This is a genomic window from Kordia algicida OT-1, assembly GCF_000154725.1.
Classification (GTDB): Bacteria; Bacteroidota; Bacteroidia; order Flavobacteriales; family Flavobacteriaceae; genus Kordia; species Kordia algicida.
The window spans coordinates 2786083-3247455 of sequence record NZ_DS544873.1 but is presented as its reverse complement, the minus strand read 5'-3'; the positions used below and the strand labels follow the sequence as shown (position 1 = coordinate 3247455).

The window sequence follows — 461373 nt, the reverse complement described above, 5'->3', positions numbered from 1 at the left end:
TTTTTATGTTAGGTTTGGCAATAGTATTGCACGGAAATTTTAAAAGTTTTCTCACTGCTGTAGAAGAAGCAATCAGAGGAACTTCGGGAATTCTAATTCAATTTCCATTATACTTTGGAATTATGGGCATCATGAAAAGTTCTGGAATGGTCGGAATGATCTCAGATAGTTTTGTGTCGGTTGCAACCGAAACCACATTGCCAATATTTACATTTTTCAGCGCAGGACTGGTCAATATATTTGTGCCAAGTGGCGGCGGACAATGGGCAGTACAAGGTCCAATTGTGATAAAATCTGCTTTAGAATTAGGCGTTCCGTTACAAAAAGCAATCATGGCGTTGGCTTACGGAGATCAAATCACAAACATGTTACAACCTTTTTGGGCTTTGCCATTATTGGGTATTACACGATTAAAAGCAAAAGAAATATTACCATACACCATTATTTTAATGTTAGTAGGATCGGCAGTGTATATTTTAGGATTATTATTGCTATAAAAAAAGTCCCGAAAACGGGACTTAGTATTGTGGTTTTAGGCTTTAGTCCTCATACTCTAATTCAAAAAGCAATGATGAAATATACGTTTAGCTGTATTTAGACTAATTACAAATTTGGCGAAAAAATACTAAAAATCAAAGAATTACTATTTCTTTTCTAAAACTAACGACAAGATCGGGAGAATTACATGTATATATTAACAGATAAAATAGCGTTTCCGCCAGTGTCGGAAGCAACATCAGAAGGGATTTTGGCAGTTGGAGGCGATTTGCAACCTGAACGTTTATTATTAGCATATCAAAGTGGAATTTTTCCTTGGTATAGTGAAGGTGAACCCATTATTTGGTGGTCACCAGATCCGCGAATGGTATTGTTTCCAGACGATTTAAAAGTTTCTAAAAGTATGAAACAGCTCTTGCGTCGAGAAACATTTACAGTCACTTACAATCAAGCGTTTCGACATGTCATCCGCGCATGCGCACTCATTGAACGTCCTGGACAAGATGATACTTGGATTACGGTTGAAATGGAAGAAGCGTACATAGAACTTCACGAAAAAGGGCATGCAACTTCTGTAGAAGTTTGGCGCGATGATAAACTTGTTGGCGGAATTTACGGAATTGATTTAGGACATATTTTCTGTGGAGAAAGCATGTTTAGCTTTGAAAGTAATGCGAGCAAATTCGGTTTTATTCATTTGGTACAACACTTGAAACAAAATGGTTGCCAACTTATAGACTGCCAGATGCATACCGATCATTTGGCAAGTTTAGGTGCGTATGAAGTACCACGCGAAGTGTTTTTGTCGTATTTGTGATTGTAATTGAAAAATTCAAGGATTTTGCAAGCTGTAGTTTAATATCAAATCTTTAAGATGACAGAAGTCAAGATAAATAAGATTTCTTGTGTGGTTTGATTGTAGTTTTCAAAACGATATTCCAAACCTGTTTGAAACTTTAAATTTTCTGTCCATTGCCAACCAATTTGCGTTGTAAACCGTTGATCGATTTGTGGAGCATCTGCTTTTACGACACTTAACAATGATTCGGCATTTGCCACAAAATACGCTTCGCCAATATCGAGTTTTTCTCCCGAAAGTGGAAAGTCAATCGTAAATCGGTAGCGAAAGCGATGTACTGTATTATTGGTGGTAATGCGTTGTTCACTTCGAAAGCGATGTCCAAAACGAACTATATTTGGTCTTTCGGCATAATTGTATTGTTGGGTGAGCCGTAACTCGTTGCTACGATCTTCAAAATTTTCACGAAAACGATACATAATTCCACCACTCAAACTATGATTAGAGTTGAAGCTATAAGTAGAAAAGTGTACAAATTGAAGTTGTCGGGTAGTAAACTCAAATTCGTCATCACGGTACACATAATTTCTAGCTACGGTAGAAAAATTCACTTTATAACTGTCATTCACTTTATGATTGACAGCGAAAGATGGTTCAAAAAAAATGGTAAAATCATTCTGTGAGCATACTGAGTACGAACAGAGAAAAATCGCAAAAGCTATATAAAATCTAGTATAAAATGTGGTCATATGAGCTTCGGATAATAGTTCTTACCAAATCGAATTTGCCTGTTTTGGTAAACGTAATTTCAATAAAATAGCGCTTTTTTCCAGTCTTTACTTCTGCAATAATTTCGTAATAAAACGAGCTGTCTTCAGCTTCAGAAAAAGCATTTTTTATGACTTTTTTGCCTATGGAGTTTTTTGAATTTCTGTATTGACGCTGAATCTTTTTGATGCGAAATGAATCATATTCGTCATACATGTGCTTTTTTATCATTTCGAGCGTTTTTGGCGGAATGTGTTTTTGTTTTATCGTAACTTCTACATCTTCCAAATGTCCTTTTTTATCAAACTCAATACTGTATTTTGTGCCTTTGTATTTTAACTTTGTTTCATAGCTAATTTTCACACTATCTTGCTCTTTATAATACTTTAGCTTTTTCACTTTTTTTGGTAAAGTTTCTTCCAAAAGTTTTAAAGCATTTTGAGGAAATAACTGCTTTTCAATACGATCTTCTTTTTCGTATTTATATGAATTTTGTGCGCTGCAATACAACGAAAATCCCAAACATAAAACTATAAAATAATACTTCATCACGCGTTTTTTAATTCTGAATAACGGAAACAACTTGTGGTATGATCGTTTACCATTCCTGTAGCTTGCATGTGTGCATACACTGTTGTCGAACCAATAAATTTAAAACCTCTTTTCTTTAAATCTTTGCTTAATTTATCTGAAATTTCAGTAGTTGCAGGAACATCATGTCGGTTGGTAAAAGCATTTTGAATTGGTTTTCCATCAGTAAATTGCCAAATATATTTTGAGAAACTACCAAATTCCTTTTGTATTCTCATAAACGCTTGCGCATTGGTAATTGTCGCTTTAATTTTTAGCTTATTGCGAATGATTCCCGAATCTTCTAACAAACTCAAGTATTTTTCTTCACCGTAATTTGCAATCTTTTTATAATCGAAATTGTCAAAAGCATTTCTAAAATTTTCACGCTTCCGCAGAATGGTAATCCAGCTCAGTCCAGCCTGAAACGTCTCTAAAATTAAAAACTCAAACAATGTAGCATCGTCATACACAGGAACGCCCCATTCTTCATCATGATATGTCATATACAACGGATCGTTTCCACACCAAGCACATCTTCTTTTTTCCGTAAACTCCATTTTTCTTTAATTTAATTAATTTATGACAAACATCAGGAAATACCGCTGATTCGTTTCGTAAATTTACAACGCTTAACATAAAGAACAAAAAGCAGAAACGTAAGTTTTATACAAAACTGCGACTGAGTTCGTGTAAAAACCATTTAGTTATGACCACAACAGAAACACATATAAAAAGTATTATTGAAGAAAGCTTGGCAAAAGCAACTTCGTATCAAGAATATAGAACACTTGTTCAAAATTTAGTTGCCGAAGGAAAATCTACAGGCGAACTACAAACGGAAGCTTTGACAAATTATACGATGTTAAATGATAGACGTATGAAACGCTTGGACAAAACTACAAAACTTACGGATGAAGCTGTTGCTGAAATAAAATTGTATGATGGCGATGTTACATGGCTCGTATTGACAGAAAGTTGGTGCGGCGATGCAGCACAAACTATGCCTGTAATCAATAAAGTTGCCGAATTGAATGATAATATTACATTAAAAGTAGTATTGAGAGATGAAAATGAAGCGTTAATGAACGAGTTTTTGACCAATGGCGGAAAATCGATTCCGAAGTTAATTGCTATTGATAACACTTCAGGAAACGTCATTGGAGATTGGGGACCAAGACCTACAAAAGCTACAAAAATGGTAAACGATTACAAAGCCGAACACGGAAAATTGACGCCAGAGTTTAAACAAGATTTACAAGTTTGGTACAATAAAGACAAAGGACAAAATACGGTTTCAGATTTGTTGAAATTAGTGTAAGCGTTATTAATGTGGCAATTTGAAATTTTGAAAATGTATCAATTAGTTTTAAACAACACTCAGATTCGTCTTAGAAACGCATTCAACATTCAAAACTTAACATTTAGCATTTTATAAAAAATCAAATAGTGATTTCAGAAACAACTTTGAATCATTGAATTTTTAAATCCTTGAATTGAGCAAAGCGAAAAAAATAGGCATTAACTTTTGGGAATTAGGTATTAGTCAAGTTGTAAGAGTAATTGGAAATTCAAACTAAAATACGAACATATTTTGAGCGACAGCGATACTTAAATTTTAATGTAGTAATTTGAAAATGTATCAATTAGTTTCAAACAGCACTCAGATTCGTTTTAGAAACGCATTCAACACTTAACATTTAGCATTTTATAAAAAATCAAATAATGATTTCAGAAACAACCTTGAATCATTGAATTTTTAAATCCTTGAATCGAGCGAAGCGAAGTTACCCACGCAAACTTTCGCCAAAAGCTTCAGGAGTGATCGCGTTTTTCACATCAAAATTACCAATTTTTGTACGACGCAATGCAGAAAGATGTCCGCCAGAATTCAAAGCTTTCCCAAAATCATGCGCCAGTGAACGAATATAAGTTCCTTTGCTACAAACCACTCGAAAATCGATTTCAGGTAAGACAATACGCGTAATTTCAAATTCGTGAATCGTAATTTTTCTTGATGGAACTTCAACTTCCTCGCCAGCACGTGCCAATTCATACAAGCGTTTTCCATCTTTTTTTAACGCAGAAAATACAGGCGGAACTTGATCTATTTCGCCCAAAAACTGTTTTGTTGTTTCGTGAATCAGTTCACCTGTAATATGATCTGTTGGAAATGTTTCATTAATTTCACTTTCCAAATCATATGAAGGAGTTGTGCCACCAACCGTAATAGTTCCTGTATATTCTTTGGCTTGACCTTGAAATTCAGAAATTTTCTTCGTGTGTTTTCCAACACAAATAATCAGCAAACCTGTAGCAAGCGGATCTAATGTTCCTGCGTGTCCTACTTTTAGTTTTTTGACTTTAAAGGTTGATTTTAACGCCCATTTTACTTTATTTACAGCCTGAAATGACGACCAAGTTAGTGGTTTATCAATCAATAAAGTTTGTCCAGCTTGGAATTCTTCGAGGGTTTTCATTTATAGAAATTTTTGAAATCCTACGTATCCAATTGCGATCAATCCGACTACCAAACAATAGATAGAGAAGTAGGTAAGTTTACTTTTTTTCACCAAGTTAATCATCCAAGTACAGGCAAATAAACCAGCAATAAAAGCAGCTAAAAATCCTGCAGAAAGTGGAATGATTTCATCATTATTAAACGTAATTTTTCCGCTAAAAATATCTTTTACAATTTTTCCAAAAATTAACGGAACGACCATTAAAAATGAAAAACGTGCTGCTTTCGTTTTATCGTTCCCAAGCAAAACCGACGTAGAAATGGTAGCGCCCGAACGTGAAATTCCTGGTAGCATGGCAATCGCTTGCGCAATTCCGATGACAATCGAGTTTTTATAACTTACATCTTTGTTAGTGTTTGTGGCTTTATCGGCAAAATAGAGTAGGACTGCGGTAATGATTAACATGCAACCAACCAATAGAATATTTCCTTCAAATAAAGATTCCAATTGATCTTCAAAGAAAACACCAACAAGTGCCGCAGGAATCATTGAAATGATAACTTTTATTGCAAATTGCGATTCTTCATTCCATTTAAATTGGAAGATACCTTTGAGTAACTCTAGAATGTCTTTTCGGAAGATAACGATGGTACTTAATGCTGTAGCAAAATGCAGTACGACCGTCATGAGCATATTATCTTCATCTTTAACTTCAACGTCTAAGATGGCTTTTCCCAATTCAATATGTCCGCTGGAAGATACAGGTAGAAACTCCGTTAATCCTTGAATAATTCCAAGGATAATTGCATTAATAATGTCCATGAATTAGGAATCTGGATTCAACAAGATAGCATATACTTCAATGGCAAATCCGAGAATGACAACCATTGGTGCAATGTGTATTCTTCTTGTGCTAAAGACAGCTTCATTGAATACGTTTGGATCGTTGCTTGCGCCACCAGACATCAAGATAAATCCTAATGCGATTACGGCGAGTCCAATCAGCATAAATACATAATTCTTCTTTCCGAAAACAAAGGTTTTTTGTTGCGGTTGTGGAGTATTTTTTTCAGCAGGTTTGCTGTTTTTTGATTTCTTGTTTTTCATGCACGCTCAAATTTACAAGTGTCCACCGAAACATACACCAAAATAAAAAAGCCTACTAAAATTCGCTGTAAACAACGGAAGTACCTTTTTCCATTTTTGAAATATGTGGAACAATTCCATCAGGATTTGTAATTGTCCATCGGTTCGGACAGTACAAAGTAACGGTTTTATTTAAAACTTTTGAACTTAATTGCTTTAAATTTACGCCTTTCTCTAAGCCGCGATTGATATAATAGTAATGGCTATCGTTTTCTAATCGAATTTGGATATCGTTAGATGCTCCTTCTTCAATAGAAACAATTTTTCCAGAAATAAGTACGCAATCATCCGATTTTACCTTAGTTACTGGTTTGAATGAATACGCTAAAAATACTACTAATGCTATGCCTAAAAATATAAATGTGAATCTTCTCATAATTATAATTTTTAAAAATTAAAATGTCATTTCTTAATCACGTAAATATTTTCATCATAAATTTTGGTTTGAATTGTTAATGTAAAGATAACTCAATAAGTTCCTAATTATTTTATAAGAAAAGGTTAAATGCTGTTAATGTTTGGAGTGCTATTTTGCTAATATCATATACAATACAAGGATTATCTGCTTATAAATTTTCATGAACATATGCTTACAATTTATGAATCGTAAGAATAGTTATTATACTGAAAATTCAATTAGAACTATATTCAATAAAATTTAAATACAAAATAGTTCATTATGAAAAAAAAGAATTTAAAAACGTTAACACTTAACAAAAAATCAATTTCAAATCTTGATGGGAGTGCTATACTTGGAGGAAGCGGTGTAGATTGTGCAACTCAAGTAGGGTCGTGTCAAACAACATCTTGTGTGTGTACGAATAACAAACACTGCAAAACGAATGACAATTGCCCGGCTTCTGACGTTAGTTGTATGACGTGTCCAATAGATAATGGTCTTTATTAAGATAGATTTAAAAAAATTAAGCGATCTTCGGATCGCTTTTTTTACTATATATTCTGGGCTAATAAGTATTTTTTTGAAAATTTAAAGATTAAAAAAATGTTATTTTCTAAAGTTAAATTTGCCCAAAATAATGAGCAATACCACTTAAAATACTTTGTACTGCGTATGAAGCTAAGATTAATCCCATGATCTTACTAATTACCGTAATTCCATAGCTTCCTATTTTTTCTTGTACTGAACTTGCCGCTAGTAAAATTAAACAAGTTAGTGCTACTACAATTAATACAAGAACAGTTGTGATGGCTTGTTGTTCAATACTGTATACATGATTGTCTGTCATTAATACAACTGCCATAATTGCTCCAGGCGAAGCAATAGACGGAATCGCTACGGGGAAAATAGTAACATGTTTGTAGTCAGTAATTTGATTTTTTTCATGTTCAGGTTTTCCATCACCAAAAATCATTGTTAAGGCGAATAAAAATAAAATAACGCCGCCAGAAATTTGAAATGCATCTAGTGAAACAGACATTCCTTCCAAAATAAGTTGTCCAATAAGAATAAAAAATAGCAAAATCATAAAAGCAATCACACTTGCTCTGATGGCAATTTTTCGTTTATGAATTTTGTCAAATTCCTTTGTCGCTTCTAAGTATACAGGAACTGAACCCAAAGGGTCAATTACAGCAATAAGGAAAAAAAATGTAGTAAGAATTGCGGTCATTTTAACTGTTATTGTATGCGTTTGCCTTGTGTGGTAAATGAAAGTCCTTGTTGTGCCATGGTAGAATTCATCACACCTTCAAATAACGGTTCGGGAGTATTTTTAGGTGTTTTCCATTCAAAAATAAAGTTAGATCCTGTACCGCCAGTAACATCTTTTTCATCAATAATAATCTCAGTGGTTTCTAAAGGCGCCAAGTAAATTGGTTTGTCAAAATAAGTTCGCACTAATTTTCCATGCGTATCATAATAGCTAGCTCTTAACAGATAGATAGAATCTTTGTCACTCGTGTTTCGCAAACTTACCATTGCGGTCAAACTATGTTTTTTGTGCTCAGATAAACTGTAAATTTGAGCATAAATAGAAAGATAAGTTTTTCCGTAGTTTAATGAATCTTTACTACTAATATCAATAGTTCGTTTTGCCCAATTTTCAGCATTAAAAGAACTTATTTCTTGCTGGTTTTCACAGCTCGTAAAAAAGAATAAGAGTATTAAAAGTGAAAAAAACGCCTTCATTATTATTATTTTGAATTTATATTTAAGGTTGTAAGATAGTTATAAAATCTATCAATTTACCAATTCGCCAAAGAGTTGAAACATTCCTGTGAGTTTCATGCCAATTTTGAGATCGGTAAAACGCATATTTTTTTTGTTGACAAACATATCAATTGTAAAAAAATCTTCAATTTCTTCATTGTTTATCAGTTTTATGCGTAAAATATAGCCACTGTGTTCGTCATTGTCAAGATAATTTGCTTCTTCCATGTGTTCTAACTTTCCGATGAAATCAAAACAGCCAAATTCGGCACTTTCCTGACTTGGCATGTACATACAAAATTCGGCACTCATGCTTAAATCATCTGTTACTTTATTATCTTTTTCTTTATGTTTGTCAAGTACATAAAGAATTGCGCTCAATTTTACATTTACTGTTGTGTTGGAAAGGTACTTTTCTCGGTTAAACGCATAATCCGTTGCGTAAAAACGAATGGCAAATGTATTTCTGCCGCCACCATATACAATCGCTTCCAAATCATTGCTGTGTTCCCATTGGTCAATTTGTTTCAAACTTACAGTAATTGCTTGCTTGGTTTTAACCGTTGGAAATGAAGTAATAACATCGTCAGAACTACTCACTGTGCGCAGGCTGAGTTTATTAAAGTTGAGTTCATGCACTTTTACATCGTCTACAACCGCTATTGGTGCATATTTTGTTTCTGCCAATGTCATGTGTTCAAATAGTTCTCCGCGCGACATTTCTCTGAAAAATTCAAAACCAAACATTCCTCCCCAAAAATCGCCAACGCTTCCATTATTAACAGTTTTAATGGTAACTCCAAATTCATTTTCAACCGTTGGCGGTTCGCGTTCTATACGTTCCTGAAAATAATCTTTGCCTTCCAACAACTCAACTTCTAAAATTTTCTGAAATTCCTGTGGCGTTACATGCGTCATCGGACCTACATTGAAACCATCGTTTTCAAATTGATGAGAAATAGCAAAAGTTTCCTCAAAACCAGTCGAATTTTTTACAATAATAGAGATGGCTTTTGGCAAATTGTGTTCGTCTGCAATTGCGTGATTGTTATCATTATTGAATACCGAATGATAATAAATTGCATATGATTTGATTGCATTTGCCTTCATTCGTTTTGAAAATTCTTCTTTCATCGCAGTAATCACTTCTGCTATAGAAATTGTATAACTCTCGTCTTTAGTGATGTATAAATACCCAATAATTTCGCCTTGACTTTTTCTTATGCGGCAATTGGTGCATAATTTCCACTAGCCATCATATTGACGAATAATTTGGTGTATTTGTTATATGTAGAAACTACTTTGTATGCAGGTGAAATTCCTGTATTAGACACTTCTTTTTGTGATGAAGCATCGTTTTTACGTTTAAAAAAGTCAAAAAATCCCATAGATTAATTCTAGAAAGCAATACGCTTGTGTTTATTGAGAACAAGATATTAAATAATATCAGCTTGCAAGCGATAGCTGATTTAAAAAAGTTGAACGATTAAAACCTTAGTAATACAACTGATCGGTACGTAAATTTAAGAAACGTTGTGTGGCAAAGAAACTACTAACCAACGTGATTAAAATACCAATGACTAAAATTCCTGCAAATACTGAGCCGATCAATATTTTGTCGTTGGCAAGTTGTAATTGTGGCAATGATTTGTTTACATAATACAATACACCTGCCATTCCTGCTAAAGCTAAAATTGCAGCAATAATGCCCATTTTAATACTATTCCAGATAAATGGTTTTCGGATAAATCCTTTCGTTGCACCTACCATTTGCATGGTTTTTATGGTAAATCGTTTTGCATATACCGAAAGACGAATGGAGCTGTTTATCAACAATGCCGCGACAAAAGCGAAGAAAACACAGGCAATTAAAATTCCGAATCCGATGCGTTTGATGTTTGCATTTAGTTTTGCCACCAAAGGTTTATCAAAAGAAACTTCTTTGACAAAATTCTTTTCAGAGATTTCTGCAGCAATGGCTTCTAATTGTTCACCAGTCACAAATTTTGAATTTATATACACATCTAAGGAATTCAATAGCGGATTTTCGCCTAAATATTCCACAAAATCTTCTCCAATATCGGCAGTTAAATTCGCTGCTGCGGTTTCTTTAGAAACATATTCGGCTGACTTTGTATATTCGGCTAATGCCAAAGTTTTTTGAAGTTGTTTAATTTCGACATCTTTTGCACTGTCTTTCAAATACACCGTTACAGCGATTTTTTCCTTATAATAATCCGCTACTTTCTTCGTATTCAAAACCAATAAACCCAATATTCCTAATAGAAAAAGCACCAATGTTGTGCTCAATACCACAGAGAAATAAGAAGAAATCAATCGTTTTTTTTGATACTTTTCAAAAGAAGAACTCATAAATAGTGCATTAGAAATGTAAAACTATAAATTAAAAATTATAAATGTTGAATTTTAGCTATAAAATCAGGTATTTGGTTTTGGGGATTGGGCATTAATACGTTTCAAATGTCAATTCGAGCGCAGTCGAGAATACTTTGATAACAAATCCACAAAAGACGAAAAACAAATAAAACAATACGAAGTTTATGAGTTGATAAGTTTATGAGTTTAGACTTAGAAAGGAAAATTAGGTATTAGGTTTTAGAAATTGGGTGTTAGTAGTTTCACGAGTTAATTTTGAAGTTTCAAAAAACAAATCCACAAAAGACGAAAAACAAATAACCGATTCCACAAAAAACCATTAAATTTGCGCTTCTTAAAAAACGATCAAGATGAAGTACAATTTCAACGAAATTGAAGCCAAATGGCAAAAATATTGGGCGGAAAACGGAACTTTCCATGCCGAAGACAACTCGGACAAACCAAAATATTACGTGCTCGACATGTTTCCTTATCCATCAGGTGCAGGCTTACACGTCGGTCATCCATTAGGGTACATTGCTTCAGATATCTATGCGCGCTACAAACGCCATCAAGGTTTCAATGTCTTGCATCCGCAAGGATATGACAGTTTCGGATTGCCAGCAGAACAATACGCTATCCAAACTGGACAACATCCTGCAATTACCACAAAAACAAACATTGCACGCTATCGTGAGCAACTAGACAAAATCGGTTTCTCATTCGATTGGAGCAGAGAAGTACGCACCTCAGATCCTGCGTATTACAAATGGACACAATGGATTTTTATCGAACTATTCAACTCTTGGTACAACGTCGAAACCGATAAAGCAGAACATATTGACACGCTTGTCGCGAAATTTGAAACGGATGGAAACGCCAATGTCAAAGCGATCTGTGATGATGATACTCCTGTGTTCGCTTCCGCAGAATGGACGCAGTACGATTCTAAAACAAAACAAGAAATACTACTAAAATACAGACTTACGTATTTGGCGGAAACCGAAGTCAACTGGTGTCCTGCGTTGGGAACAGTCTTAGCAAATGACGAAATCGTGAACGGAGTTTCAGAACGTGGCGGACATCCTGTTGTGCGTAAAAAAATGACACAATGGAGCATGCGAATTTCTGCGTATGCACAACGTTTACTAGATGGTTTGAATACCATCGATTGGCCTCAGGCATTAATGGACTCTCAAACACATTGGATTGGTCGTTCGCAAGGAGCTATGGTAACGTTTAAAGTGGATGGACATGACGCAAATATTGACGTATTTACCACACGACCAGATACCATTTATGGAGTAAGTTTTATGACGCTTGCGCCAGAACACGATTTAGTAGCCAAAATTACCACAGAAGACCAAAAAGAAGCCGTTCAAGCGTATGTTGAAGCAACTTCCAAGCGAAGCGAACGTGAACGTATGGCAGATGTAAAAACCATTTCTGGAGTTTTTACAGGTGCACATGCGTTGCATCCGTTTACGGGAGAAAAAGTACAAATCTGGATTGGCGATTACGTATTGGCAAGCTACGGAACGGGAGCAGTGATGGCAGTTCCATGCGGAGATCAACGTGATTACGACTTTGCAAAACACTTTGGTTTAGACATTCCGAATATCTTTGAAGGTGTTGATATTTCAGAAGAAGCACACGCAGACAAAGAAGGAACTAAAATCGCAAACTCTGATTTCCTAAACGGTCTCACGTACAAAAAAGCGATGAAAACCGTGATTTACGAAATGGAAAAACGTGGATTTGGTAAAGGAAAAATCAACTATCGTTTGCGCGATGCGGTATTCTCGCGTCAGCGTTATTGGGGAGAACCATTTCCAGTATACTACGTAAATGGAATGCCACAAATGATCGATGTAAAACATTTACCAATTACGTTGCCAGAAGTAGAAAAATATTTACCAACCGAAACAGGCGAACCACCATTAGGAAACGCTGAGTTTTGGGCTTGGGATACAAACACAAACACGGTTGTTGATAATGATAAAATTGACAACGAAACCATATTTCCACTAGAACTCAATACCATGCCAGGTTGGGCAGGAAGTTCTTGGTATTTCTTCCGTTATATGGAAAAAGCAGCTAGAGAAGACAACTTTGCAAGCGAGGAAGCATTAAAATATTGGGGAAATGTAGATTTATACATTGGTGGAAGCGAACATGCAACCGGACATTTATTATACGCACGTTTCTGGACAAAATTCTTAAAAGACAGAGGTTTTGTAAATGTAGACGAACCATTTAAAAAGTTGATAAACCAAGGAATGATTTTGGGAACGAGTGCTTTTGTTTATAAAGTTTATTCTATTCCACTAATGGGTAAAAAATCTACGGGTAATTTTGAAAACTCTACAAGTAGAGAGTTTTATTCTTCTATTTGTGTTAGTAGTAGTATTGTTGAAAAAATAGAGAGTGGTACTTTGAGTGGAAAATTAGACGATGAGATAATGCGCTTACTTAAAAAACAAATAAAAAATGCTAATTTAGACTTATCTGAAAAAGATAAATACACTTCACCAATTGGTTTTAGGATTTTACGTTATCATATTGATGTTTCCTTAGTAAATTCAGCTAACGAACTTGATACGGAAGGTTTCAAAAATTGGCGAGCTGATTATAAAGACGCTGAATTTATTTGTGAAGAAGATGGCACATTTAAAGTTTCTCGCGAAGTCGAAAAAATGTCCAAATCAAAATATAATGTCGTAAACCCAGATGACATTTGTGAAGCGTATGGAGCCGATAGTTTGCGTTTGTTTGAAATGTTCCTCGGTCCATTAGAACAAGCAAAACCTTGGAATACCGCAGGAATCACAGGTGTTTTTAGCTTTTTAAAGAAATTGTGGAAACTGTATATTACTGATGAAGGACCACGCGTTACCGAAACCGAACCGACAAAAGACAACTTAAAAACATTACACAAAACGATCAAAAAGGTTCAGGAAGACATCGAAAACTTCTCGTTCAATACTTCAGTAAGTACATTTATGATTTGTGTAAACGAATTAACCGATCAAAAATGTACAAGTAGAGCAATTTTAGAACCATTAACCATTTTAGTTTCGCCATACGCACCGCATATTGCAGAAGAATTATGGGAACGTTTAGGAAACGAAGGTTCTATCGTAACAGCGAAATTCCCAATATTTGAACCAAAACATTTGGTAGAAAGTTCTAAAGAATATCCAGTATCTTTTAATGGAAAAATGCGTTTCAAAAAAGAATTATCACTAGATTTATCAAAAGAAGAAATCGAAAAAATAATTCTAGAAGACGAACGCACGCAAGCACAGTTGGCCGGAAGAACTCCGAAGAAAGTGATTGTAGTTCCAGGAAAAATCATTAATATCGTAGGATAAAAATTCTTTTAAGCTGTTATTCAGAATAGTGTAAAATATAAATGAGTCTAGAATTTGGTATGAAAATAGCTAGTTAAGAATAAAATTTATCTTAAAACACGTCTTGAATTTTTATTTTTAAAGAAACATAAAAATTCAAAATGAGTTCTTAGTATCATCATAATAAACGTCACACATGAAAAAACTACTTTTTTTAATCGCAATTCTTAGTATGAGTGTCGGAATGGCACAAAAAAAACAAGCAAAAGAACGTGCAGGGAAAAATGCTGAAGACAAAGAATTCCCTACACAATATGCATTTCCTAAAGAATATGTTGGTACGTATGCAGGAAACTTAAACATTGCAGATGCTTCTGGTGTACTGCAAAATGTTCCGATGGAATTACGAATTACTCCAACGGAAGATCCAAAAAAGTTCGAATACGTAATGTCATATATTGTTGCTAAGAAAAAAGACGAACGCAAATACACGCTTATCGTAGTTGATCCTGCAAAAGGATTGTACGATTTAGACGAAAATAACGGCGTTGTGTTACGAGCAAACTATATGCGACAAACACTATTTAGCACGTTTGAAGTCAACAACAGAATTTTAAACAGTAGTGTAGAATTTAAAAATGATGGACGCATATTTTTTAATATCATTGTGACTGAAAAAGCTGATCCAAGAAAAACAGGAGGCGAAAAATTAGCTGTCACAAGTTATCACGCAGTTGTCATTCAAAAAGCGGCATTGCGCAAAGTAGAACGCGATTAAAGCTTTTTTGAATTCAAAAGAATTGAAATTTAACTCATACACATCAAAACCTCGCCTATTTGGCGAGGTTTTTGTATTTTTTATCGTAAAACCGAACAAATGGGTATTATCACTTCTAGTTTTTAAAGTAGAATAAATACCTTTTAAAATAGTAAAGCTATTTTGTTAAATAACTAAAATTAAAGAATATGTTTTCAAGTGGATATATGCTCTTAGTGGGCGCAATAATGTTGGTAAGTATGTTTGTGAGTTCTAAACTCAAAAGCAAATTTGCATATTACTCAAAATTACAATTACGCAACGGAATGAGTGGCGCAGAAATTGCAGAAAAAATGCTTGCAGATCACGGAATTAGAGATGTTGAAGTCATACATGTCAAAGGAATGTTGACCGATCATTACAATCCTGTTAAAAAAACAGTAAATTTAAGTGAAGGTGTATTTTTGCAACGAAACGCTGCGGCTGCGGCAGTGGCGGCACACGAAGTTGGACACGCTGTACAACACGTAAAAGGGTACAAGTGGTTACAAATGCGATCAAAATTGGTGCATGTGGTAAGTATTACTTCACAATTTTCGCAATGGGTTATTTTTGGAGGAATTGCACTCATGGCGAGTCAAGGAGCAGGTTTGGGACAAACAGTATTAATTATCGGACTCATTATGTTTGGAGCAGGAACTTTGTTTAGTTTTATCACACTTCCCGTAGAATATGATGCGAGTAACAGAGCTTTAAAATGGCTTCGAGATAAAAATATGGTAACGCGAGAAGAATTTGCTGGCGCACAAGATGCTTTAAAATGGGCAGCAAGAACATACGTTGTCGCGGCACTTGGCTCATTGGCAACCTTATTATATTTTATGCGATACTTAAATCGCGATAATCGGTAACCTTACTTTTTTAAACAGGCGTATTGAGAAAATAGCTCATTTAAAGAAACTAAGAACATAAAAACTAAAGCTTGTAATTTATATATTTTGCAGATTATAGCAAGAAAAAATACAATAACGATTTTAAAGTTATGATAGCTGAGTTTCTTCTTTAAGGAATAAGTAGCATTGCTCGTCATACTGAGTTTGATTCAGTGTTGCATATTTTTAGTTTTGTGTGATGCTGTACTTCGATAAACTCAACATTCAGTTCAGCATGCCCGAAAATAACCTACTTTCAATAGTATTTACTATTCATTTTAATTATTTAATCGTAAATAGAAATAAAAAAGCGAACCGAAGTTCGCTTGAATACATAAATTAGAAATTGATACAAAAAAAACCTTCTGTACAATCACCACAGTTTGATTGACATGTGTTTGATGGAACTTTTATTTTATTTTTTGGAATAGTTCCTCCTTGCACATTTTTTAAATCATTTGAGATAACATTTTTGTTCAGTTTTAGGGATTTAAGATTCTTTTTTTTTCATAAAAATTAAATTTTAAAAAAATTAATAATTATGTTAAAAGTACTCAAAATGAAGAAAGAATAAAAATGAACTATAACCGTAATTTATAAATATCGAGGAGTTTTTATGATTTATTTGATTATTATTCAAACAGAACTTAATTCAGTGTCTCATTATTTTCTTAGCCATTTTGTGCGCAGTCGAAATACAATTTTTAATGTGTCATTAGAAAATAAAATAATAAAAACGTCTTTGGAGGAGGAAACGACGAAGCAATCTTATACTACAAAGAACAAAACTGTTATTTGATAAAGAGATTACTACGCTATCGCTCGTAAAGACGAATTATATAATGTACTTGAAAGCAAAGATGCCTTTTCGAGTGGTTTTTTGAAGCGTAGCGGAAAAAATGTATCGAGAAATACTTGGTTACCAGACTGGTTTAGATTTTTAGAATGTTAGACTTTTCTTTGATACGCTACGTCACACTGAACTTGATTCAGTGTCACATTATTTTGTAGTTTTTTGTGATGCTGTACTTAGATAAACTCAGCATTTAGTTCAGCATGACCAAAAACAACCTAATTTTTATCAATCGTTATCACTAATTTATTTTTTGTCGTTTGATAGTAAACTATGTTTTATCCGTTAAAAACTGTAATCAATAATTCTTTTTTCATGAAAATTCAAAACTACAAACACTCATTTAATCAGCTTATTATCAATATGTTCGCTATTCCGAACACTGCTAAAAGTTAGATTTTCGATATTTATATATCGAAAAAACACAACTAACTCTAACATGTCAGTACACGAAAAAACTACAACACTCACAGATGCACAAAAAGAACTATTAGACTTACTAAACACAAACGAAATACACGATTATTTTGAAGCTTTAAAGAAAGTACATTATTTAGGAACGTATTGTGTGCAAAAAGACATGGTAGAACTAGAAGCTTCTGCGTATGTGCATAATTTGTTGGATGTTGTGCAGAAGATTGTTCTAGAGAAATAATTTAAAGATATTTCTATCTTTACATTACTTGCATCATGATAAAACTTTATTTTTATAGTTGAAAAATATTGTTAAATTTCATTCTAGACTTAATAAATTCACGAAATGATAAATAAAAAAAGACATTCATTACTCCTAATACAAACCGTAGAACGATTAATGAAAAAGGCTAGATCTTTTACAGAATCCAATAGTGATATTTTGGAGTTAACTAAAAACGGAGCTTTTGAATTAATAATTGAGGATAAGTCTAATTTATCTGATTTTAAATTCTCTATTTCTGAACCTTTACAAAACGGTAGTAATACTATAGTCTTTAAATTAGATTACAATCCTACAAATAGTATACTGACTAATCCACGAAGTGTTCGTACACAAGAAAACTCAGTCATGACTTGTTTGGAAGAATGGACAGAACTTATAAGATCATATAATGAAGTTAATCTAACTCCTGAGGAGCACATACTTAATGAATATGAAAAAGAATTCTATACCAATTTCGAGATAATAGATGAAGATGCTGATTCCAAACCATACGAATTAGATAAACAAATAATAATTCACAACTATTTTACTAATGTAATCAAGCTATTAAAAGTTGATGAAGAAGAAAACCAAGAATTAATACAAGAAGCTGAGATTATTCAAAGTGAAATTCCTAACATGACTAAAAAGGTCACTATCAAAAGAATTAGTAATTTTTTTGCAAAAGTTAGGAAGAAAAGTTTACCACTATTAAAAGAAATTTTAGAATTAGGAAAAAAAGAGGTTTTCAAAAAAGCTGTTAATTTTCTAATTGAAGGTATGATTGATTTGCTTCCTTTTGGATGATTAACTAACTCTCCGGAGCCAACTCAACTTCCAAACCATCCAATGCTGGTGTCATTTGAATTTGGCAACCTAAACGACTGTTGTCTTCTACGTAGAATGCTTCGGCTAACATCATGTCTTCATCAACGCTCATTTCTGGTAATTCATGATCGGAATGTACATAACATTGACACGAAGCACACATTGCCATTCCGCCACAAATTCCAATCGTTCCTTCGGGAGCGAGTTCATACGAACGTACGACTTCCATTAAGTTCATTGCCATATCGGTTGGCGCTTGTATTTCGTGTACAACGCCTTCTCGGTCTGTTATTTTGATGTTGATGTCTACTGACATTTTGATGTACGAGTTATGATTGTTGATTTTCTACTATGATTCGTCTTTACGAGGAACGATAGTGACGCGGTAATCTGTTTATCGCAAAACAAATGTTGTTATTTGAAGCAACAGATTGCCACGATTTTTCATTTCGATTCTCTCATTGACATTTAAAAACTCAAACTTAGGTAATTGAGTAAAATTCTAAAAGAATTTGTGCTGAAATTAATTTATCGCTTTTACAACTGCTTTTGGAGCTTCTTTACGTGTTCCATCAAAACCATCAATGCCGCTTACTGTTGTGTATTTCATCACATATTTCTTATCTGGAAAAATACGTTGATACGCACTTTGACACATTAGAGTTGCTTCATGGAATCCGCAAAGAATCAACTTTAATTTCCCTGGATAGGTATTTACATCGCCAATGGCATAAATTCCAGGAATGTTGGTTTGATAGTCTAACGTATTGTCAACTTTAATCGCGTTTTTCTCAATTTCTAATCCCCAATCTCCAATTGGACCAAGTTTTGGTGCCAATCCGAAAAGTGGAATGAAATGATCGGTTTCTAATGTAAATGGTGCTTCTCCTTTTTTAGTGACTTCAACACCTGAAACATGATTTTCTCCATGAATTCCTGTAATTTCCGCAGGTGTAATGAGATTGATTTTTCCTAAATTTTTGAGTTCTTGAACTTTTTCAACAGAATCTAACGCGCCACGAAATTCCGTACGTCTGTGTACTAAGGTTACTTCTGAAGCAACATCTGTTAAGAAAATACTCCAATCTAACGCAGAATCGCCACCACCAGCAATGACTACTTTTTTATCACGATAAACTTCTGGATCACGAATGATGTATTCGACTCCTTTGTCTTCGTAGTTTGCTAAGTTTTGAATTGGTGGTTTTCTCGGTTCAAAACTTCCCAATCCGCCAGCAATGGCAACTATTGGTGCATGATGTTTTGTTCCTTTATTTGTTGTTACGATGAAGGTGCCATCGTCGAGTTTTTCAATTGTTTCTGCGCGTTCTCCTAAGGTAAATGTAGGTTCAAACGGTTCAATTTGTTTCATTAAATTGTCTACCAAATCGCCCGCCAATACTTCTGGATATCCTGGAATATCGTAGATTGGTTTTTTCGGATAAATCTCAGAGCATTGTCCGCCAGGTTGCGGCAATGCGTCTATTAGGTGACATTTTAGTTTTAATAATCCTGCTTCAAAAACAGCAAATAGTCCTGTAGGACCAGCTCCAATAATGAGTATATCGGTTTTAATCATTTCTTTATAATATAATCTGATACAAAAATAAGTTGCACATGTGTGTCGTTTTATGACATTTGTCAGCTATTCTACGCTGATTACTTTTTCAATTTGTGGCACATGCTTTTTGATCGTCATTTCAACACCTGATTTTAGTGTCATTTGGTTTACACTACATCCGACGCAAGCTCCTTCTAACTGAACTTTTACCAACGTATCATTTTCGATGCCAACGAGCTTAATATCGCCACCATCACTTTGCAAAAACGGACGAATTTCGTCTAAGGCTTTTTGCACGTTGTATTTTATTTCTTCACTTGTCATCTTTCTTTTTTTTCGTGTTTATTTTTTTACTGCTGAACATCCAGCCATTGTTGTAATTTTAATTACTTCCGTAGCAGGCAAACTTTCATTTCTGTTTACCACTTCTTGTACTACATTTCGTGTCAATTCTTCAAAAGCAGCTTCAATTAATGTAGCGGTTTGCATTGCAGCAGGTCTTCCTACGTCACCAGCTTCACGAATACTTTGTACCAATGGAATTTCTCCTAAGAATGGTACTTCAATATCTTCTGCTAGGTTTTTAGCACCTTCTTTTCCAAAGATGTAATATTTGTTGTCTGGCAATTCTTCAGGAGTAAAATACGCCATATTTTCTATAATTCCCAATACAGGAACGTTTATACTTTCTTGTTGGAACATGGCAACTCCTTTTTTCGCATCCGCTAAAGCGACATTTTGCGGTGTACTTACGACAACTGCGCCTGTAATTGGCAATGATTGCATGATGCTTAAGTGAATGTCTCCTGTTCCTGGAGGTAAGTCTAGCAGTAAAAAGTCCAATTCGCCCCAAGCAGCATCAAAGATCATTTGGTTTAAAGCTTTGCTCGCCATTGGTCCACGCCAAACAACTGCTTGATTTGGTTTTGTGAAGAATCCGATGGAAAGAATTTTTACACCATAACTTTCTACAGGTTTCATTTTTGAAGCGCCATCCACACGTACAGCCAATGGTTTTTCGCCTTCTACGTCAAACATAATTGGCATGGATGGTCCGTAAATATCAGCATCTAAGACACCAACTTTAAAGCCCATTTTTGCTAAGGTAACCGCTAGATTTGCGGTAACGGTAGATTTTCCAACGCCACCTTTTCCAGAAGCAACTGCAATTATATTTTTGATATTTGGTAACGATTTTCCTTTGATTTCAGGCTTTTCAGGTCGCTCCACTTTTATGTTGACTTTTACTTTTGCATCAGCATATACTTTTTCACGAAGAACTGTAGTGATGTCTGCTTCTACTTTTTTCTTCGCTTGCATTGTAGGATTTGCGATGACAATATCAACCACAATTTCATCTGCAAATGTCATGATGTTTCTCACAGCACCACTCGCAATCATGTTAGCGCCTTCACCAGGAACGGTAATGGTACTTAATGCTGCTTGTATGTCTTTCTTTTCTATTTTCACAATGTTGTTTTTAGTTTGAAGTTTTCAATTACAGAAACATTTTATGCTGTTTTCAATGTAAATTGATTCTAAATTGCAAAGATACTGCGAAATGTTTAGAATTAGAAGCCGTTGTATTGAAATGATTGATTGTACGATACGATCTTATTATGAGCCATTTGAAAACAGCTTTCTGAAAAAATTATGTTTTGATTGCACTTCTTGTATTCATCAGAAACGACACTGGAGTTTGAGACGTGAAAGTCTCTTTGTTCTGGAAATTGAATTTTCTTTGCAGCAGAGACAATTCTGCGGAAGCGAAAAAATTAAAAGCGAGCGTAGAAGGAGAATGAAAAAAACATTATTTAACGTCAGTTCGATATAAATCATTCAATTTATATTTATAGTAATTTTAGAAATAATTCTGCTATGTAATTCATTTTCATGGTTTTATTTTCGTTTTCTTTGCTTACCCAAAGAATACTGAATCAAGTTCAGCACAGGCATCAACAAAAGAAAGGGAACTTTTAGTTCGTATGATTTCTATTTCCAATTATGGAACTCATGAATCTTCGATTTCCAGAGGTATTTTTAGTTTTTCTTTTAGGTAAAAACTAAAACCGCATGAATTTTTCTAAATTTTAGTTCACCATGCTCTATTTTCTGTTATGGAGTTCATGAATTAACATTTCTCCAAGGTTTCGAAAATTTTTAACGAAAAACTCCTGCTATACTGCGGAAAAGAAGAGTTTCAAACTAAAATTCTTACGTCGAACTCACGTTATTTAAGTTCCGTTGAAGGATCCCAAAAATAGTTGTCCAAGTTCTGAATTTGATTGTCTACAACTTCAATACCTTCACTTTCTAGCAATTGTTGCATTAAATTGGTTCCTTGAAAATGATGTTTTCCTGTGAGCAATCCTTTTCGGTTTACAACTCTGTGCGCGTGTACATCTTCATGTTTTCCTGAGCTATTCATTGCCCAGCCAACCATGCGTGCACTTCTTGCCGCGCCTAAATATTTGGCAATTGCGCCATAACTCGTAACTCTGCCATACGGAATTAGGCGAGCGACCTCGTATACGCGTTCAAAGAAGTTTTGATTTTCAGGTTTCATGTGGTAACAGGTTCTTGTCCGAAAAAGATACGAATGAGTGTGATAATGACCAAAACTAACATTAAAATACTTAGAATGTAATCGGAAGATTTGGAAAATTTTCCCGACCGCGATTGTGATTTGTTAAAGTAAAATACGTACATGTACAACATAGCAAATGTTCCGAAACCCGCGCCAAGTATAAATACGATAATGTCTGTATTGGTAAATTCCATTAAACCCGAAGTTCTCCACAAGGCATTTAATCCTGCGAAGTATGGAATTGGCAAAACGTTGAGCATTGCTAAGAAAACTCCTTTAAAAAAGCTTCCTTTTTTGCTAACTTTGACCATTCGGATTCGTTTCCCTTTTTTCTTTCGTGCAATGATAAAAAAGTAAATTCCTAAAAGTCCAAAAATAACCAACGCTATTTTGAGCAATACGTCAATAACTTCTTGATTGTGATATAGATATTTGGAAATCATTACCGCAATCATTGCTTGAATTAGTACCACTAACGAAGCGCCAATAGCGAAGATAATTCCATTCATTTTCCCTTTTTGGGTACTTATTTTTGCCGCCGTAATGTTGATTAACCCTGGCGGAACAACACCCAAAAGTGCTGCTGAAAAAGTAATAAAAAAGAGAATAATGAGATCGGTCATTACTTGATTTTGAAGTGAATATAAGTAATTGCCTTGTTTACTTCCAAATATTGTAACTCGTAAAATGTTTGAATTTCTGTGACTTCTTTTGGACTTCCTTCATTTCGGTATACATCATGGTTTGCATATAATACTTCGTGTCCTGCGCCATGCAAAAGTCCGAGCGTGTATCCGTGCATAAATTCACTGTCGGTTTTTAAGTGTACTGTTCCTTCAGCATTTAATATTTTTTTATACCGCGCCAAAAAGGTTTCGTTGGTCATTCGGTGTTTGGTACGCTTATATTTTATTTGCGGATCGGGAAAAGTAATCCAAATTTCAGCAACTTCATTTTCTGCAAATAAACCTTCTATTAATTCTATTTGTGTTCGGATAAAGGCAACATTTGGCATTTCATCTTCTACGGCAGTTTTGGCGCCTCTCCAAAAACGCGCGCCTTTGATGTCGATTCCGATAAAATTTTTGTGCGGAAACTTTTTTGCCAATGCGACTGTATATTCTCCTTTTCCACAACCTAGTTCTAATACAATTGGCGCATCATTTTTAAAAAAATCGCTGTTCCATTTTCCTTTGTATGGAAATTTTCCTGAAACAATTTCTTCACGAGTTGGCTGTATGACATTCGCAAACGTATCGTTTTCTCTAAAGCGTTTTAGTTTGTTTTTACTTCCCACAATGTTTTCTTAATATTTTGACAAAACTAAGGAAAACTTGCAGACCTTTTTATATTCTTATCTTTGATTTTATGAAGAATTCAAAAACTGTTTTGGTTGCTCCGCTAAATTGGGGCTTGGGACACGCCACAAGATGTATTCCGATTATTAACGCTTTGCTTGCAGAAAATTTTATTCCTGTGATTGCTTCTGACGGAATTGCACTGCAATTGTTACAAAAAGAATTTCCTGATTTGGAAACCGTTACACTTCCCAATTATCAGATTGAATATGCCAAAAAAGGAAAGAATTTTAAGCTAAAGATGTTGAAAGACTCGCCTAAGATGCTGAAAGCTATTGCAAGAGAGAAAAAGATTGTAAAGAAATTGGTGAAGGAGCGTGATTTTTGTGGAATCATTTCTGATAACAGACTTGGTGTGTATAGCAAAAAAGTGCCTTCGGTTTTTATTACGCATCAATTGAATGTACTTAGTGGAGCAACAACGTGGTTTAGCAGTAAAATTCATCAAAATATTATTAAAAAGTTTGATGAATGTTGGGTTCCTGACGTTGCTGGAAAACCAAACCTTTCTGGGAAACTCGGGCATTTAAAAAAACATTCGCTTTCGCTAAAATATATTGGTCCGCTGAGCAGATTGAAAGTGCAAGAATTGCCAATTGTGTATGATTTGATGGTAATTTTATCAGGTCCAGAACCGCAACGCACCATGTTGGAAGAAAAGTTGTTTGAAGAAGTAAAACATTTTGATGGAAAAGTATTGTTTGTCCGTGGAAAGATTGAAGCGAAACAAGAACATTTTCAGTTTTTAAATTGTGAGGTTGTCAATTTTATGCAGAGTGATGAATTGGAAAAGGCATTTAACGAAAGTGCTTTTGTATTATCGCGATCGGGATATACGACTGTCATGGATTTGGCAAAGTTGAATAAGAAAGCTTTTTTTATTCCAACACCAGGGCAATTTGAGCAAGAATATTTAGCGAAACGTTTGCAGAAACAACAGTTAGTTCCTACGGCAACACAGGATGATTTTTCAATCGATCAGTTAACGCGAGTTAAAGATTTTAAAGGATTGAGTCAATTTAATTATGAGGAAAATTACGCAGCATTATTCCACCTTTTCCAAGGTAAATGAAAATTCTGAACCAACATCGTATTCACTTTCTACGTATATTTTTTCATTGTGAGCTTCAATAATATGTTTTACGATAGAAAGCCCTAAACCAGAACCACCTTCTTTACGCGCACGACTTTTATCTACACGATAAAAACGCTCAAATAATCGTGCAATATTTTCTGTTTCAATTCCTTCTCCATTATCAGTAACACGCACAATTACTTTGTTTCGAATGAGATTTTCCACGCTAATTTCCGTAGTTCCATTATCGCGTCCGTATTTGATAGAGTTTACAATCAAATTGGTTAATACTTGCTGAATGCGTTCTTTGTCTGCCTTTACCATAATCGGATTGGCATAATTCATATCAAAAGCCAACGTAATGTTCTTTTTTGCGGCTTTCATTTCCAATAAATCAAATACACTTTGCACCAGTTCAATAATGTCAAATTCTTCTAGATCAAGATTTAAATCTCCGGCTTCAAGCTTGGTAATCATATCTAAATCTTTCACAATATAGATGAGGCGTTCAACACCTTTTCCTGCTCTATTTAGGTATTTTTTACGAATGGCTTTGTCGTTCATGGCACCATCTAACAAAGTTAAAATATAACCTTGCACTGTAAATAATGGCGTTTTTAATTCGTGTGAAACATTTCCAATAAATTCTTTTCGGTAATTTTCTCGAACCTTTAGTGTTTCGATTTCTAATTTTTTATTTGTCGCAAACTTTTCAATTTCTTTTGTCAGCGTTGCCATATCTGTTGTGATGGGATAATTGTGAAAATCACTCACATCAAGTAACGTAACATCGTCGTATATTTTTTTTACTCTACGGTAGATGAATCGTTCTACACGAAATTGTAAAATGAAGAAACAAAACGTAAAACAAAGTGCAAAGAATAGTATTGGAACGAAGAAATTTTTAATCCCAAAAAAATATAGTAAAAACGTTAGGACCGTAGTTGCAAATAAAGTAATGTACAACGACGATCGCAGTGCGAAACGATATGATTTTTTGAGTTTTCTAGTCATGTATTATTGTACGTACTTGTAGCCTACGCCTTTTACCGTTTTGAAATGATTTTCTCCAATCTTTTCTCTTAATTTACGAATGTGGACATCAATTGTTCGTCCGCCAACAATGACTTCATTTCCCCAAACTTTGTCTAGAATTTCTTCTCTTTTAAATACTTTTTCTGGGCGAGAAGCTAGCAATGACAGTAATTCAAATTCTTTTCTTGGCAAGATGATTTCGACACCTTCTTTTTCAATTTTATATTCTTCTCTATTTATCACAATATTTCCAACCGTAAGAATTTGTGCATTTTCATCTTCACTTTTCAATCTACGAAGCAAGGCTTTTACTTTACTGACCAATACTTTTGGTTTGATAGGTTTCGTTATATAATCATCTGCACCTGCATCAAATCCGGCAACTTGTGAATAATCTTCTCCTCGAGCCGTTAAAAAAGTAATAATCGTATTTGCCAAACTGCTATCTTTTCTAATATTTTCACAGGCTTCAATGCCATCCATTTCTGGCATCATCACATCCATAATAATTAAATGTGGTTTTATTTTTTTTGCTTTTGCAATTGCTTCAACACCATTGGATGCTGTGGTTAAATTATATCCTTCAGAAGATAAATTATACCCTACAATTTCCAAGATATCTGGCTCGTCGTCAACTAATAGTATTTTAATATCCTTTTTTTTCATCCTGTGTTGTTTTTAGTTTAAGTAGCTGATTGTGTTGTTTTTAAACAAAAGCTGTATGTTTTTCTAGACTTCAAAAGTAAAGATAAAATTAATTATTGAAAGCACTTAACACTCTTTTAATATGATAACATTAACCTAACATACATATTACAAACTGTTAACCTGCAAGTAACGTCATCTTTACACGTTGCTCATTTCTTTGCGCTGTGAAATAAAAACCTAGATGAGACAAAAAATTACACTTACGATTCTCCTATTCTTCACCTTTATTATAGGATTTGCACAAAACGGCTCTATCGTCGGAAAAGTGCAAGATAAAGAAACTAATAACGATCCGCTTCCTTTTGTAAATATTACTGTAAAAGGAACTTCTAAAGGAACTACTTCTGATTTAGATGGACTATACCAAATTCCAGATGTTGCACCAGGAACGTACACATTAATATTCAGTTTTGTTGGATACAAAACGCAAGAAGTTGAAAATGTCATTGTAAATGCTGGAAAAATTACAAATGTTGATGTAATTATGACTGTAAATGCTGCCGCTTTAGATCAGGTGGTTATTACTGCTACTACGCGTAAAGTATCAGAAGCAGCAACTTTATTAGAGCAAAAGAAATCAAAAGATATTGTACAAATCATTGGTGCTGAAGAATTGGCAAGAAAAGGAGCTGGAGATGCTGCTGCTGCGGTATCTAAAATTTCAGGTATTTCACGACAAGAAGGTTCAAGCAATGTTTATGTACGTGGTTTGGGTGATCGTTACTTAAATACAACGTTTAACGGATTGCCATTACCATCAAATGATATTAATAAAAAGAATATTGAATTAGGCTTGTTTGCAACAGATGTTATTGAAAATATCTCAGTAAGTAAGGCATATTCTTCCAAACAATACGGAGATTTTGCCGCAGGTAATGTAAACATCAATTCAAAAGATTATAAAGGAAAAGGATATGTAGAAGCATTTGTTGGAACAAGTGTAAACACAAATGCTATTGGAGAAGATTTTGTAGTCAGTGAAGGTTCTGGGTTTTTTGGAGACTATGCAAGACATAATCAAAATCCGTTTGCTGTAATTTTATCGCACGGAGTAGATCCAGAAGATGTAAGCGCACCAATTAATGTAAATTTTGGAATTTCAGGAGGAAAATCATGGGATTTTGAAAATGGATCTCGTTTAAGCGTTTTTGGAACGGCTTCTTTCGAAAACGGATACGAATATAGGAGAGGTGAAGCAACCGATTTTACTACCGTTGAAAAGAAAGCGTTTGAAGATGCAGAAGAATTTGAGTACAGTACTACAACCACTGCGATGGGAACGGTAAATTATAAAATTGATGATAAAAACAAGTTAAAATTTAATTCTTTATTTATCAATAGTTCTACAAACGAAGTCGGATATTTTGGTATTGACGGACAAGGTAGAAACCGAGACGCTATTTTAAATACCGATGAAGGTTTTTATCAAATGAACGCACAATTTGACCAAAATCAAGTATACGTAAATCAATTAATTGGTAACCATAAATCAGGAAAATTTGAATTGGACTGGGCTGCTGGATACAATTTTGTATTAGCAAAACAACCAGATCGTAGAAGAATTAGTATTGAAAACTATCAGTTTGCCTTTGATAATGATCCAACAACAAATCCAACATTCTTTAGTAACGTAGATTATGACAACCAACGTTATTTTCAAGATATTGATGATACAGAATTTAATGGTCGTATCAACTTACAATACGAAGCGAATGAGAACTTTAAGTTGAATTTTGGTTACAACGCTAGAAGCAAAGAGCGTAATTTTGAAAACATCCGTTATGGTTATGACATTATTGATTCTGACTTTGCTGTTACAGACGTAAACAACTTAGATGCGGTGTTCAATCCTTCAAACCTAAGTTTATCATCAGGTCAAGGAATATATGCAATCAAAGTTATTAACGCAATTCCTACACTAAGCAATACCAACAGACCTGGACTTCCTGAAAACACATATACAGGTAACTTAGATTTATTTGCAGGTTATGCAGATGCTGAAATTAAATCAGATAAATGGTTAATTGTTCCTGGCATTCGTTTTGAATCGTTCGATCAAAGTATTTCGTATGATGTAATCAACTTAGGAAATAACGGAAACTCAAGCGCAAGTGCATACGAAAACTTCATCTTACCAAGTTTGAACATTAAATATGCATTGACGGAAGAACAAAACTTACGTTTATCTGCAAGTAGAACGGTTTCATTACCAGAATTTAAAGAAACTGCCCCTTTCGTATACATTGATGTAACTAACCGAATTGGTGGTAACCCTGATTTATTAGGATCAAACAATCCTGACTTCATCAACGTAAGTGATGTGTCTTATTCTAATGTATTAAACTTCGATTTAAAATATGAATGGTTTTATGGAAAAGGAGAAATCTTCTCTGTGTCAGCATTTGCTAAGAGAATTTCAGATCCTGTAAACCGAGTGGTTGCCTTTGATGCTACAGGAACACAACGTTATTTTAGAACAGGTGAAGAAGCTAGAGTATACGGAATTGAAGTAGAGTTTAGAAAAAACTTATTGCAAAACGAAGATGAAGAAACATTGCTTGCCGCAGGTTTCAACACAACATTAATGCATACAGAGCAAGACTTATTTGATGTCATTCAAGGAACTTATAGTGTAAACTTCCGAAATGATAAAGATGAATTACAAGGAGCTTCACCAATCATCATCAATGCAGATGTAAGCTACTCTCCAACTTTTGGAAGCTACAAACCAACAGGAAACTTAGTATTCTCTTATTTCTCAGACAGAATTGACGCTTTAGGTTCTGGTCAATTAGGAAACATTATTGAAAAAGCAGTTCCAACATTAGATTTCATCTTAAAAAATAAAATCTCAGATAAGTTTGAGGTAAACTTCAGCATACGAAACATTCTAAACCCTGACATCAAATATGTTCGTGAAACAAGTGGTGGAGACGTTTTAGTAACATCAACAAACGGAAAAGGTGTTTCTGGATATGATAGAGGACGAAACATCGGATTACAACTAAAATATAAATTCTAACAAACACAATTTAAAGATTACTATTAAAAACACAAACACAATGAAAAATCGTATATTATTTGGATTCGCACTTTTAGGAGCATTGTTAATGACTTCTTGTGCATCAGACGACACTGCTGATATTAATATCACTGACAACAGTGATAATAGTGTCACTAACAACAATACAACAGGTGGTTCTGGAGGTACAGGAGGACAAACAATCTTCTTATCTGGAACATACACTACAGATTTAACACTTGATGCAAACAACACATACAAAATCAATGGATCATTAATCATGGCATCAGGAACTACATTAACAATTCCTCCATGTATGACTATTGAAGCATTAGCTGGTGGAGCTGATGTATATGTAGCTATTTCTCAAGGAGCTAGAATTGATGCACAAGGAACTGCTGATTGCCCAATTATTTTTACATCTGATGCTTCTGCACCTGCTGCTGGAGACTGGGGAGGATTAATCTTATTAGGTAGCGCACCAATCAACTCAGTATCAGGAACAGCAACTTCTACTTCAGAAATCGCTAGTTTACCTTACGGTGGAACTAATGCTAGTGACAACTCAGGAACATTACGTTATGTTCGTGTACAATACTCTGGTGGATCTGCTGACGGACAATCTGAAAACAACGGAGTTTCTTTCTACGGAGTTGGAAACCAAACGACTGTTGAGTATGTACAAGTATTTGAAGGAAAAGATGATGGATTTGAGTTCTTCGGTGGAACTGTAAATGCTAACTTTATTTCTGTAGTAAATGCACAAGATGATTCTATCGACTGGACAGAAGGTTACACAGGAACTATTACAAACGCTTACGTAAAGCACGGAGCAGATCATGACAAAGGAATTGAAGCTGATGGTTTTAACACTGACATCGGAAACAACTCAAACCCAATCTATTTCTCTGCACCAACAGTAAACAACCTTACAATTATTGGTTTAGGATCTGCAAACAGTAGTGAAGCAATTCGTTTAAGAGCTGGAACAAGAGCAACATTTAACAATGTTTCTTTAGAAGGATATGCTGAAGGATTTGATTTAGACGGAAACGATACTGACAGCCCAACAGGTGCTGGAGTAACAAGTGGAGAAACTTCTGTTACTGATATCTTATTCACAGACATTACACTAAAAGTAAAAAATGATACTGGAGTATCGTTTACAGATGCTGATTTAATTTCAGGAGATGGAAACGGAACAGGAACTGACTACGCAACTTGGGGAGCAGGTTGGACTGTAGGAAACTAATTCCAAAAAAAAATATATTAAAAAAACGCCTTCTATTACAGAAGGCGTTTTTTGTGTTACAAATGTCTCGTCCTGAAATAGCGTTACACTAAATTTTAAGCGTAATGAAAACAAATTATGTAAAACGTACTCAAAAAGATTATTCATTATCTTTTAAACTCCAAGTAGTTCAAGAGATTGAACAGGGCAAACTGACACGCTCACAAGTCTTATCAAAGTATGGTATACAATCTGGATCTACCATCAGAACTTGGTTAAAAAAATATGGTAACTTTGATTGGCATAATCAAACTCCACTTTCTATGACAAAGACTCCAGAACAAAAGATTTTAGAATTAGAAGAAAAAATCAAACTGTTAGAAAAGCAGAAGGCTCGTGCAGAACATCTGGCGGAGCGTGCTGACAAGAAAGCTATTTTGTTTGATATGATGATTGATTTAGCAGAAAAAGAGTTTAATATTCCTATCAGAAAAAACTCCAAACCCAAGTAATCGATATGTTTAGAATACATTACAGAGAAAGTATCTCATCTACTTGTGAGTTACTTGGGGTAAGCAGGCAAGTATATTACCGAGCGATACGTTCAAAAGAGAAACGACAGTGTATTGCTAGTGATGTGATAGAGCTGGTTCAATCTGTTAGAATAGAGCAACCACGCATTGGCACAAGGAAGTTATATCATATTCTACAAGAGTCTTTACGTAGTTTAGGTGTCGGCAGAGATCGTTTATTTGCTATTTTAAAGGCAAATCATATGTTGATTAAACCCAAGCGGAGCTATCATATCACTACTAACTCTCATCATCGGTTTAGAAAACATAACAATGTAATAGAGAATTTAGATGTAAACAGACCAGAACAAGTTTGGGTAGCAGATATTACCTATGTAGGTAATCGAGCTAATCCCATGTATTTATCGCTTATTACAGATGCATATTCTAAGATGATCGTTGGGTATTATCTATCAAATACCTTGGCAGTAGATAGTTCTATAAAAGCATTAAAGCAAGCTGTTAAAAACAGAAAATATCCCAAGGAAAGGCTAATACATCATTCTGATAGAGGTTTACAATATTGTAGTAATCAATATCAAAGAATATTAACTAAGAGTCATATTAAATGTAGTATGACAGAATCCTATGATCCATATCAAAATGCAGTAGCAGAGCGAATCAACGGAATCTTGAAACAAGAGTTTTTGATGGGCACCTCTAAAATAGACATCAAACTAATGAAGAAAATAGTACAACAGAGTATTAAAGTTTATAATACCAAAAGACCGCATTTATCATGTCAAATGCTAACTCCAGAACAGATGCACAAACAAAATAAAGTCAACATAAAAACCTATAAAAGAAAAAACACAGATAAGACAGCTGTCTTATCTGTGTTTTAACTATTTTTAATCCTAAATAACTGTAACGGTTTTTTAGGACGGGTCAAAACAATAATACTTTTGTTATCAAATGGTTAAAACAGCGTGTAAATACGTAAGTCTGGTATTTTTATTCGGCTTCTTTTGTATATTTGTGTCATTATTTATTAAATAATTAAAATATATCACATGATTAAAAATTACTTTTTATTAGTTGCATTATTGATTTCTTCTTTGTCTTTTGGACAAGTGTTAGAGGAAAATTTCGATTATGGAATGACAAATGGAGACTTGACTGCAGCTAGTGGTGGCGCATGGAGTCAACACTCAGGTTCTGCAAGTCCAGTACAGTATGTAGCAACGCCAAGTTTAACAATGGCAGGATATCCTTCATCTGGAGTTGGTGGACATGCATCAGTTTCTGGAACTTCTCAAGATGTAAACAGATCTTTTACAGCTATTTCATCTGGAACAATATATGGAAGTGCACTAGTAAACTTAAGCTCTGTAGGTAGCGGAAACTACTTTTTACACTTTAATATTTCTGGTGGTTTTACAACAAGAGTTGGAGCAAGAGATGATGGAAGTGGTGGTGTGCAATTTGGTGTTGGAACAAGTAGTTCAACTTTAACATACGGAACAACATCTTACGCTTTAAACACAACGTATCTTTTAGTTTTTTCTTATGAAGTTACTACTGGAGTTTCTAACTTACACGTTTTAACTGCGGTAACTCCTACTGAGCCTGCAATGCCAGAAGCAACAAATACAGGAACTACTGGAAGAACAATTAGTGCAATTGCTATTCGTCAATCAAGCAACATACCAGCTTTTCTTATAGATGGTATTCGTGTAGCTGAGAGCTGGAACGAAATTATGAATAACTCTACAGTACCTTCTGTAAGTATTGTAACTCCTGCTGATGGTGCTACTTTCGATCCAGGAACAAACAGTGTTGATGTTACTTTTACAACACAAAACATCGACTTAATGATGGCTGGAAACCAAGTAAACGTTACTGTAGATGCAAACCCAACAGATGCTGATGTAACAAGTCCTTACACAGTACCTACAATGGATGGAGCAACATACAACGTAACAGTTGAACTACTTGAAGGTGGTATGGTTGTAGATACTAAAATGGTATCATTCTCTATAGCTAACATTACACAAGTAAATAACCTTACGGAGTTACGTAACGGAACGTTAGGTGAGTTTTACGAATTAACAGGTGAAGCTGTAATTTCTTATATCGTAACTGAAGGAACAAGAAATCAAAAATACATTCAAGATGCTGATGCAGGAATCTTAATTGATGACGTTGCAGGAACATTAAGTGCTCCATTAAACATTGGAGATGGAATCATTGGTTTACAAGGACAATTATCTCAGTTCTCTGGTGTGCTTCAATTTGTACCAACTGCAAACGTACCTGGTGCGTCTTCAACTGGAAACACATTAACTCCAATATTTGTATCAGCTGGAACGTTGGCTGCAAACGGAGAAACATACGAAAGTAGATTAATCACGTTATTACCTGTTACTTTTGATGGTGCAGACGCAGGCGGAATGTTTGCAGATAACACAAACTATACTGTTACTGAAAATGGTGGATCTGAAACTACAGTTTGTAGAGTTTCTTTTGGTGATGAAGATATCATCGGTTCTACAATTCCTGCTATGCCAGCAAATATTACTGGTTTAGGTGGTGAATTTAACGGAACATACCAAATACTTCCAAGATACGCTAGTGATATTGATACTACATTAAGTACTGAAGAATTCGGAACTTCTTCTTTCAGTATGTATCCAAATCCTGCTAACGGAAATACAGTAACAATTACATCTGCTACAAACAACACAAAAGATGTACAAGTATACAGCATCATCGGAAAGCAAGTAATCAACACAACGATTACAAGAACGTTAGATGTTTCTGGATTACAATCTGGAGTATACGTAGTTAAAATTACAGAAAACGGTAAATCTGCTACTAAGAAATTAGTGATTAAGTAATTTTACCAATCAAATAACATACAAAAAAGCATCTTGAAACCTCAAGATGCTTTTTTATTTTAAGTACTTTTGTCATTTCAATCTAAGAAATGAATTCCAACACTATTTTCAATATTACTACCAAGGCAGATTTTGAAGCATTGACGTTTCAAACATTTCAGCATCAATTTGAAAATAACCAAACCTACCGTTCATTTTGCGATTTACTTTACGTGCACCCAAGCGATATTACAAAAATTGAAGATATTCCTTTTCTGCCAATTCAGTTTTTCAAATCACACGAAATCGTTTCCAATAATCACCCAATTCAAGAAACATTTACAAGTTCTGGCACCACAGGAAGTACGCCGAGCAGACATTTGGTAACCGATATATCAATCTACGAAAAAAGCTATCGCAAAGGATTTGAATATTTCTACGGAAACATTGAAAACTACGTTGTTTTAGCGCTTTTACCGAATTATCTTGAACGAAAAGGATCTTCATTAGTCTATATGGTAAACGATCTTATCAAACGCAGCAAACAGCCTGAAAGTGGTTTTTATTTAAATGATTTAAAAGGACTCACAAAAAAACTTACCCAACTCGATCAAGAAGGGAAAAAAGTGCTGCTTATTGGCGTTTCTTTTGCCTTATTAGATTTGATTGAAACAACACAATTTCAACTCAAAAATACCATTGTCATGGAAACTGGTGGTATGAAAGGGCGTAGAAAAGAAATGATTCGCGCAGAATTGCATCAACAGCTTTGTGATGGTTTTGGCGTTACTGAAATTCATTCCGAATACGGCATGACCGAATTACTCTCGCAAGGATATTCCAACGGAAACGGAATCTTTCAAACGCCACCTTGGATGCAACTTTTTACCCGCGATCCTGAAGATGCATTAACGCTTCAACCCAAAGGAAAATCTGGCGGCATCAATGTAATAGATTTGGCAAATGTAAACTCATGTGCTTTCATTGCTACGCAAGATTTAGGAAAAATTCATGCAAACAATACTTTTGAAATTCTCGGTCGTTTCGATCACTCAGACATTCGTGGTTGTAATTTAATGGTTTTTTAACACATTCATACTGAAAGGTTTGCTGGAAAATACCGACCAAACTATTGAGATTAACATCTTATATTAGTTTAGTTATTTAATATAATTCAAAAACCCTGAATATGGTTCCTACTACACATATTCAGGGTTGTTTTTTTGTTTAATTCCGTCCTTTAAAAACTCGTATCTTTATAGCAAATCAAAAATCTACACAAACTTCATGTTTGAGAAGCTATATCGTTATTTAAATGATGAAAAAAAAGAACGTGTTTGCACAGATATCTCTGAAAAAGCCTGTGAACATGTTCCAAGAAATTACTTTCTAATTCTCATCAGTAGTGTTTTTATAAAACTTGGTGACACGCTAAGCAATCCTAAAACAGTACTCACTTGGCTAATGAGTTATGTAAGCGCACCAGTATATTTAATCAGTCTAATTGTTCCTATTAGAGAATCTGGCTCTATGGTTCCGCAAATATTATTGTCTACCTATGTAAACAGACAAGCGATCAGAAAATGGATTTGGGTTGTGGGCGCATTGCTGCAATTTATTGCTATTGCTTCTATTGGTTTTATTACCTTATATTTTGAAGGAACAACAGCAGGTTGGCTCATTATAGCTGCGGTTGTAATATTTAGTATTTCGCGAAGTCTATCGTCACTATCCTCAAAAGACGTAACGGGGAAATCCATCCCAAAAACACGTCGCGGGCGACTCAAAGGATATACCGTTTCCGTTTCTGGCGTATTGGTCTTGGCTACCGGATTGTACATTTTATATACTTCTAAAAGTGATGCAGACATTTGGTTTTACAGTTGGCTTATTTTTTTAGCAGCAACAACTTGGCTTATTGCGGCGATTGTATATGCAAAAATCAAAGAATTTCCTGGCGAAGTAGAAACCGAAAAAGAAGCTACTAAAAGTATATTTTCAAAATTCAGTTTACTAAAAACAGATACGCAATTTAGGAATTTTGTCATCGCCCGATCGTTGCTTTTATGTTCTGCATTAACTGCGCCATACTATGTGTTATTAGCCCAAAAATACGTAGGAAAAGAAAGTTATTTACTCGGATTATTCATCATTGCAAAAGGAATAGCTTCTATAGTAAGCTCGCCAACTTGGGGAAAGCTAGCAGACAAATCGAGTAAAAACGTGATGGCATTTGCAGTATTTATTGCGTCCATTTTAGGAATCATCATCTTTTGTGTTGTTTCTTATGCTGAAACATTCCGTGACACAAATTGGCTTTACCCGATTGCCTTTTTCATTTTAGGAATCGCGCATGAAGGTGTCCGCATGGGACGAAAAACCTATGTAGTAGACATGGCAACAGGAAACGACCGAACCAATTATGTTTCTGTCAGTAATACACTCATCGGACTCATTTTATTAGTCACTGGCGGATTGAGCGCATTGGTCTCTTTAATTTCTATTGAAGGCGTAATTTTAGTACTATCAGTTTTCGGAATTCTTGGTGCGTACAAAAGTTACCAACTTCCAAATGTAGAGAAGTAGGTTTTTTAAATTTGATAATTTGAAAATGCGTTGATTTAAAAATTAACTTCGTAAAAATGCTTAATCTGAAACGTCATCCGCGAGGAAGAATGACAAAGCAATCTGTCTTATACAGTAATTATATTTCTAAATTACGCTATCCTTTAACTATCAACAAGAAATTCTTCTTTCTTCCACGCTGAATGGTTACAAACTTATCATTGATTAAATCGGATGTTGTAATTTTATAATCTTCTTTTACCTTCGTTTTATTTACAGCTACGGAGTTTTCTTTTAGTGCTCTGCGCGCTTCTCCATTGGAAGCTAAAAAGTTTGTTTTGGCAGCCAATGCCGCAATCATATCCAAACCTTCTTCAATATCTGCACGCTCAATTTCTGCTTGCGGAACACCATCAAAAACATCCATAAACGTTTGTTCGTCGAGTTGTTTTAAATCTTCCGAAGTAGATTTCCCAAAAAGAATTTGCGTTGCTTTCTGCGCATTTTCTAAATCTTCTTTGCTGTGTACCAATGTCGTTACTTCTTCCGCCAATCGCTTCTGCAACGCACGAGTGTGTGGCGCTTCTTTATGTTCTGCGATCAATGCATCAATAGTTTCTTTGTCTAAAAACGTAAAAATCTTGATGTATTTTTCCGCATCAGCATCAGACGTATTCAGCCAAAATTGGTAAAATTTGTATACCGAAGTTTTATCAGCATCCAGCCAAACATTTCCACCAGCCGTTTTGCCAAATTTAGAACCATCTGCTTTTGTAATTAACGGACATGTCATTGCATAAGCTTTTGCAGCTTCTTCCGTATTCATTCTACGAACAAGTTCAGTTCCGGTAGTAATATTTCCCCATTGATCTGATCCGCCCATTTGTAACAAACAGTTGTGTGCTTTGTGTAAATGGTAAAAATCGTAACCTTGAATTAATTGGTATGTAAACTCTGTAAACGACATTCCGTTTCCTTCATCGCTCAAGCGTTTCTTTACAGAATCTTTTGCCATCATGTAGTTTACCGTAATTCGTTTTCCAACATCACGAGCAAAATCGATAAAAGAAAAATCTTTCATCCAATCGTAATTATTTACTAAAATTGGTGCATTTGCTTCACTTCCGCCAAAATCTAAAAAGCGCGATAATACACGTTTTATTCCAGCTACATTATGATTCAAAATATCTTCTGTCAGTAAATTACGTTCATCTGATTTTCCCGATGGATCGCCAATCATTCCTGTAGCGCCACCAACCAATGCAATTGGCTTGTGACCAGCTTTATGCAAATGCATTAGCAAAATAATAGGAACCAAACTTCCTATGTGTAAAGAGTCGGATGTTGGATCAAATCCGATATACGCAGTCGTCATTTCTTTGTTTAATTGTTCTTCAGTTCCTGGCATGATATCGTGTATCATTCCTCTCCAACGTAATTCTTCTACTAAATTGCTGTTCATCTGTATAATCTTTTTAAAGCTTCGCAAAGATATAAAAGTGAAAAGAAAAAAGTTTATTTTAGTAGCATGATATTAGTTACAGGTGGAACTGGATTGGTTGGTGCGCATTTATTGGCGTATTTGGCAAAGACAGAAACAAAAATTAAAGCAATTTACAGAACCATTGACAAGTTGGAAGCTGTAAAAAAAGTGTTTTCATATTATTTTGATGAGGTAGCACCATTTTTTGAGAAAATTGATTGGCATAAAGCTGATGTGACTGATATTCCTTCGCTAGAAGCTGTATTTTCTGAAGTAACACATGTATATCATGTAGCTGCGCTGATTTCTTTTGATCCGAAAGATTTTGATGCATTGCGAAAGATTAATATTGAAGGAACTGCCAATATCGTGAATTTGTGCATTTCGTACGGCGTGAAAAAACTCTGTTTCGTGAGTTCAGTTGCCGCAGTTGGTGAAAACGAAGATCCTACGATTCCTATAACCGAAGAAACACATTGGAATCCTGAAGCAGATAATAATGTGTACGCAATTTCCAAATATGGCTCCGAAATGGAAGTTTGGCGCGGTTCGCAAGAAGGTTTGGATATTGTAATTGTAAATCCTGCTATTATTTTAGGCGCTGGTTTTTGGCGATCGGGAAGTGGTTCGCTAATTCGAACAGTTGCTAAAGGACTAAAATATTATACGAGCGGAATTTTGAGTTTTGTAGATGTAAAAGACGTTGTTTCTGTGATGATTCAATTGATGCATAGCGATATTAAAAATGAACGTTTTGTATTGGTTGCTGAAAATTGGTCACTGAAAAAATTTACTCAAACAACCGCAAAAGCATTAAACGTAAAAGTACCGCAAAAAGAAGCAAGTTCATTTTTAGTAGGAATTGCTTGGCGAGTGGATTGGTGGCGACAGTTCTTCACGGGAAAACGTCGGAAATTGACAAAACAAACAGCTAAATCAATTCAGTCGCAATCCTTTTATGACAGTAGCAAAATTCAAAAAGCGCTCAACTTTACTTTTATTCTCGTTGAAGAAAGTATTGCGCGTGTTGCAAAGCGATACAAAGAAGATTAATTCTTTGCCTCTTACTTTTTCTTTACCTGATTAAATTTTGGCTTGGGTAACGTATCGTTCTTTTTTCGTTCCAGTTTTTTTGCTTCTTGGATAGAATCTCTGCGTTTTTGTTCTGCTTTTAATTCTTCTCCTACCAATTCACGTTCTTCTGTCAATTTTGCTTGTACAATTCTGTAAATCTCGTTGTAAACTGTCGGATTTGCTGCATAATAGTTATTGCTTGATACAAACTGTAAACTATCTGTTTCATGCTTTAGATAGATGTACGAATCTAAATGCATTAAACTTTCTTCCAATTTCTTTTTATTGACACCTTTTACCGCATTAATTAGTGTAACATCGTATAAAATTGCCGCCATTTTATCTTTCGATAATAAATTATCTGGTTTTGGCACTGCTTCTTCTTTACAAGAAACAACGACAAAAAGTATGGATAATATGCAAATTATATAGTTTTTCATCTGTTAAATTCTAATTGTTTTACATGGCGTTTTTCAGAAAATGTTCCTTCAGCATATGCCAAATTTCCATTGATAAATGTGTGCGTCACGGTAGAATCGAATGTTGTTCCTTCAAATGGCGACCAACCGCATTTGTACAATACATTGTCTTTAGAAACTTCATATGACTTTTCTAAATCCACCAACACCAAATCGGCATAAAAACCTTCTTTGATAAATCCTCTATCTTTTACTTGAAACAGTCGCGCTGGATTGTGACACATTTTCTGTGCAATTTTTTCTAACGAGATTTTCCCTTGTTTATGCGCTTGAATCATCGCGTTTAATGCGTGTTGTACCAACGGTCCGCCAGAAGGTGCTTTGGTGTATACATTGCTTTTTTCTTCTAAAGTATGTGGTGCGTGATCGGTAGCAATAACGTCAATTCGATCATCCAATAACGCTTCCCACAATTGATCTCTGTCGCTCGCAGTTTTTACCGCAGGATTCCACTTAATATGTGTTCCTTTTTCTTTATAATCAGCATCCGAAAACCATAAATGATGCACACAAACTTCTGCTGTAATTTTCTTTTCTTCTAACGGAATTGAGTTGTCAAACAAATGCGTTTCTTTTCCTGTAGAAAGATGAAAAACATGCAAACGTGCACCTGTTTTTTTCGCCAACGCAATGGCACGCGAAGAAGATAGATAACATGCTTCTTCACTTCTAATAATGGGATGATATTCGATTGGAATGTCGTCTCCGAATTTTTCTTTGTATTCGGCTAAATTTTTTCTGATGGTTCCTTCATCTTCACAATGCACCGAAATTACCATGTCCGTACTTGAAAATATTTTTTCTAAAACGGCTTCGTCATCGACTAGCATATTTCCTGTAGACGAACCTAAAAATAGTTTTAATCCTGCTACTTGCGTTGGATCTACCTTTAAGATTTCGTCTAAATTATCATTTGTTCCACCAAACATAAACGAATAATTGGCAAAAGCAGTTTCTTTCGCAATGTCTAGTTTCTCTTGAAGCTTCTCAACAGTTGTTGTTTGCGGATTTGTATTGGGCATTTCTACAAAAGACGTAATTCCGCCCGCAATAGCAGCTCTCGATTCTGTAGCAATGTTTGCTTTGTGCGTCAATCCTGGTTCTCTAAAATGCACTTGATCGTCAATAATTCCAGGAAAAACATGTTTTCCTGTTGCATCAATAACCTTATCAGCAGTGTCAGATAAATTGTTTCCTATTTTAGCAATTCGTTCTCCTTCAATTAAAATATCTGCCGTTTTTATATCGGTTTCACTTACTATTTGTGCGTTTTTTAGTAGTATTTTATGCATTGTGTTGTGTTTTATTCAAGTATCTCGAAACATGTTCAAGAGACATTTTAGAAAAATTCATATTCATACAAAGAGGCAAACCTCTTGGCATTTAAAACTCGATTATCGAGTAAACATACTTCTGACTTTCATTTTGATAATTCCGAAAACAGCTTCTGAAAATATGGAACTATCCATTTTAGATTTCCCTTTGGTTCTATCAGTAAAAATAACGGAAACTTCTTTAATGTTGAAACCTAATTTCCATGCTTTGAACTTGAGTTCTATCTGAAATGCATAACCGACAAATCGGATGTTATCCAAGCCAATAGTTTCAAGCACTTTTCTGCGATAACAGATAAATCCTGCTGTAGTATCATGAATTGGAATTCCTGTGATAAAGCGCACATATTTTGATGCGAAATAAGACATTAACACACGATTCATTGGCCAGTTTACCACATTGACACCTTTTACATAGCGCGAACCAATGGCAACATCGGCATTTTCATTTTCACAAGCGGCAAGCAAGCGAACCAAATCTTTAGGATTGTGTGAAAAATCGGCATCCATTTCAAAGATATATTCGTAATCACGTGCCAGCGCCCAACGAAAACCGTGTATATAAGCAGTTCCCAGTCCTGTTTTGGCTTTTCGGACTTCTAGAAATAGTTTATCAGGATATTTGTCTTGAAGTGCTATTACTTTTTTGTGCGTTCCATCAGGAGAATTGTCATCTACAACCAAAATATGAAACGCTTTTTCTTGTGCAAAAACTGCATCAATAATTGCTTCTATATTTTCAATTTCGTTATACGTTGGTATGACAACAATTGCGTCTGACATTTTCTAAAATTATCCGAACAAAAGTAAACAAATTATGGGTTTTGTGAATGACTATGTTATTTTGTGCGATATTTTTATGTATTATTTAACATACTTGCTAATTTTACCGCATGTTTCAAACCGTTGAAAGAACCGTAATTTCTAAAGATTGGCTTACGCTATTGTTCTTGGTAACGTTGTGTTTACTTGTTGTCACGCGTTTTGTGTTTCGAAAAAAGTTTGGTTTATTCTTGGTGTTTTTGTTCTCAAATAAATATCAAAATCTAACAGAATCGAAACAGGAAGCTATTATCAACGGATTTACAACGCTACTTTTTGTTGTACAGTTAATTTCTTTTTCCATTTTTGCATACGTTGCACTCACTTTTTTTCATCCACAATTGGTTTCTACGCCACTTCTTTTTGTGAAAATCATCTCATTTATGGTGTTTTTTATCCTCATAAAGTACATTATTGAAAAAATAATTGCGGTTATTTTAGATATTGAATCGTATATAAATACGTACAATTTCCATAAAATTAACGCTAGAAATCTATTTGGTTTATTGCTGATTCCCATCAACTTAGTGCTTGTATACTACGATTATGAGAATAAGATTGTATTTTTCTCAATATTTTTTACATTTCTGTCTTATAATCTCATCGTATTATTTCTTCTACTAAAGAATTATCAAAAATTGATAATCAGCAAGTTGTTTTATTTTATTTTGTATCTTTGCGCACTTGAAATCGCCCCCTATTTAGTTATATACAAGTTTTTAATTAAATAACGTGACATTTAAAATATAATAGGTTTATGAAAGTAAAAACTATTTTAGTTTCTCAACCGGAACCAAAAATTGAGAATTCTCCTTATTCTAGGCTTATCGATAAGCAAAAGGTGAAAATCGATTTCAGGCCGTTCATACATGTTGAAGGTGTAAGTGCAAGAGACGTTAGACATCAGAAGGTAGACTTATCGAAGTTTACGGCAATTATTTTGACAAGTAGAAATGCTGTCGATCATTTTTTTAGAGTCGCAGAAGAAATGCGCTTTAAAGTTCCTGATACTATGAAGTATTTCTGCCAATCGGAAGCAGTTGCTTACTATTTACAGAAGTATGTAGTATATAGAAAACGTAAAATTTATGTTGGAAAACGTACGTTTCAAGAATTATCACCGCTTATTAAAAAGTATAAGGATGAAGTATTTTTATTACCTTCATCAGATGCTTTAAAACCAGCAGTTCCAGATACTTTAAATTCGTTGAATATTACGTGGGAACGCGGTGTGTTTTACAAAACTGTTGTAAGTGACTTGTCTGACCTACGTGATGTGTATTATGACATTTTAGTGTTCTTTAGTCCATCAGGAATAAAGTCTTTATTAGCTAATTTCCCTGACTTCGAGCAAAATGATACACGTATTGCCGTTTTTGGAAATACCACCGTAAAAGCAACAACAGAAGCAGGATTGAGAGTTGATATTAAAGCGCCAACACCAGAAACACCTTCCATGACAATGGCATTGGCAAAATACATTGATGAAGTGAATAAAAAATAATTACTTTTTCATAATAAATTAAAAAAGCGTGCATCTTAATTGATACACGCTTTTTTCGTTTTTGGGTTGGTTATGGTATTTTAAAACTGTTAGCTTATTGGGCCACCAGCCATAATTTCTTCGTTTGCGTAGTCTTCAAACTGTGCGAAGTTTTGTTTAAATGAGTTTGATAATTCAGTAGCTTTTGCGTTATACGCAGCTGTATCTTCCCAAGTATCAATAGGGTTTAATACTTCGTTTGGCACATTTGGACAATCTGTTGGCATTGCCAATCCGAAAATTGGATGTGTTTGATAGTCTACATCGTTTAATTTACCTTCTAGCGCTGCGCTAATCATTGCACGCGTGTATTTCAGTTTCATACGACTTCCTGTTCCATAAGGTCCGCCAGTCCATCCTGTGTTTACCAACCAAACATTTACGCCAGCTTCTTGCATTTTTTTGCTCAGCATTTCTGCATATTTTGTTGGGTGTAATGGCATGAAAGGCGCTCCAAAGCACGCTGAAAAACTTGGTACAGGTTCGTTAATTCCTGCTTCTGTTCCTGCAACTTTCGCAGTGTAACCAGAAATAAAGTGATATGCTGCTTGTCCTGGAGTCAATTTTGAAATTGGAGGTAACACACCAAATGCATCTGCTGTTAAGAAGAAAATATTTTTAGGATTTCTTCCAATAGATGGTACTTGAATGTTTTCAATATGATAAATAGGATAACTCACACGTGTATTTTGCGTGATAGAAGTATCTGTAAAATCTACATTTTTATTTTCGTCTAGCACAACATTTTCAAGAATTGCACCTTTTTTAATTGCATGATAAATTTCTGGTTCTTTTTCTTCGCTTAAATCAATCGCTTTAGCATAGCAACCGCCTTCAAAGTTAAAAACTGTATTTTCATTAGTCCAGCCATGTTCATCATCACCAATTAACTTGCGTTCAGGATCAGCAGATAAAGTTGTTTTTCCCGTTCCTGATAATCCGAAGAAAATCGCCGTATCACCAGCTTTTCCAACATTTGCACTACAGTGCATTGGTAAGGTGTTTTTAAATACAGGCAAAATAAAGTTCAATGCAGAGAAAATTCCTTTTTTGATTTCTCCAGTATAACCAGTTCCACCAATTAACGCAATTTTCTTTTCAAAGTTTAAAATAGCAAAGTTATGTTGGCGTGTTCCATCAACTGCTGGATCTGCCATAAATCCTGGCGCATTTACGATAAGCCATTCTTCTTCAAAATTTTCTAGTTCTGCTTCTGTTGGGCGCAAAAACATGTTATATGCAAACATATTGCTCCAAGGATATTCGTTTACGACACGAATATTCAGTTTGTAATTTTCATCAGCACAAGCATATGCATCGCGCACATACACTTCTTTTTCTGACAAGTAATCTACAACTTTATCATACAACTTATCGAAAGCAGCAGGTTCAAAAGGAATATTGATGTCTCCCCACCAAACTTTATCTTCTGTAATGCTGTCTTTTACTATAAAACGGTCTTTAGGTGATCTTCCTGTGAACTCTCCTGTATTTACAGAAATTGCTCCAAAAGAAGTCTCAATTCCTTGCCCTTTGTTTATAGTTTCTTCATGTAGTTGGTCTGAGGAAAGTTGATAATGTGCTTTCGCATCTTTGATTCCGTATTTATTTAACGAAATCGTTTTCGTTGAGAAGGTGTTATTCGTCATAACTTTTAACTCTTGTTGTGTTTTTTGTAAAGCGCAAAAGTATAAATATTTTTATAGATAATAGATTTTTAACTGATTTTATCCGTTTTAAGCTTAAAAAAATTTACAATAAGAATGATCCATCCAATGATTAATAATGTTCCTCCAATAGGTGTAATGAAGCCAATTACTTTAAAATTGAATGCTGTCATATCATTTGTTGCTAAAAGATATATAGAACCCGAAAACAACAGAATTCCCCAAAGCATAAAAACATAAACGAGCTTTTGCATTTTGGGCGAAATAAAAGCTGTTGTACCAATAAATAATAGCAATAACGCATGATACATGTGATAACGAACGCCTGTTTCGAAAGAAGAAAGTTGGTCAACGGTCAATATTTTTTTGAGTGCATGCGCGCCAAAAGCACCAAGAATTACTGCCAAACAACCTAAAATTGCTCCTGTGATTAAAATTTTTTTTCTCATAAAAATCGTGAAGTTATTTTTATAAATGTAACAATTTGCTACATTCGTGTTATATTTGTCTTTTTACAAAATTACGCAACAAAACCCACTATGCGAAACATTTTAATTATTGGTGCAGGAAAATCTGCTTCTTACCTTATAAAATACTTTTTAGATAAAAGCACTGCTGAAAATTTACATATCACTGTTGGCGATATCAACATTGAAAATGCTCAAAAACTCGTTGGAAATCATCCAAATGCTTCTGCAATTTTTTTGGATGTTTTTAATGAAGAAAATAGAAAAGGAGCTGTAGAAAAAGCTGCTATTGTCATTTCGATGTTGCCTGCACGTTTTCATATTGAAGTGGCGAAAGATTGCGTTCATTTTGGTAAAAATATGGTCACCGCATCTTACATTAGCAAAGAAATGCAAGCGTTAGACGAAGCCGTGAAGGAAAAAGGGTTGGTGTTTATGAACGAAATTGGTGTTGATCCAGGAATCGATCATATGAGTGCTATGGAAGTAATAGATCGTATTCGTGATAATGATGGAAAAATGATTTTGTTTGAATCGTTTACGGGCGGATTGGTCGCTCCAGAAAGTGATACCAATTTGTGGAACTATAAATTTACGTGGAACCCAAGAAATGTAGTGCTTGCCGGACAAGGTGGCGCAGCGAAGTTTATTCAGGAAGGAACGTATAAATATATTCCATACAACCGATTGTTCCGTAGAACTGAATTTTTGAATGTAGAAGGTTACGGAAAGTTTGAAGCATATGCCAACCGTGATTCTTTAAAGTACAGAAGCGTTTATGGACTAGATGATATTTTAACTTTATATCGCGGAACGATTCGTAGAGTCGGTTTCTCAAGAGCTTGGCAAATGTTTGTCATTTTGGGAATGACAGACGATAGTTACACCATTGAAAACTCTGCCGAAATGAGTTATCGTGATTTTGTGAATTCGTTTTTGCCGTATAGTCCAACAGATTCTGTAGAACTGAAAATGCGCCACAATTTAAAGATCGATCAAGATGATACGCTTTGGGAAAAGTTATTGGAACTTGATCTTTTCAATCCGAATAAAAAGGTAGAATTAGCGAATGCAACTCCTGCACAAATTCTTCAAAAGATATTGATGGATAGTTGGTCGCTTGCGCCAGAAGATAAAGATATGATTGTTATGTATCATAAATTTGGCTATGAAAAAGATGGCGAAAAACATCAAATAGAGTCTAAAATGGTAATTTTGGGTGAAGATCAAACGTATACTGCCATGGCAAAAACGGTTGGCTTGCCTGTTGCGATTGCTGCTTTAAAGATTTTGAATGGAGAAATTACAACGCCAGGAGTTCAGTTGCCAATTACCAAAGAAGTGTACACACCAATTTTAAAGGAACTAAAAGAATATGGCATTGCTTTCCATGAAGAAGAAGTCCCGTATTTTGGATATGATCCTGCGAATATGTGATTTGGATTGACGAATTGTTGATTAACGATTTTAGATTTATAATTTATCCAAGCGTCTGATTGAGTGGATGTACAAAGCAAATTTGTATCGAAATTTGCTATGAAATACTTTTTTTAATTAGAAAGCTTCTAGAGTCTTTCAATTCTTTAGTCTTTCTTCATAAAAAATATCAATTTCATTAGAATTTTTATTTTTCAATTAAAATTACCTTAAAAACTCCTATTTTTGACTTTCATCTGATAAATAGCAACTTATGAAAGTGATTAATGAACAAATTGAAATTGATGGTATCGACAAACAAATTCTGCGCGCATTGATGAATGATGCTCGAACGCCCATTTTAAGTATTGCACGTACAATTGGTATTTCTGGCGCAGCTGTACATCAAAGACTCCGAAAACTAGAAGATGCAAAGCTGATTGTAGGTTCTAAATTTGTGATTAATCCAAAAATATTAGGTTATAAAACAATGGCGTTTATCGGTGTTTACCTAGATAAAGCTATGCGAAATCCTTCCGCAGTAAAAGAATTACAAGAAATTCCTGAAGTGATGGAAAGCCATTATACCACAGGAAATTGGTCATTATTGATAAAGATTTTGTGTAAAGACAATGAACATTTGATGCACATTTTAAACCATAAAATACAAGCGATAAAAGGTGTTTCGCGAACAGAAACTTTTATTTCCCTGAACCAGCAAATTGATCGACAAATTAAAGTTTAATATCAATCGTTAAAAAGTAGATTGATAACATAAAAAATCGAATGTTTTTTGAAATATTCGGTAATATTTAGGCGCATTCAGCAAATAGTTACAGCCGTGTAAATACGGGTATTTCTTTGTAACTTAAAGAAGTGTAAAATTTTAAAATGAATAACATGTTTCAAATAGCAGTTTTGTTCTTTGTAGTATGGGATTGCTTCGTCGTTTCCTCCTCACAAAGTATTTCTATTGCTATATTTTCAAACACGCAAAAAGCGTAGCGATCTAAAAACGTCATATCGAGCGAAGTTGAGATGCAAAACTACAACCTACTTTTATAATCCGTCAACGTTCGTGGACCTTCCAACACTTCCCGTTCAATCTTTAAAACGCCTTCATCAGTAGTTGAGGTATACCATTTAATCAACGAAATTGCGTTATTTTCAATCTCAATTCCCGTGATGCTTCTCGGATGCACACAACTTCCATCATTAAAGAAAGAAATCTCATCTGGATTTGGAAATCGCGGACGATGCGTATGTCCTGTCACGGTGATGATATTGTCATTATCAATAATCCACTTTTTAATCTTACGTTCAACTTTTATCAAATTCTTGTAATTCCGCGCAGGACTTGTCGGATCGTGAATTCCCATAATTTGCAAAGGCGCCCACAATGCACGTACCATAAAACGACTCCATTTCCAAAACAGATAATTCCACCAATCAGCTTGATGTCCGTGTGTCAAAAAAAGTTCTTGCTGTGTTTTGGTATGTTTCAGCACAATTCCTTCATGATATTTCAAATCGGTAAACAAGGGTTTGTCAGTTCCTGTTTTTGGATCAAAATAGGTTGACAAGTGTTTTTGTACATATTTCTCATTGCGATACACCATATCATGATTTCCCCAAATTAAATGCAATCGGTTGTCTTCATGAAATGCTTTCATAATCATATACACATTCTTGTGTGCTGAAAAAATAGATTCAAAATTTAAATTTTCCCATAACTCATCGCCATCACCGAGTTCGCAATAGGTAAAACCTTCTTTATAGTACTGTTTTAAAGCATGAAAATAGATGTTTCTATTGTTGGCAAAATCGTCCGCAAAACTATTATCGCCACGATGGCAATCGCTAAACATCACAATTTTAGAAGAATGGTCAAATGGAATTCGAAGCGCATTTTTATACGCTCGTGTCAAGCGAGTTTGTGAAGACATGAATTAGTTTTAAACTAAGTTACTTATAAAATGCAAAACTCAAAACGTAAAGGGTAAAAGTATTTTTTATATAACGAAAAATAAAGGTTAATTTACTGTAATATAACGTTAAACAAAACGTCTAAACACATACACAATCAAGGATTTCGTATCTTTGTAAATTAAATGGTTTCAATTATGGGTCAGAATAGCGAACATCACAACTTGAATTTACCGTTGCAACTGGTTATCAGTTTCGATCAGGTAATCTCTTTTTATGATAAATATGTAGAAGATGAAAATCATCCGTACCACAAGTCTGCAATAGAGATAACGGAATATCTGGAAAATTATCCTGAGTTACGCGAAGGCTTTACTGACCTGACAAAATTAGAGAAATACAAAGAACAAATTGACTTGGTTTTAGAAGGTTTGTTCCCAGAAATTTTAACGGATAATGAAATTAAAGTGGCTACGATTCCATTTTCGTTTCAATCTTTTAAATATTCAAATCGACTCAAAAATATCCTTAAAAATGCTGGAGACGATTATGATTTTACCGCAAGAAATTTATCTGAAAGAGAATTGTATCTGCATGCCTGTGTGATGATTTTAAATGTATGTTATGGATATACGATTGATTTAAAACGTCCTTTTTATTTTGATATTCCTGATAAAAAACTGGGCGTTACCAAGCATTATAGAGTTGCGTTTAATGGCGATTTTTGCCAAGTAATACCAACAGAAGATGCACCAAAAATAACAGAAGAAGATGTCCGATTGTTATTAGACAATTACGACAATATTGAAGTTTGGAAACAGAAATTTCCATTAAATAGCTACATTTTTAAAGGATTTGGAATCATGAATCTTTTTGATGTTACTTTTGATGAAACCTTATCGTCAATTCGTGAAAACTTATTGCGAAGTGATGACAATTTGGTTGCTTCTTTGCGTAAAAATTTAAGCGAATTTTTCAACATAAAAGATTTAAAATTAGGATATTCCGTATTTGGAGCCTTAGATAAAAACACTTTTAAAAGTCACATAAAACGCTCGGAGAGCTTACTTTTTAAAGATGAACATGAAGTTGCCTGTACAGAATTTTTCTGCCATGGAATTGTAGAGCATATTTTTAAAAAGAATGAAGAGATAGCAATCTCTAATATTGAAAACTATGGAAAGCTTTCTGGTGAAAACGGATTTTACAATCGATTGAAAGCACAAGGAATTCAAAGTATTATTTTAATTCCTATTGTAGCTTCTAAAGGTAGAGATTTGGCGGTATTAGAAATTGCCTCACCAAGAGCATACGAACTTAATTCGGTAAATCAACAAAAACTACAAGATATTATTCCTGTCTTTGAAACGGCTGTTTCTCGTGCATCAGAAGATTTTCAAAACACACTAGAAGCAACGATTCAGGAGCAATATACGTCTATTCATCCTGCGGTAAAATGGCGTTTTTATAGTGCAGCAGAAAATTATCAATACCAATTGGCGGAAAATGTAGAAAATCCTCAAATCGAAGATATCGTATTTGAACAAGTATATCCGTTGTTTGGACAAAGTGATATTAAAGGTTCTTCTTTAGCTCGTAATGAAGCGATCAAAGAAGATTTGACAACACAATTAGAGTTAGCAATCAAAGTATTGGAAGCTGCATTAAAGCAACACAAACTTCCAATTTATGAAGAATTAATTTTCAGAGTAGCAACATATTTAAGCGAAACGCAAGAAGGACTAAAAGCTGGTGATGAGCTAGGAATATTACAATTCTTAAAAAAAGATATTTATCCTGTATTCAATCACCTAAAAGCAACCGATCCGAAACTTGCATTGCTCATTACGGAATACATTAACAGTTTAGATGCCAACTTAAAAGTAGTGTATGACAAACGTAAAGCGTACGAAGACAGTGTTGCGATTTTAAATACGCAATTGGCAGCTTACATTGACAAAAAGCAAGAAGAAGCACAAGCTATGTTTCCGCATTACTTTGAGCGTTACAAAACTGATGGAGTTGAGTATAATATGTATATCGGACAATCATTGGTAAAAGACCAAAATTTCCACAAATTGTATTTATACAACTTGCGTTTGTGGCAATTGCAGAACATGTACGAAATGGAGCAAGTTGCACACAACGCACGAAAGCTAATGGAGCACGATTTGCAAGTAGCTTCGTTAATTTTAGTGCACAGCAATCCGTTGGCGATTAAATTCCGTATGGACGAAAAGCAATTTGATGTAGATGGCGCTTACAACATTCGTTATGAAATTATCAAAAAACGTATTGACAAAGCACATATTAAAAATACTACAGAACGTCTCACAATTCCTGGAAAAATTGCAATTGTATATTCACAAGATAAGGATGCACGCGAATACATAAAGTACATCAAATACATGCAGGCAAAAAATTATTTTGGAAAACTTGAAAAACTAGAATTGGAAGATTTGCAAGGCGTTTCAGGCTTGCGAGCTTTGCGTGTGGAAGTAATTTATCAAGATGACTTCAGCGAAAAATCATCTTTAACAATTGATGAATTAATGGAAGAATTCAAATAAGATTTTAAAAATAGAAGTGATTTAAACTTTTCGGGTTTAAGCGAAAATTAGAAGTTTTAAGTATTCTTGAAGGCTTTTTTGAGTTTCATAGCAGCGCTACGGAACGAAAAAAAGACGAAAACAGGGCTGAAAAACAGTAATTTTTTAGCAAATCAAAAAAGTTTAAATCACTTCATATAAAACAAGTAAAAGCAGCTGACTGAAAAGTATAAATTTCTTCAAACCGAACTCTTTTGCTGAATTTGATTCAGTATAATGAGATGCTGAGTCACACACTCAAAATAACGTTTGTGTAAGCTTTTAAAACTGCCTCTTTTTAATTACGCTGCAATGATAGGAAGTGTATCGGGACGCAAAGCAAATGCAATAGCAAACGCAATCACTGATATGATAATTCCAATCATGAAAACCAAATAGGTCAATCGGAGAATTTTATACTTTCTATCGAGTACTTTTCCTAAAAAGTATAAATCTTTCGTGAGTGATCCGTACAAATAATCCCTATCTTTCATGACTTCACTAATTGCCCATTCAAAATCAGGCAAACTCATCTTATGGAAATTTCCAAAAAACAGTAAATTCACTTTCTTCGCTTCTACATCTTTCTTGTCAAATTTTCCTTCCGTTACATTTGGTCTAGTAGCTAAAATGGATAATACCATAGAAATAACGGTAAATAATGTAAAGATAATAGTTGGGACAATTAAATGTTCGTTATCGGCTTTGTCTAATTTTGACACTAAAGTGGATAATACTAAGGAAATAATAATGGCATTTACCGATAAAAGTATGTTTGCTTTAGTGTCAGCAATATTACTCAGTTCAATATGATTCTTTAACGTTACACGAAACATGGTTTCAATTCCACGTTCTGGCGTATTAATTTTTGTCTTTTTATACTTAAGTTCGGCTTTCTTTTGCTTTAACTTCTTTACTTCTTTAGAAACCTTATTCTTTGATTTCAACAATTTGGCAAGATTTTTTCCTTTCCGTTTTTGCCAGTTTTTTGAAGCAAATGAAGTATGAAACGTATGTTGTTCAGATAAAAATCGGATATTCTCTTTCAACCAATCTGACTCTGAAATAGATTCGCCTTGTGTCAATTCAATTTCTTTGCGGAGTAATTCGGTAACTTCTGCAAAATTCTTACTTCCAATGTGTCCACAATCTGCATCAGAAATAATCTGTTCTAACAAATTCTCAGGTTTACGACCCATTTTTGTTGCCAAAATCAATTGATTGATGACATTTAAATCTTCTTCAGAAATCTCATGATTCTTCAAAAATGCTGTGGCAATCTTTACGCTTTCTTCTTCATGACCATCAATTCCATTCACATAACCTGTATCGTGAAACCATGCCGCAATAATAAGTAGGTTGGCTTGTTTTTCTTCAATTCCGAGTCCTTCAATAAGTTCTTTAGTTTTGGCAACAACAGATTTGGTATGTGTAAGGTTGTGATATACATATGATTGATCTACTTTCTTATTCAAAAAATCAATCACATACTTTTCAACTTCGGCGATAAGGGTTTCCATAAAGGTTTCTTTAATTTAAGTAAAAATACTAAACTTTAATTAATGTTTGTCAAAGATGTTAAAAACGAAAGCATTTGTTTGAAAATTCTGTACAGTGTATTGCTGTAAGTTTACAATAAAAAAATGGACTATTTATATATGAAACACATTCCTAAAATAAAGCTCTACGGAACAAAAACATGTCATAAAACCAACTATTACAAAACGTTCTTAGACGAGAAAAAGCTTCCGTATCAATTTTTGGACGTTCTAGAAAACGAAAATCATGCAGACGAACTGCGCAATTTATACACAAACAAAAAACTCAACTTTCCAACAATCATCATTGGAAATAAAAAATTACGAAATCCGCGTGAAGCAGAATTGCACAAATGGTTTGAGAAATTAATACATTCATAAGCATAACAATTAGATTCAAATTACTTTAAATGACGTTGCTAAAAACAATACAAAATTTTCCACTTGGCTATTCGGAAGTACAGTATAAAAATGCAAAATATGGTGTGATTAAACGTGAATTCAATCAAGGAAAAAGCTATAAAATATACGCTTCAGAATTAGGCGGAAACAACTTTATAAGTCTCAACTATTATTGTACAAGTCAGCAAGAACTATTAAAACCTTGTGAAATGCCAACAGAGAAAGTAATCCACTTTTTAAAACACTGTAAAATGATTTGAGTTCATTTATTAAAAAACGAATGATTATCTTTAAGGCAACAAAATAACAATCAATGATAAAATCTTTACGATTCGTAGGAATAATAGTCTTTTTACTGTGTATAAATGCATGTGCAACCTTCAAAGCACAATATGCAGAAAAAATGAGCATGAATCCATATCCAGAAGATAAAGAAGTAAAACACTCTTTCTATCTAATTGGAGATGCGGGAAACTCTCCATTAGGCGGAAAAGCAGTTGCGCTTCAAATGATGGAAAAAGAATTACAAAAAGCCTCTAAAAACAGTACAGCTATCTTTTTGGGAGATAATATTTACCCAGCTGGTTTGCCAAAAAAATCTAACAAAAGACGCGAATTTGCAGCACATCAGTTAGACGCACAAACAAGTATTGTAAAAGATTTTAACGGGCAAACGATTTTCATTCCAGGAAATCACGATTGGTATAGCAACGGTTTAGAAGGACTCAAACGACAAGAAAAATACATTGAAGACATTCTTGGGAAAAATACGTTTCTACCTGAAAATGGTTGTCCCATCGAAAAAATCCACGTAAGTGACGATATTGAATTGATTCTTATTGATACACAATGGTACATTACCAATTGGGACAGACATCCTACTATGAATGACGATTGTCAAATAAAAACACGCACAAAATTCCTTGAAGAATACAGTAGCTTAATCAAAAAAGCACGTGGTAAAACGACAATTGTAGCATTGCACCATCCGATGTATACGTACGGGCCGCACAATGCGCAATACACATTTAAAACACATCTTTCTCCAGTTCCCATCTTAGGAACCATCAAAAACTTAGTGCGTTCTACAAGCGGAACAGCAAATGTAGATCAGTCACACAAGCGTTACAATGAACTCAGAAAGCGTATCATTACACTATCACAAGAAAATGATAAAGTCATCTTCGTTTCGGGTCACGAACACAGTTTGCAATACATTGAAGAAGATAATTTACGCCAAATTGTAAGTGGTTCGGGAGCAAAAATGTCTGGAACTCGTAATGTTGGCGGAGGAAAATTCACTTACGGAACTTACGGATATGCTCGTTTGGACGTTTTTGAAGATGGTTCTTCGCATGTACGTTTCTATTCTGCGATTGAAAACAAAGTAGTATTTGAAACTCAAGTAATTCGTCCACCAGCTCCAGAAGTAGAAATGGTATATCCAGAAACATTTCCTAATGAAGTTACGGCGTCCGTTTACACACCAGAAGAAACGAACAAATCGGGCTTCTATAAATTTTTATGGGGCGAACGTTACCGCAAACAATACAGTACGGAAGTAAAAGCGCCAACCGTAGACTTAGACACGCTTTTTGGAGGACTAAAACCTGTACGAAAAGGTGGTGGAAATCAATCAAAATCCTTACGATTAGAAGACAAAGACGGAGCGCAATATGTCATGCGTGCATTGCGCAAACAAGCACTTCGGTACTTGCAGGCCGTTTTATTTAAAGACCAATATATTAAAGGGCAATTTGACAATACTGTCACAGAAGATTTGCTCTTAGATGTATTCTCTGGAGCGCATCCGTATGCACCATTTGCCGTAGGAACATTGGCAGATGCTGTTGGTGTATATCACACAAATCCAGTATTATATTTTGTGCCAAAACAAAAAGCACTTGGAAAATACAATGACGATTTTGGTGGTGAATTGTATATGATTGAAGAACATACGTCTGAAGGTCATGATGATAAGAAAAGTTTTGGCTATCAAAATGATTTGGAAAGTACAGATGATATGTTGAAAAAACTCAACAAAGATGAAGATGTCATTTTAGATGAAGCATCTTACATTCGTGCGCGTTTGTTCGACATGCTTATTGGCGATTGGGATAGACATCAAGATCAATGGCGTTGGATAGAATTTAGAGAAAACGGACAACGTGTATTTCGTCCGTTGCCAAGAGATCGCGATCAGGCATTTTCTAAAATGTCAGACGGTTTTCTACTATCTACAGCAGTAAAAATTATTCCAACAGCAAGATTATTACGAGAATATAGTGGCGATTTAGAAGATGTAAAAGGAATGAATGTAGAGCCATATCCGCTAGATATGAGCCTAATAGTACAATCTGGAAAAGAAGTTTGGGACGCACAAGTAAAAGCCATTCAAGATGGACTCACGGATGAAGTTATTGACAAAGCATTTTTATCATTTCCAGAAGCGGTTCGGGACGAACAAATGGAACTCATTAAAAAGAATTTGCGCTCAAGGAGAGAAAATCTTCAAGCGATCTCAGATCGTTATTACAAACTCATGAATAAACTCGCTGTCGTGAAAGGAACCAACAAAGACGATTGGTTTGACATAGAGCGCATGCCAAATGGAAAAACAAAAGTTACGGCATACCGAATAAAAGGTGGTGAGAAAAAAGATATCTTCCACGAACGAACCTACAACAAAACGGAAACCAAAGAAATTTGGATATATGCGTTAGATGACGACGATGTATTTCATGTATATGGAAACGGGAATAATCTCATAAAAGTACGTTTGATCGGTGGACAAAATAATGATACTTACGATATAAAAAATGGTAAAAAACTAACGTATTACGATTACAAGTCAAAGAAAAGTACTTTCCTCACCAATAAAGGACACAGAATACTGACAGATAATTATGAAACAAATGTATACAACTACAAAAAATTAAAAAACGGAGCGACACAAATATTACCAACACTAGGTTTCAATCCTGATGATGGTTTTAAAGTAGGATTTTCTACCACAATGACCGATTATGGTTTTGAGCGCAATCCGTTTACATCACGACACACATTACGCGGCGCATATTATTTTGCAACTAGCGGATTTGATGTAGGATATACAGGAGAATTTAGTAACATCATTGGACGTTGGAATCTAATGTTGGACGTACATTTTAACAGTCCGAATTATGCGGTAAACTTCTTCGGATTTGGAAACAACACGCCAAATGCGGAAGCAGATGAAAATGATGGTTTGGATGTTGATTTAGATTACAATCGTGTAAAAATACGGACCATACGATTTACACCATCTTTAATATGGCGCGGACAACTTGGCGGAAGCTTCAGAGCAGGATTGTCATATGAAAGCAATGAAATAGAACGGACTAACGGACGTTTCTTAGAACAAAATTTCCCAGCAAACTCAAGTGTATTTGACAAGCAAGATTTCTTTGGTGTCAACGCAAAATACCACTTTCAAAATGTTGACAATGCAGCGTTTCCAACGATGGGAATGGAAGTAAGCTTGGAAACAGGTTACAAAAATAATGTAAGTACTTCCAAAGGTTTTGCTTACGTAATTCCAGAATTCTCCATAGATCATCGATTAATCGCCAGCGGACAATTAGTTTTGGCAACCAAACTACGCGGACATGTTAATTTTGGTGATGAATTTGAATTTTATCAAGGAGCAAACTTAGGAGCAAATACAGGTTTACGCGGATACAGAAACGAACGTTTTACAGGAAAACGTGCTTTTGTACAAACGACAGACATTCGTTTAAACCTACGCAAAATAAAAACACGATTAATCCCATTAGATATAGGTCTTTTTGGCGGATTTGATTATGGTAGAGTTTGGATAGATGGCGATCCTTCAAAAAAATGGAATACATCGCTCGGAGGCGGAATTTGGCTTAGTGGTGCAAACATGCTTACGGCTCATTTGTCACTATTTACTGCTGACGATGGCGCACGTTTTGCCTTTGGTGTAGGATTCGGATTCTAATCAAAAGGAATAATTCCGTTGTATGAAACTATTTAGAAACCAAAGAAGTAAGCTTTTGAAAAATAAAAAAATCGGAAACTATTTAGCATACGCTATTGGTGAAATCATCTTGGTGGTCATCGGAATTTTAATTGCGGTTTCTTTAAACAATTGGAATGAAAATCGAAAAGAAAACAAAAAGCTACTCAATATCTATTCAATCATAGAAAATGATTTAAACAACGATCTCAAAGAAATTGAGAAAATTCAAAATTTTTATAAATCGGTTGATCCACTATACACGAAAATCTTAAACGATTCTGTTAGAAAAGTAGAGTACGTTTTCAATCCGCAATACACATACTTAACCATAGGTTTTCCTGAAATCACATTTAACAAACGCGGATACAATCAACTAACAAATTTCAACACAGACAGTTATCAAGACAGTTTACCAACGCAAATTATCGAATTTTATACAGAACGTTTGCGTGAAATAAAAATTGACGATGAATTACGAGCAAAAGACTTTCATGAAAACTATTCGCATTATAAAAAAAATTACAAATGGTGGGCAGATTTAATTTCGATGAAAGGAAGTCAAGAATTCATCGAATATGCAACCACAGATCCTGACTATAAAAATAGAGTGGCAAGTGTTTATTTTGTAACATATAAAGTATTTCTACCAGAACTAGAAAAATTTAAAAAACAAGCAGAAGTAATTCTTACGGAAATAGAAAAACGGAAAGAATAGTGTTCTTTGCAACAGTGACAATTCTGCGGAAGCGATATAAATATAAAAGAAGTATTGGCGTGTGTTTTCAAATAAATTAATCACAAAAACCCAAAACCCAAAACCCAAAACCCAAAACCCAACACCCAACACCCAACACCCAACACCAAGAAATCCATGACCAAAACAGCTACAGAAATACAAAAAATATTCTCAGATCATCAAAAAGACCTCGCTTTTATCATAGGAAACGGAATCAATTTAAGTTTTCAAGATGACAACATATCATGGAATGATTTATTGCTAGACTTATGGAAAAAACATGCCGACGAACCGATGGAGGAAATTCCAAAAGGTATTTCATTTGTAGAATTCTACGATGCATTAGGATTGCAAAACGTAACGACTTCGGGTTTTTCTACGCAACTACAAAAAGATGTAAAAGCCAAAATGCGCAATTGGCAACCAGATGATGCGCAGAACTTAGTTTTAAACAAAATAAAAGCATACAATGCGCCAATCTTAACAACAAATTTTGATGATCTCATTCCGAAATCTATGAAACTGTCGCCGCATCGTATTCCAAACACAAGCTTCACCGATCATTATCCTTGGGCGACATATTATGCAGAAAAAGAACTCAATTCTCCACTAGATGGATTTGCCGTTTGGTACATGAACGGAATGGTAAAATATCACAGAAGCATCAAACTTGGACTATCTGAATACATGGGAAATGTAGAACGCGCTCGAAAAATGACAAACACCAACTACGGACACGAAAATCCTGAACTCGAAAATCCGTGGCTGACAAATAACACGTGGATTGATATCATTTTCAATAAATCATTATGCATCTTCGGATTAAGCTTAGATGAAACAGAAGTTTTCTTTAGATGGTTGCTCATTCAACGTGCAAAATTCTTCAAACGTTTCCCAAAATACAGTCACAAAGGCTGGTACATTATGAAAAAGGAAGACGACAATCCAAGTATTATAGGAAAGAAATTTTTCTTAAAATCAGTTGGGGTTGAAGTGATAGAAGTAGAAAACTATTCAATATTATATAATGACATTTGGAAGTAGTTCTTTAGAGTTTATAAGTTGAAAAGTTTATAGGTTTATGAGTTCTCACCCAACATCCAAAACCCAACACCTGTCACATTGAACGAAGTCGAAATCCAAAAACCGTTCGCCACAATCTATTTTCCGTTCGTCATAATTTTGCTTATTTAATCACAAAACTGCGATACTTTTACACTGTAATCAAAAAACAAACAGACATGCAACCATTATTCAAACTCATTTTCAAGCTTGCTTTTTTACTAGCGACAGTCATCGCATCGGCACAAGACATCTCAGGAACGTGGAAAGGTGCACTAAAAGTTCCAGGAATGGAATTGCCATTAGCATTCAATATTTCTGAAACAGACGGAACATACACCGCAACACTAGACAGTCCGAAACAAAACGCCTTTGGAATTCCAATTGATAAAACTACATTTGAAAACAACAAACTCACCATTACGCAAAGTCAAATGGGCATGGAATACACGGCAATGTATGAAGATGGAGTTTTTAAAGGCACCTTTAAACAAGCAGGACAAACATTTCCTCTACATTTAGAAAAAGGTGAAAAAGAAGTCAAAAAAATAAAACCACAAGAACCAAAAAAACCATATCCGTATGCTTCTGAAGAAGTAATTTTTGAAAACGCAAAAGCAGGAAATATCAAACTTGCAGGAACGCTCACATTGCCTAAAGATGTAAAAAATCCGCCAGTTGTCATACTTATCAGTGGATCTGGAGCGCAAAATCGTGATGAAGAATTGCTAGGACACAAACCCTTTTTAGTATTGGCAGACCACTTAACGCGACAGGGAATTGCTGTATTACGTTATGACGACAGAGGAACGGCAAAGTCAGAAGGTGACTTTTCAGTAGCAACTTCATTTGACTTTGCAACCGATGTAGAAGCGGCAATGGCATACTTACAAACACGAAAAGATGTAGATGTAAATAAAATTGGCTTAGTTGGACACAGTGAAGGTGGATTGATTGCGCCTATTGTAGCCGCTAGAAATAATAAAGTAGCATTCTGCGTATTGTTAGCCGGACCTGGAGTTGATGGAAAAGAAGTATTGCTAACGCAGTCAAAAAGAGCTTCCGAATTGGAAGGTTATCCAGCAATTGACATAAAAAATTCTCAAAAAGCATCTGCAAAAGTATTTGATATTGCTGCAAACTATGAAGGTGAAAAGTCTAAAAAAGAAATCATGGCAATATTTCAAGACTTAAAAACAAAAATGACTTCTGAAAAAGCAAAAGCAGAATTTACAGAGCAAGCAATGAATCAACAAGTAGAAATGATTACTTCTCCGTGGATGCGAACATTTTTAGGCTACAATCCGCAAACTTCACTACAAAAAGTAAACTGTCCAGTATTGGCAGTAAATGGCGAAAAAGATTTTCAAGTTTTACCTGAATTGAATTTAAACGCAATAAAAAAAGGATTAAAACACAACAACGACGTTACTATCAAACAATTTAAAAATCTAAATCACCTATTTCAAACCTCAGAAACAGGCGCTTTAAGCGAATATTCTGAAATCGAAGAAACCTTTGCTCCTGTTGCGCTCAACTTCATTTCAGCGTGGATTAACGAACGATTCTAATCATCAATCAATCATAATGCACTTTTTCAAACCTGAGAAAGTGCATTTTTCAATATTTTAGCACATAATTTAACACAAATGGCAGCTTCAAAAAAAGTAAATACAATCTTATTTTGGATATTTCAATTTATTGGTTGGGGATTTTTAACTACGGCTAATGTTTGGTCAAAAGCTTTTATAGTGCCAGAAGACAAAGTAAAACCTGTTTACTTTTTCTTTGAAGGTTTGATATTTATTATTTTAGGAATTGGACTAACAACATTTTTTAGAAATTACCTAAAACGTATAGAATTTATTGAAAATCAGACGCAAAAAAACTATATAAGAGCAATTATTGCCTTCCTAGTATTATCACTGATATTTTCGTTTACACTTGTCTTTCTTAGTTCACTTATATTTGCTTCCGTCAATGGAAAACCTTTAGAATTCTCAATACTTTTAATAGTTTCGAATACGATCAATGTAGCATTATTTCTATTTTTTTGGTCACTTATTTACATCACAATCAAATCGGTAGTACGTATGCAACGCGTTAAAATGGATCGTTTACGCTTGCAAACTTCGCTAAAAGAATCGCAACTCAATACATTAAAAGGACAACTCAATCCGCATTTCATGTTTAACAGTCTTAACAATATTCGCGGACTGATGTTAGAAGATGTCGAAAAATCGAGAGAAATGCTCACAAGACTGTCGGAAATGCTACGTTATTCACTCAACATGAACAATGTAGATGCCATACAAATTGCCCAAGAACTGGAAACGGTAGAAAATTATATTGCGCTTTCAAAAATACAATTGGAAGATCGATTGCAATATGAGCAAAAGGTAAACGAATCTTTATTACAAATAAAAATTCCGCCAATGATACTGCAAATGTTAGTTGAAAATGCGATCAAACATGGAATTGCAACACAAAAAAACGGTGGAAAAATTACGGTAATTGTGACAGATAATAATGAAGAAATCATACTTCAAGTCAACAATACGGGAAATTTAAAAACAGATTCAAACTCTACAAAAATTGGCGTACATAATATCAAAAAACGTTTGGAATTGCTTTACGGAGAAAAAGCTACATTTACACTTGATGAAACAGAAAATGAAGTGCAAGCCATCATTAAAATACCTGTAAATTAGTCATGGAAAATATCACTGCAATTATCGTGGAAGATTCTCGCTTAGCGCGGAATGAACTCAAAGAACTTCTAAAAAAGCATTCGCAAATTGAGCTGATTGCTGAAGCTGAAAATGTAGATAAAGCCTATGAACTCATCAACTCCAAACAACCACAAGTATTATTTTTAGACATCAACATGCCTGAAAAAAATGGTTTTGACTTATTGGAAATGTTAGACAATGTTCCGTTAACAATTTTCACTACAGCATACGACGAATACGCCATAAAATCCTTTGAATACAATGCGTTTGATTACTTGCTAAAACCCATCAATCAAACTCGATTTTCCAAAACAATAGAAAAAGTAATCGCAACCATTGAAAAAGAAGCAACAGATGAAAAACCATTTGAGTTGCATCGTCAAATATTTATCAAAGAAGGCGAAAACTGTTGGCTCATCCGAATTTCTGAAATTGCAGTATTTGAAATTGTTGGGAATTACACGCGTGTGTATTTTGAAAACAACAAACCTTTAATTTACAAATCGCTCAATCAAATAGAAACAAAACTACCTGAAGAAACTTTTTTTAGAGCAAACCGACAGCAAATCATCAACCTAAATCATGTAGACAAAGTGATTCCGTGGTTTAATGGAAAACTAAAAGTTACCATTAAAAATTCTTCACAAGAAATTGAAGTTTCTCGAAGACAATCCTATAAATTTAAAGATATTTTTGGATTTTAAATCTAACAAATTAGATGTAAAATCTTAAAAAAATAGTAATATTTTTCTTTTCCTTACAGCTTTTTTCTAAATTACGGTTTATAACCAAAAAATTAATATCATGAAAAAACAGAGTTTTAAAAGTCTAAAATTAAACAAAAAAACAGTGAGTAACTTAGAACAGAAGTCTTTAAAAGGAGGTGTGATACTTACTGCAGGATGGATTTGTCATGTAACACGTGGTGATTGTGATTTCCCAACAGTAGGACATGATGATGGTTCAATTTGTATAAGTAAAGATCCAGACGCATGGTGCGGAGGAAGATAATCAACAAAGCTGTCTATATAGGCAGCTTTTTTTTAAATCACAAAAAACATAAAGAGCCTGACAAACGCCAGACTCTATCTTTTTAACGCATAAAAATTATGCAACAGGTCCATCTGACGAACTCGATGGCTCTTGGCACCAAAAAGAGTCAGGACAATACCCTAAAGATTCACAATCCTTAGCCAATGTATTATCAGGACAATCCTTTACATCGGCAGTTAAATTTGCGCGACCACCAACAACGTCATGGAATTTCAAGTTAGAAATTGATCTTTTGTTAAGGCTTAACGATTTTAAACTTCTTTTTTTCATAATGATAAGTTTTTGTGATTATACTTATGAGTTATGAATATAAGTTTCTGTTACCCAGGTTTGTAACTTTTAAAATGGTATTGATGTATGTATTATCCGCGATGTGTTTTGGTAGATGCTTTCGTTAAATCATTAATTCCTTGCAATTCTTCTTCGGTCAAATGACGCCATTTTCCAACAGGAATATCTAAAGAAACGTTCATAATTCGCGTACGTTTTAGTTTGACAACTCTATAATCCAAATACTCACACATTCTACGAATTTGACGATTCAATCCTTGTGTCAAGATAATTTTAAACGTATATTTTGTAAGTTGTTCTACCTTACATTTTCGTGTTAACGTTCCTAAAATTGGAATTCCATTGCCCATTTTTTGAATAAAATCGCTAGTTATCGGACGATTAACAGTCACTTCATATTCCTTCTCATGATTGTTGCGTGCGCGTAGAATTTTATTCACAATATCGCCATCACTTGTCAAAAAAATCAAACCTTCACTTGGCTTATCCAAACGTCCAATAGGGAAAATTCGCGAAGGATAATTAATATAGTCAATAATATTATCTTTCTCCACTTTCGTGTCGGTTGTACACACAATTCCAATGGGTTTGTTAAAAGCCAAATACACAGGTTTTTCCTTCGGATCGGAAATCAACTCGCCATCAACGCGTACTTCATCACCTGGCGCAATTTTCGTTCCCATGGCAGGAACAACACCGTTAATTGTTACGCGTCGTTGCTCAATCAATTTATCAGCAGCTCTGCGCGAACAGTAGCCAGCTTCACTCAAAAATTTGTTGATTCTTGTTAATTGTGGTTCGCTCATTTCATTTCCTTTTCAAAGTACAAAGCTAAGGAAAATAACGAAGCTTAACTCGAAATTGAACTTTGTCTAATAAATTGCTTTAAATCTTTTAAATTTCCATTAAAATAATCTTCATCAACTGCAGTTCCATTAATATCTCCGCTTTCGCTGTATTGCCACAAAGACCAGTTGGACCATGTGCTTGGTAGTTTTGGTGAAGAAGCATAACTAGCAACCCAAAGTGGATATTTTGCAAATCGGGAATCATTCAAATAACTATCGCCCGTACTTTGATTGGTATAAATAATTGGCGTTCGCTGATATTTCTGCTCAAGCAATTCTAAAAAATCGAGCAAATCATCTATAATTTGTGCATGATCGGAAGTTTTAATACTTGCATTTTCAAAATCAACCACAGGCGGCAATGCATCTGAAGGAAAATCATTTCCAACCACATTAAAAAAGTTATCTGCTTGTGATTGTGGTGCATCATTTGTATAATAAAAATGGTACGTTCCTCTGATAAATCCTTGTTGTGGAATCTTTTCCCAGTTGTGTGGAAAATCTGGATCTTGAATCGTAATTCCACCAGTAGCTTTACAAATTACAAATGATAAATCGGTATTTTCTGTGTTAATAGAATCGATTAAATTCCCTTGATTGTACGAAATATCAATTCCTTTGGCGTAGTCTGACATGGTAGTAGTTTTTAGTAGTTGATTCATACTTTACTAAAAACAAGTTACCAAAAAATAATCCGAAGGCAAAAAAAGTATGATTAATCAAGTAGAAATACGTATAAATTTCTGCCTTTTCCATGCGCTTCTTCGTCTGTAATATAAACTGTATTATTATCTTTAAAGCAAATACCTTCTTTTTGTGATTCATGTTTGAGGTCGAATTTGGTCATTTTTCCACTCAAAAAATCATCGCCTTTAAAATCGGTAAATTGCCAAACAGTTTCATGTGAAAGCAATACAACCTTCTTCCCATTAGGACTAATTGCGGCAGAAGTTATCCAACAATTCATATCGTCACACGTATTAAAAGTGCTAATAAATTGTGCTTCATATTTTCCTTCGGTTGCTGGAATTTTATACAAATCAGTTCGTCCATAATCCTTTTTGGAGCGACTTTTAGTAAACAAATACAAATATCCGTTATGATGAAAAAAAGATTCTACGTCAAAATGACGATCTTTCTTTTTTGGTGGATATTTTTTTTGATTTGGGAATGAAAACTCAATTTTTATAGGATCAATATTTTTCTTTGAAGACAAGTTACTCGCGGACAACTTGTAAATATTTTGATGCTTCCTATTGTTTCGATTATTTCCAAAATCACCAATATACAAATTACCAGCTTTATCTTTCGTTAAATCTTCCCAATCCTTGTTTTTTGCTTGAACATTCAAGGTTTTAGTAATCTTTCCTTCTTTATTCACTATAAATACTTTCGGATCATTTCCACCATCATTTATCATCCAAAAATCATCAGAATTCGGAATGTTCTCCATACCAGAAACTTCTTCGAGATCGCCCGACAAGGTTCCAACGGCTTTAAGCTGTCCGTAATTCACGGTACAATTAGAGAATAGTAGAATAAAAAGGAAAAATTTAAGAAAGCGAGTTTGCATAAAATTTGGGTTTTTACCAAAAATAAAGCTTTCAAAAGGAAACATGAAATTTTCATAAGGAATTAATAAGAGTTTAAGACTTTTGAAAAATTATAAATGATGAATGATGAATTTTAAATTAAAAAGTATTTCTTTACAAACAAACCAATTTTTCAATCATTCAATATTGAATTTTTTAATTTAAAGAAACAAACATGCAAATCATAGATGTCCTTATCATTGGCGGTGGCGCAGCAGGATTTTTTACAGCAATCAATGTTGCAGAAAAACATTCTGAGAAATCGGTAGTCATTCTAGAAAGAGGAAAGGAATTTTTGACTAAAGTTCGAATTTCTGGTGGTGGACGTTGTAATGTTACACACGCATGTTTTGATCCGAAAGAACTCGTAAATTTTTATCCTAGAGGAGAAAAAGAACTGCTCGGACCTTTTCATCAGTTTTGTTGTGGCGATACGATGGGTTGGTTTGAAGAACGCGGCGTAGCACTCAAAATAGAAGATGACGGAAGAATATTTCCCATAACCGATTCGTCACAAACAATTATAGATTGCTTTTTAAGTGAAGCAAAAAAATATCAAGTAGATTTTAGAAAAAATCACACTGTCAAAAATATTTCTAAAGACAACAATATTTGGAAAGTAGAAACCAATCAAGGAGTGTTGCACGCTAATAAAGTTGTGTTTACAACAGGAAGCAATCCAAAAATGTGGAAACTATTGGAAACACTCGGACATACAATTGTTCCTGCGGTTCCATCATTATTTACATTCAACATCAAAGATGCGAGAATCAAAGATTTACTCGGAATCGCTACACAAGCTAGTGTAAAAGTTGTGGATACAAAACTTGAATCTAACGGACCATTACTCATTACACATTGGGGAATGAGCGGACCAGGAATTTTAAAACTTTCTGCTTGGGGCGCGAGAATTTTGGCAGATAAAAATTACCACTTTCAAATTCAAGTCAATTGGTTAGATGAGGTTTCCAAAGAAGATTGTTTGTCTGATATTAAAGATTATAAATTGCAATTAGCAAAAAAAACGGTTCAAAAAAACAATCCGTTTGCACTTCCAAAACGTTTGTGGCAACGTATTATACAAGCTTCTGGAATTAAAGAAGATACACGTTGGGCAGATTTAAATAAGCAACAAACCGAACAATTGGCAAGTCAGCTCACGGAAGCTATTTTTAATGTAAACGGAAAAAGTACGTTCAAAGAAGAATTTGTCACTGCTGGAGGAATTGATTTAAAAGAAGTCAATTTCAAAACCTTTGAAAGTCGCAAACACGAAAACCTGTACTTTGCTGGTGAAATACTAAATATTGATGCCATTACGGGCGGATTTAACTTTCAGAATGCTTGGACAGGAAGTTATATTATTTCGGAAAGAATATTTGATCTTTAGGTTCGCTTTGCTCAATTCAATAATTTAAAAATTCAATGATTTAAGGTTGTTTCTAAGATAAATTTGAGTGTTGTTTGAAACAAATTGCTACATTTTCAAATTTTCAAATTGCCTCATTAAGATTTAAGTATCGCTGTCGCTCAAAGTATGTTCGTATTTTAGTTTAAATTTCCAATTTCTCTTAGAACTTGACTAATACCTAATGCCAAAAAGCTAATGCCTATTTTTTTGCTCCGCTCAATTCAATAATTTAAGAACTCAATGATTTAAGGTTGTTTCGATTTTAGAAACTTTGGGTTTAGACTTGCTACGCTTTTAGACTTGTTTCTGCTTCGCAAAACCTCTTAGAACGCTTTGCTTTTAGAATTTTTCTTAACTTACTAAAACTTTTTGAATCGTCATTGCGAACGCAGTGAAGCAATCTGCTTTTTTTTAATCTGTTTCGTACTTTGAAACTAATTAACACATTTCCAAATTTTCAAATTGCTACATTAAAACTTAAGTATCGCTGTCGCTCAAAGTATGTTCGTATTTTAGTTTAAATTTCCAATTTCTCTTAGAACTTGACTAATACCTAATGCCAAAAAGCTAATGCCTGTTTTTTTTCGCTCCGCTCAATTCAAAGATTAAAAAATTCAAGGATTCAAGGTTGTTTCGATTTTAGAAACTTTGGGTTTAGACTTGCTACGCTTTTAGACTTGTTTCTGCGTCGCAAAAACCTCTTAGAACGCTTTGCTTTTAGAACTTTTCTTAACTTACTAAAACTTTTAGAATCGTCATTGCGAACGCAGTGAAGCAATCTGCTTTTTTTTAATCTGTTTCGTACTTTGAAACTAATTAACACATTTCCAAATTTTCAAATTGCTACATTAAAACTTAAGTATCGCTGTTGCTCTAAGCATGTTCGTATTTTAGTTTAAGTTTCCAATTTCTCTTAGAACTTGACCAATACCTAATTCCCAAAAGCTAATACCTATTTTTTCGCTTCGCTCAATTCAATAATTTAAAAATTCAATGATTCAAGGTTGTTTCTATTTTAGAAACTTTGGGTTTAGACTTGCTACGCTTTTAGACTTGTTTCTGCGTCGCAAAAACCTCTTAGAACGCTTTGCTTTTAGAATTTTTCTTAACTTACTAAAACTTTTTGAATCGTCATTGCGAACGCAGTGAAGCAATCTGCTTTTTATTAATCTGTTTCGTACTTTGAAATTAATTAACACATTTCCAAATTTTCAAATTGCCACATTAAAATTTAAGTATTGCTGTCGCTCTAAGTATGTTCGTATTTTAGTTTAAATTTCCAATTTCTCTTAGAACTTGACTAATACCTAATGCCAAAAAGCTAATGCCTATTTTTATGCTTCGCTCAATTCAAAGATTTAAAAATTCAATGATTCAAGGTTGTTTCCAAGATTATCATTTGATTTTTAAAAATGCTAAATGTCACACTATAATTGCAATAAATAATCCGTTTTCAAAGCAATTATCACATTGATACATTTTCAAATTGACACATTAAAAATCCGTATCTTTGCCTAAATTTTTAAAATCGTCTATGGAAATAGCAACATTTCTGCCAAAAGAATATACTGAAAAGATTGACAACGGAACTGTCACTTGGAAATCGCCAAGTAATATTGCACTTATTAAATATTGGGGGAAAAAGGAAGCTCAAATTCCACAAAATCCATCCATCAGTTTTACACTAGATGCTTGCGCAACGACAACAAAACTGTCGTATCATAAAAAAGCAACAAAAGCCGCTCAATTTTCTTTTGAGTTATTCTTTGAAGGAAAACAAAAAGACGATTTTAAACCGAAAATCAACACATTTTTACAACGAATTGAACCATATTTACCGTTTTTAAAAGACTATCATTTTACGATTGAAACCTCAAATTCCTTTCCACACAGTAGCGGAATAGCTTCTTCTGCATCAGGAATGAGCGCGTTGGCGTTATGCTTGATGAGTTTGGAAAAAGAACTCAATCCATCAATGACAGACGAACACTTTAACCAAAAAGCATCATTTTTAGCGCGTTTAGGTTCTGGAAGTGCAAGCAGAAGTATTGAAGGCGATTTGATTGTTTGGGGAACGCATGAAGATACTGTAGGAAGTTCGGATTTATTCGGAATCAAATATCCATACAAAGTTCACGAAGTTTTTAAAAATTACCACGATACAATTTTATTAGTAGACAAAGGCGAAAAGCAAGTCAGTAGTACGGTTGGACACAATTTAATGCACAATCATCCGTTTGCTGCACAACGTTTTGCACAAGCACATGAAAACTTGACAAAAATGCAATCTGTCTTGGCAGATGGTGATTTAAAAGAATTTATTGCGATTGTTGAAAGTGAAGCTTTAACTTTACATGCGATGATGATGACTTCTATGCCGTATTTCATTTTGATGAAGCCTAATACACTAGAAATCATCAATCGAATTTGGCAATTTCGTCAAGAATCAGGAACAAATGTGTGTTTCACATTAGATGCTGGTGCAAACGTTCATGTGTTATATCCTGAAAACGAAAAAGATAAAGTATATCCGTTTATTCAGTCAGAATTGATAAAATTTTGCCAAAATGGACATCACATTTGCGACAGAATAGGTTTTGGAGCAAAAAAAGCGTAATTTTACAATAAGAAACAGCCTCAAATTGAAGTATAGATGAAAGGACCACTTTTTTACTCAAAAATTTTACTCTTTGGAGAATATGGAATTATCAAAGATTCCAAAGGATTATCAATTCCTTATAATTTCTACAAAGGCGCTTTAAAAATTGATGAAAATCCTTCTCAAGAAGCTATTGAATCTAACAAAAGCTTATTAAAATTTGCAGATCATTTAGATGCTCTAGATAATGACTTAGTGACATTTGATATAGAAATCTTAAAAAATGATTTGGCAAAAGGAATGTACTTTGATTCTTCAATTCCGCAAGGATATGGAGTGGGAAGTTCTGGTGCGTTAGTCGCTTCTATTTATGACAAATATGCACATGATAAAATCACGGTTTTAGAAAATCTCACGAGAGAAAAATTACTTAAACTTAAAGAGATTTTTGGTGCAATGGAATCATTTTTCCATGGGAAAAGTTCTGGTTTAGATCCACTAAACAGTTATTTAAGTCTGCCAATCTTAATCAATTCAAAAGACAACATAGAACCTACCGGAATTCCTTCGCAAAACGAAGCAGGAACTGGTGCGGTATTTTTATTAGATAGTGGAATTATTGGCGAAACTGCACCGATGGTGAATATTTTTATGGAAAACATGAAGCAAGAAGGTTTCCGTAAAATGCTGAAAGATCAATTTATCAAACACACTGATTCTTGTGTGGAAGATTTCTTAAAAGGTGATGTAAAATCATTATTTGGAAATTTAAAATCATTATCTAAAGTCGTTTTCAATAACTTTAAACCAATGATTCCGCAACAATTTCATTCACTTTGGAAACAAGGAATTGAAACCAACGATTACTACTTAAAACTTTGTGGTTCTGGCGGTGGAGGTTACATTTTAGGATTCACACAAAACATTGAAAAGACAAAAGAAACGCTAAAAGATTACAAATTGGAAGTAGTCTATAACTTCTAAAGTTTAGACACAAATGTTATCTAGAAAACGCAAGTTATTTTTATACAAACTCTTTAGCTTGTTTTCCGTTGTAAGAGGCTACAATATTCTCATTATCGTAATTGCACAATATTTGGCTGCCAAGTATATTTTGGCACCCAAAAAAGGTTTTATGGAGATTGCTTTTGATGGGCATTTATTTGCGTTAATCTTCGCTTCTGCTGTAGCAATTGCCGCAGGTTACATTATCAATAATTTTTATGATGCCGAAAAAGATTTAATCAACAGACCAAAAAAGTCAATGTTAGATCGTTTGGTAAGTCAGCGTACAAAAATTGTTACGTATTTCATCTTGAATTTCATTTCGGTCATCATCGCAAGTTCTGTTTCTTTTAATGCTGTTATATTTTTCTCTGTCTATATCTTTGGAATTTGGTTTTATTCGCACAAAATGAAAAAGATTCCATTATTGGGAAATCTTACTTCGGCGATGTTGGCAATTACACCGTTCTTTGCCGTTTTCATTTACTACAGAAACTTAAGCAGTGTTATTTTTGTGCATGCAACCTTTCTATTCTTACTAATTCTTATTCGTGAATTCATCAAAGATTTGGAAAATATCAAAGGTGATTTGGCACAAAATTATAAAACGATTCCAATTATTTACGGCGAAAAAGTTTCCAAAGGATTCATCACATTAGCAGCTATCATCGCAATTTCAGTCACAGTTTTCCTGATTTCTCACTACGACACAGGTTACATGCGTTTCTATTTTTATGGAAGTACCACATTGCTTATTATTTCTGTTATAGTTCTCTACAAAGCAACTTCAAAATCACACTATTTATTGCTTCATAATATTTTGAAATTTATCATTGTTGCAGGTGTTTTCAGCATTCCATTACTCAATATTGAAGCGATTTTAAATAAAATCACGAACGTTTTGTGATAAAAAATTATTATTAGGAATTGAAATTTGTTAAAGCAGAATTGAAGTGTGTTTTTCTTCTCGAAAATTGGTAATTTGTAGCAAATACAATTGCTATGTCATCTTCACATAAATTAAAAGTCGCATTGGCGCAAATTGCTCCTGTTTGGTTAGATAAATCCAAAACATTGGTAAAAATAAAACAGCAAATTTTAGACGCAAGTCAACAAAATTGTGAACTCATCGTTTTTGGCGAAGCATTATTACCAGGATATCCGTTTTGGGTTGCCAATACCAATGGTGCTGTATTCAATTCAACTACTCAAAAAGAAATTCACCGACATTACATACAAAATGCTGTTCAGGTTGAAAAAGGTGATTTGGATGAAATTTGCAATTTAGCCAAAGAACACAACATTGCTATTTATTTAGGTTTAATGGAACGCGCTGCCGATCGTGGCGGACATAGTATTTACTGTTCTTTAGCGTATATCAATCAAGAAGGAAGTATAAAATCTATGCATAGAAAATTGATGCCAACTTATGAAGAACGATTGACGTGGGCAAGTGGCGATGGAAATGGCTTAAAAGTACATCCACTAAAAGATTTTACTGTTGGCGGATTGAATTGTTGGGAAAATTGGATGCCTTTGCCGAGAGCTGCTTTGTACGGAATGGGCGAAAATTTACATATTGCAGTTTGGCCAGGTAGTGAAGTAAATACAAAAGATATTACACGTTTTATAGCGCGTGAATCACGTTCATATGTCATTTCGGTATCTAGTTTGATGCGAAAAAGTGACATTCCTAAAAACATTCCGCATGTACAAGAAATATTAGATAATGTGCCAGATGAATTGGCAAACGGCGGATCGTGTATTGCAAGTCCAGATGGCGAATGGTTAATTCCGCCTGTATTACACAAAGAAGGATTGATTATTGCCACATTAAATTTTAATCGCGTACTAGAAGAACGACAAAACTTTGATGCTGTCGGACATTATTCGCGTCCAGATGTCACACAATTAACGGTAAATCGAGAACGGCAGTGTACAATCAAAATCAACAATTAGTTTAAGTTTTGATTCTGAATGAATTATCTATTTCATATTCTTAAAACGAATAATTCAATCTAGATTCGGTTATGAGTAATTAAAAAGTATCTTTGCAAAAAATTTATAGCATAATTAATAATGGCAAAAGAGCGACACGGTAAAAGTAAAGTCAAAGCAGGAAGCAAGAATCATGGAGGGAAAAAGCCTTTTGATAAAAAGAAATCTTCAGGAGAGAAAAAATCTTTTGACGGGAAAAAGCCGAATTACAGAAAAAAATCAGCGCCAAAGCAAAAAACTTCAAGCAATCCGAATGAGATTCGCTTAAATAAATATATTTCAAACTCAGGTATTTGCTCACGACGCGAAGCCGATATGCACATTTCTGTTGGAAGTGTTACGGTAAACGGAAAAGTGGTAACAGAAATGGGTTACAAAGTTCAATTGACAGATGAAGTTCGTTTTGACGGACGTATTATCAATCCTGAAAAAGCGACTTATATTTTATTGAACAAGCCCAAAGGGTTTTTGGTCACAACTAAAGATGAAAAAGGAAGAAAAACAGTAATGGATTTGGTAGCAACGGCAACCACAGCTAGAATTGTTCCTGTCGGTCGTTTAGAACGCCAAACTACAGGGTTATTGTTGTTTACGAATGATGGAGAATTGGCTAGAAAATTGACAGATCCACATCAAAATGTTCGTAAAATATTTCATGTAGAGTTGGATCGTAATTTGAGTCAGACAGATTTTAATAAAATAAAAGATGGTGTCAATATTCGTGGTGATATTTATGGAGTTGATGAAATTTCTTGGATTCAAGGAGCTTCAAAACGTGAAGTTGGGATTAAAGTAAGTACAGGTAGTAATGGTTTGGTAAAAGCTATTTTTGAACACTTATCGTATACAGTAGCTCGTTTAGATCGTGTTGTTTTCGCAGGATTGACGAAGAAAGATTTGCCAAGAAGTCACTGGCGACATCTTACGGCACAGGAAGTTGTTAATTTAAAAAATTCATAAAAAAATTATTTTTTTGAAATCACAAACCTCTCATTTTGGGAGGTTTTTTTATGCTTACTAATGAATGAATTATTTTTTAAAAAAGAGCATACTTGTCTCTGTAGAATTTTAATTTCAGTAATTAAACATCTATATATCAATATTGATTCTTAGCTTTTAAGCACTTTTAATTAAGCGTTCATAACTTTAAAAAAAGTACAAAAAAATATTAAAGAAAAAATCAATGTTACTTTATTCTTTTGAATAATGATTTTTAATTTCTCTCCCATTGTCGCTCCTTTATTTATTTTCCTTTCTACCTGCGCTTCGTGTGCAATGGTTACATCTTCTGATATTTCTGTTGTGATTTCCTCTGAAGTATTTTTACGGATAAACGCAGCATAACTATCATAACCGAGATATCTACACAGACAATTTGCTACACTACTTTTAAGCGCGACAGTATCTCCTTTTTTTGCCAAATTATACTTATTTCGCAAGCTTTTTTCATGATATTGAAACCGACATTCTTCCATCAAAAAATCTGAGATTTGTTTGGAAAGTCCAGTTACAGACATGTTTGCTCCTGTGGCTTCTTTCACTTCTTTTCTAGCTTTATCAAAAGTTCGTAATACTAACTCTTTATGCATAATATAATAGTTTTAGGTTTCCTTTTTCAATGAGTAAAAGTGATTTAAAACTTGAACAGAACCGGGAAATTAATTTCTATAAACTTTCCCTAACTCTTCCTGAAATTTTCCATTCATTCCCGTAATTCCTCAGTTAATTTGCTTCAGAAATATTTCAAAAACCGAGACTTAAAATCAATTTGATCTCTTGTATTTAACTCGGTTTATTCTTGAGATGAGAAGCAAACTGCTAGCTCCTGGAAGTAGCTAAACGTATTGTATTTGTCTCTACACTTCCCAAAACACAAGGAATCGGCGCCATTTCTATGTCAACCGTGTTGTTGCACACAACTATCTGAGCATTTCTCGGACGGCAACACCTATGTCCAACTTTTAAACTTTAACAAAATGAAAAAATTCAGCTTAATAATACTTACGGTTTTCCTCAATGGAGCAATATTTTCTTGTACACCAACCTCAATTGCCGAAGAAGAAATACAATATGAACAGCAAGCCACCGAAGGTGAAGATGACGAAATGGGAGAAGGTGAAGGAGAAGAACCTGAAGACCAAGAGTCTAAAGGAAATTAATAATTTTGTAAATATATTTTTACTATTTTAGAAGGATGAAACTACTACCAGCGACATCCTTCTTTTTTTTATTATTATCAATCATTTTCATTGCTTGTGAGTCAAGAAAAGAAATAAATAAAGAAATTTCTTCTGATTTGGTAGTTTTAAAAAAAAGGGCATATCAAAAATCAATAGCAAAAGAATATGATAGTGCTATTTTTTATGCAAAAAAATTACTTAAAATTTCAACAGAAAGGAATGATGAGAAATTTACTCAAGTAGCTTATGATCGATTGTCTCGTACTTACGTAAAACTTGAAATATATGATAGTGCTATTTATTATGGTCATAAAATTTTGCAATTATCTATAGATAAAGATCAAAATTCTACCATTAAAAAAGCATATGATAAATTATCTCGCTATCATGGTTTTGATAATAATTATGATTCAGCTATTTATTATGGGAGAAAATTATATGATTTGGCTAATAAAAGTGATGATACATTAGGTTTGGCAAAAGCTAGTTATAAACTAGGTCATTATCGTAAAGAAATTGACAGTTTCAAATTATCATATGACAGTTTTGTTGAATCCAAAAAATTATTTTTAAAAATAAATGATAGTGTTAAAGTAGCAGAAGTTTTATTACGCATTGCTGAAGTTGAAAAAGCATCGGGAAATTATGGTTCAAGTCAATCATCTTCAATTGAAGGTTTACAATATTTAGTACATGCAGATGAAGTAAAATTAAGAAGTAAATTTTATTATACCATTGCAGTTGCAGCAAAAGAACAAGGGAATTTGAAGATTGCTGAAAAGAGAGTCAATGAAGCTTTAGATTTAGCAAAAGATTCAATAGCTTTTAAAAAAATAGGTAAAAATAGAGTAATAAATTATAGGAATACAAAAGCAAATATTTTCAAAGAAAAAGGTGAGCTTGATAGAGCAATAAATATATATGAAAGCTTACTAAAAAATGATTTTGGTAAATTAATTGAAAGAGATGAAGCTCGTATAAATGCTAATTTAGCACATACTCTTTTTTTGAAAGATGGTTTTAATAAGCGTTCCGATTCACTTCTTAAATTTTCCCTATCATATTATAAAAAAGGAAACCCCACTAGAGAAATGATTTCTACAAACATGAAGCTAGCGGAGTTAAATAGCAAAAGAGATAAACAAAAAGCTACATACTATATTGAAGAAGTTGAAAAATATGCTAAAATACTTAATAATAAAAAATCTTTATACGAAGCGCAACAGCTAAAGATTAGATTATTCCCTAATTATAAAAATATAGAAAGATACCTTTCTTTAGAAAGAGAAGTTAATCGAGAAGATAAAGCTATAGAAACTGAAATAGCTAATGCTAAGTTTGATGTTGAGGAAGAAGAAAACAAAACAATTAAAGCAGATAATGAAAGAATAAAGGCTGAAAATAAAGCAAATAAATTTTATAACTTTATTTTATGGTTATCGCTTATTCTCATCATTATAATAGTGCTAGTTTTTATCATTTACAACAAAATAAAGCGACAACATAAAATTGAAAAAGTAAAAACAGTACATGTCACAGAAGCCAGAATTTCATCAAAAGTACATGATGAATTGGCAAATGATCTGTACAAATTGATTTCTCAACTCGAAACGACCGATCCTGAAAAGGAAGTTATTTTAGATAAATTGGACTTGATTTACAACCAAGCGAGAGACATTTCAAAGCAAATTCAACGTATAAATACTAGCAAAGAATTTCCTAGTGAACTCAATAATTTATTCAGAAGTTACCGATCTGAAGATGTAAATGTACTGTTAAAACGATACGATATTGATATTTGGAACGGAATTTCCTCTCATGTCAAAGCAACAATTTACAGAGTGCTTCAAGAGTTGCTAACCAATATGAAAAAACACAGCAATGCCACGCTAGTAGTGGTTTCAATAGAAAAACTAAACAAGCAATTATTTATTCAATATATAGATAACGGAAAAGGTTTTTCCGAAGAAATTTCAAAAAATGGACTGCAAAATGCGGAAAACCGTATTCATGCAATTCAAGGAAAACTTACTTTTGATACAGAACTTCACAAAGGTTGTAAGTTTAGTATTAATGTTCCAGTATGATAGATAGCCTATGTTTACTAAAGTTTTAATTGCCGAAGATATGGACGACATCAACACAGGTGTCCTTACTGCGCTTTCCCAATTGGAAATAGCAACAATAGATCAAACTCAATATTGCGATGATGCAGATTTGAAAGCTAAGAAAGCACGAAAAGATAAGAAACCTTACGAATTGCTCATTACCGATTTGTCTTTTGCGGAAGATCATCGAAAACAAAAATTAGCTTCTGGAGAAGATTTATTGAAAAAGTTAAAGAAAGATCAACCCAATTTAAAAGTAATTGTCTATTCCGTAGAAGATAAATTACAACGCATTCGTAGACTCTACAATATGCACGGAATCGACGCGTATGTGTGTAAAGGAAGAAAGAGTCTGCAAGAATTAAAAAAAGCTATAAAAATAGTCTACAAAGGAGAAAAATATCTTTCTGCCAAAGCCAAAAATGCGCTGAGTAATAAGAGCGATATGGAAATTGATGATTACGATATCGGTTTATTAAAATTATTATCTAAAGGAATGAGTCAAGATGAAATTTCTGCCAATTTAAAAGGGCGCAGTATTTCTCCAAACAGCTTGAGTTCTATAGAAAAGCGGCTGAGTAAATTGAAGATATATTTCAAAGCCAATAATGCCATTCATTTGATTGCCAACGCAAAAGATTTAGGACTTATTTAATGAAATTTTCATGTATTTATGGAAAGCCGTAAGGATTTGATTTTTCATTAAAATATATTCGATATATAAAATTTAAAATATGGAATATAAAGTCGTACCATTTGTGCCTTCTGTTAGTGCAGGAAAAGAATCAGCAAATCACGTTCCCAGTCAATTAGAAGATATTATTAAAAACTATTCAGATCAAGGATGGACTTATGTCAGCTTGGAAAGTGTAACTACTGTTGTGCATCCAGAAACAGGTTGTTTTGGATTGGGTGCAAAACCTGGATACACGACAACTAGACAAATGATTGTTTTTAGCAAATAATGAAATATCTCTTATTAATCTTCATTAAAGCTTATTGGTTTTTAATACCAAAGTCCAAAAGGAAAAAATGTATTTTCAGAGTTTCATGCTCAAATCATGTCTACAAAACAGCTATGAATAAAGGGTTCATAGCTGGTTGTAAAGCTTTTAAATATAGATTTTATAATTGTCGACACGGATATGAAATTTTTAAAAATCCTGTTAACAATGAAATGCAAATAAAACTTAGAAATAACGAAGTGTTAAATCAAAAAGATATTGCAGAACGATTTCTATAAAGTCGCAATATAATCAACAAGTTTTGCGAAATCTTTTTGTCTTTTAAGTTTCAATCTTTCAGATTTGATATACTTTTTAATTTCACTTCCTTTTTCAGGAAATAACTTTACTACTGCTTTTTTCTTCGGATCAACCTGAATTAATTTCCCCTCTTTCACAATATAAAAATAATCGTATTGTGTGAATTTTGCTGCTCTATCTGCCTGATTTGCTGTTAATGCTTTTTCATTTGGAGAAAAAACACATTTCTTTTTTAGTAATAATTTAGGCTCTTTTTCATTATTCAACACTAAAAAATAACCTTGTTGTTCATAGCCATCTTCATCTTTGTAGGTAAACAATTTTAGCGTTTTATCTTCAAAAGTCAGGCGCGAATTTTCAACCTTCATCAAGGCTTCCATTTCTTTTCCATCTTCTGTAAATAATTCTATTTCGTCAGAATACGTATTGTAACGCATCATCACATTTCCATAGGATTTATTGCCAATAAAAAACTTTGCAAGCTTATATTTTTCATTCAAATACGGACTTCCTTTTACATTATCCCAATCAATTTCATATGCATCTTTTTGTTTGGTATTTAAAAATTTTCGGAGTTCATCGTAAACTTGAGAAGTACTTTCAAATTCTCTCGGAGCACCACTCATTTGCGCAAGCATAGAAGAACTATACAGCAATAATAGTGCAATTGGTAACAGTTTTAATGATTTCATAATGGTTAAAGTATTGGTTCTAATTATAAAAATACAGAAAAAATGTGGGTTTTTTGAACGACTTATCGAAGAAAGTAATTATAAATAGCACTTAAGAAGCTTGAATTTGCAACTTTTTTCTCTGTAAAGAAATAATTTCATACAGTAAAAAACCATACACAGCAATATATTCTAAAGCAACCAATTCTAAAATTTCACCGTAACCTTCTTTCTGATATGCTGTGTAACTCAACACAAACATAAATGACCAAACTACGGTAAATCGGTAGTTGGTAAATACGCTTAAAACGAGTAAAGTGGTAAAATACCAAGGATGCATCGTTGTAGTGGTAAAAAAGTAAATAGAAAGCCCAAAAAGTAAGGCAGTCACTGTTTTTTTAAAGTCGGTATTATCTCTAAAAAAACTGATGATGAGTACTGAAACAAAAACTACAATCGGCGTAATTTTTCCAATCGTAGCAATCGTATTCCAACCTACAATTTGATAACCAATCCAGCGTGCGATGTAATACAAACTTGCATTAAATTCAAAATTTTGAAAGTACAAACCAATCGTTTCTTGGTAATTTGAAATGAATTTTTCAGAAATAAACGGTAGAAACAATCCAATGACAATCGCAAAAACAATGGCATAAAATACGATCAATTTTCCTAAATTTTTCCTCAATATGGAGAATGAAGTTTTATGAATTTCCGTGATTTTACGCTTGGTAAACCATTGAAAAAGTATCGGTAAAAAGATAAAAGGCAATAACTTTACCGAAACAGACAATGCCAAAATTACCGCAGCCCATTTCCACAAACCTTTCTGTAACAAATACAAACTCCACACTAAAAAGAAAATCATTAAACCTTCAAAATGTAAGTTTCCAACGAGTTCGATAATTACGAGCGGATTTAGGATGAATAACCAAATGTTATTTACAGGTAACCCGAGATTTTTAAGTAATTTTCGACCAAAATATAATGTGCCGATATCTGCTAAAATCAAAATCAATCGTAAAACAATTACTGCGCCTGTAATGCTTTTTGGAGAAACAATCGCCGCCAACACAAAGCAGAGTTGATTTATTGGTGTATAATTTGTGTAATGTGAAGCGTTTAAACTTCCCATGCCGTCAAAAAGTGCTTGCGATTCTTGAATAGGAACGCTTCCACTCGCCATTAAATCATTGGGTAAATACAAATACGGATTCCAGCCTTGCAACAGCAATCTTCCATCCCAAATAAAGCGGTAAAAATCTTGTGATAAGTTTGGAATGCTTCCGAGAAATATCAATCGGAAAACAATGGCAATTCCCGCAAGGAACAAAAAGTTATGCTTTTCAAGTTTAATCAATCCAAAAAAAGAAGCAAAAGCAATTCCGTATAACGAGATTAAAATCACCAAATCGGTACGTACCAACGGATAGCCAAAGTAGTAGTATACAAAGGCGCTAAGCAGCACAAGTACGATGGAGAATTTATGATATTTCCCTACGGAAGCAATCACACTTTTGAACGAATCGAGTTAAAAAATACAAAGGCAAAACCTAAAAATAACATTAAGTGAAACGGAAACAATCCGAAGTCATTTAATGGATACGCGCTGTACATTCCGAAAAGGAAATACACCATTAATAACGCTTCAATAACCGTATTTGCTGAAATTTTCTTTTTGATGTATTTGTTGTTTTTCCAAGAATCTTTTAATGTTTTGATGTTGAATTTTGGTGTGCGAACAAATTCACTGCGTTTTCCCATATGACCTTCCAAAACGGCTACTGAATTGTGCACTGAAAATCCCATCGCTACAGAAAAGAAGGTAAAAAACATCTTGATATAATCGATAAAATTTGCAAATCCGCCACCTTGTACACGCTTGAACGGAAACCAAAAACAGACAAAAAAGATGATGGTACTGATGATGAAGAAACTTGAAACCGTAAAGTAAATTTCCAAATGTCCATACGTGTTTTTGATGTACAACATCGGAATGCTCAATACGCCAACAATCAACACATTTAAAAACATGGTACTGTTGAGTAAGTGTAATATGCCGTGAATTTTTGTTTTAAAAGAGATATTTTTTGAAAAAATAACACGCTTTACCATTTTGCGGAAATTTTCTGCGCCACCTTTGTTCCAACGGAATTGTTGTGAACGTGCCGCGCTAATTACAACAGGCAATTCGGCAGGCGTTTCTACATCTTCCAAATATTTGAATTTCCAGTTTTTCAATTGTGCGCGGTAACTCAAATCTAAATCTTCGGTTAACGTATCGCCTTCCCAGTTTCCAGCATCAATAATGCAGGTTTTTCGCCAAATTCCAGCAGTTCCGTTAAAGTTGATAAAGTGACCTTTGGAATTTCGTCCAACTTGTTCCAAGGTAAAATGTGCGTCGAGCGCGAATGCTTGAATCTTGGTTAATAGCGAATAATCTCGGTTAATATGTCCCCAACGTGTTTGGACTACGCCAATTTTTTCATCTTTAAAATAAGGAATTGTTTGTTGTAACCAGTCTTTCTTCGGAAGGAAATCTGCATCAAAAATCGCGATAAATTCTCCTTTGGCATCAATCAATCCTTCTTTGAGCGCACCAGCTTTAAAACCTGTTCGGTCTTTTCGGCAAATATGCGAAATGTCTAAACCTAATTGTTGTAATTCCTTGATTTTTTCTGCGGTAGAAATCACAGATTCGTCTGTAGAATCGTCCAACACCTGAATTTCTAGTTTCTCTTTTGGATAATCAATTAAAGCAATATTATCTAACAAACGTTCCATTACATACAATTCGTTGTATACCGGAAGCTGAATGGTTACGTACGGAACTTCGTTTGAATTGTTTAAATCAAAACGTGGTGCGTTGTCTTCTTGCTTCTTAGCTTTTAGATAATTAATTAGCAAGTTTAGTTGTGCCAAGCTATACAGTAAAATCAGTATCAAAGCAATAGCATACAAGGTCATTACGATAAATGACAACGCTAGTTTAAAAAAATCTGCATCAAACTCCATTTATTTAAAACTATATTTAAAAATCCAACCTAAAATTTTTACGCCAGCAAATATAGTACCTTTTACGGTACCAGAAACTTTTGAGATACCAATTCTCTTTTTGTAGCGTACAGGAACTTCAACGTATGATAATTTCTGCTTCAATGCTTTGAGTTGCATTTCTACTGTCCAGCCATAAGTTTTGTCTTCCATATTCAACTGTAAAAGCTTATCGTATTTAATAGCTCTAAAAGGTCCTAAATCGGTAAATTTTGCGACAAAAAATAATTTCATTAAAAAGGTAGCAAGCCAGTTTCCAAAAACTTGTTGTGGTGTCATCGAACCATTTTCTCGTAATGATTTTACACGCGCTCCAATGACAAAGTCGATATCATCTTCTATAATTGGTGCTACAATTTTCGTCAATTCTTCAGGATAATCTGAGTAATCGCCATCTAAAAACACCAAAATATCAGGTTTTACTTCTTGCTTGGCAATGTAATCCATGCCTTTTAAACATGCGTAACCGTAGCCTTTTCGGGGTTCTTTTAAAACCGTAGTTCCAGCAGCTTTTGCATTGAGTTCTGTATTGTCTGTAGAATTATTGCTTACTACAATAATCTCAGTCACATTTTTGGGGATTTCCTGAATCACATTTGCAATAGAATCTTCTTCATTATATGCAGGAATGATGACTTTTATAATCATTACTATATGTTTTTGTCATTCCTGCGTAGGCAAGAATTTATTTTCTATTTGAATATTATTTATAACATTCAAAGTTTTTAATTTCTAAGCGGTTCTCGATAGTGCTGTTGAGCTTCGTCGAAACAGATTTTCATTAGAATCATATTCAAAATTTAGCATTTAAAATCATTTAGTGAACAACCAATCTATCTCAAATCCCAAACACTATTTTCTCTTTTAAAGCTTGCTAAATCGGTCCATTCGCCAATTTTCTTTCCGTGTTTATACTTTTCTGCGCTGACTAATTTTTCATTTATATAACGCAAACAATAGCCGTTTTTTTGATTATTTTTCAATTGACATTTATGATTTACTTTTCCTTGTTCATCATAAAAAAGCCACCATTTGCTTTTTACACCATTTACGTAATGTCCTTCGCTTTTTTTGGTTTTATTTTCGCGATAAAAATACCAATATTTCGTTGGTTTCCCATTTTTGAAACGTCCTTCTTTTTTCAAAGCTCCATTTGGATAGTAAAATTTCCAATATTTCGTTTTTACATCATTTTTTACCCAACCTTCTTCCTTCATTTGCCCATTATCATAATAGGTTTTCTCATACTCTTTTTGTCCGCTTACGCTGAATGTCACACTGAAACAGATAATAAGGAATAGATTTTTCATAACTTTAGGTTTTGGCTTTTTGTTGTTAGCCAGAGGCATTTGGGTATTTATGTTATATTTTAAAGTATATTCCCAGATTTCCGATAGAATCATATTTAAAATTTTCAATTTCATAGCTGTTCTCGATACAACTTTTCTTCATTTCATTTGAAAAATCACTCGAACTGACGTTTAAGTTTTTATATCACATTCAACATTCAACATTCAAAATTTCATTACTTATTTTCTTCCAACATTTCAAACAAGTCCATATCGTTTCCTAAAATTACTTCAGGAACTTTATGACGAGTTGCGCCATCATCGCTAGCATTTTCTAATTTTAAAACTCCTCTTGGGCACACAGCACTACAAATTCCGCATCCTACACAAGAAGAACGCACAATATTTTGTCCTTTTTGCGCATATGCACGAACGTCAATTCCTTGTTCACAATATGTTGAACAGTTTCCGCAAGAAATACACTGTCCGCCATTCGTCGTAATTCTAAATTTAGACTTAAAACGTTGAATGATTCCCATATACGCTGCTAACGGACAACCAAAGCGACACCAAGTTCTGTTTCCTAAAAGTGGATAAAAACCTGTTCCAATCACGCCGGCAAAGATTGATCCGATTAAAAATCCATACCATTCGTTAATTCTGTATGCGTTGATTCCAAAAAATTCATTTTGATTAGCCGCAGCAATATCAGGCGCATTGATTACATAATAGGTATTGTAGCCTACAATAATGGTCATAATAACTGCAAAAACCAATACAGGATAAATGGTCCAGCGTTCTATTTTCCAAGCAATCAAACGTTTGTCTGACAATTGACGATACGGATCTCCAAGCGTTTCTGCCAATCCGCCACAACCACAAACCCACGAACAATACCAACGTTTTCCATAAAAATAGACCAAAACTGGCACTAGAATAAGTGAAAGAATTATGCCCCAAAAGAACATAAACTTTCCTAAATGTCCTGCTTCTAAATAGTTTTTCACATTCCAATCGGTCAAGAAATTATAATCCAACGGCCATGCGTTTTTCAAGTCTACTCCTGGCAAATCGAATAATGGTAAAATCTCTACTAATAAGAAGGCAAATATGATTTGAAACGCCAATACTACCGCAGTTCTAACTATTTGATATTGATTGTGTCTGTATTTGATGAACATACGAATTGCCATAACTGTCATAGAAACTGTGTACAGTAAACCGTATACAAACCATTGTGAAGCCGATCCATTTTCAATAAAAAGTGCTTTTACAGGATCTACAATACTTGTCCAATTGACAATTACATACGGATGAAAGTATAGTAAAACGTAGAAGATGACTAAAAATCCAAAAACAACAATGCCAACCCAACCGCGATTGGTTGCATTATTTAAATAAATTCCGTTGTTTTTGATGCCAGGAATTGGTTTTAAAAACAATCCTGTAATGATAAACATCAGCGATCCAATAATTCCCAAACCGAAGGTTAAGAATAGAAATAAACCTTTATTTTCTACGATTATTCCACTAGAAGCTGCTTTTGTAATATCAAATCGCGAATATTTATTGTCATACAAAAAGAATTCTTTTGCCAAGTTTCTATTCGCATCATTTACTTTATTGGTCAAATCATTTTGAAACGTTTCTACCGAATCATACGTTTTTCCCGGACTATACATCCAATTGGTAGATTGATCTAATGTTTTGGCTTTTTCTCCACTTAACACCTGATCGACGACTTCCTTTGTGTACACAACGTTTCCATTTTTGGTAGCAGCTGCGATGAGTTTTTCTGTTTCTTCGGAAGAAATTCCTTTTTCTTTAGCAATATCCTTAGAAACTTGCTGATTGTGTTTTTCAAATAATCCTTTTACATCGCTCATAAAAGAAAATGGATTGCTATAAGTTTTGTCCAAAACACCATTTTCTTTGGCAACTTTGGCAAATGTTTCGGTTACTCTTGCTTTTTTATCGCTAAAAGTTTGTTCAATAGAAGTTTCTGTTAAAGAATAATTTCCCATAAAAAGCGTTGCACTAAACAACACTACGGAGGCAATAAATATATAGAGTCCTGCAATTCGAATGAATTTCATAATATAATTTTTAAGATGAGGTGATTAGTAACTGAAAATACGTTTCCAGCTTCTTTTTTTAGGTTTGATAGCTGTTTGGTGCTCACTATTGAACTGCGCAACAATCTCTTTTTCGTATTGTTTATAAAACTCAGGATCAAAATTGGCATCGGCTAAATGCTCTAAAACGTATTCTACAGAACGATTTTCGTTCAGCCACGTATCAAAACTGTGATGACGCATGCGAATTCCAAACGTATTAATTCCTAAAAATTTGCGAGTTTCTTTATGAAAAGCAATCGTAATACAAATATGTTTCTTAGGATGTTTCCAGTGAAAATGTTGTTCATAATCTGGTCGCCCACGTTCGCCAAAAACCCAACCATACGTTTGATATTCAATGTCTAAAAACTTTGCAGAATTAAACCAATGCCCCGGATTGTAATCTCTCGGATTTCCGCACAATGTCTGCGCTAAGGTTTCGCCCATCATTCTTCCCGTGTACCAAACCGCTTCAATTGGTCTGCGATTTCCAATGGCTTCATGTTGCTCAGCACAATCGCCAATGGCATAAATATCTTTTACATTGGTTTCCAAACGTCGATTCACTTTTACGCCGCGTCCGAGTTCAATATTGGAATCTTTTAAGAAATCAACATTTGGCGAAACTCCTGCGGTCAATCCGACAACCGTACACGGAATTTCTTCGCCTGTTTCTTTAATAATAATCGACTTTACATTTCCGTTTTCGTCTGCTTTTATTTCTTGTAAATTCACGCCCAAACGCAAATCAATATGATGTTCTTTTATATGTTGGTTAATCATTTCCGATTCGCCTGCAGGTAACACACCGTTCCAAAAACTACTTTCACGCACTAAAAATGTTACGGGAATATCTCTGCTTTGTAGCATTTCTGCGAGTTCAATTCCAATCAATCCGCCACCGACAATTACAGCGCGTTTACATACGTCGTTATTTGGCGCATATTGTTCTAGTTTTTCTAAATCTTGTTTGTGATACATGCCCATTACACCATTCAAATCTTGTCCTGGCCATCCAAATTTGTTAGGTTTTGAACCTGTAGCGATGATGAGTTTATCATATTTCATCGTTTCTCCACTAGCAAAAACGAGCTCTTTTGAAGCATCTTTTACGTGCTTTACAAAACCTTTTTTCAGTTCGATGCGATTCTTTTCCCAAAACCAATTTTCATAAGGTTGCGTGTGTTCAAACTTCATATGTCCCATATAAATATACATCAACGCTGTACGCGAGAAGAAATACTCAGTTTCAGCAGAAATGATGGTAATTTTTTTATCGGAAAGTTTTCGGATATGTCTGGCAGCCGTAACTCCAGAAATTCCATTACCTATAATTACAATATGTTCCATAAGGTTGATTGGGTTTTTTACTTTTCGCTTACGCGGAAAATGTTCGTGTCGGGAATTCTGTCGCTAGTAAAGTTAATAACTTATACATTGCTATAGAATTTAGAATAATTATAAATTAAAAAAAGAATGTAAGGTTTTACAAAAAATGACAACTTGTGGACGCTTGAAAATCAAATATATAAATGATATTTTTTTTTGCGAAAGACTGTAAGTTCTAAAATGTTTTGCGGACTTACACAGCATTACAAATTGAAATTAATTATCATGCGACACATAACAATCACATTTATAGCAGTTTTATTTACCACATTCAGTTTTGCACAAAACACCGATACTTTTTTTAATGCTTCTGATGTATTCTTTAAGGAATATGTAAAAAACGGACGTGTAAATTATAAAGCTGTAAAGAAAAACGCTGCGGAATTAGACGCAATTTTAGCTTCAACAAATAAAATTACAGTCAATAAAAGTGATGCAAATACCTATCAAGCGTATTGGATAAATATTTACAATCTCACTGTAATTAAAGGAATTATTGAAAATTATCCTGTAAAATCACCTTTAGATATTAAAGGTTTGTTTGACAAGACGAAATATGCTGTTGGAGGCAAAAAAATTACCTTAAATGATATAGAACATAAGTTATTGCGCGCGCAGTTCAATAACGATCCACGTTTTCACTTTGTATTGGTCTGCGCAGGTTTAGGTTGTCCGCCAATTATTGCCGAAGCCTACAAGCCTGAAACTCTTGACACACAATTAACGCGACAAACAAAAATAGCTTTAAATAGTGACGATTTCATTAAAGTAAATGCCAAAAAGAAACGTGTACAACTTTCTGAAATTATGAAATGGTACAAAGGCGATTTTACCCAAAATGGAAACGAAATTGACTTCATCAACAAATACAGAGACGAAAAAATCGCAGAAAAATCGAAAATCAGTTACTATCCGTATAACTGGAAATTGAATGAAACGAAATAAGGTATCGAGAAACAGATTGCCACAAGTTTTTCAAAACTTTCGCAAAGATGTAAAACAAAGAAATTCAAAACGTCACTTCGAGTGATTTTCAAGAGAAAATCGCACTTCGATAAACTCAGTAGAACTATCGAGAAGTACTTCGAAATCGAAAATTTTCAACTTAAAACTAACAAACAAAAAATACTAAATATAACTAAAATGAAAAAGAACAATCTAATTTTAACCATGCTTACGTTACTTTTTGTAAGCTTCTCATTTGCCCAAGATCAAGATGATGAAACAACAGACGACAGAAGTAACATTCAGGAATTTACACCTTCCAAATTATTGAAAAAAGGACAATGGGATTTAAAATTCTTCAACAGTATTTATACACAAACAGAACGTACAGATGCGGAATCAAACTCTCTAACTGTACCAAGAGAAACATTTTTTACAAGTACCACAGAAGTATATACTGGAGTTAGCGAAAGTCGTAGAGTAAACGTTGGTTTAATCGTACAGATACGCTCCAATACGTTTGGTGGTGCAGGCGCTTTAGATGTATTACAATTTAAAGACAACGATCAGGCGAGAAGCGGATTAACTGTTTTAGCACCATCAATTAGAGTGCAACCTTTTAAGAATATTTCAAATTTTTCTTTTACGAGTTCGGTGTATTTGCCAATTTTTAAAGACAAGCCAAATGCTCCGTATTTAGATAAGAGAAGTATTTTTTGGGAAACAAAATTTTTCTATGATACGACATTCGGACAAGACAAATGGCAATTATTTACGCAAGCTGACGTAGGATTTAACTTTGGAGAAAAAGCCACAGAAGCAGATCCAAATACGTCAAACATTGGAGAACGTTTTGCAAACAACAGTTTATTCTTACCATTTGCAGCATTTTTAAGCTATTTCCCTTCAACGGAATCAACAATTTATATCAACGGAAAACAAGGTTTTTTAATTGATTTAGGAAACGATTTTTCTCAAAACTTTACATCATTCGGAATTGGAGGAAAATACCAATTAAACGAAGTATTAAATGTGGAAGCTTCTTTTGATAAATTCGTCAGAGGAAACAATTTTCAAGGATTGGGACAAACTTTTAGCGTAGGTTTAAGAGCTATTTTTTAATAATAATAGTACATTAGGAGTCTAAATAGTTCATCAATGAAACTTAGACTCCTTTGTATATTTTTTGGCTTTTTACAATTTTCATGTACGAGTCAAGCACAAAAAATAAATGGTGTTAGTTATGTAGCGGCGCCAAATCCTATCAATCAAAATCATGTAGATCCTGTTGTAAAATTACATGCAAATTACGCTGCGGTAATGCCTTTTGGATTTCTTCGGAAATTAAACGGAACAGAAGTGGTTCACAATACAGACCGACAATGGTTTGGAGAAACACGAAAAGGAGCAAAGCAATATGCAGAACTTTTACAAAAAAACAACATTAACATCATGGTGAAACCGCAAATTTGGGTTTGGAATGGTGAATTTACAGGATTAATTTCGATGGAAAACGAAACCGATTGGAAAGCATTTGAAGCTTCTTACGAAAGTTTCATCCTCGAATATGCGAGTTTGGCAGAAGAAATTGACGCAGAAATGTTCTGTATTGGAACCGAATTGCACACGTTTGTTGCAGCACGACCTGAATTTTGGAATGCACTTATCACGAAAGTGAAAAAAATATATAAAGGAAAATTGACCTATGCAGAAAATTGGGATTCATTTGAAAAAGTTCCGTTTTGGAAGCAACTCGATTTTATAGGAATTGACGCGTATTTTCCGCTCAGCGAAGAAAAAATACCAACGCTGGAAAGTTTGCAAAAAGGCTGGCAATCGCATAAAGATAAAATAGTGAATTTATCTAAAAAAGTAGATCGAAAAATTCTCTTTACCGAATACGGATATCGCAGCATAGAATACACAGGAAAAGAACCGTGGGATTCCAATAGAAAAGGAAAAGTATTGAATTTAAAAGCGCAAGAAATTGCCTTGCAAGCGTTGTATAATGAGTTTTGGAAAGAAGATTGGTTTGCTGGCGGATTTATCTGGAAGTGGTTTCACAACTATGAAAAATCTGGTGGATTGGAAGATTTTTACTTTACACCACAAAACAAACCGGCGGAAAAAATTGTTAGAGAAACATACAAATTACATCAATAGAAAAATAACGAATGAACACATTAAAAATAATACAATTTAGCACTTGCATCCTATTATTTTTTGCAATCAGTTCATGTCAATCAGATGATTCTGAAGCTGTAATCAACTTAGAAAATACCGAAAAGCTATCAGATATTATTGCAAATCGCACGGTGGAAACTGGTGCTGTCATTGCTTGTGCGGCAAGTGATGCAAACAATTCTGATATAGTAAATGTGTATTATTATTTGGAAGAAGGTGCAAGTAATGTTCAGTTTTTTGAAACAAATACTGCTAACGTTGACAAAAATGATTATACAAATTACAGACGCTTGGCAATTACTTCGACACCACTTTTTGAAGGTTATATCGAGCAATTTACGCGTTCTTTTGGAGAAGATCAATGGGTTATTGTAACGTATGAATTAAATGATGAAATCAAACTTTCCAATCCGATTCGAACCAAAAATATATCAAAGCCGACAGTCTGGACGAATGAAATAACAATCAATCAGGAAACTTCTAAAATGCCATTATTTTCATGGGAACACAACACAAATGGCGACAACGCTATTTACTTTCAAATAGTTTCTACAGTTGACAACGGACTGCTATCAGGAACATACACTAACGAGAATAAATTTCAATATTACGACACTTCAAATGTGGTGCTTAATATTTCGGAAGAAAACCCTATTGATCTGACAATTAACAACTCCTATAAGTTTACGTTAATGGATGTTAGTGCTGATAATTGGGTAAATACAGTAATTCAAGATATCTTTGTGGCTCAATAGCTATGAAAAAAATACGACTACTTTTTATATTTTTATGTGTTGCCTTTCAGGGAATTGCGCAAGACAATATCGTCTATGATGTCAAATTTCAGGGACAAAAAAAGAACAAAGTTGGTTTTCTAAAAAAATATGTCAGTGTTCGAAATGGTGATGTGTTAGATTCGCTTCAACTAGAAAAAGATGTCATTCTGCTGAAACGTTTGGCAGGAGTTTCACATGCGTATTATCAAGTATTTAAATCGCATGACAATCTGTACAATGTATTTTACAATATAGAAGAAAACTTTACGCTTATTCCAAATGCAAATTTGTGGACGACAACTAATGAACAAGTTGCGTATAAAATTGGACTGTACGACTATAATTTTTTAGGGAGAAATATCGCTTTTGGCGGATTTTACCAAAATAACGGATTTGACTCATACGGAATCAATCTGCGTGCGCCAAACCTGTTTACACGAAGCTTGGGAATTGCCATCAATCATCAAAATTGGACAAGTGAAGAACCTTTATTCTTTGATGATGGTTCGGCAAACTACAAATACAGCAATACTGCGTTTGAAGTATTGGCGTTGTATCAAATAAATTTCAAACATCGCTTGCAATTCGGAATCAACGTTTTTACCGAAGAATACAATTATTTAAATGGCTTGACTTCAGAGTCCATTCCACAAAACCTAAAACTAGACAAACAAATGCTAAAATTTGTCTACGAATACGACGGATTGAACTACGATTACCAATACATAGAAGGCACCAAAAATACACTCTATTTGCAATACGTAACGACAGAAAATAATTTTCAAGACAACTTCCTCATTGGTTGGAGCGACTTTTTATACTTCGCGCGAGTTGGCAAAAAAGGAAACTGGGCAAATCGCTTTCGTTTTGGAGTAGCTTCCAACAACGCAAGTCCATTTGCGCCATTTTCGGTAGACAATAACTTAAACATTCGTGGTGTTGGAAACATTATTGATCGTGGAACAGCAAGTTTGGTGCTGAACTCAGAATATCGCTACACGTTATATGAAAAAGGCTGGTTTATCTTACAAGGAAACGGATTTATAGATGCAGGAACTTGGCGAAATCCAGGAGGCAATTTTAGTGATTTTGCAGACAGTGACAATTTTAGAATTTATCCAGGAGTTGGCTTGCGATTCATTCACAAGCGAATTTTTAATGCCATTTTCCGAATCGATTACGGATACGGAATTACCAAAAATGCAAGTCGCGGAATTGTCTTTGGAATTGGTCAGTATTTCTAATATAGATGTTAAACTGCTTCGCTGTTAGATATTAGATCGTTTTGCTTTTAGACCTTTTCTCGAGAAACTCTTTTTTAAATTAACGTGAGTTCGACGTAAAAATTTTAGTTTGAAACTTTTCTTTTCCGCAGTATAGCAGGAGTTTTTCGTTAAAAATTTTCGAAACCTTGGAGAAATGTTAATTCATGAACTCCATAACAGAAAATAGAGCATGGTGAACTAAAATTTAGAAAAATTCATGCGGTTTTAGTTTTTCCCTAAAAGAAAAACTAAAAATACCTCTGGAAATCGAAGATTCATGAGTTCCATAATTGAAAATAGAAATCATACGAACTAAAAGTTCCCTTTCTTTTGTTGATGCCTGTGCTGAACTTGATTCAGTATTCTTTGGGTAAGCAAAGAAAACGAAAATAAAGCGCTAAAAATGAATTATATAGAAGAATTATTTCTAAAATTACTATAAATGTAAATTGAATGATTTATATCGAACTGACGTTAAATTGAGCAATCTAATCAAATTCGGAAAATCAAATATAAGTCTTGCACTAAGCGGAGTCGAAGTGTAAATTCCTTAAATTTGTTACCAACCAAAAACTCAATCTTGTGAAAATCATCTTTTCCCTTTGTTCGGTATTGTTACTATGCTTGGTAAGTTGTCAAACTTCCAATAATAATGACAACAATAATACTAACGACAACAAAAGTAATGACATTACATTTCACGCTTCACACTTAGCAGAACGTCAAAATACGCCTTTTAGTGCCGCTGTAGAGACAGAAAATCTGTTATTCTTATCTGGTCAAATAGGAAAAGATCATAAAAAAGGAATGTTAGTTGCTGGCGGCATCAAAGCAGAGACGAAACAAGCCATTGAAAACATCAAAGCGGTTTTAGCACAACACAATTCTTCTTTGGATCGTGTGGTAAAATGCACAGTGATTTTAGCAGATATCAACGATTTTAAAGATTTTAATAGTGTGTACGTTCAGTATTTTCCAAACAAACCTGCACGTACAACATTTGCTGCTGGCGGATTGGCAATAGGAGCAAAAATTGAAATTGATGTGATTGCCGCAAAGTAATTTTAACCAAAAATATAGATACAAAAACGAAGCTGTCTAAAAAGTACAGATTTCGTCAAACCCAACCTTTCGACTGTCGCTCAAGACAAGCTTGATTATTCATGTATATCTATTTGATAATTTGGTATTCATGAATGCAAGCATTTCAGTTTCTCATAACAGTTGAAAATCAATATGATAAGATTCTGGAACCTGTGCTGAATTTATTTCAGTATCAAGTCCAGAATGACGTTTCAGTACACTTTTTAAACAGCTTCGTTTTTTCTATAAAAAAAGAATTATTTATTGTTTTGGCAAACAGGACCACCATCTTTTGTAAACTGACATAATGCTCCATCATCTTTGGTTACTCTACAAAAATTTGGACAGGTAACTTCCAATCCTGAATGCAAACCACCCTGAACTCCAGTAGAGTTAATTTTAGAAATTGCCCTTTTGTTTAAAGACAAGTTTTTTAATGTTTGTTTTTTCATAATTATGATGTTTTTAATGAATTAATTTTTGATGCAATTAACTCAAAATTAGGGTTTTAAAAAACCATAGGTGTTCGTAATTTATAAAAAGCGAATCGCCATTTATAAATTACGAGAAGCTTTCTGAATAAAAGAAAAAAAATAAATTTCATCTTTTTTTTGTAACATATTTTTAAAGTCGATACTTACGGAGCAAATAGAAATTAATTGATCTATTATCATCCTAAAAAACATATAGGATCTTAGGCTAGCTAGTAAGATGCTGAATCAAGTTCAGCATGATGATACATCGTAAAAACAAAAAACATGAAAAAACTAATCATACTTATTGGCTTTATCGTAAGCAGTTTTATAGGAAATGCACAAGACAAGAAACTTGAAAACTCCGTATTGTGGAAAATTGAACATAAAGACTTGGCAAAGCCATCGTATCTTCTTGGAACGGTTCATATTTTATGTGAAGATGATTTTTCAATTCCTAAAAAAGTCACAAAGGCTTTTAACAAAACTGAAAATTTAGTGTTGGAAGTAGATTTATCTGATACAAAAGCACTGATGGCAGCACAACAAAAAATGATGTCTTCAGGGAAATTAACGGAAGAATTATCAAAAGAACAACAAATATACTTAGACAACTTGCTAAAGAAAGAAATGAATATGTCGTTACAAATGGTTGACAATTATACCTTGATGACCGTTTATACATTATTGATTCAGCAGAGTTTGAACTGTCCTACAAAAAAAATGTACGAGTTTGAATTAATCAATCTAGCGAAAGCGCAACACAAAAAAATTGCAGGTTTGGAAACCTTAGACAATCAATTGGATTATTTTGCAAAAGCCTATCCAAAAGATTTTTTATGGCAACAAATTGAATTGCATCAAGAATACAAACTCATGTTTAAAGAAATGGTAACCAACTATAAAAACGAAAACATTACAGCATTGTTTGAAGTGATGAATGACAAACGTTTTTTTAACGAAAATGCCGAATATTGGATGCTAACTTATCGCAACACAAATTGGGTAAAGTTGATGCCTGATCTTATGAAGAAACAAAGTAATTTATTTGCTGTTGGATCAGCACATTTAGTAGGTAATAACGGCGTGATTCATTTATTACGCAAACAAGGTTATAAAGTAACTCCAGTACACTAAAAGCAACTCTTTGGAACTTACAGAACAAGAATTTCTAAACAAAATCACGATTCACAAAGGAATCATTCACAAGGTTTCCCGCATCTACTTTGAAGATGCGGCAGACCGTGAAGATTTGGTACAAGAAATTATCTTGCAACTCTGGAAATCTGTCAAATCATTCAATGGAAAAAGTCAGTTTTCGAGTTGGATGTATCGGGTAGCACTCAATACGGCAATTGTATTTTTTAAGAAAGAAAAGCGGAAGCCTGACAACTACAAAATGCCAGAACATGTACAATTGGCACAGGAAGATTATTCGGATGAAAAAGAACAACAATTGAAGGCTTTTTACAAAGCTGTACATGAGTTAAATAAAATAGAAAAGGCACTAATTTTTCAGTTTATAGAAGGTTTTTCGGGAGAAGAAATTGCCAAAAACTTAGGAATGTCACCAGTAAATGTTCGCGTAAAACTGAATCGAACGAAGAAAAAATTAAAAGAAATTATAAAAAAACAAAGCCATGGATTTTGATAAAATAAAAGAATTGATGGATGATGAGAATCAAGATGATTTTCAGTTGCCAAGCAGTTTAGAAGATTTAAAAGAAAGTCAAATGCCAATTGCCAAAATCCGTAAGACGATGAAAGGTGAAATTGCCACGCAATTGACAGGAATCGTTATATTTTTCGCATTTCCTGCGCTGGTAAAAATGTATGAATTGCCACGTGCTGTATATTTAATTCTCATGTTTGTCACGAGTTTAATGACCTTGGGATATTTGGCAAAAATGGTTTGGTTTTTACGCCGAACCTCAAGTGTGGCACAACAAACAAAGGAAACTATTTTACGATTTATCCATGACATAAAATTGACAATGGAAGTCTACAAAACGGGAATCATTGCAGGTTCGTTGTTGTTACCAATTTCGGTAGCGGCAATCTTTATGGGTGTTGAGCATCGTGGTGCAGATCGTTTCTCAGAATGGTTTTTGTTGCAAATGCCAACATCAACATTACTATTGGTCATTTTTGGATATTTGGTTTCTTGTGTATGTATTTACTACATCACGGTAAAATGGGCAGATCAATTGTATGGTGTGCATGTTCGGAAGTTGGAGGAAATTTTGAAGCAGATGGAAGAATAGATTCGCTTTGCTCATCAATTCAAAGATTTAAAAATTCAAAGATTCAAGGTTGTTTCTGAGATCATTATTTGAAACTAATTGCCACATTAAAATTTAAGTATCGCTGTCGCTCAAAGTATGTTCATATTTTAGTTTGAATTTCCAATTACTCTTATAACTTGACCAATACCTAATACCCAAAAGCTAATGCCTATTTTTTCGCTTCACTCAATTCAAGGATTTAAAAATTCAATGATTCAAGGTTGTTTCTGAGATCATTATTTGAAACTAATTACAACATTTCCAAACTTTCAAATTGCTACATTAATTCTAAGTCGTCTAAAAAGCGTGATTTTTCTTTTTATGAAAAGAAACCAAAGTTTTATTAATGTCTTTAAGTTGAGGTGTCAATGATGTTAATTCCCCTTTGTCATCATTGGTGGCTTCACAATTGCAAAGCATGCATTGGTATTCGTTTACATGTGAAGTGATTTTTTTCGTAACTCGATAACGATGACCGAAAATGCTGCAGTATAATTTCCCTAAGGAAAAAGTAGTTTTTATACTCGTATGATCCATGGCGGTAAGTAGGTTAAATAGTTATTTTTGGACACAACTAATATACATAAACCGAATAATAAATCCGACGAAAAGACTCTTTTTTTAGACGAACGACACGTTTTTAAAAGTTGAATGGTAGTTTTAAAAATAGATTCTTTCATAGATAAATTTAAAATCTTAAAAAGAAAAAAGTAATTTCTTACTTGCATATTCAGTTTACTTCTTAAAGGAGCTTTATTGTGATAGATTTTAGAGAAGTTAAATTAATTTCCTACAAATTTTTTTAAAGAAAATAACAAATCTTCTTCATTTTCTATATGACTCATATGTCCGTCAGGAAAAATATCGACATCAACTTCTGAGTTTTTAGTTTGATCTATTAAATCTTCAAAAGCTAAAATTGGATCGCGTTTTCCAATAATCATCATTTTTTTATATGGCGAAAAATGCAACAACACTTCACGATCTTCCCGAATTTTCATACCTTCTAAAGCCGCTATAATTCCTTGTAATGAAGTTGTCAAGGCTTCTTTTTTGACTTCTTTGATAGTTTCTGCGAAGATTTTACGATTTTTTGGTCGAAATAAGTTTGAAATTGAAATACGAATAAATTGTTTGTGATTGTGTTTTACGGCGTTAATAGCACGATCACGGTTCACTTTTCGTTCTTCACTATCAGCTCTCGAAGTAGAATTTATCAAACACAAAGCTTTTACATAATCAGGGTACATTTCGGCGAAAGCCAACGCTACATAACCGCCCATAGAATGTCCTGCTAGATGAATTTTACGCAATTTGAGTTCTTTCAACACCACAAAAACCGTTTCTGCCATTTCTTCCATCGTGTGAATGTAACCCAAACATGGCGTTTTTCCATGACCTAACAAATCTATCGTAATGACTTTGTGTGTTTTAGAAAAAGTGTCCACATAAATTTTCCACATGGAACTCGTTTCCAGAAAACCGTGTAATAACACAAGCGCTTTTCCTTTGCCAGAAACCGAATACGCAATTTCTATATTTTTATATGTTACAAACTGTTGCATGTCGCAAAAATATGTATCTTTCGTTAGCTGTAAAACCATTCGTTAAAAATGTTATCGTCTACTTTTCAAAAACTTTCCAAATCTTCCGAAAAGAAATTATTGTTCTTGGCAATTACTACTTTTATGTTGGCAGGAAGTTGCATGCTGTACTTCGATAGATTTTTAAAAACTGATTTTGCGCCTAATAAAATTATCTCTTTTGAATTATCGAGTACACTTAAATGTAGCCAGGATATTTTAATGTCATGGCAAAAAAAAGAAGGTGCGCTGCAAGCTGCAGAATGGAGTTTGTGGTTCGATTATATTTTTATCATTACATATGTGATGTTCCTCTCTTTACTTATTCATTTAGTTAGAAAACATGTCGCAGACAATTCGACAGCATTGGCATATCGCTTGGGAACAGTTTTAATTGGAATGACCATGTTTGCAGGATTTTTGGATATGGTGGAAAATTTTGCGTTGCTTCAGTTGTTTTATGGTGATTTACAGAAACATTGGACACTTTTAGCATTTGCTACAGCTTCTATAAAATTTATGCATATTGGACTTGGCTTACTTTATGTGGTTATCGGTTTTGGTGTCATACTTCTTAAAAAAATCAAATAAATGTCAAAAAATAAAGAACTTTTTGTTACTGCTTTTGCCTTATTTTCTATGTTTTTCGGAGCAGGAAATTTATTATTGCCACCATTGTTAGGATACCAAGCAACCGATCAGTGGTTTTGGGTAACGCTCGGATTTATGATTACGGCTGTTGTGATTCCAATTTTTGGAATTTTGGCGCATGCGCGATTGCAAGGTTCTATGTTTGACTTCGGAAAGAAAGTTTCGCCCGTATTTAGCAGTATATTTTGCATCATTATTTACATCATTTCTGTAACGATTCCTTCTCCACGAACAGCCGCGGCAACACATGAAATTTCTATATTTCCCAACTTTGGAACGAGTGCTTTATTGACGAGTAGTATATATTTTGCCTTGGTGTTAATTTTTGTGTTGAATCGTTCAAAAATTCTCAATTTTATTGGAAAATTCCTGACACCATTAATCGTTTTAATTATTTTGGCGATTATCGGAATTGGCTTAAGTATGCCACATGAAACCGTAGAAGTTTCTAAAATGGAAGGTTCGCCATTATTTGCAGGATTGTTGGAAGGTTATCAAACTTTTGATGCGATTGGTGCAATTGTAATTGGTGGCGTTATTATTATTTCGCTAAGGCTGAAAGGACACGATTCATTTGAAGAAAAGAAACAACTTATTGCCAAATCGGGTTGGATTGCTGGTTTTGGATTGTTCGCCATTTATGCAGGATTGATACTTTTGGGGTCGTATTTTAGTAGTGAAATTAATATAGATATGAACATGAGTGGCGATATGAAACGTGCTACTTTATTGCGAGGTATCAGTTTGGCAACGTTAGGAAATATCGGAACAGCATTTTTAAGTGTATTGGTCGCGCTGGCATGTTTTACGACTGCTGTCGGAATCATTACAGGAACGGCAGATTATTTCAAAGAATTATGTAAAGGTTCGCAAAATACATACATTATTACGGCAGTAATTGCTTGTATTATAGGAATTGGTGTTGGACAATTGGATTTTCATAATATTATTGTTATTGCCATTCCTGTGTTAAAATTTATCTATCCAATTGCGATAGTATTGATCTTTTTAAATATAGTTTCACAAAAATTTGCAACACCAATTGTATACAGAATTGTTGTCTTGGTAACCTTTGTTTTTGGTTTGATAGATGCGATTGCTTTCTTTTTCCCGAAAGATCAATTTATCGTTATGTTTCGCAAAATAATGCCATTAGGGGAATATGATTTTGCTTGGGTTTTGCCAGCATTTTTAGCGTTTGTATTGGTTGGCTTTTTTCAGCGGAAATAGATTTGCTTTTAGTTTATTTATAAATAATAATACTTTTTACAGATTTTATCTTGAAAATAGAATAATGATATTAGAAAAAACCTTGAATGTTTTTAATTGAGTGAAGCGATCTTGTATCTAAAAGCATTAGCGTTCTAAAAGTACAACGCGTCTAAATTTCTACGTAAACAATCCATACTTTTTACGACCAAAGTCTTAACAATCTAAGAAAAAACAATTGTTTATGGCAGTTCAGGATATTTCTACATATACGTATCAAAATACATTTTCACTCAGTGTCGTACAGTTTGAAAAAGCTTGTGTAGTTAACAAACCTGAGCAAGTAGATTCTTATACGATTTATTGGATAAAAGAAGGAAAAGGAACGTATCATATCGATTTTGAAGAATACACATTTGATGGAAATATTATCTTCTTTTTGTCGCCGGGACAGGTCTTTTCGGTAAGTTCTGAAAAAATTAAAGAAGCGTATAAACTATCGTTTCAACGTGATTTTTATTGCATTCAAACACATGACAAAGAAATTTCGTGTAATGGTGTATTGTTTAATAATGTGTACGATGCGCCTTTTGTGATTCCGAAATCAAAAGATGTACAACGTTTAAGTTTACTGTTAGAAGATTTGATTGAGGAGTTTAACAATGAAAACTCAGGACAGTACGATATGTTGCAAGCATATTTGAAACAATTTATCATTCATTCGGTACGTATAAAAACTGCTGATTTTGTAGTAAAAGAGGAAACAGAAACAAAACTTTACAAAGACTTCAGTGTTTTGGTAGAACAAAATTTCAAGAAAATGCATGCTGTTTCAGCGTATGCTGAACGTCTGGGAATTTCGCCAAAATCAATTTCCAAACACTTCCAAAAACTAGGGACAACGACACCAAGCGATTTTATAAAAAATAGAATCATCTTAGAAGCCAAACGACAATTGTTGTACTCCGAACAATCTGTTAAAGAAATCGCTTTTGACTTAGGATTTAACGATCCGGCATATTTTTCACGATTCTTTACCAAGGCCATTCAAAAATCACCTCTTTCTTTTAAAGCGGAATATAAAAAGTAGATTTTTTGTCATTCCTTTATAGACAGGAATATAGATACGCTTTGCTTTTAGATTATTAGAAATCTTAGAAACATCTTTACGATGAAAATGATGAAGCAATTTTTAAAGTAGTACTAATTTCTTTTTTCTAAAAAGTTTCAAAGAATACTCACAACCCACAACCCACAACCCACAACCCACAACCCACAACCCACAACCCAAAACCCAACACCCAAAACCTCTCTAGTTCAAAAAAACAGACTTCAGTTTCCATAGAAATAACCATTTCAAGCCCAAAAACACATTAAAAAAATCTAAAAATCTAGCAATCTAACTGTCTAAATCCCATTTGTCCAACGCTTAGGAACTTTTGTCCATTTCTTGGCATGTCTTTCTGCCGCATCTTTGCATTGTAATTAATACTTCGCAACCAATTATTAAAATCTATCACATTGAGCGGAGTCGAAATAAAAAATAGAATTATGAAAGACATACAAAATACCAATTGCCCTAATTGTTGGGGATATCAAGAGTACGACGAGCAATATCCAGAAAGACAAATCTGCGAATGCAAAAATTAAAACATCAGAATTAATAATAAAAACAGATTCCTGCCTTCGCAGGAATGACAAACAAGGAAAAACAAAATTATGAGCACACGAATTGAAACATTAAACCCAGAAACAACAACAGGAAAATCAAAAGAATTATTTGACGCCGTTCAAAAGAAATTAGGATTTATTCCAAACCTTATCAAAGTATTTGGAAATTCTCCAGCAACTTTACAAACGTATTTGAGTTTGGGAGAATTGACAGGAAGTGGAAACTTTAGCAACAAATTCAGAGAACAATTAGCCTTAGCAATCGCGGAAGAAAATTCATGTAACTATTGCTTATCTGCACATACTGCCATTGGAAAGATGAACGGATTAACAGAAGAACAAACGGAAGCAAGCAGACAAGGATTGGCAAATGACGCAAAAGTACAAGCAGGATTGCAATTTGCACAAAGCGTTACCAAAAATAGAGGACAAGTAACAGGAGAAGAAATTGCCGCTGTAAAAGCAGCAGGTTATGACGATGGAGCTATTTTAGAAATCGTTTTAAATGTAGTTTCAAACACCTTAACAAACTATGTAAATCATATTGCGGAAACTGAAATCGATTTCCCAAGTGTAGAAGCAGGAAAATTTTCGGTAACACAATAGCAATAACGTCATTCTGAACTCGATTCAGAATCTCACAAAAATAATTTGAATTTCCTGAGTTTTAGGAATAAGATTCAGGAATTCATTTCAACATACATAATCATAAACATACATTTTAAAAGAAATAAAAGATGAAAAAATTAATCGCAATTTTAGTAGTATTCGTAGGATTTTCAATCACTACACAAGCACAAAACAAAATGATGAAGAAAGACGTGAAAACGGTTTCTTTAGAACAAACAAAAGGTGAATTCACCCAAAAATCAATTACACTTTCTCCAGGAACGTACGTATTTGAAATCGCGAATACTGGCGTTGGACATGACGTAGGATTTGTATTAGCGCCAAAAGGAAAAACAGATGCTGCAAACCATATTAAAAACGCGTACGTAACGGAAGTTGTAAAAAATAATACAAGTGGACATTCTAAAGAAGTGACACTCAAAAAAGGGGAATATGTATATTTTTGCCCGCTAAATCCAACACCTCAATATACTTTAGTAGTAAAGTAACTACTATTTTTTTTCATGATTGATTGAATAAAGCACGCTGAAAATGCGTGCTTTTTTACTTTAATAAATTTCGGTAACAAGCTGAACGTCAAAACCATTCAGTTTTTTACGCACATTATCAATCTTTTCTTGCAGTGTCTTCGGATTAATTTTTAAGTCAGGAAAAATAGTCGCATCAGGTTTTACGGTAATTTTCGTATAATTCTTCTTTTCGTCGCTTCCGCAGATAGTTCTCGTTTCGGTTTCTCCTTCCTTAAAATGGAATTCCCCTTTTTGTCCGTTTGAATAGGTGAGTAATTTACACCATTCAGAAGCGGCGTTAATTCGTATCAATCCAACAGAGCCATTAAGACCAGATTGCAGATCATCTTTTTTTCGAAACGATACATAATTTGAAATCTCCAACAAAACAGCTTCTGCTTTCGTAATATCGCCTTCGTAACGATGATGCGTTTCTAGCGACATTCCTTTGTTAAATTCAACAGAAAAAATATCAGTATACAAGTTTACCGTAATAATTGTACTGTTTTGATCGATTGCATATTTAACAATTTCTAACGGAAGTGAATCAAGTTTTTTTTCCTCAAAGAGTTCGGTAAAATACCACTGCGGACGCATGCGAATGTGTTCGTATGGTTCAATAGGAATTAACGGTGCTGATAGCGAATATTCGACTTTTTTCTTCATAAAGAAAGATACAAAAAATAGGGTGATTTTTGAAACAATTTAGCTCCAAAAATCACCCGAAACTATGTCTAGTAAAGACTTAGTATCTAATTCATCAAATCTTCAATTTCATCAGCTTCAATAGGAATGTTGCGCATTAAGTTAAATGGTTCGCCAGTTTCTTGAATGACAACATCATCTTCCAAACGAATTCCAAAACCTTCTTCGGGAATGTAAATTCCTGGTTCTACGGTAAAAACCATATTCGCAGTCATTGGTTCGGTTAAAATTCCGTAATCGTGTGTGTCCAATCCGATATGATGTGACGTTCCGTGCATGAAGTATTTTTTATACGCTGGCCAATCTGGGTTTTCGTTTTGTACATCAGCTTTGTCAAGCAAACCTAAACCTAACAATTCGGAGGTCATGAGTTTTCCAACTTCTACGTGATAATCTGCCCAATCAGTTCCTGGAACCAACATTTTTGTAGCATCATCTTTCACGCGATTTACAGCGTTGTATACTGCTTTTTGACGTTCAGAAAAACGTCCAGACACAGGAATGGTACGCGTCATATCGCTTGAATAATTTGCATATTCTGCACCAACATCCATCAAAATTAAATCGCCCGCTTTACATTGTTGATTGTTTTCAATATAGTGTAATACATTCGCGTTGTTTCCAGCGGCTATAATTGGTGTGTAAGCAAACTTTTTTGAGCGATTTCGTAAAAATTCGTGCATCAATTCGGCTTCAATTTCATATTCCCAAACGCCAGGTTTTACAAAGTTGAGCAATCGGCGGAAGCCTTTTTCAGTAATATCACAGGCTTTTTGCATCAAATCTAACTCAATCGGATCTTTCACAGAACGCAAACGCTGTAAAATCGGATTGCTTTTTGCCACGCTGTGTGCAGGATATTTATCTTTTAACCATTTTGTAAAACGATCTTCACGCGTTTCGGTTTCTACATTCGCACGGTAATGTTCGTTGGTGTTGATGTACACGGTATCGCATTGCGTCATGATTTCAAACATGATTTTTTCCAAATCTTGCAACCAATACACGGTTTTTATTCCTGAAGTCTTCAATGCGGCTTCTTTGGTCAGTTTTTCACCTTCCCAAATAGCGATATGCTCGTTGGTTTCTTTTAAGAATAAAATTTCACGGTGTTTCTCTTTTGGAGCATCAGGAAATAATACTAAAATACTTTCCTCTTGATCTACACCACTTAAATAAAAGATGTCTCTGTGTTGCTCAAACGGCATGGTGCTGTCTGCGCTAATTGGGTAAATATCATTTGAATTAAACACTGCTAGACTACTTGGTTTCATCTGAGCCATGAAGTTTTTTCTATTCTTTATAAATAAATTGCGATCTATAGGATGGTATTTCATTTTTGATACTTTTTTATGTGTTTCTTCAAAAATAATCAAACAAAAAAGGAATGATGTAGCCAAATGGCGTTTTTTCAATTTGTAATTCTGAATTCATAATTCTGAATTGGTATCACATGTCACATCGAGTGAATTTGTGGAACAAATTTGTATCGAGATGTACTTTGATTTTACTAGCTATTCTCGATATAAATTTTCTTAATCCTATTGCGAAAAATCATTCGAATTGATAGTTTGTTATTTATTATTTAGTATAAAAATTTGTATTTCTACTGTATTCAATATAATTATCGATTAATACACAATCAATTTTCCTTTTTTAATCTTATTATTTGATCGGATATTGTACATGTAAATTCCAGCACTTAAATTCCATTGTTGTGTTGGAATCGCTTTGTTGGTTTGTGTAAAAATAGTTCCAATTAATTTTCCTTGAAGGTTATATAATGAAAATTTAATGTCTTCGTTTTTGGTGCTTTTTACAAAAACGGCATTGTTACTTTTTACAGGATTTGGGTAGAAAGTAATTGCTTCTGAGGCAACTTCTCCAACACTTAACGTTCTCCCCAAATTGATATTGTCAACATACAACGCTTGTCCGTATGCATTCACATTTCTGAACTTTATTTGTACATTTTCATTGCCAATAAAGCTTGTCAAATCAATAGATTCTTCTCGCCATTGTGTGGCCGTAGGTACAAACTGTGCTGTCGTATTTGGTGCGGTCGCTAACACACTTCCGTATTTGCTGTATACGTTTGTCCATGTCATTCCGCAATCGGTAGAAACTTCTACTTCCAAACCATCTTCATACGCACTTGAATATAACGCATACGCTACATCAAATGTAAGTGTAGCATCTGCAGCATCTGTGTTGAGCATATTGAGAGGAGCAATGATATCGCAATGTGTTCCCACTTGAGAAATCACATAATTATTAACAAACATCGAATTGGTACTTTGCCCAAAACCACCAACGGTATTTTCATAACTCCACGTATAGTTTCCTGTAGATTCTTGTCGCCAACCATCTGGAACAAACGCAACTTCAAAATCTTCTTCTAATGCAGTATTTGTTAATGCTTCCACAGAAATTGTCATCGAATCGCTAGACGAAACACCAGCTTCATTTGTTACAGTTAGTGTTACTAAATGATCTCCTGTACTATTGAAAGTCACTTGCGGATTTCGTAAAGAAGATGTCGCAATATTAGCATTTTCAAACGTCCATGCCCACGTTGCGTTGGTGTGATTCAGCATAGAAAAATCATCAAAATAAAAAATATCTCCTGCGCAAGTTGCCGTTAATTTATCTACCATAATTTTTGCGACAGGTCGCGAAGGTGCTTCAAACAAACTGCTTTCCCAAACTCCTTTTCCATAACTTGCCAAACGAATTTTTCCATCTCTATAAAACGGACGTAAGTCGTTTGCACTAATCGTTGCAGGTAAATTGTTATTATCTAAAGTCCATGAAGACATCGAATTATTTTTATAATAAACAGACATTCCTGTAGCAATATACACGCCACCATCTGTTCCGCCAATTGTTGTTAAAACTTGAATATTTTGTCCGTCTAAATTGCTAGAGGTTTCATTACTCCACGTTGTTCCACCATCAACACTTTTATATACTTTATTTCCATTATTTCCGCGTGGAAAAGCCATCCAAATTGTTTGATCGTTCTCAGGGTCAAGACTAATTAATGCTAATGTTGTATTTACATTTGGCAGTGTAATAATGCTCGTTGTTGCCCAATCATCAGTAGTTTTTACCAAATACGGTGTTGCAGAATTCGTTCGTACTACAATATACATGGTATCTGTATTGGTGCGTGAAATTTCAATACCTAATACCGTACTATTTGCAGGAGCTGTATAAACTGCATCATAACTTGCGCCAGCATCTACACTTTTAAATAACTGATTGTCGTTTCCTAAATACACATGATTGTAGCAATCTGGATGAAATTCCATTTCAGACGATTGTGCAAACCAAGGTTCTTCTGTTGGTGCTAATCCCATAGAAGCATTTACGATTGCTCCACTGAGTGTATTTGGAATAAATCGGCTTCCAATATTGGTTGAATATATTTGTTCGGTTCCCGGATTTACATAACCAGAAGCAGGTTCGCCACCGCCTAAATCGAGAAAGACTCCAAAAGGAAATCCTTCTGAGTAGACATCAACACCATTGTGAAATGTTCCCCCAACTAATAAATCACGATTCCAACCAGAGCCAAATCCCCAAAAATCCGTTCCGTGTACGCCATTCATTTTAAATTCTGGTTGTGAGGCAAATAAGTCATTCGATTTAAAAACACCGCCATCAGTTGTTGCCCAATATTCATTTCCAAACGATCTAAAATCTTGCATATCAACATGCATCGGATTATATGTTCCGCAACCATAATTATAAATACAAGTAAACGTTTGTCCGCCATCGTTAGATCGCCACATTCCAATTCCACCAACCAACACCTGATTGGCATCTGTATTGGATGCGGTTGCAGCACAGTTATAAAATCCTTGATTAAAACCTGTGGCAGAAGTATCTGAGTTTAATAAATTTGGATGTGTTGCTGTGTAAGGTGCGCCATCATAACCCATCGTGTTTGTCCAAGAAACGCCAGCATCATCACTTCGATATACACCAATAAAACCATTATCGCCAGCTTTGGAGTCTCCAATTAAAAAGGCATACACTTTGTTCGCATCAGCTTCACTTACTGCCAATCTTGCACCAACAACGCTTCTATTTGGATCGGTAGAATTGTACCAACCTGTTGTTTGTGCAATCCATACCACTCCACCATCGGTAGATTTTAAAAATTGATGAGTATTTGTTGCCGTGTTGCGCCGTACAACATATAATGTATTTGGATTTCCGGGTTGCGGTTTTAAGTCAAAACATTCGTTTACAATCACTCTTGTCCAAGTTGTTCCACCATTTATAGTTCTGTGAACACCTGCTTTTCCTGCCAAAAATACGATATCAGGATTTGTTGGATTGATAAATATTTCTGCGGGATTTTCGATATAACCAGATAAGGCAATATTACTATCAAAAACGACTGTCCAAGAAACACCGCCATCTGTAGTTTTAAAAACTTCACTTCCCGAACCTGCATATACAATATCAGGATTCGTAGGATGAACCGCCATTGCTCGCACACCACCATTTGCAATCACAGCTTGCGGAGCTAACGTTGTTACTAAAGTTTTGGAAGCGTTTGTCCAAGTATCGCCACCATTTACTGTTTTGTATATTTCTCCAGACTCGGTACCGCAATACAAAGTGTTTGGGACATTTAAACATTGCGCAATGCAATACACATTGGTTTGTGCGCCACTTAAAATGGTTCCGCCAGGACGGTAACTTTCATAAGGACCAATAGGCGACCAATTGCCCATTTCTGGATTGCTATTTTGAGAATTTTTTAGCGTTCGTGCCGCTTCAATAGCTGCTAATTTTTTTGAGTGATCGTAAAAACCTTCCGCATTTAAAAAAGGATTGATTGCTCTGCGCCACCTTTTGTAATATTGTGTGTGAAATGATTTTACATATGGATTTGTTTTATAATACGAAGCATACAAATCATCAACGGTATTCACATTTGGGTTTTCACTGTACATGAGTTTTGCCCAAGAAGGCGCTTCTTTGTAAAGTTGGTTTGAAATGTCTGGTTTTGGAGATTGTTGGGAATATCCAACAATTGTACATAGTAATACAAATAGTAGTAATGTTTTTTTCATAGCGAACATTTTGTCTGGTAATACAATAAAATCGAGGCAAAAAGTTGCGATCCGTTGTAGTAAATGCAAAGAATCGTTTGTAAAAATATGGAATTCAGATAGTTTTAATGGTAAGATTGTCAATTTATTATCAAAGATTGAGCAGTTTAAAACACTGAACACTGAACACTGAACACTGAACACTGAACACTGAACACTGAACACTGAACATTGAACACTGAACATTGAACACTGAACATTGAACATTGAACATTGAACATTGAACATTGAAATTTAAAATGTAAAAGTAATTTCAAACACCAAAACTCTACAAAACAATATTCTTTCGAATGCGACTCATGTGTCGTGATGAAATTCCTAAAAACGAAGCCAAATAATGCAAGGGAACTTCTTTGAGTAATTTTGGTTCGTTAACAAGAAGTTTTTTATAGCGTTCTTCAGGAGTTAAAGTCAACAAATCAATGCGGTAATCGTCAATTCTGTAGATTTGATTTTCTATTAAATTATAATAAAAACGGTGAAAAGCTTCGTTCCTTTCTAGTAATTTTTGAAAGTTTTTTTGATCGATTACAAACAAATCACAATCACTGATCGCTTTAATATTTTTGCGTGATGGAATTTGATGCCTGAAGCTTTTTAATGCCGCTGTGGCGGAATTTTTCAAGGCGAGATAGGTTGTTTTTTCTTCACCTTCAACCAAAATACTATGTTGTAAAATGCCACTTTCAATAAAGCAGAAATATGGACAAATTTTGCCTTCTTCCACAAACAGCGCATTCTTTTGTAAATGCAAATAGTTGAATGCTTCCAAAATCAAGGGAATCTCATCATACAAAGAAACATCCTTGATGAAGTTTTTCAAATACAATTCCAAATTTGTGGTGGTAATAGTCATAAATTCGATAGAAAGTAATAGGATAAAAATACAAACAATTTTAAGTTTGTAATGATATTTTTTTATGAAGAATTAAAAATTGATTGTTACAAACGCTGAAAAATCAATAACTATTGTTAAAAAAACGAGCAAAATTTTGCCAAGTTTGCAACATTAAGTACTTTGAAACTTTAAATAAACCCAACCATGAAACCTAAAATCTTACTCTCTACAGTATTCCTTTTTCTAATTCAAATTAGCATCGCGCAAAGCAATCCGACACCGGCTGCAAAAGTGCAAAATGCACTAAAAGAAAAAGCGAAACTTACCAAAAATTCTACCGTAAAAAACATTGAATTTACCAACATTGGACCCACAATTATGAGTGGTCGTGTGGTCGATTTGGACGTAAACCCAAACAATACTACCGAATTTTATGTTGCCTATGCTTCTGGTGGATTGTGGTACACAAAAAATAACGGAACCACGTTTGAACCTGTTTTAGACAGTTCGCCAACACAAAATATTGGTGATATTGCTGTCGATTGGAATTCGAAAACTATTTGGGTCGGAACAGGAGAAAATAATTCTTCGCGCTCGTCGTATGCAGGAATCGGAATCCTAAAAAGTACCGACAACGGGAAAAATTGGACAAATATGGGATTGCTAGATTCGCATCATATCAGTAGAATCTTAATCAATCCAAACAATGGAAATGAAGTTGTTGTGGCAGTTTTAGGGCATTTGTATTCGCCAAACGCTGAACGCGGAATTTTCAAAACGACTGATGGCGGAAAAACGTGGAACAAAACGTTGTTTGTTAACAATGATACGGGAATTGTAGATTTGGCTGTTTCGCCAAACAATTTCAATGTACAATATGCTTCTTCTTGGGAGCGCGATCGTAAAGCTTGGAATTTTGTTGGAAGCGGTGAAAATTCAGCAATCTATAAAAGTACAGATGCAGGAAATACTTGGAGCAAAATAAGTGATAAGTCAGGTTTTCCAGAAGGTGAAGGCGTTGGACGAATTGGATTGGCAGTGTACAACGATGAAACAGTATATGCATTTCACGACAGTCAATTTAGGCGAGAAGCCAAAGAAAAAGAAAAAAGTGATTCTAAAGCATTGACAAAAGATGATTTTAAAACGATGTCTTCAGCAACATTTTTAAACCTTACCGATAAAAAATTAAATACCTACTTGAAAATGAACGGTTTTCAAGAAAAGTACAGAGCAGAAAATGTAAAACAATTGGTGCGTGCAGGAACGATAAAACCTGAAGACTTAGCAAAGTATCTAGAAAATGCAAACTCATTATTATTTGACACGCCTGTAATTGGCGCACAAATTTTTAAAACAACTAATGGAGGAAAATCATGGAAAAAAACGCACGACGACTATTTGGATGATGTTGTGTATTCGTATGGTTATTACTTCGGAATGATTCGCGTAAGTCCAAAAAATCAAGATCAAATTTACATTGCAGGAGTTCCAATTTTGCGTTCGCAAGATGGTGGAAAAACATTCAAATCGATCAATGGACAAAATGTACACGTAGATCATCATGCGCTTTGGGTAAATCCAAAAAATCCGAATCATTTAATTAACGGAAATGATGGTGGTGTGAATATTTCGTATGATAATGGCGATAATTGGATTAAGTGTAATACGCCTGCAGTTGGACAGTTTTACGCAATTTATGCAGACGAACAAACGCCTTACAAAGTGTATGGCGGATTGCAAGACAATGGTGTTTGGGTTGGTCCAAATAACTACGAAGCTTCGGTAAAATGGCATGAAGAAGGTCAATATCCGTACAAGCGAATTATGGGCGGAGACGGAATGCAAGTACAAGTGGACAAACGTAATCCGAATATTGTATATACAGGTTATCAGTTTGGAAATTACTTCCGAATTGATCGTGTAAGTGGTACACAACAGTATATTCAGCCAAAACATGAATTAGGTGAATCGCCTTACAGATTCAATTGGCAAACACCAATTCAGCTATCGGTTCACAATCAAGATATTTTATATTTAGGAGGAAATAAACTGCACAGATCGCTTAACCAAGGAACAGATTGGGAAACCATTTCTGACGACTTAACGAAAGGCGGAAAAAAAGGAAATGTCGCATACGGAACCTTGACAAGTATTTCAGAATCACCTTTTCAATTCGGATTGATTTATGTGGGAAGCGACGATGGATTGATTCATGTAACAAAAAATGGTGGTGCCCAATGGCAAAATATCTCTAACGGATTACCAAAAGATTTATGGGTGACACGTGTGATTGCTTCTGCTCACAAAAAAGAACGTGTTTATATCACTTTAAACGGCTATCGTTGGGACGATTTTACCAGTTATGTATACATGTCTGACGATTATGGGCAAACATGGACAAATATTGGAAATGCTGTGCCAGATTCGCCAGTAAATGTCATCAAGGAAGATCCTGTAAATGAAAATGTATTGTATCTTGGTACAGACAATGGCGCCTATGCTTCTTTGGATATGGGAAAAACATGGCAACCTTTTCAAAACGGACTACCAAATGTTGCTGTACATGATATCGTAGTGCAAAAAAGGGCAAAAGACTTATTGATAGGAACGCACGGAAGATCTATTTACAAGGCAAACATTGAAGTTTTGCAAAAAGCGGATAAGACTGTTAAAGATAAAAACGTGTATGTTTTCCCGACGAAAAGTGTCCGGCACAGATCGTCTTGGGGAGCAACATGGAGCAAATGGTTAACGCCAAATGTTCCAGAAAAAAGTATCAACTTTTACGTGAAAAAAGGAGGAACTTACGAAGTAAGTATTTCTCTTGAGGATGATACGAAATTGATGACTTACGAAATTGATGCTGATGCAGGATTCAATACTTGGATTTACGATTTAAGTCTTACGGCAAAAGCACGAAAAAAATATTTAAAAAAATCGGAGGACGACGTGGAAATTCCGAAGAAGAAAAATGGTATGTATTATTTGCCAAAAGGAATGTATTCGGTTAAAATTTCTGGAAATGGCGGAAATGATTCTGTAAACCTAATTATTGAATAGTATTTTTTTAAAGTTTAGAAAATAAATGATTTTACACGTTACTTTTTAAACTTTTAAAACATGAAAAAACAAAAACTCTATTTCCTTTCGGGAACGATGTGTACACCACTTTTGTGGGAATCGGTTTGTGAAGATTTGATACAGTTTGAATGTATTTTTATAGACACAACTTTGGCAACTTCTTTTGATGAAATAGACGTTTTGTTAGAAACTACACTAGAGCAAAATGCCTTTGTCGTTGCCTTTTCGATGGGCGCGTATGCAGCAATGCATTTTGCAATTTCTTACCCAAAGCGAATTGAAAAAATGATTGTTATTGCGGCTTCAGCGAATGGATTGGATGCTAAAGAGTTGCAATTGCGAAAAAGTACGATCAACTTTCTAGAGCAACACAATTATAAAGGAATTGCTACAGCACGTGCTTTGCAGTTTTTACATCCAAAAAATCATCAAAATAACGAGTTAATTCAAGTCATTAAAGATATGGATGCCGAATTGGGAAAAGATGTTTTAGTTAGACAACTTAAAGCAACTTCGCAACGTGTCGATTTAACCCAAAAACTACCAAAAATACAAACTCGAATTCACGTGATTGCTTCCAAAGAAGATGCGTTAGTCAATATTAATGACGTAAAAAACACACAGCAACAACTTTCAAAAGCAACCATTACGATCTTAAAAAACTGCGGACATATGATTCCGTTGGAAATGCCAGATTTAGTGAGAGAAAGTATTGTTCGATTCTTTTAGGTTTGAATTATTTATGGAGTAATCTCACCGTTTTACAACATGTAAATACAGAATGTTCTGTAACAAATAAAAAAATTGGTTGTCTATTACATAGTATCAATCATCAAAACAGAACAGAATGAACTCAAAATTACTACTATTTTTAGCGTTAGCAATTTTTACAACTTCATGTATTTCTATCAGAGCAAAATCCAAACGAACTATTGTTGCCAAAGAACAATATGTTCCAGTAGATCAAGAATTATATAACACTATTGTTGCGTTGGACAAACGATTTTTTGACGCCTATAATACTTGTGATTTAGAAACGCAAGCGGAACTTATTTCAGAAGATATTGAGTTTTTTCATGACAAAGGCGGATTGGCAACTTCCAAAACTCAAATTATGGAAGCTATGAAAAATAATATTTGTGATAAAGTGACACGCACGTTAATTGAAGGAAGTGTGGAAGTATATCCGATTGCAGGTTATGGCGCAGTTCAAATGGGCGAACACAAATTCTTTAATAAGTTAGAACCGACAGCAAAATCGATTCCGAGTAAGTTTGTTACAATCTGGAAAAACGATAACGGAAATTGGAAAATGACACGTATTGTGAGTACGCATAAGAATTAGTAGCGTCATCTTAACTTGATTCAAGATCGTACAAAAAGTTGTTTAAGAAAAACTATATTCTTTACGGAAAACCTCATTGCTTGGTTGTCATCTTTATCTTAACTTTAGAGTTGTAGAAAATGACTTTAAAATATGAGCGAATTCGGAGAATCAGTACTTGACAACTTAATTTTACCTATCGTAAAAGATATAGCTTTACCAAAAATACAAGCATTATTCAGAAAGTATGAAATTAAAAATATAAAGGAAAATGGTGTTGAAGAACAGTTGCAAGACTACTTAGAAAGAAGATATACAAAGTTTTTAACAATAGATACTTTGGTGTTTGCAAATAAGCAAACACTATTAGAAGTTTTATATCAACCATTAACTATAAGTTGTCGTGAGGGAATTACAAACGAGGAGATTCATATAAAGATAGACAGTTATCCAGAAAATTTACTCCCAAACTTCGCTAGAGTAATTATCGAAGATGCCGCAGGAATGGGAAAATCAACCATTACCAAAAAACTATTTCAGTCTATCATTCAAGAAAAAGCAGGAATTCCAGTCTTGATCGAATTGAGTCAAATTAAGAAGAAAAACAGTATTTTAAAAGAAATACAAAATCAAATGTCTTCGATTGGAAAGAAAATCAATCAGGATGTTATTCTAAAATTGATTAACGAAGGCGATTTTATATTTCTATTTGATGGTTTTGATGAAATAGCGTTGAATGATAGAGATTTCACGATAAAAGAATTACACAGTTTCATAGAAAAAGCTGGAGATAATTACTTCTTAATTACATCACGACCTGAAACTTCATTGGCTTCTTTTGGAGGTTTTCAAAAGTTCCATGTGAATTCTTTAAAGAATGAAGAAGCGTATGAGTTATTAGAAAAATACGATACCTATGGTCATCATAAAATAGCAGAAAGCTTAATTGAAAAGTTAAAAGCAAGTGATGATTCATTACAGGAGTATTTAAGTAATCCTTTTTTAGTTTCCTTGTTGTATAAATCTTATTGAATACAAAAAAGACATTCCGGTAAAGAAAAGTCAATTTTATCAAAAAGTATATGATGCTTTGTTTGAAGCACACGACTTATCTAAAGAAGGCTATTTAAAACGGGAAAAGTATAGTAAACTCCATATTGATGACTTTGAACGTGTATTAAGATATTTGGGGTTTTTCACGTCTAAAGCAAATAAAATTGAATACGATAAAAACTCAATCATTCAGTTTATTGAGCAAGCTAAAAAACAAACTACTGATCTAGAATTTAAAGCTAGTGATTATTTAAAGGATTTATTAAACACGGTTCCTTTGTTTAAAAAAGAAGGGAATAATTATAAATGGGCACATAAATCATTACAAGATTATTTTGCAGCTAAGTTCATTTGGATAGATGCTAAAGAAAGTAGAATTGATATCCTAAAAAAGATTTTTCATGATGAAGGAAATCAACGTTTTTTTAACGTATTGTTGTTGTATTCTGAATTAGATCGGAAAGGTTTTGAGCATACTATTTTAAAATGGTTATTAATTGAATTTAAAAATTTCTCTAATAATAAGTATGAAGATTTTAAAAAGGAAAACGCTCTAATTAAAAATAGAATTACACTTCATTTTGCTGTTGAAGAATGTATTATATTAACATCTACAAAAAATGAGTATAAAAAATATGAATCAAATGAGACTAGTTTATCTAATATTTACAACAGACTTACTGAAAAATTTTCATTAGATGGAGATTCTGATAGTTTATCTTATTCTCTTTCGACTGAATCAAATATGATCTGTTTTGTATTAAAAAATTATTTTAAACCTTATAAAACTATAATTGATTTACTAAGTACTTTGTATTCTAATCTTATTGATAGTGAGTATATTGCGGAAAATGTCGGTCATTTAGAAAATTTGAAAGAAAATTTTAAGTATGAGTTGAATGATAATGTTGAAAATGAACTAAATACTACAGAAAATTTTACCGTTACAAATACTTTAATGGAGGTTTTGAGCCTCACATTAGATGTAAATAGATTAAATTATGGCAGGGCTTTAGCAAAACTAAAACAACTTGAAAAAAACAATTCCGAAAAAGAGAAAAATGAATTGCTAGATTGGTAAAGAAAAAAGATTTTAGTATTGCATTTCGACTACGCTCAATGTAAAAGTATTGAGAATTTTTCAAAGAAAACTTTTGCTAGTACAGAAACAGATTGCCACGTCGCAAACTCCTCGCACAGACGTATCTAACATGTATTACTTTAAAGTACTTCTCGATACATTTTTTCTTAATTTTATTACGAAAAATCACTCGAAGTGACGTTTGAAAATTTCAAGAATTAGAAGGTTTAAAAGCCATATCGAAACAAAGAGAAAAGTCTAAAAGCGCTAAAGCGCGTTCTAAAAGCAAAGCGTTCTAAAAGCGGCGATCTAACAATGAAGAGGTCTAAAAGCAAAGCGAACCTAACAACCAACATGAAACAACGCATCTCCGTAATTTACCACTGCTTGATTGTTGATACAAAATACAAAACCATCATACGGCGCTTTGATTGCTTCGCAGTAATTGGCAAATGTATCAGTTACAAAACCTAAAACTGCTCCTTTTTTTATAGAACTTCCATTCAATATTTGCGGAACAAACATTCCTGCGGTTGGTGCGCGTAACCATTTGCGTTTGGTTAGCAATTCACTTTCTTCACGCTCAATCAACATTGGATCAATTTTGTCAATCATTCCAGCGTATTTCATCACATTCAAAATTCCTTGAATACCTTCCTTGATTGCATATTCATCAAATCGCATACTTTCGCCACCTTCATATACAATAATCGGAACCTTTTGATCGTATGCCGTTTTTCGGAATGATTTTGAAATCAGTGAAGTCGCAAAATAAAAAGGCGCATTAAACACTTTTGCTAAGTTTTCACTTTCAGGCATGCTTTCCGTGTAACGAATCTGTGGATGATTATTACGTTTTGCGCCGCCTGTATGCAAATCGATTCCAAAATCAATCTGTGGCAACACTTCATGCGTTACTTGATAGGCAATTCTCGCGGCAAGCGAACCATTTTTAACACCTGGAAAACTACGGTTGACATCCTTTCCGTCTGGCACTTGACGTGAAAAATGAATAAATCCAAAAATATTTAGCAAAGGCAATACAATCACAGCGCCACTTTTAATTTTATAACAGCCTTCAAATAGCATTCTGCGGATAATTTCCACACCATTTATTTCATCGCCATGCAAACCACCTTGCACCAACATTGTCGGTCCTGGTTTCGCTGCATTATATACATAAATAGGAATATCAATCAGCGTTCCTGTGGGCAAACGATCAATAGGAATCTGAATCCATTTTGCTTCGCCAGGCTTGACTTTTTTGCCATAAATAATAATCGTTTTATTTTCTGAATCTCCGAACATTCTTTTCTAAATATTTAATAATCTCACCTGCAATATTCACTTTCGTATGATTTTCAATGCCTTCTAAACCTGCAGAAGAATTGGCTTCAATCACCAAAGGTCCACGTTTTGAACGAATAATATCTACGCCACACACAGGCAATCCGAGTACTTTAGACGTGTGAATGGCGATTTTCTTTTCATATTCTGTCAGCGTTACCGATTCCGTTTTTCCTCCACGATGTACATTGCTTCTAAAATCTTCTTCATCGCTACTACGCATCATCGACGCTACAATTTTATTTCCCACAATATACACGCGAATATCTTGTCCGTTTGCTTCCTCAATAAACTCTTGCAGAATGATATTTACATTCATATTGTACAGCGATTCAATAATAGACTTTGCTGATTTTTTACTCTCGGCAATCATGACGCCCAAACCTTGTGTTCCTTCTTGAAGCTTTATAATAATTGGTGCGCCACCAAGCAATTTGATATGTTCTTTAATATTGGAAGTATCTTTGGCAAACAAAGTTTTCGGAATTGGAATGCGTTTTCGAGCCAAAATTTGCATCGTACGCAGTTTATTTCTCGAACGAATAATTCCTAAAGATTTAGCAGTTGTAAAAGCGCCATTCATTTCAAACTGTTTTACAATAGCCGCACCGTGTCGTGTAACGGAAGTTCCAATACGCGGAATAATAGCATGTACGCCATCCGTAATATTTTCAGGTCCTAAATAAATTTGTGGTCTCTTTTCTTCGCCAAGAACGACAGCGCATCGAGTGTGATCGACGACACGAACATTATGTCCTTTTTTTACAGCTTCATGATACAATCTATTCGTAGAATAAATTCGAGAATTGATAGAAAGAATATAAATATTCATGAGTTGGTGAAATCGAATAAGATTTTCTAAAAATAAGTAAACTTTCTTATTAAAAAAGACTCGTTCAATAAAAAACGATAAATATTTAAAAACCAATGGTGTAAAAAATGTAATAAAGTTGACAAAGAAGCCGTTATTGTTGCGTATATTTTAGACTGAAAATTTTATTGACTGATGAAAAAAATCTCGTATTTCGCACTTGTATTTTGTACTTTATTTTTATCCTGTAATTCTAATGAAGACTGCTGTTTGCCCAATCCAAGTGAAGCAAATTTGATTATAAAGTTTAAGTTTGATGCTACACAAGAACGCCTAAATAATGTAGGTGAATCAGCTGTGATTCCTGCGGGAAATGCGGCACAATCACCCAATTTTGCTCGAATGAGTGCTAATTATATTGAATTTGCATCAAGCGCGAATACACTCTTGGGTAATGGCGAAATTGTATACAACGGAGCAGAAACTACGCAAGGTGGCGAAACGGCAATTGATTTTCAATCGGCTCAATTTGCAGGAAATGATGAGGTTTTTTTGACAATTCCCATAAGTGAAGTAGCTTCAGGAACGTACAATTGGGTTCGTGTTTCGTTGGCATATCAAGAAGGAAGCATCAATATTTTACAAAACGGAAATGACATTACAGGAACATTGGCAAGCTTTGTTGGTTATAACAATTACATTACCAATTTTGATATCAACGGAAGTACTTTCAACATTAATGAAAATAAATTGCAAGGATTTTGGGCGTTTGAGGCTTTAGGATTTACTACGCAAGGACAAGCACCAGCAGGAGCAACTACCGTACCAAATCCGTTATTTGACTCATCACCAGTACCACAAGGTTCATGTGTGGTTACAGGTCAATTTGCTAATGCATTTACTATTACAGGAGAAGAATTGCAAGACGTGGAAGTTACGCTTTCTTTTTCGGTAAACAATAGTTTTGAATGGACAGAAATTAACGCAGATGGCAAATACGAACCTGCCATTGGCGAACAGCCTGTTGATATGGGATTGCGCGGATTGATTCCTTTGGTTTCAAACTGAGCAAAACTATTACTAAAAAAAGACCATTACTTTCTGCAATCAAAAAGGTAAAGCTCGCAAACGTTGTAGAAAACTAAAAAAATAATATGTTTTTTGTAATTAAACTACTTAAATTCATTCTAAATAAACTTCAAAAGAACCGTTAAAACTTGTAGACATTCCGACTGAGCCGTATATTTGTGAAACAAATAATTAATCACAATTATAATGAGCGGAATTTTAAATTCTTCGATTGGAAGAAAGTTTGCGATGGCACTTTCAGCACTCTTCCTAATGGTTTTTATCCTACAACACTTTGCAATTAACATTCTTTCTGTATTCAGTCCAGAAGCTTTCAACGAAGCGTCACACTTTATGGGTACATTTTGGGCAGTACAATACTTATTGCAGCCAGTTTTAATTTTGGGAGTCATCTTTCACTTTGTGATGGGATTCGTTCTTGAAATAAAAAACAACAATGCACGAAAAGTGAGTTATGCCAAAAATAATGGAAGCGCAAATTCTACTTGGATGAGTAGAAACATGATTTGGAGTGGCGGTTTTATCCTTGTTTTCATAGTGATACACATGATTGACTTTTGGGTACATGAAATGAACGTAAAATATGTAGCAGGTGATATGACTGGATTAATTGATCCAACAGATCCAAATAGCGGATTTAGATACTATGAAGAATTGGTTGTAAAATTTGAACCAATTTGGAGAGTCGCTTTATACTGCGTAGGATTCGTCTTTTTATCATTACACTTATTACATGGTTTTGGTTCAGCCTTCCAATCTATTGGAGCAAACAACAAATACACGAAAGCATTAAAAGGTGTAAGTAAAGTATATTCTATTGGAATTCCAGCAGGATTTATTTTCATCGCTTTATTCCACCATTTTACAGGAACTCATTAAAATACTTATCAGAACTATGGCTTTAGATTCAAAAATACCTCAAGGACCACTAGCAGATAAGTGGACAAATCATAAAAATAATATCAATCTTGTAAATCCTGCAAACAAACGTCTTATTGATGTTATTGTAGTAGGTACAGGACTCGCAGGCGGATCTGCGGCAGCGACATTAGCTGAATTAGGATATAACGTAAAAGCATTTTGCTTTCAAGATTCTCCACGTCGTGCACACTCTATAGCAGCACAAGGAGGAATCAACGCAGCAAAAAACTACCAAGGAGACGGAGATTCAACATACAGACTTTTTTACGATACGGTAAAAGGTGGTGATTATCGTTCGCGTGAAGCTAATGTATATCGTTTGGCAGAAGTTTCTGCAAACATCATTGACCAATGTGTAGCACAAGGAGTTCCTTTTGCTCGTGATTATGGTGGATTACTTGATAACCGTTCGTTTGGTGGTGTGTTAGTATCACGTACATTCTACGCAAAAGGACAAACAGGACAGCAATTATTATTGGGAGCTTATTCTGCCATGAACCGTCAAATTGGTCGTGGAAAAATCAAAATGTACAATCGTCATGAAATGTTAGACATTGTTGTTGTTGATGGGAAAGCGAGAGGAATTATTGCACGTAACTTAGTTACAGGAGAAATAGAAAGACACTCAGCACATGCCGTTGTATTAGGAACTGGTGGATACGGAAACGTATTTTTCCTGTCAACAAACGCCATGGGAAGTAACGTGACAGCAGCTTGGAAAGCGCACAAACGTGGAGCGTATTTCGCAAATCCATGTTACACACAAATTCACCCAACATGTATTCCTGTTTCAGGAGATCATCAATCAAAATTGACATTAATGTCAGAATCATTACGTAATGATGGTCGTATTTGGGTGCCAAAACATAAAAAAGACGTCGAGGCAATTCGTAACAAAACGTTGAAGCCAACCGATCTTAAAGAAGAAGATAGAGATTACTACTTAGAACGTCGTTATCCGGCTTTTGGAAACTTAGTACCTCGTGATGTTGCTTCACGAGCAGCAAAAGAACGTTGTGATGCAGGTTTTGGCGTGAATGCTACGGGAGAAGCCGTATACTTAGATTTTGCTTCTGCAATTCAACGTTATGGAAAAGAGCAAGCACACGTAAAAGGTCTGAATGAAAACGATGCAGCTTTAGTCAAAAAACTTGGACAAGAAGTTGTTAAAAATAAATATGGAAATCTATTCCAAATGTATGAGAAGATCGTTGACGAAAATCCATACGAAACACCGATGATGATTTACCCAGCAGTACATTATACTATGGGAGGAATTTGGGTAGATTATAACTTGCAAACTACAGTTCCTGGATTATATGCTATCGGAGAAGCGAATTTCTCAGATCACGGAGCCAACCGTTTGGGAGCTTCTGCTTTAATGCAAGGATTAGCAGATGGTTATTTTGTATTGCCATACACAATTGGTGACTATTTAGCGGATGACATCCGTACCGGACCAATTTCTACAGAAACAAAAGAATTCGAAGAAGCAGAAAACAAAGTACGCGAAGATATCAATCATCTAATCAATAATAAAGGAACAAAACCTGTTGATTATTTCCACAAGAAATTAGGAAAAATTATGTGGAATAAATGTGGAATGGCGCGTAACGAAAAAGATTTAAAATCTGCCATTGAAGAAATCTCGCAACTACGAGCAGAATTCTGGAAAGATGTACGTGTGCCAGGCGATGCAAATGAATTTAATGAAGAACTAGCAAAAGCAGGTCGTGTAGCTGACTTTCTAGAATTAGGTGAGCTTTTTGCAAAAGATGCTTTAGTTCGAGAAGAATCTGCAGGTGGACACTTTAGAGAAGAATACCAAACAGCAGAAGGAGAAGCAAAACGTCGTAAAGAATTCCAATTTGTTTCTGCATGGGAATATAAAGGAGAACCAAAAGATGCGGTACTTCACAAGGAAGACTTAGTGTACGAGAATATAGAAGTAAAAGAAAGAAGTTATAAATAGATGTCAGTATTGAGACATGAGATGTTAGAAAGCTAACTGCTCAATACTCAATACTCAATACTAAAATCTAAATTTTATGAATTTAACATTAAAAATATGGCGTCAAAAAGGCGCAAATGATAAAGGCAAAATGGTTGATTATCAAATCAGCGATGTCTCCCCAGATATGTCTTTTCTTGAAATGCTAGACGTTTTAAATACACAATTAATTGAAAAAGGAGATGAGCCTGTAGCTTTCGATCACGATTGCCGTGAAGGAATCTGTGGATCATGTTCGCTATATATTAATGGAGAAGCGCACGGACCAGATCGTTTGGTAACTACTTGCCAATTGCATATGCGTAAATTTAAAGATGGCGATACAATCTATATAGAACCTTGGAGAGCAAAAGCGTTTCCAGTTATCAAAGATTTAATTGTAGACAGAAGCTCCTTTGATCGCATACAACATGCAGGAGGATTTATTTCTGTAAATACCTCAGGAAATACGCAAGATGCTAACTCCATTCCAATTGAAAAAGCAAATGCAGATGCTGCTTTCGACGCGGCAACTTGTATTGGTTGTGGCGCATGTGTAGCAAGTTGTAAAAACTCAAGTGCCATGCTATTTGTATCAGCAAAAGTATCACAGTTTGCATTATTACCACAAGGACAAGTAGAAGCTACAGATCGTGTAATGAACATGGTAAACCAAATGGATGCCGAAGGTTTTGGAAACTGTACCAATACAGGAGCATGTGAAGTAGAATGTCCGAAAGGAATCTCACTTGAAAATATTGCACGTATGAATCGTGAGTATTTAAAAGCATCTTTTAAAGGATAAACATTCAACCTATAAATTATATAAAAATCCCAAGTATGTTTATGCTTGGGATTTTTTAATTAAAGCAACAATAATATGTTACGATCAAAAATAATTTTTCTAGTATGCTTTTTGTTGACAGTTCTTAGTTGTAAATCGCAAAAAGAAGGTGAAAAAGAAGAAGAAGCTGTAAATGTAGAAACAAAAGCTACGTATGACTTTACAACGGATAACTTACTAAAACACATCAAAGAACTTTCTTCTGATGCGTATGAAGGTCGTGAAACGGGAACAAAAGGTGCAGTAAAAGCTAAAAACTACATCATAACAGAGTTTAAAAAATTAGGTGTAAAACCGCTAGGAAAAACCTTTGAGCAATCATTCCCAATGCCAAAAACTTCAAAAATTCGACAAGGTGAAAATATTCTCGGAGTCATTAAAGGTAGTGAGAAGCCTACAGAATACATTGTTATATCTGCACATTACGATCATGAAGGAATAAAAAACGGAAAAATATACAACGGCGCAGACGATGATGCTTCCGGAATTAGTGCGTTGATCGCTTTCGCGGAATACTTTCGGAAACATCCACCGAAACATTCCGTTATTCTAGCGGCTTTTGATGCTGAAGAAAAAGGGCTGATTGGTTCGTATTATTTTGTTGAAAATTCAATTGTTCCAAAAACACAACTTAAGCTAAACATCAATATGGACATGATTAGCCGAAGTGAGAAAAAAGAATTATTTGCAGTTGGTCCACAACATTATTCGCAATACACATCAATCATAGAAAATGTAAAAACAACAGGAAATATATCGTTAAAAATAGATCATAAAGAATGGACATTTGCAAGCGATCACGCAGGTTTTCACAAAGCTAAAATTCCTTTCATATACTTTGGTGTAGAAGATCACAAAGATTATCACAAACCCACGGACGATTACGAGAACATTCACCAAGAGTTTTTTGTTGATGTAGTACAAACAATTATTACCTTTTTTAAAAAAGTTGACACAACTCAATTATAGTTACTTCAAACTTCCATAGCTAAAATAGTAACAAGCGTTTCTTTATTGTTTTATACCATATAAAGCAGTTTAGAACATCATACGACATGTTTAGAACATTTGTAAAGTTGCCAACTGCTTTTCAAATTATATTTACGGTAATAACCTACTAAAAAACTCAAATCGTATGAAAAAACAACTACTATTTTTAGTATGTGTATTGAGCACATATGTATTAACTGCACAATCCGTATTTCCTGATACGTGGGAATTTAGAGGAATACATCAAAATTTTTCGGGCGGATCAACTCCAGTAGCGCCACCTGGTCCAAACCCAGCAGGATTAGATACAGCAGTTTTGCCAACTGCAAATGGACGATTGAGTTCGCCAGTATTGGTAGATTTAGATGGTGATGGCGATTTGGATATGGTTTCTGGAGCACAAGATGCAGCTGGAAAATTATATTATTATGAAAATACAGGATCTGCTACAGTACCAAATTGGGTACAAACTGCTTTGCCAACATTAGATGCTATTAGTTATTCTCCTGGAGGAAACAATGAAACAAAATGTCAATTTGTAGATATTGACGATGATGGTGACTACGATCTTTTTTTTGGTTCTAAAATCGATGAAAATAATTTTAATTTTAATGATATTCATTATTATGAAAATACAGGCACAGCAACCGTTCCTAACTTTGTAGATTCAACTATTACGGGGATTGGAAACCAAAATGTAGCTAATTTTCCAAGTTTTGGCTTTGTCGATTTAGATAATGATGATGATTTAGATATGGTAACAATGGGAAGCGATTCTCTGACATACTTTAGAAATGAAGGAACAAAAACAATGCCTAGTTTTGATCGTAAATTTCATTTAGACAATCCGTGGGATATGAATGCTGGAACAGGAGTTTTTGATCGTAATTGGCCACATGGTGATGTTTTAACCACAATTCCTAACTTTTATGATGTAGATCGTGATGGAGATTATGATATGATTTTTGCAACGGATGTAGGAGTTATTCGATGGATTGAAAACGTAGGAAGTGAATCAGCACCTGACTTTGGAACATATACTTATCAACAGCTAACGGGAGATTTAGCAACATTTGACTTTGGACAATTTGCAACTATTAGTTTTGGTGATGTAAATGGTGATGGTGTTTTAGATGCTATTTGCGGAGCATTCAATCCGGGATATTTTGCATGGTTTGAAGGTGTATTAACTTCTCCGTTGAGTATTGATGAAAGAAGTGTCGTAACAATGAACGTAAGTCCTAATCCTGTAAAAGACATACTTACCGTTCAATTTCAAAATAGTCAAATCAATATAGCAAACTTATCAATGTATACTATTGCAGGGCAAGTAGTGTACAATAAAAGGGCAATATTAAAAGATAATGCTGTAAAAATTGATGTTTCCAAGCTTAAAGCTGGATTGTATTTTCTCAAAGTAACACGTGAGAATAAAGAAACTATCATTAAAAAAATTACAGTACAGTAATACATATATAATGGTGTTTTAGAGAACGAAAAGAGATTTGCTTAGAAAAGTGAATCTCTTTTCATATTAAAAACAAATAGTACTTTTGTGAAAACCCAACCAACCCATGAATAGATTTTCAATATCTATAAAGTCTTTCAAATCGTATCTTTTTATAGTAGCTTTTAGTGCTATTTTTTGTGTTTCTGCGCAAGTGCCAAGTATTCAGAAAAAATATGATAGTATTGCTAAAATACTCGAACAAACGAAAAATAAAGACAGTATTTTTAATCTTTTAAATCTTCAAAAAGAACTTGCTGAAAAAGCGGAAAACAAAGCACAACTTATTGCACTTCATATAAAATTGGCAGCTTTGGCTGATCGTGGTAGTGTGGCACAAATGGAATATTTAGAAACAGCACTTTCACTTGCCAACGAACAAAATGATACAGCTTCTATTATTACAGCTTCGGTAAAATTGGCAAGAGTATTTCAGGTAAGAAACGACTACAATAAAGCACTTTTTCACGTGAATACTTCCATTGAACTTTCAGAAGAAACGGAAGATAAAAATGCCATCATAGAAGCGTATGCTACACGAGGAAATATATACAATAATATCTCTCAAATTGCAGCAGCTATCAGCGATTTAAATGTTGCAAAAAAAATAGCATTACAACTGCCAGACAATGAAAAAGAGTTAATTCCCATACTAAAAACGGCAAGTTACATTCACTATTCTAACAATCAGTATACAGAAGGTTTGCAAATTTTAGATGAAATCATCGCTTTCTACAACGAAAAAGGAGACGATCGAAAAAAATCAATCTGGAGAAACAACAAAGCTATGATTCACTTAAGCTGTTTATGTGTTCCTGTCGAAATACAAAAGCAAAACTTATACAAATCTATCAAAAGTGCCAAAAAAATAAATTTTAATGCAGGTGAGGCATACGCGTATGTTCATTTGGCAAGAATGTTAAAAAACGAAAATAAACTAGATAGCGCTTACATTTACTTAGAAAAAGCAAGCAACATACAATTAGGAAGAAGTACGAAACGTTTTCAAGGTTATTTAAATCAAATAAAAGGAGATTTCTGGGCAACAAAAGAAAATGCCAGTCAGGCAATTAAATACTTCGAAAAAGCATACAATATTTGGGACGAATTAAATGTGCTAAAAGACAAGCAATACACGGCAAAAGCATTAGCACATTTTTACGATAAACAAAGAAATTCTGCGAAAGCATACAAATACATGGAAACGTATGCTACCATAAAAGATTCTGCATTTAGCAAACAAAAAGTGGAACAAATAAAAGAAATTGAACTTACTTACGAGTTTAAAAAACAACAATATAAAGACAGTATTCAAAATGCAGAAGCAATAGACATTATGGCGCTCGAACAGCAAAATGAAATTCAGCGTGAAAAACATTTGCAACAAATACTTTTTGGGTTATTTCTAGTAGCACTAGCCTTTGGCGGATTTGCCTACTATGCTTACAATCGTAAAAAGAAAACATCTAAACTATTGGATGAAAAAAACAAAATCATAGAAAAAGCATTACAAGAAAAGCAACTTTTGTTGAAAGAAGTACATCACAGAGTCAAAAATAATTTCCAAATTGTATCAAGCTTGCTCGAATTGCAAACCAAAGGAATCGAAGATGAAAAAGCGCTCAGTTTGGCAAATGAAGGGAAAAACAGAGTCAAATCGATGGCGCTTATTCATCAAAAACTCTATCAAAATGAAACAGGTTTAATTGACTTTGACGAATACATTCAAACTTTAGTCAAAGAACTCTCGTACATGTATGCTTCCGAGAAAAAAGTAACCACAAACATACATACCGAAAACATGGAATTTGACATTGATACCGCAATTCCGTTGGGTTTAATTGTCAATGAGCTCATCACAAATGCGTACAAATATGCGTTTGATGCTACCAAAAACAACGAACTAAATATTTCTATCAACAAAGTAAACGATGAAGAATACAAATTAGTCGTTTCTGATAACGGAAAAGGATTGGATGATACAATCGATTTAACAAAAGTAAAAAGCTTAGGACTGCGTTTAGTACGTCGCTTAACCAAACAATTACAAGGCAAATTTCAATTAAACAACGAAGATGGTGCATCGTTTGAAATCACTTTTAAAGACACACAAAAAAGAGCATTATTAGACTAACAAGATATGAGTAAAGTAAAAATATTAGTAGTAGAAGACGAAATTATCATTGCCGATCATATCTGCGATACACTTGACAATTTGGGTTACGAAGCCTTAGAACCTGTCATCAATTACACAGAAGCCATCGAAGCGATAGAGGCTGAAAAACCAGATTTAGCCATCTTAGATATTCAACTTTCAGGGCGAAAAACTGGAATTGATATTGCAGAAAAAATTAGAAAAGATTATGACTTTCCATTTATCTTTCTCACTTCAAACTCTGATCCGTTAACGGTTTCGGAAGCTAAAAAAGTAATGCCGCCAGCGTACCTTGTAAAACCGTTTACCAAAGACGAACTATATACTTCTATCGAAATTGCGCTGTACAACTATTCCAAACGAGTAGGAGAGGTTGACGAATCAGAACTCATCATTAAAGATGCATTTTTTATCAAAGAAAAAAATATTTTCATCAAGCTAAAATTTGAAGACATTCTTTTCATAAAAAGCGAGCATGTATATGCGGAAATTCAACTAATAAATGGACAAAAGCACGTCATTCGTGGCAATTTGAACAAAATCATTACCAAACTCAATAAAAAATTTGTCCGTGTTCACCGAAGTTATATCGTAAATTTGGACTATCTCGAACAAATAGACCACAATACGATTGTCATTCTAAGCACGAACATTCCTATAGGAAAAAAATATAAAGACGATTTGCTACTCAAAATTAACTTGCTGTAAAACTTTGCTTGTGCTCAAACTGTTAAACTTTTCTTAGGATAAAACACTAGCAAAGCTAAAGCTATTTGGTTTGCGTTTTTTTTTGTTTCTTGGCGAGATATTTCTCAGAATACCATCATGCAAAACCCGAAAGACTTTTACACACAACAAAAAGCCAAATATGAAGCCGAATTAAAAGTGCAACGCCGAAAACTCAATCAATCGAGCATATTGCGGTTGATCGTTTTTTTAAGTATCGCTTTCGCCATATATCTCTTATTTGGTCAATGGAATTATGTAGTGTTGGTTGCTGTTGTCGGATTAGCGATTTTTCTATTTTTGGTATTTCGTCATTCAGATTTAGTATACAAAAGTAACAAGTTAAAAGCCTTAATTCAGTGTAATCAATTAGAATTGGATGTACTAAATGGCGATCTTTCCAAATTGCCTACAGGTGAAGAATTCTTAGATGCTACTCACGAATTTAGTTACGATATCGATCTCTTTGGAAATGCTTCTTTCTTTCAATATCTCAACCGATCTACCACACGAGAAGGGAAAAATGAATTGGCAATACGCTTGGCAAGCAATGATATTTCAGACATTTCTATACGACAAAAAGCCATACAAGAACTCGCAGAAAAAGCAACATGGCGACAACATTTTTCTGCAATTGCGTTGTTGATAAAAGTAGAAACAACGTCCAAAAGTATCACAGATTGGTTAAGTCAATACAAAAGTTTTATACCAAAAGGAATTCGCTTCTTACCAACAATCTTTTCTGTAATTTCGGCAGCCATCATTGGACTTGCCTTCTTTGAAATCATCTCATTTTTCTACGTAATTCTTTGGTTATTTGTAGGATTGGGAATTACAGGGAGATTCTTAAAAAAAATCAACATGCTTTCGCTGAATACCAATAAAGCAAAAGACACGTTTCAGCAATACGGACAACTTTTACAGCGCATTGAAGAAGAAGAATTCAGCTCAAAACTATTACAAGAAAAACAACAAAATATTCATAGTGACATTCAAAAAGCATCTACATTAGTACGAGAATTTTCCAAACGAATTGACGCGCTAGACAATCGAAATAACATCTTAGTTGGCATCTTTTTAAATGGTTTTTTATTGTGGGATATTTCGAAATCGTATCATATAGAAACTTGGATTGAAAAACACAGCACCAAAGTAGCACAATGGTTTGAAGTCGTCACATTTTTTGATGCGTACAACAGCTTAGGAAACTTTGCGTTCAATCATCCGCAATTTAGCTATCCAGAAATTTCAGAAAATGCTTCACAAGTTATCAATGCCACACAATTAGGACATCCGCTCTTGCGAACAACCAACAGAATTGACAATGATTTCCATATAGGAAACTCAGAATTTTTTATTGTGACAGGCGCAAATATGGCAGGAAAAAGTACCTTTCTACGAACGGTTTCTTTAAGCATTGTCATGTCTAATGTTGGGTTGCCAATTTGTGCAGCATCGGCAACGTATTCGCCCATAAAACTCATCACTAGCATGCGTACGACCGATTCGTTAGCGGAAGGTGCTTCGTACTTTTTCTCAGAATTGCAACGCTTAAAAATGATTGTAGACAACATAAAAAACGATACCTATTTTATCATTTTAGATGAAATATTAAAAGGTACAAATAGTCATGACAAAGCGATGGGTTCAAAAAAAATAGTACAAAAACTCGCTTCACAAAATGCCGCAGGAATTATTGCGACACACGATTTAAGTTTATGTGAATTAGAAAAAGAAATCGATCAAGTCAAAAACTACTTCTTTGATGCCGAAATCATTAACGACGAACTCTTTTTTGGCTATCAACTCAAAAAAGGAATCTGTGCCAATATGAACGCTTCGTTTCTGCTAAAAAAGATGGAAATTGTAGAATAATTCCAACTAACGGATTCTAAATATCGTAGTTTCTGTTGATTTTATCGTGTAATTTGATCTAATAATCTAATTTAACACGCACTTTCGAGGCAAATGCCTTAACTTTAGTAGGTTAACATCTACGTCGGTGTTAATACTTTTATTTCCCTATAAAAGTCCCCTAAACTCTAATTGCATAATTTTTTAGTCGATGGAACTCAAATACCTCCACATCAACGAGAAAGTGCAGACGCAAGAACTGCTCATATCTCAAAAGCAAGTCAATATGTTGAAAAAATTTCTAACGGAATTAATACGTGACGAAGTTTTAATTATTAACACCAATCTAGGATTGGAAATTTACTATCAATCTTCAAACGATTGTACAAACATCATCAAAGAAGTGCTTGCTATTATTATCAGTGAAAAATATGATGGCGATGATAGTTTTCAGTTTGTCTCTTTTCAAAATGAAGATGAAATTCAGCGTTTTATAGATGATTCTATTGAACAAGTAGCTGAAACTCCATTATTTCTTAGTTATACCAAAAGTATGTTAAGTCAATTAAAATTACAGTATGAGTCTAACAAAAAACTCATCGGAAAATTGTCTGACATATGGAATGAAGTAACTCAAAACTTACATATTAACAATGTAAGTATTCAAAAAATTCAAGCGCTTCAAGGCAACTTTCAAGACATTTACATCAAAAATTTAAAAGATCAAGTATTAAAAAAATTGATTACTGAAGCTTTAGATCGCAATCATGTAAATTAATTTGATTGTTTGCTCAATTTGAAAGAATTACATATTACACTGAGAATTGCCATAATAATCACTGCGGTTCTCAGTGTCTATGTGTCTTAAAAAGAGTAAAATAGATTTTCCTTATATGTACATTATACCAAACAATTTACTTTAACACATTTTCAATTGCCAATGTGTTAATTTAGAATTTGTTAAGTAAATGACGTTAAAATATCTTCATATCAACGAAAAGCATCATAAAATGCAACTTCTGATTTCGCATCAGGAAGTTGCTATTTTAAAAAACTTTTTGGCGGAACTATTACGTGATGAGGTTTTGATAATTAACACCAACTTGGGTTTGGAAATTTACTATGAATCTTCGTACGATTGTACCAAACTTATCAAAGATACTTTTGCTATTGTTGCTTGTAAAAAATGTAATACAGAAGACCGATATCGCTTCTTTTCTTTTCAAAATGAACAGGAAATTCAACGTTTTATGAATGCTTCCATGCAAAAACTTGCCGGAATGCCACTATTTATAAATTACACAAAAAGCACGCTTCGCCAATTGCAATTGCAATTTGAATCCAACAGAAAACTCATTGGAAAATTACTTAAAATTTGGGATGAAGTGGCGCGAAATCTGCGCATCAAAAATGTGAGTACGCATAAAATTCAAGCTTTTCGAAACAAATTCCAAGCGATTTACATCAACAAAGTAGAAAATGAAGTTTTAAAAGAACTTATCATTGAAGTGTTGGATAAGAAAAATGTGAATTGACAGATCAAACCGTTAGTGATTTTTTGGAATAAAATGTAGAAAAATAGTATTTCGACTGTGCTCAATAGAGCTATCGAGAACAGTTGCAAAATCAATACATTATCATAAGAAACGTCATTACGAACGTTTTAAAAAACGTGTGGCAATCTGTTTTTTCAAATAATAAGTGTGTAATATGAATAAAATGATTGCTTCGTCATACTTTCTCGCAAAGGCGTATCGTATTTAAAAGCATAAACGATCAATCTTTAATTTCTATTCCTAATGGAGTAATCTTACAAATTCTAGCATTAGAAGATACATAACCTTTAACACTTGAAATATAAATTGTATCGCCAATAGACATTTCATCTAGCGTTTTTTGTGCTTTCTCAGAAAAGCTATTACCATTTACTATAACGTTTTTTCTTTTCGGAAATAGTACAGTAAATCCAATTACTTTTTGAAGTTTATATGGTAAATAATTTCCTATGTACAGAGAAAAATAACTTTTTTTAATGTCATTTTTGGTAAGTCTAATCAAATCATCTTTATATTTTATATCATTTACAGCAATTCTTCCGCTTCCAATTTCATGAATTCTAAAAACCTTCTCAAATTTTAACTGTTCTCCATTTCGCATCTCTGCAACAATATGAAACGTAACTTCATTTCCTGTGGTTGGGCGCAATACATAATGACCATTTTCTTTAAGTTTCAAACCTGGTGCCATCACAGAAAAGTTAAGTGCATTTGGTACAGCAATTTTCACGTGATTCTCCACGCCACGATATACAATATTCATCCTTTCGAGTTCAACAATGGCTTCTGATTTCATTGTAGAAAGTTGTTGAAACATGGCAAGTGAATCTCTAAGTGATTGATTTTCTGCTTTTAATTTTTGATAAGAAGTATGTTCTTCAGAAGTGCAACTCATCAATAAAATAGAAAACAATACACTAAAAAAAAGAAGTTCGTATTTCATGGAAAAGATTTGTTTTACTAATAGAAACGTACAAACAAAGAGTTTTATTTCAATTTTTTTCAAAGTAAAACTGTAATAAATAACGCAAGCTTGTACTAAAAGGGAAATGAAAAAACTCAAAATGATGAAAACAATACTATCCACATTTATCTTATTTTTTGTTCTCGCGGAAATGACAGCGCAAGAAGACACAAAAACACCAGCTTTTCAAGTTAACGTTCACGGAAAAGGCGAAACGATGTTTTTAATTCCTGGATTATCCTGTTCGGGAAATGTGTGGAACGAAACTGTAGAAAAATACAAAAACACGTATGAAATTCACGTGTTTACATTGGCAGGTTTTGGCGGTGTAAAACCGATTGCCTCAGAAACGATTCTGGAAGAAGTCAAAACAAAATTGATTGCATACATCAAGAAACATAAAACCAAAAACAGCGTTTTAGTTGGTCACAGTATTGGCGGATTTACAAGTTTGCTTATTGCACTTGAAGATGAAACGCTAGTATCTAAAATTATCATTGTAGACAGTTTGCCATTTCTTGCAGGAGCGTACAATCCGCAAGCGACAGAAGAAGTAGTGAAATCTACTTACGGAACACTCAAACAAATGTACATGCCTATGGATAGTGTCACACTCAGAAATACCTTAAAACAATCGTTAGGCGGAATGATGCGCAATAAAGAAAATCTCGATTTTGTCTTGAAAGATGCTGCAAAATCAGATCGTAAAACACTTGGCTATACGATGTTTGAAATGATGAGTAATGATTTGCGTGACGATTTAGCAAAACTCAAAACACCAACGCTCATATTAACAAACTGGAACAAACCTTTGCCACAATTTCCTAACTTTACACGAGCCGAAAAAGAAAAAATGTACCAAGAACAATATAAAAATTGTACTTCTTGTACGCTAAAAATTATTGACGAAGCAGAACATTTTATCATGCTCGACAATCCGACGGTGTTTTTTAGAGAAGTTTCAAACTTTATCAAACCGAACTAATAGACAATGCGAGAAGAATATTTTCAGGAAATCATCACACATCACAAAGACAAAATATATCGAATTTGTCTCGCGTATCTCTACGAAAAAGAATTGGTAGATGATTTGTATCAAGAAGTATTGATAAACGTTTGGAATGGACTTAAAAAGTTCAAAGGAAACGCAAAACTCACCACTTGGCTCTATCGTGTCACATTAAATACCACGATTACTTTCAATCGAAACAGCAAAAAGCACGTCAAACTATTTAATAGCGAATTGCCAGATACATTTGAAGAAGCCATTAATACAGAACGACAAGCGCAGGAAAATCGTGTAAACAAGCTAATGAAATGTGTGCAAAAACTCAAAAAAGACGAACGCTTAATTATCAGTTTGGTCTTAGAAGAATTAAGTTACAAAGAAATTGCAGACATTATCGGAATTGAAGCCAATAATGTCGGTGTGCGAATTAACAGAATCAAAAAACGACTTTTAAAAATATACAATAATGAATGATTTTAACGACATGGTAAACGATTGGAAATCGATTGCTACAGACAACACTGAACGTAAAAAAGTGAGCGATTCATTATTTGGAAAACTCAAAAAACTACAACAAAAAATAGTTTTTGGAAATCTCTTGATGAGTCTTTCATTTGCAGCGGTATTTGCCGTATTTATTTGGTTATGGAATGAAAATCCACTGAAAGAACGTTCAGATAATTTTTATATAGGATTGACATTTATGTTCATACTTTTAACCACTACTATAGCAATGATGTGGTATCGTGTGTTATTTTGGAGAACGCCCAACGATATTTCCGAAAACATGAAAGCATTTGCAACAAAAATGTTGAAAAAGCTACGTTATTTTAAATGGATTACCAACTTCTTTATGCCAGTATATTTGGTGTTGTTAGCTGTAGGAATGACGATTTATTATCAAGATGTATTGTACGAAACAAGCTTGCAGTTTAAAATGATTGCATACGGATTAACCTTTGTTTGGTTATTTGTGGTAGGATTTATTGTAGTACGTAAAAAACAAAAAAAGAATAGCAAAGAAATAGATCCAATCATTAAAAGTCTAGAAGAAATTTTAGAAACTTTTTAAACTATTTTTAGACATATTTTATGTGTTTATAAACTGAAGAGTTTGTATTTTGAAAGCCCAACAACCAAAAGCGAAGCGACCAAAAACCCGACATCCAAAATGATTCAACATACATCCAAACTTCCCAACGTAGGCACCACAATTTTTACAGTAATGAGTCAATTGGCGGCAAAGGAAAACGCGATCAATCTATCACAAGGATTTCCAAATTTTCCTTCCGATCCAAAACTCATTGAAATGGTGCAGCAAGCGTTGCGGGAAAACTACAACCAATATGCGCCAATGCCAGGCGCAATGATTTTGAGGGAAGCCATCGCTGAAAAGATGGAATATTTATATCAAAAAAAGTATTGTCCGGAGACGGAAGTTGTGGTTACAGTTGGCGCTACAGAAGCTATTTATACGATTATAAGTGCGTTTGTTCGACCAAATGATGAGGTGATTATTTTTACACCTGCGTACGATTGTTATGCGCCTGCGGTAGAAGTTCACGGTGGAAAAGTAGTGCCAATTCAGCTAAAAGGAAAAGAATTTGAAATGGATTGGAATGAAGTGCGAAGCAAAATCAATAGTAAAACTAAATTGATGATTATTAATACGCCGCACAATCCGAGTGGAACCGTGTTATCAAAAGCTGATATGTTAGAATTAGCGTCAATTTTAGAAAATACAAACATCATTTTACTCAGTGATGAAGTATACGAACATATAGTATTTGATGGCGAAAAACATCAAAGTGCAGCATTGTTTCCAAAACTCGCCGAACGTACATTTATTACAGCTTCTTTTGGGAAAACATTTCACAATACAGGTTGGCGCATTGGCTATTGTGTAGCACCAAAAGAATTGATGAATGAGTTTAAAAAAGTACATCAGTTTAATGTGTTTTCAGTGCATCATCCGACGCAAATTGCTATTGGGAAGTATTTAAAAATTCCAGAAAATTATCTGCAATTGCCTGCATTTTTTCAAGAAAAGCGTGATTTCTTTTTAAATGCAATTAAAGATTCGCGTTTCACATGGAAACCATCACAAGGAACGTATTTTCAAGTGTTATCTTATGAACATATCACAGACGAATTAGATACTGAATTTGCTAAAAGATTAACGCGAGAACACAAAATTGCGTCCATTCCGCTTTCGGTATTCAACACCAATAAAGAAGATCATAAATTGTTGCGTTTCTGCTTTGCTAAAACGGAAAAAACATTGGCTGATGCTGCGGAAATTCTCAATAAAGTTTAAATTACTTCATAAAAAAAGACTCTTGCAAAACAAGAGCCTATTCGTTATCTAAATAAATTATTCAGCATATTGGATTTCTTAATGTACGTGACAAGAAGTAATACATAAAGATGTTCTACTGTGGCAATCTCCAATACCAGTTGCTCCACCAACAATTTCTTGTGATGTTTGCTTGTCTAAATTTGCGATTGAAGCCTTTACTAATTTTAATGATTTTGTTTTTTGAGTTTTCATGGTTCTTTAATTTTTAGGTTACTAATTTAATGTATTGATTAGTGTGCGTGGCAAGATGTTGCACACATAGAATAATTGATGCTGTTACAATCTGTCCAAGCACGTGTACGTCCTCCAACAACTTCTTTCTGCGTTTGCTTGTCTAAATTTGCGATGGACGCTTTTACTAATTTTAATGATTTTAATTTTTGAGTTTTCATGTAAAAACTAAATTTTTGGTTAACAAATATTTTTTTTCTGATCTTAATATATCATTAGAAATCCACACATAAAAACAACGGTAGCGCAAGTACATTAAATTTTGGTCAATTTGAGGAAGAACTCTAAAAGACTATTTTAAATGTTAAAAGAAAACCGAAAGTTGTAAGCTTTCGGTTTTTTTTAAAAGAGTATCATGTTTTTGTGAATGCTAATAACAGACAACATCTGCACAATGCGTTTCTCGTCCTGTATTTGGAAAATGAGTTGGATCTCCAGGGCGAGTTCCACCTTTGATGAGTGTTGAAGTCAATTTAGTAATTCGAGAAATTGTTGCTTTTTTCAACTGCATCTTTTGTAAACGCTGTACTTTCATAATTAAGTTTTTTAGTTAGATTTTAAAATGAAAGATAGTCTATTTACAATCGAATATGTTAAAATCGGAATATGGATAAACCTCAAATTATCTAATTTGATGTATTATTTTCATCTGTACTTTCAAGATTTTTAATGTAATACGAAGGATAAAGTTTGGTAGACGCTTTAAAGTATTTTGTAAATGAATTGGTGCTTTTATATCCTATTTCTTCTGCAATATGCTTAATAGAATATTTGCGAAACTTAGGATCTTCATTCAATCGTTTTAATACATATTGAATACGCAGATCGTTCAAATATTCGTAAAACTTTTTTTGTTTATATTTATTAATGATTTTCGATAAATAGTTGGTGTTGGTCTTTACTTTTTTAGCCAACGTTTGCAAAGTACAATTGCTATTAAGAAAAAATAAAGATTCTTCTAGTTTGTCCAAACGCTCTAAAATAGCGGCTACTTTTTTGTCTTCAATGTTAAATTCAGGTTTTGGTTTTTCTACTTTTTGTGTATTTACTTTAGAGACCAATTTGTCAAAGATAATTTTATTCTGCTTTTTGGCTTTTAAAAATTTATAGAAGAAATACGCGCACAATCCAACTACAAAAATGCTAAACAAGAGTACGTACACAAGTCGGTTTTGTAATGTGGAAGCTCGTGAAGAAAGTGAATTATTTTCTTTTTTTACCGTTTCATACAATTCTTTTATCACTTTAATATCTTGATTCTCGTTGGAGTCTCTCAATTGTAAGTACTTTGAAGTATACTCCAAAAATAAGTCGCGTTTATCGGTAAGTTCATAAACTTTGGAAAGCGTTAAATACGTTCCCAACAATTCTGGCGGATTGTAAACGATATCTTTTTTCTCATTGTTTTCCTCTACAATTGTTTCTACCTTTTTGAGAAAAGAAATCGTTTCTTCATACTTTTCCAATTCAAAATAAGATTTCCCGATATAATAATATATTTCCGTCAATCGATTTTGATTGTTGAGTCCTTTGGTAATTTTTTCCGCTTTCTGTAAATATTCAATTGCAGTTTTAAAATTTCCTTTGATAAAATGCGCAATTCCAATATCAATATAAAAATAACTGACACCTTCCAAATCGTTAATTGCCAAGCTTTTTTGCAATCCTTTTTCTGAGTATATAAGTGTGGAATCTGGTTGTTGTAAGCGTAAAAAAGTACCGCCAACGCCCATATAAGAATTGATGAGAATCATTTTATTCTCAAAGTCATTTTGCTCAGCGAGTAAGGTATTTTTTTTATAAATGGAAAGCGCTTCTTCATAAAAACCCATACGCCTTTTAATTTTGGCAATATTGGCATTGGTCACAATTTCAAAGTCAATAGCATTCAGTTCTTTTGTTATATCTAACGCATAAAGGTAATTTTCAAGAGCTTTTTTATTATCTCCAAGAAAAACAATTGCGTTGCCTTTGGTAAGGTAGACTTCTACCAAAAACCGCTTATTATTTAATGCTTTTGCTGTGGTAATGGCAGAATCACAATGTTGGATTGCCAATTCATAATTTCCCTCAATATTAGAAATTTTACAACATTGAGCATACGCATTAAAAAGGTAAATACTGTCTTGTTCTTTTTTACTTTTGGCAACTAAAATACGAGCGTATTTCTTTGAAAGTTCTGGATTGGAATATTTGTGTTGAATGATAAAGTCAAAAATTTCTTCATTAGAAGCATCTTTAGGCATTTCTTGAGCCGTTGCAAAAGATGCGCTTATACATACTACTAAACATACTAAAAACTTAGGGAACAAAAATTTCATAAATGGATTTGACGTCTGGCTTAATCAACAATGATAAAAGTGTTTGAAAAACTATGGCAGGTGATTTTCAATCAAATTTTATAAAAAGAAACACTCAACACTTTAAAATTACTAATAATTCATACAAGAGTATCGCTTTATATTCTTTTTTAAGACTTTAAATGTATGACAAATTCCTGACAAAACATAGTTGCCCAAAAAGCGAAAAGCAACGACAATCTCATAAGGAGACGCGCTGCTTTTCTAAACAAACTTTACGTTTAGGTAATCACTTTTTCATTTTTGCAAGCATGGTTTTAGCGTTTGTGTCGTTGGCGTCTAATTCCAATACTTTTGCGTAATATTTTTGGGCATTCTTATAATCTTCTACTGTAAAATAGGCTTCTGCCAAACTATCATAGCCATTTTTACTTTCTGGGAATAATTGTGTGTTTATCGTAAAAACTGCAATTGCTTTTTGATACGCTTTTGCGCGAAGCAACACGTAACCATACGTATTTAGTTCTTTTAAACTCTCAGAATGTTTCTGCAATTTTGAAACTACTTTTTCAGTATTATTTGCAACATATTCAGTGCCTTTTTTCTCAAACAGATCGTTTAGTTTTGTGACAACTAAATAATTGTGTTCGTATGATTTTCGTCTAACAATCTTTAGCAAATCGGCTTCCAAACTTTCTACAGGATGTTCTACAATACGACCAATTTCTTTTCCTTTTTTATTATACACAATAAAAGTTGGAACACGATGAATATTCAATCCTTTTTCTTCGCCATTTGGACCTTGTTTGTATGCTGATCGCGCATTGTTCAATCCGATGACTTGTAATTTGCTTTCAGGGAAACTAGCTGCTTCCAACACTTTGTAAAACCTTGGAACTTCCCGTTTGCTGTCACCACACCAAGTGCCCATAAAAATAGTAATGTTATATTTTTTAAGCTTCCGCTGAAGTTTCTTTGTGATGATTGCATCAGGTTGATATGCTTCGTAATTCGTTGAAAACCATGAATTAAAAGAATTTTCAGTAAAACCTTCTTTGGTGATTTTGCCCAACATCATATCGCGACCTCGTGCATCTTTTGTCACTTGATTTGGTTCTTGAGAAAGTACAAGTTGCACACTCAAAATGATAAGCGTGAAAATAAATAGTTTGTTCATTTTTTGGTTGATTTTAAATTGATATTTCAAAACTCAATCAAACAAAAAAGACATGCTAAATAAGTTTACAATCAGCGTAAATACCTCTACAAACGGTAAATTTTAAAAAAATGTAGTTCTTATACAATAAATGGAAGTTTGTATAACAAAGCCTGTATTTTATCCGCTTATATTTGACCAATTCTGGGTTTCTTAGTACTTTAAACGCTTGTAAAAATGCCGAAATGAACTTTTTTAATTATAAAATTTCTAAAATCCTGATCCATATTTTATTTTGGAGTTTGTTCATTTTTGTCTCATTATTTTACTTTTCAGATTATTATTGGGCAGAAAATCCGTTTCTACAATACCTGTCTATTTTAGTCGTCATTGTGTATGCAAACGACTTTGTAATGTTGCCATATTTTGAAAAGAAAAAATGGTATACGTTGTACATTCTTATCATCGCAGTGATTAGTTTTTTAGCAACACAATTGTACTGTAATGTCTTTGCGCAATGTGGTTGTAGTGTAGCAAAATGCTTGTCCGATTACGTGTGGCAAACCATTGTGCCAATCATTTTTTTCTCCTTTATTTGGATGTTGTTTCGCTATTTAGAAAAGAAGGACGAAGTTGAAGCAATCAAGCAGAAACATACGGAAATGGAGTTGAAATTCTTAAAATCGCAGATCAATCCGCATGTGTTATTCAACAATTTAAACACTATTTATTCGTATTCTTTAGAGAAACCCGCACAAGTTCCAGAGTTAATTTTGATGTTGTCCAACAACCTAAAACACGTATTGTATGAAAGCAATGCAACCTTTGTTTCGCTGGAAAAAGAATTAGAATTTATAGACAATTATATCAAATTTCAAGAAATTCGTACGGAAGGCATCAAAACAATTTCATATAAAAAAGACATTCTAGATCATAACTACAAAATTGCACCGTTACTACTAATTACCTTGATAGAAAATGCTTTTAAGCATAGCGTGATGAATACAACTATTGATATCCATATTGTAGTCTCTAATGGTGTTTTAACTTGTATTTGCGCGAATGAATGTGATGAAGCAAAATCTAGAAAAAACCAACAAATTGGCTTGCAAAATTTAAAAAAGCGATTGGAGTTGATTTATAAAAATAAATACGAACTGACTTTTAATCACGGAAAGCTATATATAGTCACTTTAAAATTAAATTTGTCATGAACTGTATCATTATAGAAGATGAAATTCCTGCGCAACGTATTCTGAAAAGTTACATTGAAAAAGTGTCGTATCTAGAACTTCGCGGAACGTTTAATGCTGCGTTGAAAGCGTATGATATCTTAAATTCTGAAAAAATTGATTTAATTTTTCTAGACATCAATCTGCCAGATATTTCTGGTTTGAGTTTCCTGCGAACGCTCAAAAATCCGCCAACGATTATTATGACAACGGCATATCCTGATTACGCGGTTGAAAGTTTTGAGTTTGAAACCATTATTGATTATTTGGTAAAACCTTTTTCTTTGGAACGTTTCCTAAAAGCCATCCAAAAAACGCAGCGTTTACAAACAAAAACTGTTGAGAAGCCTATTGAAAAGTTAAGTCCAGAAACACTATTCTTAAACGTTGACAAAACCTTTTATAAAATTCAATTTCAGGATATTTTTTATGTCGAATCTGAACGAAACTATCTTACCTTAGTCAGCAAACAACAAAAGTTATCTTTTATTGGCGCATTGCGAACTTGGAAAGAAAAACTTCCTGAACAGCAATTCATTCAAATTCACAAATCGTTTGTCATTAACAAAGATCACGTTGATAAAATTACAGGAAATGAAGTCTATATTCACGACAAGCGCATTCCTATAGGTAGGACTTTTAAAGCAAAGCTTTTTGAAGTGTTGGATATAACTTAAAAGTATAAAAAAAGCGAATCGAAATTCGCTTTCAAGTAAATCTTACCACGGATTTTGAGGTGTGTCTCCAGAGGAACAAATTCCTATAGAGTAACAAGGTCCGCAATCGCTCCAAGGTGGTTGAGAACCTTTGTAGCAATCTTCTCCAGCTGTCCAGCCGTGTCCACCAATTAAATTTGATTCAAAATTAGAGATTGATTTTTTGTTAAGTTTCAATGAGTTTACATTTTTTTTCTTCATAATGTTTTATTTTTATGATTAATAATTTTTTAAAGAGAAGCAAAAAAGATGATTCTTAAAAGAAATGCAATTGAGGGTTTATAAACTATCAATAAAATAATAAAAGTAGTTTTTCATATATAACCCAATGTGTATATTTTTCGTAATTTCATACCAACATACCAACATACCAACATACCAACATACCAACATACCAACATACATGCAAAACCAAGAACTCAAAATAGCACTCATTCAAACCAATTTAATTTGGGAAGATCCTTTGCAAAACAGAATTCAATTAGCAGAAAAAATAAATGCGATCACAGAAATGGTTGATATGATGGTGTTGCCCGAAATGTTTACATCTGGTTTTACCATGAATCCTGAAAATGTAGCAGAAACCATGGAAGGAGAAACCATCTCTTGGATTAAAAAATTAGCAAAAGCTAAAAACACTGCCATTACAGGAAGTTTGGTAATTTCCGAAAATGGAAACTATTACAATCGCTCTGTATTTGTATTGCCTTCTGGCGAAATTGAAACCTACGATAAGAAACATACATTTACACTTGCTGGCGAACATAAAGTTTACAAAGCTGGAACAGAAAAAAATATTATCCATTACAAAGGTTGGAAAATTTGTCCGCTGATTTGCTACGATTTGCGTTTTCCCGTTTGGGCACGAAATGTAGAAAATTATGATGTGTTGATTTACGTTGCCAATTGGCCAAAACCACGTGTAAACGCTTGGGATGCGTTATTAAAAGCGCGCGCTATTGAAAATATGAGTTATTGTATTGGTGTAAATAGAGTGGGACTTGATGCAAATTCGCATGAATACTGCGGACATTCAGCAGCTTATGATGTTTTGGGAGAAAAATTGACCAACATCACGCCAAGTAAAGAAGAAACCGAAATTGTAACTTTAACCAAAACGCACATTGCAACCTATCGAAATAAATTGAAGTTTTTGGATGATAAAGATGTTTTTAGCCTAAATTCTTAATACTTTTATAGCGATCAAAATTCACCTTAATTTTGACTTTCTTTTAACATAGAAAAGTTAGGATGAAGACATTCACTAAAATTTAATTTAAAAGATATCATGGCAGAATTAATCGATTCATTTGACTCCTACGGCGATTTTGATAAAAACTCCTATTACATTATTTGTTTTGACAAAATAGCTTCAATTCTAAGCCTGAAAACGCCACTTGAAGAAACGAAAGAAAACATGGAAGCTGTCATAGAAACCATTGATTTCAAGTCTCAAGAACTAGAAGTTATTTTTAAAAACTGGAATACGGAAGATGCTAAAAATGCTGATTTTTCTAAAGATTTTCCATTTCAATACTTCCTAAAAAACAACAAGAAAAAATTACTCATTTGGCTGACATTAGAGCATGATGAACTCAATGTCGAATTTTATTATGACAATTCAGATGCGACTCTTGAAAAGTGGGTAATTGATACCAATCATACCTTGCGAACTACTTTTGGATTGGACAGAACGCCCGTGTTTAAAGTATTATCAAGAAATAATCATAGTTTCTTTACGGAAGATGTACGAACTGACGATTTTGAATGTGACATACAAACCATGTATAACGACGATTTTGTCGTTGTAAATGATACGATAGAAGCTTCCTTATCTGTAGAAAAGGCGGGACTTATTTTACTACATGGAATTCCCGGAACAGGAAAAACATCGTACATTAAAAGTTTGATTACCAAATATCCGAAAAAGAACTTTATATTTATTCAGAACGAATTTGTAAACGAATTACTGCATCCTGATTTTATTTCGTTCTTACTAAAGCATCAAAATTCAATCCTTATTATAGAAGACGCAGAAAAGGTATTGACGAGCCGAGAACAGAAAAATGAAAGTTCGGTCGTTTCTACTATTTTACAACTAACAGATGGATTGTTTAGTGATTATTTAAACATCAAAATCATCTGTACGTTCAACACAAGCATCAACAAAATTGATACGGCTTTATTGCGAAAAGGACGCATGATTGCATATTACGAATTCAAAGCATTGGCTAAAGAAAAAGCGAATAAACTTTTAAGCGATTTAAATCACGAAGAAATCACCACAGCTATGACATTGGCGGATATTTTTAACTATCAAAACAAAAATTTTAGACAAACAAGCAACCGAAAAATTGGCTTTAATTAGATTTTTTCAATTTGAAAATGTGATAATTTGCTAATGAAGTTTCATAAAACAGTTTGAATTGTGTTTAATACTTTTCATTTCAAAAAATAACTCCTTTAAAATTGTACATTGATAGGTCTTTACGAGCGATAGTAAAGTAATCTGTATGTTAAAAAATGATCTTAGTATTTGAAGTAGAAGATTGATACAAGTTTTTCAAAACTCTCGCAATGAAGACGTTTCACAATGTTGTAAATTTTCAAACCTTTACCAACATACCAAATCGACTAAAAAGTGTAAGAAAGAAACCTTGAGTCCTTTAATTCAGCAAAGCGAATCTAAAAGCGTTAACACTGAGCTTGTCGAAGTGAAGCGATCTAACATCTAACAGCGGAGCGGTCTAACATCTAATAAAAAAAACTATTTCAAATTAACCAAATCCTCAATAACATCCCAATTGGCTCTGACTTCCTGTTTTCCAGGAAAATATTTGATAGTTTCTGGCTGAATCTTTTTCAAATAATTTCCCGTGTCCCATTTGCCATTTTTATTCGTGTCATACACCACTCGGAAATACACAAACTGCGGATCGATATACGGAAATTCACTATACGGTTTTGGCTCAGTTACGTATTCTTCAGCAATCACTTCTAGCTTCTCATTAACAACTTGGATAATCACTGGAAATTCTTTGTCAAGATAGCTCAATCGGATGTTTCCATATTCTTTATTCTCTTTGGTTGTGAGCGTGTATGAAAGTGTATCATTCACCTGACCGTAAAAATCGGTGATCGTTTTTGGTAACATTTTAATGTTGTAACGTTGGCTTTCCTTTTTCTCAAAAAACAAATCCAAACTATTGTTGTTTTCATTAAATTTAGACGTAAATTCTACAGGAATAGAATCTTTATTCTGAATTGAAATAAAGCTATCGTCTACAGCTACAATTGGTGTGTTTGAAGCCACTTTAAAATCGCCGTTTGGCGGAATAACACCGCGATAATTAACAGAAAGTTTCATGGAATCTTTCTCAATTTTATCTTTCAACTTTACAGTAAAATCTTTGCTGTAAGAACCTTTGGAAACGGTAAACAATAACGAATCAGTTTCTGGTTTTAAGTTCTCAAACCAATAACGCAATGTATCTTTTTCAGGATGGCGTGTAGTTTTAAAACGGAAATTATCTGCTACTTCTGAGTTGATTGTGATTTTCATGCTATCTACCTTACCTTCATATCCAAAATCAATCATATTCTTAGAAACCTGTGCTGGACGCGTTGCTTTAAATGTTGGAATTTCCTTAAACAACGTAATCTCATACATAGAATCTGTCGGAATTGTCACTTCTTCTTCCACATATCCAATCTTATCTATCAAAGGATTAAATTTATAATTGTTAGAAACATCTTTCAACGCTATCATTTTATAAGTTCCTGCACGCAAATTAGACAGTTTAAACTCCTTCAAACTATCTAAAGTATTCGTAATATAGGTTGGTTCTTTCTTGTAAACGGCAGAATCTGTATACGTAGAATCTACTTCATACAACATGACAGACACAAACTTTTCTGGCCCTCTTTTAAGTGCATCTTTAATAGTTCCGCCAACTTCTAACGAATCAATGTACGGACCTGTAGAAAACACATATTTAAAATAATCGTATGGATTATCTTCATTATTATCAACAATACTTTGTCCAAAATTAAATGAATACGTAGTGTTTTTCTGTAATGTATCTAAAATTTGAATGTCAATATACTTACTCGCGCTTCCTTGCGGATAAATAATGTATCCACCTTCCTTAATTGGTGGCGAAATAATCAACTGTTTCTGAATATCTTTTACCTTAATATATTCATTAAAATAAATTCGAATTCGCTTTTTATCAAAATTTGTACTGAATTCTTCTGGTTGCGCCTTTACAATTTTTGGTGGTGATTTATCTGGTGGCCCACCAGTTGGTGTTCCACGTTTTGCACAATTGCACAAAGACAAAAACAATACAGCGACTAAAGAAAAATATATATAACGTTGTTTCATTAACTGAGGTAAAATAATGCGATACAAATTAACTAATTATTTTTGGTACTTGCGAAGGTTTTAACTTGCTATTGACATAGTTGCCACACTAATGGTAATATTTGGTATTTTTTTGAGCGCATTGGCACAGGCTTCCAAAGTAGCTCCTGTAGTAATAACATCATCTACTAATAATATATGTGTGTTTGCTAATTTTTCGGTATCTGTAATTTCAAAAGAATGTTGTGTAGTCAACCAACGCGCAGCTCGTTTTTTAAAAGCCTGCGTTTTAGTATTATTTACTTTGATAAGAATGTCTTCAAGATATATAGCGTTTAAATGATTGGCGAGTTGTAGCCCAAAAGTTGTTACTTGATTATAACCACGTTTTCGGAATCTTTTTTTGTGTAAAGGAACAGGAATAATAAAATCTACACTACTGTATGAAGCTTCATTTTGTAACTGTTGACCGAGCAATTTTCCAAGAATATCTCCAACTTCTTGTCGTCCTTTATATTTTAATTGATGTAATAGTTGTTGTACCATTCCATTCTTTTTGTAGTGGAATAGTGCTGTGGCATTTTTAATAGCAACACGTCCGTAAAAAGTGTCTATCACAGGATTTTTAGGGTATTTGTGGAAATCTGTAAATGGCAAATTGTGATGGCATTTAGTGCAAATGTGCTGTTCTTGATGCATTAATTTATCATTACAACCCAAGCAAATTGCAGGAAAAAAGGATGAAAGAATATTATTTAATATATTTGCCAATCGGAAACGTTAATTTTTTTAACAGAATTATATTTAAAAATACTACTTTTTTATGAGTCGAGCGACAAAAGATACCATTCAAAAAATATTGCTAATTGCACTTGGTGCAATGACGGTATCTATGGTGCTCATTTCTGTTTTCAATTATAAAGATAACAGACAGAAAAATGATTACTTAGAACATGAAAAAGTATTGGTAGAAGAAGAATTAACCGTAATCATTAAGAGTTACTCACACATTGCAAATCATCATACCCTAAATGCTGACGAAATCAATGTGGAAAAAGAAAAAGCAGAAAAACTACTAGATAACTTAAAAAGTACAGTTTTAGATTACGAATCTATTATAGAGTACAGAAGAAAAATGCTTGAACTCAGAAAAAATAATCATCGTTTACAAGAAACATTTCACAAAGGAATGTCTGCTGGAGCTATAAATACGACGTACTAAGCAAGGGTTTTGCAACACTTTTAACATTCTTTCCAAAAAAAGAAAAAGAATCGTTTAAAAAAAGCATCGTAAATTCTGATTATTTTCTTTACTTCGCATAATATTAAAAATTCATCATCAAGCATTAAAATCTCCTCGTTTGGATAGGTTAAAATTTTTTAGAGAAGCCATACGCGATATCAAAACTTCAGGAACAATTTTTCCAAGTTCACGCTTTCTATCTCGAAGAATTGTGAATAATATTGACTTTTCTTCTGTAAAAGTAATCGTAGAATTTGGTCCTGGAAATGGAATCATCACCAAAGAGATTTTAAAAAGAATTCAACCACATACAAAATTGATTGCTTTTGAAATCAATGACAAGTTTTTTCAATCTTTAGAAAAAATAAAGCATTCGCAATTCATCATAGAAAAAGTTTCTGCGGAAGATGTGGCTTCAGTCCTAAAAAAACATGGTTACGACAAAGCAGATTGCATTATTTCAAGCTTACCACTCACTAATATTCCAACGGAAATAAGTGATAAAATCTTAGACAATGCGTATGATGCAATGATAGATAATAGCTTATTTGTACAATATCAATACAGTCTTACATACTACAAAAAACTCAAAGAAGTTTTCAACGATAACGTCCGATTATCGTTTGAAGCATTCAACATTCCACCAGCTTTTGTATACATCGCGCAAAAATAGCTTGTAGCTGATACACAAACGTTTTATATTTGCGCCATGGCAAAACAAGACGATCAATTTAAGAAGGTAGTATCGCACGCAAAAGAATACGGATACATATTTCAATCAAGTGAAATTTATGACGGTTTAAGTGCTGTATACGATTATGCTCAAAATGGAGTAGAGTTAAAGAAAAATATTCGCGACTATTGGTGGAAAGCAATGGTGCAAATGCATGAAAATATTGTAGGGATTGATGCTGCAATATTAATGCATCCAACCACTTGGAAAGCTTCTGGCCACGTAGACGCGTTTAATGATCCTTTAATTGATAACAAAGATTCAAAAAAGCGGTATCGCGCCGATGTTTTAGTAGAAGATTATTGTGCTAAAATTGAAAGTAAAATTGAAAAAGAAGTCAAAAAAGCAGCAAAACGCTTTGGAGATGCATTCAATAAAGAAGAATTTCTTTCCACAAACGGACGTGTGTTAGGCTATCAAGAAAAAATAAATTCCATTCTTTCGCGCTTAGGAAAATCATTGGAAAATGAAGACTTAGCCGATGTAAAAGCATTGATTGAAGAATTGGAAATTGCAGATCCGATGACAGGTTCTAAAAACTGGACAGAAGTGAAGCAATTCAATTTGATGTTTGGTACAAAATTGGGTGCTTCCGCAGATACGGCAATGGACTTGTATTTACGACCAGAAACGGCACAAGGAATTTTTGTAAATTTCTTAAACGTGCAAAAAACGGGACGTATGAAAATTCCTTTCGGAATCGCACAAACAGGAAAAGCCTTCCGTAACGAAATCGTAGCACGTCAATTTATATTCAGACAACGAGAATTTGAACAAATGGAAATGCAATTCTTTGTAAAGCCAGGAACGCAACAAGAATGGTATGAGCAATGGAAAGAAAACCGCATGAAATGGCATTTGTCATTAGGAATGGGCGAAGACAATTATCGTTTTCACGATCATGAAAAACTAGCACATTATGCAGACGCTGCCGCAGATATTGAATTCAAATTTCCGTTTGGTTTTAAAGAATTGGAAGGAATTCATTCACGTACAGATTTCGATTTGAGTCAGCATGAAGAATTTTCAGGTAAAAAACTACAATACTTCGATCATGAAAGCAAAGAAAGTTACGTTCCTTACGTAGTAGAAACATCTATTGGACTAGATCGTATGTTTTTGGCGGTATTTTCAAATTCATTAATAAACGAAACGTTAGAAGATGGTTCAGAGCGTGTTGTATTGCGACTGCCAGCCGTATTAGCACCAACAAAAGCGGCGGTTTTACCATTAATAAAAAGAGATGGTTTGCCAGAAATTGCACGTAAAATTGTAGATGATTTAAAGTTTGATTTTAACGTTATTTATGATGAAAAAGATGCTGTTGGACGTCGTTACCGTAGACAAGATGCCGCAGGAACACCATTTTGTATTACCGTAGATCATGATACTTTAGAAGATAATATGGTAACCATTCGTCACAGAGATACCATGGAACAACAACGCGTAAAAATTGAAGATGTACGCGGAATTATCAACAAAGAAGTAGATATGCGTGCTTGGTTGATGAGAATGTAACCTCTTAAAAAGTAGCATACAAAATACAAGAAGCTGTCATAAAAGTTAGTACAAACGTCATGCTGAATCTGGTTCAGTTTGATAGAAATTTGACTTTTAATACAGCTTTTTTTTATGATTAAATTTTATATAATTACTAATAATATCAGCTTTTTTATTTAATGTTAAATACTGATTGTTAGTGTTTTGAGATTATTTTTTATTAAAAATATCATCCTTTTTACGAAAAAAATTAATTTAAAAACTGCATGACATTCTTCATATTTGCGACGAAGTGCTTATCTTCAAAGAATAAGTGAAAGCATACACAATCAATCAACAAAAAGTATGAAAGAACACAACGAACGCATCATACAGCTTTCGGCACGAATTGACATTTTGGCGCAAAAGCAGTATGAGTTTACCAGAGAAATTGTAGAGTTGCGAAAACAGTTAGAAGAACTCAAAGCAAAAAAATGGGAAGATATTGCAGAAATGTCTGTTGAAAATCAGACAATAGTTTCAGAAGAAGCAACACAAATTCCTGAAGATTCTTCTACAGTTTCTGAAAAAGCTGCAACACCAACTCCAATACATCAAGAATCAAAAGTTGTAGCAGAAACACCACAATATGTGGCGCAAGAGATTCCAAACAAACCAGTAAAGGAGTCGAATATAGAAAAATTTATCGGAGAAAATTTACTCAATAAAATAGGAATTCTTATCACGATTATTGGTGTTTCTATCGGTGTAAAATATTCTATTGAAAACGATTTGATAAGTCCGTTAACACGAATTATTTTAGGATATATAAGCGGAATAACATTGTTAGGTTTTGGTATCAAATTAAAAAAAGATTATGAAAATTACAGTGCCGTTTTGGTCAGCGGAGCTATTGCTGTCATGTATTTTATTACATATGCAGCACATAGTTTTTACGGAATCATTCCGCAAATACCAGCTTTTATAATGATGGTAATATTTACCGTATTTGGTGTCGTCACAGCAATTCATTACAACAGGCAAGTTATTGCACATATTGGTTTGGTAGGTGCGTATGCAATTCCTTTTTTACTGAGTAACGACTCAGGAAATGTGTTGGTTTTATTCTCATATATTACCATTATCAACATCGGAATTTTAGTCATATCCTACAAAAAATACTGGAAATTATTATACTGTTCAGCTTTTGTACTTACGTGGTTAACATACTTTTCTTGGTACGTATTTGAATATAAAATAGCAATACATTTTGGCATCGCATTGACGTTTTTGACCATATTTTTTGCCATATTTTATACAATGTTGTTGCTATATAAAGTGCTTCGAAAAGAAACATATTCGCGCATAGATATCTTATTATTGATGTTCAATACATTTCTTTTCTACTCAATTGGATATTTTATACTAGATCATCACGAAGTAGGACAAAATTATTTAGGACTTTTCACAGTTATAAATGCATTGATACACGGAATCATCGCGTTGTTTTTATTCAAACAAAAAGACATTGATAAAAAGCTAATTTACTTAATAGTTGGTTTTGCAATTACATTCATTACCATTGCTATTCCTGTAGAATTGGATGGAAATTGGGTAACAATGCTCTGGATTTTGGAAGCTGCCATACTTTTTTGGATTGGACGCACCAAAAACATTTCAATCTATGAAAAGCTTTCGTATCCATTGCTGTTACTGGCTTTTTTAAGTGTTATTGAAGATTGGACAACCTTATATCCAAGCGAATATTCGCACGCAAATGACTTCAATATAACACCACTATTCAATATGAATTTTGTGAGTTCGCTGTTTTTCATTGCTGGATTTGGCTTTATCACGAAACTATTCTTTGACAAAAAATATACTTCACCATTAAAGCTCTCAGAATCGGTAAAAGAAATGCTATCGTTTGTGTTGCCTGGAATTTTAATTATTGCCACTTATTTTGCATTTAGAATAGAAATTCATGCATATTGGAACTTGGCTTATATAAATTCGGGTGATGTCTCTGAATCAGCTTATGGAATTGAGAAAAACGAAGCATTACTAAAATTTAAAACACTTTGGAATTATAATTATACATTCCTATTTTTAGCAATACTGTCTTTTATCAACATAAAAAAGATAAAAAATAAATTGTTGGGAGAAGTCGTCATTGCAATAAGTCTATTTACTATTTTGGCATTTTTAGTAGAAGGATTGTACACGCTCAGATCATTGCGTACTATGTATATGAATGGTTACTTTGAAGTTGGTTCAGGATCTATTGGCTTTAGGTATATTTCGTTTGCCTTTGTAGCGTTACTTTTGGTAATTTCATACAAACACATTCGCCAGAAATTCATCAAACAAGAAGTAAACATTATTTTTGAATGTTTTGTACATTTTGTACTCTTGGCAATTTTGAGTAGCGAACTCATTCATTATATTGATTTAAATTCAAGCGAAAGAACCTACAAACTCGGACTGAGCATTTTATGGGGAATCTACTCTTTATTTATAATCAGTTTGGGAATTTGGAAGCAAAAAAGATACTTGCGAATTGGTGCAATTATACTTTTTGGTATCACATTGGTAAAACTATTCTTTTACGATATTGCGCACTTATCTACCATTTCTAAAACGATTGTTTTTGTGTCGCTCGGTGTGTTATTATTAATCATTTCATTTCTCTACAACAAATACAAGAACAAAATATTTGAAGAATTGTAAAAGGAGATTCACTTAAATCCTAGAAGTTTAAATCACTTCGTTATAAAAAAAAGCCTATTGTAAATTACCAAGAACAATAGGCTTTTTCCGCTTTTAATATATAATGTTTGCTTTTTTTAAAATCTATATCCTATTGAAAATCCACCTCTAAAAGTGAATTCTGGAGCATTATCGTCCAATCCGATATTTCGTCCGCCACCAAGCGAAAGTTCAAAAATAAATCCTCTTTTATTGACCCATTTTTTCCCAATTGCCAATCCGAGTGCGGCATCAAAATATTCTTCGTCAAAATCTTTTTCCGGATTGTCGCCCGAAGCAAATTTTGTAAATACTTCTGCAAAAAGTCCTTTGGCTCCAAAATCTTCTTTGTTAAAAAAGTAAAATCTGAAAAATGGTGTGAAGGCAACTTTTTCATAATAAGCTGCATCTTCATCCGGACTTCTTAAATTGATAAATAAGGAAGCTCCATAACCAAAATCATTATCGTTTACACGTTCATAACTAAAGTCTAGTGCAGAAAAGAAAGCGGCATCAAAAGCATCCAAACGAATTTCGTTGGCGCGATTTCCAACGCCATAAAAATCGTTTGAATCGGTTGTTTCTTGTGCGTTTGATTGAAATCCTACCAAAAGGAATAATGTGAGTAATGTAATAGTAAGGTTGTTTTTCATCTGTTTTGATTTTTTAATGATTTAATACTGTCAGATGGAATTTGCCAATATCCTATACATATGTACATGGCCTATGGATATGGCATATTTCATAATTAACGGTTTTTGTAATATATGTTGCATGTTTACACAACAATTATACCATTACTAGATACAAAAAGTCAAAAAAGGTTGCGTTATTATTTAGAATAATTTTAAACAAATCTTAAAATATCAGTGTTTATCATGCTGAATTAGAGATAAAAAAATTAGAATTAGAGCGAAAAAAACTTGAAATATTTTTTTGGAATGCAATTTTGCATGAAGATTTTAGCTAGAAAAATGCTTTTAGCTGTACATTTCCGGTGTGAATAGTTCTAGAAGTTTCACTTTTTCTACCAAAATAAGAAAGATTTAAATCTAAAAACTTGGTCAATTTTTTCTGAATTAACACGTTCCAAGTAAAATTTGTGCCAGGTTGTAAACCTTCCAGCATTTGATAACCAACAGGCGAAAAGGCATTTCCAGAAAAATCATTTTTAAAATAATTAAATTCACCATTAAGCGCCACTTTTTGCTGATTGCTATATGCGAAAGACAACCCAATTTTCTGTTGCGTTAACGTTTCAGCATCGCCTACCAAATTTTCTTTGTTTTCAAACTTATAAAAAACACTAAAACGACTGTTTCTGCTGAACAAATAGGAAAGCGTTGGTTCTACTTTAAAAAGATTAATCTCAAAGTTTTTATTGAGGAAATTTTCTGAAATACTTTCCGTTTTTCCTGTACTGCTAATCAAATCGGTAAGCCAGAATTTGCCAATTTTATGTGTAAATTGAAGTTGATGTGAGGTATTGATATTTTCTTGAGAACCGACAGAAAGTAAATTTTTCGATTTGGCATTCAAATACGTGTAGGAAGTGGTATATTTCTGCTTTCCGCGATTAAAAAAAAGTGCATTTCGTAAGGTTTGATTCAGCCCTAAAACATTTGCGCTTTCGTCATCATCAAAAGGATTAAAGTTAAAATTGTCATTCTCTCTACGAATCTTTCTATCTATCAAAAATGAACTTTGATTGTAAAAATGCGATAAAAATTTCTTTACACCAGAAGCATTACTTTTATTCCATTTGGCAGGATTTAGAGTCACCACTTGACTGAATTTATTTTGATGTGTTTTTATAAAAATTTGATTCGGTAACAAAACCCGCACATAAATAGCTTCGTCAGGAAATTGTGCTAATTCAAACTCGTTTAATTCTTGAATGCCGTTTTCATTATAATCATTCCACGTGTACACACCTTGTCCAGGATCAACTTGCACATACGTAAATTCTTGTTGTGGTAAGGTTCCAGAATTGGTTTCGTACACCGTATTTAACGTGGCAATTTTATCAAACAGTCGCTGTTGATACACCAAGCGGGAATTTAAAGATTTTTCGTCTTCCAAGCTTTCATCTTCTTGATTGAGTGTTCTGTAATTGACAAATAACGACAATTGCGTGTTTTCATTCTGAATCAATCGTGACTTTAGAAAATACGTGTTTGACGTGTTTACGCGTTGTAAATTTCCATTACGTAAACTATCATTCACACGATACGTATAACCAATTTCTGCATGAATTTTTAAACTATCACCAACTCCAACAAATCCTGTATAGGCTTTAAAACGCTGACTTAACGGCGTAAATGCTTCCGTAGCAATTTCTTTCTGCTCGTTGCTTTCCAAACTTACTTGCGCGCCAATCCAACTTTTAGCAAAACTATAGGCTGAGCGTGTGTAGAAACGTAAAAAATCTGAGGTTGTACTTACGGTTTCGTTGGTTAGCAAACTTCCGTTAGCTTGCAAAGTGAGTTTCCCAAATTTCAAATCGGAACGAACAATATGCCGATTTCCAGTCGCATTGTTTTTAAAATCTAAATATTCAAAACTATATTGCGCAGTTCCATTTTTTTCATTCGAAAAATGTAAACCTGTTGCCAAAAACTGCTGATTTCCAGCGTTGAAGGTGTTTTCTAAATTCCAATCACGACTAAATTCAATAGAATACAAACGTTCAATTGTTTGAAATTTTTCATCGATATGATTAAAATTTGCAAAACTTTTTACCTTCCACTTTTTATCTACTAATTGTTGTTGTACGCTTACTTTTGCTGCCAATCCTTGATTGTCATCATCATCCAAAGACGAAAATAAATTCTCATCATTATTGCTAAAACCAACTTCAAATTGTACGTTGGTTTTTTCGCTTGGCGTATATGCTCCGTTTACAACTGCAACTTGTGTTTTTGTGGGAGAAACTAACTGAATTATTGGTTCAAAATTTCCTTGCGGAATGCCCGCAATTGGCGAAACATATTCGTAAATACGTCCGTTAGAAGCAGTGTTTGACAATACATAATTCCCTTGATTTTCGCCCACTAAACTAAAACGAACATCAAATAATGTATCTTCAGGATCGTTAGAAAATACAAACGCTTCCACACCGTTAATAATTTCTTTTTTGTATAAAATTCGGTTTTCAGAAAACGCTTGCTCTACCGCAGAAGGCGCTGTCATCAATTGTCGGTCGTCTCCAGCTTCACGTAAAATTTCGACTTGTTCTTCGGATAAATTTTGCTGAATTGGCTGATTTTTTGAATCATTTTCAGAATAAATATAACCTGCAATTTTAAACTTTTCATGTTCATATTGTGCGCCGCCGTACGCTACAAAACGCGTATAATTATTGTCGGTAAATTGATATTCAACTGTAATTCGCATCTCAGAAGTAATCGGATATTTTGAAGTAAACGTAATTTCTCCGGCGTTGTAATCAATGATATAATCGTTGTTTTCTCCACGTTCAACAGGCAAACCGTTTACATATACGGTTTCACTTCCAGAGATAATCAAGATGAATAATTCTTCATTTGGTCCTGTGAGTTTATACGGACCCTGATTTCCTTCTTGTCCTTGAAACCTACTTTGCGTATACCGACCGCGCACCAAAGCTCCAGAAGCAAAAAGTGTTGTGTTTCCGTTTTCGCCAGGCAAAGTCGCAGTGACGCCAACACCTTGTACTTTTTTCTGAAAACGCATGAAATCGGTTGTTGTATTTTCCAGATTTACGTCTCCTGCACGTATTTTCCAGTTTCTACTTTCGAGTTCAATAAATACTTGGTCAAACTCGTCTAAACGTTGCGAATAACCACTTTCTTGAATTGGAATATTTGCATCCTGAATGGAAGCGCGTAAGGTAATATTCTCCGAGATTTTTCCAGAGATTTGTAAATCGAGTTCCGAATTTAAAACCGTGTTTTGATTATTTCCCACAGTGACACCACGCGAAATGCTTCCCGAAGTATTTAAACCATCAAAAAGCCGTGTGTTGGCAGGTTCTTTGTTGGACGAAAGCGAAATGATCTTGTCAATATCAATCGGATTTTGAACAATGACATTTTTATTAAAGCCACTATATTTCTTCGTTAAAAATTTTGGATATTTCGTATAGCTGATGCGAATGGAATCGGTTGTGATTTTGGAGCGATCTACATATAAAATCGCTTTTGTAAAATCAATTCGATACGCGGTTGAATCAATCAGTTTATTTTTTTTGTCTGTTACTTTAAACTTAAACGGATTGATGCTGACCGAATCTAATACGATAGAATCTTTCACTGCCACTTTTTTTGTACGACGATTTTTTGTTTGCCCCTGAAGATTTACAGTGAAAAACAATCCGATACAAAAAAATAGAAAGAGTGACTTCATCTACAACTAAACTAATTCCGATCAAAAATATTTTAATTTTAGCAGGAAAAGAAGCTTTTTAGCCGAAACGACTCTTTTCTCATGACAAATGTGACGATTGAAATTGAAAATTATCTAGCAACAACCGCCGCCATCGTAATGATATGTTGAATCTGAAATAAAAATGTCGTCTCTGCCTAAATCGGCTAACGCTTGCGCTGTTTTGTCACAGATGGCAATTGGCTGATTTTTTAAGAGAATGTGTCCTTTTTCATCATCGAAATAATCTTCTGTACCAAAGTAAATTGCTGCTTTTCCAGTGAAAATACACGGTCCGTCGGCTGGCATCGGATCTTTGATTGCGGCTACTTCAATGGATTCTATGTAGATTAATTCTTCTGTTGGATAATTTTTAGGATCTAAGATTCTGTATGGCTTTCTCGCACGAATTTCAATCGTTCCAAATCCTGCATCTGTCAACATTTTTACGTATTCCGCAATTGGCAAGCTTCCGCTTAAACACAAAGCACGTAAGCGTTCATCGTTACGAAGTGTTTCGTTCATTGGTTGTTCGCACGTCGGATCGCTCATAACGAGTTTTCCATGCGGCTTTAATACACGATACATTTCGGCAATAGCCTTTTTTAAATCGTCTGTTTTAAAGATATTGAATAAGCAGTTTTGTGCTGCTACATCAATAGAGTTATCGTCTACGGGCAAGTTTAACGCATCGCCTTTTCGCAAGTCGACAAATTCGCTTTTAAACCAGTCGTTTTGTGCTTCGGCTTCTTCAAAGTTTTTGCGAGATGCTTCTAACATTTCATCTACAACGTCTAGACCAATCACGCCACCTTTTTGACGATTGAAGTATGCAAATTGCAATAATTCCATTCCGCCACCAACGCCAACATATAACATGGTTGGATTGTTGGTTAAATCGCGTGCATGAACTGTGCTTCCGCATCCATAGTTCATTTCTTGCATGATTTTAGGAATTTTTAAACCTGGTAATTCCCAAATAGGATTTGTGGTGCAACACAGTCCAACATCTGGTGTTAACGCTGCTTCTTTATATACGTCGTGTGTAGTTTCTAAGTAACTCATATGTTTTGTTATTCGTTTTTTGTTGTTCGTTGTTCGTGTTTCGCTGTTTTCAACTTACAACTCGCTTCTTGTATTTCGTTTTTTATGATACATTGTGTTTGTTCTTCAATAATGTATCTACTCTATAATGATCCCATTCCTTTGGTAATAGGAGTAATGTTAGCAATAAAATGGCTCTGTACATTACATGTGATAAATCCCAAATAGGTTCTACCAAACCATGCCCAAAAGTCACAATTATTAACACAGATGCCAAAGCATACAATGTGTAGTCGCGTTTTAGTCCAATTATTAACAACAAACCGCCCAAGAACTCTACATATGATGTGTAATATGCAGTTGCAAGCAATAGAAAATCGGGTAAAACACCTTTGTAAGTTATCGCAAAAAGGTTTTGATATACATTGTCTACACCAAATTTGAAGATTTTACCAAATCCTTGAAAGAAAAAGATAAAACCTAGTAATAGTCTGGCGGTGAGTAATGCGATTTTTTGGTTCATGTGTTTTTTATTTTTTGTGGATTTGGTCTACGAGAGCCTCAGACCACACTTTTTTTACTTCTCAATTATCAATACTAAAATCTCACTTCTCAATACTAAAACCTCACAACTATTTACAACGTTTTAATCAATTCACTAAACAATGTAATCATTTTTGGCTCCGCTTTTCCTGCTACGGCAATGATGTCTTCAATGTCTACTGGCGCTAAGTTATCAGGATCGCATTCATCCGTAAGGACAGAAACTGCCAAGCATGGTAAGCTTAAATGATTTGCAACAATGACTTCAGGAACAGTACTCATTCCGACGGCATCGGCACCAATTATTTTGAGCATTCGGTATTCGGCACGTGTTTCTAGTTGCGGACCAACAACACTTGCATAGACACCTTTTTGAATGTCAATATTGTGATCTGCGGCAATTTTTTCAATCGTTGCAATCATGTTTGCGTCATACGGCGCACTCATGTCAGCAAAACGTTCTCCAAATTGACTTACACCTTTGAACGCTAATGGCGAACCACCTTGTAAATTGATGTGATCGTCAATAATCATAATGTCGCCTTTTTTATAATCGAGATTGATGGCTCCAGCAGCATTTGACACCAATAGTTTTTGAATTCCTAGTTGGTGCATGATACGAATTGGATAGGTAATATCCACAAAATCGTAGCCTTCATATAGATGAAAACGACCTTGCATGACAACTACTTTTTTTCCTGCTAAGGTTCCAAAAATGAGTTTTCCTGTGTGGAATTCTACCGTTGCCAATGGAAAGTACGGAATGTTGTTATAGTGTGCTTCTGCGGTGATTTCTATGTCATCAATAAGTTTTCCTAAACCAGTTCCGAGAACGATTCCAATTTCTGGTTTGTCAAATCCTTTGCTTATTAAATATTCGGTTGTTTCTGTAATGTGTTTTTGCATAAATGTAATTATGATCTGTATTTTTTAAATATTTCGTAAGGTAGTAAATCTTCTACATAATCTATATCGTTCAACGTTTCTAATAGATGAATGTTTTGATTGTCCAAATCTTTCAAGGTGTCTGCTAATACCGTTTCAGTTCCCCATTTTTTTTGTAAAAAAGCTTTTTTGTGTAGCTTTTTCATTCCTAAAAGATAGTATCCGCCATCTTGCGCCGGACCAATTACGATGTCATTTGTGTCTAAAGCCGCAATTGCTTCTTCAATATGTTTGGGTTGCAAATCGTATAAATCGCTTCCAATAATAATTACTTTTTCGTAGTTATGTTGAAAGGCATCTTCAAACGCATGTTGCATTCGCTCTCCTAGATCGTTTCCGAATTGAGCCTTCTTCTGATAGGAATCATCGGGCCATATGTCGTTCTGTCGAACAGAAACCGAATACCATATACATTTGTCGGTATTTATTTTTTGAAGCACGTTTTCTGTGTGTTCTAAAAGCTTAATGTATACTTCTAAAGCCGCTTTTTCGCCAATACCTTTAGCCAAACGTGTTTTTACTTTACCCAATTCAGGATTTCGTGTAAACGTCATGAGAAGCGTTGCAGAGTTGCGCATGTTTTATTGTTTGTCTTTTTTAGATGTTTCCTTTTGGTAGATTTTCACGCCTTTTTTGAGCCAAATGCTCCAATCTTCATTGAAGGTGTGCACATTTTCGGTAACGTTTCCTTTGTTGTCTACTACAGGATTGTCGTTGTTTTTCCATTCAAAAATTCCACCATAGAGATTGTATACATTGGTGTAACCTGCTTTTTTGAGTTTTTCAGCGACATCTTCTGAGCGAATTCCCAACGAACAATACACAACAATAGGTTCATTTTTATCTTTTGGAAGAATTTTTTTGAGTTTTTTCAGTTTGAATTTGTCATAACCAACACAAACGGCGTTTTCAATATGACTGGTTTCGTATTCTATTTTTTCGCGACTATCTAGCAATAATACATTTTCTTTTTGAGTCAATTCTGAAACTGTAATGTAAGGAATGGAAGCTTTGTTTTCTTTTTGCAACAGACTGTCGAGTGCCGTTTGTCCGTTCGCGAAAGCGAAAGTGAAAAGAGTTATTATGTAAAAAATATACTTCATTTTTAGTTCTTATTTGATATTTGCTTAAATCAGTATCTTTTTTTGATAATTATTCGTTACTTTTTAAGATCGTCTTTGCAATCATACATAACCTCAAACCTTGAACTTTAAACCTTGAATCTTGAATTTTTTAACTAGGCAACCGTTCCTTGGCAACTACTTCCTGCGCCAGCCGTGCAACCGTAACAGTGTTGTGAAATGATGATGTTTCTGTTGTTTAATAGTTCTTCGTTGTATTCTGAGATGTGTTTTACTTTGCTTGCCACTTTTAAATCGAGCATTTGATTGAAATCGCAATCATATAACCAACCATCCCAACTAACAGAAATGGTATTGGTACACATGACATTGGCAACGGCGCCAGGATTGAATGCTTCTACCAACGAATACATATAATCTTCATAGTTTTCGGAAGCAATTAAGTAATCCAAGAAACGACTTATTGGCAAGTTTGTAATGGCAAATAAGTTGTGAAATTGAATGTTGAAATCCTCCAACAATGCTTTTTTGAAGTCTTTTTCCATTGCTGCTTGATCGCCTGGTAAAAATGCTCCAGAAGGATTGTACACCAAGTCTAATCGTAAGTCGCTATCTGGCATTCCGTACCCAACCGCATTGAGTTCTTGCAATGCTTTGATAGATTTGTCAAAAACTCCATCACCACGTTGTTTATCTGTCTTTCCACGCGTCCAATGTGGCATTGAGGAAACAACATGTACGTTGTGTTTTTTAAAGAATTCAGGTAAGTCGTAGTATTTTTTGTTAGCACGAATGATCGTTAAGTTTGATCGTACAATGAAATCTTTTACACCAATTTTGGAAGCTTCTTCTACAAACCAACGAAAGTGCGGATTCATTTCTGGAGCGCCACCTGTTAAATCGAGTGTATGTGCGCCTGTTTTTTCAATAACATCCAAACATTGTTGCATGGTTTCGCGTGTCATGATTTCTTTTCGATCTGGACCTGCATCTACATGACAATGTGAACATACTTGATTACACATGTACCCAACGTTGATTTGTAAAATTTCAACTTTTTTAGGTTTTAGGGGAAACTGATTTGTTTCTTTTATTTTGTTTGCAAACGTTGGTAATTCACCACTTTGAAAGATTCCGTTAGACAGAATTTCTACTTGTCGTTGTGTACTTGCTAATTCACTTTCTCTTTTTTGTAGGGACTTTGTCGCCATTGATTCGTTTTTGTTTTGGTGAAGCTAAATTTTGAGATTCTAAAAAAAATCCTCAAAATTACTGTTGAACTAATTTGTATTTATCACCATTTGTTTCATATATATACGAAACCTAATTGCTTTTAGATTTCAATTGATGAGATCCCGATCTCCATCGGATGAGCGATCTGTATGATTTTGCAGCGCAAAATTAACAGCCTGCTCACATTTCCAATTTATTAACCTTGTTCATCATTTGTACACCATGAACAAGCGTTGCGCCACTTTTTATAGCTGCACCAACATGAATGGCTTCCATCATTTCTTCTTTTGTGATTCCGCGTTGCAAACCATCTTGTGAATATGCATCAATACAATATGGACATTGTTCGGTATGCGCAACAGCCAAAGCAATTAATGATTTTTCGCGAGGAGTTAGTGCGCCTTCTTCAAAGACTTTTCCGTAGTATTCAAAAAATTTGTTTCCAAGTTCTTCACTCCATTCTGTGATAGATCCGAATTTTTTTAAGTCTCTTGGGTTGTAATATGATTTATCCATGTTTTGTTCGTGTTTTTATTTGAGATTTGCTAAAATACGCAAAATCAAACAGTCTACATTGAGACGATATTTTTTTAGAAACTTTACATATAAATTGAAGAAAAAATAAAAACGACTTAGTATTGTAGCAAATGAAATGCTTAAAGTATGAGATCCCGTTCTACAAAGGGATCAATTCAACTTACACTTTTGACTGTGTTTTTCAAACTTTTCAAAAGTGAGTTTTATTGAAGTAAAAATCCTGAGTGTCAGTCTCAGGATTTTTCTAAATTCAAGAAATGCAGCTCTCTAATTATCTATGAATGACTACAACCTCTATTCAAGATTACACGCATTTCTTTTCGAATTTTATAGCTGTAAAAATACCTATTTTTGCAAACGAATTCATTAGGAAATACCATATTAATAAAAGGGAAAATAACCCTTGTTATGAAGTTTTGTTTGTAGGAATAAAAAAGAAAAGCTCAATTTCTTTTGGTTAGAAATTGAGCTTGGTATCATTTTCGAATACGAATTCCTAAGGAACCAACGCCGAAGGAATCATGATATCTGCCAAACGCAAGTAAAACATTCCTGTTCCCGACATCCCTAGCATGAGTCCAGGGTTTTCTTGTTGCCCAATAGTCAATCCGCTAGGATCATTTACTCCACTTGGAAAAATAACTCCTGTAGCATCGTATTGTGAAATTCCTAAGTTAGCTGCATTTCGTGCAATTTGCACATATTCAGGATTTTCTAGGAGTTGACTCGCATATAATAAAATGTCTGCATTTCCTGCCAAACCATGACAGAGTGAAAAGTTTGCTTTTGAGTTGATTTGCGTTTCTTGAATGACGCTTCGTTTTGTGGTTTCTAAGGCAACTTTCGCTTCATGCAAAAAATAATCATGCTTCGTCATTTCATACGCTTTTAGTTGTGCAATGGCAATTCCGGGCGCACCGTGACACCACATGGTTCCGTAGTTTAGCGGTTTTTTACCTTCGTACTGACGTAAATCTGGCCAGTTTTGTGCTTGTTCGTTATACCATTGTTTTTCATAGTTGTATCCGCCCATAGCTGCATGCCAATATTCCTCTTTTTTAGTTGTCGCATACATTTCCATTAAGGCAGAAGCAATTCCTGAAGCTCCGTGCGAGTAGCCTGTAAGAGCATTAGAAGCATCAACTGTCATCCAAGAATACGTGTTTCCATTTTTCATGGCTTTTTTAAGGAGGAATTCACCACATTTCTCCGCAATTGCTAAGTATTCTTCATCTTGTTCTGCGTAGTAAAGTTTTAGCAATACTGAGATCGATCCAGCAGCGCCAGAAATGATATCCACTTCATAATCGGCAATTTCTTCATCTTTTACAGATTTCACATACCTCAATCCTGTTGCGGCAATTTCTTCGTTTGCTAGTTTTTTTCCAATGCGCCACAAGGTATATCCAGCGCCAATTTTTCCAGAGTAATATCCAAAATTATTTAGTTTATCATTTTTAAGATTGAAATTAATAGTGTTTAGAGCACCATTGAGCGTATGTAAAATGATCGGATCTTGAGTTTTGGTATATAATTCTGTTAAGAACAAGGCAATTCCCGTAAGTCCACTGTACAAATCAATGCTGCACGCTTTTACAACGGTTTGGTATTTTTCATCAAAAACAGACACTTCATGACCTGTCCAGTTACACATATCTTTATACCAAAGTGCTTCTTTTGCTAAGTATTTACCAATGTTGTGAGCTGTTTTTACATACATGTGTACGTCTGTTTTTTGAGTGGTTGCTATATTATTCATAAGTTGGGAACGTTGGCGTTAGTGATGTGTGTTTGTTGAGGTGCAAGCGGTTGAGTGTCATTCCTTTTCTCGATAAGAAATTGATGACATTGTCGAGTGTTTGCTTTTTGTTTTTTTCTTGTTGAAATGCATCTACTAATGCTTCTGCAATAGTTGCTGATCTGCTCATTCCAAAACTTTGCCCTTTCCCAGGATCTTCCGCGTATCCAACACCTTTGAAAAGTTGTTTGGTAAACATCGGAATTTCATCTACAAGATACGGTTCTAAATTTGGAATGACATTATTTAAAATGATGGCAACAAGTTGTACGTGTTTTTTGCTAACGTATAAAACTGCAGAATCAGAACGAACGTATAATTCAGGATGATTTAAGCATTTGAATTGAAACGGAATTTTGTATTCGTTCAGTGTAATTGTGAGTAAATTAATGAGTTTTGGCGCGCCTTCTGGAGAAACATTCCAGTAAAAACGTCCAATTTCTGCTTCTTGCGGAAACATCTCGTTGCTGAAAACATGATAGAATACAGGCTGAAGGTTTCTGTTTTCTTTTTGGCGTGTTAGGTTTACTTTTGTGTTGATAGCAGCTTGTTTTTGTTGCGGATTTACAAATTGATATCCGTTAGGTTGCAACCAACGTAATTCTTCATTTTTTTGGATGAAAGCATTTCCTGTAGAAGCATCTATATTGTAAATATTCCAGTGATAATCTAGTCCGTTCTCAGAAGTATTTGCTTGTGAAAGTTGTTCCATAAACGCTTCTCTTTCTGCTTTTGGTGGAATTTTTGAAGTGTGATCGCCATTTTTGATTCCACAATAAAATTTAGCGTAAATCGTATTAGTGAGCGCATTGATTAGATTGTTGCGTTGTTGTTGCGAATCGACTGTTGTGTTGCTTCCAAACGATTTAAAATCTTCTGCAAAAGTTTGATAAGGCATTTGGTTTTGCACATATTCTTCTTCTCCATTCACTTTATACGTGCTAAGCGAAGTGATCTCAATTGCGTCCGTAATTTGAATTATTTGTTGTTTGTATATGTTGTCTTTCATCTTCTTAGTCTATTAAATTCCATTGTTTTGCGATTCCTTCTACATTTCCTAGAATATGATTGCAAAATTGTAATATGCGTACAGAATTGGAGTTGATTTGTTTTTGCGCCATATTGTTTTCAAAGGCAGTTTGTACCATTCTTACAGACATATATGAAAGTGTTTTTATAAGTTTTTCTTTTGATTGAGAAGCTGTGAATTTTTGTGTTGAAGCATATGTGTCCCAAAGTACTTTTACGACTGACGTAATAGCTTCTATCGTTAGAAATTCTGTTCCTTGCATTTGTTGATGCTGTTGAATATTTTGACTGTTGAAGCTTAAAACCCACGCACTGAAATATGATTGAAAAACACCTGCAACGTCCCATAATGGATCGCCTAAATCGGCAATTTCCCAATCGACTAATTTTACGTCTTCATTGTTTGGCATTACAATAAAATTCATCCACTTAATATCTCCATGAATCAAGCTTGTTGTTTCCCATTGTGAAGCTACTTTTTCAATTTTTTTAACTAAATCTTGATGTTTGTAAATTTCCGCAATGACTGAGTTGGTAATTCCTTTTGGATTGCTGTTTAATAATTGTCCTGTATTTAAAATCCAAGGAATTTGTTTGCTGAAAAATTGTAAAGAGCTGTTTTCCTTGATGTTTTCGGTAATATCAAAATGAAAAGAAGCCAAAATATGCGCCATTTTAACTGCAAGTGATTTTGATAGTTTTTTGTTTTTATAAGTTATTTCGTGGACATTTTTGGTGTTTGCAAAATATTCTGTTACTAAGATATTATGATACGGATCGTATCCGTAATAATCAGGAATGTGTGTTGCAGTTTCTTTGTATAAATCTGATTGATGAATTAAATAGTGACTTGTAGCGTCTTTCTGCATCAAGTAACTATTGGTAGCATCTTGTGTGATGAGTTGCTTAACAAACAATCCTTTTTCTTGTTGCTGTTGAATTTTAAAAATAGAATTTCTGCTTTGAATTTGGGTAAGCATGTAATCTCCCGACATGAATGACGTTGGCTCTAAAAAACCTTTGTCTAGAAGGTAATGAGTAATATTTTTCTTTGTTAAGCGCATAAAAGTAAATTTTTGAGTTTTTTTAGAAGCTGCCTGCATTACAGGCAGCTCTAAACTAAAAAATAGCTATATCTATAGTAGATAAGCTAAGATTAACATACTGGCCAAGCTCCTGTACAGCTACGTGTAGGAATACAGTTTGCTACAGGAATACTATGAATTTGTGCTTGTGCATTTCCACCATCGCATCCTACTTGTGTACAAACAGTCGCTGCAGTTCCTTGTGGTTGGTGACAACCTTCGTAACCTGTACATCCTAAAAGATGTGTTGGTCCGCCACACATACTAGGTTGAGTGCAAAGTGTTGCTGCAGTTCCGTGCTCTCCGCATCCTTGATATGCTGTGTGTCCAAGTGTTTGTGCTTGTGCTTCTCCGCCATCACATCCTATTTGTGTACAAACAGTTGCGATTGTTTCTTGTTGGTGACAACCTGGATAGGCAGTTGGTCCTAATGTCTGTGCGTGTGCAGCATCATTTTGACCACATCCTTGGTAACCTGTTGGACCTACAACCGTACAACCTTGCCATCCTGTAACACCAATTGTTTGCGCTTGTGCGTTTCCTCCTGGGCATACAGTTGCTGGTGGTGTTCCGGTTGGTTGTAGACAACCTTGATAACCTGTTGGTCCTACTACGGTGCAACCATGCCATCCTGTAATACCAATAGTTTGCGCATGTGCATTTCCTGCTGGCGCACATGGTATTGTTGGGCAAGGCGTAATTGCCGTACATCCAATTGTATTTGGCACTACATTTTGTGCTTGCGCATGTACTCCAGTTGTCGCCACAGTTGTAGTAACCGTAATGCATGCAAGAGTTGGAGGTAAAATAGTTTGTGGTTGTGTACAACCTTGTGTTCCCGTTGGACCTACAACGGTGCATCCGTACGTTCCTGTTGGTCCTACGCAATGACCTGGCTGTGTACAACCTTGCGTTCCTGTTGGTCCAATTAAACAATTTGGAGGAACTGTACAACCTCGTGTTCCAGTGGGTCCAAGTTGTGCTTGTGCCTGTGCGTGACCTCCTTGTGGACAAGTTAATGTCACAGGAGGAATACCACATCCGTGAAAAAATGTAAACATAATAATTAAAGTTAAAGGTTAATAATATGATTTTTAAAGTCTTACAATTTTGAAATTGATGGTGTTGTATCAATTTTGGGTCTACTATTCTTACTGTCCGCATTTACCACATCCACAAACAGGCGTGTGCATACCTTGCGGTTTTTGAGTGGTATTTCCTTGAACAGTATTTGCGTATTGTTGATAGATATCTCCTTGGAAAAATTGTTGCGCATCTTGTTGTGATTGAGAAGTTGTTGCTTTTCCTTGTGTGTATGAGGAAGCATTTTTAACCCAAATGATGGTTCCGCCAATAGCACTATGCGTTTTGGTAATATTTGCATCGTGAATGATGTCTTCATCTTTGATAATGACCGAAGTTTTTAGTAATGTATCTAAGTAAAAAGTAATGTTATCATCTTGCGTTCCTTCTGCAACAAAACCATATATCATCATTACGTCATCTATTTTTTTACCATCTACAATGAGACGTTTTGGAAGTTCATCCAATGCCAATTTGTTTGCCATAATTTTAGTTTTACTGTGATTAATGATGAGTGAGACTATTCTATATTGTCAATTGCTTGCATTAATTCTTTTCCGTTAGGTGTTCCTAAACCTGTGCACGGATTCCATCCTGAAGCAGCTACGTATAGGTTGTTGTTTCCTTCCAAGATTTGGTGAAAAGCAGCTGAGTTTTCTAGTTGATATAAGTACGGATTGATGAATCCTAATCGGTAACCTAGATTTTGATTCATACGAGCAATTAAAGCTGCCCAAAGCGGTGTTGCCAAGCTTGTTCCTCCAATTTTTACCCAATTTCCTTCAAAGTATATTGAATATCCTGAAGCATCTGCAGCATTGGCAGCGATGTCTGGAATTCCTCTCCCACCAGCTTTGTGATATGGTTCAAATTGTGGAAAACGTTCAATATATTGTTGTGAAGCTTTTATTTGATATTGTTGTTCTGCGATGCGTTGACTGAATCCGCCGCCACTTCCTATTTGCGATTGTGGTGTGCTTTCGTTCCATACCACTTCTACAGTAGTGTCATTATCAAAAATGGTAAGTTGCGTTCCGCCGCAAGCCAATACATATGGCGAGTTTACAGGAACATTAACATTTGCGTATTGCTTGTTGTTGAGCGCGCCATTATCTCCAGAGGCACCAACAACCGTGATTCCTTTTAGAGAAGCTTCGTGAAATACATTGTTTAGTTCTACAATTTCCTGTTGTGAATATCCTAATTCTGATCCTGCCCAACTGATAGAAATAACTGTGAGTTTATTTTCGGTATCTGCCAACGCCATTTTCATCGCATTTAGAATGGAAGTTCCGTAATAGACCACTAATTTTGCTTTTGGAGCTAGAATTCCAGCTACTTGAATATCGGCAGTTACTTCTACGTTGTCATTTACTGGAGTTGTTGCAGGCTTGCCAATAACTTGAATTTCTGGAACTGCCATGTTGTATTTGGCAAAGAAGGTATCTAAGTCACTTTGTTCAAATTTTCCACCAAGTTCTATGATTCCAATGGTTTGTCCTTCTCCATCACCATCAGGGAAGTTATATGCTTCAGCGATTTCGAGCACACTGTAACCGTGTATTGATTCCTGAATTGGAATTGCATGTCCGCGTCCAACTCTAGTTTCTTTGTTACTTTTTACAAAACCTGTTTTTTGAGTCGGATCTGTAATGTCTTCTGCAGTTGCCTTATCTTTTGCTTCATCGTCTTTTACGTCTAAGTGTAAATCGCCTTGCGTACTCAGAAATTTTAGCGCTTCAATAGTCACGGGATTTTCTTCGTTTGCAATGTCTTCAGAGTTTATTTTGATGGTAATTTCTCGTGCTTTTTCATCAAAATTTACTTCCCAATGATTTGCTTCGGCATGTTCAATAATATCATTTGCATCGTGTTTGCTTGGAGCAAATATTTCAGCATGTGTAGTGTTGGAAAGGTATTTACGATCTCTTGGATGTTTTTTGATGGCATCATCAATCATGTCTTGTTGGCGTTCTGTAACTTCATTGATGGGTACATAAACTTTGATCTCCAATACGTCTTTTTGAGAACTATTTTCCTGAGTTGCTTCCATAAAAAATAATAAGGTTGGTTATAGGTTCTCAAAGTTGCACATTACACCTATGAAATAGAAGCGTATTTTTACTTGGTTTTAAGATTGAGTATTATCACTTTTTGAATAGTTGTAAACACGTGATGATAATTTTTTGTTGTTTTTATCTTTTGAACGTCAGCATATTACGTTGTGATTGCTTGGTTGGAGAAGTAGCTTGTAAATTATTTTTTTGTGCGTAAAAATTGATGGGAAATTGCAGTGTTTCATCAATCTAAAAAAAAGAAAAGTTCCAACATCTGCATTGTAAAGATGAAGGAACTCGTCAGTTCAAGAAAATTAATTGACAAATTATAAAGAGTATTTTTTATTCTTTTAATGAGTTTAAATATTGTGAAGGATTGATTCCTGTATGCTTTTTAAATGTTTTTGTGAATGATTCCGTATTTCCAAAACCTATTTTCTTTCCAATTGCTTTTACCGTTTGTGTTTTTAATGAATCGTCTTGTTTCAATTCTCTGAGAAGATATTGAATTCGTAAGTCATTGATATACGAACTAAAATTTTTCTCATAGTGAATGTTGATAATTTTAGAAAGATATTTAGGATTCGTCCCTAGTTTTTTTGCTAATGAATGCAATGTTACTTGTTTTAAAAAACCTTGCTTTCGCTCAAATTCAGAAAGTTTGTCCATAATACTTAGGATGATATCTTCACTGATTTCAAGTGTTTTTATTTTAGGTTCTTCTTTCTCTTTTTTAAAGAGTTTCATTAGTTTTTTTAGTAAGCGTAACATTATAATATAAATTAGAAAACAAGGCAATTGTTCAAAAAGTGTTTAGTTTACGTGCTCTAACCACTGAGCTACTCTCCTTTAAAGTGCGATTTAGTAGGAGAGGTGGGACTCGAACCCACGACCACGGCATTCGAGTGCGAAGTATCACTTTTTTACGGCACTTGTTTTTATGTTTGATATTGAAAATATTAGGTAAATAAGCCTAGAGTGTGAAACGCATCTCAATGGTTGAGACGGTTAGGATTCGAACCTAATCTAACCAGAAGTAACACTTTAGTACGACACTAATATTTATATTTTTAAAAAAGAGGAAAAGCAATAAGTTTTACAGGATTTTAGTGCGATTAACAGTCGATGTATTCCTGTATAGACGGCATTTTCCAAGTATAAGGTTACGATTCAAAAAGGGACTTTTCCTCATGTCTTAGCTAGTTAAACGACTTTCTTTATGAAAGGCAAGACTCGCACTTGCATCCTGAGATTAAAACGAAGTATTCCTTTTTTACGACACTTATATGTTGTGATTTCAATGAATATTTTTTTAATGAATGATAGGTAAATGAGTTAAAGTGCTTTTTTTAAAAAAGGTTTTTTTCAAACCCGCGTGAAATCGCCGAAGTAACACTTTGATACGACACTATCATTTTATTTTTAAAAAGGAAAAGCAAAGAAGCGAATAGGATCTTTTTTCTTTTGGATCGATGTATTCCTATTCTGACGGCATTTTCCTTTTGTATAATTTATAAGGTAATTTTAGTAGAAGAATTTTGTTCTTTCTGGGTCCTATTTAAACGACTTTCTCCTCGAAAACGCAAGAATTTCACTTGCAACCAGTTCGCTTTGAATCGAAGTATTTCTTCTTGACGACACTTATAATTATTGTTGTTTCAATGAACTTTTGAGCAGATAGCGAGATTCGAACTCGCTCCAATAGAGTGGAAGTCTACGATGCAACCAAAAACACCTTATCTGCTTGTTTTTATTTGATGGGACAAATGTTGTAAAGTAGTGCGCAGTAATTTTGCGCACTACCTAAATTAATTATTCAAATTTTATTTTTTTTATTTCTGATAATGCTTTGTTACCATTTTCAATAGCATGCATTACTTCAAAAACTTTATCACTCCAACCTGCAATTAAATGCACGTCGTTTTGTTCAATTCGCAATGGCGCTTGACCATGACCCATTAAATCAAACAAGTACAATTTTGCATGTGGCGCTACGTTTCGCTTGTATTTTAACCATTCCTTTTGGATATGATTGTTGTTGCGATAATTGCTATTCCACATTTGCAAATCTGTAAAGAAAAAGACTTTATCCATCACTTTCTTATTTTGATTCAAATACTCGATTACTTTATAACCATTGGTTGCGTAACCAACTTTACCTTCAATTTTCTTTAAGGCAGTTACATTACGTAAAATACCTTTTTTCGGTAAATTGTATGGCATCCAACGATCACCAAAAATACCTGTTATCGTATTGTTGGAACGGTTTTGTAATAACATTGCCAATACCAAACCGATATCATAACATTGTATTTTGCTTTTTTTAGAAACCGGACTAAACATTGAACCAGAAACATCACACGCCATCAATACACGTGTATGAATATCAAAACCTTGAATATTTTGCGCACTTATTTGAATAGCATCTTCCAATGCTTCCAAGATGTACGATGTATAAGGCGAGTTTATCAATTGTATTTCATTATAGGCTGACAAGAATCGGAACGGCAATTGACGCGAACGTAAAACGGCTTGTTCGTTACTTAAATAATTAGCTACTTGACTGATACAATCTGGAGAAACATCAGCTTGTAAAATGTTGCGTAAGTTTCGCATGATTGCCATATAACCAACCTTTTTACTGTAGATTAAAGTTTCCCAAGTGGCTTTGACAGCTTCTCGTTTTGCTTCTGCGGAAGCGAAATATTGCTGACCAACTTTCGATAATTCAACTTCCCAAGTGTATGGAGTTTCCAAATTATTGTTCACAATTTTGTTGAATATATATTGTTGATCTTCACTTGTTGCTTTTGGATGTGTTAAAAACAATGCGTCTTTTAAGGTTACATCACCTTTACGGTTGTATTTTGCAAATTGATATTCGTCAAATTTTGTAAATGCTTTCGCAATACCTTTTTGAACTTGTTTCGATAAACGATTTAATTTTTTAACACCATTTCGTTTGTTTGCTGTTTGGTAATATGCCAAGACTTCTGTGATTTCATCCGCACGTTGTACGATATTATAAATAGTTTTGCTAACCAAATTATCACCTTTGTGAATTTTACCCAATTCTACAGCTAATACCACAGGAATTGATCGTAAGTTCATTTTTGTACGTGCGTATACGGCTAACTTTGCTACAAATACAGGATCGCAATTTCGAACCAATTTTTGGATTCGTTTTACACGATCGGATGTGTTTTCGTATGTAGTTTTTTCTAAGCTAGTAGTTACTACGGCACTATACAATTCCATTTCAGGAGTCATTTTATAGGCTTTTTCACCTTGATGATTTGTAATGACTTGTGTACGTTTTTTTGTAAATACATTAAATTTCATCTTCTTGTTTTTTTAATTAATAACTACTTGTCTTGTTTGACAGTACAAATATTTTACATAACTACGCATTCATTCTGCGTAGTTAAATTTTCTTTTTAAAAAAGTTGATTTTTAATAAAAAAAGCTGTCATAAAATTAGATTTTCGTCAAGCTGAACTTATTCGGTTTCTTATTAAGTTTGCTGTTGGTTTATTGAGATTCCGAATCAAGTTTAGAATGGCATATTTAAATATTTCTTTTGAAACTGAACTTCACAAAAAAGTCCCAAAATCGTTTTGGTAGAACGACCTCGGGACAGAAATAAAAACATAGTGATTATGTATTTTTAATATCTATTTATTGACTGAAAATATATCTTTTAATTGCTTGACGACACCGCCATTTCCAGCAACAGTAATTTCGCCGATTTTGTCTGCAATTTTTTCAACATATTCCATTTCTTTCAATTGATATAACATTGCATTTTCTTCCATCAACTTTGCGGTGTTTAGTAAGCTTCTGGTAGAAGCTGTTTCTTCACGACGCGTAATGATGTTTGCTTGCGCTTTTTTCTGTGCGATTAAAACTTGATTCATGATTTCTTTCATTTCACCTGTTAAAATCACATCGCGAATTCCGCAATATAATACTTGAATTCCCAAGTTTTCTGCTGCATCTTTTACATTTTCAAAAACAGCATTGGCAATGTTTTCTTTTTGATCGAGTAATTCATCCAACGTGTAGTTTCCAACAAAAGTTCTCAGTTTCAACTGCATTGCAATATATAGTTGCTTTTCAAAGTCTTTATTGTCTAAGATTGCTTTTTTGATATCGATCACTTTGTATTGTGTGTAAAAGTTGATTCGAATTGCCGCTTTGTCTTTTGTCAATAATTCTTGACCAGCAATTTCAAGTTGCAACTGGCGCATGTCTACTTTTAAAATTTTGATACTTGTCGCATTCTTCCAAAATTGATACACACCTGAGTTTAAAATTTTCTCAAACTTGTCATCAATCAGTAAGATTGCTTTTTCATATTCAAATACTTCAAAGGTTCTTACATATTGAACCAATCTGTAATCTTTTAGCAAGTTTTTGTCTTTGATTTCCGTAATTTCAATTTTGCTGAGGTCAATTCGTGTAAATGTACGTTCAACCAAACCTTTCCAATACAAGTGTTGTCCAGCTTCCAAAACCGCTATTAAGTTTCCTTTTTCGTGACGTAATACAATTTCGGTATCACTTACATCAATGACTTCCAACATGTTTGCCAAGGTGACATCTTGCAATAAAATTTCACTAGCTATTGGCGCATGAAACTTCTCTGTAAGATTGTACACAGTTACATGCTGACTAAATTTTAGCCAATACGTACCTTCTGTAATTACTTTTTGGTAGTTTCCGTTTTTAAAAACCAAACCTACATTTCCGGTGTTAATTCGTACTCGTTTCATGTCTCTATTATTAATTATGCCATTACTGGCGATTGTACTTTTTTTGATCTCGATTTTCGAGTAAAAACGAAGCGCATCAATCATTTCTCGTTCACGGAGATAAAAGATTTTACAGATTTTCGCTAGTTCTTTTTTGAGGATGGAATCGCACCAAAAGACAATGAATAATTGAATTTTTAGTTTGATTTGATCGTCAAGAAATTGTAGTTTCCATCAGTAAGCACTTAGTATGTCAAAGTGACTTCAAAATTGCTGTTGGTTTCGTTTGAAACTTCAGCAGATTGATACGTCGTCGTTTTCATTAAAAACAGCTGTTAAGGCTGGGATCTTTTTTACAAGTGATCGAACTTGGATCTACATTAACTGTGTAGCACTCTACCAATTGAGTTACTCTCGCTGACAGGCAAGAGACCGGACTCGAACCGGCAACTTAATAAACATTGTTCTAACCTGACTGAACTATCTCTTTTCAGAGAATGGGAATCGAACCCATGACCCATGTTTCCCTATGGTGGATTATTATATGGCTAATATTCCAAAGCCTTCAAATCGAGTTGCATATAAAAGCATGATACAAATTGTGCAACGTTTTATACAATGGTGCTATACAGAAACACGCAACAAGACTCGCTTGATATTTTTACTCGATAATCGAGATTTTAAAAAAAACGCTGACGTTTGCGTCATTTTTTTTTAATAATTTCCTTTTGACTACTTTTCAAGATTTACCTTGAAATAGTGGACTTGTACCTCTTATCGGATTCGAACCGATACTTTCGTGTATACGAACAGATTGGCTGTAAATGCGCTTCCCTACTTTACATCTTGTGTATTTCGGTGCTTCTGCAAACTCTATTCATTAGCGAGCGTATCACTAACGACATTTTCCAATCACTCCATGGTTACGTTTTCCAACGCTCCATCTGGCTCATTGCAGTGCAATGTCCTACCATAGCACTTCCCTTTATGCTAAAGAGGTTTATTAAACCTCGCTACAATCCACGTGTAGCGAGGATGATTAACCAAACAGTATATATTGATTAGCAACTGTTTTTCTTTCTGGCACAAATATTTAGTAGTACTGCGCATTTATTTTGCGTAGAAGAAATTTTCAATAGGAAAAAGTGATATGATCCTATTTAAACAATACTATCTGCACAAGAAGAACTAGCAAAGGCATAAGGTTTTGCTTTGAATACAAAGCCCATTCCTAGGATATATCCCATTGCTTCTTTGAGTGCCACATTCGATTCAAATCTTGCGTCAGTATTAATATCTGCATGGACTTCCAATTCAATTTTATACTTTTCCAATAGATCACAAATGCGGTAGGCGGTTTCTACAGATAGCGCTACTTCTCTTAGCATACGCTCTTTTATTCCTATTTTAGTAGTTCCTTTTTCGTTCTTGATGAACATAAAACCACCTTTTCCTTCTCTAAGAATTACGATCACAGTACCATAAGCGACATGTGTTTTATACGCCTGTGAATCCGAACCCACATAGATTTTTAATCTGTGACCAGCTTTTTGTTCTTTTATAATGGCATTTTCAACAATAGTAGTGATGGGTTCATTAAACACTTTCCCTGAAAAGTTTCGCCATTTGTTTACTGCTATTTCCATCTGTATTATTTTTGAAGCAAATATTTTATATAACTACGTATTAATTTTGTGCTAATAAATGTTTTTAAAATATTGTTTTCTGATATTAATTTTTGAGCAAAAGGTTCTTTGTATTACTCGAAAAGAGTAAAAGTTTTTATATAATTTTTTAGTATGAATTCTTGCTGTTTTTCTCTGTGAAGAATATTTTGATTACTCTTTACCAATCATAGGCAGAATATCCATAATTTAAATAGAATCGTTGGTTAAATTCTTTTTTAAAGTCATCATCAGTTAATTTGAAATTTTCAAAAAGCGGGTAAATAATATTTCTAGGTAATTCTATCAATTTTTCTTCTAAAATAGATTTCCCGTACGATTGATTTAACGTTTCAAGTTCTTCTTGCTCTTTGCTATTGAGTGATGCTATATCAATCCCTTTGAATAGGTTTCCTTTTTTATATTCCTCTTTTGCATGATCGTATAAAGCTTCTCTAAACTGTTCTATTAACTCACTTAAATCCTCTTGTTTTTGCAAAACTCCTGATGAAAATACTAACTCAGTAATGTTCTCGTTTGATGCAATATTAAACTTGGGACGCAACCCGAATTGTAAATATCCTTTCGTAATTTGCATTCTTCCTGTATAGTCTAATTCCAAGTTTATATTTTCATATGATAGAATTTTTGAATCAAAAAAATCTACAAACTTTGGCTTAACACCATTGATAATTCTGGGTGATTCTGTTTCTTTAAAAACTCTCAAATCTTTCAGTAACAACTTATTGTTTTGTATCTTAAATATTGCGACAAAACCTCTCCAACAGGCAGAAAAACTTATAAATGGTCTCTTATAATATTGAGAAATATCAAAAGGAGCTTCTCCAGTATATCTTCTAATACTAAAACCTTTATTTTCTTCAGGAAGTATGGTGTGTTGTATTTGTACGGTCATTTTCTAAGTTTTTTGATGCTCTTTGGAATTGTCTCAACGGATGAATTTACTTACTATATATCATATGACAAACGATTCAACCTTAATAATTCAAACAGCTATTCTCTTGTAAAGCCTCTTGTCTCCAACGTACAAGAGGCAATCTATCTACATTACCTAAAAAGAAGTACTTCTTTAACCACAGTAGCAGCTTCTTTGTTTAGTATTTTGGTCATCACTTTTTGATGTTGCTTTTCCGTATTTTCCCAATCAGTTTCATGATCTTTTACGAAATCTTCTAGAGCATCTTTGGCGAGCAATCCGATGGTTTTCCCAGTTTGTTTTGGAGAAAATTCACCAAGTTTACTTTGTACATTCATCAAGCGATTTTCGTTTACGTAGCCTAGAAGTGTGTTCATCAATTCTTTTTCAGTATCTGAGAGCACTTCTGTCGCACTTGGTTTTGAAATTCTTGAACGTTTTATGTGTGATTTTTCAGACCATTTTTCATTTTTATTTTTAAAAATAACACGTTGTCCATTTCCAAAATGTTTACTCATTAATGGCTTGATGATGGTTCCTTCACAAATATTATCTTCAATTTTTGGAAGATTTAGCCATTCATATACTTTAGATTCAAATGTATTTGGGTACGCCATACATTCACTAAAACTTCCTTCAAAAAGTGTTTTTGCGTAAAACATTCCTACTTTCTCAAAGTATGTATTTGCAATAGTGACATCTAGATATTGTTTATGATCTAGACAAATATCAAATGCATAAAAGTCATTTTCAGGACTGTAAAAAACACCTTTTTGAATGCGAACCATTCCATCAAACTTATTTACAGTAGGATGCGGATAGTTTCCTCCGAAAATTTCACCAAAAACAGTCATCATTTCTGTTTTAGGAAAATCACTTTTTACAAGCTTGAACAATTCAACGATTGCTTTTTCATATTTATGAAGCACATACTTATAATTGTTGAAATTTTCATTTTCTGCAATCAAACTTGTACGTTTTGCAACTTGAATTTGAGTTCCATCAGTAATGAAAGAAAAATTTGCTCCGTGAACTTTCTCCTGAACAATAAATTTTTCATTTCCATAATCGTGAAGGTATACTTGTGCAGTAGCCTTTTCACGGTAGGTATTTTCGATACTATTATATTTTTTAAACATGATTTCTTTTTTTGAGCTTTTCCTAAAATTTGACTTTTCGAATAGCTTTTAGTTTTTATTCATCTCATGTAATCGATCTCTGCGATCAATTTCACCTAAAGGACTTCCTTTAAATGTGGAAATATTTTGGAAGCCATTTTCTTCTGTAATCAGAGATTCTTCCGCTAAAACGGCACCTCGTCTTTTATTTCCATAATTTCCTGTCATTTTTTTTGTGGCTGGATCTAGATCTCCCCATAAATTAGCAGGTTTTCCTGAATCTATTGGTTCCACAAAATAGGTGACTCCTGTTCTTTTTGAAGTCACGAGGAATCTCCCTGAATCTTCAGTTCTGTAAAAAAACCTTTGTAATACATCTTGTCTCATGACTGTTTGTTTTTATTAATTATGAATAAGAAATGACAAGATTTTCACTTGCATCTTCGAGATACTAGCTCGCTATTTTAACTTTAAACTACATTTCTTTAGTGGAATAAATAGGATTCGAACCTATATCTCTGGGACTTCAATCCAGCGCATTGACCAACTCTGCCATTACTCCAATTTGGGTGACTTCGAGGATCGAACTCTGTTCTTCTCATTCACAGTGAGGCGTTTTACCAAATAAACTAAAGTCACCATTTTTGTAGTGATAGAAAGAATCGAACTTTCAACTTCTGGCTTATGAGACCAGTGCTTTACCAATTAAGCTATATCGCTTTAGTAGACCCAAAAGGATTCGAACCTTTACCTCGAGAGTCAAAGTCTCGCCTGCTGCCTTTACAACATGGGTCAATTTGTAAGTCTAATAGGAATCGAACCTATACTCTTAGCTTCGTAAACTAATGTGCTTTCCGTTACACCATAGACTTGTTGCACTCCTTTCTAAGATTGCATTTGTACAGAGAGAGAGATTCGAACTCTCAGAAACCTGGGTCTAAGTCAGGCATGTTTACCAATTACATCATCTCTGCATTTAGTACCTGCGGTGGGATTAGTTCACAAAACATCTATTGTATACAATGGAGTTCATGAATACTGAAGTATTTCGAACCCACATGTGCTTCGCACAACAGCGTTTAAGACTGTTTTGTATACCAGTTCCATCACACAGGTGTTTAGCACTCTGTAAGGGAATCGAACCCTTAATTCTACATAGAAAGTGTAGCGTCTTCGCCGTTTGACCAACAGAGCATTGTTATTTTTGCAGTACCGACGGGATTCGAACCCGCAACTTCTCGAGAGACAGTCGAGCACTCTACCATTGAGTCACGATACTATTTGTATAGCTACTAAGAGTCGAACTTAGACTAAGAGGTTAGAAATGCTTTAAGCATTCACGAACTCTTAAATCTAAAATAGATAACATGTGAACTAAATCTCTGGTGCTTTCCATTACACTATAGCTATATTATTTATTTTGCACGCCCGCAAGGATTTGAACCTCAACCGTACGTTTTGGAGACGTACATGCTGCCAATTACACCACAAGCGTATTTTGTGGGAATTGTAGGATTCGAACCTACTCAGCATTACACAACAGATTTACAGTCTGCTCCAGCTCTCCAACTCTGGCGAATTCCCAAGTTATACAGACAAGGATGAGATTGCTGTGCTTTCTCATCAAGTCACAAATTGGATTACATATTATTCAAATGAATTTGACACTACGTAATCATTGAGACAAGGATGAGATTCGAACTCATAAAAAACAGTTTTGCAGACTGCTGCCTTTGCCATTCAGCCACCTTGTCATTGCGATATCGGAAGGACTCGAATACTGAATCGAGTTCAGCACAGGCTCTTCAACCTCAGACTTAACAGGTCTTCGCTCTAACATTGAGCTACAATATCATTTTGTGGAGATACGGAGACTTGCACTCCGTGCTGCGGGATGCAAACCCACTGTTTTTGCTTGGTAAACTATATCCCCAATATGTTGCGGAGCGCAAAGGAATTGAATACTGAATCAAGTTCAGCACAGGCTCTTCACCACTGTTAGGTGGACTTGATTAGCAGTTAAGCGTAACGAACCAATATTTACCTACACTCCAAATTATTTGCGGAAGAAGTGGGAGTAGCTCGCGCCATAAGCATTTTATAAATAGGTGCTCATGAATGCTAGGCATTTCGAACCCACACGAGTCATTAACTCCGAACGGTTTTAATTCCGCATTTTTATTTTATTTTTTGTCTCATTGAATTCGTAAACTCATTTCAAGACCGTGGCCACCGCCAATTGGCTTGTTCTTCCTTTTTATTAACTCTGCACGGTTTTAATTCCGCATTTTTATTTTATTTTTTTGTCTCATTGAATTCGTAAACTCATTTCAAGACCTTGGTCACTGTCAATTGACTTACGCTGAGAAAATATAAACCATAAAAAAAAGCATCTCTTTTTTGGGAGATGCTTTTATAAAGTTTGTATATAGTTACGATCATCGCAACGTATCTTTATAATACTCCCGTTTTTTTCTATACATAAAATCTCCTTGCTGTTCTCTTAAAAACAGACTCCAGCAACTTTCCGGCAATCGGAGAATGTTTGCTAAGGCGGATATGTGATGTAATGTATAATTCATAATATTTTTTTTATGTTGTCGTTTTTTGTTTTTGACGTTGCAAATATGAAAACGATTTTTTGATTACGCAAACTTTTTTTGATTTATTTTACTGATAATCAGATGTTTACATTTGTTTTTGGGCATGAAAATCCCTGTCCGTTATACAACGGATATTGAACTTTTTACCAACTGTCTGTCTCTCAATTGCTTTTTGTTTCAATGTCTATTATTTTCTATTTGACTATGCTTTGAACATTTTTTAAATTTTTTTCATAAAAAAAGCGCCTAATTTCTTAGACGCTTTACAGTTTGTATAATTTTTGTGTTATTTCATAAGATGTTTCACAGATAAAAATGTACATAAAGCGTCTCATTTCGCCAAAATGGTTCAACCATTCCGCGATTTGTGTCCTGACTTCTCAGACAAATAGAGGCTATATGTAAATAATTTTTTGTCATTAGTGTGGCAAATATGTAATTTTTATAAGGTTTCTTCCAAATGAAAAACCTTATTTATAATAGTTCTAATTCTATTGACACTTAGGATTCTGAAATAAGCAAACCAAAATATTCTTCTTTGGTCAACGGTCTAATAGTGCCTTCTGGTCGTACATTTCGTTTCATTTCACATAAAAGAATATCTCCTTGACGCTTTAAGCATTTAATGAATGGAATTACATTTTCATGTACTCGAAAGGTAGAAGCAATGGCAGCAAGCGGATCATCTTTGTATGCTGATTCAATCCAAATCCAGTGTTCTTGATTGGTAGAGGTACACCAGCATTTTACCGCATAACGCAATTGTTTTTCACCTCGCCATGATCTAAAGTGTTGTACTTTGTTGAAATCAGCTTCATAAATTTCAAAGATGTTGTGTTTTTGAACCATTGATTTATTTCCAAACTCATCGTACACAGCATGATGTACTTCAATTCCTTCTGTCGCAATACGTTTTGCTTTGAGTTTTTTCATAAACGTATCTACACCAACATAGTTGAATGCAAATCTTCGCAAAGAAAAGTCATGAAGTTGAAATATTTCCTCGTACGTTAGTGGTGTTACTTTTTTCCATTTCTTTTTTATGGAACGAATGATTTCATCAAAAGATGGATTGCTTTTGTAGTTCCATTCGCGAGTCAATTCGCGTGTATAAAAATTATCAAAAGAAATATGACGCATTTTTAGAATGCTGATGAATTTACGAATGGGTAATTTATCTTGTCGAATGTTTGTCCAAATTGAAAATGATTCTTTCGAAATGATAAATTCAGTATTTCTGTTTTCTACTTCATGAAAAAAGTGATTTATAGTAAGATGCTCGCTGTTTTCCTGATACATCATAGTATCAACATATTGCAAACTTGGCAATCTGTCTTTTATACGCGAAGTTTTTTCACGAATTGCCAATATGCCAACTTGTGTCAATTTAGGAGCAACATCAGCAGTTATGTTTTCTAGAGTTCTAATGCCGCAAACACCTTTTACTTCTTGTAAATTAGGAAACTTACAATAGGTGTTTAAATCAACTTTCCCTATCTGTTGCATGCTTCTGAATTCATATAAATTTTCTGGTTTTCTATATCCTAAATATTGCAATTCACGAATTGTAAATTCTCCACCAACAAACCTAAGTGCAGGAACATCAATTTTAGAATTTATGTCACAATGCGTTCCTATTTTGTGGAGTGATTGTGCTGTGAGTTTAGAATCTCTACCTACCACAAGTCTTTTATTTATTTCGACTAAAGTGTTACAGATCAATTTGGCTTTTTCTCTTACAAGAAGTTCACCTGATTGTTGGAGTTTCCGAAAAGATGTTCTCCCTTTTTCAATTAGAATTTTATTTTTAACTTCTTCAACATCAATATTTATAGGCTTTGTTGTGCTGATTTCACAATTTCCATGAATTAGTTTTAAGTTTGGACTTTCAAATAAACTTGCTGCTTTTTTTTGAATGATGTCTTCAAAATTTAAACTTGGTTTGGCGACATACGGACTGAATTGATCTGAGATTTCAATAGTGAGATTTCCGTAAATTGTCTCTAGGTTTGGGCAATCTAATTTTGCATTGACAATTTTAAGATTTCCATAAATTACCTTATTACGCAAGGTAACATTGCAATTTTCAATGCTAAGATTGTATAATTCGCCTTCTTCCAAAATGTCTAAATCCTTTTGAAAAAGCACGCGTTGCCATTTTTCTGGAATACGACTTTTAAGTACGTTTGATTTTCCCGTGATTATTTTGAGTTTTGGCAATTCAACAGGATAATGTTGTTTAAAATCACCTAATACTTTGCGCAATTCAGGAAGTTGAATATCATTCCCATGAATGTTTAAATTTCCTTGAATTTCTGTGAGTTTTGGCAATTCCGCTTGATGTGCATCTAAAGAAGCCAATCCGAAAACCGTTGTTAAGTTTGGAAATTTACAACCAATGGCGCGCGTGTACAATTCGCCACTCATTTCACGAATGGGAATTACAGCATTTTTCAGATATATTTCCAACCGAATATTTTCTGTTTCCGTTATTTTAGAAATATCGTCTTCCGTATGTATTTTTATTGTTTTCACGATGCTAAACTCTTAATCAAAAGCATTTTCAATAATTCGAGTTACAGGATTAAATTCTTGTTGCACATATTTAATCACATATTTGCTTTCTGTTTTTATAATTCCGTGTTCTCCATGTGAAACGATTCCTTCACCTTCAATTTGCAATACTTGTGTACTGCCAACCGAATAGCGAACCTTTATGTTTTCCGCTTCTAAAATATGCGTATTGGTGGTTTTTTCTAATGCGTATTTCATGGTTACATGTTTGTATTTGTTAAAAAAAAGCAACAGTAGACGAGGTTCGAACTCGCGACCTCATGCGTGACAGGCATGCGCTCTTCCAACTGAGCTACTACTGTTGCAGTATGGAACGAGTGTTGCGCAAGGTTTGAACTCGCACTTCCTGAGTGGTTGCCAGGTGTTCTTCCAGTTAAACTACCAACACTCGTATGTATTTTTATATGATACTTGAGATTTGAACTCAAAACCCCTTGCGTGTCGGGCAAGTGCTCTTCCAGTTGAGCTACTATCACTGCCGTTTTTTTGTACAAAGATTGAGCGAGACTTGAACTCGCACCTCTAGTTATGAGCCAAGTGTTCTTCCAATTAAACTATCAATCTTTGCGTATCAAAATTTCTTATTATTTTTTAAAGGAGCAACAGACGGGACTCGAATACTGAAACAAGTTCAGCACAGGCTCCGCAACCTTCGTTATGTTGACGATATTCTTCCAATTATCTTGAACTACTGTTGCATCTTTTATATTTTACCAATCTACAACAACGTAGTTTTTTAATAACTTTCCTGTAAATATAGTATTGTTTTTTTCGTTTTCATAAATTGGATGTATGATTCTCGCTGCGCCATCTACGGGATCAAGCGGCGGAATGTATCCTTTTTCAAATTGTTTTTTTCGCAAGGTTTCGCTTGCTCCTGTTGAAACCCAACCCACATCAACCGCATTCATGTAAATATGATCTTCTTCAAAGGTTTTTGCTGAGGTTAAAGTCATCATGTTCAATGCCGCTTTGGTCATGTTGGTATGCGGATGAAACATGGTTTTGTTGTTGTAACTAAATTGCCCTTCAGAAGAAGTCACGTTGATAATATGTTTCTTCGGAAAGCTAGATTTTTTGAGTAACGGCAACAATTCTTTGATGAGAAAGTATGGCGAAATTTGATTGATTAAGTTGACTTCAATCAATTCGTGCATAGAGATTTCATCGAGTGTAGCATTCCAACTATTTTTTTCTCGCTTGTCTACAGGTTGTCCAAAACGATTGAGTTCCAAAAAGCTTTTTTCAACGTGATTGTTCAATAGTTTTACATTTGCCACAGGAGTTTCATTCGCGATTAAATTTTGCACTTCTGAAAAATCATTGAGTAATTTTTGTTCTTTTGCAATCAATGGCGTGTAATATTGATCGGTATATTTTATGGTTTGCGCTGCGTTATTGATAAGAATATCGAGCGTTTCATGTGTGTTTTTGTAATACTGAATGAAGTTTTCAACCGATTTCAGATTTCGTAAATCCAATCCGTAAACGACTAAATTATCTTTCCAGGTTTCATAATCTTTTTCTTGACGAAATAATTCCAAAGCACATGCCGGAAAACGAGTTGTCACGGTTACATTTGCATGAGAACGCAATAATTTTAGCGCAGTTGCATAGCCAATTTTTACACGACCACCAGTTAAAATGATATTGCGATTTGTCAAGTCTATATTTTTAAAACGATTCTCGTAATTAAGTTCTGCACATTTAGGACACAAGCGATTGTAGAACGAATGCGCCAACGAAAAGGAAGTATTGCAGCAATAACAATTCTTCGGAACATTCAATTTTGTAAACGATTGCGAAATTTTTTTGTCGTCTTGATAAATAGTCGTGTTTTGCAATGCGTTTTTAGAAATTTCACTGTTTAAGATTGTTTCTAAATCTTCTTGTTTTTTGCTTGAAAAAGTATCTTTCCGATTTGCCTTTTTTGCTTTTTTAGAAATTTTCGTGATGAGTGTTCCAAACTGTTTATTGTCTGGATTCTCAAACGGATTTTCCTTGAGCGCATGCAATACTTTCAAGCAGGTTTCCCATTCTTGTTGCGAAAAATTATAGGTTTGTTCGTTATTTTCCATGGTCAAAATCTTCAAAAGGTTCTAAAAATCCGATGAGTTCTAAGGTTGCTTTTTTCCAGCGAATTCCGTGTCCGCTTGGAATGCGCGCTTCGTATACAATATCGTGTTTGTAATGTGTAAAAACATTCCACCACGTTTTGTGTTTCAGTATGTATTTTATCAGTTTTTGTACATTTTGTTCTTTTTCTTCCGTTGTTCCTTTTACCGTTCCCCAAAAACTTTCCGTAGAGCGTTGTGCGTGTTTTTCCCAAGCGCGAACCGCTTTTGAAATTTGATCGTTGTGCGGTTTAAAACTGTACTTTAAAAGTTCTTTTCGCAATGGCGGAATTCCATGTTCATCTTGAATGCTCGCGGAAGTCAATCGCTGTCCTGAAAGTATCAAAATATTTTTAAAATCAGTCGCTTCTAAAGCTGTTGCAAAGGCGTTTCGTGTCATCACATTCCATTCAAAATGATACTTTTTTAAGACTTTAAATTGTTCTTTGAAGATGGAAAACGCTTCTTTGATATCAGGAACGATTTCTTCTTCAAAATGTGGTTTTCCTTGTGTTTTTGTGTAATCATTTCGATACAACGCATTGACATTCCGCGCTAATAATGACAAGTGTTCGTTTTGTAAAAACGCACCATATTTTGTTTTCCATTCGTCCGAAAGGAAACTTTTGCAGGAATAAGCGATGTCTAGTAAAGCGTTCACGATTTTTGGTTGTAAAACTCAGTTCTGATGTTCATTAATAATTCGTTGATGGTTTTCAAATTTGGACGTTCTGGCAAATTGGAATTAGCATATAATGTTTCCAATTCTGTTTTTAATTTGGTTGCCCAAGTGACCAATTCGTCATATTCAAATTTTCCGTGTTTGATATCAAGTAAAAACTCACGATCTGGACGTTTGACATGAATGGTATTTTCCGTGGCGATTTCTTTTGCCATATGCAACAAACGAAATGTATGCATCATGTTTTTAGCATCGTAATTTTTTCCGTGTGAAACTGTTGTTTTGTAACGTTCGTCATTTCGTTTTTTTACCCAATTCCAATATTCTTTGTGTTTTTTGCAATAGCTAGAGTAACAGTCTTTGTTGTAAAATAACAATCCGATTGTTGGTTCGCCTTTTGGGATGGAACTCAGCGCCAATTCGTTTGCTTTTTCACTTTTTATGATTCCTTTGTAGGGAATATTTTCGTTGTGATATAGATTGTAACAATCTTTTAAATGCGGAATGTTTGCAATGCCACAATCTTCTTGTTTGATATTTTTATTGACTAAAAATGTTTGCAACGGAATGGAAGTGCCATTATCGTAGATATAACAGAAATCCAAGACAGATTTGCGCTCTTTTTCCATCGGATTGACGATTTTCTTTTCCAAACCACGTGCTTTTTTGATTTGTGTAAACGCGTAGTTTGCAAACGATTTCTCGCATTGTTTGGATAGAAAAGTTGCTAGTTTGATACTGTCGAATAATGGATTTTTTTGTAAGATGCAATCTTCAGAAACATTGAGTAATTCTAGAATATTCGGATTGTTTTTGGCGCATAATTCAATGAATTTCTGCAATTCATAATACACGGTATCGTTTGTTTCGTCATTTATCTGTGCGATATAATCCAATGAATAGTATGTGGATTTTGGCAATACAAAAACTCCGCGAATGTCTGTGTCGGAAGTTGGCGTATCTAATCCGTACGCACGACTTCCGCTGATACATTCGAAAATGATATTTCCAGATTTTTTGAGTTCCTCTAGTGTCATTTTAGTCGTTTTTGTAATTGCTGTGAAATGTTTTTAATTGTGCAATGATTTCTTCTGCGGATGCGCTATAGAAATACTTTTCATAATGGTCAAATTGAGCCTGAAATAGATTCATAAATTTCCCCAAGTTTCTTCCTTTGATTTCAGGAAACAGTTCCATGATGATTCTTCCGTTGTATTTTTGTTTGATCGTATTGATGTATTTTTCTCGTTCTTTTTCAATGCGAATTTGCTCAAAAAGATTTGTTTCTGGAAAATAATCAGCAATCATTTCTAGATAGTGATCTTTTTCTAAAAATTTAGGTTCACGAATAATGTCATTTTCTTTCAAATAAGCAATAAACGCTTGCATTGTCGGTCTTTTTTTTCGTTTGTTGATTGCCTTGTTTTCGTCTAAATACGGTTTTGTGGAAAAGTACTTGCTGGCAATTACCCAATCAAATAATTCTTTTTTGGAAGCAAAACCTGTTTCCCAAACGGAATAATCTAAACCAAGAAACGCAAATATTTTTTTGAAATCGTTAGTAATTAGTATGTCTTTGGAATAGCTTTCTTCGCTCGTTCTTCTAAATACATAATGTAATCCTTTTTCACCATATTTAAGATTGAATCGACGAAAGATTCTTCCAATGATATTTCCGACATCGTTAAAACTTAAAAAGTTATACGTCGCTAAAAAATAGGCTTCTTCTTTCGTAAAATAATCTACTTGCAAATTTTTGTAAACTGTACTAAACACGTTTCCAACCGATTTGTGTTGCTGAATGTTTAAATCGTTCAAAATCTGAGTTTTGATACGTTCCCAATCCGCCACAGCGGAAATATTTACCAACACATCCAAATCGCCAAAATCGGCTTTATCATCATAATACCGCGGAATTCGAAAGTTGTCAGCGCCTATTTTCTGAGAAAGATACGTGCTGATTTCTGTTTCAATTTCTAAATATTTCGCTTTTGGCATGCGCCCTAATTTAAATAGATTTCCGCCCATTTTGTATGTTTTTTTTAACTGTCATCACCAAACCAAATGACTCCTATTTTGTTTTTTGAAACGACAAATAAGCCGTAATCGTACCAATAACTCCAACTAATGTTTGTCCAACCTCCTAAATCTAATTCGTCTGGATATAAAGGTTTGCTAACTAAAGCTTTTTCCCAATATGAATTTATATATATGGTTTCAATATCTTCAAAACTGTTCAGAAATACATCTGCGAGTTGTGCAGCTTCATGCCATTTCATATAATGTTCTCCGTATTTGCATTCCTTTATAATGGAAGAAATTAGTATGTTTTTTGCAGTTTTTTCATCAACAGAATCAAAATCGTCTTTGTTAATTTTTTGATTGTTGATGAGCGGATTTTTGTATAGTTTTTGAATGATTGTTTTAAAATCGTCTTGCTTGTGATTTCGTTCAAAAATATCACAATATACTTCACCAAGTTGCGCATCGTAATTCGTTACAGATTTTGACTCGATTAGTCGTGCTAAATGTTTTACTTCTACTTTCAAATCTAGCACACCAAATTGTTTTCGGAACAAGGTAGTAAAGTCTTCAGGATTTGGTTTTATGTTCTTTAAATCGTTTCGAACTTCATTATTTTCAGCAATAATACCTTTCGCTAAATCGATCAAACGTGTATCAATTGGCTCGTTACTTTTTTCAATGTGTTTACTTTTTAGCAGGATTAATTCATCTAAAAGCAAGCTAGATTCTTTATCTAAAAGCGGATATAATTCCCGAAAATTTACTGGCGGAATTGTCTCTTTTTTATAAATCCAATTGGCGCATAACGCAGTTCGAATCGCGTAGAAATAACTTTTTAAAGTCATTTTTTTAGTGTTCAACGTAGCTTCAAACGTTCGATTCATGTTGTGATAATGAAAGAAACCTGCCACAGGATTGAAATTGTTTTGCGCAACTATTTTTATTTCTTCTAAAAATGTTTCCGAACTTTTGTATACGATAGGAGAGAAGATCCAATCGAGTAACGCAGGATTTGATTTTGAAAGCAATTTGAGTGCTTTTCGAAGATCCCAACCTGAACCATCCAATTCGTCTTCCGTCATAAATTGAATCGTATCTTTTTGTTCCCAAAGATTCAAATACCAATCAGTTTTGTGTTTGTAAACAAAGCGAATATCATAGTCAGAATCGGGAGAGGCAAAGCCCCAAGCTCTGCTTCCTGATTCGACAGCGAATAAGATTTCGATATTTTTATCGCGTTCTATTTCGTTGAGTTTTTCTAAGATTTTTGTTTCCATTGTGTTTTTCTTTGACTTTTCCAGTTGCGTTCAGGAATCGTGCGATTGATGGTTTCATAACCGTGTGGAAAGCAATATGAACATCCCATGTCGTTTCCAATTTGTATTCTAGATATTTGTGTTCCAGAGATTTTTTTTGGGAAATCTATGAATCCATGATCGTTGAGTCCAAAAGTTCTTTTTAAACGTTTGCTCTTTTTCATTGTGTACTATTTTATTGTTAATCAATAAAACAGCGCACCTTTTTTTATTTGCATGACTAAAATTTTTATGTTTTTTACATTTCTGAGTTCAAAGATGAATTGTGGTTGCGCAATTATTTTGCGCAGTGTAATTCTAAGATTTTATTTTATTCGTTTTTGATACACCAATCGAGGATTTTAGCAATGTTTTTTGCATCATCAACACCACGATGATGTGTTCCTTCTAATGGAATTTTTAAGATGTTTAATGCGCCATTCATGCCTACTTTTTTGCGCAAACCTTTTACTTCTGTAAATGTGGTTTTTACGTTGATATGTTCTTGTCCCATTGGATATTCTACGTTTCGGAGTTTGCATTGTCGTTTGAGCATGTTGAGATCGTATTGACCATAACTTGCCCACGTGTATTGTTTCGGATTGTACTCTACACGAAGTTTTGTACACGCTTCGACAAATGAAATTCCTTCTGTATCAATAAGTTCTTGTGTAATGGTTGTGAGTTCTGTACAGAATTCGCTGATTTCAGAACGTTCAGGCTTGATAAGAATTCCTTCGTTTTGTGTAATTTCACTTGTTTCTGTATTTAAAACACAGATTCCGATTTCTATGATTTCATTGACTTGTCCGTTGGGAATTGGTTCATTCCAACAAGTTGCTTCTAAGTCAACGATGATGATATTTTTTGTATGATGCATGTTTTAATTTTTTGATTCAGATTCCACCACATTTTTCTGCGGAATGTGTTTGTCAACAATGTGACGAACCATGTTACACCAAACTCTAGAATTATCTAAAACCCAAGCATCCGAACTGATTGCTATTTGATTGCTTTCTGCGATTAGTTTGTCAGGATTGTTGTGTAGCATAATTTCCCAAAGGAGCTGATGTTGCTCTGCAAATTCACTCAAGATTGTTTTTAATCGTCCGCTATTGGAAACTGGTTTGTCAAATATCCATGTTGCTTTTTTTACCTTGTTTTCTTGTAGAAAGTTTGCAATAAGCTGAATGGCTTCTGGTGTTTGTTTTACTTTTTTGTAGGTTCCGTGTACGCTTGATAAATCGCGATAGCAACCATCTAAACCTTTGAAAAGATATGCGCCCGATAAGGCACTTTCTAACATGATTAGTACATTGAAACCATCTAAAAATACTTCTTTTCCTGCTAATTGATTTGGCTCCAAACAATGTTTCGCTCGTTTTTCGAGTTTGTCTGAAGCTTCACTCATTCCTTGAACGGCGCGTTGTTGTCGGTTGTTGAGTTTATAGCGATTTCCTACTAATGGAACTGACGATTTTTCAGAGAATCCTCTGCTCAATAAATACGAAATATCTTTGATCGCTTCTCGCATTTTTGCCTGCATTTTGGGATCGCCAAATAAACGATCGTCACTTCCTTCTTTTCCTCTGCTTCTTTTGGTCATGAGTTTTTATTATTTCTTGTTTTACTAAGAATGTTTGTGCAAATTTTTTGCCTTTAGGGTTTCAAATTTTAGTAACGTTCATTTTTTCTTGTTCTCGACTCCGCTCGAACTGACAGATATAATGAACTAAAAAATCAAGTCTGTGTATAGGAAATTGCTTTAGCACCATTCACAAGCTAAGCTGCATGCTTGAAGCTACGCTTCGCAATTCCGCTTGCTTGCTCATTATTTCTTAACACAGACGAATAGTTTCGATTAACATTTTGAAAATTATTTATTACAATTATCAGTTTCCACTATCTTTTATTTTTTCACAACTTCTCACAATTGTCTGAGTTACTTTTTTAGGATCGCATGCATATACGCCTGAACTCCACACAGGATTTGCTTCAATGAGAGCCCAACCTTTTTCGGGAATGTAACCGACATCAATGACGACAGCTTCTGGCAAATGAATGGATTCATCCGATAAGAATTCTTCTAGAAAGTTCAGCATTGCATTTTCTTCGTGTTTCTCCATGGAATTTTTTAGCTGAATTTCTCCGTTATAGATGTATGTCGACCATGTTTGAATGGTGTTGTCAATTACAAAACAACGAACTTCAATCGCCCAACTCACGACATCGGAAACGAAGACTTCAATGTTTTGATCGATCGTGCTATAGCCCTGAATTTCTTCCACGGAAGTGTATACGCCCGCAGGGAAAAACTTGAAATCGACAGGTTTTATAAATTTGTTTTGTACGTTTTTGATGTTTTTAAAACGGTCGTATGTAATGTTTCGCAACGTATATTTTAACGGAATATTTGCGAGCCAATCGTCCGCAGGTTTTAGCAATTTTAAATTGCATTGTTCTGCGATGATTGTCGTGAATAAATCTTCACCGTAAACGGCTATGACATCGTTTTTGTAAGCTTCAGGAACATTCCAGCTTCCAAAACGCATTGCTGTAAATTCCGTATCAATTGTTGCTTGATTGATAATCATGGAATCTTCAGAGAAATTGGGCGATAATACAATGATTTTTTGTGTGTTCATGTTGTTTTTTTAACTTATAAACTAATTTCTTTTACCATATCAACATGTTCATTGTTGCATGAAAGGATGTGTTCGTTTGAAGTGAAATTTCCATAGTTTTCAATGGTTTGTAGCCAATTATTTTTGAGTTCTGTTAAGGTGTTTTTCGCTTCTTGCGAGATTTTTTTCCTGAGAATAAAATCAGCAATAGCTGGAACTTGTTTTAGTAATTTTTCTTTCGAATATACTTCTATATTTTTTTCGATGAGCAATTCGTTTTGAGCCAAATAGAACGCAATAATTTTCCAAGCATCAGCATCAGGTGTATTTTTTTGATGGAAAGTTTCAATTTCTGAAAAATCAATGGTTTTTAGCACGTCTAGTTTTAGTTGAAACGGATGAATTCCACGGATAATTGGTCGGATTTGTGATCGTAAATGTGTTCGCGTTAGCATCGTTAAAATTGTTCTAACAGCTTTGTAAATTGCCAACGTTTTGTTGCGTTTGACCGTTTTTGTGACAGGAATTTCAAAAAATTGTTCATGATGTTTGTGCGTGTGATAAAACGCATTATTTAAGGAATCTACCCAAGATTTTGTGTAAATTGTATCTGTTAAAACTCCATCTTTAATCACTACAAAAATTGCATTCCAATCAAGTTGAAACTCCGTTTTTAGCTGTTTTAGCTTTCGTTTTCGTTCTTCTTGTGTTGCAGGCATTTCGGCTTTTGGCAACACAATAATGACATCAATATCTGTGGAACTTTTGGAACCATATTGAAAATATTGATACGGGAAGTTGTCAATTTTTGTGAGACTTGGTTTCATGATGGAACTTTCTTTAGATGTCTGCTTGTTTTAGATTTTTGATGGAACGTTCTATGAGTTTATAAAAACTGTCTGGATCTTTTTTCCTTCGAACAAAATGTTTGAAGGAATTGTAATGTGATTTTCTTATAGGATATTTATCTATGATTTTGGCTAATTGCGGTAAACTTTTTGGTGGATTTCTAGCATTAAGATACAGGATAAACGGATCCATTGGCGGATGATTTGGAACTTCAAAACAAGTGATTTCTGGATGGTGTTGTTGAAAGTAAGATACAAAGTCAAACGTGTGATATTCACCATATAGAAATACTATTTTTCCGTCGTATTCTTTTAATTGTGCTTTCAGTTTTTTTCGCAGTTTGCGTCCCCAAATTTTATTTTTTACATAGATCCAAGGCGAGATTAGAAACAGCACAAATAGGAATGCGATAAAACTTAAAACAGTGAGCAAGCTTTGTCCAAAATTCTTTGATTTTTTCATGATTTCTTTTGGTTTCTCGTCATCATTATAAATAACTGTAAATGTTTTTGTAATGCTTCTGAATTTTCTTCTTTTCGCATCAAATAGTTTTCCAATTCAGGAAAGATTTCAATGATTCCTTCTTTTGTATATACTTCAATTCCCTTTAGTAAAGCAAGCGTCATTCCTAGTTGAAATGCCATCGATTTGTAAATTTCTATCACTGAACCGTGTTTGCCAAAGTCTGTATAGTTTTTGAGTTGAATTTGCGCTAAAAAATCAAGTTGTGTTGCAACATCAGATCGTAGTGCAGTTTTTGATTGTTTGCGTAAATTGGTTCTTGTAAAACTTGCAACTAACGAACGTGCGCAACGTACAATTCGTGATTCAACATCTCTAGAAACCAATTTTTTGATATGATTTTTAAATTCCTGATCGTGCAAATCATAGGTTGTAAATAGCGCGTTGTTGAGTTCGTCAGCACTGCCTTTGAAATTCTCTACAACTACGCCATTTTTTAGAATTGCCAAGTTGCCATTTATAGGTTTTGAGGTTTGAAAATCCATTTGTTCCGTATACAATTTTACGACATCATGATTTCCTCTGATGTGATCTAAACTGTTTACAAAAAAGCAAACATCTAAGTCTTCAGAACTTTTTGAGCCAAATATTTGATAGGAAGGTTTCATGTTGTTAAAAATTTCCATAGAAGACTTGCAAACAAGGCAATTGTAGCTTTTGTCGCCACAGATCGACCACTTGATTTCTATCATCTAATACAAATTCGATGTAATAGTTTTTTTCAATGTTTTCTGTAAATAATTCTTCTTTGATAATTGCATCTTTACGATTATCTTTTGCTTTTCGCATCCACAATGCGTCATATTCGACTTCATATTTATTTAACCAACGTTCTGTTTCTGGCTGATGTTCGCTACTTCTGCCAGATAATAATAGAATTTTAAAACCTAAGTTTTTATAGTTTTTGACTAGATTCATCACGGGAATATTTGGCAAATCTTGTTCGCATTTATTACCTTCAAACGGACTTCTGTTGTTGATTAATGAAAGCGTTCCGTCTAAGTCGCAAATAATTGCTTTTGGTAGTGAAACATCTTGTTCTCTGATTTCGTTTTTCAATCTTTTTTCACCGTGCAATTTTTTATGCATTTTTAGAATGACTTCACGTCCAACAGGATTTTCACGTTTAGAATCTCGCAAGATCGCTTCATCTACATCAATTTCCATGATTTTTTCTTCTACTTTTACTTGATGACCAGTTTCTGCTCTGTAATCTGCGGCAATTTGTTGAATACGTTCTAAGTTTGACTTGTCAAGATTTGTATCATCGACAATGACGTGTTTTCCGTGAATCAACGCTTCTTTGATGAGGAAATCACGTGTTTTTTTGATGAATTTTTCATTTCCTTTAGAAAAGTGTCCGTTGTCTAACATCGCACGCAAACTATCACGATTGATGCGTTTGTACATTCCTGGACTGTCGGCAATGAGTTTTTTGGCGTATGTTGACTTTCCTGAGGCAGGAATTCCTTTGAGTATGATTATTTTTTTCATAATATTTTCCCGAGAAAGCGGGAAGCTTTATTTTAGTTAAATTCGTTGGAAAACGCTTTTTCAAATGTTGGGCGAATGTATTTCCAAATAATTTGATCGTATTTTTTGTTGTTTTTCATTGCAAATAATATGGCTGGATATTGGCAGGTTTTAAAATATGCTGCCGTTTCCTTATCGGATTCCAATTCTTTGTATTCCGCTTTTGCAATGGCTTCTACTTTTGCAAAATTCGTTTGTAATTCTGTTTCTACTTTGCGTACCCAAGTGTAAAATTCGTCAGGAATGTTTTCAATCCATTCTGTTAGTTTTCCTTCTGTTTTTAGGGTTTCCCAAATGGTTAAGGAAGATACTTGTGTCACAATTTTGTGCAATTCAATATAATCTTCAAATTTGATTTTTACTCGGAAACCATTTTCATATTGAATGACAAAACCTTCTTGGTTTTTCCAGTTTAGGTTTTTTAATTCATGCAACGACGAAAAATTGTAACGTGTTGGTATTGGAAATCCAATGTCTTGCAATGGTTCATTTTTACCAGTTTTTGTATCTGTAATTGCTAATAAAACCAACTTTTCTTCCAAACCGTAATCTACAATAATTCTATTTTCTGGATAGATGATTTCAAATATATAGGTTTTGCTTTTGTCTAATTTATTAAAAGTAGCGGTATATTTTGAATGCAATATTTCAGTGGCTTTGATGGCTTGTTTGCTAGTAAATGAACCTCTGGTTGCGATGTATGGAGTTTCGTTTAACCAATATAAAATTCCAAGTGAACCGTCCATTTTTTCAAAAACTTGAAATGGTAGGTTTGGTAATTTATCATATCCAATTTCTTCTATGTTGAAAAATTTCCGGATTGGTTTTGCTACAATATTGTAGTTTTCATCTAGAATTAGTCCTCTACATTGCAACGTTTCTTCGGTCCAATATTGATCGTATTGTGCAGCTTGTGTATAGTTGTATATCCACAAATTTGCTGTTGGATGTTTACAGTTGTGAATGTAACCATTTTGCATTGCTAGCTTTAATTTCTCGATATGTACTACACTTTTTTTCATTTGTTTTTTAATTATAGCACAAATATTTTACGGAATTGCGCATTGATTTTGCGTAGTAGTATTAAAATTCTAAAAAGGTAGTTTGCGTTAGGGATTGAATGGTATGTTTGAGCTCCTCCCAATCAAGTTGGGAGAGCGAGCCATGAAAGCCCGACCGTTTTGCGGGAACGCCCAAAATTTAAAGAAGTGAAGAAATGTATAATCTTTGTGCTTAGTTTGAGTTTGGAGCAAAAAAAATTAGCCAACTGGCTAATCAAAATTTTAAAATTTATAAAGTTATCTTACTGATTGTTTAAACACCAATGTAAGATTTTTGCGGTGTTGTTGGCATCATCAACGCCTCTGTGATGTCTTCCTTCTAAAGGAATACGGAGTTGTTTTAATGCGCGTGCCATTCCGATGCCGCGTCGCATGCGATTGCAACGTTTAAACTCCTCTTTGACATTGATGTGTTGATCGCCAAACGGGAAATCGACCTGTTTTTTTCTGCATTCTTCCATGACTTTGTTACGATCATACGCGCCATAACTAGCCCAAGTGTATGCAGACGAATCATACTCGTCAAAAAGTATATCAATCGCATCTTCGAAAGAAACGCCATCTTGCGCAACCATTTCGGGAGTGATTGAAGTGAGTTCTGTGCAAAATCGACTGATTTCGGAATGTTCAGGAATTACGAGAATTCCTTGTTGTTTGGAAATTTTCCCAGAAGGAACATCCAATTCGCAAATGCCAATTTCGATAATCTCACTGTGATTTCGTTGGTATTCGCCATCTTGTTCCCAGCACGTAGCTTCTAAATCTACCACTAGGATTTTGTTTGTTGTTTTCATCTTTTAATGATTTTTAATTTAATGAAACTCACTTTTGAAAAGCTAGTACTGAACTTGATTCAGTATCTAAGACACATTCAAAATTGCAAGTTGAATTCATCTTATTGAAGAACGAGATCTAATATTTGATACTGACAGATGAAGCCGACGCACAACTACTATGTAAAGAACTTGTGCAAAGAATGTGATTTATGTGCGCAATCTTTTTACGCAGTTTCTAATTTTTTTATATTTTCACATCAAATACATACACATGGCAATTAATAAAAACGCACTGATACGTTATAAAACGATTGATAAATGTTTGCAAAATAAGTATCGTCAATGGACATTGAATGATTTGATTGAAGCTTGCTCGGACACATTACACGAATATGAAGGTCGTGAAGTGAACGTGAGTCGCAGAACGGTACAATTGGATATTCAAATGATGCGCAGTGATAAATTAGGCTATAATGCTCCAATTGTGGTGTACGATCGGAAGTTTTACAAGTATGAAGATGAAGATTATTCTATTACGGATATTCCGCTGACGGAAAATGACATGAATGTACTTTCTGAAACGGTAGAAATGTTGAAACAATTTAAAGATTTTTCATTGTTTTCAGAATTGGGCGGCATCATACAACGTTTGGAAGATAAAGTGTATACGGAAAAAACGCATCAGGCTTCCATTATACATTTAGACAAAAATGAAGGACTGAAAGGATTGCAACATTTGGATTTGTTGTATCAGGCGATTTTAAAGAAAATTGTGTTGCGTTTAACGTACAGATCGTTTAAAGCCAAAGCAGCTTCCGAAGTCATTTTTCATCCGTTTATTTTGAAAGAATATAACAATCGTTGGTTTTTGGTTGGTGTTGCAGGAAATAAACCGCAGATTCTCACTTTTGCTTTAGATCGAATCATTAATGTAGATTACGATTTGGATATTCCGTATCGAAATGAAGATTTTAGTGGAGACGATTATTATAAAAATACCATTGGTGTAACGGTTTTGGATAAAAAGCATATTCAAGAAATTGTATTGAAAATAGAAAAAGACAATGCGCCGTATGTGACTACAAAGCCTTTTCATCACACTCAGGAAATTATTTCAGTGTTTGAAGATGGAAGCATTATGATAAAGTTAAAAGTGCATATTAATTACGAATTGGAACGTATGATTCTCGGTTTTGGAGATTCAATTGAAGTCATAGAACCTAGATTATTGCGGAAACGTATTAAAAAGAAATTGGCGGCGGCTGTGAATAAGTATGCGGAGTGATTTTTTGAAATTAAGTACAGAAAATGTCATTTGTAAAACAGTACTTTTTTATTTATTGAATAGGATAGCTTGTTTGTTTTACTTACATTTATGTGAGAATAGTTTTAAAATTGAAGAATCAAAAGTTGATAAGAAAAAAATACTATAAGTGGGTTAAGAAGCTTTTAAGAGAAGATGTAAAAGAAATTTCAGATGAAGAATATGTTGAGTTGGAGGAGGAGTATTTTCAGAAAGATAAATCAGATTGGTTTAAAGTAAAAAAAGATTCAGATCAAAAGGAGATTCAGGTATGGGATAATAAAAGAGTTAAAGTTTTCTGGATGTTGATTAGGAAATTTTCAATGAAAAGAGGTCAAAAAGAAGGTAAATACTCATTTTCAAAATTTATTTTTCCAAAATTCGAATGGTTCTTTGATAATTCTGTAGATTACCTAGATGACTTGAATAATCTTACTTTGTTACAATTGGAGTTTTCAAAACCAGCAAATTTTTGGAATGAAGATGAAAAAATAGAATTTTCATTGGAAGTGAATTTTAGTCAAGCAAAGTTTTTATCAATAGCAATATTTAGTCAAGTCACTTTTTATGAACGTGTCAGTTTTAGTGGAGCGAAGTTTCTAAATTCAATATATTTTAATTATACTATTTTTTATGAAAATGTATCGTTTAATTCCGTTAGCTTTTATGGGGATACTTTTTTTAGATTTGCTAAGTTCGAAAAACAAGTAAGTTTTGGTAATAGTAAATTTTGCAGTAAAACATTCTTTGTGGGAGCTACGTTCTCTTTAATATTAGATTTTTACAAGGTTACTTTTTTGGGTGATACTTATTTTGAAAATTTAAAACTTACAAATGAAGTTAATTTTTCATTCTCTAACTTTACTAAAGAAAAGGTGTTTCTATTTAATAACATAGAAGGTATATATAGTTTGAATTTTTCAAATGTTTTACCTAATTCTGAAATAGTTTTTCGAAAAGTTAATTTTATTAACTCCGATATATTAAATTCTGATATAAGTAAATTTAGATTTGAAGAATGTAACTGGGGTAGTTCTCAAAAAATAAAAATGAAAAATGGAAATGAAAGTATTTATAGACAGTTAAAAAAGAATTTTGTTAACGCAAGAGATTGGGATTTAGCAGGGAAAGCATACAGAAGTGAGATGTCAACAAAAAAAAACAATGTATTTAGAAAGCCTGTAAAACGCGATAAAAATATAAGTTCATGGATTTATCTCTTGATAAGACCTGTTGGCTTCATAATATATTTTTTTTATGGTTTCTTTTCAGGCTACAACCAAAGTATTATTAAGCCTATATTTTGGTTTTTAATATTTACATTTCTTATTTTTCCATTCATTTATTCTGATTTTTGTTTTAATTGTATTTTTAGAGAAGAATTCATAGAACAAAGCGTGAAAAATGCATTTCCTTTTTTTAGTTTAGATGATAGTCTTTCATTTTGGTATTCACTAATTCAAAAAATTTTTAGTACTGTGTTATTGACTTTCTTTATACTTGGATTGAGAAATAAATTTAAGCAGTAATTGCGTAAGCTCTAATAAAACAAAAAACCCGATCAAATTTTGATCGGGTTTTTCTGGTGGTGCCTCCAGGAATCGAACCAGGGACACAAGGATTTTCAGTCCTTTGCTCTACCAACTGAGCTAAGGCACCAGTCGCAAATGCGGATGCAAATATAAGTGTTTTTTAAACTTGACAAAACTATTTTGCAAAAAAAACGTTTCTTAAATTAGCAAAGTTTAAAATATACGAATGAATTTAATTGTAGACGCAGGAAATACGTATGTAAAAGTTGCTGTTTTTCAAGGAGATAAAATGCTGTTTGATGAAAGCTTCAAAAAAGAACGATTTCAAGAAAAAATTAAAAAAATTTTAAAAACACATGCGGAAGTTGATAAAATGATTACATCTTCCGTGACAAAACTAAGTGATGCTACAAAACAGTTTTTGGCAAATCTTGATATAAAAGTGCTCAAACTTACGCATGAAACGAATGTTCCGTTTCAAAACAATTATGCAACGCCAGAAACATTAGGCGTAGACAGAATTGCATTGGTTGTGGCTGCCGTGACACAATATCCAAAACAAAATGTGTTGGTGATTGATGCTGGAACTTGCATAACGTACGATTTTAAAACACATGAAGAAATATATTTAGGTGGCGGAATTTCCCCGGGAATTCAACTCCGTTACAAAACATTAAATCTATTAACCGCAAATTTACCTTTGCTCACACCAAAAATGCCAGAAAGCTATATTGGTAATACAACCGAAAGCGCAATTCATTCAGGTGTAACTGTAGGAACAATTACAGAAATTGATGGCATAATTGATCGATATAAAGAACAATTTACACATTTAACAGTTATTTTAACAGGCGGCGACGCTAATTTCTTGGCTAAAAGGTTAAAAAATACCATATTTGCGAATTCAAAATTCTTGTTGCAAGGATTGAATAATGTTTTAGAATATAATAGATATAATGATTAGAAAGTTTTTAGGATTATCAATTTTGTTGTTTATCTGCCAGGTTAGTATTGCACAGCAAGGAACAGCTTCCCCGTATTCGTTTTTAGGAATAGGCGACTTAAAGTTTAAAGGGACAACAGAAAATAGAAGTATGGCAGGGATGAGTATCTATTCAGATAGTATTCATTTAAATCTACAAAATCCAGCTGCATTTGGTAGTTTGAAACTTACAACATACACACTTGGAGCAAGTTACGGTCAATTAAAATTGGAAAGTGATGCAGGAACTGATAAAGGTTCTGCAACAGCATTAGATTATATTGCAGTTGGTCTTCCTATTGGAAAACGAATGGGAGTTGGTTTCGGATTATTACCTTTTAGCTCAGTAGGTTATAATTTTGAAGGAATTGGTGAAACAGGAATTGCTTCGGCACCAAACAAATTTGCACAGTATGAAGGTGAAGGTGGACTAAACTCCGTATTTTTATCGTTAGGATATAAAATTACCAAAGAATTTTCGGTTGGAGCAACGGTAAATTATAATTTTGGAAACATTAAAAATCAAAATACAGAGTTTTTAGGTGAATTAAATGATGAAGGAGAATTTGTAAGAACCTTGAACTACGGAACACGTTCTAAAGATGAATCAAAACTTAGTGGTATCAACTATAATCTTGGAGCATACTATCAGACAAAATTTAATGACAAACTTTCGTTGAGTACTTCTGTGACATTTTCGCCGAAATCTGATATAAGCTCAACAAATACACGTCAGTTATTAGCATTAAATATTTCTGGAAATGGTGGAGAAATTATCAGTTCTGGGCAAGTAGATGATATAGATTTGGGAGACCGAAGAAAAACAGAATTGACTTTGCCTACAAAATTAGCTTTTGGAGCTGGTATAGGAGAAAGAAATAAATGGTTTGCTGGAGCAGAATATACGCTGCAAAATAATAGCGATTTTGGAAATGGATTGACAACTATTGAAAACGTAAATTATGAAAATGGTTCAAAATTAGCCGTTGGAGGATTTTACGTTCCAAAATATAATTCGTTTACAAGTTACTGGGAGCGAGTAACATATAGAGCGGGAATTCGTTATGAGAACACTGGAATCATGGTGCGTAACGAAAGTATAAATGACTTTGGCATGTCTTTTGGAGTAGGACTACCTGTGGGACGATCATTATCAAATGTTAACCTTGGTTTTGAGTTCGGAAAAAGAGGAACGACTAACTCAGGATTAATCAAAGAAAATTATGTAAACTTCCACATAAGTTTATCACTTAACGATAGATGGTTTATAAAAAGAAAATACAATTAATCGATAAATATTAAAGAAATGAAGAAGACTATTACATTATTTGTTGCAGGGTTGTTTGCGTTAACGAGCTTCACAACTTTAAATGCTCAGGATTGTAAGACAAAGTTATCTCTCTTTGCTGAAAATGCAAAGGCAAAGAACTATGCAGAAGCAGAAACACAATTAAACGAACTAAGAAAAGAATGTCCCACAATTAGTTCAGCATTATATGCGTATGGAGAAAGAATCTATAAGGCAAAGCTTAAAACGGCAACTGACAAAAAAGCGGTTGCGCAAGAATTAATTCAACTTTACAGAGATCGACTTGCTAATGTCCCAGCAAAAACGAAAAAAGGAGATGTTTTAGGTGACATCGGAACACTAATGGTTGACTATAAAATTGGAGATGTAAAAAGTCAGTACGATGTATTTGATGAAGCGTTCAAGTCAGACTTGGAAAACTTCAAAAATCCAAAATCTTTATATCAGTATTTTGAATTATACTATAACATGTATCAAACAGGTGATTCAGGAGTTTTATTAGAAAATCTAATCGAAAAGTTTGAAGAACTAACAGAAAAGTTCGAATCAGAAAGCGAAAGATTAGCAAAAACTAAAAATGAATTGATTGCTAAAAAAGATGCTGGTCAAGAATTAACTTCTAAAGAAAAAAGAAACGAAAGAATTGCAGATACAAACATCAAAGCAATTGCTATCTTCTCTGGAAACATGGAATCATTGGTAGAAAAAGTATCAACATGTGAAACTTTAATTCCTTTATTTAGAAAAAACTTTGATGCAAATAGAAACAATACACTTTGGTTAAAAAGAGCTGCTGGAAGATTAGATGTTAAAGGTTGTGATGAAGATCCATTATTCGTAGAGTTAGTAGAAGCTGTAGATGCTTTAGAACCATCTGCAAACTCAAAAAGATACTTAGCTGGAATCTATGAAAGAAAAGGAAACTTAGTAAGAGCTGAGGAATACTTGAACCAGTCGTTAGACATGGAAAAAGATCCAATTAAAAAAGGGAAACTATTATACAAAATTGCTGGAAAAGCGAAGAAAAGAGGTCAAAAAGCAAAAGCTAGAAAGTATTACTTAGAAGCTGTTAAAAGCAATCCATCGTTAGGTGGCGCATATTTAAAAATTGCACAACTATACGCTTCAAGTGTAAACCAATGTGGAAAAGACGAATTCACAAAAAGAGCTGGATACTGGAAAGCTGCTGAAATGGCTAGAAAAGCTGGACAAGTAGATCCATCATTAAAAAGTATTGCTAATAGAACTGTAAGTTCATACATGAAATCTGCGCCAAGCAAGTCAGATGTATTTAGCAAAGGATACAAAGGTGGAGAATCAATTCCATTAAACTGTTGGATTGGTGGAAGCGTACGAGTTCCAAACTTATAATATGAAACTACATAAAAAACATATATTACAATTCATTGTCACAACGCTTGTTGTGACAATGTTTTTTTCATGTCAGGACAACTATAGCGAAATCCAAAAACTTTCGTATTCCAAACGTTTTCCTGTTGGTGAAGCCGAAAATATGTTTTTAGTGTATACCGATTCTGGAAAAGTAAAATCAACACTCAGAAGTCCGTACAACAAAGATTTTTCCAATCAAAAATTTCCTTTCATGGAATTTCCTAAAGGAATTGTTCTGGAATTTTTTGATGAAAATAACAACAAAAGCGTCGTAACTTCCGACTATGCAATTTTGTATAGTGACACAAGATTAGTAGATTTACAAGGAAATGTAGTATTGACTACGCATGACGGAAACGTCTTAGAAGCGCCACAATTGTATTGGGATCAAGACAAAGAATGGGTTTTTACAGAAGGAGAATTCAAGTGGAGCAATGAATATGGCGTACTGCTACAAGGAACTAACGGAATCGACTTCAATAAAAGTCTGACCATTATAGATGCACACGAAATCTATGACAGTACCATTCCTATTGAAGAAAAAGACAAATAAAAGTATCACACTGACAACCAAATAAAAGCAAAAATAAACAGATGAAAGTTTTACACTATACCAAATATCTATATCTTTTTGTTGCCGTTTTATCTATCTACAAAATAATCACAACGTGGAGCAATGAAGAAAGAATTGATTACATGTTTATCATATTTGCTGTAGTTTCTTTAGCAATGTTTTTCTTTAGAAGACATTACGAAAAGAAATTTGAAAATTACAAAAGAGAAAAAGACGACTAGATGGAAGTACAGTTGCTCATTATCATAACGGCATTACTGTTTTCAGCATTCTTCTCAGGAATGGAAATCGCATACGTCTCTGCGAACAAAATACATATAGAATTAGAGAAAAAGCAAGATGGAATTTTAGCAAAAATCCTGACGCGACTCACTCAAAAACCTTCCAAATTTATAGCAACAATGCTTGTTGGAAATAATGTGGCATTGGTTATTTATGGTTTTTTTATGGGCGATTTGTTAGTAGATTTAATTCAGGAAACATGGCTCAAACAATACATCGTAGCTGAATATGCGCTGCTTTTTCAAACCATAATTTCAACACTTGTTATTCTCTTTACAGCAGAATTTTTACCTAAAGTATTCTTTCAAGTATATGCGAACAGTCTGCTTAAATTTCTAGCATTTCCCGCGTACATTTTTTACCAATTATTTTGGTTGATCTCTGAATTTGTCATGTGGATCTCAAACGTAGTGCTCAAAAAATTCTTCAAAACGGAAGGCGACCAAGTGCAACTCGAATTCAGTAAGGTAGAATTGGGTGATTACATCTCAGAGCAAATGGAAGCTGGACATCAAGATGAAGACATTGACTCCGAAATTCAAATATTTCAAAATGCATTAGAATTTTCTGCGGTAAAAACACGCGAAGTCATGATTCCGCGAACAGAAATTGTAGCGATAGAATTGCGAGAATCAACTCAAAACCTTGCAAAACTATTCTCTGAAACAGGATATTCCAAAGTATTAGTCTACAAAAATACAATTGATGACATTATAGGTTATGTACATTCATTTGAGCTATTCAAAAAACCAAAAACCATTCGCAGTATTGTATTGCCTGTAGTATTTGTGCCTGAAGCAATGTTGGCAAACGATGTATTAAATGTACTGACGAAAAAAAGTAAAAGTATTGCAGTTGTGCTAGATGAATATGGCGGAACTTCCGGAATTGTTACGGTTGAAGATATTGTGGAAGAATTATTTGGAGAAATAGAAGATGAGCACGATGTTACGGAATTGTTGGAAAAACGCATCAGCGAATACGAATACCTATTCTCGGCACGATTGGAAGTCGATTACATCAACGAAACTTACAAACTCAATCTTCCTGAAAGTGAAAACTACGAAACTTTAGGCGGTTTAATTGTGAGTGAAACCGAAGAAATTCCACAAAAAGATGAGGTTATCATCATCAACAATTTAAAGTTTACCATCATTGAAGTTTCTAACACAAAAATAGATACGATTCAATTACAAATACTTTCCGAGGATTAAAATCCCTAAAATTAACGAATTAATCCTGAGTTCTTCTTTTATTATTTAGTAGGAAATTGTATTTTCGCCCACTGAATTTCATAAAATTGAAGATAAATGGCAATTCTTGCAAAAATTAGACAACGTACATTAGTTCTGATCCTTATCATTGGATTGGCACTTTTTGCTTTCGTAATTTCTGACGTATTTAATAATAATGGCGGAGGAGACAAGCGACCAACAGAAATGGGAACTGTAAATGGTGAGAACATTCCATTACAGCAATTCCAAAACCAAGTAGAATACGCAAAAAACTTATCAAGAGGTAGGCAAACTACGATGCAAATCGTAAATTCTCTTTGGGATGAAGAAGTAAAAAATGCTTTAATCACACAACAATTAGACGAATTAGGAATCACAATAGAAAAAGATGAAATCTGGAACCTATTAATCACAAGTCCTAATATCACTTCAAGTCCACAATTTCAAGACGAGTCAGGTACTTTTGTAGAAGGAAAGCTAAGAGAATATGTAAATAACTTAGAAGCCAAAAGAAATCTTGACGATCAAAGCAAAGCAGAATATAACAATTGGGTTGCTACAGAGCAGTACACAATCAGAGAAGCAAAAAAAGCATTGTACTACAACTTGGTAAAAGCTGGATCAATTGCTACAGTAAAAGAAGGAGAAATGGCGTACCGTATGGAAAACGACAAAGTAACTTTCAAATATGTACAAATTCCTTACACTTCTATTGCAGACTCATTAGTAGAAGTTAGAAAAAGCGATGTGCAAAACTATATCGAAAATCACAAATCAGAATTTGAAGTAAAAGAATCAAGAGACATACAATATGTATTCTTCCCTGAAACACCTTCAAAATCTGATGAAGAAGAAGCTAAACAAATGGTAGAAGACTACAAAAAAGGTTTAGCTGCCGCAGAAGATGCTAATGCATATGCAAACGAATACACTGAAACTAACGAATCAACAGCATTTACATACAGTAGCCAATTGCCAGCAGACATTTCTTCAGAGATCATGGCAATGGAAGTTGGAGATGTTTACGGACCTTACAAAGTTGGAAATCAATACAAAATTTCTAGACTTGTAGAAACAAGTAAATTGCCAGATTCTGTAAAAAGTAGACATATTTTAATTCGTTTTGCAGGTTCAGCAGGAGCACAGCCAGACTTAAAAAGAACGAAAGAAGAAGCTAAAAAAACAGCAGATAGTATCTTAACTATTGTAAAAAGAAACAAATCTAAATTTGCTGACATAGCAAAAGAAATATCTGATGATACTTCAAAAGACAAAGGTGGAGATTTAGGATGGTTTACAGGAGCTACAGCGCTTACACCAACATTCAAAGAATTCGTATTTGAGAATGAAACTGGCGATATGGGTGTGGTTGAATCTCCTTTTGGATTCCATGTTATTGAAATTGAAGATCAGAAAAATGAGCAAAAAGTAGTAAAGCTTGCAACTATAAATAAGCAAGTAGAAGTTACTGAGCAAACATTAAACGACTTATTTACAACGTCATCAAAATTTGAATCGGATGCAGGGAAAAGTGATGACGCTTTTGTAAACGTTGCAAAAGAGCGTAACTACGATGTAAATCCAGTAAATAGAATCAAAGAATTAGATGCAAGTCTTGCAGGAATGCCACAACAACGTGAAGTTATTCGTTGGACATTTGAAGAAGATACAGAAGTTGGAGACATCAGACGTTTTTCTGTTGGAAGTGGATTTATCGTAGTACAAGTTACAGCAAAGCATGCTGCAGGATTGGCTTCAGTAGAAGAAGCGTCTGCAAGAGTTCTTGGAACTTTACGAAATAAGAAAAAAGCTGAAATGATAAAAGCAAACAACGCTGGAAGTAAAACCTTAGCTGAATTAGCTTCAGCAGCAGGAAAAGCGGAACAACAAGCAACATCATTATCTATGGCTGCACCAATCATTCCTGGAGCAGGAGCAGAAAAGAAAGTTGTTGGAGCTGCATTTGCTTTAGACAAAGGTGCAACTTCTGGACTAATTGAAGGAAGAACTGGAGTATTTATGATTCAGGTTGTTGACAAAGTAGAAGCACCTGCAAAAGACACGTACTTAACTGAAATGAACACTTTAAGAAATCAAAGAGCTACAAAAGCAACAAGTTCTGTTGTAGAAGCATTAAAGAGTTCTTCAGAAATCGAAGATAATAGAGGTATGTTTTACTAAACCTCAAAAACATATCATGCTTTTTTGCATGTGTAAAAAAACCTGTGAAGTTCATTTCACAGGTTTTTTGTTTTTATAAAACTTCCTATTTGAGAATAAATTTAGATCAAGATAATATCATTTTGTGAAAAGGAATGACAGTTTCGTATCCTTTTGCTTCAAAATAACCTTTCGTATCGTCGTTTCCAGTCGCTAAAATAAAATCACCGCCCCAAGCACCTAAACTTTTGGTTTGTCCAAAATAATCAGCAAACAAACGTTCTTGTACAGGTTTTTCCTGAATAATTCCACCAATAATCTGTTCGTGTTCTTTTAGAAGTAATTCAAAATCTACTAGCGATTTGCTGGTAGTTATTTCGGAAGTAATCGCATTAATCACTTTTATTTCATTGGCAATAGTGCCTTTTCGCGTATTATAATTTTCAATAGCGTTTCTGCTATTTTGTTTTTTGTTTAAATGTACAAAGTACAATTGATTGCTAAACGTAGGTGAAAAATCTACTTCAGTTACTTTAGGTTGCTGTTGATGCACTTCGTAGACAATGGACGCGTTATGTTTCGCGCAAGCAATATCGTAACCACTTCCCTTAAACGCATTCCACAATAATGTATACGGACTTACATTTGCCCAAAGTGCAATATTATTGATTAAAGTAGAAGACGAACCCAATCCCCAATCTTGAGGAAAACTCAAAGTAGTTTGCACTTCAAAACCAGTATTACCTGATAAAAACTCAGGATTCAATCGTTTGGCTTCTACTAACAAATTGTGTAATGTTTGACTGACATCGTCTGCACGAGAAGCAACAGCATTAAAAGATGATAATTGAAAAGCGCGTTGATACCAAATAATGTCTCTATAATCAAAACTTTTCCAAATCAGTTCAGGGACATTAATTGGTTTTACTGTTAAACTTTGTCCATATTTTGTTGGTGTAGCTAACGCTTTTGCGCCATCTAACACTACATATTCACCTGTTATCAATAATTTTCCGTTACTGTAAAAATTCATGAAGCGTGTTCTGTTTTATACGCTGTAAAAGCATTCACAACAGCGCTATGTGTTACTGTTTTATCTTTAAAGAAATTGATAAAATGTGTTTTCTCCGTTTCGGTAGCTTCTAGTTGATTCAAAATATTAATTAGATGCATTTTCATATGCCCTTTTTGAATTCCTGTAGTGACCAATGAGCGAACAGCAGCAAAATTTTGCGCCAATCCTGCAACGGCGACAATCTGCATCAATTCTTTTGCGCTCGGTTTTCCTAACATTTGCAATGCTAATTTTACCAAAGGATGCAATGACGTCAAACCGCCAACAGTACCTAAAGACAACGGAATTTCTATCCAAAACTTAAAAATACCGTCTGTAACTTCGGCATGCGTTAAGCTTGAATAACGTCCGTCTTTGGCGGCATACGCATGAATTCCAGCTTCAATTGCCCTAAAATCGTTTCCTGTGGCAAGAACAACGGCGTCAATTCCGTTCATAATTCCTTTATTATGTGTCACGGCACGATATGGCTCTGTTTTGGCAATCTGAATTGCACGAATAAACTTTTCGGCAAACTCATTTGCGTCCATTGATTCGTTTTCTACTAATGTTTCTATCGGACAACTTACTTCGGCTCTTACCAAGCAATTTGGTACATAATTGGAAAGAATGCTCATGACAATTTGAATATCTTTTTCTTGCTCAGAAAAAGGTTCAAATGATTTTGCGGAAGTTTCAAAGGTTTTTGCAAACTGTTCCAAACAAGAATTGATAAAGTTTGCGCCCATAGAATCAACAGTTTCAAACGTACAGTGTAGCTGAAAATATCCTGCTAATTCATCGGTTTTATCACGAAGTTCAATATCGGTAATTCCGCCACCACGTTTCTCCATATTCTGAGTAATGTGTTTGGTTGCAGCAAACAATTCGGCTTTAATAGAATTAAAATAAGCTTCTAACTTTTCGGTAGCACCAAAATACATAAAATGTACTTGTCCTACTTTTTCAGTGCTTAAAACAGTTGTTTTAAATCCGCCGCGATTAAGCCAAAATTTTGCAGCTTTACTTGCTGCAGCAACTACTGAACTTTCTTCGATTGCCATCGGAATTGCGTACAATTGGTCATTAATCAAAAAATTTGGTGCAATTCCCAAAGGAAGATAAAAATTGGTGATGGTATTTTCGATAAACTCATCGTGAAGCTTTTGTAATGTTTCATCAGAATTCCAATACTTTTTCAAAGTGCCAACAACTGTTTCATCATCATGAAAATAAGTGTCAGCAAGCCATTTTATCTTTTCGTTTTTGGAAAGTTTAGAAAATCCAGCAATGGGAGCAATCATAAAAAAGGGTTTAAATCCGTTATTAGGTAACCACAAATATACGCAATGAAAAAGGAACAATTTTAGCTCAAAAGCACTAAAATAGTATCTCAAAAAGTTTCTTTTCTCTGAAAATCAGTCAAAAATAGCATATAGAATGTTTTGTTTGCGCCAAAAAAAGTTGAAAGTAAGCTCAAAAAACGAATTCATTTTTTTATGAAAGAAACTAGGATTCAAGCCAATTTGAAGTTTACATCTTCTTTCCTGCGAAAGCGCATAAATACTCAGTAAAGTTAATGCCTTTTATTTTTTTGTGGTACTTGCTTGATATTTGTATATTGTCAGCTTTATAATTGAAAATTATTCAAAATAATAGGCTTTTAACATGCTTATTCATAAAAACTCAATACGAATGAAATTAAAATATATTTTTCTTTTTGTCTTCTTAGGATTAGTGAACATTACAACAGCACAACAAAAAGAAATTACGCTGCTAGAAATTTGGAGTGGCGCTTTTGCAACGAGCGGAATGGACGTTTTACATTCTATGAACAATGGACAACAATATACTGTACTAAACAGGCGATCAGGTTCGGTAGATAAATACGATTACAAAACACTTCAGAAAGTTGAAACCATTGTAAAAGCGAGTGATCTTTCTGAAATACAATCATTTTCTTCATATAGTTTTAGCGACGATGAAAGCAAAATGATCTTAGCGACAAAAGTAGAACGTGTCTTTAGAAGATCTACTTTAGGAATCTTTTACGTGTACGATATCGCTTCAAAAAAAGTAACTAAAATTTCGAATAACAAAATACAAGAGCCAACCTTTTCTCCAAATGGAAAAAAGGTTGCTTACGTTTATGAAAACAATATCTACATTAAAGATTTGATGTCTGGTAAAGAAACGCAGATCACGAATGATGGTGTGAAAAACAAAATTATCAATGGTGTTACGGATTGGGTTTATGAAGAAGAATTTGGTTTTGTGCGCGCTTTTCAGTGGAATGCTGCCAGCGATCATATCGCTTTTATTCGTTTTGACGAAACAGAAGTTCCTGAATTTTCCATGGATGTGTACGGAACAAAATTATATCCGCAACAGCATGTATTTAAATATCCAAAAGCAGGAGAAAAGAATGCAATTGTATCACTACACTTACATAGTTTAAAAAGTGGAAAAACTTCAGAAATCAATTTAGGAGAATACACAGACTTCTATATTCCAAGAATCAAATGGACAAATGATCCGAATCTGTTAAGTGTACAAGTCATCAATAGACATCAAAACGAGTTAGATTTGATAATGTATAATGCTGCAAGCAATCAGGCAAAAATAGTATTAAAAGAAACCGATAAAGCGTATATTGATATTACAGACAACCTAACGTTTTTAGCAGACAATAGTTTTATTTGGACAAGCGAAAAAGATGGGTTCAATCATATTTATCATTATAAAAAAGATGGTACATTAATCAATCAAGTTACGAAAGGGAATTGGGAAGTCACTAAATATTACGGTTATGATGAAGACGAAGATCGTGTATTTTATCAATCAGTAGAAAATGGTTCTATCAACAGAGATATCTATGCTATCAAAATAAACGGAAAGAAAAAGAAAAGACTTTCTACAAAAGAAGGAACAAATAGTGCAAAATTTAGTGCAGATTTTACATACTACATCAATACGTTCAATAATGTTACTACTCCTAACGAATACACATTACACTTGGCGAAGAATGGAAAATTAGTCAAAGAAATAAAAAATAATGCTTCTGTAAAAGCAAAATTGGCAAACTACAAAATGTCACCAAAAGAGTTTTTCACGTTAAAAACAGCAAAAGGGCAGGAGTTAAATGCTTGGATAATAAAACCAGCTGACTTCGATGCTTCTAAAAAATATCCTGTATTCATGTATCAATATTCTGGTCCAGGTTCTCAGCAAGTTGCCAATCGTTGGAACGGCGCTAATGATTATTGGTACCATATGTTAGCACAAAAAGGAATGATTATTGTGTGTGTTGATGGACGCGGAACTGGATTTAAAGGAGCTGATTTCAAAAAAGTAACCTACAAAGAACTGGGTAAATACGAAGTAGAAGATCAAATTGATGCAGCCATTGAACTTGGAAAACGTTCGTATGTAGACAAAGATCGTATTGGAATTTGGGGATGGAGTTACGGAGGATTTATGTCGAGTAACTGTATTTTAAAAGGAAACGATGTATTTAGTATGGCAATTGCAGTTGCTCCAGTAACAAGTTGGCGTTTTTACGATTCTATTTATACGGAACGTTACATGCAAACTCCGCAAGAAAATGCAAGTGGTTATGACGACAATTCGCCAATAAACTACGTAGATAGACTAAAAGGAGATTACCTATTAGTACACGGAACAGGTGACGATAATGTACACGTACAAAATACCATGCGTATGATTGATGCACTTGTAAACGCCAACAAACAATTTGATTGGTTAATTTACCCAGATAAAAACCATGGAATTTATGGTGGTTACACACGTTTGCATCTATACACCAAAATGACAAACTTTATTGAAAACACCTTATTAAAAAAATAACAACAAATTACACTAACCCAAACTATTTAATATAATGACAGACTCAGTAAAACAAGAAAAAGAGATTTTCGGGCATCCAGTAGGATTGTTTGTATTATTCTTCACGGAATTATGGGAGCGTTTCTCGTATTATGGAATGCGTGCTTTATTAGTACTCTATGTAGCTACATCAGCAACCGCAGTAGATCCTGGATTGGGTTGGAGTAACGGAGATGCCATTTGGCTTTACGGATGGTACACAATGTTAGTGTATGTAGCATCAATTCCTGGTGGATATCTTGCCGATAAATTTCTAGGACAGAAAAAAACGGTAATGCTAGGAGGATTTCTACTCTGTGCAGGTCACTTAGTTTTAGCAATTCCGACCACTTGGGCATTCTTTACGGGTTTATTATTAATTATTCTTGGAGTTGGAGGATTAAAACCAAACATTTCAACAATGGTTGGTGGATTATACAAAGAAGGAGACATTCGACGTGATAGCGGATTTACAATTTTCTACATTGGTATCAACATTGGAGCTTTCTTATCTAGTATTGTTGTTGGATTAGTCGCTTACAAATACGGATGGCATTACGGATTCGGTTTGGCCGGAATTGGAATGTTAATTGGACAAGCAGTATTTATCGGTGGACAAAAACACTTAAAACATGTTGGAAACTACATTGGTGCAGCAGATTCTGGTGTAGACAAAGCTGTGATGGACAATCCGTTGACGAAAATAGAAAAAGACAGAATCATTGTATTATTAATCTCTTTCCTAATTGTAGTCGTATTTTGGGGAGCTTTTGAGCAAGCTGGAGGATTAATGAACTTATATACTGATGCAAAAGTAGACAGAAACATAGGTTTATCATGGCTTGAAGAAATACCTGCGGCTGTATTCCAATCACTAAATGCTGGATACATCATCATCTTTGGAACTGTAATTGGAGGTTTCTGGTTATGGTGGAAAAAACAAGGGCGAGAATCTTCTTCACTATTCAAAATGGCAGTCGGAACTATTATCATGGGATTAGGATATGTATTCATGATGTTTGCCTCTAAAGAAGCAAGTGCTGTTGAATTTGGAAAAGCTGCAATGTACTGGGTATTCTTAGCCTACTTATTTCACACTATTGGAGAATTATGTACTTCGCCAGTATCATTATCATTCATCACAAAATTAGCGCCTGTGAAATATGCTTCCATTATGATGGGAATTTACTTTGCGGCAACTGGTTTTGGAAACAAACTCGCAGGAAGTATTGGAGAAGCAGCACAGCTAGAATCATACAGCGGGAAAATGATTGCCAACAAAGAGCAGATTTACAATTTTACCAAGAAAGATACGATTGAAGTAAAAACATTGGTAAATGGGGAAAAAGTAATCAAAGATGTGTATGACTATCCAATCAACGAAGACAAAAACTTTTCAGTAAAAGCAAAAGTATTCTTAGAAGGCGATAATGTTGTTTTCAACGAATACGAAAATGGTACAAATGTGAACAATCTATTTGATCTCTTGAAAGTTGATACGGAAGACAAAAAACCTGAAGAAATCAAAAAAGCACAAGAAAAGAAAAAAGAAGAACTAGAAAGCTTAAAAACATATCTAAAAGAAAATAACGTAACAAAAGATGCGCCACATCATGTAAAATTAACATTTGAAAAAGATGCTGATAAAGCGCAAATCATAGAGAACAAAGGAGATGGAAAAGACTACGGTGTTTCATTCGTAATTGAAGAAGCGCAAAGTCAACAAGAATATAAAATATTTACATTCTTAGTAATCTTTACAGTAGCCTTCGGATTATTATTGATCCTATTCTTAAAGAAACTGAAAAAACTCACGCATGGCGCGGAAGACAACGAAGGAGTTGACTTTGGTGAAAATGCAGGGTTCGAATTGGCAGATCCAGAAATTAATGAATAATCAATAAAGCACTTCTTTATGAGTACAGATATAGAAAATCTATTTAAAGACAAAGTATTAGGACATCCAGCAGGATTATTTGTATTATTTTTTACTGAAATGTGGGAACGCTTTTCGTTCTACGGAATGCGCGTATTATTAGTAAACTTCCTTACAATGGCAGCCATCAGTTACAATCCTGGTTGGGAATGGACAGCTGAAAATGCAGGCGCATTATTTGGAACATACGCCATGTTACTCTACATCACGCCAATTATTGGAGGATACATTGCTGATAAATACACAGGTTATCGATGGGCAGTCATCATAGGAGCACTCATTATGACGTTAGGACATGCGTCTATGGCAATAGAAACAGAAGCTTCTTTATACATCGGATTGGCATTATTGGTTATCGGAACTGGTTTCTTTAAGCCAACGATGACCTCAATCATCTCTGAAATGTATAAAAAGAATCCCGAGAAAAAAGATGGAGCGTATACCATTTACTACATGGGTGTAAACGCAGGAGCTTTCTTCGGAATGATGCTTTGTGGATATCTCGCTGAAAAAGTTGGATGGGCATGGGGATTCGGTCTAGCCGGAATATTCATGTTGCTAGGAACCTTACAATTTTGGTTGGCAGGAAGTCTGTTTGGAAACATTGGAGCAAAACCAACGAAGGTTCACGAAGTAGAACTTCCTCAAAACATCAACGAAAAAAGTGTTGAAATTAAAGATGATGCTACAGAAGTTGAAGAAAAACCAAACCCTTTTACCTTAGTAGACAAAGTACTTATGATTATCTCTGCCATCATTGGTTTGGGATATGCATTCAACGATCCGCTATCTAAAATTGGTGGAATCGATATGTTCTCAGCATTTCAAATCAAAGATATTGAAGGGCAATACGTAGCCGTATTAGTCGCATTGGCACTTTTCCTTTTCTTAGTCATATCAAGGATATCCAGATACACAAGAATCGTACGAGATCGAATGATTGCGTTTATCATATTCGCCTTCTTTACCGTATTTTTCTGGTTGGCGTTTGAGCAAGGAGCATCATCGTTAGTATTATTTGCAAGAGATAATGTAGACAGATCGTTAACCGGAAACTCAGCGATCATTTTTAATGTCATCAACACATTACTAACGGTAATTCCGCTAATCATCATCTCGTGGGTTTTATACTTACTTTGGAAGAAAACCTACAGTAAAATTGGACTTTCAAACATTGTATTAGTCGTTTGTTTTCTCCTCATGTGGGCACTTGTCGGATGGATGTTAAACAGAGACTTTAACACAGTATCTTATGATATTACTTATGATGCTGTACGTACAAACGCTTCGCCGAGCAGTTATGGATTGCATCCTGACAGACAAAAACAATTTGAAGGAAAATTACTTGGTGGATCATTTGCTGCGCCAGGTACTGAAGGCAAAGCGCTAAGTATTAGTATTGATAGTATTGTATATCAAGGAAATGTACTCAAGCAGAAAAAATCTGAAAGTTACATAAGAACAGAAAGAGAAGCAGAACAAAAATCACTAAACGAAGCCTATGTTGCTTCTGTAGTAGCTATAAAAGATACAGAAAATGCAAACGTATACTACACGGATGATGAAGAAGTGAAGAAAATTCCGTTAAGCAAGCTGTATTACGATATGCCAATCTCTGAAGGAATGGCGAGAACACAAGCTGATAATGTTGTTCAAAAAGAAACATCAATTGCAGAACCTACAGAATTTACTGTGGGTCAAGAATTGCAAATCATCAAAAAAGACAATGAAGGTACTTCTTTTGGATATTTAGATGAAATCCGATTAGGAATGGCAAAAGCGGCTACCGAAAAAGACAACGGAATCATCACAGCGAAAGTCACAGAAATTAAAAGTAACGAAGTGGAAATCACGGTTTCTTGGTTTAGTATCTTAAACTCGTTCTTTATCATTGTATTTGCATCGTTCTTCTCTAAATGGTGGGAAAGCAAATACAATCCGACAGCAGCAACCAAATATGCTCTAGGATTAATCATCATGGCAGTTGGATTCGGATTACTAGCCTTCGGTTCTTACGGAATCAGTGAAGGTGTAAAAGTAAGTATGATATGGCTTATTCTAGCCTATCTATTCCATACACTTGGAGAGTTATGTCTGTCACCAGTTGGACTATCTTATGTAAGTAAATTGGTGCCTGCACGTATGATAGCTTTCATGTTCGGAATGTGGTACTTAGCCATTGCAATTGGAAACAAACTCGCAGCCGTAATTGGTGGGCAAATTGAAAACATTACCAAAGAATACGATTTATTCACGTTCTTTATGATATTTACCATTGTTCCAGCAGCAGCCGGTTTATTAGTTTGGGCACTAAATCCATTATTGAAAAAACTCATGCATGGTGTAAAATAACCAGCAAAAAATATAAAATCTTTAAAAAAGTGTTTCTTCGGAAGCACTTTTTTTTAGTTAAAAATCAAATTGTATCTTGTATGCGTAAAGTAGGCACAGAGTTTGCGACTGAACAATTATAAATAAAAAGCACATGAAAAAAATCATAGTATTAGCGAGTATACTTTTGTTAAGTATCACTACAATAAACGCGCAAAAAATCAATTGGGTTACCATGGAAGAAGCGCAGGAACTCATGAAAAAAGAACCACGAAAAGTCATCATGGACGTTTACACAACTTGGTGCGGACCGTGTAAAATGTTGGATAAAAATACCTTTGGAAATCCTGATGTAGCAAAATATATCAACGAAAACTATTATGCCATCAAATTCAATGCAGAAGGAGATGAAAGTGTTACTTTTCAAGGAAATACGTTTACCAATCCAAACTACGATCCTGCAAAGAAAAAAAGAAGAAATGCACAGCATCAATTTGCAAGATATCTAAGTGTACGCGCCTATCCAACAATGGTATTTTTTGATGAAGATTTCAAGCTTATTGCTCCAATTTCAGGGTATTTAGTACCAAGTCAAATAGAAATCTATTTGAAACTCTTTAAAACGGACAAATACAAAACAGTCAAATCCAAAGAAGATTGGGAAAAATATCAAAAAGAATTCAAGTCTGAATTTAAAAGCTAAATTTATTCTTCTAAAATAATAGAAAAAAATCCTTTTTCACCCGTATAGTGAAAAGGGATTTTTTGTTTTTCAGCAGCAGCTTTCCAACGTTTCACATAACTTCTATAATTACTTCCATCGGCAATAATATAACTTGGTTGAATGGTTTTTATAACACGATCTAAATTCACTTTTGGCGAATGATTCAACAAAAGATATGTAGGTTGTAATGTCGGAATTTCATAAATACCCAAACTATCAATTCGTAACAAATAAGCATCATTCACTTGAAATACATTTTGCAAACGTTCTACAGAAATGACTTGATTTGGTGTTTTATGCAATTGATGATTGATCGTGTAATTTTTCGCGAAAGCAATACTATCTAAATTGTGAAATAGCTGTAAATTCATTCCGTGTTGTTCAGCAATAATAGAAGCTTTACTTTGATGAAAAATAGTAAAAGAAGCTGTTGTGTTATTTTGTTTTGCACGATTAAAAAACCATAACCCTTGACATACCAAAACACTGCATAATGCTATTTTTAATTGTTTCCCTTTCGGGAGATGAAAATACTGTGCAAACCCAATCAGTACTACATAACAAGCAATCATTTGATAAAAACTCATGGAAATGTTTTCGATTACGAACTGATCGTGAGAAGCAATCCAAGAAACAAAAACGTTCATCTGTTGAATGATAAAACGATACAGCATGCTTAAAAATTCGGGTAGTAATTGAAAATACGCAAGAACAATTACCAAAATTCCCAAAGCTAAAATAACGCCGAGAACAGGAATAATGGTCAAATTTGCTACAAAAAACAATCCAGGAAACTGATGAAAATAATACAAACTTAATGGCAAAACGCCCAATTGTGCCGAAAAACTCACAGTAAGTAAACTCCAAAATGATTTTGGTAAAAACGACGTCGGATTCCAAAGTTTTTTCCACAAAGGTTGCAACCAAACAATGGCGAAAACAGCCGCATAACTCAGTTGAAAACCAACATCAAACAAAAAATGTGGTTTAAATAGCAATAAGAAAAACATAGAAACCGTAAGCACTTGCAACGTATTGGTTTCTCTCCGAAAATGTGTGGCAATGACAATAGCAGTAAACATCGTTACAGCACGAACGACTGAAGCTGACAAGCCAGAAATAAAAGCAAAACTCCACAAAATGGAAAGCATCAAAAATAATCTCAACGGTTTTCCATAGTTATAACGTTTCAGCGGATTCAATAAAAACTGCAATAAAAACATCAAAATTCCAACATGTAATCCTGAAATCGCCAAAATATGAATCGCTCCTGCATTGGCGTAATTGGTTTGTAATTCCTTTGAAATCTGTTGTCGTTGTCCCAGCAAAAGTGCTTCAATTACAGCTAATTCATCTGCTTTAAAATTATTTTCTTTTAAACGGTTGTGAATTGTGCTTCGGAGCAAAGCTGCATAACCATACAAGGTTTTTGGCGGGTTTTTAGCAACAATAAATTCATTAGACTTCAAATACAATTGATGATAGATATACCGATCATTCAAATACGCTTTATAATCAAAATTTGTCGGATTCAATGCCGATTTTATCTCCGTAAAGGGAATTGCTGTATGCAAAATAGCATCTACATGTAATGGTTTTGAAACACTATCTTTCCGAACATACATTAAAATTTTTCCCGAAACAGCTTTTGCATCTGCAGAAAAAACCTTGCCAACATAACGATCGTAATACGAATTGGGTTTCAATACTTCATGCACTTGAATCTGAGTCGTTTCAATCGTAGCAAGATGACTAAAATGTGACGTATGATTTTTTTCTTGATGGAAATTCTCAATGACAATTCCCAAACTTATCATCGTAAAAAATGCCATCAATCCAAAAGAAATTGTTTGTATAAACTGTTTGCGTGCTTTCCAATAGCAAAAGCACAATACCATAAAAAATCCTCCAAAAACAGCACAACTCAAACGCCAAGGAATCGTCAAATAATACCCAATGAGAATTCCGATGATAAGCGATATTGTAAGCTTTGTAACTGTAAAATGTAGCCATTTCATATTGCTAATTCTTTAAAAGTCATTTCAAAATAAGCAATAGAAAAGTCGCTTACAGAAAATAAATGTATAAGCGTTACAGATAATTAACAAGCGTTGTAATCTGTAGAGAAAAGTCTTGAAAATTTATCCTTTTGAAATAGAATTTAGGGTAAAACGAACGATAAAAATTTCTACCGTAGGTAGCTAGTTGGTAAAATTATTTTCAAACAACACCAAACTAAAGAACTCTACGCGCTTCAGTATAAGCATTTTTCCAATAACGTTCGTTCATGGTAGAAATCAAGACGCCTTTGGAAGTTGTGGCATGAATAAACTTGATGACACCTTTATTGTTTGAGATCACCAATCCCACATGATTGATGCGTTTTCTATTCTTATTTGTCTGAAAAAATAACAAATCACCTTTCACAACGGCACTCAATTTAATGCGCTTTCCTTTGGTAGCTTGTTGATAAGAGACTCGTGGCAAATTTACATTGTGTGCATTAAAAGCTGTGTACATCAAACCAGAACAATCCATTCCTTTACGATTTGTGCCTCCATACTTATAGCGAGTTCCTCGATATGCCAAAGCGGTTTCAACAATAGCATTCGCTTTATTAAAAGTTCTTGTCGTGTTTTTGCGAGTTTTCGTAGTCTTAACAGTTGTTCTCTTTGTCCTTTTGGAAGAAGAAGCTTTTTTAGAAGAACCACAGGAAACGATAAAAACAGAAAGGAAAAATAAAAGAAATAATTTGCGAATCATGTACAATGCTTTTTCGCTAAAGTAGTAAAAATAACAGTTCGCATAAAAAAGCCATCCAAAAATCTAGTGACTTTCAGACGACTTTCTATTAAAATAAAATACGCTCTTAGAATTTAAACGTGCATCCGCAAACGCTCATCTTCCCAGAAACGACTGTTTTCCATTGTCCGTTCCATTTGCCTCCGTAAGAAGCACAGACAACCGGACATTTCTTTTCTGCGTCTTCCTGATTCCAAATTGGTCCTGCCAATACATCTAATGTATATTCTGAAGAACCTGTTGGCTCAGAATTCAAAATAACATCTACTGTGCTCATTTCATTTGGCACAACGGTACGCCAATTTCCGTCAAACTCTCCCAAATGTGCCGCTGCTACAATTGGTCCTTTTTCTTTTCCGTCTTCGTCATTCCAAATTGGTCCTGCTGGAATTGATACTGTAAATTTTCCCATGATGATAGGTTTTTTAAGGTTAATAAGATTAATAATATGATATTACAAATCTCAATAAATAAGTAAAAACCTACAAGTGTAGTAATTCGTATATTTAAAAATAGGTATAAACACGGAGTTTAAATTATTGATTTTCAGATAAGTGTATTTTTCATCTATTTTTGAAGCGCTTCGCAGATCAATGTTGCAGCAGTAGCACTCGCGCCTTTGCCTCCTAACTTTTGTTCTAACTCGTAATAGTCTTCAAATAATGCTATACGTTCATTATGATCCAAAATACGTGTCAACTCCGTTTGAAGATTTTTTGTAGTAAAATCGTTTTGAATCAATTCTTTCACAACTTCTCTGTCCATAATTAAATTTACCAGCGAAATATAATCTAAAGTAATAATGCGTTTGGCAATTTGATAAGAAATAGTACTCGCTTTATAGCAAACAACTTGTGGCACTTTGTACAAAGCGGTTTCTAAAGTTGCCGTTCCTGAAGTTACCAAAGCAGCAGTAGAAATGCTCAACAAATCATAGGTTTTATTATTGATAAATTTTACATTCTTATCAGCAATAAACTGCTCGTAAAATGATTTTTCCTGACTTGGTGCGCCAGCAATGACAAACTGATAGGCAGGAAAATTATCAACCACAGAAAGCATCACAGAAAGCATTTTGGTAATTTCTTGTTTTCTGCTTCCAGGAAGCAATGCTATAATTGGTCGTTCATCCAACTGATGTGTTTTTTTGAACTTCGGAACATCAACCATGTCTCTATCTGCAATTGCATCCAACAATGGATGACCTACAAAATGGACATTATAATCATATTTTTTGTAAAAATCTTTCTCAAAAGGAAGAATCACAAACATCGCATCTACATCTCTTTTGATCTTTTGCACTCTACTTGCTCTGCTTGCCCAAACTTGTGGAGAAATGTAATAATTGGTTCTAAAGCCGTTCTTTTTTGCCCATTTAGCCACAGGAAGATTAAATCCTGAATTATCAATAAAAATAATAACATCAGGTGCATACGCTGCAATATCTTTTTTACAAAAAGACATCATGCCTAAAATTTTGCGAAGATTCATAATGATTTCTATGAATCCCATAAACGCACGCTCTTTATAATGCATGACCAAAGTACCGCCAACTTCTTGCATCAAATCTCCGCCCCAAAACCGAAAATCGGCAGTAGGATCTTGTTTTACAATAGCTTTCATCAAATTAGAACCATGTAAATCTCCCGAAGCTTCTCCTGCAATAATATAGTACTTCATAATAATTAGCTTAACAACCTGTGAGTCATTACACATACGGCAATAATCACGGTAACAATCAAAACACCTTTGGCACGTTCTTCTTTATTACGTTTTAAAAAAGCATAAAAAGCAATAAAATTAAGCGCAGTTCCCCAAGCAATATCTGAACTAATACCACCGTATTTAATTTCACGTCCGAGCAACGTTCCAAAAGCGATGTCTTTAGAATATGCGAGATAGCCTAAATAAATACATGTACCAATTATAGTGGCAACAATACCTACAATAATTCCTGTAATAACTTCTTTATTCTTCATTAAATCCCAAACTATTAAGTTTCTGTATGGCATGATGCGCCGTTAAATCAAACTTTACAGGAACTAATGAAACATATCCGTTTTCCAAAGCCCATTCGTCGGTATCTTCTCCTTTATCTTCATTTACAAACTTTCCTGAAAGCCAATAATATTGTTTTCCGTGCGGATTGGTTCGCTTGTCAAAATCTTCTTGCCAATATGCTTTTGCTTGTCGGCAAATACGAATTCCTTTAATATCTTTCTCTTTTAGCTTCGGAAAGTTCACATTCAACACAACACCTTCTGGCAAACCGTGTTCCAACACTTTTTTTGTAATTCGTTTTACATAACTTTTTGTTGCTTCAAAATTTGCTTCCCAATCATAATCTAACAAGGAAAAACCAATTGCAGGAATTCCTTCAATACCAGCTTCCACGGCGGCACTCATGGTTCCTGAGTAAATAACGTTGATAGAAGAATTTGATCCATGATTAATGCCTGAAACACAAATGTCTGGCTTGCGATTCAAAATTTCATTCACAGCAAGTTTCACACAATCTACTGGAGTTCCTGAACTCGAATACTCAATCTGTGGTCCTTCATCAATGGTAATTGCGGTACAATAAATAGTCGAATTTGCAGTAATTGCATGTCCCATACCACTTTGTGGGCTGTCTGGAGCAACGACAATAACATCACCTAATTCGTTCATTACGTCAATTAGAGCACGCAATCCTGGTGCGGTAATACCGTCGTCGTTTGTAACTAAAATCAAAGGTTTTTCATTCATAAAAAAAGTACATCATTTAAGATGCTAAAGTACGTAATTTAACGTTTACATGCATATCATTTTATCTTTAACAAAAAATTAGTAAGATTGTTAAAAAACGGCATAGTTTTTTCTTTATTTTAGTAAAAAATTAATTAATTGGCTTTAATACGTTTATCGTAATCAAATTGAGAATCAATATGATGCTGATTTATGCGAATGATAAAATTAAAATTTGTGAAAATTCAAGCTTTTATGAGAAGGAATAAAATATATTTAGTGGCACTATTAACTTTTGCAATGGTGTCCTGTGGATTTGCGAAAAAATCTTTCGACGATCCTGAACAAGATAAAACATTAGTAGATTTAATTTCTTATGTTTTAGGTAGATGGCACTTTAATCCGCAAGATATCAATGACGAGTTTTCTGAAAATGTCTACAATGATTTCATCAATGCGGTTGATCCGATGAAACGCTATTTTTTAGCATCAGATTTGGAAGAATTTAGTCAATACAAAGATAAAATTGACGATGAAATTAAAGAACCTGGAGTGCAATTCTTCAGTCTTGTACACGAGCGCTTACTACAGCGAATGGAAGAAACAAAAAAGTATCAAAAAGAATTATTGGAGAATCCTTTCGACTTTACAAAAAACGAATCTATCAACAGAGATTACGACAAAATTGATTTTGCCAAAGATGTTGCAGAACTAAAAGAGCGTTGGAGAAAAGAATTGAAATTTTCAACCTTGGCAAACTACGATATCAAATTAGAAGTTGAAAAGAAAAAGCAAAAAGAAGATGAAGCTTACGAAGCTAAAGATGCAATTACTTTAGAAAAAGAAGCGCGCGAATCTACTGCGAAAACGTATGTTGAGTTTTATGATTTAATGGACGATTTAGAGCGCAAAGATTGGTTTAGCATTTATGTAAATGCAATTGTAGAAGAATTTGATCCGCATACCTCATATCTTGCGCCACAAGACAAAGATCGTTTTGATATGAGCATGTCTGGAACGCTAGAAGGAATAGGAGCACGTTTGCAAAAACGTACAGAAGGCGCAAAGATTTTTGAAGTAATTTCTGGTGGACCAGCTTGGAGAAGTAAAAAAATTGAAGCTGGAGATGTCATTCTAAAAGTTGCACAAGAAGGCGAAGAACCTGTAGATATTGTGGGAATGCGTTTGGATGATGCTGTAAAACTTATCAAAGGACCAAAAGGGACAAAAGTAACGCTTACCGTGAAAAAAGTAGATGGTTCTATCGAAATTATCACCATCAAAAGAGATTTAGTTGAAATTGAAGAAACCTATGCAAAATCGGCAGTAGTGAAAAAAGGAGAACGTACTTTTGGTGTGATTAACTTGCCAAAATTCTACGTAAACTTCGAAGATTACAATAAAAGAAATGCTGCGAGCGACGTGAAAAAAGAAATAGAGCGTCTCAAAGAGCAAGGCATGGAAGGTTTGGTGTTAGACTTAAGAAATAATGGAGGAGGATCTTTGAAAACTGTAGTAGATATGGCTGGATTCTTTATCAAAGACGGACCTGTAGTACAAGTAAAAAGTTCGGTTGATGGGAAGGAAGTTTTAAATGATGAAGACAGTCGCATTCAGTGGGATGGACCCTTGGTAATTCTTGTAAATGAATTATCGGCTTCTGCTTCAGAAATTTTAGCAGCAGCATTGCAAGATTACAAACGAGCTGTTGTAATAGGAAGTAAGCAAACGTATGGTAAAGGAACGGTACAAAATATTGTTGACTTAAATAGATTTGTAAGAGGAGGAAACGGAAACGTTGGTGCGTTAAAATTAACAACTCAGAAATTTTATAGAATCAACGGAGGATCAACACAATTAGAAGGTGTAAAAAGTGATGTTGTTGTGGTAGATAAATACAGTTTTATTGATGTAGGTGAAAAAGATCAGGAAAATCCATTACCTTGGGATCAAATTGATCCTGCAAAATACGATCTTTGGGACGGTTATATCGATTACGACAAAACGATCAGTAGAAGTAAAAAACGTATGGCAAACAATGCGCAACTAAAATTGATTGAAGAAAATGCAAAGTGGATCAAAAAGAGACGTGATGACAACGAATATCCTTTAAATTACGCGGAATACAAAAAGAAAGCAGACAAGGATGAAGCCTATGCAAAACGCTTCAAAGCAATATCTGATTATGATACGCAACTAACATTCACGTCGTTACCTTATGAAGAATTGTTGATGCAAAAAGATTCTACATTGCAAGTAAAAAGACAAGCTTGGCATGAAGAATTATCAAAAGATGTTTATGTAGAAGAAGCAATTAACGTATTAGGAGACATTCAACTGAACAACATCAAAAAGAAAAAACGATCGGTTGTAAAAGGTTAATATAAAAAACATTAATGAGTAAAAACTCAAATTCACTAACAAGATTAGCGCTCCAAAAATTCAAGAAGAATTTTTGGGGCGTTTTGAGTTTTTGCTTTATTGTAATTTGTGCATTTATTGTCGTTTTTGCATATGCGTTCACACCAGACGATACCAAAAATGCCAATCAAATGCATTTGTCAATTCACTCGAAAAAACCAGGATTCTCAGTGCAAATGTTGACGATTCCTTCCACAGAAAAAATAGAAGAAAGCTTTTTAAACAGGTTGTTTTTTGGAAAGGAAAACACAGCAACAGAAATTCCAATTTCAAATTATCATATAGAAAACAATCAATTATTTATCACGGAATATTCTGATAGTGCTATTGAAGGAATTGAAAAAGAAATTCCATTGAGTTCCTTTCCAGCGTTGACACAAGCAAGCGAAATTCCAGCGAAATTTATCAAACAAAAAACCTTTCGATTAGGAACCGACAAATATGGGAGAGACGTTCTGAGTAGAATGTTGATCGGAATGCGCATCTCTTTTACCATAGGATTTGTGGCGGTTTTTATTTCACTTATAATTGGAATCTCGTTAGGTGCATTGGCAGGATATTTTGAAGGTAAAGTAGATGCGATCATTATGTGGATCATCAACGTAACTTGGTCCATTCCAACATTACTTTTAGTCATTGCAATCACGCTTACGCTTGGAAAAGGTTTTTGGCAAGTATTTGTTGCTGTCGGACTCACGATGTGGGTTGAGGTAGCTAGAATTGTACGCGGACAAGTACTAAGTGTCAAACGCATGCAATATGTCACTGCGGCACGTGCGCTAGGTTATCACGATTTCAGAATCATCATCAAACATATATTGCCAAACATTATGGCGCCTGTCATTGTAATCTCGGCAGCCAATTTCGCAGCAGCGATTTTAATAGAAAGTGGACTCAGTTTTTTAGGAATCGGAGCACAACCGCCAATGCCAAGTTGGGGCGCAATGATAAAAGATCATTACAGTTATATCATTCTAGGAAAACCGTATTTGGCAATCATTCCAGGAGTTGCAATTATGAGTTTGGTAATGGCGTTTATGTTGGTTGGAAATGCTCTGCGTGATGCTTTGGATGTGAAGAATTAATATATAAATTTGAAAGTATCAATTAGAAAGTATTTTTTGAACACCAAACACCAAACACCAAACACCAAACACCAAACACCAAACACCGAACACCGAACACCAAATAACCAACATTGAGTAAAGTCGAAATGAAAAGAAATAAAATATATCCACTATTAGTATTGTTAATTGGTGCTGCGTTCATCATCTATGAAAAGTACAGTGAAAACAAAGCAACGAATACTTATGATCCGAATGTAGAAATTCACGGAACAAAAAAACAAACAACAGATAGTTCTCCAAAAACACTAACCAATGAATTCTATTTACCGAGTTCAACAACAGGACAAATTGTACACCATGAAGGCTATTCTTTATCATACAACGAAGCTTTTGAGCAAGCAGAATGGGTTGCGTATGAATTGAAGAAAAATCAAGTAGTGTATACCGATTTCAAACGTCCGTATTTTGAACAAGATGAAGCTGTGACAACAGAATCGGCACATTGGCGGAATTATAAAAAATCAGGATACGATCGTGGACATTTGTGTCCTGCGGCAGATAGAAAATATACCAAAGCCGCTTTTACAGAAACATTCTTAACGAGTAATATTTCGCCACAAAAGCATGATTTTAATGCGGGAATTTGGAATCGATTGGAACAAAAAGTACGCTATTGGGCAAAAAAATATGATGGCGTATATGTCGTTACGGGCGGAATTTTGGAAAATAATTTGAAAACCATAGGAAGCGAAGCTGTTGCTGTGCCAAATTATTTCTATAAAATTTTACTTGATAATTCTGGCGGAAGCACTAAAATTATAGCATTTTTAGTACCACACAAAGATTCTGATAAACCATTGTATGAATTTGTAGTTTCGGTAGATGAACTAGAAAAACGTACGGGAATTGATTTCTTTCCAGAATTAGAAGATACTAAAGAAAATAAACTGGAGGCGATGACGACTTATAAACAGTGGAGTTTTAGAGACTAACGAACATAAATTTCATTAGCATGAAAATCACATATAAATTACAGGAAGAAGATTACTTCATGCATCTTTTGTATGCAGCTTCAACTTCTGAAAATATACAAAAAAAGAAAAGAAAAGGTCACCTTCTTTTTGTAATTGGCTCAGGAATTTTAGCCTGTATTTTTTATTTTAATCAAATAAACGTATTTGCAATATATTTTAGCAGTGTTGCCATAGTATTTCTCTTTTTTTATCCAATGTATTATAAATGGAGATACAAAAGATATTATAAAAAGTATGTTAAAGAAAATTATTCACAGTATTTCAATACTACAGAAACATTAGAAATTTTACCAGATTATATACTTGTTCAAAATAAAATCGGAGAAGGGAATGTGAATCTTTCAGAAGTAGTGAGAGTCAATGAAATTCAAGAGTATTTCTTTGTCGAAATTTCAATAGGAAATGCGTTTATCATTCCGAAAAGAGAATTAACACAAGTAGATGCCTTACGCACAAAATTTAAAGAAGTCGGATTGAAGGTGATAACCAACAATGCATGGAAATGGTAGTGAAATAATATGCTAAATATTACACTTGCGTTTCTCCAGAAGCTCCTTGCGACTCCAAAATTATATCTTGAATAAACAACGGTAAATCTTTCACTTCATACGAGTCAGGAAAAAAGTGATTGTTCAAAATGCTCGCTGGCGTATAATGAACATCGTTAATATTACACCATTCTGTATGTGCTTCCAAGACTTCTAATACCTTCGTATTTTCTGAATATCCGAAGTTTTTATGCCATGTATCAATATCTCTATTAGCATACCATTCTTTTAGCGCTGTATAGGCTTTTTTAGGATCTTGCAAATACAAATCGATCAAGCGAGAAGCAATTTTAGTACTTTTATTTTCGGCATCTTTTGGCACATTAAAAATAAATTCTAAATGAATATCATTGCCATACGAACTAAGTAATTTATCATACGATTCAAAAGCTGCGGTACAAAAACCACATAACGGATTGGTAACACCTTGTAATTTTATGGCTCCGTTAGGATTTCCAAAAACTATGCGTAATTGCTGAGGAATTACGTTGGCATTTAATATGTGCTTCTCTTGTAGCATTGTTTTAAACAATTCAGGATTTCGCTTAAACTTTAGAAAATTAGTTTCCGTTACAGCCAATTTTTCATGGCTTTCCCAATACGATTTGCAATATATCCAAGCAATATATAACAACACAAAAATGCTGACGAGTCTCGCAATATATGATGCGTTAATTTGCCAAACAAAATCGAATGTAGCGAGTAATAATCCTGTTTGTAACACTAAAATTCCTGCAATTAATAAACATAGCGCACACCATTTTTTTAATACAAAACCTTGTCGGAATAGTGCATAAACAATCACTGGAATTCCTGCTAGTGACATTGTTAAAAGCGTACTTTGATGAAATCCGATAGAAGCTAAAATCAAAAATAATCCTGCGAAAAACACAAAAGAAGCATCGCTCAAAGAGATAATTCCGAAGATTTTATTTCCTTTCGTATTAATAACTTCGCCACAAGTACTATTTTTTGAAATTGCACCACACACTTTCGCTACAGCTTTGCTTTTGATGCCCAAATCTTCTCGGATAATTAAAATACTTATGTACAAACCAACTAAAGTAAGCGCAGTGTACAACAAATATGGCAAACTAAAATTGAGCAATACTGTTGTAGAAGCTACTGCAGCAACCACAAAATAGGGAAGCGCCGTTTGTAATGATTTTGTATTGACTGTTTTTTCAAGTTCTTCAACAGCGACAATTGTTCCTGTCCAACGTTCAGAAAACACAGCTTCCGAAAGTTTTTCTTTTTTTCCATCTACATTTACAATGTGAATAGCGCCACGTTTTTTTTCTACCAAAACAACTTCTTCACCTTTTCCATTATTTACAAGTGCCAAAAATGAAGTTGGCATTTGTGACAATGCTTCTTTTGGTACGGTAGCTGCCAAATTATCAATTTCAAAATAATCGAGCGTATCTGTAATAGATTTCAGACTTGGATACTCTGGATGCGATAATAATTGCAAGTTTAAGAGCTCACGATTAACATCCAAATAGCTATTATTGGTTAGTAAGGAAAGGATAATATGTTCCATCTAGTTCATTTCAATTTTGGTAGGGGAAATTAAAATTTTATACTGTTGAGCTAATATAAAAAGTATTTTGGAAGAATGTCGTATGAACTGACGTTTTTAAGAATTAGCTATGTCTAATTTATAAAATGAAGATTATTTAGTACAAAAACTGTCTAAAAAATTAAATAATTACAATCATTTTTTAGACAGTCTACTTTCTACCTATTGGCAAGGCGTATTGGAAGGTAATGTACAAAATGGCGCATCCCATTCTCCACCACAGCGTAAACAGTCTGCTTCATTATTTATAAAAACGCCACCTGTAATTTGACGTTGTTCCTTTTTACTTAATGCTGTTCCTAAATTTGAAATATTTTCTAACATGATTTGTGTTTTTTATGATTAATTTTTTAATGAATGATTTTACTCTTAACACCTAAGAAGCGCATGGCGAATCGTGAGGTAAAGCACATAATGGAGCGTACCATTCTCCGCCACATTGATGGCATGCTTCTTCCGTTCTCGGCCACATACCACCTGTAATTTGACGTTGTTCTTTTTTACTTAATGTAGTTCCTAATTTGAGAATACTTTCTAACATGATTTTATAATTTTTTGGTTAAACTTGATTAGAAAGTAAAAAAACATTAGAAGAAGTCTTTACGGGAAATCCTTACTTAACTTTTTTGTAACAGTTTTTTTGAGAAGAAAAAGTGTAAAATTATATAACTACCATTCGTTAATTCGATTGGCATCTAGCTTAATAAAGATAAAGAGTAAAATGGTAAATCCCCAAAGTCCCGAACCACCATAGCTAAAGAAAGGCAACGGAATTCCAACAGTTGGAAACAATCCAATGACCATTCCAATATTAATAGCAAAGTGAAAAAATAGAATGGCGGCAACGCTGTAACCATATACACGACTGAACTTATTTTTCTGTTGTTCGGCTCTGTGTAAAATCCGTAATAGCAAAAACACAAATAGAAAAATGACAACAGTACTTCCTGCAAATCCCCATTCTTCTCCAACTGTTGTAAAAATGTAATCGGTATCTTGCTCAGGGACAAAATCTCCTTTAGTACGTGTTCCTTTTTGCCAACCTTTTCCCCAAAAACCACCAGAACCAATTGCAATTTCTGATTGATTGGTGTTGAATCCGAAAGTTTTCCGAATCTTTTCAAGTTTTACAGGATCTTTTTCTAGTCCTAAAACCAAGGTAAAACGATCGCGGTGATGTTGTTGAAATACGTTGTAAAAGATGTAATTTACAGCCAAAATAAAACCAATAGCAGCCACTAAAGAAGTCAGTGCTAATGTCGTTTTTCGACGTCGTTTTAATTCTTTTTTAAAGATGATGAAAATACTCGCTAGTCCAAAAACCAACGTTCCGATGATGGTGTAAATGTATCCTAGTTTTAAGGTAATGATAAATAACAATACGAGCGTAAAACCAATCCATAGATAAATAGGTGGCAAACCTTCGCGGTATAGTACAAAAAAGAACGCCATATATACCATGGCACTTCCTGCATCTGGTTGCAACATAATCAATAATGGTGGTGCTAAAATGATAGCAAATGAAATTAATTGATGACTGAAGTAATTGATATTTGTTTGAATGTCACTCAGGTATTTTGCCAAAGCAAGCACGGTTGCCGCTTTTGCAAATTCGGAAGGTTGCAGTGTAAAACTTCCAATTCCGTACCAAGAAGTTGCTCCGTTTACATTTTTCCCAAAAACCATCAAACCGAGCAAACTCAGTAACGCAATCACGTAGATAATACTTGAAAATCGTTCGTAAAATTTTGCTTCTATCGATAAGATAAGAATGATAATTATGATGCTTGTCCCAATAAAAACAAGTTGTTTTCCATATAATTGAGACATATCAAGCACACCCGAAAAGCTTTCAGTTACAGATGCAGAATAGATATTAATCCAGCCAATTCCTACCAATAAGAAATATAGCAATATAGAAAGCCAATCTATTTTTTTGACAAATTTTACTTCTCTACTCATTAATTGTAAATGGTTTCCCGCTTAGTGGCTTTGCATATTCATCTTCCAAACTCTTTTCTAGCACTAACTTTTCCATGTCTTTCAAAGTAATTTCGCCTTTTAGATATTTTTCAATCATTAAGCTAGAAATTTTCCCAGCCCAACGCGCTCCGTAATATCCGTTTTCTACAAAAACAGCAATGGCAATTTTCGGATTCTCCTTTGGTGCAAACGCTACAAAAATTGAATGATCGGTCAATTGAGTTCTTTTACCATCAATTTTTACAAAGTTTTCCGCAGTTCCTGTTTTTCCACAAATCTCGATACCAGGAACATTCAGAAATCTTGCCGTTCCACCTTTTTTCATGCTGAATACATCGTGCATTCCTTGAATTACAGGTTCAAAATGCTCTTGGTCAATAGTCGTATATTTTGGTTCTGTAAAGTGCGGATTGTCTATTGGTTTTCCATCAATCGCTTTGATAATGTGTGGCGTGTAGTAATGTCCTCTGTTGGCAATTGTTGCGGTCATGTGTGCCAATTGAATTGGTGTCATTTCTACTTGTCCTTGTCCGATAGCGTTAGAAATTGTGTTTAATACGTGCCATTTGTCATGCTTAAAATAATCATTCGTATAATAATCGCCGCTAGGTATTCTTCCTTTTCTACCTGTTGATAAATCGTTTCCGAAGTAATTACCTAAGCCAAAACTTTTAATATGATTACTCCATACGTTCATACCTTCGCGTGGTTTGTCGTATTTGCTAATAACTTGCCTGTAAGCATTTGCAAAATAAGCGTTGCATGATTTTGCTACACCGTTTATGACATTGCGTTTTCCACTTCCGCAATGACAACCCATTTTTCGTCCGCTTCGCCCGTAAATATATCCGTTGCGACATGTGTATGTTGTTTGTGGTGTAACGACGTCTTCTTGCAAGGCAACCAATGCATTTAGCGTTTTAAAGGGCGATCCTGGCGGATACATTGCGAGTAAACCTCTGTCGTATAAAGGTTTGTTGATAGAATCGTAATGTAATTTATTGTAGTTTTTTGAGCGTTTTCGTCCAACCAGTAAATTCGGATTGTAGCTTGGTGCGGTAATCAAAGCTAATATTTCTCCCGAGGAAGGTTCAATAGCGACAATTCCACCGCGTTTGTTTACCATTAACTTTTCGCCGTATTCTTGTAATTTAGCATCAATTGTGATTTGAATATCTTTTCCGTTTACGGCAAGTGTATCGTGTCGCCCGTTTTTATACGAACCTAATACATTGTTGTGAATGTCTTTTTGAATATATTTTACACCTTTTTGTCCGCGCAATTCGTCTTCATATGATTTTTCGATTCCTGTTTTTCCGATCAATTCTCCAGATTGATAGTTCGGATTCCTTTTTAATTCGCCATTATTTACTTCACCAATAGAACCTAATACATTGGCACCAACGCTAGTTTGATAATTACGAATGGAACGTTTTTGAATGTAGAAACCTTTAAAACGATGCATTTTTTCTTGAAGAAACGCGTAATCTTTTTTTGCCATTTGTGCGACAAATATCGATGGAATTCGCCAAGAATAGCTTTTGGCCTTTTCTAGTTTTTTTTCGTATTCTTCTTCTGTGATGCGTAATAATTTACAAAATTCAGCAACGTTGAATTCTTTCACTTCACGTGGAACGACCATGACATCATATGATGGCTGATTTGCCACGAGTAATTCTCCGTTTCTGTCATATACAAAACCGCGCTCAGGATAGTCATAAATTGCTTTAATGGCACTGTCATTCAGGAAATTGGTAGCAACTGCATCTTCGTTAAATAATTGTAGATAGGAGAGTCTGCCCGTATAAATAATTCCTACAGAGACAACAACAAGGTATAACAAAAGTTTCCTCATGAATTTTTTCGACTAAATAAAGTTATTGATAATGTGATGACTAGAATTGTAAAGATACTAAAGAATAACGTATTTCTCAGGATGATAAGTATGTTAGAAATGTTAAAAATCTCTAATAAAAAAAAGAAAAAATGATGAATCACGGTCAAAATGATGATATAACCCATTCGCTGACCAAAAGCGGTGTTTTCTAATTTTACAGATTGATGTTCGTAACTTATTCCAAAAGAGAAGCGCAACACAAAAGGTCGTATGTACGCAATAATAACGCATGCCGCCGCATTTGCACCACCAGAATCTGAAAAGATATCAACTGTGAGTCCTAATATAAATGCCGCAACTAGGAAGAAACTTCTATTCGCATTGAACGGAAATAGTAAAATAAAGTAGATGTACACCAACGGATCTATATACCCCAAGAAGTTGATATGATTGCATATCAATACTTGCGCCAATACCGCGATGACAAATCGTAAACTATTCCAAAAAACTGTAGAACCCATTTAATTGTTAGGAGCTAATAAGTTATCAATTTCTTCTCTGTGTAAATTTTCAATGACAAATACATGCTCTAAATTGGTCATGTCGTTAAATAATTGAACATTTACTTCATATAAATTCTCGGTAGTATTCAGTTTAAAGTCTTTTACCGTACCAATAGGAACTCCTTTGGGAAATAACGTGGAGTTTCCACCTGTAATAATGGTGTCGTTTTTTTTAAGCTGTACTACTTTTTCCAAATCGATTAATTGTACAATGTTTGGACTTTTTCCATTCCAAATTAACGTACCGAAATGATTGGTATTTTTTAATTGTGCGTTAATTTTAGAGATCGAATTTAAAATGCTAATTACTGTAGCATGACTTCCCCCAACTTGATCGACAACACCAATGATTCCCTTAGAGTTGATAACGCCCATATCGGTTGCAATACTGTCTGAACTTCCTTTGTTGATGAGCAATATATTGTTGCTTCTTGCGTAACTGTTTTTGGTAATTTTTGCCGCACGTAATTTAAAATCAGTAGGGTAGGACGTACTGTCAATAAAATGAACGGTACTTAAGCTGTCTTCTTTGTTGTATAAAATATTCTTCAATCGACGATTTTCTTCAACCAATCTTTCATTTTCAGATTTTAAGGAGAAATAGGAAGAAACACCATTTGCTTGTTCGTAAATACCACCTGAAAGCCAATTGGCAGAATTGATGAATTTACTCTTGTGATAGGAATGCGATTGAATCGTAAAAATAAGAGAGATAAACAGCAACAGTATAAAGAGAATAAAATTTTTATTCTTTATCAGAAAATTAATAATCTGTTGCATGTACTTTTATGTTCTTATTTAATCAATACGCTTTTGAATTTGCTTAAGTTTTTCAGGGTAATTCCTGTGCCACGTACAACAGCTCTTAACGGATCTTCTGCAATGTATACAGGCAAATCTGTTTTTTGAGACAAACGTTTGTCGAGTCCGCGTAACATAGAACCTCCACCAGCAAGGTAGATTCCTGTGTTGTAGATATCGGCAGCCAATTCTGGCGGTGTTTGCGACAGCGTTTCCATAACAGCATCTTCAATACGTAGAATAGATTTATCCAATGCCTTGGCAACTTCACGATAGGATATTTGAACCTGTTTTGGTTTTCCCGTTAACAAATCACGTCCTTGAACCGACATTTCTTCTGGCGGAACTTCTAAATCTTCTGTAGCAGCTCCAATTTGGATTTTAATTTTTTCAGCAGTACGTTCTCCTACATATAAATTGTGTTGCGTGCGCATGTAGTATACGATATCATTGGTAAAAACATCACCAGCAACCTTTACAGATTTATCACAGACAATTCCGCCTAAAGCGATGACTGCAATTTCAGTTGTTCCACCTCCAATATCAACAATCATGTTTCCTTTAGGTTGCATGATATCGACACCGATACCAATAGCCGCAGCCATTGGCTCGTGTATCAAATAAACTTCTTTTCCATTTACACGTTCTGCCGATTCTTTTACCGCACGCATTTCTACTTCTGTAATTCCTGAGGGAATACAAATAACCATTCGCAATGACGGCGGAAATAGTTTCTTTTTTAACGCTGGAATATTTTTTATAAACAGACTAATCATTTTTTCAGAAGCATCAAAATCGGCAATAACACCATCTTTCAATGGACGAATGGTTTTGATGTTTTCATGGGTTTTTCCTTGCATTCGAGCAGCTTCCTGTCCGACAGCAATAATTTTATTCGACATTCTATCCCTGGCGACAATAGATGGACTGTCAACAACTACCTTGTCATTATGGATAATTAAGGTGTTTGCCGTTCCTAAATCTATTGCTATTTCCTCTGTTAAGAAATCAAAAAATCCCATGTGTTATGTCTGCTATTAATGTGTGTTTTGTAAGTCATTAAAAATGAATTACAAAGGTATAAAAATTTTAATGTTTAAAGTGTCTTGTTCCTGTAAATACCATAGCAATATCTGCTGAATTACAATAATCGATGCTCAACTGATCTTTTATAGATCCGCCAGGCTGAATTACCGCTTTGATTCCTGCGTTGTCTGCAATTTCTACACAATCAGGAAACGGGAAAAATGCATCACTTGCCATGACAGCTCCGTTGAGATCAAAATTGAAACTATTTGCTTTTACAACAGATTGATTTAACGCATCAACTCTACTGGTTTGTCCTGTTCCGCTTGCACATAATTGTTTGTTTTTTACTAAAACAATCGTATTCGATTTTGTGTGCTTGCATAATTTGGAAGCAAATAGTAAATCTTCTAACTGTGCATCTGTTGGTTTATTGTTTGTTGCGTATGTTAAATCTTCAAGCGCATCTGTTTTTCCATCTTTATCTTGAAGTAAAATACCATTTAGACACGTACGAACTTGCATTTTTGGCAATGCTACTTCATTTTGAATTAAGATGATTCTGTTTTTCTTCCCTTTTAATATTTTTAAAGCATCTTCATCGTATGAAGGCGCGATTACCACTTCACAGAATAGTTTGTGAATTTCTTCCGCAGTTGCTTTGTCAATTTTTGTGTTTGCAATGAGTATTCCGCCAAAAGCAGAAACAGGATCACCTGCTAATGCGTCTACATATGCTTGGTGAATGGTTGATCTTGTTGCAAAACCACAAGCATTGTTATGTTTTAAAATCGCAAATGTAGGGTCGTCGTTTGTAAACTCGTTCATTAGGTTTACAGCGGCATCTACATCAAGTAAATTGTTGTAGCTTAATTCTTTTCCGTGAAGTTTCTCAAACATATCATCGAAGTTTCCGAAGAAGAATCCGCGTTGGTGTGGATTTTCTCCATAACGCAATACTTTCCCTTGTGTTTCGCTGACTTTTAATGCTGCAATTTCGTGATCTTGATTGAAATAGTTGAAAATTGCCGTGTCGTAATGCGAAGAAACATTGAATGCTTTGGCAGCAAACGTTTTTCTATCTTCTATGGAGAAAGAACCTTCTTGTGTTTCCAACAAGTTTAAAAAGTTTTCATAATCGTTTACAGAAGATACGCAAAGTACATCTGCAAAGTTTTTTGCGGCAGCTCTGATTAATGAGATTCCTCCAATGTCAATCTTTTCAATAATATCTTGCTCACTAGCTCCAGAAGCTACCGTTTTTTCAAACGGATATAAGTCTACAATGACAATATCAATTTGCGGAATTTCATATTGTTCCAATTCGGCAACATCGTTTTCATTGTTTTGACGATTTAAGATACCACCAAATACTTTTGGATGCAATGTTTTTACACGTCCGCCTAAGATAGAAGGATACGAAGTTACATCTTCTACGGGAACGACAGGAATACCTTGCTCTTTGATAAATTTTTCCGTTCCTCCAGTAGAGTAAATAGTAATACCTAATGCATGCAGTTTGTGAACAATTGGCGCTAATCCGTCTTTGCTAAAAACCGAAATTAAAGCTGATTTTGCTTGTTTCTGGGAATTCATTCTAATTGAGTTGTTTAATTGTGTTGTTGTGAAGCCGCAAAAGTACTAATTAACATATAAAAAACACGGTCTTCTTTAAATAAAAACGGAGAAATGTAACTCATTTTTAAAATCATTTTCACAAATACTGAAATTAGTGTATGAAAAAGCTGTTAGGTATGTTGATAATTATAAGATTTTAAAATTTTGTCACGAATTCACGAATTGTTTTTTGTAGTTTGTTTGCTTTTAGTGATTGGTACGAATTGTTTTCGTTTCAAAGGTAAATCATACTTTTTTTACTAGGATTTTGTTTTGAAGGAATTTCAATATTTTAATGCTGATTTTGATGAAGTACAATACTAACATCTCAAGTCTATTCCACTTGAATTGAAAAATTATCTACAAATAATTCTACAGTTGAAGCGGTAGGGTTGGCTGTTACTCCTATTTGCACACGTTCATAGAAAACAGGTTCTTGTAAGGTGAAGTTGATTCCTTCGTTTAAAAAAACCTGTCTAAATATTTCTGCATTTGGCATGTTCAGTATTGACATGTTGTATAGAAGTCCATCTCGAATTGTCAGCAGGAAAAAGTTCATTTATTGAATTATTTTCCGTTTCAAATCCATCTTCAAAAATAAATTTTTCGGTAGGTGTAGTCACAACACTTCCTGTATTACTTTCGCAAGCAATAAAAAAAGTAATGATGCAAATAAAAGCGATGTGTTTTATTTTGTCCGTATGTGGCTAACGTTCAGAATATTATATTCTTATGAAGTCTGCTTATTTTTTAAATTACATGTTATACACGCCTCCATTAATATCTAGTGTAGCACCTGTGATAAATCCGTCATATTCTGATGCTAAGTATAAAACTGCTCGGGCAACATCGTCTGCATTTCCAGCTCTTTGAATTGGAATGCCGGCAATTGTTTTTTCTGCAGATTCTTTGGTCGTATGTGTATTGTGAAATGAAGTGCCAAGAATAAGCCCTGGCGCTACGGCGTTTACGCGAACTCCATCTGGACCTAATTCTGAAGCCAATGCTCTTGTGAATGTCAAAATTGCACCTTTACTTGTTGCATATACTAATGAACCTGCATGTCCACCTTTTCGACCTGCAAGAGATGATAAGTTTACAATACTACTGTTTTTATTTTTTGCTAAATGTGGTTTCGCCGCTCGTGTGACAAATAGCATAGACGTCATGTTGATGTCCATTACTTTGTGCCAAAAATCAGTTTCGATGTCGTTCAACATTTTACGAGCAACTAACGAACCTGCATTGTTGATAAGAATGTCCAATCCGCCCAAAGCTTCAACTGTTTTTTCAACGACAGTGTTTGCGTCTGTTTCTTTTGTTAAATCGCCACTAATAGCAACAGCATTTAGCTCTTTGTTTTTTGCATATTCAACTAATTTCGTTGCTGTATCTGCACTAGAGAAATAGTGAATGGCAACATGTGCGCCACTGTCAATAAAGTGTTTGGTTATTGCCTCACCGATGCCTTGTGCTCCTGCGGTAATGAGCACTTTTTTGCCTGATATTTTTGTGTTTTTCATCCTTTAAAAATATTGAATGTGTTATTTTTTTATGATATGTTTTGATAGTTTATAAAAATGGTCTTCCATCATTTGTTTTGCAAGAGCGCTATCTTTTGATTTGATAGCTACATAAATATTTTCATGCTTTTTTATTTCCGTCAATACTTGATCACCTTCGCAAACTGTATTGCTATCATAAGCTGCAAGAATTGGTGGAGTAATTAAAAGCATTAGTGTTAATAATGTATTGTTTTTACTAGCTTTGGCAATTGCTACATGGAATAATAAATCTTCTTCTAAATGATTTCCTCCATCGATCATTTTCATCTTAAATGAATTAAAAGCCTTCTCAATATTTTGTAAATCAGCCTTCGTTCTTCTTTCTGCTGCCAAGCAAACCGTTTTTAACTCTAAGGTTATTCGTGTTTCTACCAATTCGTTGAATGATGGAATGTTGAGCGAAATGATTTCATTGATGATTCCATTAAAACCAATGAGTCCTATGTTTAATACTGTTCCGCTTTGCGCCACAGATTTCAATACTCCGTAAAATTCTAGTTCGCGAATGACTTCTCGTATTTGGTTTCTGTTTACACCAAATTTTTCAGACAATATTCTTTCTGAAGGCAATTTATCTCCTTCTTCCAGACTTTTAGAGTTGACTAAATCTCGAATTTTAGAAATTATATCATTTTGCAATGATTTTTTTTCGTTTTTGTCTGTTAAACTAATTTTCACGACGATTAATTTTTTAAAAGTATTCTGTTAATGCTACAATTCCGTTAAAGGAAATTACCAAAGAGAAAAACATAGCGGCATACAGTCCAACATTGACCCAAATACTTGTTTTATAATCTTTCATTACTTTTTTATTATTAACTAATAGAATTATTCCAAGAATAACTGCAGGCAATACGAATACATTGAAAACTTGTGATAAGATTTGAATTTCAATAGGATTCGCACCAAAAGCAGGGCCAATTAAAGCAACTAAGCATGCAATAAAAGTTACGATTCTAAATTGTTTTGAATTTGTGTCTAATTTCCCGGATTGATAATCGGCTAATAGTAACGGCGCGATTAAAAGACATGGGAAAATAGAAGACAATCCGGCACTCAAGGCACCAAAAAAGAAAATAGTCACTGCCCATTTGCCAGCTACAGGTTCTAGTGTGTTTGCCATGTCTATTACATGTGTTACTTCTTTTCCTTCATAAAAAAGTGCTCCCGCAGCAACTGCCATGATGGTACCACTGATGATAAATATCAAGATTGACGCGACAATTGAATCTCTTTTTTGTTGTTTTAAATTTTTTAATGTCCAACCTTTTCCTTGTACAAATAATGGTCTGGAAAGAAATGTTGCGGCCGCCATGGTAGTTCCAACAAAGGCTGCAACTAACATTTTTCCGCCTGGCACATCGGGTATTGTGGGCATTAATCCTTTTACAACATCGTTTGGAAGCGGATTTACAAAGTAGAGTGAAAAAATAAACGAGAATCCCATGAGTGTTACGAATATGACCAGAATTTTTTCAAAAAACGAATATTTTCCGATGAGCATGAGCAAGTAAAAGACAACAATAATTATAACAGCTATTGTCAACACTATTCCGTATTTGTGATCGCTTAAACCTTCAAAATTTATCGCTAATATTTCATAGATGATATTGGAAGAAATTCCCAAAATTCCCATCAAAGAATTCCATTGTCCAAAAGTAATTCCTATGATGATTAATATGGCTAAAGCTTTTCCATATTTTAAGTGTTTTTTAAAACCGTATAAAGCTGTGTCGCCCGTAATTAAACCATAGTTTCCATACGCAAACATTAATACACCAGAGAATAAACAACTTAGCAATAATACCCAAAGCAGTTGCATGTTAAATTTGCTTCCAGCGACAATCATCGAAGTTACACTACCAGTTCCAATGGTATAACCAATGGCAAAAATACCAGGTCCGAATGCTAAAATGATCTTAATGATTTTCTTTAGAAAAGAATTTTTGTTGTCAGCAGTTGCCATAGTTTTTTGTTGTTAATAGATTAATTTTTTGCCCAATGCGTGTGATAAAATTTTCCAGAAGTATCATCTGTTCTTTGATACGTATGTGCTCCGAAATAATCTCGTTGTGCTTGAATTATATTTGCGGATGACGTTGCTTTTGAAAAACTATTTAAGAAACTTATTGCATCCGTTAATGTCGGAACCGCTACTTCATTAACAATTCCTTCGGTTACAACTTTCTTGATAAATGGTTTTAAAGCTTGTAATTTTTCAATAATTTCAGGTTCGTGCAATATATTATCGACCGTTTTAAAAGTTGTGACTAAAGAAGTCATTAAATCTGATCTGATGATGCAACCATTTGTCCAAATTCTGGCGAGTTCACTGAGGTTGATGTTCCAGTTGTTACGGTTTGATGCTTCTTTTATTAATTTGAAACCTTGGTAATGATTGATGATTCTTGCAAATTGATAGGCTTTTAAAATTTCTTCGCTATTCAAGTTTAATGAAAGATCGTTCGTGTTAAAATATGTACTTACGGTAATTCTTTCTTCTTTAAAAAAAGAGATGTAACGCGCAAATAGGGAAGAAGCGACCATCGTACTCGGAATGCCCAATTGTGCTGTTGCAATGGTTGTCCAATTTCCAGTTCCTTTGTTTCCTGCTTTGTCCATAATTTTATGAATCAACCAATCTTCTCCGTCTTTTTTTCTTAAAATATCAATAGTAATCTCAAGCAAGTAACTGTTTTCGATTGCTTTCCAAGATTCTAAAATAGCAGCAATCTCATCAGGATTTTTCCCAAGATTTTTTAGCAATGTAAAAACTTCCGCAAGCAATTGCATTTCTGCGTATTCAATTCCGTTGTGCACCATTTTTACAAAATGTCCGCTACCTTCAGGTCCGATATAACTACAACATGGTAATTTATTTTCATCTTTTGCGGCTATTTTTTCTAAAAAAGGCTGTATTTTTTTATAAGTTTCTTCATTTCCGCCAGGCATTATGGAAGGTCCACGCAAAGCACCTTCTTCACCACCAGAAACTCCAGCACCAATAAAATAGATGTTTTTAGATTTTAAGTAGTCGTGGCGTTCTTTTGTCTTGTTGTAGTTGGAGTTTCCACCATCTATTAAAATATCTCCTTTAGTTAAGTATGGAAGTAAATTTTCAATGACCAAATCGATTGTTTTTCCTGCATTTACCATCAACATTATTTTTCTAGGTTGTTGAATGGAGTTTACAAAAGCGGCAATGTCATCAAACGGAAGCGCTGTAGCTAATTCGGGAAATTCCTTTTTAAAATTGAGCGCTATATTTTCTTCTTTACCAGCAATATGTCTGTTAAATAATGAGAGTTTTACACCGTTATTCGCTAGATTTCTGCTTAGACTTTTGCCCATGACACCTAATCCGAATAGTCCAAATTCAGATTTATTATTGCTCAGATTTTTGATAATTTCCACAATATGTTCAGGAGATTTTTCTACGTTAATTTTGATCGCGTTTGTAGGTTCTTCTAAAGTGTCAAATTGTGATTTTAGAAGCTCCGAACTCATAAAATGATTTTTTCTATTGTCTAGTCGTTTTTTAATTTGATCGAAAGATCCATGAAGAAAAACCCATTCAGAATACTTTTCTATTTGATGACTTAAAATGTCTCGATATGCTTGTTTTAGAGCAGAACAGACAATGATACAACTCGTTTTTGCTTTTACGTGTTTTATTGCCAACTCGTTCAAACTTTGAAGCCAATCGTATCTATCAGCATCATTTAAAGGTGTTCCACTTGCCATTTTTTTGATGTTCTTTTCATGATGAAAGTCGTCTCCGTCAAAAAAAGGAACTTGTAATTTTTTAGACAATAAGTTTGCTACGGTGCTTTTCCCAACACCTGAAACACCAATTATGAATATGATTTTGGTTTTCATCTAGAGTAAAAATACAGTTATTAAAATTGGTTACCCAATCTGGTTAACCAAATATAGTTTTTTATTTTTAACTCTGTAGTTTTTTTAGAAAAAATATAAATCTCTAAAAATAGACTGTACGTACGAATTGGTTTTTTAGAGCTTAAAAACGATATGGATACGTGTTTTTAATACTTAATAGACATAAAAAAAAAGCTGAGATACAGACTAAATGTATTTCAGCTTTGATATATTTTAGGGAAAACGATAAAGGTTCTTTAGCCTTTAATTTTAGTTTAGGTATGAGAAATTTATTTTGAAAGTATCTCTGCAACCTTTGCATTAATAAATTCTAAAAATTCTTCGTCTTCTTTGGTAAACGGATCTGGCGTGTGCGAATCAATATCAATTTGACCAATGTTTTCTCCGTTGACGAATAATGGAATTACAATTTCTGCTTTTACATGAATGCTACATGCAATATAATTGTCTTGTGCTTTGACATCTGGAACTAAGAAATTTTCATTAGATACTGCAACTTGACCACAAATACCTTTTCCAAACGGAATGATGGTATGATCTGTTGGTTCTCCAGCAAAAGCACGTAATTTTAGTTCAGGTTTGTCTCCGTTTTTAAAGTAGAATCCAACCCAGTCATAGTGTGCAATGTTTTCCTGCAATAATTCACAAATTTTTGTCATGCGGTCATCGACAGAAAGCTCAGTGTTTGCAATAATGTTTTCTATTTCGGGTTTGTATGTTGAAAGTGCCATGTTTTTTAAATTTTGATTCGGCAAAAATAGTCGAAAAAAATCTAAAAGTCTTTCATCTAATGTTGAATAAAGTGACTTAAAAAACGAATCCGACAAAATTTATAGAAAATGTGACATTTTCAATGCTTTTAGAGTAAGTTTGTAACTCTTTGAACCATTATTGCAATTGTGTTAGAAAGCATTAAAAAATACAAATCGGCTTTAGGATTTATCGTAAAATTCTTTATTACCTACGCTATATTGACGTATGCGTATAGTTTATATTTGTCTAATTTTGATGGCGAACCTGATGGTGTCACACGTATTGTTGCTCATCAAACAGAAAGTATCATCAATGCGTTTGGGTATGTGGCAAATGTTGCAGTGCATGAATCAGAACCTACTATGAAATTACTTGTTCACGGCAATTATGTTGGGCGAATTGTAGAAGGTTGTAATTCCGTAAGTGTGTTGATTTTATTCATCACATTTGTGATTGCATTTACAGGAAATTTAAAAAATACGATCTTTTTTATTCTGGTGGGAAGTGTGTTGGTGTATCTGGCAAATTTATTGCGAATTGTCATATTGGGAATTGGGCTGTATCGTTTCCCTGAACAGGAATATTTGCTCCATCAAATTGTGTTTCCGACAATTATTTATGGAATGGTATTTTTATTGTGGATGCTTTGGGTTCAGAAATTTTCAAAGAAATAAATGAAAAAGATTTGGAAATATATTGCTGTAGGATTCCTTTTCGGATTGCTCGTTTTGATTAGAGCATTTGAAAACCAATTGTTTTATGATCCGTTTTTGAACTTTTTTAAAAATGACTATTTACAGGCAAATATTCCCGAATACAATGCTTGGTTGTTATTTGTAAATCATATGTTTAGATATGCGCTGAACATGCTCGTTTCTTTAGCAATTATTTATATTGCTTTTGAGAACAAACATGTGTTGAAGTTTTCTTTCGGACTATATTTGGTTGCTTTTGTAGTGTTAGTTTCGCTGTATTTTTATTTGATTCAGCACAATTTAGCAGAAGATTATCTACTGACATTTTACGTACGCCGCTTTTTGATTCAGCCGCTTTTTGTGTTGATTTTATTACCTGCTTTTTATTATCAACGGAAGATAAAGCATGAAGAAGTCTGATTCGCTTCGCTCAATTCAAGGATTTAAAAATTTAATGATTTAAGGTTATTTCCGAGATCATTATTTGATTTTATATAAAATGCTAAATGTTAATTTTTAAATGTTGAATGTGTTTCTAAGACGAATCTGAATGTTGTTTGAAACTAATTGATACATTTTCAAATTGTCACTTCTTCATCTAGAGTGATTCTTTTCTTCTTTAAATTTGCAAACTTATTCTTCCTCATCGGTAATGGAAATGGTGCGTTTTTCCGAGATCAAACTACCATCTTTAGAAATTCCTTCAATAAACATCGTAATTGTTTTTACGTCTTTGTGTTTTACGACAAAGTTAAAAGGTCCACGTCTTGGAATTTGGTTGTTTGGTCGCCAATCGATAGCGCCATATTTTTGATAAGCTTCACTTGAAAAAGAACGGTATTTTGGTTCGTAATATGCTTTAGCAACGCTAAAACCAATTGGTGGTGTTTGATTTACGTATGAATCTCTGCGAGTTCTGGAAGTAGGAGTGAGTGGAGTATTTCGAGTAAAAATTTTAATCACACCGCCAGTTCCACGGATGCCGTATCCAATTCCGCTTTTGTCAATAATAATACGTTCTATATTTGCCATATTGAGCGTTGTTAACACATCAAAACTCGTTAATGGTACGTCGTTTACAAATACTAATGGTTCTACTTTTGTAAATCGTGATGATATATTTTCTTTTGGAGTTGCGGCAGCAGCATCCGTATTGCTTCCGCCTTGTGGAGAACCAGTGGAATCGTCAAGACGTTTTGGTTTTGGTTTTTCTGGTCTGAGTTGTCCAAGCGTTTGTGGTCTTCTGGCGTAAATAGTTATTTGTCCTAAACTGATGTTTGCATCATTTACGTCAAATCCGTTGTTTTGAAGAAATGCGCCAATATTTGGATATCGTAAGTATTCAGATTCCGTGATTTTGGTTTCTCGTCCGTTAAACATCATCGGATCTCGCTTTTCTTTGTTTTTCTTGTTTTTTGCCTTTAAATGTACAGCGTATAAAGCTTCTGAATCTTCAGGAAAAAAACCATCAGGAAGTATAAAAATGTTGTTTTTGTTTAGTAGCGAACGATCAATAATAGCGTTTGCGGGAATTTCATCTTTTTCATCACTCACACTGTAACGCAAGTATAGTTTTGGCTTTAGAAATTCTTTTTTGTGATTGATGTAAGAGAAGCGGAGTTTTTCACCAGCTTCTGGAAATAGATTGTAGATGACAAATTTTCGTTCGTCATCAATCGGAATGTATTGTGCTGGCAAGTCTTTAGTGTCATGCAAAAACATTCCTTTTACGCGTTTTGTTGGAAAATTTACCGTTCCTCTAATCGTGATTCCTTTGGTCGTAATTGATTGTTTTGGTTTGTCTTGAAAGATGGCTGTCCAGTCGTATTTGCTCCAACCTTGTGTAATGAGTAATGCATCAAGTGCTTTTCGTTTGGTTTTTGTGTTGTTTGGAAAGTAGTATTTCGGATTTTCAATTTCGCCACGAACATACGGTTTTAGGTAAAAACTAGAAAATATGTTATGTGCCGGATTGTAGGCTTCTGTCGTTTCTGGTAGAATGGAAATACTGACATTTGCTTCTCGAATTCGCGGTTTGTTTTTTACCAAATACATGGCAAATTTAGTAAAATCGTTTTCCGTTTCTACTTTTTTGACCATGACAGAAAGATTCTTTACTATTTTTCGATTGAAGAATAAGCGTTCTAAAATTGGTGTTTTTCCATCAAATAGTGTAATCGTGTTTACACCATTAAACAATCTGCTACGCGGAATTAGTAAGTCTACTTTTTCGTTGTTTTTAAAAGAAAACGGCATAGAGCGTGACAAACCATCTTTGTGAATTAATACTGTGTAATCTTTAGAAACGATGCTTTGTAATGTTTCAGGATTGGTGTTGAAAGAAATTTGTATCGTATCTTTTTGTATGTTATCAACCTGAATGACAATTCCTGTATTTTCTACTTTTGGAAGTATTTTTTCGCTGGTAATTTCTTCTTTGAAAGTTGTTTTTGCTCTGAATGTATTTTCCGCTTTAGGCGAAAGTTTAAAAGTGCCAAAACCGTAATTGTTACTTTCAAATGTAGTTACTTCTTGATTGTTTTCATCATAAATGATTCCATTTACATAAACACCTTTTCCTTCTTCACTGATGGCTTTGAAGGCAATGGTATTTTCAACGTCTTTTACCAAATGTCCACCTTCAGGCAAAAACTGAATGTCATATTTGATGTCGTTTTTTTGTTTTTTTTGTGATGGAATGTTGCTTCCGAACACTGTAATTTCTTCTATAAAAACTTCGGTAGATTTTTCGTCTACCATTCGTTGTGTAGCTGCTTTTAAATAGTAAATCCCTGCTTTTAAATTTTTGTCGAGTTCCAAGTTTCCATTGGTAAATCCATTACGAATTCGGAATAGTTTTTTAGAAACTTGCTTGCTGTTTTCATCATAGAGTCCAACATATAAATTGGTAGATGCTTTGGAGATTTCCTCGTTTCTTTTATTGAAAATATAGCTTTTAAACCATAGTTCTTCTCCAACCAAAAAGCTTGTTTTGTTTAGATGAACAAATACGGCTTCATCATCAGAAGTTTTGTAATATTCTCGGTAGCGTTCGCCGATGGAATTCGTTTGTGAAAGCATATTCCATGTCATTGCAAGAAGCATGATGATGAGATAGCGACTTTTTTTTAAGCAAAAACGAGTTTGTATTCTAGTTGTCATCATCTGCTAATATAATTGTTCTTTTTTCGGAAATCAAACTACCATCTTTAGAAATTCCTTCAATAAACATCGTAATTGTTTTTACGTCTTTGTGTTTTACGACAAAGTTAAAAGGTCCACGTCTTGGAATTCGGTTGTTTGGTCGCCAATCGATAGCACCATATTTTTGATAAGCTTCACTTGAAAAAGAACGATATTTTGGTTCGTAATATGCTTTAGCAACACTAAAACCAATAGGAGGTGTTTGATTTACATATGAATCTCTGCGAGTTCTGGAAGTAGGAGTGAGTGGAGTATTTCGAGTAAAAATTTTAATCACACCGCCAGTTCCACGGATGCCATATCCAATTCCACTTTTGTCAATAATAATACGTTCTATATTTGCCATATTGAGCGTTGTTAAAACATCAAAACTAGTTAATGGTACGTCGTTTACAAATACTAATGGTTCTACTTTTGTAAATCGTGATGATATATTTTCTTTTGGAGTTGCGGCAGCAGCATCCGTATTGCTTCCGCCTTGTGGAGAACCAGTGGAATCGTCAAGACGTTTTGGTTTTGGTTTTTCTGGTCTGAGTTGTCCAAGCGTTTGTGGTCTTCTGGCGTAAATAGTTATTTGTCCTAAACTGATGTTTGCATCATTTACGTCAAATCCGTTGTTTTGAAGAAATGCGCCAATATTTGGATATCGTAAGTATTCAGATTCAGTGATTTTGGTTTCTCGTCCGTTAAACATCATCGGATCTCGCTTTTCTTTGTTTTTCTTGTTTTTTGCCTTTAAATGTACAGCGTATAAAGCTTCTGAATCTTCAGGAAAAAAACCATCAGGAAGTATAAAAATGTTGTTTTTGTTGAGTAGCGAACGATCAATAATAGCGTTTGCGGGAATTTCATCTTTTTCATCACTCACATTGTAACGCAAGTATAGTTTTGGTTTTAGAAATTCTTTTTTGTGATTGATGTAAGAGAAGCGGAGTTTTTCACCAGCTTCTGGAAATAGATTGTAGATGACAAATTTTCGTTCGTCATCGATTGGAATGTATTGTGCTGGCAAATCTTTAGTGTCATGCAAAAACATTCCTTTTACGCGTTTTGTTGGAAAATTTACCGTTCCTCTAATCGTGACTCCTTTGGTCGTAATTGATTGTTTTGGTTTGTCTTGAAAGATGGCTGTCCAATCGTATTTGCTCCAACCTTGTGTGATAAGTAATGCATCAAGTGCTTTTCGTTTGGTTTTTGTGTTGTTTGGAAAGTAGTATTTCGGATTTTCAATTTCGCCACGAACATACGGTTTTAGGTAAAAACTAGAAAATATGTTATGCGCCGGATTGTAAGCTTCTGTCGTTTCTGGTAGAATGGAAATACTGACATTTGCTTCTCGAATTCGCGGTTTGTTTTTTACCAAATACATGGCAAATTTAGTAAAATCGTTTTCCGTTTCTACTTTTTTGACCATGACAGAAAGATTCTTTACTATTTTTCGATTGAAGAATAAGCGTTCTAAAATTGGTGTTTTTCCATCAAATAGTGTAATTGTGTTTACACCATTAAACAATCTGCTACGCGGAATTAGTAAGTCTACTTTTTCGTTGTTTTTAAAAGAAAACGGCATGGAGCGTGACAAACCATCTTTGTGAATTAATACTGTGTAATCTTTAGAAACAATGCTTTGTAATGTTTCAGGATTGGTGTTGAAAGAAATTTGTATCGTATCTTTTTGTATGTTATCAACCTGAATGACAATTCCTGTATTTTCTACTTTTGGAAGTGTTTTTTCGCTGGTAATTTCTTCTTTGAAAGTTGTTTTTGCTCTGAATGTATTTTCCGCTTTAGGCGAAAGTTTAAAAGTGCCAAAACCGTAATTGTTACTTTCAAATGTAGTTACTTCTTGATTGTTTTCATCATAAATGATTCCATTTACATAAACACCTTTTCCTTCTTCACTGATGGCTTTGAAGGCAATGGTATTTTCAACGTCTTTTACCAAATGTCCACCTTCAGGCAAAAACTGAATGTCATATTTGATGTCGTTTTTTTGTTTTTTTTGTGGTGGAATGTTGCTTCCGAACACGGTAATTTCTTCTATAAAAACTTCGGTAGATTTTTCGTCTACCATTCGTTGAGTAGCCGCTTTTATAAAGTATGTTCCAGATTTTATTTCTTTGTCAAGCGCTAGATTTCCATAGGTAAATCCTTGTCGAATTCGAAAGAGTTTTTTGGACACTTGTTTTCCTTCTTCATCGTACAATCCAACATATAAATTGGTAGATACTTCTGAGATTTCTTCGTTTCTTTTGTTGAAAATATAGCTTTTAAACCATATTTCTTCGCCAGCTAAATAACTGGTTTTATTGAGATGCACAAAAATAGCTTCGTCTTCAGAAACTTTAAAATATTCCTGATAGAGATCACTGATATTGGTAGTTTGTGAAAATACAGTTGTAGAAAATAGGAGTAAGATGCAAAAACAGTGGTAATACTTTTTCATAGGTTTAGGTGGTTTATCGGTTTAATTTTTCTAAAATATATGATGTTCATCAGATGTGTATTCTGATGAATTTTTAGAAATGAATTTTAAGGGAATATTCATTTCAAGTGACGGTTTTCTTTTGCAGAAATTAGACTTCCGTCTTTTAGAAATTTTATAAAGAATGGGGATTCTTTGCCAATACAACTTATAATTTTATGAAAAATAAAATGATACTTTGCAATTCTTAGTGGTACTAAGGTACTTAATTTTTTTTAAATTTTGTATAAAATTACAAATGAGCTATTTACTAAGAATTGTAAATAGCTCATTTTTAAAGGATAATGCTTTTTGTTTAGCGTACTTGAATTGTTTTTTTCTCGGAGATTAAATCACCATTTTCTGATATTCCTTCAATGAATAGTGTAATGCTTTTTGTTTTGGTATCAAATATTTTAAAGTTGGCTGGAGCAGCTTTGTCTAAAGTCAACTCTGGAATCCATGAAATAGCTCCATATTTTCTAAATACCGTGTTTTGATATGAAGTGTAGTTTGGCGAATAGTATTTTTTTGGCGCTGTAAATGCAAAAGATGCTTTTGTGCCTGTGTACAATTCGCTTCCATCACCTCTTTTGTATAAAGGTGTTTTACGAGTGTATATTTTGATGACACCACCAAAACCAGCATTGACACCTTCACCAACACCCGATTTGTCAATGACCACACGTTCAATATTGAAGGTGGAGAGATTGTACAGAATGCTGAAATCTGAGATACGCGCATTGTCAAAATAGATGACTGGCGTTGCAATTGGTTGTCTTCTTGTGCTGATGACTACTTTTCCTAGTTGTTCTGAAACTTGATATCCATTGTACTGAATGAAATCGGTAATGTTGATGAAACGATTGTATTCTTGTTCTCCAAAATCAGTTACTTTGGCATTTACTAAGATTGGATCTTTGTAGACTTCTTTTGTGTTTTTCACTACAACAACGGCATCTAATTGTTCAGAATCTTCATAGAAGAAATTGTCTGGCACTGTAAAATCAGCAGTTCTTGCTTTGGAGTCTGGCATATCATCAATGATTGTTGTAGATATACGATCTTTTGCATTAGTGACTTTGAATCGAACGTACATGCCAGGTTTTTTGAATAAACCTTTGTTATTCATATATGAGAAACGAATTTCTTCGCCTTCTTCCAAAAAGAAATTGTCGATGGTAAATTCTTGTTTTTCATTGAGATCAACAAAACCTGCTGGATGATTTTTTGTGGCATGTAAGAACACACGATCAACTCCCGATTTTGGTCTGTTCACACGCCCGGAAACGGTCATTCCGTTCTCAAAACGATTGAGTCCATTTGGCTTTTCACCAAAAATATCTTTCCAATCGTAACGACTCCAACCTTGAGTGAGTAATAAGATGTCAAGCTCATATCTTTTTCTATTATCCATATTGTAGAAGTAGTACGGAGCGTTTTCAACATAACCTTTTACGTGTGGTTTTAAATAGAAGTTTGAGAGAATGTTGTGTTGTGGATTGTAACTTTTTGTCGTTTCAGGCAATACAGAAATGCTAATGTTTGCATTTTTGTTTAGATTCAATTCGTTGATAGCGAACAGAATTGAGTCTTGTTCTGTGTTGATTTTAGTAACGTTGATGTTTGCTTTTTTAACGCCGTATTCATTGAAGAATAAGCGTTCTAATAACGGATTTTTATTTTCATCAAATACGGTAATGGTATTGATACCTTTGAAAAGCTGACTTTTTTGAAGACTTACTGCTTTTTCAGTTCCATTGAATTGAAAAGCCGCCATTTTTAGCTTTCCATTTTGATGAATGAGTACTTTGTATTTTTTGTTTTGATTTCTGTCTAATGTTTCTTGATTTGTACTAAAATCGATTACAATTTTATCTTTCGCATAATTTTGTAACATTAAGGTAATACCTTCTGCTTTTGGTGTTGGCAGTGCTTTTGTAATTTCCGTTTCGTTATCAATTTTAATTTTAGCGGTATATGTTTTTCCTCTTTTAGGATGGAATTGAAATTTCCCCATTCCGAGTCCGTTGCTTTCAAAAGCAGCAGCTTCTTCGTTGTTTTGGTCATAGACAATTCCAGAAACTTTTACGCCTTTTCCTTCTTTATTCAAAATTTTAAAACCTACGTTACATATGGCATCGGTTACCATATATCCACCTTCTGGTAAAAATTGAAAGTCGAAGTGTTCTTTATTGGTATCGTCTTTTTGATTTGATTTTTCTTGCGTAATGATTTCAATTTTTTGGATGAACGCATTGTCTTCTTTAAAGTTTTTCATCCAATTTGTGCCAGCTTTGATGTAATACGTACCTGCGGTAAAGGTAGAATCGACAGCAAAGTTTCCTTTGGCGTAACCATCTTTTGCTTTGAAAAGTGCTTTTTTGATTTGATTTCCTTCGGCATCATAAATACCAACATTGATATTTGTCGTTGCTTTGGAAATTAATTGGTTTTTTTGGTCATATGCATATCCTTTGAACCAAATTTCTTCTCCAGCAAAATAGCTTGTTTTGTTTAAGTGTAGATACAAGCCTTCTCTTGGAAGTGTAAAGTATGCAGCATACTCATTTTCAATTGTTTTCTCTTGTTGCCCGTAAACACTAAATGTTGAGGATATGACGGCAACGAGTAGAAATACATAATAATTTTTCATAATAATTTTAGATTGTTAATGTTATGCAAAGAATGCTACAAAAAGAATACCAATAAAGTGTTTTTTCTTACTTTTTTTCGCAAAATACATTTTAACTTTTAAAATATAATTCTGAATTGCTGATTTTTCACTTTTATAAATGCTAAAGTTTTCATAAAAATAAAAAACCGCCCAATTGGGCGGTTTTTGAATGTTTTGTAAGAGTTTGATGTTTTACTTGATACCTAATTCAGCTTTTACAGCAGACATTAAGTTTGTTCCATCTGCAAGTAATAAACCTGAACCTGGAGTTTCATCAAGAACATAAGCAAATCCTTGTGCTCTAGCTACTTTTTGAATCGCTGCTAATGCTTTTTCTTGAATAGGCTTTGTTAAATCAATATACTTTTGCTCAGCAGTTTTTTGTGCTGCAGCTTGCGCTTCTTGGATACGAGTTTCTAATTCAGCTAATTCTTTTTTTCTAGCATCATTTTCAGCATCTGTTTTTCCTGGCGCTTCGTTTGTATACTGCGTTAATTTGTTTCTGTATTCAGTAACTGAAGCTTGAATATCAGCTCCAAGAGATTGTTGTAATTTATCAAATTCAGCTTTCGCAGATTTCATTTCCGGCATCGCGCTAATCAGTTCTTGCGTGTTGATGTGTGCAACTTTAGTTTGTGCATTTGTAAAACTTACTACTCCAAAAAATAGTACTGCAATTGCAATCAGCTTTTTCATTTGTTTCATGATTTTCAATTATTTACTTTAAGTGTTATTTATATTAATTGTTGTTACTTTCCGCTTCCGGCACCTTCGCCGTTTTCTTCGTTCTTTTCTTCGTTCTTTTCTTCCTGCTTCTTTTTACGTTCTTCTGCTTTTTTACGCTTTTCTTCTTCTCGTTTTTTGCGTTTTTCTTCGGCAGCTTTCTTTTTGGCAGCACGAGCTTCAATTAGCTTTTTACGTTTTTCTTCGTAAGCTTTTTTCTTTGCTTCACGTTCTTCTAGACGTTTTTGTTTGCGTTCGTCTAATAGTTTTTGACGTGCTGCTTTTTTGTTAGCAGCTTCTTCCTCTTTTTCCGCAATAGCTTCTTCTCTTGCTTTTTTCTTTGCTTCTATTTCAGGGTTTGCTTCTTTTTCTTCGTCTTCAAACTTTGCTTTTTCGCTTTTTGCTCTAATTTTATCTTGTCTGCCTTTACGTTTTTTGTCTCTGTTAATTACTCGTAATACTTGATCGCTTATATCAAATTTCTTTGCTGAATACAGCATTACGACATCAGCTGATTTGTCAAAAACAAAATCATAACGTTTCTTTTTTGCAATATCTTGAACAATTTCTAGTACTTGATCTTGAATAGGTTTTACCATATTCTGACGTTGTACCATCAGGCTTCCAAAAGGACCAAAACGATCTTGTTGATACTTTTGCAATTCTTGTTCTAAGATTTCAATTTCTTCTTCACGCTCATCCACTAATTCTTTCGTAAGTAAAACTCGCTCCGCACTTAGATTTTTTTTCATTTGATCTATAGCGTTTTGCTTCTTTTGAATTTCGTTTTTCCAGCGTTGCGCTTTTGTTTCTAATTGTGTATTAGCTTCCTGATATGCGTCTACATTTTCTAGAATGTATTCCATATCGATATAGCCAACTCTTGCACCATTTACACGTTGTGCGTTCACGGTAGATAGTGTAAGAAGTATTGTTAGTAAAAAAAGAACTTTAGTTTTCATGTCTGTCGGTTTGTTAATAGAAAATATCGTGCCAAAATTAATATTACTTAAAATTGTTGTCCGATAATGAAATGTGTTTCCCATCCGTTTGGCTGTGTTGTTCCTGGTATTGGATCAAATCCGTAACCAAAATCAATACCTAATAATCCAAAGGCAGGCATAAATATACGTAATCCTGCTCCAACAGAGCGATTTAACTCAAATGGACTATATTCTTTAAACGAATTAAATGAGCCACCAGCTTCTAAAAATGTCAACGCATAAATGGACGCTGTTTGTTTCAATGTAATCGGATAACGTAACTCTAACGAAAATTTATTGTAAATAGTACCTCCATCTAAATCAGAAAGTGATTGATTTGGATATCCACGCAATGCAATTGCCTCTCTACCATCTAAACTAAAGTTACCTAATCCGTCTCCACCAACGAAAAATCTTTCGAAAGGAATAATCCCTCTATCGTTGTTATACGCGCCTAAGAAACCAAAATTTGCTTCTGTTTTTAAGACTAATTTATCAACAATATTTTGGTACCAAGCTCCTTTGAATTTAATTTTATAAAATTCTAACCATTTAAATTTTTCTTGATCTACTTTTCCACGATCAACAATTGAAACTTCTCCTGGTTCTAATGTTGGACCTAAGTTTGCAGGTTCTCCTGGTTGGTTTGCATTTGCATTTAAGAAATTCCCATTGGCATCTCTTAATTGATATTCTTCTTCATTTTCTAAATTTCCATAGTCTACGTCATTAAACAGCGAATAAGGTAATGAAAGTTTTGCACTTACAGAGAATTCAGAACCTTTCATTGGATATATTGGATTTGGTCCAGAAGAATTTCTACTTAACGCTACTGTGTATGAGAAGTTGTTTGAGAATCCGTCTCCAAAGGTAAATAATCCTGTGTTGTAATTTTTTAAGTTATAATGCTGAAAACTTAATGCTTGCGATAATACGAAGTAATCATCTGGTTCTGCTAAACGTTTTGCCAATCCTACAGATAATCCTGTGATTAAGAAACGTCTGTCTTTGTCAGCATTGTTTGTTTGTGGATTGAATAAAAACTGTACCGTATGTGATAATGAAGTTGTAAACTGTACTGGTTTTTTTCCTCCTAACCATGGTTCTGTAAACGAGAAACTAAAGGTTTGGAAAAATCTACTTGCTTGTGCACGCAATGCTAGTTTTTGTCCGTCTCCCGTAGGAAGTGGCTTGTATGCATCACCATTAAATAGGTTTTTGATAGAGAAGTTGTTGAACGATAATCCTAAAGTTCCGATGAAACCTCCACCACCGTAACCACCTTGTAGCTCAATTTGGCTTCCTCCACGTTCGGCTAAGCTGTATTCTACATCAACTGTACCACTGTTTGGATCTGGGTTTTTGATTTCTGGCTTGATTTGCTCTGCATCAAAGAATCCTAATTGCCCCAATTCACGAATGGTACGAATGATTTTATCTTTACTGTATAATTCTCCTGGTTTTGTTCTGATTTCACGATAGATTACGTGATCGTTTGTTTTGTCGTTTCCAACTACAGATATGTTGTTGAAATATGCTGGTTTTCCTTCAATGATGCGTATTTCAAAGTCAATCGTATCGTTTTTCGCAGAAACCTCAACAGGATTGATGTTTGAGAATAAATAACCGTTGTTTTGGTATAGGTTTGTTAAATCGTCTGCATCAGGATCAGTTTCGTCAGCAACACGTTTTTCAAGTAAGACACCATTATATGTATCTCCTTTATTGATTCCTAATAAACGGTTTAATTCTCTGTCGGTGTATACTGAGTTTCCTAAGAAGGTGATATCTCCAAAGTAATATTTTGTTCCTTCTTCAAGAGCAATGTCGATATTTAAGGTGTTGTCTTCGTTCCAGCTGATTGAATCTTTAATGATACGTGCATCACGGAAACCATTTTCTTTGTATTTTTCTATGACGGAATTTAAATCTTCTTTGTAGTCTTCAGGAATGAATTTTGAAGATTTGAAGATGCGAAGTGCAAATTTTTCTTTCGTATTTTTCATGGCTCTACGCAGTTTTTTGTCTTTGAATTGCGTATTTCCTGAGAAGCGAATATTTTTGATTTTAATCTTTTTACCGCGATCTACATTTACAGTCACTTTCATGTTGTTGGTAGCGTTGTCTGTAGTGTCTGGCGCAGTAGTGATGTCTACTTTTGTACGGTAGTATCCTTGTTTTTTGTACTTATTTTGGATGTAGTTTTTTGTGTTCGCTAAGAAACTTTCTGTAATTTTTTTTCCTTTTTTAAGTTCGGTTTCTTTGATTACAGTAGCTGCTTTGTTTTCTTTTAAACCACGAACTTCAATATCGGATAGTGTAGGTAATTCTTGAATGTTTAATTCTAAAAATACTTTGTCGCCTTCAATACGTTCTATGTAGAAGTTGATGTCACTAAAAAGTTCTAATCCCCAAAGTTTTTTGATTACGGCACTGATTTCTTCGCCAGGAACTAATATTTCTTGTCCTTCACGTAATTGTGTGTAGGTAATAACGGTTTGCTCATTATAACTTTTTAATCCAGTAACTTTAATGCCGCCAATGGTATATTTCTTTCCTTTATCAAAAGTTGTTTCTTGTGCATGTGTGGCTATACTGCAAAATAGTAATACTACTACTAATAATGATTTTAGGTACTTTTGTTGCATTAAAATTCTAATTAATTTGTTCGCTTGTTTTTCCAAATCTTCGTTCTCTATTTTGATAATTAATCAACGCTTCGTATAAATGTTCCTTGCTGAAATCTGGCCATAATACATTGGTAAAATATAGTTCAGCGTATGCTATTTGCCATAACAAAAAATTACTTATACGGTGTTCACCACTGGTGCGTATAAGTAAATCTACATCTGGTAAATTTTGCGTGTAAAGATGCTGATTAATAATGGATTCATCAATAGTTTCCAAAGAAATTATATTATTTTTAACTTTATGACATATTTCTTTAACAGCATTTTTAATTTCTTCTCTCGAACCATAGCTGAGCGCAAGTGTTAATGTCATGTGTGTGTTGTCTTTAGTCTTTTCTATGACTTCAAACAACTCCTTTTTTGCCTTTTTAGGAAGTGTTTCTAAACTACCAATAGCTTGAAGTTTAATATTATTTTTAAGAAGTAATTTTTGTTCTTTTTTTAGGGAAGAAACTAAAAGTCGCATTAAAGCTTCTACTTCTAGTTTTGGACGATTCCAGTTTTCTGTTGAAAATGCATAGAGTGTTAAATTCTTAATGCCAAGTCTGGCACAGGCTTCCACCGTTTGCTTTACAGCTTTACTTCCATTTTCATGACCAAATACACGAAGTTTCCCTTTTTGTTTTGCCCAACGTCCATTTCCGTCCATAATAATGGCTAAATGCTGCGGCAAAAAGTCTTTCTGTATTTTTTCCTCTAAACTCATTCGTATTTTTGCTTGCTACGCTAGTAACAGAAACAGGGTTTTTTTCCAAAGGTATAGGTTAAAGTAATTCCCATAAACATATACCAATCATTACTATTTATATTTCCGAACTTTAAAGCGTCGAAATCTGCTTTGTCATTTACTGGGTTGCTTCCGTCAATATCGTCTGTAAAGGTATATCGAGCACCAAGCTCCAAACCTAAGATAAAATTGTTTGAAATAGTGGTTTTGTAACCAAGCACCATTGGAATGGCAAATGTATTGTCGTCTCCATACGGGACAATACGACCATTTTCCAAAAATAAGGTGTCGTAATTAAAATAGGAAATTCCTGTAAATAAATAGGGTGTTCCTTGCGGATCTATTTCATGTAGGTTGAATTCCCAAAAAGTAAATTCGATACCAACCGTTAATTCTGTAATGGTATTTGTAAATTCTAATCCGCGCAATTGTCTTGCTGGATCATCTGATTTGATGTCTTTTCCTTCTAGTAATGTTCTGGTAATAGAAGCTCTAAACGAATGGCGTTCGCTTCGGTTCCACTTATAGATGGCTCCGTATGCCAAATGATTTGGATTGATATATTGTGTTGATCCTACGTCACCAATAAAATTACTGTACCCAACATATGCTCCAATTTCATGGAGTTGTGCGTTCAGCGTTTGGGCTAAAGTAAAAGCAACCAATAGTATAACGAGTCTTCTCATAGGTGTTAAAAAGTTTGCAAATATAGTATTCTCTTTTGTTATAGGCAATTCATAAACTAAGCCTATGGCTTTTAAACATAATTTGCGCGATTTTATTGCTTTTAATTTCGTTTATCTTCGCCCCAAAGAAGCTTTTTTCGAAGTGTGTTTAAGAAACTTTGCCCTTCAAGCTCTACTAACTTTACGGTAAATGGTGCTTTTTTTATGGTAATGATGCTATTAATATCTACCGTAGCAATTCGTGAATCTAAAGAAATAAGGTGTTTGTCTTCACGTCCAGAAACTTCTAATTGTATGGTTGTATGATCGGGAATTACTAATGGACGCGCATTCAGATTGTGTGGCGCTATAGGTGTTAATACAAAATTATTATTATTAGGTGTAATGACAGGTCCGCCACAACTCAACGAATATCCTGTAGAACCTGTTGGTGTTGCCACAATTAATCCATCTGCCCAATACGAGTTTAAGTATTCATCATTTAAATGCGTTTTTACCGTAATCATGGAAGTGGTATCTTTTCGGGCAACCGTGACTTCGTTTAAGGCAAAATTCATTTCCAAAATATCTTCATTCGTTGGAGAAGTTTCAACCGCAAGTACGCTACGTTCTATGACGGTAAACTCTTTGCTAATAATTTTTGAGATAGCGTCTTTGATTTCTTCTTTTTGAATCGTAGCTAAAAAACCAAGTCTTCCCGTATTAATTCCTAAAATAGGAATGTTTAAATCTTGCACGAGCGTAATGGTTCGTAAAATAGTTCCATCGCCACCAATACTAAAAAACAAATCGAACGATTCATCCAAATCATTGTAAGATTCAAAAGTCTTATAAGTTTCTGTAACGGTTACTTTCTGTGTAAAAATTTCGTAGTATTTTTTCTCAAAGAAAATTTCCACACCAAAATGATGGAGGTTTTTTAGCAAGTACGTAACATATTCGCCAGAGTCTTTGTGATAAAATTGACCGTAAATACCAACTTTCATACCTTAAATGTCTAAGTATTTGTTTAAGTATTCCGAGCGTTCCTTCAGGTTTTGCATGTATGAGTCTTCCGCAAATTCAGAAACAATATTATAACTATATCTTCTAAATGATTGTACCACTTCATTCAAGCCAATATTATTTAGTTTGATGGTAAACTGTACCACGTCGCGTTCAATTTTAGAAATAAATACGCCAAGAATGCGACCGTTATTTGATTCTACAATTTGGCAAATTTCACTGAACGAATAATCTTTTATGCCTTTTTCAACAATAAGCACGCTTCCAAGTTCATGTAAAAATGGCGTATCATTAAAAACATTGATAATGTCATTGAGTTCGTAATAGCCGATGTATTTGTTATTTTCGTTCAAAATCGGCATGATGTTCGACGAGTTTTGTGCAAATGCTTCCAAAACGTCAATCCAATTGGTTTGCTCACGCACAAAAAACTGTTCTAAAGCATAACGATATTCACTAATTTCTTTATCGGCATCAAAACAATGAGAATCTGTCTCAGACAAACATCCTAAATATACGCCATCTTGAAAGATAGGAATGTGTGAAAATGTAAGTTGATTAAAAACTAATTGCGCTTCTTTTACAGCATCAGTTGTAGTTAATGGTGTAACATCATTAAGAATGTATTGTGCAATATTCATAGAACAAAAGATTTGTGAGCGCAAATTAATTAAAAATAACTACTTCTTGGTATGCTAACTTTGTATTTTTGTGCTCAGTTAAAAAAATATAACGCAATGACGACAAAACTCAGTGTGAACATTAATAAGATTGCTACCTTACGAAACTCAAGAGGTGGCGATGTTCCAAATTTGATAAAATTTGCTAAAGATGTACAAAATTATGGTGCGCAAGGAATCACAATTCATCCACGACCAGATGAACGTCACATTCGCTATCAAGACGCACGCGATTTAAAACCGATTGTACATACAGAATATAATATTGAAGGAAATCCGATTCAGAAGTTTATGGATTTGGTGTTAGAAGTACAACCTACGCAAGTAACTTTGGTGCCAGATGCCGTTGATGCCATTACGTCAAATGCAGGTTGGAATACGATAAAACACAAGGACTTTCTCACGGAAGTGATTGCAGAATTTAAAAATAACGGAATTCGCACATCAATATTTGTAGATCCAGTTTTGGAAATGATTGATGGCGCAAAAGCAGTTGGAACCGATCGCATAGAATTATACACAGAAGAATTTGCACACCAATATAGTTTAGGAAACAAAAAAGCAATTCAGCCATATATTGATTGTGCAGTACGATCTAACGAATTGGGAATTGGCGTCAATGCAGGTCACGATTTAAGTTTAGACAACATACAATTCTTCGCAAAGGAAATTCCAGCATTGCTAGAAGTTTCTATCGGACATGCATTGATTGCAGAGTCTTTATATTTAGGAGTAGAAAATGTAGTAAACATGTATCTTAATAAACTAAAAAGATGATTTTACACTCAAACATTATTGGAGAAGGAAAGCCATTACTAATTTTACATGGTTTCTTGGGAATGTCTGATAACTGGAAAACGCTTGGGAAAAAATTTGCTAAAGAAGGTTTTCAAGTACATTTGATCGATCAACGGAATCACGGACGCAGTTTTCACTCAGACGAATTTAATTATGATCTCCTTGCGGAAGATGTAAAACGTTACTGCGAACACCATAAATTAACTACGATTTCACTAATTGGACATTCCATGGGCGGAAAAACAGCCATGTTATTCGCAGTAGAATATCCTGAAATGCTTGAAAAATTAGTCATAGTAGATATTGGTCCAAAATTCTATCCAACACATCATGAGCAAATATTAGCAGGTTTAGCAGCAATACAGCAAGAAACACTAACGAGTAGAAGTGATGCAGAAGATATCATGGAAAAATACGTTCCAGACTTTGGAACACGTCAATTCTTACTCAAAAATTTATATTGGCAAGAAAATAAAACACTCGGATTGCGTATCAACTTAAAAGCACTCGTTGAAAATGTTGGAGAAATTGGAGAAGCACTTTCAGGAATTGCTACCTACACAAAAGAAACATTATTCTTAAAAGGAGATAAATCAGAATATATTCTTACAGGTGATGAAAAATTAATCCATCAATATTTTCCAAAAGCAACCATTGAAGAAGTTTCCAATTCAGGACATTGGTTGCATGCTGAAAACCCAAAAGAATTTTTTGAAAAATCCTTGCTTTTTTTGAATTCTTAAGAATCGTTTTAAATTTACTATGAATGCATAATAAATTCGTTTAATTCTTGTGTTTATCATAATTTATGCTAATTTTGAAGCACTGATTTTACAAAAATTTAACCTTAAATCATCAATTTAATTATTATGAAGAAACTATTATTGGTATTGACCATCGCGTTTTCGGCTTCGGTAATGTACGCTGGAGGATATAGAGTCGGAGTACAAGGTCATAAGCAATTAGCAATGGGACATACCGGAGTTGCGGTTGTCACAAGTGCTGAATCGGCATTTTTTAATCCTGCAGGTTTGGTATACTTGGATGGAAAGCTAAATGTATCGCTCGGAGCAGCTGCGGTACTTTCAAATACATCATATCAAAACAGAGAGTTCGGATATACTTCAGAAGCAGACAATCCTGTTGGAACTCCATTTTATGCATATGGATCTTATAAAATTACAGACTGGTTATCTGCTGGAATAGCAGTATACACGCCATATGGAAGTAGAGTAGAATGGCCAACGGATTGGGAAGGTTCTCACTTAGTAAACAATATTGAATTATCGGCAATCTTTGTGCAGCCAACAATTTCTATCAAACTTTCAGACAAATTAAGTGTTGGTGGTGGACCAATTTACGTAACTGGAGCGGTAAACTTTAACAGAAACCTTTCTAGAAGTTTAACAGATGAAGAAGGAAACCGTTCAAACGTAACAATAGATGCTTCTGGAATCAACGCTTGGGGATATACAGTAGGCGCAATGTTTCGCCCAACAGAAAATATCAATTTAGGTTTTAACTACCGATCAAAAATTGACATGAATGTTGAAAGAGGAGACGGAACAGCAGATTTTGAAAACTTGCCAGGCGCTTTGGCACCAGGTTTCGCTGATGGAGATTTTACAGCTTCCTTACCGTTACCGGCAGAATTAACTTTTGGAGCTTCTTTTAAACCTTCTGACAAATGGTTGATTGCTTTCGATTACACCAGAACTTTCTGGGATGCTTACGAATCTTTAGATGTACAATTCTTCAATGCAGCAGGATTATCAAGAAACCCAAGAAACTACAAAAACTCATCTATCTACAAAATTGGTGCGCAATACGATGCAACACAAAAAGTAACGGTAAGAGCAGGATTCTACTTTGACGAATCGCCAATTAGAGACGGATTTTTCGCGCCAGAGACACCAAGACCAGATTCAGTAAACTTTACAGCAGGTTTCTCATACAACTTAAACAGCAGATGGGCAATTGATGCTTCTGTATTATATGTACATTCAAATGAAATTGAGAACTCTTACGACTACTTTGTAGAAGCAGGACAACGTACGTCTTTCGGTGGAGAATATAAATCGAATGCTTTAGTAGCAGGAATTGGAGTATCGTACAAACTATAAAAAGAGCAGAAAAAGATGAAAAATAATATAAAATATTTAGCAGTATTAGCATTAGGATTATTTGCCTGTGAGCCAGAATTTGATAATCCAATTGAAGAAAACGGAACTTACACAAGTGGATCAGCAGACTTTTCAACATACGTAGCAGTTGGTAACTCACTAACCGCTGGTTTTATGGATGGAACGGTTTTTAGAAGCGGTCAGCAAAATTCGTTTCCAAACATCATGGCAGAAAAATTTGCGTTTGCCGGAGGAGGAACATTTACGCAACCATCTTATGAAGATGATGTAAATGATGCTGGTGGATTCTTATTAGGAGGAAACCCACTACCAGGTTTTGATACACGTTTAGTTATTGATGCAAGTCAGGGCGGACCAGAAAACTTAAATGTTGCATCTACCGTTGAAGTTTCTAACTTACAAGCAACAGCGTATAACAATATGGGTGTTCCTGGAGCAAAATCATTCCATTTAGGAGCTCCTGGATATGGAAACATTGCAAACCTTGCTGTTGGTGCTGCAAATCCTTACTTTGTAAGACATGCAACATCTCCAAATGTAACCGTAATTGAAGATGCAACATCTTTAAACCCTACATTCTTTACACTTTGGATAGGAAACAATGATATTTTATCATTTGCTACTTCTGGAGGAACAGGTGTAGATCAAACAGGAAATCCAAACGTATTATCTTATGGATTCAATGATATTACAGATCCTGGAGTATTTGCATTCACATATCAAGGTTTAGTAGATGCTTTAACAGCAAACGGAGCAAAAGGAGTCGTAGCTACATTGCCAGATGTAACATCAATTCCTTACTTTACAACTGTGCCTTACAACCCAATTCCAATGGATGCGCAAACGGCAGCTTTTGCTAACGGAGCGTATGCACAATATAATGGAGGATTACAATTAGCTGCGGCTAATGGTTTAATCACAGCGGCTGAAGTTGCACAACGTACCATTCAGTTTTCAGCAGGTCAAAATGCTGTAGTAATTGTTGATGAAGACTTAACACCTCTAACTGCTTTAGGAATTCCAAGTTATAGAATGGCAACGGTTGATGATTTATTAATTCTGCCTTCTTCTGCTTTCATCGGAACATTGGCTGATCCAACAAATCCTGCTTCTGTAAACGGAGTTGGAGTACCATTAGCTGATAATTGGGTTTTAACAGCAACAGAAGTACAAATGGTAAGAACAGCAAGAACTGCTTACAACAATGCAATTGTATCTATCGCAGCAGCAAATGATTTAGCAGTAGCTGACATGGCTGTAAAACTAGAAGAATTGGTTTCTGGTTTGCGTACAACTGACGGACAAATTTATACAAACAACTATTTTGATGGATCTAGTAACGCCATTTCTACAACAGTATTTTCTTTAGATGGTGTACATCCAAATGCTAGAGGTTACGCAATTGTAGCCGACGAATTCATTAGAGTTATCAATGAAAAATATGGTGCAGATGTACCAAGAGTAACCGCAGGATATTATCCTGGAGTTACGGTAGTTCCGACGAACTAGAATTTTTTCAAAAAAATAAATATCAAAAGCACTGAGAAATCAGTGCTTTTTTTAGCTCAAAAAATTTCAAAACACCAGCATTATATATGGTAAATAAAGGAACAAAAGCAAAATGCTCTAAAAATTCTGTAATTGCAGCAAAAATAAACTGATACACAATTGTTTAAAAACTTGATTCGCTTTTAAAAATAATGTACTTTTGCAAGCCAATTTTCATATCACAAAAACGAAGATGAATATAACAAGAGAAAATATAGATGCGTTAAATGCAGTTGTTACAGTTAATATTGAAAAAGATGACTATAGCGACAAAGTGACTGAAATCTTAACAGATTACAAAAAAACTGCGAATATTCCAGGGTTTAGAAAAGGACATGTACCAATGGGATTGGTAAAAAAACAATACGGAAAAGCAGTACTTGTAGATGAGGTAAACAAACTTTTGCAAGAAAATTTAAACAAATACTTAGTTGAAGAAAAACTTGATATTCTTGGAAATCCATTACCAAGAATGCAAGAAGAATTTGATTGGGATGCAGAAACGTTCTCTTTTGAATTTGAATTAGGATTGGCTCCTGAGTTTACTGTTGACTTAAAAGAAAATGAAATCACACAATACGATATTGTTGCTGATGATAAAATGATTGACGGACAAATTGAAAACATCAGAAAGCAATATGGAAAATTAATCTCTCAAGATGAAGTTACCGAAGATTCTGAAGTAACAGGTGTTTTTACAAATGAAGAAAAAGAAATTGAAGAAAACGCTACGTTCAGTCTAGATAAAATCAAAGGAAAGAGAAACCTAAATAAATTTGTAGGTGCAAAAGTTGGTGACACTCTAACCTTAAAAACAAAAAGTTTATTTAACGACGATCATGATTTAATGAACTTCCTAAAAGTTGCTCATGATGACGTACACGACTTAGATATCGAAGTTTCTTTCAAAATTAACGAAGCAAACACAAGAGAATTGGCGGAATTAAACCAAGAATTGTTTGACAAATTATTTGGAGAAGGGAATGTAACAACTGTAGACGAAGTAAAAGCAAAGATCAAAGAAGATGCAGAAAGACAATTTGTACAGCAATCAGATCAACGTTTGCTAAACGACGTTACAGAAGGATTGATCGAAAACACTAAATTCGACTTGCCAGCTGACTTCCTAAAAAAGTGGATTCAATCTGCTGGAGAGCAAGAATTAACGCCAGAGCAAGCCGAAGAAGAATACACAAAATCTGAAAAAGGATTGCGTTATCAATTAATCCAAGACAGATTGGTAAAAGACAATGAAGTGCAAGTGCAATTTGAAGATTTAAAAGAATTTTCAAAGCAAATGATTCGCGCGCAAATGGCACAATTTGGACAAATGAATCCTAGCGATCAAGAATTAGAAGACATTGCTGCAAGAATTTTATCAAACCAAGAAGAAGTTCGTAGACTTACAGATCAATTGTTGAGTCAAAAACTATTAGAACTTTTCAAAGAAAAAGCAAACCTTAAAAAGAAGGAAGTAACTTACGAAAACTTCGTTAAAGAAGTATACGGAGATAGTGAGTAAGAAATAAAATACTTATATTTAAGGCGTTAAAATCATAATTTTTAACGCCTTTTTTAATCAAAAAATAGAAAGACACGAAATGAACTATAAAAAAGAATTTCATAAATACGCTACTAAACATCACGGTATCAACAATATGTACTACGACAAAATTGTAAGTCGTATGTCTCCATCGGCATTTTCAAACCCAGTAGGAATGACACCTTACATCATTGAAGAACGCCAGATGAATGTAGCACAAATGGATGTTTTCTCTCGTTTAATGATGGATAGAATTATATTTTTAGGAACAGGAATTGACGACCAAGTTGCAAATATTGTACAGGCGCAATTATTGTTTATGGAAAGTGTAGATTCATCAAAAGACATTCAAATTTACATCAACTCTCCAGGAGGAAGCGTATACGCAGGTTTGGGAATCTATGACACCATGCAGTTTATCAAGCCAGATGTAGCAACCATTTGTACAGGTATGGCAGCTTCTATGGGAGCAGTTTTACTTTGTGCCGGTCAAGCCGGAAAACGCTCTGGGCTTACACACTCAAGAGTGATGATTCACCAACCACTTGGTGGCGCTCAAGGACAAGCGAGTGATATTGAAATTACAGCGAGAGAAATCTTAATATTAAAAGAAGAATTATACAAAATCATTTCTAAGCATTCAGGGCAACCCTACGAGAAAATATATGAAGACTCAGATAGAGATTACTGGATGAAAGCTGATAGAGCTAAAGAATACGGAATGATTGACGAAATACTTGTAAGAGAATAATCTTTACAAGTGAATAACAATAATAATGGCGAAAGAAGAATTAGAATGTTCATTCTGTGGTAGAAAAAAACCAGAAACCAATCTGTTGATTGCTGGTTTGGATGCGCATATCTGCGACAGGTGTATAGAGCAAGCTCACGGGATTGTTCTAGAAGAATCAAAACAGTCAAGCAATGATGAATTGTCTTCTGAATTGGTGCTTCGAAAACCAAAACAAATCAAAGCCTTTTTGGACGAATTTATCATCGGTCAAGGAGCTACCAAAAAAGTAATGTCGGTTGCCGTGTACAATCACTATAAACGACTATTACAAGCACCAACCAAAGATGATATCGAAATCCAAAAGAGTAACATTATCATGGTTGGACAAACGGGAACGGGAAAAACGTTAATGGCAAAAACCATTGCGCGTATGCTAAACGTTCCATTAGCAATTGTAGATGCTACTGTTTTAACGGAAGCTGGATACGTGGGAGAAGATGTAGAAAGTATCCTAACACGTTTGCTACAAGCAGCAGATTACAACCTAGAAAAAGCAGAGCGTGGAATTGTATTTATTGACGAAATAGACAAAATTGCTCGTAAAAGTGACAATCCATCTATTACACGAGATGTTTCTGGAGAAGGTGTACAGCAAGCTTTATTAAAACTTTTAGAAGGAACTGTAGTAAATGTTCCGCCAAAAGGAGGAAGAAAACATCCAGATCAAAAATTCATCGAAGTAAATACTGAAAACATTCTTTTCATTGCTGGTGGAGCTTTTGATGGAATCGATCGTGTCATTACACGTAGATTAAACATGCAAGCTGTTGGGTATAGTGCTTCCAAGGATGAAGAAGCAATTGATACGGATAACTTGTTGCAATACATCATTCCAAAAGACTTAAAAGATTTCGGATTAATTCCTGAAATTATTGGTCGTTTGCCAGTATTAACACACATGAATCCGCTAGATGCAAATACGCTTCGCGCGATTTTAACAGAACCAAAAAATGCGATCATCAAACAATACAAAAAGCTATTTGAAATGGATAGTATTGAGTTTGATATCACAGAAGGTGCGTTAGAATTTATCGTGGAAAAAGCAATTCAGTACAAATTGGGTGCACGTGGATTACGTTCATTATGTGAAACCATCTTAACTGACGCGATGTTTGATTTGCCAGGTTCTGACGAAAAAGAACTAAAAATTACCAAAACATACGCTGAAAAAAAGCTATCGAAAGTAGCGATCAAAAAATTGAAAGCAGTATCATAAAACAACGGTAATGCAAATACAAAATTTCTATATCCAATCAGTAGCTAAACAGTTATTGATTGGATTTTTTATTGGACTTTGGTTGTTTCTGTTCTTTTATTATATAGAACCATTTGATATGTATCAGCTAGCACGAGACGAGCGGATGTTAGCTGTATTTGGGTATAGTATTATTGGAGTTTTAACCTATATCATTACCATCCCTATTCAGCGATTTCTTTACAGATCGGCAGGGAAATGGTCGTTTTTGCAAGAAGGATTGTTTTTGTTGTCACTTATCATAATTGCAGGTGGAATCTCGTATTTATTCTTTAAAATTATTCTACTTGAAAATGACCCAGATGCACACACTTTTTGGTTCTTCTTCTTTCAAAACGTAATTCCAACAGTATTTTTAATTTTGCCTGTAATGATTTTTTTGCGCTGGTTATTTAGCGAAAAAGTCATAGTACACGAACCCGCCACTTCCACTAAAGAACCAACAATTGTCATCAAAGGCGAAAACAAGGCAGAAGTATTACATCTCAAAGAATCTGAATTAGTATATATTGAATCTGCGAACAATTATGTAAAAGTATACTACTTATTGCAAGGTCAATTAAAAAGTGAACTATTCAGAAACAAAATATCAGTCTTACAAAAAGAATTTCCGTTCTTACTAAAAACACATCGATCATTCTTAATAAATCCAATTCATTTTTTGGAATGGAAACGTGAATCTTCACAAACAATTCTCATATTAAAGCCAGCGGTCACAGAAATTCCTGTATCAAAAACCTACAAAAAAGCGTTGGTTGAAAAATTCGTTAATCCCGCAGAATAAACCATTCGCCAAAGTGGAAAATTTTCGCCACTCAAATCGATTCATTCGCCACAATTAGTTGTAAACACTGGGTAAATGTTGGAATATTGAACTGTCAAACAATCAAAATAGTTCATTATGAAAAAGTCAATATTTAGAATTTTAGCCTGCACTTTACTTGTAATTACAGCTTTTAATTTAGAAAGTTGCACCGTAGTTTATAGATCCATTGCACACGGACAAGCAGACGTAACCGATCATGAATGGCAACCAAAAGTAATCGTTGAAAAAGGGACAACTGATTTTGAATTTGCTAAAAAAACCGATACTGAATTGGCTGCTTTTTTAGATAAATCTTTAGAAGGAAGTAACACCAACGCATTTATGGTAATTAAAAATGACACGATTATTTATGAAAAATATTTCAACAACTACGATGAAAATTCATTACACACTTCTTTTTCAGTGGCAAAATCTTTTGTGTCTGCGTTGGTTGGAATTGCGCAAGGAGAAGGCTTACTAAACGAAAATGAACCAATAACAACGTATTTGCCAGAATTATTGAAACAAGACAAAGATTTTGAGAAAATCACCGTAAAACACTTGCTAAACATGCAAAGCGGAATCAAATTTGATGAATACCCACGATTAAATCCGTTTACAGGAATGGCACGTTTGTATTACGGAACTAATATTCGTACAAAAATTACGCACGGAATGACCATTGAAGAAGCGCCAGGACGTTTTAACTACAGAAGTATTGATACACAAGTATTAGGAGTTATTCTTGAACGTGTGACAAAAATGCCAGTAGAAGAATATTTATCAGAAAAATTGTGGAAACCATTAGAAATGACGTCAGATGCAACTTGGTCTGTAGACAGTGATCGTAACAAAATGGTAAAAGCATTTTGCGGAATCAACGCTACAGCAGAAGATTTTGCAAAATTAGGAAGATTGTACTTGAATGGAGGAAAATACAAAGGGAAACAAATTGTTCCTGCGGCTTGGGTTGCTAAAACGGACAGCGGGAAAAAAATCAGAAGTCACTTTGGATACAAAAATAAATGGTGGACAAGTTCGCACTACGAAATATTTGATACAGAAGATGAAGGAAAAGCATATGCAGCAGCAAACGGAAAAGAATTTATAAGCTCTAAAAAGTTAAAAAGCGGTAAATATGTATCATACTTTCAAGGAGACGATTACAACGCACTTGGCATCTTAGGGCAGCATGTATATGTGAATCCAACAGAAAATATTATTGTTGTTCGTTTAGGAGATTCATGGCGCAATAAACGCTTCTATCTCTCAGAATTGATCTATACGTACGTAGGAAATGGACGTTATAAAAAGATGCTGCCAAAAAAAGAGGTAACTACTTCACAAAATATAGTCGCTAAAAATAATTAAAGCAATTCGATATTTGGTATAAAAGTCCCTTTTGAGGCTTTTGCGTTTTTAAGCAATTTTAAATTTATACAATTAAATTCCAATAACATAAAGGAGAAAAACAGCAAATGTCATTTTTTTTGTATTTTGAAAAATCAAATCTAAAAGTTTAGGGCAAATGTAAGTGAATAATGCAGGTTGGAACGTTTTGCTCTAGCAAATACATCAACTAATTTCTATGAAAAAAATTACGCTATTATTTCTATGTATTGCTCAATTTTCCTTTTCTCAAATTGATTCACTTATTACACAACTTCAAACTGTACCGAAAGATACGAACAAGGTTAAATTGTTGAATCAAATTGGTCGTAAATCGTTCAATTCAAATATCAAATTAGCATTTACCTATTTGCCTGAAGCGATTGCGTTAAGTGAAGAACTAAAGTATACAGACGGACTTATAGACTCATATAAAAACTTAGGAACAGCTTATTTTTATCTGCGAAAATATGACAGTACGGAAGTCTATTGGCGAAAATCCTTGCGAAGCGTTCCCGAAGAAAATACCAAAAAGAAAGGTGATGCATACAATAATATGGGCGTTTTGTTTCAGCGATTGGGAAAAGTAGATTCTAGTTTAACGAATTATAAAGCATCTGTTCGTTATCGGAAAAAACTAGAAGATTCATCACAAGTAGCACGTTCTTATAATAATATTGCTGCGTTATACAGGCAAAAAGGAAATTACGAAGAAGCGTTGCAATACTACTTTAAGGCGTTACCAATCTATAAGAAGTATGAATTAAAAAAAGAAACCTCAGATGCGTTAAACGGTATCGGATTGCTATACAAAGACCTAGAAGATTATGACAATGCTATTCAATACCTGGAAGAAGCTTACGAACTCAGACAATTGATTAAAAATCCACGACTCATAGCGAGCTCTACCAACAACTTAGCAACTGTATACTACGAAACTGACAATCTTGAAAAGGCGAAAACATTCTATGTAAAATATTTAGGCTTTGCCAAAAAAATGAACGATAAAAGAGCGTTGGCTGGAGCATATTCGAATTTAGGAAACATAAGCGTTCAAGAAAATAATGTAGCAAAAGCAATCTCGTATTATACCAATGCAAATGACTTGTTTAAAAATATAGGAGATACAGAAAACCTAGCGCTGACTTTTGTCAATTTGGCTACGTTGGAATACAACCAAAAAAACTATGCAAAATCGCAAGCGTATTATGAAGAAGCTTTGGCAAATGCTGAAAAGTCAGGATCATTATCCTATCTAAAAGAAGCTTATTTAGGACTTACAGATTCTAATCATCAACTAAAAAATTATGATGCGTCGTATGCTAATTTTCAAATGTATACCAAAATGCAAGACAGTCTCTTTAAAAAAGATCTCTCTGAAAAAGTAGCTTTTTACCAAGAACAATACGAAGCCGAAAAGAAAGCCAAGGAAATTCAAATTCTTCAAATAGAAACGATTAAAAAAGATAAAGACATTGCGTTGACAAAAACTTATCGAAATTGGGCAATTGTATTTTCTATCTTATTAATTATAACCCTTTTGTTATTATACAATCGTTACAAAATCAAGCAAAAATCATTTCAGCTCAAAGAAACCATCTTGACAAAAGAAAAAGTAGCATCCGAACTTGAAGCACAGTTACAAAAGAAAGAATTAGAATTAAAAGCTGTAGAATTAAGTTCGCTCACTATGAAATCGCTTCAAAAAAACAAACTGCTTGAGGAATTGAATGATACAATAACTGCTTTTAAAGAAAGTGAAACTTCCAAAGCCGATTTTATTAAAGAATTGAATAATATAGTAAAGCAAGGCTTAAATTTTGACGATCATTGGGAAACATTTCAAAAACATTTTACCAATGTACATCCTAATTTTTTCAAAACGCTCAATGCAAAATATCCAAACTTAACCAATAATGATCTCAAAGCTTGTGCCTACATTCGAATGAATCTTTCTACCAAAGAAGTTGCAACACTAACCAACGTGACTCCCAAAAGTGTAAAAATGACACGCTATCGACTCAAAAAGAAACTAGAATTGGGTCAAGAAGATGATTTAAAAAACTTCCTATTTGAAATATAATTCCCTTTTATTCCCGTAAAAAGTAAAAGGAAAAACACTTACGTCTATACAGGAAAAACACCTATTTAGCTGTTTTTATGCGCTATAAAAGCCCTTGTAGCCCTTTTGTAGTCCCCAAAAATTTCTTCTGGAAACGCATTTCTCATTGATTTGTAGTATCAAAATAATACGCACATGCAATCAAACTAACACATGTGTAAAAATGTTTTCAATACTAACTATTAAATCAATTATCTATGAAAAAACAATTATTATTTTATGCTTTACTATTACCATTATTAATTTATGGACAAACGTATGAATCGTATAGAGCTGACATATATGATCCAGTAGGAGCCGATCAAGAACTCTTTGGGTTTGCCATAAAAGTAAGTGATGATGGTAGTAGAATATTAGTAGCTTCACGCGCATATGATGGTCCATCTTTACCGCTAAACACAAATACTGGAAAAGTGGCGATGTACGAATATAATGGTACTGATTGGATGAAGATAGGTGGCGACATTATCGGAGAACAACCAGGGGATGAATTTGGAAGAACAATTGCTATGAATGCCACAGGGTCAATAATAGCTGTTGGAGCACAATCGGGAGATCCAAATGGTGTCACTCAAGCAGGATATGTAAAAGTATATCAATACGATGGTGCAAATTGGGTACAACTAGGTGCTACATTTGAAGGGCAAACAGCAGGTAGAGCCTTAGGATCAAGTATCAGTTTAAGTGCAGACGGAATGCGTGTCGCTATTAGTGCTATTGGCGCCAATACAGGTAGAGGAGAAGTGAAGGTGTACAATTACAACGGAGCAGTTTGGACACAAGTAGGGAGTACGCTATCTGGAGCGGTAAACAACGATCAATTTGGTTTTTCTATCGATTTAGATGATGCAGGAACATTTCTAGCAGTCGGAGCGCCTTTTGTGGATGCAAACGGAACACCTTCTGGGCAGAATAGAGGTCAGGTAAAAGTATTTGAGTACACAACAGATTGGACTAACATTTTTACGGCAGCCGGTGTTGTTGGTATGAATGACAATTTTGGAAGAGCAGTTGCCTTAAGTGGAAATAAAAGTGTATTGGCTGTTGGAGCAACGCAAAGTGGCGCAGATAGTGGGTATGTACGTACGTATGGTTACAGTTCTTCAAGTAATACGTATGTGTATTTTAGAGATGTTTCTGGGGAAAATGTGAATGACAGGTTTGGAGAATCAATTTCGCTAAACGATAATGGAATATTTATGGCTGTTGGTGCATCACAAAATGATACTTTTGGGGGCAACAATGGAAAAGTATACTTGTATAAAAGAGAGTTGCAAGGCGGCGTAAACCATTGGTATTCACGTCAAGGAGAATACGATGATGATGCTACAAGTGGCGATGGTGACACAGTTGCGCTTACTGCCGACGGCAATGTATTATTCACAAACACATTAGCTCAAAACAATCCAAATGGTATTCCTGGAGTTATCAAAAGCTACGCTGATTTTTCAACCTTATCAGTAAAAGAATCTATACAAAATACAAACATCAAAATTTATCCCAATCCTACTTCCGGAATTGTCACTATAAGTAATGTGTCTAACCATCCTATAAGCACTGTAAGAGTATATGATCTTACAGGTAGATTATGTTTTGAGAAAAATGTCAATAGTATTGAAAACGTTAGCATAGATATGAACAATCTATCTGCGGGAAGCTACTTGATTAATATCCAAAGTAATCAAGGAAGCAAAACTATTAAAGTGAATAAAAGATAGTTCAAGGCACATTTTATAGTTTTGTGAAAAGAGTAGTAATGTATGTTACTGCTCTTTTTTTTAATACCCTTATTGTGTTTTTTTGTTAAGTATGTGAACTATTTTATATTTCATTAAAAAAGAATATTTTACTTTAAAGGAAAGGTTGATAAGAAGTTTTACGCGCAAAACAAGAGTTTACAAAAAATAAAAAAGGAACGCAGGGCGCGTTCCTTTTTTTGGGCAATATCAGTATTATTTACAATTACTCCACGATAAGAAACTCGATTCTTCGGTTCGTCTCGTGTTGCGCCTCTGAACATTTTGTGCCACAATCTTCTATAGGTTGCGATTCTCCATATCCATTAGAAATCACACGGCTAGCATCTATTCCGTTTTTAAGCAAATACGCTCTAGCAGAAGCAGCTCGTTTGTTAGATAGCTTGCTGTTGTAAGTTGCTCTCCCTCGGTTGTCAGTATGCGCGTTGATTTCAATTTTCATTTCTGGATTCTCATTCAATACATCAATAATCTTATTTAAAGATAATGTTGACTCATCTTTGAGCATCCATTTATTATAGTCAAAATAAATATTTTCTATTTTAATCATTAATTTTTCATCTTCTTTTACGATTTCAGCTTTTGCTTGTGGCAACTTGATGGTTACTGTATGCTTAAAATCATCACCTCTAAAAGATTCAAATTCTTCCTCAGTTTCAATAAAACCATCTTTAGAAGCATGCAATGTATAAGAATTGTAAGGAATCACTGTTGTTGTAAAAACTCCTTTATCGTCAGAAGTAATTTTATCTACTACACGACCGTAAGCGTCAACAACTGTTACCGTAGCATTTGGTAAAATCATATTTGTCTTATAATCAACAATAGTTCCTTGTAATATTTGTGTTGTTTTTTCTCTTTTAAAATAGTAGATATCATTTCCACCTTTTCCTCCTGGCCTGTTAGAAGTAAAGAAACCAGAGTTTGACTGATCCATTAAGAAACCAAAATCATCTTCAGTACTATTTAAAGAGCTTCCCATATTTACAGGAAAATTGAATTTTCCATCAATGATTTTACTCTCAAAAACATCTAGTCCACCTAAATTGTAATGTCCGTTAGAAGAAAAATACAAAGCACTGTTGTCTCCCATGATGTATGGAAATCTTTCATCTTTGTGCGTGTTGATTTCGCTTCCTAAATTTTTTGGTTTAGAATACGTTCCGTCATCGTTAATTGTTACTGAGAACAAATCAAATCCACCTTTTGAACCTGGCATGTTTGATGAAAAGTAAATTGTTTTGTTATTTGGAGATAAAACTGGATTCTCAATAGAATATCCTTCTACGTTGAATGGTAACATTTCAATATTTGTCCATTCATATTCTGGCATTTCTGCTCTAAAAATTTTTAAATTATGCTGTCCGTTTTCCTCAACACTTCTTGTAAAGAAAACAACATTTTGCTCATTTGATAAAGCAATAGAACCTTCGTGACTTTCTCTAGTATTGATAGATCGAGAAAAATTCACTAAATTTTTTACATCTCCTTTTTGACTTAAATCTCCACAATATAAGTTGTAAAAACCTTCGTTTGTATTTTTATCTTTCTTCGTGAAAAACGCCCCAATTTTTTTCGCAGAAGAAATAATAACCTTATCTCTAAAAAATGCAGTCGCATGCTCAGAATAAGGTGTGTTGATATTAAGATTTTCGAATTCGTACATGTATCCATTTGGATCTAAAGCTTTGATTGCCTTACTTTCCATGTCTTTGGCGGCTACATTGCTGTAGGTCTCACTCGTCTCAATCGCTTCTGCCTCTGGCCCTTGTGCAGTTGCGAAAGTTACGGTGAACAGTGCTAAAAGAACTAGCACCGCTGGTGTAAACTTTCTCATTTTAAAATTTGGTATTGTAAATTGTTAATAATCTGATACACCAAATATAACGCAGCAATTCAGTAGCCTGTATTTTATTGGTCAAATGACGTATAAATTCGATGAGTAGTACAAAATGGGAGTTCAGTGGTATAAAAAACAGGTGTTTTTACCTATAGAAAAAGCTTTTCATTTGATTTTTAAATAGTTACGATTTTCGATTCATTTGTAGTAATTCGTCCAAGTAATCACGTTGATTGGACAATCGTGGAATTTTATGCTGTCCACCAAGTTTGTCATTCTTTTTTAGCCAATCATAAAATAATCCTGTGCGTGCTACGTGCAATTTTAAACTGTTTAAAGTAATATTATTAAAACGTTTTGCTTCGTAGTCAGAATTGATATTCTGAAGTGCTTCATCCAGCAAAAAAGCAAATTCATCAATGTTTTCTGGTAATTTTTTAAACTCCACAATCCACTCATGTGCACCTTTTTCGTTTCCTTCCATAAAAACAGGACCGGCAGTATATTCTACAATTTTAGATTTGGTAGCGGCACAAACTCTCTTTAGCGCATCTTCTGCGTTTTCGATGATTAATTCTTCACCAAATACATTAATATGATGTTTTGTTCTTCCTGTAACTTTTATACGATGTGGTTTTGTTGAGGTAAATCGAACGGTATCGCCAATCATATAACGCCACAAACCTGCATTGGTCGTAATAACAACGGCATAATTTTGTCCAACTTCTACGTCAGCTAACGGAATTACTTTTTGATTCGGAGTATGAAAAGTTTCCATCGGAATGAACTCGTAAAAAATGCCGTAATCCAACATTAATAAAAGTTCATCAGAGTCATTCTGATCTTGAATGGCAAAGAAACCTTCGGAAGCATTGTAAATTTCGTAATATTTAAATTCAGGTTTGGGCAACAAGTTTCGGTACTGTTCTTCATACGGAGCAAAACTTACACCACCGTGAAAATACACTTCTAAATTTTCCCAAACTTCAAATAAATTTGCCTTCTGAGTCTGCTCCAATACTTCATTTAATAAAACGAGCATCCACGAAGGAACGCCAGCCAAACTCGTCACGTTTTCGCGTAATGTTTCTTTAATAATTGCATCAATCTTAATTTCCCAATCGCCCATAAGCGATACTTTATTGCTCGGCGTACTGCTAAATTCCGCCCAAAGCGGTAAATTATCTATTAAAATTGCTGATAAATCACCGTAAAATGTTCCGTTTTGCTCATATAATTCTTTACTTCCGCCCAAACGCAAACTTTTTCCATTAAACATCTGCGAACCTTCATTATTGTTCAAATACATGCAAAGCAGATCTTTACTCGCGGCATAATGACACAATTCTAAAGAATCATCACTTACAGGAATAAATTTACTTTTTGCATTGGTCGTTCCGCTCGATTTAGCAAACCATTTAATAGGTTTTGGCCAAAAAATATTCGATTCGCCTTTGCGGGAACGTTCAATCATAGGTTGAATGTCTTCGTATCTTGTTACCGGAATGCGTTCAGAGAAAGTTTTGTAGTCGGTAATAGAAGCAAAATCGTACTGTTTCCCGATTTCAGTCTTTTTCGCCGTTGTAATTAATGACATGAGCAGTTCTAGCTGAACTTCGTTTGGGTTGCTTAAAAAAAGCTCTATTTGGGAGATGCGTTTTTTTAAAAACCAAGAAGCGATAGAATTTACTAATGGTATCGGCATTTTTAAAAGATTATTCGGTTGTGATTTTAGTTGTTAAAATATGGCTACTCGCGAAAAGTTTTTTACATTCGTCATCGATCTTCTTCGGAAGCAATCATACTTTAAGTGAATAAAAATAGCAAAAATCTTTAATGATGTATCAAGGTGTTTTAACAAAAATGCAAACGGAGTTTGGAAAACCGATTCAATATTACCTAAATTTTGAAGATGATTTCCTGAATATGAATCAATTACTTAATAAAACACTGACCTTGAATTTTGAAAAATTTGAATGCCTAAATTGTCATTTGGAGAAGCAAATTTACCGCCAAGGATTTTGTAAGAGTTGTTTTTTTGAAATTCCAACGGCAGGCGATTGGATTATGCGTCCTGAATTGAGCACCGCACATTTGGATGTTGAAGATCGTGATTTGGCATACGAGAAAAAAGTACAATTACAACCGCATATTGTGTATTTGGCGTTGTCTAGCGAAATAAAAGTTGGTGTTACGCGCAAACCGCAAGTTCCTACGCGTTGGATAGATCAAGGAGCTGTAAAAGCTGTAGAAATTGTGGAAGTTCCCAACAGATATTTGGCGGGAATTACGGAAGTTGCTTTAAAATCGCATGTATCTGATAAGACAAATTGGCGAAAAATGCTTCAAAACTTAAATGAAGATGCAGATTTGTTAGCAAAAAAAGAAGCATTGCAACAATTCATTCCCGAAGAAGCACAAGATTATTATTTAGCAAATAGGGAAGTGGTAGAATTAGATTTTCCTGTATTGTCGTATCCTAAAAAGGTAAAAAGTTTAAACCTCATCAAAACGCCTAATTATTCTGGTGTTTTAAAAGGAATTAAAGGACAATATTTAATTTTTGAAGATAATACCGTTTTTAATGTGCGTGGAAATGAAGGTTTGGTGGTGAGTTTGGCGATTTCTTAAGGTGCTAATTTGAAAATGTTTCAATTTTATAATTGGATTGACTTTGCGTTTTTTCTTGTGAGATATAGTACGAATTATTTCGTTGCACGGAAAAGATGAATTCAATATAAATATCTAAAACTTTCCAAAACGTCAGAGTGATTTTTCGCAGTAAAACGCAGAAAAATTGTATTGAGATCAGCTTTGAAAATTCTTCATATCTAACTGCTAAAAAAATAAATGAACCCTTTGTGCATTTTAATAATGTTTATTTTAACAATGAGCAAAGCGAATCTAAAAAAGTAGGCTGAGCGGAGTCGAAGCCTACGCTTCATGAATTTCCGAAATAATCTTCTGATAATCATTCGCATTGGCAACAAAATCTAAATCAGAAACATCAATGATTTTTACATTTAAGTCTTTGTGTGTTCGGATGAACTCCAGATATCCATTGTTAATTTTTTCTAGATATTCCGAAGGAATTTTTTGTTCATAATCACGTCCGCGTTTTTTGATATTTTTTAACAAACGTTCCGTGTTTTGATATAGATATATGTATAAATCAGGCTTCGGAATTTCCTTGTACATGATATCAAACAGTTTTCTATAGAGTTTGTATTCTTCGTTTTGCAACGTCACTTTGGCAAAAATGAGCGATTTTACCACATCATAATCTGACACAATAAAATCTTTAAACAAATCTAACTGCGCTAAATCGTCTGAAATTTGCTGATACCGATCTGCCAAGAACGACATTTCTAGTGGAAATGCATAACGACTGTTGTCTTCATAGAATTTAGGCAAAAACGGATTGTCTGCAAAACGCTCTAAAATCAATTTTCCATTGAAATCTTCAGCAATTTTAGTGGCTAACGAGGTTTTTCCCGCACCAATGTTGCCTTCTATGGCAATGTAATTAAAGCGAGAAAAATTCTTTTTACCATCCGGATTTTGCAAGGTTTCTTCACTTTTCTGAATTCCGTCTGCAACTATCATTTCATTCAATTGCGAAACTGTTTTTTTATACGTTGGATGAATTTTACTCGGCGCAATATCACTCAATGGTTGCATGACAAATTTACGTTCATGTGCCAACGGATGCGGCAACACTAACAAATCCGTTTGCATGCTTTCATCTTCATAGAAAATAATATCAATATCAATTGTTCTATTTTGATAGCCTTTTTTAGCACTTCTTACACGACCAAGCGTCACTTCAATTTCTAAAATTTCAGACATCATTTCAGCAGGAGACAACGCTGTAGCAATACACAAACAGGCATTGTAAAAGTCGCTGCCTTCAAAACCCCAAGCTGGCGTTTCGTATATCGGAGAAATTTTTACCACACGACCAACATTCGCAGAAAGTTGCTGAATGGCTTGTTGTAAATACGCTCGTTTGTCGCCAACATTACTTCCGATAGATATATATGTAGTGTGTAACAAGTTTGGATGCAATTGAATAGGTTTTTAGCCAAAAAATAGCTGCGCCAAATATAGTCAAAATATACGGATCGCTTTTGCAAAAATTACATTTGCCGTTCTTTTTTAGCATGTATCAATTGATGAAAAGTCGCTTTATTTCTAACTTTAAAAAGATTCTGTTATTTATTTCTTAAAAAGTGTAACATTTTAACAATTTGTCACACTTACTTTCTAGTTATTCAATTAATAAATACTTTTGCCAAAAGGCTTACATAAATATATACGCTATGAATTTTTTTAAACGAGTACTTTCAACAGTTGTTGGAATTGGTGTTTTCTTCGGACTTTGTTTTTTATTGTTACTGATTTTCGTTTTTGCAAGCGCAGGATCTGATAAAAATATTGTTTCCGTAAAAAGCAATTCCATTATAGAATTGAATCTTGATGCTCCAATTGACGATTACGCAGGAAGATTTGATTTTAGTAAAGTTCCTTTTTATCCTCAAGATCAAGTGCACGACGGATTGTTCAATATTATTGACGCAATTCACTATGCAAAAGATGACGATAAGATTAAAGGAATTTCTATCAAAAACAATACACTTCAAGCTGGAATGGCGCAAACAAAAGCGTTGCGTGATGCTTTATTAGCATTTAAAGAATCCGGCAAATTCATCGTTTCTTATGGTGATTATTATTCTCAAAAAGATTATTACTTAAACTCTGTAGCAGATACTGTATATCTGAATCCTGTTGGCGGATTGGATTTTAAAGGTTTATCGATGGAACGCATGTATTACAAAGATTTTCAAGAGAAATACGGTATAAAAATGGAAGTGATTCGTCACGGAAAATATAAAAGTGCTGTTGAAGGATATTTAAATCAGGAAATGAGTGAAGCGAATCGTGAGCAAATTTCTGTGTTTTTACAATCAATTTGGGACGAAATGCGTACTGAAATTGCTGAAAGCAGAAACCTTTCATCAGATCACTTAAATACCTTAGCAGACGAACTCGCAGGAAGAACCGCAACACGAGCTTTGAATGTAAAATTAATTGATAAAATTGGTTATGAAGACGAATATGAAGCGGGAATTCAATATGCAATGGGCGAAAATAGTGACATCAACCGAGTGAACATTTATGATTATGCCGAGTATACTGCTGATAAAAAACCAACAGTAAAGAAAAGTGACGAAAAAATCGCTGTTATTTATGCACAGGGTCAAATTATGTATGCCGAAGGTAATGAAAATTTTATCGGACAAGGTGTGATAAACAAAGCGTTGAAAGAAGCAAGAGAAGATGAAAACGTAAAAGCAATTGTATTACGTGTAAATTCTCCTGGTGGAAGTGCTCTGGCAAGTGAGTTAATTTGGAGAGAAATTGAATTGACTAAAAAGGAAAAACCTGTCATTGTTTCTATGGGAGATTTAGCCGCTTCTGGCGGATATTATATTGCTTGTAACGCAGATAAAATTTATGCCGAACCAAATACTATTACGGGAAGTATTGGCGTTTTTGGAACGATTCCGAATATGCACAAACTCGCAGAAGATTTAGGAATCAATGCTGAACAAGTAGGGACCAATAAAAATGCTGTTGATTACAGCATATTTGAACCAATGAGCGACGAACAACGTGCGTTGATAAAAGAAGGAATTGAAGATATTTATGACTTGTTTACACAACGTGTTGCTGACGGACGTGGAATGACGCAAGAAGCGGTAGACGAAATTGGTCAAGGTCGTGTTTGGACAGGAAACGACGCTATTAAAATTGGTTTGGTCGATGAAATTGGCGGACTAGATATGGCATTACAAGCTGCCGCAGATGCTGCTGACATGACAGAGTATAAAATTGAAGAATTACCTGTATATGAAAAAGATTTAGAAAGCATCTTAAATCAATTTACAGGCGGATTCATCCAAAGTAAAGAAGAAATGATGAAAGAAGAATTGGGTGATAAAAACTATTTAATTCTTCAAAAAATGAAGCAAATAACAAAGATGGAAGGTCCACAATTGTTATTACCGTATGAAATTGAGATTAAATAATTTGTTAGTTATTAATCACATGAAAAAGCCTTTCTGTTTCTGGAAAGGCTTTTTTTGTTTCTACTGCGGCTTACTTTTTGTTTTGGTTACATGGAAGTGGTCCAATATTTAACGAATGCCAGCAAAGCTGAACACTTTCATAAGGATTGGTTCCACAGTCAACTGTACAATTACCACAACTAGCCCAACCTGTACACGTTTCAACAGAGCCAGTTCCTCCTTTTAATCTCTCACTCATGTTTGATAAATTAGAAACTGATTTTTTGTTTAGGGACAAGTTTTTAAATCCTTTTTTCTTCATAATATAAAAGTTTGTGATTAATATTGAAACAAATCTACATTCCCACAAAATCAAATCAAAACACTTATAATCAGTCATTTATAAATAACGACTCGTAATTTATATATTACGACTGTTACTTTTGATCTGATTTTAAAATCGCCACAAATGACATCGAAGAAAGTTTAGTATCTTTACCAAATGACAGTAGCCGACAAAAAACTAGCCGCTAAAATCTACCTATATTTAGCTGCGCTTTTCATAACTTCCTTAGTAGTTTCTAACTTAATTTTTCAAAAGTTTTTCTATTGGTATCCATTTGAAATGGAAGTTTTTGGTGAACGCTTATTCAAACTTTCTGTTGGTTTGTTACCATATCCATTAACATTTTTAATCACAGATGCCATTTCAGAGATTTATGGTAAAAAGAAAGCTAATCAAGTAGTTATTGCTGGTATTTTTGCGTCGTTTTTCTCCTTAGGAATCATTTATGTTTCCCAAAGTGTTCCTGCCTTAGATAATTCACCCATAAATGACGAAACGTTTTCAAAAGTATTCGGCAATACATCTCTAGCAGTTTTTGCTTCTATGCTTTCCTATTTATTTGCACAATTTATTGACATTCAACTGTATCATTTTTGGAAAAAACTGACCAAAGGAAAACATTTATGGTTGCGAAATAACTTTTCTACGTTCGCTTCACAATTTGTAGACACATTTTCTGTCATCACGCTTTTATGTGTATTTGAAATTTTACCTTGGGATTTGTATTTAGGACTCATCGCTAGTGGTTTTATCTTTAAAGTTTTAGTTGCTTTTCTAGACACACCTTTTTTGTATCTAATTGTTTATGTGTTCAGAAAACGCTTTAAGTTAAAAGTTGGAGAAGAAATTAACTTAGATACGTATTCCGCTTAAGCGAAACCCATTTTGGCAGAAAAAAGCTTTCATTGCATTTTACAACTAACGCGATCAATGTAGATATTGACTCAAATGATTCAATTCTAAAAATTTATCACCTTCTTAACAGAAATTTTTTAAATTTTTACTTTATTCGAAGTAGCAGAAAAAAATGAGTTTATGAAAGTGAAAAAAATATTAAAAATAACAGGAATTACACTTCTAGTTCTAATAATCGCTTTGGCAGTTACACCGTATCTATTTAAAGGTAAAATTATTGCAATGGTGAAAGATAACATCAATAAAAATGTAAATGCACAGGTTGATTTTACAGATGCTGATGTAAGCTTTTTTAGAAATTTCCCAAAAGCTTCTATTGTGTTAGAAGATGTAGAAGTTATCAATAACGCACCTTTTGAAAATGACACACTTTTTTATGGTAAAGAAGTAGCAATCACGACAGCAATTGGTGAACTCTTTAAAGGTACTGATGAAGCGATTCAAGTATATAGTTTTACGATTGATAATGCAAAATTAAATATTCAAGTTGATGAAAGCGGAAATGCTAATTATGACATTGCAAAACCCAACACGACTGAAACTCCTGAAAATGTATCTAAAACATCTGATTTTAAGTTCAAAATAGACAATTATCATATTCTAAATACCGACATCAACTATTTTGATGCAAAAAGTAAAACGCTACTTGCGCTAAAAGATGTGCAACATGAAGGTTTTGGCGATTTCTCATTAGCTACTTCTGAGCTTGATACACAAACAGATGCATTGGTTTCGTTTGCTATAGGTGACATGAACTATATTGACAAACAGCACATAAAACTAGATGCACTCATTGGAATGGATTTAGAAAATGGAAAATATACATTTTTAGAAAACGAAGCGTTGGTAAATCAGTTGCCACTAAAGTTTGAAGGTTTTGTAAAAGTAAATCCTGATTCGCAAGAAGTTGACATTAGTTTGCAAACACCTTCTTCCGATTTTAAAAACTTTTTAGCCGTCATTCCAGAAGCGTATGCGAAAAATATTTCCACGGTACAAACTGCTGGAAATTTTGAAGTTTCAGGAGAAATCAAAGGTCTCGTTACCGAAACGCGTATTCCAACTATTGACATCAAAGTAGTTTCTAACAATGCTTCTTTTAAATATCCAGATTTACCAAAAAGCGTTGAAAACATTAACATTAACGCACAATTAAAAAATACGACAGGAAAAACAGAAGATACGTATGTAGATATAAATAATCTTGCGTTTAAAATTGACGAAGATGCATTCCGTGGAAACGGAAGACTTTCACAATTAACCACAAATCCGAAGGTAAATGCAACGATTGTTGGAAAGCTAAACTTAAGTAATATTACGAAGGCTTATCCAATAGAAAACAAAGAATTAAGCGGAATTCTCGATGCAAATTTGACGACAAATTTTGACATGAATGCAATTGAAAAAGAACAATATCAACGCATTAAAAATAATGGAAATTTAAAGATTTCTGATTTTTTATTTTCTTCAAAAGATGTGGTAAATCCGTTAGCAATCTCAGAAGCAACAATTGATTTTGTTCCTGGAAAAATCTCGCTCAAAAAGTTTGATGCCAAAAGCGGAAAAAGTGATTTTAATGCCACTGGAACAATTGAAAATTTATTAGGTTTTCTTTTTAATGAAGACAAACTAAAAGGAAATTTTAAGGTAAACTCCAATGAATTTCACGTAAACGATTTTATGGTTGCAAGTGCGGAAGGAAGTAAAAATCAAAATACAAAAGTTACGCAAGGTGAAGCTTTAAAAATTCCTGAATTTTTAGATTGTAACATCAATGTAAATTCTAATAAGGTATTTTACGATAATATCACGTTAACGAACGTAAAAGGAAGTTTAGCACTTGATGATGGAGAAGCGATTTTAAACAATGTAACTTCTGATGTTTTTGGCGGAAAAATTAAAATGAGTGGTTTGGTTTCTACCAAAAATGACACACCAACATTTGCGATGGATTTAGGAATGGATTCGTTCGATTTATCAGAATCTTTCAATGGTTTAGAATTGTTGCAAACCATTGCGCCAATTGCAAAAGCATTGAACGGAAAATTGAATACAAATATTTCGCTAAAAGGTAATTTGGGAGAAAATTATACGCCAAATCTAACAACAATTTCTGGAAACGCATTTGCCGAATTAATCACAACAACATTAAAGACAAGAAATATTGATTTATTCAATAAAATCAATGAAAAACTTACGTTTATTGATTTAAATAAAGTTAGTATTGAAGACATTAAAACGCGTTTGTCTTTTGACGATGGAAAAGTAAACGTAAAACCATTTTCATTCAACTACAAAGACATTGAAATTACAGTTGATGGAAGTCACGGTTTTGACCAATCGCTCAATTATAATGCAACGTTTCAAATTCCTGCAAAATACTTAGGCTCGGAAATTACAGCTTTATTATCAGATATAAAATCGGAAGAAGCAAAGAATATTACAATTCCTGTATCTACGAAGATTTCAGGAAACTTTACAAGTCCAAGTTTCACAACCGATTTGGCAAGTGCCACCAAAGATTTAGCCATAAAATTAGCCAAAGTAAAAGCGCAAGAAGCGCTAGGAAACATCAATACAGGAAGCGATACTGTTGATGGTATTTTAGGCGGATTGATTAAAGGTGATAAAAATGAAACTCAAAAAGATTCTACCGTAACGACACCAAATTCTACAGGCGATAAAGTACGAAGTGTTTTGGGGAATTTACTAGGAAATCGAAAAAAGAAAAAAGAAGCCGAAGAAAAAGCGCGACAAGAAGCAGCAGCGAAGGCAAAAGCCGAAGAAGAAGCAAAAAAACAGCAGGAAAAAGTACAAGATTCTGTAAACTAATCATTGTAAATCAGTCGTAGAATCAAATTTTCAAGTTTAGTTTCAGATTCAATTTCAAGTTAATTTCAAAAAAACTGTAATGATCTTAAAAAAGTTCCTACCAATACCTCATGGAATTTTTAATATACTTTGCGGTTGGAATTTTAGTGACATTTATTGGCGCAGTTCCTTTGGGAACGGTAAATATTTCGGTCATAAATACCACATTAAAAGCAGATGCACGCAATGCAATGAAGATTGCTTTTGCGGCGGGAATTGCAGAAATTATCATTTCATTTTACGCGCTTCATTGCAGCATGATGGTTGCAAATTTTATTGATATGAATCAGTGGATACAAGTGCTGATCGCCATAGTACTATTTTTAATTGGCGGAATTTTATTCTTCAAAAAACAAAAAACAGCACGTGAAAAAAAGTTTAAAATGTCCAAATATGTCACAGGATTATTTCTCGGATTATTAAATCCGCCAGTGTTGGTTTATTGGTTATTTATGATTTCGTATTTAAACCAAAACAACTTTCAATTGAATATGAATTCGTCTTTAGCAATTCTATTTGTGTTCTTCTCAGGCGTGTATTTAGGAAAATTATTAACGCTTTACGGCTACAGCCGATTTAGTATATTCATCAAAAACAAAGTACAAAATATTGCAACTGTTATCAATCGTGTGATTGGTGTTTTGTTGTTTGTGATTGGTTGTGTGCAGTTATTGAAGTATATGTTTAGTTAGTAACGCCAATGCTTTTAGGTTCGCTTCGCTCAATTCAAAGATTTAAAAATTCAATGATCCAATGTTGTTTCAGATAGCATTATTTGTTTTATGTAAGATGCTGATTTTTAAATTTTAAATGAGTTTATAAGACAAATTTGAGTGTTGTTTGAAATTAATTGATACATTTTCAAATTGCCACAATTTTCTCAAACGCTCGCAAAGGCGTATGATATATGCCAACAAACTAACACAAGAGTAAAAAATCTAAAAGGCTTTTCACGGAGCTTGTCGAAGTGAAGCCGATCTAATTGCGAAGCGATCTAAAAACCTAAGAAGTCTAAAAACGAAGTTTTCTAAATACATCCCAAAGTACAACTCCTGCACTTACCGAAATATTCAATGAATGTTTCGTTCCAAACTGCGGAATTTCCAATACATAATCGCTTGCAGAAACAACTTCTTGTTGTACGCCTTTAACTTCGTTTCCAAAAACCAATGCATACGTATGTTGTTTCTCAGGTTGAAATTCGTTGAGCATCATGGCGTTTTCAGCTTGCTCAATAGCCGCAACTTTTACGTCGTTTTCTTGCAGTTCTTTTACCAATGCTAGTGTATCTTCACAATATTCCCAAACAACCGAATCTGTAGCGCCAAGTGCCGTTCGGTGAATATCTTTATGTGGTGGTTTTGCAGTAATTCCACACAAATAAATCTTTTCAATCAAAAAAGCATCACTCGTTCTAAAAACCGAACCAATATTATTCAAACTGCGAATGTTATCAAGAATTACAATTAATGAGGTTTTTTCAGACGATTTAAATTCGTCTACACTCAATCGGTTTAGTTCACTATTTTTAAGTTTTCTCATAGGTAATTCGTGAGTTTTCCTTGAATTTATTTAAATTGCGCAATTCAATATTTCTGCAAAAATAACAGAAGTGATTTAAATTTTTTGTTTTGAAACGAAAATTAAAGATTTTTTGGTTTGATGAAGCATTTTTTGAGTAGCATAGTCATTGCTACGGTACGAAAAAAAGTCAAAATCAAAGTAAAACAAGATACATTTACAGTCAGAAGAAAAAGTTTACATCACTTCCATCAAAAATAGCAAACTTTGGCAAAAAAAAGCGCGAAAAAAGTAACTCCTTTAATGAAGCAGTACAACGGTATCAAAACCAAGTATCCGGATGCTTTGTTGCTATTTAGAGTAGGAGATTTTTATGAAACCTTTGGAGAAGATGCCGTAAAAGCAGCCAATATTTTAGGAATTGTATTAACACATCGAAACAATGGTGGCGACAATATTGAACTCGCAGGTTTTCCGCATCATTCACTAAATACGTATTTGCCAAAGTTGGTAAAAGCTGGCGAACGTGTGGCAATTTGCGATCAATTAGAAGATCCGAAACAAACCAAAAAAATTGTCAAACGTGGCGTTACCGAATTAGTCACACCAGGAGTTGCGTTTAATGACGAGGTTTTACAAGCCAAAACCAACAATTTTTTGTGTGCCATTCATTATGGGAAAAAACTCTTAGGAATTTCCTTTTTAGATGTTTCTACGGGAGAATTTATGACTACACAAGGTTCAGCAGAATATATTGACAAACTGTTGCAAAACTTTAAACCGAGTGAAATTCTCATTCCGAAGCAAAAAAAGCTAGAATTCGCAGATACATTTGGTTCCAATCATCATGTATTTTACTTAGAAGATTGGGTTTTTAAAGCCGATTTTGCCAACGAAAAACTCATCACGCACTTTGATACAAGTTCGCTGAAAGGTTTTGGAATAGAAGATTTATCAGAAGGAATCATCGCTTCTGGTGCGGTTTTATATTACTTATCGGAAACACGACACAACAAACTCCAACACATTACGTCCATTGCTCGTATTGCGGAAGATGCCTACGTTTGGATGGATCGTTTTACGGTGCGAAACTTAGAATTGTACGCTTCAACCTCATTCAATGCCATTACCTTATTAGATGTAATTGACAAAACCATTTCGCCAATGGGTGGACGTTTATTGAAACGTTGGTTGGCGTTGCCATTAAAAAATAGTCAGCAGATAAAACAACGACATGAAGTAGTAAATTTTCTGTTGCATCAAGAAGAAGAATTAGGGAAAATTCAGCAACATATTCGACATATCAGTGATATTGAACGCTTGATTTCTAAAGTTGCTACGGGTAAAATCTCGCCAAGAGAAGTTATTCAACTAAAAAACTCTTTAGAAGCGATTGTTCCTATCAAACAAATTACGAGTAAAAGTACGAATGAAGCGTTAAAAGTTATTGGCGATACGATCCATGAATGCGAATTGCTTCGTTCCAAAATTAAAGAAACCTTAAACGAAGAAGCACCTGTTAATATTTTAAAAGGAAACGCCATTGCAAGTGGTTATTCGGATAAGTTAGACGAATTACGCGGCATTGCTTTTTCTGGGAAAGATTATTTAGATAAAATGCTCGAACGCGAGTGTGAAGCGACAGGAATTCCGTCGTTAAAAATCGCTTCCAACAATGTTTTTGGCTATTATATTGAAGTTCGAAATACACACAAAGCGAAAGTTCCAGAAACGTGGACGCGAAAGCAAACCTTGGTCAATGCAGAACGTTATATTACTGAAGAATTAAAGGAATACGAAACGAAAATTCTCGGCGCTGAGGAAAAAATCATGCAAATCGAACAAGAGTTGTTTGCAGATTTGGTCGTTTGGATCAATCAATACATAAAAGCCGTGCAACAAAATGCGAATATTATTGGAAAATTGGATTGTTTGTGCGGATTTGCAACGTTGGCAAAAGCTAATAATTACAGCTATCCGAAAATTGACGATTCGTTTGATTTAGAGATTAAAAATGGGCGTCATCCAGTAATTGAAAAACAGTTGCCAATAGGCGAAAGTTATATTGCAAATGATGTCTATCTTGATCGCAATACGCAACAAATCATTATGATTACAGGACCAAATATGAGTGGTAAATCGGCGATTTTGCGTCAAACAGCATTAATTGTACTCTTAGCGCAGATGGGAAGTTTTGTACCAGCAGATTCCGCTAGAATTGGTTTGGTTGATAAAATTTTTACCAGAGTAGGAGCGAGTGATAATATTTCGATGGGCGAATCGACTTTCATGGTAGAAATGAACGAAACGGCTTCAATTTTAAATAATATCTCAGAACGTAGTTTGGTATTGTTAGATGAAATTGGTCGTGGAACGAGTACGTATGACGGAATTTCGATTGCGTGGGCAATTTCAGAATATTTACATGAACATCCATCACGTGCAAAAACCTTATTTGCGACACATTACCACGAATTGAACGAAATGACGGAGATTTTTGATCGAATAAAGAATTACAATGTTTCGGTAAAAGAATTGAAAGACAACGTATTATTCTTGCGTAAATTGGTAAAAGGTGGAAGCGAACACAGTTTCGGAATTCACGTGGCAAAAATGGCGGGAATGCCGCAGCAAGTCATTCACAAAGCAAACAAAATACTAAAACGCCTAGAAAAATCGCATTCGAGTGAAGAATTGGCGGACGATTTAAAGAGTGTAGAAAACGATATGCAATTGAGTTTTTTCAATATGGATGATCCGTTATTAGAAGAAATCAAGGAAGAAATTCTCATGACAGATATCGATACACTCACGCCAGTAGAAGCCTTGATGAAGCTCAACGAGATCAAACGCATGTTGGTACGCAAAAAAAAGTAGTTGATTACGAGCCGATTAAAAAATAATTCATTCTTTTTCATCAAAACGTTTTGGTATTTAAAGAAATGTTTTAAATTTGCATCCGCAATACAGTAGTAGTATTGCGTGCTCTTTAACAAATTGCGAAAATAGCTCAGCTGGTAGAGCGCAACCTTGCCAAGGTTGAGGTCGCGGGTTCGAGCCCCGTTTTTCGCTCAATATAAAAATCCACGCTCGAGTGGTGGAATTGGTAGACACGTTGGACTTAAAATCCAATGGCCTTTGGGCCGTGCGGGTTCAAGTCCCGCCTCGAGTACGAAAGCCCTTCTTAATCTTTTGATTTTGAAGGGTTTTTTTATGCGTTAACGTTTTTGAAGTCTTTTTATAGAATTATACGTTTTCTAATACTTCTCCCTGCTAAAAATAACACTAAAGTAAGATGCTTCAAATCACTTAGCATGTACCAATAATTACTGCAATTATTCATTCATATCAAAAACTATCTTCCAACACACTAATAATCACTAAAAACTAAACTTCGCATAAAATAGATTTACGTCAGCTAAAAATATTCTTCGGGTAACAAAATACAACCTACTAGTCTTTATTTATATAGCGATACGTTAAAAACGGAATCTGAAAAGCTAACTAATAAGAGTAGGAATAATTAAATGTTTAGTCATGAAAAGAATAATTTTAATACTAAGCTTTTGTCTTTTGGGATGCTTATCCTTAAAAGCACAAGAGCAAAATGGAGGTGCTATTATTGAGAATATCACTAAGTTAAAACAAGCCAATGTCCATTTTGAAGAAATACAGTTTTTTGAAAAAACTTCAAATGCGCGGCTAAGTAGAAAACTTCAAAAAGATGTAAAAACTTTTCAATTGCTCAATGTATCAACAATAGCTTTTGAGCAAATTCATAAGTCAGAAGGACGATTTTTTACAATATCTGTTCCTTTATCGGATGGAACTTTTGCACAATTAAATCTGATAGAGAGTTCAAACCTCATAAGCGATTACACTGTTCGAACAAGTAGTGGAAAAAGCTACAATAGTATTAAAAAAAGCTTAAAGCTACTTAGAGGAGAAGTTGTTTATAATGGAGTGAAAGGAATTGCAGCTTTAACCATTGGACAATCAGAAATAAACGGAATGTTTTCACTACCCCATTTAGGAAACTTTTCCATTGGTAAAATGGAAAACGAAGCAATACATGTTGTATATAAAGATGCAGATATTACATCTTTTCCAGATTTTATTTGTGAAGTAGAAGAAGGCGATTCATCTCCTCAAAATGATAAAAACAAACGAAATACAAACCCTGAAGCTTTTGAGTCTACTTGCATTAAAGTCTATATAGAAGCAGGATTCGAACTATTTACCAATCGTGGAAGCGTCGCCGATAGTGAAACATATGTCATAAGTCTATTCAATCAAGTAGCAGTTTTATATCAAAATGAAAATATTCCTATAGATATTTCAGAAATTTTAGTGTGGGACACAGACGATCCGTATGCAGATAGCGACTCAGCAGATATATTAAGCGACTTCCGTAGTGAACTCGATGACAATTATGTTGGCGATATAGCACATTTAGTAGACATGGATCCTGGAGGAAATGGCGGCAGAGCTAGGAGAGATCAACTATGCGATAAAGACGATGCGCATGCGTATTCAGATGTACGTACATTTATAGGAACAGTACCTAATTATTCGTGGTCTGTGATGGTTTTTGCTCATGAAATGGGACATACTGTAGGTTCGCGTCACACACATGATTGTGCATGGGGACCAAATGGAAATGAACAAATCGATGATTGCGGAAGTGCTTTATGGGCAGATATTGATGATTGTGATGATGATAATACAATTATTCCAGCTGCAGGAGGAACAATAATGTCATATTGCCATGGTTCTGGAGGACCAGGAATTAATCTTGCGTTGGGATTTGGTAATGAGCCAGGAGATCTTTTAAGAGATAGAGTGGATGATGCAAATTGCCTAAGTGGTTGCTTTCCTTGCGATACGACAGACAACGCTAATTTCGAAATAGAAACCTATTGTGACAATGGTACTTGGAAAGTCAGTGTAACCGCATCAGACTTAGATCCACAAAATCATTGGTGGGGACTTTATCAAACCGATACACAAGGGGAAGTCGGTGATGGACATACTGTTGATGGTCCAATTGGCGGCATACAAAGTGGTCTTACGGCACATTGGGGCTGGTTAGATCAATCTAAAAGATACTACATTAAACATGGTATTTGGAGTGATTTTTGTTATGGCTGGCGTGAACGCCGTATCGCTATAGAGCCTTTCTATGTAGAACCTGCCGATTTCAAATTAGAAAACGAAAATGACAACGAAAAAGAGGTGTTTTGTATAGGAGAAGATATCATTGCAGATGGAAATGCCACCATTGGAGAAGAAAGATATAATATTCATGCATGGCGACTTGTCAATGGTGAGAAGCAATGGTTTGGTTCCATAGGATGGTTTTATGGAAATATGAACGAAGTGAACATCTCTGAAGAATTTGCTTCGCTTGATAATCCTAAATACTTTACTCCGGGCGAATACATACTTACCATTGCGTTTGCAAATCTTGATAAATGTAGAGTGTGGACTCCTGTAGAAAAGAAATTTACCGTTCAATGTTGTAATGATATTTGGGACGCTAGTTTCTTCCCTGCTACAAATGGTGGTTCAGGTAGTACATATAACATATCTTCCTCTAACTTTGAAACCTACAATAGTCATAATGTCGTTCACGAATGGTATTTACTAAAAAGTGATGGTAGTGGCGGATATCTTCCTGTAACATCTTCCGTAGGAAACATTAGTTATGGAGGTGCACAATTTGATGTAGAATACAAACTCATTCATAAATTGCGTACGCCTTGTGGGGAAGTATGTTTTGCGAGAACAATTTTTATCTCAGGAAGACCAAATGCTAAACCAATTATTTCAACGCCAAAAGAAGTCATTGACTGTGATATTGTTGACACGCATTTCCCTTGTGATTCAAAAATTAATAAATTCTTTTTTAATTGTGATACAGGCACCGTTTCTTGGGGGCAACAACCCAATGTAGATGGTTATGTTTTACGTGTATATATTAATCAAGGTGAATGTTGTAAAACAGAATTAGCACAGCCAACTTTTACTAAATATTTTAATTATACTCAAAATAGTTATACAATACCTGATGCAGAAGATGCTGAATGTATAACAATGCAACTAGGAGTTGTTTGTGATGGGATCACTATTTGGGGAGAACCAAGCTGTAGAACATGTTGCCGAATTGAAGGTGCGCCTACAAATCTAGACTACAATTGCGACACGTATATGGCAACATTTGACCCTGTAGCGGGTGCAGATCAGTATGTGGTGGAAGTTATTTGGAACGATCCTGATTGTTTCTGCTTTGGAGGAACCGTAAGTACTGATACATGGAATATAGGTGACCGAACTGAAGTTCGTATTTTCCCAAGAGACCTTGAAAATAATTGCTTATCCTTTAGAATAGGTGCAAAATGTGATGGTTTAAGTGAAACTGTTTGGAGCGACAAACAATGCTCGTATTGTTTTGACGATCCGCCAAGAGGAGGAGATTTACAAGAACCTAAGGAGCTATTAAATTTGTCCATTACGCCAAATCCTGCTACTTCAAAAGTGGAATTTAGAGTAAGTACAGATCAAGAAACCAAAGGTGAATACATCATACGATCATTCAATGGTGTAGTTATAAATCGCATGAACGATGCTAACCAATCTACAACAGTTGATATCAGTAGGTATCCTAAAGGAATCTATTTTGTGCAATTCATCTCAAAAACAGGACACAAATCAGAAGTGAAAAAATTGATGGTGAAATAATAATAACACTCAATCTCAATAGAAAAATAAACCTCTTTAACCTTGCGTGGAGAGGTTTGTTTTTTTTGATTATTAAAATAACCATATAAGTTATAAAATGTATTTAAATAGTACTCTTGCGTAGTTTGAGCATTTCATCGTAACTTGTAAAAAAATAGGAGAAATTATAGTTTCTTTTTTTAAATCAAGAAGTCTTTTTAATTTTAAACAATTGATTTTAAAGTGTTTAACTTTATTTAGAAATCAAAACCTACTATAATTACGGTAAAACCGTAACACAAGTAATGTTTTATCTTATTTAACTAAACAGATAAAGTTTAACTTAGCAAAAAACATATTGAGGTTTAGGGGAATCTCATTATAATAGTATTATTCTATTAGATAAAAGGGAGATCATTCTTGTGATTACTCCCTTTTTTTTTTAGTGTTGCTGAGGAAACTTAGAGAAATATAAAAGTTAGTTATGTATTAAATTGAGAAATTAGGGGGTCTCATTTAGTAGTTAAAAATAACTTCCATTAACCTAAAAAGGGATTTCCCAAACTTTGTTTTCGGCACAAAAAACTCCAAAAAAACCTTGCCTGAATTTATAAATATCATCATACTTCTTTATTTAGAATAAATTAAAATAGGTATATTTGTAACCTAATTTATGAATAAAGTATTATGTCTTTTTTAATTGCCATAGAAGAAGCTCCTGCAAAATCTAAAAAGAAGAAAATTAAGGTTGCAGGAAATGTAAAAAGTAAGTGTTGTAAAAAATACAAAAAAGGAAAGGGCAAGCGTTGTAAACGTTGCCCATGTTTTGATTTATTGAAAAAAGCTTCGTAAAAAAGCCTTTGTTTTTTTATTTGAAAGCGTTTAATCCAGTAACGTCAAGTCCTGTGATTAATAAATGTATATCATGCGTTCCTTCATACGTAACAACACTTTCTAAGTTCATCATATGACGCATAATAGAATATTCTCCGCTAATTCCCATTCCACCTAACATCTGTCTAGCTTCACGAGCAATTTTTAATGCCATTTCTACATTATTACGTTTTGCCATAGAAATTTGTGCAGAAGTCGCTTTTCCATTTTCACGCAAAACTCCCAAACGCCAAGCCAATAATTGTGCTTTTGTAATTTCGGTAATCATTTCGGCTAATTTCTTTTGTTGCAACTGAAACTGTCCGATAGGTTTTCCAAACTGAATGCGTTCTTTACTGTAGCGCAAAGCGGTATCATAACAATCCATTGCAGCTCCAATTGCTCCCCAAGCAATTCCAAAACGAGCAGAATCTAAGCAGCCAAGTGGCGCTCCAAGTCCAGATTTATTTGGTAATAAATTTTCCTTAGGAACCTTTACGTTGTCAAAAATCAATTCGCCAGTGGCAGAAGCTCTCAATGACCATTTGTTGTGCGTTTCTGGAGTGGAAAAGCCTTCCATACCGCGCTCCACGATTAATCCGTGAATACGTCCTTCTTCATTCTTTGCCCAAACGACTGCAATTTGACAGAATGGCGAATTAGAAATCCACATTTTTGCACCATTTAAAAGATAATGATCGCCCATATCTTTATAATTTGTCGTCATTCCTCCAGGATTACTTCCGTGATCTGGTTCTGTCAAACCAAAAGATCCCATCCATTCACCAGAAGCTAATTTTGGTAAATATTTCTTACGTTGTGCTTCGTTTCCGTATTTCCAAATTGGATACATAACCAAAGACGATTGTACAGAAGCTGTAGAACGAACTCCAGAATCTCCACGTTCAATCTCTTGCATGATTAATCCGTAGCTAATCTGATCCAATCCAGCACCACCATATTCTTCAGGAATATAAGGTCCAAAAGCTCCAATATCTGCCAATCCTTTAATAATTTGATTAGGAAATTCTGCACGTTGTGCATAATCTTCTATAATTGGAGATACGTCTCTCTTTACCCATTCGCGGGCTGCATCTCGTACTAATTTATGTTCGTCTGTTAAAAGCTCGTCTAAATTGTAGTAATCAGGAGCTTGGAATAAATCTGGTTTCATCAATCGTGTGTTTATAGCATTTTTTAATACTCAAATTTACGGAATGTTCACAAACCGCATTCACAAAAGTAATTAATGAAATGTCACAAAACAAAGACAAATTGTTATAATTTTAAATAAAAATCTTTTGTCAACGAAATGTAAGCTGCTGTATATTGGTGTCTTGCTGTTTCAATTACCAATTCTTCTTCAGTATTCTCTACATTTTCAAATGAAAAAGATAGTAAACTGCGTTTAAAATCAGCTTTCGGATTTCCTTTTACATGACATATTTTCTTTGGGAATAACTTGTTGGCTTTCGCCAGATTGATAAAATGTTCGTGTTCTTTAAAAGGAATAATGGTGTGAAACGTTCCTGTAGGTGCTAACAATTTTGCAACGCCAGACAAAAGTGCTGAAAAGGGTAATGCATCTGTAAAACGAGCAGTGTCACGTTGTGCGCTTTCTGTTTTATAATTTTCGGTATAAAATGGCGGATTCGATACAATCAAATCATACGTATCTTCAATTTCATCTACAAATTCGTCCAAACCTGCATGGTAGCAAAACAGTCGATCACTCCATGGAGAATTTTCAAAGTTATCTACGGCTTGTTCATACGCAGCAGCATCAATCTCAATAGCATCAATCACTTCTGCATGACAACGTTGTGCCAATTGTAAAGCAATCAAACCTGTACCAGCACCAATATCTAAAATTGAAAACGGATGATTTTCTATCGAAGTCCAAGCACCTAACAAAACACCATCAGTTCCAACTTTCATGGCTGTTTTATCTTGCTCAATAGTAAATTCTTTAAATCGAAATGGTTTGCTCATGGTTTATTCCAAATACAAATCAATTAAACCTTCGGGCGCTTCAATATGAATTGTTTTGCGCTCACGATCTACTTTTTTAATAATATCATCATTCATGGGAATCAAAATTTCAATCGATCCGCGTTCTACTTCAAACAAAGGTTGTGCAGTAGTATCGTTCACACTAACAATCTTTCCGACAGTTCCAAAAGAAGCATCTTCTATAGTAAAACCAATAATTTCATGGTAGTAAAATTTATTTCCTTCAAGTTTCGGCAAAAACTCCAATGGTAAATACAATTCACATTTCAACAACTGATCGGCATCTTCTTCCGTGTCAATATCTTCAAACTTCAATCGCAACAAATCTGACTTGTGCAGCGACGACTTTTCAATAAAAAACGGCAAAAAATTGCGTCCTACCTGTACAAAAACGGCATCTAGATCGTCATACAAATCAGGTTGATCTGTATCAAGTTTTGCCAGCAATTCACCTTTAAAACTATATTTCTTAACAATCTTTCCTAAATAAAAACAATCTTCAATTCGCATATCAATATCATAAAAAAAGCCTAGCAAATTTAAGATTTACTAGGCTAAAAATTATATGTTGTCTATAATTTATTCTTCTTCACCAGAAGCAGTTTCTCCAGCATCTTCAGCTGCATCTTCTACAACAGGAGCATTTGCGGCAATACGAGCTTCGTTTACAGCTTTCTCTGCTTCAAAAGCTTTTGCTTTTGCTTCAGCCTCAGCTTTTGCTAAACTATCTACTTTACCTTGTACCTTTCCTTCTTTCTCAGCGATCCAAGCGTTAAACTTTTCATCAGCTTGTTCTTCAGTCAAAGCACCTTTACGAACTCCACCAAGTAAATGATTCTTGTACATAGCTCCTTTGTAAGAAAGGATTGCTCTTGCAGTATCAGTTGGTTGAGCACCGTTTTGTAACCATTGAACAGCACCATCAAGGTTTAATTCAATAGTTGCAGGATTTGTGTTTGGATTGTAAATACCTAATTTCTCTAAATATCTACCATCTCTTTTTGCGCGCCCATCAGCGGCAACAATCCAGTAAAAAGGTTTCCCTTTTTTACCATGTCTCTGTAATCTAATTTTAACAGGCATAAAAAATTAATTTGTGAGGTTCACGACCTCGGTTATTAATGAGCTTGCAAAAATACTATTATTTCTGAAACACAACTACTTAAAATAACTTTTTTTTGTATTTCTATATGAAAAAGTGTTGTAATAGCTTTTTAATCAATAAAAATGGTTAATAACTTTATGGAGAATGTTTTAAAGTGTCATCAATAGTTGATAATTTTAGTTCATTTGGAGCGTGGTCGAATGTACGCAACCACGTAATACGGTGTTCATAACTTCATGTCAAAAACAGGAAAAAAATATGTAATTTTATACTTTCAAATTTCCCTACACAAAAGCTATATATGTACTTAATATTTGATACCGAAACCACAGGGTTACCAAAACGATGGGACGCACCTATTTCTGACACTGATAACTGGCCAAGATGCATACAAATCGCTTGGCAATTGCATGACGAACTAGGAAATTTGATCGAACATCAAGATTATTTAGTACAACCAGATGGTTTCAATATTCCATACGATGCTGAAAAAATTCACGGAATCTCTACCGAATTGGCAGCCGAACAAGGAATTTCGTTGCAAGAAGTATTGGAGAAATTTAACATAGCACTTTCCAAAACAAAATTTATTGTAGGACAAAATGTTGGATTTGATGTCAACATTATGGGAGCAGAATTTTACAGAGAAAATGTTGCCAACAAATTGCAAGAATTACCAGTTTTAGATACCTGTACGGAAGATACTGCACAACTCTGTCAAATTCCAGGTGGACGTGGAGGAAAATTCAAACTACCAACATTAACAGAATTACATCAATATCTTTTTGGAGTTGGTTTTGGTGAAGCACACAACGCAACCGCCGATGTAGAAGCAACGACACGTTGTTTTCTCGAACTCATCCGAAGAAAAGAATACACCATTGAGCAACTTGATGTTGCGCCAGATTACTTTGAACGTTTCTCGGAAAACAATCCGCAACCGATCGAAATGATCGGATTGAAACACATCAATCTCAAAGCAGCTTCTGAAAAAATACGTAAGCGACTCGAAAAAGAACAAGGCGGAAGCGGAATTTCCAAACAGGAAATCGCCGAAAATCTTGAAGCTTTAAAAAATGCGCCGTTTTCACACTTACACAATCATTCGCAATTCTCAGTATTACAATCTACTTCAAGTATTAGCGATTTAGTAAAAGCTGCTGGAAAATACAACATGCAAGGAGTCGCTTTGACCGATCATGCAAATATGATGGGAGCGTTTCACTTTGTAAAAGAAGTTAGTAACTACAACAAAAGCATCAAAGCAAAAATCGCAGAAGCCGAAGCAACAGGAGAAGCGATAGATGCTCAAATTCTAAAACCAATAATAGGTTGCGAATTTTTCGTTTGCGAAAATCACGAAGACAAAACCAGAAAAGACAACGGTTATCAAATAGTCCTTTTAGCCAAAAACAAAAATGGCTATCACAACTTGGCAAAAATGTCCTCTATTGCATATACAAAAGGATTTTACTACGTACCGCGAATCGATAAAAATGTCATTGAGCAGTACAAAGAAGATGTCATAGTGTTGACAGGAAACTTGTACGGAGAAGTACCAAATAAAGTGCTCAATATAGGAGAAAGTCAAGCGGAAGAAGCATTGCTTTGGTGGAAAGAAACCTTTCAAGACGATTTGTATGTAGAAATCATGCGTCACAATCAGGAAGATGAAAACCGTGTCAATGAAGTTTTGGTAAGGCTTGCTAAAAAACACGAAGTAAAACTCGTTGCTACAAACAATAGCTATTACATTGCGCAAGAAGATGCAACGGCACACGACGTTTTACTCTGTGTAAAAGATGGTGAAAAACAAGCAACTCCAATCGGTCGCGGTCGCGGATATCGCTACGGATTGCCAAATCAGGAATACTATTTCAAGTCGCCAGACGAAATGAAAACCTTATTCAAGGATCTACCAGATGCCATACTTTCCATACAAGAAATAGTAGACAAAGTAGAACCATTTGAACTAGCACGTGATGTACTTTTACCAGCATTCGACATTCCAGAAGAATTCCAGTTTGAAGAAGATAAAATTGATGGAGGAAAACGTGGAGAAAACAAATACTTACGACATTTAACGTACGAAGGTGCGAAAAAAAGATATGGTGAAATTACACCAGAAATTGAAGAACGACTCGATTTTGAATTAGGAACCATTGAAAACACAGGTTATCCAGGATATTTCTTAATTGTAGAAGATTTTATTCGCGAAGCACGAAATATGGATGTTTCAGTTGGTCCAGGTCGTGGATCGGCAGCAGGTTCCGTAGTTGCGTATTGTTTGTGGATTACCAATATAGATCCCATAAAATACGACTTACTTTTTGAGCGTTTCTTAAATCCTGATCGTGTATCCATGCCCGATATTGATATTGACTTTGATGATGAAGGTCGTGGTCGTGTGATGGATTATGTAATTGATAAATATGGTGCAAATCAAGTCGCACAAATTATCACGTACGGAACCATGGCTGCAAAATCATCTATTCGTGATACAGCGCGTGTGTTAGATTTGCCACTAAGTGAAGCAGACCGAATTGCCAAACTAATTCCGAATACGAAATTGGCAAAGATTTTTGGAAAATCTGAAGCAGAACTCAAACAAAAATTCCGTTCAGAAGAAGTGTTATTAATCAACGAATTAATCAATATTTCTGAAGAAGACGGATTGGCTGCGGAAACCGTAAACATGGCGCGTGTCTTAGAAGGTTCTGTTCGTAACACGGGAATTCATGCGTGTGGAGTTATCATTACACCAGACGATATTACCAAGTTTGTTCCTGTCGCTTTAGCGAAAGATTCAGACATGTATTGTACGCAGTTTGATAACTCGGTAGTAGAAAGTGCAGGGCTGCTAAAAATGGACTTCTTAGGGCTCAAAACGTTAACGCTGATTAAAGATACGGTCAAACTTGTCAAATACAAGCACGATGTCGATATTGATATTGAAAACATTCCGCTTGACGATGAAGAAACCTATGCATTATTCCAACGAGGAGAAACGGTAGGTGTGTTTCAGTACGAATCGCCCGGAATGCAAAAGCACATGAAATCGCTCAAGCCAACTACGTTTGCCGATCTCATTGCAATGAACGCTTTGTATCGTCCTGGACCAATGGAATACATTCCGAGTTTCATTAGAAGAAAACACGGAGAAGAAGATATTGAGTACGATTTAGATGCTTGTCAAGAATACTTAGAAGAAACTTACGGAATTACCGTTTATCAAGAGCAAGTGATGTTGCTGTCGCAGAAATTGGCAGATTTTACCAAAGGTGAAGCCGATGTCTTGCGTAAAGCGATGGGTAAAAAGCAAAAAGCGGTTCTTGACAAAATGAAGCCAAAATTCATTTCGCAAGCTTCTGCCAAAGGACATGCCGAAGATAAACTCGAAAAAATCTGGAAAGACTGGGAAGCATTTGCAGCTTATGCCTTCAACAAATCTCACTCAACTTGTTATGCGTGGATTGCCTATCAAACGGCATACTTAAAAGCACATTATCCTGCGGAATACATGGCGGCAGTACTTTCTAACAATATGAACGATATCAAAACGATTACCTTCTTTATGGAAGAATGTAAACGTATGAAACTAGACGTGTTAGGTCCAGATGTCAACGAATCGTTCTATAAATTTACAGTAAATGATGAAGGTGCTGTACGTTTTGGAATGGGCGCAATAAAAGGTGTGGGACATGGCGCTGTAAAAACGATTGTAAAAGAACGTTCGGAAGGAAAATACAAATCTGTATTTGATCTGGCGAAACGAATTGATTTGCGTGCGGCGAATAAAAAAGCCTTTGAAAACTTAGCATTGGCTGGCGGATTTGACTCGTTTGGAGATACGCACAGAGCACAATACTTTCACACCGAAAATGATGGAATCACATTTTTAGAAAAAGCAGTAAAATACGGAGCAAAATTTCAAGAAAATAAAAACTCAGCGCAAGTAAGCCTATTTGGCGAAGCTAGCGAAGTGCAAATTGAAGAACCAAAAGTGCCGCCATGTGAAGAATGGGGAACCATGGAAAAATTGGCGCGCGAAAAAGAAGTTGTCGGAATCTATATTTCTGGACATCCGTTGGATGATTTTAAAGCGGAAATGAAATTTTTCTGCAAAGGCGATTTGTCTTATTTCTCTAGGATGGAAGAATATGTCAATCGTGAAATTCCTTTTGCGGGTGTTGTCACAGAAGTACAACACAGAGTTTCAAAAAACGGAAAAGGTTGGGCATTATTTACGGTAGAAGATTACTCAGAATCGTATGAATTTCGAATTTTCGGAGAAGAATATCTAAAATTCAGACACTTTTTTGTGCCGAATTCATTCGTGTTTATAAAAGCATTCATCAAAGAAGGTTGGGTAAACAAAGACACAGGAAAACGTGGCGATCCAAGAATTCAGTTCAATTCGATGCAATTATTACAAGACGTCATGGCAACTGCGGCACGAAAGCTTACAATTCAATTAGATGTCAATAAATTGGAAGAACAAAAACTTGATTTTATCTACGAAATTCTAGAAACACATAAAGGAGATAAATCTCTGCATTTTACCTTATATGAAGCAAAAGAAAAAATAAAATTACAAGCGCCAAGTAAGAAGAAAAAAGTAGACATTACGCAGGAATTGTTGGATGCATTGGAAATGGAAGATGTGAAGTATAAGATTAACTAAATTTGTATTAAATTTTGAATTGGTTTTTCAGAATTCATCGAACTGTAAAAAATGTTATTTCAACACATCATAAAAAAAGCTGAAAACAATCCTAAGAAACTTTTTCTTATAGATGGTCTTGGTGCATTGTTGTCCGCTTTTCTAGTAGGATTTGTGCTAGTTCAGTTTAAAGATTATTTTGGAATGCCAGCAAATACGTTATATTTACTTGCAGCCTTTCCAATAGTATTTGTCTTTTTTGATATGTATTGCTATCTAAAAAAACACAAAAAGACAGGAATATTCTTAAAAATGATTGCTCTGCTAAATCTACAATATTGTATGGTTTCCATGGGATTCGCTTTTTACCATAAAGACACGCTTACAACTTTGGGTTGGACATATATTTTCGTTGAAATTTTAATACTCTTACTGCTTTCTGCATTTGAATTTACTGTTGGAAAACGATTAACAAGAACTTCATGATGAAAAAAGAAAATCTTCTGGTTTTTGATATTGACGGAACATTACTCGATAGTGAAAATATTCATCAAAAAGGTTTTGTAAACGCGTTGCAGAAAATTGGTGTAGAATTCGTGAATACCAATTGGGAAAGTTACACACATTTAACCGACAGTTTTATCGCAAAAGAAAACTATGAACGTGATGTAAATTGTGCGTTTTCAAAAGAACTCTTAACACGATTTGAAGCTGAGTTTCTAAAAGAAATCCAAAATTGTAACGTTACAGAAATAGCTGGAGCAAATGCATTCTTGCAGAAAATTATCAAGGAAACAAACTACGCAGTTTGCTTTGCTACGGGTTCTATGGTATTGCCTGCCAAACTAAAACTAGAACGTGCAGGAATTGTGTACGATCAAGCGTTGCTAGAAGCTTCGAATGATTATTTTACTAGAGAAGCAATTGTCAATTCCGCCATAGCAAAAGCAAAAAACTACTTCAACGTAACACATTTTAAAAGAATTATCTCTCTTGGAGATGGAATTTGGGACGTAAAAACGGCGCAAAATCTCGGTATAGAATTCATCGGAATCGGAGCACAAAATCGTGAAAAACTTGCTGCTCAAGGAGCGAAACATCATTATGTTAATTTTGAGGAGTTTGATATGAAATTATTGAAGTGATTTAAACTTTTCGGGTTTAAGTGAAAACAGAATTTTTTAGCAAATCAAAAAAGTTTAAATCACTTCATTGTAAATCGCACAATAAAACAGTAAATTACAGCAAATTAAGCTTTTACTCATTCAAATGGTGAGTTTACTCAATGCTAGTTTTAGAAGTAAGTACGGAACAATATATTTGAAAAACATAAAATATTTAGAATTATGAAGACACAAATCACTTTTACACGAAAATTATGGTATGTTACGATTTTGATGATGGTAGCATTTGCGTTTAGCCCGATGTACGGACAATCTACGGCGCAACAAGGAAAAACAATCAAAGGAATTGTGAGCAATGTTCATGGTCCATTAGAAGGTGTAAATATCATTCTAAAAGGAGCAAACGAAGGAACAGTTTCTAACAAAAAAGGCGAATACACGTTTCCTGTGGCATTAAAACCTGGCGATGTTTTGTTATTTAGTTACTTAGGATATCGCTCTGTAGAATTCAAAATTAAACCTGAAACAAGCTTTATCAAAACGGTAATGTCTGATGAGGTTATTGAATTTATGGGCGATTTAAATACGGACAAACGTTACAAATCGAAACGTAAAAACTAAGCATCAAACGTGCATGAAGGTTTTTATAAGATACACTTTTTTATTCATTTTTGTATTCCAATCGAATGCGCAATTAGCTGATTTCAAAAGTATTGATTTTGAAAAAGCAGACGCAATTGCATTGGAATACAAAGATGAAACATTGCACAATTTGCCCGATTTATCTTCTAAACTTACTTCAAATTTAACCACAGATGCAGCACGTTTCAGAGCTATTTTTAAATGGGTTTGTAGCAATGTGGCAAACGATTACTATTTGTATTCAAAAAACAAACGAAAGCGTCTTCGATATAAAAATGACAGTTTACGATTGAAAGATTGGAACTATCGATTCAATAAAATTGTCTTTGAAAAACTTTTAGATGACCGAAAAACAATCTGTACAGGGTATGCATATTTAATAAAAGAATTGGCAAATTTGGCTGGAATTGATTGTGAAATTGTACACGGTTTCGCCAGAACGAGTACGATGAATATCAAAAACTTAGATGTGCCAAATCATTCATGGAATGCAGTAAAACTCAATGGAAAATGGTATTTATGCGACCCAACTTGGGCAAGCGGAATTCCAAATCCGTCTTCGGCGCAATTTGAATTTCAGTTTAATGATGGTTTCTTCTTGTCTGATCCACATATCTTTTCTGTAAATCACTTTCCTGCGGATGAAAAATGGTTTCTTCTAGAAGATGCCAAACCTACTTTTGAAGCATTTTTGGAAGCTCCAATCATTTACGGTCAGGCGTACGCACATTTCAACAGTCACAATGCGCCGCAAAAACTAGAAAATACAGTACGTAAAAATGAAGCAGTTATTTTCAAATTACAACTACAAAAAAACATACAAAAAGAAGATGTTACACTTGTCGTAGAAAATACATTTCATGAATACAAAGTAAAGCCAGAAATGGTTTCTATAGAAAATTTATCGTTAACAATCGGACACAAATTCACGGCAACAGGTTACTACGATGTGCATCTATACATCAAAAAAGATTTAATTTCTTCTTACTCCTTTGAAGTTAAAAAAGCGACTTCCAAATAATAAGTATATTTTTGATGCTGAACTTCTTATCAAAATTTGTAATAAGAAAAATCAATTGAAGTATAATCAAAACTAATACTTGCGATGTAAGTTTTGGCAGAATATTTGACTAATATTGCATATTAACAATAAAATAAATTTAAAATATACATATTATGGCTTTAGAAATCACAGATGCTAACTTCGAGGAAGTAGTAATGAATAGCGACAAACCAGTATTAGTTGACTTTTGGGCAGCTTGGTGCGGACCATGTAAAATGTTAGGTCCTGTAGTTGAACAAATTGCAGGAGAATACGAAGGAAAAGCTGTTGTAGGAAAGTTAGATGTTGATGCTAACCAACAATACGCAGCTCAATTTGGCGTGCGTAACATTCCAACAGTATTAGTTTTTCAAAACGGAGAATTAGTAGGACGTCAAGTAGGTGTTGCTCCAAAAAATGCTTATACAGATGTACTAGATAAGTTATTAGCTTAAAAAATAGTTAGATATACAACAGAAAAGGTTTGGCGTATTGCCAAACCTTTTTTATTTTGTGTAAAATTCAAAAAGCACTAACGCGTAGTGCTTCCCAATTGCATAAAAATACATGCTCAAAAAATAAAACGCTTGTGAATTTACAACAAGAATTCAATAAAACTTCAGGATTTAAAAACTTAGAACTGCTTGCACAACAAGTAGTAGAAGGATTTATTTCTGGAATGCATAAAAGTCCATTTCACGGTTTTTCTGCGGAATTTGCCGAACATAAAATTTACAATGCTGGTGAAAGTACCAAACATATTGATTGGAAACTTTTTGCAAAAACGGACAAATTATACACTAAAAAATACGAAGAAGAAACCAATTTGCGCTGTCACATTATCATTGACAATTCTTCTTCTATGCATTATCCTGAAGTAGAAACACCTTCGTTAGAAAACCTAAATAAAATTGCATTTTCTGTATTGGCAACCGCTTCTTTGATGAACATTCTCAAAAAACAACGCGATGCTATCGGTTTAAGTGTGTACTCAGATAACTATGATTTTTACGCGCCAGAAAAAGGAAGCGAGCGACATCATCAATTGTTACTAAATGCCCTTGACGAAACAGTCACTACAAAGCGAATCAATAAAAAAACAGACACATACACCTATCTACATCAAATTGCAGAGAAAATACACCGTAGAAGCCTCATTTTCCTCTTTACAGACATGTTTCAAGATGGCGTAGAAGACGAAAAACTGTTTGAAGCATTGCAACATTTAAAATACAACAAACATGAAGTCATTTTATTTCATGTATTTGATTCAGAAAAAGAAGTAAACTTCGAATTTGACAACAAGCCAAAACGATTTATTGATGTAGAATCGGGCGAACATATCGATATTTACGCAGATACGGTTCAAGAAAATTATCAAAAAGCGGTTTCTGACTATTTTTTACGATTAAAAATGAAATGTGCACAATACAGAATCAAGTATGTTGCGGCTGATATTAACGAAAATTTTGAAAAAATTTTACTAACGTATTTAGTTGAAAGACAAAAGTTTGCATAATAAGGTCAAAAAAAAATTGAATTTTTATTCAAATATGTTTGTATAAATAGAATTGTAGTGTATATTTGCATCCGCAATCAAGCAACGGTTTGGTAGTTCAGCTGGTTAGAATACATGCCTGTCACGCATGGGGTCGCGGGTTCGAATCCCGTCCAGACCGCTAAAATTGCAGAAAGCTTCTCTTTCGTGGAGAAGCTTTTTTTGGCAAAATGATTTAGTTGTGTTGTTTAAGGTAAATCGTTGATTTACCTTGGTTTAGTAGTTAAACCAATGAAAAGCTTTCCTTTTTTCTTTACTGAAAATAGGGATGCTTTTTTATTTTAACGAAACTCGGCTTTCAAAAGTCCAAAGGACGAATTGAAAATCGAAAGTTGAGTTAATCCTGACGAATGTCAGTACCTTATGATTTTTCCGCTAGTTTTTTTTGATTCCCACAAATTTTCATTGAATTTCATATCAAGCAGTCTGAAGGACGCACTTAAAGTTGTTAGTTGAACTAATCCTGAAGTAAAATTAAAATTCCACAATCTCTCCAAGGTTTCTAAAAAATCACACTTCGATACTCCCAAAAATCACTCAGGAAAAAGCCAAAATAAATCAATGCTACAATAAATTTCAAAAAAGTAGAGAATAAGAAGCCTAAAAATGATCCGAAAGCCGCTTTAAAAGCACTAGAAGCATCTTTTTCAGCAAAAGCGAGTTCACCAATTAATGCGCCTAAAAAGGGTCCAATAATGATTCCGAAAGGTCCTAAGAAAAGCAATCCAATTATCAGTCCGATGGTTGTTCCATAAATCCCATATTTACTGCCGCCATAACGTTTTGTACCTAGCGCAGGAATAATATAATCCAAAATAAAAACAAACAATGCAACAACGAAAGTAATTCCTAAAAATGTCCAATCGTTAGGAATAGCTTTTGTTAAGTAGAGTAAAAGTAAGCCTATCCAACTTGTAATTGGTCCCGGTAACACTGGCAAAAAACTGCCAATAATGCCGAGAAGCATCAAGAAAAAACCAATTACCGTTAAGAAAATATCCATAGCCCAATTTTTCAGTAAGACGTATAGAAATAAAAAATGTTACAATATTTCCAACTAAAAAATTAGTTTAAACTAATTTTTTAGTTATATTTGTTTCGTTGAACTAAAGATTTAGTTGAAAAAATACGATTGAATATATGAAGCAGTTAACAAAAGCAGAAGAAGAAATCATGCAAATTTTGTGGAAACTTGAAAAAGCAAATGTCAAAACCATCATTGAAAATTTTGAAGGTTCAAAACCAGCTTACAATACAGTTTCTACCATTGTGCGAATTCTTGAAAGTAAAGGATTTGTAGGTTATGAAAAAGTGGGAAAAGGACATGAATATTTTCCGCTTTTAGCACAATCTGAATATAGCAATCAATCCATTTCAAAATTGGTAAATGGTTATTTTCAAGGATCTTTTAAAAGTATGGTATCGTTTTTTATGCAAAAAAATGATATCAGTACTTCTGAATTGGAAGATATTCTCAAAGAAGTCGAAAAAAATAACAAGAAATCATGATTGCATATTTTATCAAAGTCGTTGCGTTTCAGCTCTTATTTTTACTCAGTTACGATCTATTTCTGAAAAAAGAAACCTTTTTTAGTTGGAACCGAATATATTTAATCTGTTCTTCGCTAATCTCGTTTGCATTACCGTTTATAAAACTAGAAAGTTTTCAAAAAGCGGTACCGCAAGAATATGTTGTGCTGTTGCCAGAAATTGTGTTGACACCAGAAAAAACAGTTGCTCCCATAGAACCTGTATGGAATTGGTTTCTCATCATTGGCATTGTGATAAGTAGCATTTTATTTATCTATAAAATTGGTCAATTACTTCGTTTGCGTTTCAAAGGACGCTTTATAAAGTATGACAAATACACAATTGTTACCTTACCAAAAAGCACCATGGCATTTTCCATCTTCAACTACGTATTTATTGGAGAAGATATTGAAGAAACAAAAATAGACGATATTCTATCACATGAATTGGTACACGTTCATGAAAAACATTCATTAGACTTATTGTATTTCGAAATCTTACGCATCTTGTGTTGGTTTAATCCATTAGTATACATCTACCAAAAACGAATCTCAGAATTACACGAATACATTGCTGACGCGGCAGTAGTAAAACACAAAAATAAATCCGATTATTATGAAAAATTGTTAGCTGAAGTTTTTCAGACACAACATTTTTCGTTTACCAATCAATTCTTTAAACATTCATTAATAAAAAAACGAATCATTATGTTGACAAAACAGAAATCCCGAGAAATTTTAAAACTAAAATACCTAGTTTTAGTACCAATTTTAATCATGTCTTTACTCTATACTTCTTGTGAAGAAACCTCGATTACAGACTCGCAAGATAAAGTAGAAACCGTTGATGCTAATGCGAAAAAGGCGCAACTTCAAGATTTGGTTAAAGAGTTAAATCAACTCAATGAAAATCTTGAAAAAAATCAAATTTTATCTGAAAGCCAATATGAAAAACAAACGCAACTACTTGAAGAAATAGCAAATTTAATAAGCGATCAAGACGAAAAACTCCAGTCTAATTTGGGTGAAATGCGTTCATACGAAGAATACGTTAAAGCTCGCAAAAAGAGTATTGCTGAAGTTAATAATTATAGCGAACTAGAGCAAGAAGCTATAGAATTTAAATTGATTGATAAAGCGCCTGTTTTTCCTGGTTGTGAAGGTTTGGCAACATTAGAAGAATTGAAAAATTGTTTCTCTAAAAAAGTGCAAATACATGTAAATCATAATTTTAATACAAAGAAAGCAGACGAAGCAGGTTTGGAAGGATTAAACAGAATTTTTGTAAAATTTATCGTAGACGAAAACGGAGAAATCAAAGAAGTTTTTGCAAGAGCGCCACATCCTGTATTAAAAGAAGAAACGGAACGCGTCATCAAAAGTCTTCCAAAATTTACACCAGCAGAAAAAGATGGAAAAACAGTGAGCGTAAAATACATGTTGCCTATTGTATTTAAAATTCAATAAAACGTATGATTAGAATACTTCTCATAGCTACAATCTGTATAATTACAACTAAAGTCGGAGCGCAATCTTCGACTTTATTTGTGGCAGATAGTTTATACAAAATTGGTAATTATTCCAAAGCCATTGAATCTTACCATAAACTTGAAAATACAAGCTATACCAATACGCAAATCGCCAAAGCTTATAAAGCCTTAGGAAATACGAAAAAGGCCATAAAAAGCTATGAAATGGTCTTAGAAGTAGATGTAGAAAATGTATTGGTGTTATATGATTATGGAAAGCTCTTGTATTCGACAGGAAAACTAGAAAAATCGCTTGCAATCTTTGAAAAATTAAAGGAAAAAGACACACTCAACCCAAACTTTCACTATCAAATTGGATTAGCAAAAGAAGCATTACTACAACCTGATTTTATAAACGCATACGAAACAGCTTTTGCATTAGATTCGCAACACCAAAAAAGTAGTTACAAGCTTATCAAAAACTACATGGAAACTCAAAAGTATGAGGACGCAGAAGCTGTCATAAAAGTTGGTTTAAAAAACAACGCAGACGATGTAAAAATTATTGGCTTTAAAGCGCAACTATATTATGCATACAAAGAACATCGAAAAGCGTTGGCATGGTTTGAAAAACTCATCCATCGAAAAAAAGCAACACGTTATGTCTATGAAAAAGCGGCATTTTGTGCGTATCGCGTGCGACAAATTACGAAATCGATCAACTATTACGAAGAAGCTTTAAAAAGAGATCGTGGCAACTACTTTTACCATTCGCAATTGGCAAAACTGTACTATCAAGATGTAGCAATGAAAAAAGCAGAACATCATGCTTCGCAAGCAATTCTAGGGAAAATGACAGATCCTTCGGGCGATTATTATATTTTAGGATTGGTGCATTTTGATCGAAAAGAACATGGAAAAGCCATCAAACTTTTTAAAATGGCGTTGGATGAAAATCCAGACTATGAAGCGGCACAATTTCAATTGGCATTGTGTGCAGACAATTACTATGCTGACTTAAAACAAAAGCTAAAAATGTACGAGCGTTTCCTAGAAAAATTCCCCAAAGCGAAAATCGAAATGCAAAATATTGTCAAGACGCGAATTCGTGAACTCAAAGAGGAAATTCACTTAAAATCAGAATAAAAGAACGGAAAATTATCACAAAATGGCTAAAAGTCGTATTTTTCATGATATTTGTACTGATGAAACGACTATTTACATATTCTCTATTGCTCGTAGTTTGTGTTTCTTGTGACTTTATCAATCGTTCTGTAGTAAAAGAAGAAACGATTGTAGCACAGGAAAAACAGAGTATTGATTTGGATACAGTAGATGAATTTCCGTCGTTTGCAAGTTGCGATCATCTAGAAAAAGAAGCACAGAAAAATTGCTTTTTTGAAACGCTAACGAATCAAATTTACGAGCATTTATCGCAAAATGACTTTACTGTTTCAAAAAACATTCAAGACACCATTCAAGTTGCATTACAAATAGATACTTTGGGAATCATTAACATTGAAAGTATCAACAAAAAAGTGGTAACAGGAGAACATTTGCCAAATTTAGACAGTCTGATTCATGCAAGCATCAACAACTTGCCAAAAGCTTCCGCAGCAAACAAAAGAGGTATTCCTGTAACTACAAAATTTATATTGCCAATCATTCTGAATGTAAAGGAGTAGGTTTATGCTGTGTTTTTTTGTTCTTTGTGTTTTGTTCTTTGTTGTAAGCCTGATTATTTTTTCAAATAACAAACCCACAAAAAACAAAACACAATTCCTAAGATCGCACTGCCAACTTTCGCAACAGTCGCAACACTTCCACATACAACCAAATAATCGTAACCAATAATCCCCAAGTGGTAAACCATTCATAATGTTTTTTGGCTTTTCCAACATACCGATCTATATAGTCAAAATCAAGAAGCAAGCTCAAAGCAGCAAAAATGGCGACAACAATATTAAAAATAATGGCAAACCAAGAACTATCCCAAAGAAAAGAAATAACAATTCCGAAAAAACGTAAAATAAAAGAAGTAATGTAAATGATAAAAATCACGGTTGTCACTGTAATCACGACACTTTTAAATTTTTGAGTCACTTTAATAATCCTTGTCACATACAACAGCAGCATGATGAAAAAAGTAGCCATAGTAACAATCACAGCTTGAAACGGTAAATTTGGATAACTTTTGTGGATATATGCGCTAAATCCGCCAATAAAAACACCTTTTGCAAGCGCATACACAATAGTAAGTGGCAAAACCCATTCGCGTTTTACAGAAATTAAAATACTACAAACAATCGCAATTAAAATGCCACCAGTAGTAAACCATTTAATTTCAACACCATCAAAAAATAATTTCCACATCACGGCGGCTGTCAAACAAACCAAGAGCAAACAAAAAATAGATTTCAAAACGACACCACGAAGTGACATTTTTCCACGTGCTTTCTGTTGTCTAGAATTCTTCCAAAAATAACCAGTAAATGCAGGATTTGAAGTTGACAATCCGAATAAACTCATATGTTGATTTTTGTTAAAAATACTAATAAAAAATATACTTTAGGTTCATGATTTTATCACGAAAATGATTATTTCTTAAACACGCGATTCTTCCAAGTATACGTAGAAACTAACGATTTTAGGAAGATAAAAATCGTGAAAAACGGATACAATAACGTACTGAATAGAAAGTAGAAAAACTTGAATTTTTGCTGTGTAAAATGTAGTGTTTGTGCCAATAAAAAACTATCAATAAGAATTTTTAAAACGGCAACGCAAAGAAGGAATTTCCACGAAACCGAAGTAAATACCAAACATGGAAGTATGCAAAAAAGAAGATTCATAAGTAGCACCAAAACTCCAATAAGTTTTCCTCTCAGAAGCGTATAATTGGCACTTTTAGAAGCCCAGCGCATGCGTTGCGAAACCAATTCTTTAAACGTATTTACAGCGTAAGTGTGTACCAATGCACTTTTTGTTTTTAAGTACACAACTTTTTTTGGCCATTTTTGAATGAATTTTTCCAGCAAAAAAACATCGTCACCACTCGCAATCGTATCATTTCCTGAAAATCCGTGTACTTCCAAAAAAGCTTCTTTTTGATACGCCAAATTCGCACCATTACACATAAACGGAAGTTGCAAGCCAAAACTTCCCATCGTGGTTCCTTGTAAACTTAAAAAATCAAGCAATTGAAAATAACTAAAAAACGAAGTTGTTTTTTGATACGTAACTGGCGCAGCAATCATTTTTGGCTGTTTTATGGCAATCTCCTGATTGAAAAACGCAAGCCAGTTCATTGGTAACATACAATCGGCATCTGTGGTGATAATCCAATCACTTTGTATTTGTGAAATTGCGGTAGTAATCGCGTCTTTTTTTGGCGAATTGGAAACGCGTTTATTCTGTAAAATATAAATGTTGAATGTTGAATGTTCTTTGCGGAATTGTTCAATGATTTTGCAAGAATCATCTTCAGAAGCATCATCAACAAACCAAAAAGTCATCTTCGGAATTGGATACTTTAAATGTGCAATAGATTGTAATAATTTTGGTAAATGTGTCGCTTCGTTTCGAAACGGAATAATCACCGAAAAATCTACTGTTGAAGCGATATGTTGTTGTTTGATCTTGGGTAATTTCCAAAAACCATACATCAAACTTAAAATAAGCAAAACATAACAAGTAAGAACTGCACAAAAAATTCCAACGATCATGTAATTACAGATTTTTCTGCTACGATCGCAGGATTAAAATTCAGTACAAAATAGCTTCCAAAAATACTCGGAATAACAAAATTGAAAATCCACATCAGCAATACTACTGAAAGAATTGATAATTCAGGAACATTCAAAAATCCAAATAGCCAAACCGCAACACTTCCTTTTACAACAACATCAAAAATAAACAACATCGGAATCAAAGAAGTAATCAAGTACATGGCAGTAATTGCACTCATTATGGTTACATATGAAGTATTGAACCCGAAAAGAAGCAATAAAAAGTAAAATTGATGTGCAAAAATTACATAGCGAATGATGGAAAAACTCATATTTTTTAAATGAATTTCCCTAGAAACATTCCGCATAAAATCATGCAAACGTTTCCATGAATAGCCTTTAATCTGAAATCGTTTCTGCTTGCTTACAAATAAAAATATTCCGCCAAAAAGAATTCCAAAAATGCTGATGCGAGCAATCTTCTGCCAAGGCAATTCGACACCAAATTCAACTACGAAAAAGGCAAATCCGATCAATCCGAAAAAAACGGTTGTCAATAATTGTGCTATATTTCCAAGAAAATTCAGTCCAAACACATACTTTCGTTCCGATTTAGGAAAATACAAGGCTTTGGCACCATATTCGCCAATACGATTTGGAGTAAATAACGAAGCGGTCAATCCGCCCAAACTATGCGCAGTACTTTCCCAAATTGAAATAAATTTGATATGTTTTACGAGTGTTTTCCACTTGATGATTTCTATCAACCAATTTAAAAAAGTTGCCAAACACAGCACAAAAATTGTCGTTACCGAAAACAGTCGAGAAGCTTCTACTTGTGCAACAAACGTATCAAAATCCAATTGCGAATTGTGCATCAACTTGTCATAAATAAAATAACCCGCGCCAATAACAATGGCTAATTTTATAGCAAAGCCAAATAATTGCTTAGATTTGTGAGATACCGAAGTCTGCATACTACAAAGAAAAGCATTTCGCAACAGAGATATAGATTGAAATTAGATGAATCAGAAAAAAAAGGCGATAAAAACAGAAAAAATCATTCTAGGAATTGATCCAGGAACCACCATTATGGGTTTTGGACTGATAAAAGTAGTGGGTAAAAAAATGCACTTTTTACAACTCAACGAATTGCAATTGCAGAAATACAAAGATCATTACTTAAAGCTAAAACTCATCTTTGAACGCACTGTGGAATTGATTGACACCTATCATCCTGACGAAATTGCTATTGAAGCTCCTTTTTTTGGTAAAAACGTACAATCCATGTTGAAACTTGGTCGTGCGCAAGGTGTTGCCATGGCTGCAGGTTTGTCTCGCGAAGTTCCTATCACAGAATATTCTCCCAAAAAAATAAAAATGGCAATTACTGGAAACGGAAATGCCAGCAAAGAGCAAGTTGCCAAAATGCTACAAAGCTTATTGCAACTAAAAACATTGCCAAAAAACTTAGATTCTACGGATGGTTTAGCTGCGGCAGTGTGTCACTTTTATAACGAAGGCAGGGTAGAAGTGGGAAAAAATTATTCAGGTTGGGCAAGTTTTGTAAAACAGAACGAAAAAAGAGTAAAAAAATAATTTTAAGATGATTTCTGTATATTTCCATCTACTAAAACACTAAAAACTGTATGAGCCACCAATTAGAATTTTGTAAAAAATGTGTAAATCGTTCTTTCACTTCCTCAGAAGGAATAATTTGCGGTCTAACTAGACGAAAACCAACATTTATAGACACCTGTCCAGAGTTTAAAAAGGATATTGAAGAAGAAAAAAAGATTGCAGGACGAAAAGCAATGCAAGAAGCAGACATTTTGGGTGAAGGCAATGAAAAACCTGTGCCAGTTTGGAGAACAGTATTGAGTATTCTCATATTCATTCTGGTGATTGTTCGTTTGGTAGTGCGTTGTTCTGATTAATTAAATACGAATAGGCTATCGCTGGAATTTACATACATATCCCATTTTGCAAACAAGCATGTCACTACTGTGATTTTCACTTCTCTACATCTTTGGCGAAGAAAGATCGTGTGTTAAATGCTTTGCAAAAAGAGTTGCAACTGCGCAAAGCAGAATTGGCAGAAACACCTGTGGAAACCATTTATTTTGGCGGCGGAACACCAAGCATGCTCTCGCTAGAAGAAATACAGGCAATTTTACAAACTGTTTATGAAAATTATTCAGTTAGTTCCGATCCAGAAATTACCTTAGAAGCAAACCCAGATGATGTAACGGAAGCCAAAATAAAAGAACTTGCCAAGTCTCCAATAAATCGGTTAAGTATTGGAATTCAGTCGTTTTACGAAGCACATTTGCAATTGATGAATCGTGCGCATAATAGCGAAGAAGCTAAAAAGTGTCTGGAAATTGCCACAAAGTATTTTGAAAATATTACCATCGATTTGATTTACGGTGTGCCGAATATGACTATGGAACAATGGAAAACAAATTTGGAAACTGTTTTTAACTTCGGAATCAATCACATATCAAGTTATGCGCTTACGGTAGAACCGAAAACGGCGCTGGAAAAATTCATCCGACAAGGAAAGGTTAAAGATGTTTCTGAAGAAGCATCGCTGGCACATTTTAACGAGTTGGTTTCTGCAACCAAAAAACAAGGTTTTGTGCATTATGAAATTTCCAACTTTGGAAAACCCAATTATTTTTCGAAACACAATACTTCCTATTGGAAAGGCGCAACATACATCGGAATTGGTCCAAGCGCACATTCGTTTGATACCAAAACACGTAGCTGGAATGTTTCAAACAATACCAAATACATAAAAAGCATTGAAGAAAATATTCTTCCACTTACTATTGAAAAGCTTTCAAAAGACGATCAGTACAACGAATATGTGATGACAGGTTTGCGGACCATTTGGGGAATTTCGTTGGGATACATCAAAGAAAATTTTGGCGAAAGCTATCTACAACACACAAAACATATTGCCCAACAACATTTGGAAGAAAACACCATTCAATGTTCTGCGGAAGCGATCAAAACTACACAAAAAGGAAAATTTTTATGTGACGGAATTGCTGCTGATTTTTTTAAGGTTTAAGAAAGAAGATTTACATTTAAAAACACTTTTTAGCAAATCACTTCAACTTTGAAAAATCAATTTGTATTTTTGCGGCATGATATGTACCATACAACGTAAAACGACCAAACATCAGATAGATTTATCAAAACCTTTAGACATTTCCATTCCGTTGCGCGCTTCCAAAGAGAACGTAAATGCTTGGTATTTGGATGAACCACAGATTTCTCCTGTACGTTCTGACAATTGGGTTGGAAGTGTAAAAGAAGGCGGCGATGTCAATTTTAACAATATCAGTTTCAATCCACATGCGCACGGAACACATACAGAATGTGTTGGTCATATTACGGAAGAAGTACATTCGGTAAATCAGCATTTAAAACAATTTTTCTTTTATGCTGAGGTTGTTACGGTTGTTCCTGAAAGAAGCCAAGATGATTATGTAATTTCAAAAAAGCAATTACAACATGTTATTGGAAACAAAAAACGGGAAGCAATTGTTGTGAGAACGTTGCCAAATTTTAAAGACAAGCAACATAAGCAATATTCACACACAAATCCACCATATTTAGAAGAAGCTGCAGCAATATATCTTCGTGAAAAAGGAATCAAACATTTATTGATCGATTTGCCAAGTATTGATAAAGAAAAAGATGAAGGCAAATTGTTGGCGCACAATGCATTTTGGAATACTTCGGGAAACATGCGCATGGATGCTACGATTACAGAATTTATCTATGTAGCAAATAGCATAAAAGATGGCGCGTACTATGTAAACATTCAAATTGCACCATTTGAGAATGATGCAACGCCGAGCAAACCTATTTTATATAAAATTGTAAAATAATTAATTCCCTTTTAAGTTTTTCTGAATCTCTTTGCTGATTTGATCTAACGTTGGAAATGATTCTAGTTTTTCGCTAAAATCTTTCAATTGCTCTTGCACAATACGTTTGATTTTATTTTCGAGAATTTCATCAATAGATTTACCGTAATCGGGAAGTGGCTCTCCAGAACTATTAACATCTAAAATCATGTCTCCTTTACCTGTAATAAGCCAAAGCGGATTTAGCTCAGGATACGTATCGATTATTCTCTCTAAAACATCACTTCCAATAGAAGCGTTAGATTTTGATTGCTTACTTGTGTAGCCATTGCCCACTTTTATTGACATATCGAAGGAGCGCATGCTCATATTTTTATGCTTGATAAAGATGATTATTCTATCGATTATTTTCATTTTATATAGAAATTAAACCATGAAATAGAGGTTTTTCATAGAAAATAGTATTGGTAATTTGCAAAACGTCACTTAAACTGACAGTAAATCAGCACAAATGAAGCGACTATAAATATACATAATTTTTAATTGCGATATAGAATTTTTTCTGAAAAGACAGGAATTGTATACCGTTGATTCTCAATATTTTTGAAAATATCTGTTTTCTGTAGAAATAAAAGTTACTTTGCAGCCCTTGTAAGAAAACGAATTATGCTCCTTTTAAGTTTTTCTGAATTTCTTTGCTGATTTCTTCCAGCGTAGGGAAATTTTCCAGCTTATCGCTAAATGCTTGAAGTTGTCGTTTTACGATGCGCTCAATTTTATATTCTAGAATTTCATCCATTGACTTTCCGTAATCAGGAACAGGTTCTTCCACACGATCTACGTCAATAATCATATCACCTTTTCCAGTAATGAGCCACAGCGGACTCAAATCGGGATACGTATCGATAATCTTCTCTAGGACATCGCTACCTACAGAACCACCTGATTTCGATTGCTTGCTCGTATATCCATTTCCTACACCTATTGAGATATCAAAGGCACGCATGCTCAAATTTTTGTGCTTAACAAAGAGGATTATTCTGTCGATTATTTTCATCATTTTAGGAAATTATTCTATATAAAGTTTCTTTATGTAGAAAATAGTTTGTAATATTATACTGTCAGTCTATAAAGTGTGTCATAAAATCGACACAAATATAGCAATTGTAAATTATATATAAACTATTAGCTACATATGATAAGAAAGGAACAACGTAAAAAATTAAAAGAAGTTTTGGGATATCATTACACAGAAGGTGTTCTAAAAATATTAAAAGAGAAAAAAATAACGAGCAGAAATGGTAAGCCTTATGGCTCCTCAATGATTCGAAATGTATTTAATGGATTAAATGAAAATGAAGATATTGAAAATGCAATCATTGAGTTGTTTGTTCGTACGCAGGAAGACATTAAAGAAACTACAGAAGCAAGAAATCGAATATTAGGCATAACGTAAGTTGTTGTTGTCATATTTTACATCACGTCAGGCGTTGCAGTATCGTTTTAATTAAAAATACTGTAAATTTACCAGCGAAATAATCAGGTATGGTTATTGTAAATGCTCGTATATGGATATAGTTTTAGCAGTATTAATCGGAGGAATTGTTTCATACTTTGTTTATGATTTCGTCGGTAAAAAACAATCAGAAAAGCGCACTAAGCGTCAATCACATTTATTGCTTGATAAAATTAAAAGTGTTTGCAAACTCACAACAGTAGAAGGTGATTTTAGCGAGATATATCATTATGAAGATCGATCTGCACATTTTTTACGTATGATTTCAAGTAAAAAACGTGCACTTATTGTTATCAAAGCAAAAGCCAGTGTAGGATATGATTTAAAAAAGTTGCGTTTGGAAGCAAACAAAGATAATAAGAGTATCAAACTCATCCATTTTCCACAACCAGAAATTCTAACGGTAGAAACTGATTTTACCTATTATGATAAAAAAGATGGTTTGCTCAACAAGTTTGGCGCTGAAGATTTAACCAAACTCAATAAGGAAGCAAAACAACATATTATTGATAGAGTTCCCGAAAGTGGGTTGATAGAATCTGCCAAAAAAGAAGCACTAGATGCAATACTAATCATCGAAAAAATTGTGCAAACTATTGGTTGGAAATTGGATTATTCGGAAATAACATTGCCTGAAGAAGATATCTCATACCTTAAAAACAATTAGTCAATTTTGAAACTATTGTAACTAATTGAAAGTTATGATTTTGTAGATGGATTTTGATTTCCCTACTAGTTTTATAGGCGATTCAACTTGCAAAGCCGTATTTTATCGAAATTTTATATAGATTTAAAGAAAACCTAACCTGCTTTTACACATTCTTACTGTATATTTGCAACAACCTAAAAATAACAATAAGATGTCACTAATCGATAAAGTAGTTTATTATCTAAATGATGTTCTTGTAAGCCTAGATATTGCACCAATTCAAAAAACAGGAGCAAAAGGGAAAACTAAAACTAAAGAATTGCGTGATAGCTCTGATATCAACGCATAACTTCAAAATTGAAATGCTACGCTAAATTATTGGCAAGTTTTTTATATCTTGTTTTCAAATTTGTATGATGAATATCGAATTGTTACGAGAATATTGCATTTCAAAACTAGCGGTCACAGAAACATTTCCTTTTGATGAAGATGTATTAGTTTTTAAAGTCTTGGGAAAAATGTTTGCCCTAACTTCTTTAAAAGGTTGGGAATCAGGAACACCATCTGTCAATCTAAAATGTGATCCAGATAAAGCAGAAGAATTGCGTGGCGAATATGAAAGTATCAAACCAGGTTTTCATATGAGTAAAAAACATTGGAACACTGTTGAACTACATCAAGGAGAATTATCAAATGCTTTTATTCAAGAACTCATTGACGAATCGTATCGTTTAGTCATCAAAGGAATGACCAAAAAGCAAAAAGCCGAATTGGCAAACTATCAATAGGAATTAAATGTATGTTAGAAATTCGTCCAAATTGTGAGCATTGCAATAAAGAGTTGCCTTTTAATTCAACTGAAGCCATGATTTGCACGTTTGAATGTACCTATTGTGAAACCTGCGCAACAACTATTTTACAAAATATTTGTCCCAACTGTGGAGGTAATTTTACAAAACGTCCAATTCGTCCAAAAAATCTGCTTAAAAAATATCCGACAAGTACAAAACGTGTGTACAATCCTACAGATTTAGTAGCACATAATGAGCGTGTTAAGAAGATAAAAGCAGCAAATGATTAGAAAAGATTAAATTTTCAAAACCATTAATCTGCCATAAAATACCATTCAACCCTTATTAAATTCATTTTAATCGAAAGAACTACTGTATTTGGTATATAAAAGGGAAATTTACTAATTAATTGCTGAAAAATATAAGTTATACAAATGATGGAAAATCTTTCGTTTTTATTTATCGAAGATGACGAGATTGAAGTATTGAAGTTTAAAAAATCTTTAAAAAAATTAGGATTTACACATCGAATACTTGAAGCTAGGAACGGAGAGGAAGCACTAGAAATCTTGAAAAAGAAAGAAGAGCTCCCTAATGTCATTCTATTGGATTTAAATATGCCCAAGATGAATGGACTAGAGTTTCTTAAAGAACTTAAAGAAGATTCGCATTTGCGCTACATTCCAGCAATCATTGTTACTACTTCTAACAACCATCAAGACATGTTAGAAAGTTACAAATTAGGAATTGCAGGTTACATTATAAAACCATTACGTTACGAAGATTACATTAAAAAAATTCAACGTGTTGTTGATTATTGGATGGTCAACGAGGTTATCAATTTCTAAAAATCACACTTCTTCTTCGCGCTATTTTCTTTTTCTAAAGCTTTATAAGTGTCATTCGTCGGTTAATTATGTTAATTGACCGAAAACTATAAAGATTTTTAGTATATTCATCCGCAAAATCCCTCGAAACCACATTTGCGTTCAATGAAAGATAAGATTCAAGCCCTAGAACTAGCACTTCAGAACGAAAAAAAAGCACGCGAAAAAGCAGAAGAATTACTGCTATCTCGCACCAGCGAATTGCTAGAAGTACGCGAAGCACTTCAGTCGAAAATACAAGAACACATTGTATTCTTCGAGAATATTCTTGACTCTTATATTGTCATGGACACAATGGGAAATGTCATTAAAATGAATGAAGCTGCCAAAAAGCTTTTCGGATATGACATTAATAAAGAAGAACTGAATGTGGTCAATATCATCTACAGAGACGATTTTGAATATGCCATGAATTCCTTTGCGAAACTCATAGAAGATGGTTTTTTTCAAAACTATGAAGCCAGAATTTATACAAAAAACAAAGAAGTAAAGTGGGTTCAAATCAATTCGAGTTTAATTTACAATGAAGAAGGAGTAATTATTGCAGCGCAAGGCATTGTAAGAGATATTACCGCAGCAAAAGAAAATGCAGTTGATTTTGAAGAACAACGAGAACAGCTAGGCGCCATTGTAGATCATTCTACTTTTGGAATTGTACTAGCACAAAATCGAAAAATCATCAAAACCAACAACGCTTTCCAAAAGTTAATGCAATACAGTGAAGAAGAACTTTTAGGAATTCCTATCGATGAACTTTCTTTAGAAGAAGCGCATGAAGAATCGAGAAGACTCTACAGCAAAATGATTGCAGGAGAAATAAACCAATACAGTTTAAAAGAGCGTTACAAGCGAAAAGATGGAACCACTTTTATATCAAAAACTAGCGTTACAGGTGTGCGTGATAGTTTTGGAAATATAAAATACCAACTTGCTTTTATTGAAGATGTTACTGTGAAACATAAAAGGCGTTTAATGCTAAATACATTAAACAGCTTGACGCGTTCATTTATTGGAAAACTTACGATTCACGACATTGCTTGGGAAATTGCCAACGTTACGGCGCGCGATTTAGAATTTGAAGATTGTGTGGTGTATTTGGTAAACAAAGAAGAAAATATCTTAGAGCAAATTGCGGGTTACGGAGCAAAAGTTGATGAAAACAAAGAAATAATTGACAAGCTTTACATTCCGTTTGGAAAAGGAATTGTTGGTGATGTCGCACTTACAGGAAAAGCTGAGTTGGTACACGATACGAGCAAAGATCCACGTTATGTGGTTGATGACAAAAGGCGCTATTCCGAAATTACCGTTCCTATTATTATAGAAGAAAAAGTAGTTGGTGTGATTGATTCTGAAAATTCTGCTAAAAACTTCTTTACTAAAGAACATTTACGCTTGCTAAAAAACGTAGCGAATCTTGTGTCAATTCAGTTGACAAATGCTGTAAACTTAGAACGTAGAATAGAAGCGGAAAGTCAAAACAAAGAACTGCTAGAAAACTTAAAACGCAGTAACAAAGAATTGCGTGACTTTGCGCACATTGTATCACACGACTTAAAATCGCCATTGCGAAGCATCAATGCGTTGATCTCTTGGTTTCAGGAAGATTACGAAGATGTTTTGGATGAAGACGCCAACGAAACCTTTGACAAGCTCAATAATAAACTAGAGCAAATGGATGCTTTAATTGATGGAATTCTGCGCTATTCTAGCGTAAGCGACAAATATACACTCAGTCAACAAGAAGTAGATGTCAGTGAAGTATTGAAAGAAATACAAACCATCCTGTACATTCCAGAACATATCAAATTCAGCTATCCTGAAAAATTACCAAAAATTAATGCTGATAAAACGCGCATCAAACAATTATTTCAAAACTTGATAAGTAATGCGATCAATTATATTGACAAAGAAGAAGGAAAAGTAGAAGTTACTTTCAAAGAACTAAAACACTATTGGAAATTTTCTGTATCAGATAATGGTGTTGGAATTGCAAAATCGTATCACGATAAAATCTTCAAAATTTTTGAAACACTTGGTAGAAAAGGGAAATCAACAGGAATTGGCTTATCTATCGTAAAAAAAATTATAGAACTATATAATGGAGAAATATACCTAGAATCTGAAGAAGGAAAAGGAACTACATTCTTCTTTAAACTCAAAAAATAACATGCAGTTAGATACACCAAACCTATCGTATATAAAAGAGCTTGCAGACGGAGATGCCGATTTTGAAGCAAGCTTAATTGCCATTCTAAAAAAAGAACTTCCCAAAGAAAAAGAAGCCTTTATGGAAAGTGTGCAACAGAAAAACTATCAAAATTCAGCAGCGCATGTGCATAAAATTAAACATAAAATTAGTATTTTGGGACTCGAAAAAAGTTATGACTTTGCAATAGCTTTTGAAGAAGAACTCAAAAATGGCGATCCCAAACGTTATGATACATTTTTAAGTATTTTGCAAAACATGGAAAAATTTTTAACGACAATTTAAGCCTACCTACTTATGAAAAGTATAATTGTAGACGATGAAGCAGCAGCAAGAGCAATAACCAAGCAATTGTGCAAAAAAATTGAAGCACTTACGGTTGCTGAAGAATTTGAAAATGCTATTGATGCCATAAAATATTTAAACAACAATACTGTTGATCTGATTTTTTTAGACATTCACATGCCAACATTTTCTGGTTTTGACTTTATCCAAACGTTAAAAAATCCTCCGTTAATCATTCTCACAACTTCCGATAGAAACTTTGCATTAGATGCTTTTGAGTACGATTGTGTGGTAGATTATTTGGTAAAACCAATTACGCCTGAACGCTTTGCAAAAGCTGTAGATCGTATAAAAGATAGAAGTGTCGCCAATAAAATTGAAGAACCATTACAACCAAATGACGAAGATACGGCTACAGTAGGCAACGATTTATATGTAAATATTGATCGTCGTCTGGTAAAAATCAACGTTCCAGACATTTGTCTCATTGAAGCGAAAGGTGATTATATCAAGATCAAAGCAGAAGACAAAAACTACGTAGTACATTCTACACTTAAAAAAATAGAGGAAAAGCTCCCTACACATTTATTCCTAAAAGTACATCGTTCATACATCATTAACACAACAAAAATTGTAGATATTGAAGACAATAGTGTATTGATAAAACAAGACGTTATTCCTGTAAGTAGAGCCAACAGGAAAGAGCTTATGAAACGTCTAAATTTACTTTAATTCTCAGAACACTTATTGTAACTTTTATATTCATTCATCTGACCTTTAGAACATTTAGCGTCACAAATATGGAATATGTGCTATAAATTTATTAATTTTTACTTCCTAAAAAACCTACTTATCTATGAAATGGAAAGGAAATAAAAAATTTAAAGAAGTCATTACCGAAGATGGATATCATTTAAAAGCCGAATACATACAAGAAAGCAAATATTGGTGGATTGTCTACAAAAACGGTAAAGTACTTTATCGTGCCGTTGCCGAAAGTGAATTTGCAAGCAGTTTGCAAACCGCACAAGCCAGAGCACAACAACGAATGATAAAGCACTTAAAAAGTATGATGTCTTAAAATTGTTTTTTCTGTAAATTAAAAAAGGCATCTGCTTGTAGTTGCATCAATTCGCGCGCTTTTTTTCGCTTGTAGTTGTATGCGTCTTCCTCCTCAGCGATGTCAGTATACACTTTATTATTAAGGGACGTATCTGTTTCTAGTAATGTTTTTCGTTGATGTACTTTCTGTTCAACCCAAGTTTTAACAGCATCTTCTGCGTCTTGAAGTTTCAAATCATATTCGCCTTTTGAAGTAAATAATTTTGCGAAAATAGGCGAGGTTTCTATTGCTAAAAACAATAAAAAGATAAAAAATGAAGGAAGCCACGGTAACTCGCCAAGTGCATTAACACGTGCCATCAAACCATCAAATCCGTCAATAATAGGTTGTGTATTAGCTTCTTGTTCTTTTTGTTTTTCGATCAAATTGGCAATTGCTAATTCTTTTGCGGCTATTTTTTCACTGTTTTCAGTTCGCAAAGTTTGTAATTCTTGCAACGCAGTATCATGTTTTTCTCGTTTTTCTTTATAAACAGGTCCTTTTCCGATCAACTCGGTACCTTTTCTACCTTCAGCTTCTGCAATGTAGGTTTCGTACAAGTCGTTTACTGCTACTTCTTTTGCAGTGACTTCTGCTTTGAGTTCTGTAATATCTTGGGTAATTTGTTCAATTTCAGGTGTAAATTGTTGTGCAATTTGTGTCTTATTGGAAAGTGTCAATTCGTTTTTTTGTTCCAACAAAACTTGATTGATTTCTTTCTCAAAAATCTTCAATTCCAAAGGCTTTGAAATGACAATTGCGATAATCACTGCCAAAATAATTCTTGGAGTTGCTTGGAGAAATTCAGCAAACTTATCATCTTTTTTACGAAGTGTAGAAACGATAAATCGGTCTAAATTAAAAATCAATAATCCCCAAATCAGTCCAAAACCGATGGCTGTATACGGATTGTCAAAAACGGTATACAAAGCGTAACCGCTTGCTATAAAAGCCATTAAGGCTGTAAAAAATACGGTAGCGCCAATACCTGCGTATTTAGTTTGTTCGCCGTCGCTACATTCGCGTACGAGGTTGAGGTCAACGCCCGAACAGACGAGAAAAAAACGTTTTAACATAAGATAGTTTTTTGAATGATGATACTATAAGAACGCAGATTTTATAGAAATGTTACAAAAAAAAGTGGCTTATTTTATAAGAATAAACCACTTTTTACATCATATGTAGGTTTTTACTTCTTTATGTTAAAAACTGTCATTTGAAACTTTTCGTTGTTCTTATATTTTTATTTTCCTTTTTCTAAAAAATGCGTTACGTCTTTCCATTCGGATGACTTTTCAGAAGTTTTTCCAGATTTTGAAATCAAATTTCCGTTTGCATCTACCAATTGATGCTTTTGATTGTAAATGAACTTTTGTCCATTCTTTATATAATAATAATGCTTCTTACCATTAATCATCATTGTTTCTGCTTTGCGTCCTACAAGCTTTTCTTTCACTTTCTTTTTTTCTTCTTTAGCAAGCTTTGGAGTCTTTACCTTGGTTTTTTTCGTCTTTTTGGTTTTCTTAGGTGCTGGTGGTGGCGGAGGTGGTGGCGGAAGTAAATTTCCTTTTTCATCAACCAATTGACTCTTTTCATTAAAAATAAACTTTCTACCATTCTTCACTACATAATAATGCTTTTTACCATTAATCATTGTAGTTTCTACTTTCTGATCTTTTATGATTGCATGCATAACCCTGATAGCTTTGGCGTCTTTTTCAGAAACGTTTCCGTTGGGATTTACATCTTTTACCTCAATAATCACAGGTTTTTTTGCAACTGGTGGCGGTGGCGGTAATCGTATTTCATCTACAGAATTAGAGTTTCGAGTTGTAATATCATAAATCTTGTTATCCTTTAAAACTGCAATCGTCTTCAAAACAAACTCTTTAGAAACAGCTACATCATAAATTACGGAAGCTGTTCGGTGATTTTTATGCTTGATTTTGGCGAGTTCAGATTTAATTGACTTATCTAAACTTTTCATCTTAAAAACATAATTATCATTCAATAAAAATTGTTCATTTTTGTTAATGAGTAACCGAATATCTTTAGTTTGACGTTTTTCTCTTACTTCTGTGTTGGAAGGTAATTCGGTTACGTTTGGACCAGAATTTTCATTGATATAGTTGATAGGAAGCTGATTGATCGTAGCAAGTTCCTGACGAACATTTTTTTCAGTATTTTCCTTTGAAATACTACCAACTTTTTTCTGTTGTAATGTTTTTTGATCCTTGTGTTTTCTTACATGTAAAACGGCGCCTTTACGCAACGGTTTCGCTAGTTCTTCTTTCAAACTTTTAAAACCTGTAGCTGTATACAATTGCATTTGATAAGGTTGTGGAAAACGTTTACTTCTGGCATTTTTATGTACAAAACTTCCACCATAATGCACAATCGTATGGTTAGAAATTTCGCTGTTATCGACAACTTTTCCATCAATCCATATAGCAAACTGATCTTTGTTGCTCCAATCGCTTAAAAGACTAGCAGTTGGACGTTTGGCAACAGGTGTTTTTGGAGGCGGAATCAATCTTGCTTTTTCGGCTATAGTAAGTTCTGTGTATTTCTTACTGACTTTAGCTCCTTGTTCGTCTTCGAAGATGAATGTGGCATTTTTATAATAATACTCTTTCGGATCTTGTATTTCCTTAATAATCGTATTTGTTGCTGGAATTTCTATAATTTCAGCAGTCGTTTCTTGGGCAATAACTCTTGTGCTAAACAAAAATAGTGCACTTATAAAAATTGGAATCGTGAGCGAAGCAAAAAGCCAAGCGCGTACACGAGAAGTATGTTTTGTCATCATTTGTAATCTTTTTTTAGTTACGGAAAAATTCAAATTACTGGCCAAGTGTAAATTGTGGTTCCAATGTGCATTTTCTAACAATAATTGTTGATATGCAGGAATCTGTGTGTTTGATTTTAATACAGCATCATCTGCTAAAAATTCGTGATTTAACTGTATGGCCTTTTTGTAGTAAATTAATATCGGATTGAACCAAAATACAATCTGAATCAACTCGATTAAAATAATATCTAACGTATGTTTTTGTGAGACATGCGCGAGTTCATGTGTGTATAATTCTTCCGCAATGTTCTGTGTATCATACAATTCTTTTTCAAGAAAAATATAATGTAAAAACGTATGCGGGAGCACATTTTCTTTCAATAAAACTAACGATGCTTTTTTGTAGAACACCTTTACATTTTTTGTAATTTTAGAAAAAATCATAAAAATATTCTTCAAAAAACGAAGACTTAATAATAAGAGTCCTAAGCCGTATAAACCAGCTATAACGTACATCCACGTTGCAATTCCGTTTGGCAATGTTGCGACAGGTTGTTGCACATCAGACACATTCATGTTCTCAAAATTAATGAGACTTGCATCTTGTGGCATTGGAATTTCAACAACAGTTTCAAACGTGATAAACGGCACAAGAAACGAAAAGCACAATCCAAAAAGTAAAAAATACCTATTGAAAATATACATGCGCTCACGTGCTAACAATACTTTATAAACCAAAAGTATCATCGCCAAGCACAATCCTGATTTTAGTATGTACGCAATCATTTCTTATTGTCTTTTATTTGTTGATCGATAATCTTACGCAATTCCTTTAATTCATCATCCGATAGGTTCGTCTCTTTCGTAAAAAAAGAAGCAAATTGCGAAGCAGAATCATTGAAGAAGTTCTTAATCAATCCATTCAAATGATTCGAAAAATAAGCTGCTTTTTGAATCAATGGAAAGTATTCTCTCGATTTCCCGAATGTTTTGTAAGCAATATAACCTTTATCAGTCATACGTTTTAACAAAGTAGCAATTGTAGTTGTAGCAGGTTTTGGTTCATCATACTGTTCCAAAATATCTTTCATAAACGCTTTTTCAAGCTTCCATAAATGCTGCATCAATTGTTCTTCTGTTTTTGATAATTTCATTCGTCAAAATTTTTAAAATGGTTTGATTGTCTGTAAAAAAAACACGCTATTATTTCGGTCGACATCAAAATAAAAACTGTTCATTTTATACCAATCGCTGTAATATTACTCTACAAATGTAGAATTAAATTTTTTATTCTACAAATGTAGAGGTATTATTCATGTATAAAAATTAATTTTTTTGGTATTTTAGCTAACTAATTATGCTAGATATATGAAAAACATAGTACTATTTTTTGCTCTAATTATTGTATGCAATGGTTACTCACAACACTTAACTCAGAAAGAAATAACGGATTGGTTCATTTATAGTGATCTTAATAGAAATGACCGTTTAAAAAATGTAGACCAAATTAACAGCGTTGAAATTTATGTATATTCTAAAAATGCAGATATTTCTAACCTTTCGGATGAACATTTGGTCAGTACCGAGACGTTAATTTTTGATACTGATGGAAAGGTAAAGGAGAAAAAAATTAAAATAGGAAATACATTAAAACATCATACTTATGTTTACGATGCTCAGCATAGACTTGTAAAAACTATTGACAGTATTCAATCGAGATCGAGAGACTTCACCTCATACACTATATATACCTACAAAAAGGATGCAATTGAAAAAATACATTTTAGTGGTGAGGAACCAACTTCTAAGCTAGTATTTTCTTTAGAAGATGGAATTGTTAACAGCTACAAAGATGTAATTACGGAATCTAAATATCTGAGTTTAGAATTTGATCTTGTCGCTATTCAAGATTTCTACGATTATATTGAAGGAATTGAAACTTCTGAAAAGAGTTTTAAAAACCTTTCTGACGATTGTAATTCATGTAAACTTAAGTTTACTGGTGATAAACTAAAATACGCTGAAAACAAATACTTTAAAAGACAATACAAATACAAAAATGATGTATTGATAGAAGAAAAAATTTATGATAAAGATCTTAAATCATTGAAAAATACAACCAGCTACAAATATGATGATAAAGGAAATTGGATTACAAAAACAGACTTGTACTGGGAGAAACCTTTTGGATATGTAGTTCGAAAGATAAACTATAAATAAAAAAAATCCGCGTTTAGCGGATTTTTTTATTAGTCTTCCAATTCCTTGGAAAGTTCTGTAAAATATTTATAAAACAGTGGAATGGTTTCAATTCCTTTAAGATAATTGAAGATTCCAAAATGTTCATTTGGCGAGTGAATTGCGTCACTATTTAAGCCAAATCCCATCAAAATTGTTTTACTTTTTAGTTCCTTTTCAAACAACGAAACTATTGGAATACTTCCACCTGAACGTTGTGGAATGGCAGGAACGCCAAAAGTATCTTCGTAGGCTTTGCTTGCGGCTTGATAGCCAATATTGTCAATTGGTGTCACATAACCTTGTCCGCCATGATGTGGTGTTACTTTTACTTTTACACCTTTTGGAGCAATACTTTCAAAGTGTGTTTTGAACAATTCCGTGATTTCTTTCCACTCTTGATTTGGTACTAAACGCATGGAAATTTTAGCATACGCTTTGCTAGCAATGACTGTTTTTGCACCTTCGCCAGTATATCCGCCCCAAATTCCGTTAACGTCTAAGGTTGGACGAATAGAGTTGCGTTCGTTGGTAGAGTAACCAGCTTCTCCGTACACAGCATCAATGTCTAACGCGTTTTTGTATGCTTCTAAAGAAAATGGTGCTTTTGCCATTTCTGCGCGTTCTTCGGCAGATAAATCTTCTACTTTATCATAAAAGCCAGGGATGGTTATATGATTGTTTTCGTCGTGTAAAGAAGCAATCATTTTTGCTAGAATATTGATTGGATTTGCCACAGCGCCACCATACAATCCTGAATGTAAGTCACGATTTGGACCTGTAACTTCAACTTCTACATAACTCAATCCGCGTAAACCTGTCGTGATAGAAGGTTGCGTATTGCTAATCATTCCGGTATCAGAAATTAGAATGACATCATTGGCTAGTTTTTCTTGATTGCGTTCTACAAACCAAGCGAGACTTTCAGAACCAACTTCTTCTTCGCCTTCAATCATAAATTTCACATTACAAGGTAATTGGTCAGTTTCGTTCATTAACTCCAATGCTTTTACGTGCATGTACATTTGTCCTTTATCGTCACAAGCTCCGCGGGCAAAAATGGCACCTTCAGGATGAATGTCTGTTTTTTTGATAATTGGTTCAAACGGCCCGCTTTCCCAAAGGTCTAACGGATCTGGCGGTTGTACATCATAATGACCATATACAAGCACTGTAGGTAAATCGTCTGAAATATGTTTATGTCCGTATACAATAGGATATCCTGGCGTTTCACAGATTTCTACATGATCGCAACCTGCTTTTTCTAAACTAGCTTTGATAGCGGCAGAAGTATCAATTACATCTTGTGTATATGCGGGATCGGCACTTATTGAAGGTATTTTTAAAAGTTCGATGAGTTCATCGATGAAACGGTTTTTATGCGTTTCAACATAAGATTTTATAGTATTCATGAAGTTTGTTGAATTATCTTGATACTCAAAAGTACTAAAAAAAGAGGTAAAAATAGTGTTGACTTCCTTTGAATATTGAAAATCTTCTTTATATTTGCACCCACATTTGCGGGTGTGGTGAAATTGGTAGACACGCTAGACTTAGGATCTAGTGCCTAACAGCGTGAAGGTTCGAGTCCTTTCACCCGCACAGAAAGAGAAAGCTGAGATTGTAAAATCTTGGCTTTTTTTGTATGTGTCATTTTTCAAATAATACATTTCATTTTTTATGATTTGTTTAACGTTGATTTTGTATCTTTTTTCTTAATAAAATAGTAGTTAAATTTTATAATTAATTGGTTTTTAGCGTTTTAATTTTACGGCTATCCCGTAGTTTTGTCTAGTTTTTTGAGATTAACTTTAAACATAATTAACCAAAAACATTCATATTATGAAAAAAGTTACTTTTATGTTGGCACTATTTTTTACCGCTATAGGTTTTTCTCAAATAGTAGCACAACCCGTTCCTCGGAATCAATCCTTTGATCCTGTACAGTCAACAATTAATAACCCAATACCACAACAATTCGGTACAGGAGAAATTTTTAGATTCAGACCTGGTTTGGTTACTCAATTAGATTCAGGCAATGATTTTGGATTTACCAACAGTAGATGGTTTTCTATCGGAAGATTAAACACTGGAAGCCAAAATGTATATGGTTTGCGTTTTCAATTGCCAAACAAAGCATTAACTATGGGATATCAAGATTTAAGTGATATAAATCCAAGAATTCAATGGGTTAGCTCTGGTACTTCTTCGGCAAGTGATTTAGAATTTAGAGCGGCAAATAGTTTTACATCAACAAATTCAACGCTAGTAGCAACAATGACCAATAATGGTAGAACACTTTTTGGAGATCCATTAGCTGCATTTGATACAAAAGTTGGTATCAATTATTCTGAAGTGAGTGGTACTTCTTCACGTGTAGGTTTATCTTTAGAAAACGATGCTATTCAAAGTGGCGCTTTTATGACATCAATACGATCTATAAATAATGCTGGAGGTTTTAGCAAAACAGGTATAGATATTGAAAGTGTCAATGGTTCTATTTTTGAAAATGTAGGTGTTACTGTGCGTTTAGATGGAGGAAGTCGCAATACTGGAGTCAGAGCGCTTGTAACAGACAATGGTAGTGATGGTCCAACGTATGGTATTTTTGGGTCAGTTGACAGTTCTGCGGATGTGAAAAATCCTGCTTTTGGAGCCGCAATTTATGGTACTTCAGCAACAGATTCTAATCGATTTGCTGGATATTTTAATGGAAATGTTTTCGTGACAGGAACATTTACAGCTTCTGACGAAAAACTGAAAGATAATATTAAAGAAGAAAAGAATGTTTTGGAAAAATTAGCGCAGTTAAATGCAGTAACATATACATTTAAATCAAATAAGGAACTAAACCTATCAAGTGATGTACAACATGGATTTTTAGCACAAAATATTGAAGAAGTCTTTCCTGAATTGGTCACTACCATACAAAAACCTATTGTAGTTGAAGGAAGCAAAAATACCGATATCTACGAGTACAAAGCTGTAAATTATACGGGACTGATTTCAATTTTAACATCAAGCGTCATAGAGTTGAATGAGGAATATACGGCAAGTATCAATGAATTGAATGAAAAAATAGCAGCTTTAGAAAGTAAAATAGCAACTATGGAGAGTAAAAAAGGAACTTCAGACACCAATGTTGATGACTCTGGCTTCTCAATGGATCAAAACCGACCAAATCCTTTTACGAATCAAACAACGATCAATTATACGATTCCGAGCAATACAAAAGCTACAATTTCTGTTTTTGATATGTCAGGAAAGTTTGTAAGAGATTATAATTTAACAACACAAAAAGGGCAAGTAGTAATTAGTTCAAAAGACGTCGGAAAAGGAATGTTTATCTATAGTTTGGTCTCTAATGGAGAAATCATGGTTTCTAAGAAAATGATTGTGAAATAATATACTTCATTTTATAACTACAAATTGGCAACCAATGTATTTTGGTTGCTTTTTTTATGGTAATAATGTTGGTTAAAATGGAAAACATCAACTTATTCGCCATTATCAAGAATATAGATTGTATGGTTTCCCCGTAACAAATTGTGCTTGTAAATAGTTAACTTAAAAATAAACGTAATGAAAAAGCAAACAATTAAAAATTTAAAATTAAACAAGAACTTTGTATCAAACCTTTCAAAAAATACAGTTTTAGGCGGATTTAATACAACGAATCAAAACGAATCACAAAGCTGCTTTAATGATTGTCCAACATTTACTGGACAAACAGGTTCTTGGTGTTTAACAGGAAACGGAACAAACTGTCAATAAACTAAAAGAGACTTTCTAAAAAGTATAGATTTCGTCAAACCGAACCTGATTCGGTTTCTCATAACAGTTGAGATAAATATTATGAGATTCTGGATCAAGTCCAGAATGACGTTTCAATACACTTTTTAGACAGTCTCTTTATCTTGCTTTGCAAAAAATCTTAGTGATTTCCTTTTGCTTTCTCTTTTAAGTCGTTTGCAGCTTTCTTTGTGTCTTCTGCGGCTTTGTTAGCAGCATTTTTTACATCGTTAGCAGCTTTTTCAGCTCCTTCTTTTACGTCATTTGCCATGTCTTTTGCTCCATCAACTGCGTCATTAGCCGCTTTCTTTGTAGCATCAACAGCATCGTTTGCCGCGTCTTTTACTTCATTAGCCGCATCTTTAGTAGCATCTACTGCATTATTTGTAGCGTCTTTTACGTCGTTTGCTACATCATTAGCTGCATCTTTTACGTCTTTTACCACTTCTTCAGTTTTGTCAGCAGCTTTTTCACTCTCTTTCTTAACTTCTTCACAAGAAGTCATTCCGAATGCTAAAGCAGCAACCAAAGCAGCTCTAAAAATTAATTTTTTCATCTGTTTGTCTATTTATTGTTAATTGTTCGGCAATGTTAAGATTTCTTTTATTGATTCACAAAGAATGTTTTAACATCTTTATAATATTCTGTAAAATTATCATTTCGGCAGATGAAAAGTATTTTTTCGAATATTTTTCAATGTTTTGAAAGATATTCCATGATTATTTTACTTACATTTCCGTTTGCTTGTACGTAATTATGATTAATAGTACCCGTAGCAACTTTAAAATCAGTATCTTCTAGTAACCGTGTCATGGTTTTATTAAATTCAGCTTCGGAAGTAACCGAAAGTACGCCGCCAAGTTGCACCAAATCTTCTGCTTCTTTAAAACCCGAATAATTTTTTCCAATTACAACCGGAATTCCAAAAACAGCAGGTTCAAGTGTGTTGTGTAAACCTGTATTTCCCATGCCGCCGCCAACGTACGCAATAGTTGCATAACTGTATACTTTGGTCAAAATTCCAATCGTATCTATAATAAAAACATCAAACTGACTCAAATCTTGATGGTGTTCCATTTCAGAAAATAAAACGGTCGATTTGGTAATAATATTTCTTAATTTTTCAATTCCTTGAGATTTGATATTGTGCGGCGCAATAATAAACTTACAATCTTTGGTAGCAGCATTGATAAACGGAACAAAAATAGTTTCATCATCTTGCCAACTGCTTCCCATAACAATACAGCTTTTATCATTTTTAAAATCTTCAATAAAAGGCAATGAATTATCTCGATCTAAAATTTCTAAAACTCTATCAAAACGTGTGTCGCCACTAATAGTTACAGCCGTATAATCAATACTTTTCAGGAGTTTTTGAGAAGCTTCATCTTGCACAAAAATATGATGAAACGCATGAAGCGATTTTCGCATCCAACCACCATACCATTTAAAAAAAGCTTGCGAAGGTCTAAAAATTGTAGAAATAGAAATTGTGTGAATCTGTTGTTTTTTTAATTCAGCCAAATAATTCGGCCAAAACTCATATTTCACAAAAACGACCAACTCAGGATGAACGAGTTTTATAAATTTTCTTGCATTTGCTTTCGTATCTAGCGGTAAATATGTAATCACATCCGCCACAGCGCTATCTTTTTTCACCTCAAAACCAGAAGGCGAAAAAAAAGTCAACACAAATTTATGGTTAGGATATTTCTTTTTCAATGCTTCCAATACAGGCAAACCTTGTTCATATTCACCCAAAGACGCCGTGTGAAACCAAACTACTTTATCGTTGGTTGAAATTTTATCAGTTAAGGTTTTAAAAACGGTCTTTCGCCCAGAAACAAAAAGTCCGAGTTTGGTGTTAAACATAGCAATGATTCTAAGAAAGAAACTCGCAATGTAAACCAATATGTTGTAGATAAAATACAAAAGCAATGAGTTTGTTGCTAAAATACATTCTTTCGGATAAATTCATTGGGTATCGTTGTACAATTTTGTAATATTGTTAGAACAAAAGAAAGATACGAATGAAGAAAATCCAAATGGTCGACCTTAAAGGTCAATACGCACAAATCAAAGACCAAGTCGATCAATCCGTATTAGATGTAATCGCATCTTCAGCATTCATTAACGGACCCGAAGTACACGCATTTCAAGCAGAATTAGAAGCATATTTAGACGTAAAACACGTAATTCCATGTGCCAACGGAACGGACGCGTTGCAAATAGCAATGATGGGACTTGGATTACAACCTGGGGATGAGGTAATTACTGCCGACTTTACCTTTGCTGCAACGGTTGAAGTAATCGCATTATTACAACTTACGCCAGTTTTGGTTGATGTGGAAAAAGACTCATTTAATATTGATCCAGAAGCCATTCGTAAAGCAATCACGCCAAAAACAAAAGCCATTGTTCCTGTGCATTTATTTGGACAATGCGCTAATATGGACGCGATTTTAGAAATTGCCAAAGAACACGATTTATACGTTATAGAAGATAATGCGCAAGCTATTGGAGCCGATTATACATTTGCAGATGGAAGCAAGAAAAAAGCAGGCGGAATTGGTCATGTAGCTTCCACATCGTTCTTTCCATCAAAAAACTTAGGTTGCTATGGAGATGGCGGCGCAATTTTTACAAACGATGACGATTTAGCACATACCATCAGAGGAATTGTAAATCACGGAATGTACAAACGTTATCACCATGATGTAGTTGGTGTTAACTCTCGGTTAGATTCCATTCAAGCAACAATTTTAAGAGCAAAATTACCACACTTAGATGCATACAATGCTGCGCGCCAAGATGCCGCACGAAAATACAATGCCGCATTCCATGGAAATGATAACATCATCACACCACAAATCTCAAAATCATGCGAAAATCCAATCTGTGTAGGTTGTGACTGTCATGTATTTCATCAATACACGTTACGTGTCATTAATGTTGATAGAGATGCACTAGCAAAACACCTAAACGAAAACGGAATTCCTTGCGGAGTTTACTATCCAATTCCATTACATGCGCAAAAAGCATACAAAGACGAGCGCTATAATGAAGTAGATTTTCCTGTGACAAATCAGTTGGTAAAAGAAGTAATTTCATTGCCAATGCACACAGAATTAGACGATGAACAAATTGCATTCATCACTAAAACAGTCTTAGATTTCGTAAACGGATAAACCAACACCAATAATCCAACACTAAAACCAAAGACCCAAATTTGAAAAAAATAGTAGTCACAGGCGGATTAGGTTACATTGGCTCTCACACGGTTGTAGAGTTGCAATTGGCAGGATTTGAAGTAATAATTATTGATAATTTATCAAATGCTTCTGAAGCGGTTTTGCAAGGCATCAAAAATATTACAGGAACGCTTCCTACGTTTGAAAAGCTAGATTTACGCGACAAACAAACTACAATTTCATTCTTCAAAAAGTATGAAGATATTAGTGGAATTATTCACTTTGCAGCAAGCAAAGCTGTTGGAGAAAGTGTTACGAATCCGTTGTTGTATTACGAAAACAATCTATCGACATTAATTACGATATTAAAGCAAATTCAGCATAAAAAAAACATCTCATTTATTTTTAGTTCTTCATGTACGGTGTACGGTCAAGCCGAAACGATGCCAATTTCAGAAAACGCCCCAATTCAACAAGCGTATTCTCCGTATGGAAACACCAAGCAAATTGGCGAAGAAATTCTGAAAGATACTGCAAAAATAGCTGAAGGTTTACAGGTAATCTCGCTGCGATATTTCAACCCGATTGGCGCGCATGAAAGTGCTGAAATTGGAGAATTGCCCAATGGTATTCCACAAAACTTGGTGCCTTTTATCACGCAAACTGCGATTGGGTTACGAAAACAATTATCAGTATTTGGAAATGATTATCCTACGGAAGATGGAACCTGTATTCGCGATTATATTCACGTAGTTGATCTCGCAAAAGCACACGTTACGGCATTAAAGAGATTGCTCGAAAAAATGAATAAAACTTCATTTGAAGTATTCAATATCGGAACAGGAAAAGGAAGTTCTGTACTAGAAGTTATTGAAAGTTTTGAACGTGTCAGTCATCAAAAATTGAACTATAAAATTGTAGACAGGCGAGAAGGCGATGTAATTTCAGCATATGCTGATACAACGAAAGCAAACACAATTTTAGGCTGGAAAGCAACATCAACATTAGATGAAGCGATGCTTTCTGCATGGAAATGGGAACAGAAAATAAGAACCAAATAAAACCACCAAATACATGAAAAAAGGACTCATCTTATGCTTGAGTATTTTGTGTACCGCTATCGTGATGGCACAAGATACCTATCTGCATTGCGGAAAAATAATTGATACAGAAAGCGGAAAAGTACTCACAGAAAAAACAATCATTGTTTCTGGAAACAAAATAACAGGCATTGCTAAAGGTTATTTACAACCCAAAAAAGCAAACATTACGATGATCGATTTAAAATCGAAAACAGTAATGCCAGGTTTGATTGACATGCACGTTCACATAGAAAGCGAAACAAATCCGAAAGCCTACATTGAAAAATATACCTTAAATGATGCTGATGTAGCGTTTCGTTCGGTTGGTTTTGCAGACAAAACACTTCAAGCAGGTTTTACTACAGTTCGGGACTTGGGCGGAACTGGTGTAAATATTTCTTTGCGCAACGCAATCAATCAAGGAAGAATTGACGGACCACGAATTTTTACCGCAGGAAAAGCATTGGCAACCACAGGCGGACATGCCGATCCGACAAACGGAAATCGCAAAGAAATCATTGGCGATCCAGGACCAAAAGAAGGTGTTGTAAATAACGTAAGTGATGCAAAAAAAGCGGTACGTCAACGTTACAAAAATGGTGCTGATGTGATAAAAATAACGGCTACAGGTGGTGTTTTAAGTGTGGCAAAAAGTGGAAGCAATCCGCAGTTTACAATAGAAGAAATTAAAGTAATTTGTGAAACCGCAAAAGATTACGGAATGCACGTAGCGGCACATGCACACGGTGATGAAGGAATGCAACGCGCCATAATTGGTGGAGTTAAAACTATTGAGCATGGAACGTTGATGAGCGATGAAACTATGGAATTGATGAAAAAGCATGATGCATATTTAGTTCCGACAATTACAGCAGGAAAAGAAGTAGAAGCCAAAGCAAAAATAAAAGGATATTATCCAGATATTATTGTGCCAAAAGCATTGGCTGTTGGACCAAAAATTCAAGGAACATTTGCAAGAGCTTACAAAAAAGGTGTTGGAATTGCTTTTGGAACAGATGCAGGAGTATACCAACATGGTTTAAACGGAAAAGAATTTGGTTTTATGGTAGCAGCAGGAATGCCGGCAATGGAAACCATTCAATCTGCAACCATTACCAATGCAAAAATTCTTGGAATGGAAGATCAACTTGGGCAATTAAAAGAAGGATTTTTAGCTGATATTGTTGCGGTTGATGAAGATCCAACAAAAAACATCAATACGATGGAAAACGTAACGTTCGTGATGAAAAACGGGAAAATATACAAGCAATAAAAAAAACAAAGCCATATACACACTGTATATGGCTTTGCTAGTTATTATACGTTACAGAATTATTTATTGATTTTCTCCTTTTAGTAATTCTGAATATATATGACTTAAATCTGCTGGTTTTAGACCAGGTTTTTGAAAATTAGAGTGACAACTAAAACAGCTTCCATATTGAGAATATCCTGCTCCGTTTTGTGCATAAGTTTCCATGGTACTATTTGCTAATTGACTGGTTCCAATTGCTACACCGCTAGCGGTATTGGTTGAAGAATAACTTGTTCCAGTTGGCGCGGCTCCACTATCAGTCCAAGTAGCTCCAATAAAAATATAGTTTTTACGCAAATCGCCTTCTGCTAATTGACCTAATATGCTATTATTTATAGAAATCACTTCGCTATTAGATGCAGCTGGAGTACTATTTTCAGCATTAGGGGCACCTTCATTTGCAACTCCCCAAGGTTTTGTCATTTTAGTATTACTAGCACTAATTGTATTATCTGCTGTAGCAAAAATGCTATTAAGTTCATCACATTTGTGACCACTTAATTCATTAGAATTACAAAATTTCATATGTGATTGATTGTAGGTCGAACTAGAACTATCACCATTCAATAACCAATCATTTCCTGTATCAGCAGCATGTGTTTTGGTATTATTTTCTGTGTCTAAGTACGTATATTCTAGATTTGGTGCATTATTTACATGTTCAAAAGTAGCCCAAACCATTTCAGGATGTCCATCAATAGTACCTACAATATGAATACCTATCATTGCTAATTTTTTTTGTGTTGAACCATTAGGACTCCATTTTTGATTATTGCTTGTGTCATAAGTAGGAACAATAGCATCCATAGTAATATAATTACTTGCATTTTTCAATTCATCAGCGGCTACCCACGAAGTTTTTATTTCTATAGTTAACGTATTAGGATCTTTAACTGTAATTCCTTGTGTTTTTGCATAAGCAACAATAGCGTCTAATTGATCTTGTGTGGTAGGGAATTCGTCTCCACTGACACTTCCTCCACTATTAGCAACTCCATTTAAATATTGCGCATATACATCATTTACCATGCTTATGTAATAAATAAGTGAGCCATTTTGAGCCATCAATACATCATCAGTAGCTTGTCCTTCTTCACTATCATCAGCAAAGAGTTTATCATTTTTTTGAGCATTCGCTACGGCACTTATTAATTTTCCTTTTTCATGTGGTATTAATGTACGTACACCATCAACAGATGTAGATACCGTATAAAAGCTATTGGATTCCATAACTGTTCCACTGCTATAATCTCCAGAGGTATTTGGTGAGGCAACCCATAAAAACATTTGTTCAGACCATTTGTAAAAATCACAATTGTTGTTGTGTACAGCAGTTACAGAATTGGCGGCATTCACACTACCATTTTTAGAAACAGTTCCAGAAGCAAACCAAGAGTTGAAGTCAGAACTACTCACGGTACACGATTGTAGTACATCAGTAGGCAGTTTAGAGTTAATAGGAGTGTTCATAACAATTTGAGCCGTTGCAGTATCATTTGTTCCTGTTTCATATTTTTCCTTGTCTTTTTTTTCTTCACAAGAAATCATAATAAACGCTAAAACTAAAACAGTGCCTAAGCCTTTAAAAAGTAAATTCTTCATAATGATTAATATTTGGTTAGTAATCAAATTTAGGCATAATATATTTTATAGAACTCGGTAAAAACACCTGTTTTTAAAGATCAACATTAGTTTGGTTATTTTTTTTATAGAAAATGAAGATGTTTCTAAAGGCGTTGATACTAAGTGGAATACAATGTTAATGATGAAGAAGTAGAAAAATTTATGAGCAATATATCATTTATAAATAATATTGAAAAAAGGAGAAGACTGTCTAAAAAAAAGTACAAATCAAATCAAACTCAGTTTGATTTGATTTCTCATAAAGATTGATAAAACATGTCGTTACACGGATTGTTTTATCATGTCTAGATTGACATTTCTATGCGCTTTTTTAGACAGCCTTTTTTAATTTTTCTTAATATGGAAAAGGACAATTCCATGGTGCATCTGTAGGACAAACCCAAGCTGATGGACATGCGTCAATAACAGATGTACAAGTAACAGTGAGTTTAATTCCTCCGTTTACTTTGTGATTCTCTAAGTTCGAAATTGAACTTTTGCGTAATTTCAATGATTTTACATTTCTTTTTTTCATGATCTAATAAGTTTTTGGTTAGTATATTTCACCTTGAGAATATTTAAATAAAAAATATGAAAATTCTTTAAAAAATTCTTACGGTAATACCTTACTTTATTTGTCTGGCGTATACGTGTTTAATGATGTAACTTTATGTCAAAAAATAAGCTAGTTTTGTCGTGTTAAAAATAAATTTCTAATTCGTTTTAATTTATTTGAAAAAGCACTGTAAGTTTTCAAAGATTAATACGGCAAAAGCCAAAACCAACCGATGACTCTATATCAAAAATGGTGTTACCAAAAAGCTGCAATTAAGCTTGATAGATTAGCAAAGTTTTACAAAAAAGGGGAAACAATTCTTGACATCGGAAGCGGGAATTGTGCGTTAAACATGCAACTCAAAAATGCAGGCTATGACATAATAGGATTGGACATTGCAAACAAATCTGCTTTTAAGGAAATAACGCCAGTTATCTATGATGGAATGACACTTCCTTTTGAAGATAATTCGTTTGATGTAGTGCAAATAATTACCGTATTACATCACATTAAAAATCCAGAAATCACGGTAAAAGAAGCAAAACGCGTTGGTAAAAAAGTTATTATCATGGAAGATATCTATGAAAATACCTTTCAAAAATATGTGACCTACATTGCGGATAGTATCAATAATTGGGAATTTATTGGGCATCCGCACACTAATATGAATGACAAAGAATGGAAGGAAGTTTTTGACCGCAACGGACTCCATATTGAAGAAAGTGAATATTACAACTTTCTTCTCTTTTTCAAACAAGTGACATATTTATTAACCAAATAAAACTTTTACCTATACAATAGTAAATGATTCTATTTCGCTTTCCTTAAACGAAGCAGAAGTAACAAGACCGATTGTAGTATTTTTGAAGATGAACGGAGACAAATTGCAAATTGGCAATTTTATTTCTGTAGAACATCAACAAGACTCATAGAGTTACGAAGCATACGATAGAAATCTCATTTAACGTGAGTTCGATATAACTATTTCATTATAAAATTGATTGTCAGTAGATTATACTTAATGTCAAATCGAACATTATTGAAATTAAAATATATTTTAGTTGAAGATACCTAGCGTAGCTATCGAGATTCAATCGAAATTTTATTTTTTATAGTGTTCTCGACTGTGCTCGAACTGACAATTAGTTATTTTTCAGTGAATTATGAACTATATAGTGATTTGTTAAGTCGAACTCACGTTATTTATAAAAAAAGAAATAGCGGTAATCCAATTGTAACATTGAAATTACCGCTATTTATTTTAAGATATTCTTTCTCTTATGATAAAGAAACTTCCTTTCTCTTGATAAAAGATAAAATTAGCAAACCTGTTCCGAGCATTACGGAAACATCTGCCATGTTGAAAATTCCTGTTTTAAAAATGCCGCCCAAATCAATATGCATAAAATCTGTGACTGAACTGTATAAAATACGATCGTATAAATTTCCAATTCCGCCACCAATAATACAGCACAATCCGAAAATCATATACCTATCCAAATCGGTATTTACGATAATGATGCGTAAAATGAACAATAATACGGCAATTGGCAAAACGATTAAAAAGATACCTTTCATTATCGGGTTTTCCATAGAAGATAAAAAACCTAAAAATGCACCTTTGTTTTCTGTTTTCGTCAAAATGACATATTCGCCAATCACAGAAATACTTTCATGCGTATCAATATGCGTTCGTGCTACTGATTTTGAAACTTGATCGCAACCAACATTCATCAATATAAATGCAAAAATTAGTAGTATTCGAAGTGATCTGGAAATTTTCATGGTAGTTTACTTTACATTATTCTCCGAAAATAGCACTTTCTGTAGTTACAGAACGATCAATTTTGCGTAGCAAACCTTGCAATACTTTTCCTGGTCCGACTTCCGTAAAGTGCGTTGCGCCATCGGCAACCATTTGTTGTATAGATTGTGTCCACTTCACAGGAGCAGTCAACTGAGACATTAAATTCTTTTTAATCTCGTTTGCATCTGTTACCGCAGTAGTTGTTACATTTTGGTATATTGGACACTTAGGAGTGTTGAATATAGTGTTTTCAATAGTTGCAGCGAGTTCTTCTCTTGCAGGTTCCATCAAAGGTGAGTGAAATGCACCGCCAACAGGCAATGCTAAAGCGCGTTTTGCTCCAGCTTCTTTTAGTGATGCACAAGCGGTTCTAATTGCTTCAATTTCCCCAGAAATCACAATTTGTCCTGGGCAATTATAATTTGCAGCTACGACAACGCCTGGCGTTTCTTTACAAATTTTTTCAACAACTTCATCATCCAAACCTAAAACGGCAGCCATAGTACTGTGTTGCATTTCGCATGCTTTTTGCATAGCCAAAGCGCGTTGCGAAACTAATTTTAAGCCGTCTTCAAAAGTTAATGTTTCATTAGCAACCAGAGCAGAAAGTTCTCCTAAAGAATGTCCAGCAACCATTTCTGGTTTAAATTGCTCGCCAAGTATTTTACTTAAAATTACAGAATGTAAAAATATTGCAGGTTGTGTTACTTTCGTTTGTTTCAAATCTTCCGCAGAACCTTCAAACATGATATCAGTAATGTGAAACTTAAGAATATCGTTGGCATCTTCAAAAAGATGTTGTGCAATATCTGACTTTTCATAAAGATCCAATCCCATTCCTGTAAACTGAGCGCCTTGCCCTGGAAATATATATGCTTTCATACGTGTTTCTTTAATTTCTTCTTTTTACGGAAAAAATAAATTTTGTTTAATTTTATTTGGCGAAAATAAGGAATTCTTAGGAATGTACGCTTTTATAAGCAATAATGTAATTTTTCAGTCTTAATCAATCTTCTTTTTCTTTTCTAAATTGATGTTTGGTTCTGGTGGAATTCTTTTTTTGAGAAATAATATTTGTCCTAAATGACTAGATTGGTGTTCCATAACGTGAAACCAATAATAATGATTATTTTCAGTATACCCTGGACGTATTTTTGCTAACCAACTATCATCTAATTTTTTGAATTCTTCAAGCGTTTTTGCTCTCACTTCTTTATAAATATTTAAATAATATTCAACATCATGACCTTTGTAGGTTTCTCTCCCTGCGTCATCTAGATGTAAAGCTGGTCCCCAAAATTTTTCTTCTTCTTCATTGAAACCTCTATTTTCAAAGGTATATAGTTGGTATATTTTTTCAGCTGCAGCCAAATGCATAATCAAAGCGCCAATAGAATTTGCTTTTTCATCATGTAAATGATCTAGTTCTCGTTGATCCAGATTTTTTACGATTCTTTCTACGCGTGAACTTAAGTTATTGAGCATAGAAATCAATGTGCCAATTTGTGGTGTATATCCTTCGCGCTCGCCAATAATATCAGTTTGATCTACTTTGATATCTTCTGCGACAATACAAAGAGAGTTGCCTTTTGAAGCATCGTCTTTGACTAATTTGAAACTGAAATTTTTATTGGTAGTATCATTATAAACCCAATCAGGAATTTTATCATTGACAATCTTTTTTTCAAAGTCATGATTTTCTAATTTTATTTCGTCTAATTCTCCTGTTTTTTTATTTTCTACGTATAGTTTAATATTATCAAAATAAAATTGACCATTATACATACTAATTCCACCGAAATTTAATGACTTTGTGTTTTGATCAATATATCCGTTGATTTCGTATGTTTTCCATTCGTCAGATACGACAGGTCGATCAATCATATTATCAAAAAAACCAGTTTCATTGTTTGTATTGTCTACACGTGCCCATATACTAGACCAAGCGGATTTGTCATCTGTCACAGTTTTCATAGAAGCAGTGAGCTTAAATTTTAATTTTACATCTGTTGTCATCTTCATAGACTTCGTAAATGATGTCCATAATTGATTTTGTGAAAATAGACTGTTCAAAGCAAAAAAGCTCATAATAAAAAAGCATATTGCATGCTTTCTTAAAAAGAAATTATGAAAATTCATTTGTAAAATATTAGTGATTGTTACACTCTCTCATAAGTAAGGAAAGAGAATTCATATTCGTGTTTGTCGTCTTTTGTGTGAAATACGTTATTGGTTTCTTTCCAATCTTTTTTGTCGATTTCAGGGAAATACGCATCACCTTCAAATTCGTGATGTACACGTGTCAATTCAATTTTGGTAGCAAACGGAAGTGCTTGTTTGTATATTTCGCCACCACCAATTACATACGGTTCTGCATCGCTAAGTGTCGCAACACTTACGGCTTCTTTCATTGTATGCACAACGATGACGCCTTTTGGTGCTTTATAATCTTTTTGTCGCGTAATGACAATATGTGTTCTGTTTGGCAATGGTTTCGGAAAACTTTCAAACGTTTTACGTCCCATGATAATATGGTGACCCGAAGTTAGCTTTTTAAAACGTTTCAAATCGTCACTCAAATGCCAAATTAGTTGATTGTCTTTTCCGATGACATTATTTTCAGCCGCAGCGACAATTATTACCAAAGAACTACGGTCTATAACTTCAGGAACAGGTTCGTTAGCAATTTCTGCCATTGCTTGTTCTTGTGCAACTTTTGTTTCTTGTTCTAAAAATTTTTGCTTGAGTTTTTCAATACGATATTCTTGCTTAGCTACCAACTTTTCCAATTGTTTGGCTTCCCAAGCTTTTCCCATGAATCTGTTGGTAATAAAAACATCAAATACGTGGAATAAAAAAATGAATAGCCAAAGTAATATTGCCCAAACAAACCATTTTGTTTGAAAGAGTGTAATGTCTTTTCCAAATCCTAAAACGACATTGAGTAACACAAGTAATGCAGAACCAATGATAAAAATAATCAAATGGTAGTATAGGCGCTTTTTCTGTTTGATGCGTTTTTGAGCATTTTCAATCAGTGCAAGCTGTTCTTGATCGATTTGTGTGGTAGGCTTCTTTTTTTTACCGAACATGTATGCGAATTTTCTAGGCGTTTACTTTCTGATAAGTCTATCTGCTTTCAAGTTTAGAGCGTACGAAACATTAACGTTTGTTCCTCTGTGTGTTCCACGTGAGAAAGTTGGTAATTTTTTTATAATTCTTTCAACTTCAGCTTTTAGGTTTGAGTCGTTTGTGCGAACCCCAACATTTTCTACATTTCCTTGTTTGTTTATTATGAAACGAATGTATATAGCGTTGTTTGCACTGTTATTTGAAATAGAACGTGCAATGTCGTTATTGAATTCTTGTTGAATAAAGTTTTCAATCTTAGCTGCTGTACACTTGTTTTGTTGTTGCACGGTGCCTGCGCTTTTACAACCTTCAAGTTGCGGTGCGTTGTCCATCACTGAAAAGTTAATAGTTCCGTTTGGAGAAACTTTTGGTGTAGACATGTCGGTCGCTTTTTGAGAAAAAACAAATTGCACAGTTAAACAGATTAAAGCAGGAATAATAAATTTTTTCATTACAATGTAAATTTTTAATGATATAAAGATACTTTTCTTTTTTGAATACTACATTCTGTTGAAGCGAAAAGATAACATTTCACTACGAAATGCACTTTTTTTAGATGAATGTAAGTTGCTTATTTGTTGAAAATGTTAAAATTTACGCAATCGATATCGTTGAAAATCAGTGTAAAAACAACAGTTTTTGTCATTGTTGATCTGTTAATTTATAGCTGTTTTTTTTCAATTCTTTACGGTTTTAAAACCTATTTTTTAGCAAAATCGTAATTCTTTCATTTTTGTGAATTCTTTCATTTGTTTCCCAAAAATTCTTATATACATTTGATTCTTATTAAACACTTGAAATCATGGCAATTAAAAAGCAATATTTAAAAACAAAACCACTTTGCAAAGTAACATTTAGTGTTGCTGCAAAAGAAGCTGAAGCAGTTTCTGTAGTCGGTAATTTTAACGAATGGAATACGGAAGCAACAAGCTTAAAAAAATTGAAAAACGGAACTTTTAAAGGAACTGTCGATTTAGAAAAAGATAATGAATATGAGTTTCGATATGTAGTTGACGGAATCTATACAAACGACGAACAGGCAGATTCATACAAATGGAATGCGTATGCAGCTGCCGAAAACGGAGTTTTGAGTTTATAATCAGAATTTGACTTTAATAAAAAGCCTTCTATGTAGTGTAGAAGGCTTTTTTGTTTTTCACAATTTCTTCAACAACTCACGTTTCACTCGACTAAACCATTCATATTTCAAAATACTCAACACGATGCTGTCGCGTCTGCCATCTGCGGAAGCGCAATTACTTCTTAAAACACCTTCCACAGTACAGCCAATACTTTTCATGGCGGCAATACTTCGCTTATTGTTGTTGTCTGCTCTAAATTCTACACGTTGTACTTTCATGTGCTCAAAGGCAAATTGAAGCATTAAAAATTTACAATTTTTATTCAAACCAGTTCCATGAAAATCTTTTCCGTACCAAGTATAACCTAATGAAACCGTTTGATGCTCTTGATGAAAATCATAAAATCGCGTAGAACCTGCATAGGTGTTGAAACGTTTGTCATATACAATAAAAGGATAGGCTTTTTCATTGGCTCGTCCTTCAATAGCCATGGCAATGTATTTTTTTAGATTTTCTTCACCATTGCCTGGCGTGAGTGAATATTTCCACAGTTCGGGTTCGTTTAGTGAATACGGTAATAAGTGCTTAAAATCGTCTGCTTGTAAAGGTCGTAATTGCACAAAACCATTATCTAATATGTAATTTTTTTTAAAATCGAGTAAAATCATTTTGATTAATCTAGGTTGATTATTGCCTAAAAATAGCAAACCAATTCTTTGCTCAAGTATAAATGTACGTAAATCTTTGAGAGTTTTTGAGCCATATAAAATATGGAAGATTTCTTTAATGTTTCAGTTAGTTGTTGTAACAACTGACATGTGGTCAGATAAATACAATCCGTTTTTGATATTCGTCTCCAGAGCTTACACGAAATCAAGATTTGTTGCCAGTTTCAGAATGATTAAAATTCTTTCTTTTTTTAAATACTTCAATTATGCTTGGATCTTTTATATTACAAATTAAGCACCAAAATCCTCAAAGAGTATTTATTTCACTTTAAAAACAATAGGAAGTGTATAATTTACACTGATAGGAATATTTTCTATCGTAGCTGGTTTCATTCTTGGCAATCTTCTAATAACTCTAATGGCTTCTTTTTCTAGTATTGGATGTGGTGCTCTTGAACGAATATTGACAGCTTTTCCCTGTTCGTTTATTTTAAAAACAACAAACACTTTTACAATTCCGTTTAATTTTGCTTTTCTGCCCAATCGTGTTTTGAAATTTTGATTAACAAATTCGGAAATCTCAGTTGACATACATCGCTTTTTTTGTTGGTTGGTTGCTGCTTTTTCACATCCAGGATATATAACTCCAACTTCTGGTCCGCTAAACGGAATGCGTTCAGGAACATAATTGTATAAAGGAATAAAACTGTTATTTTCTCTATCAATCTTTATAAAAAGATGATTGGCAATATAGCTATTTTGTTTTTGTGATATTGGCGCCAATTCAATTTGAAAATCTTCTAAAGGAGTTGCTACAGTGGCTTCAATAGTTTTCATTTCGGTTTCATGAAATTTAAATGAAGAACGTTCTGGGACCACTTTTCCCATTTCATCTGTGGCAAGTTGCATGCGGACAAAAATAGTGTCTTTTTTAGTTTTTTCAGCTACAGCTAATACATCCGCAGGTTTCAAAAATTTAAAAATAGCTTCTTTTAATTTTTCTTTAGAACAATCAAATATTTCTTCGGTGTATTGACAACCTTCAATTACTGTTGATTCGGCAGTAATATTTTCTTTAGGATTATTTTTTTGAGCGAAAGCAGTAATAGCGAAGCAAAAGATCAATCCGCTTAGGAAGTTTTTTAATGACATAAATTTGATTTAAAGAGAATTTTTAAATAGCAACCGCACCTTTTATTCGCGGATGATGTTGATAGTTTACCAATTCGAAATCTTCAAAAGTAAAGTCAAAAATACTTTTAATTTCTGGATTAATTTTCATAGTTGGTAATGGATAGGGTTCTCTGGTAAGTTGCAATTTTACTTGCTCAAAATGATTGCTGTAAATATGCGCATCGCCAAAAGTGTGAATAAAATCTCCGTATTCGTATCCGCAAACTTGTGCCATCATCATAGTGAGCAAAGCATAGGAAGCAATATTAAACGGAACGCCTAAGAATACATCAGCACTTCGTTGGTACAATTGGCAAGATAATTTCCCGTCAGCTACATAAAATTGAAAAAACGCATGGCAAGGTGGCAACGCAGCTTTTCCGTTGGCTACGTTTTCACTGAATGAAACTTTTGTATTAGGCAACACACTTGGATTCCACGCAGAAACCATCATGCGACGACTGTTTGGATTGTTTTTTAAAGTTTCAATTACTTCTGATAGTTGATCGATGCTTTCACTATTCCAATTTCGCCATTGATGACCGTACACGGGACCTAAATCGCCATTTTCGTCTGCCCATTCATTCCAAATGCGAACGCCATTCTCTTGAAGGTATTTAATATTTGTATCTCCTTTTATAAACCATAACAACTCATGAATAATAGATTTTAGGTGTAATTTTTTGGTGGTCACCATAGGAAAACCTTCGCTGAGGTCAAAACGCATTTGGTAGCCAAATACACTTTTGGTTCCAGTTCCTGTACGATCTCCTTTTTCATTTCCGTGTTCTAATACATGTTTTACAAGATCTAAATATTGTCTCATGATGTTTTGTTTTAATAGCGTTGCAATGCAGTTTTTTGTGGTTAGTAAAAATAAAAAAAACGCATTGATTATAAACCAAAGCGTTTGTATTTTATCAATAGGTTATTAACTGTAATTTATCCAATCAACATTCCTGCAATGGTAGCTGAGATTAACGAAGCAATTGTTCCACCAATTAAAGCCTTAATTCCAAATTCAGAAAGTGTTTTACGTTGTCCTGGTGCTAAAGAGCCAATGCCACCAATTTGAATTCCGATCGAAGCAAAATTGGCAAAACCACACAACATATATGTTGCCATGATGATCGACTTATTGTACGTAAGATGAACAGCATTGGTAACATCTTTCAATTCTGCTAATTGAATATATCCTATAAATTCACTTGCTGCTAGTTTAATTCCTAACAATTGTCCCATTAAAGACATATCTTGACTGTCAACTCCAATCAACCACATCAACGGTGCAAAAGTGTAGCCTAAAATAAATTCAAGAGATAAAGATTCATAGGGAGTATTATTTGCAATAACTTCATTAAGTGATGTAAAATGCCAATCAATATTCATTGAGGCTATCGTGATACCATCAAATCCTGCAATTGATCCTAGAATTCCATTAATCATTGCTATAAACGCTACGAAAACCAAAAGCATAGCTCCCACATTTACAGCAAGTTTTAAGCCTTCTGTTGTTCCATTAGCAATAGCATCTAGTATATTTGAACCTATTTTTTCTTGCGAAACCTTTACGTCATTATCAATTTTTTCCGTTTGCGGATATAATATTTTTGAAATTACAATTGCGCCTGGTGCTGCCATTACGGATGCGGCTAATAAGTGTTTTGCGTATACCAATTGTAAATCAGGATCATCGCCACCTAAGAATCCAATGTATGCAGCAAGAACTGCTCCTGCAACGGTTGCCATTCCACCAATCATTACTAACAGGATTTCGGAACGTGTCATTTTCTCTAAATATGCCTTAATTAATAAAGGCGCTTCTGTTTGTCCTAAAAAGATATTTCCGGCAACAGATAAACTTTCTGCTCCAGAAATCCCGAGTAATTTGGTCAGTAATTTTGCCAATGCTTTTACAATATATTGGATGATTCCTAAATAGAATAAAACAGATGTGAGTGCAGAAAAGAAGATGATTGTTGGTAGTACTTGAAAAGCAAAAATAAATCCAAAAGATTCTACATTCATCATGCCACCAAACAAGAATTCACTTCCTGCCTTGGTGTAATTTAGTATTTCTATAAATAATTGTCCTACAAGTTCAAATCCAGTTTTTATAAATCCTACTTTTAAAACTCCAATAGCAATAATAAGTTGGAAAGCCAAACCAAGTCCAACCGTTTTCCAATTGATGGCTTTTCGATTGCTACTGCATAAAAAAGCAATAATAAGTAAGACAAACATTCCCAACACTCCACGTAAAAAACTATTTAATGTAAATCCTTCGCTGGGTAAAATTTGTTGTATTTCGGCATCTTCAGTAGCTACAACTTCATCAGTTTTGTCTTCAGATTTTTCAAAATGATAAAAAACACCTTTTTCCTTAAAGACTAACGTCGAATCAGTAAGTGTCGTGATTTTGTATTTGCGAATGGTGTCTGTCGGTTCGTTGTAATAAAATACCAAAAGTTTGTTTTGATAAATATAATCTCCGCTTGCTTTTAAATGATCTTTTGCCGCAAGTTGGTATTGAAACTCTCCAACTTCTAGCGTTAACTTGTCAGCATCTGTAACAGGAATAATTGCTTCATTTTGTGAGTTTTTTATACTGCTAAAGTCCCACGTTCCATCAATTTCATTTTCTTGAGCTTGTACATTAAAAAGCACACAGCATACAATTACAATACTTGCTACAAATTTTTGCATGTGAATAGGTGTTTATTTTTTGTCTTCCTCTCTATTGGAAATTTCGTCTCTTAATCTGGCTGCTTTTTCATAATCTTCATCTGCCACAGCGCCATCTAGCATGTTGTATAATTCTTGAAGTGAAAGAGAAGCCAAACTGTTGTCTTTGGTAGCTTCAACCGTATCCAAGCTATCATCATCTGTAAAAAGTTCATCAACCACAATACTTTCTTTTTCAGCGGCTTCTTCCTCCTCTTTAGAAGTTAACTTTAAGAAGATTCCGGCTTTGTCTAAAATGGTTTTGTAGGTGAAAATTGGTGCGTCAAAACGCAAAGCTAAAGCGATGGCGTCGGAAGTTCGCGCATCTATAATTTCTTCAATTTTATCGCGTTCGCAAATAATACTCGAATAGAAAACACCATCTACCAATTTATGAATAATGACTTGTTTGACAACGACATCAAATCGATCGGCAAAATTTTTGAAAAGATCGTGTGTAAGTGGTCTCGGGGGTTTGATTTCTTTTTCGAGTGCAATGGCAATAGATTGGGCTTCAAAAGCGCCAATAACGATAGGTAGTTTTCGGTCTCCATCAACTTCGTTCAAAATAAGCGCATAGGCTCCATTTTGAGTTTGGCTATATGAGATTCCTTTTATATTTAGTTTTACTAAACTCATTTGTGTCTGAATGCATTCATATAAAAAAAGGCTGTCTAAAAAGAAGGCTTTACCCATTTTAGACAGCCCTTAGTTGGGCACAATTTAAAAAAAATTATGCGTTATTCGCTTTAAATTCTTTCAATTTTTCGATTAGCTGTGGAACAACTTCAAAAGCATCTCCCACAACCCCGTAATCTGCTGCTTTGAAGAAAGGTGCTTCAGGATCAGTATTGATAACAACTTTTACTTTAGAAGCATTGATTCCAGCTAAATGCTGAATAGCTCCTGAGATTCCAATAGCAATGTATAAGTTTGAGGCTACTGGCTTTCCTGTTTGCCCTACGTGTTCTCCGTGAGGTCTCCATCCTAAGTCAGAAACTGGTTTTGAACAGGCAGTTGCAGCGCCTAAAACGTCTGCTAATTCCTCGATCATTCCCCAATTTTCTGGACCTTTTAATCCTCTACCAGCCGAAACAACAACTTCTGCATCTGCAATAGTAACTTTTCCTGTTACTTTATCAACTGAATCTACTTTTACTCCAAATAATGAATCGTCTAAGTTAGGAGAAAAGTCTTCTGCTGCAGCGTCACCAGAATTTTCAACCAATCCAAACGCATTATTAGAAACTCCAACAATTTTTACATCAGAGTTGATTTCTGTCATGTTGAATGCTTTGTTTGTAAAAGCCGTTCTTTTTACGGTAAAAGGACTTGTGCTTGTTGGTGCAGCAACTACGTTAGAAGCGTATCCGGCTTTTAAGTTCACTGCCAAAATTGGTGCAATTGTTTTGCTATCGGCACTTGAACTGATGATTACTACTTTTGCATTTTCTTTTTCTACTGCTTGGTGAAGTGTAGAAGCGTAAGCTTTTGCGTTAAAGTCTTTTAATGAATCTGCTGATACATGTAATACTTTATCTACTCCATAGTTTCCTAGCTCAGCAGTGTTATCTGCATTGATGGCAACAGCTGTAACTGTGGTTCCTAATTGGTTTGCAACTTCTTTTGCATATGAAGCAACTTCGAAAGCTGCTTTTTTAAATTTTCCTTGTTCTGATTCTGTATATACTAAAACTGACATAATTTTAATTTTTTTAAAATTATCCTGAACTTGATTCAGGATCTAATTAAAGATTGAAATAATTAAATATTGATTAAATCACTTTTGCTTCGTTGTGAAGTAAGTTTACAAGTTCATCAATATTGTCTGCGTCAACTAATTTTACCGCACCTTTTGGAGCTGGTTTTTCAAATTTTACCGCAGTTGTTTCAGCAGAAGCATCTACAGGTTCTACTACATTTAAAGGTTTTTTACGCGCCATCATAATTCCTCTCATGTTTGGAATACGAAGATCACTTTCTTCTACCAATCCTTTTTGACCAGCAATTACTAATGGAAGTGATGTAGAAGAAGTTTCTTTTCCACCATCAATTTCGCGCATTGCAGTAGCATTAGTTCCGTCAATTTCAAGACTGATACAGTTGTTTACAAAATTTGCATTTGTTAATTCAGCTAACATTCCAGGAACCATTCCACCATTATAATCAATTGATTCTCTACCTGCAATTACCAAATCGTAACCACCGTTTTTTACAACTTCTGCTAATTGTTTTGCAACAAAAAATCCGTCTGTTGCTGCTGCATTCACACGGATAGCTCCATCAGCTCCAATAGCTAATGCTTTACGTAATGTTGGTTCAGTTTCTGCGCCTCCTACATTGACAACATCTACGGATGCACCTTGCTTTTCTTTAAACCACATAGCGCGCGTTAAACCAAACTCATCATTTGGGTTAATAACAAATTGTACACCATTGGTATCAAACTTAGTATCTCCTTCTGTAAAGTTGATCTTTGAAGTAGTGTCAGGTACGTGACTAATACATACTAATATCTTCATGGGTAATATATATTTTAGTGTTTTTTGAAATTTTTTACGAAGATACTGATAATTTCTCTAAAAATGCTATGCATGCATAATAAAATTCAATTATTTTTCATTTTCCATCTATTTTTTTTAATTATCTGTAATATTTAAGCGATTTTGAGTCTAATTTCTCAGTTTTTTATAATAATGAGCATTGCTGTTTTTCTTTTGTTTTTGTAGAAATTTCTCGAATGCAAACGTTTTCATAAAACTTTTCACTTGTATTTTAATCATTATTTGCGATTTCATTTTTTGAAATTTTTATTCAAAAAAAGAAAGATTTGTCCGTTTTTTTGTACAACATTTTCTACCTATGTAAACATCCAGGTAATTTTTGATGTTTCTCGAAATAAAAAATAAAGAAGATTTAGCAAAAGAATGCCGATTTTACTAAAGATTTCACAAAAAGACATGAGTTTGAGAAATGTTTGATTTTGTCATTCTAAGTTTTAGAATTAATTGTTATTTTTGTTTTTCACTTTTTTAAAAATAACATCAATTGTATGAGAACAATACAGTTTAGAGAAGCGGTAGCTGAAGCTATGAGCGAAGAAATGCGCACTGACGATAGCATTTACCTAATGGGAGAAGAAGTTGCCGAATATAACGGAGCTTACAAAGCTTCTAAAGGAATGCTTGACGAGTTTGGAGCAGACAGAGTTATTGACACGCCAATTGCAGAATTAGGTTTTGCAGGTATTGGAGTTGGTTCTGCGATGAACGGAAACAGACCTATTATTGAGTTTATGACGTTCAACTTCTCATTGGTAGGAATTGACCAAATTATCAATAATGCAGCAAAAATGCGTCAAATGTCAGGCGGACAATTGAATATTCCTATTGTTTTTCGTGGTCCTACAGCTTCTGCGGGGCAATTAGCTGCAACGCACTCACAAGCTTTTGAAAGTTGGTATGCAAACTGTCCAGGTTTAAAAGTGGTTGTTCCTTCAAATCCATATGACGCCAAAGGATTATTGAAATCATCTATTAGAGATGATGATCCTGTTATTTTTATGGAATCTGAGCAAATGTATGGAGATAAAGGTGAAGTTCCTGAAGGGGAATATACAATTCCATTAGGAGTTGCAGATATAAAACGTGAAGGAGATGATGTAACTATTGTTTCTTTTGGTAAAATTATCAAAGAAGCGTACAAAGCGGCTGATGAATTAGCAGAAGAAGGAATTTCTTGTGAAGTGATCGATTTACGTACCATTCGACCAATGGATCATGATGCAATTTTAACATCCGTAAAGAAAACAAATAGATTGGTAATTTTGGAAGAAGCTTGGCCGTTTGGAAATGTTTCTACAGAAATTGTATATCAAGTACAAGCACAGGCTTTTGATTATTTAGATGCGCCAATTCAAAAAATAAATACAGCAGATACGCCAGCACCATATTCTCCAGCATTATTGGAAGAATGGTTGCCAAATAAAAACGATGTTATCAAAGCTGTAAAGAAAGTTATGTACAAATAAAATTGTACTTTTAACGTTATAAAAACTTCATCGGCATGTTTGTTGATGAAGTTTTTGTTTTTAAAAAGATAAAAAATTGAAGTCTACACTATATTGTTTTTTAGCCATCTTATGCAGCTATACTGGATTTGCACAAACGAAAGTAAGTGGAGTTATCAAAGATGCATCAGGTGAACCAATACCTTTTGCCAACGTAGTTTTTAAGAATTCTATACAAGGAACAATTTCTAATGAAGATGGTCGTTTTTATTTAGAATCTGACGAAACATATGACACCGTAGTGTTCTCTTTTGTAGGTTACACGACCAAAGAAGTGAAACTGACCAAGAAGGTAAATTACAAAATGGAAGTCGTTTTGGAAGATGGTGAAAAATTAGATGCTGTCGTCATCGTTTCTGGAAAACAACCTAAAAAGAACAATCCTGCAATTGACATTCTTCGGAAAATTTGGAAGCGAAAACGTTTCAATGGTGTTCGGCAATTCAAACAATACGCGTACGATAAGTATGAAAAAGTAGAGTTTGATTTAAATACAATTGATAGTGCCATGATGAAAAGTAGACTGTTTCGTGGCATGGAATTTATCTTTAGTGAAATTGACACTTCAAGCATTACAGGAAAAACATACTTACCAATTTTTATCAACGAAGCCGTTTCAAAAGTTTACGGAGATAATATAAAAAACAAAGAGAAAGAAGATTTAATCGGAAATAAAAACTCAGGATTTAGTAGCAACGAAACCATTACGGCTTTTATTAAAGATTTGTATGCCGATTATGATATTTATGACAATTACTTAAAGTTTTTTGATAAGAGTTTTACAAGTCCGTTGTCGCGCACAGGAATCAATACCTATAATTATGTGTTGGTCGATACGGCGTATATTGACAACAAATGGTGTTACAATATTGTGTACTATCCGCGAAGGAAAAACGAACTTACTTTTAAAGGAGATTTTTGGGTAAATGATTCTACGTTCGCCATTAAAAAAATAAATCTTCAAGCAAGTAAAAGCGCCAATATCAACTGGGTAAAAGAAATTTATATCGAACAAGAATTTGATGTATTGAATGATTCTGTCTTTTTGCTAAAGCGCGATTATATGTTGTCTGATTTTGCTTTGAGAAAGAAAGAAAAGTCAAAAGGAGTGTACGGAAAACGAACAACTTTGTATGACAATTATGTTTTTGATGAAGAAAAACCAGATGAATTCTATAAAAAAGAAATTAATCCGTTTAACGAAGAAATTTACGAGCGTGATGATGCCTTTTGGGAAGAAAATCGTTTAGAAAAATTAAATAAAGACGAAAAAGGTGTCTATAAAATGCTTGACACACTAAAAACAGTTCCAAAGTTCAAACGTTTGTATAGTTTGGCTTCCATCTTGGCTTCTGGTTATGTAGAATTTGACAAATATAATATTGATTACGGACCCATTTTTTCTACGTTTGGATTTAATGATGTAGAAGGAATTAGAGTGCGTGCTGGTGGACGAACCTATTTTGGTCCCAATGACAAATGGCGAATAGAAGGTTATGGCGCGTACGGTTTTAAAGACAACCGATTTAAATATGGAATTTCTGGAAAGTGGTTGTTAAACCCAAGAAATCGATTGATTGTTTCCGCAGGAAATCGCCGCGATGTCGAACAAACTGGTGTGAGTTTAACTGTAAATGATAATGTTTTAGGACGAAGTTTTGCATCGTCTGCTTTATTTGCCAGTGGAAATAGTGATCGATTGACAAACATTAATCTATCGACGTTTGCGGTTCAAATGGAACCATGGAAAAACATTACGTTGCGTTTGGGAAGTTCTTATAAAACCATGCGATCTGCGTCACCAACGACGTTTAGCTTGTCGTATCTCGATCCGCAAGCACCAAATGGTATTAATGATCGTTTGGTACAATCGGAAGTCAACTTTTCTATTGATATGACTCCAGGAAGAAAAACCATTCGTCATGGCGTAGAACGAAAAATTGTCAATGATGATTTTCCTCGAATTTACCTCAATTACAGTCGTGGAGTAGAAGGATTATTTAACAGCGATTTCAACTATTCTAGAGTGCAATTATTTTACAGGCAACCGTTTCAAATTGGCGGTTTTGGTAGAACATACACCACATTAGAAGCTGGAAAAACTTTTGGAACAGTTCCATTGAGTTTGTTAAATGTTGTGCCAGGAAATCAAGCGTATTTCTCTATTCACAATACATTTTCACAGTTAAATTTTTACGAATTTGTAACAGATACGTATACGTCTTTACACATAGAACATAACTTTAACGGACGTATTTTTTCAAGAATTCCGCTATTGCGTAAACTAAACTTGCGTGAAATTGTGGGAATTCGCGGTGTTTGGGGGAGCATTTCAGATGAAAATGTCGCCATGAACGTTCCTGCGTTTCAAAGTTTGCCTTTTAGAAGCATTACTCCAGAACGAATTGCACCAAACAATCAAATATATTGGGAATATTCACTTGGTATTGGAAACATCTTTAAAGTCTTTCGAATTGACTTTAACTTCCGTGGAAACTACAAAAATAACATTGATGCACGCCAATTTGGAGTTACAGGTGCCTTTGGATTTCATTTTTAAAAATACTTCCTGCAAAATATTAATTGGTTATCATTGAAAAATAGTAACCGTTTTTATTTACTGTCAAATCTTTTAGAAAGCTCTCTTAAAAGAAAATACTAGCGAAGCTATCAATATTCAATTGAAAATTTATCTTTTTTTAATACTCTAATTTGACTAAGAATTGCACAATGCTAACAAAATATTAATATAAGTCCATTGGTCAGTCTGAACGTTTTATGTAAATTTGCAGCCGATTTTAGAAAAACGCGTAAGAAAGAAGATATGACAGCGAAAGAGAAAATAACCTTTGATGCACTGATAGAAATTCCAAAAGGAAGTAGAAACAAATACGAATATGACTTTGATTTAAAGAAAATTAGATTCGACAGAATGCTGTTTTCTTCCATGATGTATCCTGGGGATTACGGGTTTATTCCAGAAACGTTGGCACTAGATGGCGATCCGCTAGATGTATTAGTTTTAGGAACAGAGCCAACATTCCCAATGTGTGTAATGGAAGTAAAACCTATTGGTGTTTTCCATATGGCAGACGAAAAAGGACCAGACGAAAAAATAGTATGTGTTCCTGTAAGTGATCCAATTTGGAATAGTTACAACGATATTCAAGACTTAAATCCACACAGAATCAAAGAAATCACACACTTTTTCCAAGTATACAAAGATTTAGAAAAAAAGAAAGTTGATGTTGGTGGTTGGGGAAATGCCCAAGAAGCTTATGAAATTGTGGATAAATGCATTGAACGTTACGAAGCAAGTGAGCATAAAAAAAACGGGAACTTTACGATATAGAGAAACAATACTTTACAATTATTTATAAAAAGCCTTCGAAATCGATTTAGAAGGTTTTTTTTTATGCTTGATTTTGTTACATTTACGCCGCTTAAATAACAAATCAAACAAACAAATATGGAATCAATGATGATTTACATGCCAATAGTTGCAGCAGCACTAGGCTTAATCTACATGCTCATCAAAAAATCTTGGGTAATGAAACAAGATGCCGGAGACGGTAAAATGAAAGAAATTTCAGATCATATATATGAAGGTGCATTAGCTTTTTTAAATGCGGAATATCGCTTACTAGCAATATTCGTAATTATCGTAAGTATCGCACTTGCAGGAGTTTCATTTATTGTGCCTACAACACATTGGATGATTGTAATTGCTTTTATTTTCGGAGCCGTATTTTCAGCATATGCAGGAAATATTGGAATGAAAATCGCTACTAAAACAAATGTAAGAACTACACAAGCGGCACGTACAAGTTTACCTAACGCTTTGAAAATTTCATTTGGTGGAGGAACGGTTATGGGACTTGGAGTAGCTGGTTTAGCAGTTTTAGGACTTACCGCTTTCTTCCTAATCTTCTTTCACTACTTTATGGGAGGAGCTTGGACGAATACAGATCAAATGACAATTGTGTTAGAAACGCTTGCAGGATTCTCATTAGGAGCGGAATCTATCGCATTATTTGCTCGTGTTGGTGGCGGAATCTATACAAAAGCTGCCGATGTTGGAGCTGACTTGGTAGGAAAAGTAGAAGCAGGAATTCCAGAAGATGATCCACGTAACCCAGCAACCATTGCAGATAACGTAGGGGATAATGTTGGTGATGTAGCAGGAATGGGAGCCGATTTATTTGGTTCATACGTTGCAACGGTATTAGCAGCCATGGTATTAGGAAACTATATCATTAAAGATATGGGTGGAAATATTACAGCAGAAGGTTTCGCTGGAATTGGACCTGTATTACTACCAATGGCAATCGCTGGAGCAGGAATTATCATTTCTGTTATCGGAACAATGTTGGTAAAAATTAAAAATAACGAAGCTAAAGAAGCACAAGTTATGGGTGCGTTGAATGTTGGAAACTGGACATCAATTGCATTAGTAGCGGTAGCTTGTTTTGGTTTATGTAAATACATGTTACCAGAAACAATGAACATGTCATTCTTTGGTGAAGCTGAAGATGGTGGTAACTTAATGAAAAGCATTAGTTCAATGCGCGTATTCTATGCTACTCTAGTAGGTTTAGTTGTTGGTGGAGTCATCTCGGCAGTAACAGAATACTACACAGGATTAGGTAAAAAACCAATCTTAGAAATTGTACAAAAATCAAGTACAGGAGCAGGAACAAACATTATTGCAGGTTTGGCAACAGGAATGATTTCTACGTTCTCATCTGTATTATTATTCGCGATTGCTATTTGGGCATCGTATGCATTTGCAGGATTCTACGGAGTTGCTATGGCAGCTTCTGCAATGATGGCAACTACAGCAATGCAGTTGGCAATTGACGCTTTCGGACCTATTGCAGACAACGCAGGAGGAATTGCTGAAATGAGCGAACAAGATCCAATTGTACGTGAACGTACAGATATCCTAGATTCAGTAGGAAATACAACAGCAGCAACAGGAAAAGGATTTGCTATTGCTTCTGCTGCATTAACATCGTTGGCATTATTTGCAGCGTATGTAACCTTTACAGGAATTGACGGAATCAACATCTTTAAAGCACCAGTATTAGCAATGTTATTCATCGGAGGAATGGTTCCTGTAGTATTCTCAGCATTAGCAATGAACGCCGTAGGAAAAGCAGCCATGGAAATGGTATACGAAGTACGTCGTCAGTTCAAAGAAATTGCTGGAATTATGGAAGGAACAGGAAAGCCAGAATACGACAAATGTGTGGCAATTTCTACAAAAGCATCTTTAAAAGAAATGATGTTACCAGGATTATTAACTATTGGATTCCCGTTGGCAATTGCTTTCTTACCATTAGCATTTGGAATGGAAAACAAAGCGATCGCAGAAATGTTAGGTGGATATATGGCAGGAGTTACCGTAAGTGGTGTACTTTGGGCAATTTTCCAAAACAATGCTGGTGGAGCTTGGGATAATGCTAAGAAATCTTTTGAAGCTGGTGTAGAAATCAACGGAGAAATGACATACAAAGGTTCTGACGCACACAAAGCGGCTGTAACTGGTGATACTGTTGGAGATCCATTTAAAGATACTTCTGGACCATCAATGAACATCTTAATCAAATTGACTTGTTTAATCGGATTGGTTATCGCGCCGATTTTAGGAGGACATGCTGAAGATACTGCAACCGCAGAAGAAGTAAACAAAAATGTAATTCAAGTGAATGTTGAAGAAACTACAAAAGACAATGTAGCGATCAACGCAGTTACTTTAGAAGAAGAAAATATATAATAACAACCGACTTCTTATGAAGGGAAAAACCGCAATTGTAACGATTGCGGTTTTTTTATGTTTAAAATTGAACGAAGAAACTTGTGGTTATCTGTTGTTTTAACTAACAGAATTATAAAATCAAAGTAGATCCGATACATCACAGATTCGTCACTCGATCAGACGTTATGGTAAGTTAAAAGTGGAATAGTATTTTCAAGAAACATACAACTGTTCTTTCAATTCTTCAAAAGTATCTGACAAGTAAAAAGCACACATACTTTTCAAACGTATAATCAATTCTTGATGCACAAATTCGCCTTCTTCATTTGTACGCGCTAAAAATGCTTCTACACCGTATTGCGAAATAATGTGAGAATCCTGTTCATACGTGTTCGATCCGACTAACAAACCTTTTACAGCAGCTTTTAAATCGTTGCAAAATAACAGCGCAACTTTATCTGCTACAATTTCCATCAATCTAGAAGTAATCAGTAGATTTTCAGAATCATTTGCTTGCGATTTATCTTTACTAAAAGGATTCAAATTAAATTTCTCACTTACTTCCACAAATCCTTGTCCTTTATCGGCAACATCTGCGACTTGTTCTACACGACTGATGATTTTTCCATACTTTTCTACGCTGGCAACATTTCCAAATATTTTTCCAATATTACCTACAAACGGCAATACGGTTAATAACATGGTCACTACGGTAAAACCTTTATCTGCGGCGCCACGCCAAACGTCGGTTGAGGTAATTTTAGAATGTTCAAAATACATATGAGCCAATTCAATGGCAATCAAAAAAGTTAGTGCATTCACTTCCAAATAACGAGTGTGTTTAGGATTTAAAAAGTCGATTCCAATCATTAAAAAAGATGGTTTCCCTTCCACACCAATTACAGAATTTGCATACGAACCGCGACCAATATAACACTCAGGAACATTGATTTGCAACGCATAACAAATTGCAGTAATACGTTCCATAATTTCTGGATAATTGTGTGAGTTCAATCGATCTGAAAAAGAAATTACCGAATCGTAATCTGGCGGATTTAACGCCGCAATAAAATTATTTAAAGAGTCAAAAAAACCTTTTGCGTTTTTAAAACAACTCGGTACAACTTCTTTTAAAACTTCCGCTTTTTCAAGGCGTTGATATTCATTGCTGTGTGTTATAGTTGCTGTTGTCAATTCCTTTGCGTGCAAAACTTCTTGAATTGTTTTTGCTTTATCTTGATAGGTTTTATGTGATTGCAACGCATCAATTCTTTTGGCTACCAAAGGTTGCAATTCTGCAAGTTGATGTTCCGTTTTTGAAACATCTTCATCAAGTTGCTTCTGAATGTACAATATGGCTTCTAAAATCGTAATTTTTAACTGTCGTCCACCTTCACCTTCTAATAAATTCGTAGTTTTTTTTGGTAACAAATCGGCAATACTATCATCAGGAAGTGTTTCGTAAATCGTTCTGTACAAGGAAATTGCTTCTGTAAATCGTTCTGCATTATTCAAATGTTTCGCATAATTCAAATTGAATTCAAAAACGACTTCTTTTTTCTTTTCTTTTTCAATAAATTTAGCATACATATGATCGTGAAACGCAATGGTATGTTTGGCAGTTTCCTTCTTCTGCAATGGTTGTAAAACAGTCAGTAGTTTCTTTTGTTCTATAAATGAGAGTTGCCAATCTTCTACAATAGTGATTAAATTTTCACCAAAACTTTCATGTGCATTGACGTGTTTTTTGAACGTTTTTAGTAAAGATTCATGCTGTTCCTCTGCTACTTTTAAGCGTCTTAAATCTAAAATCATATCAGCCTTCAATTCGTTGATAAACAAATCGGCGGTTGTACTTTGCAATTGAAATAGGCGAGAAGCAAATGCTAAATGTGCTTCTTTTTTATGATATTTTTTTACGACAATATCGCCAAAAATCCCCAGACGATTTCCTGTATTTTTAATCACAGATAGCAATTCTGTATATAAAGAATCGTTCATGAATTCTGTATAGAAAGAAAGATTTTCTGTCGTAATTAAATCTTTTCCTGTTTTCTTTAAAATTGAGAAATCTTCATTAGAGACAGGCTCAAAAATCATAGTATCTTCAGGTGTTTTTCCAACTAAAAATGTTCGTTCGGAAGTCAACACAAAAAACCAAGAAGTATTTTTAGGGTTTTCCTTTTCGGAATCATTAAAAGTTACTTCGCTAACACCCAAAATGCTCAAAATATATTCTCTAATATTCAATACATGAAAGATGAAATTTTGAGTATCCTTTTCTAAAGAAGTAACAAATGAAAGGTCTTCTTCATTTTTTAACGCGTATAAGTGATCGTTTTGAAGTGTGAGTAAATGATCTTGTAAATGTTTAAAAAATGCTTGCTTCTTTAAGTCAAAATCAGCAGGTTTTTTAATTTCTTGATATGTAGAAAGATCAATTTCAACATGTTCAGCCACCACATAAATGATATGGTCATTCTGAATGCATTGCAGTCGCGTTGCTGTCACAATTCCTTTTTTTTCGTTCGTTTCTACGTTTACATCAACGGAAAAGCCATTGGAAATTCTTTTAAATGTAAGATCGGATTGCGATTCGGTTTTGAAAAATGAATTCAATACTGATTGTAAATCATACACAGAAAAATCATGTGAAATATACAATTTGGCAATCGTTTTTTTATGTACGTCTTTTGATCCTTTGAAAAAATTGAGCATAGAAGTTTGAATGACTTTTTTTAGAATAGAAAAATAAACAATTTTTAGCAAAACTGTTGTTCTTTCGTGTAAACACGTATAAAATGTATGGTTAAATACTGATTATTAGTTAGATAATTCTGTATTTTAAAAAGTAATATTAACCATAGAATTATTAAATCATGAAAAAAAAGAAATTAATCACAAAATTAGTTTTAGGAAAACATCGAGTTTCTGACCTGTCAAAAGTAAATGGAGGATACATACCGCCATATGATGATACAACTGATGACGGTGGCGGAGGAAGCGGTGGAAGCGGAGGAACTTACTCAAACAATTGTAGTGGACAAACCTGTGGAAATTGTATCACAGCATTTCATCCGTTAACAGACCCAATACATTGTAGAACTTGTCATACAGGCTGTTAAAAACTGCAAAATAACAAAGCGGCTGTTTGAAAAAAATAACTTTCCAAAACAGCCGCTTTGTATTTTATAAAAATGGATTCTTAAAACAATCCGTGAATTTCTGCATCAATCTTGTTAATCACGCTTCCTAAATCTTCAGGATTGTCTACAAAATCTAAATTATCTACGTCAATTACTAATAGTTTCCCTTGATCGTATTTTGAAATCCAAGCTTCGTAGCGTTCGTTCAATCTGCTTAAATAATCAATACTAATGGAGTTTTCATAATCGCGTCCACGTTTGTGAATTTGCGCCACGAGCGTAGAAATATCTGCGCGTAAATAGATTAATAAATCTGGTGCATCTACTAATTTTTGCATCAACTCAAACAACGATTGGTAATTTTCATAATCACGATTTGTCATCAAACCCATTGCGTGAAGGTTGGGTGCAAAAATGTGCGCATCTTCATAAATGGTACGATCTTGTATGATCTTTTTTCCGCTTTCGCGAATCTGTAAAACTTGTCTAAAACGACTATTTAAGAAATAAATTTGAAGGTTAAAACTCCAACGTTCCATTTGGGTGTAAAAATCATCCAAATACGGATTGTCAACTACATCTTCAAAATGAGGTTCCCATTTATAATGTTTTGCTAATAGTTTCGTTAAAGTTGTTTTTCCTGCGCCAATGTTTCCTGCAATTGCAACGTGCATGTGATTTTGTAATTAGGTGTTTGCTTTACAATCAGACTGCTGGATTTTACAATCGATTCTAAAAATATTCGTTCTTTATTCTTTTGTTGGTTTTTTTAGTTGAAACTGATACAATACAATTCCGTCGTAAATATACAAGATATCATCGTGAAGCGAAAACTGTTTGATCGCAATTCTATCAGAAGATAAATTTATAAGGTAAACGTCGTCTTCATGCGTATAATAAAGTTGTTCATCTTTTAAAAAAATCACTTCTGAATTGGTCATGTCAAAATCTGTCACGCCAAGCAATGGCTTTTTAGAAAGTAAACTTCCGTAGATATTATACAGATAGATGTCAGTTTCTGTCAGTACACGACAAAAATTGTAATTACTTTTGAGCGTGACAAATTTTTCGGGAATGGGTAAATTCTGAATTGGAGTTTTCTGCTGTACATAGTTGAAGATTTCCAACTGTTGCGTATTGGTGTCAAAAATCCATAAATTCCGATCGTTTGCGGTAGTGGCTGCGGCTAAATTTTTAAAATCTTCAATTACATTAAAGTCTGTGCGTTTAATCTCGTTTAATGTATTATCTAACACAATTACTGTATTAAAATCTTCGTAAAATAAGGTGATTTTTAGCGGATTTAGAATGTCAACCGAAGTAATTTTACCTAGCTGCAAGTTATTGTATTGCCATTCTTTTTTATCTTTTCTTTTGATGAGAATATTGTTTTGAATAACATATTTCGCACCAAAATTATCCATCGCTACAAAACGATCGACAGCCAATGTGTCTTGCTGTTTTAAAGTCGCAGTTATTGATTTTTGGGCAAGACCAAAAGCTGTGCAACTTAAAAATAGAAAAAGAATCAAACCTTTCATGGCTGACAAATTACAAAAAATGAACCGTTTTTAATGTAACAATAAATTAATTTGCTAATGTATCAATGTATCTGAAACGTCTTTGCGAGAATTTTGAATAAATTCGTGGCAATCTGTTTGTTTCTTGATAATGATTTAATTTGAAAATGTGCGTAAACGAGTAGTTTTCGATACATTTTTCTATGTTGCTCTCCGAAAAAACACTCGAACTGACGTTTTGGTGTTTCGAGTTCGAGTTCAATTTCAACTTCACAAATCGTAAAAAACATCTCAAACAAATCCAAAAGCAAAGCGATCTAAAAAAAACTAGCAAATCAACTTATACCCAAAACCACGCACATTTACGATTTGAATTTCAGGATCATTTTTCAGTTTCTTGCGGAGTTTTGTGATAAAAACATCCATACTTCGCGCGTTAAAAAAATCATCATCGCCCCAAAGTTTTTTTAAAATAAACGTACGATCTAATATTGCATTTCGTTTTTTCGATAAGTAAAAAAGCAATTCAGATTCTCTGTGTGTGAGTTGCATCGGAGTTGCTTCCCAAATTAATTGTTGTTGCGTATGATTGAAGATATATTTTCCAATAGGAATTTGCGTTTCGTCTTGTTTTACATGAATTCGATCTAACAAGGCGTGAATGCGCACAATCAATTCTTCCATGCTAAATGGTTTTTTCAAATAGTCGTTTCCGCCATGTTGAAAACCTTCTACCACATCTTTTACTTGCGATTTTGCTGTTAAAAAAATAATAGGAATCGTGGCATTTTCTTGTCGGATTTCTTGCGCCAACGTAAAACCATCTTTCTTCGGCATCATGACATCCAACACTAAAATTTCAGGTTGAACTTTTTGATAAATTCTCCATGCTTCCTCACCATTTTCACATAAAAACACTTCAAAATCACGTGATTCTAAGCTTTCCTTTACAATTTGTCCCAATGCAGGTTCGTCTTCTGCCAACAATAATTTTATCGTATTTTTTTTCATCCGATGAGCTTAATTTTAAAAATAGTGTGATTTGCGTCAGGAACTAACTGAATCGTTCCGTTGTGTTTTTCAATAATTTTTTTCGTGTAATACAATCCAATTCCAAAACCTTTTACATCGTGAGTGTTTCCTTTCGGAATTCGGTAAAATTGATCGAAAATCTTTTCGCGTTGCGATTTATCAATCGTATTTCCATTGTCAGTCACCGTAATTTCTATCGTTTCTAATACTTTAGAGACATTAACTTCAATCGTATTTCCACCATATTTTAGTGCATTGTCAATCAGATTCGTAATGGAATTTTCAAAATGAAAAGGATCAATCTCAGCAGTTAAACTGTCAATATTACTTCGGAAAGAAAGTGTTTTCTTTGTAGAAAATGTCCGTTGTTTCTCAGTTATTTTTTCCACGAAATCAACGATGTCTAACTGTTCTTTTTTCAATAACAATTTTTCACTATCGAGCGTAGCTGTTTCTAACAATTTCTCTACCATGATATGTAACTTTTTCAATTGTTTATCAGAAATAGCTAAATATTTTTGTGTTTTTTCGGGATCTTTAATCGCACCAAAATGTTGAATCGCTTCCAAAGCAGTAGAAATCGTTGTAATGGGCGTTTTAAATTCGTGTGTAATATTGCTAATCAAGTCATTTTTAATTTCAGCCAACTCTTTTTGGCGACGAATAACACGTAACAAATACAATAAAGAACTAATAATTGCTAGCGATAAAAAAGTAGATAACAAGATGCCTAACAGGCTTTTTCTCCATACAGTTTTGGTAATGTTTGCAAATTGCAAGCGCAACTTTTCTCCAGGTTTTTGATACGCAGATTTTGAAAAAGTTTGTAGCACTTTATCGGGTAAATTTTCAGTTCCAATTTCGCCAACAATCTTATCATTTATTGACAATTGTAACTGATAAGGAATGGCTATTTGCTTTCTATTCAATTCAGTATCTAAAAATGATTTCAGTTTGTCAAAATTTAAAGAATCTTCTGAAATTGAAATATATAATGATGAAATTTGATCGAAAAAACGAATGCTGTCTCTATTTCTTAACAATTTTGGAACTGAATATTTTTTTTTCAAATCAATCAATACGTCTGAAGAATCAGAGCTAAAATGATCTCGGATGGTTTTATCGATAATTACAGAATCTGAATGCTTAAAAAATCGTTGTTCTACTATGTCAAAAATAGAATCAAAATTCACATCGCGGAGCTTCTCAAGTACCTTCGGATTGTTCATGGAGTTTGTGCCTTCCATGGTAATCATCATCATTTTTTCGCGTTTGGCATAATCGGCATAATACGCTTCTACAGCATTATCCAAACTAATTTGCACCTGATTGATAAACTGTTGTTTGTTGACTTGATAATTTTTAAAATTCCAATAAATCTGTACGGCAATAGTGATCGCTATCGTAGCGATAATGGCGTATAAGATCCAAGAAGAACGTTGTTGCTTCATTTTGTTGTGATTACAAATCAAAAGTAAGAAGTTCTTTGCGATAATAACGTATCACTTAACACTCGTTAACAAAAAACTACATGTAGGAATGACGATTTAATGACAGAAAAATAAAATAAACTTAGTAAGAAAAGTATATTGAAAATTTACTATATTGTGCTAGTTGTTAATTTTTTAAACCAAAACAATATGAAAAAAGAAACATTAAGTATTTATGTAAAATATGCATTAAACTCAATCTTGGGAGTTTGTATCTTCTTTTTCTACGGAATTATTTTTAATGAACACAAAGCTTATATGTTTTTAGCCATTTGTACTACATTATTTTTGTCTTCATACATAGTAGCTCGAAAAAGACCATCAAAGACTAAAGATATTAGTATGTCATTAATGTTGACTTTAATATTTATATTTCACTTTTTTATTTTTAATAAATCAACAATAATAATAGGAGCAATTTTATATGTTTTCATGATGCCTTTGAGTGAGTTTATGGGAAGTTTGGCAGGAAAGCAAAAATTACATTTTTTATATTTCCCATTATTGATACTATTTATAACCTTTTTTGTGCGTCCAAATTTGATTCAAGATTACTATGGTATCGAAACAACTAAAAACAAAAAGGTTGCTGAAATAACTTATTTTAAGATAGATAAAAAAGAAGTGAATATGTAATCATACAAAGTGTCTGATTTTTACTTAACGCAAGTTTGATATAACTTTTATACTTAATGATTATAAAAAATGACACCATTCGTTATTTAGGAGATATGGAAACTGATCGGAAAATTGTACTAACTAATACGAAAAATGTTATTAAAAATCTTTTAGAATAAAATGGTAACATAAATTTTAAAAAAAAGTCTTTGCATAAACTGTAAAGACTTTTTTGTGTTTAACACTCGTTAACGTTCATTAACTGAAATGTATAATTTTCTGTTTCATATTTGTAGCATCAAAAAACTAAAAACATAAAATACTTATGAAAAACTATACAAAAACAATCATTGTATTTGTCTTCATGATGGTTAATGCTTTTCTAAATGCACAAGACTTTCAAGGAGTTGCTACGTACAAAACCAGCATGAAAATGGACTTTAAAATGGATAGCATTGCTACAAGTCAAGGAATTAACAAAGAAATGCAGGAAAAACTAAACGCAATGCTGCAAAAACAGTTTCAAAAAGAGTACACACTCACATTTACACCTTATGAATCTTTATACAAACAAGAAGAAAAATTAGCAGCACCAACACCAAAAACTAGCGGAATGCAAATTATGGTAGTAGGCGATGGACAATCGGCTACTTTGTATAAAAATACCAAAGAAAACCGATACGCAAATCAACAAGAAATCTTAGGTAAAAAGTTCTTAGTTCAAGACAAATTGGAAAATAAAGAATGGAAGTTGGGAAGCGAAACAAAATTCATCGGACAATACCAATGTTACAAAGCTACACGTACAATTGAAGTTGAAAAAATAACGTCATTTTCTGTAAATGATGATAGCGATGACAAGAAAACTACCAAAGAAAATGTTACGGTAACCGCTTGGTATACATTAGACATTCCTGTAAATTCTGGACCAGAAATGTATTGGGGATTACCAGGTTTAATACTAGAAGTAAATGATGGAACACAAACGATTGTTTGTAGCAAAATTGTGCTCAATCCAAAAAATAAAGTTAGCATCAAAGAGCCTACAAAAGGTAAAAAAGTAAACCAAGCAAAATTTCAAGAAATCATGGAAAAGAAATCTAAAGAAATGATGGAACGTTATCGCGGAAATGGTAGAGGCGATGGCAATGAAATTAGAATTGAAATTGGAGGATAAAAACTTTTCAACAAAAGAAAAAGTAAAACCAAAAACGATCAAAACCTTACTAAAACTACGTTTAAAAAGTCTTTTTAAGAAAACTTTAACGGAAAAAGATTAAACTGAATCAAGAAACTAAGGTCTTAATGAAGTTAAAAAGTGTAACTTTTTACGCTGTTACCTACTAAAGAAGTAGCAAAACAATAAATATAAAGACTTAAGGAATGAAACAATTAATACTTTGGAGCTTAGTTTTATGCACAACAGGCGTATTTGCTCAAAATTTTCAAGGAAAAGCATATTATCAGTCTAAAACGACGATGGACATGAATTGGGGCGGACGCGAAATGTCAGCAGAGCAAAAAAAGCGAATCCAAGAACGTATGAAAGGATTTTTGGAAAAAGTATATATTCTTGATTTTAATCAAACAGCATCCACATACAAAGAAGAAGAAAAAATTGAAGCACCAGGACAAGGTGGTAGAGGCGGATTTGGACGTATGATGATGGGCAGTTTTTCACAAGGAAACCAATACAAAGATGTTAGAGATGGCGTAATTATGGAAACGAAAGAATTCTTTGGAAAAAAATTCCTTATCAAAGACAGCTTGCCAAAATTAGAATGGAAAATGGAAGGCGAAACCAAACAAATTGGAAAATACCTTTGTTTTAAAGCAACTGCACTTAAAAAAGTGGACGAACTCGATTTCAGCAAAATGCGTCCGAGAAGGAGAGATAGAAACAACGAAAAAACAGCGGAAGAAAAAAAACAAGATTCTATCAAAGCGGCAAAAGATCCGTTTAGTCAAGTTGATATTCCGAAAGAAGTTTTAGTAACCGCTTGGTATACACTTGATATTCCTATCAATCAAGGACCTGGAGAATATTGGGGATTGCCAGGATTAATTTTAGAAGTAAACGCATATAAAACTACTATTTTATGTTCTAAAATTGTGATGAATCCAGGAGAAAAAGAACCGATTGAAGCACCTACAAAAGGGAAAGAAGTTACCCGAAAAGAATACAATGAAATTGTAAAAAACAAAATGAAAGAAATGCGCGACATGTATCGCGGTCGTGGTCGCGGCGGCAGAGGTAGAGGCAGAGGCTAAACCTTTTTGCAACTGACCAACTAATCAGAAAACTACATCAATGAAAAATATATTACTGCTACTGCTGTGTTTCACGGCACAGACAACTATTGCCCAAATTGAATTTGAAGGTGTCGTAAAAGATTCTTTGGGAAAACCACTAGAACTCGCCAATGTAATTGCTCTAAATAAAGCAACAAACGCACTAGAATCATACGGAATTACCAATAATGAAGGTCGTTTTAGACTCGCACTAAAGAAAAATACAACGTATGCCATCAAAGTAAGTTTTATTGGTTTGGCAACAATCAATGATTCTATTACAACGAAAGAAGTAGCTATCAAAAAGGATTTTATCATGCAAAAAGATGAAAGTCTGGATGCTGTTGAACTCACGTATGAAATGCCTGTAACTATTAAAGGAGATACGATTGTTTACAATGCAGATTCCTTTAAAAATGGCTCAGAAAAGAAATTAGAAGACGTTATAAAAAAATTACCCGGAATGGAAGTCACCGACGATGGCGAAATAGAAGTGGAAGGAAAAACGGTAACCAAAGTAATGGTAGAAGGAAAAGATTTTTTTGATGGCGATAGCAAATTGGCAACCAAAAACATTCCTGCGGATGCTGTAGACAAAGTGGAAGTACTGAAAAATAGTAACGAAGTTTCACAATTAAAAGGACTTGGAAACGATCAAGATAATGTGATGATAAATATCAAACTTAAAGAAGGAAAGAAAAACTTTTGGTTTGGTGAAATTACGGCAGGTTTAGGTCCTGACGAACGCTTTATTGCAAATCCAAGATTGTTTTATTACAGTCCGAAATACAGTGTCAATATCATTACCGATTTTAATAATATTGGGGCAATTCCGTTTACACGACGTGATTATTTTAAGTTTTCGGGTGGATTGAGAAGTTTAGGAAGAAACACAGGAACAAATTTTAATGTGGCTTCAAGCGATATCGGATTTTTAACCTTACGAAACAACAGAGCCAAATCAATTGATTCAAAATTTGGAGCAGCAAACTTTAGTTATTCGCCCAAAAAAACATGGGATATTAGTGGTTTTGCCATCTACTCAGGTTCACGAACGGAATTAGAAGAAAACAGTATTAACAATTATATTGATGAAAGTACGCCAGATGAAATTACCCGAACCAATACGCGACAAAAAAGTGATTTAGGATTGTTTAAACTAAGTTCAAGTTACAAGCCAAACGCCAACAATCAATTGGATTATGATGTTTTTACGAAAGTATCACAACAAACAGAAACGCAGGATTTCTTTTCTTCGTTATTAGGTGATATTGATGAACGTCAATCGCAGAATCCGTTTAGTTTCAATCAAAATTTAAATTATTATTACACGCACAATGATAATCATATTTTTGCTTTAGAAGCGCAACATTTATGGCAAGATGAAGATCCGTTTTACAACGCACGATTGGCGCAAAGCGAACAATTCCGATTTACAGATGTGTTGGATTTAAATACAACACAATCATTTTTAGACATTGCACAAGACAAACGTGTAAAAACCAACAAATTTGACGCACGATTGGATTATTGGTACGTATTGAATCAAAAAAGTAACATTAACATTACGGCAGGAACAACGTTGAGTTCGCAACAGTTTGATTCTGAGATTTTTCAATTATTAGACAGTGGAAGTAAATTACCTTTAATTGCGCCACAACAAGACGTGATAAATGATGTAACTTATAATTTTAGCGATACATTTTTAGGATTACATTACAAGATAAAATCTGGAAAATTCACGTTCACACCAGGAATTACAGCACATGCGTATGGTATAAAAAACACGCAGTTTGGTTCGAAATTTAAAGATACATTCACACGTTTTTTACCTGATGCGAATATTTTAGTGCAATTTAAAGATTCTGAAACGCTAAATTTTTCCTATCAAATGCAAACTGATTTTACAGACGTAAACAATTTGGCGGAAGGTTTGGTATTTAACAATTACAATTCGCTCTACAGAGGAAATAGAACGTTGGAAAATGCCTTATCACACAACGTAAATTTGAGCTATTTTAGTTTTAACTTGTTCAATTATACTAACATTTTTGCGTTTGTAAACTACAATAAAAGAATTGATCCTATTCGAAATCGTTCGCAATTTTTGACGATTCCAGGAGCAAACACAGGCGATCCAGACATTTTAAGTACCAATAGTGTTTCTACACCTTTCAATTCGAATTTTGCCGATGAAACTTTCTCTGCAAACGGACGATTTGAGCGTACTTTTGGAAAAATAAAAGCTTCGGTTGGCGGAACATTGACCTTATCAAAATTTAATCAGGAAATTAATGGAAATAGAAACGTAAACGAATCATTTACACAAGCCTACAGAACCCGATTGAGTACAAATTTTAGAAACGCGCCAAACATTGAAGTTGGGTACAATGTATCAATCAACAAGTACGATCAAGGAATGAATACCAATCGTTTCGTAACTAGCAGTCCGTTTGTAAATGTAGATGCGTATTTCTTAAAAAGCTATGTCTTTACGGCAGATTATTCGTATTTCAATTACAAAAATGAAGAACGAACGATCAACAGTTATGACTTCCTAAAAGCGGAACTTTCCTATCGAAAAAAAGATAGTAAGTGGGAATATACCATTAGCGGAACCAATTTATTAAATACAACATCTTTAAATCAAGACAACTCGAATAGTTTTTTAACAAGTACGAGCGAATATTTTATTCAGCCACGTTATCTTATTTTTAGTTTAAAGTATCATTTATAGGAGACTTCATCGATTCAATCAAACTATTTAATAAAAAAAAAGCTCCGAAAGCCTTTCTGCAAACCAAACAGAAAGGCTTTCTCTTTTTAAAAGAAAATAATTAAAAAACCGCAATATTTTTATGTTGCCAAAACTGCTGTGTATTCATCATTATCTTTTTTGAAAATAAATAATGAGATAGAAAGGAAATGAACGGTAAAGTTGACATTCTTCATGTGGGTCGGTTTTATTGAATAGATAACAAAACTCGAAAATGGTTGCGTCAGGATTTAGAAAAAAGTTACATTTCTTTTTTTAGAAAGTAATTATTGAACAACTATAGCGTATTTTTTGGAGCTTTTGCTACGATCATTTTTTGAATTTTCTGCGAAATAAAAATACTCAAAATTACAAATGCCATAAAGAAGTAGAAACCGTTTTGTAGTTTAGATTCATTAGTTGTTAAAATGTCCACATCTTGTGTGATGTTTTCTAATTGTCCGAGTTGACTCGAAATGATTCCTGTAAAGCCAATATATGACATGAATATTGCCACAACCATAACATCTGCCATTGACCATTTTCCACTTTTAAATACTAAAAAACGAATGATTTTGTTGTCTTTTAATGAACGTTTAAAAATTAATAACACACTGGAAATAAGTTTTGATACAGGGAAAATCACACTGAATAATACTACCAAAATACCAACCAACATGACTTTAAATTTCCCTTGTGACAGCATTACGCTCGAAACTTCCATGATGCTTTTACTTTTGTAATACAACACCTGATCTTTAAACGAAATTGCTTCGCCCATCAATTGTAATTCCATCGAAGAAATACGCGCATCGATCGCAATCATTGGTAGAAAAATACCCAAAGCCAACAAATGAACCGCCGCCAAAACATATAACGTGATTTTAAAATTTGTTGGGTTTTTGTCAAAAAGAATGTAGCTCAATATTCCGATGAATGCAAGGATTAAAACTAGAATGATAGTAGTTTGTTGCGTTATAAGAACTGTCTGTTTTTGAGAAATGATTGTTTGGCAATCTTCACTAGATTCAGCATTGTATTTCGCAATAATATTGTTGTATGTCGTGTAATTTATTTTCTGAAAAGTTCCTTCAGTATACGAATTGATTTGTGCTAAAATGTAGTTTTTAATGTTTTCTCGATTTTCTTCATCTTCCAAAAAGTCAAGAATATCTTCCGTAATGACAGGAACATGTTTTTTTAGCTCACCAAAGATTTCAAAGAATTCTGCACCCAAATTCCGCAATGAAATACCAAAAGTTGATTTCTGATCGTTTTTTGCTTTGTAAGCAACTTCAAACTTATCGATAGCATCGTATAAAAACGTCCGAATCTTAACGCGAGCTTCTTTTCTAGTATCGCCCGAAAGCTTAAGTTCTTTCAGTTTTTTGGTGATAATTTCGGCAAATTGTTCTTCCCAAGCATCAATATTAAACATTCCGTATTTTATATCAGATAGTTCAATTTTATCTGCCGTTAAACTTCTTTTTTTAGTTTCTAAATTATAGGTAAAAAATGCTGAAACACTAATGGTAACAAGCAAAGTGACAAGAAATATTTTAGAAAGCTGATTGGGTTTCATAAGAATAAAACAGTTGTTTATTACAAGACGAATTACGCAGAAATATGTTTCAATCTAAGCAATTTATTTACGGCATCGATAATTTCCATTAGGTTTTGACCAAATAGAGTAGTAGTGAATACATTGTAGGTTTAGAGACATAACTTCGGATCTTCTTCAAGTTTAGTTGGACCATAATGCAAATGCCATTCTACGATTCGTTCTTTGATATACTTATATTCGTATGCAAGACTATAACCATGATCTTGAATTTCTTTAAGCGATCTATTTTTATTTTTAAATCTTTCTAAGGTAAGGAGGATCTCAGTCAGGTGTATTTCAATAAAAACATCTTCATCATATAAATATTTATCTAAAAAAGAAGCTAATCGTCCATGACATATTTTAGTATAGTTTTTATTTTGATGCTGAATAGCTTCTTCTTCCAATTTTTCAACAGTTCGCATCATTTCACCTTGCACATAATTTGATTTTCCTGTTTTCGGAACATATTTTTGTTTGATCTGTTGGATATATTCTTGATATTCTTCGGAAGAAAACCTGTCTTCACCAAGCCTTTTGTCATTAACTGTAATGAATTTTTTTGTCCAGTCGAAGTACGATTCCAGTCTTCTGATAGTTTCGCTGTTAATTTCTCCACTAATAGTTAAGTGTTCAAATTTTAGCTCTTTTGCACGTTCTGAAATAACAACCTTGTTCGTAAAACCTAAGTGTAAATATTCCCATTCATTTACATCAAAAACTTCTTCGGGAATCATTTTTATATTATGAAATGCCTTTGAAGGTAGCCGATTTTTATCTATTTCTTTTTTATCAGTAATCGTTTCTTTCGTTTGGTGACCAATGATCCAATTGATTTCTGGTTTTAAAAACTGAGTTTCGTGATGTTGAGAAATCCCGACAAAGCCACCCAAATATTCCATGGCTGTTTCTTCGAGCAAATTACCTTGTAAGTCATATAACAGATGTCTAAAATTCACAGTTACTATTTGCTTCGGTAATTTTTCAAAAAGGTCATCAATTCCGTATCCTTTTATTTTTCTCAAATCAATTCGATAGCCAATATTATCAAAAGGGAAAAACTTGGTTATCCAGCCATCAACAGACTTCGGATTTCCATATTCTTCCGTAGTATGAACTTTAAAAATGTGCATCCAAAATTCATTATCTATAATTTCTTCGGCAGTATCTTTAATTTTTGTGATGATGGGTTTTAAGTCTTCATACCACCATTCCATATCATACTTTTTCAAGATTTCCAACTTGTCTAACATGCGATTCCAATCGGTAGCAGAACCTTCAAGTTTTAATTCAGGAATTCCACAAACACAAACAGCAATATCATAATCAAAATAGGATTTAAACGCATCCATTATTGTAATTTCACTAACTACTTTTGAAGCTAATGTTGTAGTACTAAAATCAGCTCGTAAATCGGCAATAATCTCCGAACCCACAATTTTTTCAATTTGGTTGGTAAATTGTGCTGTGGTTTCGTGCCACGGACTTTCAGGATCGCCAAGGAAAATATTATTACTTTCAATGGTAATCGTCTGTTTATTAGTTAACTGTGGAAATAGATTTTCTTTAGCTTGATAGGAAAAATTTACATGATTTGAAATTCCTTGCAAAACCAACAACCAAATCATATCAGGCGAAAGCGTAAATGGTCTGTGTTGTGAGTATGCTAGATACAATCCGTATAAAAACGCATGCGAACCTCCTGCTATTAATTTCTCATCAGGATTTGGTAAGTATTCTATTTTTGAAGAAAAGGTTTGCGCGATTTCACTAAATGCTTTTTCGTCTACCAAATCATCAGGTCGTTCTAAAGTTTCAATATGAAAAGTAATTGAATCTTTGGTTTTTGTTGTAATCATACTTCAAGTTTACTTGGAATCTTTTCGAAGTTACAGTTTTAAACAAGAACTACAAAAACTACGCAAAACATCGTATGTTTTTACAGATTGATCTTTCTTAATTTTATAAAAAAAAGAAAAATGAAAGTCATTCCCAACATTTTATTTGTCAAGATACTATTTTGCTTATGTATGATTTCCTGTGCTTCTTTGCCTGAATCGCAACGTAACAAAGAATTCATCATTTTAAAAACGAAAGATACGATTGTAGCAGATCAATTACGGTCTGTAAATCCGTTTCGAAATATGGGTCGCGTTACAATTACCAATATGGAAGATGGTCAAGAAGTTGAAACGATGTACACGTACGATCAAATATATCAAATTCATGAATTCGATCGGAAAAACAGACCCAATGTAGTCGAAATCATTGAAGAAACACCTTCGCGCATTGATACACATGTAGGAATGGATATTGTTATCAATGAAGGAAAGGTTAAATTATATTTGAATGATCCAGGATTTCGACCTGATTATTATTTTGTAGTGAGTGATTTTTATCACGGATATGCCAATAAATATTACAAACGAAAAAAGTTGTTGGTACATTTAAATAAATGTGAAGCTTTCCATAAAAAGTTTACTGAGAAAGAACAACGTAAAAAGAAAAACTTAGAAAAAATGATTCGCTATTACAATAAAAATTGTGATTATTAATGCTATAGAAAGATGAAAAATTTGCTAAAAAATATTTGTATTTGCTTGCTAGTTGCTTCATGTACAACGTTGCCATCTTCCAAAAAGAATCAAAGTTTTATCATTCTTAAGACAAAAGATTCAATATTTGGGAATAAAATACGCTTTTCTAGACGAATGAATAAACTTGGTCAAGTGAAGGTTGTGAATGCAGCTCGCGAAAAACGTATCGTTCAATATGATGAAATTTATCAAGTGTATCACTATCGCAAAGGTCAAGAATTTTATGTAGAAGAAATGGTAATGCTTACACCAAACAATCCAATTTCGTATACACCTATGGATGTCATTATCACGAAAGGAGCATTAAAATTGTATGAGCACGATCCTACGAATTGGGGAAATACATCTTTTGTGGTGAGTGATGTTTATCACGGATATATTCGAACAAAAAACGAATACTATACATTGCTATCAGCATTAAATAAATGTACTGATTTTAGGGAAAAATTTCCTGAAAAACCTGAATTTACGCAATCAAATCTTGAAAAAGTTATTCATTATTACAATGAGAATTGTGAGTAAAGTCTTTTTATACTACAGATCATCACTCTTTTACCTGAAAAAGATCACTTTGTGCCATTTTTTCTAACAAATAGAAAGTTAATCATCAACTTTACAATATTATTAGAAACAAATATCAGATTATTAGGTAATATTTTAATGATAAAAACCGCTTCAAGGGCTAATAGAAGCGGTTTTTTATTTTAAAAAATTAAAGTACAATCAATTTCGCTTTCGCAACAATCCAATCATTTGTCCAATTCCAATTCCGATATAAACACGATCTTTATTCAACTGTAAAACAGGCGAAATACTGAGTCCGTAATGACGTGTAAACGGAAACTCTATTTTTGGATTGATAATAATACCGATTGTACTATATTCATAATAATCCCACGTGTAATTTTGGTCTAAAAAACCGTTATCATTCATTTGCCAATTGGTAGGTTCTTTGATATTTACAAGAGCCAAACCAACGGATAAATTCAACCGAATTGTTCCCTTCTCATTGAATTTATAAATTTTCCCTGCCATTAAATGAAAGGTTTCCAAATTATCATATGGCGATGCAATTCCTAATGTCAAAGCACGAAAAAGTCCTGTGGAATAATCATCGGGTTTTGATTTCGGACTGCGAATGTGTCCGCTGTAGCCAATTTTGAAAGAATAATTTTCTTGATACACATAATTAAGATTCAAATCAGCACCAAAATAGTTTCCAAAATCTAGCGATCCTGATCCGTAAATAGCGTGATTTTCTGAAAATTGTGCATGTGTAGTTTGTATACTTATCGCAAATAGTACTATGAATACAATATGTTTCATAAGATAAAAAATAGTTTGTTGGCTGAATTTCAGAACGAAACCAGCTTTTTTAGTTTAAATTATATTGATAATTTAATGAATGTAGCTAGGCTAAAGGTACTATTTTATTTGAAACGAAAAAGGGTTGTACAAAAAAAGCCGCTTCCATAGCAACAGAAGCGACCTTTTTAACATATAACTAAGCTCAGAATCTTACAATCCGAAAGCTGTTTTTACTTTATCTACGTAGTCTAGTTTTTCCCAAGTAAATAACTCAACATCTAATGTTTTTGTTTCTCCATTTGGCGTTGTAAACGTTTTTGAAACAGTTTCGTTTTTACGTCCCATATGTCCATAAGCCGCTGTTTCGCTATACATCGGTGTGCGTAATTTTAAACGACTTTCAATCGCCGCAGGACGCATGTCAAATACCTCTTTTACTTTCTCTGCAATTTCTCCATCTGATAAATCAACTTTTGCAGTTCCATACGTATCTACAAAAATTCCCATTGGTTCAACCACTCCAATAGCGTAAGAAACTTGTACTAAAATCTCATCAGCAACGCCAGCCGCAACTAAGTTTTTTGCTACGTGACGTGTTGCATACGCTGCACTTCTATCTACTTTACTTGGATCTTTTCCTGAAAAAGCTCCACCACCATGCGCACCTTTTCCACCGTACGTGTCAACAATAATTTTTCTTCCTGTCAAACCTGTATCTCCGTGAGGTCCACCAATAACAAACTTTCCAGTTGGATTGATGTGATACTTAATATCATCACCAAATAATGCTTGAATTTCTGGTTTTAATTTTGACTTTACACGTGGAATTAAAATCTCAACAATATCCTTACGGATTTTAGCCAACATTACTTCATCTCTTTCATCAAAATCATCATGCTGAGTAGAAATCACAATCGCTTCTACTCTTGAAGGTACATTGTTGTCATCATATTCAATAGTTACCTGGCTTTTTGCATCTGGACGTAAATAGGTAATATCCTCATTTTCTCTACGCAAAGCTGCCAATTCAATCAACATTAAATGTGACAAATCTAACGCTAAAGGCATTAAATTTTCTGTCTCCTTTGTTGCATAGCCAAACATCATTCCTTGGTCACCAGCACCTTGTTCTTCTTTCGTAGCTCTATCAACACCTCTATTAATATCTTCAGATTGCTCGTGAATTGCCGATAAAACACCACAAGAATTTCCATCAAACATATATTCGCTTTTCGTATAGCCAATTTTGTTAACTACTTCTCTAGCAATCTTTTGAACGTCTAAATAAGTATTCGATTTTACTTCTCCTGCAAGAATAACTTGACCTGTAGTAACTAAGGTTTCACAAGCTACTTTTGACTCAGGATCAAAGGCTAAAAAATTATCGATTAAAGCGTCAGAAATCTGATCTGCTACTTTGTCTGGATGTCCTTCTGAAACGGATTCAGAGGTAAAAAAATATGACATAATAAATCTTCTTTTTAATGGTTAAAGTGAAAGGAAAAATAAAAAAGAGATTGCTTTGTCGGCTAAAGAAGTATAAAATTACTGCTTTAGCATTTTTTAAATATCCTGAATTCATTTCAGGATCTAGTCCACGACTTAGTGAACTAGGTACTGAAACAAGTTCAGCACTTGAGGTTGCAATCAGTTCAAATTTCTCCTCAAAAATCAGATGCAAATGTATAAAAATCTTCGTACAAACAAACAACAAAAAAATAGAATTTTACATTTCTTAACAAAACTGTTAAAAACAATTTTTTTTTGAAAAATATTTGGAAAATAAATAATTATGACTTTACCTTTGTAACAAACAAAGACGAAAAATGTTTAATAAAGTTTCAAATATGATGTGTTGTATGATGTGTAGCAGAGATGCCGCAGGGGACAACTATTGTATTTAGCTAACTTTAAAAAAGCATTCAACAATAATTTTAAGCCTCTGCAATTGCAGAGGCTTTTTTCATGATTATATTTTAAAATAATTTTTTTTCAAAAAACCAATGAGTGAATTTTTTCAAATAGCAACAATCAAAACAACAATGACAATATGTTGTATGATGGCTATGTGCATGATGTGTTGTAGCCAAGCTTACTATTATCAAAAAGTTCCAGATAGGTATTAAACTATTTATCATGTAAAAAAAAGGTCCTTTTGGTAATACACTTCCAAAAGGACCTTTTTTCGTTGGTTGAAAATCAAAAAAGTAAATTCAAAAAATAGACATAAAATAATAAACAAATCAAAGCGCACTGAGCGAAATCGAAGTGCAAACAAACACAAACAAGAAAACATGAGTACACAACAATTCGCAACAAAAGCATTACATTCAGGACACGACACAACGCAAAACGGCGGCACACGAGCTGTTCCAATTTATCAATCAACAGCATATGTGTTTAACAACTCCGATCATGCGTCCAACTTATTTTCCTTAGCAGAACCAGGAAATATTTATACCAGAATCAACAATCCAACAAACGATATTTTAGAACAGCGTTTAGCTTCATTAGAAGGTGGAATCGCAGCCGTAGTTACCGCATCAGGAACTTCTGCCATTGCTACTACATTGCTCACATTGCTCAGAGCAGGCGATCATATTGTAGCTTCCAACAGTCTGTATGGCGGAACGTATAATTTGCTAAATGTAACCTTGCCAAGACTCGGAATTACCACAACATTCGTAGATCCAGCAGAAGAAAATAGCTTTACAGATGCGGTACAAGAAAACACAAGAGCCGTTTTCATCGAGTCACTTGGAAATCCAAAATTAGATGTATTAGACATTGAAAAAATTTCCGCACAAGCCAAAGCAAACAAAATCCCTCTCATAGTCGACAATACCATTGCCACACCTTACTTACTGAATCCTATCAAACACGGCGCAAACATTGTCATTCATTCACTTACAAAATACATCAACGGAAACGGAACTGCACTCGGAGGCGCAATCATTGACGCAGGAACTTTTGATTGGACCAACGGGAAATTCCCAGAATTCACAGAACCATCTGCAGGATATCACGGATTAATTTATAGTGAAGCTTTAGAAGAAGCCGCATTCATTGCCAAAGTACGTATTGAAGGATTGCGTGATTTTGGTTCGGCATTAAGTCCGTTCAACGCATTTCAAATCATTCAAGGATTAGAAACATTGCCAATCAGAATCAAACAGCATAGTCAAAACGCACTCGAATTAGCAACATGGTTGCAAACACAAGAAGCTGTTGCTTGGGTAAACTATCCAGGATTGGAAACAAGCAACTACAAAGCATTAGCTGAGAAATACTTGCCAAAAGGTCAAAGCGGCATCGTAACATTTGGAATCAAAGCAGGTTTTGAAGCCGCAAAACGTATTGCCGACGAAACAAAAGTATTCTCACTCTTAGCCAATATTGGAGACACAAAATCGCTCATCATTCATCCAGCAAGTACGACGCATCAACAATTAACGGAAGCGCAACAGGTTTCTACAGGTGTGACGCAAGATTTAATTCGATTATCAGTTGGCTTGGAAGATGTAGAAGATTTAAAAGCAGACTTACAAACCGTATTTGAAAAAATTACTGCGGGAATTCCAGCATCATAAAACAGCTATTTTGAGACAGAAAATAACACATATTACGATCTCAGATTTCTTTACAGAAAGCGGCGCGTACTATCCAAACCTAAAGTTGAGTTACCAACTTGTAGGTTCGGATAGTGCAGATGCGCCAATCGTTTTGGTAAATCATGCACTGACAGGAAACTCAGAAGTTACAGGTGTAAATGGTTGGTGGAATAAGCTTATTGGAGATGGTAAATGTATTGATACCAATCATTTTAAAATTTTGAGTTTCGACATTCCAGGCAATGGTTTTTCACAAGAAACAGGATTGATAAAACACTATAAGGACTTTGTGGCAAGAGACATTGCTAAACTATTCATCAGAGGATTAGAATATTTAAAAATCAACAAACTTTTTGCCGCTATTGGCGGATCGTTAGGTGGTGGAATTGCTTGGGAAATGGCAGTCTTAGAACCAAATTTGATTCAAAATCTAATTCCGATTGCAGCCGATTGGAAATCGACCGATTGGTTAATTGGAAATTGCTTTTTGCAGGAACGTATCCTTGAAAACTCTAGCAATCCGATTGAAGATGCTCGTATTCATGCCATGTTGTGCTATCGTACACCTTTTTCACTCAAAGTAAAATTTCAGCGAACACGCGATACAGAAAAAGAACTATTCAATACCGAAAGTTGGTTGGTACATCACGGAAAAAAATTGCAACAACGCTATCAATTGGCAGCATACAAACTGATGAATCAGCTTTTAAAAACCATCGATATTACTAGAGGTAGAACATCACTTGAAAAAGTAGCTTCAAAAATTACAGGAAACATTCACATTATAAGTATCAACAGTGACATATTTTTTTCACCAGATGAAGATGTTGAAACCTTCAGGAGACTCAAACGTGTCAAAGAAAACATATATCACGACGAAATTCAGTCCATTCACGGACACGACGCATTTTTAATGGAATTTGGACAATTGAGTCTATTACTCAGAAACATATTTCAAGTTCAAAAATCATCGATCTAACAAGGACAACACAAAACGAAATGAAAATATTAAAATTTGGCGGAAAATCACTCGCTAACGGAAAAGGAATCAAAACAGCGATTCAAATCATAAGAGACAAAGCAAAGCAGCAAGAAGATATTGCCGTTGTGTTATCTGCACGTGGAAATGCCACCGATGAGTTATTGGAAATGTTAGAAAAAGCCGCTCATAAAGAATCCTATCATGAGCAATTTACAGCGTTTAAAGCCTATCAAAGTCAAATAGACAGAGCTGTTGATTTTTCAGAGGAATTTACAACATTAGAAAATTTATTTCAAGGTGTTTCACTATTGGGCGATTACAGCGAAAAAATAAAAGATCAAGTGGTCTCTCAAGGCGAAATAATTGCAGCAAAATTGGTTACCAATCTGCTCAAAAAAGAAGGTGTCAATGCACATTTTACTGATGCCAGAAACCTTATAAAAACAGATAATGTTTTTGGAAATGCACGTCCGTTAGATGTAATATCGCGAAAAAATGTTATCAATCATTTCAAATCGCACAATGGAACAACAGTAAACATCGTCACAGGTTTTATTGGATCGAATCAAAACAATGAAACCACAACACTTGGAAGAAACGGAAGCAATTACACGGCAGCTTTATTGGCTAATTTTTTAGATGCGGAAGAATTACAAAATTACACACATGTAGACGGAATCTTTACAGCAAATCCAGATTTGGTTGCGGATGCGAAAAAAATAGAAGAACTCTCATTCAATGAAGCGAACGAATTGGCAAACTTTGGCGCAAACATTCTACATGCAAAAACCATTGTTCCACTCATTGAAAAAAACATTCCTTTACGCATCTTAAACACATTCAACAGTTCGGATGAAGGAACAATCATCAAGCAAAAAACAATCAAAAAAGGAATCAAATCGATTTCAGTATTAGACAATGTTGCCTTGGTAAACTTAGAAGGCGGAGGCTTGTTGGGTAGAGTTGGTGTAGATGCGCGCATTTTTAAAACACTCGGAGAAAAAGATATCAATGTAAGTATCATTTCGCAAGGTTCTTCCGAACGTGGAATTGGTTTGGTAATTGATGCCAATCAAGCTTCCAATGCAATCATTGCGCTTGAACGTGAATTTGAAAATGATTTCTATACCAAAGATGTCAACAAAATCTCTGTCATTGATGATGTTGCAGTCATCTCGATTGTTGGGCAAAACTTAAGCGAATTTCACAAACCATACAATGCATTAATCAAAAATCAAATTGTTCCGATTCTATTTAACAATACGGTTTCAGGAAAAAACGTGAGTTTGGTAGTGAAAAAAACACAATTGCACAAAGCAATCAATGTGATTCATGGACAAATCTTCGGAATCTCTAAAAAAATAAACATCGCTGTCTTTGGAAAAGGTTTAGTTGGTGGAACATTACTCGATCAAATCGTGCAAAGCAAAAAAGACATATTAGACAAAAATAACATCAAGCTAAATGTATTTGCTGTCGCCGATTCACAACATGTATATTTAGACAAAAACGGAATTGCTGACAATTGGCAAGAAACATTTCCAAAAGAAAAAGTTGCGTACACGGTGCAACAAATTATCGATTACGCAAAAAACAATCATCTCGAAAATTTAATTGCGGTTGATACAACAGCGAGCAAAGAATTTATACATAATTATATAAGTTTAGTTAATAATGGCTTCGATTTGGTTTCGGCAAATAAAATTGCGAACACAGTTGAGTACTCATTTTATGATACGTTGCGAAAAGAACTGAAAAAGCATCAAAAAAATTATTTGTACGAAACCAATGTAGGAGCTGGTTTACCATTGATTGATACGATAAAACTATTGCACAAATCGGGCGAAAAAATAAAGAAAATTCGCGGTGTATTTTCAGGCTCGTTAAGTTATCTTTTCAATACGTTTTCTGTGGAAGATGTAGAATTTAGTACCGTTTTAAAACAAGCTGAGGAAAAAGGTTTTACCGAACCTGATGCGCGTGAAGACTTATCGGGAAATGACGTTGCACGAAAATTATTAATCCTTGCCAGAGAATTGGATTTAAAACACGAATTCTCAGACATTACCATTCAAAACCTATTGCCAGTACACTTACAAGCGATCAGTTTACAAAAATTTAAAAATAACATTACCGATTTAGATCAAACCTACAAACTCATCAAAGCCAATCAACAAAAAAATCATGTATTGCGTTATGTGGGCGATTTATCAACGGAAACAGGAGTTTTGGAAGTCAAATTAATTTCTGTGCCAAGCAATAGTGCTTTGGGACAAATAAAAGGTTCAGACTCTATTTTTGAAATTTACACGGAAGCTTACAAAGAACAACCTTTAGTCATTCAAGGAGCTGGCGCAGGCGCTGCAGTTACGGCAAGAGGCGTTTTTGGAGATATCTTACGATTAACAGAAAAACTTTAAAATAATAAATGCTAAATGTTGAATGTTAAATTGAAAAAGTGTCAATTCGAGCGAAGTCGAGAATACTTGGAAACAATATAAGTTTCATGAGGTTCCAGCAAGTAAATTAACAATTTTGAAGTTTATAGGTTTATAAGTTGAACAGTTTATGTTTTGAAATAAAAAGTAGAAAAAACATATTAACAAACAACAAACAACAAAACACACAACGGAGCGCAGCGACCAACTCATAACAGGAGCAAAGCGACCTAAACAAACAACAAAAAATGAACTCACAACATATAGAAACTCAAGCGATTCGAACACAACTCGAACGCTCCAGTTTTCTTGAACATTCCAATCCGTTATACCTAACCTCAAGCTTTGTCTTTGAAGATGCTGAAGACATGCGCGCTTCCTTTGCGGAAGAAAAACAACGGAATATTTATAGCCGATTTACGAATCCGAATACCTCCGAATTTGTATCAAAAATCTGTAAATTAGAAGGTGCAGCAGCCGGACACGCTTTTGCAACAGGAATGTCGGCAGTATTTTCAACCTTTGCAGCATTGCTCAATAGTGGCGATCATATTGTATCTTCACGATCTATTTTTGGTTCAACAAATAGTCTATTTACAAAGTTTTTACCAAAATGGAACATTGAAACGAGCTATTTCAAAGTCAACGAAATTGACAAAATTGAATCTTTAATTCAGCCAAATACAAAAGTATTGTATGCTGAATCACCAACAAATCCAGCAGTTGATATCATCAATCTAGAAACTTTAGGAAAAATTGCCAAAAAACACAACCTAATTCTCATCATAGACAACTGTTTTGCCACACCATATTTACAACAACCGATCAAATTTGGAGCAGATTTGGTCATTCATTCCGCAACAAAACTCATTGATGGACAAGGTCGTGTATTAGGTGGCGTAACGGTTGGTCGTGCCGATTTAATTCGTGAAATCTATCTATTCGCAAGAAACACAGGTCCAGCATTATCGCCATTCAATGCGTGGGTTTTATCAAAAAGTTTGGAAACTTTAGTTGTTCGTGTAGATCGTCATTGTGAAAATGCCTTAAAAGTTGCAGAATTTCTGGAAGAACATCCACAAGTAAATTGGGTAAAATATCCGTTCTTAAAGTCGCATCCACAATACGAAATTGCTAAAAAGCAGATGAAACTTGGCGGAAACGTAGTTTCGTTTGAAGTAAAAGGTGGCGTAGATGCAGGAAGAAAATTTTTAAATAGCATAAAAATGTGTTCACTATCAGCAAATTTGGGAGATGCACGAAGTATTGTAACGCATCCTGCATCAACCACGCACAGTAAACTATCGGTGGAAGATCGATTGGAAACCAGTATTACAGATGGACTCATTCGGGTTTCTGTAGGATTGGAAAATGTATATGATATCATTGAAGATTTAAATCAAGCTTTAAGCTAAAAAAAAGTTCAACACTTTTTAATAAAAAATGTATGTCTTTCTAAAAAAAAGAAATACATTTGATAAATAATCTAGTAAGTCTATAGAGTAATAGTATTTTAATAAAAATTGACATGATTTTAAATCAAATAATCAAAAATAAAAGCAATTACAAAACAGATGTTCACTCTGAAAAACCATTGCGAAGCTTTGTAAAATCAATCAGTTGGAGAGTTATCGGAACCTTAGATACGGTTTTAATCTCTTGGCTAATTACAGGAACCTTAACAATGGCTTTTGCGATTGGATCTATAGAAATGTTGACAAAAATGGTGCTATACTTTTTTCATGAACGATTGTGGAACACTATAAAATGGGGAAAATAAAATGCAAACAGACATTCAAAAAATAAACGAAATAGTACGTGAAAAATCACCTGATGAAATCATTGCTTGGGCGGTTTCACAAGAAGGAAAAGCGGTCGTAACTACAAATTTCAGACCGTATGAAGGTGCAATATTACATGCGTGTACACAAGTGAAGCCAGACATTGACGTAATTTGGTGTGATACTGGTTACAACACGCCAAACACCTACAAACATGCTGAAACATTAATAGAACAATTAAACCTAAACATTGATTTATATGTACCAAAACAAACGGCTGCACACAGAGACATTGTATTGGGAATTCCAGATGTAAACGATGAAAAGCATCAACTATTTACCCAACAAGTAAAGTTAGAACCTTTTAAACGAGCAATGGAATTTCATAAGCCAAAAATTTGGTTTACAAACCTAAGAAAAGGACAAACTGCTTTTCGCGATTCTATAGATATTGTTTCTCTTGGAAAAGATGGCGTTTTGAAAGTAAGTCCGTTCTATCATTGGTCAGATGCGCAATTAGACGAATACCTAGAAGCACATCAAATTCCAAACGAATTCAACTATTTCGATCCAACAAAAGTATTAGAAAACAGAGAATGCGGACTGCATTCATAAGAACAAAAACATGAGTACGAAAGTATTACAAACAAACATTTTAGAAAGTGAAGCGATACATATTTTCAGAGAAGTCGTCGCACAATTTGAAAAACCAGTATTGTTATTTTCTGGAGGAAAAGATTCGATTACGTTGGTAAGATTGGCGCAAAAAGCCTTCTTTCCGGCAAAAATTCCGTTTCCACTATTGCACATTGATACAGGTCACAATTTCCCGGAAACTATTGAATTTCGTGACAGACTTGTAAAGAAACTAGGCTTACAACTCATCGTAAGAAACGTACAAGACAATATTGACGCGGGAAAAGTACAAGAAGAAACAGGGAAATACGCAAGCAGAAACATACTGCAAACGGAAACCCTATTAGATGCGATAGAAGAATTTGGTTTTGATGCTTGTATTGGTGGCGCGCGACGCGATGAAGAAAAAGCACGTGCCAAAGAACGAATTTTTTCCGTAAGAGATGACTTTGGACAATGGGATGAAAAAAATCAACGCCCAGAAGTATTTGATATGCTCAACGGGAAAATTAATCATGGACAAAATGTACGTGTATTTCCAATATCCAATTGGACAGAACTAGACGTGTGGAGTTACATCGAAAAAGAAAACATTGAAATTCCATCCATCTACTTTGCACACACACGAGCAACATTTTTAAGAGACGGATTAATCTGGTCTGCAAATGATGATGTTGTCTATCGTGAAGAAGATGAAAAAACAGAAGAACGCGTCATTCGGTTTAGAACAGTTGGTGACATGAGTTGTACGGCAGCAGTACTCTCAAACGCATACGACATTGCTTCGGTAGTACAAGAAATACGACAATCTACCATTTCAGAACGTGGCGCACGAATTGATGACAAACGCTCGGAAGCAGCCATGGAAAAAAGAAAACAACAAGGATATTTTTAAAATTTTCTTTAGAAAATTTTGCCCTTAGCTATTGGCGATTAGCCTTTAGCAGAAAATAAATAAGAACAAGCTAACAGCTAGCATAAAAAAATGGAAGTACTAAAAATAGCAACCGCAGGAAGCGTCGATGATGGAAAAAGTACCTTAATTGGTAGAATTCTGTACGATACACAATCGCTCACAGACGACAAACTCGAAGCCATAGAAAAAAAGAGCAAACAAAGAGGATTTGACTATCTAGATTTTTCACTCGCAACCGACGGATTAGTCGCAGAGCGCGAGCAAGGAATCACCATCGATGTGGCACATATCTATTTTTCAACACAACACAGAAGTTACATCATTGCCGATACGCCAGGACATGTAGAATACACTAGAAACATGGTTACGGGCGCATCAACCTCACAAGTAGCCATCATTCTCATTGATGCCAGAAAAGGAGTCATTGAACAAACATCGCGTCACTTTTACATCAACAATCTATTACGTATAAAAGACATTATTATTGCGGTAAATAAAATGGATTTGGTCGATTACTCAGAAGAAAAATACAATGCAGTTCAACAAGAAATTCAGGAACTTATCTCAAAATCTACTTACAAAGAACAAAACATAACCTGCATTCCTGTAAGCGCGCTGCAAGGAGACAACGTAGTCAAATCATCACAAAATATGACTTGGTACAAAGGGAAAACCTTGGTGGAACACTTAGAAGAAATTCAGGTGCAAGATGTCTATGAAGAAGCACAAACGCGTTTTCCTGTACAAACAGTCATCCGACCAAAAACAGAAGATTATCATGACTTTAGAGGATATGCGGGAAAACTATATGGTGGCGAAATCTCTGTAGGCGATCAAGTTACCGTGCTACCTTCAGGAACACAATCAACAGTAAAAGAAATCTATTTTTATGATGAAAAATTTGACAAAGCAGGAATAGGAAGTTCCATCACGCTTACGCTGGAAGATGATGTCAATGTGAGCAGAGGCGACATGATTGTAAAAACCAATGAACCACCAAAAATTGCAAAAGAACTGCAAGCTACCGTTTGTTGGATGGACAAAAAACCGTTGACAGCAGCTACAAAATATGGTTTGCAACACGGCGTTCACAATGTCTTGGCAAAAATTGTAGAAGTAGATACGATTGAAGAAACCAATTTTTCAGTAGAAAAAACAGCAGCGTCTCAATTGCAACTCAATGAAATTGGCAACATTCAGCTCAAACTCAACAAACCGTTATTTTATGATAGTTATCAAGATAACAAATACAACGGTGGTTTCATCTTGATCGATTTACAAACCAATACAACCGCAGGCGTTGGGTTTATTAAATAAATCTCGACTGCACTCGATTTGACAGTTAGGCTAAAAATAAAATTAAGAAAAACAAAACAACATCAAATATGATGAAAACTTCAAACAAACATATCATGAACTGCAACTGTATGTGTTGCTCTCACATTTTTCGTACACCAAAAGGAACATGACGTAAAACTCATATACATAACTCAATAAAAGTCCTTTTGAAACACCATTCATAAGGACTTTTTTAATTCTTGAAAACCAAACAAATGCAAAGCTTTAGAACTGAAATAGAAAACCCGATTGTCGAAAAAGACATCATTGAATTAGAACGAAAAATTCGCGAATTCAAAGAAGGAAAAGTAGATGAAGAAAAATTTAGAAGTCTTCGTTTAGCGCGTGGCGTGTACGGACAACGACAACATGGCGTACAAATGATTCGCATCAAACTACCATACGGAAAAGTGTCAAGTGCGCAATTACACAGAATTGCCGATGTTGCTGACGAATATTCCACAGGAAGATTGCACATTACCACACGACAAGACATTCAAATTCACCATGTAAGTCTCGATCGAACGCCAGAATTATGGGCACAACTTGAAAAAGATGACATCACCTTACGAGAAGCTTGCGGAAATACGGTGCGAAACATTACAGCAAGTGAAACCGCAGGAATTGACCCAGAAGAAGCTTTTGACGTGTCGCCGTATGCGGATGCAACGTTCAAATTCTTCTTGCGAAATCCAATTTCCCAAGAAATGGGTAGGAAATTCAAAATTGCTTTTTCAGCAACCGAAAAAGATACGGCACTTACGTACATTCACGATCTTGGATTTATTGCTAAAATTCAAAACGGAAAACGTGGTTTTAAAGTTTTGCTCGGTGGCGGATTGGGCTCACAACCACGACATGCAGATGTATTCTATGAGTTTTTAGCTTCAGATGAAATCATTCCGTTAATAGAAAGTGTATTGCGCATTTTTGATCGTCATGGCGAACGTGCAAAACGAGGAAAAGCACGGATGAAATTTCTAATCAAAGATCTTGGCTTGGAAGCTTTTATAAAATTGGTAAATGCGGAACGAAAAGCGCTGTCTCAAACAAAAGTCAATATTGATACAACAGCTTTTGACATTGCACCAACGTTTGAAGAACATTCGTATACATTTGATACTATACTTGATGCGACAGCCTTTCAATACTGGAAAGAAACGAATGTAATTCCTCAAAAACAACCAGGACTTTTTGCGATTGGAATTCGCGTACCTTTAGGCGATTTTTACACAGACAAAGCTCGATTATTAGCAGACTTAATCAAAAAATATGCTGCGGATGAATTGCGTTTTACGTTGCGTCAAAACATACTCATTCGCCATGTAAAAGAAGCATTACTGCCATTTTTCTATCAAGAACTCACAAAACTTGGATTTGCTGAAACAGGTTATAACAAACTCATAGACATCACAGCGTGCCCAGGAACAGACACTTGTAATCTCGGAATTGCAAGCAGTACAGGAATTGCGCGCGAATTAGAAAAAGTAATCGCAACCGAATACAAGGATTTCATTACCACAAAAGACATAACTATCAAAATAAGTGGTTGTATGAATGCTTGCGGACAGCACAATATGGCAGAAATTGGCTTTCAAGGAATGACGATAAAATCTGGGAAATTGGTGGCGCCAGCATTACAAATATTACTGGGTGGCGGTATTTTGGGCGATGGAAATGGTCGTTTTGCAGACAAAGTATTAAAAATTCCAAGCAAACGAGGACCAGCTGCATTGCGAGAAATTCTAGATGACTTCAAAATGAACGCGCTAGCAGAAGAATCATTCTTAAGTTACTACGAACGAAAAGAAAAATCATACTTCTACCAATTATTAAAACCATTATCAGACAGTTCAGCATTAGCAGAAGACGATTATATCGATTGGGGACATGAAAAACCATATGTAAAAGCCGTTGGAATTGGAGAATGTGCTGGTGTCGTAATCGATTTGGTAGAAACACTATTTCTAGAAAGTGAAGAAAAAATCGAAAATGCTTCGGCGGCATTGAAAGATGAAGTATATAGTGACAGTATCTATCATAGTTACGCTGCCATTGTCAATTCCGCGAAAGCGTTATTGCTCTCAGCACAGCAAAAAACGAATTCGCATGCAACGATTATCAATCAATTTGATGAAGTGTTTGTGGCGACAAAAAAAATTGAATTGCCAGACACTTTTGCAACATTTGTCTATCAAATTCAGCAAAACGAACCAACTGCAATTTTTGCCAAAAGTTACTTGCGAGATGCAGTTTGGTTTTTACAACAACTAAAAACGTATAGAAAGGAGGAGTTGACTCATGCATAAGCCAAAACTAACCGTATTGGGCGCAGGACCTGGCGATCCAGAACTCATCACGCTCAAAGGAGTCAAAGCACTACAAGATGCCAATGTTGTACTATATGATGCGTTGGTAAACAGAGAATTGTTGCAATATGCGTCAAGTGCGGAACATATTTTTGTGGGAAAACGCAAAGGATTCCACAAATACAGTCAAGATGAAATCAATGAACTTATTGTGCAAAACGCATACAAATCGGGTCATGTAGTACGCTTAAAAGGTGGCGATCCATTCATATTTGGGCGTGGAGCAGAAGAAGTAGTATATGCAAAAAACTACGGATTGGAAACGGCTGTAATCTCTGGAATTACTTCTGCAATTGCGGTTCCTGCATATTCAAATATTCCATTGACAAAACGCGGTATTTCTGAAAGTTTCTGGGTCATCACAGGTACAACTTCGGCACGGAAACTCTCAAAAGACGTTGCTTTGGCGGCACAATCTTCTGCCACGGTAGTCATTCTTATGGGAATGAGTAAACTCTCGGAAATTGTCACACTATTCAAACATGAAGGGAAACACAAAATGCCAGTAGGAATCATTCAAAACGGAACAACTGATAACGAAAAATCAGTTTTTGGAACGGTAGATTCTATCATAAAAAAAGTAAAAGATCAAAACTTGGCGGCTCCTGCAATCATTGTGATTGGGGAAGTGGTAAATGAAGCAATGCAACAAGTGAAGAATCAAATAGCAATCAATAAAAAAACATTTCCATTACAAAAAGTAATCTAAGCTATGGAGAAAAATGAACTATATCCGATATTCTTAAAAGTAGCGCAACTCAATATTCTTATTGTTGGCGGCGGTAATGTCGGATTGGAAAAACTAAGCTTCTTACTCAAATCGAGTCCGAATGCAAAAGTAGCGCTAGTTGCACCTTTCATCAGAGAAGAAATTAAAGTTCTTGCAAAAACACATCCAACAGTTACACTCATCAAAGATGCATTTGCCAACGAATATTTAGACGAAAAGCATATGGTAATTGCTGCGACAGACGATCAAATGGTAAACCTAAATATCTTTTTGGAAGCAAAACGAAGAAGTTTGTTGGTCAACTTAGCCGATCAGCCACAATACTGCGATTTCTATTTAGGCGGAATTGTCACTAAAGGAAACGTGAAAATTGCCATATCGACCAATGGAAAATCGCCCACAACGGCAAAACGCTTGCGACAGTTTTTTGAACAAATCATTCCAGAAAATATCAACGAATTGGTAAAAAACTTACACAGTTATCGAAAACGACTCAAAGGTGATTTTGAATACAAAGTAAACGCACTCAACGAAATCACAGAAACCTTATTAGAAGAAAAATAACAAGCAATTGGGAACGTCATTCTGAACTTGATTCAGAATCACAAGCTCAATCTAAAAACACAATAAAATCTAAATACTCAATACTAAAATCTCAATACTATTATTAAAAATGATACACACAGACATACTCATCATCGGAGCTGGACCTACAGGACTTTTTACAGTTTTTGAAGCAGGATTACTCAAACTAAAAACACATCTTATAGACGCGTTGCCACAACCTGGCGGACAATGTGCAGAAATATATCCTAAAAAACCAATCTATGACATTCCAGGTTTTCCAGAAATCTTAGCAGGCGATTTAATCAAAAACTTACTCAAACAAATTGAATCATTTGAACCAGGATTTACCTTAGGAGAACGTGCAGAAACCTTAGAGCGATTAGAAGACGATACCTTTATAGTGACCACAAACAAAGGAACAAAACATCACGCGCCTGTGGTTGTCATTGCAGGCGGATTGGGCTCGTTTGAACCGCGAAAACCACCTATTGCAAACCTTCAAAAATATGAAGACAATGGCGTGGCATACATCATTCGCGATCCAGAAGTATATCGCAACAAAAAAGTAGTCATTGCTGGTGGCGGCGATTCTGCTTTAGATTGGTCAATCTTTCTAGCAGATGTTGCTTCGGAAGTTACCTTAGTGCACAGAAGAAACGAATTTCGTGGTGCATTGGATTCTGTTGAAAAAGTTCAGGAACTCAAAAACCAAGGAAAAATTAACCTGATTACACCTGCAGAAATAACAGATTTGCATGGGGAAAATGAACTTTCAGGAGTTACGGTTCAGAAAAAAGGAGAAGAACCAGCTTTTTTAGAAGTAGATCATTTCATTCCATTATTTGGACTATCTCCAAAACTTGGTCCGTTGGGCGATTGGGGATTAGAAATTGAAAAAAATGCCATTAAAGTAGATAACTCATACGATTACCAAACCAACATTCCGGGCGTATATGCAATTGGAGATGTTAATACGTACAAAGGAAAACTAAAACTGATACTTTCTGGATTTCATGAAGCGGCAGTTATGTGTCAAAGCGCTTATCAACGCATCAATCCAGGGAAAAAATATGTTATGAAATACACTACAGTTTCTGGAGTAGAAGGATTTGACGGTTCCAAAAAAGAAGCCAAAAGAGAAACGGTTCAAACGATCTATTAAATCCAAAATAAAATGTCAGATATTACCATTTATATAAAAGATAGAAAAGGGAAGAAGCATTCAGTACAAGCGCCGACAGACATGGCGATGAATCTTATGGAAATATGCAAAGCTTACGAATTGCCCGTAGAAGGAACTTGTGGCGGAATGGCAATGTGTGCTTCTTGTCAGTGTTATATATTATCAAAACATGAACTTCCAGAAATGAGCATTGATGAAGACTTAATGTTGGCAGAAACCTTTTATGTAAAAGAAAACAGCCGTTTAGGATGCCAAATTCCAATCACTGAAAACTTAAATGAGTTGTATATAGAATTGGCACCTGAAGTTTAACATCGAAAAAAGAAGTACGCTACACTAAACGGAACGAAAAAGTGTATAACATTTTATAAAACAAAAAGAATTGCGTTACACTGAGCGGAGTCGAAGTGTTAAATACGGTATTACCATACTTTCTAGTAAAAAAAGATAAGTAACTTATTGATTATTAATATTTAAACGGTAAGATCATGAAAAAAAAGAAATTAAAAAATTTAGCGCTTAACAGAAAAACGATCTCCAATCTTGATGCTTCACAAAGCAGAGGTGGAAACACGACAAACTCAGTTCAAGTATGTATTCGTACGTATGTCAACGCAAACGGAATCAACATTTGTATTGCAACTGCAGATTGCGCTCGAACGGAAGGAAAAGAATGTCAAAGCATTTTCAACGACTGTATTACACAAACAGAATTTCCAACATGTAGAAACTGTCAATAATTATGACAAAACAGAAAAACTTCAAAAAGAACGAACTTCGGTTCGTTTTTTTTGTCAAGAAAGCCAAAAAACAACGGTAAATCTGCACACCAGAACTCTAAAGATAGTTATTTTCAATTAAAATTATTTTTTAGGTTTTCAGAAGCCGTAATTGCCTTATTTATAATAACATAGAAATGACGGCTCGTTGCGTAAAAATGATTTCCATTTCGGCGAAATGTTCAAAAATGACGTCGAAATGCATTAAAGCAGAGTTGAGTGAAAAGATAAATTTTCTAATTTTAGAAAACAGAAAAGTTCCCTATATCTAAACCTATAAACTACCAGACATGAAGTTCCCCTATTGGATGACACTCATAGCCGTGTGTCTTTTCTGCGTTGTAGCCTCTGCACAATGCGCAGGAATTAATAACAATGCTTGTACTACAGCAGCACCTACGGTTGTTGGTAACAGTATTACCTGTACACCACCAGCGAATCAAGGAGGTCGAAGAAATTTTCAAGTAACAAATATGATTGCTGGAGCAACATACAGGCTCTCTAACTGTGGATCAGGTTATGATACACAAATGACAGTCAGAGATGCTTCAGGAACTTCCGTTGCATACAATGATGACAATGGTCCTGCGTGTACTGGAACAGCAGCCTCCATTGATTTTACTCCAACAACTACAGGCGATTACCGAATTCATTTAAATCGTTACAATTGCGCCACTACAAACAATCTTAATGGTGATATTGTAGTAACACTAATTACGGCAGCACCGGTTACACCGCTAAATGATGACTGTGCCAACGCAACTTCATTAAGCGTAAGTCCAACAAGTACCTGTGTAACACTTACTTCAGGAGATTCAACAAATGCAACACAAAGTATAGCAGCATTAACATGTAATGGTTTTACCGGAAATGCCGATGATGATGTTTGGTATAGCTTTGTAGCAACAGCGACAGATCACGACATAACTGTAAGTCCAGGAACAATAAATGATTTAGTAGTAGACCTAAGATCAGGAACTTGTAATGCCACAAGTATAGATTGTGCAGATAATACAACAGGAGGTAATGATGAAGTTATCAACGCTACAGGTTTAACCATCGGATCAACCTATTATATTCGTGTATTCAGCTATGGTGGCGCTGGAAATGATGGAACATTTGATATCTGTGTAACAACGCCCGTAATAATTCCCTCTAATGACGACTGTGCAAACGCCATTTCTTTAGGAGTAAGTCCTACAGGAGTTTGTGCTACAAGTGCAACGGGAACAACGGAAAACGCAACGCAAAGTCTTGCAGCAATCACGTGTAATGGTTCTACAGGAAATGCCGATGATGACGTTTGGTATAGTTTTGTTGCAACAGCGTTTGAGCATGATATTACTGTGACACCAGGAACCATTAGAAATGTTGTGATCGATTTACGATCGGGTGCCTGTAATGGAACTAACATTGACTGTGCCGATAATACCGGTGGCGCAAATGCTGAGGTGCTAAATGCAACAGGTTTAACCATCGGAACAACTTATTATGTTCGTGTATATAGCAGAGGAAATGCATCAAGAGCTGGTACATTTGATATCTGTGTGACAACGCCGCCACAACCACCTTTAAATGATGATTGCTCAAATGCTACGGTATTAACCGTAAGTGCCGATACTTGTACAACAAGTATTTCAGGAACTACAGAATTGGCAACACAAAGTATTGCTGCCATCAGTTGTAATGCTGCAACAGGTGATGCAAACGATGATGTTTGGTATAGCTTTACAGCAACAGCAACAGATCATGATATTACAGTAACTCCAGGAACGCTTACAAATGCAGTAATCGATCTACGATCAGGTGCGTGTACAGGAACAAATATTGATTGTGCAGATGCCACAACAGGAACAAACGCCGAAGTACTAAATGCTTCAGGTTTAACCATAGGAACAACTTATTACGTACGTGTCTACAGCTTTGGAAGTACGGGAAATGAAGGCACTTTTGATATCTGTGTGACCACACCAATAATTCCACCTGTAAATGACGATTGTGCATCTGCAACTTCATTAAGTGTAAGTCCAAACAATACATGTATCACAAGTGTCACTGGAACTACGATAGATGCTTCACAAAGTATAGCTGCTTTTAGTTGTGGTGGTTTTACAGGAAACGCTGATGATGACGTATGGTATAGCTTTGTCGCTACGGCAACCAGTCATGACATTACAGCAACTCCAGGAACAATCAGTGATCTTGTATTAGACCTTCGATCAGGAGCTTGTAATGGAACTAATATTGCATGTGCCGACGGAACTACAGGAGCAGGTTTGGAAGTAATCAATGCTACAGGTCTAACTATTGGAAATACCTATTATGTACGTGTATACAGTTATGGAACAAGTGAAGGTACATTTGATATTTGTGTAACTACGCCGACAATCGTTCCAGGACCATGTCAACCCACAACAGATACGCCAGGAACAATGTACATTGAAGAAGTAGCATTCTTAGGAACACTAGAAGATGTTACCAACACAGGTTCTAGTTTTAGTACAGGATACCAAGATTTTACAGGTTTACCTACCCTAGCAAGGCAAGTAGAAGGTGAAGGAGTGAACGTATACGTAGAAGCACCTTTTAGATGCACTTGGAAAGCTTGGGTAGATTGGAATCAAGACGATGTATTTGACGAAACAACAGAAGAAGTTTACAACTCCAACTTTATCTCAACCACAACGACAACTTTTGGTTTTATCATTCCATTAGGAACTGCTGCAGGCGACTACAGAATACGTGTCAGAAACTACACCGGATATGACTATTCAATATTTGATTACAACAACTCGCATGACTTTAATCCATGTGAAAACTTTGTAGATACAGGTTCAACAATCGATCAGTATGGAGAAGCAGAAGATTATCTATTTACAGTAGAACCCTACTGTGATGCTATAATTGATACCATTACAGAAGGAGAAACATGTGGTCCAGGAACTGTAAATCTATCTGTTACAGGTTCGGGAACACCGTTCATTACACAATACAGATGGTACGATGCAGAAACGGGCGGAAATCTAGTAGCAACAACACTCACAGGAAACTGGACAACACCATCAATTTCAGCAACAACAACCTATTATGTGACCGCATTCAACGGATTCTGTGAATCTTGGGTGCGTGAACCAATCACCGCAAAATTTAATCCCATACCAACAGTTACTATCACACCAGATATCAATAACAGAGTAGTATGCGGGGAAAATGATATGCTAGAAATCTCAGTATCAGGAGATGTTGAAGATGTATTTCTAATTGATGAAGACTTTGAATCTGGTGATTTAGGAGTTTTCAGTAACATCATTCTAAATGATAACGGAGCGGCTATCAATGCGCGTTCTGCTTGGCAGAATCAAACAAGTACATTTGTGCCATCAGAAGAAGTATGGTTCCCTGCAATATCTTCAGGATTTGGGAATGACCAATTTGTTATCTGTAACTCTGATGTTGGAGCTGACGGAGGTGGAAACTCATACATTACACACAATGCTTTACAATCGACAACCTCATACGATACAACCGATTATGTCAATCTCGCATTCAGTTTTGATTGCTATTATTCACACTATTTAGAAGATGGAAATGGCGGTGCAGATGATTACTTTACAGTAGAAGTTTCTACAGATGGAACAAACTGGACAGCACTTACTGCGGACATCATTGCCGATGTAGGAATCGGAACGAAATTTGACAACCTTTCTTATGACTTATCTGCCTACATCAATCAACCTACGGTCAGTGTACGTATTCGCTTTTATGCAGTTTGGTCTGATGGAATTGCAGTAGATAATGTAAAACTATTTGGAGACAAAGACGTAACGGCTGTAGATTGGACAACAACACCAGCAGGAATCATTGACTTATATATTGATACGGATAATGATAATATTGGAGATGCACCATACGTTTCAGGAAGTTATGAAACAGTATATGCAATGCCAACCTTAGCACAACTAGAAGAAGCAAACTATTCATTCACTATTGATGCAAATCTCGCAAACGGTTGTGGAGCAGTGAGTTCTAACTTTAACGTAACCAACAATACAAGAATCTTTGATAGTACCATTGATGGTTGGGGAAATGCTTCCAACTGGTCACAAGGAATCGTTCCAACATCAGACGATTGTGTTATTATCAAAGACAACGGAATGGCAATTGACACCAGAACATCGGGCAACGGACTCGCTCGAAATATCACGGTAAAAAATGGTGCTTATCTAGAAATGGATTCAGGTTCATCGCTTACGGTGACTGATTGGATCAATGTAGAAGCTGGCGGAACCATTCATATGAGCGATGGTGCCAACCTAATTCAAGTCACAGATGTAGTAACCAACAACAACACAGGTGAAATCAATATGGATCGTACAGTAACAGGTCTTAATGGATTCGATTACATCTATTGGTCATCTGCTGTAGAAGGTTTTGATGTTGCAGATGTATCGCCAGGAACTGCTTCCTATCTCATATATCAATGGACAGCTACTGTTAGTGGAAATGGTGTCGGAAATTATGGAGAATGGCAAAGTGCTTCTGGAAACATGGACATCGGAACTGGATACATAATTCGTGGACTTTCAGGAACAAGTGTAGCCAACACAGCAGAATTTGTAGGACGTCCAAACAACGGAATCATTAATACGCCAGTGAGCAGAGGAACGTATACAGGAGTTGACTATCCTGGCGGTGGCGGAACTGTAGCAACAGCTTTAGATGACAACTGGAATTTAGTAGGAAATCCTTACCCATCAGCAATATCTGCGGATGCGTTCATTGCAGCAAATGCTTCTGTAATTACGGATGATACAAATCCATCAACAATCACAGGAACAGTATATTTATGGAGACACCTAAGTACGCCAAGTGACTTATATGCAGATCCTTTCTACAACGGATACGCATACAATTACAATGAAGACGATTACATTCAGTACAACAGTACAGGATCAAACCCAATAGGTTTCAACGGAAATATTGCGGCTGGACAAGCATTCTTCGTACTTATGGATGATGCAGCACCAACGTCGTCAACAATTCAGTTCAACAACTCTATGCGTGGTGTAGCATATACCAACGATCAATTTTACAGAGCTGGTGAAGATCCAACAGATGTTGGTCAATTTGAAAATGATGGTGAAAATGCGGTCATAGAAAAACACAGAATTTGGCTAGACATCATTGCTTCAGACAACAAAGCATCTTCCATCCTCATAGGATATATCACAGGCGCATCAAATGATAAAGACAGACTATTTGATGGAGACAATCTAAGCGATGCGCCAACACATATGTATTCAATAGTAGACAATACAGAAATGTCCATTCAAGGAAGATCATTACCATTTCAAGATACAGATGAAGTACCATTAGGAATACAAATCGCGCAAAGCGGAAACTACACAATTGCTATAAATGCGCTTGATGGATTATTTGAAAATACCAATCAAGATATATATTTGGAAGACTTGTATACAGGCGAAATTCACGACTTACGCACAGCTCCATACAGCTTCTACTCAGAAAATGGAAACTATGCCGATCGTTTTGTATTAAAATACCTTGCGCCAAGTGCGAGTACATTAGACATAGAAGAATTCAATTCCAACACAGGAATCGTTATAACAACAAACGAAAATCAAATAAAAGTACACGCTTACAAAAGCCAAATAGCAGACATTACCATTCACGACATTCTAGGAAAACGTCTCATTGACCGTAAAGATATCAATGAAGAAGTATACAACATTACAAATTTAAGGCAAACCAATAGTGCGCTCATTATAAAAGTCACACTAAAAAATGGAAAACAAAAAATCCAAAAAGTGATTTACTAAAAAAATCCAAAACATCACTACAAAAACACGCTACGTAACACAAACTGTAGCGTGTTTTTTTGTGGAAAAAATATGAATAAAACGATAATGTAAGAAAAATGTAAGTTTTTAAATAATTCGCAATAAAAAGCTGAATTTTAATCATTTCATTGAAAAATTAGCAATAAAAACTCGTTTGAAACCTTCTCGCAGCAATGCGACAGACTTCCCAACGTGTTTGAAAGCTTCCTGCAGACCTGCGAGACGGTTTCAAACACAAACAAAACCTTCTCGCAGACCTGCAACACGAAATCCAACGCAAACAAATCGTTCCTGCAATGCTGCAACATGCTTTCCAACGCAAACAAAAGCTTCCTGCAATACTGCACAATACTTTCAAACAAGAAATAAATAAAAAAAACAACTGTCAGCAAATACAACAATACAAAACACATAGAAATACGGGTTGTTAAATTCAAAAGCATCACTTACTTTTATGCAAAATCAAAACAAGCATGCTGACCAATACCATCAAAAAGCTCTCAACAACCATTCTCAACAATCAATCAGACTTCGATACCATCAAAAACTCGATTGATGAAATTCACAAACACTATCTAGAAACGACCAACATCGCCGAAGAAGGAAAAGGCATGCAACATATGGCGGCTGTACCAACAGCTAGTGGAATGGCACTCTCACTCAATCATGCGGCGGCTTGCTTATTAGATTATCGCAGAACTGCAAAATTTTTGGATGGAATGGTAAAGCTCATTCGTCAAAAACAACAACAGCATCCCAATGAAATCATCAACATCTTCTATGCCGGTTGTGGACCGTATGCGCCTTTTATTACGTTAATTGCACCATTATTCAAAGCTTCAGAAGTACAATTTACTATTCTCGAAATAAATGCTGCTTCCATTAAAATGGCAGAAAAACTTATCGAAAAACTAGCATTAACAAATTATGTAACAGAATATCACACAGCAGACGCGGTTACCTTTCAAATTCCAGATGCCAAAAAATACCACATCTTATTCAGTGAAACACTAGACGCGTTACTATACCGAGAATCCTACGTGCCAATCCTTTGGAATATGCTGCCACAACTCTCAGAAAACTGTGCAATCATTCCAAACAATGTTATCGTGCAAGCAAGTCTAACCTATCCGCAAGAAAAAGGAAAAGAAGCTAAAAAAGAAAAACAAGCAGCGATTATCTTAGACGTTCGTGAAGCCGTAAAAAATAGTAACGGAAACAAAGAATTGCCAGATACATTTCCCGCGACAACCATAAACATTGCTGGTAATGAAACATATGATACCATGGTAGTGGACACCAAAGTACACATACATGATGACATTTGGTTGCACAGAAACGAGTCATCACTCAGCATTCCACTCGAAATGAAAATTACCTATCCGATAGAAGCACCAAACGTAACCTTCTTCTACGAACTCAAACCATCTGTAGAACTCAAATTACAAAATTAAGTTTGTGAGTTTATAAGTTGAAAAGTTAAAAAAGTAAAACAATTCAAATTCCATTTTCAAACCGTCAGATCAAATGCCAAATCTCTGATTTGGTATATCGAGAACAGCTACGAACCCTAAAGTTCATGCAAAGTCCTAAATAATACTCAAAGTTTCAAACAACAAACAACCTGTCACATCGAGCGCAGTCGAGATGCAAACCCCATCAAACCAAGCAAAGTCAAGATGCGAAAACGTTATCGCATAAAAATCATCGCAAAATACTTGCATCTTCCTTTTCTATGCCGTTAATTTGTAAAAAAATAGTTCATACCTATACTGTCGTTATCAAGAAAGGCTGAGGGAATAGACCCGATGAAGCCTTAGCAACCCTTTACACATAAAGAAGGTGCTACATTCTACTGCGCAAGCGGATAGATAACAAAGAGAAATTCTCATCATTTCCTTACACTTTTTTGATAACAATAATTTGGGCGTTACCCTAACGGGTCAGGCTATCCGCTATATCTTTTTTTACCAAAAAAGGATGCCGCTGCTATCCTTAACGCCGAAGTTCCCGAGAAATCGGGAAACTAAAAGCAACAAAAAATTGCGAAGCAAAATCGCAACAAAAAGATCATAAGAAACAAAAAACAAAGACTGCTGAGCAAAGTCGAAGCGAAAAAATACAATGAAAAACATCTGGAACGAAATAGAAAAAAGAATCCTTGTCCTCGATGGCGCAATGGGAACCATGTTACAAGCTTACAAATTCACAGAAGCAGACTTTCGCGGCGAACGTTTTAAAGACTTTCAAGTACCATTGCAAGGTAACAATGACTTACTATCCATCACACAACCTCACGCCATCAAAGAAGTACATGCAAAATACTTTGCGGCGGGTGCAGATATTGTAGAAACCAATACATTTTCTGGGACAACTATCGCCATGGCTGACTATGAAATGGAAGACTTAGTCTACGAACTTAACTACGAATCGGCAAAAATAGCCAAAGAAGTCGCGGACGAATTCACCGAAAAAGAACCTCACAAACCACGATTTGTAGCAGGTTCTATCGGGCCAACCAACAAAACAGCAAGCATGTCGCCAGACGTAAACGATCCAGGATATCGTGCTGTAACCTTTGACGAATTACGCATCGCCTACAAACAACAAGTAGAAGCACTTATAGATGGTGGCGTAGACATTCTTCTAGTAGAAACCGTATTTGATACGCTCAATGCCAAAGCAGCACTATTTGCTATTGAAGAAGTAAAAGCAGAAAGAAAAATTGAAATCCCAACCATGCTCAGCGGAACAATTACAGATGCTAGTGGACGTACACTATCAGGGCAAACGGCAGAAGCATTTCTTATCTCGGTATCACACATTCCGTTACTCTCGGTAGGATTCAATTGCGCATTAGGAGCAAACCTATTACAACCACACTTAGAAGCCATTGCCAACAAAACGGACTTTGCAGTTTCGGCACATCCAAACGCAGGATTGCCAAACGCCTTTGGGGAATATGATGAAACTCCCGAAGAAATGGCAGTGCAAATAGAAGAATACCTCAAAAAAAATCTCATCAACATTATTGGTGGATGTTGCGGTACAACTCCCGATCATATAAGCGCCATCGCAGCAGTAGCGGCAAAATACAAACCACGCAACGTAGTTGTAAACGCATAAGTCAAAAAAGAAAAAAGGAACAAAGTACACTGAGCTTGTTGAAGTGTAATTGAAACGAAAAGAGGATAAAAAATGAAAAATCCAGAAGGAGCCAACATCAGCAACCAAGCAAAACGCAAACAAACAAAATTCATGCGTCTTTCAGGCTTAGAACCTTTGGTTTTAAATGAAAATAGCAACTTTATCAACGTTGGAGAACGTACCAATGTAGCTGGTTCACGAAAATTTTTGCGACTTGTAAAAGAAGAAAAATTTGATGAAGCGTTGGCAATCGCCAGACATCAAGTTGATGGTGGCGCACAAATCATCGATATCAATATGGATGATGGTTTGATTGATGGAAAAGAAGCCATGGTAAAATTTCTCAACCTTATTGCTGCCGAACCAGATATTTGTCGTGTGCCAATTATGATCGACAGTTCTAAATGGGAAATCATTGAAGCTGGATTGCAAGTTGTTCAAGGAAAATGTGTGGTAAATTCAATCTCTCTAAAAGAAGGTGAAGAAAAATTCATTTGGGAAGCAACACAAATCAAACGGTATGGAGCTGCCGTAATTGTCATGGCTTTTGATGAAGTTGGACAAGCAGACAACTATGAACGCCGATTGGAAATTGTAGCACGTTCCTACGATGTCTTAGTCAACAAAGTTGGATTTCCGGAAGAAGATATCATCTTCGATTTAAATATATTTCCTGTAGCCACGGGAATGGAAGAACACCGAAAAAATGCAATCGATTTTATAGAAGCCACACGTTGGACACGCGAAACCTATCCAAACGTAAGCGTTAGCGGTGGCGTAAGTAATGTATCGTTCTCTTTTCGTGGAAACAATGTCGTACGAGAAGCGATGCACTCTGTATTTCTCTATCATGCCATTCAAGCGGGAATGAACATGGGAATCGTAAATCCGACGATGTTAGAAGTCTATGACGACATTCCAAAAGAACTCTTAGAACACGTTGAAGATGTTATTTTAGACAGGCGCGATGATGCTACCGAACGTTTATTAGACTTGGCAGAATCGTACAAAGGAGTAAAAAAAGCAGACACCGAAACGGTGCAAGAATGGCGTAGTTACGAATTGCAAGATCGTATCACACATTCGCTCGTAAAAGGAATTGATAAATACATTGTAGAAGATGTAGAAGAAGCACGTTTGCAAGCAGAAAAACCAATTGAAGTTATAGAAGGAAACCTGATGATTGGAATGAATGTCGTGGGAGATTTATTCGGTTCCGGAAAAATGTTTTTACCACAAGTAGTAAAATCGGCACGAGTAATGAAAAAAGCGGTGGCGTATTTGCAACCTTTTATTGAAGCAGAAAAAGGCGAGCAACAACAAGCAATTGGAAAAGTGTTAATGGCAACGGTAAAAGGCGATGTTCACGATATCGGGAAAAACATTGTAAGTGTCGTATTGGGTTGTAACAACTATGAAATTGTAGACTTAGGAGTGATGGTTCCGCCAGAAAAAATCATTGAAACGGCAAAAGCAGAAAATGTAGATGTCATTGGTTTATCTGGTTTAATTACGCCTTCGCTAGATGAAATGGTGTATTTAGCCAAAGAAATGGAACGTCAAAATCTGGAAATTCCGTTGCTTATTGGTGGCGCAACAACTTCCAAAGCACATACGGCTGTAAAAATTGATCCAGAATACAAAAATGCTGTCGTACATGTCAACGATGCATCAAGGGCTGTAACGGTTGTGGGCGATTTACTAAACAAGAAAAAATCGAAAGACTATCGCGATAAGTTAAAACAAGATTACGACGAATTCCGTGAAAAGTTCTTAAAACGTAAAAAAGCAAAATCATACATTTCATTAGAAGCTGCACGTGCAAAAAAATATAAAATCGATTGGGAAACAAGTACCATTGTAAAGCCAAAAGAACTTGGAATTCAAAAGCTTACGCAGTTAAGTCTTAGAGAACTGGTTCCATATATCGATTGGAGTCCGTTTTTCCGCTCGTGGGATTTACATGGACGTTTTCCAGATATCTTAACGGATGACGTTGTGGGTGAACAAGCAACACAATTGTATGATGATGCCACAAAAATGGTAGAAGAAATCATTGCAAAACAATCGCTCAAAGCCAAAGCAATTTTTGGATTGTTTGAAGCAAATACGGTAAATGATGATGACATTTCCATTCAGAAAAAAGGAAAAGAAATAGCAGTTTTTAGAACACTTCGTCAGCAATTGGAAAAACGTGCAGAAGTTCCAAACATTGCATTAGCAGACTTCATTGCCCCAAAAGAAACAGGGAAAACTGATTATATGGGTGCGTTTTGTACGGCTATTTTTGGAGCAGATGAATTGGCAAACAGTTACAAAGAACAAAACGACGATTACAACGCAATTATGGCGCAAGCCATTGCCGATCGTTTTGCAGAAGCCTTTGCGGAGTATTTACACAAACAAGTACGAACGAAACATTGGGGTTATGCGGCAAATGAAGCATTGACCAATGAAGAACTCATCAAAGAAGTTTACAAAGGAATTCGTCCTGCACCAGGTTATCCAGCATGTCCCGATCATTTGGAAAAAGAAACCATATGGGAATTGCTCGATGTAGAAAATGTTATTGGTGTTTCGTTAACAGAAAGTCTAGCCATGTGGCCAGCAGCAGCAGTTTCAGGATATTACTTTGGAAACGAAGAAGCCAAATATTTTGGACTTGGTAAAATAAAGAACGATCAAGTGGAAGATTTCGCAAAACGAAAAGGAATTACCATAGAAAAAGCACAAAAATGGTTGCATCCAACGTTGGCGGATTGATGAATGATTTTATAATGTAGGTTTGAGTTTCTCACTTTTGTAGGAACTTGGCGTTAGTGATAGGAGTGGCATCCTTTTTAATATAGGAAATATCATTGCGAGGAGGAACGACGAAGCAATCTGTGTATTGTAAATATGAGTTGAAGTCATTTTTTTAAAAGACAATCGAAAAAAAGAATTGTTTAAAAAGATATAACGGATAGCACGACCGAAGGGAACGCCCTAATTGAATTTAGAATTATGAATTCAGAATTATGAATGTTGGATTGGTTGTCAAATAAACAAAAAAGGCAAAAAACGAAAAATATAAGAGCCGAGTAAGCAAGTCTCAATACTAATTACTCAATTCTCAATACTATAAAAAACATGAAAGTAACAGATCATATCGCGAAATCAGAAGGGAAAACATTGTTCTCTTTTGAAATATTACCGCCGTTAAAAGGACAAGATATCAAGTCAATTTTTGATAATATTGATCCGTTAATGGATTACAAACCACCATTTATTGATGTAACCTATCATCGAGAAGAATATACGTTTAAGGAGTTGGATAACGGTTTGTTGAAGAAACAAGTAGTGAAAAAACGTCCGGGAACGGTTGGAATTTGTGCGGCAATTCAAAATAAATATCAAGTAGACGCAATTCCGCATATTTTATGTGGTGGATTTACGAAAGAAGACACCGAAAATTTCTTGATCGATTTAGATTTTTTGGGAATTGATAACGTAGTGGCTTTGCGTGGCGATGCTGTAAAAAGTGAAACGTATTTTAAAGCAGAAAAAGATGGACATCGCTATGCTTCTGAATTGGTGAGTCAGATTCAAGACTTAAATAACGGAAAATATTTGGATGAAGAATTGCAAAACTCATCAAAAACAGACTTTTGTATTGGTGTAGCAGGTTATCCTGAAAAACATATGGAAGCGCCAAGTTTGGATTCGGACATTCATTTCTTAAAGAAAAAGATAAAAGCAGGCGCGGAATATATAGTAACGCAAATGTTTTTTGACAATCAGAAATATTTTGAATTTGTTGAAAAATGCCGAAGTGAAGGAATCACTGTGCCAATTATTCCAGGATTAAAACCCATTGCGACGCGCAAACAATTGAATTTAATTCCGCATCGCTTCAAAGTAGATTTGCCAGACGATTTGATTATGGCTGTTGTTCGATGTAAAGATAACAAAGCAGTACGCCAAGTAGGAATTGAATGGTGTACGCAGCAAAGTAAAGAATTGGTGGCGGCTGGTGTGCCAATTTTGCATTACTATTCTATGGGAAGATCTAGCAATATCAATGCGATTGCTAAAGAGGTTTTTTAAATTGCTCGCTTTATTATAAATTAAAAAGGTAAAGAGACTGTTTTAAGACTGTTTTTGCGTCATTCTGAGCTCGACTCAGAATCTCATTCTGTTAATTTCTAACTGTTATGCGAAACCGAATCAAGTTCGGTTTGACGAAATTTAGACTTTTAAAACAGTCTCTTTGTTTGTTATTTTTCTATAAGTTTCCTGTTCTATCAAAAATTCCACAGTTCCAACCACCGTCACAGGCAGTATAATCTAGCGTTTGGCACCAATTTACAGACTCACAAATATACACGGATTGCCATGGCTCATTTGTTCCTCCTTTAGCACTGTTTGCATTAAGAGTAGAAATAGCTGATTTCTTTAAGGCTAACTTTTTAATTGATCTTTTTTTCATGATTATGGTTTTTAGTTTGATTTAAAGTTAAGAAATAGCAGCAATAATTAGGTATCCTTTTACGGTACTAAAAGTATGTGTTCTCTGTATTAATAGGTATAAAAGGAAAGAGAGGAAATTAATTTCCTCTCTTTTGCTATACACTTGCATCTTATCTATTAGCAATCTTCGGTTCTCGGATTAACAAACCGTGTGTAAGATTTCCATCATAACTAGTAATACGATTGGTTTGACGAACAGTAATTAACTCATGTATATAATCAGAATTCCAAATCTGTCATAATGTTGGTTAAACACGACAGAAACAGATATGTTTTTTACAAACTTAAATAATTAACTCTTTTCATGGCTGTAATTTTTTAAGTCAGACAACAAACATAATTATCTATTATCTAAAAATTTTGATCTGTTGGGTAAGGATATATCTGACAGTTATATTCTCCTCTACATCTTGTGTAATCAATAGTGACACAAAAATCTTGAGATTCACATACAACCTGCGAAAGTCCAGTTCCTCCTTTTACAGCATTTGCATTAAGTTTTGAAACGGAAGCTTTTTTCAATGATAACTTTTGAATTGATTTCTTTTTCATGACGTTACTTTTTTGATTCATCATAAAATTATTAAAAAACGTCACAAAACAACGTTGGTTTTCCATTACTAGAAGTACGTGTTCGCTGTATTTAACATTTGTCATAAAAACAAAAAAAAAGAGGAATGCCTTAAATTCCTCTTTTCAACTAAACATAAAATCGATTATTTTTAGAAATCAGTTTTATAACTTTTATCAAAAATGACAAAAGTATATTTTTATTTATAGTATAGCGTATAGTCTATTTTATTATTATGGAAATTTTAAACTCGGAGAAATTTAAAATTAAATACTTATAGCGATACGCTTGTGAACATTTTTGGTAAAATGCAACAATGTGCAGGTTTTCCATTAATACCATTTGGTTATTGTAAAACTATTAAAAAACAATAAGTTACCAAGCAGGTTTTACACTACTTTCACTACGTGATTGCTGTATTTAGTTCTGAAAACGAAAAAAGAGAAATACAGATGTATTTCTCTTTAATGCATGTGATATTCAATAAACTAACGTTGCGGACTCGTATAAATCTGACAAATAAATTCTCCATTACATGCCGAATAATCGATAGTTTCACAGAAATTATAAGAAAGACAAAACTGTGTATCTCCTGTTCCTCCGACAGACTTATCTGCATTCAAATTAGAAATAGCAGCTTTCTTTAATTGTAACTTTTCAATGTTTCTTTTTTTCATGGGTATTTTTTTTTAATAAAAATTATCGTGCGTTTGTATCGTAAATTTGACAATTCAGTTCTCCGAAACAACGTGTAAAATCTCTTGTTTCACAAATATTTACTGACTGACAAAATAATGTTCCACCAATAGTTCCTCCTTTTAAAACTTCCGTATTTAAGATGGAGATAGAAGCTTTCTGTAACTTTAATTTTTTAATAGACTTTTTTTTCATGATTAATAAGTTTTGATTAACAATCCATTGTAAGGTACAATTGACAGCCAAATACGCCATTGCATGCTGTATAATCTATCGTTTCACAAATATTAATACTTATGCAAAATTCGTTTGCACTCTGTGCTGTTCCGCCAGACAATGCGTTGGTATTTAATTTTGAAATAGAAGCTTTCAAAAGTGCTAATTTCTTAATTGATTTCTTTTTCATGGGTATAGGTTTTTTAGTGATTCATAAATATATAAAAATGAAACAGTTACAATAAGTGGTTTTCCATTACTAGAAGTACGTGGATGCAGTAGTTAACATACATTTAGCCTAAAAAAATGGTCTTTTATCAATAAATGATGCGTTGAAAGATTAATTTTTAAAATATAACCTACATTTGTCAACGCAATGAAAAAAGTAGTTTTCCTCATATTTCTCTATTCGTGTTTTTGTATTGCTCAAGAAACGACTTCTAAAAAAGAACAATTACCCAAAGCGGCTACGATTGATATCAACTATTTTAGTGGAAACATTGCACGTCACAATGACGATATTCTACATTTAATCACAGGGCATCCAGAAGGTTTTATCATCAGTTACAACCAAAAAACCTTTGGCTATGACAATTGGTCACAATTTTACAACTATCCAGATTATGGAGTTTCACTAAGCTATCAAAACCTAAAAAATGAATTCTTAGGTAAAAATGTGGCACTATATGCACACTATAATTTCTACTTTTTAAAGCGAAATTTAATGTTGCGTATTGGACAAGGTTTGGCATATACTAGCAATCCGTACGACAAAGAAAACAACTTTAGAAACATCGCGTTTGGTTCGCGTTTTATGAGTAGTACTTATTTGATGCTCAATTATAAAAAGGAAAACCTATTTAAAAAGTTCGGAATTCAAGCAGGATTATCGTTCATACACTATTCCAATGCCAATGTAAAAGCGCCAAATACAAGTATCAATACACTTGCGCTAAATGTTGGTGTTACCTATAGCTTAGACGATACTTCTCTGATTGAATATCAAGAAAACGAATTCAAAGAAAGCTTTGCCGAACCAATAAAATTCAATTTTGTTTTACGTGCTGGAATTAATGAAAGTGACGCGATTGGAAGCGGACAATACGGTTTTACAGTAGTTTCTGCATATGCAGACAAGCGTTTGGGAAGAAAAAGCGCCATACAAGTCGGAACAGAAGTATTTTTCTCTAACTTCTTAAAAGAATGGATTCGATACCGATCAATTGCATTTCCAAACGGAGAAGTAGAAGGTGATGAAGATTTTAAACGTGTTGGTATATTTGTCGGACATGAACTATTTGTAAACAAACTATCAGTCGTCACACAATTAGGATATTACGCATACTATCCTGTCGATTTTGAAGGAAGAACCTATGTGCGTGTCGGAATGAAAAGATACTTCGGTAAAAAATGGTTTGCAGCCTTAACACTCAAATCGCATGCAGCCAAAGCAGAAGCCGTAGAAGTTGGCTTGGGAATCCGATTGTAACAAACTAAAAATAAAAGACTCTTTAAGATAGCAATCAAAAAACAAAAAGATGAAAAAGAGCATTTTATATAGTACAATATTAGTGTTTTTTCTCTGTCAATTCGGTAATGCGCAAATTGCAACAGAAGAAGAAACTAAAAAAAACAAACTTGGTTTTGAAGCAGAAGCTGAAAAATATCCGCTATTAAATGGAGTTTTATTTGGAGTTCACGGCGCAAGAGAAACCATGATTGAAATAGGATATTTTCAATACCAATGGGGAAATGCAGGTTATGGCGATGGCGGAAAAGGATATTCCATTTCAACAGAACATTATATCAATGATGATTATATCATTGCACCAAAAATAGCAGGGTTTTCAAATTTATGGGGAATCAACCTAGGCGCGGCAGCAGTTTGGTATTTTGATATGGAAAAAAATAACAGTTTTCGTGTACGACCAGAAATTGGCTATGGAACACGAACACTAAAATTAACATACGCTTTCAATATAGCAGTCACGAATAAAGATATGCCGAACGTGAGCAAACACATGATATCAGCAGTGTATTTTTTAAATTTTAATAAAAAATCACGTAAATCAAAGTAAAAATAATGAGAAAAACATACTTCACCTTCCTATTCATTGCGTTCATTTCTTGTGATAAAGAAGATGCGAACGACTGTTTTCAAGCTTCTGGAAGTATTATCACGGAAGAAGTACGTGTAAATGATTTCTCTAAAATTGAAGTTGGCGAAGGAATCAATTTGGTAGTAAAGGATGGTTTAAGTCAAGAAATTATCATAGAAACTGGCGCAAATCTTATCAATGATGTTGAAGCAACTGTCATAGACGATAAACTATTTTTAGCAGATAATAACGATTGTAATTATGTGCGTGAATACGGAATCACTACGATTTATGTAACTTCATCTAACATTACAGAAATACGAAGCAAAACACAATTTGAAGTGCGTTCCGACGGAATCTTGACATTTCCAAGTCTCACTTTAATCTCAGAAAACTTTACCAATGACAGTGCGGCTTCTGGGAATTTTAACTTACAAATTGAAAATCAGGAAGTAAATATAATATTCAATAACTTATCAAATCTGTTCATCTCAGGAACTACCAATACGTTTGATATCAACTTTCCAGGCGGAAACTCACGTGTAGAAGCAAAAGATTTTGCAGCAAATACAATTTCCATCTTTTCACGTGGAAGCAATGACATCATTATCAATCCGCAACTAGAACTTTCAGGCGACATCTACGGAACTGGCGATGTGATTGCAGTAAATCGTCCGACTTTAGTCACACTAACAGCGCATTACACAGGAAGTTTGATCTTTCAGGATTAGATTTTTTAGTTGTGAGAATTTAGAATTGAGTATTGAGAACTTTTAAACAACAAACAACAAACAACAAACAACAAACAACAAATAACGAATAACGAATAACGAAGTTAAAATGTTAAATCAGTTTCAAAGCACGAAACAGGTTAAAAAGAAGCAGATTATTTTACTGTGTTCGCAATGACGTTTTGAATCGGGTATTTGGTTTTGGGTAATAGGAATTGGTGTCGTAACAAGTCACTTTGAAATTACGAAGAACAAATCCACAAAAAACAAAAAAACACTAAAAGGCAAAGCCGCGTCTAAAAGCAAAGCGATCTAAGAGATTTCCGCCCAAGCGGAAACAAGTCTAAAAGCGAAGCGATTCTAAGCAGTCAACTCTCGAAACAAACTCTCCAAATTCTTATTCTTCTGATTAATTTGCAACGTCTTCAAACTATTGTCATGTGCAAAATCAAATACAGTTGGACGCATATCTTTAGAAGTATCAAAAGTAATTTCGTAGACCAAATCGCGAGTATTCACAACATTTACGACATGCGGAAGTTGCTCTAATAGCACATCTTCAATGCGATAATCAAATTCCACTTCAATTACCTGTTGTTGATCTTTTTGAAGTTTCGCTAATGTGGTATCGGCAACAATCTCTCCTTTATTAATAATAATCACACGATCGCAAATAGCTTCTACTTCTTGCATGATATGTGTAGAAAGAAAAATAGTTTTTTCCTTTCCAATCGAAGTAATCAAATTACGAATCTCTGTCAACTGATTCGGATCAAGTCCTGTAGTCGGTTCATCCAAAATCAACACTTCTGGATCGTGCAACAATGCATTTGCCAATCCGACACGCTGACGATATCCTTTAGATAATTCGCTAATCTTCTTGCGTGCTTCTGGCAACAAACCAGTCATTTCAATCACTTCATCAATACGAGATTTCGAAACCTTATACACATTCGCGTTAAACGCCAAATATTCGCGCACATGCATATCTAAGTACAGCGGATTGTGCTCAGGAAGATACCCAACACTCTTTTGGACATTGCGTGCGGCGGTTTTCGTATCAAACGCATTCACGCTAGCACTTCCTGAAGAAGCTTTCAAATACGTCGTCAAAATTTTCATCATGGTAGATTTTCCAGCACCATTTGGACCTAAAAAGCCAACAATTTCTCCTTTAGTAACTTGAAAAGAAACATTGTTCAATGCTTTCTGTTCTCCATAAATTTTTGTGATATTTTCTACTACAATTGACATAGACAGGAATTAATGAACCAAAATTACATAAATTTTTATCAGTATTTCTTAACTTTAAATCAAATAAAATCAAAAAACACGATAGATTATTGATAAAAACGTTTTTCTTCAAAAAATATTGGAAAACGATTTTGAATATTAAAATTAATCTATACTTTAGCTGTAACAAAATGAAAAACAACATGTTTAACGCAAACTATTTTTGGCAAGGATATTTTTACTTCTTTTACGGAAAGAAGCTGGAACTCCTTGTTATATAGTTAAATGTAGATAAACAGAAAACATATAAAGTAAGTTCCGAAATCATTCGGAACTTTTTTTTTGGAGTAAAATTAAAAGAGTGAAATTATAGATAACTAAAGTAAATTCAATTTAAAAAAAGTTTAGTTCGATATTTTTCTTTTCCGCAGTATAACAGGAATTTTTCGTTAAAAATTTTTGAAGCCTTGGAAAAAATTTAGAAAAATTCATGTGGTTTTAGTTTTTCCTAAAAAGAAAAACTAAAAATACCTCTGGAAAAGTTCCCTTTCTTTTGTTTCTTTTCTTTGGGTAAGCAAAGAAAACGAAAATAGAAGATGAAAAATGTGATTCGAAACAGAAGGCTTAAAATTAATGTAAGTATAAATTGAATTAATTATATAGAACTGAGGTTAATTTACATTTCATATGAAAACGAAATGGTTTCTGTTTGAAAACAAAACTAAAGAAAATAAAAAAGTGCAATAAATTGAAGAATTAAGTAAATGAAACAAACCATTGCCATACAAGGAATTCAAGGTTCCAACCATCACAAAGTAGCACAAGCGTACTTCGGAAACGAAGTGCAACTCGACGAATGTCTATCTTTTGATGCATTGATAGCAAGTTTATTACAAGAAAAAAGTGAGTACGCCATCATGGCAATTGAAAACACGATTGCAGGTTCTATCATTCCCAATTATGCGCTGATTGATGCCAACAATATTCACATCAACGGAGAATTCTACCTAAACATTCAACATCAATTAATGGCATTGCCCAACCAAACCATTCAGGATATCAACGAAGTCTGTTCGCATCCAATGGCACTTTTACAATGCAAAGAATTCTTCAAGCAATATCCACATATCAAATTGGTAGAAGATGTAGACACAGCTGCGGTTGCACAAAGAATTCAAGAGCAAAAACGAACGGGAATAGCAGCAATTGCAACCAAAATGGCGGCAGAATTATTTGAGTTAGAAATACTCTCAGGCGAAATTCAAACCATCAAAACCAACATGACACGTTTCGTCATTCTCCAAAAACAACAACCCAAAAACGGAATCGATCAAATTGACAAAGCATCCTTGCGATTTGAACTCGATCACAAAAGGGGAAGTCTCGCAACCGTACTCAATGTTATGAGTGATTGCAAACTCAATCTCACTAAAATACAATCATTACCCATCATTGAAACACCTTGGAAATATGCTTTCTTCGTAGATGTTACCTTCGAAAACTATGAAGATTACACCAAAGCCATTTCCGTATTGGAAATCATGACAACAAGCTTAAAAATCTTAGGAACTTATAAAAATCGACGAAACGCATGATTCCTGCAAAACGCATACATACTGTTGAAGAATACTACTTTTCGAGAAAACTGCGAGAAGTAAGAAGCCTAGTAGCCAAAGGAAAACCAATAATCAATCTTGGAATTGGAAGTCCCGATTTGCAACCGCCAACCGTTGTGGTAGATGCACTTGAAGCAAGTTTACACGACGAAACCGCACACAAATACCAAAGCTATCAAGGAATTCCTGAATTGCGAAATGCCATTGCAGACTTCTATCAAAAAAATTACCAAGTTTCGCTTGACGCAGCTACGGAAGTCTTGCCACTCATGGGAAGTAAAGAAGGTATCATGCACATATCAATGGCGTACTTAGATGAAGGTGATGAGGTATTAATTGCCAATCCGGGTTATCCAACGTACACTTCGGTCACGAAACTCTTGGGCGCAATTCCGAAATATTACGATTTAGATGCAGAAAGCGATTGGTTGCCAAACTTAGAAAAATTAGCAAAAGAAGATTTAAGCAAGGTAAAACTCATGTGGATCAACTATCCGCACATGCCAACAGGCGCAAAAGCAAGCAAATCGTTCTTTAAAGATATCATTACGTTTGCAAAAAAACATGAAATTCTCATCATCAACGACAATCCATATAGTTTTATCTTAAATGATGAACCCTTAAGTATTTTGTCGATAGAAGGAGCAAAAGATGTGGCTTTAGAGCTAAATTCACTCAGCAAATCGTTCAATATGGCTGGTTGGCGTACAGGAATGGTCATGGGAAAAGCAAGACACATTCAGCATGTGCTCAAAGTAAAAAGCAATATGGATTCTGGAATGTTTTATGGAATTCAAAAAGGAGCTATCAAAGCATTAGAACGTTCTAGCGATTGGTTTACAACGCTCAATAATATATATGAAAAACGGCGTAAACTCATTTGGGAATTAGCGACCAAACTGCACTGTAAATTTGATGCAGAAACTTCAGGAATGTTTGTATGGGCAAAATTACCCAAAGAAAATACGCTCAGTTCGGAAGCTTTCGTCGACAAATTACTCTATGAAAAAGACGTATTTATCACGCCGGGAAGCATTTTTGGCACACAAGGCGAAGGATATGTGCGTTTCTCGCTCTGCGTTACAGAAGAAAAAATAAAAGAAGTCATCAACAGAATAGAAGCATAACAAAATGAACGTATACATCATCGGAATCGGACTCATTGGCGGAAGCATGTCACTAGACATTCAGGAACATTATCCTGAAGCAACCATCTATGGTATTGATATAAACGATGCACACTTGGAAGAAGCACTGCAAAGACAGCTCATACATCAAAAAGCAACACGCTCAGAAGTGCAAAATGCAGATATTGTCATCATCACAATTCCCGTACATGTCTCTATTGATGTTATTTCGGAAGTTTTAGCGACAATTAACGACAATACATTGGTGATCGATGCAGGTTCAACCAAAGAAAAAATCTGCGAAAGCATTGCAACGCATCCAAAACGCAGAAATTTTTTGGCAGCGCATCCAATTGCAGGAACAGAATTTTCAGGACCATCGGCAGCCATCAGAGGACTATTTCAAGGGAAAACAAACATCATTTGCGAAGTAGAAAAAACGGCGTTTACCTTGCAAGAAAAAGCGTTGGAATTGTTCAAAAACTTAGGCATGCGCATTCGATATATGGACCCAAAATCGCACGACAAACACATTGCCTATGTATCGCATTTGTCACACATAAGCTCGTTTATGCTAGGAAAAACGGTCATTGAAAAAGAAAAAAACGAACGCGATATATTCGATTTAGCAGGAAGCGGATTTGCGTCTACAGTACGTTTGGCAAAAAGTTCGCCAGCGATGTGGACACCAATATTTGAGCAAAACAAAACCAATGTCATTGAAACGCTCGACGAATACATTGCCAACTTACAGGAATTCAAAACCCTGATGTTGCAAGACAATTTTGAAGGAATCTATGAAGAAATGGAAAACACAAATCACATAAAAAAAATATTAAACGGAATAAAATAAAAACAATTTGGGCGTTTCCCTAACGGGTCAGGCTTTCGGCAGTCGCTCTCTACGAGGAGCTCCAACACAGCCTGCGCTGAGCGCAGTCAAAATGCCTCAATCCTTAACGCACATCAAAGATTACTGAGCGGAGTGGAAGTAAACGCGGAACTTCCTAAGAAACTGGGAAACAACAAATGCTAGCGTGAGTTTCCGAACTCGTGTCGATAATCAAGTTAAATAACAGATAACAAATAACGATAAACAAAATAAAAGAAGTTTAAAAAGTTGATAAGTTTATGAGCTTACGTTTTGATTTAAAAAGAAGTGTAAACATTTTACGAATAACGAATAACGAATAACGAATAACGAATAACGCTTCGACAGGCTCAGCGTAAACCAATAACACACATCAAACAGCGAATAACGAATAACAAAAAATAAATCATGGAAAATAAAAAAGAACTAGGAAACTGGCTAAATGCCTTCGGGTTAGAACATCCACTTGTCATTGCAGGACCTTGCAGTGCAGAAACAGAAGATCAAGTACTAAAAATTGCACACGAACTCAAAGACACAGATGCAACTGTACTTCGTGCAGGAATATGGAAACCGCGTACACGTCCAGGAAACTTTGAAGGTGTTGGCGCACTCGGACTCAAATGGTTGCAAAAAGCCAAAGAAGAAACAGGAATGATGACGGCAACTGAAGTTGCCAATGCCACACACGTACGTTTAGCCTTAGAACACGATATTGATGTATTATGGATTGGTGCACGATCCACAGTAAGTCCATTCATCGTTCAGGAAATTGCAGATGCGTTAAACGGAACCGACAAAATCGTCTTGGTAAAAAATCCTGTAAATCCAGATTTACCATTATGGCTTGGTGCTGTAGAACGCTTACATGCTGCAAACATTGCAAAATTGGGTGTGATTCACAGAGGATTTTCAACCTACGAAAAAACACGTTACCGAAACAATCCAGAATGGCAAATTCCAATTGAATTACAAAATCGTTTTCCAGATTTGCCATTAATTCTCGATCCGTCACACATTGCAGGACGTAGAGACATCATTTTTGATATCTGTCAAACGGCATTAGACTTAAATTATGACGGTTTAATGGTAGAAACACATTACGATCCTGATAATGCTTGGAGTGATGCCAAACAACAAATTACGCCAAAGCGATTGGTGGAAATCATGGAAGATTTAAAAATTAGAAAGGCAACAGATACCGAAGCAGACTATAGAAATGCACTCAACACATTACGTACACAAATTGATGTCATAGATCATCAATTGATCGAAATGTTAGGAAAACGTATGAAAGTAGCTGATAAAATTGGAGTCTTGAAAAAAGATAAAAACGTTGCCATTTTACAAACAAGACGTTGGAATGAAATTCTTGGAAAAATGATTCTTGAAGGAGAACAAAATCAACTTAGTGAAGAATTTGTATTACGCATCTTTAAGGCAATTCACCAAGAATCAATCAATCACCAAAAGAAAATTATTAATAATTAATGCTAAATTGGGTAACATTGGCTAGATTTTTGTAACTACATAGTATAACATTAAAACCATTATATTATGAAAAAAGAGAAGTCAATTGCTAGATTTAGTATGACAAAAAGTAAAGTAGCTAAGCTAAACTATTACAATGTAGTTAGTGCCGTAGGAGGTTTAGCCTCGGGATCAGATTATAATGCTTGTAATCCTCCGCGGACGATGGTTTCTTGTTACAGTCCGTGTAAGGAAAATGCAACCGCTCGCTGCGTGAGTCGTTTTTGCTGAGTACTAATTAAAAGCGCGCCAACTGGCGCGCTTTTTTTATGACTAAAAATTTCTAGCAAAGAATTCCGTTGCTTTCCTCACATCCAATACAGATGGAACGGTACCAACTATCCATTGGATTTTCTTCTGAAGGTTGTTCACTAGGGTTTTCACATGCCCAACCCGAAAGGCCTCCTTTTAAAGCTGAGGTGTTAAATTCAGCAATAGATTTTTTGTTTAATTGTAGATTTTTTAACTGTAGTTTTTTCATAATAGTTATAGTTTTTAAATTTATTAATAACTCAAAGCAACAAAGATTAGCTTGACTAAAAAAGAAACACCATTGACGGTTTATAAACGAGCGGTAAATTGTTGTTTTATAGGTAAATAGGTTGCTGATGGTTTATAAAAACGAGATAAAATAATTTTTATAATTCAAAAAAATGAGAGATTTACAAAGAATCGCATATTCGTTAAAAAGCTGTCACATAACCTTTTGTTATTTTAAGAATAATCTTGATCTTTGCAGGAATGATAGGAACTGTTTATAAATCTACGGGAAGTTGGTATTTGGTGAAAACCGAAGAAGGAAAAGAATATGAATGTAGAATTAAAGGAAAGTTCAGGCTTAAAGGCATTAAAAGTACCAATCCTATTGCGGTTGGTGACAAAGTAAACTTCACGCTCGAAACAAACAATGACGTAGAAACAGGAATTATTGATGAGATCTTTGATCGTAAAAACTACATTATTCGAAAATCGGTCAACCTTTCCAAACAAACACATATCATCGCGGCAAATATCGATCAGGTTTTTTTACTAATAACGATCGACAATCCGCCAACGTTTCCAAGCTTTATAGATCGTTTTCTAGTTACCGCAGAAGCCTATTCGATTCCGTGCGTATTAGCATTTAATAAAATTGATTCCTATACTGAAATTGAACGCAGAGCTGAAGTCATGTATCTCAAAGATATATACGAAAACATCGGCTATGAGTGTATTGAAATATCTGCCAAAGAGCAAAAAAATGTAGACGCCATTAAAGAACGAATGAAAGGCACAGTAAGCATGTTTGCAGGGCATTCTGGTGTTGGGAAATCTACCTTAGTCAACGCAATCGCACCCGAATTAAACCTAAAAACCAAAGAAATCTCAGAGCAACACAAACAAGGGCAACACACAACCACTTTTGCCGAAATGTTCGATTTAAAGTTTGGTGCAAAAATCATTGATACGCCAGGCATCAAAGGTTTTGGAATTGTAGACATGGAAAAGGAAGAAGTAGGTGATTATTTCCCAGAATTTTTCGCGCTTAAGAACGAATGTAAATTCAATAATTGTATTCACATTGAAGAACCAAAATGTGCCATCAAAGACGCAGTAGAAGAAGGCGAAATCGCTTGGTCGCGCTACAAAAGTTACCTGCAAATCATAGAAGGTGACGAAAATAGTTACCGCGTTGACGAATTCAAAGATCAGTAAATTACATGAAAGCAGTCATTCAAAGAGTCTCAGAAGCAAGCGTTACAGTCAATCAAGAAAAAGTAGCCAATATTGGTCATGGTTTGCTTATTCTTCTTGGAATTGAACACGAAGACACACACGAAGACATCGTTTGGTTGTCAGCCAAAATTTCCAAACTTCGCATCTTCAATGATGAAAACGGTGTGATGAATACTTCCTTAATCGACACAAACGGAGAGGTAATTGTCGTAAGTCAATTTACGTTGCACGCAAGTACCAAAAAAGGAAATCGACCAAGTTACATCAAAGCAGCAAAGCCAGAAATTTCCATTCCGTTGTACGAAGCATTTGTGGCACAACTTGAAAAGGATATTCAAAAAAAGGTGCAAACGGGCATTTTTGGAGCCGATATGAAAGTAGCGTTACTCAATGATGGTCCCGTAACGATTATCATCGATAGTAAAAATAAAGAATAATACGACGTTTATTAACTTTACATTACGCTTATTAACTTTCTTCTTTGCGAATAAATTACTTTTAGTATATTCGTAGCATATTCCCCCCGAATATAAAAAACACACACAAAGTATGCGCATAAAATTAGTCGCGATTGCTGTTTTTTTACTCACATCTTTTGGAGTAAAAGCGCAAGACGATCTCACAAGTTATTTAACACTTCCACCAACACTTAAAAAAAACGCAAATGCAGTTGTTCGACTAAGCGAAACAATTGTAAATGTAAAAGCCGTCAACGATTTAGAAATTTCTCAAAAACGTGTCGTTACGGTCTTAAACGAAAACGGAATCAATAAAATTGGTGCTGTCGTTTGGTACGACAATAACATTCGTGTCAAAAATGCAGAAGTTAGAATCTATGACAAATACGGAAAGCAAATTAAAAAAGTCCGAGAGCGAGATTTTGAAGATGTCAGTGCCGTTGATGGCGGAACCATGTATTCAGATTCGCGTGTAAAATATATGGACTATACACCGATAGAATATCCTTTCACGGCAGTATTTACGAGTGAAGTTCAAACAGAAAACACAGCAAATTTACCAAGTTTCAATCCTGTGAATTACTATGTTGGAATTCAAAAAAGTCGTTACAAAATCACTTATCCATTAGCATTTACATTACACAAAAAAGAACTCAATCTAGAAAAATTTGGTGTCATTAAAGATGAAAAAGAAGGCTCATTGAGCTATATTTTAGAAGATGTTCCTGGAATAAAGCCTGAAGCGTTAAGTCCGTCAGATGCTGAAATAGAACCAAAAGTATTCTTTGCGCTAAACAAATTTAACTATGATGGCGTTACAGGCGAAATCAACAATTGGGAAGAATTTGGCTCGTGGATGTATCACAATTTGTTAACAGGTCGTGCTACGGTTGATGCAGCAACAAAAGCTAAAATTGAAAGTATGGTTGCAGGAATTACTTCCGATCGTGAAAAAGCCAAAATTATCTACGAATTTATGCAAAACAAAACGCGCTACATCAGTGTGCAAGTAGGTATTGGAGGTTTTCAGCCAATTCCAGCAAATGAAGTAGACAAAGTTGGTTATGGCGATTGTAAAGGACTCACGAACTACATGATGGCACTTTTGCAAATTGCAGGAGTAGAATCTTATTACACACATGTAGAAGCAGGAAATGAAATCGTTGGTTTTTATGATGATTTTGCTTCGCTAGCACAAGGAAATCACGTCATTCTAAACATTCCGAATGATGGTGAAGATATCTGGTTAGAATGTACAAGTCAAAAAGTACCTTTTGGTCATATTGGCGACTTTACAGACGATAGAAACGTGTTGGTTATTACTCCTGAAGGTGGAAAAATAAAGCATACAAAAAAATATACTACTGACGAAAACTTACAAGAAACTACAGGTTCTTACACTTTAGATGCTAACGGAAACATCAATGCAAATGTTACGATCAAAACACAAGGAATTCAATATGATAGACGCTATTACTTAGCAGATTGGTCTGATGTAGAAAAAGACAAACGTTACAAAAAATACTTTCAAACAGTTAACAATGTAAACATTGACGAAATCAAGCTTGAAAACGACAAAGAAAACATCACATTTACTGAAAAAATAAAATTTAATGCAGATGCATACGGAGTTATTACGGGCGATCGTATGTTATTTGCGCCAAACGCATTCAACAGAAGTACCAGTATTCCTGATCGTTACCGAAATCGTAAATTCCCGCTAGAAATTCAGCGTGGTTATTATGATACGGATGATTACGAAATCAAACTACCAGCAGGTTTTGCCATCGAAGCAATTCCTAACAATGTCACCTACGATACCAAATTTGGAAGCTATACATTTACCATTACAAAAAAGGGCGATCAAACCCTACAATACCAAAGAACCATTAAAATAAAAGATGGTTTGTATCCAAAAGAAGACTATAAAAACTATCGAAAATTTATCAAAAAAATAGTCAAATACGACAGCTCTAAAATTGTATTAGTCAAAAAATAAACACCTAACATAATAATAACAATTACACTCATATGAAAAAATATATACTATTTGCTTTTGCATTGGTATGTTTTATGACAATCCATGCGCAAGAAGTGAAATTCGGAGACATTCCAAAAGAAGCTTTAGAAGAAAAACAACATCCAAAAGATCCAGAAGCTGCTGCTGCGGTACTCTATGAAAGAACATACCTAACCACACGATATATACAAGGACAAGGATTTCAAATAGAAACCAATGTGCACAAGCGTATCAAAATATATAACAAAGATGGTTTTGAATATGCCACACACTACATTCCACTTTACAAAGGAAATGGCGAGCGCGAAAAAGTTGCAGGACTCAAAGCATACACATACAATCTAGAAAACGGAAAAATAAAAGATACCAAACTAAGAAAAGATGGAATCTTTAAAGAAAAGCGTTCGGAATATATAGATGTGGAAAAAATTACCATGCCAAATGTAAAAGAAGGCTCTATTGTAGAATATAAATACAAAATGATCTCTCCATATTTGCAGAATATCAACGAAATTCAGTTTCAATATGACATTCCTGTAAATCATATCGAAGTTGTATTTGAAGCACACGAATATTTTACGTATAAAAAGCATTACAAAGGATATTTTAGACTTACTCCAAAAGAAACAAGTCGTTCAGGAAAAATTACAATTACAGGTAGTTCGCGAAGTGGTTTTGCAGTTAATAAAACAACTTTTAGTAGAGACGAAATTGACTTTACATACAACATCTCCAAATTTGATCTAAAAAATATTCCAGCACTAAAAGAAGAAAGTTTTGTAAGCAACATTGAAAACTATCGCAGTGCGGTAAAATTTGAATTGGCACAAACACAAATGCCAAACAGCATTCCAAAATACTTAGCAAAATCGTGGGATGATGTGGTAAAAACAATCTACAGAAGTGAAGCCTTTGGTGGACAACTTGAAAAATCATCTTACTTTAAAAGTGATATTGATGGTTTGGTAGCTGGAGTTTCTGGCGATATGAAAAAAGCGGCAATGATTTACAACTACGTTCGTAACAAAATAAAATGGAACGGAAACTATGGGAAATATACTGACTTAGGAGTTCGTAAAGCATACAAAGAGAGTACAGGAAATGTAGCCGATATGAACTTAATGCTCACAGCAATGTTACGTCATGCAGGTGTAAACGCAAATCCTGTCATATTAAGCACACGCGGACACGGAATAAAAATGTTTCCAACCTTAAACGGATTCAACTATGTAATCTGCGCCATTGAAGTAGAAGATGCTGTAATCTTACTAGATGCAACAAACTATTATGGAGAACCAAACGTATTACCATTGCGCGCACTCAACTGGTCTGGAAGGCTGATTCGTAAAGACGGAAGTTGGAACCAAATCAGTTTAATGCCAAGAAATGCTGCTTTGCGCAACACATCAGTAAGTTTAGCATTAGACGAAAACGGAGATGTTTCTGGAAAACAACGTACACAACTTACGTCACATTACGCATTAAACTTTAGAGAAATCTATACACAAGCTGATAAAGAAGACTATCTAGAAAAACTAGAAAACAGTATTGAAGATATTGAAATTGATGAGCATAGTGTAAAAAATGTAAAGAAAATAGGAAAGCCAGTTTTAGAATCGTACTCATTTACAAAAGAATCACAAGCAGAAGTGATAGGAGATAAAATTTACTTCTCACCTTTATTCTTTATGGGAACGGCAGAAAATATTTTCAAAGCGGAAGAAAGAGTATATCCGGTAGATTTCGGATATCCGTGGAAACGAAAAATAATGATGAACATTCAATTGCCAGCAGGTTACGAAGTAGAATCCATGCCAGAAGCTACTGCGGTAAAAATGCCAGGAAATTTAGGAACATATTCATACAACATTTCCAAAACACCAACGGGAATCAGTGTGGTAATGATGAAAGAAATCAATTCATCTGTTATTACACCAGACAAATACGGCGCATTGCGTGAATTCTATAAAATGTTGGTTGAAAAAGAAAAAGAAAAAGTAGTGCTAAAGAAAATATAATTCGCTGAAAAGCCATATTTTTACAAGAAGCTGTCTGAAAAGTTTCTAGAAGCGTCATTTTGGACTTGATATTGAAATAAATTCTGTACAGGTTCCGAAATCTCATCAAGTTTATTTTTAATTAATATGAGAAATCAAACGACGAATTTCTAATTTTTCAGGCAGTCTCTTTTTACATAAAAAAACGCAGTCTTATGAACCTAAAAGCAGCACAACTTGACGTTGATAATTGGATAAAAGAACATGGAGTTCGCTATTTCAATGAACTCACAAACATGGCACAACTCACAGAAGAAGTTGGAGAAGTAGCACGTATCATTGCCAGACGTTATGGAGAACAAAGTGAAAAAGAAAGTGACAAAAACAAAGACTTAGGCGAAGAATTGGCAGATGTTGTTTTTGTCGTCTTATGCTTGGCAAATCAAACAGGAATTGACTTGCAGGAAGCATTCGACAAAAAAATGGACAAAAAAACTAAACGCGATCATGATCGTCATCACAACAACGAAAAATTAAAATAAAAACATACGTTTTTACGCGAATCTAAACGAACAACCTGCGTCATTCTCAACTTGATTCAGAATTACCTCGAAGTGACGCTACGAACAAAATACAGTATAATGAACATAAAGCTTCAACAATCAACACTTCAAAAACAATCAAAAATTGCCATTACAGGTTCCAAAAGTGAATCCAATCGGTTATTACTCTTGCAGGCTTTATATCCAAATATCAGCATCAAAAACATTTCCAATTCTGATGATGCTACCTTGATGCAAAAAGCATTACAATCTGCGGATTCAGTAAAAGACATTCATCACGCAGGAACTGCCATGCGTTTCCTAACGGCGTATTATGCAACACGAAATGGACAAGAAATTACGCTAACGGGTTCGTCTCGTATGCAAGAACGTCCCATCAAAATATTAGTAGAAGCACTAGGACAATTGGGCGCAGACATTCAATACACCAATAACGAAGGTTATCCGCCATTGCAAATAAAAGGGCAGCAATTACAAGGAAATCTAGTGACGCTTGATGCAAATATAAGTAGTCAGTACATCTCTGCATTACTACTAATTGCGCCAACATTAAAAAATGGATTAACGCTTACGCTGAATGGAAAAATCACGTCGGTTCCATACATAAACATGACGCTTTCTTTATTGAACGAACTTGGTGTAGAAACCAATTTTGAAGGAAACACCATCACTGTTGCAAAGTTTGAAGCAACAAATGAAGCAAAAACCTTTACGGTAGAATCAGATTGGAGTTCGGCGTCGTACTTTTACAGTTTAATCGCTTTAAGCGGAATTGGAACAAGTATCGAACTTTCATCCTACAAACAAGACAGTTTGCAAGGAGATTCATGTTTGGCGGAAATTTATACAAAATTTGGTGTAGAAACAACATTCAAAAACAACACAATCACGCTGACCAAAACGCATGAAGCAACACAGGAAACCATTACGCTCGATTTAAAAAACGCGCCAGACATTGCACAAACCATTGCAGTCACGGCTTTCGGATTGCAACTATCTTGTGAAATGATTGGTTTACACACGTTAAAAATCAAAGAAACCGATCGTTTAGTCGCACTCAAAGTGGAGCTAGAAAAACTTGGTGCTTCTGTAGATATCACAGATGCATCCTTATATTTACACAAAGCAAGTACCATTAACAAAAACATTTCCATCGCTACTTATAAAGATCACCGAATGGCAATGGCATTTACACCATTGGCTTTGCGTGTTCCTTTACAAATAGAAAAAGCCGATGTGGTATCTAAATCCTTCCCAGATTTTTGGAGAGATTTGGAAAATATTGGTATAGAAATGACAGAAATCTAAAAAAACTCCCTAAATACTTGACAACGCCTATTTTGAGATTGTATATTTGCGGTTCTTAAAAAAATAACTTAAAAGACTTATGGCAAAAAAGCTATCGCATTTCAATTTTGACCTTCCTGAAGATTTATTAGCCGAATATCCTTCTGAACACAGAGATGAAGCACGTTTAATGGTGTTAAATCGTGAAAAACAAACCATAGAGCACAAAAAATTCAAAGATTTAGTGGACTATTTCGATGAAGGTGACGTAATGGTATTAAACAACACGAAAGTATTTCCTGCAAGACTATTTGGAAACAAAGAAAAAACAGGAGCAAGAATTGAAGTCTTTTTATTAAGAGAATTAAATGAAGATCAGCGTTTGTGGGATGTTTTAGTTGATCCTGCACGTAAAATCAGAATCGGAAACAAACTATATTTCGGAGAAGACGAAAGTTTAGTCGCTGAGGTCATTGATAATACAACTTCAAGAGGTCGTACGTTACGTTTCCTATACGACGGTTCGTACGAAGAATTCAGAACAAAATTAGGTGAACTTGGACAAACGCCACTTCCAAAATACATCAAAAGAGATGTTGAGCCAGAAGATGAAGAACGTTACCAAACCATCTATGCAAAAGAAGAAGGAGCCGTTGCCGCACCAACAGCAGGTTTACACTTCTCAAAACACTTATTAAAGCGTTTAGAAATTAAAGGAATCGACTTTGCTGAAGTTACACTACACGTAGGACTAGGAACTTTTAATCCTGTAGAAGTAGAAGACTTATCAAAGCATAAAATGGATTCGGAAGAATTAAAAATTGAAGCACCAGCCGTAGCAACTGTAAACAATGCAAAAACGAGAAAACAACGTGTTTGTGCTGTAGGAACAACAGTAATGCGAGCATTAGAAAGTTCTGTTTCTTCAGATTTAACATTGAATGAATATGAAGGTTGGACAAACAAGTTCATCTTTCCTCCATACGAATTCAGTATTGCAAACTGTATGATTACAAACTTTCATACACCAAAATCAACACTATTAATGATGGTTTCAGCCTTTGCGGGTCACGAATTTATCCTTAAAGCGTACGAAGAAGCAATCAAAGAAGGATATCAATTCTACTCTTACGGAGATGCAATGTTAATTCTATAAAAAGAAAACACATAAAAACATATTCAAAATCCTGTCTTTGGCAGGATTTTGTTTTTTCAGAAAATTGATCTTTCACTATTTATAAATCAGGATGTCTCTAAATAACTATTTAACGTGAGTTCGACGTAAGAATTTTAGTTTGAAACAATTCTTTTCCGCAGTATAGCAGGAGTTTTTCGTTAAAAATTTTCGAAGCCTTGGAGAAATGTTAATTCATGAACTCCATAACTGAAAATAGAGCATGGTGAACTAAAATTTAGAAAAATTCATGCGGTTTTAGTTTTTCCCTAAAAGAAAAACTAAAAATACCTCTGGAAATCAAAGATTCATGAGTTCCATAATTGGAAATAGAAATCATACGAACTAAAAGTTCCCTTTCTTTTGTTGATGCCTGTGCTGAACTTGATTCAGTATTCTTTGGGTAAGCAAAGAAAATGAAAATAAAACCTTAAAAATGAATTATATAGCAGAATTATTTTTAAAGTTACTATAAATGTAAATTGAATGATTTATATCTAACTGACGTTATTTACACAAGATTCCTAACCAAAAACACATGTAGTCTTCAATGAGGGTTGTTTTTTGCTACATTTAAAAACTGAAGAATACAACTCAGTAACAACAAAGTATTGTGTATATTCTCAACAAGTCAACCTAAAAATATCACTCTATGAAAACAAGTATTCTCAATATAATCTGCTGTATGCTAATTACAAGTGTTGCATTTGCTCAAAATAGAAACAATCAAATTCCTGTGCTAAAAGTCCAACCTAACAGTACGGTTGCGTACTCAGGAAATTTAGCTAATGGAAAACAAATTGCCGATTTATCTTGGGCAGCAAACAGTAGTGTAGCTTGTTTTCCTGCGACTAAAAATCAAAAATTTTCTGGAAATCATGTTTTCTACACGACAACAATTCCGAAACGATCAGAAATGTTTATCAAGGTTATTCCGAAAAACAAAAAACAAAACTTTAGTCTCTATGCATATCAAGTTGGCGCGGCAAATAATCAATTACCACCAAATTTGAGTAGTTGTGTTACCTGTGAAGCAGATTATAAATGGGATTACAAACGACGTGGAAAAACACAAGATCACACACGACAAGTTCACTTAAACGCCATCAACAATCCATACAAAGTTGTGATTGTAGTAGTTGGTGCAGAAGGTTTGACTAGTGGCGATTTTACCTTAGAAATAAAACTCAATGGTGGAGAAGAAATGATAGCGATGACTTCCGAAGTTAAAGTCACAAAAATTATAACCAAAGGTGCAATTACTACCGTAAATGGAAACCTGAACAAAGGTGGTTTGATTCAAGATTTATCTTGGGCAGCAAACAGTAGTGTGGCTTGTTTTCCAGCAACTCAAAACAAAAAATTCAGAGGAAATCATGTCTTATATGAGACGACGATTCCGAAATATTCAGAAATGTTTATCAAAGTCATTCCAAAAAATAAAAATCAGAACTTTAGTCTCTATGCATATCAAGTTGGCATAAATAACGAACAATTGCCACCAAAACTGAGCAGTTGTGTTACGTGTGAAGCAGATTACAAATGGGATCGAAAATGGCGTGGAAAAACCCAAGATCATACGCGAAAAGTACGCGTAAATGCCATCAATCGTTCGTATAAAATTGTCATTGGCGTAGTTGGTGCAGAAGGAGTAACGGAAGGTGACTTTGATTTGGAGATTGAAATTAAAAAACGATAACATGTAGTTTTCCCTACTTTCAATTGCTTCTTTTCTAAATGAATATATATTGACACACTAACAATTCAAAACTCACAAATTCTCCCTATTTTTGCAGCATGAAGCAAGCGGTAAAAAAAGACATTCGTGCATTAAGCAAAGAACAACTTCGTGATTTTTTTGTATCAGAAGGAGACAAAGCTTTTCGTGGAAATCAAGTCTATGAATGGTTATGGCAAAAAGGCGCGCATAGTTTTGACGATATGACAAATATCTCAAAAGAAACGCGTAAAATGTTAGAAGAAAACTTTGTTATCAATCACATTCGTGTGGACAAAATGCAACGCAGTAATGACGGAACCATCAAAAATGCCGTACGCTTGCACGATGGACTTGTGGTAGAATCGGTTTTAATTCCGACAAGTACACGAACAACCGCATGTGTATCGAGTCAGGTAGGTTGCAGTTTGGATTGTAAATTTTGCGCTACGGCGCGATTAAAACGTATGCGAAATCTAAATCCTGATGAAATCTACGATCAGGTAGTTGCTATTGATCGCGAAAGTAGATTGTATCATGGAAGACCGCTGTCAAACATTGTATTCATGGGAATGGGTGAACCATTGATGAATTATAACAACGTACTAAAAGCGATCGAAAAAATCACTTCAGAAGAAGGTTTAGGAATGTCGCCAAAAAGAATTACAGTTTCCACTTCGGGCGTTCCAAAAATGATAAAGAAAATGGCAGACGATGAAGTCAAATTCAAACTTGCCGTTTCTCTACATTCAGCGATAGACGAAGTCCGAACGGAAATTATGCCTTTCAACGAACACTTTCCGCTAAAAGATTTAAAAGAAGCATTGACGTATTGGTACGACAAAACTAAAAACAAAATTACGTATGAATATGTAGTTTGGGATGGAATTAACGATCAGCAAAAAGACATCAATGCGTTGGTGAAATTTTGTAAAGATGTTCCGAGTAAAGTCAATCTTATCGAATACAATCCAATTGACGATGGACAATTTCAACAGGCAAGTAACAAAGCGATTGATCGATATGTAGATTCACTAGAACAAAACGGAATCACTGTCACAGTAAGGCGTTCTCGTGGAAAAGACATTGACGCAGCTTGTGGACAATTGGCAAATAAAGAATAAGTTCTTTTAGTTTTGAGAAGTTAGTATTAAGCACCAAGAAGCTTCTCTTGTTACAAAAAACCTTTTCAATTGTTCAATCTTTTAATCTTTCAATCAAAAAAATAAAAAAGCCTTCAAAGAAAAACTTCAAAGGCTTAAAATATCTTTTGTAATAAACAATTTTTACTCTTTCACAATCTTATAAGAACTTACAGAATCGCCAATAGTAACAATCATAATATATGTTCCGGCTTTCAATGAAGAAACATCCAATTGTTTTGTAGTTAGCACATTATCATCAACACGCATGACACGTTGTCCGAACAAATTAATAACTTCCAATTTATCAATCTGTAAAGTACTTTCAAACTGTACTATTCCTTTTGTTGGATTTGGATAATATTTAAAATCATTCGAATTCACTTCTTCTACAGACAAAGGATCTGCTTCTGTTGTAAAACTCCAAATTGGAGAATTCATCGCGTCTCCACCAACATTTTTCGCAACAATTTGCCAAAAATATTCAGTATCATATTCCATTCCTGTAATATCTACCGTAGTATTCCCTAAAGTTCCTAACAAAGCTAGGGTTGTTGGCGAATCGCCCAAATATACATCGTATGCAGTTGCAGGATCGCCTGTTGTCGCCGCTTCCCAAGCAAACGTTACAGAATTATCTGGATTTCCGTCCATATTGTCATCAGCAGGATCAATAACAACACCAGTTGCCATATCTGCTGGAGTTGGAGTTGTAGCTGGATCTGGAGCAGTTGCATCTGCAATCATTTCTACATTATCAATAATCCAACGGTCACCATCGTTTTGCTCCAAAACGAAAGCAACATAAATAGGTTGTCCAACATATGCTGATAAATCTACCGTGTGCTGTGCCAATGGTCCACCAGACCAAACATCGGTTTCAGTTTGTGTATCAACAATGGTAAAATCGGCATGTGTAGTTTGGCTTGCACCTGTAGAAACTCTAACTGTATACGTAGAACCGTAGTCGGTAGCAAAACTATCCGATTGGTCAAACGACAAAATAAAATTTGTTGCATCTACGGTAAATTGTGGAGTTACTAGCCAATCTTCGGCATTTCCACCTAAAACAGCTTCCCAAGTAACAAAAGCCACATTGTTAGTTGCACCATCGTTGATTTGCCAGTTTTGAGTAGTTCCTAAACCATTCGTTCCAATAAAACTTGCCCATCCTGCAGGAATTGCCGTGCTGGCTTCAAAGTCTTCAGACAGTTGTGCATAACCAAATTGGTAAAATGCTAATAAGAGTAATAAAGTAATTTTTTTCATAATCAAGGCTTTACATATTAATACATTTAAAGTTATAAAAAAAAACAGAACTCAGGCGTATTGACATTATTTTTATCGTGAATGTGTATATTTTTGTGGATTAACCAAAGAAATAGTCTAAAAATTCACAACTTTTGAAAAAGAAATTTAAAGCAGTGTGAAATCTGTTCCTGTCAAAATAACCCAAACCACTTGTTGTTAACACTGGAATAACTAAAATAAAACGATAAATTATACCTAGGAACTGTTCGAAACTTGTTAAAAACTATAAAATCATCGAATTAGTTAATATCTTTGCAGCCGAATGAAAGTAGTTGCGCAGATAAAACAGCCTATTATTACAGAAATGGAACTCTTTGAAAAGAAGTTTTCCAACTCGATGACTTCCAAAGTCGCACTACTCAATCGTATCACACACTACATTGTAAATCGTAAAGGGAAGCAAATGCGTCCTATGTTTGTGTTTCTAGTTTCTAAAATGGTTTCTGATGGATTGGTAAACGATCGGACTTATCGTGGAGCTTCCGTAATCGAACTAATACATACGGCAACACTTGTACATGATGATGTGGTTGATGATTCCAACAGAAGACGAGGTTTTTTCTCGATCAATGCTTTATGGAAGAATAAAATTGCAGTATTAGTCGGTGATTATTTACTGTCGAAAGGATTGTTACTTTCTATTGATAATGGCGATTTTGATTTGCTGAAAATTATTTCTGTCGCAGTGCGCGAAATGAGCGAGGGCGAATTGTTACAGATTGAAAAAGCTCGTAAACTAGATATTACAGAAGATGTATATTACGAGATCATTCGACAAAAAACGGCAACTTTAATTGCAGCTTGCTGTGCAATGGGTGCAAAATCTGTAAATGCTTCTGATGAAGAAGTTGAAAACTTACGACTATTTGGTGAATATATCGGAATGGCATTTCAGATAAAAGATGACTTATTTGATTATGGCGATACGCAAATTGGAAAGCCCACCGGAATTGACATCAAAGAGCAAAAAATGACACTTCCATTAATTTATGCTTTGAATCATTGCACCAAACAAGAAAAAAAGTGGGTGATTAATTCCATAAAAAATCACAACAAAGACAAAAAAAGAGTCAAAGAAGTCATTGCTTTTGTGAAAAAAACAGGCGGATTGGAATATGCAATTACCCAAATGAAATCGTATCAAGAAAAAGCGCTCAAACTCCTAGAAATCTATCCTCAATCAACATATAAAGATTCATTAGAATTAATGGTCAACTATGTGATTGATAGAAAAAAATAATTTTTTTTCATGTGCAGACAACCATTTGCATAAAATTTGCGTCTATATACATAGAAAGCAATCTGTATAGTGAAAGTTATTCAATTACATCTACAAGAAGCACAACTCATAAAACGAGCTAAGCGCAACGACCGAAAAGCGCAGCAAACGTTATATGCACAACATGCACCAAAAATGCTAAGTGTTTGTCGATACTATATTTCGAACGTTCACGATGCCGAAGAAACCATGCTTTCAGGATTTTTCAAAGTATTTACACAACTAAAAACGTACAAAAATACAGGAAGTTTTGAAGGTTGGATACGAAGAATTATGATTCGGGAATCGATTTCTTTTCTTCGAAAAAAAAATCCGCTTATTGCTGTAGAAGAAATAGAAAGCTACACGGCAATTGCTGATTGTGAAATGGACGTGAATGCTGGTGTAGAAGAAATTCAAAAAGCAATTGACATGTTGCCGCAAGGATATCGAATTGTATTCAATCTTTATGAAATAGAAGGATACAAACATCAAGAAATTGCTGAAATGTTGAATATTTCCATTAGTACGTCCAAAACACAATTATTCAAAGCAAAAAAAACGCTTCAATCACAACTACGATCAAAAAAAAACAGAGCTAATGAAATCGCATGAACTAAAAAATAAGTTGGAAGAACGTAGGATGGAAGTATCTGAAAATTCTTGGGAGAAGCTCGCTAGTCAGCTAGATACAAACGATCAGAAGAAAAAACGCAAAACTTTTTACCTTCCGTACGCAGCATGTCTGGCAGTATTATTTGGTGTCATTGCATTCATGTTTCTGAAAAATGATAGAAATGCAAACTCAGATACGATTGTTGACACAAATTCTAAAGAAATCATCAAACAAAATAAAGATATAAAAACGCCTGTTGTTTTAAAAGAAGTTACAAATGATGAAATATTTAAAGAAGTAGTTGTACAATCAGAAGAAACAAAACTGCTTGAAAAAATAAAAACATCTCCAAAAGAAACATCTGCTGAAAAGGCAATAAAAGCACCACTAAAAATAGAATTGCAAAAAGAAATTCAAAATACAGTAGCCATTCATAAAATTGATACGCTACTGAAAGAATTACAACCTGTGGTAGCACAAAAAGAAGTTGAGTTAGACATTACTAAAGAACTAAAAGCTTCTATTACAGCATTGTCGGAAACAGAAAACATTACAATTACTGACGAAGAAATCAATCAGTTGCTAAAAGAAGCGCAAGAATCCTTCGCAGAATTAGAAGTAAAAGAAGAAGAAACTGATGCCCTACGATTCGCAACTGCAGACGAATTATTGGGCGAAGTAGAATACGAATTAGACATGTCATTCAAACGAAAAGTATTCGAACTTATCAAACACAGAGTTCAAAAAACACGAACGGCGCTAACTGATAATTAGTTGTTTATACGTTAAAAAATCATCAATAACATCCTAAAAAAACGAACATGAAAACAAGTACATTGTATTTATGCTTACTATTCCTATGCATAAATTTTAGTGCAAATGCACAACAAAAAGACAACATTCCAAAACGCACACAAGATTCTGTAGCACTCAAAAAAGAGCGAACCAAAAAGTATTTGGCAAATCGTTTACGTATCATTACCGAAGATGAAAAAATATTGCTAAAAAATACGGTAGCACAAATCAACTCAGAACTTGAAAAAGGGAAAATCACAACAGCAGAAGCCGAACAACAAAAAAAGAAAGCAGCAATGCTAACAGCGGCAAATATTGAATATCGCATGGCAAAAGAAAAACGCGAACTATTGCTCGATTACCGAATTCAGGAAAGAGGAAGTTTTATTCGCTTTGGAGAAGTATTTGACACACGAAAAATTAAAAAAAGACCTTTTCGTTATGACAGACGAACCTATTCTGACTTAGTATTTGCTTTCGGGCTTAACAATGCCATACAAGAAGGAAAATCACTCAGCGAATCTGATTACCGAATGGCAGGTTCACGATTCTTTGAATTTGGAATTAGCTGGCGAACACGCCTTTTTAAAGAACATAATTTTGTAAGATTCAAATACGGAATATCGTTGCAATACAACAACTTAAAACCAACAGGAAATCGTGTATTTGTTGATAATGGCAACTTGACAACCTTAGAACAATTTCCAAACGATTTGCGACGTTCCAAAATTAGAACGACCAATCTAGTTGTGCCAATTTACTTCGAATTTGGTCCTTCCAACAAAAAAGAAACGGATCGTTACATTCGCTATAACACACATCAAAAATTTAAAATTGGAATTGGTGGTTATGCCGGATTCAACATTGCAGTAAAGCAAAAACTAAAATATTCGCAAGATGGCGATCGCGTTGACCAAGAAATTCGTAGAAACTTCAACACCAACTCATTTGTGTACGGTTTGGCAGGTTACATTGGTTGGGACGATTTAAGTTTGTATTGCAAATATGACTTATCGCCCATATTCAAAAGTCCAAATGCCAAACAACGCAACATTTCATTTGGTGTACGTCTAGACGTATTTTAACAGATTTGGTTTTAGCTACTTGTACTTTTAAGATGAGTTCGTCTATAAAACGATAAACTTCATAGTACTTCTCGATACAAATTTGCTGTGCAAATCTACTCGAAGTGATGGTTTTAGAATTCAAAATTACTATTGAAAACTAAGTCGTCACTTCGAGTAAAATATTGAAAAGATTTTGTGTCGAGAAGTGCTTTGAAACTATTATTTATTGTCTAATGTAAAAGTTACAGTAAAAGACAATTCAAAATTCAGCATTCAACATCCAAAATTCCCTCAAAACTTAGTATTTTTGAAAACTATTCCTAAAAATCCCGAAACCATTGATCGCTAAATCAACCATAGATGCTGTATTTGACATTTCTCGCGTAGAAGAAGTGATTGGCGATTTTGTACAACTCAAAAAATCGGGAAGTAACTTCAAAGGATTAAGTCCGTTTTCAGACGAACGAACACCTTCGTTTATGGTATCGCCCGTAAAACAAATTTGGAAAGATTTCAGTTCGGGAAAAGGAGGAAACGTCGTTGCATTCTTAATGGAGCACGAACATTTTACCTATCCAGAAGCCATTCGGTATTTAGCCAATAAATACGGAATTGAAATTGAAGAAACAGAGCGTACGGATGAAGAAAAAGCTTTAGCCAACGAAAAAGAAAGCATGTATTTGGTGTCGGAATATGCCAAAAAATATCATCAAGAAGTACTTTGGGAAGCGCCACAAGGAAAAGCCATCGGACTTACCTATTTTAAAGAACGAGGTTTTACGCAGGAAACCATCAAAAAATTTGGATTGGGTTATGCGTTGGACGAATGGAGTGCGTTTACCGACACAGCTTTAAAAGAAGGCTACAATCTTACGTATCTGGAAAAAACGGGACTTACCATTGTAAAAGGCGAAAAACGTTTTGATCGTTTCAAAGGTAGAGTCATGTTTCCAATTCACAGTATGAGCGGACGTGTCTTAGGTTTTGGAGGAAGAATCTTGACGAATGATAAAAAAGCTGCCAAATATCTCAATTCGCCCGAAAGTGATATTTACCATAAAAGTAAAGTTTTATACGGTTTGTACTATGCAAAACAAGCCATTGCAAAAGAAGACAACTGTTACTTGGTAGAAGGTTATACAGATGTCATTCAAATGCATCAAGCGGGAATACACAATGTAGTTTCTTCTTCAGGAACTGCCTTAACGGCGGAACAAATTCGGTTGATAAATCGTTTAACGAAAAATATAACCGTTCTCTATGATGGAGATGCGGCGGGAATTCGTGCGTCACTTCGTGGAGTAGATTTAATCTTAGAACAAGGAATGAATGTACGCGTATGTACCTTTCCTGATGGAGAAGATCCAGATAGTTTTACAAAAAACAATGCGTTGGAAGATGTGTTGGCATACTTTGAAAACAATGTAAAAGATTTTATCAGTTACAAAGCTTCTTTATTAATGGAAGTTGCCAAAAATGATCCGATCAAAAAGGCAGAAGTCATCAACGATATGATGTCGAGTATCTCGAAAGTGTCCGATCGTATCAAACAAGAATTGTATTTGCGTGAAACGTCTCGTATCATGGACATTTCAGAGGAAGTACTATTTGCGACTTTGGCTCAATTGCAAAACAAAGAAATTAAGGACGCCAACAAAAAAATAAAGCAAGAAAAGAAGGCTTTTGAAGTCATCAAACCTAAAGAAAAAGCAAAAAGTGTTGATGTTCAATATATATTAGAGCGTAAATTAATAGAAATATTATTGCTCTACGGAAACATGGAAGCAACATTTGAAGACTTGATTTTAAAGGAAGATGATGATGGTGAATTAAAAATGGAACGCGAACTCTTTGAAGCCAAAGTATTTCAAAAACTCTACTTAGACTTGCAACAAGATGAAATTGACTTGGCAAATGAAAAATTTCAAAAAATTTATTACAAAGCCATTGAAAAACTCAATGCAACAGGAAGTTTAGAATTGGATACATTTGTCAATGAAATTGAACCAGAAGTTGCCAATGAAGTCACAGACATTCTAATGCGTGAAGAACGTTACGAATTGCACAATTGGGAAGCACAAAACATCTTTGTAAAACCAAAAGAAGAAACCATTGCACAACTTACAAGCGAAACCATTCTTAGTTTGCGTTGTTTTCTAATAAACCTTAAGATAGAAGAACTCAAACTCAGTCTGTCAGAAGACACAAAGCTAGAAGATTTGCAAAGTATTTTAGAAGAAATAAAGGATTACATCTTCCTCAAAAAATCACTTTCTGAGCAGTTAAAAAGAGTGATGTAACTAGAAGCAATCACACATGAAAAAAATAATTACGTGTACATTTTTATTGCAATCATTGCTGCTGTTCTCGCAAAGTAAGGAAGGAATTGAAGCAGATTACGAACTTCAGGGATATTTTAAAAACTACCAAGAATTTAATCTGGATTCTCTAAAGAAGAAAAAATTTAAGCACATTCGTCTTATTAATTCCATAAGAGGTGGTTTTGAATTTGATAGAATATTAGACAACAATCTAAAACAAGCAATTTATACGATTACTATCGAGCATCCTTTAGGAAGGTATTCAAGATATAAAGAATATAAAGTACATGTATTTTCAAAACGAGATTCTATTATTTGCCTAATTAGTTATGAAGAAAGTACTGGAAACGTAAATTCATATTTCGATTACGAAAAACTATCCGCGCATATTGAACTACACAATAAATTATACGAAACCAACTTTAGAATTTCAGATTTTGTAGATCAATTGAAAGAAAGGAGAATTTACGGATTTCAATGTGGCTATTCGTCAATAGCAAATGCTCCATTAGTATATAACGATATATATTTTGACGACATAAGAAACGGAAAATACTTTAGAAAATGGTTAACATCGTTCAACCCTGAATTGCAAGCTTACGGAGTAAAAGGATTAGAAGGTTTGGAAGAAAAAGAAAAACTGCCGCTTTCGCCACTAGAAAAGAAACTCATCAAACACATAAAAGAGCGAAATTCAACATTGCTTATTTGTGGCGGATGCGTAAGCTTTCCTAGAAAACTTTATGATGAGACAAAAAAATGATGATATGTCTGCATTTAAAAAACGCATGCATACCATCATAAAATCTTTTTTACTGTAGTAAAGAATTAAATCTTCACAAATGCAATTACAGTAATTCCAATGCTTTTGCTTGTTGTAATAGGTCAACTAAGTTGTCTACATTCAACTTTCGCATTAGGCGAGCTTTGTACGTACTCACAGTTTTTTCGTTAAGGTTCAATTCTTCTGCTACATGTTTGTTACGTTTACCAGAAGCTAAAAGTTTTAATACTTCTACTTCTCTTGTAGATAAACGTCTGAAGAATCGACGAGGTTTGTTTGTGCTTTCATCAAATGCTAAACGTTGCGCCAATTCATTGCTAATATAGATGCCTCCATTGGCAACTTTAACAATAGCGTCTTTAATAACATTTGTAGCGACAGATTTTGACAAGTAACCAGAAGCTCCAGCTCTTAATGTGCTTACAGCGTAAACATCTTCAGAGTGTGAACTAAACATAATCACTTTTACGTCAGCGAAGTCTTTTTTAAGTCTTCTCAAAGCAGTAATACCATTGACTTCGGGAATATCCATTTCAAGTAAAACAACGTCTACGTGTTCTTGACTAATAAAGTCAAAAAGCTCAGAGGTTGTAGCAGCTTTACCTACTACATCAATCTCTGTAGAGTTCTTGAATAAGGCTTTAATTCCTTTTCGAACAATGGGATGATTGTCTGCAATTAATACTTTAACCATAATTTAGTTTTTAAAGTTATTATTAAATCAGACCATCACATAAAGAAAGGTTCGTTTATGGTTATGTCATGCTAACATAAAAACGAATCAATTTTTATTTCAGGTTTAGGGGGTCTGTAGCAACAAATTTAAACAAATTTTTATAAAAACTATTAAAAAAGGCGATTTTTTATGTAAGATTTTGCGGTATTATGCAGACTGGAATTGGAATCATTTTATGTTGGTTTGCAGTATTATATCTTTTGTAGATTTTAAAAACTTCTTGTTGTCTTCCTGTAAAGTCTTCAGCGGTTTTTCCTTCATCATTCATTTGCATAGCCCATTCAAGTTCATCGTAGTTAGCACCAATTTGATCTTCATCACTTCGCGCATCGCCAAATAAGCCATCGGAAGGTTTTGCCTCCATAATAGATGTCGGAACTTTAAGAACTTTCCCCAATGCATACACTTCGCTTTTCATCAAATCAGCAATTGGACTCAAATCAACACCGCCATCGCCATATTTAGTATAAAAACCTACACCAAAATCTTCTACCTTATTTCCTGTTCCTGCTACCAATCTTCCCAATAAACCAGCGTAGTAATATAAAGTCGTCATACGTAAGCGTGCTCTGGTATTTGCCAAAGCCATATCAACCGTTGCTTGTTCGCCTTCTAAGGAAACTTCTGTTTTAAATTCTTCAAAAACGGGCGTTAAATCTGCACGAACATCTGTGACATTCTCAAAGCGTTCTTTTAACTGTTTTATATGTTCTTGCGCACGTGTCACATGACTTTTTGCTTGATGAATTGGCATTTCAATACACAAAGTTGGTAATCCTGTTTTTGCACACAAAGTAGATGTGACTGCGGAATCAATTCCTCCAGAAACTCCAACTACAAATCCATTCACTTTTGCGTTTGTTGCATAATCCTTTAACCATCCTACAATATGATCTATTACCTTTTCAGTTTTCATTAGTTTGTTTTTTCTTAATTAATGCTGTTTCATGGAATTCGCCAAGAATAATTCTAAACGCATTTCATCTATTTCGATTTTTTTACAAGATAAAAAAAGTAAATTTGCAGACAAATATGGAAGCGGAATAAAATTTATAAATATAGTTTGCGTTTAGCTATAAGGATTAACTTAAAATATGATGAAAAAACTATTGTACTTGTGTGTGTTGATATTGATTGGATGCGCTGATGAAAATACACTTGAAAAAGAAATTGCAGCGATTCCAATAGACGTAAATGTGGCTCGTTTTGACCAAATTTTTCTAAATGCGACTCCAGCAGATTTACCAGAATTAAAAAAAGCCTATCCGATATTCTTTCCAAGCTCAGTGCCCGATTCTACTTGGGTATACACCATGAACGATCCGTTGCAAAAAGAGCTAAAAACTGAAATTGACGCTGTTTTTGATGATTTTGCGCCTGTACATCGCGATATCAAATCTGTATTACAACATATAGAATTTTACTTTCCAGAATACGATCCGCCAAAAATATTGACTGTAACTACAGAAGACTATCGCAAAAAAGTAATTCTATATGAAGACATGTTTCTCATTGCGCTCAATACATATTTAGGTGCAGATCACAAATATTATGAAGGCATTCAAAAATACATTTCTCATACTTTTGAAAAGGAAATGATTCCAGTAGACATTGCTAGCGAATTTGCTTTTTCACAAGTAAAATCTCCTCGTGAACGTACTTTTTTAAGTAAAATGATCTATTATGGAAAAATACAATACATCAAATCACTGTTGGTACCAAAAGCAAGTATAGCCATGCAATTTGGATATACAAACCGACAAGCTGATTGGGCAGCAGTCAATGAAGCACAAATTTGGACGTACTTTATAGAAAAAGAATTGTTGTACAGTACTAACAATAAATTGGATGCTCGATTTTTAAATTTGGCGCCTTTTTCCAAGTTTTATCTAGAATTAGATAACGAATCACCTGGTGGCGTTGGTCGTTACATTGGCTATCAAATTGTACAGGCATATATGAAAAATAATGACGTATCTTTGCGGCAAATGTTAGGGAAACCAGCAGAAGAAATTTTTAACAATTCAAAGTACAAACCAAAGAAGTAATGGCGAATAAACTCAAGTCTGAGATAAAAATTGCAGTAACAGTAGATGAAAATAATGTTCCAGAAGCGATCAACTGGACGGCAAAAGATGGTGGTGTTGTCAATGAACCTTCAAAAGCAGTAATGTTGTCTGTTTGGGATCACAAAGCACAAGAAAGTTTGCGTATCGATTTGTGGACTAAAGATATGCCTGTTGATGAAATGAAAGTATTCTATCATCAAACATTAGTATCTATGGCAAAAACATTTCAACGTGCAACAAACGATGAAAAAATGAGCGCAACCATGTTGGATTTTTGTGACTATTTCGCTGAAAAACTAGAAATTGTAAAAAAATAGAATATCTTTTTGAAGAATATAAAAATAAGTGCTATTGAAATTTAATCTTTCTCTAAAATCTCAATTCTTGTTTTAATAGTGCCACTTTCTTCTAGTCGGATAATTTTAAAAATAAGCTTTGCAATAAACCCAGGATCTAGAACTATATTGGCTTTTTCGGCTATATTAATATCTCGATCGGCAATCAATTGTGTCCAATTTGCTTCGGGAGAACTAGCTAGCAAAGTTGCATACTTCCAAGCGCCATCTCTGGCAAGTTTCATGCTGAAATCAGTCAAAATGATGCTAAATTTTTCTGTTTTCTTTAAAATTTTGGCTAAAAATGACCAAATCAGTGACAATTCTTTTTGAACGTCATGCACCAATGCGCTCAAAATTATATTGATTTTATTAAAATCGTTATGTAAATCGTTTATATCTTTTCCTTTCATCACTTCGGCAGCGGCAATTCCTAAATCGAGATTGATATGTGCGTTCATTCCTAAAAGCAAATGTTGCAGCACAATTAGCCAATAACTATCGGTTTTTTCAAATGCAATCTGCCATGAAGTCGTAGGTTTCACGCCATTTTGATAATCGGTATACGCTTGTAAATATCTGTTGGCGAAAATCACATCTAGCTTTTCCATACGCGGATTATCATCAAAAAAACCACTCTCAATTCCTTCCTTGACTTTACAAGTCACTTTTTGATATAAAGCTGCGAAATAGCCCATTGTGCTTGGGATTTTTTTGTTTTGTTCAATAATTTCATCAAGAAATAAAATAACTTCATCAATTGTAGTAGCTTGCATGGTTGGTGTTTTTGGTAAACTAAAAATAGGAAAATCTTCTAATGCTGTAAAGAAATTAAAAGAAATTACGACAGATTCTTTTAGATTCAGTGTTTTGGAGCTGTTAGAAAGAGCATAAGATCCATTTTATAAATCGTCAAAACAAATCTAATTAGTTGATTTTCAATATGTTTGGATGATGATTCTCATAGAGATTTTATAACAATAATAAATAAATGTGTAACGCATACTGTTGATTTTGGTTGTTACTTTGTAATAACTGAAAAATAAACCATTATGAAAATCCTTATAGCACTCTTTAGTATAACAATATTGTCAATTAACTCAATTGATTATACTTCAAAATCATTAAACAATAATATTACCACATACGAAGTTGTTTTTGACGGCGCCGAAGGTGGAATGCTTTTTTTTACAGACAGTAAAGAGGAAGCGATCACGGTTAAAGATGAAGAAAATAAATTATTTAAAAAATATGGTGAAGATGCTAATTCGTATGTTGGAAGGGCATTTACAATGTTACTAAAAGCAGCGGATGATAATGATCGTGTTTACAAAGTAGAATCAGTAATAGAACTAAAAATGAAGTAATTACTGTTGTATAGATTAAGGTGTAAGTGTTGAAGAAGGAAAGTAAAATTTATACGACAAAATTAGGTGTTTGGATGTTGGGTGTTTCTCAAGAATCAACAAATCCACAAAAAACGAATAAACAAGTTTAGGGTTCAATAGTTGATAAGTTTATGAGTTTAGACTTTGAAATGAAACTATAATAAACAACTTACCAAAACCCAAAACCCAAAACCCAAAACCCAAAACCCAAAACCCAAAACCCAAAACCCAAAACCCATCAATGCCCAAAATCATCTTCATATACAATGCAAAATCAGGGAAAGTAAATAGTTTGCTTGATATGGCGCACAAACTCATCAGCCCAAAAACCTATCAATGTAAACTATGTGCGATCACGCATGATGCATTTTCAGAAAATGAACAATGGAAAAATTTTAGAGAAAAAACGAAGCTTCCGCTAGAATTTTTACACAACGATGAATTTGAAAAAAAATACAAAAGTATAGACACAAAATATCCTGCGATACTCTTGCAAAAAGATCAAAAACTCACAGAGTGGATTCCGAAAAGTGAAATAGAAAAAATAGAAAATTCTAAAGAATTAATTCGTTTGATTGAAGCAAAAGCTGAAACTATGAATTTTTCAAATCCTGATTGATTTGCCCGATAAAATCCAGCAATTCCTCACGTCCAATTGCTTTTGAAGAAGACGTTACAAAATGTTGTGGCATTTCTTCCCAAACATCTTCCAATAACTTTTCTCGATAAGCATTTACATGTTTGTCAATTTGTGACGGACGCAATTTGTCAGCTTTCGTAAAAACAATACAAAAAGGAATCTGATTTTCACCCAGCCATTGCATAAACTCCAAATCTACCTTTTGCGGTTCGTGACGAATATCAACCAACACAAAACCACAAACTAACTGTGTGCGTTTTCTAAAATATTCGGTAATAAACTTTTGAAAAACTTTTTTAGCACTCTTAGAAACACGTGCATATCCGTAACCTGGTAAATCGACCAAAAACCATTCGTCATTAATCTTAAAATGATTGATAAGTTGTGTTTTTCCAGGTCTTCCAGAAGTTTTTGCCAAACTCTTACGCTGTGTCAGCATATTAATCAATGAAGACTTTCCAACATTAGAACGACCAATAAAGGCATATTCAGGAATTTTGTTTCTAGGACATTTCGCAACATCCGAATTACTCATTACAAATTCGGCAGATTTTATCTTCATAACAATGTGTAGATTAAAAATTACGTTTTGTCAGCCAATCTTGTAAATGTTTGTTGAATTCTTGTGGATGTTCCATCATTGGTGCATGTCCGCATTTATCAATCCAATACAAGTCAGAATCAGGAAGTAACTCATGAAATTCTTCGGCGACATTTGGTGGTGTTACGGTGTCGTTTTTTCCCCAAATAATTCCTGTTGGAATGTTCATTTTAGGCAAATCTTTTCCCATATTATGGCGAATGGCACTTTTGGCGATTGCCAACGTTTTTATCAACTTACTACGATCATTTACCGTGGCAAAAACTTCATCAACAATCTCTTTAGTAGCTACAGCAGGATCGTAAAAAACATCTTCACTTTTCTTTTTAATAAACTCATAATCACCGCGTTTCGGATATCCGTCGCCCATGGCACTTTCATACAATCCAGAACTTCCTGTAATCACTAATCCTTTTACCAATTCAGGATATAACTTTGTAGTAAGCAGTCCAATATGACCACCAAGTGAATTTCCGAGTAAAATTACTTTATCGAGCTTTTTATGTAGAATAAATTCTTTGACATACTTCGCAAAATTCTTTACGGTTGTCTTCAGAAGTGGCTTAGTATAAATAGGCAACTCAGGAATTAAAATCTTATATCCTTTCGCAGAAAAATTTTCGGTAACGGCTTCAAAATTACTTAAGCCGCCCATTAAGCCATGCAAAATAACGATAGGTGTCCCTTCTCCCAGTTCGAGATAATTGAATTTACCTTCCTTTTTAAAGCTTTCTTTCATTAATGGCTATCAGTTTTTTAACAAGAGACAAATATAGGCATTTCGAAATTATTAAGATGCTTTTTTTAAAATGTCTCTAAAAACTATCAAAACATCACAAAAATGAACCAAAAAAGAACTATTTCGTTTTTGGATTCCCACTTTTCAAAAGTTTGATTTATAGCGTATTTATAGGGTTTTAGTCCTGAAAATGGAAAAACTTATCAACAAAGTGGTAAAATGTGGTAAAATGTGGTAATTTTTTCAATATATTTGAATCTTATAATAGGTAAATCATATTCTCAAGTGATAAATTTAATCGGAACATACGAATGCAAAGTAGACGCCAAAGGGCGAATGCTTGTTCCTGCTGACTTAAAAAAGCAGTTGTCGCCGATTTTACAAGAAGGATTTGTCATCAAAGAAGGTTTATTTGGTTCGTGTTTGGAGTTGCATCCTATGAGCGAATGGAACGTTGTTACGCAAAAACTGAACAAACTTAATCGTTTTAAAAAGAAGAATGTCGATTTCATCCGAAGATTTAGCAAAGGTGTTCGTATGGTGGAAATTGATGCTGCAGGAAGATTGTTGATTCCGAAAGACTTAGTGGTTTTTGCAGGTATCAAAAAAGAAATAGTACTCTCGTCAGCAATCAACATTGTTGAAATTTGGGATAAAGAACAATACAACACTGCCACAGATGATTCGGCAGTTGACATAGGAGATTTGGCAGAAGAAGTAATGGGAAATGACGATGCAGATGGAATATCATAATCCAGTATTGCTAAAAGAAACGGTTGATGGACTCAACATCAAAGAAGATGGCGTCTATGTTGATGTAACTTTTGGTGGCGGCGGACATTCAAAAGAAATTTTGAATAGACTCGGAGAAAACGGAAAACTATATGCTTTTGACCAAGATCAAGATGCGCTAGAAAATACCATTGATGATTCACGGTTTACACTAATTCATCAAAATTTTAGACATCTCAAAAAGTTCTTACGGTTTTATGGAATAAAAAAAGTAGATGGAATCTTAGGTGATTTTGGCGTTTCGTCACATCAATTCGATGTTGCAGAACGTGGTTTTTCATTGCGTTTTGAAGCGGATTTGGATATGCGAATGGATCAAGAAGGGGAAATTTCAGCCTACCATGTCGTCAATGAATATTCGGAAGAAGATTTACGATCAATCTTGTCTTTGTACGGAGAAGTGAGAAATGCCAAAGGAATTGCAGCGCAAATTGTTTCAGCAAGATCAGAAGAACCTATCAAAACAACTGAAGAATTGCGTGTGGCATTACAACGTTTTTTGCCTAAGCACAGAGAACACAAAGTCTTGGCGCAAATCTATCAGGCGATTCGAATAGAAGTCAATCAGGAAATAGAAGTCTTAAAAGAATTTCTATTGCAAACGCAAGAATTACTAGAAAAAGGCGGAAGACTCAGCTTGATAAGTTACCATTCACTCGAAGACCGATTGGTAAAACGATACATCAGAAATGGTTTGTTTGAAGGTGAACCTGAAAAAGATTTTTATGGTAGAGTAGAGGTGCCATTCAAAAAAGTTGGAAAACTAATTATTCCATCAAACGAAGAAATAAAGACAAACAACAGAGCGCGTAGCGCAAAACTAAGAATAGCAGAACGTCTGTAGCAATGAAGCAGAATATATATGACATACTAAAAGGGAAGTTTCTCATAAAAGATGACGCGATCAAAAATTGGCGTTTCATCTTATTTGCTTCGTTTTTAGCATTAATCATGATAGCAAGTTCGCATTGGGCAGATGAAAAAGTGCATAAAATAGCAAAGCTGAATGACGAAATAAAAGAACTAAAAAGTCAATTTGTAGATGCACGGACAAAATTGCAAGAACTAAAACTAGAATCGTACATCACAGAAAAAGTAGCGGAAAAAGGATTAGCGCCTTCTGAAAATCCGCCAAAAAAAATTAGAGTAAAATCACAACAATAAATCAATAATGCCAGTAACCGAAAAAAACATATTAAATCGTTTATATTTTGTCGCAGGAGGTATGTTTCTCTTTGCGATAGCGGTTGCTGTACAATTAATAAACATCCAATTTGTAGAAGGAGAAAAGTACAAAGAAATGGCGCAAGAGCAAACTTTTAGAAACGCTACTATTGCGCCAAGTCGTGGAAATGTATATGCAGACGACGGTAGCTTACTCGCCACTTCAGTTTCTAAATACGACATCTTTTTTGATGCAAAAACAGTAAAAAAACACATCTTCATTGATGAAAATGTAAAAGCATTATCTGATTCTTTATCGGCAATGTTTGGAAGACCTTCTTCGGTATATGAAAAAAAGCTATCAACAGCACGTAGAAACGAAAATCAATACCTGTTAATTGTACGAAACCTGAGTTACTCCGAATACATTCGCATCAAACAATTTCCAATATTCAAACACGGTGCTAACAAAGGTGGTTTTATAAGTAAAGTGAAAAATGTCCGCGAACATCCAATTGGAGGCATTGCACACAGAACTGTAGGTTACGAACGAAAAGACGAAAACGGACATTACACAAGAGTTGGACTCGAAGGTGCTTTTGGGGAATATTTACGCGGAAAAGCAGGAAGACGTTTAGAACAAAAAATTGCCAAAGGACAATGGAAACCTGTTTCTGATGACAACGAACTAGAGCCGCAAGATGGTTTTGATATCATATCTACGATTAATGTAAACATTCAAGACATTGCGCATCACGCATTGCTAGAGCAATTGGAAAAATACAAAGCAGATCACGGTTGTGTAGTAGTCATGGAAGTGGCTACAGGCGAAATAAAAGCAATTTCAAATTTAGGAAGAAACACCAAAGGAAAATATTACGAACGTCTTAATTATGCTGTTGGAGAATCGCACGAACCTGGTTCAACATTCAAGCTCATGGCAATGGTTGCGGCATTGGAAGATAAAGTAATCGATAGTAACTATGTAGTAGATACAGGAAACGGAAAACTTACCTTTTACGGGAAAACCGTTCGTGATTCCAACAACAGAGGTTACGGAAAAATATCAGCTTCAGAAGCATTTGAAGTGTCATCAAACACAGGAATTGTAAAAATAGTAACAGATTTCTACGGGAAAAATCCAGAAAAATTTGTGAACCGACTTTACAATATGGGACTAAATGATACGCTGAGTTTGCCGATAAGAGGTGAGGGAAAGCCAAAAATACCGCATCCTAAAGACAAAGGATGGAATGGACTTTCACTTCCGTGGATGGCATTCGGGTACGGAGTTTCCTTAACGCCATTACAAACACTTACGTTTTACAACGCTATCGCAAACGATGGTGAAATGGTGCGTCCAAGATTTGTAAAAGCAGTTCGAGAAAATTGGTACGCAAGCGAAAAAGTATTTGAAAAAGAAGTTATCAATCCTTCTATCTGTTCCAAAGAAACTGTAGCGAAAGTTAAAAAAATGATGCAAAACGTTGTGGAGAAAAAACACGGAACAGGAAACGGTTTGTATTCGCCAGATTTTTCTATGGCAGGAAAAACAGGAACGTGTCAGAAAAACTACATCATCAAAGAAAACAAAGAATACATTTCTACATTTTCAGGTTTCTTTCCAGTGGAAAATCCAAAATATTCATGCATCGTCGTAATTCATGAGCCAGATAGAAGTATTGGATATTACGGGGCGGACGTTTCAGGACCAGTATTCAAAAAAATTGCACATAAAATATATCGTGATACGCCAATATTCGATCAAGTTGAAAACATAGAAGAAGTAAACAATGTTGTTGAAAAAAACTATAAAACATACATCGAAAAAATAAACAAATACAAAACTATTGTGCCAAACGTAGTTGGAATGCCAGCAATGGACGCCATTCCGCTACTAGAAAACTTAGGATTGCGTGTAGAAGTCAAAGGAAAAGGAAAAGTGACTAAACAATCACTAGAAGCTGGCAAAAAAATAGGAACTCAAAAACAAATTGTACTAGAATTATCGTGAAAACACTAAAAGACATACTATATAAAGTTCACATTGAGGCGGTTACAGGCGATACAACTATCGCGGTGCGCGAACTTGTCTTTGATTCGCGAAAAGTGCAATTAAACGATGTATTTATCGCCATAAAAGGATATGAAGTTGATGGACATAGTTACATTGAAAAAGCTATCAAAGCAGGAGCAATCGCGGTAATCTGTGAAGAAATTCCGAAAAACATTATCAACGGAATCACCTACGTGCAAGTTGATAACGGAAGTAGCGCGTTGGCAGTAATGGCATCAAACTATTACGGAAATCCTTCTGAAAACTTAAAGCTAATCGGAGTTACAGGAACTAATGGGAAAACGACTATTGCAACCTTATTATATCAACTATTTAAAAAAGCAGGTTACAAAGTAGGTTTGCTATCTACGGTAAAAATTTTAGTAGACGACAAAGAATACAAAGCGACACATACAACACCAGATTCACTCACAATCAACAGCTATTTGCAAAAAATGAATCATGAAGGTGTCGAATACTGTTTCATGGAAGTTTCTTCACACGGAATTCATCAAAAAAGAACCGCAGGTTTGGTGTTTCAAGGTGGAATCTTTACGAATCTATCACACGATCACTTAGACTATCACGATACATTTGCGGAATACAGAGATGTCAAAAAGAAATTCTTTGACGAATTGCCAAAAGAAGCCTTCTGTCTCGTAAACATTGACGACAAAAACGGCTTGGTAATGATGCAAAATACCAAAGCCAAAAAATATACCTACGCGCTAAAAACGTATGCAGACTATCGTGCGCAAATCTTGGAAAACAGATTGGCAGGATTGCTCTTAAAAATAAACGACAACGAAGTTTGGACGAAGCTCATTGGAAGTTTTAACGCGTACAACTTACTGTCTATTTACGCTACAGCGGAATTATTAGGCTTGGAAGAAATTGAAATCTTGCGACTCATCAGTGAACTTGAAAGTGTGAGTGGTCGCTTTGAATATTTCATCTCAAAAAACAAAATTACCACCATTGTGGATTATGCGCATACGCCTGATGCATTAAAAAATGTGCTAGAAACCATCAATAACATTCGCACAGGAAATGAGCAACTCATTACGGTTGTGGGTTGTGGTGGCGATCGTGATACCACAAAACGTCCAAAAATGGGCAACATCGCATCAACACTGAGTACAAAAGCAATATTTACATCTGACAATCCGCGTAGCGAAGATCCGATGACTATCATTGAAGCTATTGAAAAAGGCGTTGAACCACAAAACTATAAAAAAACACTTTCTATTACCGATAGAAAACAAGCTATAAAAACAGCATGTCAAATGGCAAATGAAAATGACATCATTCTCATTGCAGGAAAAGGACATGAAACCTACCAAGAAATCAATGGAAAACGAAGTGACTTTGACGATTACAAAATTGCAAAGGAAATCTTAGACAATCTTAACGAATAGTCAATTTTAAAAAGAGCGCAACAATAAAAAAATATGTTATACTACTTATTTGAATATCTCGAAAAACAATATCAGTTTCCAGGAGCTTCCTTATTCAGTTATCTGAGTTTTAGGGCGGCTATGGCGGTAATTCTTTCGTTGTTGATCTCTACCATTTATGGAAAAAGAATCATCGCGTATTTACGCACCAAACAAATTGGTGAAACAGTACGTGACTTAGGTTTAGAAGGGCAAAAAGAAAAAGCAGGAACGCCAACAATGGGAGGCGTTATCATCATTTTAGCAACCTTAGTGCCTGTTTTACTATTTGCAAAACTTGAAAACATTTACATCATTCTGCTTTTAGTGACGACGATTTGGATGGGAATTATAGGTTTTGTAGATGATTATATCAAGAAATTCAAAAACGATAAAGACGGACTCAAAGGGAAATTCAAGGTATTAGGGCAAGTTGGACTCGGAATTATTGTGGGAGCAACGTTGTTTTTTCATCAAGACGTAACCATTCGTGAAGAATTACCTGTAAAACAACAACAGGAATTGGTTGTTAATAATACGCCAACAAAGAAATTTGGAGAAGAAAAACGTTCGATGAAAACGACGATTCCGTTCGTAAAAGACAACGAAATCGATTATGCAAAACTCATCACTTGGATCAATCCTGAATACGCAAAATATGCGTGGATTATATTCATTCCGATTGTCATATTCATTATCACAGCAGTTTCTAATGGAGCAAATTTAACGGATGGAATTGACGGACTCGCCGCAGGAACTTCCGCCATCATTGTACTAACATTGGGGATTTTTGCATGGATTTCTGGAAACCTAATCTTTTCAGAATATCTCAACGTCATGTACATACCAAGAGCAGGAGAAATCACGATTTACATAGCGGCTTTTGTTGGTGCGCTCATCGGATTTTTGTGGTACAACACCTATCCTGCGCAAGTATTTATGGGTGACACAGGAAGTTTAACGATTGGTGGAATCATTGCAGTAATTGCAATTGCAATTCGTAAAGAATGGTTGATTCCAATTCTTTGTGGAATTTTCTTAGCGGAAAATCTATCGGTAGTCATGCAAGTAAGTTACTTCAAATACACCCGAAAGAAATTTGGAGAAGGAAGAAGAATATTCAAAATGTCGCCATTACATCATCATTATCAAAAACTAGGGTATCACGAAAGTAAAATTGTTACTCGATTTTGGATTGTTGGAATCCTACTAGCAATTCTTACGATTGTAACCCTAAAGCTGAGATAAGTTAGATAGTTTAGATCATTAGATTTATAGACAAAAAACGAATAAACAGAAAAACAAATCAATAAAAAGCTAACAGCCAAAAGCCAGTAGCTAAAAGCATAAAAGAATAGTGTCAAAACAACGATTAGTCATATTAGGAGGCGGAGAAAGTGGTGTAGGAACTGCCATCCTGGGAAAGCAAAAAGGCTATGAAGTATTTGTTTCTGACAAAGGAGCTATCAAACAGCACTACAAAAACGTTCTGAATCAGTTTGAAATACATTGGGAAGAAAAGCAACATACGGAAGCTGACATTTTCAATGCAAATATTGTGATGAAAAGTCCTGGAATTCCAGATACGATTCCGTTAGTTAAGCAATTGCGAGAAAAAGGAATCTTAGTCATTTCTGAAATAGAATTTGCAGTGCAATTCACAGATGCAATGATTGTCGGAATCACAGGAAGTAATGGAAAAACAACCACAACGATGTTAACGCATCATGTATTGAAAGAGGGCGAGCTAAATGTAGGTGTTGCAGGAAATATGGGAGACAGTTTTGCAAAGCAAGTTGCGGAGCAATCGTATGATACATATGTGTTGGAATTAAGCAGTTTTCAATTAGATGGAATCATTGATTTCAAGCCACGCATCGCCATCATTACAAACATTACGCCCGATCATTTAGATCGATACGATTACAAATTTGAAAATTACATCGCATCAAAATTTCGAATCGCGATGAATCAAACAAAAGACGATTATCTCATCTACGATGCAGATGATGAAGTTGTCACAAATTGGATGAAAAAACATCCTGTAAAATCAACATTAATACCATTCTCACTCAAAAATAAACTTGAGAATGGCGCATACCTAGAAAACGAAAATATAATACTAACGATACAAAATAAGACAATAACTATGCCGACGGACTCGCTAGCACTAGAAGGTAAACACAACGTAAAAAATGCAATGGCAGCTTCTGCAGTAGCACAACTATTGAACATAAGAAAACAAACCATACGTGAAAGTATGTCAGGGTTTCAAGGTGTAGAGCATCGTTTGGAAAAAGTACTGAAAATCCAAAATGTGCAATACATCAATGATTCAAAAGCAACAAACATCAACGCAACATACTACGCATTAGAAAGTATGACAACGCAAACAGTTTGGATTGTTGGAGGAGTAGACAAAGGAAACGATTACTCAGACCTATTGCCATTAGTACACGAAAAAGTAAAAGCAATCATCTGTTTAGGAGTTGATAACTCAAAAATCATTGAATCATTTGGTAGAGTTGCAGATTTAATGGTAGAAACAACTTCGATGGAGGAAGCTGTAAAAATTGCACACAAAATCGCGGAAAAAGGAGATAACGTATTATTATCGCCAGCCTGTGCAAGTTTTGATTTATTTGACAACTATGAAGAAAGAGGAAAGCAATTCAAAGCAGCTGTAAGAAGTTTATAATGTTGAAATTATAAATGCTAAATGTAAAATTTTAAATGTAAAAGTTTTTTCAAACACCGAACAACGAGACATAAAGTTTAAAAAGTTGAAAAGTTTATGAGTTTACGTTTTGATTTAAAAATCAGTGTAAGCATTTTACGAATAACGAATAACGAATAACGAATAACGAATAACGAATAACGAATAACGAATAACGAATAACGAATAACGAATAACGAATAACGAATAACTGTCGCATCGAGCGGAGTCGAGATGAAACATCAAACACCAAGTAAATGAACACCATCTTTAAAAACATAAAAGGAGATCGAGCACTTTGGGCAGTAGTTGCCTTGCTAGCGCTATTCTCGTTTTTACCTGTATACAGCGCAAGTAGTAACTTGGCGTACCTGTACGGAGATGGAAATACGTTAAAATTCTTAATCAAGCATGCGTCGCATCTTTTCTTAGGATTTGCAATCATTTACGGTGTACACAAAATGCCGTATCATTATTTCAGAGGGTTGTCAATTATCATGTTGCCTATTGTATTGCTCTTTCTAGTGTACACGCTAGCGCAAGGAACAACGATTGGAGGAGCAAATGCAAGTCGTTGGATGCGAATTCCGTTTGTCGGATTGCGCTTTCAAACATCCACATTGGCAAGTGTAGTATTGATGATTTATGTAGCAAGATATCTTTCGCGAATCAAAGAAAAAACAGTCACGTTCAAAGAAACCATAGTTCCGTTGTGGATTCCTGTGTTTCTAGTGGTCGGACTCATATTACCTGCAAACTTTTCCACCACAGCAATCATCTTTTCAATGGTATTAATGTTGTGTTTCTTAGGAGGTTATCCTTGGAAATATCTCTTAGGAATCATTACAGTAGGAATCTTAAGCTTAACAATGTTCATTTTGACAGCAAAAGCATTTCCGAATGCATTTTCAAACCGAGTGGATACATGGGTAAAACGAATAGAAAACTTTGCAAGTAATAAAAAGACAGAAGCATACGATCAATCGGAACGTGCTAAAATTGCCATTGCCAGTGGTGGAGTTGTCGGTGTTGGCGCAGGAAAAAGCGTAATGAAAAACCTATTGCCACAAAGTTCATCAGACTTTATTTATGCAATCATCGTAGAAGAATACGGTTTAGTAGGTGCATTATCGTTGCTATTTCTGTATTTACTCTTGCTATTCCGAATTGTCATAGTTGCGCACAAGGCAGATACGATCTTTGGAAAACTACTCGCTATTGGCGTCGGATTACCAATCGTATTTCAGGCATTAATCAATATGGCAGTTGCGGTAGAATTATTCCCAGTTACAGGACAAACATTGCCATTAATCAGTAGTGGAGGAACATCTATTTGGATGACGTGTTTGGCAGTTGGAGTTGTGTTGAGTGTGAGTAAAAAACGAGAAGAAATCATAGAACAGCAAGAAAAAGATGAAAATCCGTTGGCGGTTTTAAGTGAAGCCATTTGATAAATAAGTATTGAGTATTTAGATGTTAGTATTGAGAGTATTCAAAAAGCATATTACTATAAATAACGAAATGCTGAATCGAGTTCAGCATGACGAATCAACAAAAACGAAGAACAAAAATCAAAAATGAAAAGTCGTAAATAATAATTCAAAACGCGAAGTAGATAATAAAGAAAAAATAAAATAGGACTAAAAAAAAGATAGCAAAAAGTCACAAATCGTAAATCAAAAATCGTAAATCAAAAATGAAAAGTCAATCATTCAAAATCATACTCTCAGGAGGCGGAACAGGAGGACATATCTATCCTGCGATTGCGATTGCGAACGAACTAAAAAGACGATATCCAACATCCGAATTTCTATTTGTAGGTGCAGAAGATCGCATGGAAATGGAAAAAGTACCACAAGCAGGTTACAAAATAGAAGGATTATGGATTGCGGGATTACAGCGAAAACTAACACTGAAAAACTTAATGTTTCCATTCAAAGTTATCAGTAGTATCATAAAATCACGCAAAATCATTAAAAAATTCAAACCAGATGTAGTCATTGGAACTGGCGGATATGCTAGCGGACCTTTATTGCGAGTTGCTTCTGGAAAAAAAATACCAGCGTTAATTCAAGAGCAGAATTCATACGCAGGAATCACCAATAAAATACTTGGAAAACAAGTGCAAAAAATATGTGTCGCATATGACCATATGGAGCGATTCTTCCCAAAAGGAAAAATCATCAAAACAGGAAATCCTGTACGACAAGATTTATTAGAAATAAAAAGTAAAAGAGCTGAAGCAAAAACGTTCTTTCAACTAGAAGAAGACAAAAAAACAGTCTTAATCATTGGTGGAAGTTTGGGTGCAAGAAGAATCAATCAACTCATAGAAAAGGAATTGGATTTCTTTAAAGATCAAAACGTGCAAGTCATTTGGCAATGCGGAAAATTCTATTACGAACAATACAAAGGTTATGACGCTTTGGAACATGTGCAAATACGTCAATTTGTAAACAAAATGGACTTGGCGTACGCTGCTGCAGATGTTATCATTTCGAGAGCTGGCGCGAGTTCAGTATCAGAATTATGTATAGTGGGAAAACCTGTCATATTCATTCCTTCGCCAAACGTAGCGGAAGATCATCAAACCAAAAATGCATTGGCGATCACGGAACAAAAAGCAGCAATTCTCATTCGAGAAAAAGACTTAGATGTAGAGTTTAAAATCTGTTTTGAAGAACTCATCAAATCTGAAAAAATGCAAGCTGATTTCGGAGAAGCAATCAAAAAACTAGCATTGCCAGACGCGACATCAAGAATTGTAGATGAAGTAGAAAAATTATTGAATCAATAGAAATAGTGAACCTAAAAAACATACATAACGTTTATTTTGTAGGCATTGGCGGAATCGGCATGTCTGCATTGGCGCGCTATTTCAAATTTGAAGGTAAACATGTGGCTGGTTACGATAAAACAAAAACTGAAATAACCAATGCTTTGGAAGCACTCGGAATTCAGGTGTCTACCAACGATAATATTGCTGAGATTTCTTTAGAATATTTAAACAAAGAACAAACAATCATCATTTATACGCCAGCAATTCCAAACTCGCATGCGCAACTCACATATTTCCGTGAAAACGATTTCAATATCTACAAACGTGCAGAAGTTTTAGGGCTCATTACAAAAGACACGTTTTGTTTGGGCGTTGCAGGAACACACGGAAAAACGACAACATCTAGCATTCTAGGACATTTGTTAGCGGAATCGGGCATAAATGTAACTGCTTTTTTAGGTGGAATTGCAGAAAATTACAACTCGAATTTAATTCTAAAAGGAAATGAAATCACAGTTGTTGAAGCAGATGAGTTCGACCGATCGTTTTTACAGCTTTCGCCAGATATTGCTTGTATCACTTCCGTAGATGCGGATCACTTGGACATCTATGGAGAAAAAGAAGCATTGCAAGACTCGTTTATCGAATTTACCAAATGCATCAAGCCGAACGGAAAATTATTTGTGCAAGAAGACATTCAGTTGGATGGAATCACCTACGGATTCCAAGAAACATCTGACTATCATATAAAAAATATACGCATTAAACATGGTGCGTATGTATTTGAAATTGTAACACCATCAAAAATCATTGAAGACGTACAATTTTACATTCCCGGACGACACAACTTGTTAAACGGTCTAGTAGCTTTCGCGATGGCGGATATCATAGGAACCCCAACCGACCGCCTCGCCAAAGCTTTGGGAACATTTGCAGGAGTAAAGCGTCGATTTTCTTATCAAATAAAGAAGACAGATTTTGTGTTTATTGATGATTATGCACATCATCCAACGGAAATAAACGCGTTGCATCAGGCGGTTCGCGAAATGTATCCAGAGAAAAAAGTAACAGCAATATTTCAACCGCATTTATTCAGTAGAACCAGAGATTTTGCAGATGAATTTGCGGAAAGTCTAGCGCAATTTGATGAAATTATTCTCTTAGAGATTTATCCCGCAAGGGAAAAACCAATTGAAGGAGTTACCTCAAGTTGGTTATTAAATAAAATAAAAAACGATCAAAAACAGTTAATAGCAAAAGAAAACTTAGTCAATCACGTCACCACAGTACAAACGGATATTTTACTAACGGTTGGCGCTGGAGATATAGGAGCAGAAGTAGAAAAAATAAAAAATAAATTAGCAGTTGAACATTAATTGGAATCTCATAAAAGGAATTGCAATTGTCGCAATATTAATCTTTCTATATGCCTTTTCGGCGAATAGAAACGCAACGCGTATTATTGAAAAGCCAGTGATAAAATTTGTAGATGGCGGACAAAATTTCATTACGCGAACGATGGTTAATAAATTGTTAATACAAAATAACGATAGTGTTACGAACATACGAAAAGATCAGTTAGATTTGGATGTTCTAGAGGAACGTTTACGCGCGAACGAAATGATTCAAGAAGCAGAAGTGTATCTGTCTGTAAATGGGACTCTTGGTGCAAAAGTTAAAGAGCGAACACCCATAGCACGTGTCGCAAAAAAAGACGCTTATTATATCGATTCTGAAGGGAAGGCGATGCCTTTGTCTACAGTTTCGGCTGCGCGCGTTCCACTTGTGGAAGGTAAAGTAGTGAAAACAGCGCTTAAAAATATATATGTATTGGCAAAATACATCGCCGAAGATGAGTTTCTAAAAAAGAACGTCATTACCATAGTGCAAACAGAAACAAACACATTCAATCTAAAATTAAGAACGAATGATTTTGTGGTGCTATTTGGCAATATTGAAAATATAGAGAAGAAGGTGAATAATTTGAAAGCGTTTTACAAAAAAGCAACAAAAGATAAAACGTTGAATGATTATACGAAAGTTGATTTAAAATTTACCAATCAAGTAGTGTGCACCAAAAAATAAGTCATGGAAAACAATAACATCGCAGTAGGATTAGACATAGGAACCACGAAAATCGTGGCAATGATTGGGCGAAAAAAT

Annotated in this window: 410 protein-coding genes, 22 tRNA genes and 1 riboswitch (2 of these 433 cut by a window edge); of the genes, 227 read left to right on the top strand and 205 right to left on the bottom strand. The window is 34.5% G+C overall.

The window, feature by feature from the left end:
* Positions 1 to 497 carry the final stretch of a short-chain fatty acid transporter gene (locus tag KAOT1_RS13900; protein ID WP_007095467.1) on the top strand. It extends 940 nt beyond the left edge of the window, so the window shows 497 of its 1437 coding nt (coding positions 941-1437); the start codon falls outside the window, past its left edge; its stop codon occupies positions 495 to 497.
* Between the two features lie 188 nt (positions 498 to 685).
* Entirely contained in the window at positions 686 to 1315 is a 630-nt protein-coding gene (gene aat, locus KAOT1_RS13895; RefSeq protein WP_007095466.1) for a leucyl/phenylalanyl-tRNA--protein transferase, read from the top strand.
* A 44-nt stretch (positions 1316 to 1359) separates the two neighbouring features.
* On the opposite strand, the gene KAOT1_RS13890 is transcribed toward aat, so the two are convergent.
* The 3 genes from KAOT1_RS13890 to KAOT1_RS13880 are packed head-to-tail and all read right to left on the bottom strand — an operon-like array spanning position 1360 to position 3195.
* A complete protein-coding gene (locus KAOT1_RS13890; protein WP_007095465.1) occupies positions 1360 to 2046 on the bottom strand; it encodes a DUF2490 domain-containing protein in 687 nt (228 codons plus the stop codon).
* The gene (locus KAOT1_RS13885) at positions 2027 to 2614 is read right to left on the bottom strand and encodes a hypothetical protein (protein WP_007095464.1); all 588 of its coding nucleotides are present in this window, start codon (positions 2612 to 2614) and stop codon (positions 2027 to 2029) included. Before KAOT1_RS13885 ends, KAOT1_RS13890 begins: the two co-directional genes overlap by 20 nt.
* Positions 2614 to 3195 carry a DNA-3-methyladenine glycosylase I gene (locus tag KAOT1_RS13880; protein ID WP_007095463.1) on the bottom strand — a complete coding sequence of 194 codons (582 nt, stop codon included), beginning with the start codon at positions 3193 to 3195 and terminating at the stop codon, positions 2614 to 2616. The genes KAOT1_RS13885 and KAOT1_RS13880 overlap by 1 nt, the downstream gene beginning before the upstream one ends.
* 149 nt (positions 3196 to 3344) lie before the next feature.
* On the opposite strand from KAOT1_RS13880, the gene KAOT1_RS13875 reads away from it, so the two are divergent.
* Positions 3345 to 3956: a thioredoxin family protein gene (locus tag KAOT1_RS13875; protein WP_007095462.1), complete on the top strand. Its 612-nt coding sequence runs from the start codon at positions 3345 to 3347 to the stop codon at positions 3954 to 3956.
* A 466-nt stretch (positions 3957 to 4422) separates the two neighbouring features.
* Here the strand turns inward: KAOT1_RS13875 and truB are convergent, their stop codons facing one another.
* The 9 genes from truB to KAOT1_RS13835 all read right to left on the bottom strand — a co-directional run bounded on the left by truB (position 4423) and on the right by KAOT1_RS13835 (position 10786).
* On the bottom strand, positions 4423 to 5115 hold the full coding sequence (truB, locus tag KAOT1_RS13870; protein WP_007095461.1) for a tRNA pseudouridine(55) synthase TruB: 693 nt from the start codon (positions 5113 to 5115) through the stop codon (positions 4423 to 4425).
* Positions 5116 to 5919 carry an undecaprenyl-diphosphate phosphatase gene (locus tag KAOT1_RS13865; RefSeq protein WP_007095460.1) on the bottom strand — a complete coding sequence of 268 codons (804 nt, stop codon included), beginning with the start codon at positions 5917 to 5919 and terminating at the stop codon, positions 5116 to 5118. It lies immediately after the preceding gene.
* Positions 5920 to 5922: 3 nt separating this feature from the next.
* On the bottom strand, positions 5923 to 6204 hold the full coding sequence (locus KAOT1_RS13860; RefSeq protein WP_007095459.1) for a DUF3098 domain-containing protein: 282 nt from the start codon (positions 6202 to 6204) through the stop codon (positions 5923 to 5925).
* Positions 6205 to 6259: 55 nt separating this feature from the next.
* Positions 6260 to 6619: a hypothetical protein gene (locus KAOT1_RS13855; RefSeq protein WP_007095458.1), complete on the bottom strand. Its 360-nt coding sequence runs from the start codon at positions 6617 to 6619 to the stop codon at positions 6260 to 6262.
* Between the two features lie 643 nt (positions 6620 to 7262).
* Complete coding sequence (locus KAOT1_RS13850; protein ID WP_007095456.1) at positions 7263 to 7874, bottom strand: MarC family protein; 612 nt, start codon at positions 7872 to 7874, stop codon at positions 7263 to 7265.
* An 8-nt stretch (positions 7875 to 7882) separates the two neighbouring features.
* On the bottom strand, positions 7883 to 8392 hold the full coding sequence (locus KAOT1_RS13845; protein ID WP_007095455.1) for a DUF3124 domain-containing protein: 510 nt from the start codon (positions 8390 to 8392) through the stop codon (positions 7883 to 7885).
* Positions 8393 to 8443: 51 nt separating this feature from the next.
* Positions 8444 to 9547: a hypothetical protein gene (locus KAOT1_RS13840; protein WP_007095454.1), complete on the bottom strand. Its 1104-nt coding sequence runs from the start codon at positions 9545 to 9547 to the stop codon at positions 8444 to 8446.
* Positions 9548 to 9633: 86 nt separating this feature from the next.
* Positions 9634 to 9801, bottom strand: a complete 168-nt coding sequence (locus tag KAOT1_RS22980) for a hypothetical protein (protein WP_007095453.1) — start codon at positions 9799 to 9801, stop codon at positions 9634 to 9636.
* A 106-nt stretch (positions 9802 to 9907) separates the two neighbouring features.
* Positions 9908 to 10786: a cell division protein FtsX gene (locus tag KAOT1_RS13835; RefSeq protein ID WP_007095452.1), complete on the bottom strand. Its 879-nt coding sequence runs from the start codon at positions 10784 to 10786 to the stop codon at positions 9908 to 9910.
* A gap of 374 nt (positions 10787 to 11160) precedes the next feature.
* Between KAOT1_RS13835 and KAOT1_RS13830 the strand changes: the two genes are divergently transcribed.
* The 5 genes from KAOT1_RS13830 (at position 11161) to KAOT1_RS13810 (ending at position 18170) form a co-directional block, all read left to right on the top strand.
* Positions 11161 to 14163, top strand: coding sequence for a leucine--tRNA ligase (locus KAOT1_RS13830; protein WP_007095451.1), 3003 nt, complete (start codon positions 11161 to 11163; stop codon positions 14161 to 14163).
* Positions 14164 to 14338: 175 nt separating this feature from the next.
* Positions 14339 to 14920 (top strand): hypothetical protein, encoded by a 582-nt coding sequence (locus KAOT1_RS13825; RefSeq protein WP_007095450.1) that lies wholly within the window; start codon positions 14339 to 14341, stop codon positions 14918 to 14920.
* 188 nt (positions 14921 to 15108) lie between these two features.
* A complete protein-coding gene (locus KAOT1_RS13820) occupies positions 15109 to 15810 on the top strand; it encodes a zinc metallopeptidase (protein WP_007095449.1) in 702 nt (233 codons plus the stop codon).
* A 1313-nt stretch (positions 15811 to 17123) separates the two neighbouring features.
* Positions 17124 to 17339, top strand: a complete 216-nt coding sequence (locus KAOT1_RS13815) for a hypothetical protein (RefSeq protein WP_007095448.1) — start codon at positions 17124 to 17126, stop codon at positions 17337 to 17339.
* A 159-nt stretch (positions 17340 to 17498) separates the two neighbouring features.
* Positions 17499 to 18170 carry a hypothetical protein gene (locus KAOT1_RS13810; RefSeq protein ID WP_157560135.1) on the top strand — a complete coding sequence of 224 codons (672 nt, stop codon included), beginning with the start codon at positions 17499 to 17501 and terminating at the stop codon, positions 18168 to 18170.
* A gap of 4 nt (positions 18171 to 18174) precedes the next feature.
* On the opposite strand, the gene KAOT1_RS13805 is transcribed toward KAOT1_RS13810, so the two are convergent.
* The 7 genes from KAOT1_RS13805 to trmB form a co-directional block, all read right to left on the bottom strand.
* On the bottom strand, positions 18175 to 18507 hold the full coding sequence (locus tag KAOT1_RS13805; protein WP_007095446.1) for a 2Fe-2S iron-sulfur cluster-binding family protein: 333 nt from the start codon (positions 18505 to 18507) through the stop codon (positions 18175 to 18177).
* A 207-nt stretch (positions 18508 to 18714) separates the two neighbouring features.
* Complete coding sequence (locus KAOT1_RS13800) at positions 18715 to 19770, bottom strand: NAD(P)/FAD-dependent oxidoreductase (RefSeq protein WP_007095445.1); 1056 nt, start codon at positions 19768 to 19770, stop codon at positions 18715 to 18717.
* A gap of 66 nt (positions 19771 to 19836) precedes the next feature.
* Positions 19837 to 20076 carry a NifU family protein gene (locus KAOT1_RS13795; protein ID WP_007095444.1) on the bottom strand — a complete coding sequence of 80 codons (240 nt, stop codon included), beginning with the start codon at positions 20074 to 20076 and terminating at the stop codon, positions 19837 to 19839.
* Between the two features lie 18 nt (positions 20077 to 20094).
* Positions 20095 to 21222: an Mrp/NBP35 family ATP-binding protein gene (locus tag KAOT1_RS13790; protein ID WP_007095443.1), complete on the bottom strand. Its 1128-nt coding sequence runs from the start codon at positions 21220 to 21222 to the stop codon at positions 20095 to 20097.
* Between the two features lie 760 nt (positions 21223 to 21982).
* The gene (locus KAOT1_RS13785) at positions 21983 to 22318 is read right to left on the bottom strand and encodes an MGMT family protein (RefSeq protein ID WP_007095442.1); all 336 of its coding nucleotides are present in this window, start codon (positions 22316 to 22318) and stop codon (positions 21983 to 21985) included.
* Positions 22315 to 22962, bottom strand: a complete 648-nt coding sequence (locus KAOT1_RS13780; protein ID WP_007095441.1) for a LysE family transporter — start codon at positions 22960 to 22962, stop codon at positions 22315 to 22317. The genes KAOT1_RS13785 and KAOT1_RS13780 overlap by 4 nt, the downstream gene beginning before the upstream one ends.
* The gene (trmB, locus tag KAOT1_RS13775) at positions 22962 to 23636 is read right to left on the bottom strand and encodes a tRNA (guanosine(46)-N7)-methyltransferase TrmB (protein ID WP_007095440.1); all 675 of its coding nucleotides are present in this window, start codon (positions 23634 to 23636) and stop codon (positions 22962 to 22964) included. The genes KAOT1_RS13780 and trmB overlap by 1 nt, the downstream gene beginning before the upstream one ends.
* Positions 23637 to 23707: 71 nt before the next feature.
* Here trmB and KAOT1_RS13770 point away from each other — a divergent pair, with 71 nt between their 5' ends.
* Entirely contained in the window at positions 23708 to 24769 is a 1062-nt protein-coding gene (locus KAOT1_RS13770; protein ID WP_040559561.1) for a glycosyltransferase, read from the top strand.
* Here KAOT1_RS13770 and KAOT1_RS13765 read toward each other — a convergent pair.
* A complete protein-coding gene (locus tag KAOT1_RS13765) occupies positions 24743 to 25786 on the bottom strand; it encodes an ATP-binding protein (protein ID WP_007095438.1) in 1044 nt (347 codons plus the stop codon). The genes KAOT1_RS13770 and KAOT1_RS13765 overlap by 27 nt on opposite strands.
* Positions 25787 to 25789: 3 nt before the next feature.
* A complete protein-coding gene (locus tag KAOT1_RS13760; RefSeq protein ID WP_007095437.1) occupies positions 25790 to 26473 on the bottom strand; it encodes a response regulator transcription factor in 684 nt (227 codons plus the stop codon).
* Between the two features lie 223 nt (positions 26474 to 26696).
* Here KAOT1_RS13760 and KAOT1_RS13755 point away from each other — a divergent pair, with 223 nt between their 5' ends.
* From KAOT1_RS13755 to KAOT1_RS13725, 7 genes are all read left to right on the top strand, one after another.
* Positions 26697 to 29537 carry a TonB-dependent receptor gene (locus KAOT1_RS13755; RefSeq protein ID WP_007095436.1) on the top strand — a complete coding sequence of 947 codons (2841 nt, stop codon included), beginning with the start codon at positions 26697 to 26699 and terminating at the stop codon, positions 29535 to 29537.
* A gap of 40 nt (positions 29538 to 29577) precedes the next feature.
* Positions 29578 to 30789 (top strand): hypothetical protein, encoded by a 1212-nt coding sequence (locus tag KAOT1_RS13750; protein ID WP_007095435.1) that lies wholly within the window; start codon positions 29578 to 29580, stop codon positions 30787 to 30789.
* 104 nt (positions 30790 to 30893) lie between these two features.
* A complete protein-coding gene (locus KAOT1_RS23440) occupies positions 30894 to 31280 on the top strand; it encodes a helix-turn-helix domain-containing protein (RefSeq protein WP_007092873.1) in 387 nt (128 codons plus the stop codon).
* Positions 31281 to 31285: 5 nt separating this feature from the next.
* Positions 31286 to 32185: an IS3 family transposase gene (locus KAOT1_RS13740; RefSeq protein WP_007092993.1), complete on the top strand. Its 900-nt coding sequence runs from the start codon at positions 31286 to 31288 to the stop codon at positions 32183 to 32185.
* A 168-nt stretch (positions 32186 to 32353) separates the two neighbouring features.
* On the top strand, positions 32354 to 34180 hold the full coding sequence (locus KAOT1_RS22045; RefSeq protein WP_007095434.1) for a T9SS type A sorting domain-containing protein: 1827 nt from the start codon (positions 32354 to 32356) through the stop codon (positions 34178 to 34180).
* Positions 34181 to 34269: 89 nt separating this feature from the next.
* A complete protein-coding gene (locus tag KAOT1_RS13730) occupies positions 34270 to 35247 on the top strand; it encodes a LuxE/PaaK family acyltransferase (protein WP_007095433.1) in 978 nt (325 codons plus the stop codon).
* Positions 35248 to 35446: 199 nt separating this feature from the next.
* A complete protein-coding gene (locus KAOT1_RS13725) occupies positions 35447 to 36745 on the top strand; it encodes an MFS transporter (protein WP_007095432.1) in 1299 nt (432 codons plus the stop codon).
* A 136-nt stretch (positions 36746 to 36881) separates the two neighbouring features.
* On the opposite strand, the gene tyrS is transcribed toward KAOT1_RS13725, so the two are convergent.
* On the bottom strand, positions 36882 to 38186 hold the full coding sequence (gene tyrS, locus KAOT1_RS13720; protein ID WP_007095431.1) for a tyrosine--tRNA ligase: 1305 nt from the start codon (positions 38184 to 38186) through the stop codon (positions 36882 to 36884).
* A 66-nt stretch (positions 38187 to 38252) separates the two neighbouring features.
* Here tyrS and KAOT1_RS13715 point away from each other — a divergent pair, with 66 nt between their 5' ends.
* Positions 38253 to 39260, top strand: a complete 1008-nt coding sequence (locus tag KAOT1_RS13715; protein ID WP_007095430.1) for an NAD-dependent epimerase/dehydratase family protein — start codon at positions 38253 to 38255, stop codon at positions 39258 to 39260.
* Positions 39261 to 39271: 11 nt separating this feature from the next.
* Here the strand turns inward: KAOT1_RS13715 and KAOT1_RS13710 are convergent, their stop codons facing one another.
* The 3 genes from KAOT1_RS13710 to KAOT1_RS13700 all read right to left on the bottom strand — a co-directional run bounded on the left by KAOT1_RS13710 (position 39272) and on the right by KAOT1_RS13700 (position 41877).
* Positions 39272 to 39721, bottom strand: a complete 450-nt coding sequence (locus KAOT1_RS13710) for a DUF4296 domain-containing protein (protein ID WP_007095429.1) — start codon at positions 39719 to 39721, stop codon at positions 39272 to 39274.
* Positions 39718 to 41052 carry a dihydroorotase gene (locus KAOT1_RS13705; RefSeq protein ID WP_007095428.1) on the bottom strand — a complete coding sequence of 445 codons (1335 nt, stop codon included), beginning with the start codon at positions 41050 to 41052 and terminating at the stop codon, positions 39718 to 39720. Before KAOT1_RS13705 ends, KAOT1_RS13710 begins: the two co-directional genes overlap by 4 nt.
* A 102-nt stretch (positions 41053 to 41154) precedes the next feature.
* Entirely contained in the window at positions 41155 to 41877 is a 723-nt protein-coding gene (locus KAOT1_RS13700; protein WP_007095427.1) for a polyprenol monophosphomannose synthase, read from the bottom strand.
* 110 nt (positions 41878 to 41987) lie between these two features.
* On the opposite strand from KAOT1_RS13700, the gene KAOT1_RS23785 reads away from it, so the two are divergent.
* Positions 41988 to 42647: a DUF4271 domain-containing protein gene (locus KAOT1_RS23785; RefSeq protein WP_007095426.1), complete on the top strand. Its 660-nt coding sequence runs from the start codon at positions 41988 to 41990 to the stop codon at positions 42645 to 42647.
* Between the two features lie 26 nt (positions 42648 to 42673).
* Positions 42674 to 43420: a uroporphyrinogen-III synthase gene (locus KAOT1_RS13690; RefSeq protein WP_007095425.1), complete on the top strand. Its 747-nt coding sequence runs from the start codon at positions 42674 to 42676 to the stop codon at positions 43418 to 43420.
* A gap of 89 nt (positions 43421 to 43509) precedes the next feature.
* On the opposite strand, the gene pckA is transcribed toward KAOT1_RS13690, so the two are convergent.
* On the bottom strand, positions 43510 to 45108 hold the full coding sequence (gene pckA, locus KAOT1_RS13685; protein WP_007095424.1) for a phosphoenolpyruvate carboxykinase (ATP): 1599 nt from the start codon (positions 45106 to 45108) through the stop codon (positions 43510 to 43512).
* 68 nt (positions 45109 to 45176) lie between these two features.
* Complete coding sequence (locus KAOT1_RS13680) at positions 45177 to 45575, bottom strand: DUF423 domain-containing protein (protein WP_007095423.1); 399 nt, start codon at positions 45573 to 45575, stop codon at positions 45177 to 45179.
* A gap of 90 nt (positions 45576 to 45665) precedes the next feature.
* On the opposite strand from KAOT1_RS13680, the gene KAOT1_RS13675 reads away from it, so the two are divergent.
* Together KAOT1_RS13675 and KAOT1_RS13670 are read left to right on the top strand one after the other, a co-directional pair.
* The gene (locus KAOT1_RS13675; RefSeq protein WP_007095422.1) at positions 45666 to 47030 is read left to right on the top strand and encodes a saccharopine dehydrogenase family protein; all 1365 of its coding nucleotides are present in this window, start codon (positions 45666 to 45668) and stop codon (positions 47028 to 47030) included.
* Between the two features lie 253 nt (positions 47031 to 47283).
* The gene (locus tag KAOT1_RS13670) at positions 47284 to 47754 is read left to right on the top strand and encodes an Lrp/AsnC ligand binding domain-containing protein (RefSeq protein ID WP_007095421.1); all 471 of its coding nucleotides are present in this window, start codon (positions 47284 to 47286) and stop codon (positions 47752 to 47754) included.
* A gap of 301 nt (positions 47755 to 48055) precedes the next feature.
* Here the strand turns inward: KAOT1_RS13670 and KAOT1_RS13665 are convergent, their stop codons facing one another.
* On the bottom strand, positions 48056 to 48955 hold the full coding sequence (locus KAOT1_RS13665) for a metallophosphoesterase family protein (RefSeq protein ID WP_007095420.1): 900 nt from the start codon (positions 48953 to 48955) through the stop codon (positions 48056 to 48058).
* A 177-nt stretch (positions 48956 to 49132) separates the two neighbouring features.
* On the opposite strand from KAOT1_RS13665, the gene KAOT1_RS13660 reads away from it, so the two are divergent.
* Positions 49133 to 51505, top strand: a complete 2373-nt coding sequence (locus KAOT1_RS13660; protein ID WP_007095419.1) for a GAF domain-containing protein — start codon at positions 49133 to 49135, stop codon at positions 51503 to 51505.
* 320 nt (positions 51506 to 51825) lie between these two features.
* On the opposite strand, the gene KAOT1_RS13655 is transcribed toward KAOT1_RS13660, so the two are convergent.
* Entirely contained in the window at positions 51826 to 53043 is a 1218-nt protein-coding gene (locus KAOT1_RS13655; RefSeq protein WP_007095418.1) for a Pycsar system effector family protein, read from the bottom strand.
* 123 nt (positions 53044 to 53166) lie between these two features.
* Here KAOT1_RS13655 and KAOT1_RS13650 point away from each other — a divergent pair, with 123 nt between their 5' ends.
* From KAOT1_RS13650 to KAOT1_RS13610, 9 genes are all read left to right on the top strand, one after another.
* Complete coding sequence (locus KAOT1_RS13650) at positions 53167 to 53442, top strand: glutaredoxin family protein (protein WP_238528704.1); 276 nt, start codon at positions 53167 to 53169, stop codon at positions 53440 to 53442.
* Between the two features lie 29 nt (positions 53443 to 53471).
* Positions 53472 to 53723 (top strand): hypothetical protein, encoded by a 252-nt coding sequence (locus KAOT1_RS13645; protein ID WP_007095416.1) that lies wholly within the window; start codon positions 53472 to 53474, stop codon positions 53721 to 53723.
* 53 nt (positions 53724 to 53776) lie between these two features.
* Positions 53777 to 57466, top strand: coding sequence for a metallophosphoesterase (locus KAOT1_RS13640; protein ID WP_007095415.1), 3690 nt, complete (start codon positions 53777 to 53779; stop codon positions 57464 to 57466).
* Between the two features lie 55 nt (positions 57467 to 57521).
* The gene (locus KAOT1_RS22040) at positions 57522 to 58202 is read left to right on the top strand and encodes a DUF6090 family protein (protein ID WP_162014323.1); all 681 of its coding nucleotides are present in this window, start codon (positions 57522 to 57524) and stop codon (positions 58200 to 58202) included.
* Positions 58203 to 58358: 156 nt separating this feature from the next.
* On the top strand, positions 58359 to 59267 hold the full coding sequence (locus KAOT1_RS13630) for an SIR2 family protein (protein ID WP_007095413.1): 909 nt from the start codon (positions 58359 to 58361) through the stop codon (positions 59265 to 59267).
* Positions 59268 to 59464: 197 nt separating this feature from the next.
* Positions 59465 to 60856 (top strand): alpha/beta hydrolase family protein, encoded by a 1392-nt coding sequence (locus KAOT1_RS13625; protein ID WP_007095412.1) that lies wholly within the window; start codon positions 59465 to 59467, stop codon positions 60854 to 60856.
* Positions 60857 to 60934: 78 nt separating this feature from the next.
* Positions 60935 to 61996 (top strand): sensor histidine kinase, encoded by a 1062-nt coding sequence (locus tag KAOT1_RS13620; protein WP_007095411.1) that lies wholly within the window; start codon positions 60935 to 60937, stop codon positions 61994 to 61996.
* A 2-nt stretch (positions 61997 to 61998) separates the two neighbouring features.
* Complete coding sequence (locus KAOT1_RS13615) at positions 61999 to 62721, top strand: LytR/AlgR family response regulator transcription factor (protein ID WP_007095410.1); 723 nt, start codon at positions 61999 to 62001, stop codon at positions 62719 to 62721.
* Positions 62722 to 62821: 100 nt separating this feature from the next.
* Entirely contained in the window at positions 62822 to 63028 is a 207-nt protein-coding gene (locus tag KAOT1_RS13610) for a hypothetical protein (protein WP_007095409.1), read from the top strand.
* A gap of 96 nt (positions 63029 to 63124) precedes the next feature.
* On the opposite strand, the gene KAOT1_RS22385 is transcribed toward KAOT1_RS13610, so the two are convergent.
* From KAOT1_RS22385 to KAOT1_RS13595, 4 genes are all read right to left on the bottom strand, one after another.
* Positions 63125 to 63286, bottom strand: coding sequence for a hypothetical protein (locus KAOT1_RS22385; protein WP_238528703.1), 162 nt, complete (start codon positions 63284 to 63286; stop codon positions 63125 to 63127).
* Positions 63287 to 63432: 146 nt separating this feature from the next.
* Positions 63433 to 64167, bottom strand: a complete 735-nt coding sequence (rluF, locus tag KAOT1_RS13605; protein ID WP_007095407.1) for a 23S rRNA pseudouridine(2604) synthase RluF — start codon at positions 64165 to 64167, stop codon at positions 63433 to 63435.
* 44 nt (positions 64168 to 64211) lie between these two features.
* On the bottom strand, positions 64212 to 64844 hold the full coding sequence (locus KAOT1_RS13600) for a GH25 family lysozyme (RefSeq protein ID WP_007095406.1): 633 nt from the start codon (positions 64842 to 64844) through the stop codon (positions 64212 to 64214).
* 80 nt (positions 64845 to 64924) lie between these two features.
* Positions 64925 to 65782: a hypothetical protein gene (locus tag KAOT1_RS13595; RefSeq protein ID WP_040560084.1), complete on the bottom strand. Its 858-nt coding sequence runs from the start codon at positions 65780 to 65782 to the stop codon at positions 64925 to 64927.
* Between the two features lie 194 nt (positions 65783 to 65976).
* Here KAOT1_RS13595 and KAOT1_RS13590 point away from each other — a divergent pair, with 194 nt between their 5' ends.
* The 6 genes from KAOT1_RS13590 to KAOT1_RS13565 all read left to right on the top strand — a co-directional run bounded on the left by KAOT1_RS13590 (position 65977) and on the right by KAOT1_RS13565 (position 73774).
* On the top strand, positions 65977 to 67191 hold the full coding sequence (locus tag KAOT1_RS13590) for a BaiN/RdsA family NAD(P)/FAD-dependent oxidoreductase (protein ID WP_007095404.1): 1215 nt from the start codon (positions 65977 to 65979) through the stop codon (positions 67189 to 67191).
* A 1555-nt stretch (positions 67192 to 68746) separates the two neighbouring features.
* Positions 68747 to 69829, top strand: coding sequence for a diphosphomevalonate/mevalonate 3,5-bisphosphate decarboxylase family protein (locus tag KAOT1_RS13585; protein ID WP_007095403.1), 1083 nt, complete (start codon positions 68747 to 68749; stop codon positions 69827 to 69829).
* A 36-nt stretch (positions 69830 to 69865) separates the two neighbouring features.
* Positions 69866 to 70795 carry a mevalonate kinase family protein gene (locus tag KAOT1_RS13580; protein ID WP_007095402.1) on the top strand — a complete coding sequence of 310 codons (930 nt, stop codon included), beginning with the start codon at positions 69866 to 69868 and terminating at the stop codon, positions 70793 to 70795.
* Positions 70796 to 70808: 13 nt separating this feature from the next.
* The gene (locus tag KAOT1_RS13575) at positions 70809 to 71723 is read left to right on the top strand and encodes a geranylgeranylglycerol-phosphate geranylgeranyltransferase (protein ID WP_007095401.1); all 915 of its coding nucleotides are present in this window, start codon (positions 70809 to 70811) and stop codon (positions 71721 to 71723) included.
* Positions 71724 to 71818: 95 nt separating this feature from the next.
* Entirely contained in the window at positions 71819 to 72775 is a 957-nt protein-coding gene (locus tag KAOT1_RS13570; protein WP_007095400.1) for a carbon-nitrogen hydrolase family protein, read from the top strand.
* 120 nt (positions 72776 to 72895) lie between these two features.
* Positions 72896 to 73774, top strand: a complete 879-nt coding sequence (locus KAOT1_RS13565; RefSeq protein ID WP_007095399.1) for a pseudouridine synthase — start codon at positions 72896 to 72898, stop codon at positions 73772 to 73774.
* 170 nt (positions 73775 to 73944) lie between these two features.
* Here KAOT1_RS13565 and KAOT1_RS13560 read toward each other — a convergent pair whose 3' ends face one another.
* A complete protein-coding gene (locus tag KAOT1_RS13560) occupies positions 73945 to 74403 on the bottom strand; it encodes a hypothetical protein (RefSeq protein ID WP_007095398.1) in 459 nt (152 codons plus the stop codon).
* Positions 74404 to 74790: 387 nt separating this feature from the next.
* On the opposite strand from KAOT1_RS13560, the gene KAOT1_RS13555 reads away from it, so the two are divergent.
* The 5 genes from KAOT1_RS13555 (at position 74791) to yidD (ending at position 78345) form a co-directional block, all read left to right on the top strand.
* On the top strand, positions 74791 to 74973 hold the full coding sequence (locus KAOT1_RS13555) for a hypothetical protein (protein ID WP_007095397.1): 183 nt from the start codon (positions 74791 to 74793) through the stop codon (positions 74971 to 74973).
* A 35-nt stretch (positions 74974 to 75008) separates the two neighbouring features.
* Positions 75009 to 77081, top strand: coding sequence for a tetratricopeptide repeat-containing sensor histidine kinase (locus tag KAOT1_RS13550; RefSeq protein WP_007095396.1), 2073 nt, complete (start codon positions 75009 to 75011; stop codon positions 77079 to 77081).
* Between the two features lie 10 nt (positions 77082 to 77091).
* Positions 77092 to 77757: a helix-turn-helix domain-containing protein gene (locus KAOT1_RS13545; protein WP_007095395.1), complete on the top strand. Its 666-nt coding sequence runs from the start codon at positions 77092 to 77094 to the stop codon at positions 77755 to 77757.
* 79 nt (positions 77758 to 77836) lie between these two features.
* Positions 77837 to 78067 carry a hypothetical protein gene (locus KAOT1_RS13540; protein WP_007095394.1) on the top strand — a complete coding sequence of 77 codons (231 nt, stop codon included), beginning with the start codon at positions 77837 to 77839 and terminating at the stop codon, positions 78065 to 78067.
* Complete coding sequence (gene yidD / locus KAOT1_RS23780) at positions 78067 to 78345, top strand: membrane protein insertion efficiency factor YidD (protein ID WP_007095393.1); 279 nt, start codon at positions 78067 to 78069, stop codon at positions 78343 to 78345. Before KAOT1_RS13540 ends, yidD begins: the two co-directional genes overlap by 1 nt.
* Here the strand turns inward: yidD and KAOT1_RS13530 are convergent.
* The 7 genes from KAOT1_RS13530 to KAOT1_RS13500 all read right to left on the bottom strand — a co-directional run bounded on the left by KAOT1_RS13530 (position 78340) and on the right by KAOT1_RS13500 (position 86848).
* Positions 78340 to 79059, bottom strand: a complete 720-nt coding sequence (locus tag KAOT1_RS13530) for a hypothetical protein (RefSeq protein WP_007095392.1) — start codon at positions 79057 to 79059, stop codon at positions 78340 to 78342. The two genes, yidD and KAOT1_RS13530, sit on opposite strands and share 6 nt — an antisense overlap.
* Positions 79060 to 79150: 91 nt before the next feature.
* Entirely contained in the window at positions 79151 to 80551 is a 1401-nt protein-coding gene (locus KAOT1_RS13525) for a putative hexosyltransferase (protein ID WP_007095391.1), read from the bottom strand.
* Positions 80548 to 82053 (bottom strand): cellulose synthase family protein, encoded by a 1506-nt coding sequence (locus tag KAOT1_RS13520; RefSeq protein ID WP_007095390.1) that lies wholly within the window; start codon positions 82051 to 82053, stop codon positions 80548 to 80550. Before KAOT1_RS13520 ends, KAOT1_RS13525 begins: the two co-directional genes overlap by 4 nt.
* Positions 82054 to 82740, bottom strand: coding sequence for a glycosyltransferase family 2 protein (locus KAOT1_RS13515; protein ID WP_007095389.1), 687 nt, complete (start codon positions 82738 to 82740; stop codon positions 82054 to 82056). It lies immediately after the preceding gene.
* A 185-nt stretch (positions 82741 to 82925) separates the two neighbouring features.
* Positions 82926 to 83402 carry a toxin-antitoxin system YwqK family antitoxin gene (locus KAOT1_RS13510; protein WP_040560083.1) on the bottom strand — a complete coding sequence of 159 codons (477 nt, stop codon included), beginning with the start codon at positions 83400 to 83402 and terminating at the stop codon, positions 82926 to 82928.
* 215 nt (positions 83403 to 83617) lie between these two features.
* A complete protein-coding gene (locus KAOT1_RS13505) occupies positions 83618 to 85477 on the bottom strand; it encodes a 4Fe-4S binding protein (RefSeq protein ID WP_007095387.1) in 1860 nt (619 codons plus the stop codon).
* Positions 85478 to 85501: 24 nt separating this feature from the next.
* Entirely contained in the window at positions 85502 to 86848 is a 1347-nt protein-coding gene (locus KAOT1_RS13500; protein ID WP_007095386.1) for an NAD(P)/FAD-dependent oxidoreductase, read from the bottom strand.
* 264 nt (positions 86849 to 87112) lie between these two features.
* Here KAOT1_RS13500 and KAOT1_RS13495 point away from each other — a divergent pair, with 264 nt between their 5' ends.
* The 6 genes from KAOT1_RS13495 (at position 87113) to KAOT1_RS13470 (ending at position 93119) form a co-directional block, all read left to right on the top strand.
* Positions 87113 to 87832, top strand: coding sequence for a DUF547 domain-containing protein (locus tag KAOT1_RS13495; RefSeq protein WP_040560082.1), 720 nt, complete (start codon positions 87113 to 87115; stop codon positions 87830 to 87832).
* 198 nt (positions 87833 to 88030) lie between these two features.
* Positions 88031 to 88954: a hypothetical protein gene (locus KAOT1_RS13490; RefSeq protein ID WP_007095384.1), complete on the top strand. Its 924-nt coding sequence runs from the start codon at positions 88031 to 88033 to the stop codon at positions 88952 to 88954.
* Between the two features lie 36 nt (positions 88955 to 88990).
* Positions 88991 to 89995, top strand: a complete 1005-nt coding sequence (locus tag KAOT1_RS13485; RefSeq protein ID WP_007095383.1) for a glycoside hydrolase family 113 — start codon at positions 88991 to 88993, stop codon at positions 89993 to 89995.
* Positions 89996 to 90006: 11 nt separating this feature from the next.
* Positions 90007 to 90771 carry a hypothetical protein gene (locus KAOT1_RS13480; RefSeq protein WP_007095382.1) on the top strand — a complete coding sequence of 255 codons (765 nt, stop codon included), beginning with the start codon at positions 90007 to 90009 and terminating at the stop codon, positions 90769 to 90771.
* 2 nt (positions 90772 to 90773) lie between these two features.
* Entirely contained in the window at positions 90774 to 92036 is a 1263-nt protein-coding gene (locus tag KAOT1_RS13475; RefSeq protein ID WP_007095381.1) for a BamA/TamA family outer membrane protein, read from the top strand.
* 603 nt (positions 92037 to 92639) lie between these two features.
* Positions 92640 to 93119, top strand: a complete 480-nt coding sequence (locus tag KAOT1_RS13470) for a RidA family protein (RefSeq protein ID WP_007095380.1) — start codon at positions 92640 to 92642, stop codon at positions 93117 to 93119.
* Positions 93120 to 93397: 278 nt separating this feature from the next.
* On the opposite strand, the gene KAOT1_RS13465 is transcribed toward KAOT1_RS13470, so the two are convergent.
* A complete protein-coding gene (locus tag KAOT1_RS13465; protein WP_007095379.1) occupies positions 93398 to 93592 on the bottom strand; it encodes a hypothetical protein in 195 nt (64 codons plus the stop codon).
* A 306-nt stretch (positions 93593 to 93898) separates the two neighbouring features.
* Here KAOT1_RS13465 and KAOT1_RS13460 point away from each other — a divergent pair, with 306 nt between their 5' ends.
* From KAOT1_RS13460 to KAOT1_RS13450, 3 genes are read left to right on the top strand one after another with little or no spacing between them, the layout of a single operon-like run.
* The gene (locus tag KAOT1_RS13460; RefSeq protein ID WP_007095378.1) at positions 93899 to 94750 is read left to right on the top strand and encodes a TraB/GumN family protein; all 852 of its coding nucleotides are present in this window, start codon (positions 93899 to 93901) and stop codon (positions 94748 to 94750) included.
* 10 nt (positions 94751 to 94760) lie between these two features.
* Positions 94761 to 95264, top strand: coding sequence for an RNA polymerase sigma factor (locus KAOT1_RS13455; RefSeq protein WP_007095377.1), 504 nt, complete (start codon positions 94761 to 94763; stop codon positions 95262 to 95264).
* A complete protein-coding gene (locus tag KAOT1_RS13450) occupies positions 95254 to 95877 on the top strand; it encodes a hypothetical protein (RefSeq protein WP_007095376.1) in 624 nt (207 codons plus the stop codon). Before KAOT1_RS13455 ends, KAOT1_RS13450 begins: the two co-directional genes overlap by 11 nt.
* Positions 95878 to 96680: 803 nt before the next feature.
* Here the strand turns inward: KAOT1_RS13450 and KAOT1_RS13445 are convergent.
* On the bottom strand, positions 96681 to 97502 hold the full coding sequence (locus KAOT1_RS13445) for an alpha/beta fold hydrolase (protein ID WP_007095373.1): 822 nt from the start codon (positions 97500 to 97502) through the stop codon (positions 96681 to 96683).
* A 9-nt stretch (positions 97503 to 97511) separates the two neighbouring features.
* Here KAOT1_RS13445 and KAOT1_RS13440 point away from each other — a divergent pair, with 9 nt between their 5' ends.
* The 5 genes from KAOT1_RS13440 to KAOT1_RS13420 all read left to right on the top strand — a co-directional run bounded on the left by KAOT1_RS13440 (position 97512) and on the right by KAOT1_RS13420 (position 102130).
* A complete protein-coding gene (locus KAOT1_RS13440; RefSeq protein ID WP_007095372.1) occupies positions 97512 to 98072 on the top strand; it encodes a hypothetical protein in 561 nt (186 codons plus the stop codon).
* The gene (brnQ, locus tag KAOT1_RS13435) at positions 98073 to 99362 is read left to right on the top strand and encodes a branched-chain amino acid transport system II carrier protein (RefSeq protein ID WP_007095371.1); all 1290 of its coding nucleotides are present in this window, start codon (positions 98073 to 98075) and stop codon (positions 99360 to 99362) included.
* A gap of 223 nt (positions 99363 to 99585) precedes the next feature.
* A complete protein-coding gene (locus tag KAOT1_RS13430) occupies positions 99586 to 100431 on the top strand; it encodes a helix-turn-helix domain-containing protein (RefSeq protein WP_007095370.1) in 846 nt (281 codons plus the stop codon).
* Positions 100432 to 101060: 629 nt separating this feature from the next.
* Positions 101061 to 101618, top strand: a complete 558-nt coding sequence (locus tag KAOT1_RS13425; protein WP_007095369.1) for a carboxymuconolactone decarboxylase family protein — start codon at positions 101061 to 101063, stop codon at positions 101616 to 101618.
* Between the two features lie 131 nt (positions 101619 to 101749).
* Positions 101750 to 102130 (top strand): plastocyanin/azurin family copper-binding protein, encoded by a 381-nt coding sequence (locus KAOT1_RS13420; RefSeq protein ID WP_007095368.1) that lies wholly within the window; start codon positions 101750 to 101752, stop codon positions 102128 to 102130.
* A 60-nt stretch (positions 102131 to 102190) separates the two neighbouring features.
* Here KAOT1_RS13420 and KAOT1_RS13415 read toward each other — a convergent pair whose 3' ends face one another.
* The 4 genes from KAOT1_RS13415 to KAOT1_RS13400 all read right to left on the bottom strand — a co-directional run bounded on the left by KAOT1_RS13415 (position 102191) and on the right by KAOT1_RS13400 (position 108844).
* Positions 102191 to 102817 carry an ATP-binding protein gene (locus KAOT1_RS13415; RefSeq protein ID WP_007095367.1) on the bottom strand — a complete coding sequence of 209 codons (627 nt, stop codon included), beginning with the start codon at positions 102815 to 102817 and terminating at the stop codon, positions 102191 to 102193.
* Between the two features lie 86 nt (positions 102818 to 102903).
* A complete protein-coding gene (locus KAOT1_RS13410) occupies positions 102904 to 104193 on the bottom strand; it encodes an aminopeptidase P family protein (protein WP_040560079.1) in 1290 nt (429 codons plus the stop codon).
* A 294-nt stretch (positions 104194 to 104487) separates the two neighbouring features.
* Positions 104488 to 107949 carry a T9SS type A sorting domain-containing protein gene (locus KAOT1_RS13405; protein WP_007095364.1) on the bottom strand — a complete coding sequence of 1154 codons (3462 nt, stop codon included), beginning with the start codon at positions 107947 to 107949 and terminating at the stop codon, positions 104488 to 104490.
* A 307-nt stretch (positions 107950 to 108256) separates the two neighbouring features.
* Positions 108257 to 108844, bottom strand: a complete 588-nt coding sequence (locus tag KAOT1_RS13400; protein ID WP_007095363.1) for a Crp/Fnr family transcriptional regulator — start codon at positions 108842 to 108844, stop codon at positions 108257 to 108259.
* 186 nt (positions 108845 to 109030) lie between these two features.
* Between KAOT1_RS13400 and KAOT1_RS13395 the strand changes: the two genes are divergently transcribed.
* From KAOT1_RS13395 to KAOT1_RS13375, 5 genes are all read left to right on the top strand, one after another.
* Positions 109031 to 111889, top strand: coding sequence for a VPS10 domain-containing protein (locus KAOT1_RS13395; protein ID WP_007095362.1), 2859 nt, complete (start codon positions 109031 to 109033; stop codon positions 111887 to 111889).
* 60 nt (positions 111890 to 111949) lie between these two features.
* A complete protein-coding gene (locus tag KAOT1_RS13390; protein ID WP_007095361.1) occupies positions 111950 to 112639 on the top strand; it encodes an alpha/beta fold hydrolase in 690 nt (229 codons plus the stop codon).
* A gap of 118 nt (positions 112640 to 112757) precedes the next feature.
* On the top strand, positions 112758 to 113255 hold the full coding sequence (locus KAOT1_RS13385) for a nuclear transport factor 2 family protein (protein WP_007095360.1): 498 nt from the start codon (positions 112758 to 112760) through the stop codon (positions 113253 to 113255).
* 132 nt (positions 113256 to 113387) lie between these two features.
* Positions 113388 to 114266, top strand: a complete 879-nt coding sequence (locus KAOT1_RS13380) for an NACHT domain-containing protein (protein ID WP_007095359.1) — start codon at positions 113388 to 113390, stop codon at positions 114264 to 114266.
* A gap of 58 nt (positions 114267 to 114324) precedes the next feature.
* Entirely contained in the window at positions 114325 to 115368 is a 1044-nt protein-coding gene (locus KAOT1_RS13375) for an NACHT domain-containing protein (protein ID WP_007095358.1), read from the top strand.
* A gap of 342 nt (positions 115369 to 115710) precedes the next feature.
* On the opposite strand, the gene KAOT1_RS13370 is transcribed toward KAOT1_RS13375, so the two are convergent.
* Complete coding sequence (locus KAOT1_RS13370; RefSeq protein ID WP_007095357.1) at positions 115711 to 116676, bottom strand: succinylglutamate desuccinylase/aspartoacylase family protein; 966 nt, start codon at positions 116674 to 116676, stop codon at positions 115711 to 115713.
* The gene (locus KAOT1_RS13365; RefSeq protein ID WP_007095356.1) at positions 116654 to 117547 is read right to left on the bottom strand and encodes a RimK family alpha-L-glutamate ligase; all 894 of its coding nucleotides are present in this window, start codon (positions 117545 to 117547) and stop codon (positions 116654 to 116656) included. Before KAOT1_RS13365 ends, KAOT1_RS13370 begins: the two co-directional genes overlap by 23 nt.
* 174 nt (positions 117548 to 117721) lie before the next feature.
* Here KAOT1_RS13365 and KAOT1_RS13360 point away from each other — a divergent pair, with 174 nt between their 5' ends.
* The 11 genes from KAOT1_RS13360 to KAOT1_RS13310 all read left to right on the top strand — a co-directional run bounded on the left by KAOT1_RS13360 (position 117722) and on the right by KAOT1_RS13310 (position 131137).
* A complete protein-coding gene (locus KAOT1_RS13360) occupies positions 117722 to 118594 on the top strand; it encodes a Rossmann-fold NAD(P)-binding domain-containing protein (protein ID WP_007095355.1) in 873 nt (290 codons plus the stop codon).
* Between the two features lie 207 nt (positions 118595 to 118801).
* Positions 118802 to 119494 carry a succinate dehydrogenase cytochrome b subunit gene (locus tag KAOT1_RS13355; protein ID WP_007095354.1) on the top strand — a complete coding sequence of 231 codons (693 nt, stop codon included), beginning with the start codon at positions 118802 to 118804 and terminating at the stop codon, positions 119492 to 119494.
* A gap of 16 nt (positions 119495 to 119510) precedes the next feature.
* On the top strand, positions 119511 to 121508 hold the full coding sequence (locus KAOT1_RS13350) for a fumarate reductase/succinate dehydrogenase flavoprotein subunit (RefSeq protein ID WP_007095353.1): 1998 nt from the start codon (positions 119511 to 119513) through the stop codon (positions 121506 to 121508).
* Positions 121509 to 121584: 76 nt separating this feature from the next.
* Positions 121585 to 122331, top strand: a complete 747-nt coding sequence (locus KAOT1_RS13345; RefSeq protein WP_007095352.1) for a succinate dehydrogenase/fumarate reductase iron-sulfur subunit — start codon at positions 121585 to 121587, stop codon at positions 122329 to 122331.
* Between the two features lie 75 nt (positions 122332 to 122406).
* Positions 122407 to 123339: a M28 family peptidase gene (locus KAOT1_RS13340; protein ID WP_157560131.1), complete on the top strand. Its 933-nt coding sequence runs from the start codon at positions 122407 to 122409 to the stop codon at positions 123337 to 123339.
* A gap of 166 nt (positions 123340 to 123505) precedes the next feature.
* The gene (locus KAOT1_RS13335) at positions 123506 to 124828 is read left to right on the top strand and encodes a T9SS type A sorting domain-containing protein (protein ID WP_007095350.1); all 1323 of its coding nucleotides are present in this window, start codon (positions 123506 to 123508) and stop codon (positions 124826 to 124828) included.
* Between the two features lie 106 nt (positions 124829 to 124934).
* Entirely contained in the window at positions 124935 to 127001 is a 2067-nt protein-coding gene (locus KAOT1_RS13330; protein WP_007095349.1) for a sensor histidine kinase, read from the top strand.
* Positions 127002 to 127007: 6 nt separating this feature from the next.
* Positions 127008 to 127730: a LytR/AlgR family response regulator transcription factor gene (locus KAOT1_RS13325; RefSeq protein WP_007095348.1), complete on the top strand. Its 723-nt coding sequence runs from the start codon at positions 127008 to 127010 to the stop codon at positions 127728 to 127730.
* Between the two features lie 117 nt (positions 127731 to 127847).
* Positions 127848 to 129623 carry a MutS-related protein gene (locus tag KAOT1_RS13320; protein ID WP_007095347.1) on the top strand — a complete coding sequence of 592 codons (1776 nt, stop codon included), beginning with the start codon at positions 127848 to 127850 and terminating at the stop codon, positions 129621 to 129623.
* 190 nt (positions 129624 to 129813) lie between these two features.
* On the top strand, positions 129814 to 130380 hold the full coding sequence (locus KAOT1_RS13315; protein WP_007095346.1) for a hypothetical protein: 567 nt from the start codon (positions 129814 to 129816) through the stop codon (positions 130378 to 130380).
* A gap of 232 nt (positions 130381 to 130612) precedes the next feature.
* On the top strand, positions 130613 to 131137 hold the full coding sequence (locus tag KAOT1_RS13310; RefSeq protein ID WP_007095345.1) for a hypothetical protein: 525 nt from the start codon (positions 130613 to 130615) through the stop codon (positions 131135 to 131137).
* Between the two features lie 241 nt (positions 131138 to 131378).
* Here the strand turns inward: KAOT1_RS13310 and KAOT1_RS13305 are convergent, their stop codons facing one another.
* Positions 131379 to 132101 (bottom strand): GldM family protein, encoded by a 723-nt coding sequence (locus tag KAOT1_RS13305; protein WP_157560130.1) that lies wholly within the window; start codon positions 132099 to 132101, stop codon positions 131379 to 131381.
* A 124-nt stretch (positions 132102 to 132225) separates the two neighbouring features.
* Here KAOT1_RS13305 and KAOT1_RS13300 point away from each other — a divergent pair, with 124 nt between their 5' ends.
* The 4 genes from KAOT1_RS13300 (at position 132226) to KAOT1_RS13285 (ending at position 135448) form a co-directional block, all read left to right on the top strand.
* Positions 132226 to 133107 (top strand): alpha/beta fold hydrolase, encoded by an 882-nt coding sequence (locus tag KAOT1_RS13300; RefSeq protein ID WP_007095343.1) that lies wholly within the window; start codon positions 132226 to 132228, stop codon positions 133105 to 133107.
* A 6-nt stretch (positions 133108 to 133113) separates the two neighbouring features.
* Entirely contained in the window at positions 133114 to 133605 is a 492-nt protein-coding gene (locus tag KAOT1_RS13295) for an RNA polymerase sigma factor (RefSeq protein WP_007095342.1), read from the top strand.
* Positions 133598 to 134203 carry a hypothetical protein gene (locus tag KAOT1_RS13290; protein WP_007095341.1) on the top strand — a complete coding sequence of 202 codons (606 nt, stop codon included), beginning with the start codon at positions 133598 to 133600 and terminating at the stop codon, positions 134201 to 134203. Before KAOT1_RS13295 ends, KAOT1_RS13290 begins: the two co-directional genes overlap by 8 nt.
* Before the next feature lie 102 nt (positions 134204 to 134305).
* Positions 134306 to 135448: a methionine aminotransferase gene (locus KAOT1_RS13285; RefSeq protein WP_040560076.1), complete on the top strand. Its 1143-nt coding sequence runs from the start codon at positions 134306 to 134308 to the stop codon at positions 135446 to 135448.
* Between the two features lie 78 nt (positions 135449 to 135526).
* Here KAOT1_RS13285 and KAOT1_RS23360 read toward each other — a convergent pair whose 3' ends face one another.
* From KAOT1_RS23360 to KAOT1_RS13275, 5 genes are all read right to left on the bottom strand, one after another.
* On the bottom strand, positions 135527 to 135682 hold the full coding sequence (locus KAOT1_RS23360) for a hypothetical protein (RefSeq protein ID WP_007095339.1): 156 nt from the start codon (positions 135680 to 135682) through the stop codon (positions 135527 to 135529).
* A 38-nt stretch (positions 135683 to 135720) separates the two neighbouring features.
* Complete coding sequence (locus KAOT1_RS23355; RefSeq protein WP_007095338.1) at positions 135721 to 135882, bottom strand: class I lanthipeptide; 162 nt, start codon at positions 135880 to 135882, stop codon at positions 135721 to 135723.
* Positions 135883 to 136091: 209 nt separating this feature from the next.
* Positions 136092 to 136256, bottom strand: coding sequence for a hypothetical protein (locus KAOT1_RS22975; protein WP_007095337.1), 165 nt, complete (start codon positions 136254 to 136256; stop codon positions 136092 to 136094).
* A gap of 91 nt (positions 136257 to 136347) precedes the next feature.
* Positions 136348 to 138042 (bottom strand): helix-turn-helix domain-containing protein, encoded by a 1695-nt coding sequence (locus KAOT1_RS13280; protein WP_007095336.1) that lies wholly within the window; start codon positions 138040 to 138042, stop codon positions 136348 to 136350.
* Positions 138043 to 138310: 268 nt separating this feature from the next.
* A complete protein-coding gene (locus KAOT1_RS13275; RefSeq protein WP_007095335.1) occupies positions 138311 to 139198 on the bottom strand; it encodes a thioredoxin family protein in 888 nt (295 codons plus the stop codon).
* Between the two features lie 224 nt (positions 139199 to 139422).
* On the opposite strand from KAOT1_RS13275, the gene KAOT1_RS13270 reads away from it, so the two are divergent.
* Both KAOT1_RS13270 and KAOT1_RS13265 read left to right on the top strand, forming a co-directional pair.
* Positions 139423 to 140391, top strand: coding sequence for a sensor histidine kinase (locus tag KAOT1_RS13270; RefSeq protein ID WP_007095334.1), 969 nt, complete (start codon positions 139423 to 139425; stop codon positions 140389 to 140391).
* Positions 140388 to 141086 carry a LytR/AlgR family response regulator transcription factor gene (locus KAOT1_RS13265; protein WP_007095333.1) on the top strand — a complete coding sequence of 233 codons (699 nt, stop codon included), beginning with the start codon at positions 140388 to 140390 and terminating at the stop codon, positions 141084 to 141086. Before KAOT1_RS13270 ends, KAOT1_RS13265 begins: the two co-directional genes overlap by 4 nt.
* Positions 141087 to 141128: 42 nt before the next feature.
* Here the strand turns inward: KAOT1_RS13265 and KAOT1_RS13260 are convergent, their stop codons facing one another.
* Positions 141129 to 141326 (bottom strand): hypothetical protein, encoded by a 198-nt coding sequence (locus KAOT1_RS13260; RefSeq protein ID WP_007095332.1) that lies wholly within the window; start codon positions 141324 to 141326, stop codon positions 141129 to 141131.
* A gap of 202 nt (positions 141327 to 141528) precedes the next feature.
* Between KAOT1_RS13260 and KAOT1_RS13255 the strand changes: the two genes are divergently transcribed.
* Entirely contained in the window at positions 141529 to 142314 is a 786-nt protein-coding gene (locus KAOT1_RS13255) for an amidohydrolase (protein ID WP_007095331.1), read from the top strand.
* A gap of 99 nt (positions 142315 to 142413) precedes the next feature.
* Positions 142414 to 143493 carry an AAA family ATPase gene (locus KAOT1_RS22035; RefSeq protein WP_007095330.1) on the top strand — a complete coding sequence of 360 codons (1080 nt, stop codon included), beginning with the start codon at positions 142414 to 142416 and terminating at the stop codon, positions 143491 to 143493.
* 399 nt (positions 143494 to 143892) lie between these two features.
* On the opposite strand, the gene KAOT1_RS13245 is transcribed toward KAOT1_RS22035, so the two are convergent.
* Both KAOT1_RS13245 and KAOT1_RS13240 read right to left on the bottom strand, forming a co-directional pair.
* Entirely contained in the window at positions 143893 to 145512 is a 1620-nt protein-coding gene (locus tag KAOT1_RS13245) for an Ig-like domain-containing protein (protein ID WP_007095329.1), read from the bottom strand.
* Positions 145513 to 145572: 60 nt separating this feature from the next.
* Entirely contained in the window at positions 145573 to 146262 is a 690-nt protein-coding gene (locus tag KAOT1_RS13240; protein WP_238528702.1) for a ComF family protein, read from the bottom strand.
* Positions 146263 to 146314: 52 nt separating this feature from the next.
* Between KAOT1_RS13240 and KAOT1_RS13235 the strand changes: the two genes are divergently transcribed.
* The 4 genes from KAOT1_RS13235 to KAOT1_RS13220 all read left to right on the top strand — a co-directional run bounded on the left by KAOT1_RS13235 (position 146315) and on the right by KAOT1_RS13220 (position 151676).
* Positions 146315 to 146713: a hypothetical protein gene (locus tag KAOT1_RS13235; RefSeq protein WP_007095327.1), complete on the top strand. Its 399-nt coding sequence runs from the start codon at positions 146315 to 146317 to the stop codon at positions 146711 to 146713.
* Positions 146714 to 146852: 139 nt separating this feature from the next.
* Positions 146853 to 147407, top strand: coding sequence for a class I SAM-dependent methyltransferase (locus KAOT1_RS13230; RefSeq protein ID WP_007095326.1), 555 nt, complete (start codon positions 146853 to 146855; stop codon positions 147405 to 147407).
* A 36-nt stretch (positions 147408 to 147443) separates the two neighbouring features.
* Positions 147444 to 148985, top strand: a complete 1542-nt coding sequence (locus KAOT1_RS13225) for a glycine--tRNA ligase (RefSeq protein ID WP_007095325.1) — start codon at positions 147444 to 147446, stop codon at positions 148983 to 148985.
* A 327-nt stretch (positions 148986 to 149312) separates the two neighbouring features.
* Complete coding sequence (locus KAOT1_RS13220) at positions 149313 to 151676, top strand: DUF2339 domain-containing protein (protein ID WP_007095324.1); 2364 nt, start codon at positions 149313 to 149315, stop codon at positions 151674 to 151676.
* A gap of 116 nt (positions 151677 to 151792) precedes the next feature.
* Here the strand turns inward: KAOT1_RS13220 and KAOT1_RS13215 are convergent, their stop codons facing one another.
* The 56 genes from KAOT1_RS13215 to KAOT1_RS12955 all read right to left on the bottom strand — a co-directional run bounded on the left by KAOT1_RS13215 (position 151793) and on the right by KAOT1_RS12955 (position 195683).
* Positions 151793 to 152347, bottom strand: a complete 555-nt coding sequence (locus KAOT1_RS13215; protein ID WP_007095323.1) for a hypothetical protein — start codon at positions 152345 to 152347, stop codon at positions 151793 to 151795.
* A gap of 313 nt (positions 152348 to 152660) precedes the next feature.
* Positions 152661 to 156080 carry a hypothetical protein gene (locus KAOT1_RS13210; protein ID WP_040559543.1) on the bottom strand — a complete coding sequence of 1140 codons (3420 nt, stop codon included), beginning with the start codon at positions 156078 to 156080 and terminating at the stop codon, positions 152661 to 152663.
* Between the two features lie 114 nt (positions 156081 to 156194).
* Complete coding sequence (gene arsM, locus KAOT1_RS13205) at positions 156195 to 157163, bottom strand: arsenosugar biosynthesis arsenite methyltransferase ArsM (RefSeq protein ID WP_007095321.1); 969 nt, start codon at positions 157161 to 157163, stop codon at positions 156195 to 156197.
* 82 nt (positions 157164 to 157245) lie between these two features.
* Positions 157246 to 157665 (bottom strand): DoxX family membrane protein, encoded by a 420-nt coding sequence (locus KAOT1_RS13200; RefSeq protein WP_007095320.1) that lies wholly within the window; start codon positions 157663 to 157665, stop codon positions 157246 to 157248.
* 113 nt (positions 157666 to 157778) lie between these two features.
* Positions 157779 to 158591 (bottom strand): purine-nucleoside phosphorylase, encoded by an 813-nt coding sequence (locus tag KAOT1_RS13195; RefSeq protein ID WP_007095319.1) that lies wholly within the window; start codon positions 158589 to 158591, stop codon positions 157779 to 157781.
* 8 nt (positions 158592 to 158599) lie between these two features.
* A complete protein-coding gene (locus KAOT1_RS13190; protein ID WP_007095318.1) occupies positions 158600 to 159208 on the bottom strand; it encodes a TIGR04282 family arsenosugar biosynthesis glycosyltransferase in 609 nt (202 codons plus the stop codon).
* Between the two features lie 3 nt (positions 159209 to 159211).
* The gene (locus KAOT1_RS13185; RefSeq protein WP_007095317.1) at positions 159212 to 159733 is read right to left on the bottom strand and encodes a rhodanese-like domain-containing protein; all 522 of its coding nucleotides are present in this window, start codon (positions 159731 to 159733) and stop codon (positions 159212 to 159214) included.
* 134 nt (positions 159734 to 159867) lie between these two features.
* A complete protein-coding gene (gene arsS / locus KAOT1_RS13180; protein ID WP_007095316.1) occupies positions 159868 to 160923 on the bottom strand; it encodes an arsenosugar biosynthesis radical SAM (seleno)protein ArsS in 1056 nt (351 codons plus the stop codon).
* Between the two features lie 202 nt (positions 160924 to 161125).
* On the bottom strand, positions 161126 to 161461 hold the full coding sequence (locus tag KAOT1_RS13175; protein WP_007095315.1) for an arsenosugar biosynthesis-associated peroxidase-like protein: 336 nt from the start codon (positions 161459 to 161461) through the stop codon (positions 161126 to 161128).
* A 517-nt stretch (positions 161462 to 161978) separates the two neighbouring features.
* On the bottom strand, positions 161979 to 163241 hold the full coding sequence (locus KAOT1_RS13170; protein ID WP_007095314.1) for a lanthionine synthetase LanC family protein: 1263 nt from the start codon (positions 163239 to 163241) through the stop codon (positions 161979 to 161981).
* A complete protein-coding gene (locus KAOT1_RS22030; RefSeq protein WP_007095313.1) occupies positions 163234 to 164289 on the bottom strand; it encodes a T3SS effector HopA1 family protein in 1056 nt (351 codons plus the stop codon). The genes KAOT1_RS13170 and KAOT1_RS22030 overlap by 8 nt, the downstream gene beginning before the upstream one ends.
* Positions 164290 to 164293: 4 nt before the next feature.
* Entirely contained in the window at positions 164294 to 165373 is a 1080-nt protein-coding gene (locus KAOT1_RS13160) for a phosphotransferase family protein (RefSeq protein WP_007095312.1), read from the bottom strand.
* A 92-nt stretch (positions 165374 to 165465) separates the two neighbouring features.
* Positions 165466 to 166455, bottom strand: coding sequence for a hypothetical protein (locus tag KAOT1_RS13155; protein WP_007095311.1), 990 nt, complete (start codon positions 166453 to 166455; stop codon positions 165466 to 165468).
* Between the two features lie 90 nt (positions 166456 to 166545).
* Positions 166546 to 166962: a hypothetical protein gene (locus tag KAOT1_RS13150; RefSeq protein ID WP_007095310.1), complete on the bottom strand. Its 417-nt coding sequence runs from the start codon at positions 166960 to 166962 to the stop codon at positions 166546 to 166548.
* 35 nt (positions 166963 to 166997) lie between these two features.
* Entirely contained in the window at positions 166998 to 168530 is a 1533-nt protein-coding gene (locus KAOT1_RS13145; RefSeq protein ID WP_007095309.1) for a S53 family peptidase, read from the bottom strand.
* 346 nt (positions 168531 to 168876) lie between these two features.
* Positions 168877 to 169281, bottom strand: coding sequence for a helix-turn-helix domain-containing protein (locus tag KAOT1_RS13140; RefSeq protein WP_007095308.1), 405 nt, complete (start codon positions 169279 to 169281; stop codon positions 168877 to 168879).
* A gap of 925 nt (positions 169282 to 170206) precedes the next feature.
* A tRNA-Gly gene (locus KAOT1_RS22970) sits at positions 170207 to 170278 on the bottom strand.
* 68 nt (positions 170279 to 170346) lie between these two features.
* Positions 170347 to 171876, bottom strand: coding sequence for a TROVE domain-containing protein (locus tag KAOT1_RS13135; RefSeq protein WP_007095307.1), 1530 nt, complete (start codon positions 171874 to 171876; stop codon positions 170347 to 170349).
* Between the two features lie 332 nt (positions 171877 to 172208).
* On the bottom strand, positions 172209 to 173309 hold the full coding sequence (locus tag KAOT1_RS13130) for a slipin family protein (protein WP_040560069.1): 1101 nt from the start codon (positions 173307 to 173309) through the stop codon (positions 172209 to 172211).
* A 405-nt stretch (positions 173310 to 173714) separates the two neighbouring features.
* Positions 173715 to 173779, bottom strand: a tRNA-OTHER gene (locus tag KAOT1_RS22965).
* 669 nt (positions 173780 to 174448) lie between these two features.
* A complete protein-coding gene (locus KAOT1_RS13125) occupies positions 174449 to 174934 on the bottom strand; it encodes a ribonuclease H-like YkuK family protein (protein WP_007095305.1) in 486 nt (161 codons plus the stop codon).
* 199 nt (positions 174935 to 175133) lie between these two features.
* Positions 175134 to 175868 carry a hypothetical protein gene (locus tag KAOT1_RS13120; RefSeq protein ID WP_007095304.1) on the bottom strand — a complete coding sequence of 245 codons (735 nt, stop codon included), beginning with the start codon at positions 175866 to 175868 and terminating at the stop codon, positions 175134 to 175136.
* A gap of 152 nt (positions 175869 to 176020) precedes the next feature.
* On the bottom strand, positions 176021 to 177028 hold the full coding sequence (locus KAOT1_RS13115) for an RNA ligase, Rnl2 family (RefSeq protein WP_007095303.1): 1008 nt from the start codon (positions 177026 to 177028) through the stop codon (positions 176021 to 176023).
* Between the two features lie 48 nt (positions 177029 to 177076).
* The gene (locus KAOT1_RS13110) at positions 177077 to 177394 is read right to left on the bottom strand and encodes a hypothetical protein (protein ID WP_007095302.1); all 318 of its coding nucleotides are present in this window, start codon (positions 177392 to 177394) and stop codon (positions 177077 to 177079) included.
* A 102-nt stretch (positions 177395 to 177496) separates the two neighbouring features.
* Positions 177497 to 177569: transfer RNA gene (locus tag KAOT1_RS13105), tRNA-Phe, on the bottom strand.
* A 6-nt stretch (positions 177570 to 177575) separates the two neighbouring features.
* Positions 177576 to 177646 (bottom strand) — tRNA-His (locus tag KAOT1_RS13100).
* Between the two features lie 8 nt (positions 177647 to 177654).
* Positions 177655 to 177727, bottom strand: a tRNA-Met gene (locus tag KAOT1_RS13095).
* A 4-nt stretch (positions 177728 to 177731) separates the two neighbouring features.
* Positions 177732 to 177801 (bottom strand) — tRNA-Gln (locus KAOT1_RS13090).
* Between the two features lie 6 nt (positions 177802 to 177807).
* Positions 177808 to 177879: transfer RNA gene (locus KAOT1_RS13085), tRNA-Arg, on the bottom strand.
* 28 nt (positions 177880 to 177907) lie between these two features.
* Positions 177908 to 177981 (bottom strand) — tRNA-Leu (locus KAOT1_RS13080).
* Between the two features lie 148 nt (positions 177982 to 178129).
* Positions 178130 to 178201: transfer RNA gene (locus tag KAOT1_RS13075), tRNA-Glu, on the bottom strand.
* A 13-nt stretch (positions 178202 to 178214) separates the two neighbouring features.
* A tRNA-Asp gene (locus KAOT1_RS13070) sits at positions 178215 to 178286 on the bottom strand.
* A 144-nt stretch (positions 178287 to 178430) separates the two neighbouring features.
* Positions 178431 to 178502, bottom strand: a tRNA-Trp gene (locus KAOT1_RS13065).
* A 6-nt stretch (positions 178503 to 178508) separates the two neighbouring features.
* Positions 178509 to 178591, bottom strand: a tRNA-Tyr gene (locus tag KAOT1_RS22960).
* A 97-nt stretch (positions 178592 to 178688) separates the two neighbouring features.
* Positions 178689 to 178761, bottom strand: a tRNA-Cys gene (locus KAOT1_RS13060).
* A gap of 1350 nt (positions 178762 to 180111) precedes the next feature.
* On the bottom strand, positions 180112 to 182145 hold the full coding sequence (locus KAOT1_RS13055) for a hypothetical protein (RefSeq protein ID WP_007095300.1): 2034 nt from the start codon (positions 182143 to 182145) through the stop codon (positions 180112 to 180114).
* A gap of 12 nt (positions 182146 to 182157) precedes the next feature.
* Entirely contained in the window at positions 182158 to 182382 is a 225-nt protein-coding gene (locus KAOT1_RS13050) for a hypothetical protein (protein WP_007095299.1), read from the bottom strand.
* A gap of 31 nt (positions 182383 to 182413) precedes the next feature.
* Positions 182414 to 182486: transfer RNA gene (locus tag KAOT1_RS13045), tRNA-Asp, on the bottom strand.
* A gap of 12 nt (positions 182487 to 182498) precedes the next feature.
* Positions 182499 to 182574, bottom strand: a tRNA-Gly gene (locus KAOT1_RS13040).
* Positions 182575 to 182587: 13 nt separating this feature from the next.
* Positions 182588 to 182660 (bottom strand) — tRNA-Val (locus KAOT1_RS13035).
* A 17-nt stretch (positions 182661 to 182677) separates the two neighbouring features.
* A tRNA-Met gene (locus tag KAOT1_RS13030) sits at positions 182678 to 182748 on the bottom strand.
* 146 nt (positions 182749 to 182894) lie between these two features.
* Positions 182895 to 184262 (bottom strand): SDR family oxidoreductase, encoded by a 1368-nt coding sequence (locus KAOT1_RS13025; protein WP_007095297.1) that lies wholly within the window; start codon positions 184260 to 184262, stop codon positions 182895 to 182897.
* The gene (locus KAOT1_RS13020; RefSeq protein WP_007095296.1) at positions 184252 to 184959 is read right to left on the bottom strand and encodes a hypothetical protein; all 708 of its coding nucleotides are present in this window, start codon (positions 184957 to 184959) and stop codon (positions 184252 to 184254) included. The genes KAOT1_RS13025 and KAOT1_RS13020 overlap by 11 nt, the downstream gene beginning before the upstream one ends.
* Positions 184956 to 186017: a nucleotidyltransferase domain-containing protein gene (locus tag KAOT1_RS13015; protein WP_007095295.1), complete on the bottom strand. Its 1062-nt coding sequence runs from the start codon at positions 186015 to 186017 to the stop codon at positions 184956 to 184958. Before KAOT1_RS13015 ends, KAOT1_RS13020 begins: the two co-directional genes overlap by 4 nt.
* A 1-nt stretch (position 186018) precedes the next feature.
* A complete protein-coding gene (locus tag KAOT1_RS13010) occupies positions 186019 to 187008 on the bottom strand; it encodes a hypothetical protein (protein WP_007095294.1) in 990 nt (329 codons plus the stop codon).
* 14 nt (positions 187009 to 187022) lie between these two features.
* Positions 187023 to 188282, bottom strand: coding sequence for a nucleotidyltransferase domain-containing protein (locus tag KAOT1_RS22375; protein ID WP_007095293.1), 1260 nt, complete (start codon positions 188280 to 188282; stop codon positions 187023 to 187025).
* Positions 188264 to 188485: a hypothetical protein gene (locus KAOT1_RS13000; protein ID WP_007095292.1), complete on the bottom strand. Its 222-nt coding sequence runs from the start codon at positions 188483 to 188485 to the stop codon at positions 188264 to 188266. Before KAOT1_RS13000 ends, KAOT1_RS22375 begins: the two co-directional genes overlap by 19 nt.
* Positions 188486 to 188631: 146 nt before the next feature.
* Positions 188632 to 189180: a 3'-5' exonuclease gene (locus tag KAOT1_RS12995; protein WP_007095291.1), complete on the bottom strand. Its 549-nt coding sequence runs from the start codon at positions 189178 to 189180 to the stop codon at positions 188632 to 188634.
* Between the two features lie 3 nt (positions 189181 to 189183).
* Positions 189184 to 189906, bottom strand: a complete 723-nt coding sequence (locus KAOT1_RS12990) for a DUF434 domain-containing protein (RefSeq protein WP_007095290.1) — start codon at positions 189904 to 189906, stop codon at positions 189184 to 189186.
* A 286-nt stretch (positions 189907 to 190192) separates the two neighbouring features.
* The gene (locus tag KAOT1_RS12985) at positions 190193 to 190945 is read right to left on the bottom strand and encodes an ATP-grasp domain-containing protein (RefSeq protein WP_007095289.1); all 753 of its coding nucleotides are present in this window, start codon (positions 190943 to 190945) and stop codon (positions 190193 to 190195) included.
* A 14-nt stretch (positions 190946 to 190959) separates the two neighbouring features.
* Positions 190960 to 191751: a hypothetical protein gene (locus KAOT1_RS12980; protein ID WP_007095288.1), complete on the bottom strand. Its 792-nt coding sequence runs from the start codon at positions 191749 to 191751 to the stop codon at positions 190960 to 190962.
* Positions 191752 to 191764: 13 nt separating this feature from the next.
* Positions 191765 to 192235 (bottom strand): LapA family protein, encoded by a 471-nt coding sequence (locus KAOT1_RS12975; protein WP_007095287.1) that lies wholly within the window; start codon positions 192233 to 192235, stop codon positions 191765 to 191767.
* Positions 192232 to 192903, bottom strand: coding sequence for a hypothetical protein (locus tag KAOT1_RS12970; RefSeq protein WP_157560128.1), 672 nt, complete (start codon positions 192901 to 192903; stop codon positions 192232 to 192234). Before KAOT1_RS12970 ends, KAOT1_RS12975 begins: the two co-directional genes overlap by 4 nt.
* A gap of 4 nt (positions 192904 to 192907) precedes the next feature.
* Entirely contained in the window at positions 192908 to 193789 is an 882-nt protein-coding gene (locus tag KAOT1_RS12965) for a phosphatase domain-containing protein (RefSeq protein ID WP_007095285.1), read from the bottom strand.
* A gap of 32 nt (positions 193790 to 193821) precedes the next feature.
* On the bottom strand, positions 193822 to 194850 hold the full coding sequence (locus KAOT1_RS12960; RefSeq protein ID WP_007095284.1) for an RNA ligase: 1029 nt from the start codon (positions 194848 to 194850) through the stop codon (positions 193822 to 193824).
* Between the two features lie 281 nt (positions 194851 to 195131).
* Complete coding sequence (locus KAOT1_RS12955; RefSeq protein ID WP_007095283.1) at positions 195132 to 195683, bottom strand: 3'-5' exonuclease; 552 nt, start codon at positions 195681 to 195683, stop codon at positions 195132 to 195134.
* A 253-nt stretch (positions 195684 to 195936) separates the two neighbouring features.
* Between KAOT1_RS12955 and KAOT1_RS12950 the strand changes: the two genes are divergently transcribed.
* Positions 195937 to 196950, top strand: a complete 1014-nt coding sequence (locus KAOT1_RS12950) for a helix-turn-helix transcriptional regulator (RefSeq protein WP_007095282.1) — start codon at positions 195937 to 195939, stop codon at positions 196948 to 196950.
* Between the two features lie 125 nt (positions 196951 to 197075).
* Positions 197076 to 198497, top strand: a complete 1422-nt coding sequence (locus tag KAOT1_RS12945) for a pentapeptide repeat-containing protein (RefSeq protein ID WP_238528701.1) — start codon at positions 197076 to 197078, stop codon at positions 198495 to 198497.
* A 54-nt stretch (positions 198498 to 198551) separates the two neighbouring features.
* On the opposite strand, the gene KAOT1_RS12940 is transcribed toward KAOT1_RS12945, so the two are convergent.
* Positions 198552 to 198627, bottom strand: a tRNA-Phe gene (locus KAOT1_RS12940).
* A gap of 99 nt (positions 198628 to 198726) precedes the next feature.
* On the opposite strand from KAOT1_RS12940, the gene KAOT1_RS12935 reads away from it, so the two are divergent.
* The 7 genes from KAOT1_RS12935 to KAOT1_RS12905 all read left to right on the top strand — a co-directional run bounded on the left by KAOT1_RS12935 (position 198727) and on the right by KAOT1_RS12905 (position 206455).
* Positions 198727 to 199464 (top strand): type III pantothenate kinase, encoded by a 738-nt coding sequence (locus KAOT1_RS12935; RefSeq protein ID WP_007095280.1) that lies wholly within the window; start codon positions 198727 to 198729, stop codon positions 199462 to 199464.
* A complete protein-coding gene (locus tag KAOT1_RS12930; protein WP_007095279.1) occupies positions 199457 to 200770 on the top strand; it encodes an outer membrane protein transport protein in 1314 nt (437 codons plus the stop codon). The genes KAOT1_RS12935 and KAOT1_RS12930 overlap by 8 nt, the downstream gene beginning before the upstream one ends.
* 18 nt (positions 200771 to 200788) lie before the next feature.
* Entirely contained in the window at positions 200789 to 202162 is a 1374-nt protein-coding gene (locus KAOT1_RS12925; protein ID WP_007095278.1) for a tetratricopeptide repeat protein, read from the top strand.
* A gap of 1 nt (position 202163) precedes the next feature.
* Positions 202164 to 202736: an LPS export ABC transporter periplasmic protein LptC gene (gene lptC / locus KAOT1_RS12920; RefSeq protein WP_007095277.1), complete on the top strand. Its 573-nt coding sequence runs from the start codon at positions 202164 to 202166 to the stop codon at positions 202734 to 202736.
* A gap of 41 nt (positions 202737 to 202777) precedes the next feature.
* Positions 202778 to 202978, top strand: a complete 201-nt coding sequence (locus KAOT1_RS12915; RefSeq protein ID WP_007095276.1) for a hypothetical protein — start codon at positions 202778 to 202780, stop codon at positions 202976 to 202978.
* Positions 202979 to 204253, top strand: coding sequence for a hemolysin family protein (locus KAOT1_RS12910; RefSeq protein ID WP_007095275.1), 1275 nt, complete (start codon positions 202979 to 202981; stop codon positions 204251 to 204253).
* Between the two features lie 96 nt (positions 204254 to 204349).
* The gene (locus KAOT1_RS12905; RefSeq protein WP_007095274.1) at positions 204350 to 206455 is read left to right on the top strand and encodes a peptidylprolyl isomerase; all 2106 of its coding nucleotides are present in this window, start codon (positions 204350 to 204352) and stop codon (positions 206453 to 206455) included.
* A 106-nt stretch (positions 206456 to 206561) separates the two neighbouring features.
* Here KAOT1_RS12905 and KAOT1_RS12900 read toward each other — a convergent pair whose 3' ends face one another.
* Positions 206562 to 207467: a GYDIA family GHMP kinase gene (locus KAOT1_RS12900; RefSeq protein WP_007095273.1), complete on the bottom strand. Its 906-nt coding sequence runs from the start codon at positions 207465 to 207467 to the stop codon at positions 206562 to 206564.
* Positions 207464 to 208792 (bottom strand): hydroxymethylglutaryl-CoA reductase, degradative, encoded by a 1329-nt coding sequence (locus KAOT1_RS12895; protein WP_007095272.1) that lies wholly within the window; start codon positions 208790 to 208792, stop codon positions 207464 to 207466. The genes KAOT1_RS12900 and KAOT1_RS12895 overlap by 4 nt, the downstream gene beginning before the upstream one ends.
* Before the next feature lie 391 nt (positions 208793 to 209183).
* On the opposite strand from KAOT1_RS12895, the gene KAOT1_RS12890 reads away from it, so the two are divergent.
* The 4 genes from KAOT1_RS12890 (at position 209184) to KAOT1_RS12875 (ending at position 216343) form a co-directional block, all read left to right on the top strand.
* Positions 209184 to 211355 carry a S9 family peptidase gene (locus KAOT1_RS12890; protein WP_007095271.1) on the top strand — a complete coding sequence of 724 codons (2172 nt, stop codon included), beginning with the start codon at positions 209184 to 209186 and terminating at the stop codon, positions 211353 to 211355.
* 34 nt (positions 211356 to 211389) lie between these two features.
* Positions 211390 to 213270 carry a peptide MFS transporter gene (locus KAOT1_RS12885; RefSeq protein WP_007095270.1) on the top strand — a complete coding sequence of 627 codons (1881 nt, stop codon included), beginning with the start codon at positions 211390 to 211392 and terminating at the stop codon, positions 213268 to 213270.
* Between the two features lie 18 nt (positions 213271 to 213288).
* Positions 213289 to 215661, top strand: coding sequence for a peptide MFS transporter (locus KAOT1_RS12880; protein ID WP_007095269.1), 2373 nt, complete (start codon positions 213289 to 213291; stop codon positions 215659 to 215661).
* Positions 215662 to 215794: 133 nt separating this feature from the next.
* Positions 215795 to 216343 carry a thioredoxin family protein gene (locus tag KAOT1_RS12875; protein ID WP_007095268.1) on the top strand — a complete coding sequence of 183 codons (549 nt, stop codon included), beginning with the start codon at positions 215795 to 215797 and terminating at the stop codon, positions 216341 to 216343.
* Positions 216344 to 216345: 2 nt separating this feature from the next.
* Here KAOT1_RS12875 and KAOT1_RS12870 read toward each other — a convergent pair whose 3' ends face one another.
* From KAOT1_RS12870 to surE, 6 genes are all read right to left on the bottom strand, one after another.
* Entirely contained in the window at positions 216346 to 218382 is a 2037-nt protein-coding gene (locus KAOT1_RS12870) for a ComEC/Rec2 family competence protein (protein ID WP_007095267.1), read from the bottom strand.
* A gap of 217 nt (positions 218383 to 218599) precedes the next feature.
* Positions 218600 to 219127, bottom strand: coding sequence for a C40 family peptidase (locus KAOT1_RS12865; protein WP_007095266.1), 528 nt, complete (start codon positions 219125 to 219127; stop codon positions 218600 to 218602).
* 106 nt (positions 219128 to 219233) lie between these two features.
* Positions 219234 to 219578: a mannan-binding lectin gene (locus KAOT1_RS12860; RefSeq protein ID WP_007095265.1), complete on the bottom strand. Its 345-nt coding sequence runs from the start codon at positions 219576 to 219578 to the stop codon at positions 219234 to 219236.
* Between the two features lie 155 nt (positions 219579 to 219733).
* Positions 219734 to 220846, bottom strand: coding sequence for a lipid-A-disaccharide synthase (gene lpxB, locus KAOT1_RS12855; protein ID WP_007095264.1), 1113 nt, complete (start codon positions 220844 to 220846; stop codon positions 219734 to 219736).
* A 5-nt stretch (positions 220847 to 220851) separates the two neighbouring features.
* Positions 220852 to 221145 (bottom strand): hypothetical protein, encoded by a 294-nt coding sequence (locus KAOT1_RS12850; RefSeq protein WP_007095263.1) that lies wholly within the window; start codon positions 221143 to 221145, stop codon positions 220852 to 220854.
* Positions 221135 to 221914, bottom strand: coding sequence for a 5'/3'-nucleotidase SurE (gene surE, locus KAOT1_RS12845; RefSeq protein ID WP_007095262.1), 780 nt, complete (start codon positions 221912 to 221914; stop codon positions 221135 to 221137). The genes KAOT1_RS12850 and surE overlap by 11 nt, the downstream gene beginning before the upstream one ends.
* 234 nt (positions 221915 to 222148) lie before the next feature.
* Between surE and KAOT1_RS12840 the strand changes: the two genes are divergently transcribed.
* The 4 genes from KAOT1_RS12840 to KAOT1_RS12825 all read left to right on the top strand — a co-directional run bounded on the left by KAOT1_RS12840 (position 222149) and on the right by KAOT1_RS12825 (position 226924).
* A complete protein-coding gene (locus KAOT1_RS12840) occupies positions 222149 to 224275 on the top strand; it encodes a carboxy terminal-processing peptidase (protein ID WP_040560064.1) in 2127 nt (708 codons plus the stop codon).
* 14 nt (positions 224276 to 224289) lie between these two features.
* Positions 224290 to 225399, top strand: a complete 1110-nt coding sequence (locus tag KAOT1_RS12835; RefSeq protein WP_007095260.1) for an ABC transporter permease — start codon at positions 224290 to 224292, stop codon at positions 225397 to 225399.
* A 128-nt stretch (positions 225400 to 225527) separates the two neighbouring features.
* The gene (locus KAOT1_RS12830; RefSeq protein WP_007095259.1) at positions 225528 to 226373 is read left to right on the top strand and encodes a DNA/RNA non-specific endonuclease; all 846 of its coding nucleotides are present in this window, start codon (positions 225528 to 225530) and stop codon (positions 226371 to 226373) included.
* A 20-nt stretch (positions 226374 to 226393) separates the two neighbouring features.
* Positions 226394 to 226924 carry a YcxB family protein gene (locus tag KAOT1_RS12825; protein WP_007095258.1) on the top strand — a complete coding sequence of 177 codons (531 nt, stop codon included), beginning with the start codon at positions 226394 to 226396 and terminating at the stop codon, positions 226922 to 226924.
* 19 nt (positions 226925 to 226943) lie between these two features.
* Here KAOT1_RS12825 and KAOT1_RS12820 read toward each other — a convergent pair whose 3' ends face one another.
* The 15 genes from KAOT1_RS12820 to KAOT1_RS12765 form a co-directional block, all read right to left on the bottom strand.
* Entirely contained in the window at positions 226944 to 228506 is a 1563-nt protein-coding gene (locus KAOT1_RS12820) for a vitamin K epoxide reductase family protein (protein ID WP_007095257.1), read from the bottom strand.
* Between the two features lie 201 nt (positions 228507 to 228707).
* Complete coding sequence (locus KAOT1_RS23350; RefSeq protein ID WP_007095256.1) at positions 228708 to 228869, bottom strand: hypothetical protein; 162 nt, start codon at positions 228867 to 228869, stop codon at positions 228708 to 228710.
* A 52-nt stretch (positions 228870 to 228921) separates the two neighbouring features.
* Entirely contained in the window at positions 228922 to 229086 is a 165-nt protein-coding gene (locus KAOT1_RS23345; RefSeq protein ID WP_007095255.1) for a hypothetical protein, read from the bottom strand.
* Between the two features lie 128 nt (positions 229087 to 229214).
* Positions 229215 to 230507: a rod shape-determining protein RodA gene (gene rodA / locus KAOT1_RS12815; protein WP_007095254.1), complete on the bottom strand. Its 1293-nt coding sequence runs from the start codon at positions 230505 to 230507 to the stop codon at positions 229215 to 229217.
* Entirely contained in the window at positions 230500 to 232383 is a 1884-nt protein-coding gene (gene mrdA / locus KAOT1_RS12810; protein ID WP_007095253.1) for a penicillin-binding protein 2, read from the bottom strand. The genes rodA and mrdA overlap by 8 nt, the downstream gene beginning before the upstream one ends.
* Positions 232380 to 232886 (bottom strand): hypothetical protein, encoded by a 507-nt coding sequence (locus KAOT1_RS12805; RefSeq protein WP_007095252.1) that lies wholly within the window; start codon positions 232884 to 232886, stop codon positions 232380 to 232382. Before KAOT1_RS12805 ends, mrdA begins: the two co-directional genes overlap by 4 nt.
* Positions 232887 to 233708, bottom strand: a complete 822-nt coding sequence (mreC, locus tag KAOT1_RS12800) for a rod shape-determining protein MreC (RefSeq protein ID WP_007095251.1) — start codon at positions 233706 to 233708, stop codon at positions 232887 to 232889.
* Positions 233709 to 233722: 14 nt separating this feature from the next.
* Complete coding sequence (locus KAOT1_RS12795; protein ID WP_007095250.1) at positions 233723 to 234751, bottom strand: rod shape-determining protein; 1029 nt, start codon at positions 234749 to 234751, stop codon at positions 233723 to 233725.
* 67 nt (positions 234752 to 234818) lie between these two features.
* A complete protein-coding gene (gene purH / locus KAOT1_RS12790) occupies positions 234819 to 236351 on the bottom strand; it encodes a bifunctional phosphoribosylaminoimidazolecarboxamide formyltransferase/IMP cyclohydrolase (RefSeq protein WP_007095249.1) in 1533 nt (510 codons plus the stop codon).
* Between the two features lie 355 nt (positions 236352 to 236706).
* Positions 236707 to 236931 (bottom strand): hypothetical protein, encoded by a 225-nt coding sequence (locus KAOT1_RS22955; RefSeq protein ID WP_157560125.1) that lies wholly within the window; start codon positions 236929 to 236931, stop codon positions 236707 to 236709.
* Positions 236932 to 237127: 196 nt separating this feature from the next.
* A complete protein-coding gene (locus KAOT1_RS12785) occupies positions 237128 to 237895 on the bottom strand; it encodes an SDR family NAD(P)-dependent oxidoreductase (RefSeq protein WP_007095246.1) in 768 nt (255 codons plus the stop codon).
* A gap of 21 nt (positions 237896 to 237916) precedes the next feature.
* On the bottom strand, positions 237917 to 238615 hold the full coding sequence (locus KAOT1_RS12780) for a FadR/GntR family transcriptional regulator (RefSeq protein WP_007095245.1): 699 nt from the start codon (positions 238613 to 238615) through the stop codon (positions 237917 to 237919).
* A 13-nt stretch (positions 238616 to 238628) separates the two neighbouring features.
* Positions 238629 to 239903, bottom strand: coding sequence for an Nramp family divalent metal transporter (locus KAOT1_RS12775; protein WP_007095244.1), 1275 nt, complete (start codon positions 239901 to 239903; stop codon positions 238629 to 238631).
* Positions 239904 to 239923: 20 nt separating this feature from the next.
* Positions 239924 to 241816 (bottom strand): NADP-dependent phosphogluconate dehydrogenase, encoded by a 1893-nt coding sequence (gndA, locus tag KAOT1_RS12770; RefSeq protein WP_007095243.1) that lies wholly within the window; start codon positions 241814 to 241816, stop codon positions 239924 to 239926.
* Positions 241817 to 242106: 290 nt separating this feature from the next.
* Positions 242107 to 242568 (bottom strand): GAF domain-containing protein, encoded by a 462-nt coding sequence (locus tag KAOT1_RS12765; protein ID WP_007095241.1) that lies wholly within the window; start codon positions 242566 to 242568, stop codon positions 242107 to 242109.
* Between the two features lie 168 nt (positions 242569 to 242736).
* Between KAOT1_RS12765 and xrtF the strand changes: the two genes are divergently transcribed.
* Both xrtF and KAOT1_RS12755 read left to right on the top strand, forming a co-directional pair.
* A complete protein-coding gene (gene xrtF, locus KAOT1_RS12760) occupies positions 242737 to 243264 on the top strand; it encodes an exosortase family protein XrtF (RefSeq protein WP_007095240.1) in 528 nt (175 codons plus the stop codon).
* The gene (locus tag KAOT1_RS12755) at positions 243265 to 243705 is read left to right on the top strand and encodes an exosortase F system-associated membrane protein (protein ID WP_007095239.1); all 441 of its coding nucleotides are present in this window, start codon (positions 243265 to 243267) and stop codon (positions 243703 to 243705) included.
* Positions 243706 to 243918: 213 nt separating this feature from the next.
* Here the strand turns inward: KAOT1_RS12755 and KAOT1_RS12750 are convergent, their stop codons facing one another.
* The 10 genes from KAOT1_RS12750 to KAOT1_RS12705 all read right to left on the bottom strand — a co-directional run bounded on the left by KAOT1_RS12750 (position 243919) and on the right by KAOT1_RS12705 (position 259085).
* Positions 243919 to 246450 carry a porin family protein gene (locus tag KAOT1_RS12750; protein WP_238528700.1) on the bottom strand — a complete coding sequence of 844 codons (2532 nt, stop codon included), beginning with the start codon at positions 246448 to 246450 and terminating at the stop codon, positions 243919 to 243921.
* A complete protein-coding gene (locus tag KAOT1_RS12745) occupies positions 246437 to 248935 on the bottom strand; it encodes a porin family protein (RefSeq protein WP_007095237.1) in 2499 nt (832 codons plus the stop codon). The genes KAOT1_RS12750 and KAOT1_RS12745 overlap by 14 nt, the downstream gene beginning before the upstream one ends.
* Positions 248936 to 249269: 334 nt before the next feature.
* Positions 249270 to 251609: a hypothetical protein gene (locus KAOT1_RS12740; RefSeq protein ID WP_007095236.1), complete on the bottom strand. Its 2340-nt coding sequence runs from the start codon at positions 251607 to 251609 to the stop codon at positions 249270 to 249272.
* Positions 251610 to 251822: 213 nt separating this feature from the next.
* A complete protein-coding gene (locus KAOT1_RS12735) occupies positions 251823 to 252326 on the bottom strand; it encodes an OmpH family outer membrane protein (protein WP_316928000.1) in 504 nt (167 codons plus the stop codon).
* Positions 252327 to 252379: 53 nt separating this feature from the next.
* Positions 252380 to 253315 (bottom strand): OmpH family outer membrane protein, encoded by a 936-nt coding sequence (locus KAOT1_RS12730; protein ID WP_050765319.1) that lies wholly within the window; start codon positions 253313 to 253315, stop codon positions 252380 to 252382.
* Between the two features lie 47 nt (positions 253316 to 253362).
* Positions 253363 to 255984 carry an outer membrane protein assembly factor BamA gene (gene bamA / locus KAOT1_RS12725; RefSeq protein ID WP_157560124.1) on the bottom strand — a complete coding sequence of 874 codons (2622 nt, stop codon included), beginning with the start codon at positions 255982 to 255984 and terminating at the stop codon, positions 253363 to 253365.
* 7 nt (positions 255985 to 255991) lie between these two features.
* Positions 255992 to 256732 carry an isoprenyl transferase gene (locus KAOT1_RS12720; RefSeq protein ID WP_007095232.1) on the bottom strand — a complete coding sequence of 247 codons (741 nt, stop codon included), beginning with the start codon at positions 256730 to 256732 and terminating at the stop codon, positions 255992 to 255994.
* 20 nt (positions 256733 to 256752) lie between these two features.
* Positions 256753 to 257439, bottom strand: a complete 687-nt coding sequence (gene porG / locus KAOT1_RS12715; RefSeq protein ID WP_007095231.1) for a type IX secretion system protein PorG — start codon at positions 257437 to 257439, stop codon at positions 256753 to 256755.
* Between the two features lie 101 nt (positions 257440 to 257540).
* On the bottom strand, positions 257541 to 258425 hold the full coding sequence (locus tag KAOT1_RS12710; RefSeq protein WP_007095230.1) for an NAD kinase: 885 nt from the start codon (positions 258423 to 258425) through the stop codon (positions 257541 to 257543).
* Positions 258426 to 258428: 3 nt separating this feature from the next.
* A complete protein-coding gene (locus tag KAOT1_RS12705) occupies positions 258429 to 259085 on the bottom strand; it encodes a CBS domain-containing protein (RefSeq protein ID WP_007095229.1) in 657 nt (218 codons plus the stop codon).
* 96 nt (positions 259086 to 259181) lie between these two features.
* Between KAOT1_RS12705 and KAOT1_RS12700 the strand changes: the two genes are divergently transcribed.
* The 11 genes from KAOT1_RS12700 (at position 259182) to KAOT1_RS12650 (ending at position 273239) form a co-directional block, all read left to right on the top strand.
* Positions 259182 to 259901 (top strand): pyridoxine 5'-phosphate synthase, encoded by a 720-nt coding sequence (locus tag KAOT1_RS12700; RefSeq protein ID WP_007095228.1) that lies wholly within the window; start codon positions 259182 to 259184, stop codon positions 259899 to 259901.
* Complete coding sequence (locus tag KAOT1_RS12695) at positions 259898 to 260665, top strand: alpha/beta fold hydrolase (protein ID WP_007095227.1); 768 nt, start codon at positions 259898 to 259900, stop codon at positions 260663 to 260665. The genes KAOT1_RS12700 and KAOT1_RS12695 overlap by 4 nt, the downstream gene beginning before the upstream one ends.
* Before the next feature lie 126 nt (positions 260666 to 260791).
* Positions 260792 to 262045, top strand: coding sequence for an OmpP1/FadL family transporter (locus tag KAOT1_RS12690; protein WP_007095226.1), 1254 nt, complete (start codon positions 260792 to 260794; stop codon positions 262043 to 262045).
* Between the two features lie 15 nt (positions 262046 to 262060).
* Positions 262061 to 263575: an SGNH/GDSL hydrolase family protein gene (locus KAOT1_RS12685; protein ID WP_007095225.1), complete on the top strand. Its 1515-nt coding sequence runs from the start codon at positions 262061 to 262063 to the stop codon at positions 263573 to 263575.
* Between the two features lie 232 nt (positions 263576 to 263807).
* Positions 263808 to 265136 (top strand): trigger factor, encoded by a 1329-nt coding sequence (tig, locus tag KAOT1_RS12680; RefSeq protein ID WP_007095223.1) that lies wholly within the window; start codon positions 263808 to 263810, stop codon positions 265134 to 265136.
* A 79-nt stretch (positions 265137 to 265215) separates the two neighbouring features.
* Positions 265216 to 265908: an ATP-dependent Clp endopeptidase proteolytic subunit ClpP gene (clpP, locus tag KAOT1_RS12675; RefSeq protein ID WP_007095222.1), complete on the top strand. Its 693-nt coding sequence runs from the start codon at positions 265216 to 265218 to the stop codon at positions 265906 to 265908.
* Between the two features lie 25 nt (positions 265909 to 265933).
* On the top strand, positions 265934 to 267166 hold the full coding sequence (clpX, locus tag KAOT1_RS12670) for an ATP-dependent Clp protease ATP-binding subunit ClpX (RefSeq protein WP_007095221.1): 1233 nt from the start codon (positions 265934 to 265936) through the stop codon (positions 267164 to 267166).
* Positions 267167 to 267176: 10 nt separating this feature from the next.
* Complete coding sequence (locus KAOT1_RS12665; protein ID WP_007095220.1) at positions 267177 to 267989, top strand: LytTR family DNA-binding domain-containing protein; 813 nt, start codon at positions 267177 to 267179, stop codon at positions 267987 to 267989.
* 117 nt (positions 267990 to 268106) lie between these two features.
* A complete protein-coding gene (locus tag KAOT1_RS12660) occupies positions 268107 to 269381 on the top strand; it encodes a serine hydrolase domain-containing protein (protein ID WP_007095219.1) in 1275 nt (424 codons plus the stop codon).
* Between the two features lie 217 nt (positions 269382 to 269598).
* Entirely contained in the window at positions 269599 to 271482 is a 1884-nt protein-coding gene (locus KAOT1_RS12655) for a tetratricopeptide repeat protein (protein WP_007095218.1), read from the top strand.
* A gap of 236 nt (positions 271483 to 271718) precedes the next feature.
* On the top strand, positions 271719 to 273239 hold the full coding sequence (locus KAOT1_RS12650) for a T9SS type A sorting domain-containing protein (RefSeq protein ID WP_007095217.1): 1521 nt from the start codon (positions 271719 to 271721) through the stop codon (positions 273237 to 273239).
* Positions 273240 to 273483: 244 nt separating this feature from the next.
* On the opposite strand, the gene KAOT1_RS12645 is transcribed toward KAOT1_RS12650, so the two are convergent.
* Together KAOT1_RS12645 and KAOT1_RS12640 are read right to left on the bottom strand one after the other, a co-directional pair.
* On the bottom strand, positions 273484 to 275115 hold the full coding sequence (locus KAOT1_RS12645; RefSeq protein ID WP_007095216.1) for an OmpA family protein: 1632 nt from the start codon (positions 275113 to 275115) through the stop codon (positions 273484 to 273486).
* 187 nt (positions 275116 to 275302) lie between these two features.
* Positions 275303 to 276823 (bottom strand): GH3 auxin-responsive promoter family protein, encoded by a 1521-nt coding sequence (locus KAOT1_RS12640; protein WP_007095215.1) that lies wholly within the window; start codon positions 276821 to 276823, stop codon positions 275303 to 275305.
* Between the two features lie 131 nt (positions 276824 to 276954).
* Here KAOT1_RS12640 and KAOT1_RS12635 point away from each other — a divergent pair, with 131 nt between their 5' ends.
* Positions 276955 to 277749 (top strand): DUF2797 domain-containing protein, encoded by a 795-nt coding sequence (locus KAOT1_RS12635; protein ID WP_040559532.1) that lies wholly within the window; start codon positions 276955 to 276957, stop codon positions 277747 to 277749.
* A 303-nt stretch (positions 277750 to 278052) separates the two neighbouring features.
* On the opposite strand, the gene folK is transcribed toward KAOT1_RS12635, so the two are convergent.
* Positions 278053 to 279186, bottom strand: a complete 1134-nt coding sequence (gene folK, locus KAOT1_RS12630) for a 2-amino-4-hydroxy-6-hydroxymethyldihydropteridine diphosphokinase (protein ID WP_007095213.1) — start codon at positions 279184 to 279186, stop codon at positions 278053 to 278055.
* A gap of 254 nt (positions 279187 to 279440) precedes the next feature.
* Between folK and sppA the strand changes: the two genes are divergently transcribed.
* A complete protein-coding gene (gene sppA / locus KAOT1_RS12625; RefSeq protein WP_007095212.1) occupies positions 279441 to 281210 on the top strand; it encodes a signal peptide peptidase SppA in 1770 nt (589 codons plus the stop codon).
* Positions 281211 to 281280: 70 nt separating this feature from the next.
* On the opposite strand, the gene KAOT1_RS12620 is transcribed toward sppA, so the two are convergent.
* Positions 281281 to 281511 (bottom strand): hypothetical protein, encoded by a 231-nt coding sequence (locus KAOT1_RS12620; RefSeq protein ID WP_007095211.1) that lies wholly within the window; start codon positions 281509 to 281511, stop codon positions 281281 to 281283.
* Between the two features lie 180 nt (positions 281512 to 281691).
* On the opposite strand from KAOT1_RS12620, the gene KAOT1_RS12615 reads away from it, so the two are divergent.
* The 3 genes from KAOT1_RS12615 (at position 281692) to KAOT1_RS12605 (ending at position 286013) form a co-directional block, all read left to right on the top strand.
* Positions 281692 to 282408, top strand: coding sequence for a queuosine precursor transporter (locus KAOT1_RS12615; protein WP_007095210.1), 717 nt, complete (start codon positions 281692 to 281694; stop codon positions 282406 to 282408).
* A gap of 162 nt (positions 282409 to 282570) precedes the next feature.
* Complete coding sequence (locus KAOT1_RS12610) at positions 282571 to 285282, top strand: AsmA-like C-terminal region-containing protein (protein ID WP_007095209.1); 2712 nt, start codon at positions 282571 to 282573, stop codon at positions 285280 to 285282.
* Between the two features lie 110 nt (positions 285283 to 285392).
* On the top strand, positions 285393 to 286013 hold the full coding sequence (locus KAOT1_RS12605; RefSeq protein ID WP_007095208.1) for a LysE family transporter: 621 nt from the start codon (positions 285393 to 285395) through the stop codon (positions 286011 to 286013).
* A gap of 319 nt (positions 286014 to 286332) precedes the next feature.
* Here the strand turns inward: KAOT1_RS12605 and KAOT1_RS12600 are convergent, their stop codons facing one another.
* Positions 286333 to 286863: an RNA methyltransferase gene (locus KAOT1_RS12600; RefSeq protein WP_007095207.1), complete on the bottom strand. Its 531-nt coding sequence runs from the start codon at positions 286861 to 286863 to the stop codon at positions 286333 to 286335.
* 282 nt (positions 286864 to 287145) lie between these two features.
* Here KAOT1_RS12600 and mutS point away from each other — a divergent pair, with 282 nt between their 5' ends.
* From mutS to KAOT1_RS22950, 5 genes are all read left to right on the top strand, one after another.
* The gene (mutS, locus tag KAOT1_RS12595; protein ID WP_394330262.1) at positions 287146 to 289719 is read left to right on the top strand and encodes a DNA mismatch repair protein MutS; all 2574 of its coding nucleotides are present in this window, start codon (positions 287146 to 287148) and stop codon (positions 289717 to 289719) included.
* A 122-nt stretch (positions 289720 to 289841) separates the two neighbouring features.
* Positions 289842 to 289914, top strand: a tRNA-Gly gene (locus KAOT1_RS12590).
* Between the two features lie 16 nt (positions 289915 to 289930).
* Positions 289931 to 290014: transfer RNA gene (locus KAOT1_RS12585), tRNA-Leu, on the top strand.
* A 365-nt stretch (positions 290015 to 290379) separates the two neighbouring features.
* Positions 290380 to 293583: a M12 family metallo-peptidase gene (locus KAOT1_RS12580; protein WP_083777306.1), complete on the top strand. Its 3204-nt coding sequence runs from the start codon at positions 290380 to 290382 to the stop codon at positions 293581 to 293583.
* Between the two features lie 666 nt (positions 293584 to 294249).
* The gene (locus tag KAOT1_RS22950) at positions 294250 to 294414 is read left to right on the top strand and encodes a hypothetical protein (RefSeq protein WP_007095204.1); all 165 of its coding nucleotides are present in this window, start codon (positions 294250 to 294252) and stop codon (positions 294412 to 294414) included.
* Positions 294415 to 294430: 16 nt separating this feature from the next.
* On the opposite strand, the gene KAOT1_RS12575 is transcribed toward KAOT1_RS22950, so the two are convergent.
* The 4 genes from KAOT1_RS12575 to KAOT1_RS12560 form a co-directional block, all read right to left on the bottom strand.
* The gene (locus KAOT1_RS12575) at positions 294431 to 295609 is read right to left on the bottom strand and encodes an acyl-CoA dehydrogenase family protein (protein ID WP_007095203.1); all 1179 of its coding nucleotides are present in this window, start codon (positions 295607 to 295609) and stop codon (positions 294431 to 294433) included.
* Between the two features lie 104 nt (positions 295610 to 295713).
* On the bottom strand, positions 295714 to 296427 hold the full coding sequence (locus KAOT1_RS12570) for a tRNA1(Val) (adenine(37)-N6)-methyltransferase (RefSeq protein ID WP_007095202.1): 714 nt from the start codon (positions 296425 to 296427) through the stop codon (positions 295714 to 295716).
* A gap of 3 nt (positions 296428 to 296430) precedes the next feature.
* Positions 296431 to 296958, bottom strand: coding sequence for a ribosome maturation factor RimM (gene rimM / locus KAOT1_RS12565; RefSeq protein WP_040559531.1), 528 nt, complete (start codon positions 296956 to 296958; stop codon positions 296431 to 296433).
* Positions 296959 to 297027: 69 nt separating this feature from the next.
* Positions 297028 to 297531 (bottom strand): 30S ribosomal protein S16, encoded by a 504-nt coding sequence (locus KAOT1_RS12560; protein ID WP_007095200.1) that lies wholly within the window; start codon positions 297529 to 297531, stop codon positions 297028 to 297030.
* Positions 297532 to 297854: 323 nt separating this feature from the next.
* Between KAOT1_RS12560 and dnaE the strand changes: the two genes are divergently transcribed.
* The 8 genes from dnaE to KAOT1_RS12520 all read left to right on the top strand — a co-directional run bounded on the left by dnaE (position 297855) and on the right by KAOT1_RS12520 (position 306703).
* The gene (gene dnaE, locus KAOT1_RS12555) at positions 297855 to 302237 is read left to right on the top strand and encodes a DNA polymerase III subunit alpha (RefSeq protein WP_007095199.1); all 4383 of its coding nucleotides are present in this window, start codon (positions 297855 to 297857) and stop codon (positions 302235 to 302237) included.
* A 51-nt stretch (positions 302238 to 302288) separates the two neighbouring features.
* Entirely contained in the window at positions 302289 to 302702 is a 414-nt protein-coding gene (locus tag KAOT1_RS12550; RefSeq protein WP_007095198.1) for a hypothetical protein, read from the top strand.
* Positions 302699 to 303361 carry an HAD family hydrolase gene (locus KAOT1_RS12545; protein ID WP_007095197.1) on the top strand — a complete coding sequence of 221 codons (663 nt, stop codon included), beginning with the start codon at positions 302699 to 302701 and terminating at the stop codon, positions 303359 to 303361. The genes KAOT1_RS12550 and KAOT1_RS12545 overlap by 4 nt, the downstream gene beginning before the upstream one ends.
* 201 nt (positions 303362 to 303562) lie before the next feature.
* Positions 303563 to 303961 (top strand): carboxypeptidase-like regulatory domain-containing protein, encoded by a 399-nt coding sequence (locus tag KAOT1_RS12540; protein ID WP_007095196.1) that lies wholly within the window; start codon positions 303563 to 303565, stop codon positions 303959 to 303961.
* 13 nt (positions 303962 to 303974) lie between these two features.
* Positions 303975 to 305003, top strand: coding sequence for a transglutaminase domain-containing protein (locus KAOT1_RS12535; protein WP_007095195.1), 1029 nt, complete (start codon positions 303975 to 303977; stop codon positions 305001 to 305003).
* A 155-nt stretch (positions 305004 to 305158) separates the two neighbouring features.
* Positions 305159 to 305479, top strand: a complete 321-nt coding sequence (gene trxA, locus KAOT1_RS12530) for a thioredoxin (protein ID WP_007095194.1) — start codon at positions 305159 to 305161, stop codon at positions 305477 to 305479.
* A 134-nt stretch (positions 305480 to 305613) separates the two neighbouring features.
* On the top strand, positions 305614 to 306543 hold the full coding sequence (locus KAOT1_RS12525) for a DUF58 domain-containing protein (protein ID WP_007095193.1): 930 nt from the start codon (positions 305614 to 305616) through the stop codon (positions 306541 to 306543).
* A gap of 86 nt (positions 306544 to 306629) precedes the next feature.
* Positions 306630 to 306703, top strand: a tRNA-Asp gene (locus tag KAOT1_RS12520).
* A 381-nt stretch (positions 306704 to 307084) separates the two neighbouring features.
* Here the strand turns inward: KAOT1_RS12520 and KAOT1_RS12515 are convergent.
* The gene (locus KAOT1_RS12515; protein ID WP_007095192.1) at positions 307085 to 307585 is read right to left on the bottom strand and encodes a DUF456 domain-containing protein; all 501 of its coding nucleotides are present in this window, start codon (positions 307583 to 307585) and stop codon (positions 307085 to 307087) included.
* 137 nt (positions 307586 to 307722) lie between these two features.
* On the opposite strand from KAOT1_RS12515, the gene KAOT1_RS12510 reads away from it, so the two are divergent.
* The 4 genes from KAOT1_RS12510 to KAOT1_RS12495 are packed head-to-tail and all read left to right on the top strand — an operon-like array spanning position 307723 to position 311265.
* Positions 307723 to 308091, top strand: a complete 369-nt coding sequence (locus tag KAOT1_RS12510; protein ID WP_007095191.1) for a BlaI/MecI/CopY family transcriptional regulator — start codon at positions 307723 to 307725, stop codon at positions 308089 to 308091.
* Entirely contained in the window at positions 308088 to 309578 is a 1491-nt protein-coding gene (locus KAOT1_RS12505) for a M56 family metallopeptidase (protein WP_007095190.1), read from the top strand. Before KAOT1_RS12510 ends, KAOT1_RS12505 begins: the two co-directional genes overlap by 4 nt.
* 5 nt (positions 309579 to 309583) lie before the next feature.
* On the top strand, positions 309584 to 310726 hold the full coding sequence (locus tag KAOT1_RS12500; protein ID WP_007095189.1) for a tetratricopeptide repeat protein: 1143 nt from the start codon (positions 309584 to 309586) through the stop codon (positions 310724 to 310726).
* A gap of 44 nt (positions 310727 to 310770) precedes the next feature.
* A complete protein-coding gene (locus KAOT1_RS12495) occupies positions 310771 to 311265 on the top strand; it encodes a hypothetical protein (RefSeq protein WP_007095188.1) in 495 nt (164 codons plus the stop codon).
* Positions 311266 to 311362: 97 nt separating this feature from the next.
* Here KAOT1_RS12495 and KAOT1_RS12490 read toward each other — a convergent pair whose 3' ends face one another.
* From KAOT1_RS12490 to KAOT1_RS12480, 3 genes are all read right to left on the bottom strand, one after another.
* On the bottom strand, positions 311363 to 312109 hold the full coding sequence (locus tag KAOT1_RS12490; RefSeq protein WP_007095187.1) for a Bax inhibitor-1/YccA family protein: 747 nt from the start codon (positions 312107 to 312109) through the stop codon (positions 311363 to 311365).
* Between the two features lie 68 nt (positions 312110 to 312177).
* A complete protein-coding gene (locus KAOT1_RS12485; protein WP_007095186.1) occupies positions 312178 to 313305 on the bottom strand; it encodes a glycosyltransferase family 2 protein in 1128 nt (375 codons plus the stop codon).
* A complete protein-coding gene (locus KAOT1_RS12480) occupies positions 313302 to 314285 on the bottom strand; it encodes a lysylphosphatidylglycerol synthase domain-containing protein (protein ID WP_007095185.1) in 984 nt (327 codons plus the stop codon). Before KAOT1_RS12480 ends, KAOT1_RS12485 begins: the two co-directional genes overlap by 4 nt.
* Positions 314286 to 314352: 67 nt before the next feature.
* Between KAOT1_RS12480 and ruvC the strand changes: the two genes are divergently transcribed.
* The 4 genes from ruvC (at position 314353) to KAOT1_RS12460 (ending at position 317213) form a co-directional block, all read left to right on the top strand.
* Positions 314353 to 314907 (top strand): crossover junction endodeoxyribonuclease RuvC, encoded by a 555-nt coding sequence (gene ruvC, locus KAOT1_RS12475; RefSeq protein WP_085956382.1) that lies wholly within the window; start codon positions 314353 to 314355, stop codon positions 314905 to 314907.
* A gap of 50 nt (positions 314908 to 314957) precedes the next feature.
* Positions 314958 to 315245 carry a hypothetical protein gene (locus tag KAOT1_RS12470; RefSeq protein WP_007095183.1) on the top strand — a complete coding sequence of 96 codons (288 nt, stop codon included), beginning with the start codon at positions 314958 to 314960 and terminating at the stop codon, positions 315243 to 315245.
* A 17-nt stretch (positions 315246 to 315262) separates the two neighbouring features.
* Positions 315263 to 316387, top strand: a complete 1125-nt coding sequence (gene hemW / locus KAOT1_RS12465; protein ID WP_040559529.1) for a radical SAM family heme chaperone HemW — start codon at positions 315263 to 315265, stop codon at positions 316385 to 316387.
* A 76-nt stretch (positions 316388 to 316463) separates the two neighbouring features.
* Entirely contained in the window at positions 316464 to 317213 is a 750-nt protein-coding gene (locus KAOT1_RS12460) for a cyclase family protein (RefSeq protein ID WP_007095181.1), read from the top strand.
* Here the strand turns inward: KAOT1_RS12460 and KAOT1_RS12455 are convergent, their stop codons facing one another.
* Positions 317214 to 317606 (bottom strand): hypothetical protein, encoded by a 393-nt coding sequence (locus KAOT1_RS12455; protein WP_040559527.1) that lies wholly within the window; start codon positions 317604 to 317606, stop codon positions 317214 to 317216.
* 250 nt (positions 317607 to 317856) lie between these two features.
* A complete protein-coding gene (locus KAOT1_RS12450) occupies positions 317857 to 318252 on the bottom strand; it encodes a hypothetical protein (RefSeq protein ID WP_040559525.1) in 396 nt (131 codons plus the stop codon).
* Positions 318253 to 318387: 135 nt separating this feature from the next.
* On the opposite strand from KAOT1_RS12450, the gene KAOT1_RS12445 reads away from it, so the two are divergent.
* The 10 genes from KAOT1_RS12445 (at position 318388) to KAOT1_RS12405 (ending at position 324610) form a co-directional block, all read left to right on the top strand.
* Positions 318388 to 318648 (top strand): hypothetical protein, encoded by a 261-nt coding sequence (locus tag KAOT1_RS12445; protein ID WP_007095178.1) that lies wholly within the window; start codon positions 318388 to 318390, stop codon positions 318646 to 318648.
* Between the two features lie 112 nt (positions 318649 to 318760).
* Positions 318761 to 319375, top strand: a complete 615-nt coding sequence (locus KAOT1_RS12440) for a DUF4230 domain-containing protein (protein ID WP_007095177.1) — start codon at positions 318761 to 318763, stop codon at positions 319373 to 319375.
* Between the two features lie 193 nt (positions 319376 to 319568).
* Positions 319569 to 319706, top strand: coding sequence for a hypothetical protein (locus KAOT1_RS22945; protein WP_007095176.1), 138 nt, complete (start codon positions 319569 to 319571; stop codon positions 319704 to 319706).
* A 67-nt stretch (positions 319707 to 319773) separates the two neighbouring features.
* Positions 319774 to 320145, top strand: a complete 372-nt coding sequence (locus KAOT1_RS12435) for an MmcQ/YjbR family DNA-binding protein (protein ID WP_007095175.1) — start codon at positions 319774 to 319776, stop codon at positions 320143 to 320145.
* An 11-nt stretch (positions 320146 to 320156) separates the two neighbouring features.
* On the top strand, positions 320157 to 320438 hold the full coding sequence (locus KAOT1_RS12430) for a DUF1272 domain-containing protein (protein WP_007095174.1): 282 nt from the start codon (positions 320157 to 320159) through the stop codon (positions 320436 to 320438).
* Positions 320439 to 320585: 147 nt separating this feature from the next.
* Positions 320586 to 320996, top strand: a complete 411-nt coding sequence (locus tag KAOT1_RS12425; protein WP_007095173.1) for a response regulator — start codon at positions 320586 to 320588, stop codon at positions 320994 to 320996.
* Positions 320997 to 321140: 144 nt separating this feature from the next.
* Entirely contained in the window at positions 321141 to 323204 is a 2064-nt protein-coding gene (locus tag KAOT1_RS12420) for a PAS domain S-box protein (protein ID WP_007095172.1), read from the top strand.
* Between the two features lies 1 nt (position 323205).
* On the top strand, positions 323206 to 323529 hold the full coding sequence (locus KAOT1_RS12415) for a hypothetical protein (RefSeq protein WP_007095171.1): 324 nt from the start codon (positions 323206 to 323208) through the stop codon (positions 323527 to 323529).
* Positions 323530 to 323541: 12 nt separating this feature from the next.
* Complete coding sequence (locus tag KAOT1_RS12410; protein ID WP_007095170.1) at positions 323542 to 324261, top strand: LytR/AlgR family response regulator transcription factor; 720 nt, start codon at positions 323542 to 323544, stop codon at positions 324259 to 324261.
* 124 nt (positions 324262 to 324385) lie between these two features.
* Positions 324386 to 324610, top strand: coding sequence for a hypothetical protein (locus KAOT1_RS12405; RefSeq protein ID WP_007095169.1), 225 nt, complete (start codon positions 324386 to 324388; stop codon positions 324608 to 324610).
* Here the strand turns inward: KAOT1_RS12405 and KAOT1_RS12400 are convergent.
* The 3 genes from KAOT1_RS12400 to KAOT1_RS12390 form a co-directional block, all read right to left on the bottom strand.
* Positions 324607 to 325707 carry a DUF4407 domain-containing protein gene (locus KAOT1_RS12400; RefSeq protein WP_007095168.1) on the bottom strand — a complete coding sequence of 367 codons (1101 nt, stop codon included), beginning with the start codon at positions 325705 to 325707 and terminating at the stop codon, positions 324607 to 324609. The genes KAOT1_RS12405 and KAOT1_RS12400 overlap by 4 nt on opposite strands.
* Before the next feature lie 167 nt (positions 325708 to 325874).
* Positions 325875 to 328208: a M56 family metallopeptidase gene (locus tag KAOT1_RS22025; RefSeq protein ID WP_007095167.1), complete on the bottom strand. Its 2334-nt coding sequence runs from the start codon at positions 328206 to 328208 to the stop codon at positions 325875 to 325877.
* A complete protein-coding gene (locus KAOT1_RS12390) occupies positions 328205 to 328576 on the bottom strand; it encodes a BlaI/MecI/CopY family transcriptional regulator (RefSeq protein WP_007095166.1) in 372 nt (123 codons plus the stop codon). Before KAOT1_RS12390 ends, KAOT1_RS22025 begins: the two co-directional genes overlap by 4 nt.
* Positions 328577 to 328790: 214 nt before the next feature.
* Here KAOT1_RS12390 and KAOT1_RS12385 point away from each other — a divergent pair, with 214 nt between their 5' ends.
* Positions 328791 to 329642, top strand: a complete 852-nt coding sequence (locus KAOT1_RS12385) for a hypothetical protein (RefSeq protein WP_007095165.1) — start codon at positions 328791 to 328793, stop codon at positions 329640 to 329642.
* Between the two features lie 29 nt (positions 329643 to 329671).
* Here KAOT1_RS12385 and KAOT1_RS12380 read toward each other — a convergent pair whose 3' ends face one another.
* Positions 329672 to 331072: a dipeptidase gene (locus KAOT1_RS12380; protein WP_007095164.1), complete on the bottom strand. Its 1401-nt coding sequence runs from the start codon at positions 331070 to 331072 to the stop codon at positions 329672 to 329674.
* Between the two features lie 108 nt (positions 331073 to 331180).
* Here KAOT1_RS12380 and KAOT1_RS12375 point away from each other — a divergent pair.
* From KAOT1_RS12375 to KAOT1_RS12365, 3 genes are all read left to right on the top strand, one after another.
* Positions 331181 to 331262 (top strand) — tRNA-Leu (locus KAOT1_RS12375).
* 240 nt (positions 331263 to 331502) lie between these two features.
* Positions 331503 to 333065: a tail fiber domain-containing protein gene (locus KAOT1_RS12370; protein ID WP_007095163.1), complete on the top strand. Its 1563-nt coding sequence runs from the start codon at positions 331503 to 331505 to the stop codon at positions 333063 to 333065.
* A gap of 177 nt (positions 333066 to 333242) precedes the next feature.
* Positions 333243 to 333434 (top strand): hypothetical protein, encoded by a 192-nt coding sequence (locus KAOT1_RS12365; protein WP_007095162.1) that lies wholly within the window; start codon positions 333243 to 333245, stop codon positions 333432 to 333434.
* A 160-nt stretch (positions 333435 to 333594) separates the two neighbouring features.
* Here KAOT1_RS12365 and KAOT1_RS12360 read toward each other — a convergent pair whose 3' ends face one another.
* Both KAOT1_RS12360 and KAOT1_RS12355 read right to left on the bottom strand, forming a co-directional pair.
* Positions 333595 to 334008 (bottom strand): hypothetical protein, encoded by a 414-nt coding sequence (locus KAOT1_RS12360; protein ID WP_007095161.1) that lies wholly within the window; start codon positions 334006 to 334008, stop codon positions 333595 to 333597.
* Positions 334009 to 334145: 137 nt separating this feature from the next.
* Positions 334146 to 335324 carry a 3-deoxy-D-manno-octulosonic acid transferase gene (locus tag KAOT1_RS12355; RefSeq protein WP_007095160.1) on the bottom strand — a complete coding sequence of 393 codons (1179 nt, stop codon included), beginning with the start codon at positions 335322 to 335324 and terminating at the stop codon, positions 334146 to 334148.
* A gap of 158 nt (positions 335325 to 335482) precedes the next feature.
* On the opposite strand from KAOT1_RS12355, the gene KAOT1_RS12350 reads away from it, so the two are divergent.
* The 3 genes from KAOT1_RS12350 to KAOT1_RS12340 are packed head-to-tail and all read left to right on the top strand — an operon-like array spanning position 335483 to position 338998.
* Positions 335483 to 336640, top strand: coding sequence for a DegT/DnrJ/EryC1/StrS family aminotransferase (locus KAOT1_RS12350; protein ID WP_007095159.1), 1158 nt, complete (start codon positions 335483 to 335485; stop codon positions 336638 to 336640).
* A 41-nt stretch (positions 336641 to 336681) separates the two neighbouring features.
* Positions 336682 to 337704, top strand: coding sequence for a UDP-glucose 4-epimerase GalE (gene galE / locus KAOT1_RS12345; protein WP_007095158.1), 1023 nt, complete (start codon positions 336682 to 336684; stop codon positions 337702 to 337704).
* A 13-nt stretch (positions 337705 to 337717) separates the two neighbouring features.
* Positions 337718 to 338998 carry a metal-dependent hydrolase family protein gene (locus tag KAOT1_RS12340; protein WP_007095157.1) on the top strand — a complete coding sequence of 427 codons (1281 nt, stop codon included), beginning with the start codon at positions 337718 to 337720 and terminating at the stop codon, positions 338996 to 338998.
* A gap of 63 nt (positions 338999 to 339061) precedes the next feature.
* Here the strand turns inward: KAOT1_RS12340 and KAOT1_RS12335 are convergent, their stop codons facing one another.
* Together KAOT1_RS12335 and KAOT1_RS12330 are read right to left on the bottom strand one after the other, a co-directional pair.
* Entirely contained in the window at positions 339062 to 340642 is a 1581-nt protein-coding gene (locus KAOT1_RS12335) for a hypothetical protein (RefSeq protein ID WP_007095156.1), read from the bottom strand.
* A gap of 376 nt (positions 340643 to 341018) precedes the next feature.
* Positions 341019 to 341198 (bottom strand): hypothetical protein, encoded by a 180-nt coding sequence (locus tag KAOT1_RS12330; protein WP_007095155.1) that lies wholly within the window; start codon positions 341196 to 341198, stop codon positions 341019 to 341021.
* A gap of 253 nt (positions 341199 to 341451) precedes the next feature.
* On the opposite strand from KAOT1_RS12330, the gene KAOT1_RS12325 reads away from it, so the two are divergent.
* The gene (locus KAOT1_RS12325) at positions 341452 to 342000 is read left to right on the top strand and encodes a class I SAM-dependent methyltransferase (protein WP_007095154.1); all 549 of its coding nucleotides are present in this window, start codon (positions 341452 to 341454) and stop codon (positions 341998 to 342000) included.
* Between the two features lie 497 nt (positions 342001 to 342497).
* Here KAOT1_RS12325 and lspA read toward each other — a convergent pair whose 3' ends face one another.
* The 5 genes from lspA to KAOT1_RS12300 form a co-directional block, all read right to left on the bottom strand.
* Positions 342498 to 343004, bottom strand: a complete 507-nt coding sequence (gene lspA / locus KAOT1_RS12320; RefSeq protein WP_040559523.1) for a signal peptidase II — start codon at positions 343002 to 343004, stop codon at positions 342498 to 342500.
* Between the two features lie 16 nt (positions 343005 to 343020).
* Positions 343021 to 343908 carry an ACP S-malonyltransferase gene (gene fabD, locus KAOT1_RS12315; protein WP_007095152.1) on the bottom strand — a complete coding sequence of 296 codons (888 nt, stop codon included), beginning with the start codon at positions 343906 to 343908 and terminating at the stop codon, positions 343021 to 343023.
* A 120-nt stretch (positions 343909 to 344028) separates the two neighbouring features.
* Positions 344029 to 345042 (bottom strand): DinB family protein, encoded by a 1014-nt coding sequence (locus KAOT1_RS23435; RefSeq protein ID WP_202944330.1) that lies wholly within the window; start codon positions 345040 to 345042, stop codon positions 344029 to 344031.
* 143 nt (positions 345043 to 345185) lie between these two features.
* Positions 345186 to 346118 carry a dihydrofolate reductase gene (locus tag KAOT1_RS12305; protein WP_007095150.1) on the bottom strand — a complete coding sequence of 311 codons (933 nt, stop codon included), beginning with the start codon at positions 346116 to 346118 and terminating at the stop codon, positions 345186 to 345188.
* 21 nt (positions 346119 to 346139) lie between these two features.
* Entirely contained in the window at positions 346140 to 346610 is a 471-nt protein-coding gene (locus KAOT1_RS12300) for a hypothetical protein (protein ID WP_007095149.1), read from the bottom strand.
* A 350-nt stretch (positions 346611 to 346960) separates the two neighbouring features.
* On the opposite strand from KAOT1_RS12300, the gene KAOT1_RS12295 reads away from it, so the two are divergent.
* The gene (locus KAOT1_RS12295; RefSeq protein ID WP_007095148.1) at positions 346961 to 347257 is read left to right on the top strand and encodes an isoamylase early set domain-containing protein; all 297 of its coding nucleotides are present in this window, start codon (positions 346961 to 346963) and stop codon (positions 347255 to 347257) included.
* Between the two features lie 57 nt (positions 347258 to 347314).
* Here KAOT1_RS12295 and KAOT1_RS12290 read toward each other — a convergent pair whose 3' ends face one another.
* The 7 genes from KAOT1_RS12290 to KAOT1_RS12260 all read right to left on the bottom strand — a co-directional run bounded on the left by KAOT1_RS12290 (position 347315) and on the right by KAOT1_RS12260 (position 354327).
* Positions 347315 to 347908: a GNAT family N-acetyltransferase gene (locus KAOT1_RS12290; protein ID WP_007095147.1), complete on the bottom strand. Its 594-nt coding sequence runs from the start codon at positions 347906 to 347908 to the stop codon at positions 347315 to 347317.
* A gap of 318 nt (positions 347909 to 348226) precedes the next feature.
* Positions 348227 to 349060, bottom strand: a complete 834-nt coding sequence (locus tag KAOT1_RS22020) for an energy transducer TonB (protein WP_007095146.1) — start codon at positions 349058 to 349060, stop codon at positions 348227 to 348229.
* 22 nt (positions 349061 to 349082) lie between these two features.
* Positions 349083 to 349907 (bottom strand): thymidylate synthase, encoded by an 825-nt coding sequence (locus KAOT1_RS12280; RefSeq protein WP_007095145.1) that lies wholly within the window; start codon positions 349905 to 349907, stop codon positions 349083 to 349085.
* Between the two features lie 116 nt (positions 349908 to 350023).
* Positions 350024 to 351787 (bottom strand): NupC/NupG family nucleoside CNT transporter, encoded by a 1764-nt coding sequence (locus tag KAOT1_RS12275; RefSeq protein ID WP_007095144.1) that lies wholly within the window; start codon positions 351785 to 351787, stop codon positions 350024 to 350026.
* Positions 351788 to 351799: 12 nt separating this feature from the next.
* Positions 351800 to 352444 carry a bifunctional nuclease family protein gene (locus tag KAOT1_RS12270; RefSeq protein WP_007095143.1) on the bottom strand — a complete coding sequence of 215 codons (645 nt, stop codon included), beginning with the start codon at positions 352442 to 352444 and terminating at the stop codon, positions 351800 to 351802.
* A gap of 94 nt (positions 352445 to 352538) precedes the next feature.
* A complete protein-coding gene (locus KAOT1_RS12265; protein ID WP_007095142.1) occupies positions 352539 to 353507 on the bottom strand; it encodes an electron transfer flavoprotein subunit alpha/FixB family protein in 969 nt (322 codons plus the stop codon).
* Positions 353508 to 353580: 73 nt separating this feature from the next.
* Entirely contained in the window at positions 353581 to 354327 is a 747-nt protein-coding gene (locus KAOT1_RS12260; RefSeq protein ID WP_007095141.1) for an electron transfer flavoprotein subunit beta/FixA family protein, read from the bottom strand.
* A gap of 530 nt (positions 354328 to 354857) precedes the next feature.
* On the opposite strand from KAOT1_RS12260, the gene KAOT1_RS12255 reads away from it, so the two are divergent.
* The 4 genes from KAOT1_RS12255 to KAOT1_RS12240 all read left to right on the top strand — a co-directional run bounded on the left by KAOT1_RS12255 (position 354858) and on the right by KAOT1_RS12240 (position 361653).
* A complete protein-coding gene (locus KAOT1_RS12255) occupies positions 354858 to 355835 on the top strand; it encodes a pyruvate dehydrogenase complex E1 component subunit beta (protein WP_007095139.1) in 978 nt (325 codons plus the stop codon).
* A 76-nt stretch (positions 355836 to 355911) separates the two neighbouring features.
* A complete protein-coding gene (locus tag KAOT1_RS12250; protein WP_007095138.1) occupies positions 355912 to 358434 on the top strand; it encodes a DUF5686 family protein in 2523 nt (840 codons plus the stop codon).
* Between the two features lie 264 nt (positions 358435 to 358698).
* Complete coding sequence (locus KAOT1_RS12245) at positions 358699 to 359226, top strand: inorganic diphosphatase (protein ID WP_007095137.1); 528 nt, start codon at positions 358699 to 358701, stop codon at positions 359224 to 359226.
* Positions 359227 to 359343: 117 nt separating this feature from the next.
* Positions 359344 to 361653: a sodium-translocating pyrophosphatase gene (locus tag KAOT1_RS12240; RefSeq protein ID WP_007095136.1), complete on the top strand. Its 2310-nt coding sequence runs from the start codon at positions 359344 to 359346 to the stop codon at positions 361651 to 361653.
* 195 nt (positions 361654 to 361848) lie between these two features.
* Here KAOT1_RS12240 and KAOT1_RS12235 read toward each other — a convergent pair whose 3' ends face one another.
* Complete coding sequence (locus KAOT1_RS12235; RefSeq protein WP_007095135.1) at positions 361849 to 364353, bottom strand: M48 family metalloprotease; 2505 nt, start codon at positions 364351 to 364353, stop codon at positions 361849 to 361851.
* Positions 364354 to 364514: 161 nt separating this feature from the next.
* On the opposite strand from KAOT1_RS12235, the gene KAOT1_RS12230 reads away from it, so the two are divergent.
* Positions 364515 to 364760, top strand: coding sequence for a hypothetical protein (locus tag KAOT1_RS12230; protein ID WP_007095134.1), 246 nt, complete (start codon positions 364515 to 364517; stop codon positions 364758 to 364760).
* An 80-nt stretch (positions 364761 to 364840) separates the two neighbouring features.
* Here the strand turns inward: KAOT1_RS12230 and KAOT1_RS12225 are convergent, their stop codons facing one another.
* The 4 genes from KAOT1_RS12225 to KAOT1_RS12205 form a co-directional block, all read right to left on the bottom strand.
* Positions 364841 to 365455, bottom strand: coding sequence for a deoxynucleoside kinase (locus KAOT1_RS12225; RefSeq protein WP_007095133.1), 615 nt, complete (start codon positions 365453 to 365455; stop codon positions 364841 to 364843).
* 75 nt (positions 365456 to 365530) lie between these two features.
* Complete coding sequence (locus tag KAOT1_RS12220; RefSeq protein ID WP_040559521.1) at positions 365531 to 366322, bottom strand: hypothetical protein; 792 nt, start codon at positions 366320 to 366322, stop codon at positions 365531 to 365533.
* 306 nt (positions 366323 to 366628) lie between these two features.
* The gene (locus tag KAOT1_RS12210; protein ID WP_007095131.1) at positions 366629 to 367312 is read right to left on the bottom strand and encodes a response regulator transcription factor; all 684 of its coding nucleotides are present in this window, start codon (positions 367310 to 367312) and stop codon (positions 366629 to 366631) included.
* Positions 367309 to 368784, bottom strand: coding sequence for a sensor histidine kinase (locus KAOT1_RS12205; RefSeq protein WP_007095130.1), 1476 nt, complete (start codon positions 368782 to 368784; stop codon positions 367309 to 367311). Before KAOT1_RS12205 ends, KAOT1_RS12210 begins: the two co-directional genes overlap by 4 nt.
* A gap of 189 nt (positions 368785 to 368973) precedes the next feature.
* On the opposite strand from KAOT1_RS12205, the gene KAOT1_RS12200 reads away from it, so the two are divergent.
* The 4 genes from KAOT1_RS12200 (at position 368974) to KAOT1_RS12185 (ending at position 374470) form a co-directional block, all read left to right on the top strand.
* Positions 368974 to 369459 carry a hypothetical protein gene (locus tag KAOT1_RS12200; RefSeq protein ID WP_007095129.1) on the top strand — a complete coding sequence of 162 codons (486 nt, stop codon included), beginning with the start codon at positions 368974 to 368976 and terminating at the stop codon, positions 369457 to 369459.
* A gap of 307 nt (positions 369460 to 369766) precedes the next feature.
* On the top strand, positions 369767 to 370618 hold the full coding sequence (locus KAOT1_RS12195) for a GLPGLI family protein (RefSeq protein WP_007095128.1): 852 nt from the start codon (positions 369767 to 369769) through the stop codon (positions 370616 to 370618).
* Between the two features lie 206 nt (positions 370619 to 370824).
* Positions 370825 to 371712, top strand: a complete 888-nt coding sequence (locus KAOT1_RS12190; RefSeq protein WP_007095126.1) for a GLPGLI family protein — start codon at positions 370825 to 370827, stop codon at positions 371710 to 371712.
* A gap of 40 nt (positions 371713 to 371752) precedes the next feature.
* Positions 371753 to 374470, top strand: coding sequence for a TonB-dependent receptor (locus tag KAOT1_RS12185; RefSeq protein ID WP_007095125.1), 2718 nt, complete (start codon positions 371753 to 371755; stop codon positions 374468 to 374470).
* A gap of 316 nt (positions 374471 to 374786) precedes the next feature.
* Here the strand turns inward: KAOT1_RS12185 and KAOT1_RS22015 are convergent, their stop codons facing one another.
* Both KAOT1_RS22015 and KAOT1_RS22010 read right to left on the bottom strand, forming a co-directional pair.
* Positions 374787 to 376070: a paraquat-inducible protein A gene (locus KAOT1_RS22015; protein WP_007095124.1), complete on the bottom strand. Its 1284-nt coding sequence runs from the start codon at positions 376068 to 376070 to the stop codon at positions 374787 to 374789.
* A 131-nt stretch (positions 376071 to 376201) separates the two neighbouring features.
* On the bottom strand, positions 376202 to 377950 hold the full coding sequence (locus KAOT1_RS22010) for a DUF4419 domain-containing protein (RefSeq protein WP_007095123.1): 1749 nt from the start codon (positions 377948 to 377950) through the stop codon (positions 376202 to 376204).
* A 120-nt stretch (positions 377951 to 378070) separates the two neighbouring features.
* Between KAOT1_RS22010 and KAOT1_RS12170 the strand changes: the two genes are divergently transcribed.
* The gene (locus tag KAOT1_RS12170) at positions 378071 to 378646 is read left to right on the top strand and encodes a hypothetical protein (RefSeq protein ID WP_007095122.1); all 576 of its coding nucleotides are present in this window, start codon (positions 378071 to 378073) and stop codon (positions 378644 to 378646) included.
* A gap of 156 nt (positions 378647 to 378802) precedes the next feature.
* A complete protein-coding gene (locus KAOT1_RS12165) occupies positions 378803 to 379210 on the top strand; it encodes a hypothetical protein (RefSeq protein ID WP_007095121.1) in 408 nt (135 codons plus the stop codon).
* 201 nt (positions 379211 to 379411) lie between these two features.
* On the opposite strand, the gene KAOT1_RS12160 is transcribed toward KAOT1_RS12165, so the two are convergent.
* Positions 379412 to 380014, bottom strand: a complete 603-nt coding sequence (locus KAOT1_RS12160; RefSeq protein ID WP_007095120.1) for a hypothetical protein — start codon at positions 380012 to 380014, stop codon at positions 379412 to 379414.
* Positions 380015 to 380206: 192 nt separating this feature from the next.
* Positions 380207 to 381463: a methionine adenosyltransferase gene (metK, locus tag KAOT1_RS12155; protein WP_007095118.1), complete on the bottom strand. Its 1257-nt coding sequence runs from the start codon at positions 381461 to 381463 to the stop codon at positions 380207 to 380209.
* An 827-nt stretch (positions 381464 to 382290) separates the two neighbouring features.
* Here metK and KAOT1_RS12145 point away from each other — a divergent pair.
* From KAOT1_RS12145 to metF, 19 genes are all read left to right on the top strand, one after another.
* Positions 382291 to 383586 (top strand): O-acetylhomoserine aminocarboxypropyltransferase/cysteine synthase family protein, encoded by a 1296-nt coding sequence (locus tag KAOT1_RS12145; protein WP_040560044.1) that lies wholly within the window; start codon positions 382291 to 382293, stop codon positions 383584 to 383586.
* 10 nt (positions 383587 to 383596) lie between these two features.
* The gene (locus tag KAOT1_RS12140; RefSeq protein WP_007095115.1) at positions 383597 to 384586 is read left to right on the top strand and encodes an alpha/beta fold hydrolase; all 990 of its coding nucleotides are present in this window, start codon (positions 383597 to 383599) and stop codon (positions 384584 to 384586) included.
* 20 nt (positions 384587 to 384606) lie between these two features.
* Positions 384607 to 387009, top strand: coding sequence for a bifunctional aspartate kinase/homoserine dehydrogenase I (thrA, locus tag KAOT1_RS12135; RefSeq protein ID WP_007095114.1), 2403 nt, complete (start codon positions 384607 to 384609; stop codon positions 387007 to 387009).
* A gap of 266 nt (positions 387010 to 387275) precedes the next feature.
* On the top strand, positions 387276 to 388442 hold the full coding sequence (locus KAOT1_RS12130) for a trans-sulfuration enzyme family protein (RefSeq protein WP_007095113.1): 1167 nt from the start codon (positions 387276 to 387278) through the stop codon (positions 388440 to 388442).
* 113 nt (positions 388443 to 388555) lie between these two features.
* Entirely contained in the window at positions 388556 to 388807 is a 252-nt protein-coding gene (locus KAOT1_RS12125) for a DUF2061 domain-containing protein (protein ID WP_007095112.1), read from the top strand.
* Between the two features lies 1 nt (position 388808).
* Positions 388809 to 389423 (top strand): phosphoadenosine phosphosulfate reductase domain-containing protein, encoded by a 615-nt coding sequence (locus KAOT1_RS12120; RefSeq protein ID WP_007095111.1) that lies wholly within the window; start codon positions 388809 to 388811, stop codon positions 389421 to 389423.
* A gap of 10 nt (positions 389424 to 389433) precedes the next feature.
* Positions 389434 to 390339 carry a sulfate adenylyltransferase subunit CysD gene (gene cysD, locus KAOT1_RS12115; protein ID WP_007095110.1) on the top strand — a complete coding sequence of 302 codons (906 nt, stop codon included), beginning with the start codon at positions 389434 to 389436 and terminating at the stop codon, positions 390337 to 390339.
* 90 nt (positions 390340 to 390429) lie between these two features.
* Entirely contained in the window at positions 390430 to 391677 is a 1248-nt protein-coding gene (locus KAOT1_RS12110; RefSeq protein WP_007095109.1) for a sulfate adenylyltransferase subunit 1, read from the top strand.
* Positions 391678 to 391913: 236 nt separating this feature from the next.
* Positions 391914 to 394007, top strand: coding sequence for a HEPN domain-containing protein (locus KAOT1_RS12105; protein WP_007095108.1), 2094 nt, complete (start codon positions 391914 to 391916; stop codon positions 394005 to 394007).
* Entirely contained in the window at positions 394000 to 394776 is a 777-nt protein-coding gene (gene cobA / locus KAOT1_RS12100) for a uroporphyrinogen-III C-methyltransferase (RefSeq protein WP_007095107.1), read from the top strand. Before KAOT1_RS12105 ends, cobA begins: the two co-directional genes overlap by 8 nt.
* A gap of 3 nt (positions 394777 to 394779) precedes the next feature.
* Entirely contained in the window at positions 394780 to 395361 is a 582-nt protein-coding gene (locus tag KAOT1_RS12095; protein ID WP_007095106.1) for a precorrin-2 dehydrogenase/sirohydrochlorin ferrochelatase family protein, read from the top strand.
* A gap of 109 nt (positions 395362 to 395470) precedes the next feature.
* On the top strand, positions 395471 to 396526 hold the full coding sequence (locus KAOT1_RS12090; RefSeq protein WP_007095105.1) for an NAD(P)/FAD-dependent oxidoreductase: 1056 nt from the start codon (positions 395471 to 395473) through the stop codon (positions 396524 to 396526).
* 12 nt (positions 396527 to 396538) lie between these two features.
* Entirely contained in the window at positions 396539 to 396859 is a 321-nt protein-coding gene (locus KAOT1_RS12085; protein ID WP_007095104.1) for a 2Fe-2S iron-sulfur cluster-binding protein, read from the top strand.
* A 176-nt stretch (positions 396860 to 397035) separates the two neighbouring features.
* Entirely contained in the window at positions 397036 to 397287 is a 252-nt protein-coding gene (locus KAOT1_RS12080; RefSeq protein WP_007095103.1) for a class I lanthipeptide, read from the top strand.
* Positions 397288 to 397616: 329 nt separating this feature from the next.
* The gene (locus KAOT1_RS12075) at positions 397617 to 403166 is read left to right on the top strand and encodes a GEVED domain-containing protein (RefSeq protein ID WP_157560120.1); all 5550 of its coding nucleotides are present in this window, start codon (positions 397617 to 397619) and stop codon (positions 403164 to 403166) included.
* Positions 403167 to 403660: 494 nt separating this feature from the next.
* Positions 403661 to 404641, top strand: coding sequence for an SAM-dependent methyltransferase (locus tag KAOT1_RS12070; RefSeq protein ID WP_007095100.1), 981 nt, complete (start codon positions 403661 to 403663; stop codon positions 404639 to 404641).
* A 321-nt stretch (positions 404642 to 404962) separates the two neighbouring features.
* A riboswitch (SAM riboswitch) is annotated at positions 404963 to 405065 on the top strand.
* Positions 405066 to 405311: 246 nt separating this feature from the next.
* On the top strand, positions 405312 to 406313 hold the full coding sequence (locus tag KAOT1_RS12065; protein ID WP_007095099.1) for a homocysteine S-methyltransferase family protein: 1002 nt from the start codon (positions 405312 to 405314) through the stop codon (positions 406311 to 406313).
* 72 nt (positions 406314 to 406385) lie between these two features.
* Positions 406386 to 409097 (top strand): methionine synthase, encoded by a 2712-nt coding sequence (gene metH, locus KAOT1_RS12060; RefSeq protein WP_007095098.1) that lies wholly within the window; start codon positions 406386 to 406388, stop codon positions 409095 to 409097.
* 366 nt (positions 409098 to 409463) lie between these two features.
* Positions 409464 to 410420, top strand: coding sequence for a methylenetetrahydrofolate reductase [NAD(P)H] (metF, locus tag KAOT1_RS12055; RefSeq protein ID WP_007095097.1), 957 nt, complete (start codon positions 409464 to 409466; stop codon positions 410418 to 410420).
* 178 nt (positions 410421 to 410598) lie between these two features.
* Here metF and KAOT1_RS12050 read toward each other — a convergent pair whose 3' ends face one another.
* The 5 genes from KAOT1_RS12050 to KAOT1_RS22370 all read right to left on the bottom strand — a co-directional run bounded on the left by KAOT1_RS12050 (position 410599) and on the right by KAOT1_RS22370 (position 412516).
* The gene (locus KAOT1_RS12050; protein ID WP_007095096.1) at positions 410599 to 410802 is read right to left on the bottom strand and encodes a hypothetical protein; all 204 of its coding nucleotides are present in this window, start codon (positions 410800 to 410802) and stop codon (positions 410599 to 410601) included.
* A gap of 392 nt (positions 410803 to 411194) precedes the next feature.
* Entirely contained in the window at positions 411195 to 411395 is a 201-nt protein-coding gene (locus KAOT1_RS12045) for a hypothetical protein (RefSeq protein WP_083777340.1), read from the bottom strand.
* Between the two features lie 507 nt (positions 411396 to 411902).
* Positions 411903 to 412091 carry a hypothetical protein gene (locus KAOT1_RS12040; protein ID WP_007095094.1) on the bottom strand — a complete coding sequence of 63 codons (189 nt, stop codon included), beginning with the start codon at positions 412089 to 412091 and terminating at the stop codon, positions 411903 to 411905.
* A gap of 22 nt (positions 412092 to 412113) precedes the next feature.
* Complete coding sequence (locus tag KAOT1_RS12035) at positions 412114 to 412305, bottom strand: hypothetical protein (RefSeq protein ID WP_007095093.1); 192 nt, start codon at positions 412303 to 412305, stop codon at positions 412114 to 412116.
* Between the two features lie 16 nt (positions 412306 to 412321).
* Complete coding sequence (locus KAOT1_RS22370) at positions 412322 to 412516, bottom strand: hypothetical protein (RefSeq protein ID WP_007095092.1); 195 nt, start codon at positions 412514 to 412516, stop codon at positions 412322 to 412324.
* Between the two features lie 186 nt (positions 412517 to 412702).
* Here KAOT1_RS22370 and KAOT1_RS12030 point away from each other — a divergent pair, with 186 nt between their 5' ends.
* The 3 genes from KAOT1_RS12030 to KAOT1_RS12020 are packed head-to-tail and all read left to right on the top strand — an operon-like array spanning position 412703 to position 415156.
* Positions 412703 to 413815: an acyloxyacyl hydrolase gene (locus KAOT1_RS12030; RefSeq protein WP_007095091.1), complete on the top strand. Its 1113-nt coding sequence runs from the start codon at positions 412703 to 412705 to the stop codon at positions 413813 to 413815.
* A gap of 49 nt (positions 413816 to 413864) precedes the next feature.
* Positions 413865 to 414404: a hypothetical protein gene (locus KAOT1_RS12025; RefSeq protein ID WP_007095090.1), complete on the top strand. Its 540-nt coding sequence runs from the start codon at positions 413865 to 413867 to the stop codon at positions 414402 to 414404.
* A 5-nt stretch (positions 414405 to 414409) separates the two neighbouring features.
* Positions 414410 to 415156, top strand: a complete 747-nt coding sequence (locus tag KAOT1_RS12020) for a head GIN domain-containing protein (protein ID WP_007095089.1) — start codon at positions 414410 to 414412, stop codon at positions 415154 to 415156.
* A gap of 360 nt (positions 415157 to 415516) precedes the next feature.
* On the opposite strand, the gene gldA is transcribed toward KAOT1_RS12020, so the two are convergent.
* On the bottom strand, positions 415517 to 416410 hold the full coding sequence (gldA, locus tag KAOT1_RS12015) for a gliding motility-associated ABC transporter ATP-binding subunit GldA (RefSeq protein WP_007095088.1): 894 nt from the start codon (positions 416408 to 416410) through the stop codon (positions 415517 to 415519).
* 743 nt (positions 416411 to 417153) lie between these two features.
* On the opposite strand from gldA, the gene KAOT1_RS12010 reads away from it, so the two are divergent.
* The 4 genes from KAOT1_RS12010 (at position 417154) to KAOT1_RS11995 (ending at position 421494) form a co-directional block, all read left to right on the top strand.
* A complete protein-coding gene (locus KAOT1_RS12010; RefSeq protein ID WP_007095087.1) occupies positions 417154 to 417984 on the top strand; it encodes a prephenate dehydratase in 831 nt (276 codons plus the stop codon).
* Positions 417981 to 419132 carry a pyridoxal phosphate-dependent aminotransferase gene (locus KAOT1_RS12005; RefSeq protein WP_007095086.1) on the top strand — a complete coding sequence of 384 codons (1152 nt, stop codon included), beginning with the start codon at positions 417981 to 417983 and terminating at the stop codon, positions 419130 to 419132. Before KAOT1_RS12010 ends, KAOT1_RS12005 begins: the two co-directional genes overlap by 4 nt.
* Positions 419133 to 419136: 4 nt before the next feature.
* Entirely contained in the window at positions 419137 to 419985 is an 849-nt protein-coding gene (locus KAOT1_RS12000; RefSeq protein WP_007095085.1) for a prephenate dehydrogenase, read from the top strand.
* A 426-nt stretch (positions 419986 to 420411) separates the two neighbouring features.
* Positions 420412 to 421494: a bifunctional 3-deoxy-7-phosphoheptulonate synthase/chorismate mutase type II gene (locus KAOT1_RS11995; protein WP_007095084.1), complete on the top strand. Its 1083-nt coding sequence runs from the start codon at positions 420412 to 420414 to the stop codon at positions 421492 to 421494.
* Between the two features lie 322 nt (positions 421495 to 421816).
* Here KAOT1_RS11995 and KAOT1_RS11985 read toward each other — a convergent pair whose 3' ends face one another.
* Positions 421817 to 422014 (bottom strand): hypothetical protein, encoded by a 198-nt coding sequence (locus tag KAOT1_RS11985; protein ID WP_007095082.1) that lies wholly within the window; start codon positions 422012 to 422014, stop codon positions 421817 to 421819.
* Between the two features lie 260 nt (positions 422015 to 422274).
* On the opposite strand from KAOT1_RS11985, the gene rsgA reads away from it, so the two are divergent.
* The 9 genes from rsgA to rlmN all read left to right on the top strand — a co-directional run bounded on the left by rsgA (position 422275) and on the right by rlmN (position 433589).
* The gene (gene rsgA / locus KAOT1_RS11980; protein WP_007095081.1) at positions 422275 to 423228 is read left to right on the top strand and encodes a ribosome small subunit-dependent GTPase A; all 954 of its coding nucleotides are present in this window, start codon (positions 422275 to 422277) and stop codon (positions 423226 to 423228) included.
* 5 nt (positions 423229 to 423233) lie between these two features.
* Positions 423234 to 423686, top strand: coding sequence for a D-aminoacyl-tRNA deacylase (gene dtd, locus KAOT1_RS11975; protein ID WP_007095080.1), 453 nt, complete (start codon positions 423234 to 423236; stop codon positions 423684 to 423686).
* Positions 423687 to 423798: 112 nt separating this feature from the next.
* Positions 423799 to 425706 (top strand): DUF3857 domain-containing protein, encoded by a 1908-nt coding sequence (locus KAOT1_RS11970; protein WP_007095079.1) that lies wholly within the window; start codon positions 423799 to 423801, stop codon positions 425704 to 425706.
* 32 nt (positions 425707 to 425738) lie between these two features.
* On the top strand, positions 425739 to 427745 hold the full coding sequence (locus KAOT1_RS11965; RefSeq protein WP_007095078.1) for a DUF3857 domain-containing protein: 2007 nt from the start codon (positions 425739 to 425741) through the stop codon (positions 427743 to 427745).
* A gap of 194 nt (positions 427746 to 427939) precedes the next feature.
* Positions 427940 to 428266: a nucleotide pyrophosphohydrolase gene (locus KAOT1_RS11960; protein ID WP_007095077.1), complete on the top strand. Its 327-nt coding sequence runs from the start codon at positions 427940 to 427942 to the stop codon at positions 428264 to 428266.
* A 99-nt stretch (positions 428267 to 428365) separates the two neighbouring features.
* Entirely contained in the window at positions 428366 to 429595 is a 1230-nt protein-coding gene (locus KAOT1_RS11955) for a 3-phosphoshikimate 1-carboxyvinyltransferase (RefSeq protein WP_007095076.1), read from the top strand.
* A 79-nt stretch (positions 429596 to 429674) separates the two neighbouring features.
* Entirely contained in the window at positions 429675 to 430730 is a 1056-nt protein-coding gene (gene queA, locus KAOT1_RS11950; RefSeq protein ID WP_007095075.1) for a tRNA preQ1(34) S-adenosylmethionine ribosyltransferase-isomerase QueA, read from the top strand.
* A gap of 670 nt (positions 430731 to 431400) precedes the next feature.
* On the top strand, positions 431401 to 432447 hold the full coding sequence (locus KAOT1_RS22560; protein ID WP_157560118.1) for a hypothetical protein: 1047 nt from the start codon (positions 431401 to 431403) through the stop codon (positions 432445 to 432447).
* Positions 432448 to 432545: 98 nt separating this feature from the next.
* On the top strand, positions 432546 to 433589 hold the full coding sequence (rlmN, locus tag KAOT1_RS11935) for a 23S rRNA (adenine(2503)-C(2))-methyltransferase RlmN (RefSeq protein ID WP_007095073.1): 1044 nt from the start codon (positions 432546 to 432548) through the stop codon (positions 433587 to 433589).
* Positions 433590 to 433751: 162 nt separating this feature from the next.
* Here rlmN and KAOT1_RS11930 read toward each other — a convergent pair whose 3' ends face one another.
* Complete coding sequence (locus KAOT1_RS11930; protein ID WP_007095072.1) at positions 433752 to 434876, bottom strand: T9SS-dependent choice-of-anchor J family protein; 1125 nt, start codon at positions 434874 to 434876, stop codon at positions 433752 to 433754.
* A 304-nt stretch (positions 434877 to 435180) separates the two neighbouring features.
* On the opposite strand from KAOT1_RS11930, the gene KAOT1_RS11925 reads away from it, so the two are divergent.
* From KAOT1_RS11925 to KAOT1_RS11900, 6 genes are all read left to right on the top strand, one after another.
* Positions 435181 to 436158: a polyprenyl synthetase family protein gene (locus KAOT1_RS11925; protein WP_007095071.1), complete on the top strand. Its 978-nt coding sequence runs from the start codon at positions 435181 to 435183 to the stop codon at positions 436156 to 436158.
* A gap of 69 nt (positions 436159 to 436227) precedes the next feature.
* Entirely contained in the window at positions 436228 to 436791 is a 564-nt protein-coding gene (locus KAOT1_RS11920; protein ID WP_007095070.1) for an RNA polymerase sigma factor, read from the top strand.
* Positions 436778 to 437566: a V-type ATP synthase subunit I domain-containing protein gene (locus KAOT1_RS11915; RefSeq protein ID WP_007095069.1), complete on the top strand. Its 789-nt coding sequence runs from the start codon at positions 436778 to 436780 to the stop codon at positions 437564 to 437566. Before KAOT1_RS11920 ends, KAOT1_RS11915 begins: the two co-directional genes overlap by 14 nt.
* Positions 437567 to 437613: 47 nt before the next feature.
* Entirely contained in the window at positions 437614 to 438672 is a 1059-nt protein-coding gene (locus KAOT1_RS11910) for a porin family protein (protein ID WP_007095068.1), read from the top strand.
* A gap of 320 nt (positions 438673 to 438992) precedes the next feature.
* The gene (gene dnaG, locus KAOT1_RS11905; RefSeq protein WP_007095067.1) at positions 438993 to 440954 is read left to right on the top strand and encodes a DNA primase; all 1962 of its coding nucleotides are present in this window, start codon (positions 438993 to 438995) and stop codon (positions 440952 to 440954) included.
* A 16-nt stretch (positions 440955 to 440970) separates the two neighbouring features.
* On the top strand, positions 440971 to 441738 hold the full coding sequence (locus KAOT1_RS11900; RefSeq protein ID WP_007095066.1) for a hypothetical protein: 768 nt from the start codon (positions 440971 to 440973) through the stop codon (positions 441736 to 441738).
* Between the two features lie 85 nt (positions 441739 to 441823).
* On the opposite strand, the gene KAOT1_RS11895 is transcribed toward KAOT1_RS11900, so the two are convergent.
* Both KAOT1_RS11895 and nadE read right to left on the bottom strand, forming a co-directional pair.
* Positions 441824 to 442453: a response regulator gene (locus KAOT1_RS11895; protein WP_007095065.1), complete on the bottom strand. Its 630-nt coding sequence runs from the start codon at positions 442451 to 442453 to the stop codon at positions 441824 to 441826.
* A 169-nt stretch (positions 442454 to 442622) separates the two neighbouring features.
* Positions 442623 to 443411 (bottom strand): NAD(+) synthase, encoded by a 789-nt coding sequence (nadE, locus tag KAOT1_RS11890; RefSeq protein ID WP_007095064.1) that lies wholly within the window; start codon positions 443409 to 443411, stop codon positions 442623 to 442625.
* A 178-nt stretch (positions 443412 to 443589) separates the two neighbouring features.
* Between nadE and gldB the strand changes: the two genes are divergently transcribed.
* Together gldB and gldC are read left to right on the top strand one after the other, a co-directional pair.
* A complete protein-coding gene (gldB, locus tag KAOT1_RS11885) occupies positions 443590 to 444543 on the top strand; it encodes a gliding motility lipoprotein GldB (RefSeq protein ID WP_157560116.1) in 954 nt (317 codons plus the stop codon).
* Positions 444543 to 444881, top strand: coding sequence for a gliding motility protein GldC (gene gldC / locus KAOT1_RS11880; protein ID WP_007095062.1), 339 nt, complete (start codon positions 444543 to 444545; stop codon positions 444879 to 444881). The genes gldB and gldC overlap by 1 nt, the downstream gene beginning before the upstream one ends.
* Positions 444882 to 444922: 41 nt before the next feature.
* Here the strand turns inward: gldC and KAOT1_RS11875 are convergent, their stop codons facing one another.
* Complete coding sequence (locus tag KAOT1_RS11875; RefSeq protein WP_007095061.1) at positions 444923 to 445675, bottom strand: DUF5995 family protein; 753 nt, start codon at positions 445673 to 445675, stop codon at positions 444923 to 444925.
* 276 nt (positions 445676 to 445951) lie between these two features.
* Here KAOT1_RS11875 and KAOT1_RS11870 point away from each other — a divergent pair, with 276 nt between their 5' ends.
* Together KAOT1_RS11870 and KAOT1_RS11865 are read left to right on the top strand one after the other, a co-directional pair.
* On the top strand, positions 445952 to 446266 hold the full coding sequence (locus tag KAOT1_RS11870; RefSeq protein ID WP_007095059.1) for a hypothetical protein: 315 nt from the start codon (positions 445952 to 445954) through the stop codon (positions 446264 to 446266).
* A 262-nt stretch (positions 446267 to 446528) separates the two neighbouring features.
* Positions 446529 to 446906, top strand: coding sequence for a hypothetical protein (locus KAOT1_RS11865; RefSeq protein WP_007095058.1), 378 nt, complete (start codon positions 446529 to 446531; stop codon positions 446904 to 446906).
* Here the strand turns inward: KAOT1_RS11865 and yihA are convergent.
* Both yihA and KAOT1_RS11855 read right to left on the bottom strand, forming a co-directional pair.
* Positions 446881 to 447489, bottom strand: a complete 609-nt coding sequence (gene yihA / locus KAOT1_RS11860; RefSeq protein WP_007095057.1) for a ribosome biogenesis GTP-binding protein YihA/YsxC — start codon at positions 447487 to 447489, stop codon at positions 446881 to 446883. The genes KAOT1_RS11865 and yihA overlap by 26 nt on opposite strands.
* A gap of 13 nt (positions 447490 to 447502) precedes the next feature.
* A complete protein-coding gene (locus tag KAOT1_RS11855; protein WP_007095056.1) occupies positions 447503 to 448267 on the bottom strand; it encodes an alpha/beta fold hydrolase in 765 nt (254 codons plus the stop codon).
* 285 nt (positions 448268 to 448552) lie between these two features.
* On the opposite strand from KAOT1_RS11855, the gene mraZ reads away from it, so the two are divergent.
* The 12 genes from mraZ to ftsA form a co-directional block, all read left to right on the top strand.
* Entirely contained in the window at positions 448553 to 449020 is a 468-nt protein-coding gene (mraZ, locus tag KAOT1_RS11850) for a division/cell wall cluster transcriptional repressor MraZ (RefSeq protein WP_007095055.1), read from the top strand.
* Positions 449007 to 449903 (top strand): 16S rRNA (cytosine(1402)-N(4))-methyltransferase RsmH, encoded by an 897-nt coding sequence (gene rsmH / locus KAOT1_RS11845; RefSeq protein WP_007095054.1) that lies wholly within the window; start codon positions 449007 to 449009, stop codon positions 449901 to 449903. Before mraZ ends, rsmH begins: the two co-directional genes overlap by 14 nt.
* A gap of 2 nt (positions 449904 to 449905) precedes the next feature.
* Positions 449906 to 450223 (top strand): FtsL-like putative cell division protein, encoded by a 318-nt coding sequence (locus KAOT1_RS11840; RefSeq protein ID WP_007095053.1) that lies wholly within the window; start codon positions 449906 to 449908, stop codon positions 450221 to 450223.
* Positions 450224 to 450230: 7 nt separating this feature from the next.
* Positions 450231 to 452237: a penicillin-binding protein gene (locus KAOT1_RS11835; RefSeq protein WP_007095052.1), complete on the top strand. Its 2007-nt coding sequence runs from the start codon at positions 450231 to 450233 to the stop codon at positions 452235 to 452237.
* Positions 452234 to 453697, top strand: coding sequence for a UDP-N-acetylmuramoyl-L-alanyl-D-glutamate--2,6-diaminopimelate ligase (locus KAOT1_RS11830; RefSeq protein ID WP_007095051.1), 1464 nt, complete (start codon positions 452234 to 452236; stop codon positions 453695 to 453697). Before KAOT1_RS11835 ends, KAOT1_RS11830 begins: the two co-directional genes overlap by 4 nt.
* A gap of 33 nt (positions 453698 to 453730) precedes the next feature.
* A complete protein-coding gene (gene mraY / locus KAOT1_RS11825) occupies positions 453731 to 454963 on the top strand; it encodes a phospho-N-acetylmuramoyl-pentapeptide-transferase (RefSeq protein ID WP_007095050.1) in 1233 nt (410 codons plus the stop codon).
* A 109-nt stretch (positions 454964 to 455072) separates the two neighbouring features.
* Positions 455073 to 456413, top strand: coding sequence for a UDP-N-acetylmuramoyl-L-alanine--D-glutamate ligase (gene murD / locus KAOT1_RS11820; protein WP_007095049.1), 1341 nt, complete (start codon positions 455073 to 455075; stop codon positions 456411 to 456413).
* A 275-nt stretch (positions 456414 to 456688) separates the two neighbouring features.
* Positions 456689 to 457882: an FtsW/RodA/SpoVE family cell cycle protein gene (locus KAOT1_RS11815; RefSeq protein WP_007095048.1), complete on the top strand. Its 1194-nt coding sequence runs from the start codon at positions 456689 to 456691 to the stop codon at positions 457880 to 457882.
* 245 nt (positions 457883 to 458127) lie between these two features.
* The gene (gene murG / locus KAOT1_RS11810) at positions 458128 to 459228 is read left to right on the top strand and encodes an undecaprenyldiphospho-muramoylpentapeptide beta-N-acetylglucosaminyltransferase (RefSeq protein ID WP_007095047.1); all 1101 of its coding nucleotides are present in this window, start codon (positions 458128 to 458130) and stop codon (positions 459226 to 459228) included.
* A gap of 5 nt (positions 459229 to 459233) precedes the next feature.
* On the top strand, positions 459234 to 460586 hold the full coding sequence (gene murC, locus KAOT1_RS11805) for a UDP-N-acetylmuramate--L-alanine ligase (protein ID WP_007095046.1): 1353 nt from the start codon (positions 459234 to 459236) through the stop codon (positions 460584 to 460586).
* Positions 460576 to 461295 (top strand): cell division protein FtsQ/DivIB, encoded by a 720-nt coding sequence (locus KAOT1_RS11800; RefSeq protein WP_007095045.1) that lies wholly within the window; start codon positions 460576 to 460578, stop codon positions 461293 to 461295. Before murC ends, KAOT1_RS11800 begins: the two co-directional genes overlap by 11 nt.
* Positions 461296 to 461298: 3 nt before the next feature.
* Positions 461299 to 461373, top strand: partial view of a cell division protein FtsA gene (gene ftsA / locus KAOT1_RS11795; protein ID WP_007095044.1) — the start only. Its footprint extends 1284 nt past the window's final position; only the first 75 of its 1359 coding nucleotides appear in the window; its start codon is at positions 461299 to 461301; its stop codon lies beyond the right edge, outside the window.

What these genes read in the sequence shown, in the direction of transcription:
- KAOT1_RS12385 (WP_007095165.1), top strand. Translation starts at nt 328,791, where the DNA reads ATGAAAAACATAGTACTATTTTTTGCTCTAATTATTGTATGCAATGGT.
- KAOT1_RS13265 (WP_007095333.1), top strand. Translation starts at nt 140,388, where the DNA reads ATGAACTGTATCATTATAGAAGATGAAATTCCTGCGCAACGTATTCTG.
- KAOT1_RS12970 (WP_157560128.1), bottom strand. Translation starts at nt 192,903, where the DNA reads ATGAAACCTTCCTATCAAATATTTGGCTCAAAAAGTTCTGAAGACTTA.
- KAOT1_RS13490 (WP_007095384.1), top strand. Translation starts at nt 88,031, where the DNA reads ATGAAAAAGAACAATCTAATTTTAACCATGCTTACGTTACTTTTTGTA.
- KAOT1_RS13190 (WP_007095318.1), bottom strand. Translation starts at nt 159,208, where the DNA reads ATGCGCAACTCTGCAACGCTTCTCATGACGTTTACACGAAATCCTGAA.
- KAOT1_RS13160 (WP_007095312.1), bottom strand. Translation starts at nt 165,373, where the DNA reads ATGCGCTTAACAAAGAAAAATATTACTCATTACCTTCTAGACAAAGGT.
- truB (WP_007095461.1), bottom strand. Translation starts at nt 5,115, where the DNA reads ATGAAAACCCTCGAAGAATTCCAAGCTGGACAAACTTTATTGATTGAT.
- KAOT1_RS13565 (WP_007095399.1), top strand. Translation starts at nt 72,896, where the DNA reads ATGGCAAAAGAGCGACACGGTAAAAGTAAAGTCAAAGCAGGAAGCAAG.
- KAOT1_RS12365 (WP_007095162.1), top strand. Translation starts at nt 333,243, where the DNA reads ATGAAAAAGCAAACAATTAAAAATTTAAAATTAAACAAGAACTTTGTA.
- KAOT1_RS12430 (WP_007095174.1), top strand. Translation starts at nt 320,157, where the DNA reads ATGTTAGAAATTCGTCCAAATTGTGAGCATTGCAATAAAGAGTTGCCT.
- KAOT1_RS13310 (WP_007095345.1), top strand. Translation starts at nt 130,613, where the DNA reads ATGCAACTTCTGATTTCGCATCAGGAAGTTGCTATTTTAAAAAACTTT.
- KAOT1_RS12470 (WP_007095183.1), top strand. Translation starts at nt 314,958, where the DNA reads ATGAGCCACCAATTAGAATTTTGTAAAAAATGTGTAAATCGTTCTTTC.
- KAOT1_RS22945 (WP_007095176.1), top strand. Translation starts at nt 319,569, where the DNA reads ATGTCACTAATCGATAAAGTAGTTTATTATCTAAATGATGTTCTTGTA.
- KAOT1_RS13585 (WP_007095403.1), top strand. Translation starts at nt 68,747, where the DNA reads ATGGAAATAGCAACATTTCTGCCAAAAGAATATACTGAAAAGATTGAC.
- KAOT1_RS11995 (WP_007095084.1), top strand. Translation starts at nt 420,412, where the DNA reads ATGGAAAATAAAAAAGAACTAGGAAACTGGCTAAATGCCTTCGGGTTA.
- KAOT1_RS13770 (WP_040559561.1), top strand. Translation starts at nt 23,708, where the DNA reads ATGAAGAATTCAAAAACTGTTTTGGTTGCTCCGCTAAATTGGGGCTTG.
- mraY (WP_007095050.1), top strand. Translation starts at nt 453,731, where the DNA reads ATGTTATACTACTTATTTGAATATCTCGAAAAACAATATCAGTTTCCA.
- KAOT1_RS12805 (WP_007095252.1), bottom strand. Translation starts at nt 232,886, where the DNA reads ATGGGTTCTACAGTTTTTTGGAATAGTTTACGATTTGTCATCGCGGTA.
- KAOT1_RS13595 (WP_040560084.1), bottom strand. Translation starts at nt 65,782, where the DNA reads ATGCAAACTCGCTTTCTTAAATTTTTCCTTTTTATTCTACTATTCTCT.
- KAOT1_RS12835 (WP_007095260.1), top strand. Translation starts at nt 224,290, where the DNA reads ATGAGTAAAAACTCAAATTCACTAACAAGATTAGCGCTCCAAAAATTC.
- KAOT1_RS12410 (WP_007095170.1), top strand. Translation starts at nt 323,542, where the DNA reads ATGAAAAGTATAATTGTAGACGATGAAGCAGCAGCAAGAGCAATAACC.
- KAOT1_RS13385 (WP_007095360.1), top strand. Translation starts at nt 112,758, where the DNA reads ATGAACTCAAAATTACTACTATTTTTAGCGTTAGCAATTTTTACAACT.
- thrA (WP_007095114.1), top strand. Translation starts at nt 384,607, where the DNA reads ATGAAAATATTAAAATTTGGCGGAAAATCACTCGCTAACGGAAAAGGA.
- KAOT1_RS12330 (WP_007095155.1), bottom strand. Translation starts at nt 341,198, where the DNA reads ATGAAAAAAAGAAATGTAAAATCATTGAAATTACGCAAAAGTTCAATT.
- KAOT1_RS13415 (WP_007095367.1), bottom strand. Translation starts at nt 102,817, where the DNA reads ATGAAGAAAAAAGTCGAATATTCGCTATCAGCACCGTTAATTCCTATT.
- KAOT1_RS13340 (WP_157560131.1), top strand. Translation starts at nt 122,407, where the DNA reads ATGTTACGATCAAAAATAATTTTTCTAGTATGCTTTTTGTTGACAGTT.
- KAOT1_RS12200 (WP_007095129.1), top strand. Translation starts at nt 368,974, where the DNA reads ATGAAAAAAGAAACATTAAGTATTTATGTAAAATATGCATTAAACTCA.
- KAOT1_RS12870 (WP_007095267.1), bottom strand. Translation starts at nt 218,382, where the DNA reads ATGAAATGGCTACATTTTACAGTTACAAAGCTTACAATATCGCTTATC.
- KAOT1_RS12860 (WP_007095265.1), bottom strand. Translation starts at nt 219,578, where the DNA reads ATGGGAAAATTTACAGTATCAATTCCAGCAGGACCAATTTGGAATGAC.
- KAOT1_RS13540 (WP_007095394.1), top strand. Translation starts at nt 77,837, where the DNA reads ATGGAATATAAAGTCGTACCATTTGTGCCTTCTGTTAGTGCAGGAAAA.
- KAOT1_RS11895 (WP_007095065.1), bottom strand. Translation starts at nt 442,453, where the DNA reads ATGGTTAAAGTATTAATTGCAGACAATCATCCCATTGTTCGAAAAGGA.
- KAOT1_RS12750 (WP_238528700.1), bottom strand. Translation starts at nt 246,450, where the DNA reads ATGATGACAACTAGAATACAAACTCGTTTTTGCTTAAAAAAAAGTCGC.
- arsS (WP_007095316.1), bottom strand. Translation starts at nt 160,923, where the DNA reads ATGGCGACAAAGTCCCTACAAAAAAGAGAAAGTGAATTAGCAAGTACA.
- KAOT1_RS13335 (WP_007095350.1), top strand. Translation starts at nt 123,506, where the DNA reads ATGAAAAAACAACTACTATTTTTAGTATGTGTATTGAGCACATATGTA.
- KAOT1_RS12040 (WP_007095094.1), bottom strand. Translation starts at nt 412,091, where the DNA reads ATGAAAAAAAGAAACATTGAAAAGTTACAATTAAAGAAAGCTGCTATT.
- KAOT1_RS13730 (WP_007095433.1), top strand. Translation starts at nt 34,270, where the DNA reads ATGAATTCCAACACTATTTTCAATATTACTACCAAGGCAGATTTTGAA.
- KAOT1_RS12420 (WP_007095172.1), top strand. Translation starts at nt 321,141, where the DNA reads ATGAAAGATAAGATTCAAGCCCTAGAACTAGCACTTCAGAACGAAAAA.
- KAOT1_RS11960 (WP_007095077.1), top strand. Translation starts at nt 427,940, where the DNA reads ATGAACCTAAAAGCAGCACAACTTGACGTTGATAATTGGATAAAAGAA.
- trxA (WP_007095194.1), top strand. Translation starts at nt 305,159, where the DNA reads ATGGCTTTAGAAATCACAGATGCTAACTTCGAGGAAGTAGTAATGAAT.
- mreC (WP_007095251.1), bottom strand. Translation starts at nt 233,708, where the DNA reads ATGCAACAGATTATTAATTTTCTGATAAAGAATAAAAATTTTATTCTC.
- KAOT1_RS12990 (WP_007095290.1), bottom strand. Translation starts at nt 189,906, where the DNA reads ATGACCAAAAGAAGCAGAGGAAAAGAAGGAAGTGACGATCGTTTATTT.
- KAOT1_RS12425 (WP_007095173.1), top strand. Translation starts at nt 320,586, where the DNA reads ATGGAAAATCTTTCGTTTTTATTTATCGAAGATGACGAGATTGAAGTA.
- KAOT1_RS12020 (WP_007095089.1), top strand. Translation starts at nt 414,410, where the DNA reads ATGAGAAAAACATACTTCACCTTCCTATTCATTGCGTTCATTTCTTGT.
- sppA (WP_007095212.1), top strand. Translation starts at nt 279,441, where the DNA reads ATGAATTTTTTTAAACGAGTACTTTCAACAGTTGTTGGAATTGGTGTT.
- KAOT1_RS23360 (WP_007095339.1), bottom strand. Translation starts at nt 135,682, where the DNA reads ATGAAAACTCAAAAAACAAAATCATTAAAATTAGTAAAGGCTTCAATC.
- KAOT1_RS13520 (WP_007095390.1), bottom strand. Translation starts at nt 82,053, where the DNA reads ATGGAGTTTGATGCAGATTTTTTTAAACTAGCGTTGTCATTTATCGTA.
- clpP (WP_007095222.1), top strand. Translation starts at nt 265,216, where the DNA reads ATGAACTATAAAAAAGAATTTCATAAATACGCTACTAAACATCACGGT.
- KAOT1_RS12885 (WP_007095270.1), top strand. Translation starts at nt 211,390, where the DNA reads ATGACAGACTCAGTAAAACAAGAAAAAGAGATTTTCGGGCATCCAGTA.
- KAOT1_RS13115 (WP_007095303.1), bottom strand. Translation starts at nt 177,028, where the DNA reads ATGTTTAAAAAATATAATAGTATCGAAAATACCTACCGTGAAAAGGCT.
- KAOT1_RS13140 (WP_007095308.1), bottom strand. Translation starts at nt 169,281, where the DNA reads ATGAAACTCTTTAAAAAAGAGAAAGAAGAACCTAAAATAAAAACACTT.
- gldC (WP_007095062.1), top strand. Translation starts at nt 444,543, where the DNA reads ATGGCGAATAAACTCAAGTCTGAGATAAAAATTGCAGTAACAGTAGAT.
- KAOT1_RS12925 (WP_007095278.1), top strand. Translation starts at nt 200,789, where the DNA reads ATGAAGAAGACTATTACATTATTTGTTGCAGGGTTGTTTGCGTTAACG.
- KAOT1_RS13865 (WP_007095460.1), bottom strand. Translation starts at nt 5,919, where the DNA reads ATGGACATTATTAATGCAATTATCCTTGGAATTATTCAAGGATTAACG.
- KAOT1_RS12355 (WP_007095160.1), bottom strand. Translation starts at nt 335,324, where the DNA reads ATGTTTAACACCAAACTCGGACTTTTTGTTTCTGGGCGAAAGACCGTT.
- KAOT1_RS13765 (WP_007095438.1), bottom strand. Translation starts at nt 25,786, where the DNA reads ATGACTAGAAAACTCAAAAAATCATATCGTTTCGCACTGCGATCGTCG.
- KAOT1_RS12850 (WP_007095263.1), bottom strand. Translation starts at nt 221,145, where the DNA reads ATGAAGAATAAAGAAGTTATTACAGGAATTATTGTAGGTATTGTTGCC.
- KAOT1_RS12440 (WP_007095177.1), top strand. Translation starts at nt 318,761, where the DNA reads ATGGATATAGTTTTAGCAGTATTAATCGGAGGAATTGTTTCATACTTT.
- KAOT1_RS12415 (WP_007095171.1), top strand. Translation starts at nt 323,206, where the DNA reads ATGCAGTTAGATACACCAAACCTATCGTATATAAAAGAGCTTGCAGAC.
- KAOT1_RS13850 (WP_007095456.1), bottom strand. Translation starts at nt 7,874, where the DNA reads ATGACCGCAATTCTTACTACATTTTTTTTCCTTATTGCTGTAATTGAC.
- KAOT1_RS13555 (WP_007095397.1), top strand. Translation starts at nt 74,791, where the DNA reads ATGAAAAAATTCAGCTTAATAATACTTACGGTTTTCCTCAATGGAGCA.
- KAOT1_RS12090 (WP_007095105.1), top strand. Translation starts at nt 395,471, where the DNA reads ATGATACACACAGACATACTCATCATCGGAGCTGGACCTACAGGACTT.
- KAOT1_RS12195 (WP_007095128.1), top strand. Translation starts at nt 369,767, where the DNA reads ATGAAAAACTATACAAAAACAATCATTGTATTTGTCTTCATGATGGTT.
- KAOT1_RS13345 (WP_007095352.1), top strand. Translation starts at nt 121,585, where the DNA reads ATGAATTTAACATTAAAAATATGGCGTCAAAAAGGCGCAAATGATAAA.
- surE (WP_007095262.1), bottom strand. Translation starts at nt 221,914, where the DNA reads ATGAATGAAAAACCTTTGATTTTAGTTACAAACGACGACGGTATTACC.
- KAOT1_RS12545 (WP_007095197.1), top strand. Translation starts at nt 302,699, where the DNA reads ATGATGAAAAAAGAAAATCTTCTGGTTTTTGATATTGACGGAACATTA.
- KAOT1_RS23345 (WP_007095255.1), bottom strand. Translation starts at nt 229,086, where the DNA reads ATGTTAGAAAGTATTCTCAAATTAGGAACTACATTAAGTAAAAAAGAA.
- aat (WP_007095466.1), top strand. Translation starts at nt 686, where the DNA reads ATGTATATATTAACAGATAAAATAGCGTTTCCGCCAGTGTCGGAAGCA.
- KAOT1_RS13300 (WP_007095343.1), top strand. Translation starts at nt 132,226, where the DNA reads ATGAAAACAATACTATCCACATTTATCTTATTTTTTGTTCTCGCGGAA.
- KAOT1_RS13580 (WP_007095402.1), top strand. Translation starts at nt 69,866, where the DNA reads ATGAAAGGACCACTTTTTTACTCAAAAATTTTACTCTTTGGAGAATAT.
- KAOT1_RS13575 (WP_007095401.1), top strand. Translation starts at nt 70,809, where the DNA reads ATGTTATCTAGAAAACGCAAGTTATTTTTATACAAACTCTTTAGCTTG.
- purH (WP_007095249.1), bottom strand. Translation starts at nt 236,351, where the DNA reads ATGAATTCCCAGAAACAAGCAAAATCAGCTTTAATTTCGGTTTTTAGC.
- KAOT1_RS22020 (WP_007095146.1), bottom strand. Translation starts at nt 349,060, where the DNA reads ATGTCATTAAAAAACTTCCTAAGCGGATTGATCTTTTGCTTCGCTATT.
- KAOT1_RS12170 (WP_007095122.1), top strand. Translation starts at nt 378,071, where the DNA reads ATGAAAGTCATTCCCAACATTTTATTTGTCAAGATACTATTTTGCTTA.
- KAOT1_RS12210 (WP_007095131.1), bottom strand. Translation starts at nt 367,312, where the DNA reads ATGAAAAAAAATACGATAAAATTATTGTTGGCAGAAGACGAACCTGCA.
- tyrS (WP_007095431.1), bottom strand. Translation starts at nt 38,186, where the DNA reads ATGAACAGCAATTTAGTAGAAGAATTACGTTGGAGAGGAATGATACAC.
- dnaE (WP_007095199.1), top strand. Translation starts at nt 297,855, where the DNA reads ATGTACTTAATATTTGATACCGAAACCACAGGGTTACCAAAACGATGG.
- KAOT1_RS23435 (WP_202944330.1), bottom strand. Translation starts at nt 345,042, where the DNA reads ATGACAACAGATGTAAAATTAAAATTTAAGCTCACTGCTTCTATGAAA.
- KAOT1_RS13245 (WP_007095329.1), bottom strand. Translation starts at nt 145,512, where the DNA reads ATGAAACAACGTTATATATATTTTTCTTTAGTCGCTGTATTGTTTTTG.
- KAOT1_RS22035 (WP_007095330.1), top strand. Translation starts at nt 142,414, where the DNA reads ATGGCAGAATTAATCGATTCATTTGACTCCTACGGCGATTTTGATAAA.
- KAOT1_RS12145 (WP_040560044.1), top strand. Translation starts at nt 382,291, where the DNA reads ATGAGTACACAACAATTCGCAACAAAAGCATTACATTCAGGACACGAC.
- KAOT1_RS22025 (WP_007095167.1), bottom strand. Translation starts at nt 328,208, where the DNA reads ATGATTGCGTACATACTAAAATCAGGATTGTGCTTGGCGATGATACTT.
- KAOT1_RS12735 (WP_316928000.1), bottom strand. Translation starts at nt 252,326, where the DNA reads ATGAAAAAGCTGATTGCAATTGCAGTACTATTTTTTGGAGTAGTAAGT.
- KAOT1_RS13590 (WP_007095404.1), top strand. Translation starts at nt 65,977, where the DNA reads ATGCAAATCATAGATGTCCTTATCATTGGCGGTGGCGCAGCAGGATTT.
- KAOT1_RS13815 (WP_007095448.1), top strand. Translation starts at nt 17,124, where the DNA reads ATGTCAGTACACGAAAAAACTACAACACTCACAGATGCACAAAAAGAA.
- mutS (WP_394330262.1), top strand. Translation starts at nt 287,146, where the DNA reads ATGAAGCAGTACAACGGTATCAAAACCAAGTATCCGGATGCTTTGTTG.
- KAOT1_RS12905 (WP_007095274.1), top strand. Translation starts at nt 204,350, where the DNA reads ATGGCAATTCTTGCAAAAATTAGACAACGTACATTAGTTCTGATCCTT.
- KAOT1_RS13550 (WP_007095396.1), top strand. Translation starts at nt 75,009, where the DNA reads ATGAAACTACTACCAGCGACATCCTTCTTTTTTTTATTATTATCAATC.
- KAOT1_RS13425 (WP_007095369.1), top strand. Translation starts at nt 101,061, where the DNA reads ATGAGCACACGAATTGAAACATTAAACCCAGAAACAACAACAGGAAAA.
- KAOT1_RS13690 (WP_007095425.1), top strand. Translation starts at nt 42,674, where the DNA reads ATGAAAGTAAAAACTATTTTAGTTTCTCAACCGGAACCAAAAATTGAG.
- KAOT1_RS12130 (WP_007095113.1), top strand. Translation starts at nt 387,276, where the DNA reads ATGAACTCACAACATATAGAAACTCAAGCGATTCGAACACAACTCGAA.
- KAOT1_RS12830 (WP_007095259.1), top strand. Translation starts at nt 225,528, where the DNA reads ATGAAAAGAAATAAAATATATCCACTATTAGTATTGTTAATTGGTGCT.
- KAOT1_RS13615 (WP_007095410.1), top strand. Translation starts at nt 61,999, where the DNA reads ATGGAAAATATCACTGCAATTATCGTGGAAGATTCTCGCTTAGCGCGG.
- bamA (WP_157560124.1), bottom strand. Translation starts at nt 255,984, where the DNA reads ATGCAACAAAAGTACCTAAAATCATTATTAGTAGTAGTATTACTATTT.
- KAOT1_RS13220 (WP_007095324.1), top strand. Translation starts at nt 149,313, where the DNA reads ATGAAAGAACACAACGAACGCATCATACAGCTTTCGGCACGAATTGAC.
- KAOT1_RS13460 (WP_007095378.1), top strand. Translation starts at nt 93,899, where the DNA reads ATGAAAAAACTAATCATACTTATTGGCTTTATCGTAAGCAGTTTTATA.
- KAOT1_RS12650 (WP_007095217.1), top strand. Translation starts at nt 271,719, where the DNA reads ATGAAAAAACAATTATTATTTTATGCTTTACTATTACCATTATTAATT.
- KAOT1_RS13200 (WP_007095320.1), bottom strand. Translation starts at nt 157,665, where the DNA reads ATGAACCAAAAAATCGCATTACTCACCGCCAGACTATTACTAGGTTTT.
- KAOT1_RS13650 (WP_238528704.1), top strand. Translation starts at nt 53,167, where the DNA reads ATGGACTATTTATATATGAAACACATTCCTAAAATAAAGCTCTACGGA.
- KAOT1_RS12570 (WP_007095202.1), bottom strand. Translation starts at nt 296,427, where the DNA reads ATGAGCAAACCATTTCGATTTAAAGAATTTACTATTGAGCAAGATAAA.
- KAOT1_RS12070 (WP_007095100.1), top strand. Translation starts at nt 403,661, where the DNA reads ATGCTGACCAATACCATCAAAAAGCTCTCAACAACCATTCTCAACAAT.
- KAOT1_RS13645 (WP_007095416.1), top strand. Translation starts at nt 53,472, where the DNA reads ATGACGTTGCTAAAAACAATACAAAATTTTCCACTTGGCTATTCGGAA.
- KAOT1_RS13725 (WP_007095432.1), top strand. Translation starts at nt 35,447, where the DNA reads ATGTTTGAGAAGCTATATCGTTATTTAAATGATGAAAAAAAAGAACGT.
- KAOT1_RS12380 (WP_007095164.1), bottom strand. Translation starts at nt 331,072, where the DNA reads ATGAATACTATAAAATCTTATGTTGAAACGCATAAAAACCGTTTCATC.
- KAOT1_RS11840 (WP_007095053.1), top strand. Translation starts at nt 449,906, where the DNA reads ATGAAGCAGAATATATATGACATACTAAAAGGGAAGTTTCTCATAAAA.
- KAOT1_RS13420 (WP_007095368.1), top strand. Translation starts at nt 101,750, where the DNA reads ATGAAAAAATTAATCGCAATTTTAGTAGTATTCGTAGGATTTTCAATC.
- KAOT1_RS11875 (WP_007095061.1), bottom strand. Translation starts at nt 445,675, where the DNA reads ATGCAAGCTACTACAATTGATGAAGTTATTTTATTTCTTGATGAAATT.
- KAOT1_RS13475 (WP_007095381.1), top strand. Translation starts at nt 90,774, where the DNA reads ATGAAAAAAATACGACTACTTTTTATATTTTTATGTGTTGCCTTTCAG.
- KAOT1_RS13810 (WP_157560135.1), top strand. Translation starts at nt 17,499, where the DNA reads ATGAAAAAGGCTAGATCTTTTACAGAATCCAATAGTGATATTTTGGAG.
- KAOT1_RS13275 (WP_007095335.1), bottom strand. Translation starts at nt 139,198, where the DNA reads ATGAACAAACTATTTATTTTCACGCTTATCATTTTGAGTGTGCAACTT.
- KAOT1_RS22955 (WP_157560125.1), bottom strand. Translation starts at nt 236,931, where the DNA reads ATGAACTTTTTCCTGCTGACAATTCGAGATGGACTTCTATACAACATG.
- KAOT1_RS13665 (WP_007095420.1), bottom strand. Translation starts at nt 48,955, where the DNA reads ATGTCTTCACAAACTCGCTTGACACGAGCGTATAAAAATGCGCTTCGA.
- metK (WP_007095118.1), bottom strand. Translation starts at nt 381,463, where the DNA reads ATGTCATATTTTTTTACCTCTGAATCCGTTTCAGAAGGACATCCAGAC.
- KAOT1_RS13110 (WP_007095302.1), bottom strand. Translation starts at nt 177,394, where the DNA reads ATGAGACAAGATGTATTACAAAGGTTTTTTTACAGAACTGAAGATTCA.
- KAOT1_RS12190 (WP_007095126.1), top strand. Translation starts at nt 370,825, where the DNA reads ATGAAACAATTAATACTTTGGAGCTTAGTTTTATGCACAACAGGCGTA.
- queA (WP_007095075.1), top strand. Translation starts at nt 429,675, where the DNA reads ATGGCAAAAAAGCTATCGCATTTCAATTTTGACCTTCCTGAAGATTTA.
- KAOT1_RS13010 (WP_007095294.1), bottom strand. Translation starts at nt 187,008, where the DNA reads ATGGGCGGAAATCTATTTAAATTAGGGCGCATGCCAAAAGCGAAATAT.
- lpxB (WP_007095264.1), bottom strand. Translation starts at nt 220,846, where the DNA reads ATGAAGTACTATATTATTGCAGGAGAAGCTTCGGGAGATTTACATGGT.
- KAOT1_RS12050 (WP_007095096.1), bottom strand. Translation starts at nt 410,802, where the DNA reads ATGAAAAAAAGATCAATTAAAAAGTTAGCCTTAAAGAAATCAGCTATT.
- KAOT1_RS13560 (WP_007095398.1), bottom strand. Translation starts at nt 74,403, where the DNA reads ATGCATAAAGAGTTAGTATTACGAACTTTTGATAAAGCTAGAAAAGAA.
- KAOT1_RS11955 (WP_007095076.1), top strand. Translation starts at nt 428,366, where the DNA reads ATGAACATAAAGCTTCAACAATCAACACTTCAAAAACAATCAAAAATT.
- KAOT1_RS13145 (WP_007095309.1), bottom strand. Translation starts at nt 168,530, where the DNA reads ATGGAAGCAACTCAGGAAAATAGTTCTCAAAAAGACGTATTGGAGATC.
- yidD (WP_007095393.1), top strand. Translation starts at nt 78,067, where the DNA reads ATGAAATATCTCTTATTAATCTTCATTAAAGCTTATTGGTTTTTAATA.
- KAOT1_RS13280 (WP_007095336.1), bottom strand. Translation starts at nt 138,042, where the DNA reads ATGAAATTTTTGTTCCCTAAGTTTTTAGTATGTTTAGTAGTATGTATA.
- KAOT1_RS11900 (WP_007095066.1), top strand. Translation starts at nt 440,971, where the DNA reads ATGAAAAAAATAATTACGTGTACATTTTTATTGCAATCATTGCTGCTG.
- rsmH (WP_007095054.1), top strand. Translation starts at nt 449,007, where the DNA reads ATGGAATATCATAATCCAGTATTGCTAAAAGAAACGGTTGATGGACTC.
- KAOT1_RS22560 (WP_157560118.1), top strand. Translation starts at nt 431,401, where the DNA reads ATGAAAACAAGTATTCTCAATATAATCTGCTGTATGCTAATTACAAGT.
- KAOT1_RS13405 (WP_007095364.1), bottom strand. Translation starts at nt 107,949, where the DNA reads ATGAAAAAAACATTACTACTATTTGTATTACTATGTACAATTGTTGGA.
- clpX (WP_007095221.1), top strand. Translation starts at nt 265,934, where the DNA reads ATGGCGAAAGAAGAATTAGAATGTTCATTCTGTGGTAGAAAAAAACCA.
- KAOT1_RS22045 (WP_007095434.1), top strand. Translation starts at nt 32,354, where the DNA reads ATGATTAAAAATTACTTTTTATTAGTTGCATTATTGATTTCTTCTTTG.
- KAOT1_RS12405 (WP_007095169.1), top strand. Translation starts at nt 324,386, where the DNA reads ATGAAATGGAAAGGAAATAAAAAATTTAAAGAAGTCATTACCGAAGAT.
- brnQ (WP_007095371.1), top strand. Translation starts at nt 98,073, where the DNA reads ATGTCAAAAAATAAAGAACTTTTTGTTACTGCTTTTGCCTTATTTTCT.
- KAOT1_RS13290 (WP_007095341.1), top strand. Translation starts at nt 133,598, where the DNA reads ATGAATGATTTTAACGACATGGTAAACGATTGGAAATCGATTGCTACA.
- KAOT1_RS12370 (WP_007095163.1), top strand. Translation starts at nt 331,503, where the DNA reads ATGAAAAAAGTTACTTTTATGTTGGCACTATTTTTTACCGCTATAGGT.
- KAOT1_RS12730 (WP_050765319.1), bottom strand. Translation starts at nt 253,315, where the DNA reads ATGAAAACTAAAGTTCTTTTTTTACTAACAATACTTCTTACACTATCT.
- KAOT1_RS13510 (WP_040560083.1), bottom strand. Translation starts at nt 83,402, where the DNA reads ATGAAAAATCTATTCCTTATTATCTGTTTCAGTGTGACATTCAGCGTA.
- nadE (WP_007095064.1), bottom strand. Translation starts at nt 443,411, where the DNA reads ATGAAAACTGAAAAGGTAATAGATCATATTGTAGGATGGTTAAAGGAT.
- KAOT1_RS12260 (WP_007095141.1), bottom strand. Translation starts at nt 354,327, where the DNA reads ATGAAGATATTAGTATGTATTAGTCACGTACCTGACACTACTTCAAAG.
- KAOT1_RS12220 (WP_040559521.1), bottom strand. Translation starts at nt 366,322, where the DNA reads ATGAAAGGTTTGATTCTTTTTCTATTTTTAAGTTGCACAGCTTTTGGT.
- KAOT1_RS13185 (WP_007095317.1), bottom strand. Translation starts at nt 159,733, where the DNA reads ATGAAGTATATTTTTTACATAATAACTCTTTTCACTTTCGCTTTCGCG.
- KAOT1_RS13365 (WP_007095356.1), bottom strand. Translation starts at nt 117,547, where the DNA reads ATGAATATTTATATTCTTTCTATCAATTCTCGAATTTATTCTACGAAT.
- KAOT1_RS13530 (WP_007095392.1), bottom strand. Translation starts at nt 79,059, where the DNA reads ATGAAATCATTAAAACTGTTACCAATTGCACTATTATTGCTGTATAGT.
- KAOT1_RS13760 (WP_007095437.1), bottom strand. Translation starts at nt 26,473, where the DNA reads ATGAAAAAAAAGGATATTAAAATACTATTAGTTGACGACGAGCCAGAT.
- yihA (WP_007095057.1), bottom strand. Translation starts at nt 447,489, where the DNA reads ATGAAGATAAAATCTGCCGAATTTGTAATGAGTAATTCGGATGTTGCG.
- KAOT1_RS23785 (WP_007095426.1), top strand. Translation starts at nt 41,988, where the DNA reads ATGTTTCAAACCGTTGAAAGAACCGTAATTTCTAAAGATTGGCTTACG.
- KAOT1_RS11915 (WP_007095069.1), top strand. Translation starts at nt 436,778, where the DNA reads ATGAAATCGCATGAACTAAAAAATAAGTTGGAAGAACGTAGGATGGAA.
- porG (WP_007095231.1), bottom strand. Translation starts at nt 257,439, where the DNA reads ATGAGAAGACTCGTTATACTATTGGTTGCTTTTACTTTAGCCCAAACG.
- KAOT1_RS22975 (WP_007095337.1), bottom strand. Translation starts at nt 136,256, where the DNA reads ATGAAAGTACAGCGTTTACAAAAGATGCAGTTGAAAAAAGCAACAATT.
- mrdA (WP_007095253.1), bottom strand. Translation starts at nt 232,383, where the DNA reads ATGAGGAAACTTTTGTTATACCTTGTTGTTGTCTCTGTAGGAATTATT.
- KAOT1_RS13120 (WP_007095304.1), bottom strand. Translation starts at nt 175,868, where the DNA reads ATGACCGTACAAATACAACACACCATACTTCCTGAAGAAAATAAAGGT.
- KAOT1_RS22950 (WP_007095204.1), top strand. Translation starts at nt 294,250, where the DNA reads ATGTCTTTTTTAATTGCCATAGAAGAAGCTCCTGCAAAATCTAAAAAG.
- KAOT1_RS12400 (WP_007095168.1), bottom strand. Translation starts at nt 325,707, where the DNA reads ATGTTAAAACGTTTTTTTCTCGTCTGTTCGGGCGTTGACCTCAACCTC.
- KAOT1_RS13225 (WP_007095325.1), top strand. Translation starts at nt 147,444, where the DNA reads ATGGCAAAACAAGACGATCAATTTAAGAAGGTAGTATCGCACGCAAAA.
- KAOT1_RS11970 (WP_007095079.1), top strand. Translation starts at nt 423,799, where the DNA reads ATGCGCATAAAATTAGTCGCGATTGCTGTTTTTTTACTCACATCTTTT.
- KAOT1_RS12685 (WP_007095225.1), top strand. Translation starts at nt 262,061, where the DNA reads ATGAAAAATAATATAAAATATTTAGCAGTATTAGCATTAGGATTATTT.
- KAOT1_RS13170 (WP_007095314.1), bottom strand. Translation starts at nt 163,241, where the DNA reads ATGAATAATATAGCAACCACTCAAAAAACAGACGTACACATGTATGTA.
- KAOT1_RS13845 (WP_007095455.1), bottom strand. Translation starts at nt 8,392, where the DNA reads ATGAAGGCGTTTTTTTCACTTTTAATACTCTTATTCTTTTTTACGAGC.
- arsM (WP_007095321.1), bottom strand. Translation starts at nt 157,163, where the DNA reads ATGAGTTACTTAGAAACTACACACGACGTATATAAAGAAGCAGCGTTA.
- KAOT1_RS12930 (WP_007095279.1), top strand. Translation starts at nt 199,457, where the DNA reads ATGATTAGAAAGTTTTTAGGATTATCAATTTTGTTGTTTATCTGCCAG.
- KAOT1_RS13840 (WP_007095454.1), bottom strand. Translation starts at nt 9,547, where the DNA reads ATGAAAGAAGAATTTTCAAAACGAATGAAGGCAAATGCAATCAAATCA.
- KAOT1_RS13125 (WP_007095305.1), bottom strand. Translation starts at nt 174,934, where the DNA reads ATGGAAATAGCAGTAAACAAATGGCGAAACTTTTCAGGGAAAGTGTTT.
- KAOT1_RS12205 (WP_007095130.1), bottom strand. Translation starts at nt 368,784, where the DNA reads ATGAAGCAACAACGTTCTTCTTGGATCTTATACGCCATTATCGCTACG.
- gndA (WP_007095243.1), bottom strand. Translation starts at nt 241,816, where the DNA reads ATGAAAACCAAAATCATATTCATAATTGGTGTTTCAGGTGTTGGGAAA.
- KAOT1_RS12515 (WP_007095192.1), bottom strand. Translation starts at nt 307,585, where the DNA reads ATGGATATTTTCTTAACGGTAATTGGTTTTTTCTTGATGCTTCTCGGC.
- KAOT1_RS12065 (WP_007095099.1), top strand. Translation starts at nt 405,312, where the DNA reads ATGAAAAACATCTGGAACGAAATAGAAAAAAGAATCCTTGTCCTCGAT.
- murG (WP_007095047.1), top strand. Translation starts at nt 458,128, where the DNA reads ATGAAAAGTCAATCATTCAAAATCATACTCTCAGGAGGCGGAACAGGA.
- KAOT1_RS12265 (WP_007095142.1), bottom strand. Translation starts at nt 353,507, where the DNA reads ATGTCAGTTTTAGTATATACAGAATCAGAACAAGGAAAATTTAAAAAA.
- KAOT1_RS13000 (WP_007095292.1), bottom strand. Translation starts at nt 188,485, where the DNA reads ATGAAAAAGAGCAAACGTTTAAAAAGAACTTTTGGACTCAACGATCAT.
- KAOT1_RS12480 (WP_007095185.1), bottom strand. Translation starts at nt 314,285, where the DNA reads ATGCAGACTTCGGTATCTCACAAATCTAAGCAATTATTTGGCTTTGCT.
- KAOT1_RS13355 (WP_007095354.1), top strand. Translation starts at nt 118,802, where the DNA reads ATGAGCGGAATTTTAAATTCTTCGATTGGAAGAAAGTTTGCGATGGCA.
- KAOT1_RS13855 (WP_007095458.1), bottom strand. Translation starts at nt 6,619, where the DNA reads ATGAGAAGATTCACATTTATATTTTTAGGCATAGCATTAGTAGTATTT.
- KAOT1_RS13655 (WP_007095418.1), bottom strand. Translation starts at nt 53,043, where the DNA reads ATGGAAACCCTTATCGCCGAAGTTGAAAAGTATGTGATTGATTTTTTG.
- KAOT1_RS13890 (WP_007095465.1), bottom strand. Translation starts at nt 2,046, where the DNA reads ATGACCACATTTTATACTAGATTTTATATAGCTTTTGCGATTTTTCTC.
- KAOT1_RS12910 (WP_007095275.1), top strand. Translation starts at nt 202,979, where the DNA reads ATGGAAGTACAGTTGCTCATTATCATAACGGCATTACTGTTTTCAGCA.
- KAOT1_RS12695 (WP_007095227.1), top strand. Translation starts at nt 259,898, where the DNA reads ATGATTTTACACTCAAACATTATTGGAGAAGGAAAGCCATTACTAATT.
- KAOT1_RS13780 (WP_007095441.1), bottom strand. Translation starts at nt 22,962, where the DNA reads ATGACCGATCTCATTATTCTCTTTTTTATTACTTTTTCAGCAGCACTT.
- KAOT1_RS12825 (WP_007095258.1), top strand. Translation starts at nt 226,394, where the DNA reads ATGAAAATCACATATAAATTACAGGAAGAAGATTACTTCATGCATCTT.
- KAOT1_RS12915 (WP_007095276.1), top strand. Translation starts at nt 202,778, where the DNA reads ATGAAAGTTTTACACTATACCAAATATCTATATCTTTTTGTTGCCGTT.
- KAOT1_RS13750 (WP_007095435.1), top strand. Translation starts at nt 29,578, where the DNA reads ATGAAAAATCGTATATTATTTGGATTCGCACTTTTAGGAGCATTGTTA.
- KAOT1_RS12340 (WP_007095157.1), top strand. Translation starts at nt 337,718, where the DNA reads ATGAAAAAAGGACTCATCTTATGCTTGAGTATTTTGTGTACCGCTATC.
- KAOT1_RS12935 (WP_007095280.1), top strand. Translation starts at nt 198,727, where the DNA reads ATGAATTTAATTGTAGACGCAGGAAATACGTATGTAAAAGTTGCTGTT.
- KAOT1_RS13830 (WP_007095451.1), top strand. Translation starts at nt 11,161, where the DNA reads ATGAAGTACAATTTCAACGAAATTGAAGCCAAATGGCAAAAATATTGG.
- metF (WP_007095097.1), top strand. Translation starts at nt 409,464, where the DNA reads ATGAAAGTAACAGATCATATCGCGAAATCAGAAGGGAAAACATTGTTC.
- KAOT1_RS12645 (WP_007095216.1), bottom strand. Translation starts at nt 275,115, where the DNA reads ATGAGAAAGTTTACACCAGCGGTGCTAGTTCTTTTAGCACTGTTCACC.
- KAOT1_RS12615 (WP_007095210.1), top strand. Translation starts at nt 281,692, where the DNA reads ATGACAGTAGCCGACAAAAAACTAGCCGCTAAAATCTACCTATATTTA.
- KAOT1_RS12510 (WP_007095191.1), top strand. Translation starts at nt 307,723, where the DNA reads ATGAAGCAGTTAACAAAAGCAGAAGAAGAAATCATGCAAATTTTGTGG.
- cysD (WP_007095110.1), top strand. Translation starts at nt 389,434, where the DNA reads ATGAGTACGAAAGTATTACAAACAAACATTTTAGAAAGTGAAGCGATA.
- KAOT1_RS12075 (WP_157560120.1), top strand. Translation starts at nt 397,617, where the DNA reads ATGAAGTTCCCCTATTGGATGACACTCATAGCCGTGTGTCTTTTCTGC.
- KAOT1_RS13715 (WP_007095430.1), top strand. Translation starts at nt 38,253, where the DNA reads ATGATATTAGTTACAGGTGGAACTGGATTGGTTGGTGCGCATTTATTG.
- KAOT1_RS12045 (WP_083777340.1), bottom strand. Translation starts at nt 411,395, where the DNA reads ATGAAAAAGAAATCAATTCAAAAGTTATCATTGAAAAAAGCTTCCGTT.
- KAOT1_RS12295 (WP_007095148.1), top strand. Translation starts at nt 346,961, where the DNA reads ATGGCAATTAAAAAGCAATATTTAAAAACAAAACCACTTTGCAAAGTA.
- KAOT1_RS13500 (WP_007095386.1), bottom strand. Translation starts at nt 86,848, where the DNA reads ATGGAACATATTGTAATTATAGGTAATGGAATTTCTGGAGTTACGGCT.
- KAOT1_RS12605 (WP_007095208.1), top strand. Translation starts at nt 285,393, where the DNA reads ATGGAATTTTTAATATACTTTGCGGTTGGAATTTTAGTGACATTTATT.
- KAOT1_RS13235 (WP_007095327.1), top strand. Translation starts at nt 146,315, where the DNA reads ATGAGTCGAGCGACAAAAGATACCATTCAAAAAATATTGCTAATTGCA.
- KAOT1_RS12620 (WP_007095211.1), bottom strand. Translation starts at nt 281,511, where the DNA reads ATGAAGAAAAAAGGATTTAAAAACTTGTCCCTAAACAAAAAATCAGTT.
- KAOT1_RS13330 (WP_007095349.1), top strand. Translation starts at nt 124,935, where the DNA reads ATGAATAGATTTTCAATATCTATAAAGTCTTTCAAATCGTATCTTTTT.
- KAOT1_RS12635 (WP_040559532.1), top strand. Translation starts at nt 276,955, where the DNA reads ATGATGTATCAAGGTGTTTTAACAAAAATGCAAACGGAGTTTGGAAAA.
- KAOT1_RS13835 (WP_007095452.1), bottom strand. Translation starts at nt 10,786, where the DNA reads ATGAGTTCTTCTTTTGAAAAGTATCAAAAAAAACGATTGATTTCTTCT.
- rimM (WP_040559531.1), bottom strand. Translation starts at nt 296,958, where the DNA reads ATGCGAATTGAAGATTGTTTTTATTTAGGAAAGATTGTTAAGAAATAT.
- KAOT1_RS13670 (WP_007095421.1), top strand. Translation starts at nt 47,284, where the DNA reads ATGAAAGTGATTAATGAACAAATTGAAATTGATGGTATCGACAAACAA.
- KAOT1_RS23355 (WP_007095338.1), bottom strand. Translation starts at nt 135,882, where the DNA reads ATGAAAACTCAAAAATTAAAATCATTAAAATTAGTAAAAGCGTCCATC.
- KAOT1_RS22015 (WP_007095124.1), bottom strand. Translation starts at nt 376,070, where the DNA reads ATGAAACCCAATCAGCTTTCTAAAATATTTCTTGTCACTTTGCTTGTT.
- KAOT1_RS13440 (WP_007095372.1), top strand. Translation starts at nt 97,512, where the DNA reads ATGTTATCGTCTACTTTTCAAAAACTTTCCAAATCTTCCGAAAAGAAA.
- tig (WP_007095223.1), top strand. Translation starts at nt 263,808, where the DNA reads ATGAATATAACAAGAGAAAATATAGATGCGTTAAATGCAGTTGTTACA.
- KAOT1_RS13800 (WP_007095445.1), bottom strand. Translation starts at nt 19,770, where the DNA reads ATGATTAAAACCGATATACTCATTATTGGAGCTGGTCCTACAGGACTA.
- KAOT1_RS12700 (WP_007095228.1), top strand. Translation starts at nt 259,182, where the DNA reads ATGACGACAAAACTCAGTGTGAACATTAATAAGATTGCTACCTTACGA.
- KAOT1_RS13620 (WP_007095411.1), top strand. Translation starts at nt 60,935, where the DNA reads ATGGCAGCTTCAAAAAAAGTAAATACAATCTTATTTTGGATATTTCAA.
- KAOT1_RS12795 (WP_007095250.1), bottom strand. Translation starts at nt 234,751, where the DNA reads ATGGGATTTTTTGATTTCTTAACAGAGGAAATAGCAATAGATTTAGGA.
- KAOT1_RS12490 (WP_007095187.1), bottom strand. Translation starts at nt 312,109, where the DNA reads ATGAGTTTATTCGGATTGTCAACTTCAAATCCTGCATTTACTGGTTAT.
- KAOT1_RS13680 (WP_007095423.1), bottom strand. Translation starts at nt 45,575, where the DNA reads ATGAGAAAAAAAATTTTAATCACAGGAGCAATTTTAGGTTGTTTGGCA.
- KAOT1_RS13150 (WP_007095310.1), bottom strand. Translation starts at nt 166,962, where the DNA reads ATGGCAAACAAATTGGCATTGGATGAACTTCCAAAACGTCTCATTGTA.
- KAOT1_RS12280 (WP_007095145.1), bottom strand. Translation starts at nt 349,907, where the DNA reads ATGAGACAATATTTAGATCTTGTAAAACATGTATTAGAACACGGAAAT.
- KAOT1_RS13325 (WP_007095348.1), top strand. Translation starts at nt 127,008, where the DNA reads ATGAGTAAAGTAAAAATATTAGTAGTAGAAGACGAAATTATCATTGCC.
- KAOT1_RS12390 (WP_007095166.1), bottom strand. Translation starts at nt 328,576, where the DNA reads ATGAAATTATCAAAAACAGAAGAACAATTGATGCAGCATTTATGGAAG.
- KAOT1_RS12460 (WP_007095181.1), top strand. Translation starts at nt 316,464, where the DNA reads ATGATATGTACCATACAACGTAAAACGACCAAACATCAGATAGATTTA.
- KAOT1_RS13880 (WP_007095463.1), bottom strand. Translation starts at nt 3,195, where the DNA reads ATGGAGTTTACGGAAAAAAGAAGATGTGCTTGGTGTGGAAACGATCCG.
- KAOT1_RS22370 (WP_007095092.1), bottom strand. Translation starts at nt 412,516, where the DNA reads ATGAAAAAGAAATCAATTAAGAAATTAGCACTTTTGAAAGCTTCTATT.
- KAOT1_RS12690 (WP_007095226.1), top strand. Translation starts at nt 260,792, where the DNA reads ATGAAGAAACTATTATTGGTATTGACCATCGCGTTTTCGGCTTCGGTA.
- KAOT1_RS13135 (WP_007095307.1), bottom strand. Translation starts at nt 171,876, where the DNA reads ATGAAATTTAATGTATTTACAAAAAAACGTACACAAGTCATTACAAAT.
- KAOT1_RS12740 (WP_007095236.1), bottom strand. Translation starts at nt 251,609, where the DNA reads ATGAAAAATTATTATGTATTTCTACTCGTTGCCGTCATATCCTCAACA.
- KAOT1_RS12980 (WP_007095288.1), bottom strand. Translation starts at nt 191,751, where the DNA reads ATGAAACCAAGTCTCACAAAAATTGACAACTTCCCGTATCAATATTTT.
- KAOT1_RS13295 (WP_007095342.1), top strand. Translation starts at nt 133,114, where the DNA reads ATGCGAGAAGAATATTTTCAGGAAATCATCACACATCACAAAGACAAA.
- KAOT1_RS13130 (WP_040560069.1), bottom strand. Translation starts at nt 173,309, where the DNA reads ATGAAACGAGTACGAATTAACACCGGAAATGTAGGTTTGGTTTTTAAA.
- KAOT1_RS12610 (WP_007095209.1), top strand. Translation starts at nt 282,571, where the DNA reads ATGAAAGTGAAAAAAATATTAAAAATAACAGGAATTACACTTCTAGTT.
- KAOT1_RS13675 (WP_007095422.1), top strand. Translation starts at nt 45,666, where the DNA reads ATGCGAAACATTTTAATTATTGGTGCAGGAAAATCTGCTTCTTACCTT.
- KAOT1_RS12485 (WP_007095186.1), bottom strand. Translation starts at nt 313,305, where the DNA reads ATGATCGTTGGAATTTTTTGTGCAGTTCTTACTTGTTATGTTTTGCTT.
- KAOT1_RS13860 (WP_007095459.1), bottom strand. Translation starts at nt 6,204, where the DNA reads ATGAAAAACAAGAAATCAAAAAACAGCAAACCTGCTGAAAAAAATACT.
- KAOT1_RS12575 (WP_007095203.1), bottom strand. Translation starts at nt 295,609, where the DNA reads ATGAAACCAGATTTATTCCAAGCTCCTGATTACTACAATTTAGACGAG.
- KAOT1_RS22030 (WP_007095313.1), bottom strand. Translation starts at nt 164,289, where the DNA reads ATGAAAGACAACATATACAAACAACAAATAATTCAAATTACGGACGCA.
- KAOT1_RS12030 (WP_007095091.1), top strand. Translation starts at nt 412,703, where the DNA reads ATGAAAAAAGTAGTTTTCCTCATATTTCTCTATTCGTGTTTTTGTATT.
- KAOT1_RS11930 (WP_007095072.1), bottom strand. Translation starts at nt 434,876, where the DNA reads ATGAAAAAAATTACTTTATTACTCTTATTAGCATTTTACCAATTTGGT.
- KAOT1_RS13360 (WP_007095355.1), top strand. Translation starts at nt 117,722, where the DNA reads ATGAAAAAAATCTCGTATTTCGCACTTGTATTTTGTACTTTATTTTTA.
- gldB (WP_157560116.1), top strand. Translation starts at nt 443,590, where the DNA reads ATGATGAAAAAACTATTGTACTTGTGTGTGTTGATATTGATTGGATGC.
- KAOT1_RS12535 (WP_007095195.1), top strand. Translation starts at nt 303,975, where the DNA reads ATGAAGGTTTTTATAAGATACACTTTTTTATTCATTTTTGTATTCCAA.
- lspA (WP_040559523.1), bottom strand. Translation starts at nt 343,004, where the DNA reads ATGAAAATTTCCAGATCACTTCGAATACTACTAATTTTTGCATTTATA.
- KAOT1_RS13885 (WP_007095464.1), bottom strand. Translation starts at nt 2,614, where the DNA reads ATGAAGTATTATTTTATAGTTTTATGTTTGGGATTTTCGTTGTATTGC.
- KAOT1_RS13430 (WP_007095370.1), top strand. Translation starts at nt 99,586, where the DNA reads ATGGCAGTTCAGGATATTTCTACATATACGTATCAAAATACATTTTCA.
- KAOT1_RS11925 (WP_007095071.1), top strand. Translation starts at nt 435,181, where the DNA reads ATGAAAGTAGTTGCGCAGATAAAACAGCCTATTATTACAGAAATGGAA.
- KAOT1_RS12710 (WP_007095230.1), bottom strand. Translation starts at nt 258,425, where the DNA reads ATGAAAGTTGGTATTTACGGTCAATTTTATCACAAAGACTCTGGCGAA.
- KAOT1_RS12105 (WP_007095108.1), top strand. Translation starts at nt 391,914, where the DNA reads ATGCAAAGCTTTAGAACTGAAATAGAAAACCCGATTGTCGAAAAAGAC.
- KAOT1_RS13705 (WP_007095428.1), bottom strand. Translation starts at nt 41,052, where the DNA reads ATGCATAAAATACTACTAAAAAACGCACAAATAGTAAGTGAAACCGAT.
- KAOT1_RS12290 (WP_007095147.1), bottom strand. Translation starts at nt 347,908, where the DNA reads ATGATTTTACTCGATTTTAAAAAAAATTACATATTAGATAATGGTTTT.
- rsgA (WP_007095081.1), top strand. Translation starts at nt 422,275, where the DNA reads ATGATAGGAACTGTTTATAAATCTACGGGAAGTTGGTATTTGGTGAAA.
- rlmN (WP_007095073.1), top strand. Translation starts at nt 432,546, where the DNA reads ATGAAGCAAGCGGTAAAAAAAGACATTCGTGCATTAAGCAAAGAACAA.
- KAOT1_RS11985 (WP_007095082.1), bottom strand. Translation starts at nt 422,014, where the DNA reads ATGAAAAAACTACAGTTAAAAAATCTACAATTAAACAAAAAATCTATT.
- KAOT1_RS12010 (WP_007095087.1), top strand. Translation starts at nt 417,154, where the DNA reads ATGAAACAAACCATTGCCATACAAGGAATTCAAGGTTCCAACCATCAC.
- KAOT1_RS13320 (WP_007095347.1), top strand. Translation starts at nt 127,848, where the DNA reads ATGCAAAACCCGAAAGACTTTTACACACAACAAAAAGCCAAATATGAA.
- KAOT1_RS12035 (WP_007095093.1), bottom strand. Translation starts at nt 412,305, where the DNA reads ATGAAAAAAAAGTCTATTAAAAAATTAAAGTTACAGAAAGCTTCTATC.
- KAOT1_RS11910 (WP_007095068.1), top strand. Translation starts at nt 437,614, where the DNA reads ATGAAAACAAGTACATTGTATTTATGCTTACTATTCCTATGCATAAAT.
- KAOT1_RS12660 (WP_007095219.1), top strand. Translation starts at nt 268,107, where the DNA reads ATGAAAAAGTCAATATTTAGAATTTTAGCCTGCACTTTACTTGTAATT.
- KAOT1_RS12960 (WP_007095284.1), bottom strand. Translation starts at nt 194,850, where the DNA reads ATGAAAAAAAGTGTAGTACATATCGAGAAATTAAAGCTAGCAATGCAA.
- metH (WP_007095098.1), top strand. Translation starts at nt 406,386, where the DNA reads ATGAAAAATCCAGAAGGAGCCAACATCAGCAACCAAGCAAAACGCAAA.
- KAOT1_RS13255 (WP_007095331.1), top strand. Translation starts at nt 141,529, where the DNA reads ATGCAAAACCAAGAACTCAAAATAGCACTCATTCAAACCAATTTAATT.
- KAOT1_RS12745 (WP_007095237.1), bottom strand. Translation starts at nt 248,935, where the DNA reads ATGAAAAAGTATTACCACTGTTTTTGCATCTTACTCCTATTTTCTACA.
- KAOT1_RS12445 (WP_007095178.1), top strand. Translation starts at nt 318,388, where the DNA reads ATGATAAGAAAGGAACAACGTAAAAAATTAAAAGAAGTTTTGGGATAT.
- KAOT1_RS13215 (WP_007095323.1), bottom strand. Translation starts at nt 152,347, where the DNA reads ATGAAAAACAACCTTACTATTACATTACTCACATTATTCCTTTTGGTA.
- KAOT1_RS12495 (WP_007095188.1), top strand. Translation starts at nt 310,771, where the DNA reads ATGATATTTGTACTGATGAAACGACTATTTACATATTCTCTATTGCTC.
- fabD (WP_007095152.1), bottom strand. Translation starts at nt 343,908, where the DNA reads ATGAAAGCATATATATTTCCAGGGCAAGGCGCTCAGTTTACAGGAATG.
- pckA (WP_007095424.1), bottom strand. Translation starts at nt 45,108, where the DNA reads ATGACGAATAACACCTTCTCAACGAAAACGATTTCGTTAAATAAATAC.
- KAOT1_RS12995 (WP_007095291.1), bottom strand. Translation starts at nt 189,180, where the DNA reads ATGCATCATACAAAAAATATCATCATCGTTGACTTAGAAGCAACTTGT.
- KAOT1_RS12765 (WP_007095241.1), bottom strand. Translation starts at nt 242,568, where the DNA reads ATGGCACTTTCAACATACAAACCCGAAATAGAAAACATTATTGCAAAC.
- KAOT1_RS12640 (WP_007095215.1), bottom strand. Translation starts at nt 276,823, where the DNA reads ATGCCGATACCATTAGTAAATTCTATCGCTTCTTGGTTTTTAAAAAAA.
- KAOT1_RS13625 (WP_007095412.1), top strand. Translation starts at nt 59,465, where the DNA reads ATGCAACCATTATTCAAACTCATTTTCAAGCTTGCTTTTTTACTAGCG.
- gldA (WP_007095088.1), bottom strand. Translation starts at nt 416,410, where the DNA reads ATGTCAATTGTAGTAGAAAATATCACAAAAATTTATGGAGAACAGAAA.
- KAOT1_RS13400 (WP_007095363.1), bottom strand. Translation starts at nt 108,844, where the DNA reads ATGACTATTACCACCACAAATTTGGAATTGTATTTGAAAAACTTCATC.
- KAOT1_RS13515 (WP_007095389.1), bottom strand. Translation starts at nt 82,740, where the DNA reads ATGATTATAAAAGTCATCATTCCTGCATATAATGAAGAAGATTCTATT.
- KAOT1_RS13445 (WP_007095373.1), bottom strand. Translation starts at nt 97,502, where the DNA reads ATGGTTTTACAGCTAACGAAAGATACATATTTTTGCGACATGCAACAG.
- KAOT1_RS12540 (WP_007095196.1), top strand. Translation starts at nt 303,563, where the DNA reads ATGAAGACACAAATCACTTTTACACGAAAATTATGGTATGTTACGATT.
- KAOT1_RS12505 (WP_007095190.1), top strand. Translation starts at nt 308,088, where the DNA reads ATGATTGCATATTTTATCAAAGTCGTTGCGTTTCAGCTCTTATTTTTA.
- KAOT1_RS13630 (WP_007095413.1), top strand. Translation starts at nt 58,359, where the DNA reads ATGACCAAAACAGCTACAGAAATACAAAAAATATTCTCAGATCATCAA.
- KAOT1_RS13820 (WP_007095449.1), top strand. Translation starts at nt 15,109, where the DNA reads ATGTTTTCAAGTGGATATATGCTCTTAGTGGGCGCAATAATGTTGGTA.
- KAOT1_RS13505 (WP_007095387.1), bottom strand. Translation starts at nt 85,477, where the DNA reads ATGAAATTCATTCGAATTGCAGGACTCTATATATTTATTGCCTCCGTA.
- KAOT1_RS12840 (WP_040560064.1), top strand. Translation starts at nt 222,149, where the DNA reads ATGAGAAGGAATAAAATATATTTAGTGGCACTATTAACTTTTGCAATG.
- KAOT1_RS12120 (WP_007095111.1), top strand. Translation starts at nt 388,809, where the DNA reads ATGCAAACAGACATTCAAAAAATAAACGAAATAGTACGTGAAAAATCA.
- KAOT1_RS13025 (WP_007095297.1), bottom strand. Translation starts at nt 184,262, where the DNA reads ATGGAAAATAACGAACAAACCTATAATTTTTCGCAACAAGAATGGGAA.
- KAOT1_RS13305 (WP_157560130.1), bottom strand. Translation starts at nt 132,101, where the DNA reads ATGAAATACGAACTTCTTTTTTTTAGTGTATTGTTTTCTATTTTATTG.
- KAOT1_RS12225 (WP_007095133.1), bottom strand. Translation starts at nt 365,455, where the DNA reads ATGCACGTTGCAATTGCAGGAAACATTGGCGCAGGAAAAACAACTTTA.
- KAOT1_RS13660 (WP_007095419.1), top strand. Translation starts at nt 49,133, where the DNA reads ATGGGTCAGAATAGCGAACATCACAACTTGAATTTACCGTTGCAACTG.
- KAOT1_RS12550 (WP_007095198.1), top strand. Translation starts at nt 302,289, where the DNA reads ATGTTATTTCAACACATCATAAAAAAAGCTGAAAACAATCCTAAGAAA.
- KAOT1_RS13410 (WP_040560079.1), bottom strand. Translation starts at nt 104,193, where the DNA reads ATGAAATACCATCCTATAGATCGCAATTTATTTATAAAGAATAGAAAA.
- KAOT1_RS13260 (WP_007095332.1), bottom strand. Translation starts at nt 141,326, where the DNA reads ATGAAGAAAAAAAATGTAAACTCATTGAAACTTAACAAAAAATCAATC.
- KAOT1_RS13785 (WP_007095442.1), bottom strand. Translation starts at nt 22,318, where the DNA reads ATGAAACCTGAAAATCAAAACTTCTTTGAACGCGTATACGAGGTCGCT.
- KAOT1_RS12455 (WP_040559527.1), bottom strand. Translation starts at nt 317,606, where the DNA reads ATGAAAATAATCGATAGAATAATCATCTTTATCAAGCATAAAAATATG.
- KAOT1_RS12665 (WP_007095220.1), top strand. Translation starts at nt 267,177, where the DNA reads ATGCAAATACAAAATTTCTATATCCAATCAGTAGCTAAACAGTTATTG.
- KAOT1_RS12900 (WP_007095273.1), bottom strand. Translation starts at nt 207,467, where the DNA reads ATGAATTTTTACAGTAACGGAAAATTATTGATAACAGGTGAATATGTA.
- KAOT1_RS12335 (WP_007095156.1), bottom strand. Translation starts at nt 340,642, where the DNA reads ATGAAGAATTTACTTTTTAAAGGCTTAGGCACTGTTTTAGTTTTAGCG.
- KAOT1_RS11855 (WP_007095056.1), bottom strand. Translation starts at nt 448,267, where the DNA reads ATGAAAGAAAGCTTTAAAAAGGAAGGTAAATTCAATTATCTCGAACTG.
- KAOT1_RS12600 (WP_007095207.1), bottom strand. Translation starts at nt 286,863, where the DNA reads ATGAGAAAACTTAAAAATAGTGAACTAAACCGATTGAGTGTAGACGAA.
- KAOT1_RS12235 (WP_007095135.1), bottom strand. Translation starts at nt 364,353, where the DNA reads ATGCTCAATTTTTTCAAAGGATCAAAAGACGTACATAAAAAAACGATT.
- KAOT1_RS12895 (WP_007095272.1), bottom strand. Translation starts at nt 208,792, where the DNA reads ATGATTGCTCCCATTGCTGGATTTTCTAAACTTTCCAAAAACGAAAAG.
- KAOT1_RS13210 (WP_040559543.1), bottom strand. Translation starts at nt 156,080, where the DNA reads ATGAAGTCACTCTTTCTATTTTTTTGTATCGGATTGTTTTTCACTGTA.
- KAOT1_RS13795 (WP_007095444.1), bottom strand. Translation starts at nt 20,076, where the DNA reads ATGACAAGTGAAGAAATAAAATACAACGTGCAAAAAGCCTTAGACGAA.
- KAOT1_RS11815 (WP_007095048.1), top strand. Translation starts at nt 456,689, where the DNA reads ATGAACACCATCTTTAAAAACATAAAAGGAGATCGAGCACTTTGGGCA.
- KAOT1_RS13050 (WP_007095299.1), bottom strand. Translation starts at nt 182,382, where the DNA reads ATGAAATACGCATTAGAAAAAACCACCAATACGCATATTTTAGAAGCG.
- KAOT1_RS12755 (WP_007095239.1), top strand. Translation starts at nt 243,265, where the DNA reads ATGAAAAAGATTTGGAAATATATTGCTGTAGGATTCCTTTTCGGATTG.
- KAOT1_RS12350 (WP_007095159.1), top strand. Translation starts at nt 335,483, where the DNA reads ATGAAGAAAATCCAAATGGTCGACCTTAAAGGTCAATACGCACAAATC.
- KAOT1_RS13610 (WP_007095409.1), top strand. Translation starts at nt 62,822, where the DNA reads ATGAAAAAACAGAGTTTTAAAAGTCTAAAATTAAACAAAAAAACAGTG.
- KAOT1_RS12450 (WP_040559525.1), bottom strand. Translation starts at nt 318,252, where the DNA reads ATGATGAAAATAATCGACAGAATAATCCTCTTTGTTAAGCACAAAAAT.
- KAOT1_RS13495 (WP_040560082.1), top strand. Translation starts at nt 87,113, where the DNA reads ATGCGACACATAACAATCACATTTATAGCAGTTTTATTTACCACATTC.
- KAOT1_RS12435 (WP_007095175.1), top strand. Translation starts at nt 319,774, where the DNA reads ATGAATATCGAATTGTTACGAGAATATTGCATTTCAAAACTAGCGGTC.
- KAOT1_RS12705 (WP_007095229.1), bottom strand. Translation starts at nt 259,085, where the DNA reads ATGAATATTGCACAATACATTCTTAATGATGTTACACCATTAACTACA.
- cobA (WP_007095107.1), top strand. Translation starts at nt 394,000, where the DNA reads ATGCATAAGCCAAAACTAACCGTATTGGGCGCAGGACCTGGCGATCCA.
- dtd (WP_007095080.1), top strand. Translation starts at nt 423,234, where the DNA reads ATGAAAGCAGTCATTCAAAGAGTCTCAGAAGCAAGCGTTACAGTCAAT.
- KAOT1_RS13350 (WP_007095353.1), top strand. Translation starts at nt 119,511, where the DNA reads ATGGCTTTAGATTCAAAAATACCTCAAGGACCACTAGCAGATAAGTGG.
- KAOT1_RS13700 (WP_007095427.1), bottom strand. Translation starts at nt 41,877, where the DNA reads ATGTCAGACGCAATTGTTGTCATACCAACGTATAACGAAATTGAAAAT.
- KAOT1_RS12245 (WP_007095137.1), top strand. Translation starts at nt 358,699, where the DNA reads ATGACAGCGAAAGAGAAAATAACCTTTGATGCACTGATAGAAATTCCA.
- KAOT1_RS12085 (WP_007095104.1), top strand. Translation starts at nt 396,539, where the DNA reads ATGTCAGATATTACCATTTATATAAAAGATAGAAAAGGGAAGAAGCAT.
- KAOT1_RS13640 (WP_007095415.1), top strand. Translation starts at nt 53,777, where the DNA reads ATGATAAAATCTTTACGATTCGTAGGAATAATAGTCTTTTTACTGTGT.
- KAOT1_RS12165 (WP_007095121.1), top strand. Translation starts at nt 378,803, where the DNA reads ATGAATAAACTTGGTCAAGTGAAGGTTGTGAATGCAGCTCGCGAAAAA.
- KAOT1_RS12110 (WP_007095109.1), top strand. Translation starts at nt 390,430, where the DNA reads ATGGAAGTACTAAAAATAGCAACCGCAGGAAGCGTCGATGATGGAAAA.
- KAOT1_RS12890 (WP_007095271.1), top strand. Translation starts at nt 209,184, where the DNA reads ATGAAATTAAAATATATTTTTCTTTTTGTCTTCTTAGGATTAGTGAAC.
- KAOT1_RS12240 (WP_007095136.1), top strand. Translation starts at nt 359,344, where the DNA reads ATGGAATCAATGATGATTTACATGCCAATAGTTGCAGCAGCACTAGGC.
- KAOT1_RS13825 (WP_007095450.1), top strand. Translation starts at nt 14,339, where the DNA reads ATGAAAAAACTACTTTTTTTAATCGCAATTCTTAGTATGAGTGTCGGA.
- KAOT1_RS12300 (WP_007095149.1), bottom strand. Translation starts at nt 346,610, where the DNA reads ATGAAAAAATTTATTATTCCTGCTTTAATCTGTTTAACTGTGCAATTT.
- KAOT1_RS13015 (WP_007095295.1), bottom strand. Translation starts at nt 186,017, where the DNA reads ATGACACTAGAGGAACTCAAAAAATCTGGAAATATCATTTTCGAATGT.
- rodA (WP_007095254.1), bottom strand. Translation starts at nt 230,507, where the DNA reads ATGAGTAGAGAAGTAAAATTTGTCAAAAAAATAGATTGGCTTTCTATA.
- KAOT1_RS12255 (WP_007095139.1), top strand. Translation starts at nt 354,858, where the DNA reads ATGAGAACAATACAGTTTAGAGAAGCGGTAGCTGAAGCTATGAGCGAA.
- KAOT1_RS12865 (WP_007095266.1), bottom strand. Translation starts at nt 219,127, where the DNA reads ATGATTCGCAAATTATTTCTTTTATTTTTCCTTTCTGTTTTTATCGTT.
- KAOT1_RS12500 (WP_007095189.1), top strand. Translation starts at nt 309,584, where the DNA reads ATGATTAGAATACTTCTCATAGCTACAATCTGTATAATTACAACTAAA.
- KAOT1_RS11965 (WP_007095078.1), top strand. Translation starts at nt 425,739, where the DNA reads ATGAAAAAATATATACTATTTGCTTTTGCATTGGTATGTTTTATGACA.
- KAOT1_RS13450 (WP_007095376.1), top strand. Translation starts at nt 95,254, where the DNA reads ATGGATTTTGATAAAATAAAAGAATTGATGGATGATGAGAATCAAGAT.
- KAOT1_RS23440 (WP_007092873.1), top strand. Translation starts at nt 30,894, where the DNA reads ATGAAAACAAATTATGTAAAACGTACTCAAAAAGATTATTCATTATCT.
- KAOT1_RS12325 (WP_007095154.1), top strand. Translation starts at nt 341,452, where the DNA reads ATGACTCTATATCAAAAATGGTGTTACCAAAAAGCTGCAATTAAGCTT.
- KAOT1_RS12080 (WP_007095103.1), top strand. Translation starts at nt 397,036, where the DNA reads ATGAAAAAAAAGAAATTAAAAAATTTAGCGCTTAACAGAAAAACGATC.
- KAOT1_RS12655 (WP_007095218.1), top strand. Translation starts at nt 269,599, where the DNA reads ATGAAAAAAATTACGCTATTATTTCTATGTATTGCTCAATTTTCCTTT.
- KAOT1_RS12000 (WP_007095085.1), top strand. Translation starts at nt 419,137, where the DNA reads ATGAACGTATACATCATCGGAATCGGACTCATTGGCGGAAGCATGTCA.
- KAOT1_RS12785 (WP_007095246.1), bottom strand. Translation starts at nt 237,895, where the DNA reads ATGAAAAACACAAAAATATCAGGCAAAAAAGTGCTCATTACCGCAGGA.
- KAOT1_RS22375 (WP_007095293.1), bottom strand. Translation starts at nt 188,282, where the DNA reads ATGGAAACAAAAATCTTAGAAAAACTCAACGAAATAGAACGCGATAAA.
- KAOT1_RS12720 (WP_007095232.1), bottom strand. Translation starts at nt 256,732, where the DNA reads ATGAGTTTAGAGGAAAAAATACAGAAAGACTTTTTGCCGCAGCATTTA.
- KAOT1_RS13395 (WP_007095362.1), top strand. Translation starts at nt 109,031, where the DNA reads ATGAAACCTAAAATCTTACTCTCTACAGTATTCCTTTTTCTAATTCAA.
- KAOT1_RS12305 (WP_007095150.1), bottom strand. Translation starts at nt 346,118, where the DNA reads ATGTTCGGTAAAAAAAAGAAGCCTACCACACAAATCGATCAAGAACAG.
- KAOT1_RS13805 (WP_007095446.1), bottom strand. Translation starts at nt 18,507, where the DNA reads ATGTCAGTAGACATCAACATCAAAATAACAGACCGAGAAGGCGTTGTA.
- KAOT1_RS12095 (WP_007095106.1), top strand. Translation starts at nt 394,780, where the DNA reads ATGGAGAAAAATGAACTATATCCGATATTCTTAAAAGTAGCGCAACTC.
- KAOT1_RS12985 (WP_007095289.1), bottom strand. Translation starts at nt 190,945, where the DNA reads ATGAACACACAAAAAATCATTGTATTATCGCCCAATTTCTCTGAAGAT.
- KAOT1_RS13465 (WP_007095379.1), bottom strand. Translation starts at nt 93,592, where the DNA reads ATGAAAAAACAAACATTAAAAAACTTGTCTTTAAACAAAAGGGCAATT.
- KAOT1_RS12230 (WP_007095134.1), top strand. Translation starts at nt 364,515, where the DNA reads ATGAAAAAAAAGAAATTAATCACAAAATTAGTTTTAGGAAAACATCGA.
- KAOT1_RS12955 (WP_007095283.1), bottom strand. Translation starts at nt 195,683, where the DNA reads ATGAAAACAACAAACAAAATCCTAGTGGTAGATTTAGAAGCTACGTGC.
- KAOT1_RS12275 (WP_007095144.1), bottom strand. Translation starts at nt 351,787, where the DNA reads ATGCAAAAATTTGTAGCAAGTATTGTAATTGTATGCTGTGTGCTTTTT.
- KAOT1_RS12950 (WP_007095282.1), top strand. Translation starts at nt 195,937, where the DNA reads ATGGCAATTAATAAAAACGCACTGATACGTTATAAAACGATTGATAAA.
- KAOT1_RS13390 (WP_007095361.1), top strand. Translation starts at nt 111,950, where the DNA reads ATGAAAAAACAAAAACTCTATTTCCTTTCGGGAACGATGTGTACACCA.
- KAOT1_RS13480 (WP_007095382.1), top strand. Translation starts at nt 90,007, where the DNA reads ATGAACACATTAAAAATAATACAATTTAGCACTTGCATCCTATTATTT.
- KAOT1_RS22010 (WP_007095123.1), bottom strand. Translation starts at nt 377,950, where the DNA reads ATGATTACAACAAAAACCAAAGATTCAATTACTTTTCATATTGAAACT.
- KAOT1_RS12880 (WP_007095269.1), top strand. Translation starts at nt 213,289, where the DNA reads ATGAGTACAGATATAGAAAATCTATTTAAAGACAAAGTATTAGGACAT.
- KAOT1_RS13270 (WP_007095334.1), top strand. Translation starts at nt 139,423, where the DNA reads ATGAACTTTTTTAATTATAAAATTTCTAAAATCCTGATCCATATTTTA.
- KAOT1_RS12185 (WP_007095125.1), top strand. Translation starts at nt 371,753, where the DNA reads ATGAAAAATATATTACTGCTACTGCTGTGTTTCACGGCACAGACAACT.
- KAOT1_RS13155 (WP_007095311.1), bottom strand. Translation starts at nt 166,455, where the DNA reads ATGTTTACATTTTTTCACGGATGTGGTATTCCTCCTGTGACATTAACT.
- KAOT1_RS13755 (WP_007095436.1), top strand. Translation starts at nt 26,697, where the DNA reads ATGAGACAAAAAATTACACTTACGATTCTCCTATTCTTCACCTTTATT.
- KAOT1_RS12160 (WP_007095120.1), bottom strand. Translation starts at nt 380,014, where the DNA reads ATGAAACATATTGTATTCATAGTACTATTTGCGATAAGTATACAAACT.
- KAOT1_RS13875 (WP_007095462.1), top strand. Translation starts at nt 3,345, where the DNA reads ATGACCACAACAGAAACACATATAAAAAGTATTATTGAAGAAAGCTTG.
- KAOT1_RS13600 (WP_007095406.1), bottom strand. Translation starts at nt 64,844, where the DNA reads ATGTCAGACTACGCCAAAGGAATTGATATTTCGTACAATCAAGGGAAT.
- lptC (WP_007095277.1), top strand. Translation starts at nt 202,164, where the DNA reads ATGAAACTACATAAAAAACATATATTACAATTCATTGTCACAACGCTT.
- KAOT1_RS12360 (WP_007095161.1), bottom strand. Translation starts at nt 334,008, where the DNA reads ATGAAAAAATTAATTTTTAGAGCTGCTTTGGTTGCTGCTTTAGCATTC.
- KAOT1_RS13740 (WP_007092993.1), top strand. Translation starts at nt 31,286, where the DNA reads ATGTTTAGAATACATTACAGAGAAAGTATCTCATCTACTTGTGAGTTA.
- KAOT1_RS13570 (WP_007095400.1), top strand. Translation starts at nt 71,819, where the DNA reads ATGTCATCTTCACATAAATTAAAAGTCGCATTGGCGCAAATTGCTCCT.
- KAOT1_RS22980 (WP_007095453.1), bottom strand. Translation starts at nt 9,801, where the DNA reads ATGGGATTTTTTGACTTTTTTAAACGTAAAAACGATGCTTCATCACAA.
- KAOT1_RS12965 (WP_007095285.1), bottom strand. Translation starts at nt 193,789, where the DNA reads ATGAAAAAAATAATCATACTCAAAGGAATTCCTGCCTCAGGAAAGTCA.
- KAOT1_RS12875 (WP_007095268.1), top strand. Translation starts at nt 215,795, where the DNA reads ATGAAAAAAATCATAGTATTAGCGAGTATACTTTTGTTAAGTATCACT.
- KAOT1_RS11835 (WP_007095052.1), top strand. Translation starts at nt 450,231, where the DNA reads ATGCCAGTAACCGAAAAAAACATATTAAATCGTTTATATTTTGTCGCA.
- KAOT1_RS12005 (WP_007095086.1), top strand. Translation starts at nt 417,981, where the DNA reads ATGATTCCTGCAAAACGCATACATACTGTTGAAGAATACTACTTTTCG.
- KAOT1_RS13485 (WP_007095383.1), top strand. Translation starts at nt 88,991, where the DNA reads ATGAAACTTAGACTCCTTTGTATATTTTTTGGCTTTTTACAATTTTCA.
- KAOT1_RS12775 (WP_007095244.1), bottom strand. Translation starts at nt 239,903, where the DNA reads ATGGCAACTGCTGACAACAAAAATTCTTTTCTAAAGAAAATCATTAAG.
- KAOT1_RS12580 (WP_083777306.1), top strand. Translation starts at nt 290,380, where the DNA reads ATGAAAAGAATAATTTTAATACTAAGCTTTTGTCTTTTGGGATGCTTA.
- KAOT1_RS13315 (WP_007095346.1), top strand. Translation starts at nt 129,814, where the DNA reads ATGGAACTCAAATACCTCCACATCAACGAGAAAGTGCAGACGCAAGAA.
- KAOT1_RS12125 (WP_007095112.1), top strand. Translation starts at nt 388,556, where the DNA reads ATGATTTTAAATCAAATAATCAAAAATAAAAGCAATTACAAAACAGAT.
- KAOT1_RS13545 (WP_007095395.1), top strand. Translation starts at nt 77,092, where the DNA reads ATGTTTACTAAAGTTTTAATTGCCGAAGATATGGACGACATCAACACA.
- KAOT1_RS11870 (WP_007095059.1), top strand. Translation starts at nt 445,952, where the DNA reads ATGAAAATCCTTATAGCACTCTTTAGTATAACAATATTGTCAATTAAC.
- KAOT1_RS12270 (WP_007095143.1), bottom strand. Translation starts at nt 352,444, where the DNA reads ATGAGTTTAGTAAAACTAAATATAAAAGGAATCTCATATAGCCAAACT.
- KAOT1_RS11865 (WP_007095058.1), top strand. Translation starts at nt 446,529, where the DNA reads ATGCCCAAAATCATCTTCATATACAATGCAAAATCAGGGAAAGTAAAT.
- KAOT1_RS12560 (WP_007095200.1), bottom strand. Translation starts at nt 297,531, where the DNA reads ATGCCTGTTAAAATTAGATTACAGAGACATGGTAAAAAAGGGAAACCT.
- KAOT1_RS13710 (WP_007095429.1), bottom strand. Translation starts at nt 39,721, where the DNA reads ATGAAAAACTATATAATTTGCATATTATCCATACTTTTTGTCGTTGTT.
- rluF (WP_007095407.1), bottom strand. Translation starts at nt 64,167, where the DNA reads ATGAGCGAACCACAATTAACAAGAATCAACAAATTTTTGAGTGAAGCT.
- KAOT1_RS23350 (WP_007095256.1), bottom strand. Translation starts at nt 228,869, where the DNA reads ATGTTAGAAAATATTTCAAATTTAGGAACAGCATTAAGTAAAAAGGAA.
- KAOT1_RS13370 (WP_007095357.1), bottom strand. Translation starts at nt 116,676, where the DNA reads ATGTTCGGAGATTCAGAAAATAAAACGATTATTATTTATGGCAAAAAA.
- KAOT1_RS13380 (WP_007095359.1), top strand. Translation starts at nt 113,388, where the DNA reads ATGAGCGAATTCGGAGAATCAGTACTTGACAACTTAATTTTACCTATC.
- KAOT1_RS12975 (WP_007095287.1), bottom strand. Translation starts at nt 192,235, where the DNA reads ATGAAAAAATCAAAGAATTTTGGACAAAGCTTGCTCACTGTTTTAAGT.
- KAOT1_RS12025 (WP_007095090.1), top strand. Translation starts at nt 413,865, where the DNA reads ATGAAAAAGAGCATTTTATATAGTACAATATTAGTGTTTTTTCTCTGT.
- KAOT1_RS13195 (WP_007095319.1), bottom strand. Translation starts at nt 158,591, where the DNA reads ATGCAAAAACACATTACAGAAACAACCGAATATTTAATAAGCAAAGGA.
- KAOT1_RS12820 (WP_007095257.1), bottom strand. Translation starts at nt 228,506, where the DNA reads ATGGAACATATTATCCTTTCCTTACTAACCAATAATAGCTATTTGGAT.
- KAOT1_RS13175 (WP_007095315.1), bottom strand. Translation starts at nt 161,461, where the DNA reads ATGGATAAATCATATTACAACCCAAGAGACTTAAAAAAATTCGGATCT.